This window comes from Pseudomonas lurida, from assembly GCF_002563895.1.
GTDB lineage: Bacteria > Pseudomonadota > Gammaproteobacteria > Pseudomonadales > Pseudomonadaceae > Aquipseudomonas > Aquipseudomonas lurida.
In genome coordinates, this window is the sequence record NZ_PDJB01000001.1 from 4,790,416 (window position 1) to 5,248,410 (window position 457,995).

Sequence of the window (457,995 nt, forward strand, 5' to 3'; positions counted from 1 at the left end):
CCAGCGAAACGGCGGTGCCGTCGCTGGTACGACGACGGCGGTCGAGGGCGATGAATTGGTCGCTGCCGAAACGGCTGAACAGGTCCGGGCGGGTGACGGCTTCCAGGCGCAGGATGTCGGTGCTCACACGGGCGCCCGTGTCAGCCAGGGCCTGGGCCCAACCGCTGTGCTGGTCGAGCACCATGCCGTCAAAGGTGACGATGGAGCCGACGCCGCTCTGGGTCGCGATGTAATTGCGTCGCTTGAGTTCGGCGAGGGCTTCGCGCAGGGTGCCTCGGCTGACCGCGAACTCTTCGGCCAGTTGGTGCTCGCCCGGCAGCAGGAAACCGTCGGCCATCACCCCACCCTCGATACGGCGGATGAGCTCGTCGACGACGCGTTTTTTCTTATCAAATCGAACATGTCTAATCATGTACAAATTGATAACCGAAAGTGCCCGTTGACAGCAAGCGAATTATTTCAGGGAGATGAAAAAACCGGCCTCAGGGTTCCAGGCCAATGGGGAAAAACGCTCCACCACTCCAGACGCCCAGCCAGTTCTGACCATTGATCGGACGGCTTACCGCCAGCTCCACCAATTGGTAGAACGCGTTGCGATGCACCAGGGCTTCGAGATTGGTGCGCACACGCAGATAAGGCGCAGGTTCCTGGGTGACGGGGTCGATCACCACCCGCAACGGGTGTTCGAGGCCCGCCTCGACCTGCTCATCGACATTGGTGGTAAAGCGCAGCACCTGAGCTTCACCCTGCCCTTCGACTTCCAGGGTAACCGCCACGAACGGCGCATCATCGACGGTGATACCCACCTTTTCCACGGGAGTGACCAGGAAGTAATCATCGCCATCGCGGCGAATGATGTTGGAGAACAACTTGACCATCGGCTTACGCCCGATCGGCGTGCCCTGGTAGAACCACGTACCATCGCGGGCAATACGCATGTCGATGTTGCCGCAGAAGTCCGGGTTCCACAGGTGCACCGGGGCCGGTCCCTTGCCTTTGGGCAGTTGGGCCAGCAGATCGTTGGCCTTGGCGGAATCGGTCATGAGGTTCTCCTGGTGCTTACTGATCACTCATCCCCAGCAGGCCGCGAGCATACTGCGCCAGCGGGCGGGCAATCAGGTCTTCTGGCTTGTTGTCGTGGAACGTCAGTAAACCGCCACGACTGCGAATACGTGCAGTATCAATCAAATACTGGGTGCTGGTCTCGATCAACATGATCTGGATGACACCGCTGTCCAGCCCGACGCGGTCCAGGGCTTCCTGATCGGCCCACTCATCCGCGTTGCCGATGCGGTCATCGGCCTTGGCGAAGCGGCAGTACAGCAGGTAGTGAGCACCCGCCGCACGGGCTTCAGCCATTGCCTGCTCCAGACCTTCCGGCTGACGGGCGCGGCGCACCATGGGGAAATATTCGACAAAGCCATTGAAGGCTTCTTCGGCCACCACGTTCGGTCGCGGGTAAGCGCTGCCCGGTGGAACGAAGGCGCCCTGGGCGATAAAGATAAAGGAGTCCGGCTGAACGCGAATCGAGGCGGTACGGCGGGTATCGCTGTGGTCCAGCAAACCGGCATCACTCATCTGATAACGGGTGCCTTCGGCCATATCGCTGACGGTCATGCAACCACTCAGCGTCAACGACGCCAGCAACAAAACCAGACTACGCATCCTAATCCTCCAGAAGCCGGTGACGGAAAACCGGCGAATGGGCGTGAGATGCAGAATCCAGGCCATTCAGCGACGACGCAAAACAAATGTGGGAGCGGGCTTGCTCGCTCCCACAGGGAATTATGTTGAGTTCGGAAATCGCGTCAGCCGCCAATGATCTTCATGATGGTGGCGCCGCCAGAGAAGGCGACTTCCTGTTTGTCGCCCAGCGCTTTCATCAACAGGCCCTGCAGCGCTGGCAATGCTTGATGGCGCGGCTTGTCCAGCAGGTCACCGACGTAGTGACGGTTACTCGACGACAGGCAGCCATGCAACCACCCCGTGGACGACAGCCGCAACCGCGAACAGGTACGGCAGAACGGCACGCTTTCGTTGGCGATCACACCAAAGAAGCCCTTGCCCGGCACTTCGTAGCGCACGGCCGTGGCGTCCACGGGGGCATTGGCTTGCAGGTATTCATACTGCTCGCCGATCAGCCCGAGCAGTTGCTGCAGGCTGACAAATTGCTGCAGGAACGCATTGGAGTCCTTGGCCAGGTGGCCCATGCGCATCAGCTCGATGAAGCGCAGCTCATAGCCACGCTCCAGGCAATAGTCGAGCAGCGGCATGACCTGGTCGAGGTTCTGCCCGCGCAACGGCACCATGTTGACCTTGATCTTCATCCCGGCAGCGCGAGCCTGGTCCATGCCGTCGAGCACAGTGGCCAGGTCACCGCCACGGGCGATGCCGCGGAAAGCGTCCGCATCCAGGGTATCGAGGGAGACGTTGATGCGCTTGATCCCAGCATCCACCAACAGTGGCAGCTTACGTGCCAGCAACTGGCCGTTAGTGGTCAAGCTGATATCACTGAGGCCCATGCCACCCACCGCGCCCATGAAGGCTTCCAGCTTGGGACTGACCAGTGGCTCACCGCCGGTAATGCGCAGACGCTCTATGCCTGCCGCTTCAATCAGGTAAGCCACGCCACGGGCCATGGCCTCGGCCGAGAGTTCGTCCTGGGCAGCCACCAGCCGCTTGCCGTTAGGCACGCAGTAGGTACACGCGTAATTGCAGGCTGAGGTCAGGCTGATCCGCAAATTGCGAAAACGCCTGCCTTGACGATCAACGATCATGGATCACTCCGGCAGAGGATGGTTCGGGCGCGCTAAAAGCTGACTGAAAAATCAGCTTTTAGCAAGAGTCCATGCCTGAGTATATTCCTGGGGTACTACGCGTGGCAGCAAATCATTACGTGGCCGGGGTTTGCGCCGGCGCTGCGTCAGGTGCTGCTGGCTCGCTGCTGTGCTTGCGCTTGTTGCCCATGCGCACGCCGATGTCCATCAGGAACTGGAAGAAACCTTCCTGATCTTCCAGCACATTGCTCCAGAACGGCGAGTGGTACAACGCCACGGCGCCGTGCACCAAGGCCCAGGCAGCGCAGTAGTGGAAATAAGGCGGCACATCTTCAAGCTTGCCTTCACTGATGCGGCCCTTGATCAGCAGGGTCAGGCGTTCGAAGTTCGAGGCGCGGATCTTGTGCAGCTCCTCGACCATCTCCGGCACTTGGTGGCCCTTGACCACCTTCTCTTCCAGGCGATCGAACAAGCGGTAACGCTGCGGGTCACGCATGCGGAACTCGAAGTAGGCGCGGGACAAGGCTTCCTTGTCCTTGTCGACGTCAGCCGAATGCAACAGCTCGTTCAAGTCGCGCTCGTAGTCGAGCATCAGGCGCAGGTAGATCTCGGCCTTGGACTTGAAGTGCTTGTAGATCGTGCCTTTGCCGATACCCACGGCATCCGCAATCATCTCGACGGTGACGCTGTCTTCACCTTGTTCAAGGAACAGCTTGAGTGCGGTGTCGAGAATTTCCTGCTCACGGCGGCGAAACTCACGGACCTTACGGGGTTCTTTGTGCATGAGGAAGAGGTCTGCAGAGGTCGATATTAGGGAGGGTTGCGCACGGCCACGGATACGTGGCGATACGATTTACCCGATGCGAGGGATTATCCCGACTGAACGGTCGTTGGGCAATGTCTATGTGACCCCATCACGCACTTTACTTTCAATACGCCAACGTTTTGGTGGGTATCAGTCAGAAATAATACGCAACAACTGCACCCGTGCACCTGCCTGATGAGAACTCAAGCGAAGCGCGCGTATTCCAAATCTGTTTAAAAAACGACCAGTCGCGACTGGACTGAATCGGATACTGATCAATACTTGAACTGTCGGCGTGACATCTCCCCCAAGTGAAGCGCCGACCTGGGTACCAACGGACCGTGTGCCCTTGTTTTACTCCTAATGGTCTTAGCCCGGATTCACCCCCCAGAACCCGGGTTTTTTTTGCCTGCGATTTCTTCACTGCGCTCGCGAAGAGCTCACGGACGACGCGCTAAACCGCATGACCCGCGGCATCGTCAACGCCCTTCGCGAGCAGGCCCGCTCCCACATGAGCCAATGGGAACAGGCGCTTGAAGTTCTCGGTGGTCTGCTCGGCAAAGCGCTCGCAGGACTCACCGCGCAGCATCGCCAGGTAATCCGCCACATCACGCACATACTCGGGCAGGTTTGGCTTGCCGCGATGAGGAATGGGCGCCAGGTACGGCGAGTCGGTTTCCACCAGCAGGCGGTCGGCCGGCACTTGGCGCGCGACGTCACGCAGGGCGTCGGCATTGCGGAAGGTGACAATGCCCGATAGGGAAATGTAGAAGCCCAGGTCCAGGGCTGCCTTGGCCATGTCCCAGTCCTCGGTGAAGCAGTGCAACACACCGGCCTGCGGCAGTGCAGCTTCACGCAGCAGCGTCAAGGTGTCGGCGCGCGCGCCACGGGTGTGGACGATCACCGGCTTGCCGGTCTGCTGGGCGGCCTGCAGGTGCAGGCGGAAGGAGGCCTGCTGCAACTCGGCAGCCTCGGGCTCGTAGTGGTAATCCAGGCCGGTCTCACCAATGGCCACCACACGTGGGTGATTGAGTTCGCCCAGCAGCCAGTCAAGGGCCGGGGCTTCACCGGGCTTGAGGTCCAGCGGATGGATACCCACCGAGCAATCCACATCGGCATAACGCTCGGCCAGAGCCTTGACGTCGGCAGCGTTTTCGGCGCTGACGCCGATGCACAGGAAGTGCCCTACCCCACGCTGGCGTGCGGCTTCGAGTGCAGCGTCAAGGGAACCGCCGTGCTGGGCCAGGTCGAGGCGATCAAGGTGGCAATGGGAATCTACAAGCATAGGTATCTACAACTTCAGTCACGAAAAGTGTCTGGCCGACGATACACCCGTCGACCACGGAAATTAACGGCGGCCGAGCAAACCGACCCACTGCACCAGCAGCGCTTCAAGCAGCAGGACGCGGTTGAGGTTGGCCTTGCCGAGCACCTTCTGGCGCTGGGCGAGGATCCAGTCCTGGATCGTGAGCACCTTGTCCTGGGCACTTTTTTGCGCCAGGTATTGCACGACCTTGCGCATATCCGGCAGGCCCAGGCCGTTTTCGTCCTGGGTCAGCTGATAGCGCAGGATCAGGCTCGACCAGTCGCAGAACCAGTCGAACAGCAACAGCAAGGGAATGTCCTTCCAGGCAGTTTCTGCCAGTTGGGTGGCGGACACTTCCTGCTTGATCAATTTCTTCACGCCGTCCACCACCAGCGCGCGTTGCTCACGCACACCCTGGGCTTGCAGCTTCACCGCAGCCAACGGCGAGCCGGCTGCCAGGGTCAGCAGTTCAACGCGCTCGTCCTGGGTGCACTCCGGCAACGCCCGCGCCAGCCACTCAAGGCTCATGGCCTCGCTCGGCAGCGGACACGCCTGCTGCACGCAGCGGCTGCGGATGGTCGGCAGCAGCCGGCTGGACTGGTGGCTCACCAGCAGCAACACGGTATCGCCGGACGGCTCTTCCAGGCTCTTGAGCAAGGCGTTGGCGGCATTGATGTTCATCGCTTCCACCGGCTCGATCAGTACAACCTTGCGCCCGCCCATCTGCGCGGTTTGCACCACGAAGCTGACGAGGTCACGCACCTGGTCGACCTTGATCGCCTTGTCGGCTTCTTCGGGCTCCAGCAGGTAGTTATCCGGATGGCTGCCGGCCTTGAGCAACAGGCAAGACTTGCACTCGCCGCAGGCTTCCAGGTTAACCGGACGCTGGCACAGCAAGCTGGCCATGAGTCGCTCGGCCAGGTCACGCTTACCGATCCCCACCGGCCCATGCAACAGGTAGGCGTGGGCGTGCTGGGCGCGGCCGGCCAGTTGTTGCCACAGGCTGTCCTGCCAGGGGTAGGCTTCAGCCACGGGCGCGCTCCAGCAGTGTTGGCAACAGGGCATCGATGGCTTGCTGCACACGGGCCAGCGGCTGGGCCGCGTCCAGCAGGTGATAACGAGCAGGCTCGGCAGCGGCGCGCTTGAGGAATGCGGTACGCACTGCGTCGAAGAAGGCCTGGCCTTCGAGCTCAAAACGGTCCAGGCGACCACGGGCACTGGCGCGGGCCAGGCCCACTTCCACCGGCAGGTCGAACACCAGGGTCAGGTCAGGGCGCAGGTCGCCTTGCACGAAGGTTTCCAGGGTAGCGATGCGCTCCAGGGACAGGCCCCGACCACCGCCCTGGTAGGCATAGGTGGAGTCGGTGAACCGGTCGCAGATCACCACGGCACCGCGCGCCAGGGCCGGGCGAATCACCTCGGCCAAATGCTGGGCACGCGCGGCGAACACCAGCAGCAGTTCGGTGTCCGGGTCCATCTGTTCTTCACCCGGCGCCAGCAGCACCTCGCGGATACGCTCGGCCAGCGGCGTGCCGCCGGGCTCGCGGGTCAACACCACTTCGATGCCTTCGGTGCGCAGGCGCTCGGCCAGGTAATCGCGGTTGGTGCTTTTGCCGGCGCCTTCGGGGCCTTCCAGGGTAATAAACAAGCCAGTCACAGGCAGTCCTTAGTCAGAATTATTGCGGGCTTTGCGGCGCGGCGGCGTCCGGCGCAGGTTCGGCCGGTTTTTCAACCGGCGCTTGCGAAGGCCCATCGGCAGGTGGCGCGGCATCTCCCGCAGGCTTCACCACCGGTGCCGGGCTGGAGCGGTAATCGGCGCGACGCTTGAGCTGGAACTCACGCACGGCGGCATTATGCGCATCCAGGTCATCGGAGAAAATATGGCTGCCGTCGCCCCGCGCGACAAAATAGAGGCTGCTGCCCGGTACCGGGTTCAGCGCGGCATGGATGGCCTCGCGGCCGACCATGGCGATGGGCGTCGGCGGCAAGCCGGCGACCATGTAGGTGTTGTAGGGGTTGGCTTCCTTGAGGTGGGCGCGGGTCAACTTGCCGTTGTAGCGCTCGCCCAGGCCGTAGATCACCGTCGGGTCAGTCTGCAACAGCATGCCGACCTTCAGGCGCCGCACGAATACGCCGGCGATCTGCCCACGCTCCTCAGGCACGCCGGTCTCCTTCTCCACCAGGGAGGCCATGATCAGCGCTTGATAAGGGTCGGTGTACGGCGCATCGGCAGCGCGCTTGCTCCACTCCTGGGCGAGTACATCGTCCAGGCGGTTGTAGGCTTTTTTCAGGAACTCGACGTCGGTCATGCCACGCACGAAGCGGTAGGTATCGGGAAAGAATCGCCCTTCGGGAAATACGCCGGGATGACCGAGCTTGTCCATGACGTCGCTGTCACTGAGGCCCGACAGGGTCTGCACGATCTTTTCATGCTTGGCGAGGGCTGCGCGCACCTGGCGGAAGTTCCAGCCTTCGACCAGGGTCAGGCTGTACTGAACCACTTCGCCACGCTGCCACAGGCCGATCAGGCCCTGCGCCGTCATGCCAGGCGTCATGCGGTATTCACCGCTGTGCAATGGCTGACCGTCGAGGTTGAAGCGCCAGTACAGCCGCAGCCAGAAGGCGCCTTCAAGCACACCATCGGCTTCCAGGCGATTGAAAGTGCCGGTAGGGGTCGCCCCTGCCGGTACGTCGAGCAATTGTTCCTGGGCCAGGTTCAAGGGCTGCTTCAAGGCAGCGTCGAACTTCCAGGCCGAATAGCCCAACAGCAAAGCCGCCGAGAACAGACCAATCAGCAGCAGTACAACCAGTTTTCGTATCAACTCAAATTTCCAATAGCGCGCGAACAATGCCCTGCAGTTTACGGGTGAGCGGCCCAACCGACCAGCTCATCGCAGCGTACCCGCGCACCGGCCAAATGCCATAAACGCTGTTGCACACAAAGACTTCGTCGGCTTGCCGCAACTGCTCAAGACCGATGTCGGCCACGGCCACCGGGATGCCCAGGGCGTGTGCCTGGGCCAGAATCTCAGCGCGCATCACCCCGGCGACCCCGCAACGCGTCAGATCAGCGGTTAGTAACAAGCCGTTGCACACCAGGAAAACGTTGCTGAACACCCCTTCGATGACACGACCGGACATGTCCAGCATCAAGCCTTCGGCATGCTCAGCGTCTTGCCATTCGGCACGGGCGATCACCTGTTCCAGGCGATTGAGGTGCTTGAGACCGGCCAGCACTGGCTGCTCGGCCAAGCGAGTGGCACAGGGAAACAGGCGGATGCCGTCGGTTCCATGGGCGTGGGGATAGGTGGCGGGCGGACTGCCCTGCAGAATGCGGCGCACCGGCGCGCCAGGGTTGATGCCATAACCACGCAGGCTGTCGCCACGGGTCAGGATCAATTTGAGGACACCGTCGCCGAGGGCGGCGGCATAAGCCAGCACTTCGCTGCGGATCAATACGTGATCCGCAGCCAAGGCGAGCCGCCTGCACCCCTCATCGAGGCGTTGCAGGTGGCGATCGAGCAGCACGGGCTGCCCGGCCCTGGCGGCAATGGTCTCGAACAGCCCATCGCCATACGCCAGGCCGCGATCTTTCAGGGGCACGTTGTCCTCTGGCTGACCGTCGACCCAGCTGTGCATCACTCCGCGAACCGGCGGAACACCAGGGAACCGTTGGTGCCACCAAAACCGAACGAGTTGGAGATCACCACGTCGATCGGCATGGGCTGCGCTTCGTGCGGCACGAAGTTCAGGTCGCAGCCTTCATCCGGCTCATCCAGGTTGATGGTCGGCGGAGCGACCTGATCCTTGATGGCCATGACGCTGAAGATCGCTTCGACCGCACCCGCCGCGCCCAGCAAGTGGCCGGTCATGGACTTGGTGGAGCTGACCGCCAGCTTGTAGGCGTGCTCGCCGAATACCGACTTGATGGCTTCGGCCTCTGCCAGGTCGCCCGTCGGGGTCGACGTGCCATGGGCGTTGATGTACTGCACCTGGTCCGGATTGACCTTGGCATCGCGCAGGGCGTTGGTGATGCAACGCGCAGCGCCGGCACCGTCGGACGGTGGCGAGGTCATGTGGTAGGCGTCGCCGCTCATGCCAAAACCGATCAGCTCGGCGTAGATAGTCGCACCACGCGCCTTGGCGTGCTCCAACTCTTCCAGCACCAAGGCACCGGCACCGTCGGACAGGACGAAACCGTCACGGCCTTTGTCCCACGGACGGCTGGCACGGGTCGGTTCGTCGTTGCGGGTCGACAGCGCGCGGGACGCGCCGAAGCCGCCCATGCCCAGGCCGCAGGCCGCCATTTCGGCACCGCCGGCGATCATCACGTCGGCTTCGTCATAGGCGATGTTGCGCGCCGCCATGCCGATGCAGTGCGTGCCAGTGGTGCACGCCGTGGCGATGGCGTAGTTAGGTCCCTGTGCGCCCAGGTGGATGGACAGGAAACCGGAAATCATATTGATGATCGAGCCGGGCACGAAGAACGGTGAAATTCGACGGGGGCCGGAATCGTGCAACGTGCGGCTGGTTTCTTCGATATTGGTCAAACCGCCAATACCCGAACCCATGGCCACGCCGATGCGGTCACGGTTGGCGTCGGTGACTTCCAGGCCAGCGTTACGCACTGCCTGAAAACCGGCTGCCAGGCCGTATTGAATGAACAGGTCGAGTTTGCGGGATTCTTTGACCGAGAGATATTCCTCGACATTGAAACCCTTTACCGAGCCGCCAAAACGGGTGGAATAGGCAGAAAGGTCCGTGTGTTCAATCAGACCAATACCACTGTGGCCAGCCAGAATGCCCTGCCAACTGCTTGGCACATCCGTGCCCAGTGGCGACAACATACCCATACCGGTGACTACGACGCGTCTACGCGACACAGCACTCTCCTTTTTCTAATGACGACACTTTTGCTTCAGCGCGTACTTTTCATCAGGGCTAAAGAAAAAACCGCACGCCGTTACAGCAGTGCGGTTTTTCCCTGACAGCAAGCGACGACTACAAACTATTACGCCTGGTGGCTAGTAACGTAGTCGATAGCAGCTTGAACAGTAGTGATTTTTTCAGCTTCTTCGTCCGGGATTTCGGTCTCGAATTCCTCTTCCAGAGCCATCACCAGCTCAACGGTGTCAAGGGAATCGGCACCCAGGTCTTCTACGAAGGAAGCAGTGTTGACCACTTCTTCTTCCTTAACGCCCAGTTGCTCGGCGACGATTTTCTTGACGCGCTCTTCGATGGTGCTCATACCTTGTTTAACTCCTAATGGACAAATTCAGGCAGCTGGCCAGTGGGTAAGTGTATAGAAAGCCATTTCAGCTTTTCAACTGAAAGCTTCACCCTGTACCCGGTCGGCCACCTGCCTATAAATTAAGTTGCAGCTTTATAACGGATTTTAGACAGCTCGTATGACATTTTTTTGAAGCGATCCGTCACAATTTAACTCATGTACATCCCGCCGTTCACCGGGATTGTAGCCCCAGTCACGTATGCCGCACCGTCGGATGCCAGGAAAGTGACCACATTCGCGATCTCTTGAGCCTGGCCCAGACGGCCCAGCGGAATCTGCGTCAGCAACGCTTCACGCTGTGCTTCCGGCAGTTCGCGGGTCATATCGGTGTCGATGAACCCTGGGGCCACCGAGTTGACCGTAATGGATCGCGAACCGACCTCACGTGCCAATGCACGGCTGAAACCTTCCAGACCGGCCTTGGCGGAGGCGTAGTTTACTTGGCCTGCGTTGCCCATGGCACCCACTACGGAGCCAATATTGATAATTCGGCCCCAACGCGCCTTGGTCATGCCACGCAAAACGCCCTTGGACAGGCGAAACAGACTGTTCAAGTTGGTGTCGACCACGTCGTACCACTCGTCGTCTTTCATGCGCATCATCAGGTTGTCGCGGGTGATACCGGCGTTATTGACCAGAATCGCCGGCGCGCCGAACTGTGCGGTAATCTCGGCCAGTACGGCAGCCACGGACTCATCGCTGGTCACGTTCAGCTCAAGGCCGGTGCCTTGCACGCCGTTTTCCTTCAGGGTCGCGGCGATCCGCTCGGCGCCCGAGGCGGACGTGGCGGTGCCGATCACAATGGCGCCCTGACGGCCCAGTTCCAGGGCGATGGCCTGGCCAATGCCACGGCTTGCGCCGGTGACCAGTGCAACTTTACCTTGCAGACTCATGCAGGCTTCTCCTTAGTTCGGGGGTCAGGATCAAGAGCTCAGGCCAGCGCTGCGCGCAGCAGCGAAGGCATCCGGCGTATTGAGGTTAGCGGTGGACACACCGTCGGCGCAGCGTTTGTTCAGGCCGGCCAGGACTTTGCCCGGACCGCACTCGACCAGCTCGGTGGCGCCATTGGCCGCCAGGGTCTGGACCGACTCAACCCAGCGTACCGGCTTGTACAGCTGTTCCAGCAGGTCGCGCTTGAGGGTGTCGAGGTCGGCAGCCACGGCGGCACTGACGTTTTGCACCAGCGGGATCTGCGGCGCCTGCCAGTTGACGGCGGCGATGGACTCGGCAAAACGCTCGGCAGCCGGGCGCATCAGCTCGCAGTGCGACGGCACGCTCACCGGCAACGGCAAGGCGCGCTTGGCGCCACGGGCCTTGCAACCCTCGATGGCACGCTCAACGGCAGCCTTGGCACCGGCGATCACCACCTGGCCAGGGGAGTTGAAGTTCACTGCGCTGACGACTTCGCCCTGGGCCGCTTCGGCACAGGCTTCGATCACGACGGCATCGTCCAGGCCCAGGATCGCGGCCATGCCGCCCTGACCGGCCGGAACGGCCTCTTGCATCAGTTGGCCACGACGCTCGACCAGCTTGACCGCTTCACCGAGGGTCAGGCTACCCGCCGCCACCAGGGCGCTGTATTCGCCAAGGCTGTGACCGGCGACGAACGCCGGGCGCGCGCCGCCTTCTGCCAGCCACAAGCGCCACAGGGCGATCGAAGCGGTCAGGATGGCCGGCTGGGTTTTATCGGTTTGGTTGAGTTGCTCTTCCGGCCCCTGCTGGGTCAGTGCCCACAGGTCATAACCCAGGGCGTCGGAAGCTTCCTTGAAGGTGTCCAGGATCAACGGGTATTGCGCGCCCAGCTCGGCCAACATGCCGAGGGACTGCGAACCCTGCCCTGGAAAGACGAATGCGAGGGATGTAGACATGTAACAAGCCCCTAATGATCTGGTCGTCAAAAACGCGCACTCCTACGGTGGGAGCGCACGAAACTGACAGATTGGATGGTCAATTGAACTGGCCGGTCACATTTAAGCACTCCCGAGCCGATTCGCCTAAGGCAACAGGTCCTCAAGACGGCCGCGCAAGCGTTGCGGCAGGTTCTCCTGGATCTCGATCACGGCCCGCGCAATTGCGCTTTGGAAGCCCTCCACGCCTGCCGACCCATGGCTTTTCACCACAATGCCCTGCAACCCCAGAAAGCTCGCGCCATTATGGCGCGCCGGGGCCAGGTCAGCCTGCAAGCGACGCATCAGCGGCAGCGCCAGGGCACCGACCAGGCGCGATGCCAGGTTCCGCTTGAACAACGCGTCGATACGCGTGGCGATCATGGTTGCCAGGCCTTCGCTGGATTTGAGCAGGATGTTGCCGACAAACCCGTCGCACACCACCACGTCCGCCTCGCCGCGATACACGCCGTCGCCCTCGACAAAGCCGATGTAGTTAAGGCCCCGCGCGCCTTGCAGCAATGTGGCGGCGAGCTTGACCTGCTGGTTGCCCTTGATGTCTTCGGTGCCGATGTTCAACAAGGCCACACGTGGGCGAGCCACGCCAAGCGCTTCGGCGGCCACCGAGCCCATTACGGCGAACTGGAACAGATGCTCGGCGCTGCAATCGACGTTCGCGCCCAGGTCCAGCAACTGGCAATAGCCTTTTTGCGTCGGAATCGCCGCCACCATCGCAGGCCGGTCAATGCCGGGCAGCGTCTTGAGCACAAACCGCGACAACGCCATCAGTGCCCCGGTATTGCCGGCACTGACACACGCCTGCACCTTTCCATCACGCAGCAGCTCCAGGGCCACACGCATCGAAGAGTCGGGTTTGCCACGCAGGGCCGTCGCCGGCTTGTCATCCATGCTGATGGTTTCGCTGGCCGGCGTAATCGTCAGGCGCGCGCGATCCACCGCCGGATGGCTGGCAATCAGGTCTTCAAGTAAGGAGGGTTGACCGACGAGGGTCAGGTGCAGCGAGGGCGTTGCTGACAGGCTGGCAATGCAAGCCTGAACAATGCTGCGGGGACCGAAGTCCCCGCCCATTGCGTCTATCGCGATGACTAGAGCAGACAAGTGATTACTCGTCAGCGCCCTTGTCGATCACTTTACGGCCACGGTATACGCCTTCTGGCGATACGTGGTGACGCAGGTGAACTTCACCGGTGGTCTTTTCTACGGACAGGGTGCTAGCCTCGAGAGCGTCGTGCGAACGGCGCATGTCACGGGCGGAGCGGGATTTTTTGTTCTGCTGAACAGCCATAATTGATTAACTCCTAAACGTTTGGGTCACGCTTTAACTGCGCCAATACACTGAACGGGTTGGACCGCGTTACCTCGTCCTCGCTCGGTTCGGGCTCGTCATCGAGGCCCGCCGGCTGCTGGCATTCTTCCGGATGATGAGCAGGCACAATGGGCAAGGCGAGCAGAAGCTCCTCCTCGATCAGTGCATGCAGATCCAAAGGATCTTCGCCCAGTTCCAGCACGTCATAACCTTTCGGCAACGACTGGGTATTCGCACCCTCCTTCACCACAGCATAACTGCACTCGCTGTGAATCGGCAGGGTGACCAGCTCAAGACAACGCTGGCAAACCATTTTGACTTCGGTGTCGATAAAGCTGTGAATAACCACAGATTTACGTTCATCTCGTTCAAAAACGAATTTGGCCTGCACCGTACCGACAGTGTCGGAAAGCGGGTCGCAGAGTCTCTCCAAATTGGCCAGCAGCAACTCACCTTGAAGGGAGGTGCCACGATCAGCCAATTTGCGCGGGTCAACGTGAGGTGGAATCGGGTCATTCAACATAGGCGCAGCATTATAGGGATGCACCCAGCCATGTCAAAGGAAATTCGGCCCTGTGCGTCAGCCGGTCGCCCCGCTAGAATCCCTGGCTGCCTTGAGGAGACGCCCATGCTGCCTTTATTACTTGCATCCAGCTCGGTTTATCGCCGGGAATTGCTGAGCCGCCTGCACCTGCCGTTCATCTGCAGCTCGCCGGACATCGACGAAAGCCACCACGCAAATGAATCTGCCGTCGAGCTGGTCAAGCGCCTGGCCGAACAGAAAGCCCGCGCCCTGGCCGCCAGTCACCCTGGGCATTTAATCATCGGTTCCGACCAGGTGGCCGCGCTCGACGGCCAAATCATCGGCAAGCCTCACACCTTCGAGAACGCCCGCGAGCAACTGCTGGCGGCCAGCGGCAAGCGCGTCAGCTTCCTCACCGGCCTGGCTCTGCTCAACAGCAAGACGGGGCACTGCCAGGTGGACTGCGTACCTTTCACCGTACATATGCGGATATTGGACGCCGGGCGCATCGAGCGCTACCTGCGGACCGAGCAGCCGTACGACTGCGCGGGCAGCTTCAAGGCCGAGGGTTTGGGCGTTAGCCTGTTCCAGAGCACCGAAGGGCCGGATGCGACCAGCCTGATTGGGCTACCGCTGATCCGCCTGGTGGACATGCTGCTGACTGAGGGCATGCAGATCCCTTAAGCCCATCACACAACCAAATGTGGGAGCGCGCTTGCTCGCGAAAACGATGTATCAGTCACTGATGTGCTGATTGAACCACCGCATTCGCGAGCAAGCCCGCCCCCACATTTTGAGCTATGCCAGCCTCAGGACTTCAGCGCAGGGACGGCCCCTGGAAGCCCATGTACAAAGCAAGCTTCTCAGCCACACTTGAACCAAGCCGCTTGGAGAACCGATCGAACGGCGACTCCTCGACGGTGAAATCCACCAATTCCTTCTCGCCAATCACATCCCGGGCCACCGAACTGGCACTGCCCAGTCCGTCGATCAAGCCCAGCGGCAATGCCTGCTCGCCCGACCACACCAGCCCGGAGAACAACTCTGGATGATCCTTGTCTTTCAGACGCTCGCCACGCCCCTGCTTCACGCTGGCGATGAACTGACGATGAGTGGTGTCGAGCACCCCCTGCCAGAACTGGGTTTCATCCGCCTTTTGCGGCTGGAAGGGATCAAGGAACGCCTTGTGCTCGCCCGAGGTGTAGGTACGACGCTCCACCCCCAGCTTCTCCATGGTGCCGACAAAACCATAACCGGCTGCCGTCACGCCGATGGAACCTACAAGGCTGGCCTTGTCGGCGTAGATCTGGTCTGCAGCACTGGCGATGTAATAGGCACCGGAAGCGCCCAGGTCAGAAATCACCGCGTACAGCTTGATATCCGGGTGCAGGCCGCGCAGACGACGAATCTCGTCATACACATAACCCGACTGCACTGGACTGCCGCCCGGGCTGTTGATGCGCAGGATCACACCCTTGACCTTGGGGTCCTCGAACGCGGCACGCAGGCTGCTGACGATATTGTCGGCGCTGGCGGACTCCTTGTCGGCAATCACCCCACGCACCTCGATCAGGGCGGTGTAGCTGGCGCCACGGGTCGCGCTTTTCTCCATGTCCACCAGCGGACTGAACAGTGCGAGCATGGCAATAAGCCAAACGAACGTCAGCAGCTTGAAGAAAATCCCCCAACGCCGCGCCCGGCGCTGCTCCTGGATACTGGCCAGGAGGGTTTTCTCCAGCAGCTTCCAGCTCTTGTCATCACGGCTACTGCCTTCAGCCTTTTCGGGCGCTTTCCACTCGTCACTCATGCCATCAACCCCAGCAAAGACTTATTGGGCCCGACTGAGCCAGGCCTGCAATTCAGAAAAATGATCAATCGTCAGCCTGGGCTCATATTGCTGCAAGGCCTCGGCCGCCTGGGCGCCATAACTGACCGCCACACTGTCCATGCCAGCATTGCGCGCCATCATCAGGTCGAAAGAGGCATCCCCCACCATCAAGGCCTGGCGTGGCGATACACCGCAATGGGCCAGGATCTGCTCCAGCATCAGAGGATGAGGTTTGCTGGCAGTTTCATCGGCGGCGCGGGTGATATCGAAATAATCTTCCCAACCGTGTGCCTTGAGCACCCGATCCAGCCCGCGACGAGCCTTGCCGGTGGCGACCGCCAAGTGGTAGCCCTGGGCACGGAACGCGTCCAGGGACTGCACGACACCGTCGAACAGCGGCGAAGGCGTGGCCTCCAGGGCGATGTAGTGATCGGCGTAGTGGTCCCGGAATGCAACCAGTTCAGCATCGCTGATCTCGGGGTACAAGGTGCGAATGGCCTCGGGCAAGCCGAGGCCAATGATGCCCTTGACCGCGTGATCGGTGCACAGCGCAAATCCCGAACGGGTCGACGCGGCGTGCATGGACTCGACAATGCGGCCAATGGAATTGGCCAGGGTGCCGTCCCAATCGAATATCAGCAGTTTGTAATCAAGGTGCGACACTCAAACGCTCCACGGTCTTGGCCCACATCTCATCGACCGGCGCCTGCAGCTTCAATTCGCCACCATCGGGCAGCGGCACGGTGAGCATGTAGGCGTGCAGAAACAGCCGCTTGCCGCCCAGGTCGCGGATTTCCTTAGAGAAATCCTCGTCGCCGTATTTGGTATCGCCGGCGATGCAGTGGCCCGCGTGCAGGGTGTGCACACGAATCTGGTGGGTACGGCCAGTCACAGGTTTGGCCTCGACCATGGTGGCAAAGTCACCGAAGCGGCGCAGCACCTTGAACAGGGTCAGGGCTTCCTTGCCCTCCTCGTCCACCTCCACCATGCGCTCCCCAGAACGCAGGTTGCTCTTCTGCAACGGCGCCCGGACACTCTTGATCGAGCTGGCCCAGTTGCCGCGCACCAGCGCCATGTAGCGCTTGTCCACGCCATCGCCACGCAGGGCAGTGTGCAGATGGCGCAACATGCTGCGTTTCTTGGCGATCATCAGCAGGCCGGACGTGTCGCGGTCCAGGCGATGGACCAGCTCCAGCTCCTTGGCGTCCGGACGCAACTGACGAAAGGCTTCGATCACGCCGAAATTCAGGCCGCTGCCGCCGTGAACCGCAATGCCACAAGGCTTGTTGATCACGATCAGCTTGTTGTCTTCGAAGACAATCGAGGCTTCCAGGCGCTGCAGCAACCCCTGCGCCAAAGGCACGGGCTCATCACGCTCCGGCACGCGAACCGGCGGCACACGAACGATATCGCCCGCCTGCAACTTGTACTCGGGCTTGATCCGACCCTTGTTCACCCGCACTTCACCTTTACGCAAGATGCGGTAAATCAAGGTCTTGGGCACGCCTTTGAGCCTGGCCAGGAGAAAATTGTCGATGCGTTGGCCGGCATATTCCGGCGAGACCTCGAGCAGCTGGACGCTGGGGGTCTGGGGGGCGGTAGTCGTCATGGCGGCGATGATAACAATTTTTTATGGAATTGAAGCACTTAATCATTGCTGCTATAGTCGCGAACGCCGCCAAAAGCGGCCTGGACAGAGGACATGCGGCAAACTGCCGGCCCTGACCATCGCAATTCATCAGGACGCGAGGCCGTCCTACGGGGCTTTTGCCACCCTGGAAGGCTCGAGATTGTAACAAGCGCAGGTGACATGAGGCCTGAAGCGAGTGCAGAAAGCAGAGTGAATACTCGCGTTTTGCGCCGATATTTACGGCCAGTTCACAAAGTGCAGTCAGTCTGGAGCCAGACCACGGCGAATGCTTCGGAAACAACGCCTGTTAAGAGCTGAGTGAGAGCGCAATCGCCCACACCTAGTCTTGTTTAGCCATGAGCGTGTACTCCCCATTGGAGCACACGGTAAATGCCAACCCGCTGCGGATTCTGCGCGCGGCAGCACCCGAATTATCAGGGATACGTGTAGGGTGGAGATGCACAACCGTCGGACCGTGTAGCACTAGGCTTATATTTAGACGCTTCATCTCGTCCACAGTCGCCGGTTGATTCCTCCTCCTGACCTTAGCTTTTGTTGAAGTGGTGCCTTTGTCACCACCGCTAACAAGCAGGACGCGTCCGTCGCGATACCGGCCCACATTGGCGGGTTTTGCTGGACACTGGAGTGGCCAACCACTCTTGACGCACCTGACACCGACCGTGAGAAGTCGTGTGTGCCGAACGCCGTTTCCGGCAGCCCGGAAACCGACGGTACAACATGAAAAGAATGCTGATTAACGCAACTCAACCCGAAGAGTTGCGTGTTGCACTGGTAGATGGCCAACGCCTCTACGACCTGGACATTGAATCCGGTGCACGCGAGCAAAAGAAGGCCAACATCTATAAAGGCCGTATTACTCGCATCGAACCAAGCCTTGAGGCTGCCTTTGTCGATTTCGGCTCCGAGCGCCACGGCTTCCTGCCCCTCAAAGAAATCTCCCGCGAATACTTCAAGAAAGCCCCCGAAGGCCGCGTGAACATCAAGGACGTCCTGAGCGAAGGCCAGGAAGTCATCGTCCAGGTCGAAAAAGAAGAACGTGGCAACAAGGGCGCCGCCCTGACCACCTTCATCAGCCTGGCAGGCCGTTACCTGGTCCTGATGCCGAACAACCCACGTGCCGGCGGCATTTCCCGTCGCATCGAAGGCGAAGAGCGCAATGAACTGCGTGAAGCGCTGAACGGCCTGATCGCACCGGCCGACATGGGCCTGATCGTTCGCACTGCAGGCCTGGGCCGCAGCAGCGAAGAAATGCAGTGGGACCTCGACTACCTGCTGCAACTGTGGACCGCCATCAAAGAAGCGTCCCTGGATCGTTCCGCGCCGTTCCTGATCTACCAGGAAAGCAACGTGATCATCCGCGCCATCCGCGATTACCTGCGCCAGGACATCGGCGAAGTACTGATCGACAGCGTTGAAGCCCAGGACGAAGCCCTGACCTTCATCCGCCAGGTGATGCCGCAGTACGCCAGCAAGATCAAGCTGTACGAAGACAGCGTTCCGCTGTTCAACCGTTTCCAGATCGAAAGCCAGATCGAGACCGCTTTCCAGCGCGTGGTCGAACTGCCTTCCGGTGGCTCCATCGTGATCGACCCGACCGAAGCCCTGGTGTCCATCGACATCAACTCGGCGCGTGCGACCAAAGGCAGCGACATCGAAGAAACCGCCCTGCAGACCAACCTGGAAGCGGCTGAAGAAATCGCCCGCCAACTGCGCCTGCGTGACATCGGCGGCCTGATCGTGATCGACTTCATCGACATGACCCCTGCCAAGAACCAGCGCGCCGTGGAAGAGAAAGTCCGCGAATGCCTGGAAGCGGATCGTGCCCGCGTGCAAGTCGGCCGCATCTCGCGCTTCGGCCTGCTGGAAATGTCCCGTCAGCGCCTGCGTCCATCCCTGGGCGAGAGCAGCGGCATCGTCTGCCCGCGTTGCAACGGCACCGGCATCATCCGTGACGTTGAATCGCTGTCCCTGGCGATCCTGCGCCTGATCGAAGAAGAAGCCCTGAAAGACCGTACCGCCGAAGTCCGCGCGCAAGTGCCGATCCCGGTTGCCGCGTTCCTGCTCAACGAAAAGCGCAATTCGATTACCAAGATCGAACTGCGCACCCGTGCCCGCATCGTCATCCTGCCGAACGATCACCTCGAGACGCCGCACTTCGAAGTGCAGCGCCTGCGTGATGACAGCCCGGAAGCCCACAGCGGCCAGTCCAGCTACGAAATCGCCGCTGCCGCTGCCGAAGTGGAAGAAGTCCAGCCAGCCGCCGCGACCCGCACCCTGGTTCGCCAGGAAGCTGCCGTCAAGACCGCGCCAGCCCGCGCCAACGCGCCGGTTCCGACCGAAGCCGCGGCTCCGGTTGCCGCGCCAGCTGCCCTGCCTGAGCCAAGCCTGTTCAAAGGCCTGGTGAAGTCGCTGGTGAGCCTGTTCGCCACCAAGGAAGAGCCAGCCGCGCCGGTAGTGGTTGAAAAACCTGCCTCCGAGCGCCCAGCGCGCAACGAGGAGCGTCGCAACGGTCGCCAGCAGAGCCGCAACCGCAACGGCCGTCGTGACGAAGAGCGCAAGCCGCGCGAGGAACGTGCACCGCGTGAAGAACGCGCCCCACGTGAAGAACGCGCACCTCGCGAAGCCCGTGAAGAAACCCCGACCGTAGAACGTGCACCGCGTGAAGAACGCGCACCGCGTACTCCACGTGCTCCGCGCGAAGACCGCAAGCCACGTGGCGAGCGTGAAGAACGCGTGCGTGAACTGCGCGAGCCACTGGACGCCGCGCCAGCCGTTGCCGGCGCTGCCGTTGCTGCTGAAGAGCGCCCGGCTCGCCAGCCGCGTGAAGAGCGTGCACCACGTGAAGAACGTCAACCTCGCGCACCGCGTGAAGAGCGTCAACCACGTGCCGAACAGGCTGCTGCCGCCAGCGAAGAAGAAGTACTGACCGGCGAAGAGCAACTGCAGGAAGACGGCCAGGAAGGCGCCGAAGGCGATCGTCCACGCCGCCGCTCCCGTGGCCAGCGTCGTCGCAGCAACCGTCGTGAGCGTCAGCGTGATGCCAACGGCAACGTGATCGAAGGCTCGGAAGAGACCGGCGAAAACGCAGAAGCCGCCACCAGCGAACCAACTGGCGCCGAACTGGCTGCTGGCCTGGCCGTTACCGCTGCCGTTGCCAGCTCGGTCATCAGCGCCCCGGCTGAAGCCCAGGCTCACGAGCAGGCTGAACGCGCGACTGCCGCTGTCGAAGAAACCGCCGCAGTGCAAACACCTGTTGCCGAGACGCCAGTCGTTGAAGCACCGGTGGTTGAAGCGCCGGTTGCTGAAACTTCCGTCGTCGAAGCACCGGTTGTAGAAGCCACCACCCCAATCGAAGCGCCGGTCGTTCCGGAAGTGGAAGTTGTGCAGGCTCCTGAAGCCCAGCCAGAAGTTGAAGTGGCCGCGGCTGAACCCGCACCGGTAGTTGAGCCCCAGCCAGTGGTTGAAGCCGTTGTTGAAGCACCGGCTGTCGAAGCAGCGCCAGAAGTACGTGAAGCTCGCGAAGTTCGTGAAGAACAGACCGCCTTCCAATGGACTGCCGAACCTGCCGCTCCGGTTGAAACACCAGAACCTGCCCCAGTGGTAGAAGAAGCGCCAGCACCGGTTGCCGAAGTCGTGGTGGCTGAGCCAGCCCCAGTGGTCGAGCCAACTCCGGTCGTTGAGGCTGCGCCAGTGGTTGAAGCGCCGGTGGTAGCCGAAGTTGCTGCGCCAGTGATTGAAGCTGCGCCGGTCAGCGCCCTGACCGAAAACGGCCGTGCGCCGAACGACCCACGTGAAGTGCGTCGTCGTCGCAAGGAAGCTGAAGCTGCCGCAGCAGCTGCAGCGGCACAGGAAGCAGAACACGAGAGCAAACCTCTGGCCTGATTCCCACAGTGACTAAAAAGCCCCGCCTGAGTGATCAGGCGGGGCTTTTTTATGGGTGACTGGTTTGCGGCTTGGGATACCCGTCAACGGTAGGCGCTGGCTTGGCGGCGCCTACCGTTGGAGTGGGGTGAACATCAAAGAACCTGGCAGGTCGACATCCCAGAGCACGCCGGGATCATCAACAGAGACTTCACACACCGTCGCCTGGGCAAACAGCGGCTTGGCCCCGCGATCACCGGTCAACGCCATCAGGCCCGGCGCGAACGCCTGGTCAAACGCCACAGGATGCCCATACTGCCCATCCTGCATTGGCACGCTGATGCCACCCTCCTCCAGCGCATCGATGACCTGCTCAATGCTCGACGACCGGATAAACGGCATATCCCCCAGCACTACCAGCCAGCCCTTCGCCGAGCCACTGGCCGCAACCGCAGCGGCAATACTGTCGCCCATGCCAGCCGAGCGCAGCAGCAATACCTTGCAACCGTAGGTTTCTGCCAGGCGAATCACTTCAAGGCGGTCCGGCGACGTCACCACCCAACGCTCCACCACATCATCCGGCAGATTCACCAGCACCTGCTCGATCACCGGCCGCGTCACACGATCCAGCCCGACGCAATCGGCCAGCAATTTATCCTGATCAGCCCCCGCCACGGCGCGAAAGCGACTGCCCTGCCCCGCCGCGAGCACAATCGCCGTGACGGTCACTCAGCAACCACCGGCAATGGCTTCTTCTGCAGTGGCGCCACACCGTTCTTGATCGCGACAATTTCCGCCATCAGCGACAACGCGATCTCCGACGGAGTGTGGCTGCCAATATGCAAACCAATCGGCCCATGCAGACGCGCAATCGCCTCGGCAGACAGTCCCAGCGCAGCCAGGTTTTCGCGCCGCTTCTGGCTGTTGACCCGTGAACCCAGCGCGCCAATGTAGAACGCGCTGGAGTTCAATGCTGTCAGCAACGCCATGTCATCCAGCCGCGGGTCGTGGGTCAGGCAGACGATGGCCGTGCGTTCATCCGTGTGGATATTGAGCACCGCTTCATCGGGCATGCCCGGCACGAAGCGACCGTGCTGCGCTTCCCAGCCATAGACGAATTCATCACGCGGGTCGCAGATTAGCACCTCGAAATCCAGCAAGCGCGCCATCTCTGCCACATAGCGCGACAGCTGCCCGGCGCCGATCAGCAGCAGGCGCCAGCGCGGGCCGTAGATGGCCCGCAAGCGCTCGCCGTCGAAGGTGACCCCGTCGGTCTTGCTTGCGCTGCTCAAGGTGACGTTGCCGCTGGCCAGGTCCAGCTCACGCGCGACGATCTGATGATCTTCACAACGCGCCAGCAGCTCAGACACCCACGCCCACTCACCCACACGCTCCTCGGTCAGGCGCAAGGTGCCACCACACGGCAGGCCAAAACGCGCCGCCTCATCGCGGGTAACGCCGTAGGTCACCAACTGGACCGGCGGCCCGTCCGCTGGCAACCGACCATCCTGCAGGCGCGCAATCAAGTCATCCTCGATGCAGCCGCCCGACACCGAGCCGATCACCACCCCATCGCCTCTCAGCGCCAGCATGGCACCTGGCGGGCGCGGCGCACTGCCCCAGGTTTGAACAACGCTATATAACACTACCTGCTGCCCGGCACGGCGCCATTCGAGCACGCTGCGCAGGACATTCAAATCAACACTGTCCACATATCCTCCCGCACGCGCTCCAGCGCAAATGCTCACTTGATGATCGCATGTAGATCGTGCCGCGCGACGCAAATTTCATCCGCAAAGCCCCATCCGACCAAATAGGCTTTTAAATAAAAACAGGCCTCATCGGCGCGTGATGAAGTGCTCACTTAATGTAAATCAAAACACGCTGAAAATGACCTAGCAGAAACGCAAACGCCCCGAACCAGTCGGGGCGTTTGTGGGTAGCGGTTGGCGTCAGGTCACGCCATCAGCCGCTTACTTGACGACAGGAGCCGGGCCTTCGGCCACGCCCAGGTCGTCGATTTCGCGGGTTTCCGAAATACCGGTACCGCCGGAAGCCAGTTCGCTTTGCAGCTTGTCGGTGTCCAGTTCCTTGACCCACTTGGCCACAACGATGGTGGCAACGGCGTTACCAACGAGGTTGGTCAGCGCACGGGCTTCGGACATGAAGCGGTCGATACCCAGGATCAGCGCCAGGCCGGCAACCGGCAGGTGGCCTACGGCCGACAGGGTCGCAGCCAGTACGATGAAGCCCGAACCGGTCACGCCTGCAGCGCCTTTGGAGGACAGCAACAACACCAGTAGCAGGGTGATCTGGTGCGTGATGTCCATGTGGGTGTCCGTCGCCTGGGCGATGAACACGGCAGCCATGGTCAGGTAGATCGACGTACCGTCAAGGTTGAACGAGTAGCCAGTCGGGATAACCAGGCCTACCACAGACTTCTTGGCACCCAGGCGCTCCATCTTGATCAGCATGCGTGGCAGTGCGGATTCGGAGGAGGAAGTACCCAGGACGATCAGCAGCTCTTCACGGATGTAGCGAATCAGTTTGATCACGCTGAAACCGTGGGCGCGGCAGATACCACCCAGCACCACCAGCACGAACAGGATGCAGGTGATGTAGAAGCAGATCATCAACTGGCCCAGTTGCACCAGGGAACCTACACCGTAGGCACCGATGGTGAACGCCATGGCGCCCAGGGCACCGATTGGCGCGAGCTTCATGATCATGTTGATGATGTTGAACATCACGTGAGCGAAGCGATCGATGAAGTCCAGGACAGGCTTGCCGTAGGCACCCAGGCGGTGCAAGGCGAAACCGAAGATCACCGAGAACATCAGCACTTGCAGGATGTCGCCGTTGGCGAAGGCGCCGACGATGGTGTTAGGGATCACATTGAGGATAAAGCCGACGATGCTCTGGTCTTTACCGGCAGTGACGTAGGCGGCCACTTTCGAGGCGTCCAGGGTCGCTACGTCGATGTGCATGCCGGCGCCCGGTTGCACGACGTTCACCACGATCAGGCCGATCAGCAGCGCGACGGTAGAAACGATTTCGAAGTACAGCAGCGCATAGCCGCCGGTTTTGCCGACCGATTTCATGCTTTGCATGCCAGCGATGCCGCTGACAACGGTGCAGAAGATGATCGGGGCGATGACCATTTTGATCAGTTTGATGAACCCGTCACCCAGTGGCTTGAGGGCCACACCGGTCTGCGGGTAGAAGTGACCGAGCAAAATACCGATAACGATTGCAACGATCACCTGGAAGTACAGGGATTTGTAGATTGGCTGACGAGTCGTCATTGCAAAGTTCCTCAATCGTCCCGTGTGGCAAATATCCGCCATTGCCCACGACACTTGAATTGCGAACCCTCCTGCACTGGAGGGATTTGTTGTTTGCGAGGCCTATGGAATCCTGGCCTGCGCTGTACTCCTTATCGCAAACGCCGTGCCACTTTGCTGAAAAACCTTGAAGGCCTTTAGACATTAGGGCTCGGGGGTTCCAGGCTTCCCTCGAAGCAGCGAATCAAGTGGCGGATTTCCGCCCACTCATCCAATCCCGCCCTACAATTTGGCGGATATCCGCCTTGTGACCCCTTCCGGGGATGGCTACCATCCGCCCTTCAATGGACGAGGTCTTCGCATGCGTGAACGTACCATCGCGAGTCATTACGCCCGGGCGGCCCTCGGCGGTGCGCGTCGGGTCGGTTACGACTACTCGGGCCTACTGGCGCAGGTGGGCATCACCCCGCAATTACTGACCGAACCCCGTGCCCGCATTGCGCCGGAACAATTCACCCGGCTGCTGCAGATGCTCTGGCGGGCGCTCGACGACGAATACCTGGGGTTCGCCGACGGCCCAAGCAAACGCGGCACGTTCGCCATGATGTGCCACGCACTGATCCACTGCCGCACCCTGGAAAAGGCGCTGGAACGCGGCTTACTATTTTATAGCCTATTCCCCCAGGGCCCGCGCTGGCAGCTGACACGCGAAGGCGATATGGCTCGATTGAGCCTGGACGACTCGCCGTTATGGGACCCGGACCATTTCCTCAGTGAATGCCTGCTGGTGATCTGGCATCGATTGGGCAGTTGGTTGATCGGCCAACGCATCCGGCTGCACCAGGCCACGTTCAGCTACCCAATGCCGGCTCACGCCAGCGAATATGACCTGCTGTTTCCCTGCACCCTGGTGTTCGGTGCTCCGAACAGCAGCCTGGTGTTCCCCGCGCGCTATTTGAATATGCCGCTGTTGCAGGATGAGCGCACACTCAAGCACTTCCTGGAGCGCTCGCCCGCCGACTTGCTCTCTCGGCCAGACGAAGGCGACAGTTTAAGCAGCCAATTGCGGCGCTTGCTGAGCCGCGACCGCACCCCCTGGCCTGACCTGGAGACCGTCGCCCAGCATCTGCATATCAGCCCACAGACGCTGCGCAGGCATTTGCGCGAAGAAGGTACCAGTTTTCAGGCACTCAAGGATGAGCTGCGGCGAGACATCGCCATCTATCATTTGGGCCGGGCGGATTTGTCATTGCAGGAGATTGCCGAGCAGTTGGGGTTTTCCGAACCGTCGGCGTTTCATCGGGCGTTCAAGAAGTGGACGGGATTAACGCCGGGGGCGTATCGCGCGCAGGAGAGTTAGAGGGATGTTGTCTGGACTGGCCTCTACGCGGGCAAGCCCGCTCCCACATTTTGACCGGGTTCACACATAGTTGATGTGTGCACCCAAACCCACTGTGGGAGTTGGCTTGCCTGCGATGAGGCCGGCACAGCCAATGAAGGTCAAACGGCCGGAAAGTGAATCTTGAAGGCAGCCCCGCCCAACGGCGAATCCCCCAGGGTCAGCCGCGCGCCGTAGCTTTCAATAATATCCTTGACCACCGCCAAGCCAATCCCTTGCCCCGGATGCTGGCGGTCCAGTCGTTCTCCCCTTTGCAGGATTCGCGCACGCTGATCCGGCGGCACACCGGGGCCGTCGTCTTCGATGCACAACTCGGTGCCTTCCAGGCTTTCCACCAGGCTGATGCGCACCTCGCTCAGGCACAGGCGGTAGGCGTTTTCGAGCAGGTTGCCGAGCAATTCCAGCAAGGCGCCCTTCTCGATCGGCACATCGCACTCCTCTGGCAGTTCGAAGGTTACCGTGACGCGTTTGTCGCGGTACACCTTGTCCAGCGTATCGCACAGGCTTTGCAACACCGGCGCCAGGCGCACCTGGTGGCGCACCAGGCCGCTTTTGCGCAGGCTGGCGCGCTGCAACTGGTAGCTGATCTGCTGGCTCATGCGCTCGATCTGCGACTGCAGCACCCAGGCCTGGTCGCGGTCTTCCGGGCGCTGGGCCATGTCTTCGCTCACGCCTTGCAGTACCGCGAGCGGGGTTTTCAGGCTGTGGGCCAAGTCGTCAAGGGAATCGCGGTAGCGGGCACGCTGCTCACGCTCACTGTGCAGCAAGCGGTTGAGGGAGCCGGTAAGGCGCAACAATTCTCTCGGGTGTTGTTCGGAGAGGCTCTCGCGGGTGCCACCTTCGATCTGGTCGAGTTCCTGGCTCAGCCGCCGCAGCGCTTGCAAGCCCCAGGTCAGGCCCAGCCACAGCAGGGTCAGCAGCACCAGCAAGGCTGCGCCGAAGCCCAGGTAGAGGTTTTCGCGCAAGCCTTCGAGGGTCAACTGGTATTCGCGCACCGGTTGCAAGGCGACGATACTGAACGCCGCGCTCTTGCCGCCCAGCAGCTTGACCTCGACGTCATACACGAAGAATTCCTGGCCATTGGCCTCGCGAATCCGCGCAAACTCGTTGCCACGCCCGTCATAGCGCGGTTTGTAATTGATGTTTTCTTCCTTGGTCGCCCGCGAACGCCACACCAGATGGCCTTCACGGTCATAGATATACCCGAGCAGGCGGCTATCGGTGAGGTTGAAGCGCTCGTCCGGCAACTGCGCCGGCATTTGCAGGCGGTTGTTTTCGACCCGCGCGGCGGAGATCAGGGTAGTGACATCCGACGCCAGGCGCTGCTCGATGGAGTCCTGCAACGCCAGGCTGAATGCCCCCTGCATGGCCGGCAACAAGCCCAGCATGAACAGCACGGCCAGGGTGGCGGCCGCCAGCATCAAGCGCACGCGTAGCGAGCGAATCAACGGCAGCGCTCATTGAACAGGTAGCCCAGGCCACGCACGGTGTCGATCGGCTTGAACCCGCCCGGGCCTTCGAGCTTGCGGCGCAGGCGACCGACCAGCACTTCGATCACGTTCGGATCACGCTCGTCGTCGTCAGGGTAGAGCTGCTCCATCAAGCGATCCTTGGCGACCACTTGTTGATGATGGCGCATCAAGTATTCGAGGATGCGGTATTCATACGCCGTCAACGCCAGCGGTTGCTCCTCGAGGGACGCCTGCTTGCGGTTGAGGTCCAGCAGCAAGGGGCCAGCCACGATGGTCGACTGGGTAAACCCGCTGGAGCGGCGCAGCAAGGCGTTCATCCGCGCCTCCAGCTCTTCGAACTGGAACGGCTTGACCACATAGTCGTCAGCGCCGGCAGCCAGGCCCTCGACCTTGTCCTGCCAGTTGCCGCGGGCGGTGAGGATCAGGATCGGGAAGGTCTTGGCCTGGCTGCGCAGTTGGCGGATCAGGTCCAGGCCGCCCATGCCCGGCAAACCCAGGTCGATGATCGCCAGGTCATGATTGAACTGGCCCGTCTGGTACAGGGCTTCCTCGGCATTGGCCACGGCCTCGACCACGTGCCCGCTGTCGGTCAGGCGGGTAAACAGGTGATGACGCAGCAGCGCCTCATCTTCCACCACCAGCAATTTCATAAGGCTCTCCAAAGCAAATCAACTGTCCGACAGAGGGATATCATAGCGGCCCTGCAGGTCTTGCGGGCGCAGTTTAATGCCATTGAACTGCCCGGTCAGGTGTTCATAGCCAACGCGGTAGCCCGGTTGCGGGGTTACCAGGCCCAGGGACTGGCCCCAGGGCGAGGGTTGGCTGCCAGCCTCTTCGAAGCTGACACGCTGGATCAAGGTGCTGGACTTCTTGGTTTTCTCGCTGCCGAATGCGGCAAAGGCACCGTCAGCGGCCTGGGCCCCGGCAGTGGCACTGAGCATGGTTAACGCCAACATCAGCTTTTTGATCGCAGTCATGGGGTTACCTCTACGCGTTTGGCTGTAGGCACTGGTGTAGGTCCAAGGCTACGCAGGCGCCCCTGAACTTCTCCTGAACAGGCTCTGAACCTCACCTGAACCGCAGCGGGCTATCCTCGCGCCCATCAACTCGGCAAAATACCGCCCATGAATTCCCTACCCGCTTGCTGCACCCCACTCGACGCCCATTGGCCCCTGCCTGAACCCTTGCGGGGCGCAGTGTTTCTCAGCACGCGTTTTGACCCGGCCCTGTTAACGGCAGGCGACTTCCAGCGCAGTGCCGTGCCGCCCCCGGCCAGCATCCAGCGCTCGGTGGCCAAGCGCCAGGCCGAGTTCCTGGCTGGACGGCTGTGCGCCCGCGCCGCCCTGCAGCAACTCGATCACCTCGACTGCATCCCCGCGATCGGTGAAGACCGCGCGCCGGTGTGGCCCGCGCATATCAGCGGCTCCATTACCCACAGCACCGGGCATGCCGCGGCGATTGTCGCGTACAAGGCGCAATGGCGTGGGCTGGGAATGGACCTGGAGAACGTACTGAGCCTGGAGCGGGCGGAGCGCTTGGCCGGGGAAATTCTGACGGCCGATGAGCTACAGCGCATGCGCGCCTTCCCGCGTGAGCAGCATGCCCTGCTGGTGACGCTGACGTTCTCGGCCAAGGAGAGCCTGTTCAAGGCGCTCTATCCGATTGTGCAGAAACGCTTTTATTTCGAACATGCCGAAATGCTGGAGTGGTCCGATTCAGGCCAACTGCGGCTGCGGCTGCTCACGGACCTTTCCAGCGAGTGGTGCCATGGCAAGGAACTGACCGCACAGTTTGCGGTACAGGACGAGCAGCTGTTGAGCCTGGTGGCTATCGGCGCCTGATCCATCGCGAACGCGGCATCAGGATTTCTCCTGGTCCCGGGGCCAACTCAAGCTGAAACAGGCCCCACCCAAGTTATTGCTCTTGCTGATCAACGCCCGCCCGCCGTGCCAATAGATAATCCGCCGCACGATCGACAACCCCAGGCCATGGCCACCGGAGGCGCGAGTGCGGCTGTCGTCCAGGCGCAGGAACGGCGTGAAGATGCGCTCCCAGGCACTTTCCGGCACGCCGGGGCCGTCATCTTCGACATCGATGCGGCAGCGCACCTGGCCCACCTGATAACTGATCAACACCTGGCCCTGGGCGTGGCGCATCGCATTGCTCACCAGATTCTGCAGCGCACGGTGCAGGTAACGCGGCTCGGCATCGACCCAGGCGTCGTCCCAATGCGCGGATGACAGGCAAATACCCCGGGCCACGTTGACCTGCGGACGCAGTGGCGATAATTCGCCGATCACCTGATCGAGCAGGGCATTGAGGTCGACCCGCTGGAAATTCAGCTCCGGCGATCCCTGTTCCAGGCGTGCGTAAGTCAGCATCTCGTCCACCAGGCCGTCGAGGTCCTGGATATCGCTGTCCATGCCTTCCAGGTATTTGCGCCGCGCCTCGGCGGTGGTGGCATCGCCGACCATCTCCAGGCCGAAACGCAGGCGTGCCACCGGCGTGCGCAGCTCGTGGGACACCGCGCGCACCAGTTCGCGCTGGATCGCCAGCAACTGCTGCAAGTGCTCGGCCATGCCATTGAACGCCGCGGCCAGGCGCCCCACCGAGTCGGCGCCGCGAGCCGGCACGCGGACTTCCAGGTTGCCCTTGGCGATGCGGGTGGCAGCAGCTTCCAGGCCGCGCAGCCGCCGCTCAAGCTGGCGCACCAATAGGTAGACGATCAAACCGATCAGGGTCAGGCTGATCAAGGCGATCAGGATCAGCCATTGCGCCGGATAAGGGTTCATTTGGTACAGCGGACCGATTTCCAGCACCCACGGCGTACCGACCATACCGGCGAACACGCGGATCGAATCACCGCCCTTGCCCAAGGCCATCACCGTATCGCCTTCCGACACGCGGCGGCGCTGATCTTCGTCCATGTCGGCCTGGTCGAGGGTCATCAGGTGCATATCAAAGCCGAACCCCTTGGCTTCTTTTATAGCCGCCAGGCGTTGCGGCTGCTCGGCCACCGGGAAGCGCACCAATTCGTCGGCCAGCAGGTAAATAGTCGCGCGCGCCAACTGTTCGCTGATCTGCTGCACTTCGCCGGTGAGCACCCACTGCTCCTGATTACTGACCAGGCGCAGCACCCGCGCGGCATGCGGCCCGGTCTGCTCCACCAGCACCTGGCCACGTTGCAGTTGATTGCGCTGGCTCAAGTCCAGTTGCGCATCGGCCAGCGGGCGCAATTCCAGCGGGATTCCCAGCAAACGCTCCCACACCGCCAGGGCACGCTGGCGCTCGATGGGGCTCATGGGTTGCAGGTTATCGCCCATCAACGCGAAGGTGCCGTGGGCCAGACGCTCGCGGTACTGGCCGCTGCGCACCTCGTTGAGCAGGTGCAGGGCCAGTACCCCAAGCAGCGCGACCAGGATCAGCGCCGCGCACATGCCGCCGTAGATGCGCAGGAAGATCGAGTTCACAGCGGCATGTCGGCGGCGGCTTCGGGGACGAACAGGTAGCCTTTGCTGCGAATGGTCTTGATCAGCCGCGGGTGGATCGGGTCGTCGCCGATTTTCGGGCGAATGCGTGAAATGCGCACATCGATCGAACGGTCCTGGCCGTCGTAGCCGATGCCGCGCAGGGCGATGAAGATTTCTTCGCGCGACAGAATGCGCCCGGCGTTCGCCACCAGCAGCCACAGCAGGTCGAATTCGGCGCTGGTCAGTTCGATACCATCATTATTCAGCCAGGCCTCGCGCAGGGCATTGTCCACCACCAAGGGACCGAATTGCAGGCGGCGCTGGCTCTCCACGGCAGCTGGCTCCGCCGGTTCGCTGCGCCGCAATAACGCCTGGATACGCGCCAGCAGCAAGCGTGGGCGCACGGGTTTGCACACGTAGTCGTCGGCGCCCATGTCAAGGCCCAGCACCTGGTCCATATCGTCGGTGCGTGCGGTGAGCATCAGGATCACGCCGTCATAGCGCTCGCGCACCTTGCGGCAGATGCTCAGGCCGTCTTCGCCGGGCAGCATCAGGTCGAGGATCACCAGGTCTGGCTGTTCGGCGATGATGCGCGCCGCCGCCTGGGCACCATCGCCCTCCACCGACACCCGCAGGCCGTTGCTCTCCAGGTACTCGCGGGTCAACTCGGCCAGCCGTTCGTCATCCTCGACGATCAATACCTGCCAGGCTTCATGCTCCATGCGTGATCCTCGTTTTTATATAGGGAGGGAATCGTCAGCCAATGACGTCAAATGTGGGAGCGGGCCTGCCCGCGATGGCGGCGTTTCAGTCAATGCATCGGTGACTGACGCACTGCAATCGCGGGCAAGCCCGCTCCCACAGGTTTGATCGTTGCCCGGCCACCTTATTTGTAATGTTTTGAGGGCATAACATACCGATTGTAGCCATGAGCCAGTCCCCAAACACAAGCCGGGAAATCCATTCGGTGATCGCCTTTTTTTGTGATAGGGTTCGCGCCCTCAAAAATCCAACCTGCTGTTTTTACCTTGGAATATTCGGTGACAAACGGCCTAATCCAGCAGCAATGCGGCCTACACGGCTGTTCCACGTTTCATACACATTTTACCCACAGCGTTATCCACAGGTAGTGCGTTGCTAAGCCCCCCAAAACGCATTATCTTGTAGCTCGGCGCTAAAAAAACCCTACATGTAGGGTTTTGGGCGAAAAAAACCAAACACAGATCAGACAAGAAACTCAAGCCCTTTCTTGCTCTTGCTTGGTTGAACCAAAGCATTTTTTCAAAGACCAAACCGCGCACGCGGATGGCAGCCGTTTTCACGCTCCAACAGCGCAAAACGGTACGGGTGTTGCAGTGCTTGAACCTGGCAACTGTCACCCATCAGGAATACGGCCAAGGGCGTTTCAGCCCCGAACCGAAGACTTCGGCATGGAAGCGGCGCGAACAGCTCCCTTCCTCCTGTCCCGAAGTTGTTATGCCAGGCCCAGGCCTGCTGTAAGTGCTTCAGGACGGAACGGTGGGCACCGTGATGGTGCCCAAATAAATATAGAATGTGGAGACAACCCCCCATGCAAACCGACACAACTCGCGAGAACCCGCAGGGCTCCGTGCCGCAGGCCGCTGATTCGAACCTGGATCTGTCCGCCACTGCACCCGGCCAATTGCGCGTGATCAAGCGTAACGGCACTGTCGTTCCTTACACCGATGACAAAATCACCGTCGCCATCACCAAAGCGTTTCTTGCAGTTGAAGGCGGTACCGCTGCCGCTTCGTCGCGCATCCATGACACCGTTGCCCGCCTGACCGAACAAGTCACCGCGACCTTCAAGCGTCGCATGCCCTCGGGCGGCACCATCCACATCGAAGAAATCCAGGACCAGGTCGAACTGGCCCTGATGCGTGCCGGCGAGCAGAAAGTCGCCCGCGACTACGTGATCTACCGTGATTCGCGCGCCAAGGAACGTGCCGTGCGCTCCCCGGCTGACGAAGCCTCCGTGCAAGCTCACCCGTCGATCCGTATTACCCTCGCCGACGGCAGCTTTGCTCCGCTGGACCTGGGCCGCCTGAACACCATCATCACCGAGGCCTGCGAAGGCCTGGAAGAAGTCGATGGTGACCTGATCCAGCGCGAAACCCTGAAGAACCTGTACGACGGCGTAGCCCTGACCGACGTCAACACCGCCCTGGTGATGACCGCCCGTACCCTGGTTGAACGCGAGCCGAACTACTCGTTCGTGACCGCGCGCCTGCTGATGGACACCCTGCGTGCCGAAGGCCTGGGCTTCCTGAAAGTCGCCGACAGCGCCACTCACCATGAGATGGCCGACCTGTACGCCAAGGCCCTGCCGGCCTACATCGCCAAGGGTATCGAATACGAATTGCTGAACCCGGTGCTGGCCACCTTCGACCTGGAAAAGCTCGGCAAGGCGATCAACCACGAGCGCGACCAGCAGTTCACTTACCTGGGCCTGCAAACCCTGTACGACCGCTACTTCATCCACAAGGACGGTATCCGCTTCGAACTGCCGCAAGTGTTCTTCATGCGCGTGGCCATGGGCCTGGCGATCGAAGAGAAGCACAAAGAAGACCGTGCCATCGAGTTCTACAACCTGCTGTCGTCCTTCGACTACATGTCGTCGACCCCGACCCTGTTCAACGCCGGCACCCTGCGTCCACAGCTGTCGAGCTGCTACCTGACCACCGTGCCGGACGACCTGTCGGGCATCTACCACGCGATCCACGACAACGCCATGTTGTCCAAATTCGCCGGCGGCCTGGGTAACGACTGGACCCCGGTGCGTGCGCTGGGTTCGTACATCAAGGGCACCAACGGCAAGTCCCAAGGCGTTGTACCGTTCCTCAAAGTCGTGAACGACACCGCCGTTGCGGTCAACCAGGGCGGCAAGCGCAAAGGCGCTGTGTGTGCCTACCTGGAAACCTGGCACATGGACATTGAAGAGTTCATCGAGCTGCGCAAGAACACCGGTGATGATCGTCGTCGTACCCACGACATGAACACCGCCAACTGGATCCCAGACCTGTTCATGAAGCGCGTCTTCGATGACGGCAAGTGGACCCTGTTCTCGCCATCCGAAGTTCCAGACCTGCACGACCTGACCGGCAAGGCCTTCGAAGAGCGCTACGAGTACTACGAAGCCCTCACCGAGTACCCAGGCAAGGTCAAGCTGTTCAAGACCATCCAGGCCAAAGACCTGTGGCGCAAAATGCTGTCCATGCTGTTCGAAACCGGCCACCCATGGCTGACTTTCAAGGACCCGTGCAACCTGCGCAGCCCGCAGCAGCACGTAGGCGTGGTCCACAGCTCGAACCTGTGCACCGAGATCACCTTGAACACCAACAAGGACGAGATCGCCGTTTGCAACCTGGGCTCGATCAACCTGCCGAACCACATCGTCAACGGCAAGCTGGACACCGCCAAGCTGGAGCGCACCGTCAACACCGCCGTTCGCATGCTCGATAACGTGATCGACATCAACTACTACTCGGTACCACAGGCGCAGAACTCCAACTTCAAGCACCGTCCGGTCGGCCTGGGCATCATGGGCTTCCAGGACGCGCTGTACCTGCAGCACATTCCTTACGGTTCGGACGCTGCGGTCGAGTTCGCCGACAAGTCCATGGAAGCGGTGAGCTACTACGCGATCCAGGCTTCCTGCGACCTGGCCGACGAGCGCGGTGCCTACGAGACGTTCCAGGGTTCGCTGTGGTCCAAAGGCATCCTGCCGCTGGATTCGCAACAGATCCTGATCGAAGCCCGTGGCCAGAAGTACATCGACGTTGACCTGAACGAATCCCTGGATTGGGCGCCGGTACGTGCCCGTGTGCAAAAAGGCATTCGTAACTCCAACATCATGGCCATCGCACCGACCGCCACCATCGCCAACATCACTGGCGTGTCGCAGTCGATCGAACCGACCTACCAGAACCTGTATGTGAAATCGAACCTGTCGGGCGAATTCACCGTGATCAACCCGTACCTGGTTCGCGACCTGAAAGCCCGCGGCCTGTGGGACTCGGTCATGATCAACGACCTGAAGTACTACGACGGTTCCGTGCAGCAGATCGAGCGCATCCCGCAAGAACTCAAAGAGCTCTACGCGACCGCCTTCGAAGTGGACACCAAGTGGATCGTTGACGCGGCCAGCCGTCGTCAGAAGTGGATCGACCAGGCCCAGTCCCTGAACCTGTACATCGCCGGCGCTTCGGGCAAGAAGCTGGACGTGACCTACCGCATGGCTTGGTACCGTGGCTTGAAAACCACTTACTACCTCCGTGCCCTGGCCGCGACCAGCACCGAGAAGTCGACCATCAACACCGGCAAGCTCAACGCTGTTTCCAGCGGCGGCAACCACGGTGATGATTCGGTCCTCGCCGCTCCAGCCGGCCCGGCACCAGTGCCAAAAGCCTGCGCGATCGACGAGCCGGACTGCGAAGCTTGCCAATAAGCTGAGCCGGTAGGCGCTGAAAGGCGCTTACTCGAAACCCCCGACATGCCCCCTGGGTGTGCCGGGGGTTTTCTTTTGGGGCCGAGCCTGCAGCGCACGCCCCTGCACACATCACGCGGTGGGCGCTGGCTTGCCAGTGATAGCGGCGTATCAGTTGCCCGTGTGTTGGCCGGCAAGCCGGCTGCTGCAGTCGGCTGTATTTCAAGCCGGAAAACCTTGCGCGACCACCCACAAAAAAGCCCCTCTTTCGAGGGGCTTCTTGTACAGCGCTACCGCATCAGGTCATCTGGATGATGGTCTGCATGATGGTGCTCTGGGTGGAGATGGTCTTGGCGTTCGCCTGATAGTTGCTCTGGGCCTTGATCAGGTCCACCAGCTCGTTGGTCAGGTTGACGTTGGAGTTCTCCAGGGAGTTGGCCACGATCGAACCCAGGGTGCCGGCCTGCGGAGTGTCATAGCCTGGCTGGCCCGAAGCGAAGGTCTCTTTCCAGGTAGTACCGCCGGCAGGCTGCAGGCCTTGTTCGTTGTTGAAGCTGGCCAGGGAGATCTGGCCGATGGCCTTGCTCTGCTGGTTGCTGAACGTTGCGAACAGTACGCCGCTGCCATCGATTTTCAGCCCGGTGATCTGGCCGGTGGCGTAGCCATCGGTGACCGGAGGGTTGCGGTAAGTGGCCGAGTTGTACTGGGTGATGTTGGCCATGTTGACGGCGATCCCTGTCGGGTTGGCATTCGCGCCGTTTGCCTTCCACACGCCATCTGTCACCGTACCTGGGACCCAGCCGGTGATGGTCAGTGTCTTGTTGGAGACACCACCGGTCACGACGCTGGTCAGCTTGCCGTTGCCATCGAAGGTCAAGGCCGACGGCACAGGCGGAGTAGACGGCGTACCGGTTGGCGCCGAACCATCTGGGTTGCGGCCGTCAATCAGGGTATAGGCGCTCCACTTGTTGCCGTCGGTTTTCACCAAGTACTGCACCATCGGGTGCGCGTTGCCCTGGGAGTCGTACAAGGTGGTGCTGTACTGGGTGGTGAAGGTGCTGGTGTCGTTCGGGTTGAACGGCTTGGCCGTCTGGTCGATCACCGGCTCCGAGGAGTTCAGGTTACTGGTGGAATCCACTTTGGTGGAGGCCTTGGGCGGCAGGTTCGACAGGTTCAGCTGCAGGTCGACCAGGCCGCCCTTGATGATCTTGCCGTCAGCGTCTGCTGCGTAGCCTTGCAGGCGCGAGGTGCCGGTGTTGTTGGTGATGTAGCCGTCTTTGTCGGCACGGAAGGCACCGCTGCGGGTGTATTCCAGCGAACCATCGCTGCCCTTCTGGACGAAGAAGCCGCCGCCCTGGATCGCCATGTCCAGGATGCCGCCGCTGCCGTTGACGTCACCTTGGGTGAACTGCTGGGACACGGCCGCCAGGTTCACACCGTTACCGATGCTGTTCTGGCCGGTGCCCAGTTTGGAGGCTGCGTAGATGTCCGCGAATTCCGCACGGGACGACTTGAAGCCTGTGGTCGCGACGTTGGCGATGTTGTTGCCGGTCACGTCCAGTTGTTTGTTGGCCGCATAGAGGCCGCTAAGGCCGATGTTAAAAGACATGTTTCTCTCCCTCTGCCGTGTTTAGCCGGCTCTATGTACCGATAGTCTGAATTTGCGACAGCTTGACGCTGCCCATGCCGCCAGCCAGGTTCAGCAGCATTTCGCCGCCGGTCTTGCTCAGGGTCACGCTCGTTACCGTCGCTGGCAGCGAAGTGGCCAGGGCAACGGAGTCGCCCTTGTCGTTCTTGGTGGTGGCATTGAAGGTGTAGGTGCCCGCAGGAGCCACTTCGCCCTTGTCGTTCTTGCCATCCCAGATAAAGCTCTGGGTGCCGGCGCTCTGGGCGCCCATTTCGATGGTGCGCACCACGTTGCCGTCTTTGTCGGTGATCTTGACGGAGACGTTGCCGGTCGCCGCTGTGACATCCACCGAACCGGTCATGCTCTTGCTGGTATCAACCATGGCCTTGTCGGTCTGGATGATGATCGAGCGGCCTACCAGCGACGACGCCTGCAGTGCCTGCGACGAGCTGAAGTTGCTGGAGATCGCATTCACCGAGTCGTTCAGGGTGTTGATGCCTTCCAGGCTGCTGAACTGCGCCAGCTGGGCCACGAACGCGCCGTTGTCTTGCGGCGACAGCGGGTTCTGGTTCTTCAGCTGGGTCACCAGCAGTTGCAGGAACGCGTCCTTGCCCAGCGACTGGTTACCCGTCGCAGACTTGGCTGCGTCGCCGACGCTGCTGTTATCTGTCGCGGTCTTGACCTTGGAGTTGAAAAGGTCCTGGACTGCCGTGTTGTTTGACGTATCAACGATGGCCATTATTTGGCGCCCCTTATCACTGACCCAGGGTCAGGACCTTTTGCATCATGGTTTTGGCGGTATTCATCATTTCCGCGTTGGTCTGGAACGAGCGGCTGGCAGAGATCATGTCAGCCATTTCCTCGACCACGTTGACGTTCGGGTAGTAGACGTAGCCTTTTTCGTTCGCCGCAGGGTGGTTAGGCTCGTAGCGGGCTTCCAGATTGCTCTGGTCTTCAACCACACCGAGCACCTGCACGCCGGAGCCGGCTGCGCCTTGGTCCTGGAACAGCGAATCGCTGCCGCCGCTCTGGCCACCCTGGAACATGGTGGCGAACACCGGGTGACGGGCGCGGTAGGTCTGGTCAATGCTCGAAGACACGGTCTCGGCGTTGGCGATGTTACTGGCGACGGTGTTCAAGCGCGTGGTCTGCGCGCTCATGCCACTGCCGGCAATATTGAAAACACTGGACAGGGACATGGCTTACTCTCCACGCAGGGCTGACATCAGCCCTTTGAATTTGCTGTTAAGCAGGGTGAAGCTGGCTTGAAAGTTCACCGAGTTCTCGGCGTAGGCCGATTGCTCCAGCTGGGCGTCGACAGTGTTCTGGTCGATCGACGGCTGCATCGGCGTGCGATACAGCAACGACTCGTCACCACTGCTCAGGCCTTGCGCTTCGATATGACGGCTGTTGGTCATGTTCAAGGCGAAGGTGCCGTTCTTGGTCTTGTCCTGCTGCGCGGCGAGCACGGCGGAGAAGTCCAGGTCCCGAGCCTTGTAGTTCGGGGTATCGGCGTTGGCAATGTTGTTGGCCAGGACTTCGGCACGCTGGGCGCGGAAGCCCAGGGCTTGTTCGTGGATACCGAGCGCTTTATCGAAGCTGATGCTCATGGGGGTGACCTTTAAGGGCTGACCTGCTTTTCGTTAACTGGGTTATAGCAAGGTACATGCCAATCTGGCGGAGGCCCGTATATCAAGGGTTTCGCAGGGAGTTACCGGCGGCAATGCCAGAAAAGCGGCAAGGGGTTTCCGCGTGGCGCCAGTAAAGCGGCAATGGGGAGTTGCCGCTTTCAGGAGGATTGCCGCAAAACAAATGTGGGAGCGGACTTGCTCGCGAATACGCTGGATCAGTCAACGTGTCTCAGACTGACAGGAGGCATTCGCGAGCAAGCCCGCTCCCACATTGTTGACCGTGTAGGTTTTACTTGGCCTGGTAGATGATCCCCGGGCTGCACTGCACCATCTGGTAATGGTCCGGCAGGCCGTTCAGCGCTTCGGAAGCACCCAGGAACAGATAGCCACCGCGCTTGAGCGTGCCGTGGATGCGCAACAGGATGTCTTTCTTCACTTCGGCCGAGAAGTAGATCAGCACGTTGCGGCAGAACACCATGTCGAACTTGCCCAGGCTGGCGTAGCTGTCGAGCAGGTTGAACGAGCGGAATTCCACGCGGTTCTTGATCGGCGCCTTGACCGCCCAACGCCCCGCCCCTTTCGGGTCGAAGTAGCGTTGCAGGCGTTCCTGGGACAAACCACGGCCCAGGGCCAGGCTGTCGTACTCGCCGGTCTTGCAGTTGGTCAGCATGGTGCCAGACAGGTCGGTGGCCACGATTTGCGCCCCAGCCTTCAACTGGCCCATGTTGGTCCGCTCGAACTCATCGATGGACATCGAGATCGAGTACGGCTCCTGCCCCGAAGAGCAGGCGGCCGACCAGATGCGCAGGCGCTGGCCCGGGCTGGCCTTGATGGCTTCCGGCAGCACTTTGTTCTTGAGCACTTCAAAGGGGTAGGTGTCGCGAAACCACAGGGTTTCGTTGGTGGTCATGGCATCGACCACCATCTCCTTGAGCCCGCTGCGCGGCTGTCCCTGCATACGCTGGACCAGCTCGCCCAACGACTTGATGCCCTGCTGCTCCATCAGTTTGTTGAGACGGCTGGATACCAGGTACTGCTTGTTTTCACCGAGCAATATGCCACAGGCTTTTTCCAGGAAGACCCGGAACTGTTCGAAATCCAAATTACCCGTAGACAATGATACCGCCTCTTAAATCGTGTGACCGCCAGGGGAAATGCCCCTAGCCGTGATCTGCTGCCTTGATCCGGTCGACTACCCGGGATGCGAGGTCATCAGGACGGAATTTGGCCAGGAAGTCATCGGCACCGACCTTCTTGACCATCGCCTGATTGAATACACCCGACAACGAAGTATGCAGGATGATATGCAACTTTTGCATGCGTGGGTCGTTGCGAATCTCGGCCGTGAGGGTGTAGCCATCCATTTCCGGCATCTCGATGTCGGAGATCATCATCAAGAATTCTTCTTCCGGCTTCTTGCCCTCGTCCACCAGTTTGCGCAGGTAGTCCAACGCCTGGCGACCATCGTTGAGGGCCACGACTTCCACGCCAACGGTTTGCAGGCAACGGGTCACCTGCTTACGCGCCACCGAGGAGTCATCGACCGTCAATACCCGCAGGGAAATCGCCTTGTGCGCGGTCTCGGCGTCCACCACACCCACGGAAATCGATTCCGAGGTCGGCGCCACTTCGGCGAGGATCTTCTCCACGTCGATGATTTCCACCAACTGGTTATCGACCCGCGTCACTGCCGTGAGGTAGTGATCGCGACCGGTGCCCTTGGGCGGCGGATGGATCTCTTCCCAGTTCATATTGACGATGCGCTCCACCGAGCGCACCAGGAAACCCTGGGTCTTGGTGTTGTACTCGGTAATGATGACGAACGGGTTCTCGCGGTCCTGCAAACCCGCCGAACCGGTGGCCAGGGCCAGGTCAAGAATCGGGATCGTCGCGCCACGGATGTTGGCTACGCCACACACCACCGGACTGGACTTGGGCATGATCGTCAGCTTGGGGCATTGCAGCACTTCCCGCACCTTGAACACGTTGATGCCATATAGCTGCTTGCCATCCAGGCGAAAAAGCAACAACTCCAGGCGATTCTGCCCTACCAGCTGTGTGCGCTGGTTTACTGAATCCATTACTCCTGCCATGCCCAGACTCCTACGCTAAAACCTTTGAGGGTGCGACGCGCACCCAACACTAAACGGCACGAGCTTTGCTATTTATTGATTTATGGATATTAAAACGACAGTTTCCCGACGCCTTCACCTGACCCGGTTGTGCAGATTGCTCTGCGCACCGCTGGCGCTGCTTGCCTTCGGCCTGGGCGCCACGGCCCGTGCAGACAACGTCACCTTGCCTGATCTACTTATCGGCGTCACCCAAGGCTTTCTTGAGTTCACTGTAGAAGATTATCTGGCAACCACCCAGACGCCGGGGCGTTATGAAATCCAGGTCAACCAGTTGGACCCGCGCCTGCGCATGCCGATGTGCGACAAGGAATTGACAGCCACCCTGGAAAGCCCCGCCCAGCCCATCGGCCGCGTGACGGTCAAGGTACGCTGTGATGGCGCCTCGCCCTGGACGGTGTTCGTGCCGGCCCAGGTCAAGCTGTTCCGCGATGTGGTGGTGGTTGCCCGCCCGCTCAAACGCACCGGCATCATCGGTTTCGAAGACGTTGTGCTGCGCGAGCGAGACATCAGCATGATCAGTCAAGGCTACCTGACCTCCCTCGATCAGGCCGTCGGGCAAAAATTGACCCGACCAGTGGTCACTGACCAGGTCATCACGCTGATACATCTGGAGCAGGCGGAGGTGATCCGCAAGGGCGATCAGGTGGTCATTTCCGCCAGCAGCGGTGCGCTGCAGGTCAAAATGCCCGGGGAAGCCTTGTCCAATGGCGGCATGAGCGAACAGATACGGGTAAAGAATCTCAACTCCAACCGGGTGATCAAGGCGCGGGTCACCGCACCGGGTCAAGTGGAGGTGGCTTTATAGACCACTGGTATCAGGCGCCAGCTTTTCCTACACTGTCGGTTGGATGCCGGCCTGTGCAGTTTATTGTCAATCGAGCCTAAAGTTTGTCCGGGTATGGCCGAAAACATGGCAAGCGTCCAAATACCCAGAGGTTTTTTTATCATGGTCATCGATTTCAGTCGTTTGAATAACACCCCGACAACGTCGGCGCCTACGCGTGCTACCGGCACCAAGGACAGCGTAGAAGCCAAGGCCCAGCCACTGCCCGCCAAGGCGGAACAGGCCAGTGCCAGCCAGAGCGGGGAATCCGTACACCTGAGCAATGAGGCTCAACAGTTGCAGAAGGTCACTGACTCGCTGCGCGATCAACCGGTGGTCAATAAAGCCCGTGTGGCCGAGTTGAAACAGGCAATCGCCGATGGCAGCTATAAAGTCGACAGCAACCGTGTAGCCAGCAAGCTGCTTAATTTCGAAGCCGAGCGCTAGGCAAAGGCCTGCGCCGGGCTTTTGGACGCTTAAACCCCAAGGCCAGCCATGCATCACGACGAAAATCTGCTTCAACTGATCATCGATGATCTCGCGCCGACCCAGCAGCTCCTTGAGCTGCTCAGGGAAGAATCCCTGGCCCTCTATGGTCGGGACATGCCTCTGCTGGAAGAAATCCTTGCACGCAAGCAGTCGCTTATTGTCCTGCTGGAACAGCACGGCAAAAAACGCAGCCAGATCCTCGTGAGCCTGGGCCTGCCCGCCGACCATGATGGGTTGGCACAGCTGGCCAGCCATTCCTCGGTCGGCGATCAACTACTGGCCCAGAGCAAAGTACTCAATCAATTGCTCACCCAGTGCCAGGAAGCCAACCTGCTCAACGGTCAGTCGATCCAGCTTCAGCAAGCTACGACCGCCAACCAGTTGCGTATACTTCACGGCGGAGAGCCTCCAGCGCTTTACAACGCTCAGGGTTCCACCTCGCGCCTGGTCAAGCCAAGCACCCGCAGCCAGGCCTGACGCCGGTTTGCAGCGCGACCTATCCAAGGCGCGCCACATACTGGCAGAATGCCTGCTCTTGCGTGTAGTCGTATTTTGTCTGGAGATGGAAGAACCGTGTTCAACGCCCTTAATGCGGAAGATGCCCCGCAGCCACCCAAGGTCCTCACCACCCCTCTGGAAATCGCCAGCACCTTGCGGATGCTGCAAGAAAGCCATGACCCGCTGATCATCACCTTCCACGAACGCAGCCAGCGCTTCCAGAGCTACCTGGTGGATGTCAACCGGGACGGCGGCACACTGGCCCTGGATGAAATGATCCCTCGCGATGGCGAACGCCACCTCGAAAATGGCGAACCTTTCCGCATCGAAGGTTTCCACGACGGTGTGCGCGTTGCGTGGGAAAGCAACGGCAGCCTGAGCATCAGCGAAAAGGACGGCCACCGCATCTACACCGGCAGCCTGCCCGACGAAGTGGTCTACCACCAGCGTCGCAACGCATTCCGCGCTGCGTTGAAGCTGGCGCAGTTGGTCAATATCGAATTGGGTGGCGAGAAGCTCAAGGCCCCGATCAGCGGCAAGCTGCTGGATATTTCCGCTACCGGCTGCAAATTGCGCTTTGAAGGGGATATTTCCGAGCGCCTGCAACTGGGCCAGGTCTACGACCGCTTTATCGCCGCGCTGCCATTCGGCAGCATGACCACCTCGGTCGAACTGCGCTACCTGCACTTCGAAGAGAAGATCAACACCACCTTTGCCGGCGTGCGCTTCCATAACATGAGTGGCCTGGTGCAGCGCCAGGTCGAACGCTTTGTGTACCAATTGCAGCGCGAAGCGCGACGCTTCGACAAAGACGACGATTTTTAAACCTCGAGATCGCGGCAAAAAAAACGGGCAGATCCTGATGGGATCTGCCCGCTTTTGCATTCAGGGGCGCGCCCTGCTCAAGTCGTGAGGATGCTCGTCCGGCCCCACAGGTTCAGGCGGCCCCTCGAAGGGCGGCTCCTCCTCGGGCGGGCTCGGATCCGTTTCCGGCTCCGGTTCAGGGACGGCGGTTTGCATTTGTTCCTGCACGACCTGTTCATCCACACGCGGGTCCAGCGCGGCCACCAGCGGCGAACTGGACATGCTGTCGGGCATCGCAACGTGGTGCAGCGGTGCATCGTCCACCTGATGCAGGTTAGTCACCGCTTTCGGCCGGATACGCCATACCAGGATCAATGCACACAGGCTGAAGAACGCATACAGCATGTGACTGCCGAACATCTTCATGACCACACCAGCCAGCAAAGGCCCGATACTCGCGCCGACACCGTAGGTCACCAGCAGCATGGCCGTGAGTGACACGCGGCGATCACCTTCGACATGGTCGTTGGAGAATGCGACCGCCAGCGGATAAAGGCAGAACTGCACCAGGGAGCATACGAAGCCCGCCACGAACAGCACCTCCAGCGGCACCTTGCTCAGGATCGCCAACGGCAACGCCGCCACCGCCAGGCAAAGGGCAAAGCAACGGATCAGCAGCGCGCGATCATAGCGGTCCGACAGCCAGCCCAGCGGCCACTGCACCAACAGGCCAGCGAAGATACAGCTACCCATGAACAGACCGACCTGTTCGGTCGTCAGGCCCTGCTGAGAAGCATAGAGCGGCGCCAGGCCGTAGAACGAGCCCACGATCAACCCTGCGCCAAGCACCGTACTCAACGACTGCGGCACGCGCTTTATGAAGAAGCGCGGCTCCATCGGCGCCGGGTGCAGGGGCGCCGGGTGAATACGGCGGGTCATGGCCACTGGCACCAGGCACAGCGCAAAACACAGTGCGACCAACATCAGCAATTCAAGGCCGAGCTGAGGGTGCATGACCAGGATCAGTTGGCCGAGGACCAGGCCCAGGTAAGAGGCAATCATGTAGCCGCTGAATACCACGCCGCGCTGCTTGGCGTCGGCCTGCTCATTGAGCCAGCTTTCAATGACCATGTACTGGCACATCATCCCCAGGCCCACGATCACCCGCAGCACGATCCAGGCCGGCAGCCAATCGATCAGACCATGGCCCAGTACGGCCGCACCGACAATGCCGGCGCAAGTGGCATAGGCACGGATATGCCCGACCCGAGCGATCAGGCGGTGCCCGATCTTGCCACCCAGCACCAGGCCAAAATAGTTGGCCGCCATCAGCGCACCCACCCACAGGCTGTCGACATGGTCGGCCGCCAGGCGCAAGGCCAGGTAAGTACTGAGCAGGCCGGAGCCGATCAGCATCATCAAGGAGGCGAAATAAAGGGCTCGAAAAGATTTCCAGATTTGGCGCATCGGCGTTCCGAGCGGCTCCTTGCAGTGAGAGACAGGGCTATCAGCATGATAGTCCGGGGTAACCGGGTCCGGACAGGCGGCAGGCTCTGATTCCGGGGATTATTTTGCTTAACAGCTCAGACGCTGCCTGGCCGCTCAGAAGGTACACAACTGGCGATAAATACATCGCGCACCTGCTGTGAACCCTGAACACCGGCAAGGTTCGACCGGTGTTTGAAGAGCGCGCACAAAAAAGCCCTGCCAGAAGGGTCTGTGCAGGGCTTTGGATCTGGTGTCCCAGGGCCGGTTCGAACGGCCAACCTTCCCCTTAGGAGGGTCAATCTAGACCCAACAGGGACAGCCACAAGCCCAGGATTACTGGGCCTTTTAGTCCCATTGAGTCCGTAAACATCGAGCGGTATAGTGCATTTTGCTGCCACCCTGCTGTCACGGTCGAACCCTTGAAAACCAAAATCACTCAGAAGCTAATTGGCAGCCTAGCCGCCGAGGCGAAAGCATACCGCGTGCATGACACCGTGCAACCCGGTTTCTTCATTCGCGTACTGCCCAGCGGTCAGGGCCGAAACAAGAACGCCACCCTCGGGCGTGTCGGCGTGCTTACTCTTGACCAAGCCCGAACCGAGGCCGCCCAGTACTTAGCCGATGCACACGCCCACGGCGAGCCCCTGGCCATCGCACAGGGTCGCAAAGGGTCAGGCCTGCCCTCGCTGCGCGACTTCATCGACGACACCTATATGCCCTGGTTCAAGGCTCACCACAAAGGCCACGAGAAGACGCAGCACACCCTCAGTAATAACTTCGACCCAATCATGGCCCAGCGCCTGGACGCGATCACCGGACGAGACCTGGAGCAGATCCGCACCGGATGGATGCAGGCCGGCAACAAGGCTTCGACGGTGAATCGAAAAATGGGCTCGATCAGCGGAGTATTCAGCCGGGCGCTCGAGTGGGATTACATCGATGAGCATCCCCTGGCCAAGCTGAAACAGCTTAAAGTCGATTCAAAGGGGGTGATTCGCTATCTGGCTGCTGACGAGACCAAGCGTCTACGCGATGCCCTGGACGCTCGACAGGATGAAATGAGGGCCGAGCGCGAGAGTGCAAACACCTGGCGGACGGACCGTCAGAGAGAGCCGATGCCAAGCCTGCTGGAACTGCCTTTCACCGATCACCTGAAGCCGATGGTGTTGGTATCGTTAAATACCGGCATGAGGCGCGGAGAGTTGTTCGACCTGAAATGGTCAGCGGTGAACTTCGACACGAAGACAATCACAGTCGCAGGGGCCACCACCAAGACAAGCGATACGCGCCACATCCCGATGAACAAGGAGACTATTGGCGTGCTGGAAGCCTGGAAGAAGCAGGTGAGCAAGTCGCCGTATGTCTTCCCAGGTCAGGGCGGCGGTCGCTTTGAGGACGTCAAAAGCGCCTGGCTCAAGTTGCTTGAACGGGCGCAAATTGACGGATTCCGCTGGCACGATATGCGTCACGACTTCGCTTCACGCCTTGTAATGGCCGGCGTACCGCTCAACACGGTACGGGATCTGCTGGGGCACGCCGATATCAAAATGACGCTGCGCTACGCGCACCTTGCGCCGGGGACAAAAGCCGCTGCAGTGGAGTTGATCTAGAAAGGGATTGGTTCAAAAAACTGTTTCACGTAGCTGCTAGTTTTGTTCTCTTCCACGTGTTGCATAAGTTCTTCCCAGTTCTCGCGAAGAAGTGGCACGTTCAGTTTATGCGGATAAAGGGCCGATCCTTCCTTTACACCCCAGAAATATCGAGAAACCTTGATCGTCTCCCAAATTCTGAGCTCGTCGTACGTCAAAGCTTGAGGCATCCGCTCAGCGAGGTTGACTAGCCGATTAATCTCGTCCGTGGACCAAATCTGATCTATCTCGCTTGATAGGTTTGTGTGCTGGTCAAGATATTCTCTTTCTAAGGTATTGAGGATCGCCCACTCAATCACCGCAGTCAGAGAGCGCTTTTGCAGGCGCCCCATAATATCGAGCGCGAACTTGATTTTCGGGTCAATCCGAATCCCAACGCTCACAGTAGTGCTCGTTTCGCCCGCGCGTTTGCTCGTCTTAGTAGCCATACCCTTCCATCTGCTCTGATGAGGTCAGCCTTACTGACCTGACGTCCACAGCTTGCGTGACACGCAAACCGCTGTCAATCCGTGCGAGTACGAGTCTGTTTAGCATTTGCTTGCACTTATAGATTTATGCGTTGTAACCTAGCAACAGCTGACACCAGCTTGGGGTCGGAATTTAGGGAGACAACCATGGAACAAGCTCAGCAACAAATGGCACCGCTGTCGGTGGGCGTCGAAGAATCTGCCCGTATTCTGGGTATCTCGCGCTCGGCCACCTACGAGCTGATCGCTCAAGGCGAAATCAAGACTTTCAAAATCGGCCGCCGACGCCTGGCACTGGCATCCGAACTGAAGGCTTTTATCGAGCGCGCAGCGAAGGTTGGCGCACGGTGAAGAGCGAAACGAATAAGGAGACGGGATTGCGCATGGTTGCGCGAGAGATTGCCAAGGCGGTGTTCGAGCACCGCCTTAGCGAAAACACACTGGATAGCACCAACGTGAAGGGCAAACTATGACACGTCATTCTTCAACTGAGCAAGACCGCAAGATGATGGAGGCCCTGCGAAACGGGCCGGTATCAACCATCGAAGCCGCCAAAGACCTGGATATCGTCCAGCCACCCAACACCATCCGCCGTCTCAGGAAGAAGGGTCATGAGATCCGCACCTATTGGACGCACCAGTCCACCGAGCCAGGCCGGCCACCTCACCGCGTAGCCAAGTACATCCTGATGCGCGAAGCGTCGTAATCCAGAGCTCGTAGAGGTCTCCGCAGTTTTGCGGCGACCTCTTGCGCCTGTCTGTGAGATGCCGATGGGTTTCGGCCCGCTGGTAATCCAGCCGAATTACGCTGAGGTCGATTCAGTGGAATGCCTAGCCACAAAACTACTTAGCCGCGGTGACGCGGTGAGCATTGAGTGTGGGCAGCTCGTCATTCAACCGGCGAGCGGCAAGCCCGTACCGCCTGATTGGATCAACACCAACCGTGCCAGGCTTTGCCGTAAAGCGCTTATCTCATTAGGCCTGGATGCTTTCGAGTACACGGATTATTCAACTGGGCACTATGGCAAAACCCGGAGCGCCGGTATCACGCTGAGGTTCGTCTCGCTAGTAAATGGGCAGTCTGTATACGCCGTTTTCAATGCAGACCTGACCCGTCAGCGGAACACGGCCGCAGCTAAGGCTGGCGCGCTGCTTCCCAAGGGACAATTCCGCATCGGCAAGCGCAGCCACTTCTACAAGTTCTGGATGGGGACCGGCCTGCCTTTTCCTCGGCGGCTGGCGGCTATGCACGATTACATGGGGAAACTGCGTAGCGTCATGCTGACCGGATTGCTGACTGACGACCGAATTAACGCCGGCAGTCTTGCGCCTATCAGTCTGAGTACCGAGCAATTCAGAAAGGCAATTTTGCCGGACAACTTCCGGACAATATCCGGACAACTGCCGGACAACTTCCGGACAAGAGCCCCGGACAAGGAAAACGCTCCAGCCCATGCAGTGCGCGGGTTACAGCCGATTCCAACTACGTGCGTTTCAAACCACGAAAACAAGTTAATAAGAAAGGACGAATATAAGACAGCTTCCATAACTGATTTACCTATCCCTAAGCCTCCTCAGGATCAGAGTGTTGATGAGTGGTTGGAGGCATATAGCTCGACCTGATGCAGATTGCTAAGAATTCACCCATCACCCACCAATGAAAAAGGGCACCACCCTGTGACGGGGTAGTGCCCTTGATGCTGCAAAGGTGTAGTTGTTTACCAGCCCTACTCCAACATCACCGCGCGGTATTGCTGATCGCCGCCCAGGTCATCCGAGCCGAATAGAGCCTGATTGACGGCCTCCCTGCTCTCTAGCAGCAGGTCATGCTCATCATGAGTGCCAATGTCCGCCGCAACCCACTCAGGGAGCTCCCTACGCCGCCGCATCTCGCTCAGGTGCGTCCACCACCGGGTAGCGTAACGCCGCTCTGCGAGAATGAGCTCAACCACTAAGGTTCGTTGCTTCTCGGTGAAGAGGGGCAGGTGTAAGGCGCTAGAGTCGCCCGCCTCAGTGGCGACCGAGCCCTCGCCTACAAATTCGGACTTATCTTGGCCTTTCAGGGCGTTACTGATATTTTGGTAAAGTCGCATGACGTGTCTCTCAAGGTTGCGTCGTGTGATCGCCAGGCCGCTGTTCGCGCAGCGGCTTGGCACCTCTTCTCAGATGGCCCAGTTCGGGACCATCGACCTGATCGGCTAATTTCTCAGCCGATCAATCGGCGAAATATTCCGCCGGTTACTGTTTACCCTTCTCGCTGATCCAGCCTGCCGCCCAGCTCAAGGGGTCTTTCGACTCCATCGGTTCTAGTGGCTGCCCTGCCCGTGCTGCCCTGATCCCCTCCTTTGCCGTCTCTTCGTGAATCCAGACCGTTGTACGTTTGTAGCCTGCTGCCTTTTGCCGTTCTGCGAAGTCCCGTTGCCGATCCGCACCGGTCCGCTTGCAGGCGGCGATATTCGTATCTTCCATGCCCCCCTCCTGTTAGTGCTGACAGGGAAAGATAATGCCATGCCGTCAGCACTAACGCAACAAAAGCAGTGAAAAATAACTAGAGGCTGGCAGATACACCGTTTTTTGCTCAAATCTGCCTCACAGATCCGGAACTGAGCCCCCAACTTTGCTGATGGGAGAGCTGGGTGAAATACTTTATGATTTCGTGATCAGGTCGAAAAAAGTGACCAGGCCCGGCTAGTGCTTTCACACTGAAGTTCTAAGCAGGCCGATACAAAAAAACGCAGATTCGAGTAAAAAATAATTTTTTACACTAGTAACAGGCAAACGTAATCGATAACATCCAAATGTTTTCTTTGTCATTGGGGGGGCGCAATGGGCGCTATGGCGTTTTACGTTATCGGCTGGTTCGAACCCAGCCTCCCCGGCCTATGGCGATAATCCAAACGCGTTGGAAGGTTCTGATCGATCTTCCAGACGAGAGCCTGTCGTCACTGCCAACTATATTTAATGCTGATACTGGTAAGTCGTTCATTCGTACTTTAGGCGGTAGAACCGAATTTGCATTCAACCCTCAAACCTTGCATTGCACGAATCGATTTTACGATCTACTCCGTATTTCTTGCAAAAAATACGGATTCGAGGGGAACAAATTTCCAGTTAAAAATATTGAATCTGGAATTAGTTTCAACTTTAGATTCCGTCTTTACGGCAAAAAATTACTGGCAATGGAAATTGAGCGACAAGCACTGCCAATTGATGCAAACACAGACACATTAAAACTTAGCATACTCAGTAATGACAAATCGCTAAAGCGTATAGTTCTGTCCATCATAGGGCTCATCAAGAGCCCCCAAAAGAAAAGTTTCAAGCCTGCCGCGGAATGGCCAAAAACCTATATCTGCAATTGCATTATCGGGGCATATAATGAACTGCCTAGTACGCGCCATTTAGTCCAGCTTCTCACGAGGCATAGAAACCCCTCTGCAATGACTGTGGAGTATGTGACGAATAAGAATAGCCCACTACAAAGTGACGACTCAAAACTATTAATTGATCGTCAAGGTATCCTCGCGTTTATTCCTGACGAATTGAAATTTGATCAAACTGTCACACGCAGATTCTTGGCAGCAAGCAACACCCTCGAACTGATCGCCTGCACTGAGAGAATGATTGAGAAAAAGACATTATCAACCTTAGCCAGCTCATCAATCGCAGATCTGTCACTCTACTTCAAAAAACCTGAAAAAAGATTTTTACATAGTATGTCATCTAAACTAATTTGGCAGCAAACAGCTGTTGAATTCGACCTATCGCCTACACAATGGATTGAAGTGGAAGAAGAAATGCAAACAAGGGAAACAGCTGATCGTGCTGATCGCACAATCCTTATAGTCACTGCTCTTGAATCAGAGGCAGCTCCGTTTTACGCGCGCATGCTAAACCCAACGCCTGTATCATATGGCGACTTCATCGTAACCCGCGGACTATACGAAACCTCAAGTGGCACCCTTAATATTTACTTGTTCTCAGTCGGTGTTGGCAACACAAAATCCGCAATTAACACCTCAAGACTTTTAGACCTACTGCGACCAAATCTAACGATATTTAGTGGTATCGCAGGGGGCCGCAAAGAGGCGAAAATAGGAAGTGTAGTTGTGGCAAGCCTTGTATACAACTACGAATCAGGAAAAGAAACTGAATTCAATCTATTACCGCGCCCTCGCATATTTGGACTTTCTCAAAAAGCAGAGTCCTTGGCGACTGCTTTTCTAACTCGAGATAGGGGTATAGCAAAACCTTATGAAACGTTCTTTAAACCAATTGCGTGCGGAGAAAAACTAGTAGGAAGTACCGCTGGTAGATCAGCAATGACCATTTCTACAACCTATGCTGATGCATTGGCAATTGAAATGGAAGGCTTTGGGTTTTTAGCTGCTATGAGTGATACCGGTATTCCTGGAATACTAATTCGCGGGATATCAGACCTACTGGACAACAAAGAACAACAAGAAGACCACCCGCTCGCTATAAATAACGCAGCTGATCTCGCATTTAGGCTGATTGATTTTTTTGACCAAATTAACCCCGCAAGTCAAAATTAAAATCAAAGCAATCCCAAAGTCATGCTAAGGGTCAGAATATTAGTTCTGACCTTTATTGAATTAGAACGTTAAACGTGGATATCTCGAAGCATGATCATGGTAGTCGCACTCTAATCTGAGTACGGTAGATGCTTAAACGAGAAATGGGCGGAACTAGGCTAACCTAGCTATACAAGCAGTTTTGAGTGTTCCTCCTCGTTCAAACACTTCGATAGCGCCCTAGTGTAAAAGGCACAACGTGTGACGATTTGGCCTCACTGATCGGCTTGAATCATGCGTTTGTGGATAAAATCCAAGGGGGAGTATCCATTCCAATAAATCGAAGGCTGCCGTCACTATTTTCTAACCAAGTGGCATTGCGCCCCTCCACTGGCATCACCTCCTCCAACGAGTAGCCTAAAAAAAATATTAGCATTTCAGCCATATCTTCAGCGTCCCAAATTCCAAAAACTGGTGTCGATGACATCCCCGCCATTGGAAGAACACTGAAGGTAACAAATTGAGAATATTCCCCGACCAATACTTTAGGCGTTCGATTAAAAACTCTCGCCTTCATAAATAGGTTTGCTCCGAGCTCTCCAAATTGAACTGGATGTAAAGGGTGCCCCTGGTATCGCGAAAAAAAATCTGTTCCTGCAAAAGTCTGAGCCCCCATATCAAAGGCGGCAAGAATCCCCACCTTTCCCAATCTCAAATATAAAGTGCAATTAGCAACATCATCCTTATAATCAAACCGCATATCGGGATTTTCTGGCTCCTGAACATCAAAAACAAATAATGAAGCCGGAATATCACTTTCCATCATTGAGAATATCATCGGCACGCGGCATGACTGCAGAATCAAATGAAGCAACTGAAATTGCTCCATATCTTCTGCATTCACAATATTTCCGGCACCTGGCTGCCTACGATCGAAGGAAAGAAACAACTCCCGGTAAAGTAGCCCGTAGAAAATCTTCAATACCCACACGAGAAGACGCTCACGATCCATAGAGACTAGCTCAGCCGCCCCGTTGACAAATCGCTCTTGAACCTCTCGCTCTATACTCGACAAGCATCCATTGTTACAAGACTGACAGCAAGGAATCACTAACTGTCGATACGCCAACTTAGTACCGTTTAGCAACGTAATGGGCTTATCCCAGAGCCCAAAATGATGCAATAACCATTTCGGGAAAACGTGTTCTCTGGTGCTCTGATTATTTACTACCTCACAACCACACAAGAAGCAGGTAGTTTCTGAGAAGTCGTGATCTCGAATTGCTTTATAGAGGGATGGGGTAGGCACTTTCTACTCCTTGATATTTGACTTCGTGGATCGGCGGCGACTCGCATAGTAAAGCGCCACCGTACTCTATCCGACCTTATTTATCTGACACTGGGCCACGATAGGTGAATACAAAAGTCCTCCTCCTCCATCCAAAATCCTGCGCTTCACCTCCCAATTGAGATATGGGGAAGTGTGACGCTTTAGTCTCACTGAGACGATTTGGTCTCACTGAGCGTAGTGGAAACATCACAGAATGTGGAAAACAACAGGCGGTGGAGTGGTCGACATCACCATACCTTTGCCGCAAGAACCGAGATGGCGCCCTCTCCCTTTCCCTTCGAGACAGACCAAATGAGCCGACTCGGATCGTTTCGTCTGTTGACGACCGGCGCACGCAAGAGATGCCATTGAGCTCAAGACGAGGAGAGCGACTCCCCCATCGCTGCCTCCTTAAACCAAAGTAGCAATCATCACTTTCTAGCTTGATTTGCCACAAAGGGTGTGGCTATTTGCAATCATACCCACATGGATGAATGACCAATGGCGAACAAACGGAAGATTGCTTATGCACACCACCTGCCAGGGTGGAAATTTGAGGGCGGCAACCGAGAAGTCTTGAAAGCAAGCAGACGTGTGGCACCGGATGAATATGAAGAGGAAATGAGAGGCGCCTTGTATTGCCCCGGATGCTTCACCAACGTCGAGCGCACCCCCAAAGAAAAAGACTTGTTTACGAACCAGCGTGACCCTTTTTATCGCCACCTGAGGCGGTGGAGCCACGTAGCCTGCGTACTTAGAGCGAAGAAGCCCGTAGGCAAGCGTTACGACACATGGGAGGAAGCGAGGCGGGCCGTCGAACACGAGCACCTGGCGGTCGTTAAGGAGTTCTTGCAAGAGAAACCGGAGATCGATTTGGTTCCGGGCGAAGAGTACGACGAAACCCCTGTCGAAGATGTAGACGGACCGCTATCTGAAGTCCCAATAGGCCGGCATCAGGGCGAATCGTTTGAGCTCCCCAGCAAAATCAGCACAGTAGCGGGCATATGCCGAAGCTTTGAGAAGAACAAAGACAAGTACTTTGTTTTGCCCGGTGCAATACATGCGGTCAAGCTCGCAGAGCTGCTCACAGAAATATCCGACGTCGATTACAGTATTTTGGATCGCCCTCAATCCCCTCGTCTTTATTACGGGAAGATCCTCTCCAGTCACAATGCAGGTAGCTCCGATCACTCAATACGAATGACCAGGCTGATTTGCAATCCTGCAGTGAAAGACTTTTATTTGAAGCTTCCCAACGGCTTTTGCCGAGATAAGGGGATTACCAACGATTCTAAAGGCCGCATAGTGATGTTTTTCGGAACAATCACGAGTAGCGGCATTGGTCTAGCAACGACAGGCCTCGTATGGGGTGAAATTGCGTTGGTGCCCAAAAAGTACAACGAACTACTCATGCCTGAGTAAACCCAGCTAGCGCAGCCTGACAGCAGGCCGGAACAGGCACACGACACGGTGATCCACCACTGGTGGAAGATGCGTCCAAAGCTGGACGCATCAAATCCGCGCCACGTTTTCAAATCTCGCAAAACGTAGCGCGGGAACCTGACATACCAAAACGGTAGGTCAGCCCTCCCCGCCCCACCCTCAATCTGAGGCCGGACTGAGCTGAAATCCCAGCCCTGTATCACTTTGCCTATCCTCGACTTACTGCAACAAAAACACCCTCTCCAATCCCGCCAAAACCAACTATTTCAGTCCCGTTTAATCCGGTTATGTGTATCACCTAGAGTGCACCTAAAAAGCACTGGATAAATGATCAGATCATGCCTAATGTGAGTTTTTGAGCCACTCAAAACCCATTCGAGGCAGCACCCATGAACACAGCTAAGCCCGCCCGAGGACGCCAGCACAAACCAACTCGATCCGAAGTTGCCGCCGCCTGGGGCCGCCTTCGCGAAGCCGCAGCAGACGGAAGCGTTCAAGCATCCGCCCTGCTGATAGCGCTCGCCGAAAACAAACCGGTCATCGCTATGGAATCGCCCGCCGCATGACTGACCGCGATAAAGCCGGCAAATGGAAGCCCGGACAGTCGGGTAACCCCGGCGGCCGCTCCGGCCAGACGCAAGAGCTGCGCGCCCGACTCGCAGAAGGTGCAGACGCCGTGACAAAGAAGGTTCTGACAGCGGCCAAGAAAGGCGATATGCAGGCTTGCCGTCTGATCCTTGAACGCCTGGTACCGCCAATCAAGCCAACTGCCGAGACAGTGTGCTTCGACCTGGACGACACCGACCTGCCCAGCGCAGCCAAATCAATCCTTCGCGCAGTTGCCGCCGGCGAGCTACCGCCCGACCAGGGCAAGGCATTGATCGAGGGGCTAGGCGCTGTTGCCCGAGTCATCGAGGTTGCCGAGCTACAGAAGGCCGTCGAAGAACTCCGCGAACAGATGGAGGGAATGCGGCAATGAGCATTAAGTGGATGCGGGCCGAGCTCAAGCGAATTGCAGAGAAGATCGGCACCGAAGACGAAGAGACAGTGCTCGTTATGTTGACGGTGGTGGACTGCAGGGTTGACGCGGTTGAGGGGGAGATGGATTACCCCGAGACAGTGGGCCATTCGTTCAACTATCCCGTCCAGGGCGTACAGACGGTCATGCACTTCCCACTGCGCACCATGAACAGCTATGACGCGGCCAATCTGGCAGAGGCGTTCATTCTCCACGTCCGAGCAATCGAAAGCCTCCGCCGACCTGCTCCAGTAGGCGTGATGGATATGCGGCCATTCCCAAGTCCTGGAGCCTGGATCTTCCCGCCAAAGGCAGACGGGCAGGACATCAAAAAACACGTCGCAGAACAGTACCGACTGATCATCGAGGCCAGCCATGAACATTCGTAGCCAGGTTGCCAAGTTGCGTCAGCAATCCGGGCTCACTCAGTTCAATCGTGACGTGCGAGAGATCAGCGCCCTTATGGACGAGTTGCACGCAGCAGCAGCCGGCGGTGGCGCCCAGGAAAACGTTTCCCTACTCCAAATCCTGAGCGAATCCTCAGTCCAAAAACCGGCCACCCCACGGCCAGACAATCAAAAGGTAACTCCATGAAAATCGGCAAACGATCCGTCCTCAAAGTTGGCTTGGCCAACCTCCATTACTCCGAATACGAGCACTCCCAGGTAGAGGCGAGAACATTCAATATTCAGCGACCAGATGGCACCAAAGGCACCTGGCAGGCAGGTGGCTTGCTGAAGTCTGTCCGCCATTTGCAGGGATTGTCCCTGGAGGCGTTCAAGGACCTCGGAGAAGAAATCCTCTCGATTCGCGAGAACAAGGACCTCAACGCCGCAGCCATTGAGCGCAAGGGTAAGGAGCAGATTGATGGAATCATCCCCGCCCTGATGCCGGCGATGGAGAAGGCGGCAAAAGATATGCTCACGTTGGCACAAACGGTGGCCAGCGGCTTTGCAGCGGTCACGCCGCGCGCAAGCTCGGACGTTGTTGGTTTCCTGGCTGATCAGGAGCTGCGAGCCATCGTGCGAGGCCTCAAGCCGGAGGAGCGTCAACGGCTAGTAGCTGAAGCGCGCACAGGCAGTCACCCCGACGTCGTAGAGGCGGTGCTCAGGGCAAACCCAATGCTCTCCGGGCTATCGCCAGAGGCGGCTGACAGCCTTTCGCGCGCAGGTATTGCCGCGTCGCGTGCCGAAGACATCGAAGGGCTCAAGCAGATGCTAGCGATCTACGATGACGTGCTGGCCACAGCCTCCAATGCTGGTGTCGCACTGAGCGGTATGGTCGCCAATTCGAATGGGTACACCGGCCGGTTTGAGAAGTGGCGATCGGGCTGTGAGGGCTCCGAAGCACTTCGCGAATGGCTGGCGAAAATGCCCACTCGCACCACCGCAAAAGCGTCTCCTGATCAATCCGAAGCGGCCTAACTGCCCCTCCGTGCGCTACGCAAGTATTGGTAGCGCCGATCAGCCGGCTGATTCTTTGAGTAAGAAGACATGACGTTTCTAGAGCGCTTTACCGAGGCGTGCAAAACGCAGGAATTCAAACCCTACGAACTGATCCAGGGGCCGAATGCCGGCTACATAGTGTGGGAGGTGCAGCACGTCAGTGGTGGGCAGCAAGTGACCATCGACGGCCCCTTCTTCACCGAGGAAGAGGCCAGGGTTTCGGCCGACCTTCTGAGGGGTACATTCCGAGGCGCCCGGGCCAGCGATGCGATCTACAACCGGGTGTGGAACTACGACCCGTGCCAGGAGCAATTGACCATCGATCAGGCGCATATGTCGCGCGCAGTGCTCGCCATTCGCCTTGGGCTGCCCGCCCCATCCACCAAGCCATAGGAGGCCCCATGGCCGCTACAGTAATCGAATACGCCCCGCTCACCACCATCAAACTGTACGGGCAGCTACGGCAGTTCGGTAAGTCCTACCAGTTCTCCGTCCGCACGCCGGCTGAGGCCATCAAAGCACTGTCAGTGCAGATCCCAGGGTTTGAACGGTTTCTGTCTAACGCGAAGTCTCGCGGGCTCGTTTTCGCTGTCTTTCGAGGCAAGAAAAATATCAGTGAGGGTGAGCTTGGGTTTCAAGGCAAAGGCGACATCATCATCGCTCCGGTGATCGTTGGTAGTAAGCGCGCCGGCGTTTTGCAAACGGTAGTCGGTGCGCTTCTTATAGCGGCGTCATTCTTCACGTTTTGGGCGCCTCCAGTATCAGCCGGCCTATTTGCATCTGGAGTGGGTATGGTTGCCGGCGGTGTTATTCAAATGCTCAGCCCCCAGGCCGGCGGTCTCAAGACCAGCGCAGCGCCAGAGAACACGCCATCGTATGCATTTGGCGCAGCACGAAACACCACTGCTTCGGGCAACCCGGTTCCTCTGTGCTGCGGGTACCGGCGCTGGGGCGGGGCGATTATCAGCGCCGGAATTTATGCCGAGGATCAACTATAAAAACGGCCTCCCGGCGATACGTTTTATGCGATATCGTGAGTTTTTAAACCCGAGTGCAGAGCCATGAAAGGAATGATCAGCCTGGTAGACTTCATCAAGGAAGTTAAAAAAGAACTCCGCGCAGCAGTGGATAATGAAGACCCATTTTTTGAAATGGGAGAAGTCGAGCTAGAGGTCTCTTTCACCTTAGATGCATCCGCTAAAGCCGGAGTAAAGTTACTAGTTGCAGACATTGGCGGCCAAACGAAAGCAACTCAGATGCACAAGGTAAAGATAAAGCTCCATCCGTTCGTGGAGGTGGAGGCAGAACAGCTCCCATCCTCGATGCCTGAAATGCGAAAAGGTGCAGTGACCACAGTTACGACTACCAGGCGCGTGGCTATAAAAGGCCCGCACTCCACCCAAGCTGGCAGTGCTAAGGACAAGCAAAAACCCAAAGCAAGCAAGCCAGCTGCTAGCGTCTCGTCAACGAAGGCTGCCCCTAGGGCAGGTTGATAGAGTGTGTTGATCTATGCGAGAGGCCCACAGTTCTGAGCAGATACAATGCGAGCAGACCTGCTCACATCTACACCTTCGGCTTATCTCGTTTTTCAATCGCCAAGCGTGCCTTCTCCGGAAGGTTCGCGAATCGATCCTGCGTCCTGAGAGGCCGACTGATGCGCTCCTCGACGATGAAATTAATCATTTCAAACAGAACCGTCACGCTGTCATGGTCGTCCTCAAGATTGATTTCCAAGGGGTGGACAGCGTTATTTCCGGTTACTCGAATAACATCCAAAGCCTGCTGAATATGAGAATCCAGCCCCTGCGAGACCAAGAGTTTAATGTCGGTGTCGATATGATCACCGCTTCCCCCAAGGTGTCTCAAGAGCTTTTGTAGGCACAGCCGGAGTATTGCCGCCGCGCCGCGAGGAGACAGATCACAAATTGCACGGGCCTCTTCGAAGTCAAGCCTGCAGTCTTCCGGTAGCGCTTCATGCGCCTCTACCGCAGGGAGAGTTGGCGGGAAAATTAAAAAGCCGGGCCCAACCCTCCTTTCCGCCCATAAGCTGTCTTTTTTGCAGTGGCTGCACCTGCACACTAGAAAGGGGAAAGTGAGATGCCCGCCGTCCTGATACCCGCTCATAGACGACCACTCCATTGTTGCGATAGTCGAGCAATCGGGATGAAGGCAAGTAAACGCTTCAAGCTTGTAGCCAGGCGCAATAAATTTAGGAGCCAAAAGTTTTCTCTCTGAGTGATGGCAAGATGCTTGAGACTACACGTTTATTGGGTATGCCTATCCAGATACAGCCTTATTTTGCCATTTTCGGGCTTTCTGCTTGATAAGTAACACCCAAAGTGCAACAGTATTAGTAGAACGCCCTAACTGATACAGGCACACATCATGTTCATCCGCGCATATCTACGAGCATCCACCGAAGAGCAAGACGCCGGCCGCGCCCGCGCCTTGCTGGAGCAGTTCGCCAGCGACCATAACAAGGTCATCGCCAGCGTGTACTTGGAGAACGCCAGCGGCGCCACCGCCGACCGGCCGGAGCTGCTGCGCCTGCTGAAAGATGCGCGCAAGGGTGACGTGTTGCTGGTGGAGTCGATAGACCGTCTTTCCCGCCTCCCCGTGGAGGACTGGCAAAAGCTCAAGGCCGCTATCGACTCTAAGGGCCTGCGCATCGTCGCGCTCGACCTGCCGACTAGCCACCAGGGAATGCAGGACGCCAAGGGCGACGAGTTCACCGGGCGGATGCTGGGAGCCATCAACTCAATGCTGGTGGAAATGATGGCCGCGATCGCGCGCAAGGATTACGAGCAGCGCCGCGACCGCCAAGCCCAGGGCATCGAGAAGGCCAAGGCCGCCGGCAAGTACCAGGGGCGCCCAGTGGACGCCGATTTACATAAGCGTGTTACGGAACTGCTCGGCGCGGGCCTGGGAATTCGTGCGACGGCGAGGCACGCGAACTGTTCTACAACCACCGTGTTACGCATTAGGGATAAAACGGGTATATCACTACCTTCCGCACTGTGATGATTCGAATGAGGAGTTCCGGCAATGGATAATGACCGCTACAAAAGATGGGTTAACGCTTCGCACAAATTCGGGAGAATTGAACCGTTTTTCATGATTCTTATTCAAAACCTAGGACGCGTTGATAGCAGGCTTGTGTTTGAGGATTCAGTTTTTTTGAAGCTGACTGAAGAACAAATGGGGACGATTGAATGCGCTACTGCACTCACTGACAGAATGACACTGTCCTACTTGTGGGTGCTAGGGGGCTACGAATTCGTCAGAACGCTGGCTCAGCGATTGGCAGGGCAACCATTCAAAGACGAAGTGGTCGGTGTTAAACATGCATTCAACCGCCTGAGAATTCCTCTTGCAAAATTTGAGGCAGCATCACGCTCCCCGGATGATAGTCCAATCGCATATCCCGCGATCAATTCCCAGGACGGCATAGCCTGGCAGCTAGGCCGCGAAACGTTTATTACTCGACTAGAGCTCTCAAACCAGCTCTTGGATATGGTCGAGCGGTACGAAGAACAGCCTCAGACGCCTGAGTAATGCCCCAATAAAAAGCCCCGCTGGCCGATTGGCCCGCGGGGCTTATTGTTAGCCTTCTGCTGCCACCCTGCTGTCACAACATAAGTGAGCTGACAGCAAAGTGGCGCGAGAGGCCCTATTTATATGGTGTCCCAGGGCCGGTTCGAACGGCCAACCTTCCCCTTAGGAGGGGGATGCTCTATCCAATTGAGCTACTGGGACAAATGACAGCCGTCGAGCCAAAGGGGTGGCGACGGACGGCGTGCATGTTAACGGTCAGGGTGGATTTTGTCATGTCGTCCGTAGGCTTTTTGAATGTAGGCCAATCCGTATTCGATGGATTGCGGTTTGGCCCCGTAAACACAGGCACTTGCAGGCATCGTGCAAAATGCACTCCGCTAAAATGCCATCATTGCAAATTGCAACCTTTCGCCTCTTTCAAGTAGACTCAAGCCTTTGATTTTATTGAATTAATAGATTGGCACGGGACCTGCAATACTTCTCCCACACACCCAATAGCCACGGCGTTAAGCGGAGAACATAATCATGAACAGTGCCCTTCTGTTAGCCCTCAACACCGTCGCCTTGGCTGTATTGATCATGTTTCATTTTCAATCAACTGGCAGTAACGACCCTGCGCAGATCAGCCAGGCCGTACCGCATCACTTGCAACAACGCCCGCAACTGGCAGTGATGACCCCGAACGCCCAATCGCCGGTACGCCTGACCCAAGGCACCCAGGCCGCGCCCGCATCTGAACACTGGGTTTTCTGAGGACGTCGTTAATGAGTAAATTTGCCTGGCTGTTTTTGTGCCTGACCGCTGTTACAGGCCTTCTTGGCCTGAGTGCCGAGTCGCCAGACGGCCAAACCACTGCTTTCATCGCCAGCGGCGTGTTCGCCAGCCTCTTGCTGATCACCCTTATCGTGGGTCGTCGCATCAAATTCGACCCCGTCCTGCGTTAACGCCCTCGCTCCACCCTCCCCTACCTTATGTCGCCTCGTTCTCGCTAATCGGCAAATTGCCACTAGTCTTAAAGATACGGGCAAAAGGCCACTTTGCTATACGATATGCGGCCTCAAACCCTGTGGTGGCTTGGACTTACGGGAAGTTCCCTCGCGGACTCACGCGTTGAAAAGTTTTCCAACCAGTCCGCAAAAATGCAAATGAGTGCTGGCATAAAGCCTCTAGGCAGTTCAATATTTGTCACAGAATTGACGCCAAGGAACTGGCAAATCTGAGGCATGATGCGGCCTCTTTGCAATTCAGGTTGAACTTTGGTCGTGAGCCTTGTCTTAACACTCATCTTGCGGCCAATTCCAAAAACCGCTCCCCTGAACTAACCGGTTAAATATATGCGCCCATTGAAACAGGCAATTTATTCCAGCCGTACGGCTGACAAGTTCGTCGTACGTCTGCCAGACGGAATGCGGGAACGCATTGCCGAGGTGGCTCGCAATCATCACCGCAGCATGAACTCCGAAATCATCGCTCGCCTGGAACAAAGCCTCATTCAGGAAGGTGCGCTGGGCGACGAGTTGAGCATGCGCCTGGACAGCCCCGAGCTGTCGCTGCACGAACGCGAACTGCTGCAGCGTTTTCGTCAGCTCTCCCACCGCCAGCAAAATGCTCTCGTCTCGCTTATCGCGCACGACGTTGAGGCGGCCGCAGAAGCCAATTGATTTGCAACTGAAAGCCGAAGCCAGCCATGTGCTGGCTTTTTTTTGCCTGGAAATTGCGCTGAGGCCGGCTTGCTGGCGAGCCGAGCGGCGTACTCAGTCAGTATAAAGGCGAGGTGATGCGATCGCTGGCAGGCCAGCCCCTACAAGGGGAGCCGGCCTACCATGAGAGATCAAAGCAGGAAGATGGTTGCCAGGCCCAGGAAGATGAAGAAGCCACCGCTGTCGGTCATGGCCGTGATCATCACGCTGGCACCCATCGCAGGGTCACGGCCAAGGCGGGCCAAGGTCATGGGGATCAATACCCCCATCAGGGCAGCGAGCAGCAGGTTCAGCGTCATGGCGGCAGTCATCACCACACCAAGAGACCAACTGCCATACAGGAAGTAGGCCACCACGCCGATCACCCCGCCCCACACGAGACCATTTATCAGGCCTACCGCAAGCTCTTTGCGCAACAGACGCGACGAGTTGGCTGTACTGACCTGATCCAGCGCCATCGCACGTACGATCATTGTAATGGTCTGGTTGCCCGAGTTACCGCCGATACCGGCAACGATCGGCATCAATGCCGCCAGCGCCACCAGCTTCTCGATGGAGCCTTCGAACAGCCCAATGACGCGCGAGGCGATAAAAGCAGTAATCAGGTTAACGGCCAGCCAGGCCCAGCGGTTGTGCAGCGAACGCCAGACCGAGGCGAAAATATCTTCCTCTTCACGCAAACCCGCCATGTTGAGGACTTCGGTTTCACTCTCCTCACGGATCAGGTCGACGATTTCATCGATGGTCAGACGACCGATCAGCTTGCCGTTCTTGTCGACCACCGGCGCCGAGATCAAGTCATAACGCTCGAATGCCTGAGCCGCGTCGTAAGCATCTTCGTCGGGATGAAAGCTCACGGTGTCGCTGGCCATCAGGTCTGCAACTTTCTTTTCCGGATCATTCACCAACAGGCGCTTGATCGGCAGCACGCCCTTGAGAATACCTTCGTAATCGACCACGAACAGCTTGTCGGTATGCCCCGGCAGTTCTTTCAGCCGACGCAGATAGCGCAGCACCACTTCCAGGCTGACGTCTTCGCGGATGGTGACCATCTCGAAGTCCATCAGCGCGCCGACCTGATCCTCGTCGTAGGACAGCGCAGAGCGCACACGCTCGCGCTGCTGGGTATCCAGCGCTTCCATGAGCTCATGGACAACATCACGGGGCAGTTCGGGGGCCAGGTCAGCGAGCTCGTCGGCGTCCATCTCCTTGGCTGCGGCCAGGAGCTCGTGATCGTCCATGTCGGCGATCAGGGTTTCACGGACCGAGTCGGATACTTCGAGCAGGATATCGCCGTCGCGGTCGGCCTTGACCAACTGCCAGAGGGTCAGTCGATCATCCAGCGGCAGGGCTTCGAGAATATAGGCGACGTCGGCGGAGTGCAGGTCGTCGAGCTTGCGCTGCAGTTCGACGAGGTTTTGCCGGTGAACCAGGTTTTCGACCAGGTTGTTATTCGGACCATCCTGGCGGTGCGTAAGGTCTTCGACCACGCGTTGGCGCTGCAGCAGCTCGATGACTTGAGCCAGGCGATCCTGCAGGCTTTCTTGTGTTTTCTTTACTTCTACTTCGGTCATAGGCGAACTCCACTCCCAGCAGCGGGGCACGCCGGAAGGATCAATCAGTCAATTCATGATTGGTAAAACGGGGTACTGAGTAACTACTGGGTAAGTCCATGGAGGTATTCCACAAGCCCCGGCGGGGCTGACGGGCGCAATGATACACCGCCCGGCCACTTTTAACGTTAAAAAACTGGAAAGAACAAGCGCTTGCGAGCCAAAGCTGAGCATTGGCTGCATCTATGATCTGCGACGACGCAGCGGGAAAGGAAAACACATCGGAGCAGGAGAAAAAGATGAAATCCTGCACAAATCCCAGACGGCAAAAAGCCCGCACTAGGCGGGCTTTTTGTTTGTATGGTGCACTCGACAGGATTCGAACCTGTGACCGCTCGGTTCGTAGCCGAGTACTCTATCCAGCTGAGCTACGAGTGCAGATTGTGTTTTTAGACCAGATCACAACTGGTTGTAACCGAATCACCTGCATTGCTGCAACTGACTCTTAAATGGTGCACTCGACAGGATTCGAACCTGTGACCGCTCGGTTCGTAGCCGAGTACTCTATCCAGCTGAGCTACGAGTGCATTTGTTGCCGCGCATTATAGGCCGTTCAATCTCTATGTAAAGCTATTTTTTCGAGTAATTTCAACAACTTACCGAAAAAACCAGATTGCAACGTACTAAGCAAATAATGGCGGAGAACGGGGGATTCGAACCCCCGACACCCTTTTGAGGTGTACTCCCTTAGCAGGGGAGCGCCTTCGGCCACTCGGCCAGCTCTCCGCAACACGGGGCGTATATTAACCACGTTCATCCCCGTTTGCAAACATAAAAAACGATAAAAATTAAAGGCTTGGTTCTTCGTCCTTCTCTTTCTTGATCCGCAGGTAGATTTCCTCGCGGTGCACCGCTACCTCTTTCGGAGCGTTAACCCCAATACGTACTTGATTGCCTTTGACGCCGAGCACGGTCACGGTGATTTCGCCATCACCGATAATCAGGCTTTCTGCGCAACGACGAGTCAGAATCAGCATACCTTTCTCCTCACGCATTTCAGTTCAGGAACAACAGTCTGCAAAAAAAAGGCCTTCGACCCACAGCCAAAAAGGCCATAGCCCTACCGCCTAAGTATTGTCGAGCGCGCGCAAAAGAACATGCGCCCTACAAAAAAAGGAAAGGCGCGGTAAACCGCGCCTTCCAGGCACTGCATCACTCGCCCTGTCGGGCCGGAGCGTCCAACTCAAAAGCGGTATGCAAAGCGCGTACAGCCAGTTCCAGGTACTTCTCTTCGATCACCACCGAGACTTTGATTTCCGACGTGGAGATCATCTGGATGTTGATGCTTTCCTTGGCCAGGGCCTCGAACATGCGGCTGGCAACGCCGGCATGGGAACGCATGCCCACACCCACGATCGACACCTTGGCGATCTTGGTATCGCCGACCACTTCACGGGCGCCGATTTCCTTCGCCGTGTTCTGCAGGATCCGCTCCGCCGCATCGTACTCGTTGCGGTGCACAGTGAAGGTGAAATCGGTGGTGTTATCGTGCGAAACGTTCTGCACGATCATATCGACTTCGATGTTCGCGCCACTGATAGGGCCCAGGATCTTGAACGCCACGCCCGGGGTGTCTGGCACGCCACGGATAGTCAGCTTGGCTTCATCACGGTTGAAAGCGATACCGGAAATGATTGGCTGTTCCATGGATTCCTCTTCATCAATAGTAATGAGGGTGCCCGGCCCCTCTTTGAAGCTGTGCAATACGCGCAGCGGAACGTTGTACTTGCCGGCGAACTCCACCGCACGGATCTGCAACACCTTGGAACCGAGGCTGGCCATTTCCAGCATCTCTTCAAAGGTGATCTTGTCCAGGCGCTGGGCCACGGACACCACACGTGGGTCAGTGGTGTAGACGCCGTCCACATCGGTATAGATCTGGCATTCATCGGCCTTGAGCGCCGCTGCCAGTGCCACGCCGGTGGTGTCCGAACCGCCACGCCCGAGGGTGGTGATGTTGCCCTGCTCGTCCACACCCTGGAAGCCTGCTACAACTACCACGCGACCGGCTTTCAGATCCGTACGGATTTTCTGATCGTCAATCTGCAGGATGCGCGCCTTGGTATGCGCGCTGTCGGTAAGGATGCGCACCTGGCTGCCAGTGTAGGACACCGCCGGCACGCCACGCTTGTTCAGCGCCATGGCCAGCAAGGCGATGGTCACCTGCTCGCCGGTGGAGACGATCACATCCAGTTCACGCGGGAGCGGCTGTTGATCACCACTGATTGCCTTGGCCAGATCGATCAGGCGATTGGTTTCGCCGCTCATGGCCGACAGCACCACCACCAGGTCGTCGCCGGCATCGCGGAATTTCTTAACCTTGTCGGCCACCTGCTCGATTCTTTCGACAGAGCCGACCGAGGTGCCTCCAAATTTCTGTACGATCAAAGCCATTTCTAAGCCGCCTCAGCCCGTAAAGGGGCGCCTAATATCCAATCCACCAGCATTGAGCAGCCCGTGACTAGACCACGGGCCGATTAACAATGCCTTAAATACCTGCCTCGACAAACGGCACGGTCAGGGCCAGGGCCGCGTCCAGGGCTGCGGCGTCTACACCACCGCCTTGCGCCATGTCCGGACGACCGCCGCCCTTCCCGCCCACTGCCGCGGCGGCTTGCTTCATCAAATCACCGGCTTTGAGTTGGCCAGTCAGGTCCTTGGTTACACCGGCAACCAGAACGACCTTATCCTCATGGACACTGCCGAGCAGGATCACTGCGCGGCCGAGCTTGTTCTTCAACTGATCGACCAGGGCCAACAACGCCTTGCCGTCCTGACCATCCAGGCGTGCAGCCAGGACTTTCACGTCCTTGACGTCCACGGCCGAAGCCGACAGATCGTCGCCTGCAGCGCTGGCCGCCTTGGCCTGCAACTGCTCCAGCTGCTTCTCCAGGGCGCGGTTGCGCTCCAGCACAGCGGACAGCTTGTCGATCAGGTTGTCGCGGCTGCCCTTGACCAGGGTGGCCGCTTCCTTGAGTTGTTCTTCAGCCGCATTCAGGTAGGCCAGGGCCGCAGCGCCGGTGACCGCCTCGATACGGCGCACACCGGACGCCACGCCGCCTTCGCTGACGATTTTCAGCAGGGCAATGTCGCCGGTACGGTTGGCGTGGATACCACCACACAGCTCCACCGAGAAGTCGCCGCCCATGCTCAGTACGCGCACGCTGTCGCCGTACTTCTCGCCGAACAGTGCCATGGCGCCTTTGGCCTTGGCGGTCTCGATATCGGTCTCTTCGGTTTCCACCGGGGTGTTCTTGCGAATCTCAGCGTTGACGATGTCTTCCAGGGCCTTGATCTGCTCAGGCTTGATCGCTTCGAAGTGGCTGAAGTCGAAGCGCAGGCGCTGGCTGTCCACCAACGAACCCTTCTGCTGGACGTGCTCACCGAGCACCTGGCGCAGTGCAGCATGCAGCAAGTGCGTGGCAGAGTGGTTCAGCGAGGTGGCGTGGCGCACATCGGCGTCTACCTGGGTGTCCACCGGCGAACCGACGGTGAGGCTACCCGATGCCAGCACACCGTGATGCAGGAATGCGCCGCCGGTCTTGGTGGTATCACGCACGTCAAAACGACCTGAGGCCGCCTTGAGGAAACCGCAGTCGCCAATCTGGCCACCGGATTCGGCGTAGAACGGCGTCTGGTCCAGGACCACCACGCCGTCATCGCCTTCATTCAATACGTCAACCGACTGGCCTTCCTTATAGAGGGCAACCACTTTGGCCGCACCGCTGGTGGCTTTGTAGCCGGTGAACTCGGTGGCCACGTCAACCTTGACCAGGCTGTTGTAGTCCATGCCGAAGGCGCTGGCAGAACGTGCACGCACGCGCTGGGCTTCCATCTCGCGCTCGAAACCTTCCTCGTCGAGGGTCAGGTTGCGCTCACGGGCGATGTCGCCGGTCAGGTCCATCGGGAAACCGTAGGTATCGTAGAGCTTGAACACCACATCGCCCGGCACCACGGTGCCTTGCAGGTTGGCAAGGTCTTGCTCGAGGATCTTCAGGCCCTGCTCCAGGGTCTTGGCGAACTGCTCTTCTTCAGCCTTCAGCACGCGCTCGATGTGCGCCTGGTTCTGCTTCAGTTCCGGGAAGGCTTCGCCCATCTCGGCCACCAGGGCCGAGACGATCTGATAGAAGAAGCTACCGTTGGCGCCCAGCTTGTTACCGTGACGGCACGCACGACGGATGATACGACGCAGCACGTAGCCACGGCCTTCGTTGGACGGCAGCACGCCGTCGGCAATCAGGAAACCACAGGAACGGATGTGGTCAGCCACCACTTTGAGCGACGCCTGGTCCTCATTGGCGCAACCAATAGCCTTGGCGGCCGCCGCCAGCAGGCTCTGGAACAGGTCGATCTCGTAGTTGGAATGCACGTGCTGCATCACCGCACTGATCCGCTCCAGGCCCATGCCGGTGTCCACCGACGGCGCTGGCAACGGATGCAACACGCCATCGGCGGTGCGGTTGAACTGCATGAATACGTTGTTCCAGATCTCGATGTAACGGTCGCCGTCTTCCTCTGGCGAGCCCGGTGGGCCACCCCAGATATCGGCGCCGTGGTCGTAGAAGATCTCGGTGCAAGGGCCGCACGGGCCGGTATCGCCCATGGTCCAGAAGTTGTCGGAGGCGTACGGCGCGCCTTTGTTGTCGCCGATGCGCACCATGCGCTCAGCCGGGACGCCGACCTGCTTGGTCCAGATGTCGTAGGCTTCGTCATCGCTGGCGTAGACAGTGACCCAGAGTTTTTCCTTCGGCAGTTTCAGTACGCCGGTCAGGAAGGTCCAGGCGAAGTTGATCGCGTCTTGCTTGAAATAATCGCCAAAGCTGAAGTTGCCGAGCATTTCGAAAAAGGTGTGGTGACGGGCGGTGTAGCCGACGTTTTCCAGGTCGTTGTGCTTGCCACCGGCGCGCACGCACTTCTGGCTGCTGACAGCACGGGTGTAGGCGCGCTTTTCCTGGCCCAGGAAGCAGTCCTTGAACTGGTTCATCCCCGCGTTAGTGAACAGCAGGGTTGGGTCATTGCCTGGGATCAAGGAGCTGGAGGCGACACGGGTGTGACCTTGCTCTTCGAAGAAGCGAAGGAAGGCTTCACGGATTTCTGCGCTTTTCATTAGGTTCTTCCACGGAGTCTGCGGCCAAAGGCCAGTGCGCAACATCATCAGACGAAGCGACGGCAAAGGGCCGCATTATATCGGCCCTTTGCCGGTGGTACAGCGTGTTTATGCGATAGAAACAGTCAATTAGACGGTCTGCACTGTCATTTCCGGGAAAAGTCGACGAATGTCTGCACGACTTGCTCGATCTGCGCGCGGTTGACGTCCAGATGCGTGACCATGCGCAGGCGCGCCGCAGCGCTCAACTTGATCCCGCGCTCAGCCGCGAAGGCTTTCAAGGCCTGGGCCTGGTCGCCGATGTGCACATAGACCATGTTGGTTTGCACCGGCTCCACTGTGTAGCCGGCCTTGCGCAGCTCATCCCCCAGCCATTGCGCGTTGGCATGGTCGTCCGCCAGGCGCTGTACCTGGTGATCCAGGGCATACAGCCCCGCCGCCGCCAGCGAACCGGCCTGGCGCATGCCACCGCCCACCATCTTGCGCAGGCGCCGCGCCTTGGCGATCAGTGCCGTGGAGCCGCACAGCACCGAGCCGATTGGCGCGCCAAGGCCTTTGGACAGGCACACCGAGACAGAATCGAAATGCTGGGCAATCTCCCGTGCATCCACCCCCAGCTTGACCGCCGCGTTGTACAACCGCGCGCCATCCAGGTGCAGGGCCAGGCCATGCTCACGCGTGAACGCGCGGGCGTTCGCCAGGTACTCCAGCGGCAACACCTTGCCTTGCATGGTGTTCTCCAGCGCCAGCAGGCGAGTGCGGGCGAAGTGGAAGTCGTCGGGCTTGATGGCTTCGCGCACGTGGTTCAGGTCCAGGGAGCCGTCCGCCTGCACTTCCAGTGGCTGGGGCTGGATCGAACCGAGCACGGCCGCCCCGCCGCCTTCGTATTTGTAGGTGTGGGCCTGTTGGCCGACGATGTATTCCTCACCGCGTTCACAGTGGGCCATCAACGCCAGCAGGTTGCTCATGGTGCCGGTGGGCACGAACAACGCGGCGGCGAAACCCAGGCGCTTGGCCAGTTCGGCCTCCAGGCGATTGACGCTGGGGTCCTCGCCATAGACGTCATCGCCGCTGACGGCATTGGCCATCGCGTCGAGCATGCCGGGGGTGGGTTGGGTCACGGTGTCGCTGCGCAGGTCGATCACAGTCATGAAACAGGCCTCTGACAGATTGGATAAGTCTTTTTGTGAATGATTACTGCGGGCAACGCCGCGGAATATCAAGCCCCATCGGTATTCAATCGAATACCAACCAAACAAACCGATATAGGGTATCGATACGGCAACCGTGCAGTTTTTGAAAAACCATGTTAAAAACTCTCCGCCGCCAGGGTTCTGGCGGCAACGTTCTCAGGGCGGGGTGCAATTCCCCACCGGCGGTAATTGCACGCAATGTGCATAGCCCGCGAGCGCTTGGCGCCTCGAACTGCTCACGCAGGACGGCGACAAGGTCAGCAGACCCGGTGTGATCCCGGGGCCGACGGTCATAGTCCGGATGAAGAGAGAACGGGATTGGCACCTAAGGGCCGCACACTGACCTCATGCTTGCATGACGCAGCGGTTCGTACCCTTAAATCCCATTCGATTCATAACGCCCTGTTTTTTTCTTAAACAGGAGTCAGAACATGCAACCCACCGCAATCGACAGCAAAAGCAAACACCACCACGGCGAGCGCGTCGCGTTTATCCAGGCCTGCTGGCACAAGGATATTGTCGACCAATCGCGCAAAGGCTTCCTCGCGGAAATGATCGCCCAGGGCTATCAGGAATCGGACATCGATTTCTTCGAAGTCGGCGGTGCCTTTGAAATGCCCCTGCACGCCAAGCTGCTGGCCAAGACCGGCCGTTACGCCGGTATCGTCGCCGCCGCGCTGGTGGTGGACGGTGGCATCTACCGCCACGAATTCGTCGCCCAATCGGTGGTCAGCGGCCTGATGCAGGTCCAGCTGGAAACCGAAGTGCCGGTGTTCTCGGTGTCCCTGACCCCGCACCACTTCCACGCTGGCAGCGAGCACCACACCTTCTTCTACGAACACTTCGTGCACAAGGGCCAGGAAGCTGCTCGTACCTGCGCCGACACCCTGCACAAAGTGCGTGCGATCCGTCGTAGCGAGCCGCGTGCGGTAGCGGTCTAAACCCAACCCCCAGGCCCAGCCTCAACGCTGGGCTTGTGTGGAGGCGGGCCTTGCCTGCGATAGGATCAACTCGGCCTGCCAGGTGGACCGAGGCGATGCCATCGCAGGCAAGCCAGCGCCCGCATTTGGGTCCCGGTCAACCTCGGGACTCAGGCCAGGCCAGCGTCCGTGGTCGGCACGATCAATATCCCTGCTCGCAGACCATTCTTCACCTTCGGGTTGGGGAAGATGATGCGCGCCCCCTCCTCCTCGATCACCCAACGCGTCTTGGCCACGTCTTCGGCCAGCAGATAGCCCTGGGCCAAGGGTGAAAAGTTTTCCACGTCCGCCGGCAGGTGCAGCAGGAAGGCATCGCTGTGCTTGATCACCTCACGGGAGACGGCGAAGAGTTGCAGGCCTTCGAGGCTCTCGGTGTGTGGCTCGTTGCCTTCGATGATCTGCTTCAGGCGCGTTTCCAGGCGGGACACGTCCACGCCCTGGTTATGCCCGAACGGCCGCGCCTTGCCCAACTCCAGGGTAAAGGCTTCGGCTTCCAGCTGTTCATAGGTAAACGCGGTGAAGGTGATCGAGGTCTTGTTCTGCAGCAGCACCGCTTGCAGGCCAGCAGCGTTCAGGCGCGCCAGTTCATGACGTGAATGCTGGCGACCTTCCTTCCACGGGTACAAGGCGAACTGCTCGATCTTCGAGCCACGAATGGCAGTGTGCAGGTCGTAATGCAGGCGCGAACGGCCCGGCAGGCTGAAGAAGCTGCGAGCCAGTTGCTCCAACTCGGCGGCGCGCATGGCCTCCGGGCCGATGTTTTTTTCATGCCGGCCGTTGAACAGCCGGTTGACGTCCAGTTCAAGGTAACGCTCACCGCGGCGCATGGCCTCGGGGTTGCCGAACAGGAACAGAATACGGGAACGGGGCTTGATCTCCCCACGGGCGATACCCTGCAACAGGCGGTCGAGCAGTTCGATCGGCGCCGTTTCGTTGCCATGGATGCCGGACGACAGCAGCAAGTCGCTGCCGTTGTCCTTCGCTTCAGGTGGGCGCACTTCGAGCGCGCCCTCGCTGAGCCAGCGCATCTGCACGCCGTCGACAGTCAGTTGAATTTTTTGCGCCGGTTCGCGACCGGCGAGGGTCAGTTCAAGCAGTTTGCCGAGGGCGAGCATAAGCAGCTTCCTTAGTGGTTGCAGCCAGGACCGTGGACGTGATCGTCGTCATCACCTTCGACGTCGGCCGGTTCCATCTCCAGTTGCAGACTCATCAGGTTGGTGGCCAATGGGCGCATCAGGAGGTTGGCGTACTCGGCGTCGCCCTCTTCCACATCCACACCGATCAGCAGTTGACCACGGCCGTCGTGCTGGATCCAGATCTCCTTGCCCTGCCAGACCACGGCGACGCGGGTGCAGGAAGTTTCCAGCTGGGTGCCGTCGGTGTCTTCAAGAATCAGTTTCAGGGTATCGGTGGTCATAAAGTAGCTCTCAGCATAGGGCGTAAAAGAAGGTGGCGTTAATTGATCTGGAAAGGATAAACCGAGCCCAGTTTAAGGATTTGCGTCAGTTCATCCAGTGCCGTCCGGCATTCAAGCAGCAATTGCGGGTCAGCCAGGTCGCTTTCGCGCAGGCTGTCGCGGTAGTGCTTGCCGACCCATTGGGTCAGCGTGTCGTACAGCGGCGCGGTCATGATAACGCCTGGATTCACCGCCGCCAGTTCCGTTTCGTTCAAGGCTACGCGCAAGCGCAGGCAGGCCGGGCCACCGCCGTTCTGCATGCTTTGCTTGAGGTCGAAGACTTTAACTTCGCGGATCAACCCGCCGGAAGCGGTGAGACCTTGCAGGTATTGCCAGACGCGTTCGTTGGCGCGGCACTCTTCCGGTACGATCAGCAGCATCGAACCATCGGCGCGGCTCAGCAGCTGGCTATTGAACAGGTAGGAACGCACGGCGTCCTCGACGCTGACCTGGGCACGGGGTACGCACACCGACTGGAAGTTGCCGCCCAGCTTGCCCAGCTTGCCTTGCAGCTCGCCCAGCATCTGCTCGGTATTGAGGAACGCATCCTCGTGATAGAACAGCACTTCGCCGTTGCCCACCGCGATCACGTCGTTGTGGAACACGCCGGCATCGATCACCGCCGGGTTCTGCTGGGCATAGACCACGCCCGCGTCCGCGAGGCCGTGCAAGCGTGCAACCGCCTGGGACGCTTCGAGGGTCTGGCGTGCGGGGTACTTCTGCGGCGCCGGGTAACGGGCGTCGAACGCACTGCGTCCGTACACGAAAAACTCTACACCCGCCTCGCCATAGTCACGGCAGAAGCGTGTGTGGTTGGCCGCGCCTTCATCACCGAACTGCGCCACCGCCGGCAACGCGGCGTGATGGGCGAAGTGTTTGTCATTGGCGAACATCGCCCCCAGCACGCGACTGGTGGTGGGGTGTTCGATGCTGCGGTGGTACTTGCAGTTGAGGTTGGCGGCAGTGAAATGCACGCGACCATCAGCTGTGTCGGCACTCGGGCTGACGGTGGCGGCGTTGGCCACCCACATGCTCGACGCCGAGCAGCTCGCGACCAGCAGCGGCATGGCGTGCTTGGCCGCTTGCTGGATGACCTGGGCGTCGGTGCCACTGAAACCGAGGTTGCGCAAGGCGGCCACATCAGGACGTTCCTGGGGCGCCAACACACCTTGCACAAAGCCCATGTCCATCAGGGCTTTCATTTTCTGCAGGCCCTGCAACGCCGCTTCCTTCGGGTTGGAAGACTGCTGGCTGTTGCTCTGGGACGCGACGTTGCCGAAGGACAAACCGCCGTAGTTATGGGTCGGCCCCACTAGACCGTCAAAATTGACTTCATAGGATTTCATCGGCGAGGCTCCACGAACATCTGTTTTTATAGGCATCTGGTGCAGGTCTGTATCTGTTAACCCGATCAACTGTGGGAGCTGGCTTGCCTGCGATCCAGGCGACTCGGTCGCTCAATCAAACCGAGGTGGCGCCATCGCAGGCAAGCCCGCTCCTACACTCGCCCGCTCCCACATTTAGACCAGCGTAATACCGGGGGTCAGCGTGGCGGGAACCACCAGGCTTGGCGTTTCCAGCGAGGCCACCGGGTACGCGCAATAATCCGCCGCGTAATAGGCACTGGCGCGATGATTGCCCGACGCCCCTACCCCACCGAACGGCGCAGTACTGGCGGCGCCGGTCAGTTGTTTGTTCCAGTTGACGATACCGGCGCGGCTTTCCAGCCAGAACTGCTGGTAGCGCGCTTCGGAATCCGACAGCAAGCCCGCGGCCAGGCCGTATTGGGTGTTGTTGGCCTCGGCAATCGCCGCTGCAAAATCAGCGTAGCGGATCACCTGCAGCAGCGGGCCGAACAGTTCTTCGTCCTCACGCTCGGTCACGCCCGTCACGTCGATGATGCCAGGGGTCAGCAAGGCAGCCTGGTCCCGAGGCTGGGTCATTTCCAAAAGCGCCACGGCGCCGTTGGCCAGCATCAGTTCCTGAGCGTCCATCAGGGCTTTGGCGGCGGCGAGGGAAATCACCGAGCCCATGAACGGTGCTGGCTGCTGGTCAAACGCGCCGACTTCAATCGTTGCGCTGACCGCCACTAGGCGCGCCAGCAACGCATCACCCCAGGCGCCTTCCGGCACCAACAGGCGACGGGCGCAGGTGCAACGCTGGCCGGCAGAGATAAATGCCGACTGGATAATGGTGTACACCGCCGCATCGACGTCCGCCACTTCATCGACCACCAGTGGGTTGTTACCGCCCATTTCCAGGGCCAGGATCTTGTCCGGGCGCCCGGAGAACTGCTGGTGCAGGTGGTTGCCAGTACGGCTAGAGCCAGTGAAGAACAGCCCGTCGATGCCGGGGTTGGCCGCCAGGGCGATGCCGGTTTCCCGCGCCCCTTGCAGCAGGTTCAGGACACCCGCCGGCAGGCCGGCTTCGATCCAGCACTGCACGGTCAGCTCGGCGACTCGTGGGGTCAGTTCGCTCGGCTTGAACAGCACGGTGTTACCCGCCAGCAAGGCCGGGACGATGTGCCCATTGGGCAGGTGACCCGGGAAGTTGTAAGGCCCGAACACCGCCACCACACCGTGTGGCTTGTGACGCAGCACGGCGGTGGCGTCGCCCAGCGGGCCGCTCTTTTCGCCGGTACGCTCGCGGTAGCTCTGCACCGAGATCGCGATCTTGTTGGCCATGCTGGTGACTTCGGTGGCTGACTCCCACAGCGGCTTGCCGGTTTCCTCGCCGATGCAGCGGGCGATGTCATCGGCACGGCGTTTGAGCGTGGCCGCGAAGGCCTCGAGCACGCTGATGCGCTCTTCCAGTGGGCGCCGGGCCCAGGCCGGGAATGCCTGGCGTGCGGCCTGTACGGCGGATTCGACCTGCTCGGCAGTGGCGCCATTGCCGGCCCACAGCACCTGCTGGGTCACGGGGTTGCGCGACTCAAACAGTTCACCCTGGCCAGCCAGCCAGCTACCTGCGATATACAGCGAATTCATTATTTCGACTCCCGAGCAGCGGACAACGGTACAGCGCGCACTTGATCACCCACCACCAACTGCAGGCGCTTGGCGGTCTGTGGATCGACCACCAGCGTGCCTGCCGCCAGTCGGGCCGGTGCGGCGGTCATGCGGCAATCCTCGCGCTTGCGGTTATGGATCAGGAACGGCGTAGCGTCGTCCCCCGGTGTGCCGATCGCCAGTACCAGTGACTGGCTGTCGCGCACGGCGCGTATCTTGGTGGTTTCACACTCAACTGCAGGGCCGGCGTCGAAGATGTCGACGTAGCCCTGGTAGCTGAAACCTTCGCTCTTGAGCATGCTCAGCGCCGGCTCGGTGTCCGGGTGGACCTTGCCGATCACATTGCGCGCATCCTCGGACAGGAAGCAGCTGTACAGCGGAAACTTCGGCATCAATTCAGCAATGAACGCCTTGTTGCCCACGCCGGTGAGGTAGTCGGCCTGGCTGAACTCCATCTTGAAGAAGTGCCGGCCCAGGCTCTCCCAGAACGGCGAACGCCCTGCGTCATTGGACACACCGCGCATCTCGGCGATGATTTTGTTGCCGAACAACTGCGGGAACTCGGCGATAAACAGCAGGCGCGCCTTGGCCAGCATGCGGCCGTTGAGGCCGGTGCGGTAATCGGCATGCAGGAACAACGAGCACAGCTCGGAATTGCCAGTCAGGTCGTTGGCCAGGAACAGCGTCGGAATCTCGCGGTAGATATTCAGCTCCTGGGAGGCGCTGACGGTGAGGCCGACCCGGAAGTTGTACCAGGGCTCACGCAGCCCCACCGCACCGGCGATGGCGGAAATGCCCACCACGCGGCCTTCGTCGTTTTCCAGCACGAACAGGTAGTCGGCATCGCCGCGCCCGGCGTCGCCGCGAAAGGTTTTTTCCGCCCAGCCCACGCGGTGGGTCAGGCGCTCTTCGTTGGCCGGCAAGGTGGTAAGGCCGGTGCCGGTGCTGCGCGCCAGATCAATCAGGGCCGGTAAATCGCTGCTGCGTACGGGACGAACGATCATGCTATCTCCTCGGACGGGCCGCTGTTGTCAGCCACCCGCGAAACTCTCTTTTTAAACCGCTACCAGGCGCACGCTGGCGCCTTCGCCAACACCCAGGGCTTCGGCCGCTGCGAGGTCCAACGTCACCGGTTTGCCCGGCGCGTAGTCCAGTTCCAGCATCACCGCGCGGTAGTCCTGCAACTGTGCATTGCTCACCAGGTACTGGCGACCAACACCCTTGACCATCTCACCGATCTTCACCGGCACTACGCGGCTCTGGGCGATCGAGCGAATGCCCGATACCCGCGCGTGCAGCGTCGGGCCACCGTCGAAGATGTCGATGTAATGGTCGGTCTCGAAGCCTTCGCGCATGAGGATGTCGAAGGTGATCTGCGCACGCGGGTGCACCTGGCCCATGGCTTCCTGGGCTTCGTCCGGCAGCAGCGGCACATAGATCGGGTAGTGCGGCATCAGTTCGGCGAGGAATGTACGGCTTTTCAGCCCGCACAGGCGCTCGGCGGCGGCGTAGTTGAGGTCGAAGAAGTTGCGGCCGATGGCGTCCCAGAACGGCGAATCACCGTTCTCGTCGCTGTAGCCGACGATCTCGGTTACCACAGAGTCGGCAAAGCGCTCGGGGTGGCTGGCGACGAACAGCAGGCGGCCACGGGAATTGAGTTCCGACCACGGCGAACCGACCAGTTCCGGCACCACGTAGAAACTGGTGAGCAGGCTGTTGCCGGTGAGGTCGTGGCACTGGGAGAGCACGTGGATCTTGTTGTGGATCTTCAGCTCGCGGGAAGCGTGCACGAAGGTTTCGTTACGGAAGCTGTAGAACGGCTCCGAGTAACCCGCCGACGCGACGATGGCCGAACAGCCGGCGAGCTTGCCGGTCTCGGTGTCTTCGAGCACGAAGAAATAGCTCTCTTCACCATTGAAACTGACCTCGGCCGCGAAAGACGCTTCACTGGCGGCGATCTTGTCGCTGAGGCGTTCCACATCGTCCGGCAAGGAGGTGACACCAATCGGGCTGTCCGCAGCCAGACGCTGTACCTCGCCCAGATCAGCCATTTGCGCGGGGCGCATCACCAGCATGGTGTCACTCCTTAACTCGAAAACTCACAGGAAAAAATGCCGGACACGAGACCTGCTCACACGGCTCTCACTGTGTAAGCACATCCATGTGGGAGCCGGGCTTGCCCGCGATGACGGTGTATCAGTCAACACAGATGTTGCCTACGGCACCGCCTTCGCAGGCAAGCCAACTCTCACATTTGACCCGGTCCGGCCTTAAGAATTTGTGTTCGGTGCCGGAATCGCTCAGGCACCGAACGGTCCATCACGCTTGCGTCAACGTCTTCACAGCACGTTCAAAACGGTCCAGGCCTTCGTTGATGTCCGCCTCTTCCACCACCAGGCTCGGGGCAAAACGCACCACGTCCGGGCCGGCTTGCAGGATCATCAGGTTTTCTTTCTCGGCCGCGTTGAACACGTCCTTGGCCTTGCCCTTGAACGCGTCGCTCAGCACGCAACCGAGCAGCAGGCCCATGCCACGCACCTGGGTGAAGATGCCGTATTGCTTGCCGATCTGCTCCAGGCGCGCCTTGAACAGGTCGTGCTTGGCGTTGACGCCGGCCAGCACCTCTGGCGTGTTGATCACGTCGATCACGGCTTCGGCTACCGCGCAGGCCAGTGGATTGCCGCCGTAGGTGGTGCCGTGGGTGCCGACCACCAAGTGCTTGGCCAGGTCTTCACGGGTAAGCATCGCGGCAATCGGGAAGCCGCCGCCCAGGCTCTTGGCGCTGGTGAGGATGTCCGGCACCACGCCATAGTGCTGGTAGGCAAACAGGTGGCCGCTGCGACCCATGCCGGTCTGCACTTCGTCGAACACCAGCAGTGCGTTGTTGGCGTCGCACAGTTCCCGGGCGCCTTGCAGGTAGGCCAGTTCGGCCGGCAGTACGCCGCCTTCGCCCTGAACCGGCTCCAGCACCACGGCGCAGGTCTTTTCCGACACGGCGGCTTTCAGTGCCTCCAGGTCGTTGTAAGGGACGTGGGTAATGCCAGTGATTTTCGGGCCGAAACCATCGGAGTACTTGGACTGGCCACCGACGTTGACGGTGAACAGGGTACGGCCGTGGAAGCTGTTCAGCGCGGCGATGATCTCGTATTTCTCAGTACCGAAACGGTCGAACGCGACGCGACGGGCCAGCTTGAACGCGGCCTCGTTGGCCTCGGCGCCGGAGTTGCAGAAGAACACGCGCTCGGCAAACGTGGCGTCGATCAGCTTGTGGGCCAGGCGCAGGGCCGGCTCATTGGTGAAGACGTTCGACACGTGCCACAGCTTGTTGGCCTGTTCGGTCAGCGCACCGACCAGCGCCGGGTGGGCGTGACCCAATACGTTGACCGCGATGCCGCCGGCAAAGTCGATCAGCTCTCGACCCGCCTGGTCCCATACACGCGAACCTGCGCCACGCACGGGAATGAAGGCAGCAGGTGCATAGTTGGGAACCATGACCTGGTCGAAATCGGCACGTTGCACCGGGGCTTGCTCAACGGACATCGGAGTCTCCTGAAGAGGAACGCCTGCCTGGAACTGGCGGGCGATGCAGGGATTGTAAGGACAGTTTTCAGCGCGGCCTTGCCGCCAAGCGACAACTTCTTATAGCGCCAACCCGCGATTTTCGCGGGTTTACGCCAATGCGACAAATAGCATCGCAATGGCGCAGTTTAAACGCTGCGGCGCCCCAGTGGCAGGTGGTCGCGCAGATAGCTGCAACGTATCGGGCGACGGGTTATCTATCTAGCCCCGTTCGGCTGCCCGGAATTGTTCTGCTCTGACGCCTGATCCTCATGCCAAGGCGCTTTCCTGTGACCCATCCCACTACGTCGATCCACCTTCCGGACCTGTCCACCTACCGCGACGTGCACGCAGACATCCTCCAGCAGGCGGTGCCCGGCTGGCTGGCGGATGCCTCCCCGGCCAGGCGCGCAGCACTGCGCAACACACAGCCGGCTATCGCCGATTGGTACACAACCGCGACGCCCCAGGAGCATGACACCCTGAAAAACCAGGTGAACCTGGCGTGGACCGCGCAAAACCGGCTCGACCAGGCCCTGGCCAACCTGCACGCTGCCGATGACTTCGGCGCGCCCCTGCTGCAAGCCCTGCTCAAGCAGCGTTTCGGCGTCGAGGCCGATGTCAGGACCACGTACCTGCGTCTCTACATCCCCCAGACCCTCGCCTGGCTGCCCATCGGCAGCGGCGGCGCGCGCACCTGGACCGTCTCGCTGCTCGAAGCTGCGTTGCACAACTTTGAAGCGGACGAGGCCTACGCGGCGCCCTCCGGCTTCATCTCCCAGCCCAGCGCCAGCGGTCAATTCGACCGCTTGCCCACCCTCGACGCACAGCTGACGGTCGCGCAATTCATCGCCCTGTGTCGGGAGCTGGACCTCGGCGCGCACTACCGGCGCTACCTCGAACAGTTCTTTGACTCCAACAACCCGGTCGCCATGGCAACCCTGCAGTCAAGGTTGCGGCACAGCCAGGCGGCGGACCTGCGCGTCGCGCTGCAAATGGCGCACATGAAGCACGACCTGCTCGATCACGCGTCCTATGGGCTGTTGCAACGCATGCTGGACAAACCGGACAGCCGCAACACTTGCTATCCGCTGCTGTGTTATGACCTGACGATCATGTCGAGCACGCTGACCGGCATCGTCCTGTTTGCCGAAAACCTTGGCAGCCCTCACCCGGTGGAGGTCACCGCCTACCTCCCGGGCGATCCCCATGCGCCGCTTAAACAGTACGCCAACCCCGTCGCCTTCATGAATGCGCTGGCGAACAACCTGCGCAGTGTCGAGTACCAGCAATTTTTCAGCCGCTTCGTCAATCATGAAGAGCGCGGCCCGTTCTTTGCCGACCTCAATCGCCGGCTGTCCAAAGTCACCTGGCACCTGCATACCCGCGGCGATCCACTGCCGTCCTGGCGTGAGACGCCGATCGACCCGCCGCACCTGGCCTTCAGCGCGAGCAGGATCAGCGGCGACCTGTTCACTCATCTGTTCCAAAGGACGTACAACAAGGTGTTCAACGACGCCCGAGCCCGCGCCGTGTCCACCGCCAGCGCCGACCAGAAAGCGCGCTGGGAACGCTGGAACGTCGTGCAGAAAATCGCCTCCACGGTGCTGCAGATCGCCGCGTTCATTGCCGCGCCGTTTGTTCCTCCCGTTGGCTTGCTGATGCTCGGCTACAGCGCCTACCAGATGCTCGACGAGGCCTTTGAAGGGATCATCGATTGGGCAGAGGGCGAGGTGACCGAGGCCTTCGGCCACCTATTGTCGTTCGTGGAGCAAGGCTTGCAATTGGGTATGTTCGTCGCTGGCGCGCCCCTGGCCAGCGCTGCGCTGCGCCAGTTGGTACCCGTCGAGAGCGTGCAGTTTTTCGATCGACTCAAACCCGTCACCCTGCCCGATGGCAAGGCACGGCTATGGAAACCGGACCTGGCGCCTTATGCCCACGAGATCCAGTTGCCCACACACGGCCAGTACCCCGTCCAAGGCCTGTATCCGCACGATGGAATACCCTCGCTGCTGCTCCGGGAAAAACCGTTCGTGGTTCAAGCCGACCCACTGACTGAACAGCTCTACCTGCAACACCCCACCCGGCCCCACGCCTATCGGCCGCGCCTGACGACCAACGGCCAGGGTGCCTGGCTGAGTGAACTCGACACGCCTTCAAGCTGGGACAGCACTACCCTCATGCGGCGCCTGGGCCCTCGCACCCTTGGGCTCAGCGACGAACAACTGGCGCATATCCGCCGCATCAGCGCCACCGATGACGGCGCGTTGCGCAAGATGCACCTCAACCAGCACACACCGCCGCCCTTGCTGGCCGACACCTTGGAGCGCTTCCGGGTCGACCAGGCCTTGCAGGACTTCATCGATCAAATGAACAGCGATGACCCGGCGCTCTACGGGCGTGCCGACGTTCAGACTCAACTGCACCTGCTGGCCAACCTGGGCCTTTGGCCAAAGGCAAAGACCCTGCGGTTCCTGGATGCCCGAGGCAACGTCCGATGGGAACTGACCGGCGAACCCAACGCCAGCGTGGTGCAACTGCACGAAACCCAGTTGAACAATGGCGACCTGCTGAAAACCCTTCTGGAGGCGCTGGACGAACCGCAACGCAAAGCCTTGCTGGGGGAAGCGTTCGGCGACCCGGTGACCTCCCTGCACACCCGCGCACGCCAGTTCAGGAGAAAACTCGCCCGCCTCGCGCTCGCGCATCGACGCAGTCTCTTTGACTCACGCTACCGCCAGGTGGACCGCCCCACAGTCCCGCGCCAACAGGCTTTGGTCGACCACACGCCTGGCCTGCCACTCAGCGCCGCCGATGCCTTACTGGACACGGCCAGCAGCCTCGAACTCAATGAGATCGACCAGGGTTCTGTCCCGACGCGCCTGAGCCAGCTGGCTCACTCGCTGCGAGACGAAGCTCGCCTCAACCACGCCTACGAAGGCCTGTACCTGGAGGCCACTGATACGCTGGAGACTCATCGACTGGCGCTGCACTCCCTGCAAGGCTTACCCGGCTGGTCCAACAGGCTGCGCCTGGAAATCAGGACTCCTGCGCCCGACGACACGCTCATCGATGCCATTGGCAAACCCAGGGCGCGCATCAAGAGAACCCTGATCCGCTCACCCGAGGGGCAATACACACCGCAGGACCGCAACGGATCGCTGTCTGGCGAAACCGACTTGTACACCGCGATCCTGCAGGCGCTTCCCGATGCCGAACGCGATGCCCTGGGCCTGCATATTGGCCAAGGCCCGGCACTCAGGCAGGCCCTGCGCAGCCATGCCCTGGCGCGCAACAGCCTGCGCAAACTGATCACCGCCCAACCTGCCCGCCCACCCTCCGACACCCGTACCCACCTGCGCCTGCTGGGCATGGACAATTACCCGCCAGCGCCGGTGCAAGCACAGCCCCCCAGCCCACGCGCACTGGCGCGCTCGCTGTTTCCCGCACACACCGATGCGCAGATCGACGAACTGATCCAAGACCTGGCAACCCGTCCCGACGGGGCTTTACCGATATTGACCGCCCTGCACCAGGAGTACCTGCAACTGGAGCGCGACCTGGCGACCTGGGAAGCCAATACCCCACGGACCTACCCAGGCACCGAGGTGACCCTGAGCCGCCAGGATTTTCGGGACGCCCGGCAAAACCGCCGTCTGTTCAGGCTTGAGCTATTGCGTGGCTGGCGCCGCGAAAGCGAGGCGGACCGGTTCTTCGAGCCGCCCACCCGCAACGGCCAGAAGCTCACCCTGCCCTACCCCATCCTTGGAGAGCTCCCGACGCTGCGGGCGAATTTCGAACACATCTCTTACCTGGAGCTCAGGGGTCAACAAACAGCACTGAACGTCGATACGTTTTTGCGCAGCTTCCCACGCCTGCGCTGCCTCAGTATCAGCAATGCCCGGCTGGGCCAGTTCCCGCCCTTCATCAGCGGCATGCCGACCCTCAACACACTGGCGCTCAGCGACTGCGGCATCAGCCTGACGCCTGACAGCCTGCGCGCCCTGTCGAGCATGAACAGGCTGCGCACCCTGGACCTGGACAATAATCCGCTGGGCCTCACGCCCAACCTGGAACGCATGCCCGACATGCAGTTCCTGGACTTATCCAGCACCGGTATTTGCGAAGTCCCCGCCGGCCTGCTCAGCCGACCGGCACTGGAACTGGCAATGCTGTCCAACAACCAAATCACGCAATTGCCGTCGGCGTTCTTCGAGCTGCCCGCCGACACCGCGAAAAACATCGACCTTTCCGGCAACCCGATGTCACGACCGACCCTGGAGCAGGTAAAAGCCTATTACCAGCGAACGGGCCAGTATTGGGAAATCAATGCCGCTGCCGTAGACATCCGCCACGTCAACGCGCTGTTCCCGGACTTCAGCGAAAATGAAGTCAACCGATTCATTTTTGGCCTGCCCGGTACGCTGGAAATGGGCCAGGTCGAACTGGCACGACTGGAAGCTGAATACGAGGCGCTGTCCGACGGGCTGGACACCTGGGCCGGCCAAGCCCCGACGCCCGAGGAGCAAACCCGAAGGCACACATTCAAGCACGCACTCCAGGCGTGCTGGCGCCGGGAAAGCCCACTGGATGACGACGCTGCGCGGACCACCGCCACTTACACCCTTGAGAATGCACAGCCCTTCAGCGGTGAGTTCCCACCGCTCAACGCCGAGTTCAGCCATGTGTCTTCACTGCAGCTGCTGGGCGCGGGAGACCCGTTTCCGCTGCAATCGGCGCCTTTTTTCAAAGGGTTTCCGGCGCTCAACCGCCTGTCTATCGAGGGTTATAAGCTGGGCGATATTCCCGCCTCGGTATTCGATCTGCCACAACTCTCGGCATTGCGCGTGACCCATTGCAGCCTCACGCTGTCCGCCGAGCGTGCGGCGTCGCTGGCCACCCTGGGCAACCTGGTGCGACTGGACCTCAGCCATAACCCGCTGGGCCGGATGCCGGACTTTGGCAAACTGCTCAGGCTTGCCCACATAAACCTAGAAGCAACCGGCCTGGCGGACATCCCCGACAGCCTATTGACCGCCGTCCAGCGCGACCGCGTAAACCTGAGCGGTAACGCGATCACCGAGATTCCCGACGCGGCGTTCACGCTCTCGACGAGCGTCGCCGGTGCCTATGATCTCTCCCGCAACCCGCTGTCCCGATCAGCGTTGCTGCAGATCAAACACTATTGCCTGCGCACCGGCGAATTCTTCCAGGCCGACGCCCCCACCGACCTGCAGAACCGGATCAAGGCGCTATACCCGACGTTCGTCACCGCTGAGGCCAACCAGTTTTTCTTCACGTTGCCGGGAGACCTGGACGCAACAGGCCCGGCCCTCGATCGCCTTGACGCCGAATACGCAACACTGCGCAGCGACCTTCAGGAATGGGCGCTGAATGTTCCGCAACGGCACCCACTCCGCGATGTGCCATTGGATGAACAAACCCGGGCGCAGGAACAACTCAATCGCCACAGCTTCAAGACGCTGCTGGAAGACGCCTGGCGCCGCGAAACCGATCTGGATGAGGAACACGACAGCCCCGAACCCACGCACAAGCTGACCTTTGGCACCGGCATCCTGGGCGACCTGCCGCACTTGAGCGCACGCCTTGACCACGTGTCGTCACTCGAACTGGACGGTGACGGTGGCACCGGCGGGCTCGATGGACTGCTCAAAAGCCTGCCCGGACTCAGGAGCCTGGTCATCTCAAAATTCAATCTGGGCGAGATTCCCCCCACGGTGTTCACCCTCCCACGGCTGAGCACCCTGAGCCTGACCGAGTCCGCCGTCCGGTTGACGCCCGCTAGCGTCAACGCCTTGACCGGGATGAATAACCTGGCCTACCTGGATTTGAGCGAAAACCCGTTGGGCCTCACGCCAGACGTCAGCCACTTGAACGCACTGGAATCACTGTACCTGCAAGACACCGCCATCACCGAAACGCCGCAGGGACTGTTCACCCTGCGTGAGCTGCGCACCCTCGACCTGAGCGACAACCGGATCGAGGCGCTGCCCGCCGCCCTGACGGAGCTGGCCACGGAGCTCGACCACGAATCGGACTTCAGCGGCAACCCATGGTCGGCGCAAAGCCTCGACCACCTCAGGCAGTATTACCTGCAAACGGGTAACGACTTGGCGGTCGAGGCTGCTCGTCGAGATGTGACGGGGACCCCGCTGATAAGGCCGGTCACGCCGGAGCCCATGGAGGAGTAACCCACTGGCGCAAAAGTCAGCCGCGCTCGGACGGCACCGACGACAACTCGAAGGGGCTGCTGCTGCGCCGCTGGTTGCGGTCTTCACGCGGGGTCGCGCCGAAGAAGTTGCGGTAGGCGCTGGAGAAGTGCGGCCCCGAGGAGAAGCCACACGACAGGCCGATCTGGATGATCGACTTGCTGGTTTGCATGAGCATCTGGCGCGCCTTGTTCAGGCGCAGTTCCAGGTAGTACTGGCTGGGGACGCGGTTGAGGTATTGCTTGAAGATACGTTCCAGTTGTCGTCGCGACACGCACACGTGCTGGGCGATCTCGTCGGTGGTCAGCGGCTCTTCGATGTTGGCTTCCATCAACAGCACGGCCTGGGTCAGCTTGGGATGACTGGAACCCAGGCGATTCTGCAGCGGGATGCGCTGGCGCTCACCGCCTTCGCGGATGCGTTCCACCACCAGCTCCTCGGAGACCGCACCGGCCAGTTCGGCACCGTGGTCACGGGCCAGTACGGCCAGCAGCAGGTCGAGTACCGACATGCCACCGCAGGCGGTCAGGCGGTCGCGGTCCCAGTCGAACAGATGGCTGGTGGCGATGACCTTGGGGAAGCGCTCGGCGAAATCATCCTGCCAGCGCCAGTGCACGGCGGCGCGGTAGCCGTCGAGCAAACCAAGCTGCGCCAGCGGGTACACGCCCGCCGACAGGCCGCCGATCACGCACCCGGCACGCACGAGCTGCTTGAGCGCTGAGCTCAGTTGCGAGGCGATGACGGTCGGGGGCTCGTCCGCCAGCAGGAACAGTTTCTGGAAACCTTCGAGCTTGCCGGCCCACGGCTCGCCCGGCAGTTGCCAGGCACCTTCGGTGTGCGGCTCGGCCTGCAGGAACGACAGTTCGTAGACCACGTCCGGATGCACCCGCTGAGCAACGCGCAAGGCCTCCTCAGCCAGCGCAAGCGTCAGTGCTTTTGTGCTGGGCCAAATCAGGAAACCAATTTTATGGGCGGTCATGGAGTGCTATCCGAAGCCTGTAACAGTAATGAAGACAAGGGCCAATGCTAGCCCGGAAACCAACACAAATCTCAAAACATGTGGAGATCCAATGTCGGAGCTGGCTTGCCTGCGATAGGTGGGCCAGCTTGCATCTGTGGTGCAGACATGCCGCCATCGCAGGCAAGCCAGCGCCCACAGGGGAACGAGACCCACCTCAAGACTGCCAAGCATGCACTAACTCGGTGCGCAAAAGCAGTCTTGGTTATTTCAGGCTGCCCGACAGGAACTGCTGCAAGCGCTCCGATTGTGGGTTCACCAGCACTTCACGCGGGTTGCCGCGCTCTTCGACGATACCTTTGTGCAGAAACACCAACTGGTTCGACACTTCACGGGCGAAGCCCATTTCGTGGGTCACCACCACCATGGTGCGGCCTTCCTGGGCCAGGTCCTGCATCACCTTGAGCACTTCACCGACCAGTTCCGGGTCGAGGGCCGAGGTGGGTTCGTCGAACAGCATCACCTCCGGTTCCATCGCCAGGGCGCGGGCAATGGCCACGCGTTGCTGCTCGCCGCCAGACATGTGACCAGGGAACGCATCCTTGCGATGCCCCACGCCGACCTTGGCCAGGTAGTGCTCAGCCTTTTCGCGGGCTTCTTTCTTCGATACCCCCAGCACATGCACCGGCGCTTCCATCACGTTTTCAAGCGCGGTCATGTGCGACCACAGGTTGAAATGCTGGAACACCATGGACAGGCGCGAACGCATGCGCTGCAGCTGCTTGGGGTCGGCGGCCTTCATGGCGCCGTCCTTGTTGGCCACCAGCTTCAGCTCTTCGTTGTTGAGCAGGATCTTGCCAGCGTGGGGTTGCTCCAGCAGGTTGATGCAGCGCAAAAAGGTACTTTTGCCCGAGCCACTGGAACCGATGATGCTGATCACATCACCGGCCGCGGCGGCCAGGGACACACCTTTGAGCACTTCATGACTGCCATAGCGTTTATGCAGGTCTTGGACTTCAAGTTTGTACATGCGGTCGGTTCTCACAAAAACAGGTGGTCAGTCGTTGAGCAAGCGCCCGTGACGCAGCGCTTCGCGCCCCGCCACCTTGGCCAGCCAGAAACCCGCTTGGGCATAACGTAGCCGTTCAACGGCAAACAACACCCCCGAGGTGCCCGCGCAAATCGTGCTCACGCGGTCTTCCAGGGGGTCAATCACTTCAAAAATCGGCTCGCCTTTCTCGACCCATTCACCGGCTTTACGCAGGTAACTGATCACCCCGGCATGGGGCGCGAACAACAGTTCGGTGCCTTCAAACGGCACGCCTTCACAAGGCTCGTATTGCGGCGCGGGCCATTCACCCTTGATCAAGCCCTGCTCGGCGAGGAACGCGAGGATGCCTTCGGCGTGGAAGACCGCCTCGTCGCGGCCGGTATCGGCCTGGCCACCCAGCTCCAGCGTCGTCGCCAGGCAGGCCAGCGGGATCTGCGCCTCAGGGAACGCCTGGGACAAGCGCAACCACGGCAACGAACAGGCTTCATCGAACGAACTGCCGCCGGAGTCTTCCGCCAGCAGGCCGACCTTCACATTCAGGTGCGCCGACAGCGAGCGCCACTGCGGCCAGTGCTGCGGCAGGGCGTACATGTGCAGCGCGGCTTCGGCATCGCAATGCAGGTCCAGCACCACATCGGCGGTGCAGGCGTGGCTCAGCAAGATGCGCTGCATGCCTTGCAACTGGCTGCTCGGCTCGGGTAACGCGTTGAGCGCATCGCTCATCGCCTGGCGGATCATGCGCACGTTGGCATGAGGATCATCGCCCAGTTTGCCTTTAAGCAACTCGGCCACCGGCTCGCTCAACTCAACGAAGTCGCGGTTGAAGTTCTTGCCGCTGCCCACCTCGAAACGTCCCTGGTGGCTGCCTTGCAACAGCTGGCCCAGGCCCATCGGGTTGGCCACCGGCACCAGCTCGATCACGCCGTTGAGGGCGCCTTGTTGTTCCAGTTCGGTGAGGCGCTTTTTCAGCTCCCAGGCGGCGCGCATGCCCGGCAATTCGTCGGCGTGCAGGCTGGCCTGGATATAGGCCTTGCGCTCGCCCTTGCCGAAACGGAACACGCTCAGCTGGCGCTCGCAGCCCAGGTGACCCCAGGGCAACCGGTGATCGATACGTTCCATATCAGTGCTTCCGTGGAGCCAGGTAGCTCAGCCAGCGGCGCTCGGCCAACTTGAACAGGCGCACCAGGATGAAGGTCAGGCACAAGTAGAACGCGCCGGCGGTGATATAGGCTTCGAACGGTAGGTAGAACTGCGCGTTCACCGTGCGGGCGGCACCGGTGATGTCGATCAGGGTAACGATGGACGCCAGGCTGGTGGTCTGCAGCATCATGATCACTTCGTTGCTGTACTGCGGCAGCGCACGGCGCAGGGCCGAGGGCAGCAGGATGCGGCGATACAGCTTGTAGCGCGACATGCCCATGGCCTTGGCGGCTTCGATCTCGCCATTGGGCGTGGCCTTGAGGCTGCCGGCAATGATCTCTGCGGTGTAGGCACTGGTGTTGATCGCAAACGCCAGGCACGCACAGAAGGTGGCACTGGACAGCATTGGCCAGAGGAAACTCTCGCGCACCGCCTCGAACTGGGCCAGGCCGTAGTAGATCAAGAACAGCTGCACCAGCATCGGCGTGCCACGGATCACGTAGGTGTAGAGCCAGGCCACACCGTTGACGATCGGCTGCTTGGACACACGCATCAGGCCCAGGGGCAAGGCGGCGAGCAAGCCGAAGAACAGCGAGATGGCGAGCAGTTTCAGGGTGGTCAGCAGGCCGCCAAGGTACAGCGGCATGGCCTCCCAGATGACGTTGTAGTCGAAGATCATAGATCAGCCGCCCTTACGCCTACCGAGTAGCGCTTCTCAAGATGACGCAGGGCCAGCAACGACACGCTGGTAATCACCAGGTACATCGCCGCCACTGCGAGGAAGAAGGTAAAAGGCTCGCGAGTGGCGTCTGCCGCCTGCTTGGCCTTGAACATCATGTCTTGCAGGCCCACCACCGAGATCAGTGCCGTGGCCTTGGTGAGGACCAGCCAGTTGTTGGTAAACCCGGGAATCGCCAGCCGAATCATCTGCGGCACCATCACCCGGAAAAACACCTGGAAACTGCTCATGCCATACGCAAGGCCGGCCTCGGCCTGGCCCTTGGGAATGGCCATGAAGGCGCCACGGAAGGTTTCCGACAGGTAGGCGCCAAAGATGAAACCCAGGGTGCCGATACCGGCGGCCAAGGGGTTCAAGTCGATATAGTCGTCATAGCCGAGCATCGGCGCGACGCGGTTGAGCAGGTCCTGGCCACCGTAGAAAATCAGCAGAATCAACACCAGGTCGGGGATCCCGCGGATCACCGTGGAGTACAAGTCACCCAGCCAGGCCAGCCAGCGCACCGGCGACAGGCGTAACGCGACCCCGATCAGACCCAGAACAATGGCCAAGGCCATGGACGACAAGGCGAGCTGAAGCGTCAACCATGCGCCATCGAGGATGACGGCCCCGTAGCCTTTCAACATGATTCAGGTCCTCGAAAAGGGGGATGAAAAAATGGCGCAAACCTCAGGAATTCTGTTGCTTGCGCCATTTAGGACAGACAGCTGCGACGATTTACTTGGCGTCAGCGCCGTAAATATCGAAGTCGAAGTACTTGTCCTGGATCTTCTTGTACTCACCGTTGGCGCGGATCGCGGCAATGGCGGCGTTGATGCGGTCCAGGTTTTCCTTGTCGCCTTTGCGTACCGCGATGCCTATGCCGTCGCCGAAGTATTTGGCCTCGGTGAAGGACGGGCCGACGAACGCGTAGCCTTTGCCAGCGTCGGTCTTCAGGAAACCGTCCTGCAGCAGGGTGGCGTCTGCCACGGTACCGTCCAGGCGACCGGCTTCAACATCCAGGTAGATTTCGTTCTGGGTGCCGTAAGGAACGATGGTGGCGCCTTTTGGAGCCAATACTTCCTTGGCAAAACGGTCGTGGATCGAACCGCGCTGTACACCGATCTTCTTGCCTTTCAATTCATCCAGGCTGTCGCTGACGGTGGTGCCTTCCTTCAACACCAGGCGCGCTGGGCTCAGGTAGTAGCGGTTGGTGAAGTCCACGGACTTCTTGCGGTCTTCCGTGATCGACATGGACGACAGGATCGCATCGATCTTGCGCACTTTCAGCGCCGGGATCAGGCCATCGAACTCCTGCTCGACCCAGGTGCACTTCACGTCCATCTGCTTGCACAGGGCGTTGCCGATGTCATAGTCAAAACCGACGATGCTGCCATCGGGTGCTTTAGAGGCAAACGGAGGGTAAGCCGCTTCGATACCAATTTTCAGAGGCTTGCCTTCAGCGAAAGCCTGCATGGACAGCACGGACAGCGCCAGGGCGCCCAACAGCACGAGTTTCTTCATCTTGGGACTCCATCGGTATAGGGCAAAACAGCAGTATGAGCCATGGCCCACGATGCGGCGTAAGGGAAACCGAATTGCGGTGCTGCGTCCCACACCAGTTACACACTGGAGACGACGAGCGAGTGATCGGCATTCTAACGACAGGCCGGAAGCCGATATTTCCTCAATGCGACAACAATTTACAGAAGCACCGAGAAAGCGGTTCCAGCTCATTGACAGCCTCTGGATTTTATGCAGAGACAAAAGACATTAAACCTGTAGACGCTGCAAATTGCGGGCCTATTATTCGCAAACCCTTCTAGCACGGCAAGTCTGGCGTTTAATCTTATTTCCTGGGGTGTCTAAAACGCGGCTTTTCGGGGCGCGGGCGTAGCGCTTTGCCTCATGTTCGAGCACCGGGTTACACATTTGTGCCAGCCGGTAACATTCAGAAACCTCCTACAAGAGAAGCCGATATTTATTGGCCTGGCGTTTATGCAGATCTGTAGGAGCACCAAGCTTAGCTTGAAGTGCGTTCAACCTGTGGGAGCTGGCTTGCCTGCGACAGCGGCCTGTCAGCCAACCCACCTTCGCCTGACACACCCTCATTGCAGGTAAGCCAGCTCCCACCTTGATCCGGTGTTGTCAGAGACACCCGACTGGCGCCCACAAAAAAGCCCCACCCGGTATTCACCGGGCGGGGCTTCCTGCTGCCACAACGGCGCTTAAGCGACGTTCATGGTCTTGTGCGTCTCAATCAAATGCGCGACCACGCCTGGGTCCGCCAGGGTGGAAATATCGCCCAACCCGTCGTACTCGGCCGTGGCAATCTTGCGCAGGATACGCCGCATGATTTTCCCCGAGCGCGTCTTCGGCAATCCCGGCGCCCACTGGATCACGTCCGGCGAAGCAATCGGCCCGATCTCCTTGCGCACCCAGTTTTTCAACTCCAGGCGCAATGCTTCGTTCGGCTCTTCGCCATTTTTGAGGGTGACATACACATAGATGCCCTGCCCCTTGATGTCGTGCGGCACACCCACCACCGCCGCCTCGGCGACTTTCGGGTGGGCGACCATGGCGCTCTCGATCTCGGCAGTGCCCATGCGGTGGCCGGACACGTTCAACACGTCGTCCACGCGACCCGTGATCCAGTAGTAACCGTCCTCGTCGCGACGCGCACCGTCACCGGTGAAGTACATGCCACGGAAGGTCTTGAAGTAGGTGTCGACGAAACGGTCATGATCGCCGTACAACGTACGTGCCTGGCCTGGCCACGAATCGAGGATCACCAGGTTACCTTCGGCGGCGCCTTCGATCAGGTTGCCGAGGTTATCGACCAGCGCCGGCACCACACCAAAGAACGGCCGTGCCGCCGAGCCCGGCTTGAGCGCATGGGCGCCCGGCAGCGGGCTCATCATGTTGCCGCCGGTTTCGGTCTGCCACCAGGTGTCGACAATCGGGCAACGGGATTGGCCGACATTCTTGTAGTACCAGTCCCAGGCTTCCGGGTTGATCGGCTCGCCCACCGAACCCAGCAAGCGCAGGCTGCTGCCATCGGCGCCTTCCACGGCAGCGGTGCCGGAAGCCATCATCGCGCGGATCGCGGTCGGCGCGGTGTAGAGGATATTGACCTTGTGCTTGTCGACGATCTTCGCCACCCGGGTGATGTCCGGGTAGTTAGGCACGCCTTCGAACAGCAGCGTGGTCGCGCCATTGGCCAGCGGGCCGTAGACGATATAGGTGTGGCCAGTGACCCAGCCGACGTCGGCGGTGCACCAGTAGATTTCGCCAGGGCGGTAGTCGAACACGCGCTCGTGGGTCAGGGCTGCGTACAGCAGGTAGCCGCCGGTGGTGTGCTGCACGCCCTTGGGCTTGCCGGTGGAACCGGAGGTGTAGAGGATGAACAGCGCTTCTTCGGCGCCCATCTCCTTGGGCGCACACACGGTGCCCGCCACTTTCATCAGGTCTTCGTACCAGATGTCGCGATGCTGGTTCCACTTGATCTGGCCATTGGTGCGCTTGCACACGATGACCTTCTGGATGCTGCTGGTTTCCGGGTTGGTCAGGGCGTCGTCGACGTTGGCCTTGAGGGAAATTTTCTTACCGGCACGGATACCTTCGTCGGCAGTGATCACCACCTTCGACTTACAGTCGATGATACGACCGGCCAGGGCCTCCGGCGAGAACCCGCCAAACACCACGGAGTGGATCGCACCGATGCGGGTACAGGCCAGCATGGCAACCACGGCTTCGGGAATCATCGGCATATAGATAGTCACCACGTCGCCGCGGTGCACATCCTGGCCACGCAGGGCGTTGGCGAACTTGCAGACTTCTTCATGCAGCTCGCGGTAGGTGATGGTGCGGCTCTCGGAAGGGTCGTCGCCCTCCCAGATGATTGCCGCCTGGTCGCCGCGCTCGGCGAGATGACGGTCCAGGCAGTTGTAGGAAACGTTCAGGGTGCCATCGGCGAACCACTTGATGTCGACATGGTGATCGTCGAACGAGGTCTGCTTCACCGTGGTGAAAGGCTTGATCCAGTCGAGGCGCTTGGCTTGCTCGCGCCAGAAGCCATCGGGGTTGACCACCGACTGCTGGTACATGGCCTTGTAGGTCGCCTCGTCGGTCAGCGTGTTGGCTGCTACTTCGGGGCGAACGGGGTACAGGGAAGCCGCACTCATCTTTCTTACCTCGGTGACATAGTTGTTTTTGTATGCCCTGTTGTAGCCGGGGCGGGCCTATAGAACCATTCGACGATGGTAGTAACAAGCCCCTACAAATTACCCTGATATGCCCCTGTGCAGCTCTAGCCCGCGGACCGTGGCGGATTGCGCCTGAGTGAAAAAAGCTTTACCACGGGATTGTTACAAAAACCGCCAATAGTGTTTATCAAAAGTACGGGTATATGAATATAACCTGGGGGCCTAAAATCAACTCCGCCAACACGGCACTGTGATTAACAACGCAACCGCCCCCACGAAGGCAACGTTAATCTGAACTTCCCAACTCTTAGTTACACACGCGGCCTCACAAGGGCCCCGTGACCCCATTCGACCTAAATAAGGTAAATAGAGAAATGAAAGCTTTAGTAGTTATGGCCCTCAGCAGCTTGTGCGCAACCGCCGCCCTGGCCGACGAAGCCCCGACTGACGTAGCTAGCCGGAACACACCGATCGTTGAGGACTACACTTACAGCACCCACCTGGACGTCGCCAAAGTCGTGTCCATGAGTAACATCCCAGAAGTATGCGAAGTTGTACCGGTCAAGATGGAATATGAAGATTCGCACGGCCAGCGCCATATTCTTAATTACCATGTCATGGGCAACGGTTGCTCTAACGGATAACAACTTCGTTAGTAGGATCTTGTTCGCCGCAAGAAATTGTTCTTGCGGCAAAGCGCCGGCTGCGAATACACCCCGATCCCACTGTAGGCGCTGGCTGGCCAGCGATGGCGATTTCAGCCATACCCACCCCACAAAGCCTCCCACCCCCCTCTCTCCCCGAGCCTGTAAAAAACATCCCACCGCCCGTCAAAAAAATCCAACCCCAGCAAAGCCTTATAAACCCGCACTCTGGCCGAAAAACACGCCATTCTGGCCGCTCTCCGTGACCATCCGTCCCAACACAAGCCGGTTTTTTTCCCCTACAATGCGCGGGTAAACCGGGCCTGCAATATCCCTTTACACCGGGATGAAGAGCCAGACCTGAGGCCTCCGCTGGAGCACGCATCTGTCGCTCCGCCCCTCAAGCCTCACGCAGAGCACCCGTTACCCAATTCCGTTTAATGCCTGCGCTAGCTGTTGCAACAAACGATTCCTTAAGATCCACCGCGGCCCTGGGGCCGTGTGAACACCCAACCATCCGGTTTCACACGGGCACCTTTGAGCCCTCACGCAGGAGACGACACGTCATGCTGAGCTGGGACGAGTTCGACAAAGAAGAAGAAGGCGAAGTAGCCACTAAAGGCGCCAACGCCGGCCACGCCACCGAAGCCAACATGGACCGCCTCGACGGTGCCGGCGCCGCCGCCGCCATCGAAGCCCGCGCCGTCACCGCCAGTGACTCCGCCGCCATCGTGCGCGCCAAGGCTGCGCTGGACAAACTCGACGTCGCCGAAGGCCTCGCTGAACTCGAAGGCTCCGCCGCCCGCGTCGCCGTTGACGAAAAGCGCATGATCAACTGCCGCGCCGACCTCAACCAACTCGTGCCCTTCAAATACGACTGGGCCTGGCAGAAGTACCTCGACGGCTGCGCCAACCACTGGATGCCGCAAGAGGTCAACATGACCGCCGACATCGCCCTGTGGAAAAACCCCGAAGGCCTGACCGACGACGAACGTCGCATCGTCATGCGCAACCTCGGCTTCTTCTCCACCGCCGACTCCCTGGTCGCGAACAACCTGGTGCTGGCCGTGTACCGCCTGATCACCAACCCGGAGTGCCGCCAGTACATCCTGCGCCAGGCCTTCGAAGAAGCGATCCACACCCACGCCTACCAGTACTGCATCGAATCGTTGGCCATGGATGAAGGCGAGATCTTCAACATGTACCACGAGATTCCATCGGTCGCCAAAAAGGCAGCCTGGGGCCTGAAGTACACCCGCTCGATCTCCGATCCGAAGTTCGAAACCGGCACCGTCGAGACCGACAAGGAACTGCTGCGCAACCTGGTCGCCTACTACTGCGTCCTGGAAGGCATCTTCTTCTACTGCGGCTTCACCCAGATCCTGTCCATGGGCCGCCGCAACAAGATGACCGGCGTCGCCGAGCAGTTCCAGTACATCCTGCGCGATGAGTCGATGCACTTGAACTTCGGTATCGACGTGATCAACCAGATCAAAATCGAAAACCCACACCTGTGGGATGCCGAGATGAAGGAAGAAGCCACCCAGATGATCCTGCAGGGGACGCAGCTGGAGATCGAATACGCACGTGACACCATGCCGCGCGGCGTGTTGGGCATGAACGCGGCGATGATGGAGGATTACCTCAAGTTCATCGCCAACCGTCGCCTGTCGCAGATTGGCTTGAAGGAAGAGTATCCAGGTACCACCAACCCGTTCCCATGGATGAGCGAGATCATGGACTTGAAGAAAGAGAAAAACTTCTTCGAGACCCGTGTGATCGAGTACCAGACTGGCGGCGCGCTGAGCTGGGATTGATTCCTGAGCCAAGCTGCACGATGAAGCCCTGACTTGTTCAGGGCTTTTTTATGCGTGGTGAATGGCCACTTTTTGAAGCACATCATCTCAAGCGGCTCGCCCAGAAGGGTTCGGATCGCATCACCAATGCTGTAGCCTTGTGCCCCAATTGCCATCAGCGTTGTCACCGATCGAGTGATCGGAACGCTTTCACTGCAGCGCTTTACAGCGACGTCGGAAGATTGGCACGGGAGTAAACTCCTGCTGTCACACCTGATGCACACTCAAAAAAAACAGTAGATAGGACCGAGGCCAACCCGTGAACCCAGACATGCTCGAAGCCGGCCCCGCAGACGCCAAAGTACTTTCCGTCTTTGACTTCGACGGCACCCTGACCCACCACGACAGTTTCGTGCCATTCCTCAAGTTTGCCTTTGGCACCGGCGAGTTTTATGGCCGGATGGTCAAGCTGGCGGTGCCGGGGCTGCGCTTTTTGCTGAGGCAGCTCAGCCGGGATGAATTGAAGGCGCAGCTGATCCGCACCTTCATGACAGGGGTGGAAAAGGCGTGGGTACAGCAGAAGGCCGAGGAGTATTGCCAGCGCAATTGGGCGCGGTTGATGCGACCGGCCGGGGTACTGTCGGTGGAGCAGGAGTTGGGCTCGGGGGCAGTGGTGACGCTGTGCTCGGCGTCGCCGGCGTTGGTGTTGCAGCCGTTTGCCGATCGGCTTGGGATCAAGTTGATTGGCACTGAGCTTGAGGTAGTTGACGGGGTGTTGACCGGCAAGCTCACCGGCAATAACTGCCGCTGTGAGAACAAGGTGTTGCGGCTTGAGGCGGTGTATGGGGACCTGGGGGAGTATCGGCTGCGGGCCTGGGGCGATACGCGTGGGGACCGGGAATTGCTGGCGGCGGCGCAGGATGCGCATTTTCGGCACTTTCATGCGAAGAAGAAAAAGCGCGCTCGGTTGCAGCGGTGATGCGGGCGGGTGGGATCGGCAGGTAGACCGAGGCGATCCCTTCGCAGCCTCGCTGGGGCTCGACGCCGCCCACAGTTGATCTCTGTCGCTCGGAGGGACGGTGTCTGGCTTGAGTGTTATATCGCGGCTTTGAGGTCCACACCCAAGGCCGTGGCGAAGGCTTTGACCATCGGGCTGCGCGGGGCGTTGTGGCGCAGGATCAGGTTGAATGCCGTGCTGAGGTGGACCTGCTCCGGGCACAGTGCGCGTAGGCGCCCTTCCCTTACCAATGGCGCGGCGTAGTGTTCTGGCAGGAAGCCCAGGAAGCGACCGGTGAGGATCAGGATGGCGACGGCTTCGACCTGGGAGGCCGAGGCGGACTGGCTGTCGTAGGTGACGAAGTTGGCCTTGTCGCGATGGATCGCATACCGATGGTTGACCACTTCATATTGGCGCAGCACCTCGGGCGAGATGCCATTCTCGTTGAAGAGCGGGTGTCCTACGGCGCAGTAGGCGTGGGACTTTTCTTCGTACAGCGGGAAGTAGTCGAATTCTTCGCGGCGCTGGTAGACGGGAACGATGCCGACAATCAAGCGCCCTTCCACCACACCGCGTTCAACTTCGTCCAATTGCGAGGCATGCAGGCGTAATCTTATTTTTGGTGATTGGCGGTGTAAGTTGCCCAGCGCGGTAATCAACGGGGAATTAACGTCGGACACGGTGTTATCAATAACGCCGACACTAAGGTCGCCAATAAGCTCGTTTTGCGCCGAACTAAGCTTGTCGCGAAAACTGTCCACCGAGGTAAATAACTCGATGGACGCCTGATACACCAACTTGCCTTCTTCGGTCAGCCCGAACCCTTCCCGGCCTCGTGTGCACAGGCGCATGCCGATGCGGATTTCCAGGTCGGAGATCTGCTTGCTGATGGCTGCCAGCCCCACGTTCAGCTCGTTTTGCGCGGCACTGAAGCCACCCGCTTCGACCACGGCCATGAACACGCGCAGCAATTTGAAGTCCAGCCCGCTCAACTGCAGGGGCGGTCTCGTGCCGGGTTTTGGCGGCAGGTTTCCAGAAGTGGAAAGTGGAGTTTCCATAATACGCGTTGACCTCAAGTGCCATATTCAACAGGCTTCAACCCAGTCCTTGAACATAGCCAGGCGGCGATAATGAACATAAACATCCGCCCTTGGCAACCTTGAATACGGCGCGTCAGACGCTGATTCAGTCTAGTTGAAAACTTATTGTTACTGCCTCCGACTCTTCTAAAAACAAGCGTGAGGAATACCCATGTCCCAACCCACCGACCGCCTTTGGGGTGCTCGTTTCAAGACCGGCCCGTCGGCTGCGTTGGCCGCGTTGTCGCGTTGCCCAGAGCGATATTTCCGCCTGACGCCCTACGACCTGGCCGGCTCTCGCGCCCATGCCCGTGAGCTGCAGCGCGCCGGGTTGCTGGATGAGTCGCAGACCCTGCGCACCCTCGAAGCCCTGGACCAGATCGGCCATGACTTCGCCGCCGGCCGCTTGCATCCGACCCTGGATGACGAGGACGTACACACCTTTATCGAACGCGTATTGATCGAGCGCTTGGGCGCTTTGGGCGCCAAATTGCGCGCCGGGCGTTCGCGTAATGACCAGACCGCCAACGATCTACGCCTTTTCCTACGTGACCATGCGCGCACCATCACCACCGAAGTGCTGAGTTTGCAGCAGGCGTTGGTGGAACAGGCCGAGCAGCATATCGAGAGCATCTGCCCCGGTTTTACCCATTTGCAGCAGGCGCAGCCGATTGTGTTCGCCCATCACTTGCTGGCACACGCGCAATCGATGCTGCGAGACGTGCAGCGCTTGGTGGATTGGGATGCACGTACGGCGCTGTCGCCACTTGGCGCAGCGGCAATGGCTGGTTCGGCGATTGCGCGCCAGCCGGAGCATTCGGCCAAGGAAATGGGCTACGCCGGGCCGTGCGAAAACTCCATCGATGCCGTCGCCAGCCGTGACCATGTGGCGGAATTCCTGTTTGTGGCGGGCATGCTCGGGGTGAATATTTCGCGTTTGTCCGAGGAGTTTTGCCTTTGGTCTTCGCGGCAATTTCGCTGGGTGGTGTTGGACGACGCCTACGCCACAGGCAGCTCGATCATGCCGCAGAAAAAGAACCCGGACATCGCCGAATTGGCGCGGGGCAAGGCTGGTCGCTTGATTGGCAACCTGACCGGGTTGATGTCGACGCTCAAGTCCTTGCCGCTGTCGTACAACCGCGACTTGAGTGAAGACAAGCACAGCGTGTTGGACAGTGTGGATACGTTGCTGCTGGTACTTCCAGCCATGGCCGGGATGGTGGCAACCATGACAGTCCAGGTGGAGGAGCTGCGGCGCCAGGCACCGATGGGTTTTACCTTGGCGACTGAGGTAGCGGATTGGTTAGCCACCCGTGGTGTGCCGTTCAAGGAGGCCCATGAGATTACTGGCGCGTTAGTACAGGCCTGTGAGAAGCATGAAATTGAGTTGTGGGAAGCCTCGCCAGCGATGTTGGCGCAGGTGGATGCGCGTCTCACACCCGAAGTGCGGGACTGCCTGACCCTGGAAGCGGCGATTGCAGCGCGCAGTGGCTGGGGTGGGACGGCGCCGGAGCGAGTGCGCGAGCAGATCGGCCGGTTGAAGATTGCACTGGCTGCACAGCAGCAGTGGGCTGAGAGTTATCAGGGGTTTCGGATTTAAGCCTGCATAGAGGGGGTGAACTCACCGGCGCTTTCGCAGGCAAGCCAGCTCCCACATTTGACCGGTTTTCAACCGTTGGACCGCGTACAGCAGTTAGCGCGTTATCAGTTTTGGAGAATCACCATGAACCAGACCCCGGCCGAGCGCTTGGAAACAGAGCGCAAGCTGTCCGAGAACCAGTTCGACATAACCCAGTACGAACACGTGCCGCGCCGCTATTACGGGCGGATGTTCTTTGCCACGTTGATCGTGATCGTGCTGGCAGCGCTGTTGCGCGCTTTCGCCAATGGCCAGATCGAATGGTCCTACATCGGCCAGTTCCTCACGTCCGAGGCCATTATTTGGGGCCTGGTGAACACCATCGTCATGTCGATCCTGGCGATGGCGTTGGGCGTAGTAATCGGGGTGATCACAGCGATCATGCGCATGTCGGCCAATCCGATCCTGCGTTATGTGGCCATCACTTACACCTGGCTGTTCCGTGGCACGCCGCTGATCCTGCAACTGCTGCTGTGGTTCAACCTGGCGCTGATTTTCCCGGTGATCGCGATTCCCGGCCTGTTCAGCATCGACACCGTCGACCTGATGACACCGTTCGTGGCTGCCCTGCTCGGCCTGAGCATCAACCAGGGTGCCTACACCGCCGAGGTGGTGCGCGCCGGTTTGCTCTCCGTCGACACCGGCCAGTACGAAGCGGCCAAGTCCATCGGCATGCCAAGCCTTCAGGCGCTGCGCCGGATCATTCTTCCGCAGGCCATGCGAGTGATCATCCCGCCGGTAGGCAACGAGTTCATCAGCATGGTGAAAATGACCAGCCTGGCCAGCGTGATCCAGTACTCGGAGCTGCTGCACAACGCGCAAAACATCTACTACGCCAACGCGCGGGTCATGGAGCTGCTGATTGTGGCCGGCATCTGGTACCTGGCGGTGGTGACTGTTCTTTCATTTGGTCAAAGCCGCCTCGAGCGTCGTTTTGCCCGCGGCGCCGGCAAGCGTTCGTAAGTCTGGGTTGAGGAGATTTGCCCCATGAGAAGCATCGTCAAGGCCGTCAACCTGAACAAGTACTACGACCAGTATCACGCGCTGCGCGACATCAATATCGAGGTCGAGCAAGGCGAAGTCATGTGCATCATCGGCCCGTCGGGTTCCGGTAAAAGCACGTTGCTGCGCTGCGTCAACCAGTTGGAAAAAATCGACAAGGGCGGCCTGTGGGTTGACGGCGAACTGGTGGGTTACCGCGTCGTCGGCAACAAGCTGCATGAGATGAATGAAGTGCAGATCGCCCGCCAGCGCCTGGCCACCGGCATGGTGTTCCAGCGCTTCAATCTATTCCCGCACATGACCGTGTTGCAGAACATCATCGAAGGCCCCTGCCAGGTACTCAAGCGCTCGCCCAAGGAAGCCATCGAAGACGCGTTGGAACTGCTGGCCCGCGTCGGCCTGGCGGACAAGCGCAATGCCTACCCGGTGGAATTGTCCGGCGGGCAACAACAGCGCGTGGCGATTGCCCGTGCGTTGGCGATGCGTCCCAAGTTGATGCTGTTCGACGAACCTACTTCAGCCCTCGACCCGGAACTGGTCGGCGAAGTGCTGTCGGTGATGCGCGACCTGGCCACCACCGGCATGACCATGATCGTGGTCACCCATGAATTGGGCTTCGCCCGCGAAGTCTCCAACCGCATGGTGTTCATGGACGCCGGCCAGATTGTGGAAGCCGGCAGCCCGGAAGAAATTCTAATAAGCCCACAAAACCCGCGTACCCAAAGCTTTATTTCTGCCGTTCGCACTTAACTAAAAAACTAACGAGAACGCCCCCATGAAAAAATTGTTTATCCCAACGTTGCTCGCAGGCCTGATGGCCTCCTCCGCTGTTTTCGCGGCATTGCCGGCGGCAATCAAGGAAAAGGGTGAGATCAGCGCGGCCATCGTGCCGAACTATCCGCCAATGGATTTCAAGGACCCGGCCACCAACAAGATCACCGGCCTGGACTTCGACCTGGGCAACGCCCTGGCCGAGCGCCTGGGCGTGAAGATCAAATGGCAGGAAACCGGCTTCGAACAAATGCTCAGCGGCTTGACCACCAAGCGCGTGGACATCGTGCTGTCGGGCATGACCGACACCGCCGAACGCCAGAAGGCGGTGACCTTCATCGACTACTTCACCAGTGGCCCGCAGTTGTACACCCTGGCCAAGCGTGAAGACCTCAAGGAATTGACTGACCTGTGCGGTAAAAAAGTCGGCACCAGCCGCCGTACCACCTGGCCGTCGGAAATTGCCGCCTGGAGCAAGGAAAACTGCGAAGCCGCGGGTAAGCCAGCGATCGTAGTCATCGGCACAGAAGGCTCGGCGGATGCACGGGCGCAGTTGCAGCAGAATCGCCTGGATGCGGCGATGCAGGGCAGCGAGACCATCCCTTACCTGATGTCGCTGGACAAGGGCAAGTACAAGCCGGTGGGCTTGGCGATTTCCAAGCAATTCACGGGGCTGGGGATCGAGAAGAGCAACACGGAACTGGTCACGGCGATCAGTGAAGCGTTGCAGGGCATGATTGATGATGGGACGTACGGCAAGATCCTGAAGAAATGGGACCTAGAGCAAGGTGCCGTCGAGAAGATCACCATCAACGCCGGCCAGTAACGCAATCTGCAGGTGGGAGCTGGCTTGCCTGCGATAACGGTGGGCCAGGCAACGCATGTGCAAGCTGGCTCATCGCTGTCGCAGGCAAGCCAGCTCCCTCACGTTTGATGAGTGTTACCTAGAGAACATAACAAGGACATCCGCCCCACCGTGGCCACCTACTCCCTGGTAATCCGCCGCCTGATGATCTGCTCGGTGACCATCGTGGTCAGCCGCGCCATGACCAGCCCGTTGCTGGCCTTGCTGCTGAGCACCCGCCTGGGCCTGAACCAGCAGGACATCGGCCTGTTGATGGGCATCGCGGTGTTTATCGCGACATTGCTGGGCCTGTACGGCGGCTACATCATCGACCGCCTGGAAAAGCGCAAGCTGCTGATCCTGGCCATGCTCTCCAGCTCCATCGGTTTTCTGTTGCTGACCTTTGCCAGCAACCTCTACCTCACGACCCTGACCCTGGTCATCACCGAAGCTGCGTCGGCGCTGTTCCTGATTGGCTCCAAAGCCATCATCAGCGAGAACCTGCCGGTAGGCGACCGCGCCAAGGTCTTTTCCCTGCGCTATACCCTGACCAACGTCGGCTACGCCACTGGCCCCATGGTCGGTGTGGTGATTGCCGGCCACATGCCGTTGGCACCGTTCCTGATCGCCAGTGCGATCGCCTTCGGCAGCCTGTTCCTGATGATCGGCATCCCGCCCACCCAGCGGGATGACAGCAACAAGCCATTGAGTTTCCTCACCACCCTGCGCACCTTGCGCAGCGACCGCACGCTGATCCTGTTCACCAGCGGCAGCCTGCTGAGCACCATTGTCCATGGGCGCTACACCCTGTATCTGTCGCAGTTTTTGCTAGTGGCCTACAAGCCTGCCGAGGCATTGAAGATTCTGTCTGCGGTGCTGGCCTGCAACGCCATCACCGTGATTTTGATGCAGTACCAGATCGGCCGCTTCCTCAAGCGTGAGCAACTGCGCTACTGGATCGTGCTCGGCACCTTGCTGTTCATTGCCGGGCTGATCGGCTTCAGCCTCGCGGACAGCCTCGTCACCTGGTGCCTGGCGATGTTCGTATTCACCCTGGGCGAAATGATCATCTACCCCTCCGAGTTCCTGTTCATCGACACCATTGCCCCTGATGCACTGCGCGGCAGCTACTACGGCGCGCAGAACCTCGCGGCGTTCGGCGGAGCGATGAGCCCGGTCATTTGCGGCTATCTGCTGATCAATGCGGCGCCGGCCAGCATGTTCTATGCGCTGGGTGCATTGACGGCGATAGGGGGAACGTTGTGCTTCTTGAGCGGGCGAAGGGTCGCAGGTTCTTGCTGATATTTACGCGGGATCCCGCTATTAATAGCAAAACTTCTCACGGACCCGAGCCCCATGAAATTCGACACGGCCTACAGCCTGAGTCTCGACGACAAGCTGTCGATCTACGACGTCCGAGACCTGAATTTCGACGAAACCGCCGATTTCGACTCCGACAAGGAGCGTTTCCTCTGCCCCAACGATGACTGCCGGGCAGCGTTTGATGCGGACAATGCGCTGGGCACGTTCAACGCAAAAAACGTCAATTACCTGCGCACGCCGCACTTCAAGAACAAGACCAGCACCCGGCACATCGACGGTTGTCGCTACGCCAGCACCCACAAGACTGCGACCGGGGAAGGTGACAACGAGCGCGAGGAAAACTTCCCATCGGAATTTGTACTCACCCGTCGGCAATATGCACGCACGGCCCCCTTGGTGAGCACCGAAGCAAGCGTCCCACAGGAGCCAGCGAAAGCACCGTCAAGCCGTGCCACCGCATCACCTGGTTCCAATGACAGCCCCCCGGATAAAACCAGCGTGTTCGCTCACCCGGTGGAATGCTTTGTGTCGAATATCGACGACAAGGACACACTCAAGTCCATGCCGTTGAAGATCGGCGACCACACGGCGACCTACTGGACGTTTTTCAAAAAGATCGAATACCTGCAAGACAACAAAGGCTTGATCTATTGGGGCAGGATCAAGGCGATCAAGGACTACACAAGCAGCTTTCGCATCGACTTCGAAAAAAAGGTATGGCTCGACAAGAAGCCCTACTCGGTCAACGTCTACCTGAGCAAAAAACTCATCGATAACTACTGCAAGCGCAAGGCATTCCTGGAGCAGATCAAGGCGGCGGTAGACAGCGAACGGACGCTGTATTGCTTCTTCTATGGCGTGACGCCGACGTTTAAACAGGTGCCCAGCAAGAAAAACCCCGAGCAGACGTTTGGCGTGTTCAGCGCGAATATCGAGAACCTGGATCACCTGATCATTCGCGAGGCACCGGGGCTGGAATAGTGGGTCGTTGAAAATCCAGTTGATGAGCGGTCAAAACAACTGTACAAAAACACAGTATAGTTTGCCCTCCCCCGTCGAACCCTGGAGAAACCCCATGTCCTCTCTGGCAATGAGCTCTTTCGTAGAACAGCAGATCGTCCTGCATCAATTCACCGCCAAGCACAGCGTACAGGCCCGTGCGATGTTGGGCTGGAGCCGGGAACACCTGGCGCTTCAGGCTGGCGTGGCGGTCGAAGCGGTCCAACAGTTTGAAAGTCAGTGCGACGTGGGTGATGAAACCCGCCTGGCGTTGGCGTTTCGCCTGGAGGCTGAAGGGCTGGTGTTTTTCCCGGGTTTTGCGCCGGGGTGGGGGATGAGTGCACGCCGGTTTGACACCGCTGCAACCGAGCCCGCAGCGCGAGGAATCATCTCTCGTTTGATCGGTACCACTTCGGCGTCACTTGACTCCCCAACCCCTCAACCGAACGGTGCGTAGCGTCCAGTCGCCTCACCGGGCAAGTGAGGGTCTCGGCCTCTCCCATCTACTTGGGTGTAAACCGTACGGGGTCAAGGCTCCGGCCTGATAGCCACCTGGGCTGCCTGTTCATAACCGTAGGCCACTGCCAACAAGGTAGGTTCGGCCCAACGGGTGCCGAAGAAATAGGCACTGGTGGGTAGACCGTCCTCATCGACACCCGAAGGCACGGCGATGCCTGGATAGCCAGCAGCCGCGACGCCGAAGTAACTGTTGGTCTCGAAATCCGAGACCACAGCGTCGAGGTTATGCAACTGGATCGGGTCATCCACGGTACTGCGAAAATCCTGGATAAGCGCGTTCCACAGGGGCTTGCGCTGTTCCGCCGTCAGGGTAGCGGCATTAACGTCCTTGAGCACTGGCTGATGGTCTGCTTGCGCACCATCGCGTTCGTCGTTGAACTTGATCAGTTCGGTCAGTGACTTCACCGGCAGCCCCGGGCGCTTGGCCAGATAAGCATTAAGCTCGTCCTTCACGTCCGAGAGCAGCAACTCGTCGTAGCGTGATGCGTCGGCCAGGCGCTGATTGATCGGCACCAATACCGCGCCTTGCTCGCGTAGCACCTTGAGTGTCCGGCTGAACTGGGTACTGTTGTCGACCGACAGGGTTTCGCCGTTTGCGGAAAACGTCGCGGGGTAGCCGATACGCTTGTCTTTCAACGCGCCTGGAACCAGTAACCGGGTGTAATCGACGCCTTGGGGCGCTCCCACGCTCGCCGGGTCCTGAGGATCACTGCCTGACATGGCATTGAGCATCAATGCAACATCGAACACTGAGCGAGCCATCGGGCCCGGCGCATCCTGATGCTGACTCGCGGGAATAATCCCGTTGCGGTTCAGTAGGCCAACCGTGGGCTTGAGCCCCACAACACCATTGCGTGCTGCTGGCACAATGATCGAACCATTGGTTTCAGACCCTACCGCCAAGGGCGCCAACCCTGCCGCGACCGCGGCGGCAGACCCGGAACTGGAACCTCCGACGTCGGCACCCGGCTTATGCGGGTTACGGGTTTGCCCGCCACGGCTGCTCCAGCCATCGGGACCACCACGAAACCCGGCCAGCTCGGTCATATTGGTTTTACCCAGGATCACAGCGCCCTGCCGGATCAGGTGGTCAACCAACGGCGCATTCCTGCCTGCCGTTTCGCCAACAAGGCCATACGCCCCCGCACTGGTTTGCATGCCTGCCGTTTCGATGGTGTCCTTGAGCAACACGGGAATACCATGCAGTGGCCCGCGCACCTTGCCGCTGGCGCGCTCGCGATCCAACTCGCGCGCGGTCTCAAGTGCCTCAGGGTTGAGTTCAATCACCGAACGCAGTTGCGGGTCCAACCTGCGAATCCGTTCCTGCAGGTAACTGACCAGATCGGCGGAGCGGAGCCCACCCGGCAGGGCCATTTGCCGGCCAAGCTCACTGACGCTGAGGGACTCGGTACCGGGCGGAACGGGCTTTGAGGTCGCATGAGAATCGTCGCCGGCGAAGGTTTGCAGGGTTTGCCGGGCAATCAAGCCCAAGCCATAGGCAATAGAGAACATAAGACCTCTTGGGGAGTAAGAAACGACGAAGGACCGCCATTGATCCATGCCCCAGTCTAAAAAACCCTCGCCTTCCCAACAGCGCGACGCATACCGTTTAAAACGTGGGATTATTCAGCGCGCCAGGTAGCCTGCCCTGTACCGCCGTCAGCCGGCAGGCACTGCGATACGCCTGCACCAGGTTCGGCAGCGCCCCCTTCGACCCCCGCTCGCCATAGAACCACAGCGTTGTACCGTCCCCAAGTGGCTCGCCAAGCCTGGGACAACCCACCCAACAGGCAGGGTCAAATGCCGCACTCTGGCTGTCGGACACCAGCGCATCCAATCGATATTGACTGAAAAGTGCATCGATTGCATGGCGGGTGTGCAGGTTGAATTGCAGCGTGTCATCCACACACAGTGCAGGAACCGGCACCCGTTCCACCCCGGCCAGGCGCAGGTTTTCCAGCGCCCGCACGAACAGCGCGCGGTGTTCGATAGGGGAATGCCCATCGCCTCGCTCGTAGGGTCCTGCAACCCCCACGCGCAGGCCAGTTACGCTTCGGTCTGGCGTGAAGGTGGTGTTGTTCTGCACCAGGGGCACCTCCACCATGACCGGCCCCGAAGGGTCGATGCCACTCAAGGCGACCAGCGATAACGATGGATCACGCACAGGTTTCACAGGGAAGGCCGGTGCGCTGTAACCAGGAATGTAAATGCCGCCCGATAAATGCCTGTCGCTGCCGGAAGGCGCGCCGAAAGCGATACTGCCCGGGCTCGCTGCATCGGTGGAGGGGGTCGGTGGCGCTCTTGTCAGCCCCACCCTCTCCGGTAACACAGGTGACGGTGGGCCAGATCGACAAGGCATGCCCGACTGCCAATTTTTCTTACACTCGATGTCCATGTTGACAGCCCTGCGGAAGTGACTTTCCGCAGGATCATCGCACCCTCGTCCAAGGGCTGGAACCGCCTAGAAACACCCGGAAACCTCCTTTTTTCCGACACGCCTGCCGTCAACCGGCGATGTGCTCTTGCGCGCCTTTCGGTTCCACCTCCAGCCACCACGCCCCGCCACGCTCAGGCTGATTCAAGCTGAACGCCTGCCCCATCGCCGGTGTGGTTATCGACACGTTGCGCTCCCAAGCCAGGGCCATGATGCGGTCAAACGGTTCGTGCCAGGCATGGAAGGCCAGGTCGAAGGTGCCGTTGTGGATCGGCAGCAGCCACCGCCCCTTGAGGTCGATATGGGCTTGCAGGGTTTGCTCGGGCTGCATGTGCACATGGGGCCAATCGACGTTGTAAGCACCTGTTTCCATGAGTGTCAGGTCAAAGGGGCCGTACTGTTCGCCGATGCGTTTAAAGCCGTCGAAGTAGCCAGTATCGCCACTGAAGAAAATCCGCCGGGCACCGTCGATCATCACCCAGGAACACCACAGTGTCTGGTTGGCATCAAACAGCCCGCGCCCGGAAAAATGCTGCGCAGGTGTGGCGACAAACCGAATGCCATCCACTTCAGTGCCCTGCCACCAATCCAATTGGCGCACTTTGCTGGCCTCCACGCCCCACTTGACCAACAGGTCGCCCACGCCCAACGGAGCAAGAAAATAGCGGGTTTTCTCGGCCAATTGGACGACAGCCTTGCGGTCAAGATGGTCGTAGTGATTGTGGGAAAGAATCACCGCTTCCAAGGGCGGTAACGCCTCAAGACTGATGGGTGGCAAGTGGAAACGCTTGGGGCCGGCCCAACTGAACGGTGAGGCGCGCTCGGCGAACACCGGGTCGGTGACCCAGAATTTTCCGCGCATCTTGAGCAAAACGGTGGAATGCCCAAGACGGAACACGCTGTGATCCGGAGCGGCTAGCAGCTGCTCGCGAGTCAGCGGTTGCACCGGAATCTGCCCCACCGGGCGCGTGCTGCGCGGTTTGTTGAACAGCATGTTCCAGAAAATGCGCAAGGTCTTGCCAAAGCCACCGTGCTGCACGGGAGCATCATTGCTGAAAGGCTTCTGGTCCTGCTCGGCAGGTTTGCGCGTGGCTGGCGATGAATCGACACGGGATGAGAGGGTGGCCATTACCGGGTGACTCCTACGGCTCGCTCATAAATTACACTGCACAGTGTAGTTTCAAGATTGCAACAAAATCCGGAGCAAGTAAACTACCGAGTGTAACTTTCCTTTCCCTGAAGAGCCGAGCGCCACCCATGACTGCCCCACAACGCCTCACCGACCGTAAACGCGAAGCCATCGTGGCCGCGGCTATCGCCGAGTTTCGCGCGAACGGTTTCGAGGTCACCAGCATGGACAAGATCGCGGCCACCGCTGGCGTATCCAAGCGCACGGTGTACAACCACTTCCCCAGCAAGGAAGAATTATTCGCCGAAATCCTGCATCAACTCTGGGCCAGCAGCGTCGCTCAGCTTGACGTCAGCTACACCAGCGAGCGTCCGCTGCGCGATCAATTGCGCGGGTTGCTGGAGGCAAAGATGAAAATGATGTCGGACGCCAATTTCCTCGATCTGGCCCGGGTCGCGATTGCCGCCACTATCCATTCGCCAGAGCGTGCGCAAGACATGGTCACCCGCCTGAGCAAGCGTGAAGAAGGCTTCACCCAGTGGGTACGGGCCGCCCAGGAAGACGGCCGACTCAACTGCCCCGACCCGGCATTTGCCGCCCACCAGATCCAGAGCTTGCTCAAGGCCTTTGCCTTTTGGCCACAGATTACCCTCGGCCAACCCACCTTGGACGCTGCCAGCCAAGCCAGCGTCATCGAGTCAGCCATCGACCTGTTCCTGGCCGGCTACGAAGTCACCCCGTCTCGCGAGCCGTAATCCTGTTGTGTGAACGACATTTCAGGTCGTTTTTGACGCATTCACCCTCTGTTTTGCGCAAATGGCCTGGAAGGACACTGATTATTCCCGCACGAATAACTGACAATATTCATAGGCTTTATCCGATCAACGGCTAAGCCTGCGAACGCGTGTCGTCGTTTCTGCAAAAAGCTGACCCAGGAATTTATGGAAAACAGACAAGGCAAAGGGCTGTCCTTTGCCCGGCGAATCTACAAGCCAAGGATTATCGGCACGGCGATGTGCTGTATCAGCGTCATCGCTGCGCTGTATCCGCTCGCGATGCCGGGTTGGGTCTGGGCATTGTTGCTGGTCAACGCTTTCGCCTGGCCACATCTGGCTTATCAACTGGCAACCCGCTCTAAATTTCCCTACGACGCCGAACAGCGCAACCTGATGTATGACGCGCTGTTCAGCGGGTTCTGGGCCGCGACGCTGCAGTTCACCCCGCTGACCACCGTGACCCTGCTGTCGATGGTCGCCATGAACAACGTCGCCGCCGGTGGCAAGCGCCTGTTAATACGCGGCGCAGGAGCCCAGTTGCTCGGCGCGGGGGCAGGCGCGTTGTTGTTCGGCGTGCAGTTCAACCCTTCGGTCAGCCTGGTCCAGGTCTACGCCTGCCTGCCCATGCTCACGCTCTACCCCATGGCCATCGGCATGGTCTGCTACCAACTGGCGATCAAACTCTCGGAACACAAACGTGCCCTCAGCGCACTGAGCCGCATCGATAGCCTCACCGGCCTGCTCAATCACGGTTCCTGGAAAGACCTGCTGCACCTCAAGTTCCACAAGTGCCAGCAACAGCAGAGCCACGCCACCATCGCCTTGATCGATATCGATCACTTCAAGCAGATCAATGACACCCACGGCCATATCGTCGGCGACGCCGTACTGCGCCAACTGAGCCTGGAGCTGCGGCGCAGCCTTCGGGAAAACGACTTGGCCGGGCGTTACGGCGGCGATGAGTTCTGCGTGATTCTTCCGAAAATGCCGCTGGAAAAGGCCGCTGAGGTCATGGAACGCATACGCGAAACCTTTAGTAACTACCGTAACCCGCAGATCCCTGAACTGCGCGTAAGCCTGAGCATTGGCCTGGCGGGGTTCCAGCCGTCGTTTACCGATGCCGCCATGTGGCTCAATGCAGCGGACCGGGCGCTGTATACGGCGAAAGACACGGGGCGTAACCGGGTCAACGTGAGCGACGAAAGGGTTGCCTACTCCGCCTGAAACAGTGCGACGACAGCTCGTCCGAATCTTCCTGCCTGCGCGCCGCAAGAAAGCATAATGCCACCATTGGTCGCCTACCCAAAAAAGGTCCTGCCTTCGGGGCGAACTTCTTGTCAGGCTTATCACTCTGAATCCGTTGTCCACCCCTCTGTCGGCACAAGGAAGCTGACAATGAGCAAGTCAACCGTATGGCGCATGCCTTACGGGGGCAGGCGCATACCCAAGGAAACTCCAGCAGTCTGCTTGCCCGAGCACCCGAACATGTTATTTAACGCACATAAAAAAACCATACATTCGCTGCAACACACCCTTGCCCAACATGCCAGTTTGCTGGACGCCATCGAGCGCTCCATGGCGGTGATCGAATTCGACCTGCAGGGCAACGTGCTGCGGGCCAATGCCAATTTCCTACAGACCATGGGTTACCGCGCCGAACAGGTCGAGGGCCAACCCCATCGGATGTTCTGTACCCCGGCATTCGCTCGCAGCGCCGAGTACAACCAGCTGTGGTCGAACCTGCGCAATGGCCTTTTCCAGTCCGGCACCTTTGAACGGGTGGCCGGCGATGGTCAGTCGGTGTGGCTGGAAGCCAGCTACAACCCAGTGCGAGATGAAGAGGGGCACGTGACCAAAGTGGTGAAGTACGCCATGGACGTCACCCCGCGCCTGCAGGCCGAAAGCGAAGCGAACGCCAAGCTGGAAGCCATCGGCAGGGCGATGGCGGTGATCGAATTCAACCTCGACGGTACCATCATCACCGCCAACACGAACTTCCTGCAGCGCATGGGTTACACCCTCGCGCAGGTCCAGGGCCAGCACCATCGCCTGTTCTGCACGAAAGCGTTGGCCAACAGTTCGGCCTACGAGGATTTCTGGCGGCGCCTGAACCAGGGTGAATTGTTCAGCGGCCAGTTCGAGCGCGTGGATAAAAACGGCCAGACCGTGTGGCTCGAAGCCAACTACAACCCGGTGTACGACGCCAGCGGGCGCCTGTGCAAAGTGGTCAAGTTCGCCTCGGACATCACCGCCAGGGTGCAACAACATGCCGCCGACGCCGCCAGTGCCGCCCAGGCGTACCACATCTCCCTGAACACCCGGGACATCGCCGAAAAGGGCGCCGACGTGATCCAGCAAACGGCCAGCGGCATGCGCGACATTGCCGCGGACATCGACAGTTCTTCACAGAAGATCGCCAAGCTGGGCGAGCGCTCGCAGCAGATCTCCACCATCGTCAATACCATTCGCGGCATCGCCGACCAGACCAACCTGCTGGCACTCAATGCCGCCATCGAGGCGGCGCGTGCGGGCGAGCAGGGTCGCGGGTTTGCCGTGGTGGCCGATGAGGTACGGCAACTGGCAGCGCGCACCAGTGGTTCGACGGCAGAAATCTCCAGCATGATCGCGATGATCCAGGATGAAACCCGCGAGGCCATCCACAGCATGGACGGTACCCGCGACCGCGCCGCGCAAGGCGTGGACTTGGCCAATCGCGCCGGTACGGTCATCCTGCAGATTCGCGAAGGCACCGGTGAGGCCGTACAGGCGGTGAGTGCGTTTGCCAATGAGCGTGGCGCTCACTGAGACGATCTTCATGCGGGCGGCCGGGGGCTCGGTCTATAGTGCTTCATTGTCTATTTGTCGATGATCCGAGCCCACCATGACCCCAGAAAAGCCTGAAGCCGCCCCTGTCGACCACCTGCGCTTCCACCGCGCCCACGCCCACTTGGCGCCGACCTTCGGCAACGACACCTTTGCCCTCAAGGCCGAAGCCTTCGCGCGCTTCTTTGGCACGCCCACGTTCCTTGGCGCACAAACTGCGCTCGTGGTGTTGTGGGTGGTGTTGAACATGACCGGTATCACGCATTTCGACGTGTACCCGTTCATCCTGCTCAACCTGGCTTTCAGCCTGCAATCGGCCTATGCCGCGCCGCTGATCCTGCTGGCCCAGACCCGCCAGGCGGCGCGCGACAAAGCCCAGTCCGATGCCGACGCACAACACCGCGAAGCGCTGGCAATCGCCAACAGCGAGCGCCAGGCCCAGGCTGCGCAGACCACCAAGCAGTTACTGGAACTGCTGGAGCAAAACACCCGGCTCACGGAAATGACCAAACAACTGACCGAACATATCGAAAGCCTCACGTGCGAAATGCATGAGCACTTTGTGCGAAAAGCCTAAGGCAACCGCACATGCCGGCCCAGCTCATCGAACAATGCGACCACCAAGCGCAATGCTCGACAATCCGGGCGCGTGAGCAACCACAGCGCCGTATTGTGCCCCGCCAATGCGGGCCCCAGTGGCTGCAGGCCTTCCCCCAATAGAAAGTCCGGCAATGCCGCCACACCCAGCCCCGCCCGTACCAATTCGGTCACCGACAGCATGCTGTTGCAGCGATAACTGGGGCGCACACCGGGCAGGTGCTCGCGACGCCAGACGACCGTCGGGTGATCGGGCAAGAAATCATCCGGGGCGATCCAAGGCAGGTCGGCCAACTCACGGCCCGCGTGTTGCTCGACGAAACCTCGGCTGGCGCAGACCTGGTATGACACGCTGCCAAGGCAACGTCCGACAAGGTGCTCGGGCGGCGCCTTGGTCAGGCGCAGGGCGATATCCGCGTCGCGGCGGCTGAGGTTGGCGAAATCATTCGACGTGCTCAGCTCCAGGGTCAGCGCCGGGTAATGCGACATGAACTGCGCGAGGGCCGGCAACAGCAACCCCTGCAGCACCGAATCGGTACAGGTCAGGCGCACCGTGCCGCTGATCACTTCACCGCCCTGCTCCACCCCAATGCGCGCAGCTTCCAGTGCTTGCTCGGCACGTTCCGCCTGCTGCGCCAGGTTACTCGCCAGGCTCGTGGGCAGGTAACCGGCGCGGCTTTTTTCGAACAACGTCTGGCCCAGCGCCGTCTCCAGGCGCCGCACTGCGCGAAACACCGTGGACACATCCACCCGCAACAATGCCGCCGCCCGGGCGAGGGTGCCGCCGCGCACGAGGGCCAGGATCAGCGACAGGTCTGGGTAATCCAGTGAGTAGTGCGTGGTTGCATTGAGCATGTGCGCAAACGCCAATATTGATTGCGTGAACGCCAATCTATAGTGCGCCCCAGGACACCACAAGCCATGGGATGTACACGATGAACGCCACCCACCTGCACGTCGCCCTGATCGGCGACTACAACCCCGATGTGACCGCCCACCAGGCGATTCCCGTGGCGCTGCAACAAGCAGCCGATACCTTGGGCCTGACCGTGCACGTACGGTGGCTCGACACCGACGCCCTGCCCGTGACACTCCAGGGCTTCGACGGTTTCTGGTGCGTCCCCGCCACGCCCTATCGCGACACAGAGGCGGCCCTGCGGGCGATTCGTTTTGCCCGCGAACAGCGGCGACCGTTCCTGGGCACCTGCGGCGGCTTTCAACATGCCGTGCTGGAATATGCCCGCAACGTGGTGGGTTGGGCCGATGCCGAGCATGGCGAACTCGCCCCGGATGCCAAGCGCGCAGTGATCGCGCCATTGAGCTGTGCCCTGGTGGAAGCCACCGACACCGTGCGCCTGGCGCCCTACACGCGCATCGCCGACGCCTACGGCACCCTTGACCTGTTGGAGGACTATCGCTGCCGCTACGGCATCAACCCTGAGTTCATCGATGCCCTGCTCGAAGGCGACCTGATCCCCAGCGGCCATGATGCAGCTGGCGACTTGCGCGCGGTGGAACTGCTCGATCATCCGTTCTTCGTGGCCACCCTGTTCCAGCCCGAGCGCAGCGCGCTGAAAGGCGTCACCCCGCCCCTGGCGGTTGCCCTGCTCAAGGCATGCCAGGCGGTGTCGGCATGATCGCCCACACACCCGCACCGCCCTATTACGCGGTGATCTTCAGTTCACTGCGCACCGAAGGCGATCTCGGTTACAGCCAGGCCGCCACTCGCATGCTCGAACTGGCGCGCGAACAACCGGGGTTTCTCGGCGTGGAATCGGCACGGGAAGACGGCTTGGGCATCACCGTGTCGTACTGGGAAAATGAGGCGGCTATCCTGGCCTGGAAACAGCAGGCCGAGCACCGCGCGGTGCGCGAACAGGGGCGCGCCACCTGGTACTCGGCCTTCCAGACCCGGGTATGCAAAGTCGAACGGGCCTACGCCTTCCGGAATTGAAAGGCGCCCGCTTTTATACCTTCACTGGGGTTGAGAAACGTGCAGGCCTAACTGACCAGACTGCGCAACGCGCTGATCTGCGGGATCTCCACCCGCCGCATATACACCCGCAACGGCTCGGTGATGTTGATGCGGTCGTCGATGTTCTGGTCCAGCAGCAACTGGATACGGTCACGGGACAGGGTCATGGCCTGCTCCGGGGCCGGCAGCCAGACGAATTCGGCAGTGGGGATGATGCCGTCATCGGCCACATCCATGCCAAAGGAGTCTTCGCTGAACCGCACGATGTACTGGCCGGTCTTGCGGTTGAGGCCAACAAAACCGTGGAGTTGGTCGGCGGCCTGGCAGATAAGCTCGGAGGTGATGCGCATGGTAAACCTCACTGAAAAGTCCCATGGGGACTGGAAAGATGGTTTACACGCGTGGCGGGAAATACCGCCCTCTAACGGGGCGGCTTCGGCCAAGAGTACTGCAATGCACCCGTCAAAAACCCGAAAATTTTGCCCGTGCGCACGTTAATGTCGGTTTGGTGATAGCGCCTTTCGCAATCAATTGTTAAAAAGGAGGCCTTCTCAAAGCTACCTCCACGAAAGGACTTCGCATATGCCTGTCACGTTTACCAAGAGCGCCCTGCTGCTCGCCCTGATGCTCGGCCTTGGCCAGGCACATGCGCAAGACCCCATCAGCCCGGCCGAATTGGCGACCAACGAAGGCATCCCCTACCCTGCCGTGATCGCCCACCGTGGCGCCTCCTTTGATGCGCCCGAGTCCACCGCCGCGGCCTACAAGATCGCCCGCGACCTGGGTGCCGACTACCTGGAAATGGACCTGCAGCGCAGCAAGGACGGCGTACTGTTCGCCCTGCACGACAACAACCTGCAGCGCACCACCGACGTGGCCACCAAGTTCCCTGATCGCAAGGATGCCCCGGCCAACGAGTTCACCTGGAAAGAACTGCAAACCCTCGACGCCGGCAGCTGGTTCAACACCGCCTACCCAGACCGCGCACGCCCAGGTTTCGTCGGCCTGAAAATCCAGAGCCTGGACGACATCATCAAGATCGCCGAAGGCAACCCGCAGCACAAACCCGGCCTGTACATCGAGACCAAGGAACCCAAGCAATTCCCGGGCATCGAGGCGGACCTGAAGAACAAGCTGCTGGATAAAGGCTGGCTGAGTTCCGCCGGCTCCAAGCTGGGCAAGAGCAACACAGGCGTCGGCCAGGGCAAGGGCCGCGTGGTGCTGCAAACCTTTGAAGTCGCCAGCCTGAAAGAGCTGCAGAAAGAGATGCCCAACACCCCGAAAATCCTGCTGCTGTGGGTGGGTGAAGGCAGCATCGAGCCTAAAAACAAGCAGACCTTCGCCGAGTCCGGCGAAACCACCAAGGCCGCCTACTACGCCAAGCAAGAGCCAAAGGACGCCGCCGAGTTCGAAAAATGGGTCGACGAAGCCAAGAGCCTCGGCGCCATTGGTACTGGCCCATCGGCTGAGCTGACCAACCATGGCGACCAGAGCTACTCGGACTTGGTCAAGCCGGAGATGAACAAGCTGACCCACGACAAAGGCCTGCTGGTGCACGTCTACACCGTGGATGAGCCGGTGGACTTCGACAAAGTGATGAAGGCCGGCGTCGATGGCATCTTCACCAACCGCGCCGCCGAACTGCTGAAGTTCTACAAGCGCTGGCCGTCGTCCAGCGTGCAGGACCTGTTGAACGACTATAAGTACTGAGTGAAGGCCCCATGGTCAGGCCGCCTGTGGTTGGGGCGTGACGACAGCCTGATCCTCGACGAGCTGGGGCGCACCGCGCCCCATGCGCATGACGCCCCCCATGGATGGTCTGCCCCGGCGCGCCGATCACGGTCAGCCTGCAAGGGCACCTCACCAACGCCCATCGCCTGTTCATCCCTTCGCGACAGACCCACGCCATTCGCGAGGCGATCCTGCGCAACCAGCGGATTGAACAAACTGCGCAACTGCTTGAAATAATTAAGGGTGAATTAAGTTGCGCTGGTTAATCTGATCCCACTTAAACAGCTCACCCGAGAAGGACACACACCATGAAAACTTTGACTGCCCTGTTCGCTGCTACCGCCCTGACACTGACCGCCGGCCTGGCCCAGGCTGATGTTCGCCCCGACCAGATCGAAGGCCTGCTCAAATCCGGCGCCGTGAAGCCTTTCGAACAACTCAACAGCGCTGCACTGGCCACACACAAAGGTGCGACCATCACCGACACCGAACTGGACCACAACAACAGCGGCGTGCTGGTCTACGAAGTTGACCTGACTGACACCGCCGGCAAGAAGTTTGAAGTGAAGCTCGACGCCAAGACCGGCGCCGTGCTGGAAGACAAGATCGACAGCTGATTCACCGTCTCGCTCACAGCCGCGCTGCCTTCGGGTAGCGCGGCTTTTTTATGCCCGAACGTAGGAAAACCCTCCATTTAGTGAATGAAATTACACCTAGAGTGCGCAAGGTCGCTAAAATCCCCGCTATCGGCCAGGGCATAACGCTCACCACCTTACGGATCGAGAATGCTGCATGGGGCAAAAAGCCGACGACATCGCCACCATTGGCCGAATCAGTGCCGTCCCCGCGATGCTCAAAGTCATCAGCGACATGACCGGCCTGCGCTTTGCCGCTGTGGCACGGGTGACCGACGACACCTGGACCGCCTGCGCCGTTCTCGACCAACTGGACTTCGGCCTCGGCGTCGGCGGTGAACTGGACCTGACCACCACGATCTGCCACGAAATTCGCGGCTCCCATGTGTCCGTGGTAATCGACAAGGCCAGCGAGGATCCGCTCTACCACGACCACCACACGCCGCGGCTCTATCAGTTTGAAAGCTACATTTCGGTGCCGGTGTTCCGCACCGACGGGAATTTTTTCGGCACGATCTGCGCCCTCGACCCCAACCCTGCCCACCTGCGCAGCAGCAGCATCCAGTCGACCATGGAGTCGTTCGCCCGGGTGCTGTCCTTGCAGATCGAAGCAGAAGAAGCCGCTCAGCACACCCATGCGCAATTGCTGGAAGAGCGCGACACCGCCGAACTGCGCGAGCAATTCATCGCCGTGCTTGGCCATGACCTGCGCAACCCGCTGTTTGCCATCAACTTCGGCGCCGAGCGGCTGCTGCGCAAGTTTCCAGACCCTGCCACCGATACCCTCGTACGCCATATCCTGGCCAGCGGTCGCCGCGCCGCGCAGTTGGTCGAAGACTTGCTGGACTTCGCCAGGGGCCGCATGGGCAGCGGTATTCCGCTGAACATCAGCGATTGCCAGGGTTTGCAGGCGGCATTGCAGCATGTGGTCTCGGAGGTGCAGAGCGTGCACCCGCAGCGAGTGATCAAGGCGGACATCGGCGTTCTGCAGGGCGTGAGCGGCGACCGCGATCGCCTGGCACAGTTGCTGTCCAACTTGGTGGCCAATGCCATCCACCATGGCCGTCACGACGGGCCGGTGGAAGTCACGGCGAAGATCGAGCAGGGCCAGTTCAACCTGACGGTCAAGAACCCCGGGCAGATCGACGCGCAAGCCTTGCCCCGGCTGTTCGAGCCCTACTCACGCCCCGCCAAGGACACGCCCCAGGCCGGCCTGGGGCTGGGGTTGTATATCGTCAAGCAGATTGCCGACGCCCACGGCGGTGAGTTGAGCGTCTCCACCACCGCCGAGCACGGCACCGTGTTCACATTCAGCCTGGCAACGGCCTGATCAAGCGCCGAGGCGGGCCGTCACCTCGTTCAACTCACTCGACAACCCGCGCAGGTTATGGCTCGCCGCTTCGGTGCGCTTGACGTTATCGAGGTTGGCCGTCGCCACCGTGGTGATCTGTGTGATGTTGCGCGAGATGTCTTCGGCCACCGAGGTCTGCTCCTCGGCCGCCGTGGCGATCTGGCGGTTCATGTCGCGGATCGCCTCGACGGCCTGGGTGATATGAGCCAGCATGGCACCGGCCTGGGTGACCTTCTCCACACTCTCATCGCTGCATGACTGGCCGCTCACGATCGCCTCGGCCGCATCCACCGCGCCGGTCTGCACCGCCTCGATAATCCCGTTGATCTCGATGATCGACGCCGCCGTGCGTTGCGCCAGGCTGCGCACCTCATCGGCCACCACCGCAAAACCACGGCCGGCTTCGCCCGCGCGCGCGGCTTCAATGGCGGCGTTCAGCGCCAGCAGGTTGGTCTGCTCGGCGATCCCACGAATCACTTCCAGCACCTTGCCGATGCGCACGCTGTCGGTTTCCAGACGGCGGATGATGGTGCCCGTGTTGAGGATCTCGTTGCGCATCTGGCCAGCAATGGCATTCAACTCGCCGCTGGCGCTGACCAGGTCGGTGGCGCTGCGCTGCAGGCGGCTGAAGGTTTCAGCGAGGAAGTCGCGCAAGGTATTCGCGGCAGCCGCCAGATGGCCGAGTTCATCCTGGCGACGGCTGGCCACGCGCTCGGCGAAGCGGCCGTGGCTCAGTTGCGTCACGTAGTCGATCAGGCTGCGGATCGGCAGGATCAGGTTGCGGTTGATCAGCCACAGACTGAACAAGCCGATCAACACACTGGAGAGCACCATGATTGCCAGTCCTACCAGCACGGTACGCTCGGCGTAGGCACTGATGGCCCTGGATTGCTGGCTGCCTTGTTCGCGCAGATCACTGACCAGCGCACTCATCTGCTCACTGGCGGCGCGGTCGACGCCCTTGACCGCCGTGTCGCCGGCGCTCGCATCGCCACCGGCGGCCACGTAGGCATCGCGGCCTTTCTGGTAGGCAACCCCCAATTGCTGGGGTTCCTGTCGCTCGTCACAAAACTGTCAAATTCACTTGCAATGATTCGCTACGCGACCTGTGAAACGTCCTACAGGCCTTTTCTCTGCGAGCCCTCATGAACCACAGCATCGACCACAGCCACCAGGACTCCGACCTGTTTGGCTTGCTTTACGGTTTCCGTTTTCGCCCCGGTGAAAAGGGCGAGCAGATCGATTCGGCCACGGCGCTCCAGGCCCTGCGGCAACCGGACGACCCGCAAGAGTTTTTGTGGCTGCACCTGAACCTCGCGCACGCGGCGTGCGAGCGCTGGATGCAGGCAAACCTGGACCTACCGGAAGAATTCTTCGAAGCCCTGCACGAGGGGTCGCGCTCGACGCGCATCGAACACGTCGACTCGGCCTTGCTGGCGGTGGTCAACGACGTGGTGTTCAACTTCAGCAGCATGGTGTCGTCGGATATTTCCACGCTGTGGGTGTGTGCCCGCAGTCGCCTGCTGATCAGCGCGCGCCTGCAACCACTGCACTCGGTGGACAAACTGCGCTCGTCGGTGAAGGCCGGTGAAAGCTTTCGCTCGCCGCTGGCGTTGCTGGTGCACTTGCTGCGCGACCAGGGTGAGGTGCTGACGCAGATCGTGCGCAAGACCAGCATCAGCGTCGACCATATCGAAGACCAGTTACTGTCTTCACGCCTGTCCACTAACCGCGCCGAACTCGGTGCGGCGCGCCGGGTGCTGGTACGCCTGCAACGCCTGTTGGCGCTGGAGCCTGGCTCGCTGCTGCGCCTGCTCAACCGCCCGCCCCAGTGGCTGCAGAAGGAAGACGTGAAGGAATTGCGTAAATCCACCGAAGAGTTTGCGCTGATCATCAACGACCTGATGGCCCTGGGCGAACGCATCAAGCTGTTGCAGGAAGAGATCGCCGCCAACCTCAACGAACAAAGCAACCGCACGCTGTTCACCCTCACCGTGGTGACGGTGCTGGCGTTGCCGATCAACATCATCGCCGGCTTTTTCGGCATGAACGTTGGGGGGGTGCCGCTTTCCCAGGACCCGGAGGGGTTTTGGATATTGGTGGCGTTGGTGGCTACCTTCACATTGATCGCCGGGCGTTGGGCCTTTAGGAAACGCAAAGACTATTGAATTAAAATGCCGTCAAACGGTGGGAGTGGGCCTGCCCGTGAATGCGGTGTATCAGTTAAAGCTAAGTTGACTGACACATTGCATTCGCGAGCAAGCCCGCTCCCACACGGGTTTTGCGCTGCTCACAGGACAAGCGGCGACCTCAATACCGCTAAACACTGACCTGCGGCAGCATCTCTGTAACATTCTGCAATGACTATGAACGACATCCTCCCCACACTGGATGCCCCGGCATGGCCACCCCTTCACTGACTGCCTCCCCCCACGCTTCACCTGCAGACCCTAAACCCAGGCTGGACAAGAAACCCGGCCTGGTGACGGTGATCATCTTCTTCGCCGTGCTCGCCATGGGCCTGTTGTTCACCGCCTACAGCCTCATGCATGACATGCACGAGATGGGGGCTCAACTCACTACCTGGACGCCGTTTTTACTGCTCGGTGTGGCGCTGTTGATCGCCCTGGGTTTCGAGTTCGTCAACGGCTTCCACGACACCGCCAACGCGGTGGCGACGGTGATCTACACCAACTCGTTGCCGCCGCATTTTGCGGTGGTGTGGTCCGGTTTTTTCAACTTTCTCGGCGTACTGCTTTCCAGCGGCGCCGTGGCGTTCGGCATCATTGCACTGCTGCCGGTCGAGTTGATCTTGCAGGTGGGTTCATCGGCCGGTTTCGCGATGATCTTCGCCCTGTTGATCGCCGCAATCCTGTGGAACCTCGGCACCTGGTGGCTGGGTTTGCCCGCCTCGTCGTCCCACACCCTGATCGGCTCGATCATCGGCGTGGGCGTGGCGAATGCCCTGATGCACGGGCGCGACGGCACCAGTGGTGTGGACTGGAGCCAGGCGATCAAGATCGGTTACGCCTTGCTGCTGTCGCCGCTGATCGGCTTCGCGTTTGCGGCCATGCTGTTGCTGGCGCTGCGTGCCTTCGTCAAGAACCGTGCGCTGTACAAGGCGCCGAAAGGTGACACCCCGCCGCCGTGGTGGATCCGCGGCATGCTGATTGCCACCTGCACCGGCGTGTCCTTCGCCCACGGCTCCAACGACGGGCAAAAAGGCATGGGCCTGATCATGCTCATCCTGGTGGGCACCCTGCCGATGGCCTATGCGCTGAACCGCACCATGCCGGCCGAGCAGTCCTTGCAGTTCGCGGCCGTGGCCGAAGTCACCCAGGCCGCCCTGGTGAAAAGTGCCCCCCACGCTTTGACCGGCGATCCGCGCCCTATTCTCTCGACCTATGTGCGCACCAAGGAACCTACGGCCGAACTGGTGCCTGCCCTCGCCGCCCTGGCCGGGCAGATCGGTGATGAAGTCAAAGGTTACGGCTCCCTGGCCAAAGTGCCTGCCGAGGCCGTCGGCAATGTGCGCAACGACATGTACCTGAGCAGTGAAACCATTCGCCTGATGGACAAGGGCAAGGTCGGCAATTTCGACGCGGATACCCAGGGCAAGCTGCAACTGTTCAAGCAACAGATCGACAGTTCCACGCGCTTCATTCCGTTATGGGTGAAGATCGCCGTGGCGATCGCCCTGGGCCTGGGCACCATGGTGGGCTGGAAACGCATCGTGGTGACCGTCGGCGAGAAGATCGGCAAGACGCACCTGACCTACGCCCAGGGTGCCTCGGCGGAAATGGTGGCGATGCTGACCATTGGCGCGGCGGATATGTATGGGCTGCCGGTGTCGACCACCCATGTGTTGTCGTCGGGTGTGGCGGGGACCATGGTGGCCAACGGGGGCGGGTTACAGATGCGCACTATCCGCAATCTGGCGATGGCGTGGGTGCTGACGTTACCGGCCGCCATCCTGCTTTCAGGCAGCCTCTACTGGCTGTTCACCCAACTCTTCTAACGCCACACAGCACACAATGTGGGAGCGGGCTTGCCCGCTCCCACATTTGGCGTTGTATTGCTTCAGTGATTGAAGAGTCCAGTCATAGCCTTCAGCCGTTTTTTGTACACCCGCCGCGCCTCCAACGCCTCCTCCAGCGTCACCGCCACAAACCCTGCCCGCTGGTTTGGCTGCATTTGACCGATCAGGTCCAGGTCGGCGCTGATCACCGTGCCGATCATCGCGTAGCCACCGCCCGATACCGCGTCCCGATGCAACACAATCGGCTCCAGGCCGGCCGGCACCTGGATCGACCCAATCGGGTAGCAACTGTCGACGATGTTCGACGGATCCGATCCCGCGCCAAAGGGTTGCTCCCGCGGCTGGAAGGTCAATGCACTGCCGCCCTTGAAGCGATAGCCGATGCGGTCGGCCTCGGACCCCACGGTCCAGGGCTCGGCAAAAAAGCTGGCTTTGGCCGCAGCGGTCAATCGCTCGTAATACAGGCCGGGCACCACACGCAGGGTCACATCACCGCCCACCGATCGGCGCAACGCCATCGGCAGGCTATTGCCCGCACGGCCCGTGCCGCTGGGTTCGCCAATGGGCAACTCATCGCCTTCCTGCAAACGCCGCCCGTGAAACCCGCCAAGTGCGCCGAGGGTATACGTCGAGCGACTGCCAAGGACCAATGGCACGTCAATGCCGCCGGCCACCGCGAGGTAGGTGCGGGCGCCGGCCCTGGGAAATTCAAAGCGCAAGACCTGCCCGGCACGCACCTGGAACGCGGTGTCCTGATGCACCACCTCACCGTCCAGGCGCGGCGACATCAACGCGCCGCTGAGTGCCACCAGCGCGTCCTGTTGAAACGCCAGTTCGGGACCGATCAGCGTGCATTCCAGGCCCGCCGCGCCGGCCGGGTTGCCCACCAAATGGTTGGCCGCACTCAATGCGTATTGGTCCAGCGCACCTGACGGCGGGATGCCCAAGTGGTAGTAACCTTCGCGGCCAAGGTCCTGCACGGAGGTGGCGAGGCCGGGTTTGAGGACCTTGATCATGCCAGCGCCTCCTGCAGGGTTTTCGGATAACCGATAGGGTCGGCGAGAAAGGCATCGAGGGAAAATTCCACCGGGCGGATGCGCAGGTCGAAACGGCCGGCGTCCACATCGGCCACCGCCTGGTCGTAGGCGTCACGGTCCATCGGTTTGAACTGCACGATATCGCCGGGGCGGAAGAACACCATGTGTTCCTTGAGGTACGCCAGTTGCTGCGCCGGGTCGTAGATCGGCGCCGGGGTCACGCCGAACATCTGGTAACCGCCGGCACCGCGCACCGAGTAGATGCACCCAAAACAGCCACCATGGCCGAGGGTGAGTTTCGGCGTGTCGGTGCGCGGTCGCAGGTACTTGGGCACCTGCAATTGGCGCGCGCGCTCGACCATCTGGAACATGAACGGCAAGCCCGCGACAAAGCCGACCATCGACACAAACCACGGCGCGCCACTGTGGGCGGCGATAAACGCGTCGACGTCGGCCAGGCCGTTTATGCGCGCGGCGTACTCCAGGTCGGTGCCGCTGGGGTCTTGATGACGGTCACGAAAACGCATCAGGGTTTCATGGGTCCAGGGGTCGTTGTAGAGCACCGGGATTTCGATGATGCGCGTGTGCAACGTGCGTTCGGCCACGGCCTGGGTTTCGGCGGTCTGCACCGCATCGAGCAATACGTGGGGCGCGATGCGGTCGGGGTCGAAGCGAATCTGGAACGACGCATTGGCCAGGCACACATCCAGCACGCCTTCGAGCGCCAGGCGCTCCACCGCGCGGGTCACCGCCATGCCTTTGAAAAAGGCCTCCAGGGACATGCTGTCGCTGACCTCGGCAAACAGGTGTTCATCACCACCGAAGCTGTAGCGGATGGGGGACGTTTCAGCCATGTCTGTTCCTCTTGGAATCATTGTAGAAAGGCAGGCGAAAAAAAATAAGCGATGTTTTTTTATTGGGGTGTTTTGACCGTAATGCCCGCTTGATCCAGGGCTTCGCGGGTGGCCTCCACCAACTCCAGCGCACCGGGGGTGTCACTGTGCAGGCAGATGGAGTCGAATTCGATGAACAGGTCTTCGCCTTCCACAGTTCGTACAAGCCCGGTCTGACACGCCCTAAGGACGCGCGCCGCCACTGTCGCAGGATCCAGCGCCCGCACGGTGCGGGTAAACACGATGGAACCTGTCAGGTCGTATTCACGGTCAGCGTAAAACTCGCGCACCACCGGTTGCCCCAGCTCTGTGGCGATCCGCCAGATCACCGAGTTGGGCATGCAGTACAGCAGCAGTGTGGGCTCGATGATGCGCAGGTTTTGAACGAGCAGGCGCGCGGCTTCTTCATCGCGAGCCAGGTGCATGTACAGCGCGCCGTGGGGCTTGATATGTTGCAGGGTCAGGCCCTGGGCGCGGGCGATTTCACGCAGGGCGCCGAGCTGGTAGAGCATGTCGTCCACCAGTTCCTGGGCCGGTGCGTTGATGTGGCGACGGCCAAAGCCGACCAGATCCCGAAAGCCCGGGTGCGCGCCGATGGCCACGCCCAATTGCTTGGCGCGTTCGACGGTAAGGCGCATGGTACCGGGGTCGCCGGCGTGGAAGCCGGTGGCGATATTGGCCGAGCTGATATACGCCATCAGCTGCGCATCGACGCCATCGCCGATCGTCCAGGGGCCGAAGCCCTCGCCCATGTCCGAGTTGAAATCCACTGCCTGCATCGAAGTCGCTCCGCCTAAGTGATGGTGGAAAAGTAGGCTGCGGCTTGACCCCTTGGGAAGATCTATTATCAGATAGCCCATCTTCTGAAAATCAGATAACCACACCCTCACCCGACGGTAGGAGCCCGGCATGTCCCTGACCCTGCGCCAAGTCCGCTACTTCGTCGCCACCGCCGAAATCGGCCAGATTTCCCAAGCGGCGATTCACCTGAACATTTCCCAGTCAGCGGTGACCACGGCGATCAAGGAGCTGGAAGCCATGCTCGGCGTGCAGCTGTTCATGCGTTCGGCCCAAGGCATGAACCTGACCGACGCCGGCCGGCACTTTCTCAACCGTGCCTACGTGATTCTGCGCAGCGTGGACGATGCACTCAACAGCCCGCTGCCCGACTACCGCGCCAGCGGGGTGCTGCGCCTGGCGGCCAGCTACACGGTGCTTGGCTACTTCCTGCCGCACCACTTGCAGCGCATGGAACACTGGCACCCGGACGTGACCATCGAAGTCTTCGAGCAGGAACGCCAGGCCATCGAACAAGGCCTGCTCGACGGCCAGTTCGACATGGCGGTGGTGCTCACCGCCAACCTCACCCACCCGGCGATCGTCTCGGAAATCCTGTTCAATTCGGAACGCCGCCTGTGGCTGCCCAGCCATCATCCCTTGTGCGAACGCGGCGCCGTGAGCCTGGCCGACGTGGCCCGGGAACCCTACATCCTGCTCACCGTCGACGAGGCCGAACACAGCGCCATGCGTTACTGGGAACAGGCCGGGCAAATGCCCAATGTGCGGCTGCGCACCAGCTCGGTGGAGGCCGTGCGCAGCATGGTCGCCAACGGCAGCGGCGTGGCGATCCTGTCAGACCTGGTGCATCGGCCCTGGTCCCTGGAAGGCAAGCGCATCGAAACCCTGACCGTCACTGACCAGGTGGCACCCATGAGCGTGGGCCTGGCCTGGCACCGCGAGCGCGCGTTCACCCCGGCGATGCAGGCAGTGCGCGATTACTTCCACGACGCCTTCCTGGCGCCGCAGCAGTTGTCTGCACGGCGTTAGAGCTGGGCTTGCAAGGTGGCGGCCAGCCAATCCATGAACACCCGCACGCGTTGCGGCAAATGGCGTTGACCGGCGTAGAGCAGGGACACCTCCAGCGGTGGCGCCACGAAGTCCGGCAAGACGCTGATCAATTCGCCCCGGGCCAGTAAATCGCGGACGCCGAGCAACGGCACCTGCGTGATACCAAAGCCGCCCAGGCACGCCGCCTGATAGGCATCGGTGCTGTTGACGGTGACACGCCCTTCCATCGGCACCCGCAGCACCTTGCCGCCCGACTGATATTCAAAGCCGGATGACCGTGCGCCCAGCGGCCGTACGTAATGCACCAAGTGATGATTGGCCAAGTCAGCCAGGGTGTGGGGCACCCCCTGGCGTTGAAGGTAGGCCGGACTCGCACAGTTGACCATCGGCATACTGCACACCCGGCGCGCCACGACGGTTTGATCAGGCTGGGCGCCCACTCGCAGGACGCAGTCGAAGCCTTCGGCGATCAGGTCCACCTGGCGGTCCGAGCTGCTGATTTCCATCTGGATCAGCGGGTGTCGCTCCATGAACAGCGGCAGGTGCGGCAGGACCATGTTCCGCGCCGTCACATTGGGCATATCCACCCGAATGCGCCCGCTGAGCTGGGCTTCATCCTGGCGAAACAGCCCCTCCAGTTCCTCCATGTGCGACAGCAGGTCCTTGCTGCGCTCGTACAACACGCGGCCGTCCTGGGTGGCCTGCACCTTGCGCGTGGTGCGCTGCAACAAGCGTGCGCCGAGCAACGCCTCCAACGCCTGCACATGCTCGGACACGGTGGAGCGCGGCAGCCCCAGGCTCTCGCCGGCCTGGGTGAAGCTCGACAGCTCGGTGACGCGCACGAAGGTGCGCAGCAGTTCAAGTTTGTTCATGGATTGTTCGCCTTATCCGGCCAGTGATTCCGGTATAGCGCTGTTTATCACGTCAGGCACGAATAAATACACTTCCTCCCACTGATCACCTGAGAGGACATCACCATGACCCGTAAAATCGCACTTATCACCGGCGCAAGCCGTGGCCTGGGCAAAAGCGCCGCGCTGCACCTGGCGGCTCAGGGCGTCGATATCATCGGCACCTACCACAGTGCTGCGGCTGAAGCTCAAGCGGTGGTCGAGCAGGTTCAGGCCCTGGGTGGCCGCGCCGCGATGGTGCAGCTGGATGTGAGCCAGAGCGGCAGCTTCAATGACTTTGTCGGCAAAGTCGCCACTTTGCTCAAGGACGTTTTCGCCCAGGATCACTTCAACTTTCTGATCAACAACGCCGGCATCGGCGCCCACGCCAGTTTTGCCGAGACCACCGAAGCACAGTTTGACCAGTTGGTGGCGATCCACTTCAAGGCGCCGTTCTTTCTTACGCAAAAACTGCTGCCGCTGATCAGCGATGGCGGGCGTATCATCAATATTTCCAGCGGCCTGGCACGGTTCAGCCTGCCGGGGTATTCGGCCTACGCGTCGATGAAGGGGGCGATAGAAGTACTGTCGCGCTACCAGGCCAAGGAACTGGGCCCGCGCGGGATTACCGTGAATACCCTGGCCCCTGGCGCGATTGCCACCGACTTCAGCGGCGGTGCGGTGCGTGACAACCCGGATGTGAATACGATGGTGGCCAACAACACGGCCCTGGGGCGCGCCGGTTTGCCGGACGACATTGGCGGGGCGATTTCAACCTTGCTGGCCGATGGCAGCCACTGGATCACCGGGCAGCGCATCGAGGCCTCGGGCGGCATGTTTCTTTAAACATTCTGCGCTAGCATCAATGCCTTCAGATCACTGACAGGCAATCATCGATGAGTTTTGATCCAGGCTTGGCGGGCGGCATGGGCGTATTGGCGGCCGTGGTCGACAGCGGCAGTTTCGCCCGCGCTGCCGACAGCCTGGAGATGACACCGTCGGGGGTCAGCCGCGCGATTTCACGCCTGGAAAAACGCCTGGGAATTCGCCTGTTCGACCGCACCACCCGCTCGGTGCAATTGACCGACGAGGGGCGACGTTTCTATCAGGAGATCGCCCCGCTGCTGGCCGGCCTTGAAGAGGCCGCCAACGCCGCAGCAGACAGTGCATTGACCGTGCGCGGGCGCCTGCGGGTGAACATCGACCCCTATTTCTCGCGGCTGGTGTTGGGCCCGGTGCTCGGCGACTTCATGCGCCAATACCCGTACCTGCAACTGGACCTGCACACCCGCGACCAACTCGGCGACCTGGTGGCCGACGGTTTCGATCTGGCGATTCGCTTCGGCATCCCGCAATCCTCTTCATTGATCGCCCGCAAGTTGATGGAAGTACGCGTACTTACCCTGGCCTCCCCCGCTTACCTTGAGCAATACGGCCGCCCCGTCATTCCTCAAGACCTGGAGACCGGGCACATGTGCCTGGACTTTCGCGACTCGCAGACTGGGCGCCCGTTTGCCTGGGAATTCCACCGGCCAGGCGAGCAAGTGATCGTGCGCACCGATGGCCGCCTGGTGGTCAACGATGCCAGCACCTTGTACAGCGCGTGCGAGCATGGGCATGCCGTGGCGCAGATGCTCGACCTTGGCCTGGCGCCGGCACTGAAGAGCGGCGCCCTGGTGGAACTGTTCCCCGACTGGCCGGACGAACGTTTTCCGTTGTACGCCTACTACCCGTCGCGGCACTTGCCCGCCGCCAAGGTGCGGGCGTTCCTGGACTTCGTGGCCTCACTCCTCCCCCTGTAGACGCTCGGCTTGCCGGCGATGGTGATGTGGGGGCGCGCTATCGCCGACGCGTCGAATCCTATAAAGCCAGCCCACGGCGCTGCATGAATTTTTCCCGCACTACGTCATACCCCCAGTGGTACACATAGGTGTACGGCAGGAAGAACAGCAGCACACCGATATCCAGCATGAACGCCTGCATCAGGCTGATGTTCAGCCAGGCAGCGATCAACGGCACGGCGACGATGATCAGCCCGCCTTCGAACATCAGCGCGTGCAGTACCCGCGTCCAGCCCCCACCGGACAGTTGCAGACGCACCTTGAGACGGTCGAACAGGCTGTTGAAGATGATGTTCCAGGCCAGCGCCAGCAGGCTCAGCCCTAAAGTCACCGCGCCCATTTCCAGGGCGGGCCTACCGGTGATCCACACCAGCAGCGGTGTACAGATCAACAACGCCAGGCCTTCAAAACCCAGGGCCTGGCAAACGCGTTCAGTCATCGACTTGGTGGGGTTCATGACCCGTCTCCGTGAGTGGCGAGGGTTGCCATGATTACCCTTTGAATCGATACTTCATAACTAATAACCATCGACCAAGGCGATAGTCATGGCTTCCCATGAAGTGCTGCAAGCGTTTGTCCAGGCGGCCACCCAGGGCTCTTTTTCTGCCGCGGCGCGCAAGCTGGGCAAGAGCCAGTCCACCGTCAGTGCGGCGGTGGCGAGCCTGGAGATTGACCTGGATGTGGCGCTGTTCGATCGCAGCAGCCGCAAGCCGACACTGACGCCGGCCGGCCATGTGTTGCTGCAACGCGCCGAACAGGTGCTGGAAGCCAGCAGCCGCCTTGAATTGGCGGCCAGCCAGTTATCCCAGGGGCTGGAGCCGAAGGTGACGATTGCGATGTCCGATACCTACCAGTCGGAACGCTTTGAGCTCGCCCTCAAGGCCTTCGAACAACGCTACCCAGACCTTGAGCTGGAATGGCTGATCGCCGAGTGCGAAGACTTGATTGCCCTGGTCCAAAGCGGCCGTGCACAGATCGCCTTGATCGAAGCCCAGGAGGTCTACCCGCCCGACCTGACGCGCTCGCCCGTCGCCGAACGCACGGAAATCGCGCTGTTCGTCGCCCCCACCCACGCGTTGACCCGCGTGCAAAACATCGACCCGCAAGCCTTGCAGCAACACCGTGAACTGCGCCTGGCAAGCATCGTCAGCCCATACGAAACGCGCCCCTTGGGCCGTGTGTGGTCAGCGCCGAGTTTTCTGATGCTGATGGAAATGGCTCAACTCGGCTTTGGCTGGGCGCAATTACCGCGCTGGTTGGTAGAGCGTTTTGGTAATGCCGGGCTGGTTGAACTCAACGTCCGGGGTTGGCCACGCTCAGTGGCAGTGGATGCGTTGTGGTCGCGGCAATACCCACCGGGCCCGGCGGGCAGCTGGATGTTGAGCCAGATGCTCGAATAACGAACACTCACTGCTACCCCATGAAGCCGCGCCCACCCGTGAACGGCGTTGCACACGCGATAGGCTCACGCCGCTGCGATCTGCGGCGGGCGGTGGGCCTGGAAGTATTCGTGCAAGGCACGTAAGGCGGGCAGCGCCAATGCTTGCGCAGCAAAACACAATCCCACGCGGCGTGTGGGTGCCGGCAAATGCCATTCACGAATCACCACGCCCGAGCGCTCCGCCGCCAACGACTGCGGCAACATCGCCACGCCCACACCTGCGGCCACCATGTGCAATGCCTGGGTCAACGAACCCGCATGACCGGCCACCGATTGCGGCGAGCGGCCATACAAGGCCATCAAGCGTTGATGGGAGTCGTGTTGCGGGCAGGTGATCCAGTCTTCAATCGGTGTCCATGCCTGTTCTTTGCCTGGCTGCGCCATCGGGTGCGCCGAAGGCAACGCCATCACGTAGGACTCCTCCCACAGCGGCAGGAACAATTCGTCCTCGCAGCACATTTCTTCCACGGCCAGGCGCCCTTCGCCTTGGCAGCCTTCCTGCAGGGTCAACAGCAACCCGGGCAGCCCCTGGTGCGCCATGCGCAGGAAGGTTTCGATCTGACTGTCGGCAATATCGCCCTCCACACCCAACTCCAGGGCGATGCGATTTTCGCGTCCGCGAAACAGGCGGCTCAACGCCTCGGCTTCCGCCACCATGCGCCGAGCCTGGGGATACAGCACCCGCGCTTCCCCGCTGACCTCCACGCCGCGCGGTTGGCGTACGAACAGCGCCACACCCAGCTCGTCTTCCAGTTGCTTGATGGTCACCGACAAGGTCGGCTGGCTGATAAACAAACGCTGGGCCGCCGCAGTGATATTGCGTTCTTCAAAGACCGCGAGAAACGCCTTGAGGTGACGAACATCCATAGCTTAATCCGATGACTGACAGAGAAATAAGGCATTTTTCAGCCTCTTCGAGGGTAAATATACTGCGACCACGATCCAGCTATCGATTTTTCTTATTCCAGGAGTCCCTCCATGAGCAAGCCATTGGTCATCATCACCGGCGCCAGTTCCGGCATCGGCGAAGCCACCGCCCGCCTGCTGTCAGCCGCCGGCCACCCGCTGTTGCTGTTGGCGCGTCGTATTGATCGCCTTAACGATCTGGGCCTGCCGAACACCTTGAGCCGTGGCGTCGACATCACCGACCGCGCGGCCCTGGTGGCCGCGGTGCAAGAAGCCGAAGCCCAATACGGCCCGGCCGATGCGCTGATCAACAATGCTGGCGTGATGCTGCTGGGCGCGGTCAGCGAGCAGGACCCAACGCAGTGGGAGCAGATGCTCGACGTCAATGTGAAGGGCCTGCTCAACGGTATCCACGCGGTAGCTGGCAGTATGGTTGCGCGCAAGGGCGGCACCATCATCAACGTCAGCTCGGTGGCCGGGCGCAAGACCTTCCCGAATCACGTGGCTTACGTCGGCACCAAGTTCGCCGTGCATGGGATTTCGGAAAACCTGCGCGAAGAGTTGTCGCCAAGCAATGTGCGCGTCATCACTATCGCCCCCGGTGCGGTGGAAACCGAACTGCTCAGCCATACCACCGACGAAGCGATCAAGACCGGCTACCAGGCCTGGAAACAGGACATGGGCGGTACCGTCCTCAGCGCTGACGACGTGGCGTCGGCGATCGCCTATGCCTACCAGCAGCCGCAGCACGTGTGCATTCGCGAGATCGTGCTGGCGGCGACGCGTCAGCAGCCATAACCCGGATACCGCACACAACCCGCTCCCCCATGTTGATCTTCAGTGCCCTGGGGGGCGGAGCTCGGCCAGGCGTTGTTCGAGGAAGCGTTGCTCCGGGATTTGCCGGGTCAATGACAGGGCTTTTTCGTAGGCCGCTCGTGCCTCTTCGACACGCCCCAGTTGCCGGCAAAACTCCCCCCGGGCCGAATGCGCCAAGTGGTAATCCAGCAACTCGCCGCGCGCCAGAATCCTCTCCACGTGCTGCAACCCCGACAGCGGCCCATCCCGCATGGCCACCGCCACCGCACGGTTAAGCTCGATCACCGGTGACGGTACTGCTCTGAGCAATACATCGTAGAGCCCGACGATTTGCGGCCAGTCCGTCTCATCCGCGCGCGTGGCTTCGGCATGCACCGCCGCGATGGCCGCCTGCAGCCCATACGGGCCAAACCCCCGAGTACTCAGCGCTTGTTCCGCCAACGCGCAGCCTTCGGCAATCAGGGACACATCCCACAGTGATCGGTCCTGTTTATCCAACAACACCAACGCGCCGTCCGCCGAGGTGCGCGCCGCGCGGCGGGATTCATGCAACAGCATCAGCGCCAGCAACCCCATGACTTCAGGCTCAGGCAGCAGCTGCATCAACAGACGCCCCAGGCGAATGGCTTCGCGGGTCAACGCCTCGCGCGTCAGGTCAGCGCCCATGGACGCCGAATACCCTTCATTGAACACCAGGTAGATCACCCGCAGCACACTGTCGAGACGCTCGGGCAATTCGGCCACGGACGGCACCTGATACGGGATCCTGGCCTCGCGGATCTTGCCCTTGGCCCGCACGATACGTTGGGCAATGGTGACTGGCGTGGCGAGGAAAGCGCGGGCGATTTCCTCGGTAGTGAGGTCGCAGATCTCACGCAAGGTCAGCGCTGCCTGGGCGTCGGCCGCCAGCGCCGGGTGGCAGCAGGTGAAGATCAGGCGCAGGCGGTCGTCTTCCACGTCTTCATCACTCCAGTCAGCCGCCTCCAGCGCGTCGGCCTGCTCCTGCAGCAGCGGGGTAAAACGCGCCTGGCGGCGCAGACGGTCGATGGCCTTGAAGCGCCCGGTCGATACCAGCCATGCGCGAGGATTGTCCGGTACGCCGTCCAGCGGCCAACGTTGCACCGCGACAAAAAATGCTTCGTGCAGGGCTTCCTCGGCCAGGTCGAAATCGCCGAGCACGCGAATCAGCGTCGCGAGCACCCGGCGTGATTCGCTGCGGTAAATGGCCTCGACCGAGAGGGTCAATCGCGCATGCCCTGCGTCACCAGCGTAACCAGGCGGTCGAGGCTCTGGCCCCAGCCATCGTGAAAGCCCATGGCTTCATGGGCCTGCTTGTCTTCGGCACGCCAGTGCATGGCGCGGGCGGTGTAGAGCGTCTTATTGCCTTCGACTTCCTGCAGCGTCACTTCGGCGGTCATGAACGGCTTGCCCGACGGAATCCAGCCCGGCGTAAACGCATCGGTAAACACCAGCCGCCGTGGCGCGACGATTTCCAGGAATACACCCTGGGTCGGGTACTCGGCACCGTCGGGCGCGCGCATCAGCGTACGAAACAGGCCACCGACCCACAGGTTCATTTCGCACTCGGGGGTAGTCATACCGTGGGGGCCCCACCATTGCTGGAGCAAGGCGGGTTCGGTCCAGGCGCGAAACACGCGGCTGCGCGGTGCATCGATCAGGCGGCTGATGGACAGCTCAAACTCGGCAGGTTGCGTAGACATGGGGTTAACCTCTTGGGTCTTATGGTTATTGTTCAGAGATTCAATTCGCGCACGGGGCGCACTTCCACACTGCCGACCCGGGCGGCCGGAATGCCACCAGCCACCTGGATCGCTTCGTTCAAGTCCCGCGCCTCGATCAGGTAGAAGCCGGCGAGCTGCTCCTTGGTTTCGGCGAACGGCCCGTCGGTGATCGACAGCTTGCCATTGCGCCTGCGCACAGTGGTGGCGGTGCTCACCGACTCCAGCGCTTCGGCGGCGAGCATACGGCCACTGCCGTGAATGGCTTCGGCGTAAGCGTGGCATTCCGGGTCCTTGGGGCTGTCGGGCAGACTGTGCAGCAACGCTTCGTCGCTGTAGACCAGGCACAGGTATTTCATGGCGTTCTCCGTTTTCGGACTACTGACTATAGATCGCGGCGGTCAAGGTTTCAGGTCGAACAGACCGGCGCCGGTTTCCATGTCGAAAGGTGCAGACCAGTGCTCATGCACCACTTTCCATTCACCGTCGATGCGTTGATAACCGGCGGTGACGCGCATCCAGCAGGTCTTGAGCACGCCGTCCGGCCCGGTGCCACCGCAGTGGGCGAGCCAATGGGCGAAGGCGCTGTCGTCTGCGGCGACGATATGCAGCTCATGAAAATCAAACACACCGGGGCCTGGGCAGAACTCCATGCAGGCCTTCCAGTGTGCCTGGTAAGCGGCCTTGCCCTTGAATTGCAGGGCGTTAACGGCGTCGAACGCGACGATATCGTCGGCGTAGAAACTGACAATCTTGTCGACATCCTTGACGGTGACGGCGTGCTTCCAATGCTCGATCAGGGTGTTGATGGCAGTGCTCATGGTGATACTCCTTGGGTGCTTCTGGGCATGAAAAATCACGAAAGACACCCTTAGTCGAATGGCCCAACGGCCAATCGACAGCCCTTGGAAAAATAATTTCGCCCTCGGCAAACCCGTTTAGAATCCACGCTTGTTTGTAGGATTTCGGATACGCCACCGATGCAAACCCGCCTCGTCCCCTATGAAACGCTGAGCCTTGTGCAGAAACAGCAACTCGACACCCTGCAAGTGCATCCCGAGCAACTGGCGTATTCCGGTGATATCTACTGCGCGCTGAACAGCCTGCTGGTCAACCCCAACCCCGGCGCCATCAAAGGCTTCGCCCTGCTCGCCGATGACCTGCCCGTGGCCTTTCTGCTGCTCAAACGCCCACCCTGCCTGCCCCATTGGGCCGATGAGCACAGCGCGACCTTGCATGCCTTGCAGGTCGATCGGCATCAACAAGGGCGCGGATTCGGCAAAGCCTGCCTGCAAGCCCTCCCGGCCGTGGCACTGCAAGCGTGGCCGCAGATCAAGGGCCTGGAACTGTCGGTGGACGCGGACAATGTGGCGGCGATGGGGTTGTATCTAGGGGCTGGTTGGGTGGATAGCGGGGAGGCGTATAAGGGACGGATTGGGTATGAGCGCCGGCTGGCGTTGTATTTTGGACGATAAGGAGGCGGTAAGCATGCTGACAACCCTTGAACAACTCGAAACCCTCTACGGCCGCCCTCACGAGCGTGCCGTGCGCAAGGAAATCCCGTTTCTCAACGAGGACTACCAGGCCATGGTGCGCGCCTCGCCGTTGGTGGTGGTGAGTTCGTCCGGACCGGACGGCATCGACGGTTCGCCGCGCGGTGATGTGCCGGGGTTTGTGCGGATTGTGGATGAGCGCACCCTGGCGATTCCGGACCGGCCGGGGAACAACCGCGTGGATACCTTGCGCAACCTGGTGCAGGACCCGCGTATTGCATTGCTGTTCATCATCCCGGGAATCGGCGAGACCTTGCGCGTGAACGGTCGCGCGCAGATTTCCATCGACCCGCAACTGCTGGAGAGTTTTGCTGTGAATGGCAAGCCGGCGAGGTCGGTGATTCTGGTGCAGGTGGAGGCCGCGTATTTCCACTGCTCCAAGGCCTTTGTGCGCTCGGATTGCTGGAACCCGGAGAAGCATCTGGATCGCTCGGCATTGCCGTCGGCGGGGGCCTTTCACAAGCGGCTCAATGATGGGCAGTTTGACGCCGAGGCATATGACCGGGAGATGCCGGAGCGCGTCAGAAATACGCTGTATTGATGCACCTGCAGGAACCGGCTAGCCGGCTCCTGCAGCGCTTGGTCAGCCTCTTTCGCCTATCGGCAACCAGATCTCCACCGTCCCGGTGCCCTTGCGTGCGTCAAAATCGGCGCTGTATCGCTCGAAATCCGCGCCCATCACCTTGTAGCCCGAGTGCGGCAACCACTCGAACATGATGCGCTCGTAGGTCTGCTCCAGCGCCTGCACCGGGCCGTAATGCGGGAACACGGCATAGTTGAGCGGCGGAATTTCGATGAACTCGAAGTTGCTGGGCACGTCGCCCTTGGTGGGGACTTCGACACCCGCCAAATAGTCGAATTCGCCCTGTTTGGGGTTGTGGCAAACACCATAGGTCACGCCACCAACGCGCTGTTTGATGTCCTTGATGCAGGTGTCGAACAACTCCCACAGTTTGGGGATATCCCCCACGGTGGCCTTCGAATAACGCCCTTGCACCCCGGCGATCACCAGGGCTTTTCCAGCTTCCATGCGTGGCTCTAACGGTTGTTTTGTCTGCTGATCCATACGAACAGTCTCCTTCTTATGAGGGAACAAACCCGCATCGAGTATAGGGGCATATCCACGCTGTACTCCATGCAGAAAATTTTCCTGCGCATCTGGACAACTGGCCATCATCGACCGTATTGTCTGCCCCGCAGGCCACCGCAGTGGCCGACGTCGCTCGGACGGTTCCGGGCGCTTACGTACTCTCGAGGCAACAATGGCCGACCAAGGTTCGCCGCGCCGCTTTGCGCGCATAGATCGACTCCCCCCTTACGTGTTCAATATCACTGCCGAGCTGAAGATGGCTGCGCGTCGGCGCGGCGAAGACATCATCGACTTGAGCATGGGTAACCCTGACGGCGCCACGCCTCCCCACATCGTGGAGAAAATGGTCACCGTCGCCCAGCGTGAAGACACCCACGGCTACTCCACGTCCAAAGGCATCCCACGCCTGCGCCGGGCAATCTCGCGCTGGTACAAGGACCGCTATGAAGTGGACATCGACCCCGAGTCGGAAGCCATCGTCACCATCGGTTCCAAGGAAGGCCTGGCCCACTTGATGCTGGCCACCCTGGACCAGGGCGACACGGTACTGGTGCCCAACCCGAGCTACCCGATCCACATCTACGGCGCGGTGATTGCCGGCGCCCAGGTGCGGTCGGTGCCACTGATTCCGGGCGTGGATTTCTTCGCTGAGCTGGAACGGGCGATTCGCGGTTCGATCCCCAAGCCCAAGATGATGATCCTGGGTTTTCCGTCCAACCCCACCGCGCAGTGCGTGGAGCTGGACTTCTTCGAACGCGTGATCGCGCTGGCCAAGCAGTACGACGTGCTGGTGGTGCATGACCTGGCCTATGCCGACATCGTCTACGACGGCTGGAAAGCCCCGTCGATCATGCAGGTGCCTGGCGCCAAGGACATTGCGGTGGAATTTTTCACCCTGTCCAAGAGCTACAACATGGCCGGCTGGCGCATCGGTTTCATGGTCGGTAACCCGGAACTGGTCAACGCCCTCGCGCGGATCAAGAGCTACCACGACTACGGCACCTTCACCCCGCTGCAGGTGGCGGCGATTGCGGCGCTGGAAGGCGACCAGCAGTGCGTGAAAGACATCGCCGAGCAGTACCGCCAGCGTCGCAACGTGCTGGTCAAGGGCCTGCATGAACTGGGCTGGATGGTCGAGAATCCGAAGGCGTCGATGTACGTCTGGGCGAAAATCCCCGAGCAGTATGCCGCCATGGGTTCGCTGGAGTTCGCCAAGAAGTTGCTGCTGGAGGCCAAGGTGTGTGTGTCGCCGGGCATCGGCTTTGGCGAGTATGGCGATGATCACGTGCGCTTTGCGCTGATCGAGAACCAGGACCGCATTCGCCAGGCGGTGCGGGGCATTCGCGGGATGTTCCGGGCAGATGGGCTGGTCACCAAAGCCTGACCCCAACCACCTGCTGGAATATGGTTGAAACTGTGGGAGCGGGCTTGCTCGCTCCCACAGTTGGACTGGGTTTTCACCCCCAGCTTGATGGTGTGACGGTTAGACCACCAACGACAGCAGCATGATGAAAATCAACGCCACGATCGACAGAATTGTCTCCATCGCCGTCCACGTCTTGAACGTCTCGGCCACGGTCATGTTGAAGTACTGCTTCACCAGCCAGAACCCCGCATCGTTGACGTGAGACAGGATCAACGAGCCTGCCCCCGTCGCCAACACCAGCAACTCGCGGTTAACCCCGGGAATCATACCCACCACCGGCACCACGATGCCCGCGCCCGTAATGGTCGCCACCGTTGCAGAACCGGTTGCCACGCGAATCACTGCCGCCACCAGCCACGCCAGCAGGATCGGGTTGATCTGTGCGTTCACTGCCATATGGCCGATCACATCACCCACGCCACTGGTCACCAGCATCTGCTTGAACCCGCCACCGGCGCCGATGATCAGGATGATCGCGGCGGTCGGCGCAAGGCTGGCGTCGAGCAGCTTGAGGATCTGCTTGGAATGGATGCCCTGGCGATGGCCGAAGGTGTACAGCGACAGCAGCAATGCCAGCAACAATGCGGTGATCGGGTGACCGATCATGTCCATCCAGTTGCGCACCACGTTGCCTTCGGCGAACGCGATGTCGGCGAAGGTTTTCAGCAGCATCAGGAACACCGGCAGCAGCACAGTGACCAGGGTGATGCCGAAGCTCGGCAGGTCTTTGTTCTCGGGCTCGCGGGCCAGTTGATCGACCAGTTCCTGGGACGGGTTGCCCGGAATGTACTTGGCGATAAACGTACCGAAGATCGGACCGGCAATGATGGCAGTCGGCAGTGCGACGATCAGGCCGTACAGGATGGTCTTGCCGATGTCCGCGCCAAATACGCCGATGGCCAGCAGCGGGCCCGGGTGCGGTGGCACCAGGCCGTGTACCGCCGACAGGCCGGCCAGCAGCGGGATACCGATCTTGATCAGCGACACACCGGTGCGGCGTGCGACGATAAACACCAGCGGGATCAGCAGCACAAAGCCGATCTCGAAGAACAGCGGGATGCCCACCAGGAACGCGGCAAACATCATGGCCCACTGGACTTTCTCTTTGCCGAAGGCGCGGATCAGGGTCTGGGCGATCTGATCGGCGCCGCCGGATTCGGCCATCATCTTGCCGAGCATCGTGCCCAGCGCAAGGATGATGCCGACGAAACCGAGCACCCCGCCGAAGCCGTCCTGGAACGCCTTGATGATCTTGTCCACGGGCATGCCCGAGGTCAGGCCGAGGAAACCGGCCGCGATGATCAGTGCAATGAACGGGTGCACCTTGAACTTGGTGATCAGAACGATCAACCCGATGATAGTAACTACTGCGTCTAGCAGCAGGTAAGACTCGTGGGACATGCCAAACATGGGGGGTCTCTCCTGTTTGTTGTTGTTATTAAAGCGGGTGTTGAATTTCCTGCCGGGGATAGCGCTATCTTTTCCGGCAAAAAATTATTTGGATGGTTCAAAACCGTGTTGCAGCCACCAGGCGTTGGTCTGCTCGGCCAGTTCCTCGACACTGTCTTCACTGGCGTTGAGGGCCAGGGTCAGCGGCTCGCCCTTGGGCGATTCCAGGGTGGCGAACTGGCTGTCGATCAGGCTCGCCGGCATGAAATGGCCGGGGCGATGGGACACGCGGTCGGCGGCCACGGCACGGGTCAGCTCCAGGAAGACGAAACCCAGGCCCGGCGCAGCTTCGCGCAAATGGTCACGGTATTTCTTTTTAAGGGCGGAACAGGTGAGCACGGGATGCTCGCCCGCTTTGAGCGAACGGCGCAGTTCATCGCAAAGGATGTCGAGCCAGCCGGCGCGGTCGTCGTCGTTGAGGGGGTGGCCAGCGCTCATCTTTTCAATGTTGGCAGCGGGGTGAAAGCTGTCGCCTTCAATCGCGGTGGCGCCGTTCAGGCGGCACAGGGCCTCGCTGACGCTGGACTTGCCACAGCCGGAAACACCCATGATGACCAGGGCAGTAACAGGTTGACTCATGAAACACCTCAGGACGCAGATAGCGCTACCTTTGCACGCTGTAAGGCTAGTGCAAAAACAGGCTTTTCCCGCGCCGTCTTGTCTTTTTTTATGGAGTGACGCGTGCATCCTCTCCAATCGTTTGAACCGGATCAGGCAACCCAGCGTTCAAGAATTTGCAGCCATTTGGAGACAGCGCTACCTTAGTGCCTCGATTTTTGTTTGGCAAGCCGCCTGATGACCTCCAAGAACGATAAAAAATTGCGCACCACCGGTCGCCCGACCCTTAACGAAGTCGCCCGCTTGGCCGGTGTCAGCCCGATTACCGCCTCCCGAGCGCTGCGTGGCATCAGTACCGTTGCCACCGAGCTGGTGGAAAAGGTGCAGCACGCCGCCGCTGAACTGAACTACGTGGTCAACCCCGCCGCCCGCGCCCTGGCCTCGGCCCAGAGCCATTCGGTGGTGGTGTTGGTGCCTTCGCTGTCCAACCTGCTGTTTATCGAAACCCTCGAAGCCATCCATCAAGTGCTACGGCCCAAGGGCTTTGAAGTGCTGATCGGCAATTCCCACTACTCGCGCGACGAAGAAGAAAACCTGCTGCGCAACTACATGGCCTACCAGCCACGGGGTTTGTTGCTGACCGGGTTTGATCGCACCGAAAGCGCCCGACGGATGGTCGAGGCCAGCAATGTGCCCTGCGTCTATATGATGGACCTGGACCCCAACGCCGGCGTGAACTGCGTGGGGTTTTCGCAATTGGCGGCGGGTGAGACGGCGGCGGCGCATCTGCTGTCCCGAGGGCGCAAGCGCCTGGCGTACATCGGCGCGCAGTTGGACCAGCGCACGTTGCTGCGCGGCGAAGGGTTCCGCCGGGCGCTGCAACAGGCGGGCATGTACGACCCGGCGCTGGAATTGCTGACGCCGCGCCCTTCCTCCGTGGGGCTCGGTGGCGAATTGTTCCTGCAACTGCTGGCCGCTCATCCGGATGTGGATGCGATCTTCTTTGGCAACGACGACTTGGCCCAAGGCGCCCTGCTGGAAGCCATGCGCCATGACATCAAAGTGCCGGAGCGCGTGGCGGTGCTGGGCTTCAACGACTTGCCGGCGTCATCGTTCATGGTGCCGCGCTTGAGCAGCATCAGCACCCCGCGTGAGGCGATCGGCCGGCGTGCCGCGGAGCATTTGTTGACGATCATGGCCGGCAACAAGGTCGCCAAGCCGGTGGTGGATATGGGCTTTGAGTTGCAGGTTCGGGAGAGTACGTAGGGCGCATCTGACATAAAGCGATGGACCAACACGCCCCGCGCTGTTAAGCCCTGCTCCCACAGTTTTTACTGTGCCCACGCCTCCTGCCCCTGCTAGATTGGTCTTTCTCCACATGCCAGGGAAGCACCATGGGACACTCACTGAAAATCTTGGGCCGCACGTCCTCCATCAACGTGCGCAAAGTGCTCTGGACCTGCCAGGAACTGGGCATCGACTGCCAGCGCGAAGACTGGGGCATCGGCTTCAAGCCCACCCAGTCCGCCGAATTCCTCGCCCTCAACCCCAACGCCCAAGTGCCGGTGCTGATCGACGACCATGGCGTGCTGTGGGAATCCAACACCATCTGCCGCTACTTGGTGAACCTCTACCAGCGCCATGACCTGCTGCCCGCCGAGCCAGCACCGCGCGCCCGGGTCGAGCAGTGGATCGACTGGCAAGCCGTCGAACTCAACCGTGCCTGGGGTGACGCCTTCACGGCCTTGGTGCGCAACAACCCGGATGGCCTGGACGCGTCGCAGATAAACGCCGCCGTAGAGCGGTGGAACGACAAGATGGGCATCCTCGAGCAGCAACTGACGAAGACCGGCGCCTACGTGGCCGGCGATGAATTCACCCTCGCCGATATCCTGATCGGTCTGTCGGTGCACCGCTGGCAGATGACGCCCATGGAGCGGCCGCCCTACCCCGCCATTGCGGCGTACTATCAACGCCTCGGTCAGCACGCTGGCTTCAAGACGTTCGCCCTCGACGGCCACAACTAACCCCAAGGACCCCAACGTGAAAGGACTCAACGTACTGCTCACCGGCGCCTGCGGCAGAATCGGCAAGACGTTTTTCGAAGCCTCGAAGGACCGCTACCGCTTCACCCTTACTGATCGCATCGCGCCGGACTTCAACCTGGGCGAGCACCGTTTCGTGCACGCCGACCTCAGCGATAAATCCAGCCTCGCCACGCTGCTCGAAGGCATCGACGTCATCGTGCACCTCTCGGGTATTCCCCATGCCAGCGCCGCGTTCGATGACCTGCTGCCCAACAACATCCTCGCCACCACTTACCTGTTCGAGGCCGCCGTGGCCGCCGGGGTGCAGCGCGTAGTGTTCGCCAGCAGCGCGCAAACCATCGAGGGCTACCCGGTGGACCGCCAGATCACACCTGGCATGCAGGTGATGCCCGCTAACCTGTATGGCGTGAGCAAATGCTACGGCGAAGCGCTGTGTGGCTACTACGCCGCGAAAACGCCGCTGTCGACGATTGCCCTGCGCATCGGCGCCTTCGAAGTCCCGGAGACCCACGACCTCAACAACGCCCGTGACCTCAGCGCCTGGCTCAGCCCGCGGGATGCGGTGCAGTTGCTGCAGCGCTCGGTGGAGGCCGAAGGGGTGAAGCACCTGATCGCCCATGGCATTTCCAACAACCGCTTCAAGCGCCTGGACCTGAGCGAAACCACCCGGGTGCTGGGCTACCAACCGGTGGACGACGCGTTCCAGACCTTCGAGATTCCCATCGCCTTCTGAGCACACGCCATAAAACCCTGAAACATAACGCCGGCGCGCAATAAATCAGCGAATCGGCGTACCAACGGGCGCAACTTCACACGCGCCTATTTCCGTTAGCACGCTAAGATTCCAGGTCACTGCCCCTGGAATACGCCCATGTCGACACTCACCGCCTCCGCCACCGACGGCATCGACCCCATCCGCGCCGCCCAGATCAGCGCGCGCATCGACCGCCTGCCTGCCGTCGCCACCATCTGGCGCCTGGTGGCGTTGCTGTCCATCGGTGGTTTTTTCGAGCTGTACGACCTGTTCCAGACCGCCTACATCAGCCCCGGCCTGATCAGCGACGGCATTTTCCACACCGGCAGCGAGGGCGTATTCGGTTTCTCGGACCAAGCCGCCTTTGCTGCCGCGACCTTCCTGGGACTGTTCCTGGGTGCCAGCCTGCTCAGCCCCATCGCCGACCGTTTCGGTCGGCGGGCGATCTTCACTTTCGCGTTGATCTGGTACACCGTCGCCACCGTGTTGATGGGTATCCAGACATCAGCGTTGGGCATCATCTGCATGCGTTTCCTGGTGGGCATCGGCCTGGGCATCGAGTTGGTGACCATCGACGCCTACCTCTCGGAACTGGTGCCCAAGCGCATGCGCAGTTCGGCGTTTGCCTTTGCGTTTTTTATCCAGTTCCTGTCGGTGCCGGCAGTGGCATTGATGTCGTGGTGGCTGGTGCCCCAGGCACCGTTCGGCGTAGCGGGCTGGCGCTGGGTGGTGCTAAGCAGTGCGGTGTTTGCGCTGTTTATCTGGCAACTGCGCAAGCGCCTGCCGGAATCACCGCGCTGGCTGGCGCAGAAAGGCCGCTTTGCTGAAGCCGGCAACATCATGGACAGCCTGGAAGCGCGCTGTCAGAAGGATCACGGCAAACCGCTGGATGAACCCGAACCAGAAGCCGTCGGCATTCAGGGCAGCGGTCGCTTTGCCGATATCTGGCAACCACCGTACCGCCGACGCGCATTGATGCTGATCGTGTTCCATGTGTTCCAGGCCATTGGCTTCTTTGGCTTCGGCAATTGGTTGCCGGCGTTGCTCTCGGGCCAGGGCGTCAGCGTGACCCACAGCTTGCTCTACGCCTTCATCATCACCCTCGCCTACCCGCTGGGGCCACTGCTGTTCGTGAAGGTGGCCAATCGCTTTGAAAACAAATGGCAGATCGTCGGCTCGGCCCTGGGCGCGATGATCTTTGGCAGCCTGTTTGCCCTGCAGACTACCGCCGTGGGCCTGGTGATTTGCGGCGTGATGATCACTTTCTGCAACGCCTGGCTGAGCTTCAGTTATCACTCGTACCAGAGCGAGTTGTTCCCCACCAACATCCGCGCACGCGCGGTGGGCTTCTGCTACTCGTTCAGCCGCTTGTCCACGGTGTTCAGCAGCCTGTTGATCGGCTTTATCCTCGAACACCTGGGCACGCCGGGCGTACTGGCCTTCATTGCCAGCAGCATGCTGATCGTGATGATCACCATCGGTTGGTTCGGCCCGCGTACGCGTAACCTGGCGTTGGAGAATATCGCCCATTGACAAGGCGCCCTGCGCATCACCTACACGTCTGTACCTGTGAACATTGACAGTAGGCGCTCTGTGCCGGGGCTCGCTAAATGGCTGTCACGGTTGCACATCAAGCGCGTCTCACAGGGAGTTGGATCATGGGCAGGAAGAGGCCGCTTGCGATCCATAACAGATGCCAAGAGTGACAGCCCCGAAGCCATCATTACTGGCTACTTTTATGTGAAGGATATTGAAGGTGTGACCCGCTAGCGCCGGCGCAGCCCCCCCTTTTCGTTGTGCCTCCGGCAATAATTGTCCACCCACGGGAAAATTATTGCCGGTGCGGCGCGCGCTTGACCCGATAAACCGGGCATTTGCTCTGCGGCACGCAATTTGCTCAACCTGAGGCACCTACCATTTCCCCAGGTGACCGATCATGCTGGTTAATAACAACACCCAAGCGGTGTCGACCGTTCAACAGATCAAACGGCCCGACATGGACCCCGCCAACGCCGCCGCCAGCGCGCTGTACAGCGGTGCCCTGCAAACCGCGCAGCAAAGCGTGACCGTGCCGGCCGCGCAGAAGGAACTGGACAAGGCCGCCGACCGTATCGACGAAGCCTTCGCCAAGACCCGCGTGCAGTTGCAGACCACCGCGTCGACCAGCGATGTGCCGGCGACCAACGCCACCTCCAGCGCGCGCTCGGAGTTTACCGACTACATGAGCAAATCCCCGGCCGAGCGCATCCGTGAGCAATTGCTCAAAGAGCAGGGCTTGACCGAAGCGGACGTGCAGAACATGTCCCAGGAAAAACAGGATGCCATCTCCAAGCAAGTGGCCGAGCGCTTGAAGCAGCAGCAAGAGCAGCAAGTAGCGGCGAAAACCGCTGACCCGCAGGCGCGGACGGTAAAAGAAACCCTGGCCGCGATCTAAGCCACACCGCAGATCAAATGTGCAAGCCGTCCCGTGTGGGAGCTGGCTTGCCTGCGAGAGCATCACCTCGGTCCATCAGGCAGACAGGGCTGTGTGCATCGCAGGCAAGCCAACGCCCACAGCGATTGTGGTGATCAAACTGACAATGTGTTCATTGCAACTGCAACGTCGAATTGAACTGCCCAATCGCATCCACCACATGCCGTGACCCTTCCTGGATCTCCAGGATCACCTGCCCTGCTTCATTCGCCAACTCCACCCCAAGCCCCGTACGGCTCAAGCTCGACTGCATGCTCGACACCGCGCTCAACGACAGGTCGTGGTTCTTGCGCACTACATCGACGATCTCCACGGTCGCCTGGCTGGTGCGTGCCGCCAGGCTGCGCACTTCGTCGGCCACCACCGCAAACCCACGCCCGTGCTCACCAGCCCGCGCCGCTTCAATCGCAGCGTTGAGCGCCAGCATGTTGGTCTGCTCGGCAATGCTGCGGATGGTCTGCACGATGGCGCCGATGATGTCCGACTGTTTGCTGACCGCGTCGATACTCTCGGCCGCCTGGTTCAGGTCGTGGGAGATAGCTTCGATGATCTGCACGGTTTGCTGCACCACTTCCGAACCCTTGCGTGCGCAGGCATCGTTTTGCACCGAGGTGGCGTGAGCCGAGTCGGCGGCGGTGCGCAGGGTGGAGACCTGCTCGGTGATGTCGCTGGCGAACTTCACCACTTTGTACAGGCGACCATTGGTGTCGAAAATCGGGTTGTAGGAAGCTTCCAGGAACAGGGTCTTGCCGTATTTGTTTTTGCGCTCGAAGCGGTGCGAGTGGTATTCGCCGCGGTTGAGGGACGCCCAGAACGCCTTGTAGGCCGGCGACTCCACCTCGTTGCGGTGGCAGAACAGGCTGTGGTGCTGGCCGACGATCTCTTCCAGGGAGTACTGCACGGTTTTCAGGAAGTTGTCGTTGGCCTTCAGGATCTGGCCTTGGGGCGTGAACTCGATCACCGCCATGGAGCGGCTAATGGCGTCGATCAGGCTCTGGTTTTCATGTTCGTGGTGGACCCGTGCGGTAATGTCCGACGCGACTTTGATCACGCTCTGGACGTGATTGTCTTTGTCCAGCACCGGCATGTAGCTGGCTTCGAGCCAGACCTCCTGGCCATGCTTGTTCAAGCGCATGAACGTGTCACTGAGGGCCTCGCCCCGCGCCAGGTCGCGCCACAGCTTGGCGTAGGCGTCGGTATGGGTGTAGGCCTCGTCGCAAAACAGGCGGTGGTGCTTGCCACGGATCTCCTCGGCGCTGTAGCCCATGGTTTTGCAGAAGTTGTCGTTGGCATCGAGGATCACGCCACAGGGGTCGAACTCGATCATGGCCATGGAGCGGCTGATGGCGGCGAGCTTGGCGTTGGATTCGGTGAGTGCGCAGGAGAAACGTTCGATTTGTTGCAGGTCGGATTTGTGATGGCGGTTGAACATGGTCAGATCACCCTAGATTCCCGGCGCCCGGAAGGCGCATTCCATTCATTTGTTGGCTATTGCTGGCACACCTTCTTGGGGAAATAACCATCCGAATCGCTTTATATGCCAAGCGTCATCAACGGTTCTGGCTGAGCATAGACAGGGCTTGGCGCTATGCAAGGCCACTAGTCAGCCAGCATTTTTAACAATGCCGTGGTGGCCGCTGACGGCGCACGGGATGGCGAACCGACCAAGGCAAATTCGCGGTGCAGTGGCACCGTCAACGGCATCACGCGCAGTCCCTTGCGCTGGGCTGGCAAGGCCATCTCCGGCACCAGCGTGACGCCGACGCCTTCACGCACGAGGCTGAAGGCGCTGTTCCATTCACGCACTTCCACACGTATATCGCGCAGGGAAAGCCCCGCTGCAGCGCCCAGGCTGCGGGCATTGGCGGTACACCCTCCCGTGGCGAGCACGAAGGGTTGTTCGAGCAGTTCCTCAAGGGACACGCCGGCCTCGGCCGGGCGCTGCGCCAGTGGATGATCCGTCGGCAGCACGGCCATCCAGAAATCACGCCCCAAGACGGTGGCATTGCGCTCGGGCTCGGGGTTGAGCACCACGCCCAGGTCGATCAGATCGGCGTCGAGCAGGGTCAGCACCTCGTTGTCGGTGACATCCAGGGTGGTGACCTCGATACCGGGATACAACTGAGCAAAACGCTGCAACAACGGCGTGAGAAAGGTCGCCAGCACCCTGGGGAAACTCGCGATGCGAATCGTCCCGCGCAACATGGGCCGGGCCTCATCCACGGTACTGCGGATCACCTGCAACGCCCTCAGCATCACCCGCGCCTGCTCGATCACACTCAGGCCCAGCGCGGTGGGCAAGGTCCTGCGCGGCTCACGGGTAAACAGTTGCGCGCCCAGCGTTGCCTCCATGCCAGCCATGGCCTGGCTGGCCGCGGATTGGGTCATGCCCACGCGCTCGGCGGCGGCAGTAATACTGCCGTGATCGGCCACGGCGACCAGCAGGCGCCAGTGCATCAGGTTCATCATGACAGTCGCTGTCCTTATGGCAGGGGTCTGAACGTTTAATTTTACGCAAGGTGCCATGCCCGTGAGACTGGCGCAAATTCAACGGAGCTGCCCCAGATGAAACTCTATTACGCCCCCCACGCCTGTTCCCTCGCCCCGCACATCGTGCTGCGCGAATTGGCGATGCCGTTCGATCTTGTACGGGTCGATAACCAGGCCAAGACCACCGCCGATGGCGAGGACTTCCTGAAGATCAACCCCAAGGGCTATGTCGCGGTGCTGAAGCTGGACAACGGCCAGGTGTTGACCGAAGCCAGCGCGATCCTGCAATACCTGGCCGACCTGAAACCCGTAGCGGGCCTCGCCCCGGCCAATGGCAGCTGGGAACGTGTGCGTTTGCAGGAATGGCTGAACTTTATCGCCACCGAAGTTCACGGCGGGTTGGCGGTGTTCTTCAACGGCGCCGTCCAGGGCGAGGTGAAAGCCTCCTTCCAGGCCACGCTGTTCAAACGATTCGCGGTGCTGGTACAAACCCTCGCGCGCCAGGACTACCTGTTGGGATCGCAGTACTCGGTGGCGGATGCGTACCTGTTCGTGGTGCTGCGCTGGGCGGCGTTCCACGCTATCGACCTGGGTGAGTGGCCGGCGCTGGCAGCGTTTCAACTGCGAGTGGGTGAGCGGCCTGCGGTGATTGCCGCCCTGGCAGCAGAAAGCCAATGAGCTGAAATGCAATCAACCCTGTGGGAACTGGGGTGCCTGCGGTAGCGGTGGGTCCGTAGACGCGTCACTGACAGGTAGACCGTTACGCAGGCAAGCCAGCTCCCACATGGACCGCGTAACCGTGCTAGCTATACGGCGAAGGGGCGACATGGGCAGATCAACCCCAGGCCCAGCCAGTGGCTATTCGTAACTCAGTGACCGAACAGGCCTGTCTCGGATTTCTTGGCTTTCTTGTCGGCGCGTTTTTCATCCGCGGTCTTCGCCGGTTTTTTCTTCGCGGCTTTCTTTGAATCCATACCTTTGGCCATGATGCATGCTCCACTTACAGGGGATGTAGTATTGGGTATACCACCTATTGCCCGGCAGAAGGCGCTTATAATCCCCGGCCCTTGATAAGGCTTGCCTGAACACCATGCCCCCATTGCACATCGAACCCCTGGCAGAGCCGCTGTGGCCGCTGCTGAACAAGTTTTACCGCCGCCACAATTCGTCCATGAAGGCGCTCAAGGGCGGGCATCTATGGGTGGCGCGGGAGCGCGAAATCGTCGCCGGGCTGTGCCTGACACCGGTCGTCGGCGGGCAGTGGCTGACCGGGGTGTTCGTGGACCCCGCCTACCGCGGCCAGCGGCTGGCGGCGCGGGTGATCGAGGCGGCGGTGGCCAATGTCGAGGGGACGGTGTGGCTGCTGTGTCATCCGGACCTGGAACGACTGTATCAATCCATGGGTTTCACCCAGGACACGCGGCTGCCGCAGTCCCTCAGCGAACGGCTGGTGCGCTACAAGCGCAACAAACCGATGATCGCGATGGGCTTAGATCGTTTGGTGAGGTCGACCTCGAATAATGTGTGATCAGCGCGTACAGGGCCCATGCTAGCCTCGGCGGCACAGTGGCCCTCTACAGGATGATCATGAAAACAACGCTTGCAGTTCTCTCCCTCACCGCCCTGCTCGCCCCGGTCTTGAGCCAGGCAGCCGACGCACCGATCAGCGCCCAGCAGTACCAGAGCGTGCTCGCTGGTAGCTGGCGCGACCCGGCCAATAGCGCGCGCGATGGCTACCGCCATCCGCAACAGACGTTGGAATTCTTTGGTTTGGCTGCCAAGCAGACCGTTATCGAGATCACCCCTGGTGGCGGTTGGTACAGCGAAGTGCTGGCGCCGCTGCTCAAGGACCACGGGCATTACATTGCGGCGGTGCAGGCGGCGAGCAGCAGCGCCTACGCGCGCACGTCCGAAGAGAACCTGAAGAAGAAATTCGCCGCCGACCCCACGCGCTACGGCAAGGCCTCGGTGGTCGAGTTCGACCCCAAGGCGCCGGTGTTCGGCAAACCCGCATCGGCGGATGCCGTACTGACCTTTCGCAATGTGCATAACTGGGTAGAGGCTGGCACCGCACCGGCCACCTTCAGCGCGTTCTACCGCGTGCTCAAGCCCGGCGGCGTGCTGGGCGTGGAAGACCACCGGGCCAAGGACGGCGCGGATCTGGAGGCGATCAAAAACAGCGGTTACCTGACCACCGCGCAGGTGGTGAAGCTGGCAACGGATGCCGGGTTCAAGCTGGCGGGGCAAAGCGAAGTGAATGCCAACCCGAAGGACACCCAGGACTATCCGGCTGGGGTGTGGACGTTGCCGCCGACGTTGAGACTGGGAGAGCAGGATAAAGCGAAGTATGTGGCGATTGGCGAGTCGGATCGGATGACATTGAGGTTCGTGAAACCGGCGAAATAACCGGACATGAAACGCATTGCAATTGTGGGAGCGAACCCGCTCCCACAATTCGCACTCATGGGGCCTGAACGCTAGTCGTCGGCGCTGGGGTCCATGTCCGGGAACATCACTTCGATAAAGCCGAACTTGCTGAAGTCGGTAATCCGCGACGGGTAGAGCCGACCGATCAGGTGATCGCATTCATGCTGCACCACCCGCGCATGGAAACCATCGGCAAACCGCACGATAGGCTCACCCTTCGGATCAAAGCCTTCATAGCGAATCTGCTGGTAACGGTCCACCGCGCCACGCAGGCCGGGCACCGAGAGGCAGCCTTCATAGCCCTCCTCGAGCACCGGGCTGAGTGGGGTGATCAGCGGGTTGATCAAAATCGTCTGCGGCACCGGCGGCGCGTCCGGGTAGCGTTCGCTGGCCTCGAAACCGAAGATCACCAATTGCAGGTCGACACCGATCTGCGGTGCGGCCAGGCCGACACCGCCCACGTGCTCCATGGTCTGGAACATGTCATCGATCAATTGCCACAGCTCGGGGCTGTCGAACATTTCCGGCGGAACCGGAGGCGCGATACGCAGCAGGCGCTCGTCGCCCATTTTCAGGATTTCACGGATCATCGATCAGACTTCGTCGGTAGTGGGCTTGGAGTGGTCCCGGCCGAGGCCTGAGACATGCTGTTTCTCATCGGTATGGCCAGGCTCTTCGAACTCTTTCTCACCTGGGTCCTTGCCCTCGGCAGACATGTGTTCGATCACCGCGTTCATCTCCGCGCCCAGCAACAGCACGGCGGCGGAAATGTAGAAATACAGCAGCAGCACGATGATCGCGCCGATACTGCCATACATGGCGTTGTAGTCGGCAAAGGTTTTGACGTAGTAGCCAAAGCCCAGGGACGCGACGATCCACACCACCACCGCCAGCACCGAGCCTGGGGTGATGAAGCGGAATTTCTGCTCGACGTCCGGCATCACGTAGTACATGAGAGCCACGGCAAACATCAGCAGGATCACGATCAACGGCCAGCGCAGGATGGTCCACAGGGTCACCACGAACTCCTGCATGCCGATCTGCCCGGCCAGCCATTCCATCACTTGCGGGCCGAGCACCATCAGCGCGGCAGCGGCCAGCAGCATGCCCGCGATGCCGACGGTGTAGAAAATCGACAGCGGAAAGCGCTTCCAGATCGGCCGGCCTTCGACCACGTCGTAGGCGGCGTTCATCGCGCTCATCATCAGGCGCACGCCAGCGGAAGCAGTCCACAGCGCAATCACGATACCCACCGAGAGCAGGCCACCCTTGGACTGCTGCAACTGGTCGATCACCGGGTTGACCTGCTCCAGGGCCTGGGGCGGCAACACCAGTTCCGACTGCATGCGCAACCAGGTGAAGAAGTCGGGCAGGTGCAGGAAACCGATCAGGGCAATCAGGAAGAGCAGGAAGGGAAACAGCGAGAACAGCATCTGGTAAGCCAGTGCCGAGGCGTAGGTGGGCATTTCGTCATCGACGAATTCCTTGACGGTGCGCACCAGTACTTTGTGCAGCTTGAGACCATCGAGAACCGGGAAAATCATAGCGTCTCCTTTCGCCGCAAAAAGGTTGGGTTCGTGGGCGACTCAGGGGCCGTTTTCTACATCAAGGTAGCCTATTTGGCGACCTCGAAACAATTTCGAAACTTTATTCACTGTGTTTGACACAAAAACGGCCATCCGTGGATGGCCGCGTGGCTGCGCATTCGCAGTCAGCCGGGTCAGGCTTTGTCGATGGTTTTCTTCACAGCATCTTTAGCCTTGCCGACGGCTTGCTGAGCTTCGCCTTTCTTTTCCTGAACCTTGCCTTCGGTCTGCAGCTTGGTGTTGTCGGTAGCTTTACCCACACCTTGCTTGATGTTGCCGACGGCTTCGTTCGCCAAACCTTTTGCCTTATCCGCAGTGCTGCCCATGGTATTTCTCCTAAGAACAATCAAGGGTTTTTGGTCATTACGTAAAGATTGACCCGAGGCCGTTCGGCAGAGTTTCAATTATTTTTCGATAGGCATTTCATCGCAGGCCGCAGGTTTGGCTTTATGTTTTGCAGCCAACCCACGAGAATGCCCGGCACATTCAGGCTATAACGCTGAATAACAGATCCCGTAGGAAGGTTATGAAACTCAATAAAGCACAGGCCATCGCCCGCAGAAACACCGAACTGGGCGGTGCCGTACTCGGCGTCAACAACTGCCATTTCACTGACCTGGACCGCAAACGCAACATCTGGTGGTTCGACCTGCCGGTGGGCCGTATTGCCGTGGGCCAGTACGAGTGGATCCACCTGTTGATGCACAACGCCGAGACCGACCAGTTGCTGCACCTGAAGGTGCCGACCGCGTACCTGCGTGAGAAGCTCGAGGGCCTGGTGGTGCGCAATGCGGGCAAGCGCAAGCCGGAGATCACCCTGGAGTTGAGCGCGGACAAGGATTCGTTCTTGAAGGATGTACGCCCGGCGGGTGCTGGCGTGAGCTTCGCGCAGTTCGCCGTGTAGGAACGCGGTTGAGCACTGTGGGCGCTGGCTGGCCTGCTCCCACAATGGATTGCATTTCAAGGTGCGAATCCAGCGCCCAATAAAAAGCCCCGCATCTGCGGGGCTTTTTGTTTCGGGACGGGTTACTTTTTCAGGCCCAACTTCTTCAACTCTTCATCACGCAACTCACGCCGCAGGATCTTGCCCACGTTGGTGGTTGGCAATGCGTCGCGGAATTCCACGGCCTTGGGCACCTTGTAGGCGGTGACGTTGGCGCGCATGTGCTCCATCACCTGGTCCTTGGTGAGGGTCGCGCCCGGCTTGACCACGATAAACAGCTTGATGTGCTCCCCGGACTTCTCGTCCGGCACACCGATGGCCGCGCACTGCAGCACGCCCGGCAGGCCTGCCAGCACGTCCTCCAGTTCGTTCGGGTACACGTTGAAGCCCGAGACCAGGATCATGTCCTTCTTGCGGTCGACGATGCGCATGTAGCCGTCAGGCTGGATGATGGCGATGTCACCGGTCTTGAGCCAGCCTTCGCTGTCGAGCATTTCGTCGGTGGCGTCCTGGCGCTGCCAGTAGCCTTTCATCACTTGGGGGCCCTTGACGCACAGCTCGCCGGTCTCACCCAATGCGAGTTCGGTACCGTCGTCGGCGATAACTTTGCACACGGTCGACGGCACCGGGATGCCGATGGTGCCGATCTGGATATGCTGGATCGGGTTCACGGTGGCCACCGGGCTGGTTTCGGTCATGCCGTAGCCTTCGCAGATGCCACAACCGGTCACGGCCTTCCAACGCTCGGCCGCCGCCAACTGCAGGGCCATGCCGCCCGACAGGGTGACTTTCAGCGCGGAGAAGTCCAGCTTGCGGAACGCCTCGTTGTTGCACAGCGCCACGAACAGGGTGTTCAAGCCGACAAAGCCGCTGAACTTCCACTTCGACAGTTCCTTGACCATCGCCGGCAGGTCGCGCGGGTTACTGATCAGGATGTTGTGGTTGCCGATCAGCATCATCGCCATGCAATGAAAGGTGAACGCGTAGATGTGGTACAGCGGCAGCGGCGTGATCAGGATCTCGCAACCTTCGTTGAGGTTGGAACCCATCAGCGCCTTGCATTGCAGCATGTTGGCGACCAGGTTGCGGTGGGTGAGCATCGCGCCCTTGGCCACGCCGGTAGTGCCGCCGGTGTATTGCAGCACGGCCACGTCACCGCTGGCCGGGCTGGCGTCGCTGACCGGTTGACCGTGCCCCTTGGCCAGCACGTCGTTGAACTTGATCGCCTTGGGCAGGTGGTAAGCCGGGACCATTTTCTTCACGTACTTGATGACGCTGTTGATCAGCAGACGCTTGAGTGGCGGCAACAGGTCGGCGACTTCAGTGACGATCACGTGCTTGACGGCGGTCTTGGGCACGACCTTTTCCGCCAGGTGCGCCATGTTGGCCAGGCACACCAGGGCCTTGGCGCCGGAGTCGTTGAATTGGTGTTCCATTTCCCGCGCGGTGTACAGCGGGTTGGTGTTGACCACGATCAGGCCGGCGCGGATGGCACCGAACACAGCGACCGGGTACTGGAGGACATTGGGCAGTTGCACGGCGATTCGATCGCCGGGCTTCAAGTCAGTGTGCTGTTGCAGGTACGCGGCGAAGGCGCCGGACAATTCGTACAATTCACCGTAGGTGATCGTCTTGCCCAGGTTGCTGAAAGCCGGTTTGTTGGCGAAGCGCTGGCAGGACTGCTTCAGTACCGCCTGAATATTCGGATACTCGTCTGGATTGATTTCTGCAGCAATCCCGGCGGGGTACTTATCCTTCCAAAAGTCTTCGTTCATGGAAGCCCACTCCTCAGCGACGTCAGCGACGCGAATTCATCATCGCATTTGATGCGATTATTATTGGTGTATGTTTTTTTAGGTGAATCTGGCGCTTTCAAGCAGGCCGAGACGTCACAAAGCGCGCCGAGAGTAGCAGCTTTGCCAAGGGCCGCCTAGAGCCAAAGGGGGGGCCTACAGTCATAATCACGACTGTCCTACAATAATTGGTCACGGTTTAAACGTCGCTGAAATTCCCCCGCCAAAGGCTCTGGAATGGGCCTTACAGACCAATAAAAAACAATGTGGGAGCTGGCTTCCCTGCGATTGCGATCTGTCAGCCGATACATCTAGCGACTGAAACACCGTTATCGCAGGCAAGCCAGCTCCCACATTGTTTACCGCCTTTCACATCAGGCGATGTCGCGCAGCTCCCTGCGCAGAATCTTGCCCACTGGCGTCATCGGCAACGACTCGCGCAACACAATATGCTTGGGCACCTTGTACCCCGTGAAGTTGGTCTTGCAGTACGCCTTCAACTCCTCGAGGCTCACGCCTTGCGCACGCGCCACCACGAACAGCTTCACCGCCTCCCCCGTGCGGTCATCCGGCACGCCGATCACAGCACAATTGGCCACGGCCGGGTGGGCCATCACCACGTCTTCGATCTCGTTGGGGTAGACGTTGAAGCCCGAGACGATGATGAGGTCTTTCTTGCGGTCGACGATGCGCACGAAGCCATCGTCGTCGATCACGGCGATGTCACCAGTCTTCAGCCAGCCCTCGACGTCCAGCGCTTCGGCCGTGGCGGCCGGTTGCTGCCAGTAGCCTTTCATCACCTGCGGGCCCTTGATGCACAACTCGCCGCGCTCACCCAACGGCAGCTCGACACCCTGGTCATCGATCACCTTCATCGCCGTGGCCGGTACGGGAATGCCCACAGTGCCCAGGCGAGATTTGTTGCCGTAGGGGTTGGTGCTGGCCACCGGCGAGGTTTCCGTCAGGCCGTAGCCCTCGCCAATCGCGCAGCCGGTGATCTGCTCCCAGCGCTCGGCCGTGGCCTTGATCAGCGCGGTGCCGCCAGAGTTGGTGAGCTTGAGGTGGGAGAAGTCCAGGCTCTTGAAGTCTGGATGGTCCATTAAAGCCACGAACAGCGTGTTAAGCCCCAGCAGCCCGGTAAAGCGCCACTTTTTCAGCTCCTTGATAAAGCCACCGATGTCCCGCGGGTTGGTGATCAGTACGTTGTGGTTGCCGGACACCATCATGCACATGCAATTCGCGGTGAAGGCATAGATGTGGTACAGCGGCAGCGGCGCGATCATCACCTCCTGCCCTTCCTTGATCAGCGGGTGGCCGTCATCACCGGTCTGGGACATGCAGGCGCGTACCTGTTGCATGTTCGCCACCAGGTTGCCATGGGTGAGCATCGCGCCCTTGGCCAGGCCGGTGGTGCCACCGGTGTATTGCAGCACGGCAATGTCGTCCAGGGTTACCGGGTGGCGAGTCACCCCCAGGCCCGCGCCCATGCGCAAGGCACGCTTGAACGACACTGCACGCGGCAGGCTGTAGGCCGGGACCATCTTCTTGACCTTGTCGACCAGGGTGTTGACCAGCCAGCCCTTGGCGGCGGGCATGAAGTCACCCATCTTGGCTTCGATCAGGTAGTCGATCTCGGTGTCGCTGCACACCTCCTGCACCCGCGAGCCGAACAGGTTGAGGTACACCAGCGCACGCACGCCGGCGTCCTTGAACTGGTGGCGCATCTCGCGCGGGGTGTACAGCGGGTTGGTATTGACCACGATCAGGCCGGCGCGCAAGGCGCCGAACACCGCAATCGGGTAGTGCAGCACGTTGGGCATCTGCACCGCGATACGGTCGCCGGGCTTGAGATCGGTATGCTGTTGCAGGTAACCGGCGAACGCCGCGCTCTGGCGTTCAAGCTCGGCGTAGGTGAGGGTGATGCCCATGTTGCTGAATGCCGGACGGTCGGCAAAGGCCTTGCAGGAACGCTCGAACACCTCGATCACCGACTTGTAGGCAGAGAGGTCGATGTCATTGGGAACGCCCGCCGCGCGTTTGTCATTCCAGAAATCAGGTTGCATTATTCTTGTCCTCTTACCTGAGTGTGTCCGGCCGCTGCAGTTGTAAAAAGTCTACATCTATAAAAAGCGGAGCTCAGGGGACGTTAGCAGCTATGGCCAAACAGGCAAATACAGGAAACAGCGTCATTAATTGCGTGAATCTTCCTACAAGGCCTTGCGCTGATCAGACGCTTGCCGTGGGATGAGCTATACACTGCAACGACCCCGAGCAAAGGAAGCGCCATGAACCACAGTACCTTCTGGCTGACCGCGAATGACCGCAGCCGCCTGTACGTCAATCAATGGATGCCCGACGGCACGCCCAAAGCCCTGGTGATGCTGTCGCATGGCATGGCCGAGCACAGCGGGCGCTACGCGCGCCTGGCCGAGGCCTTGTGCGCCGCCGGTTACGGCCTGTACGCGCTGGACCAGCGTGGCCACGGCCGCACCGCCGACGAAGGCACCCTGGGCCTGTACGCCGAAAAGGATGGCTGGAACAAAGTGGTGGGCGACCTGGCGAGCCTCAACCAGCATATCGGCCAGCAGCAGCCGGGGTTGCCGATCATGCTGCTGGGCCACAGCATGGGCAGCTACATCGCCCAGGCTTACCTGCTGCATCACAGCGCCAGCCTCAATGGCGCGATTCTCAGCGGTTCGAATTTCCAGCCGGTGGCGCTGTACCGCGCCGCACGAGTGATCGCCCGGATCGAACGCCTACGCCAGGGCTTGCGCGGGCGTAGCGCGCTGATCGAATTCCTGTCGTTTGGATCATTCAACAAGGCCTTCACACCCAATCGCACCGCTTTCGACTGGCTCAGCCGCGACCCGGCCGAGGTCGACAAGTACATCAACGACCCACTGTGCGGGTTCCGCTGCACCAACCAGCTGTGGATCGACCTGCTCGGCGGCTTGCAGCAAATCAGTAAAGCGTCCAATCTCGCGCAGATCGATCCAGGCCTGCCGGTCCTGGTAATGGGCGGCGAATGTGATCCGGTGAGTGAAGGCAAGCGTCTCAAAAGCCTGGCCGACGCCCTGCGTGAAGCCGGCTGCCAGCACCTGCAACTGAATATCTACCCGCAGGCGCGTCACGAAGTGTTCAATGAAACCAACCGTGACCAGGTCACCGGGGACGTGCTGACATGGCTCGACCAGGCCCTGACCTTGCGCAGGCCCGCCCGCTGCGAATAACTTTTCTTTTAAAATCAGCCGTTTAAAATCGGTCGATAATGACCGTTTAGCCACAGGATGCACCTTTAGATGACCCAGGTAACCAACACCCCGTACGAAGCCCTTGAAGTCGGCCAGACCGCCAGCTACAGCAAATTGGTGGAAGAGCGCGATATCCAGCTGTTCGCCGCGATGTCCGGTGACCACAACCCGGTGCACCTGGATGCCGAGTACGCCAAGGCGACCATGTTCAAGGAGCGTATCGCCCATGGCATGTTCAGCGGCGCCCTGATCAGCGCGGCAGTAGCCTGCGAGCTGCCTGGCCCGGGCACGATCTACATCGGCCAGCAGATGAGCTTCCAGAAGCCGGTAAAGATCGGTGACACACTGACCGTACGCCTGGAAATTCTCGAGAAGCTGCCGAAATTTCGCGTGCGCATCGCCACCCGCGTGTTCAACCAGCGTGATGAGTTGGTGGTGGACGGCGAGGCGGAGATTTTGGCGCCGCGTAAGCAGCAGGTTGTTACTTTGACCGAGCTGCCCGCAATCACCATCGGCTGATTTCGATCTCAAAAATTTACACAATACAAATGTGGGAACGGGCCTGCCCGCGAAAGCGATAGTTCAGTCAATAAAGATCAGACTGAAAAACCGCATTCGCGAGCAAGCCCGCTCCCACATTAGTTACAGCATTTACAGCGCGAAGCTTACGACTGGGCGCGAGCCTGGTTGCGCAGGGCTTTCACTTGGTCGTGGTTGCGTTGTGCGCCATGGAACTGACGCTCAACCAGGTCACGAATGCCCAGCAGGTTGTGCTTGTTGATCTTCTCGATCGCTTCCTTGTAAGCCTTGAGGGCGTGGTCTTCACCGCGCTCGGCTTCGTTCAGGACAGCCTCTTCATCTTTACCGGTGACCATCGACTTCACGTCGACCCAGCCACGGTGCAAAGCGCCGGCCACACTGCCGGACTCTTCCGGATCGCCACCCAAGGCACGAACAGCGGTTTGCAGCTCGGCGGCTGCAGCTGCGCAATCAGCAGAGCGCTTCACAAACAGAGCCTTGAGCTCTGGATGCTTGATGTCTTCAGCACAAGTCGCGAAGCCTTTCTGGCCGTCTTTGCTGGTCTCGATCAGGTCGTTGAGTACGGAGATCGATTCTTTGTTGATGTCAGTCATTTTTCAATTCCTTGTGCGGGTTAAGAAACGTGTCTTAGTAATTGCAGCACCCGTGCCAGGTTTTAAAAAATAAAATTTTCATTGATTTTCAATAGCTTACGAATTATTGAACCATCTGTATCTACGTTATTTGCATGATCTGTCATTTGGCCTTCATGCAGAATGCCTGTATTTTCCAAGACTTCGCCCTCCACCGCGCGACGCTCATGAATCCGGAAAAACTCGAACTACTGATCACCCGCGAGATGCCTTTCGGCAAATACAAGGGACGAATTATTGCTGACCTGCCCGGACCCTACCTGAACTGGTTCGCCCGTGAAGGTTTCCCTCACGGCGAACTGGGCGGTTTGCTGGCCTTGATGCAGGAAATCGACCACAACGGTTTATCGGAATTGCTGGAACCGCTGCGCGCGAAACACGGCAAACCCGCCCCTCGCCATTAAGAGCCCCTCTATGCCACGCAATGCAGACAACGAAGGTCACTGGCGGGCCATCGCCGAGCGCTACGCCCTGGAGCCCGGCCCGATCAACCTGGAAAACGGTTACTTCGGCCGCATGAGCCGCGCGGTGCAGGCGCACTACCTGGAGCAGGTTGCGTTTATCAACCGGAGTAACTCGCTGTATGTGCGTCAGGCATTTGAACAAGGCGAGAACGTCGAGATTCGCCGGCAACTGGCCGAGATGATCAACGTCGACCCGGCGTCCGTGGCGTTTACCCGTAACGCGACCGAAGCATTGCAATCACTGATCCGCAACTACAACCGCCTGCAACCGGGTGACCAGGTGCTGATCAGTGACCTGGAGTACGACACGGTCAAAGGGGCCATGCGTTGGCTGGCCGGTTACCGAGGTGTGGAGGTGATCGAACTTTCCCACACTCATCCGGCCAGTTTCGACAGCCTGGTGCAGACGTATCGCGATGCATTCGCTCAGTACCCGCGCCTCAAGCTGATGGCGCTGACCCATGTCACCCACCGCACTGGCCTGGTGATGCCCGTCGAAGCCATTGCCCAGGTTGCGCGTGAACACGGTGTGGACGTGATCCTCGATGGTGCCCATGCCCTGGGCCAGATTGAATTCAACCTGGCCGCGCTGGGCATCCAGTTCGCCGGTTTCAACCTGCACAAATGGATCGGCGCACCGCTGACCCTGGGCTTCCTTTACATCGCGCCGGAACGCCTGGCCGATATCGACCCCGACATGGGCGAGTTCCATTACCCCGCCACCGATGTGCGTGCCCGTACGCCGTACAGCACGCCAAACTTTCCGGCCTTGATGACCTTGCCGTTGGTGTTTGAAGAACATCGGCAACTGGGTGGCGCCGCAGCTAAAGGGGCACGGGTGAACTACCTACGCGACCTGTGGGTGAGCCAAGTGCGGGCGTTAGCGGGGGTTGAGGTGCTGACGCCAGATGATCCGCGACTGTATTGCGGGATCACGGCGTTCAAGTTCACCGGGCGCGACCAGCAGGTGATGGTGGACAGGCTGCTCCGGGACTACAACCTGTTCACCACCACGCGCACGGGCGCGGCGTTTGGGACCTGTATCCGCGTGACGCCGGGGTTACTGACGTCGGCGGCGGACATCAACGTGCTGGTCAACGCCATTGATAAACTAAACGCAGATTAAACCTCCCACATTTGGCTCCTTGGTGGGCTCGAGGTTTTCTACAGGCAAAAAAAAGCGGTACACCGACCAAGTGCACCGCAAAAATGCCGTTAAGCACAGCAACAACGATTCAGTAAAAGCAGATCAATCCAGCAGCGCCAGCGCCTCGGCGGTGACTTCCTGGATGCGAGCCCAGTCGCCGTTCTTGACCCACTCAGGGTCCAGCATCCAGCTACCGCCCACGCACATCACGTTTTTCAACGCCATGTAGTTTTTGATGTTGGCCGGGCCAACGCCGCCAGTCGGGCAGAATTTCACTTCGCCGAACGGGCCGCCGAGGGCCTTGATCGCAGCCACGCCACCGCTGACTTCGGCCGGGAACAGCTTGAAGCGACGGTAGCCCAGGCCATAACCTTCCATGATGCCCGAGGCATTGCTGATGCCCGGCAGCAGAGGGATCGGGCTGTGCACCGAGGCTTCCAGCAGATCGCGGGTAATGCCCGGGGTAACGATGAACTGCGAGCCAGCCACTTCGGCCGCTTCGAGCATGTGGCGGTCGAGCACGGTGCCAGCACCGGTGCACAGCTCAGGGCGCTGCTCGCGCAATACCTGGATGGCCTTGAGGCCGAACTCGGAACGCAGGGTCACTTCCAATGCGGTCAAACCACCGGCTGCCAGGGCATCGGCCAGCGGCAGGATGTCCTGTTCGCGGGCGATGGTGATCACCGGCAGGATCCGCGCCTTGGCGCAGAGGCTGTCGATCAGGGCAACTTTATCCGCCATGGACACGGTCGGTTGGGGGCTATTCATAGCGGCTGATCCTTGGCTCATGGGCACCAGTAAATCTCTAATGTAGGTTGCAGAAACGCGCGAATCGGCATGGCAGCAACGTCGTCACTGGCCAGCGCGGCGCTCAAGGTGGTCAATTTCGAACTGCCGGAAATCGACAGGACGGTGTAGTGGGCCGTGGCCAGCAATGCGCGACTCATGGTCAGGCGCTGGTGTGGCACGGTAGGCGCCAGCATCGGCCAGCAACGGCGGGTACCGTCGGCCTGCAGTGCTTCGGCGAGGTTCGGGCTGTTGGGAAACAGCGATGCAGTGTGGCCGTCATCGCCCATGCCCAGCACCAGCACATCAATGGCTGGCAGTTCGGCCAGCAGGCGATCGGCTTGCTCGGCAGCGTCTTCAAGCGTGGCGGCAGCGCTGTAGAGGCTGAGGAACCTGGCCTTGGCCGCCGGGCCTTGCAACAGGTGTTGTTTCAACAGGCCGGCATTGCTGTCGGCGTGTTCCACCGGCACCCAGCGTTCATCGGCCAGGGTAATGGTGACCTTGGACCAGTCCAGCCCCTGTTTGGCCAGGTGCTGGAAAAACGCCACGGGGCTGCGACCACCGGACACCACCAGGGTCGCTTCGCCACGGGCGCTGATGGCCGAGCGCAGTTGCTCGGCCACGTCGTTGGCCAGGCCTTCCGCCAAGAGCACCGGGGTGCGGTACTCGTGCGGGGTAACGCCCTCGGGCAGTTTCAATTCAGATATCGCCATACCATGACCTCCCATCCCGCGTGATCAGTGCAATCGAGCTCATCGGCCCCCAGGAACCCGCCGCGTACGGCTTGGGCGCATCACCGGATTTTTTCCACCCGGCGATCAGCTGGTCACACCACTTCCACGCGGCTTCGATTTCATCTTTGCGAACAAACAGGTTCTGATTGCCGCGCATCACTTCCAGCAACAACCGCTCGTAGGCATCCGGAATACGGGCACTGCGATAGGTGTCGGAAAAATTCAGTTGCAGTGGGCCACTGCGCAGTTGCATGCCCTTGTCCAGGCCTTGCTCCTTGGTCATCACGCGCAAGGAAATACCTTCGTCCGGCTGCAGGCGGATGATCAGCTTGTTGCTGATCTGCAGGCGCTGCTCGGGGGCGAAGATGTAGTGGGACGGTTCCTTGAAGTGGATGACGATCTGCGACAGTTTCTGCGGCATGCGCTTGCCGGTGCGCAGGTAGAACGGCACCCCGGCCCAACGCCAGTTGCGGATATCGGCACGCAGGGCGACGAAGGTCTCGGTGTCGCTCTGGGTGTTGGAATTCTCTTCCTCCAGGTAACCCGGCACTGGCTTGCCGGCGCTGTAGCCCGCGATGTACTGGCCGCGCACCACTTGGGTGGTCAGGCCGTCCGGGCTGATCGGCGCCAGGGCCTTGAGCACCTTGACCTTCTCGTCGCGGATGCTGTCGGCGGACAGGTCGGCCGGCGGGTCCATGGCGATCAGGCAAAGCAGTTGCAGCAGGTGGTTCTGGATCATGTCCCGCAACTGGCCGGCTTTGTCGAAGTAACCCCAACGGCCTTCGATGCCAACCTGCTCGGCCACGGTGATTTCCACGTGGGAGATGTAGTTCTGGTTCCACTGGGTTTCGAACAGGCTGTTGGCGAAACGCAGGGCGATCAGGTTCTGGACGGTCTCTTTGCCCAGGTAGTGGTCGATACGGTAGGTGCGGTTTTCCGGGAAAAACTGCGCCACGGCGTCGTTGACCTTGCGCGAGGACTCCAGGTCCGAACCGATGGGTTTTTCCAGCACCACGCGGGTGTTGTCCGCCAGGCCGACCTTGGACAGGTTCTCGCAGATCGCGCCGTACACCGCCGCCGGGGTGGCGAAGTAGGCGATAAGACGCTGCTCGGTGCCGGCGATTTCAGCCAGGGCCACGTAGTCATCGGCCTTCATGAAGTCGACGTGAACATAGGTCAGGCGTGCCAGGAAACGCTGGGCGATGGTTTCGTCCAGTTCCTTGCCGACGTATTGACGCAATGCTTGTTCGATGTGCGCCAGGTGCTGTTGCTCGGAACCGGCTTCACGGGCCAGGGCCAGGATGCGCGTATCGTCGTGCAGGAGCGCGGCGCCATCGAGTTGATAGAGGGCAGGAAATAACTTGCGCAGCGCCAGATCACCCAAGGCGCCAAACAGGGCAAAGGTGCAGGGTTCTACGGTTATCGAAGGCATGATGTTTGTTCTTTTATCAAGTTAAGCTACAAATACCTTTTTTCAAGGCATCACTCAAGGAAAAATGTAGTAATAACCACAACATTTTCCCGAAATATGCATTCCGAGTGGTGGTGTTCAGCTACCCTCAGTAGGATAGGCCACCGCAAAAGACCACTCATCGATTGGTTGCCACCTTTTATTTGCATCGTCGCCCGAAGGAAAGACTGAATGGACCGCGTGCGAAATCTTCTGGAACAGATCCGGAACCGCCTCGAAGAATTGAACAAGGCCGAGAAAAAAGTCGCCGAGGTCATCCTGCTCAACCCGCAGCAGGCGACCCGCTTCTCGATCGCCGCCCTCGCCCAGGCGGCCTCGGTCAGTGAGCCGACGGTCAACCGTTTCTGCCGTTCGTTCGGCGTCAGCGGTTACCCTGAACTGAAATTGCAGCTGGCGCAAAGTTTGGCCAGTGGAGCGGCGTATGTCAGCCGCGCCGTGGAGGCCGATGATAACCCGGAGGCCTACACCCAGAAGATCTTTGGCAGTGCCATCGCCTCTCTGGACAGTGCCTGCCAGGCCCTGGACCCGGCCCTGATCAGCAAAGCCGTGGACCTGTTGATCCAGGCGCGGCAGATCCACTTCTTCGGCCTGGGCGCTTCGGCCCCGGTGGCCATGGACGCGCTGCACAAGTTCTTCCGTTTCAACCTCGCAGTGACCGCGCATGCGGACGTGCTGATGCAGCGCATGATCGCCTCGGTGGCGCATACCGGCGAGCTGTTCGTGATCATTTCCTACACCGGGCGTACCCGTGAACTGGTGGAAGTGGCGCGTATCGCACGTGAAAACGGCGCTTCAGTGCTGGGCGTGACCGCCGAGAACTCGCCACTGGCGAAGGCCAGTACGGTGAGCCTGAACATCCCCCTGCCGGAAGACACCGACATCTACATGCCGATGACCTCGCGCATTATCCAACTGACGGTGCTGGATGTGCTCGCCACCGGCATGACGTTGCGTCGTGGCGTGGATTTCCAGCCGCATCTGCGCAAGATCAAGGAAAGCTTGAATGACAGCCGGTATCCGGTGGGTGATGAGTTCAACTAAACAGAAATGTGCGGTAGCCCTACCGACCTAATCGCGGCAAGCCCGCTCCCACACTGGAATGCATTTCCGTGTGGGAGCCGGGCTTGCCCGCGATAGCCTCATCAGCTACACCGCTAGACCCCTGCCCGCGCCTGCAAACTCAAATGCGCCCTCTCCCCCGGCGCCAAACTGGCCCCGGCCATCGCCGACTCCACACACACAAACCCCGATGCCTCGTTGAAGCTCACGCCCAACAGCGGTCGGCTGCCCGGGTGCCACACCACCGTGTCGGCGCTGTCGCCTGTGTCGATGCACAGTTCGCGTTGCCAGGCGTGGTCCTTGAGCTGCAACTCGCCCTCGTGCTGGAACACCCGCTGGCATCCGCCCTCCACGCGCAACTCGCCTTCCTGCTGGCAAACCTGGCGATTGAGCTGGTCGTAACCTTGTGCACCATCGAGCCCAGACAGCGCTATCTCATCAACGTGGCCAATACGCCAGTAAGCATGCAAAGCGTGGCTCAATTGGCACGGCAGCTCGTCCTGATGCTCGGTGCTCAGGCGCAGCTCCAGGGTTTCACCCAAGTGCGCGTGCAGGTCGACCTGCCAGTCGCACAGCTGCAATTGCCAATGCAGGCGTACGCCATCGTCGTCGGTGCTGCTGTCGAGCAGCTTCCAGTCGATCAACCGCGCCCAGCCATGGGACGGCCAGGCATTTTCGCTCGGATGACGGCCGTACCACGGCCAGCACACCGGCACGCCACCACGGATAGCGCCGACTTGCGGCCACTTCGCCGCACACCACAGCCAGGGTTTCTGGCCACGGGGCTGGAAGTGCAACAGCTGCGCGCCCTGGCGACTGAACACCGCCTGGCACAGGGGATGGTCGATCACCAAAACGTCACGCATCTGGAAGCGCTCCCAGGCGAACACCGGGCGCTCGCGCAGGGATTTGAAAAAGCGTTGCAGCGGATGCTCATGCATGTGCCACGGTCCTGAATATCATTGTCGCAGGCCTTTATAGGGGCCGGCATGCCGGCCCCTATAAAGGCCATCTCCCAAAAAAAAGCGGATAGCCATGGCTACCCGCAAAATGCGCACAGAGAGAAGGAGCTTATCGCAACAGCGTTAGAACGTAGACTGAATTTTCAGGCCCGCCACCAACGCGTTGTCGACTTTATCCACGCCGCCAGGCTGGACGACGTATTGCAGGTTGGGACGCACGGTGAGCCAGTTGGTGACGTGGAAACCGTAGTTGAGTTCGACGTTGTACTCAGTCTCACGAATAGGCGTGTACAGAGGATTGTCGTAGTCGTTCACGCCATTGGCGACGTTGAGCAGTTCAGAGTTCTTCTTCACGTCATCGTTGACATGCAGGCGAGCGACACCAATGCCGACGTCATCTTTTGGACGCGCGTCGAATGGGCCCTTGTACACCAGCATGATCGACTGATAGTTGTCGACCAGGTTGGTTTCCTTGTCGTGGAAGGTGGCGTTGGCTGCGATGTTCAGGCCGCGCGAAGCGTCGCCGTTGTGCGTGGTGAGCTGCTGTTGGGCAACGAACCAGTAGCCTTTCTTGCTGCTGCGGGTACGGTAGCCAGCGCCCGTGGTAGCCGCATCGTTGCCGTTGATGTCTTCACGGACGTCAGAGGCATCGGCAGCACTTTTGTAGTAACCCACACGGTATTCGCCCGGCAGGTTGTTGACCTTAGGCGACCAGACCAATTCCACCGGGATCACGGTGCCCTTGGTACCACTGCCGCTGAGTTTGAAGCCGTTGCCGTGCTCCAGCTGCGATGGGTTCTGGTTGTAGGCACCGATCTGCGCGTACAGCTCAGGCGTGATGTTGTACTTCACGCGGATCGCCGCCTGGCTGACTGGCCAGTTGTACCAGGTGTTGACGTAGTTACCCACTTGCGAGCCGCAGAACGACAGGTTCTGGAAGTCGCACGGGAAGGTGTTGAAGTCTTCGCCTTCACCGAAGTAACCGAGTTTCACATCCAACTTGTTGTCGAACATCTGGTGCTGGATCCAGAACTGGGTCAGACGCACCATGTGGCCACGGCCGTACACTTCCATGGACGAACTCAGCGTGCCGGCACGCGGGTCGCCAATGCGGTCATTGGAGATGTTCTGGCCATTACGGTTGGTCAACTGGATCTTGGCCTGGGTGTTATCCCAGCCCCACAGCTTTTGCAGATCCAGTGCCACGCCGAGACCGAACTGGTCAGAGTAGCGACCGGTCTTGTCGTCGTTGTAACCACCTTTGGCGTTGTAGCCCATCTCCCCAACGTAGTCCGCCTTGATGTCGATACCCTGCTCGATCAGCTTGGTACGCTCACCACCCCAGTCGCCGGTCATCCACTTCGAATCAGCACTGAATGCATCGGCCGCCATCGCATTGGCGGACAAAACCAGAGCTGCTGCAGCTGACATTTGGCAGATCAGCCGAGTGTTGTTGTGTTGCTTTTTCATCCCTACATCCTCGTCTTTATTGTTATTAAACTGTTTTTATCTAACGCGGTTTACTTTTTTATCTAAAACAACAGCTTATCTGCTTCAACGGCCTTTGAATTGGGCCACATTGTCGGCATGCCCCTGTGCGGGCAATGAAGAAGCAGTGCCCAGTCGCTCGCCCGTGTTGGCGTCGAACAGCAGTACCTTGGAAGGATCGAATTGCAGGGTCAGGGTCTCGCCCACCTGCGGTGCCACGTCGGGTGCCAGGCGGCAGCAGACCTTGGTGTCATTGAGCTGCACGAACACCAGGGTGTCCGGGCCGGTCGGCTCGGTTACCTGGACTTCGGCACGAATGCTCGAGGCACTGTTGGCCTCGCCCGCCGCCAGCATGATCTGCTCCGGGCGCAACCCCAGGATCACGTCACGGTCTTCAAGGCCGGCATCGGTCACGTTCAGCGCCAGCTCGCAACGGGCCTGGCCGCTGTCGAGCAGAGCCACCAGGCGACCGTCCTTGCGTTGCAGGCGCAGGGGCACGAAGTTCATTGGCGGCGAACCAATGAAGCTCGCCACGAACTGGTTGGCCGGGTTGTTGTAGATCTCTTTCGGCGTGCCGAACTGCTGGATGATGCCATCCTTCATGACTGCCACTTTGTCGCCCAGGGTCATCGCTTCGATCTGGTCGTGGGTCACGTAGACCGTGGTGGTCTTGAGGCGCTGGTGCATCAGTTTCATTTCGGTGCGCATCTCGACGCGCAGCTTGGCGTCGAGGTTGGACAGCGGTTCGTCGAACAGGTAGATCTTCGGCCGACGCGCCAGGGCACGGCCCATGGCCACGCGCTGTTGCTGGCCGCCGGACAACTGGCCCGGCTTGCGGTTGAGCAGGTGTTCGATCTGCAGCAGCTTGGCCACGCGCGCCACTTCGGCGTCGATATCAGCCTGGGGCATCTTGCGGATCTTGAGGCCGAACTCGATGTTCTCGCGCACGCTCATGGTCGGGTACAGCGCGTAGGACTGGAACACCATGGCGATGTCGCGGTCCTTGGGGCTCATGCCGCTCACGTCCTGGTCACCGATCATGATCGCGCCGCCGGTGATGGTCTCAAGGCCGGCGATGCAGTTCATCAGCGTGGATTTACCGCAACCCGAAGGGCCGACCAGGATCAGGAATTCGCCTTCCTTGATCGACAGCTCGATGTTCTTCAAGGTGTCGGGCAGGCCGGCGCCATAGGTCTTGTTTACATTGCGAAGTTCAAGCGTAGCCATGATTACCCCTTGACCGCGCCGGCCGTGAGGCCGCGCACGAAATACTTGCCTGCGATCACATAGACCAGCAGGGTCGGCAGCCCGGCGATCATCGCCGCTGCCATATCCACGTTATATTCCTTGGCCCCGGTGCTGGTGTTGACCAGGTTGTTCAGCGCCACCGTGATGGGCTGGGAGTCGCCGCTGGAGAACACCACACCGAACAGGAAGTCGTTCCAGATCTGGGTGAACTGCCAAATCAGGCAGACCATGATGATCGGCGTCGACATCGGCAGAATGATCTGACGGAAGATCGTGAAGAAACCGGCACCGTCCAGGCGCGCCGCCTTGATCAGCGCATCCGGGATGCTCACGTAGTAGTTACGGAAGAACAGCGTGGTGAACGCCAGGCCGTAGACCACGTGCACAAACACCAGGCCGGTGGTCGTGCTGGCCAGGCCCATCTTGCCCAGGGTGAACGACGCTGGCAGCAGCACGGTCTGGAACGGCAGGAAGCAGCCGAACAGCAGCAGGCCGAAGAACAGCTGCGAACCGCGGAAGCGCCAGAACGACAGCACGTAGCCGTTCAACGCACCGATGGCGGTGGAGATCAGTACCGCGGGAACCGTGATCTTGATCGAGTTCCAGAAATAGCCGTCCACGGTGGCCCAGGCCTTGACCCAGCCGATGCCGGAGACCACGGTCGGCCAGCTCAGCAGGTTGCCGGTGCTGATGTCTTCCGGGGTCTTGAAGCTGGTCAGCAGCATCACCACCAGCGGTACCAGGTACAGCAGCACGGCAAGGATCAACACCGCATAGATCGCGATGCGACTCAGGCTGATGACAGGTTTGGAGGCGAGACTAGTCATTACGTTTGGTCCTCAGCTCGGAGTAGAGGTAAGGCACGATGATCGCGAGGATCGCACCGAGCATCAGGATTGCACTGGCCGAGCCCATGCCCATCTGGCCACGGCTGAAGGTGAACGAGTACATGAACATCGCCGGCAGGTCGGACGAGTAGCCCGGGCCGCCCGCGGTCATCGCCGCCACCAGGTCGAAGCTCTTGATCGCAATGTGCGCCAGGATCATCACCGCACTGAAGAACACCGGACGCAGGCTTGGCAGCACCACGCTCCAGTAGATGCGCGGCATGCTCGCGCCGTCGATCTGCGCGGCGCGCACGATCGATTGATCAACACCGCGCAGGCCCGCCAGGAACATCGCCATGATGAAGCCCGAGGCTTGCCAGACGGCAGCGATCACCAGGCAGTAGACCACGCGGTCCGGGTCGATCAGCCAGTCGAGACGGAAGCCTTCCCAGCCCCAGTCACGCAGGAGTTTGTCCAGGCCCATGCCCGGGTTGAGCAGCCATTTCCAGGCGGTACCGGTGACGATCATCGAGAGCGCCATCGGGTACAGGTAAATGGTGCGGATAAAGCCTTCACGACGGATTTTCTGGTCGAGGAAAATCGCCAGGGTCACGCCGATAACCAGGGTAATGCCGATGAACATCCCGCCAAAAACAGCCAGGTTCTTGCTCGCTACCCACCAGCGATCGTTATCGAACAACCGCGCGTATTGCGCAAGGCCCGCCCATTTGTAGCTTGGCAGGAACGTGGAATTGGTGAACGAGAGTACAAACGTCCACAGGATGTAGCCGTAGAAGCCCACCAACACGATGAACATGCTGGGCGCCAGCACCAGTTTGGGTAGCCAGCGCTGCAGTGCATCGAACGGCGAGGCTTTGCTGAACACAGCAACAGAACTCATGGGGAAATCCAATACAGGGAAAAAGGACCAATTAATGAACGGTGTGAAGCAGGCCTGATGTGGGAGCGGGCTTGCTCGCGAGGCGGGCTGCGCGGCGCATCAGTTACACCGCGGTGATGCCTTCGCGAGCAAGCCCGCTGCCACACAAGCCCGTCTCCCACAATAAGCCGCTACCAGGGGTTACTTGGCAGACTTGATCGCAGCGCCCAATTTCTTCGCGGTGTCGGCCGGGTCGGCTTTCGGGTCGTTGATGTAGTTGGTCACGACATCAAAGAACGCACCTTGCACCGCCAGGGTGGTGGCCATGTTGTGCGCCATGCTTGGCTGCAGGCCGCCGGTCTTGGCGTCTGCCAGGAAGTCCTTGGCAGCGGTCTGGGCGCAGGAGTCGAAGCCGTAGGTGTCCATTTTGGTCAGCATGTCGTTACGCACAGGGATCGAGCCCTTGTTGATGCTGAACACTTTCTGGAAGTTTTCACCCAGTACGACTTTGGCGATGTCCTGCTGACCCGCAGCGGTGCCTTTGTCTTTCTGCTTGAACACCGCCAGGGAGTCGATGTTGTAGGTGAAGGCTTTGTCGGTGCCCGGGAAGGCTACGCACTCGTAGTCTTTACCGGCGACTTTCTTGGCGGCAGTCCATTCGGACTTGGCCCAGTCACCCATGATCTGCATGCCGGCCTTGCCGTTGATGACCTTGCCCGCTTCGAGGTTCCAGTCCTGGCCTTTGCCGTCGACGTCCATGTAGGTCGCGACTTTCTTCAGCTCAGTGAGCGCCTTGACCATTTGCGGACCGGTCAGTGCGCCGTTGTCCAGGTCAACCAGGGCTTTCTTGTAGCCATCGGCACCCATCACCGACAGTACAACGGCTTCGAACACGGTGCTGTCCTGCCAAGGCTGGCCACCATGGGCGAGCGGAATGAAGCCCGCGGCCTTGAGCTTGTCACCGGCTGCGTAGAATTCTTCGAGGGTGGTCGGGTTCTTGGTGATACCGGCTTTCTTGAAGACTTCCGGGTTGATCCACAGCCAGTTCACGCGGTGGATGTTGACCGGTACGGCGACGTAGTCACCGTCGTACTTCACGGTATCGGAGACTTTCTTGTCGAGCAGGGAGTCCCACTTTTCTTCTTTGGCGACGTCTTTGAGCACGTCGGTGTCGAGCAGGCCAGTGGACGCCCATTCCTGGATGTCGGGGCCTTTGATCTGGGCAACGCCTGGCGGGTTGCCAGCCACGGCGCGGCTTTTCAGCACGGTCATGGCCGTGGCGCCACCACCCCCAGCGACGGCACCGTCTTTCCAGGTGAAGCCGTCTTTCTCAACTTGGGCCTTCAGGACATCTACAGCCGCCTTCTCACCACCCGAGGTCCACCAATGCACAACTTCAACCGTCCCTTTCGAGTCGGCGGCAAATGCACTGAGGGGAAACAACGAGGCAATGGAAATAGCGACGGCGAGGCGATTAATCGCGTTCATCTGAGTACCTTTTCTTGTTGTTATGCATGCAAGTCTTAGGCTTGCGCTGCACGGAGTTTAAACATGGATTTTTCAGGCGCAGGTAACAAAGGGATGCACAAATGTCACCATCTGGTGACACAACGCCCAGCCCCGATGGCACTGGCCATGCTGGGTGCCAAGGGCAGTGCAGGCAGCACGACCGCTTGCCAGGCATGGTACAGGTCCGGCTTGCCGCCCCAGATCTTGCTGCTCGGTTGATTGTGCGGGCTGAGTTCGTGGTGCCAACTGCCGTGGATACGGTCGATAAAGTGGCTTTCGCAAAACTCCCAGAGCCGCCGGTACCAGGTTTCGTAATGCAATTCGCCCGTGCGCTTGAGCAGGGCCTGGGCAGCGGCGCTGGCTTCGGCATGGGTCCAGTGCAGGCGTTCGCGCACTACCGGGCGGTGGTGCCAGTCCAGGGTGTAGACGATGCCGGGGGCACCGTCCACGGACCAGGCATACTCGCAGGCGCTGGCGAACAAGCCCTTGGCGTCAGTCACCAGCCACTCGGGTGTGGCCAGACCGGCTTGCAGGCGCGCGGCTTCCAGGTGCAGCACCAGCCGCGCCCATTCAAAGCCGTGGCCGGGCGTGATGCCGTAGGGGCGAAAACCATCGGCGGGGTTGTCTTCGTTGTAGCCGAGCAAGGGCTGCCAATGCACATCGAAATGCTCGATTACCATGAACTGATTGCCAGCGGCGTGGGTGTGGATAACACGTTCGACGATCCGCAGCGCGCGGTCCAGCCAGCGGGTATCGCCGGTCACATCGGCCAGGGCGAGGAAGGCTTCGGTGGCGTGCATGTTGCTGTTGGCACCGCGGTAGGCCTCGACGCCGCTCCAGTCCTGGGCAAAGGACTCAAGCATCACGCCTTCCTCTTCACTCCAGAAAAACTGGTCGATGATATGAATGGCGTCGTTCAGCAGGGTTTGCGCACCGGGAGCGCCGGCCACGACCGCAGAGCTGGCCGCCAAAGCGACAAACGCGTGCAAGTAGGCGGCCTTGCCACGGTTACCGTCGAGGGCGTGGGGCGCAGCGAACCAGCCACCGTGCTCACTGTCACGCAGCGGGCCACTGAGTGCGGCAACACCGTGCGCTACCAGCTCGGCATACCCCGGCAAGCCCAGGGCGTGGGCCATGGCGAAGCTGTGGGTCATGCGGGCGGTGTTCATGGTTTCGGCGTGGGCGTCGGCCGGCAACTGGCCCTTATCGTCCAGGTTGCCAAAGCCCTCGGGCAGTCGAGAAGCCTTGGCGAATGCCAGCAGGCGCTGGCCTTCGGTGGCGAGCCAGGCGTGATGGGCAGGCGCGTTCAGCCAACTGCTCGCAGGCAGTGGTTGCGTGGTCATGGGTGGCCCTTATTATTTTTTGTGGGATGACCGGAGTCTAAACAAGGGCGAGGTAGGGGCAAGTAACGAAGGGGATGGGAAATGTCACCGAGTGGTGACATTGCAAACAGTCGAGCGCGACTCAACGCCTTACCTCAATGCCAGGGTGGGAACGGACTTGATCGCGAACACTGCGTATCAGTCGGTAAACTCACCACCGATACACCGCATTGGCAAGCAAGCCCGCTCTCACATTTTTGAACCGATCCCGATCACTGACCGAGCGGCGTCGCTGCCGCCGGCGCATTAAGGCGCTGGTTCAGGTTCTGCACCTGGCTCTGCAATGTGGTGATGTTGCGCGTGGTCTGGATGCGGAACACATCAAACTCTTTGTTGGTGGGCGCGTCACTGTTGGTCGCCGGGTTGTCCTGGGCGCTCTTGAGCACCACGAGGTCCTGTTCGATACGTGCGATGGCAGCGCTCGGGTTGCCTTGCTTCTTAAGCGCGGCCACGTCAGCGGAAAGCTCCTTGATCTCGGCATCGCGCTTGCCTGCATCACCTTGCGCGGCCTTGAGGGTTGCCACAGCGTCGGTCAATGCCTGGACCTGGCCTTGCAGCTTGCTGTTGGCGTTGGACAGGTCAGTGGTGCTGGCGGTCATCTGGGCCAGGCGTTTATCCAGCTCGGTGGCTTGGCCGGCCACGCCGACTTGCTGCTTGCCCTGCTCCAGCAACTGGCTTTCGAGTTGCTTGATCTGCAGTTTCAGCGCTTCGCTGCCATTGTTGACGCTGGCTTCACTGGCGACCACCTTGCCGGAAATATCCTGCAGGCGCCCCGCCGCTTCCTCGCTGATGCGCGCAAAGCTCTCCTGGGTGGCAACCAACTGCTGGCCCATCAGGGAAATCTGCTGGAAGCTCCACCAGGCCAGGCCCGCAAAGGCGATCAGCAGCGCGCCGATCAGGGCCCACAAGGGGCCGGTGCTGGCGCTCTTGACCTTTACCACCTTGGTCGTGCGCGAACGCACCGAGGTGGCGGGGGAAGGTTCGAAATCATCGTCATCCCCGAGATCGGCCCGCAGGCTGGGAACGTTGTCGAAGTCGTCTTTGGCATCGTTGCGCATGAATCAACCCTGAATCGGTGAAGTGGCTAGCTGGAAGGCCGAGCGACGGGAGTATAAACCGCCGTCGCGCCGCACTGATCGACCCGGAACCACGAATTCGGTTCCCGATGTGTTGCCTGTTGTGACCTTACTTCAACCCCGGGTCCTGGGCCTTCCACCAACTGCAGAACTCGTCGAGGGCGGTCCACAGGCTGACCTTGGGCTCGTAGTCCAGATAATGCCTGGCGCGGCTGATGTCGAGGGTGAAATCTTTGTTCATCACTTGGACGCCAAGGCGCGACAATGCTGGCTCGGGGCGCCCCGGCCACATTGCACAGAACGCCTCGTTGAGCGCCGCCACGCTGTAGGACAACCCGTAGGACCGATACCGCGTCACCTGCGGCAACTCCATTTGGCGCATCACGTAGTTCACCACGTCCCACACCGGCACCGGTGTACCGTTGCTGATGTTGTAGGCCTTGCCCAGCGCTGAACCGGGGGCGAGCAGACTGCTGAGCAGCGCTTCGTTGAGGTTGTGCACGCTGGTGAAATCGACCTTGTTCAGGCCGTCGCCAACGATGGCCAGGCGGTTCTTGCGCTGCATTTTCAGCAGGCGCGGGAAGATGCTCATGTCACCGGCGCCGGTCACGAAGCGCGGGCGCAGGGCCAGCACTTCGAGGCCGAACTCCTGGGCACCGAACACCTTCTGCTCGGCCAGGTACTTGGTGGCGGCATAAGGGTGCTTGAAGCGCTTGGGCACTTGCTCTTCGGTCAGCCCCAGGTGATCGCGGCCGTCAAAGTAGATCGATGGCGACGACAGGTGCACCAGCCGGCCGACACGCTGCTTGAGGCAGGCTTCGACGACGTTCTCGGTCACCAGCACGTTGCCTTGATGGAAGTCCTGATACTTGCCCCACAGCCCGACCGCGCCCGCGCAGTGCACCACGGCTTCGACGTCGCGGCACAGGTCACGCACCAGGTCTGCATCATTCAAATCACCCTGGATAAACTCGGCACCGCGCCGCACCAGGTGTTCCACCCCTTCGGCACGCCGCCCGTTGACCCGCACGTCCAAGCCCTGCTCCAAGGCGAAACGCGCAAAGCGCCCGCCAATGAAGCCGCTTGCGCCGGTGACCAGAACTTTCATGGAGCCTCCTACGGACGCAGCTGCAAGCCTCAAGCTATAAGCTGCAAGTTAAAATACGATCTGCAAGCGCTTCTCTTGCAGCTTGCAGCTTGACGCTTGTCACTGCTGATAGGGCACCAACCATTGGCCACATGCCTGGGCCAGGTGATCGGTCAACAAGCCCAGCAGTTGCCCGCCACTGCGCCAATGATGCCAGTACAACGGCACATCGATCGGCTTATCTGGCAATAATTCGACCAATATGCCCTTTTCCAGCTGGTCGCGTACCTGCAATTCCGGCACCAGCCCCCAGCCCAGGCCGGCTTCCGTCAGGCGGATGAAGCCTTCGGACGACGGGCATAAATGGTGCTCGAAACCGCCGTCCACACCGAGGGATGCCAGGTAGCGGTGCTGCAGGAAATCATCCGGGCCAAATACCAGGGCCGGGGTGCGCGCCAGTTGATCAGCGCGCACGCCATCCGGAAAGTGCCGGGCGATAAAGGCCGAGCTGGCCAGTGCGCGATAGCGCATGGCGCCGAGCAACAGGCTGCGCGCGCCCGCCACCGGACGCTCGCTGGCGCAGATACAGGCCGCCACCTCACCGGCGCGCATGCGTTTGAGGCCCACGGTCTGGTCCTCCACCACCAGGTCCAGCAGCAGATGCTGCTCGGCGCAAAAACCGCTGACGGCCTCGGCCCACCAGGTGGCGAGGCTGTCGGCGTTCAACGCGATGCGCAAGCGCTCGGGCATGCCTTCCTCGTCCAGCGCCGGCACCTGGCTTTGCAGGTCACGCTCCAGCAGTCGCACCTGTTGCACATGGTTGAGCAGACGACGACCGATATCGGTGGGCTGCGGTGGCGTGGCCCTCACCAACACCGGCTGGCCGATGCGGGCCTCCAGCAGCTTGATGCGCTGGGACACCGCCGATTGCGACAACCCCAGCACTTGGGCGGCGCGCTCGAAGCCCGCCTGTTCCACCACCGCCGCCAGGGCAGAAAGCAATTTATAGTCGAACATCAGTTTCTCTAATGAGCGATCAGTAATATTGGTTTTTCTTATACAGCCTGCACCCTGAGAATAGCCAGCATCGCGTCTCTTTATATAAGGAACTTCCCATGGCTGGCGAAACCGCTCTGGCATCCCTGCTGCGCAGCATGAGCCCCCACCTCAATGAGGGTGACTACGTGTTCTGCACCCTGCCCGATCATCGTATCCCTGCCGGGTGCGAAGTGATCGGCAGCTTCCGCGAGCAGGAAGGCCTGACCGTGATTCTCGAACGCCAGCAGGCGCAACAGGCCGGGCTGGCCTTTGACTACGTCGCCGCGTGGATCACCTTGAATGTGCACTCGGCGCTCGAAGCCGTGGGCCTGACCGCCGCCTTCGCCAGCGCGCTGGGCCAGGCCGGCATCAGTTGCAACGTGATTGCCGGCTATTACCACGATCACCTGTTCGTCGGCCGTGCCGATGCCGGACGCGCCATGCAGGTGTTGCAACAACTGGCGGCGAACGCGGAGTAACCCTATGTGGCAGAGTTATGTGAACGGGCTGTTGGTAGCCCTCGGCCTGATCATGGCCATCGGGAGCCAGAATGCCTTTGTACTGGCGCAAAGCCTGCGCCGTGAACATCATCTGCCCGTGGCGGCGCTGTGCGTGGTGTGCGATGCACTGTTGGTGGCTGCGGGAGTGTTCGGCCTGGCGACGGTGCTCGCGCAAAGCCCGGTGCTGCTGGCGGTTGCACGCTGGGGCGGGGCGGCTTTCCTGATCTGGTACGGGACGTGTGCGCTACGCCGGGCCTGTTCGAAACAGAGCCTGGACCAGGCTGACAACCTCAAGGTGCGTTCACTGCGCGCGGTGCTGTTGAGTGCCTTGGCCGTCACCTTGCTCAACCCTCACGTGTACCTGGACACCGTGTTGCTGATTGGCTCACTCGGTGCCCAGCAAACCGAGCCAGGCGCCTATGTGGCCGGTGCCGCCAGCGCATCGCTGCTGTGGTTCGCCACCCTGGCGCTCGGCGCGGCGTGGCTGGCACCCTGGCTGGCGCGCCCGGCTACCTGGCGCCTTCTGGACCTGTTGGTGGCCGTGATGATGTTCAGCGTGGCCTATCAATTGATCAGCGCCTGACGAATATTCCAAAACGCTCTGGAACCTCTATCCCACACAGTTGTTGCGTGGTTTTGCCGCAACCCCGGTGCTATGATCCGGACCCTGCGCCGCAAAGAGTACAAACTCCCCGGCGCTTGTTTGGCCGCCCGTGATCGGCCTTGCGCTCACCGCAACTGACCTGATTAGGAGAATCATCATGGCTTTCGAATTGCCGCCGCTGCCCTACGCACACGATGCCCTGCAGCCGCACATCTCCAAGGAAACCTTGGAATATCACCACGACAAGCACCACAACACCTATGTCGTGAACCTGAACAACCTGGTGCCAGGCACCGAGTTCGAAGGCAAGACCCTGGAAGAGATCGTCAAATCCTCTTCGGGCGGCATCTTCAACAACGCCGCTCAGGTCTGGAACCACACCTTCTACTGGAACTGCCTGGCGCCAAACGCCGGCGGCCAACCCACCGGCGCGCTGGCTGAAGCCATCAACGCTGCGTTCGGTTCGTTCGACAAGTTCAAGGAAGAGTTCACCAAGACGTCCGTCGGCACCTTCGGTTCCGGTTGGGGCTGGCTGGTGAAAAAAGCCGACGGTTCCCTGGCCCTGGCCAGCACCATCGGCGCCGGCAACCCGCTGACCAGCGGCGACACTCCGCTGCTGACCTGCGACGTATGGGAACACGCCTACTACATCGACTACCGCAACGTGCGTCCAAAGTATGTGGAAGCGTTCTGGAACCTGGTCAACTGGAAGTTCGTGGCTGAGCAGTTCGAAGGCAAGACCTTCACTGCCTAAGCACGGCTTGCAGTAAAAAAGAGCCCGGCGAATGCCGGGCTTTTTTGTCGGTGGTGGAACCGAGCAGCGTGAAGCTACCACCCAGATAAGGAGAGGAATTCGCCCCTCACCCTGTCGGAGAAATAACCATGTCTATTGGAGCACTCGCAGCACTGCCCATCATTGGCGACCTCGCCAAAGTCGCCGGAGAGATCACCAAAGCGATCACCCCGCTCATCCAGCCCTTCGCCGATGCCGCTGCGAAGAAGCTATTTGCCGCAGACACCACCGCTCAGAACGATCAGAAGAAAATAGAGTTCGCCAAGACCGTCGATACAAAGATTTCCTACGCGTTTTCCAAGTCAGCGTAACCGTCCGCCCCTGATGCAACCTGAGGACCTGTTGCGTTTATCAGGCAGGCGGACACAAATCCGCCTTGCCGCGCGCGCCCTGCCCCTCGCAAACCGCCCCTGTCCGTGCCAAACCCGCCGTTGCCCCAATGTTCCTTTGACTGCCATGCCCAGATTGCCAATACTCATGGCATATTGAAGGCCACCCGCATGAGACAAGGAATGCCCCTTTGAAGCTGGAACTCAAGAACAGCTTGTCGGTGAAGTTGCTACGGGTTGTGCTGCTGTCGGCGTTGATCGTGGGCGTGGCGCTGAGCGTGGCGCAGATCGTCTTCGATGCCTACAAGACGCGCCAGGCCGTGGCCGGCGATGCCCAGCGCATCCTCGACATGTTTCGCGACCCTTCGACGCAGGCCGTCTACAGCCTGGACCGCGAAATGGGCATGCAAGTCATTGAGGGTCTGTTCCAGGATGACGCCGTACGCATGGCGTCCATCGGCCATCCCAATGAAACCATGCTGGCCGAGAAGAGCCGCGCCTTGCAGCAGGCGCCCAGCCGCTGGTTGACCGACCTGATTCTTGGCCAGGAACGTACCTTCACTACGCCCCTGGTCGGCAAAGGCCCCTACAGCGAGTACTACGGTGACCTGAGTATCACCCTCGACACCGCCACGTATGGCCAGGGTTTTATCGTCAATTCGGTGATCATCTTTATTTCCGGGGTGCTGCGGGCCTTGGCCATGGGCCTGGTGCTGTACCTGGTCTATCACTGGCTGCTGACCAAGCCGCTGTCGCGGATTATCGAGCACCTGACCTCGATCAACCCCGACCGGCCCAGCGAACACAAGATCCCCCAGCTCAAGGGGCACGAGCGCAATGAATTGGGGCTGTGGATCAATACCGCCAACCAATTGCTCGAATCCATCGAGCGTAATACCCACCTGCGCCATGAAGCCGAAAGCAGCCTGTTGCGCATGGCCCAGTATGACTTCCTGACCGGCCTGCCGAACCGCCAGAAACTGCAGGAGCAACTGGACAAGATCCTCATCGACGCAGGTCGCCGGCAACGGCGCGTGGCGGTGTTGTGCGTGGGGCTGGATGACTTCAAGAGCGTCAACGAGCAGTTCACCTACCAGGCCGGCGACAAATTGCTGCTGGCCCTGGCTGATCGCCTGCGGGCCCACAGTGGCCGCCTCGGCGCCCTGGCCCGATTGGGTGGCGACCAGTTCGCCCTGGTACAAGCCGATATCGACCAGCCCTACGAGGCTGCCGAGCTGGCACAAAGCATCCTTGACGACCTGGAAGCAGAGTTTGCCCTCGACCATGAAGGCATCCGCCTGCGCGCCACCATCGGCATCACCTTGTTCCCGGAAGACGGCGACAGCACCGAAAAGCTCCTGCAGAAAGCCGAACAGACCATGACCCTGGCCAAGACCCGTTCGCGCAACCGCTATCAGTTCTATATCGCCAGCGTCGACAGCGAAATGCGCCGGCGCCGAGAACTGGAAAAAGACCTGCGCGAGGCCCTCAGCCGCGACCAGTTCCACTTGGTGTACCAGCCGCAGATCAGCTACCGCGACAATCGCGTGGTCGGCGTGGAAGCCCTGATCCGCTGGCAGCATCCTGAACACGGCCTGGTGCCACCCGACTTGTTCATCCCCCTGGCGGAACAGAACGGGACGATTATCTCGATTGGCGAATGGGTACTGGACCAGGCTTGCAGGCAGTTACGCGAATGGCATGACCTGGGTTTCACCAGCCTGCGCATGGCGGTCAACCTGTCCACCGTGCAATTGCACCACACCGAGTTGCCGCGGGTGGTCAACAACCTGATGCAGATCTACCGCCTGCCGCCGCGCAGCCTGGAACTGGAAGTCACCGAAACCGGCCTGATGGAAGACATCAGCACCGCTGCCCAGCACCTGTTGAGCCTGCGCCGTTCCGGAGCGTTGATTGCCATTGATGACTTCGGCACCGGTTATTCATCCCTCAGTTACCTGAAAAGCCTGCCCCTGGACAAGATCAAGATCGACAAGAGCTTCGTTCAGGACCTGTTGGATGATGATGACGATGCCACCATCGTGCGAGCGATCATCCAACTGGGCAAAAGCCTGGGCATGCAGGTGATCGCCGAAGGCGTGGAGACCGCCGAGCAAGAGGCGTACATCATCTCCGAAGGCTGCCATGAAGGTCAGGGTTACCACTACAGCAAACCCTTGCCCGCGCGGGAGCTGGCGGCTTTCTTGAAGCAGGCGGAGCGCAATAACGCGGCGATTCTCTGACCCGTCAAAACGATACTGAATATTTCCCGCTTTAAACTCTTTACACAAAATGCAAATCTTTCGCATTATGTCGCAGTTTTTGCGCTCCCCCGCGCGCCCTATCAACAACCGAAGCAGGATGTTCGCCATGATTCGTATGCCCCTGGCCACCGCCAGTCTGCTGGCCATTGCCATTTCTCTCGCCGGTTGCGGTGAAGGTAAAGACAAGGCCGCAGCGCCCCAGGCGCCGACCCCGGCTGCCAGCACTACCGCTCCAGCGGCTGCCACGCCTGCCGGCAAGGTCGACGAAGCGGCCGCCAAGGCCGTGGTCGCGCATTACGCTGATATGGTGTTCGCGGTGTACAGCGATGCCGAGTCCACTGCAAAAAAACTGCAAACCGCGGTCGATGCGTTCCTGGCCAAGCCGAACGCCGACACCCTGAAAGCCGCGCGTGATGCCTGGATCGCCTCGCGCGTTCCGTACCTGCAGAGCGAAGTGTTCCGCTTCGGCAACACCATCATCGACGACTGGGAAGGCCAGGTGAACGCATGGCCGCTGGACGAAGGCCTGATCGACTATGTCGACAAGTCCTACGAACACGCCCTGGGTAACCCGGGCGCCACTGCCAACATCATCGCCAACACCGAGATCCAGGTCGGCGAAGACAAGATCGACGTGAAGGACATCACCCCGGAAAAACTCGCCAGCCTCAATGAGCTGGGCGGTTCCGAGGCCAACGTTGCCACCGGCTACCACGCCATCGAATTCCTGCTGTGGGGCCAAGACCTCAACGGCACAGGCCCAGGTGCCGGCAACCGTCCTGCGTCAGACTACCTGACCGGCGACGGCGCCACGGGCGGCCACAACGAGCGTCGTCGTGCCTACCTGAGCGCCGTGACCCAACTGCTGGTCAGTGACCTTGAAGAAATGGTCGGCAACTGGAAACCCAACGTCGAAGACAACTACCGCGCCACCCTGGAGGCAGAGCCTGCCACCGACGGCCTGCGCAAAATGTTGTTCGGCATGGGCAGCCTGTCCCTCGGCGAGCTGGCCGGTGAGCGTATGAAGGTTTCCCTGGAAGCCAACTCGCCGGAAGACGAACACGACTGCTTCAGCGATAACACCCACAACTCGCAGTTCTACGACGCCAAGGGCATCCGCAACGTCTACTTGGGCGAGTACACCCGCGTTGATGGCACCAAGCTGACCGGCGCCAGCCTGTCGTCCCTGGTGGCCAAGGCCGACCCCGCTGCCGACAGCGTCTTGAAGGCAGACTTGGCAGCGACCGAAGCGAAGATCCAGGTCATGGTTGACCACGCCAACAAGGGTGAGCACTACGACCAACTGATCGCCGCCGGTAACGACGCAGGCAACCAGATCGTGCGCGATGCTATCGCTTCACTGGTCAAGCAGACCGGTTCGATCGAAGCGGCTGCGGGCAAGCTGGGTATCAGCGACCTGAACCCGGATAACGCTGAGCACGAATTCTGATCAGTACGCTGTTGAAAAAGGCGACCTTCGGGTCGCCTTTTTTTGTGCCGCCTATCTGGCCATCTCTATCCCCTGTGGGTGCTGGCTTGCCTGCGATAGCGGAGGGTCAGTGATACCGGCTCCAACGGATACACCGCTATCGCAGGCAAGCCAGTTCCACCTTTGTACCCTGTCGCCTCGGACGGCCCGGTTTACAACACCTGCACCGCAGGTAGAATGGCGCCACCCCTCAACACCCGAGCTCACTTCATGGCGTTGCCGACCCTACGCATCATCGGTTTCATCATCGGCATCTTCCTGATCACCCTCGCAATCGCCATGGTCGTGCCCATGGCGACCCTGGTGATCTTCGACCGCACCAGTGACCTGCCCTCCTTCCTATGGGCCAGCATGATCACCTTCCTCGCGGGCCTGGCGCTGGTGATCCCTGGCCGCCCCGAGCACGTGCACCTGCGCCCGCGGGACATGTACCTGCTGACCGTCAGCAGCTGGGTAGTGGTGTGCATCTTCGCCGCGCTACCGTTCCTGTTGACCCAGCACATCAGCTACACCGACTCGTTCTTCGAAAGCATGTCAGGCATCACCGCCACCGGCTCCACCGTGTTGAGCGGCCTGGACACCATGTCGCCAGGCATCCTGATGTGGCGCTCGCTGCTGCACTGGCTCGGCGGCATCGGCTTTATCGGCATGGCCGTGGCGATCCTGCCGTTGCTGCGCATCGGTGGCATGCGCCTGTTCCAGACGGAATCCTCGGACCGCTCGGAAAAGGTCATGCCCCGCTCACACATGGTGGCGCGGCTGATCGTGGCGGCATATGTGGGCATCACTATCATCGGCAGCCTGGCGTTCTGGTGGGCGGGCATGGGCCTGTTCGATGCAATCAACCATGCGATGTCGGCGATTTCCACGGGAGGGTTCTCCACCTCCGATGAATCCCTGGCGCACTGGAAACAACCCGCCGTGCACTGGGTGGCCGTGGTGGTGATGATCCTCGGCAGCTTGCCGTTCACCCTGTATGTGGCCACTTTGCGCGGCAACCGCAAGGCACTGATCAAGGATCAGCAAGTACAGGGTTTGCTCGGGTTGCTGCTGGTGACCTGGCTGGTACTCGGCACGTGGTACTGGTGGACCACCAACCTGCATTGGCTGGACGCCCTGCGGCATGTGGCGCTGAACGTGACGTCGGTGGTCACTACCACGGGTTTCGCGCTGGGGGACTACAGTCTGTGGGGCAACTTCTCACTGATGCTGTTCTTCTACCTGGGCTTTATCGGTGGCTGCTCGGGTTCTACGGCAGGCGGCATCAAGATCTTCCGCTTCCAGGTCGCCTATATCCTGCTCAAGGCCAACTTGAACCAGCTGATTCACCCACGCGCGGTGATCAAGCAGAAGTACAACGGCCACCGTCTCGACGAAGAGATCGTGCGTTCGATCCTGACCTTTTCGTTTTTCTTCGCCATCACCATTTGCGCCATCGCCCTGGCCTTGTCGCTGCTGGGCCTGGACTGGATGACCGCCCTGACCGGCGCCGCGAGTACCGTGTCCGGCGTAGGTCCCGGGCTGGGGGAAACCATTGGCCCGGCGGGCAACTTCGCCAGCCTGCCGGACGCAGCAAAATGGATCTTGTCGCTCGGCATGCTGCTGGGCAGGCTGGAGATCATTACAGTCTTTGTTCTGTGCATCCCTGCATTTTGGCGTCACTGACCGTCGACGCTTCCAGCAACCGCGCCCGGTATTCACCGGGCGTGGCATCGAACCAGCGACGAAATGCGCGGAAGAAGTTGCTCGGGTCGGCAAAGCCCAACAGGTAGGCAATTTCCAGCAAGGTCATGCTCGGCTGCGCCAGGTACTGCTCGGCCAGTTCACGACGGGTGTCGTCGAGCAAGGTCTGGAAGCTGGTGCCCTCTTCCTGCAGCCGCCGTTGCAAGGTGCGCTGGGACAGGTGCAACGTCTGGGCCACCACTTCACGCTTGGGCTCACCCTGGGGCAATAGGCGGCACAACACCTGTCGCGCCTTGTGGGTCACGCGGCTTTCCGAAAAACGCGCCAGGTATTCGCCGGCAAATCGATCATGCAGCAGTGCCATGGCCTCGTTCGCCGTGGGCAACGGCGCGTCCATGTCGGCCCGTTCAAAAATCAGCGCGTCATAGGGCGCGTTGAATTCCAGCGGCGCGTGGAAGGCTTGTTTGTAAGGGGCCAGGTCTGCCGGTTGGTCACCTTGCAACACCACCTTGCGCGGCTGCAGGGTTCGACCGGTCAGCCAGCCGCAGAGGGCCAGGGCACTGGCCAACGACGCTTCGGCACTTTGGCGCGTGGGGGGTAGATGATCACCGTGCACCGTCAGAATCAGCGCGTAACCTTCGGGGACCAGTCGGAAACTCAGGTCGGCACTTTCGGCAATGATCCGCTGGTAGCGCACCAGGCGCATGAAACCTTCAGCCAGCGTGTTGCTGGACATCAGCGCATAACCGGCCACATGAAACGACGCGGGGCGCACCACCTTGCCCATGTTCAAGCCAATTGCCGGGTTGCCGGACACCTCGACCGCCCGTTGCCACAATCGCGTCATGGCGTCTTGCGGGAACCGCGCATCGGGGTCATCCAGGGCGGCATAGTCCAGGCCGAGCTGCTTGAACAAGGCGCGGCAATCCAGGCCGTCCATTTCCAATGCCTTGACTATCCCCATCGCCCAGCTTGCAGAAGTTGTTCGTTCGCTCATGGCGTCTTCTTATAAAAGCAGGCTCAAATGGCAGCCAGGAAGCCAAGGATACTAAAGTGGCATCTATTGTCACTGGCTGTTACCACTGATCACTCTAGACTCAAATAAGCTCCCCGCCGAACATCTGTTAGGCGGCATAACAATCAAAGGGCCGTTCACCGTGGAAAACGTCAAGCGATTCAATAGCTTTGCTGAGTTCTACCCCTATTATTTGGCCGAGCACGCCAACAGCACGTGCCGTCGCCTGCATTTTATCGGCACCACACTGGTCATCGGCATCCTGGCCTATGCCATCGGCAAAGGTTCGCTGGGCTTGCTGATTGCCTTGCCGATTGCCGGCTACAGCTTTGCCTGGATCGGCCACTTCTTCTTCGAAAAGAATCGCCCGGCCACCTTTCAGCACCCGTTCTACAGCCTGCTGGGGGATTTTGTGATGTATCGCGACATGATTCTGGGCAAGGTGCCTTTTTAGGACGACGACCGTTTAAACGATGAAAGTTCATACATCCGTCGACATAAAAATCTTTTTGTCATTTGCAGTGCTGTATCCTGCCAAGGCTTTTTGAGAGCGCGGAATCACCTGCGATTGAAAAAACAGACTTTGCGAGGAGCGACGACGATGCACGAGATACCTAATCTCCCCTTCCCAAGCCTGCACCCTACAGAGCAGCCAACACCGCAGCAGGCCAGCGACAAACAGCCTGAGGCCAAAGAAGCAAAACCAGTCGACAGCGAAAGCCGGGACTGACGCCGTACCAGACCGTGTGGAAAGCGCGACATTGAGCGCTTTCCACACTGCCTGAATCAATCGAGACGCCCCCCATGACCGATACACTTCCCGACAACCCGGATACCGCCGTACTCGACGCCGCCCTGCAAATGGTCGAGATCTGGAACCGCCTCAGCGCGGACAAACAAGCCGCACTGCTCAAGCGCTTCGGTACTCAGGAAAACGCCCTGGCCGCCCTGGTCACTACGCGATTACTAGCCCCGTCACAGCCCTGATGGGTGTTTGATCGACAGTTTTTTTAGTTTTAGCCGCACGCCCGGCTAAAGCGCCGGTATCATTAGCAGCCTATCTTTATCTGCTGCGACAGTGGACCTCTCCCATGCCCGATACCCAGCGCCCCATGGCGGTCACGCTGCAAGTTGTTTCCATCGTCTTGTTCACCTTCATCGGCTACCTGAATATCGGTATTCCCCTGGCCGTGTTGCCGGGCTATGTCCACAGTGAACTGGGCTACGGCGCGGTCATTGCCGGCTTGGTGATCAGCGTGCAATACCTCGCCACCCTGCTGAGTCGCCCCTATGCGGGCAAAATCATCGATAACCTGGGCAGCAAGCGCGCTGTACTCATTGGCTTGGTCGGGTGTGGCATGAGCGGTGTGTTCATGCTGCTCGCGGCGTGGTTCTCGAGCCTGCCGGCGCTGAGCCTGGGCAGCCTGCTGATCGGCCGCCTGGTGCTGGGCAGCGCTGAAAGCCTGGTGGGCTCGGGCGCCATCGGCTGGGGCATTGGCCGAGTCGGTGCGGCGAACACCGCCAAAGTCATCTCCTGGAACGGCATCGCCAGCTACGGTGCGTTGGCCATCGGCGCACCGTTGGGCGTGTTGCTGGTGAGAAACTTCGGGCTGTGGAGCATGGGCGTCAGCATCATCTTGCTGGCGATCGTCGGCGTGTTGCTGGCCTGGAACAAAGTCGCCGCCCCCATCGTCGCCGGCGTGCGCCTGCCCTTCATGAATGTACTGGGCCGGGTATTGCCCCACGGGTGCGCACTGGCCCTGGGGTCCATTGGCTTTGGCACCATCGCGACATTCATCACCCTGTATTACACCACCCAGCATTGGGACAACGCGGTGTGGGCCCTGAGCCTGTTCGGCGCCAGTTTTATCGGGGCACGCCTGCTGTTTGGCAATTTGATCAACCGCATCGGCGGTTTTCGCGTGGCGATTGCCTGCCTGTCGGTGGAGATTCTCGGCCTGCTATTGCTGTGGCTGGCACCGGACGCGAACCTGGCCCTGGCAGGCGCAGCATTGAGCGGCTTCGGTTTTTCCCTGGTGTTTCCGGCCTTGGGCGTGGAGGCCGTCAACCTGGTGCCGGCCTCCAGCCGTGGCTCGGCGGTGGGGGCTTATTCGCTGTTCATTGACCTGTCGCTGGGCATCACCGGCCCCCTCGCCGGGGCTGTGGCAGCAGGCTTCGGCTTTGCGTCGATCTTCCTGTTCGCCGCCCTCGCCGCCCTCGGTGGCCTGCTGCTGAGCGTGTACCTGTACCGCCAGGCACCCAAGGCCCGTGAAGCACGCGGCGACTAGAAGTCGACCTTGCCGCGCCCAGCCTTGATGCTGCCGCGCTTGGTCTTGGATTCGAGGCGACGTTTTTTCGAGCCCAAGGTCGGCTTGGTCGGGCGGCGCTTCTTCTCCACCTTGGTGGCGCTGAGGATCAACTCCACCAGACGCTCCAGCGCATCCGCGCGGTTTTGCTCCTGGGTCCGGTACTGCTGGGCCTTGAGCACCAGCACGCCTTCGCTGGTGATACGGCTGTCGCGCAACGCCAGCAACCGCTCCTTGTAGAAGTCGGGCAGCGACGACGCCGGGATATCAAAGCGCAGGTGCACCGCGCTCGACACCTTGTTGACGTTCTGCCCACCGGCGCCTTGGGCACGAATGGCGGTCAGCTCGATCTCGGCATCGGGCAGGTGGACGTTGTTGGAAATCACCAGCATGGGCAGCGGGATCCTCTGTGGGGGCAGCCAAGGATACGCGAATGCGCTCGCGCCCATTCCTGAAACAACAAACCCGGCGCATGGCCGGGTTTGGTTTACCTCACGCACGCCTCACTTCACGGCTGGAGCAGCCACCTCCAAGGCTCGCTGCGCACTGCGCTTGTTCTTGATGCCGTAACACACCCACATGAACGCCACCCACACCGGGATCGCGTACACCGACACTTGAATCCCCGGGATCATCAGCATGATCACCAGGATGAACACCACGAACGCCAGGCACACATAGTTGCCGTACGGGTACCACAGGGCCTTGAACAACGGCACCTGGCCGGTGCGGTTCATGTGCTGGCGGAACTTGAAGTGGGAGAAGCTGATCATCGCCCAGTTGATCACCAGCGTGGCCACGACCAGTGACATCAGCAGTTCCAGTGCGTGTTGCGGGATCAGGTAGTTCATCAGCACCGCGACCAGGGTGATTGCCGCCGAGGCAAGGATGGAGCGCACCGGTACGCCGCGTTTGTCGATCTTCGCCAGGGCTTTAGGCGCATCGCCCTGCTCGGCCATGCCCAGCAGCATGCGGCTGTTGCAGTAGGTGCCGCTGTTGTACACCGACAGCGCCGCGGTCAGGACCACGAAGTTGAGGATATGCGCGGCGGTGTTGCTGCCCAGCATCGAGAACACCTGCACGAACGGGCTGCCGCTGTAGGCGTCGCCGGAGGCGTTGAGGGTCGCCAGCAAGCTGTCCCAGGGTGTCAGCGACAGCAGTACCACGAGGGCGCCGATGTAGAAGATCAGGATGCGGTAGATCACCTGGTTGATCGCTTTCGGGATCACGGTGCGTGGCTGGTCGGCTTCGGCTGCGGTGAAACCAAGCATTTCCAGGCCGCCGAAGGAGAACATGATGATCGCCATGGCCATCACCAATCCGCCGACACCGTGGGGGAAGAAGCCACCGTGGTCCCACAGGTTGCTCACCGAGGCTTGTGGCCCGCCGCTGCCGCTGACCAGCAGGTAGCTGCCCAGGGCGATCATGCCGACAATGGCCACTACCTTGATGATCGCAAACCAGAATTCGGCCTCACCGAAGACTTTGACGTTGGCCAGGTTGATCAGGTTGATCAGCACGAAGAACGCCGCCGCCGAGACCCAGGTCGGGATCTCCGGCCACCAGTAGTGCACGTACTTGCCGACAGCCGTCAGTTCCGACATGCCCACCAGGATGTACAGGATCCAGCAATTCCAGCCCGACAGGAAGCCGGCGAACCCGCCCCAGTATTTGTGGGCAAAATGGCTGAAGGAACCGGCAACGGGCTCTTCGACGATCATTTCGCCGAGCTGGCGCATGATCATGAAGGCAATGAAGCCGCAGATGGCATAGCCCAGGATCATCGACGGGCCGGCGGACTTGAGCACCCCGGCCGAACCGAGGAACAGGCCGGTGCCAATGGCGCCACCAAGGGCGATCAACTGGATATGGCGGTTTTTCAGGCCGCGTTTCAGCTCGCCTGAAGAGGAATGGGGTCCACTCATGAAAAGGGTCTCACGCAAGGTTTGAGGATGTTGACTGCAGGTTGCTGCCTTGAATTACCGACTCAAGCAGCGCCGCTCAAACCCCAGCGCAGGCACCAGGAGTACAGCGTCTTTCTAACGGTCATGCGTCACCTGTTTGTTTTTATCTGTGACGAAATCGAACCCGTCCGGCTCGTGGCCAGGCGGAGTGATCAGGGTAGGTAAACCCTGAGGTCTTGGCCTGTTGCGTGGTTACGCAAGGGGGTCACAGTAAAACGCGGCGCATTGTACACCGCTCGCAAGCTTCGGGCCGCCCTCGAAAAGCGCGTGCGACGATCTGTCAGCTAATCCTTACAGGACAGAATCAGCCAATATTGTCGGTATCTACGCGTAAATTAATCGTTACAGCACGGAAAATTAACGTTACAGCTGTAATCTGAATAAAAATTGGCGGTAGGAAATTTCCGAAAGATTAGTCGCGCCAGTTGCCTGTATTTATTCAAGAAACATCCAGCGGCGAAAAACAGAAGAAAAAATCCAAATGAGACCGTGTCAATAAAAATTTTGCATTTTGAAACACTCTCTCCTAGGTTCTTCCCACTTGCCAGCGAAGCCCGTTGGCAAGCCGTTCTCAAACAACGTCCTCTAGGAGATACACCATGCAAGCACTGGAAAACGACCTGGAAACCGAACTGCAACTCGACGATTGGTTTGAAGCGCCGACCCATGAGGCCGCCGTTGAAATGATGCAAGCCGATGCCGTTGTGCCATTTGGCACCGCGATGTGGCCATTCTAAAAACCGGCAGGCATTCGGCAGGTGCTGTGCACGGCACCTGCCTCCTTACCCAAGGCACAGAAGGAAGTACGTCATGGACAAGGCCCGCGCCGTCGAACACTTTCTCTACTACCTCGCGCACCACCCGGCGCTCAGCGGCTTGAGCTGCCCCACCGTTTTGCTCGGCCATACCGAGCGCTACGACGCCATCGCCCAGGCGATCACCCACAGCAGCGCTGCCCGCTTCAACGTTCAGTTGCAGCGCCTGGACCTGGCCGCCAGCGAGACCCTGGCCGAGGCCATTGAGGCCTGCGACCTGTACCTGTTCTTCTACGATTCCTCGACTTTGCCCAACCCACGCGCCGAAGGCCCGGACTTTATCCGTGCCCTGCAAGGCGTGATGGCCGAACACTGGAAGAAATCCCTGCTGTTCAAGGACTATGGCGACTATTTCTACGACACCTTCAGTGTCGAGCCCCAGCGCATTGCCGACCTCAACGCCACGCTGATCCGGCGCATGTCCCAGGCCACGGTCCTGAGCTTCACCGACAAGCACGGCTCGCGGCTGGAAGCGCCGATGAGCAGCATCAAGAAGTGGACCAATATCAACGGCGTCGGTAACCACGACCTCGCCCCTGGCGAGATCGCCACCCACAGTGAGGCCATCAACGGCCAGGTGCGGTTCGTCGGCACCTTTCTGAGCACCATCCCGTTCGCGCGCAAATATGGCGTGCTGGAGTCACCGCTGGAGCTGTGGATCGAGAACTCGACGATCTGCAGCGTGGCCAGCGAGGTGCCGGGGTTGGCGGATGATTTCAATAAGTACCTGAATGCCAACCCGTCGAACCGGCGCGTCGAGGAGTTGGGGATTGGGACCAACGAAGGCGTGAAGGACCTGTATGCGCGCAATGCCGGGTTTGAAGAACGCCATTGCGGGCTGCACCTTGGCCTGGGTGGCGGGCAGAAAGGCAGCCATCACCTGGATCTGATCTTTGCCAGTGGGGTGTTGGCGCTGGACGACAAGCCAATAATGGTTGATGGGGCCTGCACACTCTAAGGGGCTGTTCCCACTCTATCCCCCAGCCAAAGTTGAACGAGCTTTATTAAATGGCAGCCTGTATTGCCTTTATAAAATCCTTAACGGCCTAACCATTCGCTTAACTCAGCGATGCAGCACTTGACGCGCAGCATCGCTGGCTTGACGATCAAGTAAAGATGCCTGAACGAGACATCTTTCCTTAAAAAGCAAAGCCTTTTATGCAAAATCAGTCTTATTACCTGTCAACTCTCACAGATGCCAAACATGACTATCCACTCTATTTTCTCATTAGCGGTCGTACTGCATCGGCCTCCAGACTGGGGGGCCCGAGCGGCACGCTCCCCCTACCCTAGAGGCCTGCAAAATGAGACTATTTATCCGTGCGTTATCTGCAACTTTGCTGTCCACCCTCTTACTTTCACACCCGGTAATGGCACAGGCGATAGATCAGAAAGAGATAGTAGTAGCCGACGCAGAAAATGACGCATTGATAGAAAGATTAAAAGCCGAGCAGGCCGAGAGGGAAAGAGCACGAAAAGAATATAACGACAGTTTTTACACTCAACCAAAAGTTGTCGAAGACACGCCCTGTGTAAAAGCCTGGAAAGAAAGCGGGGCTTATCACAGCTGCCAGGTCAACCCCATCGATATCAAAAGTGCCGGCGACAATTTATGCACACTGTCCACCGTCTCCTGCCCTGAAGCAAATCCATCACAATCGACACTTTGGAGCACTGGCAAAGCCAACAACAACTTAGTGTCAACTCATTCTAAAATCAATGAAATAACCACCACCCTCAGCAATGTGCAGAGACTTCAAAACTGTGATGGTGTGCTAAAGACATCTTCGTGCTAACTCAAACACGCTCGTCTTTTCGCGTCGAACACGCCCGATAACGGTAGCGTCCCGCCCCCTAAAAAGAACCAACAACATCTCACTGTCATTACGATGTTGTTGGTTCTGTATCAGTGGCACAACTTTACGAAACCTTAACGGTATCTCACTACCTTTAAGGCTTTTTAAGCATCACTGCGGCTTCTTGCGACCAAAACCCGGACGCTGACCCGAACCGGCCGGCGCACCACGGCGCTTGCCCGACGGCTCGTCCGCGACCAGTTTCGGGCCGGGGCGCTTGTTCGCTGCCGGCTTGGCTGGACGCTTGGTGCTGGCGTTGTCGGCTGGGCGATCGGCTTCACCACGGTTGCTGCGACCACCCGCAGGGGCAGGACGCGGCGTGCGTGGAGCGCGCTCGCCTTCCTGACGCGACGGTGCGGTTGGGCGGCGTTCACCTTCGATCTGCGGTTCACGGGAGATACGACCGCCCGTAGCGGGCGCATTCAGCGCCGGGCGCAGGGTGCGGGCCACACGTTCGGTGCGGGCCACAGGGCGCGACGATTTACGCTGCATACGCTCAAGCTTGTCTTTGCTCTTGGCATTCATCTGCGGCATCGCGACCGGCGTCAGGCCGACTTCGGCGCTGAGGATGTCGACTTCGTACTGGCTCATCTCGCGCCAGCGGCCCATCGGCAGGTCGGAGTTGAGGAACACCGGGCCGAAACGCACGCGCTTCAGGCGGCTGACCACCAGGCCCTGGGATTCCCACAAACGACGTACTTCACGGTTACGGCCTTCCATCACCACGCAGTGGTACCAGTGGTTGAAACCTTCACCACCGGGCGCTTGCTTGATGTCAGTGAACTTGGCCGGGCCGTCTTCGAGGACGACGCCTGCTTTCAAGCGCTCGATCATCTCGTCATCGACTTCGCCACGCACACGCACCGCGTATTCGCGGTCCATCTCGTAGGATGGGTGCATCAGGCGGTTGGCCAGTTCACCGTCGGTGGTGAACATCAGCAAGCCGGTGGTATTGATGTCGAGACGACCGATGTTGATCCAGCGGCCTTCTTTGGGCTTTGGCATCTTGTCGAACACGGTCGGACGGCCTTCCGGGTCGTCACGGGTGCAGATCTCGCCGTCGGGCTTGTTGTACATGATCACGCGGCGCACCGATTCGGCGGCCTCTTCACGCTTGATGACCTTGCCATCAATGGTGATTGCATCGTGCAGGTCGACGCGCTGGCCGAGGGTAGCCTCGACGCCGTTGACCTTGATGCGCTTCTGGGTGATCCAGGCTTCGACGTCGCGGCGCGAGCCCACGCCGATACGCGCCAGCACCTTTTGCAGTTTTTCGCCTGCTGGGCCGATTTCCTGGCTGTCGTTCTGGTCTTTGTCGTTCATCGTAAGCACCTCCCGGTGGGTCGATTCAGGCGTGGCCTGAAGAGTATTGAAAGCGGGGCTTTGGCCGAATAGATCGGCAAAGGGTCGCGAATCATACGCGCATGGCGCGCATTGCGCATCAGAGACTAGTCGATAAGCACCCAGTCATTTGCTTTTCCGCCGACCGGTGGCCCCCAGGGCCAGCAGGCGCAGCTCGGCTTCGGCCAGAACCGTGCGCTTGTCGGCTTTGTCGAGCTTCTTCCAGGCGCGGATCTCACGCTTGCTACGGCCACAGCCGACGCAGATGTCGTCGCTGAATTTGCAGATGCTGATGCAGGGGTCCTTGGTGGAGCTCATGTTTTGTCCCTGACACTGGAGATTCAAATGTGGGAGCGGGCTTGCTCGCGAATGCGCCGGTACAGTCAATGCATGTGCACACTGATACACCGTATTCGCGGGCAAGCCCGCTCCCACAAGAGTTCGGTGGTGTTTGCCCGAACGGGTCAGTCCTCGAACTGGCGCCGCTCGGCCTCGATCGCTTCGGCCAGCGCCCGGGCCTCGTCTTCCTCATCGCTCAGCGGTGGCTGTTCGAGGGCCGCGACGGCGGCCAGGAGTTTTTCCCGGGCTTGGGCCACGCCCAGGATATCGTCCTCAAGCTCGGGTTCAGGTTCGACCTCGGGCTCAACGTCCACGTTCACTTGGGTTTGCGGCTCCGCCCCGCCATCACGCAACAAGTCGTCGAAGTCAGTCTTGATGCCCTGCTCCATGTCGTCCAGTTCCAGCAACAACGTATGGAAGCTGGTCTCGTCCTTGGGTTCTTCCGGCTCGGCGCTGGCGTCGGCCAGTTCCTGCAGGCTGGCCGGGACGGGGGCGTCATCGAAGTCGAGCACCGGCTCGGCCTCCATTTCGCGCAGTTCGGCCAGCGGCGGCAAGTCGTCGAGGTTCTTCAGGTTGAAGTGGTCGAGGAACACCTTCGTGGTCGCAAACATCGCCGGTTTGCCGGGCACGTCGCGGTAGCCGACGATACGAATCCACTCGCGCTCCAGCAGCGTCTTGACGATATGGCTGTTGACCGCCACGCCACGCACGTCTTCGATCTCGCCCCGGGTGATCGGCTGGCGATAGGCAATGAGCGCCATGGTTTCCAGCATCGCCCGTGAATAACGCTGCGGGCGTTCTTCCCACAAGCGGCCGACCCAAGGGGAAAACTTCTCACGGATCTGCAGGCGATAACCCGACGCTACTTCACGCAGTTCAAAGGCACGGCCTTCGCAGGATTTGCGCAGGATTTCCAACGCTTTCTTGAACACCGGCGGCTCCGGCCGCTCGGCTTCCTCAAACAGTTCGAACAGGCGCTCCAAGGATTGCGGCTTACCCGAGGCCAGTAGGAAGGCCTCCAGCAGCGGCGCCAGTTCGCGGGGTTCAGTCAGATTCATCGATTCAGCCCTTTATTCGGCTCGCGCCCGCACGTGGATAGCCGCAAAAGGCTCATTCTGGACCAACTCGACCAAGGACTCCTTCACCAGCTCCAGGATCGCCATAAAGGTCACCACCACCCCCAGGCGCCCTTCTTCGGCGGTGAACAGCTCGACAAACGGCACGAAGCCGCCGCCCTTGAGACGCTCCAGCACATCGCTCATGCGCTCGCGGGTCGACAGCGCCTCACGGCTGACCTGATGGCTTTCAAACATGTCGCCACGGCGCAGCACCTCGGCCATGGACATCAGCAACTCTTCCAGGCTCACGTCCGGCAGCAGCTTGCGCGCGCGGGCTTCCGGCGCGTCGAGCTTGGGCACCACCACGTCGCGGCCCACGCGACTCAAGCCGTCGATGCCCTCGGCGGCGGCCTTGAAGCGTTCATACTCTTGCAGGCGGCGGATCAGTTCGGCGCGCGGGTCGTCTTCCTCGGCTTCTACCGTCTCCGAGCGCGGCAGCAGCATGCGTGACTTGATCTCGGCAAGCATGGCGGCCATCACCAGGTACTCGGCGGCCAACTCCAGGCGCACCGATTGCATCAGCTCGACATAGCCCATGTATTGACGGGTAATTTCCGCCACCGGAATGTCGAGGATGTTGATGTTCTGCTTGCGGATCAGGTACAGCAGCAGGTCCAGCGGGCCTTCGAAGGCTTCAAGGAAGACTTCCAGCGCGTCCGGCGGGATGTACAAATCCAGGGGCATTTCCATGACCGCCTGGCCATACACCATGGCAAACGGCAGTTCCTGCTGCGCGCCCGCCTGGCTGTCGACGGTCTCCACGGCCGACATTCAGGCCTCGACCATGAACGGAGCCGGGTCGCCGCAACCCACACGGATCACTTCGGGTTCGCCGTCCGCCAGGTTGATCACGGTGGAGGCCTTGCCACCACCAAAACCGCCGTCGATGATGAGATCGACCTGCTTCTCCAGCAGTTGGCGCATTTCGTAGGGGTCTTCGAGCGGCTCGGTGTCGCCGGGCATGATCAGCGACACGCTCATCAGTGGCTCACCCAGTTCGGCCAGCAACGCCAACGCGATGGGATGTTCCGGCACCCGCAGGCCGATGGTGCGCTTCTTGGGGTGCAGCAGCAGGCGCGGCACCTCGCGGGTGGCGTTGAGAATAAAGGTGTAGGGCCCCGGCGTATGGGCCTTGAGCAGGCGGAAGGTCCCCGTGTCGACCTTGGCGAACAGCCCCAACTGGGACAGGTCGCTGCAGATCAGCGCGAAGTTGTGCTTGTCGTCCAGCTGACGCAAGCGTCGTACGCGCTCGACCGCGCCCTTGTCGCCGATCTGGCAACCAATGGCGTAGGACGAATCCGTTGGGTAGATCACCACGCCGCCGGCGCGAATAATCTCGACGGCCTGTTTGATCAGGCGCGCCTGGGGGTTTTCCGGATGAATCTGGAAGAATTGACTCACGTGTTCTACCTGTTCAGACGGTGGCAATAATGGGGTCATGCTTGAATCGCCCCCACAAGAGCGGCAAATCTTCCGGGACCGCGCGGTACTCGCCGATCTCGGACCAGCCGCCTGGGCCATGAAAATCACTGCCGGCACTGACCAGCAGACCAAATTCGCGAGCAAGTATCGACAGGCTACCCACCTGTTCGGCAGGTTGATGCCCGTTGACCACTTCAATTGCGTGGCCGCCCGCTCCAATATAGTCGGCAATCAGCTTGCGGCGCTTGCTGCGGGTGAAATCGTAATGCCAGGGGTGGGCCAGGCTGACCCAGGCACCGGAGGCTCGCAACGTCTCGACGGTGTCTTCCAGGGTCGGCCAGTGTTGCTTCACATCCCCCAACTTGCCAGCGCCCAACCATTTGCGAAAGGCTTCGGCGCGGTCCTTGACGAAACCTTCACGCACCATCCAGTCGGCAAAATGCGGTCGGGCCGGTGCATTGCCGCTGTCGCCCAGTTCCTGCTGGATGGCGCGGGCGCCTTCCAGCGCCCCGGGCATGCCTTTAAGGCTGAGCTTGCGGCTTATTTCTTCGGACCGCAGCCAGCGGCCATCGTGCAATTGGGCGATGGCCGCGACCAACGGCGGGGCTAGCTGGTCGAAACCATAGCCGAGCACATGAATGGTGGCGCCGCCCCAGGTGCAGGACAATTCCACGCCATTGACCAGTTGCATGCCAAGTGCCTGCGCAGCTTCGCGGGCCTCGTCGAGGCCTTCGAGGGTGTCATGGTCGGTCAACGCCAGGACTCGCACGCCTTTTTCAAACGCACGCGCAACCAGCACCGCAGGCGCCAGGGCGCCGTCGGAGGCCGTGCTATGGCAGTGCAAATCAACATTCACGGGGATGTGTAACCTCAAGTCAGCTGGCGCTTTCGCTACCTAGGATGTTTGTTATTATGCCGCCACATCCAGCTTCTGGCTCTTACTGTGAAACAATTCATCGACTTCATCCCGCTGTTGCTGTTTTTCATCGTTACCAAACTCGACCCCAGGGTCATCGAAATCGCCGGCCACGAGCTGTCGTTCGGAGGCATCTACAGCGCCACCGCCGTGCTGATCATCAGCTCTATCGTCGTCTACGGCGCCATCTTCATCTCCCAGCGCAAGCTGGAAAAAAGCCAATGGCTCACCCTGGTCGCGTGCCTGGTATTCGGCGGCCTTACCCTGGCCTTCCACAGCGAAACGTTCCTCAAATGGAAAGCGCCGGTGGTCAACTGGCTGTTCGCCCTGGTCTTTATCGGCAGCCACTTCATCGGTGACCGCCTGCTCATCAAGCGGATCATGGGCCATGCGCTGACCCTGCCGGAGCCCGTGTGGACACGTTTGAACGTGGCCTGGATCGTGTTCTTCCTGTTCTGCGGCGCCGCCAACCTGTTCGTGGCCTTTACCTTCCAGGACTACTGGGTCGACTTCAAAGTATTCGGCAGCCTGGGCATGACCGTGTTGTTCCTGGTCGGCCAGGGTATCTACCTGTCGCGCCACCTGCATGACGCCGCCCCTACCACGCCAAAAACCGAGGACTGACATGCTCTACGCCATCATTGCCACCGACGTTGCGAACTCGCTGGAAAAACGCCTGAGCGTGCGCCCGGCCCATGTCGAACGCCTCAAACAGCTGCAGGCCGAAGGTCGTATCGTACTGGCCGGCCCGCATCCTGCGGTGGACAGCAATGACCCGGGCGATGCCGGTTTCACCGGTAGCCTCATCGTCGCCGAGTTTGCCTCGCTGGCCGACGCCCAGGCCTGGGCCAAGGCGGATCCTTATGTTGCGGCCGGCGTTTACGCCGACGTCGTGATCAAGCCGTTCAAGCAAGTCCTGCCTTGATTCCGGCCGCGCCGAACCTAATCGGTTCGGCGTACTCCTAATTGCTCATTATTCTGGGTAACCTGCCGACAACGTTCTGAATATTCGTGTGGAATCAGGAGTTCCGATGCGCTTACGTCAGTTGTGTCTGTTGGCAGTGGTAATGATCGGGGCTACGGCCCACGCCGAAGAAACCTCGAGCACCGGCAGTTCCACGCCCCTGTCCTTGAGTGCCGGCGCCCAGATCACCGAGTTGCAGCAACGTTTGAAGGAAAGCGAGCGCCAGCGTGAAGAACTGGGCAAGCAACTGCAAAGTGCCGACGCTGCCCGCGAAAGCGCCCAATTGAGTCGCCTTCGCCAAGAGAACCAACGCTTGGCCCAGCAACTCAAAGAGACACAGGGCGGCGCCTTGACCCGATGGCTGACCGAACAGCAACAGTGGTTCGTCACCGGCGGGGCCGTCGCACTGATCGCCCTGCTGTGCGGGATCTTCGCCAGCGGTGGGCACCGTCGCCGTCGACAATGGCTAAATTGAGTGAGTCATGAGCGAGCTGTTACTGATAGATGATGACCAGGAGCTCTGCGAGCTGCTGACCAGTTGGTTGAGCCAGGAAGGCTTCCAGGTGCGCGCCTGCCATGATGGCTTGAGCGCCCGCAAAGCCTTGGCCGACAGTGCCCCGGCCGCCGTGGTGCTCGACGTGATGTTGCCTGACGGTAGCGGGCTTGAGCTGCTCAAGCAATTGCGCAACGATCACCCGGAGCTGCCGGTGCTGATGCTATCGGCCCGCGGCGAACCGCTGGACCGCATCCTCGGCCTGGAATTGGGCGCCGATGATTACCTGGCCAAGCCCTGCGACCCACGCGAGCTGACTGCCCGCCTGCGTGCCGTGCTACGCCGCAGCCACCCTGCCGCCGTGTCCACCCAGCTTGAGCTGGGCGACCTGTGCTTCAGCCCGGTGCGCGGCGTGGTCAGCATCGATGAACAGGAGTTCGCCCTCACCGTCTCCGAGAGCCGCCTGCTGGAAGCCCTGCTGCGCCAGCCCGGCGAGCCATTGGACAAACAGGAGCTGGCGCAGATCGCCCTGGGCCGCAAGCTGACCCTGTACGACCGCAGCCTGGACATGCACGTGAGCAACCTGCGCAAAAAGATCGGCCCACACCCGGATGGCCGGCCACGGATCGTGGCGTTGCGTAGCCGTGGTTACTACTACAGCCTCTGAGGAGGCTTCAAGTTGCAAGCTACACGCGGCAAGTGAAACGCGCTGACTCGCCGCTTGCCGTTGGAAACGTGCAACTGCCGCCCTTACCAAACCTTTACCCTCCCCTGACGGCGGCTGACCTTGATCTCCGTAATCTACTCACATCCGGACTCACCGGAATAGAGACAGGAGAATCACCATGCGCAAGACCCTTATCGCTTTGATGTTCGCCGCTGCCCTGCCGACCGTTGCCATGGCTGCAATGCCCGAAGGCCCAGGCCCGATGGGCGGCCCTGAAGGCCACATGATGGGCGGCCCGGGCCACGGCGGTGAACACGGTCCGCGTGGCAAAGGCGGCCCCTTCAGCCAGTTGGACCTGAGCAAAGAACAACGCGAGCAGATCGGCAAACTGATGGGCGACCAATGGCACGCTCGCAAAGACCTGGTCAAAAAGTACCTGGACAAACTCCCGGCCGCTGACCAGAAAGCCATGCAAGACGAAATCGCCGCCGGCAAGCAGAAAACCCAGGCTGACATCCGTGCCGTGTTGAAACCCGATCAGCAGAAGAAATTCGACGAGATCGTCAAGAAGCAAGAACAACGCCGCGCCGAGTGGAAGGAATTCCAGGCCTGGAAGGCGCAACAGCCGCAAAAAGCGCAATAATGCGTTAGCGTCACTCCCACAGCCCAGTGGCTCGCGCCGCTGGGCTTTTCCTGTTTGAGGGTTTCCTGTGCGTTCATTGTTCTGGCGCATCCTGGCCAGTTTCTGGCTGGCCATCGCCTTGGTTGCCGGGTTGTCGATCCTGCTTGGGCACATGCTTAACCAGGATGCCTGGATTCTCAGCCGCCATCCCGGTCTCAGCAACTTGCCCGAAGAGTGGACCCAACTCTACGAAGCACAGGGCGAGGACGCCGCCCAGGAATTGCTGCAACAGCGCAAGCGCCAGTATCACATCGACGTGCAAGTACTTAATGAAAGCGGCGAGCCCGTGGTGCGTGGCACCTTCCCACGCCGGGCCGCCGCCTTGGAGGCCCGGCAGAGCGACAGCCAGGACAGCCACCTGCCCTGGCGTCGCCTGACCGCCGAATACACCAGCGAGAAGACCGGCGACACCTACCTGCTGATCTACCGCATTCCCCACCCGGAACTCGACGCCTGGCACCGCAACAGCTTGCTCTGGCCGCTGAGTGCACTGGCGATTGCGCTGGTGGTGCTGACCCTGTTCAGCCTGTTGGTCACCCTTTCCATCACCCGCCCGCTCAGCCGACTGCGCGGTGCGGTGCATGACCTCGGCCAGACCACCTACCAACAGAACAGCCTGGCGCAACTGGCCAACCGTCGCGATGAATTCGGCGTGCTCGCCACCGACTTCAACCGCATGGGCGCCCGCCTGCAAAGCCTGATCGGCAGCCAGCGCCAATTGCTGCGCGACGTCTCCCACGAACTGCGCTCACCCCTGGCCCGCCTGCGCATTGCCCTGGCCCTGGCCGAACGCGCCAGCCCCGAAGAGCGGGAAAAACTCTGGCCACGCCTGACCCGCGAATGTGATCGCCTGGAAGCGTTGATCAGCGAAATCCTGGTATTGGCGCGCGTGGATGCCGATAACGCCAGCGCCGAAGATGTCGACCTCATCCCACTGCTCAAGACGTTGCAAAAGGACGCTCAATTGGGCGCGCCGGACCAAGTGGTGCAACTGAACGCCGACACCGACCTGCACCTCAAAGGCTGGCCGACCATGATCGAACGCGCCGTGGACAACCTGCTACGCAATGCCCAGCGCTTCAATCCACAAGGCCAGGCGATTGAGCTGCACGCCCAGCGCCAGGGCGAGCGCATCCTGATCAGCGTGCGCGACCACGGCCCAGGCGTTGACGCCGAACACTTGAGCCAATTGGGCGAACCGTTCTACCGCGCCCCCGGACAGACAGCACAAGGCCACGGCCTGGGCCTGGCGATCGCCCGACGCGCGGCCGAACGCCATGGCGGCAGCCTGATCCTGGCCAACCATCCTGACGGCGGTTTTGTTGCCAGCATCGAGTTGCCGTTGGAGCCGGGGGTTGCCACAGCGGCCTGATGATCTTCTATAGTGGCCCTTCTCTTACGGAGGGCCTTTGATGACTGACCTGCTGACCCCCATCCAAGCCGCACTCGATCTACCGCACACGCCACTGACCTTTACCGAAGCCGGCGCCCTGCCCTCGACCTTCGCTGTCACCGACCTGGCCAGCGCCAGTATCGGCGCCGCCGGCCAGGCCGTGGCTCAGCTTATCCAGCAGCAGACCGGGCGCCTGCCCAGCATCAGTGTGGACCGGCGTCTGGCGTCTTTCTGGTTCTCCTCCTCGATTCGCCCGATCGGCTGGGACGTCCCACCGCTGTGGGACCCGGTGGCCGGCGACTACGCCAGCGCCGATGGCTGGATTCGCCTGCACACCAACGCGCCTCACCACCGTGCCGCCGCCGAACGGGTGCTGGGCACAGTAGTCGACCGCAGCGAAATGGCAGTCAACGTAGCTAAATGGAAGGCCGCTGAGCTGGAGCAGGCCATTGTCGACGAAGGTGGCTGTGCAGCGCAGATGCGCTCCTGGCAAGCTTGGCAATCGCATCCGCAAGGCTTGGCGGTGAACGCCGAGGCCTTGGTGCAGCGCCAGACCTATGAAAACACCCTCGACACCCCCTGGCTTGGCTCGGCCGCGCGGCCGCTGGCGGGCCTCAAAGTGCTGGACCTGACCCGCGTACTGGCTGGTCCCGTGGCCAGTCGCTTTCTCGCGGGCCTCGGCGCCGATGTGCTGCGCATCGACTCCCCGACCTGGAACGAACCCGGCGTAGTGCCGGAAATGACCCTGGGCAAACGCTGCGCCCGCCTGGACCTGAAGAGCCCCGAAGGCCGGCAGCTATTCGAAAGCCTGCTCAAGGACGCCGACATCCTGTTCCATGGCTACCGCGCCGACGCCCTGGAACAGCTGGGCTACACCACCAGCGCCCTGCAAACCCTGGCCCCCGGACTGATCGACGTGAGCCTTAACGCTTACGGCTGGAGCGGCCCGTGGCGTAATCGGCGAGGATTCGACAGCCTGGTGCAGATGAGCAGCGGGATTGCCGACGCGGGCATGGCCTGGAAACAAGCTGACAAACCCGTGCCGCTGCCGTTGCAGGCATTGGATCACGCGACCGGGTACTTGATGGCCGCCAGTGCGATTCAAGCCTTGAGCGAACGCTTGAAATCCGGACGCGGTGGTTCGGCTCGGTTGTCACTGGCGCGCACGGCGAAGTTGCTGGTGGAGGCGGGACAGGTGCCGGAGCAGCCGGCGTTGCGCGCTGAAGAGCCGGGGGACCAAGGTTTGGTAGTAGAGCAAACAGCCTGGGGCCAAGCCCATCGGTTGCTGGCCCCGCTGACGATCAGCGGCACGCCGTTGCAGTGGGATCTAGCGGCTGGGGAATTGGGTTCACACCGCCCACAGTGGTGACCTGAAATCCGCTCCCCCCGGGCAAGCCGGCTCCGATGAACATAGGTATCTGCACAACTTCGTAGCAACCAACGTAACCACGATGCGAAGCGAGCCGCCGTTGATCTGGCTTTTGATCTTGCCTTTGATCTGAGGCGCCCCATCAAACACGCTGGCCGGAATTCGACAGGGATTTGGGGGGTAAACCGGCAGGGATGCCGGTTTAGCCGCCCCGCGCCATGGAGGGCGCGTGGCGGCGGCCCTCCAAATCCCTGTCGGATTACGGGCACACCGAGCGTGAGCGAGGTGCCGAGTGTTGGGGCAAGAGCCCTTTGGTTACTTTGGGGCTCTTTTCCAAAGTGACCCGCTGTAAGAGCGGAACCCTTCGTAGCCGTTACCTAAATAACGGATATGTACCCGGCCTGATCCAACATTCAGGTCGGCTGTCAGGCCGCCTTCGCAGGCAAGCCCGCTCCCACAGTTGGATCGTGGCCTTACAGTCAGATAGCGGTCGCATGTCAGGCCCCGCGCCGCCTATGCTGTGAGGAGGCCCATACAGGCGCCCTCAATCCACCCGGCTCAACGACGTCCATAAATGCTGCGCAGCATAGGCCCTGAGCGGCCGCCACGCCTCGGCCCGCGCCAGCAACTGCCGCGCTGAAACCGGCCCACCCTCCAGCGCCACCCATGCATTGATCAAACCGATATCCCCCGACGCAAATGCATCCGCCTCGCGCATCTGACGCATGGCGATGTACTGCGCCGTCCAGTCGCCAATCCCCGGCAACGCCACCAACCTTGCCACGCCCTCCTTGAGACTGGCCTTGGGCTCGAACACCTCGGGATCATCCAGCAAAGCCTGGGCGACAGCCGACAACGTACGCCCACGTGCCTTGGGCATTCCCAGTGTGGTCAAATCCGTCGCGGCCAAGACTTCGGGCCCGGGGAACACATGGGTGATACCGGCGTGCGGCGTTTGCAGCGGTTGACCGTAGCGGACCACCAACTTGCTCGCCAGGCGGATGGCCGCCACCACTGTGATCTGCTGGCCCAACACGGCACGAATCGCCAGTTCGAGCCCGTCCCAAGTGCCCGGCACGCGCAGGCCGGGCCGCGCAGCAACCAACTGCGCCATCAGCGGGTCGGTCGCCAGTTGCGCGTTGATCCACCGGGGCTGGGCGTCCAGATCGAACATCCTGCGCAGGCGCCGCTCGATCTCAGGCAAGGCGGCCTCATCAGGGAAGCCCACCGTGACGTCCAGCCAGTCACCCGCCCCCAACGCAACGCTGATCCAGCCGTGCTGCCCATCGATGCTGATGCTGCGCCGATAGACACACGCCTCCACGGTTTCCAGCCCCATGATCGCCCGTGCCGATAAAAAGCCCACCATCGCTGCCCAGTCATAGGGAGGCTCAAACGTCAGTCTCACAACGACAACACCCCGCTGTACAGCCCATACGCCGCCAGCCCGGCGCCGGCGATCACACAGCTGAAAATGCCTTTTTCCATGTGGGTAAACACGGGCCGGCCCTGCTCACGCTTGGCGAGGGCAAACAGGATCACGCCGGGGGCATAGAGCAGCGCAGACAGCAGCAGGTACTTCAAGCCGCCGGCGTAGAGCAGCCACACCGCATAGCCGAGGGCGACCAGGCCTACCAGCAGGTCCTTCATACGCTGGCCGTGGGCGCCTTCGTAGGTTTCGCCGCGCCCGCTCAACAGCACCGCATAGGCCGCCGACCACAGGTACGGCACCAGGATCATCGATGAGGCAAGGTAGATCAGGGTGGTGTAGGTGCTGTGGGAAAACAGGGTGATCACCAAAAAGACCTGGATCATCACATTGGTCAGCCATAACGCGTTGACCGGCACCTGGTTGGCGTTTTCCTTTTTCAGGAAAGCCGGCATGGTCTTGTCATGGGCCGTGGCATAGAGGATTTCCGCGCAGAGCAACGCCCAGGACAGCAAGGCACCGAGCAGCGACACCGCCAGGCCGATGCTGATCGCCATCGCCCCCCACGGGCCGACAATATGTTCCAGCACACCCGCCAGTGACGGGTTCTGCAATTGCGCGAGTTCGGGCTGGCTCATGATGCCCAAGGACAGCACATTCACCAGCACCAGCAACGCCAGCACGCCCAGGAAGCCGATCACCGTGGCGCGGCCCACGTCCGAGCGTTTCTCGGCCCGCGCCGAATACACACTGGCGCCCTCGATACCGATAAACACAAACACAGTGACCAGCATCATGTTGCGCACCTGGTCCACCACGTTGCCCAGGTTCGGGTTACCTGCACCCCAGATATCACGGGTGAAGATCTCGGCCCTGAAGGCCACGCAAGCAATCACGATAAACATCAGCAGCGGCACGATCTTCGCGACAGTGGTGATCTGGTTGATGAACGCGGCCTCCTTGATCCCACGCAGCACCAGAAAGTGCACGGCCCACAGCAGCAAGGATGCACAACCGATGGCCACCGGCGTATTGCCCTGGCCGAACACCGGAAAAAAGTAACCCAGGGTGCTGAACAGCAACACGAAGTAACCAACGTTACCCAGCCACGCGCTTATCCAGTAACCCCAGGCGGATGAGAAGCCCATGTAGTCGCCGAAGCCAGCCTTGGCGTAGGCATACACCCCCGAATCCAGCTCGGGCTTGCGATTGGCCAGGCTCTGGAACACGAAGGCGAGGGTCAGCATACCGACCGCGGTGATTGCCCAGCCGATCAATACGGCCCCGACCTCGGCACGCGCCGCCATGTTCTGCGGCAGCGAGAAAATCCCGCCACCGATCATCGACCCTACCACCAAGGCGATCAGGGCACTGAGTCGTAGCTTCTGGGCCGGTTGGGACATGGACACTCCTGATTATATGAACTTTTTAGCTAAAACTGTGCACTCAACGCCTTAATCCAGCGAGTGTATCGTTTATGAGTGACTGCGATAAAAACACCCTGCTCATAACCCAACGGCATGACCGTTTATATAGTTTAGGCTTATTTATACTTTAAATACCGTCGGTCATCTGTCGCTTTAACGTTACTTGCTGTCGCCTTACCGAAAAGTTTGCACATTTGGGAAAACGGTCTAGCTTAAACCGTCCATACGTAGCACTAAATGATTAACCAATACGCAGGGAGTGCTCTGGAAAGCACCTTTGCGCGAAAAACTATTGCCCAGAACTTTCCATCCCAAGTCATTAATTCACAATGGAATGTGCCAATGAAGTGATCTGAGTCAGCTGTTTGATTAGCGCACGGATTTATTCTGTGGTCTCTCTTCTCCTGCATTGGAGTTATGCGATGTCTGAATCTCCCGGAAAACTTCGATTGGGCGCACTGGTTGCACTTGTCGTCGGCTCGATGATTGGCGGCGGGATCTTCTCACTGCCGCAAAATATGGCCGCCAGTGCCGACGTCGGCGCCGTGTTGATTGGTTGGGTCATTACCGCCATCGGCATGTTGACCCTCGCCTTCGTCTTCCAGACCCTGGCAAACCGCAAGCCCGACCTCGACGGCGGCGTGTATGCCTACGCCAAGGCCGGCTTTGGCGACTACATGGGCTTCTCATCCGCCTGGGGTTACTGGATCAGCGCGTGGCTGGGCAACGTCGGTTACTTCGTATTGCTGTTCAGCACCCTCGGTTACTTCTTCCCGATCTTTGGCGAAGGCAATACGCCGGCCGCCGTGATCGGTGCGTCGGTGCTGCTGTGGGCTGTGCATTTCCTGGTGCTGCGCGGCATCAAGGAAGCGGCGTTCATCAACCTGGTGACCACCGTCGCCAAGGTGGTGCCGCTGGTGCTGTTTGTGTTGATCGCGCTGTTCGCGTTCAAGCTGGATATTTTCACAGCGGATATCTGGGGCGTGAAAAACCCCGACCTGGGCAGTGTGATGAACCAGGTGCGCAACATGATGCTGGTCACCGTGTGGGTATTCATCGGCATCGAAGGCGCGAGCATCTTCTCCTCCCGTGCGGAAAAACGCTCCGACGTCGGCAAGGCCACCGTGATCGGCTTTATCACCGTGCTGCTGTTCCTGATGCTGGTGAACGTGCTGTCCCTGGGGATCATGACCCAACCGGAACTGGCCAAACTGCAGAACCCGTCGATGGCGGCCGTGCTGGAGCATGTCGTGGGCCACTGGGGCGCGGTGCTGATCAGTGTCGGCTTGATCATCTCGCTGCTGGGGGCATTGCTGTCGTGGGTGCTGTTGTGTGCAGAGATCATGTTCGCCGCCGCCAAGGACCACACCATGCCGGAGTTCCTGCGCCGCGAAAACGCCAACCACGTGCCGGCCAACGCCCTGTGGCTGACCAACGCGATGGTGCAGATCTTCCTGGTGATCACGCTGTTTTCCGCCAGCACCTACCTGTCGCTCATCTACCTCGCCACCTCGATGATCCTGGTGCCCTACCTGTGGTCGGCGGCCTACGCCCTGCTCCTGGCGGTGCGCGGCGAGACTTACGAAAACGCCCTGGCCGAGCGCAAGAAAGACCTGTTCATTGGCGCCGTCGCGCTGATCTACGCGGTCTGGCTGCTCTACGCCGGCGGTGTCAAATACTTGCTGCTTTCCGCCCTGCTGTATGCCCCCGGCGTGATCCTGTTCGCCAAGGCCAAGCATGAACTGGGCAAACCGATTTTCACCCACGTCGAGAAGCTGATTTTCGCCGCAGTGGTCATTGGCGCCCTGGTGGCGGCCTATGGGCTCTACGACGGCTTCCTGACCCTGTAACTCTTGTTCACTGGAGGATCTGTAATGACCACGGAAAAAGTGAAATACGGCGTACATTCCGAAGCCGGCAAACTGCGCAAAGTCATGGTGTGCTCCCCAGGCTTGGCCCACCAGCGGCTGACCCCGAACAATTGCGATGAACTGCTGTTCGATGACGTGCTGTGGGTAGCCCAGGCCAAGCGCGACCACTTCGACTTCGTCACCAAGATGCGCGAGCGGGACATTGATGTGCTGGAAATGCACAACCTGCTGACCGACATCGTCGCTATCCCCGAAGCGCTGGACTGGATCCTGGAGCGCAAGATCACTGCTAATACGGTGGGCCTGGGCCTGGTCGATGAAGTCAGCTCGTGGCTGCGCAGCCTGGAGCCGCGCAAGATCAGCGAGTTCCTGATCGGCGGTGTGTCGGCTGATGACCTGCCGAGCAGCTTCGGTGGCAAGACCATCGAGATGTTCCGCGATTTCCTAGGCCACGCCAGTTTCATCCTGCCGCCATTGCCCAACACCCAATTCACCCGTGACACCACCTGCTGGATCTACGGCGGCGTGACGCTCAACCCGATGTACTGGCCGGCGCGACGCCAGGAAACCCTGCTGGCCTCGGCCATCTACAAATTCCACCCTGAGTTCACCAACGCAGACTTCCAGATCTGGTACGGCGACCCCGACCAGGAACACGGCGCCGCCACGCTGGAAGGCGGCGACGTCATGCCGATTGGCAATGGTGTCGTACTGATCGGCATGGGCGAACGCTCGTCCCACCAGGCCATCGGACAACTGGCGCGTAACCTGTTCAAAAACAAAGCCGTGGAACGCGTGATCGTTGCCGGCCTGCCGAAATCCCGCGCGGCGATGCACCTGGACACCGTGTTCAGCTTCTGCGACCGCGACCTGGTGACCATCTTCCCTGAAGTGGTCAACCAGATCGTCCCCTTCACCTTGCGCCCTGATGACAGCAAGCCGCATGGCATCGACATCCAACGAGAGAAAACCAACTTCCTCGAAACCGTCGCCGCTGCCCTCAACCTCAAGGCGCTGCGTGTGGTCGAGACCGGCGGCAACAGCTTCGCCGCCGAACGTGAACAGTGGGACGACGGCAACAACGTGGTCGCAGTGGAGCCTGGCGTGGTGATCGGTTACGACCGCAACACCTACACCAACACCCTGCTGCGCAAGGCCGGCGTGGAAGTCATCACCATCAGTGCCGGCGAACTCGGCCGCGGCCGGGGCGGTGGCCACTGCATGACCTGCCCGATCATCCGCGACCCAATCGACTATTAATTTCCAGGCCTTGGCCGTCGCCCATAAGGCGCCGGCCAAGGGGATAACCTAAACAGAAGGAGATCCATCATGGCTTTCAACATGCGCAACCGCAGCCTGCTGTCGCTGATGCACCACACTACCCGCGAGCTGCACTACCTGCTGGACCTGTCCCGCGACCTCAAGCGCGCCAAATACACCGGCACCGAGCGTCCGCACCTGAAGGGCAAGAACATCGCGCTGATCTTCGAAAAAACCTCGACTCGCACCCGCTGCGCTTTCGAAGTCGCGGCCCATGACCAGGGCGCGCACGTCACCTATATCGACCCGGTGTCATCGCAGATCGGCCACAAGGAAAGCATGAAAGACACCGCTCGCGTACTCGGACGCATGTTCGACGCGATCGAGTACCGTGGCTTCGAGCAGGAGATCGTCGAAGAGCTGGCCAAGTTCGCCGGCGTACCGGTGTTCAACGGCCTGACTGCCGAGTTCCACCCGACCCAAATGATCGCCGACACCCTGACCATGCGCGAACACAGCGACAAGCCGCTGCATGACATCAGCTACGCCTACCTCGGCGACGCGCGCTACAACATGGGCAATTCGTTGCTGATGATCGGCGCCAAGCTGGGCATGGACGTGCGTATCGGCGCGCCGAAAGCGCTGTGGCCGCACGAGGACTTCATCAAGCAATGCCAGGCGTTTGCCGAGGAAAGCGGTGCGCGTATCACCATTACCGAAGACCCCAAGGAAGCGGTCAAGGGCGTGGACTTCATCCACACCGATATCTGGGTGTCCATGGGTGAGCCAGTGGAAGCGTGGGACGAGCGCATCGAGCAACTGCTGCCCTACCAGGTCAACGCCAAGATGATGAAAGCCTCGGGCAACCCGCGCGTGAAATTCATGCACTGCCTGCCGGCGTTCCACAACAGCGAAACCAAGGTGGGCAAGGACATCGCCGCGCGGTACCCGAACCTGGCCAATGGTGTGGAAGTGACCGAGGACGTGTTCGAGTCGCCGGCCAACATTGCCTTTGAGCAGGCGGAGAACCGCATGCATACCATCAAGGCGATTCTGGTGTCGGCACTCGCGGATATCTAACCCTTCGCCTTGGTAATGCTATCAATGTGGGCGCTGCTTTTTGTGCGAGCCGGGCTTGCCCGCGATGCAGGCGCCTCGGTCTATCAAGCAGACTGCGGTGATGCTATCGCAGGCAAGCCAGCGCCCACATTGACCGCGTTCCTTCATCAGAACTTTCAGAAGGACATTCTGTATGCGCATCGTCGTAGCCCTGGGCGGCAACGCCCTGCTCCGCCGTGGTGAACCCATGACCGCGGACAACCAACGCGCCAATATCCGAATCGCCACCGAACAGATCGCCAAGATCCATGCCGGCAACGAGCTGGTCATCGCCCATGGCAATGGCCCGCAGGTCGGCCTGCTGTCGCTACAGGCGGCGGCCTACACCCAGGTGTCGCCGTACCCGCTGGACGTGCTCGGTGCCGAGACCGAAGGCATGATCGGCTACATCATCGAACAGGAACTGGGCAACCTGCTGGACTTTGAAGTACCGTTCGCCACCCTGCTCACCCAGGTCGAAGTGGACGCCAAGGACCCGGCCTTCCAGAACCCGACCAAGCCCATTGGCCCCGTGTATTCCAAAGCCGAAGCAGAAAAACTCGCCGCTGAAAAAGGCTGGGCCATCGCCCCGGACGGCGACAAGTACCGCCGCGTGGTGGCCAGTCCACGGCCCAAGCGCATCTTTGAAATCCGTCCGATCAAGTGGCTGCTGGAAAAAAGCGCCATCGTGATCTGCGCCGGCGGTGGCGGCATCCCGACGATGTATGGCGAGGACGGCAAGCTCAAGGGCATTGAAGCGGTGATCGACAAGGACCTGTGCTCCTCCTTGCTGGCGTCGCAACTGGACGCCGACCTGCTGGTGATCGCCACCGATGTCAACGCGGCCTTTATCGACTTCGGCAAGCCAACCCAAAAAGCCATCGGCCAGGCCCACCCTGACGAAATCGAAACACTCGGCTTCGCCGCCGGCTCCATGGGGCCCAAGGTGCAAGCGGCCTGCGAGTTCGCCCGCCAGACTGGAAAAACCGCGGTCATCGGTTCACTCTCGGACATCGAAGCCATCGTCCAGGGCAGCGCCGGTACGCGCATCAGCACGGCAACACCTGGCATCACCTATCTGTAAAGTAGAGGAGATACGCCTATGGCAACCTTTGAACCGGGTCACCTGCACGTTGAACGTCACGCGCTGAATGCCCAGGACTACAGCTACAACCTGTGCATCGACTACGAAGTCAGCCAGGACCCCAAGGAAGGCAAGGGGATGCTGTTCAAGCTGCATGGCTCGGTGCAGGGCAAGGACCTCAAGGAGGAGTTTTTCTTGCCCAAGGACCAGGCGTTCGACTTTGCGCGGCATGCGATGAACATTGCGCAGAAATACGGCATGCCCAAGGTTGCCGTGTTGAATGGCTCGATGCACAAGCAGTACGACTTGATGTTCGAGGATGTTCGGCACCAGTTGGATGTGAAGGCAGGCGATCCGGTCAAGCCCGAACACCTCGAATAACCCGATTTCCCAGGCACCAACAATCAAATGTGGGCGCGGGCTTGCTCGCGAATGCAGTGTGTCAGTCAGCAACTTTTTCACTGACCCACCGTATTCGCGAGCAAGCCCGCGCCCACATTTTTGATCTCCATCACCTGTCAGGCATACTGGCCACCCTCAGTACGCCAGAACCAAAAACCGCCCCATGCGTATCCACGTCAGCTTCATCGACCGCGTCGGCATCACCCAGGAAGTCCTGGCCTTGCTCGGTGGGCGCAATCTCAACCTGGATGCGGTGGAAATGGTGCCGCCCAACGTCTATATCGACGCGCCGACGCTGAGCGCCGAGGTCCTCGAAGAACTGCGCGATGCCCTGTTCAGCGTGCACGGCGTGCAGGCGGTCACGGTGGTGGACATCCTCCCCGGCCAACGCCGTCACCTGCAGCTCGACGCCCTGCTGGCGGCCATGACCGACCCGGTGCTGGCACTGGACAGCGCGGGCAAGATCCTGCTGGCCAACCCGGCATTGATTGCGCTGTACGGTCGCGAGCCGGCCGGGGAAAGCATCAGCGAGCTGTTCAATGACCCGGCGCTGCTGGACACCTTGCTGGAACACGGCTTTCGCCTGCCCTTGCGCGAGATCAGCGTCAACGGCCAGACCCTGCTGCTGGACGCCACGCCGATCACCGACGCGGGCGCCCTGCTGACCCTCTACCAACCCAACCGTATCGGCGAACAACTGTCGGCGCTGCACCACGACCATGCCGAAGGGTTTGACGCATTGCTGGGCGAGTCCCCGGTGATCCGCACCCTCAAGGCGCGCGCGCAGCGCGTGGCGGCGCTGGATGCACCGCTGTTGATCCAGGGCGAAACCGGCACCGGCAAGGAGTTGGTGGCACGCGCCTGCCACGCCATCAGCGCGCGCCACAGCGCGCCATTCCTGGCCTTGAACTGCGCGGCGCTGCCGGAAAACCTCGCCGAAAGCGAGCTGTTCGGTTATGCACCGGGCGCCTTTACCGGTGCGCAGCGCGGGGGTAAGCCGGGGCTGATGGAATTGGCCAACCAGGGCACGGTGTTTCTCGATGAGATCGGTGAAATGTCGCCGTACTTGCAGGCCAAACTGCTGCGCTTTCTCAATGACGGCAGCTTCCGACGGGTCGGCGGCGACCGTGAAGTGAAGGTCAATGTGCGCATCCTCAGCGCTACCCACCGCGACCTGGAAAAGATGGTCAGCGAGGGCACCTTCCGCGAAGACCTGTTCTACCGCCTCAACGTGCTCAATGTCGAAGTGCCGCCGCTGCGCGAACGCGGCCAGGACATCCTGTTGCTGGCCCGCTATTTCATGCAGCAGGCCTGTGCGCAGATCCAGCGCCCGGTGTGCCGCCTGGCGCCCGGCACGTACCCGGCGCTGCTGGGTAACCGCTGGCCGGGTAACGTGCGCCAACTGCAGAACGTGATCTTCCGCGCCGCCGCCATCTGTGAAAGCAGCCTGGTGGACATCGGCGACCTGGACATCGCCGGCACTTCGGTGGCTCGCCAGAGCGACGGTGAAATCGACAGCCTGGAACAGGCCGTCGAAGACTTCGAACGCGGCCTGCTGGAAAAGCTCTACACCCACTACCCGTCGACCCGACAACTGGCCAGCCGCCTGCAAACCTCCCACACGGCCATCGCCCATCGCCTGCGCAAGTACGGTATCCCCAACAAATCCTGAAGCGGAGCACCGATCAACAGGTGGGAGCTGGCTTGCCTGCGATAGCGCTGGGTCAGGCAAACCGCTATCGCATGCAAACCAGCTCCCACAAGAATTGCACGCCGACCTTTAGGTTTTGGTCCAGGAACGACACCCAGTGTACTGAAAGCGCTACAGTGGAACGATATCGCTACAACCCTGTTTTTTACGCGCCATGCAAGGCTTTGATCCACATAGGCTTTTTTTCACGCGCCCGAGTGTAGCGAATTCGCTACAGCTGAAATTCATATCGTCATAATCATTTTATTCAAGTTATTGATTTATAAAGACTTAATAACGTTGGCCGCGATATTGCTAAGCAACTCCTCATTATTCCAATCCCGTCCACCAGACGAATCTGGCCCTGAGGAGTTTCCATGAGCGAGTTGCGTTTCACTGAAGATCACGAATGGCTGCGCGCCGAAGCCGATGGCAGCGTCACCGTGGGTATCACCGCTTTCGCGCAGAACGCGCTGGGTGATGTGGTTTTCGTGCAACTGCCGGAGTTGCAGGCCTATGACAAGGGCGCTGAAGCGTCCACCGTGGAGTCGGTGAAGGCCGCCAGCGGTGTGTACATGCCTCTGGCCGGCGAAGTACTCGAAGTGAACGACAAACTCGACGGCAGCCCCGAGCTGGTCAACGAAGACCCGATGGGCGAAGGTTGGTTCTTCCGCTTTAAACCCGCTGATGCCAGTGCAGTAGCTAAGCTGTTGGATCAGGATGCGTACGACCGCCTGATCAAAGCCAACGCTGAAGCTTGAGGAGCGCGCCATGACCGTTAATCTCACCACCGCCAACGAATTCATCGCCCGCCACATCGGCCCGCGCCAGGAAGATGAGCAGCACATGCTTGCCAGCCTTGGCTTCGAGTCCCTGGAAGCCCTGAGCGCCAGTGTGATCCCGGAAAGCATCAAGGGCACCAGCGTGCTCGGCCTGGAAGACGGCCTGAGCGAAGCCGAGGCCCTGGCCAAGATCAAGGCCATCGCCGGCAAGAACCAACTGTTCAAGACCTACATCGGCCAGGGCTACTATAACTGCCACACGCCGTCGCCGATCCTGCGCAACCTGCTGGAAAACCCGGCCTGGTACACCGCGTATACCCCGTACCAGCCAGAGATCTCCCAAGGTCGCCTGGAAGCGCTGCTGAATTTCCAGACCCTGATCAGCGACCTCACCGGCCTGCCGATCGCCAACGCATCCTTGCTCGACGAAGCCACCGCCGCTGCCGAAGCCATGACGTTCTGCAAGCGCCTGAGCAAGAACAAGAGCAGCAATGCGTTCTTCGCCTCGGTCCACAGCCACCCGCAGACCCTCGACGTATTGCGCACCCGTGCCGAGCCGTTGGGTATCGACGTGGTGGTGGGCGATGAGCGCGAACTGACCGACGTCAGCGCCTTCTTCGGCGCCCTGCTGCAATACCCGGCCAGCAACGGTGATGTGTTCGACTACCGCGAGCTGACCGAGCGTTTCCACGCCGCCAACGCCTTGGTAGCCGTGGCCGCCGATCTGCTGGCCCTGACCCTGCTGACCCCTCCGGGTGAGTTCGGCGCCGACGTGGCCATCGGCAGCGCGCAGCGCTTCGGTGTGCCACTGGGTTTCGGTGGCCCACACGCGGCGTACTTCTCCACCAAGGATGCGTTCAAGCGCGACATGCCAGGCCGTTTGGTCGGTGTCTCCGTCGACCGTTTCGGCAAGCCGGCCCTGCGCCTGGCCATGCAGACCCGCGAGCAACATATCCGCCGCGAAAAAGCCACCAGCAACATCTGCACCGCCCAAGTGCTACTGGCCAACATCGCCAGCATGTACGCCGTGTACCACGGTCCAAAGGGCCTGACCCAGATCGCCCAACGTGTGCACCAGTTGACCGCGATCCTGGCCAAGGGCTTGACCACGCTTGGTGTGAACGTCGAGCAGGAACACTTCTTCGACACCCTGACCCTCAACACCGGCGTCAACACCGCCGCCCTGCACGACAAGGCCCGCGCCCAACGTATCAACCTGCGCGTGGTGGACGCCGAGCGTCTGGGTGTGTCGGTGGATGAAACCACCACCCAGGCCGATATCGACACCCTCTGGGCGATCTTCGCCGAGGGCACGGCCCTGCCGGAATTCGCCGTCCTCGCCAACAGCGTGGACAGCACCCTGCCGGCCGCCCTGCTGCGCCAGTCGCCGATCCTCAGCCACCCGGTGTTCAACCGTTATCATTCGGAAACCGAGCTGATGCGCTACCTGCGCAAGCTGGCCGACAAGGACCTGGCGCTGGACCGCACCATGATTCCGCTGGGCTCGTGCACCATGAAGCTCAACGCCGCCAGTGAAATGATCCCGGTGACCTGGGCCGAGTTCGGTGCGCTGCACCCATTCGCCCCGGCCGAACAAAGCGCCGGCTACCTGGAACTGACCTCAGACCTGGAGGCCATGCTCTGCGCGGCCACCGGTTACGATGCGATTTCGCTGCAACCGAACGCCGGTTCCCAGGGCGAGTACGCGGGCCTGCTGGCCATTCGTGCCTACCACCAGAGCCGTGGCGATGAGCGTCGCGACATCTGCCTGATCCCATCGTCGGCACACGGCACCAACCCAGCCACTGCCAACATGGCAGGCATGCGCGTGGTGGTCACTGCCTGCGATGCACGTGGCAACGTGGACATTGAAGACCTGCGCGCCAAGGCCCTCGAGCACCGCGATCACCTCGCAGCATTGATGATCACCTACCCGTCCACCCACGGTGTGTTCGAGGAAGGCATCCGCGAAATCTGCGGGATCATCCACGACAACGGCGGCCAGGTGTACATCGACGGCGCCAACATGAACGCGATGGTCGGCCTGTGCGCACCGGGCAAGTTCGGTGGCGACGTGTCCCACCTGAACCTGCACAAGACTTTCTGCATTCCTCACGGCGGTGGCGGCCCGGGTGTTGGCCCGATTGGCGTCAAGTCGCACCTCACCCCGTTCCTGCCAGGTCACGCAGCCATGGAACGCAAGGAAGGCGCGGTGTGCGCGGCGCCGTTCGGCAGCGCGAGCATCCTGCCGATCACTTGGATGTACATCAGCATGATGGGCGGCGCGGGCCTCAAGCGCGCTTCGCAACTGGCGATCCTGAATGCCAACTACATCTCCCGTCGCCTCGAGGAGCACTACCCAGTGCTCTACACCGGCAGCAACGGCCTGGTGGCGCACGAATGCATCCTCGACCTGCGCCCTATCAAGGACAGCAGCGGCATCAGCGTGGACGACGTGGCCAAGCGCCTGATCGACTTCGGCTTCCACGCACCGACCATGTCGTTCCCGGTGGCCGGCACCTTGATGATCGAGCCGACCGAAAGCGAATCCAAGCAAGAGCTGGACCGCTTCTGCGACGCCATGATCGCCATCCGCGAAGAAATCCGCGCGGTGGAAAACGGCACCCTGGACAAGGACGACAACCCACTCAAGAACGCCCCGCATACCGCGGCCGAACTGGTGGGCGAATGGAGCCATCCTTACAGCCGCGAGCAAGCGGTGTACCCGGTTGCTTCGTTGATCGAAGGCAAGTACTGGCCGCCGGTGGGCCGTGTCGACAACGTGTTTGGCGATCGCAACCTGGTGTGTGCGTGCCCGTCGATCGAGAGCTACGCATAACCGGGCTGAAAACGCGGCCAGTGTAGGCGCTGGCTTGCCTGCGATAGCGGTGTATCAGTGACATTGACGTTGTCTGAACCACCGCCATCGCAGGCAAGCCCGGCTCCCACATTGACCGAGTCGGTCCTCATAAAATAATAAGAAACCGGAGAACAACTCATGTCTTTAAGCGTGTTCGACCTGTTCAAGATTGGCATCGGCCCCTCCAGTTCCCACACCGTCGGCCCGATGCGCGCCGCTGCCCGATTCGTCGAAGGCCTCAAGCGCGACAACCTGCTGAGTTCAACCGCCAGCATCAAGGTGGAACTCTATGGTTCGCTTGGCGCCACTGGCAAAGGCCACGGCAGCGACAAGGCCGTACTGCTTGGGCTGGAAGGCGAACACCCGGACACCGTGAATACCGAAACCGTGGCGGCACGCCTCGCGCAAATGCGCGGCGACGGTCGCCTCAACCTGCTCGGTGAACACAGCATTGCGTTCAACGAGAAAGAACACCTGGCGATGATTCGCAAACCCCTCGCCTATCACCCCAACGGCATGATTTTCCGCGCCTTCGACGCCGCCAATATCCAGATCCGCAGCCGCGAGTACTACTCGGTCGGCGGCGGTTTTGTGGTGGATGAAGACGCGGCTGGTGCCGACCGGATTGTCGAGGACGCCACGCCCTTGACCTTCCCGTTCAAGCACGCCAAGGACCTGCTGAGCCACTGCACCACCTATGGGCTGTCCATCAGCCAAGTGATGCTGACCAATGAAAGTGCCTGGCGCCCGGAAGCGGAAACCCGCGCCGGCCTGCTGAAGATCTGGCAAGTGATGCAGGACTGCGTGGACGCGGGTTGCCGTAACGAAGGGATCCTGCCCGGCGGCTTGAAGGTCAAGCGTCGCGCCGCGGCCTTGCATCGCCAGTTGTGCAAGAACCCGGAATCGGCGCTGCGCGATCCGCTGTCGGTGCTCGATTGGGTCAACCTCTACGCCCTGGCGGTCAACGAAGAAAACGCCAACGGCGGGCGCGTGGTAACGGCGCCCACCAACGGTGCGGCCGGGATCGTGCCGGCAGTGCTGCATTACTACATGCGATTTATCCCCGGCGCGAATGAAGACGGCGTGGTGCGCTTCCTGCTCACCGCCGCCGCCATCGGCATTTTGTACAAGGAAAACGCGTCGATCTCGGGTGCCGAAGTCGGCTGTCAGGGCGAGGTCGGCGTGGCCTGCTCAATGGCGGCCGGCGCGCTGTGCGAAGTGCTGGGCGGTAGCGTTTCCCAGGTGGAAAACGCCGCCGAGATCGGCATGGAACATAACCTCGGCCTGACCTGTGACCCGATTGGCGGGCTGGTGCAGGTGCCTTGCATCGAGCGCAACGCCATGGGCTCGGTCAAGGCCATCAATGCAGTGCGCATGGCGTTGCGTGGCGACGGCCAGCACTTCGTCTCGCTGGACAAGGTCATTCGCACCATGCGCCAGACCGGCGCCGACATGAAAAGCAAATACAAGGAAACCGCCCGTGGCGGTTTGGCGGTCAACATTATCGAGTGCTGACGCCTAAAGGCGCGCCAGCACGTTTTTCAGGAGCTGAATATGTCCACCGAAACCCTGTTGAAAACCCCTCTGCACGCCCTGCACATCGAATTGGGCGCGCGCATGGTGCCCTTCGCCGGTTACGAAATGCCGGTGCAATACCCACTGGGCGTGATGAAAGAACACCTGCACACCCGTGATCAGGCCGGGCTGTTCGACGTGTCCCACATGGGCCAGATCCGCCTGACCGGCGCGAATGCCGCCAAGGCCCTGGAAACCGTGGTGCCGGTCGACATCATCGACCTGCCGGTAGGCATGCAGCGCTATGCGATGTTCACCAACGACCAGGGCGGGATTCTCGACGACCTGATGGTGGCGAACCTGGGTAACGACGAACTGTTCCTGGTGGTCAACGCCGCCTGCAAGGACCAGGACCTGGCGCACCTGCGTCAGCATATCGGCGACCAGTGCACCATCGAGCCGTTGTTCGAAGAGCGTGCCTTGCTGGCCCTGCAGGGGCCGGCGGCGGTCAAGGTACTGGCGCGCCTGGCACCGGAAGTCACCAAGATGACCTTCATGCAGTTCGCCTCCCTGCGCTTGCTGGGCGTGGACTGCTATGTCAGCCGTTCGGGCTACACCGGCGAGGACGGATTCGAAATCTCCGTTCCCGCCGCCAATGCCGAAAGCCTGGCGCGCAGCCTGCTGGCCGAGACCGAAGTACAGGCGATCGGCCTGGGTGCCCGCGATTCCTTGCGTCTGGAAGCCGGCCTGTGCCTGTACGGCCACGACATGAACACCGACACCACACCGATCGAAGCCAGCCTGCTGTGGGCGATCTCCAAGGCCCGTCGTGCCGAGGGTGCTCGCGCTGGGGGGTTCCCGGGTGCCGACAAGATCTTCACCCAGCAACAAGCCGGCGTGAGCCGCAAACGGGTAGGCTTATTGCCGCAGGAACGCACGCCTGTGCGTGAAGGCGCGGAAATTGTCGACGCAGACGGCACCGTGATCGGCAGTGTGTGCAGCGGTGGTTTCGGCCCGACCCTGGGCGGCCCGTTGGCTATGGGTTACCTGGACAGCGCCTTCATCGCACTGGATACCGAAGTTTCGGCGCTGGTACGTGGGAAAAAGGTGCCCCTTCGTGTAAGTAAAATGCCATTTGTACCGCAACGTTACTTCCGCGGCTGATTGGTTGTTTCTATAAGTAACGCGGTTGCGTCAACGTGCACTAATCTGTAACGCAACCGCCATAAAACAGTGCACTATCGATAGCCTTTTTTATAGGTAACAACCTATAACAAGTGATCAACTCTATCGAATAACCCGCCCCCCCTAACAGTCACCCAAGTGTCACAAGGCCCAGCAAACGCTGGGCTTTTGGCAGGGCTTGTTTTTTCTCTATTAGTTGGCGTAGAGTTTGTTCACTGTGTTTGCATGGGTCGCTTGGAACCTGGACCTGGGCAGTAGCTGAAGTAGTTGTGCTACAACCCGTTCGACGTCTCTTACTTTCCTGCAACCCAGCCCAGTACTCTTTCATGTGAAAGGGGCTGTCATTAATTTTTAGCGTCAAAGGAAAGAAGAAAATGTCTGATCGTCAGAGCGGTACCGTCAAGTGGTTTAACGACGAAAAAGGGTTTGGTTTTATCACTCCAGAAAGCGGTCCGGATCTGTTCGTGCATTTCCGCGCTATCCAGGGCAACGGCTTCAAGAGCCTGAAAGAAGGCCAGAAGGTCACTTTCAAAGCCGTGCAAGGCCAGAAAGGCATGCAGGCTGACGAAGTACAAGCAGAAGGCTGATCCTTCCTGCGACAAAAAGCCCCTGATGGTGACATCAGGGGCTTTTTTATGTGCGTTTACTCGTAAAATGGCTTTTTTGACAAGAGAGCCCTGCCATGTCCAAACCCTTGCTGAGCCCCCAAGGCGAATTCCCCGCCGTTGGCCTGGGCCGCCGCCTGGCAGCGATGTTCTACGACTTCCTGTTGTGCACTGCCCTGCTGATCGTCACTGCGTTTATCTACAAGTTGATCTGGATCGCATTTGTCGGCGAAGCGAAGATGCGCACCCTCACCGAATCCGGCGCGCTGGACGGCGATCCGTTGCTGTCGACGATCCTGTTGTTTGTGCTGTTTGGCTTCTTTGCCAAGTTCTGGACCCATTCCGGGCAGACCCTGGGCATGCAGGTCTGGGGCGTGCGCGTACAGAACGCCGACGGCTCGCGGATCAGCCTGTGGCAGGCGCTGTTGCGCTTCGTGGTGTCGATTGCGTCGTGGTTGTGCGTGGGGCTGGGGTTTATCTGGTCGCTGTTTGATAAGCGCAAGCGCAGCTGGCACGACATCTATTCGGATACGCAGCTGGTGCGGATTCCCAAGCAGAAAAAATAAGCCCCGGCACACTCAAGATCAGTGTGGGAGCCGGCTTGCCTGCGATACAGGCGACTCGGTGCTTGTGATGTACCGAGGTGATGCTATCGCAGGCGAGCCAGCCCCCACCGTTTAATCAGGCGTTGCCAGCGAGCTTGAGGCGTGCAGCCTGGGTGAAGTCGAGCATGCGCTTGAGCGGTCGCACCGCGTGCGGGATCACCGCAGGCTCGACGAAAATCTCGTTACTGCCCTCACGCAGGCACTGCAGCGTGCGCTCCAGCGTGTTCATGGCCATCCACGGACAGTGTGCGCAACTGCGGCACGCTGCGCCGTTACCGGCGGTAGGTGCTTCGACAAAGACCTTGTCCGGGCACAGCTGCTGCATCTTGTAGAAGATGCCGCGGTCGGTGGCGACGATAAAGGTCTTGTTCGGCAGGCGCTGGGCCGCCGCAATCAGCTGGCTGGTCGACCCCACGGCATCCGCCAGTTCGATGACCGACGTCGGCGACTCAGGGTGCACCAGGATAGCGGCATCCGGGTACAACGCCTTCATGTCCTCCAGCTGCTTGGACTTGAACTCTTCGTGAACGATGCACGCACCGTCCCACAACAGCATGTCGGCCCCGGTCTGGCGCTGGATGTAGGTGCCCAAGTGTTTGTCGGGCCCCCAGATGATCGTCTCGCCGTTGTCCATCAGGCTTTCGACGATTTCCAATGCACAGCTGGAGGTCACTACCCAGTCCGCCCGTGCCTTGACCGCCGCCGAAGTGTTGGCGTACACCACCACGGTGCGTTCAGGATGCTGGTCGCAGAACGCCGAAAACTCATCGACCGGGCAACCCAGGTCCAGGGAACAGGTCGCTTCCAGGGTCGGCATGAGGATGCGTTTTTCGGGTGTGAGGATCTTGGCGGTCTCGCCCATGAAACGCACACCGGCGACCAGCACGGTCTTGGCCGGGTGGGCAGCGCCGAAGCGAGCCATTTCCAGGGAGTCGGACACACAGCCCCCGGTTTCTTCGGCCAGGGCCTGGATGACGGGGTCACAGTAGAAGTGGGCAACCAGTACCGCGTCCTGAGCTTTGAGCTCGGCGGCGATGGCGGTGCGCAGGCTCGCCTCTTCGTCGGCGCTGAGGGCCTTGGGCTGCTTGGCGTCGAGGTGGGCTTGAACCAGAAGGCGTTCGGAAATTTGCGTCATGTTCGCAAGACCTGCAGGCGCAGTTGCGCGAAAGTCGAGTGTACCACCGGCTCTGGAGCCCATCGGGCGCCGCCGGACGAAGTGATTGTGTTCATCAAGCACGGTTTGGGATGAAGCTGCGCAAGGCTACAGAATATCCAAGGTTTTCAAAAGCCTAATCTGGGGCGGGGATGGGGATAACGGGCGGGAGCCGACTTGCCGGCGACGGCGCTCCTGGAGACGCCATCGCCGGCAAGCCCGGCTCCTGAATAAGAAAGGTCAGCGCACGAGCTTCGAGGGATCCTCCTGCAGGATCACCGCGTCATGCATGTTGGACAAGGCATCCTTCAAGGTGGACTCCTCCAGCGCGTCCTTGGACTTTTTGCTTTCCTTGGCGGCATATTCGAGGAGTACCAGGTAATCGCGCTTGACCGCCGCCTGCCTGGGCACAAAGGTCTCGTCTACCAGCTTGCCCATCACGTACTTCTGCGTGCGCGTCTCCTGGCTGGCCTCTTGCGACACAGAGGCGTTGGACAGCAGGCCATCCTTATACGAGAGATGCGCCGAACTGCTGGCCTTGTCGCGCACTTGCACATAGAGATAATTCTGCGACTCGGCGCGGGTGTCCAGGGCCGGTGCCTTGCCGCCCTTGAGGCCTTTATGAAAACTTGCGGACAGGCTCGACTGCTGGTCCTGGCTGACACTGCGGTCTAACGCGCTGTTGCCGCCGACACGGGTCCTTTGCGAGACCTCATAGGCAAAGCTGTCCACTTCGGACGGGCGCATGGGGTTGGAGGACTCGGTAGCCTGCTTGATCGAGGCCTTGAAATCCGCCAGGCCCGTCAGCAAGCCCTGGTCGGTCGGGTTGCGCGTCAGCGCTTCTGGCAGGGACAGCCCCTGTGGATAGTTGCTGTTCATGGCGCTGAAAGCATCTTTGAACATCGCCATCAATTCCGGTTTGGCGCTGCCGCGCTCCTGGGCCCGGTCAAACTGGGCCAGGTAGCTGTCCAGCGCCTTGGCCTGTTGCCTGGCATCGCCGAGGATCGCGGTGTTTTTCAAGTCCACTGCCAGGTTCAGCTCGCCGAGCGGGCCACTCATGCGAGTGGTGCGGCTCTGGCTGTCGGCGTGGAAGGCCAGGCTCAGGTCCTGACCGTCCGGGGATTTGACCTTGGCATTGAGGTCCACCGAGGCCAGCAGCCTGGAATCAAACCGGGTCAGCCCGCTAAGGTCGAGCTTCGGCGGCGTTGCGGTCAACCCATCCACGGCAGACTGGAAAGCGCTGCCCAGTTTACCGACCGCTTCTAGTTCCTCATCACTCAAGGTGCCACCGTCTACCGTGGCCTGTACGCCCAGGCCATCGGTCTGGCTGGAGAGGCTGAAGGTGACAGTCTTGCCGCTGGCAGTCTTGATGCTGAGGCTGACCAGGTTGTCGGCCTTAGTGTGCAAGAGGCTCTGATCGAGCTTGATCTCGCCGGCGTTTTGCGCCCGATCGGCACTCGCATACAGCACGGACTGGGAAAGCCCCACCCCGCCGCCCTTGGCAAACTGCGCAATAAGGCCTGCGCCAAGGCCACTGAAGCGGTTGGCCGTCGACAGCGAATTGAAATTGGCGTTGAGGGTTTTGCTGAGTGCATCCTGGTTGTCGCTTTCCCACGCACGCACCGTCTCTTGACCGGGCAGTTGCCCACGGCGTGAATAGGTATCGGAGAGCGTGTCGGCTACCCCATTGCCCAGGCTGACCACCGAGGAGGGACGCGTCACGCTGACGTCCGTGTTTTGCGTGTGGGGCACGGGCGACGTTTCGGCCGGGCGGACGATAAGGGTATTGGCGGATTTGATCGGCAAAAGCGTGGTCATGACGGTCCCTGTCTTGATCTGAACACGGTCTAATCTAACCAACACCTCCATCGAATGACAGCACCTAGGCAACAAAGAGCCCTGCCAAAAAGCTGACTCTTTGCTGTCGTGTCTGGCCTAGAAACGGTAAGTCACCGACCCACCAAAGCCATTGGCGCTGTTTTCATACTTGGCATCGTAGGTCAGGCCAACCTGGGAAAGATTCTGTCGCACCTTGATCGGCTCTTCCTTGAGGTAGGAATACGCCACATCCAAGGTCAGGTTGTCGACAGGCGTCCAGCCGGCGCCCAGGCTGAAAACCGTGCGGTCCCCTGTAGGAATTCGCACAGACCGATCAGTGTTGTTGGTCGGCGTCTGATCCACCGAGAAACCGGTCCGCAGCACCAGCTCCTTGTTGACCCGATACGCCGCGCCGATGGCGTGGGACCACGTGTCATGCCAGTGCTGTTGCTCGGTGATGGAGCCCAGGCCACCGAATTGAGCGGTCAGGTCGGATACACCGTCGTTGTTGATGGTGATCTTCTTCAACTGGCTCCAGCGGGTGTAGGTGCTGCCGAGGTAGAGGGTCCAATCGTCGTTCAGTTGATGGGTTACCGAAAAGTCCACCGACGAAGGCGTAGTCACATCCAGGCTGGCGTCATACTTCTGCGGCCCACCGTCGAATGCATCGGAAATCAAGCCGGAAGCATGGGTCTTGCCGCTGAGGTGGTACACCACCTGCGAGTGGTAGGTCACACCGATCCGCGTGCTGTCGAGAGGCTGCACGAGGATACCGGCGTTGAACCCGGTGGCGTTGTCGTTGCCCTTGACCTTCACGCTTTCGCCCGCGCCGCCCCCCAGCGGCACAGTGGAGTCCAACTCGCCGGTGATGCGGTTGAAGGTCGGGCCAAAGCCCACCGACACTGTGTCGTTGAAGGCGTAGCTGACCGTCGGCTGCACGGTGATGACTGACACCTTGCTCTTGCTGCCAAAGCCATTGCCCTGGAAGCTGTGCTCATAGTCGGTGACCAGGCCGAAAGGCGCGTAGATACCCAGGCCAAACGCCCAGTGCTCATCGATGGGCGTGACCAGGTAGCCCATCGGCACGGCAATGCCAGGCACCATGTCGCCTTTGTTGGTGCCGGGGTTGTCGGCACCGAACTGTGAGGAACTGGCGTCCTTGATGTTGGTTTTGGCATCGAGGTAGGTCGCGCCGAGGCTGACTTCATTTTGTTTCAGGCGAGACATACCTGCGGGGTTGCCGAACACCGTACTCGCGTCCTCGGCCGAGGAGGAGCGGCCGGCGTAGCCCGTGCCCATTGAACTGATGCTTTGTTCATTGAGCGCGAAACCACCGGCAAACAGTTGGGTCGAGGCAAGGGAAACGGCGAGCGCCAAGGCGCCTTTAAGAGTTTTGTTATTCATTATTAGGACTCGAATGATGGGGCAGCGACGAGGAAGCTACCAACGTTCGAGCGGGCGGTTTATGAAGAGTTTTTCATGCGCTAGATTGTCGGACAACCCTATGGATTTCAAAGACTTCAGCCGCTTTTTCGTTTCCAGCAATGACTGCAAAACCCGAGTGTGACCGCTTGGTTTCGGTGATTGTTTCACCCAGCCGCAGATACAAAAAACCCCAGGCTTTTCAATCGCCTGGGGCTTACTGTTTTTCAAACGGGCAAAAAAAAACCCGGAAATCCTCACTTGCGTGGGCCTTCCGGATTTTCTAAACCGCCAAAAATGGTGGGTCGTGTGGGATTCGAACCTACGACCAATTGGTTAAAAGCCAACTGCTCTACCAACTGAGCTAACGACCCGCTGTGTGGTGGCGCGTATAATACTGATTTCTAAGGATTATTCAACACCTTATTTGAAATAAATCAGAAATAACGCGTTGGGTCAGTAATTCCGGCGGCTTGGAAGCCTTCTGCGCGCAGTCGGCAGCTGTCGCATTTCCCACAAGCACGGCCGTCATCGTCTGCCTGATAGCAGGAAACGGTCAGCGAATAATCGACGCCAAGTCCTACGCCAGCCTTCACGATATCGGCCTTACTCAGGTTTTGCAGCGGGGCCAGGATGCGGAAGCCCTGCCCTTCTACACCGGCCTTGGTGGCCAGGTTAGCCATGCGCTCGAACGACTCGACGAACTCTGGTCGGCAGTCTGGGTAACCGGAGTAATCCACGGCGTTGACGCCGATAAAGATATCGCGGGCGTTGAGCACTTCTGCCCAGCCCAGGGCCAGGGACAGGAACACCGTGTTACGTGCCGGCACGTAGGTCACCGGGATGCCTTCGCCAGGCGTTTCCGGCACATCGATGCTGCTATCGGTCAGTGCGGAGCCGCCGATGCCGTTGAGGTTCAAGCCGATCACCTTGTGCTCGACCACCCCCATGTCACGGGCGACACGGGCCGCGGCGTTCAGCTCGGCGCGGTGGCGCTGGCCGTAGTCGAAGCTCATGGTGTAGCAGCTGTAGCCTTGCTCTTGTGCCATGGCAACCACCGTGGCGGAGTCGAGTCCGCCAGACAGCAGGATTACCGCGCGTTTTTGATCCATGGTGTGTTCAGTCATATCAGCGTCCTGGCTCGTCATTCCAAAGGTATTTATGCAGCTGCAATTGCAGGCGCACCGGTAGATTGTCTGCAACCACCCAATCGGCGAGGTCACGTGCATTCAGGTCATGGTGGCTTGGCGAGAACAGCACTTCGCCTGCGCGACGGTCCAGCCCATATTGAATCAGCTTGGAATTCGCCCAGTCGTAGTCATCTCGGGAACAGATGACGAACTTGACCTGGTCGTTGGCCGTCAGCAGTTCGATGTTCTCGTAGCGGTTGCGATGCGCTTCCTTGGAGCCTGGGGTCTTGAGGTCAACCACGCGGCTTACACGGGGGTCGACCGCTGAGATGTCCAGGGCGCCACTGGTCTCCAGGGAGACCTCGTAGCCGGCATCACACAACTGCTTGAGCAAAGGGATGGCATTGGGCTGGGCCAGCGGCTCACCACCGGTCACGCAGACGTAGCGCGGCTTGTAGCCGGCGACCTGCTCCAGGATGTCATCGAGGGTGCGCACCGTGCCACCACTGAAGGCGTAGGCGCTGTCACAGTATTGGCAACGCAAGGGGCAACCGGTCAGGCGCACAAATACTGTGGGCAGGCCAGCCGTCCGCGTTTCACCCTGCAACGAGTAAAAAACTTCGGTAATACGTAATGTGTCTTGCATAGTCGCCACGGGCGTAACAGCTAAACAGGCTGTCCGCCTCCGTCAGGCACTTTAAAGGACCCCGCCAACGCGTAGGCCCCAAAAAGCGTGTTTCATAAAAGGGCGTGGATTCTAACGAAAAAACCCGCGCCAGGCGCGGGTTTCTTCCAAACGGGTTGCTTCGCTTACAAGCGCTGCAGGTCTCGTTGGGCCAACTGGGCAGCAGAAGTACCCGGATACTGGGCCACAACCTGCTGCAGAATGCCTTTGACCTTGTCGGTATGACCGAGGCGGCGCTCTACATCAGCGAGTTTGTACAGCGAATCCGGCACCTTGGCATGCTTGGGGTACAGCTGGCTGACCTTGGCAAATGCCTGGCCTGCACCCTGTAGATCACCCTTTGCCAGGTTAACTTCACCCAACCAATATTGGGCGTTGCCCGCGTACTGGCTGTTCGGGTATTTGCGCAGGAATGCGGTAAATGCCTGGCTGGCCTTATCGAAGTCCTTGGCTTTGATCAGGTCGAAGGCTGCATCGTAATACAGCTTTTCCTTCGCCGGATCACCCGGTTCGCTGCTCGCGGCAGGGGCCTGGCTTGCCGCCACGGCCCCAGCTGCTGCACCACCGGCAGCAGCACTAGGCGCGCCACCGGCAGAAGAATTATCAGGAGTTGCGGCAGGTGTAACACCGGCTCCAATGCGTCGATCAAGGTCCTGGTAACGTTCCAGGCCTTCTTGCTTCAGCTGGTTCACTTGGTTTTGCAGTACTTCAATGGCGCCTTGTTGCTGCGCGATCTGATCCTGCATGCGTTGCAGCTGGTTGAACAGTTCGCCCTGTGCCGAGGGAGCGGACGTAGCCGCTCCCCCCGCATAGGCGCCGTTCGTGCCATAACCCGCTGGCGGATAACTGCTCCCGCTATTGTTATAGCCAGAGTTGCTATCTTCCACAGGAACCGCAGCCCACACCGCAAGCGGTGCGAGGCTGAGAGCCAATACAGTTAGAGCACGACGGCACGTTCGCATGACGAATTACTTACGCAGTTCGACGCGACGGTTTTGAGCCCAGGACTGCTCGTCGTGGCCAGTAGCAACTGGACGCTCTTTACCGTAGGAAACCAGTTCCAGTTGGCCTGGAGCAACACCTTGCAGTACCAGGTAGCGCTGAACGGCTTTCGCACGACGCTCGCCCAGTGCCATGTTGTACTCACGAGTACCACGTTCGTCGGTGTTACCTTCCAGAACAACGCGAGCGCCGTTAGCTTTCAGGTCCTTCGCGTGAACGTCCAGAGCGCGCATGGCTTCTGGCTTCAGGTCCGAACTGTCGTATTCGAAGTAGAAAGTGGTGATAGCGCGCAGAGCAGCTTCTTCGCTCAGGGAGCCGTCAACCGCACCAGTGTTAGCGCCGTAACCAGCGTTTGGATCAACAGCTGCGCCTTCACCGGCATTGTCGCCGCCTTTAGACGAGCAACCAACGGCTACGGACAGAGCCAGAGCCAGAGCAGCAAACTTACCAAACTTCAGCATTTCCATCGTGAAACTCCTAATGAACCCCAGTGTGTTAAGCAAATCTTTTTGTAGCGCCGCGTCAGTTCAGGTAAGGGGACCAGGATGGTTCTCTGACTTCGCCTTGTGCGGTAGGAAGTGGGAGCCTTACGCGTCCATTAATGGACACGAGCATCAAGACTCCCCGGCCCTGCTGGCGGGTGGCGTAGATTACCATGGTGCCGTTGGGCGCAACAGTGGCTGACTCATCAAGGTTGGTATCTGTGAGGATTTTTACGGTTCCGCGCTGCAAATCCTGGGCCGCAACCCGGAAATTAGTGAAACCATCCTGACGGTGAATCATCACCAACGTCTTTTCATCGGCCGAAAGCTTAGGGTTGGCGTTGTAGTTACCGATAAAAGTAACACGCTCTGCCCCACCACCATTCACGTTCGCCTTATAGACCTGTGGCTTGCCGCCTCGGTCAGAGGTGAAGTAGATGGTCGAACCATCCTTGCCCCAGAACGGCTCGGTGTTGATGCCCGGGCCGCTGGTGACGCGGGAAATCTGGCGCGAAGCCATGTTCATCACGTAGATATCCGGGTTGCCATCCTTGGACAGCACGAACGCCAGGCGCGAACCATCCGGCGACCAGGCAGGTGCACCGTTGAGGCCTTCGAAGTTGGTGATCTGCTCACGACGGCCAGTATCAATGTGCTGGACGAAGATACGCGGACGCTTCTGCTCGAAAGACACGTAGGCAATACGCTTGCCGTCCGGTGCGAAGCGCGGCGACAGGATTGGCTCACGGGATTGGAGCAAGGTCACAGCCCGTGCACCGTCGTAGTCCGAGCGCTGCAAAGTGTAACGAGTGTTGTCTACAGAGAAACGTTCAGCCGTTACGTACAGCAGACGCGTCGAGAAAGCACCCTTGATACCGGTGAGCTTTTCAAACGACTGGTCCGAGATGTAGTGGGCCATGTCGCGGATCTGCTCGGCAGTGCCCGACACGCTGCCGGTCAAGACCTGCTGTTCGGTCGCCACGTTGAACAACGTGTACTGGATCTGCAGGCGACCGCCGGCCGGCGTGATATTGCCGACCATCAGGTACTGCGCACCCACCGCCTTCCAGTCACGGAACACGACTTCGCTGGCCTGGTTCGGCTGGCTGATCATGTTGCCTTTTGGAATGGGTGCGTAGTAACCGGAATTGCGCAGGTCGTCGCTGACGATCTGGGCCATGTCGTCCGGCAGCACGCTGCCGCCCTGCCAGCCGAACGGTACTACCGCGATCGGGGTGGCCCGATCGCTACCGCTGGTAACCAGGATGTTCTTTTCATCCGCCGCCGCTATCCCTGCCATACAGCAAATAACGACAAGCATTCCTCGAAGAAGGTTTCTCACAAGGCTAGATCCTCAGGTGTGAATGTCATCTTGAATGAACGATAGGGAGCGAAGTCGCTTGGTTTCATTCCCTGCATCTCGGTCAACCGGCCAATGTTCTTGACCGCGGCAACCGCCGAACTGTCGAACGAACCGTCACCACTGGACTTGGCCACGCTGACCGAAGTCACCGTACCGTCCGGCAACATGCCGATCTGCAGCACTACTGTCATGCCTTTGCGTGCCGAAGGTGGACGTGTCCAGCCTTCCGCTGCCCGCGCTCGAATCAGGTCGTCGAAACTGCCCGCGACTTCATCACCACGTTCATCGGCCAAGGCTTGCTGACGCTGCGGCGTGTCGGAGAGCAAATCTGCCAAGGCCTGGGCCTTTTTCTCTTCGGCGGATTTACGTGCTGCTTCCTGGGCCTTTTTCTTCTGGGCGTCGGCGGCAGCTTTCTTCTTCGCGTCGTCGGCGACTTTCTTCTTCGCCTCGTCTGCTTCAGCTTTTTTCTTGGCGTCTTCGGCGGCTTTCTTCTTCGCGTCTTCGACTATTTTCTTCTTGGCGTCTTCAGCGGCCTTTTTCTTGGCCTCTTCTTCAGCCGCTTTTTTGGCTTCTTCTTCAGACTTCTTCTTGGCTATATCAGCCAATTGTTTCTCTTCGGCCTTTTTAGCTTCGGCAGCTTTCTCGGCTTTCTTGGCTTCATCAGCCTTTTTCGCCTCGTCGGCCTTCTTCGCTTCGTCAGCCTTTTTCGATTCCTCGGCCTTTTGAGCCGCCTCTTCTTTCTTTTGTTCCGCAGCAGCCCTCACCGCTTCCTGCTCGACCTTCTTCTGTTCCATCTGCTCGACTTCAGTCTGGCGCGCAGCCGACTTCTGGGCCTCACCCGCAATCTTCTGATTGGTCTGGGTGGTGGCCTGACTTTTCGATTTCAGCTGATACAGGGTCGCCTGCACGATCGGCTTGGCTGGCGGCAGGTCCGGGGTCATGGCAAAGCTGACGAACAGCATGCCAAACACCAGGACGTGCAGGGCAATTGCCCAGACGCTAGGCCAGAAGTAGCTCTCCGAGGCGGACGGCTCTCGCTGTTGCTGCATCAGGGCGCCTCGGTAATCAAGCCAACGTTACCCACGCCGGCCTTCTGCAGCCCGCCCATGGCGCCCATGACGGAGCCGTAGTCGACCGCCTTGTCTCCGCGGATGAAGACCTGGGTGTGCTTGCCGCCTTCGTTGCCGGAGCGAATGATCTTGGTCACCGCATCGGTCATGGCCGGCAAGGTCAGGGCCTTGTCCTGCTGCTTCTGAGTGTCGACTTCGCTGCCAAGGTTCCAGTAATAGGTCTTGTCGGACTTGATCGAAATAGTCAGCACCTGGGTGTTGTTGTCCTGGGGCAAGGCTTCGCTGGAAACCTTGGGCAGATCAACCTTCACACCCTGGTTGAGCATCGGCGCGGTCACCATGAAGATAACCAGCAGCACCAGCATCACGTCGATGTAAGGCACTACGTTCATCTCGGCGACCGGCTTGCGCTTGGTTCGAGCTCGAGTGATTAAAGCCATCGGGAGGTACCTGCTTATTCTTCGCTGGTGTGCACTTTACGGTGCAGGATCGCCTGGAATTCATCGGCGAAGGTGTAGTAACGGCCAATCAGGTTTTCGCCGCGGGCGGCGAAACGGTTGTAGGCGATTACTGCGGGGATAGCAGCGAACAGACCGATCGCGGTGGCGATCAGGGCTTCGGCAATACCCGGGGCCACGGTGGCCAGGGTGGCTTGCTGGGCCTGGGCCAGGCCACGGAAGGAGTTCATGATCCCCCAAACGGTACCGAACAGGCCGATGTATGGGCTCACGGAACCCACGGTAGCGAGGAACGGCAAGCTTTGCTCAAGCTTTTCTTCTTCACGGGAGATGGCAACGCGCATGGCACGGGCCACACCTTCCATGACCGCTTCAGGGTCAACGCCTGGCTGCTGGCGCAGACGGGAGAATTCCTTGAAGCCCGCGCGGAAGATCTGCTCGACGCCCGAATCCGGGTCGGGGTTGCTGCCGGCCTGGCGGTACAGCTTGGACAGGTCGATACCCGACCAGAAGCGCTCTTCAAAGCTCTCCAGGGCACGTCGACCGGCACGCAGCAGGTTGCTGCGCTGAAAAATCATGACCCAAGAGGTAACCGATGCGGCTACCAGGGTCAGCATGACCAGTTGAACCACAACACTGGCATTGCTGACCAGGCTCCACATGGAGGAATGGTCGACGACGGTAGGTTCCACGCTAAATCTCCTGCTTTGATTGTTTACCCGCGCCGCTTACGTCGGCAAAGGCCGCACGTAGAGCTTCGGGAATGGCCCGGGGTTTCAAACTATTGGTGCGCACACAGGCCACCAGGAACTGCCCCTCACAGAGCAGCGTTGCATCCGTTGCCCGCCTGACCTGCTGCTTGAAACGCAGGCTGACACGGTTCAATTCGATTACTTCAGCGCTTACCAACAACTCGTCGTCCAGCCGCGCCGGCGCGTGATACCGCGCCTCGCTGGAATGCACGACGAACAACAGGTCCTCCCCTGCCAGCTCGGATTGGGCAAAGCCCAGCTCCCGTAGCCGCTCGGTTCGAGCCCGCTCCATGAACTTGAGGTAGTTGACGTAATACACGATGCCGCCGGCATCGGTGTCCTCGTAATAAACGCGACAGCGATGTGCGAACGACTGATCCCCGTTTTGCGCGCGCATACTCTAGTGCTTACTCCTCAGGTTGCCAATCCGGCTGGGCAACTGTTTTTTCATCCGCTGAAACATTTCCAGTGACTGAATGACGACGCCAGCCACTAGGACAGCACAAACATCGAATAAATCGACTTGCGTGAAGCTTTTAATCGTCCACTGCATCGAGAAATTCGTCTACCACGGGCATCTCCCCCAATCGTGACGGAATGTTTAACCCGAAGTGCAAATAGGCATGCCGCGTCACGACCCGCCCTCTGGGTGTGCGCATGATATAGCCCTGCTGGATCAGGTACGGTTCCAGCACGTCCTCAATGGTGTGGCGTTCTTCACTGATGGCCGCCGCCAGGCTGTCGACCCCCACAGGGCCACCGTCGAACTTCTCGATCATGGTCAAGAGTAGACGTCGATCCTGGTGATCGAAGCCGTGCTCATCCACGTCCAGCAGGTTCAAGGCCAGGTCGGCCACGGCCTTGGTGATATGCCCTTTGGCCCGCACTTCGGCAAAGTCTCGCACGCGACGCAACAAGCGGTTGGCAATCCGTGGTGTGCCGCGGGCCCGACGGGCAATTTCAAACGCGCCTTCCGGGTCCAGGGGCAAGCCGAGAATGCTCGCCGAACGACTGACGATAGTCGCCAAGTCTGCCGTGCTATAGAACTCTAGACGTTGAACAATGCCGAAACGGTCTCGCAGCGGGTTGGTCAGCATCCCGGCGCGGGTCGTGGCGCCCACCAGCGTGAACGGCGGCAGGTCGAGCTTGATCGAGCGGGCTGCGGGGCCTTCGCCAATCATGATGTCGAGTTGGAAGTCTTCCATCGCCGGGTACAGCACTTCTTCGACGATCGGCGACAGCCGGTGGATCTCGTCGATAAACAGTACGTCGTGCGGCTCCAGGTTGGTCAGCAATGCCGCCAGGTCACCCGGGCGTTCCAGCACCGGCCCGGACGTGGACTTGATCGACACGCCCATTTCCTGGGCAATGATATTGGCCAGGGTGGTCTTACCCAGGCCAGGTGGGCCGAAGATCAACGTATGGTCCAAGGACTCACTGCGCCCACGCGCGGCCTGGATAAACAACTCCATCTGCTCGCGCACCGTGGGCTGGCCGATGTATTCGGCCAGGCTCAGGGGACGGATGGCGCGGTCCTGGATTTCTTCACGGTCGCGCGGGCCGGTGGCCGCGATCAGACGATCAGCTTCAATCACTTAAATCATTCCCTTCAGGGCTCGGCGGATCATGTCTTCACTGCTCAGGTTCTTGTCCTTGATGGCCGATACGGCCTTGCTGGCCTCCTGCGGCTTGTAGCCCAGGGAAATCAGCGCGCTGACCGCGTCACTTTCGGCGCTGGCGACCTGGCCCGTCGGCATGTCCGGCTGGTTCGGTACCAGTGCAAACATGCTCGGCACCACTTCCCAGGCCTTGAAGCGGTCCTTGAGCTCCACCAGCAGGCGCTCGGCGGTCTTCTTGCCAACGCCTGGCACCTTGGTCAGCGCCGAGGTGTCCTGGGCCGAAACGGCACGCACCAGCTCATCCACTTCCAGGCTGGACATCAAGGCCAGGGCCAGTTTTGGTCCCACGCCGTTGAGGCGGATCAGTTCGCGGAAGAAATCGCGGTCGCGCTTGCCAATGAAACCATAGAGCAGTTGCGCGTCTTCGCGCACCACCAGATGGGTGTGCAGCGTCAGCGGTTCGCCGACCGACGGTAGGCGATACAGGGTGGTCATGGGCACTTCCAGCTCATACCCCAACCCATTTACATCCAGAATCAGATGCGGCGGCTGTTTCTCAGCCAGAGTGCCGCGCAAGCGTCCAATCACGGTTCAGATCCTTAAAGCTTGGGGGTCAGATCAAGGCCTGACCGGAAACAACGAGTGCGCTGATGCTATCAGAGACGCAGGCGCCCGCCACGACTGCGTGCCGTGCCCAGGCCATGCGGCAGTAAACTTGAGCGAGTGTGTGCATGGCAAATGGCGATAGCCAGGGCGTCGGAGGCGTCAATCTGCGGCTTGGCAGTCAATTTGAGCATATGCATGACCATCATCTGCACTTGCTCCTTGTTGGCGGCGCCGGTGCCGACCACTGCCTGCTTGACCTGGGTCGCGGTGTATTCGGCGATCTCCATGCCCTCTTCGGCGCCGGCCACGATGGCGGCGCCACGGGCCTGGCCAAGTTTGAGCGCGGAGTCGGCGTTCTTCGCCATGAACACCTTTTCGATGCCCATGGTGACCGGCCCGTAGGTCTGGATCACTTCACGCACGCCGCGATAGACGATCTGCAGGCGCTCGGCCAGCTCGCCAGCGCCGGTGCGGATGCAGCCCGAGGCGACGTAGACACAGCCGCGGGGGGTTTGTTGCACCACGCCAAAACCGGTGATGCGCGAACCGGGGTCGATACCTAGGATTAAAGTCATAACGCCTGCGGGTTGGGTAAACACAATTTTTGATACAGAGAAAATCCAATGTAAGAGCGGGCTTGTCCGCGAAGGCGGTGGGTCAGCCAACGCCTGGAGCGACTGGCACACCGCATTCGCGGGCAAGCCCGCTCCCACATTTTGACCTACGTCATACCTCAGCCTAGCTGTGCAGCTACGTCTTCCGGGATGTCGGCGTTGGAGTACACATTCTGCACATCATCCAGGTCTTCGAGCATATCGAGCATCTTCAACACTTTCTGTGCACCGTCCAGGTCAAGTTCGGCACTGGTGGTGGGCAGCATGACGATTTCTGCGTCGGTGCCCTTGAAGCCGGCGGCTTCCAGCGCGTTGCGTACGGCATAGAAACTGGCAAACGAGGTGAATACGTCGATGGAACCATCTTCGTTGGTCACCACATCGTCGGCGTCCGCCTCCATCGCCGCTTCCATCAGCGCGTCTTCATCCGTGCCCGGCGCGAAGGAAATCTGCCCCTTGCGCTCGAACAGGTAGGCCACCGATCCATCGGTACCGAGGTTGCCACCGCATTTGCTGAACGCATGGCGTACAGCTGCCGCAGTGCGGTTGCGGTTGTCGGTCATGCACTCGACCATCACCGCCACACCGCCCGGGCCGTAGCCTTCGTAGCTCAGCTCGACCATGTCGTCGGTATCGGCAGCACCGGCCCCGCGGGCCACGGCGCGGTCGATGATGTCACGGCTCATGTTGGCGCCAAGGGCCTTGTCCAGTGCCAGGCGCAGACGCGGGTTGGAACCCGGGTCACCACCGCCCTGGCGGGCAGCCACGGTCAGCTCGCGGATCCACTTGGTGAAGATCTTGCCTTTCTTGGCATCCTGACGCTCTTTGCGGTGCTTGATGTTCGCCCACTTGGAATGGCCAGCCATAACACAACTCCGAAATTCTGTAGAAACCTTGTCAATCCCGCCCCAGGCAGGACCTCTCGCTTTAAATCGCAACCCTTGTAACGCAAAGGCGCATCCGAAGATGCGCCTTTTTAGACTGCGTAAACCTCAGTGCGCTTTCACGCAGCAGCCTTACTCAGCCTTCGGCGTCTCGCGCAGACGGATGTGCAGCTCGCGCAGCGCCTTGGCGTCCACCACACCTGGAGCCTGGGTCATGACGTCCGCAGCGCTCTGGGTTTTCGGGAAGGCAATCACTTCACGGATCGACTGGGCGCCGGTCATCAGCATCACCAGGCGGTCCAGGCCGAATGCCAAGCCACCGTGCGGCGGCGCACCGTACTTGAGGGCGTCGAGCAGGAAGCCGAATTTCTCTTCCTGTTCGGCTTCGTTGATGCCCAACAGGCGGAAGACCGCTTGCTGCATCTCTTTGCGGTGGATACGGATCGAACCGCCACCCAGCTCGGTGCCGTTGAGGACCATGTCGTAGGCGCGGGACAGGGCGCCAGCCGGGTTGGCCTCCAGCTCGGCCGGCGAGCACTTCGGCGCGGTGAACGGGTGGTGCAAGGCGCTGAAGCTGCCGTCGTCGTTCTCTTCGAACATCGGGAAGTCAACGACCCACATCGGGGCCCACTCGCAGGTCAGCAGGTTCAGGTCGTGACCCAGCTTGATCCGCAGCGCGCCCAGGGCTTCGCTGACGATCTTGGCCTTGTCGGCACCGAAGAACACGATGTCGCCGTCGACCGCACCGACGCGATCGAGGATCACGTTCAAGTTGGCTTCCGGAATGTTTTTCACGATCGGCGATTGCAGGCCGTCAACACCGTTGGCGCGCTCGTTGACCTTGATGTACGCCAGGCCCTTGGCACCGTAGATGCCGACGAACTTGGTGTAGTCGTCGATCTGCTTGCGCGGCATGCTCGCGCCGCCAGGCACGCGCAGGGCGGCGATGCGGCATTTCGGGTCGTTGGCCGGGCCGCTGAACACCTTGAAGTCGACGTCCTTGAGCTGGTCGGCCACGTCCACCAGTTCCAGCGGGTTACGCAGGTCTGGCTTGTCGGAACCGTAGCGGCGCATGGCTTCTTCGAAGGTCATGTGCGGGAAGTCGCCGAACTCCAGGTCCAGCACTTCCTTGAACAGGTTGCGGATCATTTGTTCGGTCAGGCCCATGATCTCTTTTTCATCGAGAAAGCTGGTCTCGATGTCGATCTGGGTGAATTCCGGTTGGCGGTCAGCGCGCAGGTCCTCGTCACGGAAGCACTTGGCGATCTGATAGTAACGGTCGAAGCCGGCCACCATCAGCAGTTGCTTGAACAGCTGTGGCGATTGCGGCAGCGCGAAGAACGAGCCTGCGTGGGTACGGCTAGGCACCAGGTAGTCACGCGCGCCTTCCGGGGTGGCCCGGGTCAGGATCGGTGTCTCGACGTCCAGGAAGCCGTTTTCATCGAGGAATCGGCGGATGCTGGTGGTCATGCGCGAGCGCAGGCGCAGCTTCTCGGCCATTTCCGGACGACGCAGGTCCAGGAAGCGGTAACGCAGGCGGGTTTCTTCGCCGACGTCGGAGTATTCGTTGAGCGGGAACGGCGGGGTTTCCGACTCGTTCAGCACTTCCAGTTCATAGCCCAGCACTTCGATGCCGCCGGACGCCATGTTCTTGTTGACGGCACCGGCCGGACGCAGGCGAACCTTGCCGGTGATCTTCACGACGTACTCGCTGCGCACGCGGTCGGCCGCGGCGAAGCTCTCGGCGCGATCCGGGTCGAACACCACCTGGGCCAGACCATCACGATCACGGATATCGAGGAAGATCACCCCGCCGTGGTCGCGGCGACGGTGAACCCATCCGCAAAGGGTGATTTCCTGACCTTCCAGGGTCTCGTTCAGTTGGCCGCAATAGTGGCTGCGCATCATGGTAGTGGTTTCACTTCTCGTAATTCGAAATTCGGTGGAGGCCCGCCTCGTCACCGTACATTAAAGCAGGGGACGGATAATGCAGGAGCCTGCGCGTAGAGTTCAACTCAGTCTGCTTTGTCGCCGCCCGCCAGGTTCTTCTTCGAGCCGGTCTTGAAGTCGGTCTCGTACCAGCCGCTGCCGCTCAAGCGGAAGCCCGGCATGGACAACATCTTCTTGAGCTCCGGTGCCTGGCAGGCTGGGCAATCGACCAGCGGCGCTGCGCTGATCTTCTGAATGGCTTCCAACTGATGACCACAGGAAGCACATTGATAGTCGTACATGGGCATGGAGATGTCTCGGCGATCAGATCATTACTGCGCCACGCCTGCCCTACGGGTCCGCAGCATGCGTAGCAAAGCGCGGGATTATATCTGGTAAATCGAGGCAGTGCAGCCGGCTTTCTGCCTGGAGCCTCGCCCACCTTGATGGAGGGCCGGCCCCGAAGCCCGGTGACTATACCGGGGACTGTCCCAGGGAACATGAAGGCTCAATACGTCCTTTCAAGACGTGAACCACGCACACTACCCTGACCAACCCGCTGAAGTTTTTCACACCGCCATGACGCAAGTGCACTTCCCGATCAACATAAGACAGCAACGCACTGACTGAACAGGCATTGATCCTGGCTATTTCCGTGAGGATATTCCAATAGATCTGCTCCAGCCGCAGGCAAGTGGAAAACCCGTTGAGCCTTACCGACCGGGACAATGGCTTGGCCAGTCCCATGTCGAACCCTTTCGCAAAGGGATCGACCTTTATCTTATGAAAACCAGCGGTTTCCATCACTCCATTACCCACTCCGCGTGACATACACCTGACACTCCATTGCCAAACAGCAGCCCATGGGTTGTCCCATTGGGCGATGCCCCTATAAAACAGCAGGGAGACGCAGGCAGCCAGAAGACGCGGAGTTGATAGGCGTAGGAGAACGCCAGGAAATGCGCGGAAACAAGCGAGCAGCGCCACGACGGCGCCACTCAGGGCAGGCGTTTACTGATTTTCCAGCAGTGAGCGCAGCATCCACGCAGTTTTCTCGTGAACCTGCATGCGCTGGGTCAACAAGTCGGCAGTCGGCTCATCGCTGACCTTGTCGAGCAGAGGGAAGATGCCACGTGCGGTGCGAGTGACCGCCTCCTGGCCATCCACCAATTGCTTGATCATCTCTTCTGCGCTGGGCACGCTTTCTTCTTCCTTGATGGACGAAAGGCGGGCGTAGATCGAGTAGGCACCCGGCGCCGGGAACCCCAGGGCACGGATGCGCTCGGCGATGGAGTCCACCGCCAGGGCCAGTTCGTTGTACTGCTCCTCGAACATCAGGTGCAGCGTACGGAACATGGGACCCGTGACGTTCCAATGGAAGTTGTGGGTCTTCAGGTACAGTACATAGGTATCGGAAAGCAGTCGCGAAAGCCCGTCGACGATGGATTTACGATCTTCTTCACTGATACCGATATCGATTGCCATGTTTATCCCCTTCAATTGACAAGCATTCATTGATCAGGTGCAGGACCACTCTAGCAAGAGTCCCGGCGATGCGCAGCCCGGCGCGGCAATTCGCCCCGGTGTCTGGTGCGTGAAACGGTGCGGCCCGAGCCAAGGACTCAAGTAGGAAATATCCCTGCAAGCCGCTTGAAAAGCCCGCATGTGTCTAGGACAAGCGTTTGGCGCAGAAATGCCATCACCCTTGCAACGCCCCGAAATGCTTGATTTGAGTAGGCACACCCTTTGCTGTTAAATAGGCGACGTGTCGTCGCCGTTACTTTCTGCGGCAGCGGCATAGGCTGATACCCCGCGCACGTGCCCAACGCCTCCCATTGTTCAGAAGCGAACCGTGCCAGTCAGCTCTTCCTTGTGATCCGTCTTAACGTGAGTTAATCAAAATGTTGAAAATCGTCCACCTGCTAACGGGCGTTGCAGCTTTGCTGCTGTCCTTTATACCGAGCTTGCAACAGGGAAGTCCTCCCTACCTGGAACAACACGACGCTCTGTACCTGGCCTTGTTCGGCCTTCTTAACCTGACGCTGGCACCGGTGATCCCTTACTGGAACAAAGGCACACGTCATCAACTGCAAAACCTGGTCAGCGCGCTGCTGGTACTGACCGTTGTCGTACAAACCCTCACCCTCCTGGCACCGATGCCTGAAGTGGGTGGCCACCCGGCCATCCTGCTCAGCCTGGTGATTGCTGTGGTCGCCATCGTTCTTCACCTGGCCATCAGCTTCTACCGTTCGTCCCCTGCGGCCTCGTCGCAAACCTACGACATGACCAATCGGGATACCGGTACCGTCAAGTGGTTCAACACGTCCAAAGGCTTCGGCTTTATTTCCCGTGATTCGGGCGACGATATCTTCGTCCATTTCCGGGCTATTCGCGGCGAAGGCCACCGCGTCCTGGTAGAAGGCCAGCGCGTTGAATTCTCCGTCATGAATCGCGATAAAGGCCTGCAAGCCGAAGACGTGATAGCTGCACTGCCGCGTCGCTGATACCAGCCTTCGCAGCAAAAAAAACCGCGATCCAGCCTGGCTGGGTCGCGGCTTTTTTATGCACAGCTATTAATAGTGGGGCGGGGGCGCTTCTTCTTCGGAGGTTTCGAATTGGCCGCCCATCTCTTCCTGGCGCTTGAGCAGCGCAGTCATCTGCAATTGCAGGCGCTCGACCGCCCGCTGCTGGGTGACGAGGATGTCATTGAGGGTCTCGATGGTGTCATCCTGGAAAGCCAGGCGGCTTTCCAGGTCGGTAACGCGGTCTTGCAGATCCATGATTCAGCCCTGGGTAAAGATGAAGTCGGCGGGCAACAGCTCGCGCAGACGGGCGCGCATGGCCGCCACTTGTTCATCGGTGTACGGCTGCGCCGGATGTTTGCCCCATACCGGCGCCGGCCAGGCAGCATCGTCGCGCTTGCGCACGATCACATGCACGTGCAACTGGCTCACCACATTGCCCAGGGCGCCGATGTTCATCTTGTCGGCCGCCAGCCCTTCATTCAACCGTTGCGCCAGGGCCGTCGTCTCTTGCCACAACTGTTGCTGATCGGCGACATCCAGTTGAAACACTTCGCTGATACCGTTGATACGCGGCACCAGGATGAACCAAGGGTAGTTCGAATCATTGGACAGCAGCAGGCGGCACAGGGGGAAATCCCCAATGGCCAGCGTGTCTTGTTGAAGACGTTGATCTAAAGCGAACACCGCAGGCACTCCGTTCGGCAGGTCAGGTTCAAGGCACCAGCATACCTGCGAATCGCAGTCGCTTCACGCCAACCCTCACGCGCCCCGGCAAGGCGCACTGAAAAAAAACGCACCATTTCGAGACAAGTGAATATTTGGGCTACGCTCAATGACCAATCAAGCGGCGATTGGCCAGGCACTGATAAACCCATGTCAACGAGACCCGCGACTCAGAGGCCTCACGAATTGAGGCATTGAGCCATCACTGCGATCGACCGATACCTGGGGCACCGCACCAAAATGACCCATTTGTGCCTCAAAGAGATCCGGCGAGTACCCACTGAACGGGGTGAACCGGTAACGTTTTTGCAAAATCCAGGATGTGAGCGCCGCCCGACCGACACAAGGAGCGTGCATCGAGCCAAAACCAAACGGCGTAAAAACCCCGTGCTTATGCGGTTTTCACGAATCCACGACGCTTTTCACAAAAAAATGACATTCAATTATGGGTTTGGGCACGCTTGCTGCATTCATCCCCCTATCGTCGGCAACGGCACCACAAGGGAAGCAGGTGTTTCGCGATGAAAAACAGCAGCGGTTCAATGCGCGCCAAGGACGATTTCAAACTTTTAACGTAACGTTTCTTACGTTCTTTCACAGGGTTTGAAACAGTATTGAAGTTGTCAGCCTCGTTACAGGGAGGCTGTGAATTTGCGACATGGATATAGCAATCTACGACAAGCTCGTAAAGAAGCTGAAAGGAAAGTTGGGCACGTATCGCCAATATTGTCAGCGTGATATAACTTTGCGCCGACACAAAAAAGAAAGAGCCGCCCAGACAAAAATACAGGTGGGACGGCAGTACTCTTCCTAAAACCAAAGGAGCAAATCACGATGCGCGTGATGAAGTGGAGCATGATCGCCCTGGCTGTTTCAGCAGGCACCTCGCAGTTCGCAATGGCGTCCGCCCAAAGCGATTCCAAAGGCTTTGTTGAAGACAGCACTTTCAGCATTAATACTCGCGCTCTGTACTTCAGCCGCGACTTCCGCAACAACCCGTCGGGCCCAGACTCCCAGAGCCGCGCCGAAGAAACCGGCCTGGGCTTCAATGCCCTGTACGAATCGGGCTTCACCCAGGGCACCATCGGCGTCGGCGTCGACGTGATCGGCCTGCTGGGCGTCAAGCTCGACAGCGGCAAGGGTCGTGCCGGTACCGGTCTGTTCCCAACCGGTTCCGACGGTCGCTCGCAAGACGACTACTCCAAAGGCGGCGGTGCCGTTAAGTTCCGTATCTCCAATACGGTCCTGAAAGTCGGTGACCAGTACACCACGGCTCCTGTGTTCGCCTCTGACGACAGCCGCTTGCTGCCAGAGCTGCCACAAGGTATCTCGATCACCAGCAGCGAGATCAAGGGCCTGAAACTGGAAGGCGGTCACTTCACTTCCAGCGTTGCGCAGAACCAGACCTACCACGACAGCCTTGGCCTGACCAAAACCGACTTCGTCGGTGGTGTCTACTCGTTCACGCCTGAGTTCACCGGCAGCCTGTACTACGCGAAGACCGAAGATTACTTCCGCAAGTACTACAGCAACCTGAACTGGACCCACGCGCTGAGCGACGACCAGTCCTTCGCCCTGGACTTCAACATCTACGACACCAAGAGCGAAGGCGAAGGCCTGCAACGTGCTTCCAAAGACAGCGATCTGCCGTTCGCAGACCGCACCAAGCTCGACAACCGTGCGTTCAGCTTGCAGGGCGCATACACCATCGGTGCTCACACTTTCACCCTGGCAGCCCAGAAAGTCACCGGCGACGGCGACTATGGCTACGGCGTAGACGGTGGCGGTAGCGTGTTCCTGGCCAACTCCGTTGCCCGTTCCGACTTCAACGCCGAAGGCGAGAAGTCCTACCAGGCTCGCTACGACATCAACATGGCGACCTTTGGCATTCCTGGTCTTAGCTTCATGACTCGTTATGTCACCGGTAGCGGCGCCAACACTGCCACCACCTCGAACGGTAAAGAGTGGGAACGCGACATCGAAGCCAAGTACGTGGTACAGAGCGGCCCAGCGAAAAACCTGAGCCTGCGTCTGCGTCAAGCCACTTATCGCTCCGGCGATGGCGTGTACTACGGTTCGCCTTCGATCGACGAACTGCGTCTGATCGCGAACTACCCGCTGAACATCTTGTAATTGACGGTTTAATTACAACGATGGGTTAAGGCTTCGGCCTTAAACAAAAAGCCGCTCTCTTGTTAATCAAGGGAGCGGCTTTTTTATGGCTGTAATGTTTCAGCACGAGAATAACTAGCAAGCTAACTAACTAGATTGGCGCTTGCAACTGGAACCTGACCTAACGGCCAAGTTCTAGACTGTTGGCTCGCGTTACTTGGCGACTGTTTCCTGCATCACGCGAATAACCCGTTGCGGAAAGGGAATATCAATCCCTGCGGCTTTCAAACGGTCGCGTGCCAGTTCGTTCAACATGAATACCACGTCCCAATAATCCGCCGTCTTGGTCCAGCAACGCAGGGAGACGGTGATCGAGCTGTCGCCCAAGGTCGAAACCACTGCCACAGCGGCCGGATCTGCCAGTACGCGCGGGTCTTTCGCCAGTTCCAGCAGCACTTCACGGGCTTTCTGCAGGTCGGCTTCATAGTCGACACCCACGTCAAACACCACCTTGCGGGTCGGCTGACGGTTGGTGTTGGTGATGAGGCCGTTGGACAGACTGCCGTTGGGGATGATCACAGTCTTGTTGTCGCCGGTGCGCAACACGGTGTGGAAGATCTGGATGCTGTCGACGGTGCCGGAAGTGCCCTGGGCTTCGATCCAGTCACCAATGCGGAACGGGCGGAACAACAGAATCAGCACGCCGCCCGCGAAGTTCGCCAGGCTGCCTTGCAGTGCCAGGCCGATGGCCAGGGTGGCGGCACCGATCGCGGCAACGAACGACGTGGTTGCCACGCCGATCATCGAGGCCACGTTGACCACCAGCATGACCTTGAGCGCAATGTTCGCCAGGCTGGTAATGAAGTGTTGCAGCGCCAGGTCTGCATTACGCAGTGCCAGCAAACGCCCTACTCGGTGGGTCAACACGTTGATCAGCCACCAACCGATGGCCAGGGTGATCACCGCCAGCAAAAACCGGCTGCCGTATTCCATGATCATCGGCAACCACGACTCCGAGGTCTTGATCAGGTGATCCATTTCAGCGTTCAAATCCATCTACATTCTCCTGTTTACCGGATGTTCGGCATATTGAGTGACCCTAAATGCAATTGAGCCCCGTAGGGCTCAATGGTGGGCGCAGGTTGTGGGGCGTCGGACGTCAAAAACGCCCGCGGGTTCCCCAAAGTGCCATCAGTCGCGGAAGTTATTGAACTGCAGCGGCATGTCGAACGTCTTGGCGCGCAGGGCCGCGATGGCCTCTTGCAGGTCGTCACGTTTCTTGCCGGTAACGCGAACCTGCTCGCCCTGGATCGCTGCCTGGACTTTCAGCTTGGCGTCCTTGATGTGGGCGACGATCTTCTTCGCCAGCTCCTTGTCGATGCCTTCCTTGAGGATGGCTTCCTGCTTCATCAGCTTGCCGGAGGCGTAGGCGTCCTTGATCTCAAGGCACTGCGCGTCGATCTTGCGCTTGACCAGCGACAGTTTGAGGATCTCGATCATCGCTTCCAGCTGGAAATCGGCTTCAGCGGTCAGGTTGACGGTCAGTTCCTTTTCCTTGAATTCGAAGCTGCCCTTGCCTTTCAAGTCATAGCGACGGTCCAGTTCCTTGACGGCGTTCTCGACGGCGTTGGTGACTTCGTGTTTGTCCAGTTCGGATACCACGTCGAACGAAGGCATGTCATTTCTCCAATATAAGGGGCGGGCTCAGTAGAGATGGAGCGCGCCCGAGCTAAAATGCCGGGGCATTATAGCGGTTCTTTCGCCGCGTTCACTGTGAGCGACCCCAAGGAGCACAAACAGATGTCGACCACCTGGCATATTCTCGGCGCCGGCAGCCTGGGCACACTCTGGGCCACTCGTCTGGCGCGTGCGGGCGTGCCCGTGCGGTTGATCCTGCGTGATGCGGCACGCCTGGCCAGCTATCAGGCGGCCAACGGGCTGACGCTGGTGGAGCACGGTGTCGCACACACCTACCCGGTGATCGCAGAAACGCCTGACAGCCCAGAGCCGATTCATCGCCTGCTGGTGGCGTGCAAGGCCTACGACGCCCAAGGCGCCGTCGCACAGTTACAACACCGACTGGCGCCCGATGCCGAGCTGGTCCTGCTACAGAACGGCCTCGGCAGCCAGGATGCGGTCGCCGCGCAACTGCCCCAGGCCCGCTGCATTTTTGCCTCCAGCACCGAAGGCGCGTTTCGCGATGGCGAGTGGCGCGTCGTGTTTGCCGGCCATGGCTACACCTGGCTGGGGGACGCCAGCCACCCTACCCCGCCGCTGTGGCTGGAGGACTTGCACGCCTCAGGCATCCCCCACGATTGGAGTGCCGATATCCTCACGCGGCTGTGGCGCAAGCTGGCACTCAATTGCGCCATCAACCCACTGACGGTGCTGTACCAGTGCCGCAACGGAGCACTGCAAGCCCATCACTGCGAAGTCGCCACCCTGTGCGCAGAACTGGCTGAACTGCTGCAATGCTGCGGCCAGCCCGCTGCCGCGCTGGACCTGCAGCACGAAGTGGAACGGGTGATCCAGGCCACAGCCGCCAATTACTCCTCCATGTACCAGGACGTGGCCGCCGGCCGGCGCACCGAAATCAGCTATCTATTGGGCTATGCTTGCCAGGCGGCCGCCCGCCACCAACTGAACCTGCCGCATTTGCAACAGCTGCAAGTGCGCTTGGTCGAGCAGTTGCTCGCACGCGGATTGCCCCGCGACTGAGCCACGCGCTACCCTGCCCGCCTGTCTATCACCTGGGAAAAACCTGATGCCGCTGCGCCAGCGTCTTGAAAACCTACCGGTCGGGCAGAAACTGCTGGCCGCCCTGCTGGTGCTGTTGACCACCGTACTGCTGGTGGCCAACCTGACCTTTATCAGCGCCGCCTACTGGATCTCCCAGGAAAGCATGGCCCCCCAGGCCTTGCAGGCCATTGGTCGCCTGGTGTCCAACCCCGCGCTCGCCGCCGAAGCCCTCGAGTCGCCCGCCAAGGCGCAAGCCTTGCTCAATGAGCTGACCAGTTATTCCCCCTTGCGCGCCGCCGCCCTGTACGACGGTGAAGGCAACCGCCTGGCGCAGATGCAACACGGCGACCGCCTGCACCTGCCCGACAACTACCGGCATATCGAAGCCTGGCGTGTCACTGAGTTTCGCAGCAACCAGATCATCACCTTGCCCCGCGCAGGGCAGCCGTCCGGGCATCTGCTGCTGGTGGCCAGTAGCGAGCTGCCGGTGGCGTTCTATACCGGCACGCTGACGGCCAGCCTGGGCATCCTGATTTTCAGCGTGTTGTTGTGGCTGGTCATCGCCCGCCAGATCAAACGCCTGATCACCCGGCCGATCCACGAACTGGAAGAGTTGTCGCGCCAGGTCACCCGCGAAGAGAACTACGCCCTGCGCGCCGGCCGTGGCAACCACGATGAAATCGGCAGCCTGGCCGAAGCCTTCAACACCATGCTGTCGCGCATCGAAGCCCGCGAGCAGCAGCTCAAGCGCGCACGGGATGACTCCCAGGCGGCCTATGACCAGGCACAAGGCTTGGCCGAAGAGACGCGCCACACCAACCGCAAGCTGGAGCTTGAAGTCCAGGTTCGCAGCAAGATCGAGAAAAAACTCACCGGTTTCCAGAATTACCTGAACAGCATCATCGACTCGATGCCCTCGGCACTGATCGCCCTGGATGAACAACTCTACGTCACCCAATGGAACCAGGAAGCCAGTGCGCTATCCGGCACACGCCTGGACGAAGCCCTGAACCAGCCTATCTACCTGGCGTTCCAGCCGCTCAAGCCTTACTTGCCGCAGATCAGGGCAGCGGTCGAGCAACACACCGTGGAGCGGATCGAGCGGGTCACATGGTTCAAGGACGACGAAGCCAAGCACTACGCGCTCACCTTCTACCCACTGATGGGCGGCGCCGGGCGTGGCGTGGTGATCCGTATCGATGACATCACCCAGCGGTTGTCCCTGGAAGAAATGATGGTGCAGTCGGAAAAAATGCTCTCCGTGGGGGGCCTGGCCGCCGGCATGGCCCACGAGATCAACAACCCGCTGGGGGCGATCCTGCATAACGTGCAGAACATTCGCCGCCGTCTGTCTCCCGACCTGCCCAAGAACCTGGAACACGCTGAGCAGGCAGGCATCGCGCTGGAGACGGTCAACCACTACCTGCAAAGCCGCGAAGTGCCGCAACTGCTCGATGGCATCCAGCAAGCCGGGGCACGGGCGGCGAAAATCGTCACCCACATGCTCAGCTTCAGTCGCCGCAGCAATCGGCAGATGGCACCGTGCGACTTACCGGCGCTGATCGACCAGGCGGTGGAAATCGCCGGTAACGACTTCGACCTGACCATTGGCTTTGACTTCAAGGGCCAGGCGATCATCCGCCAGTTCGATCCCCAACTGGGCCCGGTACCTGGCACCGCCAACGAACTGGAACAGGTCCTGCTCAACCTGCTGAAAAACGCCGCCCAGGCCATCCACCTGCGTGAAGATGACAGCGAGCCGGGGCGCATTATCCTGCGTACTCGCCTCAACCCGCCGTGGGCGGAGATACAAGTGGAAGACAATGGCATCGGTATGAGCGAAAACGTGCGCAAACGCACCTTCGAGCCGTTCTTTACCACCAAGGAAATCGGCCAGGGCACCGGGCTTGGGTTGTCGGTGTCGTATTTCATCATCACCAACAACCACAAGGGCCAGATGGAAGTGCACTCGACCCTCGGCCAAGGCACTTGCTTCACCCTGCGCCTGCCCCTGGCCGGCAGCCAACTGCCACCTTACGAACTCACGCAACTGGAGCAATGACCATGGGCTTTCGCCTGTCGAAGATCTACACCCGCACCGGTGACAAAGGCGAGACTGGCCTGGGCGACGGCCGTCGCGTGCCCAAGGACCACCCACGGGTGGAAGCGATTGGTGAAGTGGACACGCTGAACAGTCAGCTGGGATTGTTGCTGGCCACTCTGGAAGAACAGAGCGGCAAGCATCCAGCACTCACGGATGTGATCGAAGTGCTGACGCCTTGCCAGCATCGCTTGTTCGACCTCGGCGGTGAGCTGGCAATGCCGGTGTACAAGGCGTTGAATGCCGCAGAGGTGGATCGATTGGAGGCCGCGATTGACCGCTGGAATGAGGAAGTGGGGCCGCTGGAGAACTTCATCTTGCCCGGTGGCTCGGCGTTGATCGCCCAAGCCCATGTGTGCCGCAGCCTGGCGCGCAGTGCAGAGCGTAGGTGCCAGCATTTGAACGCGATTGAGCCGTTGGAGGGCGTGGGGTTGGCGTATATCAATCGGTTATCGGACTTATTGTTCGTGGCCGCCAGGGTGATCGCCAGGCGCCAGGGTGTGGCCGAAGTGTTGTGGCAAGCTGCCGCCAAGCCACACTGATGCGTCTAAGTTGAATGACAGGGCCTAATCGGGGGCAAGCCCCCTCCCACACTTGAATGTGTTCACACGTCAAATGGGAGAGCTGGCTTGCCTGCGAAGAGGCCCTTCAGAACAACATCAAACCTCAGGCCAGAACGCCCGGATCCCTGCGACACCCTGAGCCCCGGTTTCCCAAGCCTTCTCCCGATCAGCCGGCCCTACCCCGCCCAGCAGAAACACCGGCTTGCTGAACCCGCGGATCAATTCTGCCGCCTGCTCCCAACCCAACGGTTGCGCATCGGGATGCGTCTGGGTCGGCTGCACCGGCGACAACGTGACAAAATCCACGTCCATCATTTCCGCCAATGCCAGTTCCTCAGCGTTGTGGCACGAGGCCGCCAGCCAGCGATCTTTTGGCAGTGGCCGTCCCTTGCTGGCGTATTTACGCAGTTGCGCGGCCGTCATGTGCCAACCCGCTGCTGGAAAATCCCCCAGCCATTCAAACGGCCCCTTGAGCATCAGTTGCGCCTTGCCCGCGCACAGCCCCACCGCATCGACCGCAAGGTCACGGTACTTGGGGTCATAGCCGTTGGGCGCGCGCAGTTGCACCAGCTTGATGCCGCCAGCAATGGCTTTCTGGATACCGCGCAGTAACGTCGGGGGTTCCAGCTCGCCCGGCGTGACCAGGTACTCGGCAGGCAGGCGCGCGGCCGCAACGATCGGCGCGTTGGCCGCCGGGAACTCATAGTTGAGCAGATCCCGAGGGGCAACCCATTCCAACGGCTGCCCTTCGACACCATGGGGCTCGCCGGTAAAGGCCGAGACTTCCCAGACATCCAGCAACACCTGCTTGTCCGGGTAGTCATGTTGCACCTTGATCAGCGGCCGCGCGGTAGTGACCTGGATCCCCAGTTCTTCCTGCAGTTCGCGGGACAGGGCACTGGCGACCGATTCATCGGCCTCCACCTTGCCCCCGGGAAACTCCCAGAGGCCGCCCTGGTGCTGGGTATCGGCACGGCGCGCCAGCAGGATCCTGCCGTCGACACCGCGGATCACCGCTGCTGCTACATGCACTCGTTTCACCGCGCTTTTCCTCTTGGCTGTCAGGTACGGTATTCCGCGTTGATCTTCACGTATTCGTGGGACAGGTCGGTCGTCCAGATGGTTTCGCTGCACGCGCCGCGACCCAGCTCGATGCGGATGGTGATTTCTTCTTGCTGCATCACCGCCGAGCCCTGGGCTTCGGTGTAGGTCTCGGCACGGGCACCACGGCTGGCGATGCACACGTCACCGAGGAACACGTCGATCTTGCTCACGTCCAGGTCCGGCACGCCGGCACGGCCGACGGCTGCCAGGATGCGGCCCCAGTTCGGGTCCGAGGCGAACAGTGCGGTCTTGATCAGCGGCGAGTGAGCCACGGTGTAACCAACATCCAGGCATTCCTGGTGATTGCCGCCGCCATTGACTTCAACCGTTACGAATTTGGTCGCGCCTTCGCCGTCGCGCACGATGGCCTGGGCCACCTCCATGCACACTTCGAACACGGCCTGCTTCAACGCCGCGAACAGCGGGCCGCTGGCCTCGGTGATCTCCGGCAGGTTGGCCTGGCCAGTGGCGATCAGCATGCAGCAGTCGTTGGTCGAGGTGTCGCCATCGATGGTGATGCGGTTGAACGATTTATTGGCACCGTCCAGGATCAGGCTGTGCAGCACATCGCGGGAGACTTTGGCGTCGGTGGCGATATAACCAAGCATGGTGGCCATGTTCGGACGGATCATGCCGGCGCCCTTGCTGATGCCGGTCACGGTGACGGTCACGCCATCGTGCACGAACTGGCGGCTCGCGCCTTTTGGCAAGGTGTCAGTGGTCATGATGCCAGTAGCAGCGGCCGCCCAGTTATCCACAGACAGGTCGTCCAGCGCGGCTTGCAGTGCGCCTTCGATTTTTTCCACAGGCAGCGGCTCACCGATGACGCCGGTGGAGTATGGCAGCACTTGGCTGGCGTCCACGCCGGCCAATTGGGCCAGCTTCGCGCAGGTGCGCGCGGCTGCCACCAGGCCCGGTTCGCCGGTGCCGGCGTTGGCATTGCCGGTGTTGGTCAGCAGGTAACGGATCGTGCCGGCCACGCGTTGCTTGGCCAGGATCACCGGCGCAGCGCAGAACGCGTTGAGGGTGAACACACCGGCGACGGTCGAGCCTTCGGCACAGCGCATCACCACCACATCCTTGCGCCCTGCGCGCTTGATGCCGGCCGAAGCGATACCGAGTTCGAAACCGGCAACCGGGTGCAATGTGGGCAACGGACCAAGACCAACAGCCATGAATGCGCTCCTTAAAAATAGGTGATGTCTGTGCCGGCGTGATTGACGGCGTAATTAATGGCAAAACGCCGCGACGGCAAAGGCCGGTCGCGGCGCAGGGTGTTGCAGCGTCAGGCAAAAATCTTAGTTGATTTCGCCGTGGCAGTGTTTGAACTTCTTGCCCGAACCGCACCAGCACAGTTCGTTGCGGCCCAGCTTCTGGTCATTGCGTACCGGGGTTTGAGCCAAGGCCACATCGACCTCTTCGCCCAATACCTCAGGGGCTTCCAGGCCTGGCGCTTCGTCGTGCTGGAACTGCATGCGCGCGGCCAGTGCCTCGGCTTCCTGACGCAGGCGGGCTTCTTCCTCGATCGGGTCTTCGCGACGCACCTGAACGTGGGACAGCACGCGGATAGAATCGCGCTTGATCGAATCCAGCAGCTCGGAGAACAGCGTGAACGACTCGCGCTTGTACTCCTGCTTCGGGTTTTTCTGGGCGTAGCCACGCAGGTGGATACCGTGACGCAGGTGATCCATGGTCGACAGGTGGTCTTTCCACAGGTCGTCCAACACGCGCAGAACGATTTGTTTCTCGAAGGTGCGCAGGGCTTCGGCACTTGCCTGCTCTTCTTTCTCGTTGTACGCGGCCAGCAATTCGGCCATCAGTTTTTCGCGCAGGGTTTCTTCGTACAGGTGATCGTCTTCGTCCAACCATTGCTGAACCGGCAAGTCGACACCAAAATCGCTCTTCAACGCGGCTTCCAGACCGGCAACATCCCACTGCTCTGGCAGGGATTGTGGCGGGATGTGTGCGCTGACGGTGGCATTGAGCACGTCCTGACGGAAGTCAGCGATGGTCTCGCCAATGTTGTCGGCGGCCAGCAACGTGTTACGCATGTGATAGATCACTTTACGCTGTTCGTTGTTGACGTCATCGAACTCGAGCAGTTGCTTACGAATGTCGAAGTTGCGGCCTTCCACCTTGCGCTGGGCTTTCTCGATGGCGTTGGTCACCATGCGGTGCTCGATCGCTTCACCGGACTGCATGCCCAAGGCCTTCATGAAGTTCTTCACCCGATCAGAGGCGAAGATACGCATCAGGCTGTCTTCCAGCGACAGGTAGAAGCGGCTGGAACCGGCGTCACCCTGACGGCCGGCACGACCACGCAGCTGGTTGTCGATACGGCGCGACTCGTGACGCTCGGAGGCGATCACCTGCAGGCCACCGGATTCCAGCACGGCCTGGTGGCGTTTCTGCCAATCAGCCTTGATCTGGGCGATCTGCTCTGGCGTCGGGTTGTCCAGGGAAGCCACTTCCACTTCCCAGTTGCCGCCCAACAGGATGTCGGTACCACGACCGGCCATGTTGGTGGCAATGGTTAGTGCGCCTGGGCGACCGGCCTGGGCAATGATCTCGGCTTCCTTTTCGTGGAACTTGGCGTTGAGTACCTTGTGCTCGATGCCTTCCTTGTTGAGCAGGTTGGACACGTGCTCGGACGTTTCGATGGTGGCAGTACCCACCAGGATCGGACGACCCTGGGCCATGCCGTCCTTGATGTCGTTGATGATTGCCGCGTATTTCTCTTCGGCCGTCAGGAACACCAGGTCGTTGTAGTCTTTACGCGCCAACGGCTTGTTCGGCGGAATGACCATCACGGCCAGGTTGTAGATCTGGTGGAACTCGAACGCTTCGGTGTCGGCCGTACCGGTCATGCCGGACAGCTTGTTGTACAGACGGAAGTAGTTCTGGAAGGTGGTGGACGCCAACGTCTGGCTTTCAGCCTGGATGTTGAGCCCTTCCTTGGCTTCGATGGCCTGGTGCAGGCCTTCGGACAGGCGACGACCCGGCATGGTACGGCCGGTGTGCTCGTCGACCAGCACAACCTGGCCATCCTGCACGATGTATTCAACGTTGCGATGGAACAGCTTGTGGGCACGCAGGCCAGCATACACGTGGGTCAACAGGCCCAGGTTGTGTGCCGAGTACAGGCTTTCACCCTCGGCCAGCTCCCCGATCTGGGTCAGCATCTCTTCGACGAACTGGTGACCGGCTTCGTTGAGCTCGACCTGGCGGGTCTTCTCGTCGATGCTGAAGTGACCTTCTTTGGTCACCACGCCTTCCACTTCCTCGATGTGCTGCTCCAGGCGCGGGATCAACTTGTTGATCTCGGTGTACAGGCGCGAGCTGTCTTCGGCCTGGCCGGAGATGATCAGCGGGGTACGGGCTTCGTCGATGAGGATGGAGTCGACTTCGTCGATCACGGCAAAATTGAGTTCGCGCTGGAATTTTTCTTCCATGCTGAACGCCATGTTGTCGCGCAGGTAGTCGAAACCGAATTCGTTGTTGGTGCCGTAGGTGATGTCGGCGGCGTATGCGGCGCGCTTCTCTTCCGGCGGCTGGAACGGCGTTACCACGCCGACGGTCAGGCCGAGGAATTCATACAGCGGGCGCATCCAGTTGGCGTCACGGCGAGCCAGGTAGTCGTTCACCGTCACAACGTGCACGCCCTTGCCGGACAGCGCATTGAGGTAAACGCCCAGGGTTGCCACCAGGGTCTTGCCTTCACCTGTGCGCATTTCGGCAATCATGCCTTCATGCAAGGTCATGCCGCCGATCAACTGGACGTCGAAGTGGCGCATGCCCATGACACGCTTACCGGCTTCACGGGCGACCGCAAAGGCTTCGGGAAGCAGCTTGTCGAGGGTTTCACCTTTGGCTATGCGGGCCTTGAACTCTTGGGTCTTGGCGCGCAATTGCTCGTCCGACAGGGCAACCATCTGCTCTTCGAAGGCATTGACCAGCTGCACCGTCTTGAGCATGCGTTTGACTTCGCGCTCATTCTTGCTTCCAAAAAGTTTCTTTAACAAAGGCGCAAACATATCGGCAGGTTCTTCCACACATAGGGATGGAGGGCGCACCGTCAGTGGCCCGAGCAGCCCTCACGGCCGCATGCGAACGCGCATTCTACCCGGATTCGTGGGTGAGGAAAGTGGCGTTGTTCCCCGATGCAGGCATGGGGCTGTGAGAGGGCTTGTTTAAAATAAGGGCTTTTGCCGGAACTTCAACCCATGGAACGCAGAAGTTACCTATTGATTTTACGCACGACACGCGGTGGATGCATGGCCAGGGGGCCTACAGGCGCTTTCTGCTAAGATGGCCGCTCTGTTACTTAAGGTGTCCAATAATGGCATTTCGCCCCCTGACAGCCCGTGCACCCGCCGTGTTGCTTCGCGATGCCAAGCCGCTGAAAGCCATCTTTGGCCATGCGAAACGCTTGGGCCAGTTGCAACGCCTGCTCGAAAGCCAGCTGCAACCGGCCGCGCGCGAACATTGCCGCGTGGCGTCGTGGCGTGAAGGTCACCTGCTGCTCATTGTCACGGATGGCCACTGGGCTACGCGTTTGCGCTATCAGCAAAAACGCTTGCAGCGCCAATTGATGGCCTTTGATGAATTCGCCGGGCTGACACGCATTCAGTTCAAGGTACAGCCGCCCACCACCCTGCCTGGCGTGGTGGAACATACTCATGATCTTTCGACGACTGCGGCCGAAACCATTCAGGCAACCGCCGACGGGATCAGCAACCCAGCCTTGCGCGCGGCGCTCGAAAGACTGGCGGCCCACGCCAAGCCCAAGCCCTGACCCGCTATTTGCGCTTGCTACCGCCCAACAGCGACCCCAACAAGCCACGCACCAGTTGCCGCCCCATCTGATTGGCGGCTTGCTGCATCGCGGACTTCAGCGCCTTGCCCGCCGTCGTGCCCAGGAACGCCCCGGCTTTGTCGGTGAAACTCGGTTCGTCGCTGGCCGGCTTGGCCTCGTCTGTTGGCCCCAGCGCCTTGCGTGACATCAGCACTTCATAAGCCGATTCGCGGTCGATGGGCTTGTCATAACGCCCCTGCAACGTTGAACTGGCCACCAGCGCAGCGCGTTCGACGTCGCTGAGCGGGCCAATCCGCGATTGCGGCGGTGCAACCAATACGCGCTGGACGACTTCCGGCGTGCCCTTTTCCTGCAACGTGCCCACCAAGGCCTCCCCCGTGCCCAGCTCGGTCAATACCGACAAGGCATCAAATGCCGGGTTTGGCCGAAACCCGTCCGCTACGGCGCGCAGGGATTTCTGTTCCTTGGTCGTGAACGCCCGCAGGCCATGCTGGATGCGCAGGCCGAGCTGGGCCAGCACGCTGTCCGGCAGGTCGCCTGGGGATTGGGTGACAAAATACACCCCCACGCCCTTGGAGCGAATCAGCCGTACCACTTGTTCAAGACGGTCCTGCAGCGCCTTGGGCGTGTCGGCGAAGAGTAAATGCGCTTCATCAAAAAACAGCGCCAACAGCGGTTTGTCTGCGTCACCGCGCTCGGGCAACTGTTCGAACAACTCCGCCAACAGCCACAGCAGGAACGTCGCGTACACCTTCGGCGCCTCGTGCACCAGCCGGCTGGCGTCCAGCAGGTGGATGCGCCCGCGCCCGTCGCCGGCAGGTTGCAGGATATCTTCCAACTGCAGGGCCGGCTCGCCGAACAAGGCTTCAGCACCCTGCTGTTCCAATACCGCCAGACGACGCAACAGCGCCTGGCTGGAACCGGTGGTCATCAGCGCCGCATCTTCTCCGAGCAACTCCGGGTGATAGCGCAGGTGGTTGAGGAGCGCCTTGAGGTCCTTGAGGTCCAGCAACAGCAGGCCTTCGCGATCCGCGACCTTGAAGGCTGCGTACAGGGCCGACTGCTGGCTGTCGGTGAGTTCCAGCAGGCTGCCCAGCAACAACGGGCCCATTTCGCTGATGGTGGTGCGCAACGGATGACCGGACTGCCCGTGAATATCCCACAGCGTGACCGGGTAGGCCTTGGCCGTGTAATTGAGGAAGGGCATGCCGGCGATACGCTCGGCAACCTTGCCTTGAGGATTTGCCGCAGCCCCCAGGCCGCACAGGTCACCCTTGATGTCCGCGGCAAATACGGCCACACCGGCATCACTGAAGGCTTCTGCCAGGCGTTGCAACGTGACGGTCTTGCCCGTGCCGGTGGCGCCGGCGATCAACCCGTGACGGTTGGCCAGGCGCAGGGCCTGGGCAATAGGCTGGCCGGAGAGGTCGGCACCGATAAGCAGTTGTGTGGAGTCAGGCATTTCGTCACCCATGGTTAATCTTTAGTGTCGCCAGGTCGATACAGGCAGATGTGAGACCCACAAAGTCTAAAAATAGGTCAGATAGTTCCTACAGGGACCCACAGAGCTATCACAAGAAGTATCACACCTTTTTTGACGCTGCCATTTTGCGCCTCCCATAAGGACGCGCTTCGGATATTAAGACCTTAGCGGACCCTACAAGCCATGAATAAAAATCTGCGCTTCAGCCACAAAATCCTGCTTGCAGCCTCCCTTATCGTCATCGCCGCTTTCGCGCTATTTACCCTCTATAACGACTACCTGCAACGCAACGCGATTCGCGACGATCTCAACAACTACCTGCATGAAATGGGGGATGTCACCGCCAGCAACATTCAAACCTGGCTCACCGGGCGCATTGCCCTGGTGGAAAACGCCGCACAAAACATCGCCATCAACCCCGAGCCCTCCGCGGTTGCCAGCCTGCTGGAACAGAAAGCCCTGACCTCTTCATTCATGGCAACCTACGTCGGTGACAGCAAGGGCGCATTCACCATCCGCCCTGACACCAAGATGCCAGAGGGCTTCGATCCGCGCGTACGGCCCTGGTACAAAGGCGCCCAGAGCAGCAACGGCTCAACCCTGACCGAACCCTATATCGATGCTGCCACCGGCAAATTGATCATTTCCGTTGCCACGCCCAGCACCCAGGGCACCCAGAGCATCGGCGTGGTCGGTGGCGACCTGAGCCTGCAAACCCTCGTGGACAACATTGGCGCGCTGAACTTCGGCGGCATGGGCTATGCGTTCCTGGTCAGTGCCGATGGCAAGGTACTGGTACACCCGGACAAAAACCTGGTGATGAAGACCCTGGCTGACGTGTACCCGAACAACACCCCGAAAATCAGTGCAGACTTCAGCCAAGTCGAAGCCAACGGCAAGGACACTATCGTGACCTTTACGCCGATCAAGGGCTTGCCCTCGGTGAACTGGTACCTCGGTATTGCAGTAGATAAAGACAAATCCTTCGCCATGCTCAGCGAATTCCGCACCTCGGCGGTCATCGCCACGATCATTGCCGTGGTCATCATCATCGCGCTGCTCGGCATGCTGATCCGCGTACTCCTGCAACCGTTGCATGTGATGACCCGTGCCATGCAGGACATCGCCGACGGCGAGGGCGACCTTACACGCCGCCTGACGATCCAGAATCACGATGAATTCGGCACACTGGGTAACGCCTTCAACCGGTTCGTGGAGCGTATTCATACGTCGATCCGCGAAGTTTCCTCGGCCACCGAACAGGTCAATGAGGTGGCACTGCGCGTGGTCAGTGCGTCCAACTCGTCGATGGTCAACTCCGACGAGCAGGCCAACCGAACCAACAGCGTTGCCGCCGCGATCAATCAATTGGGGGCCGCGGCCCAGGAAATCGCACGCAATGCCGCGCAGGCCTCCCATCAGGCCAGCGACGCACGGCACCTGGCTGAAGACGGCCAGCAAGTGGTAGAGCGCAATATCAAGGCGATGAACCAGCTGTCCGCGATGATCAGCGCCTCCAGCAGCAATATCGAAGCGCTCAATAGCAAGACGGTGAATATCGGCCAGATTCTCGAGGTGATCACCAGCATTTCCCAACAGACCAACCTGCTGGCACTCAACGCCGCGATTGAAGCGGCCCGCGCCGGGGAAGCCGGGCGCGGTTTTGCAGTGGTCGCGGATGAAGTGCGCAACCTGGCGCATCGCACTCAGGAATCGGCGCAACAAGTGCAGAAGATGATCGAGGAGCTGCAAGTCGGCGCCCGGGAGTCGGTGAGCACCATGAGTGAAAGCCAGCGCCACAGCCTCGACAGCGTGGACATTGCCAACCTGGCCGGTGAACGCCTCAACAGCGTGACCCAACGCATCGGCGAGATCGATGGCATGAACCAGTCGGTCGCCACCGCCACGGAAGAACAAACCTCAGTGGTGGAGTCGATCAACATGGACATTACCGAGATCAATACCCTTAATCAGGAAGGCGTGGAAAACCTGCACTCCACCCTGCGCGCCTGTTCCGACCTGGAGCAGCAAGCCGCGCGATTGAAGCAACTGGTGGGCAGTTTCCGGATCTGATCCTGGGGGGACGATTACTTGCCCTCGGGCTCGAAGTTGCCCCGTTCGCGCTCCCACAATTGGGCGGCACCGGGAAAATCGGTGCCGTCATCGTTGTCCAGGTCATCCGGATCAAACCGACTCAGACATCCCTCCCCCACTGTCGCCGGGGCTTTTGATGTGGCTTTGTCCAGCGGATCACTCATTGCTCAATCCTCATCGACACGCATAGAAAAAGGGCCTGGAACGATTTAACGACCAGGCCCTTCATTCTTCAATCACAACACGTCGGTCAGAATACGACCGTCTTGTTGCCGTGCACCAGCACGCGGTCTTCAAGGTGATAACGCAGGCCACGGGCCAACACCATCTTCTCGACGTCGCGGCCGAAACGCACCATGTCTTCAATGCTGTCGCTGTGGCTGACACGCACCACGTCCTGCTCGATGATCGGGCCGGCGTCGAGCTCTTCGGTGACGTAGTGGCACGTGGCGCCGATCAACTTCACGCCACGCAGGGAAGCCTGGTGGTAAGGCTTGGCGCCCACGAACGAGGGCAGGAAGCTGTGGTGAATGTTGATCACCTTGCCGGCATATTCGCGGCACAGCTCCGGCGGCAGGATCTGCATGTAGCGCGCCAGCACCACGACGTCGGCTTCATGCTGCTTGACCAGTCGGGAGACTTCGGCGAAGGCCGGCTCCTTGTCCTGCGGGTTGACCGGCACGTGGTAATACGGGATGCCATGCCACTCGACCATGCTGCGCAGGTCGTCGTGGTTTGAAATCACGCAAGCGATCTCGCAGTCCAGCTCATCACTGTGCCAGCGGTGCAGCAAATCGGCCAGGCAGTGGGATTCGCGGCTGGCCATCAACACCACGCGCTTTTTCTGCTCGGTGTCGGTGATATGCCAGGTCATCGAAAACTCTTCGGCGATCGGCGCAAAGGCCTCGCGGAAGGCCTCAAGGCCGAAGGGCAGCGTATCGGCACGGATCTCATGACGCATGAAGAACCAGCCGCTGAGATTGTCCGAGTGATGACTCGCCTCGGTGATCCAGCCGTTGTGGGAGGCCAGAAAGTTACTGACTTTGGCAACGATGCCAACCCGGTCCGGGCAAGCAATCACCAGCCGAAAAGTGCGCATTAGGGGGAAACTCCAGAACTTCGCAAAGGCCGCCATTCTAGCGATTGCGCAGGAAAACTGCAGTATTCGTTAACGCTTATTCTGATCGCCGGCCCGCGCATTGCCCCTTAATAGCCTATGGTTTTACCACCTTTATATGAATCTACTGCGTCACCCGACGGCTGTTCCGTGCAATTCAAGGAGATTATCTTTAGGTCGACGCCCTAATAATTAACTCGAATGCGCAGTCCTGCTACAAACATTCAAAGTAATTCACATAAATGCGACCTTAAATGTTTACTTGGGCAAACCGCCTGACTATTATTGGGCCACGCTCCCTGTCAATCAGCGCTCTACATAAGGTAGTCCACATGTCTCTGATCAACGAATACCGCGCCACCGAAGAAGCTATCAAAGAGCTGCAAGCCCGTTTGAAGAACCTGTCCCAAGACGACAAACTGCAAACCGAGCTGGAATTCGAAGGCAAATTGCGCACCCTGATGGGTGAATACTCCAAATCCCTGCGTGACATCATCGCGCTGCTGGATCCAGAGTCGAAAGTTAAAGCACCGCGCGGCGCTGTGAAAACTACCGGCACCAAGCGTGCTCGCAAGGTCAAGCAATACAAAAACCCGCACAACGGTGAAGTGATTGAAACCAAAGGTGGCAACCACAAAACGCTGAAAGAGTGGAAAGCCAAGTGGGGCGGTGACGTGGTTGAAGGTTGGGCTACCCTGCTGGGCTAAGCCTCGCCAGGCTCACGCCTGATACGCGACACATTAAAAACGCCAGCCTGCTGGCGTTTTTTATTGCCTGCCTATTTTGTGACAGCCGACTACAAATTCATCCGCGCGGCCAGAGTGTCCGCATATTCCTGCCATTGCTCCAGCACCCCATGCTGAAACGGCGTGGCACTAACGGCGAACTCCTGCCGGGCCTGATTAAATGCCTCAAGGGTATTCGGCGCGCCCCACTCCGGGTTCGACAAACGTTGCTGACAAAAAAGTTTCCAGCGTAGTTGTTCGTCGCTGTTCAAGGTGTCGGGGAAGTTACGCGCGCGGTAGCGAAACAATAATTCAGGCAAACGGTGATCATCAAAAGGCCACTGCTGGCGTGCTAATTGCGCAGGCTCGGCCGTCCGGACTTGTTCGCATAAACGTCGATCACGGTCTCCGATAAAACCGTCGTAAAGCTGCTGTTCCGGGTCGGCGCTCGCCGCGAAATCTTCTTCGGCATAAATGACCGCTAACTTATCGCGCCAAAGTTCCTGTGCGTCAGTTAGCCGCAGTGCCCGCTCCTGATAAATAGCCATGTCCAAGTGCAGGCGTTCACGGTCTTGTGCCCTCAGCACATTCAAGGGAGCGACCACGGGGCAACGATTGATATGCACCAATTTGAGCGGCACCGGCAGTTCGCCCTCGGCCAGATCGTCGCGGCGGGTGTAAAGGCGTTGGCGCAAGGCATCCGCATCCAGGTCCAGCAGCCCCTGCGGATCGAGCCCGAGGTCGCAGACGATCAAGGCATTGCGATTGCGCGGGTGCCACGCCAGCGGCAGCACAACCCCCAGGTAATGACGCTCGGCGGAAAAGCGCCCGGAGATGTGCACCATCGGCTGCAACAAGCGCACCTGGTCCATCACGCGTTGTTTGCTGCGTAGCTGAAACAGCCACTCATATAGCTTGGGTTGTTTCTCGCGAACCCGTCGGGCCAAGGCGATCGTGGCGCGCACATCGGACAACGCATCGTGGGCCTGGCCATGGGCGATACCGTTGGCTTCGGTCAGGCGCTCCAGCTTGAGCGTGACGCGCCCATCCTGCTGCGGCCATTCAATGCCCTCCGGGCGCAACGCGTAGGCAGTACGCACCACATCGATCAAATCCCAGCGACTGTTACCGCCCTGCCATTCCCGCGCATAAGGGTCGAAGAAATTGCGATACAAGCTGTAGCGCGTCATTTCATCGTCAAAGCGCAAGGTGTTGTACCCGGCGCCACACGTTCCCGGAGCGGCCAGTTCAGCATGCACACGGGTCATGAAGTCGGCCTCGGCAAGGCCCTTTTCCGCGAGTATCGCAGGGGTGATACCAGTAATCGCGCAGGCCACCGGGTGAGGCAGGATATCGTCGCTGGGCTGGCAAAAAAGATTGACCGGCGTGCCGATCTCATTGAGTTCGACGTCCGTGCGAATACCGGCTACCTGGAGTGGGCGATCGTTGCGCGGGTTGATGCCGGTGGTTTCATAGTCGTACCAGAAAATGGAGGTCACGGGCTGATCCTGTACTGAAGATCGACAAAGTCTAGGCGCTGGACAGCGTCCGCGACCAGCACCAAATGAACTGTACAAATATCCAGTAAAACCTTGAGTGGTTGCTTCCATCGCCGACACTGCTAGCATCCGTGTCTCCCAGCCACTCTGCACTGCCAAGGATCGCGATGCCGTCAGCCCCATTGGACACCCGCTACCAGATCGAGACCCCGGAGGGCATCGACCTGCCCCTGCGCCCGGCCGGCCTGGTGCCACGGGTGCTGGCCTTTGCCTTCGACCTGGGCCTGCGCGGGGTGGTGATGGGTGTGCTGCTGGTGCCGCTGGCGTTGCTGGGTAACGTCGGTATCGGTCTGGGTTCGCTGCTGCTGTTCCTGATCAGTTGGTGGTACATGGTGCTGTTCGAGGTACTCAACCAGGGTTGCTCGCCCGGCAAACAGGTCATGGGGTTGCGTGTCGTACAGGATGACGGGACCCCGATCGGCTGGTCCGCGTCACTGATCCGTAACCTGCTGCGGTTCGTCGACATGCTGCCATTCGGCTATTTTCTCGGCGCTATCAGTTGCCTGCAGCACCCTCACTTCAAACGCCTGGGCGACTTGGCGGCCGGCACACTGGTGATCTATCGGGAACAGCCCCTGGTGCGCCCCCAGATCCCTCAAGCCGTGGCCTTGCGCCTGCCCTTCACCCTGGACCTGAGCGAACAGCGGGCCATCCTTGCCTTCGCGGAGCGCCAGGGCGAACTGTCCACCGAACGCGTTCACGAGTTGGCCTCGATACTCGCCACCCCCTTGCAAGTATCCCCGGCCCGCGCCGTGGAGCAACTCAACGGCGTGGCCCGTGGCCTGTTGGGGCCGACATGAAGCAGAGCCTCTTCGAAAGCCGTCACCAACCCCAATGGCAAGCGTTTGCCGAACAGCTGAAACAGCTGGAACAAGGCAAGGCCAAGGCCAGTGACATCGCCGACTTCCCGCATCAGTACCGACGCCTGTGCCATCACCTGGCGCTGGCACAGGAACGCGGCTACAGCAGCTATCTGGTAGACCCATTGCAACAACTGGCCCTGCGCGGCCATCAACAGCTTTACCGGCATCGCAGCCAATGGGCGGCAAATGTGCTGGGGTTCTTGCTTGCCGATTTTCCTCGGTTGGTGCGCGAACAGTGGCGCTTCGTAATGACGGCCAGCCTGCTGTTCTTTGGAAGCCTGGCAGGCATTGCGCTGCTGGTGTACCTGTTCCCCGACCTGATCTACAGCATCGTCAGCCCCCAGCAGGTGGCTGAGATGCAGGGCATGTATGACCCCGACGCCAGTCGCCTGGGCCGCGCCGCCGAGCGGGCATCAAGCGAAGACTGGATGATGTTCGGCTACTACGTGATGCACAACATTGGCATCGCGTTCCAGACCTTCGCCGCCGGGTTGTTGTTCGGCCTGGGCAGCGTGTTCTTTCTGATTTTCAACGGGTTGGTCATCGGCGCGGTCTCTGGGCACCTGACCGAAATCGGCTACGGGCAGACTTTCTGGTCGTTCGTCATCGGCCATGGTGCGTTCGAACTGACCGCCATCGCCCTCGCCGGAGCCGCAGGCTTGCAACTGGGTTGGGCTCTGATCGCTCCCGGGCAATTGACCCGTGGCGAATCACTGCGGCTGGCGGCGCGCAAAAGCGTGCAGATGTTGTGCGGTGTCATGATCTTCCTGCTGATAGCGGCCTTTATCGAGGCCTATTGGTCATCCACCACCGACGTCCCCCCTTGGGTCAAATATCTGGTGGGCGCCGTCCTGTGGCTGCTGGTTGCCGCTTACCTGAGTCTTGCCGGGAGGATTCGCCATGCGCCTGAGTGATGCCAGCGTGGTAATCCGCCCGCGTACCGCCTGGGAAGCCATGGATCTCGGCGTACTGATGACCCGGGAACACCGCATGCTATTGATGGGCAGTTGGGCATTGGTCACCCTGCCAGTGTTCGCCTTGCTCACCGCGCTGCTGTGGCAGTCCCCGTCTACCGCGATATTCCTGTTCTGGTGGCTCAAGCCAGCCTTTGACCGCTTGCCGCTGTACATTTTGTCCAAGGCGTTGTTTGGCGAAACACCCAGCCTCAAGGAAGCAGTACGCCAATGGCCGCGGCTGCTCAAGGGCCAGTTGCTGGCCAGCCTGACCTGGCGACGGCTCAGCCTGAGTCGCAGCTTTGTGATGCCGGTCAGCCAGCTAGAAGGCCTGGAGGGTCCTGCACGCCAAAAACGCCTGGGCGTTCTGCAGCAACGTAATGCCGGAGCTGCACGCTGGCTGACCATCGTTGGCACGCACCTGGAAATCGGCATGTGGTTTGGCTGCATGGCGCTGTTCTATCTATTTATTCCGCAAAACGTCGAGATGGATTGGGACTGGCAACGCCTGGTACTGGCGACAAGCTCGGAAGGGCTTTGGCTGGAACACCTGGGCAACGCCTTCTATGCCTTGCTCCTGGTGTTCTGGGAACCCATCTATGTGGCTTGCGGTTTCAGCCTCTACCTTAACCGTCGCACCGTACTGGAGGCCTGGGACCTGGAGTTGATCTTCCGACGCCTTCGTGAGCGCCTGAGCAACGTGGCGCCGTTGTTATTACTGGTGACCGGACTGATGCTGCTGCCGCTCAGTCCTCCCGCCATGGCCGATGCCACGCCGCTTAGTACCCAAAGTGCCAGCCAGTCCGTCAAGTTGATACTGGACAAGCCCCCATTCAAAAACCCGGAAACCGTCACCCGCTATCGCTTTGGCGAAGCCCCCTCCCCTGCAGAAAACCAGGCCCGCACCAACGGCAAACTTCCTGCCTGGCTGAAAGCGTTGCTGGACAATCTCAACAGCACTACCTTCAAGCACGTTGCCCAAGCCGTTGAAGTGCTGCTGTGGGGGCTTCTGATCGGTGGCCTGATCATGCTGGCGTGGCGGTATCGTGAATGGCTGCACACCTTCGTCAGTCGGCGCGGGCCTCGTAAACCCAAAACAGTCAAACCAGTGCCCACGCAGCTGTTCGGCCTTGAACTGGGTAGCGAGACCTTGCCCGACGATGTTGCCACTGCCGCCGAGCACCTATGGGCCACACAACCAAGGGAAGCCCTCGGCCTGCTGTACCGGGGCCTGCTCAGTCGCCTGCTGCATGACTTCAACCTGCCGCTGAAAAACGCCGACACCGAAGGCCAGGTCCTGGCGCGCGTACACCAATTGCAACACCCACACCTGCTGGCCTTCAGTGATGAATTGACCCGGCATTGGCAAACCCTCGCCTATGGCCATCAGTTGCCCCCACTCTCGGCCCAGCAAAAACTGTGCAGTGATTGGCGCACCCTGTTCAGCGCGGGGAGCCCCCCATGAAGCGACCGTTACTGTGGGTTGGTCTATTGCTGGCGTGCTTGCTTGGAGCAACTGGTTACTACGCGTGGAGCAAGGCGGTTCCCTATGACGAAGTGGTGGATCGCGGCCCTTCTCCGCAAGCTCAGGCCAACCCCTACCTGGCGGCCGAACACTTTCTGCGCCAACAAGGCCTGGCCGTGCAACACGCCAATAGCCTGGAGCGACTGACGACCCTGCCGGCCAAGGAAAACAGCCTGCTGCTGCTCGGCGAGCGCAGCAGCATGACGCCACGCCAGGTGGAGCAACTGCTGGGATGGGCCAGGTCCGGCGGCCATCTGTTACTGGTGGCCGAGGCGTTATGGGATGAAGAAACGGGCAAAAGCGGCGACCTGCTACTCGATCGTCTGCATATCCACCAAACGTTGAGTGACGAGCCTGAAGAGCTCGCCCCGTCCAGTAAAAAGCCTCGTACCAAGAAGGCTGCGGACCTGACCAAGCTCTATGTCGACAATGAAACCGCACCGGCGTATTTCAGTTTCGACACGGACTTCAACCTCATCGATGTCAAGCACCTGGCGCAATTTTCCGCCAACAGCGCAAGGTCGAGTCACCTGATGCAACTGGACCTCGGGGATGGCAGCGTCACGGTGATCACTGACAGCGACCTGTGGAAAACCCCGAACATAGGCAAGCACGATAATGCCTGGCTGCTCTGGTACCTGAACCAGGGCACGACCGTGACCCTGCTGTTCAACAGTGACTTCGACGACCTGTTCACGTTGCTGATGCGGTACTTCCCTCAAGCGTTGGTGGCGCTCATTGCACTGGTCGCCCTCACACTTTGGCGAGCCGCGATGCGCCAAGGCCCGATCCGTCCACCGGCATCCACCGCGCGTCGACAATTGCAGGAACATCTGAAAGCCAGCGCGGACTTCCTGCTGCGCCGCAGCGGCCAGGGCACGCTGTTGCATGCCCTGCAGCGCGATATCTTGCGTGCAGCACGGCGCCGTCACCCCGGCTTTGAGCGTCTCGACAACACAGAACAATGGCGGGTGCTTGAACACCTGACACGCCAACCCTCTCACGTCATCAGCCAGGCCCTTGGCCCACTCCCGGCAAAACGGCTTTCCAGCGCCGATTTCAGCCGGCAGGTGGCGTGCCTGCAAACCCTCAGGAATGCCCTATGAGTGAATTTCCAAGCGCCACTGCCGTGACCGGCGAGACCTTGCAACGCGCCAGCGGGCAAGCCCAGGCCCTGCGCACTGAATTGCGCAAAGCGGTCATGGGCCAGGACCAGGTGATCGACGATGTCCTGACGGCACTGATCGCCGGTGGCCACGTGCTACTGGAAGGTGTGCCGGGGTTGGGCAAGACCTTGTTGGTACGTGCCCTGGCGCGGTGCTTCGATGGCGATTTCGCACGTATCCAGTTCACCCCGGACCTGATGCCCAGCGATGTCACCGGCCACGCCGTGTACGACCTGCACACCGAGCAGTTCAAGCTGCGCAAGGGGCCGGTGTTCACCCACCTGTTACTGGCTGACGAAATCAACCGTGCCCCGGCCAAGACCCAGGCAGCCTTGCTTGAGGCCATGCAGGAACGGCAAGTCACCCTCGAAGGCGAGGCGCTGCCCATCGGCCAACCGTTCATGGTGCTGGCAACCCAGAACCCCATTGAACAGGAAGGCACCTACCCCCTGCCGGAGGCGGAACTCGACCGTTTCATGCTCAAGGTACGCATGGACTACCCAGACGCGCAGCAGGAGCTGGACATGGTGCGCGAAGTCACGCGCTCGTCCCGGGCTGACATGCTGGATGTACACCCATTGCGCACAGTATTACAGGCCGAGGACGTGCTGCAGTTGCAGCAGATTGCCAGTGACCTGGCCCTGGACGAACACGTGCTCGACTACGCCGTACGCCTGGCACGCGCCACCCGCAGCTGGCCGGGGCTGGCCATCGGTGCCGGCCCGCGGGCCTCCATTGCCCTGGTACGTGGCGCTCGCGCTCGCGCTCTGTTGCGCGGTGGCGAATTCGTCACCCCGGATGACATCAAGGGGTGTGCCCTGGCCGTACTGCGCCACCGTGTGCGTATCGCGCCAGAGTTGGACATCGACGGGCTGGAGGTCGACCAGGTGCTCAAGCAACTGCTCGATCAAATTCCAGCACCCCGGCAATGATTCGCTCATGAAACCGACTCGTCTGCTGTTGCACTGGCTCGGCGCATTGCTGGGCCTGGGCATTCTGTTGGGCACTGCGGCAGCGCTGCAGGTCAAGGTGCCCGACACCTTGCACTCAGTGGTGTGGGGGTTGCTCCTGGCGCTGTTGCTGCTGGCCATGCTGGATGCGGTGCGCCTGCGTCGCCGTCCCTCCCCCAGAGCGCAGCGGCAGATGCCCGGAAGCCTGGCGCTTGGACGCTGGGGCGAGGTACGCCTGGTCCTGGAGCATGACTTCCCACAGCCACTGACAGTGCAGGTCTTCGATCATGTCCCCGACGGGTTGACCGTAGAGAACTTGCCCCAATCCATCGACCTGCGCCCCGGTGAGCGCAGCGAGCTGGGTTATCGTCTTCGCCCACTACGGCGCGGGCACTTCACGTTCAGCCGTTGTGAAATTCACCTGCCCAGCCCAATGGGACTCTGGTCAGCCCGGCGCTTTATCGAGGTGCGCGATGCCATCCGCGTCTACCCGGATTTTGCCCGGCTGTACGGTGCACAGCTGCTGGGGGTGGACAATTGGTTGAGCCAACTGGGGGTGCGTCAACGTCAACGGCGCGGACTGGGGCTGGAGTTTCATCAGTTGCGCGAGTTTCGCGACGGCGACAGCCTGCGCCAGATCGACTGGAAGGCCACGGCCCGGCAACGCACGCCCATCGCCCGTGAATATCAGGATGAGCGCGACCAACAGATCGTCTTCATGCTGGATTGCGGCCGACGCATGCGCAGCCAGGATGACGAGCTGTCCCATTTTGACCACGCCCTCAATGCATGCCTGTTGCTCAGCTATGTAGCCTTGCGTGAAGGCGATGCCGTGGGGCTGTGCACCTTTGCCGGTGACCAGCCGCGCTATCTGGCGCCGGTCAAGGGCAGTAGTCAATTGAACCTGTTGCTCAACGCGGTCTACGACCTGGACACCACCCGTCGGACTGCCGATTACCAGGCTGCGGCAAGCCAACTGCTGGCTCGGCAAAAGCGGCGTGCATTGGTGGTTGTGGTGACTAACCTGCGGGATGAGGACGATGAGGCATTGCTGACGGCCGTCAAGCGTATCAGCCGCCAACACAGGGTGCTGGTGGCCAGCTTGCGCGAAGAAGTTCTCGATCAATTGCGCCAGGCTCCCGTGCAAACCTTGCCCGAAGCCTTGGCCTACAGCGGTACCGTCGGCTACCTCAATACCCGCGATGAACTTCACGAACGGCTCAGCGCCCAAGGCCTGTCTGTATTGGACACCTTGCCATCTGAACTGGGTCCGGCCCTGGTGACACGCTACCTGGGCTGGAAGAAAGCCGGCGCGTTCTGACGAAAGCGCCATCAAAAACAGCGCACGACCACGGTGAGGCCAACCGGCCCACAAACCGGGTCGACAGCGCGCCGTGCCTAGGCTGAAGCCTGCAAGGGATCAAAACTGAAGTAGTGAAACAACACGTTGATCAACTGCCCATATTCCTCAGGCGCATGGAGCACCCTGAACCCGGAATCGTAGTGCTGAGGGTTGATGTCCTCATGACTCCACAGGCAAGTCGCCGTTATATCAATCGGATGGAAGGCGCCTTCAGGACCGGGAATCTTCAAGCGCAGCTCGAAGTCCACGTCGACCATCATCGGCAGTTGGCTGATTAGCATCAGCCCGTCTTCCGAGACATTGCCCAAAAAACCAATGGGCTTGTCTGTGAGGCGGTTAAATACTTGCAGAAAACAAGGTAGTTGATGCCGCTCGATCCGTCGGTCGGTAAACATGGTGAGATCGCCATCCAGTGGCCATGACTGCGGCCGTGCCAGTGATTCGGAACGGGCCAAAACCGCCCGCTCTCCCTGGATCTCGGTGCGACAACAAGCAATAGATGCCGCCAGACAGCCGCCGAGTCCGGGCCCCACATCCGTTTGCATAGAAACTTGTACAAACGGACGTTTAAAGGATAGCCCAAGACTGGCGACGGGCCAGTAATGACATGACGAATATCATCACAAGGACGCAGGACGGGGTTGAGCGGCTCTCGCACCGGGGAAATACCCCAGTTGCTGCAGGGTGTCGAGCCTCGCGCGAGCACGGTAGGCGTACTCACTGGACGGGTATTGATTGATGATGAATTGATAGGTCTGCGCCGCGTCGACGAACAGCTTCTGCCGCTCCAGGCATTGCCCGCGCAACATCGACACTTCTGGCTGCACATAGCGTCGGGTACGACTTTCACGGTCGACCTGGGACAATTCCAGGGTGACGCGCTCACAGTCACCGACCTTGTAGGCCCGGTAGGCATTGTTCAAATGGTGGTCCATCGACCAACGGGTGCAGCCGACAACACTGACGGCCAGGGCAGCAATGAGCAAAATTCGCATGACGGTTCTCCTGTCTTGTGCAGTGTATCGACCCCTCGTCGAAAATCTTCAAGGATGTTCGTATTCAGCCGCAGCGAAAACAAGTCAATCATCGATAAGTAGTGCAAACGAACAATGACTACAACGAAAGAGCATAGTAGCCTTCCTCAGCGCTTGAACTCAGGAGTCTGTGCATGTCCGTCCGTCGTACCAAAATCGTCGCCACCCTTGGCCCGGCCAGCAACTCGCCGGAAGTCCTCGAACAGCTGATTCTGGCTGGTTTGGACGTTGCCCGTCTGAACTTCTCCCACGGCACCCCGGACGAGCACAAGGCTCGCGCCAAGCTGGTGCGTGACCTGGCCGCCAAGCACGGCCGCTTCGTCGCACTGCTGGGTGACCTGCAAGGCCCGAAGATCCGTATCGCCAAATTCGCCAACAAGCGGATCGAGCTGAAGATCGGTGACACCTTCACCTTCTCCACCAGCCACCCGCTGACCGAGGGCAACCAGCAAGTCGTGGGTATCGATTACCCGGACCTGGTCAAGGACTGCGGCGTCGGTGATGAGCTGCTGTTGGACGATGGCCGCGTGGTCATGCGCGTCGACACCGCCACCGGCACCGAGCTGATCTGCACCGTGACCATCGGCGGCCCGCTGTCCGATCACAAAGGCATCAACCGCCGTGGTGGTGGCCTGACGGCACCGGCCCTGACGGAAAAAGACAAGGCCGACATCAAGCTCGCCGCCGAAATGGAAGTGGACTACCTCGCCGTCTCCTTCCCGCGCGACGCCGCCGACATGGAATACGCCCGTAAACTGCGCGACGAAGCTGGCGGTACCGCCTGGCTGGTCGCGAAGATCGAACGCGCCGAAGCCGTGGCCGACGACGAGACCCTCGACGGCCTGATCAAGGCGTCCGACGCGGTGATGGTTGCCCGTGGCGACCTCGGCGTAGAAATCGGTGACGCCGAGCTGATCGGTATCCAGAAGAAGATCATCCTGCACGCACGCCGCCATAACAAAGCTGTGATCGTGGCGACCCAGATGATGGAGTCGATGATCCAGAACCCGATGCCGACCCGTGCCGAAGTGTCCGACGTGGCCAACGCCGTGCTCGACTACACCGACGCCGTGATGCTCTCGGCTGAAAGCGCCGCCGGCCCTTACCCGCTGGAAGCCGTGCAGGCCATGGCGCGTATCTGCGTCGGCGCTGAAAAGCACCCGACCAGCAAGACCTCCAGCCACCGTATCGGCAAAGTGTTCGAAAGCTGCGACCAGAGCATCGCCCTGGCGGCCATGTACACCGCCAACCACTTCCCGGGCGTGAAGGCGATCATCGCCTTGACCGAAAGTGGCTACACGCCGTTGATCATGTCGCGCATCCGTTCCTCGGTGCCGATCTACGCCTTCACCCCGCACCGCGAAGCCCAGGCCCGCGCGGCACTGTTTCGTGGTGTGTACACCATTCCGTTCGATCCGGCTTCGCTGGCACCGAATGAAGTCAGCCAGAAGGCTATCGACGAGCTGGTCAAACGCGGCGTCGTAGAGCAAGGCGACTGGGTCATCCTGACCAAGGGCGACAGCTACCACACCACCGGTGGGACCAATGGCATGAAGATCCTGCATGTGGGTGACCCGCAGTACTGAGTAATACGCCAAAAAACAAAAGCCCCGCCATGTGAATGGCGGGGCTTTTTGCATTTCGGATCAGACTGACCTGCTGGCAATCAGGCCCTCATCAACCTGCCTTCAACGCCTGCTGATAAACCCCGATAATGCAGCAATCGCCTCAGGCGACTTCAGCCGCTGGGTGAACAATGCACCCTCCTCCTCGATCACCTGCCGCAGTTGCTCACGATCAACACTTTTCATCAATTGCTTGGTCACCTGCACCGCGCCCGGCGCGAGGGTTTCAAAACGTTCGGCCACTTCCCGCGCCTTGGCCAGCGCCGCTTCACCACTGCCCAACGCCTCGGTGGCGATGCCCCAGGCAGCCGCCTGCTCACCGGTAAATCCTTCACCCAACAGCAACAATTCGGCCGCTTTCGCGTGCCCCAACAACCTGGGCAGGATCAGGCTCGAACCAAACTCCGGACACAGCCCCAGGTTGACGAACGGCATGCGCAACCGCGCATCGCGGCTGATGTACACCAGGTCACAATGCAGCAACAGGGTTGTACCGATCCCCACGGCTGCGCCCGCCACCGCGGCAATCACCGGTTTGCGGCAGTTGAGCAGGCTCTTCATGAAATAAAACGGGGGGCTGTCGAGATCGCTGGGCGGCTGCTCCAGGAAGTCGACAATGTCATTGCCGGCGGTGAAACAGTCACTGCTGCCCTGGATCAGCACGCAGCGGACTTCCCCATCCGCATCGGCCTGCTCCAGCGCCTCGGCCAGTTGCGTGTACATGGCACGGGTGAGCGCGTTCTTCTTGTCAGGGCGATTGAGCTGCAGGATCAGCAACCCGCGTTCGCGCAGCTGTTGGATGGCGTCGGTCATGGCGAATCTCGCGGCTGTGGAGTTCAGCGCTCAACCACGCGGCAGAAACACATCCGCCAGCAGTTGATTACGCGGCAGCCCCGCCAGGAACAAGCGCTTGGAAAATGCCTCGACGCTGGCAGGGTGCCCGCAGAGTAAAGCCAGAGTTTGCCGCGAAACAAGCCGCAGTTGCGCCAATGCCTGGGCCGACCCGGCCGCGGTCCACAGCTCCACCGCCAGGTTGGAATGCTGGGCAGCCAGAGCAGCCAAGGGTTCGGCCAGGTAGTGGTCCTCGGCATCATGGGCCAGGTGAATCACGCGGATGGCGCCCTGGTGATCCTGTCGCAGGGCCTCACGCAATACACCCCACAGCGGTCCCAATCCGGTGCCGGACGCCAGCAGCCACAGCGGCCGGGCTTGCCAGTCCGGGTCGTATTGCAGCGCGCCACCGCGCAATTCGCCCAGGCGCAGGCGGTCGCCAACCTGCAATTGCCGGGCGAGGTCGCTGAACTCGCCGGGCTGACGGCAATCCAGGTGGAACTCCAGGAAGGGATCGTCCTGGGGCAAGCTCGCCAGGGAATATGGACGTGCCACGTGCCCCGCCCATAACACCAGGTGCTGCCCGGCGCGATAACGCAGGCCTCGCTCCGGTTGCAGGCGCAGGCGCAGCACGGTCGGGTTCAGCCAGTCGACACCCACCACCTGGGCCGGCAAACCGTCCCGCGTGGGGTCAAACGCCTCGACGCGCAGATCGCCACTGACGTGGCACTGGCACGCTAACCGCCAACCGTCCTGGCGTTGCGCGGGGTTCAAGGCTTCGGGTTGCTTGTCATCGACCTCACCCTGGCAACGCACCAGGCACGCATGGCAACTGCCGGCGCGGCAACTGTAGGGCACGGCGACACCCGCCTGGTTCAAGGCATCCAGCAAGTTGCTGCCGGCCGTGACCGACCAATGGCGTTCGCCGACGTACAGTTCAGGCATATAAGGACTCAATCACAAGGGGAGCGCACAGGGAATCATGCCTGCGACAGTTTGACCATAGTCGGGTGTATCGGCCACCGCGCCGGGTTATACTGCCGCGCCTTTTTAGCGTCGCGCCGACAATACTTGCTCTTCTTGGCGACGCGCCTTGGAAAGGTGGGCTCAGCCGACCGATGCACTTCACTGAGCCCACCTTTATTGAATGTTCCCTTATAGAGGAGCGCGACTCATGACCGTGATCAAGCAAGACGACCTGATTCAGAGCGTTGCCGACGCCCTGCAATTCATTTCCTACTACCACCCCGTTGATTTCATCCAGGCCATGCACGAAGCCTACCTGCGCGAAGAGTCGCCAGCGGCCCGTGACTCCATCGCCCAGATCCTGATCAACTCGCGCATGTGCGCCACCGGCCATCGCCCGATCTGCCAGGACACCGGTATCGTCACCGTGTTCGTGCGCGTGGGCATGGACGTCCGTTGGGATGGCGCCACCATGGGCCTGGACGACATGATCAACGAAGGCGTACGTCGCGCCTACAACCTGCCGGAAAACGTCCTGCGTGCCTCCATCCTGGCCGACCCGGCCGGCGCGCGCAAAAACACCAAGGACAACACCCCGGCCGTGATCCACTACTCCATCGTCCCGGGTAACACCGTGGAAGTGGACGTGGCGGCCAAGGGCGGCGGCTCCGAAAACAAGTCGAAAATGGCCATGCTCAACCCGTCCGACTCGATCGTAGACTGGGTGCTCAAGACCGTTCCGACCATGGGCGCCGGCTGGTGCCCACCGGGCATGCTCGGCATCGGCATCGGCGGCACCGCCGAGAAAGCCGCGGTGATGGCCAAGGAAGTGTTGATGGAGTCCATCGACATCCACGAGCTGAAGAAGCGCGGCCCGCAAAACCGTATCGAAGAGATGCGCCTGGAGCTGTTCGAGAAGGTCAACCAACTGGGCATCGGCGCCCAGGGCCTGGGTGGCCTGACCACCGTGCTCGACGTGAAGATCATGGACTACCCGACCCACGCCGCCTCCCTGCCGGTGTGCATGATCCCCAACTGCGCCGCCACCCGTCACGCGCACTTCGTGCTCGACGGCTCGGGCCCGGCGTCACTGGAAGCGCCACCGCTGGACGCCTACCCGGAAATCGTCTGGGAAGCCGGCCCATCGGCCCGCCGCGTCAACCTCGACACCCTGACCCCGGAAGAAGTGCAGAGCTGGAAGCCGGGCGAAACCGTGTTGCTCAACGGCAAGATGCTCACCGGCCGCGACGCCGCGCACAAGCGCATGGTCGAGATGCTGAACAAGGGCGAAACCCTGCCGGTGGACCTCAAGGGTCGCTTCATCTACTACGTCGGCCCGGTTGATCCGGTACGCGAAGAAGTGGTTGGCCCGGCGGGCCCGACCACCGCGACGCGGATGGACAAGTTTACCCGTCAGATCCTCGAGCAAACCGGCCTGCTGGGCATGATCGGCAAATCCGAGCGCGGCCCAACCGCGATCGAAGCGATCAAGGATCACAAAGCCGTGTACCTGATGGCCGTCGGCGGCGCCGCTTACCTGGTGGCGCAAGCCATCAAGAAGTCGCGGGTTGTCGCCTTCGCCGAACTGGGCATGGAAGCCATCTACGAGTTCGACGTGAAAGACATGCCTGTCACTGTTGCGGTGGACAGCAAGGGCGAATCCGTCCACATCACCGGTCCTGCGATCTGGCAGAAAAAGATCAGTGAAAGCCTGGCGGTAGAAGTGCAGTAAGCACTTCCCTGCAAATACAAAGGCGACTGCGGCCCCAAGGCCCAGTCGCCTTTTTTCTGCGTGCCGATTGCCCGCCCACCACAGGCAGCCCGCTCGCCACCCGATACAGGCCGCTCATGCTATGGTGCTCGCCCACTTACTGTGCCTGCTCATCACCGTATGATCGTGATCCCACGCCCCCTGCGACTGACCTTTTACTCCCTGCTGATCATCGCCGGCGCGGTGCTGGCCGCTGCCCTGGCCACCCGCCACGCCGAACGCCAAGCCCTGGTGGATGATGCCGCCCGTGCCAATCAGCAGCTCGCGTTGTATGCCAACTCCCTGCACACGCTGATTGAGCGCTACCGCGCCCTGCCCGCCGTGCTGGCGCTGGACTCAGAAATGATCAGCGCCTTGAAGGGCCCCTTGGACGCCAGCACCCAGGACCTGCTCAACCGCAAGCTCGAACGCATCAACGGTGCAGCCCAGTCTTCCACCCTGGAACTGATGGACCGCACCGGCCTGGCCGTCGCCGCCAGCAACTGGAACCTGCCGAGCAGTTATGTGGGGCATAACTACGCGTTCCGACCGTACTTCAGCCAGACCCTCAGCCAGGGCACCGGGCGTTTTTATGCGGTGGGGGTGACCACCGGAATTCCGGGGTATTTCCTCTCCAGTGCGGTGGTCGATGAACACGAGCAGTTCCTCGGTGCCATGGTGGTCAAGCTGGAATTCCCGGAGCTTGAGCGCGAGTGGGCCCAGGGCAATGACCTGCTGCTGGTCAGTGATGCGCGTGGCATCGTGTTTATCGCCAACCAGCCGGGCTGGCGCTATCGCAACCTGCGGCCGTTGTCGGCCAGTGACCTCGCCGAATTGAAGGCCACCCGCCAATACGACAAAAAACAACTGCAGCCGCTGGAGACCCAGACGCTGCAGCGCTTTGATGAAAACAGCCATCTGATGCGCGTCAACGGCCCGGAGGGCAGTGCCAACTACATCTGGGAGTCGCTGCCGCTGAAAGCCGAAGGCTGGACCCTGCACCTGCTGCGCAAGCCTCAGTTCGCCTTTGAGGATCAACGTAACGCCGGGCTGGCCGCCGCCGGCTCCTGGCTGGCGCTGGTGTTCCTGGTGCTGTTCCTGACCCAACGCTGGCGCCTGGCCCGCCTGCGCCAGCGCAGTCGCGAAGAGCTTGAGCAACTGGTGGAAGAACGCACCCAGGCATTGCGTACCGCCCAGGATGGCCTGGTGCAATCGGCCAAGTTGGCAGCGCTGGGGCAAATGTCCGCTGCCCTCGCCCACGAAATCAATCAGCCGCTGACCGCCCAGCGCATGCAGTTGGCCACCTTGCGCCTGTTGCTGGATCACGGTCGCATAGACGACGCTTACCAAGCGCTCACTCCATTGGACGATATGCTCACGCGCATGGCCGCACTCACCGGCCACCTCAAGACCTTCGCGCGTAAAAGCCCGAGTGGCCTGCGTGAACGCCTGGACCTGGCCACCGTGGTCGATCAGTCCCTGCACTTGATGGACGCGCGCCTGCGCGATGAAGCCATCGGCGTGGTGCTGGACCTGACCCGCCCCGCCTGGGTCCGCGGTGATGCGATCCGCTTGGAGCAGGTGCTGATCAATCTGCTGCGCAATGCCCTCGACGCCATGGCCGACAAGCCGCGCAAACGCTTGGAAATCCGTCTGCATGCCGATCAACAGCTGTGGCAGCTCACCGTCAGCGACAGCGGCGGCGGGATTGCCGATGAGCATGTGAACAGCGTGTTCGACCCGTTCTTCACCACCAAGCCCGTGGGTGACGGGCTCGGCTTGGGGTTGGCGGTGTCCTACGCTATCGTGCACGAACTGGGCGGACGCCTGATCGCCGGCAACCGTGGCGACGGCGCGGTGTTTACCTTGACCCTGCCTATCGCGCTGGAGACGCCCGACCTATGTTGAACGCAGTGATTGTGGTCGATGACGAAGCCAGCATCCGCACGGCCGTCGAACAATGGTTGAGCCTGTCAGGTTTTGAGGTGCAGTTGTTCAGCCGCGCCGAAGCCTGCCTGGCGCAATTGCCCAGGGATTTTCCCGGGGTGATCCTGAGCGACGTGCGCATGCCGGGGCTCAGCGGCCTGGAACTGTTGGCCGAAGTGCAGCGCCGCGATGCGGACCTACCGGTGATCCTGCTTACCGGCCATGGCGATGTGCCGATGGCCGTCGAAGCCATGCGCGACGGTGCCTACGATTTCCTGGAAAAACCCTTCAGCCCCGACGCCTTGCTCAACAGCCTGCGCCGCGCCCTGGACAAGCGAGGCTTGATCCTCGAAAACCGCCGCCTGCATCAACAAGCCGACCATCGGGCGCAGCTTGAATCAACCTTGCTGGGCGTGTCGCGCGGTTTGCAGACCCTGCGCCGCCAGGTGCTGGACCTGGCGAGCCTGCCGGTCAACGTGCTGATCCGTGGCGAAACCGGCAGCGGCAAGGAACTGGTCGCCCGTTGCCTGCATGACTTTGGCCCACGGGCGAAGAAACCCTTTGTGGCGCTCAATTGCGCCGCCATTCCCGAGCAGTTGTTCGAGGCCGAGCTGTTCGGCCACGAGAGCGGCGCGTTCACCGGCGCCCAGGGCAAGCGCATCGGCAAACTGGAATACGCCCACGGTGGCACGCTGTTCCTCGATGAAATCGAAAGCATGCCATTGGCACAGCAAGTGAAACTGCTGCGCGTACTGCAGGAACAGAAACTGGAGCGACTGGGCTCCAATCAAAGCATTCACGTGGACCTGCGTATCATCGCCGCCACCAAACCGGACCTGCTGGAAGAGGCCCGCGCCGGGCGTTTTCGCGAAGACCTGGCCTATCGCTTGAATGTCGCACAACTGCGCCTGCCGCCGTTGCGTGAGCGTCGCGAGGATATCCCGCTGCTGTTCGATCACTTCGCACAGGATGCCGCCGACCGCCTGGGCCGCAGTGTCGAGCCCCTGAGCGGCACGCAACTGGGGCGCCTGCTCAGCCATGACTGGCCAGGCAATGTGCGTGAGTTGGCCAACGTCGCTGAACGCCAGGTACTCGGCCTTGGCGAGCCGGAACCCGAGGGTATCGAGGCCGGGCAATCCCTGGCCGCGCAGCAGGAGGCCTTCGAAGCCCACTGCCTCAAAGCTGCATTGACCCGGCACAAAGGCGATATCAAGGCGGTACTGGCCGAGTTGCAACTGCCACGGCGCACCTTCAATGAAAAGATGCAGCGCCATGGGTTAGTGCGCGATACCTTCCTCTAACCCCAGCAGGCCGCCATCGCGGGCAAGTCCGCTCCCACATTTGACTGTGTTTGCACGTTAGTAGGCAGGCGCGGGCATGCCCGCGATGGGAACGCCAGCCATAAGCGGAATTCCGCTCATCACATGAAATTTATCAGCGAGTTTCCGCTCAAAAAAATCCTGTACCCCTTCTAGACCGGGCCTTCATCCACCTGGCACAGCTCCTGCTATAGCCCCAGCCAGGCAGTGCGCAAGCACGCTCCATAAAAACAACTAGATGAAGGATCCTTCAATGGATAACTCCAACACCTTGCCTCTGGGGTCGGCGGCCGCGCCGACGAAAGAACGCACCACTTCCAGCCGGATCAAATCGATTTTCAGTGGTTCCGTCGGCAACATGGTCGAGTGGTACGACTGGTACGTCTACGCCGCCTTCTCGCTGTACTTCGCGAAAACCTTCTTCCCGAAAGGCGACACCACCGCCCAACTGCTCAACACCGCCGCAATCTTCGCCGTGGGCTTCCTGATGCGCCCGATCGGTGGCTGGCTGATGGGGCTGTATGCCGACAAAGTCGGGCGCAAAAAGGCCCTGATGGCCTCGGTTTACCTGATGTGCTTCGGCTCGTTGCTGATCGCCCTGAGCCCGGGCTATGAAATCATCGGTATCGGCGCGCCGATCCTGCTGGTATTCGCCCGCTTGCTGCAGGGCCTGTCGGTCGGGGGCGAATACGGTACCTCCGCCACTTACCTCAGCGAGATGGCGACCAAGGAACGCCGTGGTTTCTATTCCAGCTTCCAGTACGTGACCCTGATCTCTGGCCAGCTCATCGCCCTGGGCGTACTGATCGTGCTGCAACAATTGCTGACCACCGAGCAGCTGTATGCCTGGGGCTGGCGTATCCCGTTTGCCATCGGCGCCCTGTGCGCGGTAGTCGCGCTGTACCTGCGTCGCGGCATGGAAGAAACCGAGTCGTTCACCAAGAAGGAAAAAGCCAAGGAAAGCGCCATGCGCACCTTGATGCGTCACCCCAAGGAACTGTTGACCGTCGTCGGCCTGACCATGGGCGGCACCCTGGCGTTCTACACCTACACCACCTACATGCAGAAATACCTGGTGAACACCGTCGGCATGAGCATTTCCGACTCCACCACCATCTCGGCAGCGACGCTGTTCCTGTTCATGTGCCTGCAACCGATCGTCGGTGGGCTGTCGGATAAAGTCGGTCGTCGGCCGATCCTGATTGCCTTCGGGATCCTGGGCACCCTGTTCACCGTGCCGATCCTCACCACCTTGCACACCATCCAGAGCTGGTGGGGCGCGTTCTTCCTGATCATGGCTGCGCTGATCATCGTCAGCGGCTACACCTCGATCAACGCCGTGGTGAAAGCCGAACTGTTCCCGACCGAAATCCGCGCCCTGGGCGTAGGCCTGCCGTATGCCCTGACCGTATCGATCTTTGGCGGCACCGCCGAATACATCGCACTGTGGTTCAAGAGCATCGGCATGGAAACCGGCTACTACTGGTACGTGACCGCGTGCATTGCAGTGTCGTTGGTGGTCTACGTGACCATGAAAGACACCCGCAAACACTCACGCATCACCACCGACTAACCGTTGAGCGCAGTTCAAAATGTGGGAGCGGGCTTGCCCGCGAAAGCGGTGTGTCAGTCAACGATTGTAGAGACTGAACCACCGTATTCGCGGGCAAGCCCGCTTCCACATTGGTTATGATGTCTGCTCCGAAACCGAGAGCAGAACAGGCCATGTCCGACGATATCCATTTCTACGAACCCGCCAACGGCCACGGCCTGCCCCACGACCCGTTCAATGCCATCGTTGGTCCACGGCCGATCGGCTGGATTTCGTCACACGACCGTGAAGGTCGCCTGAACCTGGCGCCCTACAGTTTTTTCAATGCGTTCAATTACATTCCGCCGATCATTGGGTTTTCCAGTGTCGGGCGCAAAGACAGCCTGAACAACATCGAACAGACCGGCGAGTTTGTGTGGAACCTGGCGACCCGCCCGCTGGCCGAACAGATGAACCAGAGTTGCGCCGCCGTAGCGCCAGAGGTGAACGAATTCGAGTTGTCCGGCCTGACGCCGATGGCGTCCAAGATCGTTGGCGTACCACGGGTGGGCGAGAGCCCGGTGTCGTTCGAGTGCAAGGTGACGCAAATCATCCAGTTGCAACGTGCCGACCAGGCGTTGGTGCCGAGCTGGCTGGTGCTGGGCGAGGTGGTCGCGGTGCACATTGCCAAGTGGCTGCTCAAGGACGGGGTCTACGACACCGCCGCCGCCGAGCCGATCTTGCGGGGTGGTGGCCCGGCGGATTACTTCCAGTTGGGGCCGCAAGCGCTGTTCAAGATGTACCGGCCAGGCGCAACACCGCGCTGACTGAAATGCAATAAAACTGTGGGAGCGGGCTTGCTCGCGAAAGCGGTGGATCCGTCACAGCACTCTCGACTGACACTCCGCATTCGCGAGCCAGCCCGCCCCCACATTTGAATCGGCTGCGTTCTTCAGCTGTCGGCAGTTGCCCAGGTCAGTTGGCCGTCTTCATCCACATCGACCAAGCACTCAAGCTGCATAGTCGCTGCATCATCGGCATCGGAGGCGGTCTTGAACTTCTGTCCATCAAGGATCTTGTGAAACTGCGGTGCGCCCATGCCATCCAGTGCCTTGACGGCGACGGCGGCGCTGTAGCCCCCTTCACCCGGTACAACGGCGGATACGGCTTCGTGGTAGGCGAATTGTTTACGTGCCATGTTGCAGGTCCTGGCCAATGGAAAAGTCGGCCATTCTAAACCTGATCAGCCGGCGAGTTGCAGGTACTCGCCGTAGGCATGTGCGGCGGATGCGTCGGTGAAGGTCTGGAAGTCCATGCTGCGCACGACCATGTCGTTCAACAACTCGGTGAAGATCATCAGCGCCGGAGAATTGAAGTAGGCGCTCATCGCCTGCTCGCTGCTCCAGAAGCCGGAGATCAACCAGACATCGGGGTCGACCTGGGAATGCTGCAACGAGAATTGCAGGCAACCCTGAGCCTGACGGCCAGGTTCGATCAAACTGCTCAAGCGTGCACCGAGTTCGGTGCTGCACCCGGTGCGGGCGCGGATAAAGGCCATATGGCTCGCGGGAATGGGGGTGGACATGTTCGACTCTCCCGTTGAGAAGTGATGCTCGGCAAGCACTGTGGGGGTGTGCTGCCACAGGATCAAAGATAACGGCGCGGGTGTGGACGCGGTTAGTCGATTCCTGCCGGCTTATTGCACAATCCTGCGAGAAGCGTAAGCAGGACGTTCGACCTGCCGGTGTATTCCATGCACGAAGCCCTTGTTTCAGGGAGATGACAGCTATCGCGCTTGCCTGATTCACGATGTGTCGCAGGATCAGGCAAGGATTGTGCAGAATCGACGTAACACTGTTTGGAAAGCCGCCGTTAAGCTGGACCCCATCGAAGTAGCCAGTAGAGGACACGCCATGTCGTCGCCCGAACATACCTCCATCCCCCTCGATGCCGAGATGGAAAAACAGCGCGCCGAACTGGCCAGCATCGTGCACCGGCATACCTGGGAGGATGGTTCCTACGGTACGGCCATCACCACGTTGTTTCTGAACCGTCACAACACACCGCGTGATTTCATGCCGGTCCTGGTGGAACCGGCGCTGTGCATTCTTGCCAGCGGCAGCAAGGAAGTGCGCCTGGCCGACGAGATCTTTGCCTACGACCCACTCAACTACCTGGTGTTCTCGGTCGCAATGCCGGTGGCCGGCCGGATCATCGAGGCCACGCCAGAGGACCCGAACCTGTCGGTGCGCATCAATATCGACCCGGCGCAGTTGACGGCCCTGATCGCAGAGGCAGGACCGATGGGCGTGCCATCGCGCCCGACCTCCCGTGGCATGTACGTCGACCGTATCGACAACCAATTGCTCGACGCTGTGTTGCGCCTGGCGCGCCTGCTCGACACGCCCAAAGACATCGCCATGCTCGCGCCACTGATCAACCGCGAGATCCTCTATCGCCTGTTGCGGGGGCCTCAGGGTTATCGCCTGTATGAAATCGCCGTGGCCAACAGCCAGAGCCATCGGGTCAGCCAGGCGATCAAGTGGCTGAACGGCAACTATGAACAACCGCTGCGCATCGATGACCTGGCCCGGGAAGTCAATCTGAGCGTCTCGACCTTGCACCACCGCTTCAAGGCGATCACCGCCATGAGCCCGCTGCAATACCAGAAGCAACTGCGCTTGCAGGAGGCCAGGCGATTGATGATTGCCGAAGGGCTGGAAGCCTCGGCCGCAGGGTATCGCGTGGGGTATGAAAGCCCGTCGCAGTTCAGTCGGGAGTACAGCCGGTTGTTTGGCGCGCCGCCCCTGAGAGACCTGGCCCGGTTACGCCAAACCATCTGACCTGTTGGAGAGCAACCTGTGTGAGCTGGCTTGCCTGCTCACACAGTGGGTGAGCGTGAATTCAGTCTAATCCGCGGGGTAGCTGCAAGGTCACCCGCAAGCCACCCTCGCGCAAATTCTGCAAACTCACTTCACCGCCATGGCTGTGCGCAATGTTGCGCGCAATCCCCAGGCCCAAGCCGTAGCCCTGTTGCTGGCCAGCCAGGCGGAAGTGCGGTTCAAACACCTGTTCAAGACGCTGTTCCGGCACGCCGGGGCCTTCGTCATCCACGTGCAGGACGAACTCCGCGCCATCGTCCTCAATGTACAGGTGGGCGTTCTGACCATACTTCAACGCGTTGTCGATCAGGTTGCCGATGCAACGCTTGAGCGCCAGTGGCTTGCCTGGATAAGTCGTCAGGGCCCGTCCATGCTGGGTGACGCGGCCATTGCCGTTGGGCGCCAGGTAAGGCTCCACCAGGCAGTCGAGCACGTGGTTCAGGTCCACCGGCTCGATGTTTTCGTGGATATCCGTGTCCTTCACGCATTGCAGCGCGCCCTTCACCAACAACTCCAGTTCATCCAGGTCACGCCCGAACTTGGTCTGCAGGTTTTCATCTTCAAGCAACTCCACGCGCAGGCGCAGCCGGGTGATCGGCGTGCGCAAGTCGTGGGAGATCGCGCTGAACAATTGGCTGCGTTCCGTGAGGTAGCGGCTGATGCGCTCACGCATGGCATTGAACGCGCGGCCCACTTCCACCACTTCACTGCCACCGCCTTCGGCCACTGGCTCTACGTCGGCGCCCAGCGACATGTCCCGTGCCGCCCGCGCCAGGCGCTTGAGCGGCCGGCTCTGCCAGTGCACCAGCAAACCGATGAACAGCAGCAGGAAACCGCTGGTCAGCACGATGAACCACACCTGTTGGGACGGCAGGCCTTGCTCTTCGAGGCTGGTGTAGGGCTCGGGCAACAGCGAGGCAATGTACAGCCATTCGCCAGGCGCGAGCTGGATCTGGGTGACCAGCACCGGTGGGTTCACCGGTTCCAGGGTCAACGCGTAGTGCGCCCAGGAGCGCGGCAGTTCATCGAGTTTCAAGCCGGCATTGAAGATGCGCAGGTCTTCCGCGCTGACGAACTCCACCGAGATATGCACATCGGCGCCCAGGGTCTGCTTCAACACCTCATCCACCGCTTCAAGCACCGCCTGCTTACGCGGCGTCTGCGGCAGGATGGCCATGTCCAATGGACGATCATTGAGGGTCACGACAAAGCGAGTGCCGCCCATGCTGCGCAATTGGTCGAGCACCAATGGCCGATACGCTACCGGCAACGAACGGAAATAACTCACGCTGGCGGTCATCGAATGCGCCAGGCTGCGGGCGCTGGTGACCAGGCCTTCGAGCTGGGTGGCGCGCAGCTGCGATACCCAGATCACGCTGGACAGCGCCTGGGCAAACAACACGGCCAGCAGGGTCAGCATCAGCATGCGCCCCAGCAACGAGCGCGGCACCGGGAGGCGGCGACGGTGCTCGGTCACATGTTCAGTGGGCATTGCCGGCAACCACGCTGGCTGCCAGTTGATAACCACTGCCGCGCACCGTGCGGATCAGCCTCGGCGGCTTTTCGGTGTCACGCAGGCGTTGGCGCAGGCGGCTGACAGCCATATCGACGATACGGTCCAGCGGCATCAGGTCACGGCCACGGGTGGCGTTGCCGATGGTGTCGCGGTCAAGGATCTGCTGTGGGTGGTCGAGAAACAATTTGAGCAGGGCAAAGTCGGCACCGGAGAGGATCACTTCTTCGCCGTCCACATGGAACAGGCGATGGCTGATCATGTCCAGGCGCCATTCATCGAATACCAGCACGTCTCCCCCCGCACTACGCTCCTGGCCAAACTGGCAGCGGCGTAACAGGGCCTTGATGCGCGCCTGCAACTCGCGGGGGCTGAAGGGCTTGCCGATGTAGTCATCGGCGCCCAATTCCAGGCCGATCACGCGGTCGGCCTCGTCGGAACTGGCGGTGAGCATGATGATCGGCACCTGCGCCTGGCGCGGGTGCTGGCGGATCCAGCGGCAAAGGCTGAAGCCGTCCTCGTCCGGCAACATCACATCGAGGATGACCAGGTCGCACGGCGCCTCGTTCATCGCCTGGCGGAACCCCGCGCCATCCGGCACGCCACGCACCTGGAAACCGGCGCGACTGAGGTAGGTTTGCAGCAATTCGCGGATTTCCTGGTCGTCGTCGACGAGGAGAATGGATTTACTGATTACGCTCACGGGGTCCTCCTTGTTGTTAGGGCCAAGCTTACGTCATTTGTTGTCCTTGAGGCCCTCTTCGCGAGCAAGCCCGCTCCCACATCCACCCCATTCCAACTGGATGCATGCGGTCGAACGAGGGCGCTGGCGAGCCTGCGAGGGAAGCCTCACTGCCTACGCAAAAGCCTGCTCCAGGGCGACTCCAGCCCCGGTCAAGCCGGAATACGGTGCGGTCACCAACCACACCGGGATGCCCCGCAAGTAGTCGCTCATGCAACCTTTGTCGCTAAAGCTCCTGGCAAAGCCACTGTTGATAAAGAAGTCGGCAAACCTCGGTATCACGCCGCCCACGATGTACACGCCACCGCGTCCACCGGTGGTCAGCACATTGTTGCCGGCGACCCGGCCCAGCCAGATGCTGAACTGGTCCAGTACTTCCATGGCCACCGGGTCACCGGCCAGGCCTGCGGCCGTGATGGCCTCGGGCGTTTCCAGTACCGGCGCGTGGCCGTCAACGGCGCAGATCGCCCGGTACAGGCGCGGTAACCCGCCACCGCTCAAGGCGGTTTCGGCGCTGACATGGCCAATCTCGGTATAGATGTGCTGCCACAGCTGGGTTTCCCGCGGGCTGCTCAGGGGCAGGTCGACATGCCCGCCCTCCCCCGGCAACGCCGCAAAGCGGCCAGCGCCAAGGTCCAACAAGGTACCGACACCCAGGCCGGTGCCCGGACCTATCACCACGGCAGGACGCAATGGCTCCGGCGTACCTTCGCAGACCACGCGGAATTCGTCGGGCTTGAGGCGGGTCATGCCCAGGGCCATGGCCGAGAAGTCATTGACCAGCAGCAGTTCGTCCACTTGCAGGGTTTTACAGAAGGCCGTCTTGCTCAGGCGCCAGTGGTTGTTGGTGAATTTGAACTCATCACCGCTCACCGGCCCGGCCACTGACAGGCACACCGCACCGATGTCGCCGATTTGCAGGCCTTCCTCGTCGAGGTAAACCTTGATCGCGTCCTCAGGGCTTGGGTAATCCGCCGTGGCATGCACCCGGATCGAATGCAGCTCTTGATCTCGCCACAACGCAAAACGGGCGTTGGTACCCCCGATATCACCGACCAGCGCTAGCTTCACTTAAGCGTCTCCAAGGCAGAGGTAAAGGCGCTGGCGCCCTGCTCTGCGGAGCTTGCGGCCAAGCGCATAAATGCAAACAGCTCGCGACCGGCCCCCACGTTATTGCCCAACAGGCCCGTGGCAGGCGCGCGCGCTGCAAATTCTCCGGCGTCCACCTTAAGCTCCAGGGTGCCCTTCACGCCATCCACGCGAATGATATCGCCATCGCGCACCCGCGCCAGTGGCCCGCCGCTCTGGGCTTCGGGGTTGACGTGGATCGCGGCGGGGATCTTACCCGACGCGCCGGACATGCGCCCGTCTGTTACCAGGGCGACCTTGAAGCCGCGGTCCTGCAACACGCCGAGGAACGGCGTCATTTTGTGCAGCTCCGGCATGCCGTTGGAGCGCGGGCCCTGGAAGCGCATCACCGCGACGAAGTCTTTTTCCAACTGGCCGGCCTTGAACGCATCGGCCAGGTCCTGCTGGTCCTGGAACACCACGGCGGGGGCTTCGACAATCTGGTGTTCCAGGGCTACTGCAGACACTTTCATCACGCCACGCCCGAGGTTGCCCTCCATCACGCGCAAGCCGCCCTCCGGCGAGAACGCGCGGGCCACGGGGCGCAGGATGGTTTCGTCGAGGCTTTCGATGGGACCTTCGCGCCAGATCAGCTCGCCGTCGACCAGGAACGGTTCCTGGGTGTAGCGGCTCAGGCCCTTGCCCGCCACGGTGTTGACGTCTTCGTGGAGCAGGCCGGCCTCGAGCAGCTCGCGGATCAGGAACGACATGCCGCCCGCCGCCTGGAAGTGGTTGATGTCGGCCTTGCCGTTTGGATACACGTGGGACAGGGTCGGCACGACCTCGGAAAGGTCGGCCATGTCCTGCCAGGTCAGGATGATCCCTGCCGACATGGCGATAGCCGGCATGTGCAGGGTGTGGTTGGTGGAACCGCCGGTGGCGTTGAGCGCGACGATGGAATTGACGATGGATTTTTCGTCGACGATCTCGCCGATCGGCGTGAAGTTGCCGTTAGCCTTGGTCAGGCGCGTGACCTGGTGCGCGGCCTCGCGGGTCAGCGCATCGCGCAGCGGCGTGTACGGGTTGACGAACGAGGCGCCTGGCAGGTGCAGGCCCATCACTTCCATCAGCAGCTGGTTGGTATTGGCGGTGCCGTAGAAGGTGCAGGTGCCGGGGCTGTGGTAGGACTTCATCTCCGATTCCAGCAGCTCCTCGCGGGTGGCCTTGCCTTCGGCGTAGCGCTGGCGTACGTCGGCCTTCTGCTTGTTGGAGATACCCGACGGCATAGGGCCACCCGGTACAAAGATCATCGGCAGGTGGCCGTAGCGCAGCGCGCCCATCATCAGGCCCGGCACGATCTTGTCGCAGATGCCCAGCATCAGCGCGGCGTCGAACATGTTGTGGGACAGCGCTACCGCCGTGGACATGGCAATCACTTCACGGCTGAGCAGGCTCAACTCCATGCCGGGTTCGCCCTGGGTCACACCGTCGCACATCGCCGGGGTGCCGCCGGCGAACTGGCCGACCGAGCCGACTTCGCGCAGGGCTTTCTTGATCTGTTCCGGGAAGTGTTCGTACGGCTGATGCGCCGAGAGCATGTCGTTATATGAAGAAACAATTGCCACGTTGGCGGCATTCATCATGCGCAGGCTGTTTTTGTCTTCGGTGCCGCAACCGGCCACGCCATGGGCAAAGTTGGCGCATTGCAGCTTGCCGCGCATCGGACCGTCGCTGGCTGCGCCGCGAATGAGCGCAAGGTAAGCCTCGCGGGTGGCGCGGCTGCGGGCGATAAGCCGTTCGGTGACCTCAAGAACGCGGGGATGCATGTTTAGAACTCCAGGCTAACGGATGTGGCGACCTGAGTGTCTATGCTGATCAAACGCCCGCAGCGCATGGGATGGCAGGGAGTCGTTTGGATCATCGGACCAGTTGATTCAGGTCACTCGTTGTAGATTGAACAAAATATTGCCACTAAAAAGGCTTGTTTTCTATTTTTATGCGAATAATCTTGTAATTCTTACAACAAATCGACGACAGGCACTTTCCAATGACTCTTCGTATCGCAATCAATGGTTTTGGCCGTATCGGCCGTAATGTCCTGCGCGCACTGTATACCCAAGGCTACCGCCAGGATTTGCAGATCGTCGCCATCAATGATCTGGGCGACAGTTCGATCAATGCCCACCTGCTCAAATACGACACCGTACATGGCACTTTCGAAGCAGAGGTCGCCCACGATCAGGAAAGCCTGACCGTCAATGGTGACCGGATTGCCGTCAGTGCCATTCGTAACCCGGCCGACCTGCCCTGGGCCGCGCACAAGATCGACGTGGTGTTCGAATGCACCGGCCTGTTCACCGATCGTGACAAGGCTGCCGCCCATATTACCGCTGGCGCGCGCAAGGTGATTATCTCGGCACCGGCCAAGGGCGCGGACGCCACCGTGGTCTACGGCGTCAACCATGACATTTTGCGTCAATCCCACCAGATCATCTCCAACGCCTCGTGCACCACCAACTGCCTGGCGCCCGTGGCCCAAGTGCTGCACCGCGAGCTGGGTATCGAAAGCGGCTTGATGACCACGATCCACGCCTACACCAACGACCAGAACCTGACCGACGTCTACCACACCGACCCGTACCGCGCGCGCTCGGCGACCCAGAACATGATCCCGAGCAAGACCGGCGCCGCCGAAGCGGTAGGCCTGGTACTGCCGGAACTGGCAGGCAAGCTGACCGGAATGGCCGTGCGGGTGCCGGTGATCAACGTGTCGCTGGTGGACCTCACCGTGCAACTGAAGAAAGACGCCACGGCGGACGAAGTCAACGCACTGCTCAAGGAAGCCAGCCAGCACTCGAAGATCCTCGGCTACAACACCCTGCCGCTGGTTTCCAGTGACTTCAACCACAACCCGCTGTCGTCGATCTTCGATGCCAATCACACCAAGGCCAGTGGCAAACTGCTGAAAGTGCTGGCCTGGTATGACAACGAGTGGGGTTTCTCCAACCGTATGCTGGATAACTGCCTGGCGCTGTGCAACGCCGAGTAATCCAGTGGGAGTGGGCTTGTGTGGGAGCGGGCTTGCTCGCGAATACAGACGCCTCGGTTCATCTGAATACCGAGGTGATGCATTCGCGAGCAAGCCCGCTCCCACATTTGTCCTGTGCAAAACAGCTCAAAGTGCCACTTGCCATTTGAGTTGATGATAAGCATTATCATTAACTGCAAATCGGTCTGGTATCACTGTGAGCCAATCTCGCTTCAACCACGTCTTTCTCACCCAACGGGTGATTTTGCTTCGCACCTTGCAGCGGATGGTGAACAACCACAGCACCGCCGAGGACCTGTTGCAGGAAACCTACCTGCGCGTCACCCGGGCCCTCAGTGAGCGGCCGATCGATCACCTTGAACCGTTCGTCTATCAAACCGCGCGCAACCTCGCGCTGGATCATCTGCGCGCGCGTCGCATCCAGGCCCGCACGTTGCAGGAAGATGTTCCACTGGACGTCCTGCAAAGCGTTGCCGCCCCCATCAGCACACCCGAAGACGCCACCCAGGCCGAGCAAATGCTTGAGGCCCTGAGTGTCAGCCTCGGCCAGTTGAGCGCCCGCCAACAGCAGATTTTCATTCTCAGCCGCCTGCACGGTTGCAGTTACCAGGAGATCGCCGATCAGCTGTCTGTGTCCTTGAGTACCGTGCAAAAGGAACTGAAATTGATCATGGCCATCTGTGTAGGTGTGGCCGAACGGCTGGATCGGCCTTAAGCTTCACCCGGCAGAAACGTCGACCCAAGCTGTAGGAAAGTTGAATAGAACGTGGCGAAGACCCGAGGAACACCGTGACGGACCCGAATAAACTGCGCCCCCATGAGCTCGCTCATGAGGTGTTGCAAGACACGGCTATGGACCAAGCCCTCGACTGGCTGATCGTCTTGCAGTGCCCGCAGCCCGGACAGCAGGCCGAATTCGAAGCCTGGTTGGCCAGCGACCCCGCCCACGTCCACGCCTTCGGCAAGGCCCAGGCCGCCTGGGGCGGCGCGCCCGTACACAGCGCCGCCGTCGCACTGGCCGCGCCGCGCAAACCCAGCGCCTGGCACCGGATCAAACCGCATTGGAAACCACTGGCCACCGCCGCCGTGTTGTTGATCGGCCTGTTCAGCTTCAGCAACCTGCCAGTACGCCTGCAAGCCGATCACCTCACCGTGGTCGGTGAACGCCAGCGCCTGCAATTGGACGACGGCTCCAAGGTGTTGCTCAACACCAACTCGGCGTTTTCCAGCAGCATCAAGGACCACCAGCGCATCGCACGCCTGTACCAGGGCGAGGCGTTCTTCGACATCGTGCCCAGCCATGGCGCGCCCCTGGAGATCGATGCCGGCCCCGTCCGCGCCAGCGTGCGCGATACTGCCTTCGCCGTGCGCTACCTCAATGGCGAAGCACAGGTACAAGTACAGCGCGGCGATGTGGACCTGAGCAATACCTTCGACGATGCCCGCGTGCGCCTGACGGCCGGTGAAAGTATCCGCATCGGGCCCAAGGGTTTCGGCCAACCCGCCAAGCTGGACGCCAACAAAGATTTGGCCTGGGTGCAGGGTCGGCTGATCTTCGAAAACTGCCCGATGAGCGAGGTGCTCGCCGAATTGCGCCGCTATTACCCGGGCTGGATCGTCAACACCAACGACCAACTCGCCAGCGTCGCGGTCACCGGCAATTACCGCCTCGACCAGCCCTTGGACGTCGTGCGTTCACTGGCTCACATCACCTCGGCCAAGCTGTCGGAATACCCGGCGCTGGTGATCTTGAACTAAATGAGAATTATTTTTACTCGATAGCCGACGGTGGTACGTCTCGTCTTAGCCAATGCAACTGATTCCTATTTGTCTCGGTTCGCAACTATAAGATTCGTACCCCGGAGCGCTCTCGATGTCCTCTTGTTTCAACCGCCGGTCCTCTTCGCCCGTCCTGTCCTTGCTGACTGCAGCCATCCTGCTGGCGGGTGCGCCCGTGATGACGGCCACCGCCGCCGAACCTGCCGCACGCAGCCACGGCAACTACAACTTCAGCATCGAACAGCAACCGCTGGTCTCTGCGCTGAACGCCTTTACCGCCGTGACCGGCTGGCAGGTCGGCCTGCCGGCGGAACTCGGCCAGGGTGTGTCGTCCCCTGGCGCACGCGGGCCGCTGTCGCCGGAAAAGGCCCTGGACCGGCTGTTGGTGGGGACCAACCTGAGCTACCGCAAACTGGGCAATAACAACATCGTGCTGGAAAGACGCGCGTCGGGCGGCACCCTCAACCTGCAGCAGGTGACCATCAGCGCCACCCGCAACGAGCAGAACATCAGCAGCGTACCGAGCACCGTGACCGTGCAGGAGCGCGAGGAACTGGACCGCCAGAACGTGAATACCATCCGTGAACTGGTGCGTTATGAACCCAACGTCTCGGTCGGCGGTGCCGGTGGCCGCTCGAGCAATTCGGGCTACAACATTCGCGGCATCGACGGCGACCGCATCCTCACCCAGGTCGATGGCGTGGAAGTGCCGGACAACTTCTTCAACGGCCCCTACGCCAAGACCCGTCGCAACTACGTCGACCCGGAAATCGTCAAGCGCGTGGAGATCCTGCGCGGCCCGGCTTCGGCCCTGTACGGCAGCAGCGCCATCGGCGGCGCCGTCAGCTACTTCACCCTCGACCCCGAGGACATCATCAAGCCCGGCCAGGACTTCGGTGCCCGCCTGAAAACCGGATACAGCTCCGCCGACGACAGCTGGCTGACCTCCGGCACCGTCGCTGGGCGCGTGCAGGACCTCGACGGCTTGCTGCACCTGAGCCAGCGCAACGGCCATGAAATGGAATCCTACGATGGCAACAACGCCACGGGCTTGGCGCGCACCGGTGCCAACCCCGAGGATGCGCGCACGACCAACGTGCTGGCCAAGCTGGGTTGGAATTATGGCGATGACAATCGCTTGGGCCTGACCTACGAGAAGTACAAGGACGATCGCGACGTCAATCTCAAGAATGCCGTGGGTGGTCCGTTCACCGGCGGGCGCGGCTTCAACTTCTACCGTGCGCGGTCGGGCAACGACACCATCACCCGCGAGCGTTTTGGTATCGAAAACCGCTTCGCCCTGGACTCGCCAATTGCCGATCAGATCAAGACCAGCCTCAATTACCAGATCGCCAAGACCGACCAGTCCACCGCCGAAATCTACCAGCCGTCGCGGCGTGTCTTGCGCACGCGCGAAACCCTTTACGAAGAAAAACAATGGGTCTTCGATGCCCAGTTGGATAAGGCCTTCAGCATCGGTGACACCGACCACCAAGTCACTTATGGCACCACCCTCAAGCAGCAGAAAGTCACCGGCTCGCGCGAAGGCTCCGCCACTTGCCTGGCTGTCGGCGGCGGTTGCACGGCCATCGGCGCACCCAGCCCGACGGCCAGCGACAGCGTGAAGAAGGCCAGCGATTTCCCGGACCCGACCATCAACACTTACTCGCTGTTCGCGCAGGACCAGATCACCTGGGACAAATGGACCTTCCTGCCCGCCGTTCGCTACGACTACACCCAACTCAAGCCCAAGTTGACTGAAGAGTTCCTCAACACCGTTGATCCGACACGGATCTACGCCCACAGCGACAAGGAAAAGACCTGGCACCGCGTCACGCCAAAATTCGGCCTGACCTATGCGCTGTCCGACCAATACACCTGGTTTGGCCAATACGCTGAAGGCTTCCGCACGCCTTCCGCCAAAGCCTTGTACGGCCGCTTTGAAAACCTGCAGCAGGGCTACACCGTCGAGCCCAACCCGGATCTCAAGCCGGAAAGCAGCAAAGGCGTGGAGACCGGGATTCGCGGCCACTTCGAGTCTGGCTCGTTTGATATCGCCGTGTTCTACAACAAATACCGCGACTTCATCGACGAGGACGCCGCCGTCGCCGGCGGTACCGCACAGCAATTCGAAGCCAACAACATCAAGCACGCCACCATCAAGGGGATCGAAGCCAAGGGGCGCCTGAACCTCGACGCGTTCGGCGCCCCGCAAGGCCTGTACACCCAGGGTTCGGTTGGCTACACCTACGGCCGCAACGACGACAATGGCGAACCGCTCAACAGCGTCAACCCGCTCAAGGGCGTATTCGGCCTGGGCTACGACCAGGACCACTACGGTGGCCTGCTGAGCTGGACCCTGGTGAAGAAGCAGAATCGCGTCGACAGCACCACGTTCCACGCGCCTGATGGCAGCACCACTGCCCCCTTCAAGACCCCAGGCTTCGGCGTCCTCGACCTGACCGCCTTCTACAAGGTCACCAACGACGTGACCGTCAATGGCGGCCTCTACAACCTCACCGACAAGAAGTACTGGAACTGGGATGACGTGCGCAGCTACGACGGCGTCGGGGAAGCCGGTGTGACCTCCCCGGCCAACCTTGACCGCCTGACCCAACCCGGTCGCAACTTTGCGATCAACGTGATCTGGGACATTTGACGACGCCCACTCACCTCGTCGAATTTCATCGACGAGGTGAGGATTTTTTACTGTGCCGCGTCTTCTTGTTCGTCTAGTTGATAACAGCTCTCTTTCGGGCACCAAGGCGCTTCCCTTCTCAAGGACTTTTTCATGACCGCTTCCCCTACCGCAGAACGTGCAAGCCTGCGCTCCCAGCGCCTGAACCAGATTACCAACGAGCCACACACCAAGCTCGACGCCCTGGTCAAGGCCCACGCCCCGTTTGAAACCCAGGCCAATTTCGCCCGTTTCGTGGTGGCGCAGTACCTGTTCCAGTCAGAACTGGTAGCGCTTTACAACGATGCTGAACTGATCAAGATCGTGCCGGACCTGGCCGAGCGCTGCCGCGCTGAAGCCGCCAGGCTGGACCTGGGCGATCTGGACACTGAAGTGCCTGCGCCGGTCGCCGGTGCCGTGAAGAACCCAAGCAAGGCCGAAGCCCTGGGCTGGCTGTTCGTGTCCGAAGGCTCCAAGCTGGGCGCCGCATTCCTGATCAAGCGTGCCGTGGGCCTGGGCCTGAGCGAAACCTTCGGTGCCCGTCACCTGGGTGAGCCGGCCGGTGGTCGTGCCGAGGGCTGGAAAAGCTTCACCCGCACCCTGGATGCGCTGGAATTCAGCCCCGAAGAAGAAGCCGCAGTGGAAAAAGGCGCCATCGACGCGTTCGTGCGCTTCACCGTATTGCTGGAACAGGCGTACGCTACGGCCCCTGAACTGGCCTGACCCTTGGTTGGAATGCGATGACCATGTGGGAGCGGGCTTGCTCGCGAATGCAGTGTGTCAGCCAACACATCTCTGACTGATCCACCGCATTCGCGAGCAAGCCCGCTCCCACACTCAGATCTCATTTCATATTGATTTTCTGTGATATCCCTGCACATGACCGGCAAAACCCAATCCACCTCGAAAATCGCCCGGATCCTCTTCGGCCTGCTGGCCTACGTCAGCCTGGGCATCGGGTTGGTGGCGATTGTCGTGCCGGGTTTGCCCACCACCGAATTCATCCTCCTCGCCGCCTGGGCCGCCACCAAAAGCTCGCCGCGCCTCAGCGCCTGGCTGGAAAACCATCGGCTGTTCGGGCCGATCCTGTTCAATTGGCGCAACGGCAAAATCATCGCGCGCCGGGCCAAGGTCAGCGCCACCGTGAGCATGCTGCTGTGCGCCTTTCTCATGCTGGTGATGCTCGATCACGGCTGGCCGATCTACCTGGCAATTGCCGGTATGAGCCTGGGCAACCTGTGGATCTGGTCACGCCCGGAGCGGCTCGCACAGCCCATATAGCGCTGCGTGTAGGCTTTTTCCTACCGCTCATCGACTGTTTCTCATGAATTGATTTGTGACGCCGATGTTTCAGACAGAGCGCTGAATGGACTTGGCCTGCACTGCGTGCCATCCAACACGTCCATTCGCGAGTGAACCTATGTTCGACACCCTCTCCATCCGCTTGAAAATCGTGCTGTTGTCCGGCCTTTGCCTGCTGGGGGTGATTGCGCTGGTCGTCAGCATCAATATCTACAACACCAACCAGAATGATCGCCTGGTGAGCGACGCCAGCTCGCGCATGCTCACCGCCAGCGTGGAGCAACTGCTCCAGGCCAAGGCTGCCGAGCAAGCAGTGCAGTTGCAGAAAACCTTTGGCGACAGCCTGGTGGCCGTGACTGCCCTGGCCGACCAGATCAAGGACCTGCGCAAGCTCGCGGCACAACGCGGGCTGGAACCCGGCGCACTGCGCGAAGCACTCAACCAGAGCCTGAAAACGGCCTTCGAACGCAACAACAAGGTGCTGGGTATCTGGCTCTCATTCGAGCCCAATGGCCTGGATGGCAAGGACAGCGAATTCATCGATGACAAGGCCCGCGTCTCCAACGAGAAGGGCCGTTTCTCCAGCTACTGGAGCCGTGCCGGTGGCGAAGGCCTGAACACCATCATGGTCGAGGACGACCTGACCAAGACCACCCTCAACCTCAGCGGCACGCCCTACAACATCTGGTACACCTGCCCACGCGACACCCGCAACACTTGCCTGCTGGACCCGTACGAAGACACCGTAGCCGGTAAACCCGTACTGATGACCACCATCTCGCTGCCGCTGATCGTGGACGGTAACGTCATTGGCGTGGTGGGTGTCGACATCGCTCTCAACGCCTTGCAAGCCAGCACCGACGCCGCACAGAGAGATCTGTTCAATGGCGCCGCGCACCTGGAGATTCTTTCCAGCACCGGGCTGATTGCCGCCTACAGCGGTGAACCGGCCAAGGTCGGCAAGAACCTGATCGACACCCTCGGTGCCGAAGGCAAGGAAATCGTGCAGCGGCTGGCGAGCGACAACCGCATGATCCGCGAACAGGACGGCACCATTCGCGCGGTGTACCCGGTCAAGCCGATTGCCGACGCCAAATCCTGGGGCGTGGTGATCATGCTGCCCAAAGCGGTGATGCTCGCCGACAACGTCAAACTGCACGCGGTACTCGACGATGCGCAGGCAGCCGGCACCCTCAAGACGCTGCTGGTGGCCGCTGCCGCCGGCCTGCTCGGCTTGCTGCTGATCTGGCTCACCGCCACCGGCGTCACCCGGCCGATCAACAGCGTGGCCGCCATGCTCAAGGACATCGCCAGCGGTGACGGCGACCTCACCCAGCGCTTGGCGTACGCGAAGAAGGACGAGCTGGGCGAACTGGTGAACTGGTTCAACCGCTTCCTCGACAAGTTGCAACCGACCATCGCGCAGATCAAGCAAAGCATCACCGAAGCCCGTGGCACCGCTGACCAGTCCTCCGCCATCGCGCGCCAGACCAGCGAAGGCATGCAGGTGCAGTTCCGCGAGATCGACCAAGTGGCCACCGCGTCCAATGAAATGAGCGCCACCGCCCACGACGTGGCCAACAGCGCCTCGAATGCCGCCAGCGCGGCACGCGGCGCCGATCAGTCGGCGCGTGAAGGTATGTCGATCATTGAGCAGAGCACCCGCGATATCACCTCCCTGGCCGAAGAAGTCAGCAAGGCCGTGGGCGAAGTCGAAGCCCTGGCGGTCAACAGCGAGCAGATTGGCTCAGTGCTGGAGGTGATTCGCAGCATCGCCGAGCAGACCAACCTGTTGGCACTCAACGCCGCCATCGAAGCGGCGCGCGCCGGGGAAAGCGGCCGTGGGTTTGCGGTAGTGGCCGACGAAGTGCGCAACTTGGCCAAACGCACCCAGGACTCCGTGGAAGAGATCCGCGTGGTGATCGAACGCATCCAGAGTGGCACCCGTGGCGTGGTTGCCACCATGCATTCGAGCCAGAACCAGGCCCAGAGCAATGCCGGGCAGATCCATCAGGCAGTGCAAGCCCTGGGCAAGATCAGCGATGCCGTCACCGTGATCAGCGACATGAACCTGCAGATCGCCAGCGCCGCCGAACAACAGAGCGCCGTGGCCGAAGAGGTCAACCGCAATGTCTCGGCGATCCGCACCGTGACCGAAACCCTCACCGGCCAAGCCACCGAGTCGGCGGCCATCAGCAGCCAACTCAATGCCCTGGCCAGCCAGCAGATGAAGCTGATGGATCAGTTCAGGGTCTGACTCGGTTGCAAAACCACTGAGATCCATGTGCGAGCCGGGCTTGCCTGCGATGCAGGCAAGCCGGTGTACCTAAAAGTACCGAGTCGATGCTATCGCAGGCAAGCCAGCTCCCACGGAGAGCAGGCTGGCGCTGGTCTAGAGACCGGTCCAGGCGCTGACAAACTGCGTCAGGTCTTCTTTAGCGGCGGTACGCGGCGGGTTCTGCGGCGTTCCCAGGTAAAGGAAGCCAATCACTTCCTCATCCGCCGCCAGCCCCAGGCCTTTGGCAACGTGGGCCGAGTAGGACAATTCGCCAGTGCGCCACACCGCACCAATCCCTTGGGCATACGCCGCCAGCAGGATGCCGTGGGCCGCGCACGCCGCAGCCAGCAGTTGCTCGGACTTGGGCACCTTGAAGTGTTCTTGCAGGCGGGCAATCACCACCACCACCAGCGGCGCGCGCAACGGGCCATTCTGGGCCTTGTCGATGGCGGCTTGCGGTGCGTCGGCGTCCTGCAGGCGTGCGGCCTCGGCCAGCAGCGTGCCCATCTGCTCGCGAGCAGCCCCTTCAACCGTCAGGAAACGCCAAGGGCGCAACTGGCCGTGGTCGGGCGCGCGCATCGCGGCGGCGAACAGCACGTCGCGCTGCTCCTGGGTCGGTGCCGGTTCCAGCAGGCGCGGCACGGAAACACGGTTGAGCAAAGCGTCGAGAGCCTGCATTGGCCACCTCCAGAAAAAAATGTGCGGTCATTCTAGCGGGAATGAATCGGGATGCCATCAAACGATAATTGCTCTTATTCATTGAGCCCCGCCCTGTTAGACTTTGCGACCCTATTTTCTGCCGTGGTTCAGGAAACTCGATGTTCCGTTCACTACTTCGCCTGTCCGCAGCGCTACTGGCCTTGAGCCTGGCAGCCTGCGATGACGCGCCAAGGTTTACCAAGGCTGAGCCGGGTGAATCACGGGCGGGCGGCGCTGCGACGGTAAACAAGCGCGACCAGAACGCGTTTTCCCTGCCCTCGGCGAACCTGTCGCCCACCCGGCGCCTGGACTTCAGCGTCGGCAACAGTTTCTTTCGCAGCCCTTGGGTGATTGCGCCGTCCACCACCACTGCGCGCGATGGCCTGGGCCCGCTGTTCAACACCAACGCTTGTCAGAACTGCCATATCAAGGACGGCCGCGGGCACCCGCCGCTGCCCGACGCCACCAATGCGGTGTCAATGCTGGTGCGCCTGTCGATTCCGGATGCACCGGCGTATGCCAAGGCCATCGAGCAGATTGGGGTAGTACCCGAGCCCGTCTACGGCGGGCAACTGCAAGACATGGCGGTGCCCGGCGTCGTACCCGAAGGCAAGGTGCGGGTCGACTACACGCCGGTCAACGTCACGTTCAAGGACGGCACCGTGGTCGAGTTGCGAAAGCCAGACCTGCAGATCACTCAATTGGGCTACGGCCCGATGCACCCGCAGACCCGTTTCTCGGCTCGCATCGCCCCGCCGATGATCGGCCTGGGCCTGCTCGAAGCCATCAGCGACGCCGATATCCTGCGCAACACCGACCCGAAGACCGCCGACAAAGAAGCCATCGTCGGCCGCGCCAACTGGGTCTGGGACGACGCCCAGCAGAAAACCGTGCTGGGGCGTTTTGGCTGGAAAGCCGGGCAGCCCAACCTCAATCAACAAAATGTTCACGCGTTCTCTGGCGATATGGGCCTCACCACCACCCTGAGACCGTTCGATGACTGCACCGACGCCCAGGTCGCCTGCAAACAGGCCCCCAACGGCAACGGCGCCGATGGCGAGCAGGAAGTCAGCGACAATATCCTGCGCCTGGTGCTGTTCTACACGCGTAACCTGGCCGTGCCGGTACGCCGTGACGTCAATACGCCGCAGGTGCTGGCCGGGAAAAACCTGTTCTATCAAGCGGGCTGCCAGGGTTGCCACACGCCGGCGTTCACCACGTCCGCCAACGCCGCCGAACCGGAACTGGCCAACCAGGTCATCCGCCCCTACAGCGACCTGCTATTGCACGACATGGGCGACGGCCTGGCCGACAACCGCACCGAATTCAAGGCCGGTGGCCGCGACTGGCGCACGCCGCCGTTGTGGGGCATCGGCCTGACGCAAACCGTGAGTGGCCACAGCCAGTTCCTGCATGACGGCCGCGCCCGCAACCTGCTCGAAGCCGTGCTATGGCACGGCGGTGAAGCACACGCGGCGCGCCAGCATGTGTTGTCCTTCAATGCCGAGCAGCGCGCTGAGTTGCTGGCGTTCCTGAATTCTTTATAAGCTTTGCCCCAATTACAGAAGGGAGCTCGACATGTTCCGTCCCAAGTTGTTGTTCACCAGCCTTGCCGCCCTCGCCCTCGGTGCCTGCTCGCCCCAGGACCCGCAAGCGGTGACCTCGGCGGCCATCGCCAAGCAAGTGATCCTGCCGACCTACAGCCGTTGGGTCGAAGCTGACCGCCAGTTGGCCGTCAGCGCCCTGGCCTACTGCCAGGGCAAGGAAAGCCTGGACACCGCGCGTGCCGACTTCCTCCACGCACAAAAGGCCTGGGCCGAGTTGCAACCGCTGCTGATCGGGCCGCTGGCCGAGGGCAACCGCGCCTGGCAGGTACAGTTCTGGCCGGACAAGAAGAACCTGGTAGGACGTCAGGTCGAGCAACTGGTTAGCGCCCAGCCGCAGATCGACGGCGCCGCCCTGGCCAAGTCCAGCGTGGTGGTGCAAGGCCTGTCGGCCTACGAATACATCCTCTATGACGCCAAGACCGACCTCGCCGACGACGCCCAGAAGGCCCGTTACTGCCCACTGTTGGTGGCCATCGGTGACCGGCAGAAGGCCCTGGCCGAAGAGATCCTGGCCAGTTGGAACAGCACCGACGGCATGCTCGCGCAGATGACCAAGTTTCCAAACCAGCGCTACGCCGATTCCCACGAAGCCATCGCCGACCTGCTGCGCGTCCAGGTGACCGCACTGGACACCCTGAAGAAAAAACTCGGCACGCCGATGGGCCGCCAGACCAAGGGCATTCCACAACCGTTCCAGGCCGATGCGTGGCGCAGCCAGTCGTCCCTGCAAAGCCTCGAGGCCAGCCTCGCAGCGGCCCAGACCGTGTGGGTCGGCGTCGACAACAAAGGCCTGCGTGGCCTGCTGCCGTCCGAGCAGAAGCCGTTGGCCGACAAGATCGACGCGGCCTACGCCGCGTCGCTGAAACTGTTCGCCAGCAACCAGCGCACCCTCAATGAACTGCTGGCCGATGACGCCGGTCGCCAGCAGCTCAACGATATCTACGACAGCCTCAACGTCGTCCACCGCCTGCACGAAGGCGAACTGGCCAAGGCGCTGGGCATCCAATTGGGCTTCAATGCCAACGACGGTGACTGATGATGCTCAGGCGACAGGCTTTGGCGGTTGGTAGCGTGCTGCTCAGCGCCCTCACATTGGGTGGCTGGACGCTGTTCAAAGGCAAAGACAAGGGGCCGCTGTTGCTGTCGGCGCGGGATGACGCGGACGGCAAGCACTACGCCGTGGGCTTTCGCCTGGATGGCAAGCAGGTGTTTGCCACCCAGGTCGGCCAGCGCTGCCACGACATCATCAACCACCCGACACTGCCGATCGCACTGTTTGTCGCCCGTCGCCCGGGCACCGAGAGTTACCTGATCGACCTGCGTGATGGCGCGCTGCTACAAACCATCACCTCCAATGCCAATCGTCACTTCTATGGCCACGCGGTCATTCACAAGAGCGGCGACTGGCTGTACGCCACCGAAAACGACACGTCCGACCCCGGCCGTGGCCTGCTCGGCGTGTACAGGTTCCAAGGCGAGCGGCTGGTGCACAGCGGCGAAATCTCCACCCACGGTATCGGCCCGCACCAGGTGTCGTGGATGCCCGATGGCGAAACCCTGGTGGTGGCCAACGGCGGCATTCGCACCGAAGCCGAAAGCCGCGTGGAGATGAACCTCAACGCCATGGAACCGAGCCTGGTGCTGATGCACCGCGACGGCAGCCTGATCAGCAAGGAAACCCTCGGCCAGCAAATGAACAGCGTGCGCCACATGGGGATTGCCAGTGATGGCACCATCCTCACCGGGCAGCAGTTCATGGGGCCGTCCCAAGAGCGTTCCGAATTGCTGGCGATCAAGCGGCCGGGACAACCGTTCGTGGCCTTCCCGGTGGCCGATGAGCAGTTGCAGGCCATGGGGCACTACACCGCCAGCGTTGCAGTGCACAGTGAACTGCGCCTGGTGGCGCTCACCGCACCGCGGGGCAACCGCTTCTTTATCTGGGACATGGACAGCGGTGCGCTGCGCCTGGATGGGCCGCTGCCGGACTGTGCGGGTGTGGGTGCCGTAGAGGATGGCTTTGTCGTGACGTCGGGCCAGGGTCGTTGCCGTTTCTACGATTGCCGCCAGAAACAACTGGTAGCAAAACCGTTGGAATTGCCCGCGGGGCTCTGGGACAACCATCTCCATCTGATCTGACGTGATGCCTTGTAGGCGTCCGGCTTGCAGGGCGCCTACAGGTCCGTTGCCTGCCAGGAATACCGTCTGGAATCCCCACTACACTCGGAGTAATGTTCCGGGCTTGTCTGTCTTCGTCTGCCCCAGTTTTTCCAAGGAATCGGAATATGCTGCGCCGTCGCATGCTGATCATGTTGGGTGTCGTCCTGCTCATTGTCCTGCTGCTGGGGGGCTATAAAGCCTTTTCCATCTATCAGCAGATTCAGGTGTTCTCTACACCCAAACCGCCGGTCAGCGTGGCCGTCGCGACGGCGGCTGAGCAGCCCTGGCAACTGCGCTTGCCTTCTGTGGGTACGCTCAAGGCGTTGCAAGGGGTCAACCTGAGCCTGGAGGTGGCCGGCACAGTCAAGGACGTGCAGTTCGAATCCGGCCAGAAGGTCAGGGCCGGGCAGCCCCTGGTGCAACTCGACAGCGCGGTGGAGAGCGCCCTGCTGGAAACCGCACAGGCCGATCTGGGCCTGGCCCAACTGGATTACGGTCGCGGCAGCCAACTGGTGGGTAGCCAGGCCATCTCCAAAGGCGAGTTCGACCGCCTCTCCGCGCAACTGCAAAAGAACAAGGCCACGGTCAATCAGCTCAAGGCCTCGCTGGCGAAAAAACACATCGTCGCGCCGTTCAGCGGCACCATCGGCATCCGCCAGGTGGACGTGGGTGACTACCTGGCCAGCGGCACAGTCATCGCCACCTTGCAGGACATCAGCAGCCTCTATGTCGACTTCTACATTCCCGAGCACGCGGTGCCGAAGGTCGCCCTCGGGCAGGCGGTACAGGTAGAAGTCTCGGCTTACCCTGGCGAGCAATTTTCCGGCAGCGTCAGTGCGATCAACCCCAAGGTCGAGAACAGCACACGCAATGTGCTGGTGCGCGCCACCCTGGCCAACCCGAATGGCAAGCTGTTGCCCGGCATGTTCACGAGCCTGGATGTGCTACTGCCCAATCCCGCTCCGCAGATCGTGGTGCCCGAAGGTGCGATTACCTACACCCTCTACGGCAACTCGGTGTACGCCGTGGCCGAGAAAAAAACCGACGGCGGTGAAGTGGAAAAGGATGCCAGTGGCAAACCCGTGCTGATCGCCGAACGACGATTCGTCGAGACGGGTGAGCGACGCGGTGGCCTGGTGCTGGTGACCAAAGGCTTGAACGCCGGCGAGCAGGTGGTCAGCGCCGGCCAGTTGAAACTGGACAACGGCACGCCCATTGCCATCAGCCCGGACAAAAACCTGCCGGCAGGGCACTGAGCCATGAAGTTCACAGACGTGTTCATCCGCCGTCCGGTGCTGGCCATGGTGGTCAGCCTGCTGATCGTGCTGCTGGGCTTCCAGGCCTACAGCAAGCTACCGCTGCGCCAATACCCGAGCATGGAAAACGCCCTGATCACGGTGACCACCGCCTACCCCGGTGCGAATGCCGAGACCATCCAGGGCTATATCACCCAGCCCCTGCAGCAAAGCCTGGCCAGCGCCGAAGGCATCGACTACATGACCTCGGTGAGCCGCCAGAACTTCTCGGTGATCTCGATCTACGCGCGCATTGGCGCCAACAGCGACCGGCTGTTTACCGAGCTGCTGGCCAAGGCCAACGAGGTGAAGAACAAACTGCCGCAAGACGCCGAGGACCCGGTGCTGAGCAAAGAGGCTGCCGACGCCTCGGCGCTGATGTACATCAGCTTTTCCAGCGAGCAACTGAGCAACCCGCAGATCACCGACTATCTGTCTCGGGTGATCCAACCCAAGCTCGCCACCCTGCCCGGCATGGCCGAAGCGGAAATCCTCGGCAACCAGGTATTCGCCATGCGTATCTGGCTCGACCCGGTGAAACTCGCGGGGTTCGGCCTCAGCGCCAGCGACATCACCGACGCCGTGCGCCGCTACAACTTCCTTTCCGCCGCTGGCGAGGTCAAGGGCGAGTTCGTGGTCACCAGCATCAACGCCAACACCGACCTCAAGTCCGCAGAGGCCTTTGGCGCGATCACCGTCAAAACCGATGGCGACAGCCGCGTGCTGCTGCAAGACGTGGCGCGGGTCGAAATGGGCGCGGAGAACTACAACGCCATCAGCTCGTTTGGTGGGACGCCGTCGGTGTACATCGGCATCAAGGCCACCCCCAGTGCCAACCCACTGGATGTGATCAAGGAAGTGCGCAAGATCATGCCGGAACTGGAGTCCCAGCTGCCGCCCAACCTCAAGGCAGAAATCGCCTACGACGCCACGCTGTTTATCCAGGCGTCGATCAACGAGGTGGTCAAGACCCTGTTTGAAGCGGTGCTGATCGTGATCGTGGTGGTCTTCCTGTTCCTCGGCGCCCTGCGTTCGGTGGTGATTCCGGTGATCACCATCCCGCTGTCGATGATCGGCGTGCTGTTTTTCATGCAGTTGATGGGCTATTCGATCAATCTGCTGACCCTGCTGGCGATGGTCCTGGCCATCGGCCTGGTGGTGGACGATGCCATCGTGGTGGTGGAAAACATCCACCGGCATATCGAGGAAGGCAAGACCCCCCTGGATGCGGCGCTGGAAGGCGCGCGGGAGATTGCCTTGCCGGTGGTGTCGATGACCGTCACCCTGGCGGCGGTGTATGCCCCGATTGGTTTTCTCGAAGGGCTCACCGGTGCCTTGTTCAAGGAGTTCGCCCTGACCCTGGCCGGGGCGGTGATCATTTCCGGCATCGTCGCCCTGACGCTGTCGCCGATGATGTGCGCGGTGTTGTTGCGCCACGATGAAAACCCTTCAGGCCTGTCACACCGCCTCGACCGGATGTTCGACAGCCTCAAGCGCCGCTACCAGCGCATGCTCCACGGCACCCTGAACACGCGGCCCGTGGTGATCGTGTTTGCACTGATCGTGCTGTGCCTGATCCCGCTGTTCCTCAAGTTCACCCAGACGCAGCTGGCGCCTGACGAAGACCAGGGCATCATCTTCATGATTGCCAGCGCACCGCAGCCGACCAACCTGGAGTACCTCAACACCTACACCGACGAGTTCATCCAGATCTTCAAAGCGTTTCCGGAGTACTACTCGTCGTTCCAGATCAACGGTTTCAACGGCGTGCAATCGGGCATCGGCGGTTTCCTGCTCAAGCCGTGGAACGAGCGCGACCGCACCCAGATGCAAATCCTGCCTGAGGTGCAAAAGCGCCTGGAGCAGATTCCCGGCCTGCAGGTGTTCGGCTTCAACCTGCCCTCCTTGCCAGGCACGGGTGAAGGGTTGCCGTTCGGCTTTGTGATCAATACGGCCAACGATTATGAGTCGTTGCTCGAGGTGGCCAATCGCGTGAAAAAACGCGCGATGGAGTCGGGCAAGTTTGCCTTCGTCGATATCGACCTGGCGTTCGACAAGCCCGAAGTGGTGGTGGACATCGACCGCGCCAAGGCGGCGCAGATGGGCGTGTCGATGCAGGACCTCGGCGGCACCCTGGCAACCTTGCTGGCGGAGGCAGAAATCAACCGGTTCACCCTGGACGGGCGCAGCTACAAGGTGATTGCCCAGGTCGAGCGTGCTTACCGCGATAACCCAGAGTGGCTGAACAACTACTACGTGAAAAACGCCAAGGCGGAGTTGTTGCCACTCTCGACCCTGATAACCGTGACAGACCGCGCCCGCCCTCGGCAGTTGAACCAGTTCCAGCAACTCAACTCGGCGCTGATCTCGGGGTTTCCCATTGTCAGCATGGGCGAGGCCATCGACACCGTGCGCCAGATCGCCCTTGAAGAAACCCCGCCTGGCTATGCGTTCGACTACAGCGGCGCGTCCCGGCAATTCATCCAGGAAGGCACGGCGCTGTGGGTAACGTTTGGCCTGGCCCTGGCGATTATCTTCCTGGTGCTGGCGGCGCAGTTCGAGAGCTTCCGTGACCCACTGGTGATCCTGGTGACGGTGCCGTTGTCGATCTGTGGGGCGCTGATTCCGCTGTTCCTGGGTTGGTCGAGCATGAACATCTACACGCAGGTTGGTTTGGTGACGCTGATCGGCTTGATCAGCAAGCACGGGATCCTGATCGTGGAGTTCGCCAACCAGCTGCGCAAGGACAAGGGCCTGACGCCCCGCCAGGCGGTGGAAGAAGCTGCGGCGATTCGCCTGCGTCCGGTGCTGATGACGACCGCAGCGATGGTGTTCGGCATGGTACCGCTAATTTTCGCGACGGGCGCGGGCGCGGTCAGCCGGTTCGATATCGGTATGGTGATTGCAACAGGCATGTCGATTGGAACCTTGTTCACCCTGTTTGTATTGCCCTGTGTTTATACGTTGCTGGCCAAGCCTGACAAACACATTCCGCTGTAGGCGCGAGCTTGGTCGCGAGGTCGTTAACGAAAACGCCGCGTATGCCGGTGGATCCATGTTCGCGAGCAACAACCCGGCGCCCCCTCGCATGCACGCGTAAAACGCCATGTCCGGGCGCAAAAAAAGGGCCTCGCACTGCGAGGCCCTTTCATTTGGGTTTGAATCGTTTCAACTCTGCGGCCTCATGCCTTGAGACATGCCAAACATGAACAGCAACAGCTCATGATCAGGCTTGGCCGCCACACTCGCCTTGGCAACACGCGGCAACAGGCATTGCCCGCCACCCTGCGTTGCACTGAGGACCTGTGTGCGAGGCTGTTCCCAGGCCGCCAGCGCCAAGGCTGCAACGCCTAACGCCCCGACCAGGAACAAACCTCGTGCTATTTCTAGCTTCATCTGGTTAAACCCTTGATAGCGCTGCCAAACGCCGTCTCGTAAAAGTAGCTGAGTTTCTTCCAGTCGGTATCGTTCCACGACGAATGGCGGCGCAATTGCAGCATGTCATGGGACGCGGCCCGATAAGCGGTCAAGCGCTGACGGCATTTCTCGAAATCCAGCAACGCCACTTCCACGTTGGCCGCATCACCCTCACCCGTCACCCGCACGAAAATATGCTTGATGTACAGGCAGCCGTGCTGCCAGCGGCCCTTGTGCATCCGCGCCAAGGTCGAGGCCAGCTCCTTGAGCAGACGCTCGTGCACCCCCTCGCCGTACTGCTCGCGGCCACCGGCGGCGTACCAGTTTTCGATTTCATCGAAACCATCAAGGGCGGCAGTGACCAACAGTGCCTTCCACTGATGCTCGGGGTCGCGGCGCGCCTCGCAAAACACCATTTCCGGAACACGCACATCCAACAGGCGCAGGCCTTTGATGGCATCGCGTTCGCGCAGCACAGTGGGACGACCGAAGGGGTGCAACCAACTGCGGTAGATATGCCCGGTCTGGCGCTTGCTGTAGAGCAAGCGGCCATTGGGCCCCATTATCCGTTGCACGCCACTTTCACCACCACGCCGACGGTTGGGCTCCTCGACCCACTCGCCCTGCTGGCGCCAGAAATAATCAAATCGCTCTTCGGGAGCTACGTGACTACCTGCTACGCACTCAACTGCCATCCTGTTACCTCTTGCGCAATACATACACTCGCCACATGGCGTAGAGCGGTATGAAGTCCAGGGACTCCTGAACACGAAAACCGGCTTCCTCGAATTCTGCTTCAACAGTAGCAGCCGGTAACACAAACCGGTTTTGGTAACCTTCCTGCTCACCTCTTTTGCGACGTTTGACTTCGGCGCGCTTGCGTTTCCAGGCCTTGAAATTGCCATCTACCCACAGCGAAATGATCACGCTGTCGCGGGTAACACGCTGAAACTCCCGCAATATCGCCAGCCTGTGCGCCGGATCACCAATGTGGTGCATGAGGCGCATGCAAAAGATGCTGTCGACCGAGTTATCTGGCAAATCGATATCGAAGGCAGACGTTTGCAAGGGCCGTACCCGTTTCACCACGTCCGCCGGTTGCGCGATCGTCGCGACCTTCAACATCGACGCCGAATTGTCGGCACCGATAATCACGCGGTTGGGCTTTTCCGCCAGCAGCGGCCAGAAACGACCGGCACCGCATGGCAAGTCCAACACCAGCCCCGGCTCACCCGCCATGGCCAGCGCGCCGCGCGCCAATTGCTCGTCGCGTTTGTGGGACAGCCGGCGAGCCAGATTGTCCTGATGCTTGAGCAAATAATTTTGCGCGTGCTCGTCGTCGTACTTTTCGGAAAACTCAAGTTTGATCGGGGTAGACATCACTGATCTCCAGTTACTGATGCCTACAACCTTAAGCAGTGAACTGTGAGCAACTGGTCAACCAGGTGTGAAAAAGTTGTCCTGTCCAATCCCATACATTTCAAGACTTTACAGACACAGTTGATATCACGGGGCCATCTCCGCCGAATAACGGCGATCTCTGGCAGGATAGCGGCAGGGGTTGGCGTCAGGCGTTGACCTGACTCAATTGCACATGAAAGCGGCAGCCATTGGGCTCCATGGTACTGAGGCTCACGCTCCAGCCCTGGTTCTCGCAGATACGCTGCACCAGCGACAATCCCAGGCCCAGGCCTTCACCGCGCTTCTCGTTGCCGCGCACGAAAGGCTCGAACATCGCTTCGCGCTTGTCTTCAGGAATGCCTACGCCGGAGTCTTCCACCACGAAACCGCTGGGTTCCAAGGTGAGGCGGATAAACCCGTGTTCGGTGTAGTGCAAGGCATTGCGCAACAGGTTGCCCATTACCGCGTGCAGGAAGGTGGTGTTGTAGCGCGTGTCCAACGGGTTACCCGGTTGGTAGATCAGCTCCAGGCCTTTACGCTCGATTTGCTCACGCCAGATGCCGATTAAATCGTCGGCCACCTGCGGCAGCGTCACCTGGGGCGACATAGAAGCGTTGTCGTGTTCGGCACGGGCAAGCATCAGGAAGGTCTGCACCAGTTCGCGCATCTCTTCGCACGCCCGGGCGATACGCTGCACCTGGTTACGCCCGCGCTGGTCGATGGCAGGGTTTTCCAGCAACAGCTCGCAGGAGCTGGCCAGCACCATCAACGGCGTGCGCAATTCGTGGCTGACATCGCTGGTAAACATCTGCTCACGGGACAATGCCTGACGCAGGCGTCCCAGCGTGGCATCGAAGGCCACGGCCAACTCGCCCACTTCGTCCGCCGCGTAGTCCGGCGCCAAGGGCGGTGCCAGGCCCAGCAACTGGTCACGGTGACGTACCTGGCGGGCCAGGCGCACCACCGGCGCCATCACCTTGCGCGCCAGCACCCAGCCGAGGAACACCGCCAGCGCCAGGCTGAGTACGAAGCCCACCAGCACGACCGCAAACAGTACGCGCTCGCGCTCTTCGAAATCGCTCTGATCCTGCAGCAACACGTAGCGCCGGCCATCGATCACTTCGACCATGGCGTGGTACGACAACGCCTCGCGGAACACTTCATGAAAGCCGGGCTCAAGGTGGCGCAGGTCCTTGGGCAATTCGAAGTCGCCTGGCCCGCCGCTGAAATAAAACAGCTGGTCCGGCTCAGGCCGATGCCGCCAGTCCTCCATCGTGTCCATCAACAGCAGGCGCTGCAAATCACCCCCCAGCCCGGCCGAGATCAACTTCTCTTCCACCAGGTGCACGGTGGCAACGATACCCATGGCGAAGGCGCCCGCCACCAACGCACTCATCAAGGCAAAGGCGATGATGATCCGTTGAGCAAGGCTTTGCTTAAACTCCATCTCGACCCTCGGCCAAGCGATAACCGACGCCGTGCACCGTTTGCAGCAGGGGTTTGGCGAACGGTTTATCGATCACTTGGCGCAATTGGTGAACATGGCTGCGCAAGCTGTCGCTGTCCGGGCAGTCGTCGCCCCACAGGGCTTCTTCAAGAATTTCGCGGCGCAGCACGTGCGGACTCTTCTGCATCAGCACCGCCAGCAGCTTAAGGCCGACCGGGTTGAGCTTGAGCAGGCGCCCTTCGCGGGTCACTTCCAGGGTGTCGAGGTCGTAGCTCAGGTCACCCACCTGCAGGGCACGGCGACCGCCACCCTGGGCACGGCGCAGCACGGCTTCGATGCGCGCGGCCAGCTCCGACAGGGCAAACGGTTTGAGCAGGTAATCATCCGCGCCGGACTTGAAGCCCTGCAGCCGATCATCCAACTGGTCACGGGCGGTGAGCATGATCACCGGCGTGTCACGGCGTGCGTCTTCGCGCAGGCGCTTGCACAGGGTGTAGCCATCGATGCCAGGCAGCATGATGTCGAGCACGATCAGGTCGTAGTGCTCGGTGGCCGCCAAGTGCAGGCCTGACAAACCGTCCTGCGCACAATCTACGGTATAGCCCTTCAAACCCAGGTAATCCGCCAGGTTGGCCAGAATATCGCGGTTGTCTTCAACCAATAAAATTCGCATGGGCAGTGTCTCCGTACGCGGTAACAGCCGTGTTGGCTCGCGCAGCTTAAGGCCAAGTGTGGCTTACGACTAGGGCAGTGGCGCGACTCTATAGGTTTTTTCAACCCATTCATTGGCTTCACGCGCTTTTCACTATCGCTTCACTCAGCGCCCACACAAAGGTTGTCAGGATAATGCCCCGTTATGCCTGGCAAAACCTGGGCATAAAAAAGCCCCGCCTGCATCACTGCAGGCGGGGCTTTTTCAGTACAGGGGTAAGGCTGGCTTACATCATGCCGCCCATGCCACCCATGCCGCCCATGTCTGGCATACCGCCGCCAGCCGAGCCTTCAGCCTTCGGCTTGTCAGCAATCGCCACTTCGGTGGTCAGCAACAGACCAGCGATAGAAGCGGCTGCTTGCAACGCCGAACGGGTCACTTTGGTTGGGTCCAGGATACCCATCTCAACCATGTCACCGTATTCGGAAGTGGCAGCGTTGTAACCGTAGTTACCTTTGCCGTTCTTCACTTCGTTGACCACAACACTTGGCTCGTCGCCGCTGTTGGAAGCGATCTGGCGCAGTGGGGATTCAACGGCGCGACGCAGAACAGCGATACCGACGTTCTGGTCAGCATTGTCGCCTTTGAGGTCAACCAGAGCTTCCAGGGCACGGATCAGTGCAACGCCACCGCCAGGTACCACGCCTTCTTCGACGGCTGCGCGGGTTGCGTGCAGGGCGTCTTCAACGCGGGCTTTCTTCTCTTTCATTTCAACTTCGGAACCAGCGCCAACCTTGATAACGGCTACGCCGCCGGACAGCTTGGCCAGGCGCTCTTGCAGTTTTTCACGGTCGTAGTCCGAGGAAGTCTCGGCAACCTGGGCGCGGATCTGGTTGATGCGCGACTGAATGTCGCCGTCAACGCCAGCACCGTCAACGATGATGGTGTTTTCCTTGGAGATGGTCACGCGCTTGGCGCTGCCCAGGTTTTCCAGGGTGGCGCTTTCCAGGCTCAGGCCGATCTCTTCGGAGATGACGGTACCGCCGGTCAATACGGCGATGTCCTGCAGCATGGCCTTGCGACGGTCGCCGAAGCCTGGAGCCTTGACGGCTGCGACTTTAACGATGCCACGCATGTTGTTCACAACCAGGGTCGCCAGGGCTTCGCCTTCAACGTCTTCGGAAACGATCAGCAGTGGGCGGCCGGCTTTGGCAACGGCTTCCAGGACTGGCAGCATTTCGCGGATGTTCGAGATCTTTTTGTCGACCAGCAGGATCAGCGGGCTTTCCAGCTCGGCAACCATGGTTTCTGGCTTGTTGACGAAGTACGGGGACAGGTAGCCGCGGTCGAACTGCATGCCTTCTACAACCGACAGTTCGTTTTCCAGGCCAGTGCCTTCTTCAACGGTGATCACGCCTTCTTTACCGACTTTTTCCATGGCTTCGGCAATGATGTCGCCGATGGAGCTGTCGGAGTTGGCGGAGATGGTGCCTACCTGAGCGATAGCCTTGGTGTCAGCGCATGGCTTGGACAGGTTTTTCAGCTCGGCAACAACGGCAATGGTCGCCTTGTCGATGCCGCGCTTGAGGTCCATCGGGTTCATGCCGGCAGCGACGGCTTTCAGGCCTTCGTTGACGATCGACTGAGCCAGGACGGTAGCCGTGGTGGTGCCGTCGCCTGCGTCATCGTTGGCACGGGAGGCAACGTCTTTGACCAGCTGCGCGCCCATGTTCTCGAAACGGTCTTCCAGTTCGATTTCTTTGGCGACGGAAACGCCGTCCTTGGTGATGGTCGGAGCGCCGAAGCTCTTCTCGATGATCACGTTACGGCCTTTCGGGCCCAGGGTCGCTTTTACTGCGTCAGCCAGGATGTTGACACCGGTGAGCATTTTCTTGCGGGCGGAATCGCCGAATTTAACTTCTTTAGCAGCCATGATCGATATTCCTTAAATACTTTGTAGTAACGGGAAAATGAGCGGGGAAATCAGTCTTCCAGAACAGCGAGAATCTCGTTCTCAGCCATAACCAGCAGGTCTTCGCCGTCGACTTTCACAGTGTTGCTGCCGGAGTAAGGGCCGAATACAACCTTGTCACCGACTTTAACGGCCAGCGCACGCACATCACCGTTTTCCAGGGTCTTGCCTGGGCCTGCAGCGACGATCACACCGTGGTTGGCTTTTTCAGCAGCCGAACCTGGCAGAACGATACCGCCAGCGGTTTTCTTTTCTTCTTCGCTGCGACGGATTACGACGCGGTCGTGCAGAGGACGAAGCTTGCTCATTGTCGATCTCTCCTAATTGTGTTTTTCATCGGCCGGTGTCTGTACCGGCGGGTTGTATTCCGGCTGTGCCGGTCGCGCCTCGCCAAGCAAGACGCGGAAGTCTGTCTGGTGTCGCCACCAGAAACCTTGCGGTGACCGTTACATAAGGGCGCATAAGCTTATTACAAGGGGTCGGGGATGAATTTTTTTGCGTCCGTCGACCCATAAATGCAACACGGCACCCGAAGGTGCCGTGCCAGTGAAGCGGTTACTTGCTGTCGCGGTGTTCGAACTCACCCTCGATCACATCACCTTCGCGCCCCAACGGTTGGCGCGGAGCCGGGCCGCCACGGGGTTGCAGGTCGTCGGCGAACGCTCGCTGGCGGATCGCAGCCTCTTCGGCACGCTGGCGCATCTTGCCGGCGAGCAGCTTGCGGGTGACGGGCAGCAACATGACCAGGCCGACCACGTCGCTGATGAAGCCTGGCAGGATCAACAGGCCACCGGCCAAGGCCATCATCAGGCCTTCAAGCATGGTCTGGGCGGGCAGCTCGCCACGGTTCAGGCTTTCACGGGCACGCAGCGCCGTGGCCAGGCCGGCGACACGCAGCACCAGGACGCCGAGCATCGAGCCGAGAATAATCAGCAGCAGGGCTGGGAAAAACCCGATCGCACCGCTGACTTGAACGAATACGAACAGCTCCAACACCGGGAATAGCAGAAAGAGCAACAAAAAAGGGCGCATCAAATGGTTCCTCAACGCAAGAATGCCTTGCCAGTCCACCTTAGATGACGTCGCCATTTCGTGAATTCAAGCGTCAACGGCCTCTTTTTTCGGCCAGACCTCGGCGTGAGCCAATAAAACCAGGGCTTCGCGGACTTGTGTCGGCGTGTTGCAAGACTCTGCAAACGGCAACCAGTGCAGCGACTGTCCAATTCGCAGGTGCATGCCTTCACTGTCGATACCGGCCAGCTGCGCGGGCTCGGTGGCAGGTAGGCCGGCCAGTTCGACGTAGTGGGCAATGGCCTTGGTGTGATCGCTGTTCATGTGCTCGACCATGCTGCGTTCAGCCTTGCCGGCGAACGGGTTGGCCAGGGTCAATTGGTCCACCCAGTGAATCGCGCCGAAGCCACCGATGTAGCGATGACGCACCGGCTTGAGTACCCAGAAATCGAAGTCGTGGGCCTTGTGGTAGTTGGCCGAATCGGGGAAGTAGCGATAATAACGCTCGGCCGCTGCCTCGATGGCATCGCCCTCTTGCAGTTTCTCGGCTTCGGCCAGGTACGTCAGGCGCCCAACGGCCTGCACGTCATCGGCCTCACGCTCACCCACGAGCAACGAGCACTTGGGGTCCTTTTGCAGGTTATGGGTATGTTGGGCAATACGGCTGATCAGGATCAGCGGGCGGCCCTGCTCGTCGAGGCAATACGGCACGACCGAACCGAAAGGGAAGCCAGGCATGGCTTTGGACAGTGTGGACAGCGCCCCACGGTATTCCTTGAGCAACAGCTCTCGGGCGTTCTTGGCAACCTGTGCGCTCAACGTTTGACTCCTCGGGTATTCAGCCCCCCATGGCCTATGGGAATGGCTCTCAACGCAAGGTAATCATTATCGGCAAAGGTTGCCAAGCAGGTTTTGCCTGGCGGTGTTACCAGGCCACGCCGAAGCCTGCGGTGTAGCGGGTCTTGCTCAGGCTGCTGTCGGAGTCGCCGCTGATAATGTCGCGCTCGGCCTTGAGGTTGAGCGAGGCCCATTCGGTGACTTTGTAGCGCAGGCCCATTTCCGCATCCAGGGAGTACGCCGACGGCCCACCGAGGGGCCTGCCCACTTCGCCATTGGTGAAGAACTCAACGGTCTTGCCCACCAGGTAGCGGTTGTAATTCCACTTCATGGCCAGGGAATAGAAGTTGTCCTTGCCACCATCGGAATATTGGTAGTCGGTGCGGTTAAGCAGCGACCCCAGGGAGAACGCACCCAACTCATCGTCCCAGAACTGATAACCCGGGCCGGTACCGACGGTGCGCTGGCGGGACAGGTCTTCAACCTTGTCGCGCTTGTAGGTCAAGCGCCCCTGCCAGAACCAATGCTCGGTCAGGAAGCGGTCAAGGTCGTATTCCAGGGCCCAGTTGTCGGTGGTAGTGACATCGTCCTGGAATTCACGGTTGTACTCACCCTGGCCGGTATGGCGCCATTGGCCATGACGGGCCGTGGTCTTGAAGTCGATATCGTAGTCGTTGGTGTCTTTGTCCGCGCGCTTGTAGTCCAGCGCCATGTCCACATTGCCCTTCCAAACCAGGTCTTCGATCACAGGCTTGGGCTTGAGCATTTGCTGGATGCTGGCCAACTCGACGGTCTTGGGGGCTTCGCCATTGGCCAGCACCACCTTGCCGTCCTCCGCTGGTTTCAGCGACTTGGCCTTCTCGCCGGTGTAGGCGTCCTGCTTGACCAGCAGTTCCTGGTCGCTTTCCAGGGTCTTCACCTGTTTCCAGTCGACCGGAATGGCCCCCGCATAATCGGTCTGGATCAGCAGTTTGCCACCGTCGAAGACCTTGATCTTGCCGGTGAGGCGGTCACCGTTCTTCAACCAGACGGTATCGGCCAGCAAGGGCGTGGAGGCGCTGAAAACAGCGAGGCACAGCAGGGTTCTGGACAACATAAGCGGATAAGGAGCTCAAGGTTGGCGAAAAAGGGCGATTATCGTGTTAGATAGCTAGGACTGACTCAAGTATTTATATTGAGTTCAATTCTCATCGCCATGTTTACAGACGTTTCTTACAGATTGACCGACATTCCAAACGGATCGCCCCACCGTGACCCCACCTGCCGATACCCCACAAAGTCCCGCCGAGATGCGCCGTACCGCGCTCTACCTGACCTTGGCGCAAGTGCCCGAAGGCTGCGTCGTCAGCTACGGCGAACTGGCCCACCTGGCGGGCCTCGGCCGCGCGGCACGGTGGGTGGGCCGCACGCTGAGCCAGCTTCCTGACGACACCCGGCTGCCGTGGCACCGCGTGTTGGGTGCCGGTGGTCGGATAAGTCTGCCAGTGGGCAGTGCCTCGGGTGACGAACAACGCGCGCGTTTGCGCGATGAAGGCGTCACGGTCCGCAACAATCGCGTGGATATTCAGCGTCATGGCTGGCGCCCGGTAGAGCACAGCGGTTAGAGTGCGCGCTTTGTTTCCGCAAACCTGAGGCAGACTCCAGCCCATGCCCCGTAAAACCTGGCGCGCCGCGCTCGCCGCCTATGCCAGCCCCTCGACGTTAGTGCTGTTGTTGCTCGGCTTTGCCGCCGGCTTGCCTTACATGTTGGTGTTCTCGACGCTTTCAGTGTGGTTGCGTGAGGCCGGTGTGGCCCGCGAGACCATCGGCTATGCGAGTCTGATCGGTCTGGCGTATGCCTTTAAATGGGTCTGGTCGCCGCTACTCGACCAGTGGCGCCTGCCACTGCTCGGCAAACTCGGACGCCGCCGTTCCTGGCTGGTGCTGGCCCAGTCGCTGGTGATCCTCGGATTGATCGGCATGGGCTTTTGCGACCCGCAGAAACACTTGTCCTGGCTGATCGCTATCGCCGTCATCGTCGCCTTCGCGTCCGCCACCCAGGACATCGCCGTCGACGCCTACCGCCTGGAAATCGCCGACGACAGCCGCCAGGCCGCGCTGGCCGCCAGCTATATGTCCGGTTATCGCATCGCCGCCCTGCTGGCCACTGCGGGCGCACTGTTTTTTGCCGAAGGGTTCGGCTCCACCGGCTTCAACTATAAGCACTCGGCCTGGACCGGCACCTATGTGCTGTTCGGCGTGTTGATGATTCCTGCACTGCTGACCACGCTGTTCATGCGCGAACCCAATGTGCCATTGCGCACCCAGTTGCAAGCTGGGCGCTACAGCTTCGTGCATCAGTTGGTCTCTGTATTTGTGCTGATCGTGTTGCTGGTGTCGGTACCGGCGATGTTCACCCAACTGTTCAACACCGATTTTGCCAGCGTGCTCTTCCACGGGGTCAGCCTGTGGCAGCTGCTGATGGAAGACCGCGCCTTCCTGCGCGCCATCCTCTATATCATCCTGACCGCCCTGTGCCTCTCGGCCATGGGGCGCCGCGGCCTGGCCCCGGTACTGACGCCGGTCAACGACTTCATCCTGCGCTACCGCTGGCAGGCGTTGCTGTTGTTGGGGCTGATCGCCACGTATCGCATGTCCGACACCGTCATGGGCGTGATGGCGAACGTGTTCTACATCGACCAGGGCTTCACCAAGGACCAGATCGCCGGGGTCAGCAAGATCTTCGGCCTAATCATGACCCTGTTGGGCGCCGGCATGGGCGGCTTGCTGATCGTGCGCTTCGGTATCCTGCCGATCCTGTTCATCGGCGGCGTGGCATCGGCGGGCACCAACCTGCTGTTCGTGATGCTCGCGGACATGGGCCCCGACCTGCAGATGCTGATCTTTACCATCTCCCTGGACAACTTCAGCTCCGGCCTCGCGACCTCGGCGTTCGTCGCCTACCTGTCGAGCCTGACCAACCTGAAGTTTTCCGCCACCCAATATGCCCTGCTCAGTTCGATCATGCTGCTGTTGCCGCGCCTGATCGGTGGGTACTCGGGGGTAATGGTAGAGAAGTTCGGGTACCACAACTTCTTCCTGATCACCTGCATGCTGGGCGTACCCACGTTGCTGCTGATTGCCTTGCACTGGTATCAGGAAAATCGGCGTATCCGGTTGAACCCGCCCGCTGAAGACTGACACGCCCCGGTCAATATCGGCGCTGGCTGGCCTGCGGTAGCATCACCGCGGTGTAACCGATACACCGCGGCGCTGGCCTCGCAGGCAAGCCAGCCCCTACAAAAACACACTACGACCTCGCGCCTGTACTCCGGCAGCAACCGCCCGTACAATCCAAGGTCATTTCAAGTCCAAGCAACCGACAACGGCCTACCATGCGTACCAGTCAATATTTGCTCGCCACACAGAAAGAAACGCCTTCCGACGCGGTCGTGATCAGCCACCAGCTGATGCTGCGTGCCGGCATGATCCGCAAACTGGCCTCCGGCCTGTACACCTGGCTGCCCATGGGCTTGAAGGTGATGCGCAAGGTCGAAGCCATCGTTCGTGAAGAAATGAACGCCGCCGGCTCTCTGGAAGTGTTGATGCCGAGCACTCAACCGGCTGAACTGTGGCAGGAATCCGGGCGCTGGGAAGAGTACGGCCCGGAGTTGCTGCGCTTCAAGGACCGTCATGGCCGCGATTTCTGCGCCGGCCCGACCCATGAAGAAGTCATCACCGACCTGATGCGCAACGAGCTGAGCAGCTACAAGCAGCTGCCGCTGAACCTGTATCAGATCCAGACCAAGTTCCGTGACGAAATCCGCCCACGCTTCGGTTTGATGCGCGGCCGCGAATTCATCATGAAGGACGCCTATTCGTTCCACGCTGACCAGGCGTCGCTGCAGGTCACCTATGACCGCATGCACACCGCCTACTGCAACGTGTTCACGCGCCTGGGCCTGAAATTCCGCCCGGTTGAAGCGGATAACGGCTCCATCGGCGGCGCCGGTTCCCACGAATTCCACGTGCTGGCCGAGTCCGGCGAAGACGATATCGTGTTCAGCAACGGCTCCGACTACGCCGCGAACATCGAGAAAGCCGAAGCGGTGCCGCGGGAAACCTCCCGTCCTGCGCCGACTGAAGAACTGCGCCTAGTGGATACGCCAGAGACCAAGACCATCGCGGCCCTGGTGGAAAAATTCAATCTGCCGATTGAAAAGACCATCAAGACCCTGATCGTGCGCGCCGAAGAAGAAGGCAAGCTGATCGCCCTGGTGATCCGTGGCGACCACGAACTCAACGAAATCAAGGCTGCCCAGCAACCTGGCGTGGCCAGCCCGCTGGTCATGGCCACCGACGCCGAACTGCGCGACGCCATCGGCGCCGGTGCCGGTTCGCTCGGCCCGCTGAACCTGCCGCTGCCGATCATCATCGACCGCTCGGTCGAGCTGATGAGCGACTTCGGTATCGGTGCCAACATCGACGACAAGCACTACTTCGGCGTGAACTGGGAGCGCGACCTGCCCGTTCCGACCGTGGCCGACCTGCGTAACGTGGTCGCCGGTGACCCAAGCCCGGATGGCAAGGGCACCCTGGAAATCAAGCGCGGCATCGAAGTCGGGCACATCTTCCAGCTGGGCAACAAGTACAGCAAGGCGATGAAGTGCGAAGTGCTGGGCGAGAACGGCAAGCCGATCACCCTGGAAATGGGCTGCTACGGCATTGGCGTGTCCCGCGTGGTCGCGGCTGCCATCGAGCAGAACAACGACGAGAAAGGCATCATCTGGAGTGACGCCCTGGCGCCGTTCCAGATCGCCCTGGTACCGCTGCGTTATGAAACCGAGCAAGTGCGCGAAGCCACCGACAAGCTGTATGCCGAATTGACGGCGGCTGGTTTTGAAGTGCTGCTCGATGACCGGGACAAGAAAACCAGCCCGGGCATCAAGTTCGCCGACATGGAACTGATTGGCATCCCACACCGGATCGTGGTCAGTGACCGCGGCCTGGCCGATGGCAATCTGGAATACAAGAGCCGGACCGAAGCCGAAGCCCAACCGTTGCCGGTGGCTGACGTGCTGTCTTTCCTTCAGGCGCGTATTCGTCGCTGAAAACCAGATCAAGAGAAGTCATGTTCAAGCGAAACACCAGAGCCCTGGGGGGCGCCGCCTTGTGCGGCGCCCTGCTGGTCAGCGGCTGCGCCAACCAGATGTCGCAACGCAGTGAGCACGAGGAGCGGGTCGAGCGTAAGTTGCTCGACCACAGCCTGCAGATCGATGTCGGCGACCCTAAAGTGCTGGAGCTGCCGCAACGCCGGGTTCGTATTCACGAGCAGAAGACCTTCGAGGTCACCGAGTTCGAAGTCACCCGCCGCTACGATCGCTACACCCCCTATCAACCCTGGCGCAAACTCTACGAGATGCCATTGGGGGCGGTCGCCTTGGTGGCGGGCGCGGGCGCCAACGTGGCGAATATCTTCGCCCTCGGCAACCTGCCGACCAGCATGACCCACGACTGGCTGACCTACGGCGTGGACGGTCTCAACCCGTTCATGAACGTGCAATCCCACGGCCGTGCGCAACAGAACCTGGCGGGTATCGATGAAGTCCAGCGCGACAAGCGTGTGGAGTATTCGAGCCTGCCCTGGAGCGAACGCCCGGTGCAGGTCACTGCGGGCAAGCAAGTCCATGAGCTGACCACCGACCGCAACGGCGTTCTGCGCCTGAACCTGTTGGACAGCCCATTTGCCGAGCAGGACCTGAACCGCGTCACGACCTTGAAAATCAGCGTGGCAGATGGCCAGGACGACGTCCATTCGGACTCGACCCTGGCGATCAGCAACACCCTGCGCGGCAAATTGCTGGAAGCCCACGGCCTGATCTACGACGACTTGGAAGACGACGAAGTGAGCCAGTGGGTGCACCGCGTCAAGCGCTTGTCGGAGCTGGGGCTGGAGGAAGAAGCCAGCGAACTGGAACAAAGCCTGATCGAACTGACCCGCAATGATCCCGAGTTGCAGCAGGAATTCCTGCAGGCGCTGACCAAGGATGCAGGGCGATTGGTGGCGGACCCCGGGGCTCGTTGACTCCTCAAGACCATCGAAAATCTAAAGGTGGGAGCGGGCTTGCCCGCCCCCACCTTTAACACCCGGTTTCTACCAGGAAAACTCAAGCTGTTCGTTGCCGTTGCTCAAATCCAGCAACCGCACCCCAATCCCCAGCAACCGTACCGGCTTCCCGCCGCGATTGAAGGCCTGCGTCAGCAGCTGTTGATAACTCTCCAGATCTCGCCCTGCCCCCGCCTGCTCAAGCGTCGTCTGGGTAAAATCATGAAACTTCACTTTTACGAACGGCTTGCCCGCACGGTAACTGCTGTCGATGCGCGCCATGCGCCCCGCCAGGGTGTCCATTAGCTCGGGGAGTTTGGCCAGGCAGCTTGTGAGATCCGGCAGGTCCACGTCGTAGGTATTTTCCACACTGATCGATTGCCGGCGACTGTCGTTCTGCACCGCACGATCATCGATCCCACGCGCCAGGCTCCACAGCCGCTCACCAAAACTGCCAAATTCGCGCACCAGCGCCAGCTTGTTCCATTCGCGCAACTGCAAGCAGTCTTCGATTCCCAGGCGCGCTAGCTTGTCCGCCGTGACCTTGCCCACGCCGTGCAACTTGCTCACACGTAGCTGCGAGACAAAGTCTTCAACCTGGTCCGGCGTGATCACGAACAACCCATTGGGTTTCTTCCAGTCGCTGGCAATCTTCGCCAGGAACTTGTTTGGCGCCACACCGGCAGACACGGTGATATGCAATTGGTTGGACACGCGACGGCGAATGTCTTGGGCAATACGCGTGGCGCTGCCGCCAAAATGCGGGCTGTCGGATACGTCCAGATAAGCTTCATCCAGCGACAACGGTTCGATCAGGTCGGTGTAGTCGCGAAAGATCGTCTGGATTTCCTTCGACGCTTCCTTATAGGCATCCATACGCGGCTTGACGATCGTCAGGTCCGGGCACAGCTTCAAGGCGTGGCGCGAGGACATGGCCGATCGCACACCATAGGCCCGCGCCTCGTAGTTGCAGGTGGCAATCACCCCGCGCCGGTCCGCCGAGCCGCCCACTGCCAGCGGCTTTTGCGCCAGGCTCGGGTCATCGCGCATCTCGATGGCGGCGTAGAAGCAATCACAGTCGACGTGGATGATTTTGCGCTGCGTCATATAAACGGGGTGTGTACCTACGGGTGGCCAGTATCGCATTCACACCTGTATATAGCACCAGTAGTTTGAATCTTCCGCTTGAGCGGTAGGAAAAATCCAGGATGAATTTATTTTCTCAATCGAATCCAGCATGCCAATAGAGCTGAAAGCCTCGGCCAGACTGGGCTCGCGGGGTATCAAGGGGCCTTCATGGAACGCTAAGCGATTGAACCACAAGCGCTTTTCTTCAATTCACAGGTTGACACACCGGCGTTCCTCTGTAGAATGCCGACACACAGACGCGGGATGGAGCAGTCTGGTAGCTCGTCGGGCTCATAACCCGAAGGTCGTCGGTTCAAATCCGGCTCCCGCAACCAAACATCAAGAAAGGCCACTCGAAAGAGTGGCCTTTTTTGTTTGTGGCGAACGCACTCTCCCGCGCCGAACGGCGACGCACGTCGTGATCAAGTTCGCACGCCCCTTCTGGATGGCTTCGCAGTCCAGCGCAGGGCAAGCCCGCTCACCATAAAAGCGTTTTCAATCGCGAACTTAGGTTGCCTGGGCGGCTAATTCACACTTATTTGACCCATCGGCCCATTAACGGTTGACACCTCGCCGCTGGGCTGTAGAATGCCGCCCACAGACGCGGGATGGAGCAGTCTGGTAGCTCGTCGGGCTCATAACCCGAAGGTCGTCGGTTCAAATCCGGCTCCCGCAACCAAACATCAAAAAAGGCTACTCGAAAGAGTGGCCTTTTTTGTATCCGGTCAAAAAGTTCTTCTGAAACAATGGCATGGCATCTTTCATGAAACCGTAGACGGTTTGTAGAGTCCATCTCATTGCGAGCTATGCTCAATGCTCAAGCGCTACCCTCTACGACCAATGGCCGCTGTCGCCGTGCCCGGTGATACGCGTTAATATTTGTAATTATTTTGTCCATAGGGATTGGTAACTTGGCTGGATACCTCCATCCTGTCGCGCACAATCCACGAGGTGATTGATGCGCGCCAACTCGTCTGAACCACAAGACACTGTCACAGCAGAACAACCGATCACTCCCACTCGCTTGCGTTGGCTGGATCTGGTGAGCAAGTATCGGCAACCCATCGGGCTGGCCGTCACGCTCCTGCTGTTTGCCATCGCCCTGATCGCCTGTCGCCACCTGCTGCTGGAACTCGACCTCTACGCCCTCCACGACTCGATCCTGGAAGTGCCCAGGCCTGCCCTGCTCGGCGCGTTTGCGGCGGCTGTCGCCGGTTTCGTCATTCTGTTGGGCTACGAATTTTCCGGCGCGCGCTACGCGGGGGTAAAACTACCCGCCAAGACATTGGCCCTGGGCGGCTTTACCGCATTTGCCATCGGCAATGCGATTGGCTTGTCGATGTTGTCGGGCGGTTCGGTGCGTTACCGTCTATATGCACGCCATGGCATCGGGGCTTCGGAAGTCGCCCACATGACCGTGTTCGCCAGCCTGGCCCTGGGCTGTGCGCTGCCACCTCTGGCCGCATTGGCGACATTAAGTAACTTGCCGGCGGCATCCACCTACCTGCATCTGTCACAAGGTTTGCTCGGCGGTATTGCTGGCGCCGTGCTGCTGTTGTCGGCGGTGTTGTGCATCGGTATTTATCGCCGCCGCCTGCCCGAACAACCCTACCCGGACAATCTGCTGGTAAAAGCCGGCCGCCGCACCCTGCGCCTGCCTGGCCGACGCTTGACCTTCCTGCAACTGATCATCACCGCGCTGGACGTCGCCGCTGCCGCCACCGTCCTTTATATGTTGCTGCCGGAAGCGCCGCCCTTCGGCCCCTTCCTGCTCGTGTACCTGCTGGCCCTGGCCGCCGGCGTGCTCAGCCATGTACCGGGCGGTGTCGGCGTATTCGAAGCGATCCTGCTGGCGGCCTTCGCGGACAAACTGGGCGCTGCGCCCTTGGCCGCGGCCCTGCTGCTGTATCGCATGATCTACGTGGTGCTACCGCTGCTGATCGCCTGCGTGTTCCTGCTGGTCAACGAAGCGCAGCGCCTGTTCCAGACCCAGCAAAGCCTGCGGGTCGCCTCGGGGCTGGCAGCGCCAGTACTGGCCGTCCTGGTTTTTCTGTCCGGCGTGGTCCTGCTGTTCTCTGGCGCCACGCCCGAAATCGATTCACGCCTGGAAAACATCGGCTTCCTGATTCCCCACCGCCTGATTGACGCCTCGCACTTTGGCGCCAGCCTGATCGGCGTCCTCTGCCTGTTGCTGGCCCAGGGCCTGCGTCGACGCTTGTCGGCCGCCTGGATGCTGACCATGGTGCTGTTGCTGGTGGGTGCCCTGCTCTCGCTGCTCAAAGGTTTCGACTGGGAAGAAGCCAGCCTGATGACCATGACCGCCATCTTGCTGGCGATCTTCCGACGCTCGTTCTACCGTGCCAGTCGCCTCACCGAACTGCCCTTCTCGCCGCTGTACCTGGTGGCCAGTGTCTGCGTGCTGGGGGCCTCGATCTGGCTGCTGCTGTTCGCCTATCAAGATGTGCCGTACAGCCACCAGCTGTGGTGGCAGTTCACCCTGGACGCCAACGCCCCACGGGGCCTGCGCTCGTTGCTGGGCGCCGCCGTGTTGCTGGTGATCGTGTCCCTGACCTGGCTGCTGCGCACCGCGCGCCCGGTGATCCACCTGCCCACCCCTGACGAACTGGAACGCGCCAGCAAGATCCTCATGGCCTCCTCCCAGCCCGACGGTGGCTTGGCGCTCACGGGCGACAAGGCGCTGCTGTTCCACCCCAACGACGAGGCCTTCCTGATGTACGCCCGTCGTGGTCGCAGCCTGGTCGCCCTGTACGACCCCATCGGCCCCACCCAGCCACGGGCCGAAATGATCTGGCAGTTCCGCGACCTGTGCGACATCCACCATGCGCGCCCGGTGTTCTACCAGGTCCGCGCGGAGAACCTGCCGTACTACATGGACATCGGCCTCACCGCGATCAAGCTGGGCGAAGAAGCCCGCGTCGACCTGAAACGCTTTGACCTGGAAGCCAAGGGCAAAGAGATGAAGGACCTGCGCTACACCTGGAACCGTGGCTCGCGAGACGGCCTGTCCCTGGAGATCTTTGAACCGGGCACGGCGCCGATGGACGAACTCAAGGTCATCTCCGATGCGTGGCTGACCGGCAAGAACGTGCGGGAAAAAGGCTTTTCACTGGGACGCTTCAGTGATGACTACCTCAAGCACTTTCGCATTGCGATCATTCGCTTCGAAGGGCGGCCGGTGGCCTTCGCCAACCTGCTCGAGACTTACAACCACGACCTGGCCAGTCTCGACCTGATGCGCGCCCACCCGGACGCGCCCAAGCTGACCATGGAATTCATGATGGTCGGCCTGATTCAACATTATAAGAGTCACGGCTACGCCCGCTTCAGCCTCGGCATGGTGCCATTGTCGGGCCTGCAACCACGACGTGGCGCCCCGCTGACCCAACGCCTGGGCTCAATGGTGTTCCGCCGCGGCGAGCAACTGTATAACTTCCAAGGTTTGCGCCGCTTCAAAGACAAGTTCCAGCCTGACTGGGAACCCCGTTACATGGCCGTGCCCGCAGGACTTGATCCGCTGGTGGCACTGGCCGATACCGCCGCCCTGATCGCGGGCGGCTTGACTGGATTGGTGAAACGCTGATGATTCGACGCTCCTGGCGGTATGTATTGGCCTTCGTAGTGCTGCTCGCCTTGATCCTGGGTGGCGGCTATTGGTACTGGAACCGCCCTGCCCCGCAGCCGACCCTGGAGCAATTGCCCCAGGCTGACGGTTCGGTCATGACCCGCGTGACCCCGAACGGCACGCCGAAAGCCCGCGTGGCCGTGGCTGTAATGGCCGATGAAACCCTGACTGACAGCCAACTGATTGCCTTGAGCCAGGGCGGCAAGGCGCAAATTGTCCAGGTGATCCTGCCCAAGGACGACTGCACGTTGCAGGAACAGGCGCTGCAAAGCGCCCTGGGCCAGCTCAAGGGCCCGGCCACCCTGGTCAGCGGCATCGGCCCTGGCGCAAGCCTGGCATGGCGCTGGCTGGCCACACAGAACGACGACAAGGCCAACGCCATCTCCGTTGGTTTTGCCATGACCCAGGAAGGCTGCAAGGACCCGCTGCCCAAGACTTCCGCGCACGGCAACTGGCTGGTGGCCTGGAACGACAACCCTGACGATGATGCCGCCAGTTTCGTACGCGACACACCGCGCGCCACCACCAGTATCAGCGACTACGACATTCACTACCCGCAAGTGCTGAACAACGAGTTGCGCAAGCAACTGGTGGGCTCGGACAACGGCGGCCTGGCGATTCCGGTGGTTGAAGTACCGGCAGGCCAAGCCAAGGACACCGTGACCCTGTTCCTCTCCGGCGACGGCGGCTGGCGTGACCTCGACCGTGACGTGGCCGGTGAAATGGCCAAGATCGGCTACCCAGTGGTTGGTATCGACACCCTGCGCTACTACTGGCAGCACAAGACCCCGGAGCAAAGCGCCAAGGACCTTACCGAGCTGATGCAGCACTACCGGCAGAAGTGGGGCACCAAGCGCTTCGTGCTGACCGGTTATTCGTTCGGTGCCGATGTATTGCCGGCCATCTACAACCGCCTGCCGGAAAACGAACAGCAGCGTGTGGATGCGATCATTCTGCTAGCCTTCGCACGCACCGGCAGCTTCGAGATCGAAGTGGAAGGTTGGCTGGGCAACGCGGGCAAAGAAGCCGCCACAGGCCCGGAAATGGCCAAGCTGCCGCCTGAGAAAGTGGTGTGCATCTATGGTGCAGAAGAAGTCGACGAGAGCGGCTGCACGGACAAGACAGCCGTAGGCGAGGCGTTGAAGCTGCCAGGTGGGCATCACTTCGACGAGAACTACCCAGCGCTGGCCAAGCGGTTGGTGGACATCATCGTCAAGCACCAGGCCAAGGACAAGGCCGAGTAACTTCAGGCTGTACGCAGGACCCAATGCAAGCTGGCTTTTGTGAAAGCTGGCTTGCCTGCAATAGCATCACCGTGATGTGTCAGTCACACCGCGGCGATGTTATTGCAGGCAAGCCGGCTCCCACATTGGCGTTGCGGTAAGCGTGAGCGCTAGCGCGGTTCGATATGCGCGATCATCAACTGCACGGTTTCATTGCCCCTAAACTCGTTCACATCCAGCTTGTAGGCCAATTCCACCCAACGCACAGTCGGGTTAGGCCAGACCTCACGGTCCACCCCAAAGGCAATGCCATCGAGCTTCACAGACCCGCACTCACTCTTGAGCACGACCTTCAAGTGCCGCTCGCCCACTACGCGCTGTTCCACCAACTGAAAGACGCCGTGGAACAACGGCTCGGGAAAGTGCTGCCCCCAAGGCCCGGCATGCCGCAATGCACGGGCCAGCTCCAGATGGAACTCTTCCACCGCCAGTGTGCCGTCGGACAGCAGCCGCCCGGTGAGGTCTTCTTCGCGCAGTTGCCGACGTACTTCAGCGTCAAACGCTTCGGCAAACAGTGGGAAGTTTTCCTCAGGCAGTGTCAGGCCGGCCGCCATGGCGTGGCCGCCGTATTTGGCGATCAGGTTGGGGTGCTGACTCGCCACCACCGCCAGGGCATCACGGATATGAAACCCCTGCACAGAGCGGCCTGAGCCCTTGAGCAGGCCGTCACCGGCATCGGCGAAGGCGATGGTCGGGCGGAAATAGCGCTCTTTCATGCGCGACGCCAGAATCCCGATCACACCTTGGTGCCATTCCGGGTCGAACAGGCACAGGCCGTAAGGCATCGACTCCACCGGCAGGTCCTTGAGCTGGGCCAAGGCCTCACGCTGCATGCCTTGCTCAATGGATTTACGGTCCTGGTTCATGCCATCCAGTTGCGCGGCCATTTCACGGGCGGCGGCAACGTCGGTGGTGAGCAGGCATTCGATCCCCAGGCTCATGTCATCCAGGCGCCCGGCAGCATTCAGCCGCGGCCCGAGGATAAAGCCCAGGTCGGTGGAGGTGATACGTGCGGCATCGCGCTTGGCCACTTCAAGGATCGCCTTGATGCCCGGCCGCGCACGACCGGCGCGGATGCGCTCCAGGCCTTGATGCACCAGGATGCGGTTGTTGGCGTCCAGGGGCACCACGTCGGCGACGCTGCCCAGGGCGACCAGGTCGAGCAACTCGCCGATGTTGGGCTGGGGCGTGTTCTCGTACCAGCCCAAGCTGCGCAGGCGCGCCCGCAGGGCCATCAGCACGTAGAAGATCACGCCGACGCCGGCCAGGGCCTTGCTCGGAAACTCACAACCGGGTTGGTTCGGGTTGACGATGGCATCCGCCGCCGGCAATTCATCGCCGGGCAAGTGGTGGTCGGTCACCAGCACTTGCAACCCCGCCGCTTTCGCCGCCGCCACGCCTTCGACGCTGGAGATGCCGTTGTCCACAGTGATCAGCAACTGCGGCTCGCGCTGCAGCGCCACTGCGACGATTTCAGGGGTCAGGCCGTAGCCGTATTCAAAGCGGTTGGGCACCAGGTAGTCGACGTGCGCCGCACCGAGCAAGCGCAGGCCCAGGGTGCCTACCGTACTGGCGGTGGCGCCATCGGCGTCGAAGTCACCCACGATAAGGATGCGCTGACGCTGCTCCAGCGCCGTCACCAGCAGGTCCACCGCCGCATCGATCCCCTTGAGCTGCTGATAGGGAATCAACCGCGCCAGGCTTTTGTCCAGCTCGGCCTCGGACTGCACCCCGCGTGCGGCGTAGAGACGGGTCAACAGCGGTGGCAGTTCACCGAGAAACGGCAGGACGGCAGGCAACGGGCGAGGATCAATACGCATGGGGCGACGGGGGCTTCTCTTCTATTACAACGGTTAGACAACAAGGCTGAAAACGACACAGGCCAACTGAAGGCGCCGGCAAGCCGGTGCCTGCAGGTTCAGCCGCGCTCGCCAACCAGCCATTGCAGTTGTACTTCGTGCTGGCCGCGATCATCAGTCACGAAGATCGTGCCTTCGCTGATCATTACGTCCCACTTGATGACACGCGGCATGTCCTTGGCCAGGGTCTCGAGGACTTCCTGGGGAACAGCGGCGATGTGTACGTTTTTCAGGTTATTGGCCACCGGTACCACTTTGCCTTCCCACACACGCAGGCTGCCATAAGCCAGCAAGCTGGTGCGTTCGGTGCGGCGCGAGCACCAGGTGAGGCGGTCGGCATCGGGCTGGCCGACTTCGATCCAGTGCAGGACCCGGTCATCCAGGCTTTTTTCCCACAGGGCTGGCTCGTCTACATCTGACAGGCCACGGCCGAACGCCAACTGCTCGTTGTACCAGAGGGCGTAGGCCAACAGACGCACGGTCATGCGCTCTTCGGTTTCCGAAGGGTGGCGAGCGATGGTCTGCTTGACGCTCTCATACACCGAGCGGTCGAGGTCAGTGAGGTTGAGTTCGAATTTGTAGGTCGTGGACGGCTGGGCCATGAACGGACTTCTAGAGACAGGGAAAGGCGGCCAGTCTAACCGATGGCGAGGCCATTCAACGAATCCTGCGCTGCATCATCCTTATCCCAGGGTTGCTCGCGTATGTTAAAAGGCATCACACCACCGCCCTGCGCAGACAAGGATACCCATGTCGTTTAATGCCAAACCACTTGCCGGCCTGAAGGTCATCGAACTCGGCACCCTCATCGCGGGCCCGTTCGCCGCTCGTATCTGTGCGGAATTCGGCGCCGAGGTGATCAAGGTCGAATCGCCGGACGGCGGCGACCCCCTGCGCAAATGGCGCAAGCTGTACGAGGGCACTTCACTGTGGTGGTTCGTGCAGGCGCGCAACAAGCAATCGCTGACGCTGAACCTCAAGCACCCGGACGGCCTGGCCATCCTCAAGCAATTGCTGGCGGACGCCGACATCCTGATCGAGAACTTCCGCCCCGGCGTGCTGGAAAAGCTCGGCCTAAGCTGGGAAACCCTGCACGCGCTCAACCCCAAGCTGGTGATGGTGCGCCTCTCCGGTTTCGGCCAGACCGGTCCGATGAAAGACCAGCCAGGGTTCGGGGCGGTGGGTGAGTCCATGGGCGGCCTGCGTTACATCACCGGTTTCGAAGACCGCCCGCCGGTGCGCACCGGCATTTCCATTGGCGATTCGATTGCTGCGTTGTGGGCGGTGATCGGTGCGCTGATGGCGCTGCGTCATCGCGAGGTCAACGGCGGCCTGGGCCAGGTGGTGGATGTGGCACTGTATGAAGCCATCTTCGCCATGATGGAAAGCATGATCCCGGAGTTCGACGTGTTCGGCTTCATTCGCGAACGCACCGGCAACATCATGCCCGGCATCACACCGTCCTCGATCCACACCAGCGCCGATGGCAAGCATGTGCAGATCGGCGCCAACGGCGATGCGATCTTCAAGCGTTTCATGTCCGCCATTGGCCGCGAAGACTTGGCCAATGACCCGGGACTAAGCAGTAATGACGGGCGCGACAGCCGCCGTGACGAGCTGTATGGGGTGATTGATCGCTGGGTGAATTCGTTGCCGCTGGAGCAGGTGGTCGACCTGCTGAATAAAGCCCAAGTGCCTGCCAGCCGGATCTACAGTGCCGAGGACATGCTCGGTGACCCGCAATTTCTCGCCAGGGAAATGTTCCTCAAGGCCCAGCTTCCCGACGGCAAAGACTTCAAGATGCCGGGCATCGTGCCCAAGCTCTCGGACACGCCGGGCAGCTGCGAATGGGTGGGGCCACAGTTGGGCGAACACAACAGCGCGGTGCTGGGCGGGCTCGGTTATGACGCTGCCGCCATTGCGCGTTTGCGCGAGGAAGGCGCGATCTGATGGCTCGTCGGCTCGTTCAGCTATGCCTCAGCCTCCTGCTCGCCTGCGGCTGGCCCCTGACGGCCAGCGCTGAAGACACGCTGATCTGGCTAGTGCGTGACCTGCCACCCCTGACCATTTTCGAAGGCCCACGCAAAGGCCAGGGTGCCCTGGACCAACTGCTACCGAGACTGATCGAACGCCTGCCGGAATATCGGCACCAGGTGCTGCACGTCAACCGCGCGCGGGGCACGCAAATGTTGCGCGATCCCGCCTCGTTCACCTGTGATCCCTCGCTGCTGTGGACGCCGGAACGGGCCACGTACGTGGTGTTTTCTCGCCAGGCACTCGTCGTCCCCAGTAATGGCGTCACGATTCGGCGCAGCCAGCAGGACGCAATGGCGCCGTTTATCGTGGACGGCCAGTTCGATCTACAGGCTTTTCTCGACACCCCAGGAGCGCGCGTGGGTGCCACTGCAGAACGCAGCTATGGTCCGGCTATTGATGAGCGGCTTAAACACGCCGACGCGCACAAGCTGGCGCTCCATTACGGCAATGACGCCCTAGGCAGCTTGCTGCAAATGCAGCGCCTGGGGCGGCTCGAGGCGGTGTTGGGTTACTGGCCGGAAATCCGCTACCACTCGCTGCAACAAGGGATCGCTGCCGATGACCTGAGTTTTTACCCGATCAAAGGCACGGCCCTCTACCAACGCACGCATATTGCCTGCTCGGATACCGCCCAGGGGCGCCGAGCGATTGCACGAATCGACCAGGTGCTGCGCGACCTCCCTCTGGAAGACGCGCAGCAGACCTACGCCACATGGTTGGATCCGGTCATGCGCGAACAGTACCTGCGCGACACCCCGCACTTTTTTCAGGACTCGCCAGAACCGTGACAAATCGCGGGCAAAAAGAAACCCCGAAGCGTGGGGAGACACTTCAGGGTTAAACGTGGCCTACAAAGACCAGTACAACAAGGCACAAACACCGGAGCACAATGTTTGCTCTTGCTGTTACGAAATCTGACCGGCCACGTTGTAGGAAGTTTCCACACTTAAACAATTCTTCATGCGACGGCGGTGCTGCGGGTCTGGGCAGCGTTGCGCAAGGCGGCGATGACCGAGGGTTCCAGGCGCCCTTCGGCAATCTTGATGTCGCGCAACAGGCAATCCACCACATCCACCAGTACGCGTTTATCCATCAATTGTGCGCGATCGACTTCACGTTCGACCACGATCGCGCCGGCAGGATTCTTCACGGTTACCAGGCATTCGTCCTGCACACCAGAGGTGGTCAGCGTAACCTGATAAGGGCTCAGTGCTTCTTCGAGCAATAGGCTGATACTTTCCATCTCGATCACCACTCAATAGTTCGGGAACAATCGTTTCAACGGGAGCTGCATCTATCCTAAGTGACTGTTTGGGACGTAGGAAAGTTCGCTTTATCGTCTTTATGGGGCCGTCAGGGAGTGACTTGGACCAGCATGCGCTTGCAACATGACAACGAAAAAACGGCCGCGCATAAGTGCTTACCCAATGGGCGACGGTCTTCGGGTTTTCCGGGCGCTGAGACCGAAGGTCAATCCTGCACGCGGTGGGCGCTGATCACTTTGCCGTGCAGGCAGGAGCGCAGGTATCGCGACAGGCCTGTAGGCCGCAGTGGGCAGCGTAATCGTCGTCGCTCAGAAACTATGCAGCACCCCTCGATCGAGCCTGCCTGATACGAAAAACGCCGCTGACCCAAGGAAGGGAGAGCGGCGTTTTTATTTACGCAATTTGCCTTACAACGGCTTACCACGGTTGCCATGCTGGCTCACAAACGCCTGCACGGCCTTCAGGTCATTGGCCAATACGGTGCAACGTTCTTCACGCTCGAACAGGTCTGCCAGGTGCACCGGCAATTCCAGCGCCTTGCCAACGCCGGCCTTCTCCACCGCCTCCGGGAATTTCACCGGGTGGGCCGTACCGAGGATCACCATCGGGATGTCCAGGCTGCGACGGCATTCGCGCGCGGCCTTCACACCGATGGCGGTGTGCGGATCGAGCAGCTCACCGGTCTGGGCGTAGACGTCTGCGATGGTTTCGCAGGTCTGTGCGTCGTCCACGGCCAGTGAGTCAAACAGCTTGCGGGTTTCGGTCCAGCGCTCTTCGTCAACACTGAAGCCGCCACCGCTCTTGAAGGTGTCCATCAGGCCGGCAATGGCCGCGCCGTTACGACCGTGCATGTCGAACAGCAGGCGCTCGAAGTTCGAGGAAACCATGATGTCCATGGACGGCGAAAGGGTCGCGTGCAGGGTTTCCTTGACGTACTGGTTGCCGCTCATGAAGCGGTGCAGGATGTCGTTGCGGTTGGTGGCGACGATCAGCTGGTTGATCGGCAGGCCCATGTTGCGCGCCAGGTAACCGGCGAAAATGTCGCCGAAGTTGCCGGTCGGCACCGAGAACGATACCGAACGCGCCGGCCCGCCCAACTGCAGCGAGGCATGGAAGTAGTAGACGATCTGGGCCATGATCCGCGCCCAGTTGATCGAGTTCACCGCCACCAGGCGCGTGCCTTTCAGGAAGCTCTGGTCAGCGAAGCTGTTCTTGACCATTTCCTGGCAGTCATCGAAATTGCCTTCGATGGCGATGTTGTGGATGTTCTCGCCAAAAATGGTGGTCATCTGGCGACGCTGCACTTCCGACACGCGCTTGTGGGGGTGCAGGATGAAGATGTCGACGTTTTCGCAGTGCTTGCAGCCTTCGATGGCAGCCGAGCCGGTATCACCGGAGGTGGCGCCAATGATCACCACGCGCTCGCCGCGCTTCTCCAGCACGTAGTCCAGCAAACGACCCAGCAGTTGCAGGGCGAAGTCCTTGAACGCCAGGGTCGGGCCGTGAAACAGCTCCAGTACCCATTCGTTGCCGTTCAGCTGACGCAGCGGCGCGATGGCGTTGTGGGAAAATACGCCGTAGGTCTCTTCCAGAATCTTTTTGAAGTCCGCATCCGGGATGCTGCCGGTGACGAACGGGCGCATCACCCGGAAAGCCAACTCGTGGTACGGCAGGCCGGCCCACGAAGCGATTTCTTCCTGGGTGAAGCGTGGCAGGTTTTCCGGCACGTACAGGCCGCCGTCGGTGGCAAGGCCTGCCAGCAGGACGTCTTCGAAATTCAGGGCCGGTGCCTGGCCGCGGGTGCTGATATAGCGCATGAAAGCAAACCTTTGGTTTGGGCTGCAAGCTGTAAGCTAAAAGCTGCAAGTTAGAGCAGATCTGCTTTTACTTGCAGCTTGCAGCTAGGCGCTTGCAGCTAAATTAATTTAGATGCTCGACACGAATCCGGACGACCGGCCCAACCACGCCTTGGAGCGCTTCGAGAGCCCGAATCGCATCGTTGATGTGCTGCTCGAGCACGCGGTGGGTCAGCAGGATCATCGGCACCTGGCCGTTCTGCTCCTCGACTTCCTTCTGCATGATCGACTCGATGTTGATCCCACGCTCAGACAGGATACTGGCGACCTGGGCCAACACGCCCGGATGATCCTGGGCCTGGATGCGCAGGTAGTAGGCGCTTTCACAGGCTTCGATCGGCAGGATCGGGTGCGCCGACAGCGAATCCGGCTGGAAGGCCAGGTGCGGTACGCGGTTTTCCGGGTCGCTGGTCATGGCGCGAACCACGTCCACCAGGTCGGCGATCACCGACGAAGCGGTCGGCTCCATGCCGGCACCGGCGCCGTAGAACAGCGTCGAACCAGCAGCGTCACCGTTGACCATCACGGCATTCATCACGCCATTGACGTTGGCGATCAGGCGGTCGGCCGGGATCAGCGTCGGGTGCACACGCAACTCGATACCGGCCGGGGTGCTGCGCGCCACGCCCAGGTGCTTGATGCGGTAGCCCAGGGCTTCGGCGTAGTTCACGTCGGCGGTGGTCAGCTTGGTGATGCCTTCGGTGTAGGCCTTGTCGAACTGCAGCGGAATACCAAAGGCGATGGACGCCAGAATGGTCAGTTTGTGCGCTGCATCGATGCCTTCCACGTCGAAGGTCGGATCGGCTTCGGCATAACCCAGGGCCTGGGCTTCGGCCAGCACGTCTTCGAAGGTGCGGCCCTTCTCGCGCATTTCGGTGAGGATGAAGTTACCGGTGCCGTTGATGATGCCGGCCACCCAGTTGATACGGTTGGCAGACAGGCCTTCACGGATGGCCTTGATCACCGGGATACCACCGGCCACAGCAGCTTCGAACGCGACGATCACGCCCTTCTCACGCGCCTTGGCGAAGATCTCGTTGCCGTGCACAGCGATCAGCGCCTTGTTGGCAGTGACCACGTGCTTGCCGTTCTCGATGGCCTTGAGTACCAGCTCGCGGGCCACGGTGTAGCCGCCCACCAGCTCGATGACGATATCGATTTCAGGGTTCGTGGCAACGGCGAACACATCGTTGGTAATCGCAATACCGGTCGTTTGGAACTGAGGCTTTGGCGAACGCGTGGCAATTTGCGCCACTTCAATCCCACGCCCTGCACGGCGGGAAATTTCCTCAGCGTTACGCTGAAGCACGTTAAAGGTGCCGCCACCGACGGTCCCTAACCCACAGATGCCTACTTTGACCGGTTTCACTGAAGAACTCCCCATGAAACGGCCGACGCTAGGTCGGCCGTGGAAAACAGCCGCACAACTGCGGCTTTCAATTAATGGCCCGTCGACTTATCCACGGGCCATGATCGTCAAAGGTTCGACGATGCTGGTTTATTTGGCACTCAGCGCCAGTTTGGCAACTTGTGGCGCCGGCTGGTAGCCCGGAATCACTTGGCCGTCAGCCAAAACGATGGCCGGTGTACCGTTCACGCCGATCGACTGGCCCAGGGCGAACTGCTTGGAAACCGGGTTGGCGCACTTGGCGGCCTTGATTTCCTTGCCATCGACCATCTTGTCCATGGCCGCTTTCTTGTCGGCCGAGCACCATACGGCTTGCAGCTGCTCGTCACCCGGCGAGCCCAAGCCCTGGCGTGGGAACGCGACGTAGCGTACTTCCACGCCCAGTTTGTTCAGCGCCGGCACTTCGGCATGCAGCTTGTGGCAGTACGGGCAGGTGGTGTCGGTGAACACGGTGATGTGGGTCTTGGTCTCGCCAATGGCCGGGTACACCACGGTTTCAGCCACCGGGATGCCGTTGATCAGCTTGGACACGCCCAGGCGCTCGGCCTTCTCGGTCAGGTTGACCGGCTTGCCGTCCTTCAACTGGAACAGATAACCCTGGACGATGTACTGGCCGTCGGCACTGGCGTACAGCACGCGGCTGCCCTTGAGCTTGACTTCATACAGGCCGGCCATCGGGCTGGCGCTGATGCTTTCGATCGGGGTGTCGAGCTGCAGGTTCGCCAGGCTCTTGCGGATGGTCTGCTCGGCCGCATCATCGGCGATCGCAAAGGTGGAAACCAACGCAATGGCTGCGGCGGCAATAATCTGGGTCAAGCGCATGGGAACTCCTGAAGGCAGACGCAGGGACGGGAAGGAACGCTGCTTGGAAAAACGCAGCACTGGGCCGTCCCCTTTGCTAACCGGCAAAGCCTACCACAGTTGGGCCGCACGGCAGCCCGTGGGCGGGACAAATTGGCGGTTTTCAGCCTCGCGGGTGATGCTTGGCGTGCATATCCTGCAAGCGTGCGCGTGCCACATGGGTGTAGATCTGGGTTGTGGATAAGTCGCTGTGGCCGAGCAGCATTTGCACCACGCGCAAATCCGCCCCGTGGTTGAGCAAATGCGTGGCGAACGCATGGCGCAACGTGTGGGGCGACAGGGCCTTGCCGATCCCGGCGACCTTGGCTTGGTGCTTGATGCGGTGCCAGAAAGTCTGACGGGTCATCTGCTCGCCGCGCAGGCTGGGGAACAGCACATCACTAGGGCGCCCGCCCAGCAGCTCGCTGCGGGCATCGCGCATGTAGCGCTCGACCCACACAATGGCCTCTTCGCCCATGGGAACCAGCCGCTCCTTGCTGCCCTTGCCCATTACGCGCAACACACCCTGGCGCAGGTTCACTTGCTCCAGGGTCAGGCTGATCAGCTCGGTCACCCGCAGGCCACAGGCGTACAGCACTTCGAGCATGGCACGGTCGCGCTGGCCGATGGCTTCGCTGAGGTCGGGCGCAGCGAGCAAGGCCTCTACGTCGGCTTCCGACAGGGATTTTGGCAGTGGCCTGCCGAGTTGCGGCATGTCGACTTGCAGGGTGGGGTCGAGGGCGATCAGTTTTTCCCGCAACAGGTAGCGATAAAACCCACGCACGCCCGAGAGGAATCGCGCGGTGGAGCGCGGTTTGTAATGCTGCTCCAGGCGCCAGGCCAGGTGATCGAGGATCAGCTCGCGACCGGCGTTGATCAGTTCGAGGTTTTTCTCCTGCAGCCAGCCATTGAACAGCGCCAGGTCACTGCGGTAAGCCTGGCGGGTGTTGTCCGACAGGCCTTTTTCCAGCCAGAGAGCGTCGAGGAAGCGGTCGATCAAGGGGTGGTCAATGGCGGGCATGGGGGCTCAGGCTGATTACGTAATGTCTGGTAGATCCTATCGCAGGCAAGTCAGCTCCACAGGGGTTTTGTGTCGGGCCATCCATGTGTAACCGACACCGATCAGATGTGGGAGCTGGCTTGCCTGCGATGGCCGCGACTCGGTCTCAGGTCAGTCTACAAACCCAGGCAAAACTGGCACTGGACGCTTATCCGCATCAATCGCGACAAAACTGAACACGCCCTGGATCGCCCTCTCGCGACCATCGGCACTCATGCTCTCGACGAACACTTCCACCTCGACCTTGAGGCTGGTGTTGCCGACCTTGATCACACGGCCGATCAGCTCAACGATGGAGCCAGCAGGGATCGCATGATTGAAATCGATACGGTCAGTAGACACCGTCACCAGCGGCAAGCGGCAGAAACGCGTGGCGGTGATGAACGACACTTCATCCATCCACGCCAGGGCAGTGCCGCCGAACAGCGTGTTGTGGTGGTTGGTGGTCGGCGGGAACACGGCCTTGGTCACGTGGGTAACGGACAGTTCGGTGCGGCGCTGGATTTCTTCGAGGCGGGTGGTCATGGACAAATACCGGGATGGACAAATTTCAGGCACAAAAAAGCAGCCCGTAGGCTGCTTTTTTCTGCATCGGGAAGCTGGACTTAAGCCAGTTTTTCCTTGATGCGAGCTGCTTTACCGGACAGGTCACGCAGGTAGTACAGCTTGGCTTTACGTACGTCACCGCGACGCTTGACGGCCATGCTGTCGATTTGCGGGCTGTAGGTCTGGAAAGTACGCTCTACGCCAACACCGTTGGAGATTTTACGAACAGTGAAAGCACTGTTCACACCACGGTTACGCTTGGCGATTACCACGCCTTCGAACGCTTGCAGACGCGAACGGTCGCCTTCCTTCACTTTCACCTGGACGACAATGGTGTCGCCTGGGGCAAAGGTAGGGATCTCTTTGGTCATCTGCTCTGCTTCGAGTGCAAGGATGATTTTGTTAGTCATGCTGTGCTCCTAAGGTAAGTCAATGGACCTACCATCGATACGTTGTTAACTATCGTCCCGCGCGAGGATGTATTCCTCGAGCAGCTTCTTCTCTTCTCCAGAAAGCGAGCGGCTTTCCAGAAGATCGGCGCGTCGTTCATAGGTCCGACCAAGGGACTGCTGTAAACGCCAACGCCGGATGTGTGCGTGATTGCCACTTAGCAATACGTCGGGAACACGCTGATCCGCATACACCTCCGGTCGGGTGTAGTGCGGGCAATCCAGCAAACCATCCGTGAAGGAATCTTCCTCCGCGGAGTCCGCATGCCCTAAAGCTCCAGGCAGCAGTCGTGTAACCGCATCTATCAGGACCATCGCCGGCAGCTCGCCGCCAGACAGGACATAGTCCCCAATCGACCACTCTTCATCGACATGAGCCTCAATAAAACGCTCGTCAATGCCTTCATAGCGACCGGCAATCAGGATCAGTGCCTCCTCATTCGCCAGTTCGCGTACCGCCGCCTGTTTCAGCTGACGGCCTTGAGGGGACAGGTAAATTACCTTCGCCTTCTCCCCGGCAGCAGCCTTGGCCTGAACCAACGCGTCTTCCAGGGGCTTGATCTTCATCACCATGCCCGGGCCACCGCCAAATGGGCGATCGTCCACAGTGTGATGCCGATCCGTCGTGTAGTCTCGCGGGTTCCAACAGGTAAGCTGCAACAGCCCCTGTTTCACCGCCCGACTGGTGATGCCGTACTCGCTGATGGCGGAAAACATCTCGGGAAACAAACTGATCACTTCAATGCGCAAATTAGCCACGCTTAGAAGTCCGCGTCCCATTCCACCTTCATCTCGCCCGCTGCCAGGTCGACGGCCAACACGCATTGCTCGGTATACGGCAACAGGCGTTCACGATCATCCAGGCTGCCAGCGCAAGGCTTGACCACCATTACATCATTGGCGCCGGTTTCCAGAAGATGATCGATTTTCCCGAGCAGTTGCCCGAGTTGATCAATAACCTTCAGACCTTCCAGCTGGTACCAGTAGTACTCGCCGTCGGTCAATTCAGGGAACAGGTTGCGCGGCACGCAGATCTCATAACCGGCCAGAAGACGAGCTTCTTCACGATCATCAAGACCCTTGAGCTTTGCGACCAGGAACTTATCGCTCCCGCGTCCACTGACCAGCTCGACCTGTTTCAGACTGCCTTCGCGCTTGAGCGTCCAGGTCTTGTACTGCAACAGGTTTTCAGTCGGATCAGTAAAGGAATACACCTTCACTTCGCCGCGAACGCCATGAACAGAGTAAATCTTGCCGATAACGATCAAATCATCAGCAACAGCTGGCGTCGCGTTCATATTGCTCAGGCTGCGGCCTTAGCCGAGTCCTTCAACAGCTGAGCAACACGCTCAGATGGTTGTGCACCAACGCTCAGCCAGTAGGCTACGCGCTCTTGGTTCACGGACAGACGAACTTCTTGACCACGAGCGATCGGGTTGAAGAAGCCAACTTGTTCCTTGTGAGAGCCGTCACGTGGGTTGCGGCTGTCAGTTACGGTCAAGTGGTAAAACGGGCGCTTTTTGGAGCCGCCAAGGGCAAGACGGATTGTTAGCATGTGAACATCGTTCCTGTAGTCGGTGCTGCAAATCTAAATGCACAGCGGGCATAGGTGCCCGAAAGGCCGCATATTCTAAGGAATATCCGGACTTTTGCAAATGTCTTTTTCTGGCGCCTATCGGCGTGCCATTCAGATCTGCTATAGAGCCGTCGGTTAAAACGGCGAGTCAGCGCCCGCCAATCGCGGGTTTGCTGGAGATCCCACATCCCTGTGGGTCGGAGCAAAAGCGAGCTTTTGCTCGAATTCTTGTGGCCTGTTTCGTGGATAGCACCCGCCATACGTGAGCAGCTATCCTCGAAACAGGTCACTACATTTTTGGCATGCCGCCGCCGGGCAACATACCGCCCATGCCGCGCATCATCTTGGCCATGCCGCCTTTGGCAGAGAATTTCTTCATCATCTTCTGCATCTGCTTGTGCTGCTTGATCAAGCGACCGATGTCTTGCACCTGGGTGCCAGAACCCATGGCGATCCGACGTTTGCGCGAACCGCTGATCAGCTCAGGGTCGCGGCGCTCGGCCGGGGTCATGGAGTTGATGATGGCTTCCATCTGCTTGAACTGCTTCTCTGCCGCGCCCTGGGCATTGCCCATTTGCGCCAGGTTCACACCGCCGATATTCGGCAGCTTGTCCATCAGGCCGCCAAGGCCACCCATGTTCTTCATCTGTTGCAGCTGGTCACGGAAGTCTTCGAGGTCGAAGCCCTTGCCCTTCTTCAGCTTCTTGGCCAGTTTGTCGGCCTTGTCCTTGTCGAGGGTCGCTTCGGCCTGTTCGATCAGGCTGAGTACGTCACCCATGCCGAGGATACGCGAGGCGATACGCTCAGGGTGGAACGGTTCGAGCGCTTCGCTCTTCTCGCCCATACCGATGAACTTGATCGGTTTGCCGGTGATTGCACGCACCGACAACGCAGCACCGCCACGGGCGTCGCCGTCGACCTTGGTGAGGATCACGCCGGTCAGCGGCAGTGCATCACCGAAGGCCTTGGCGGTGTTGGCCGCATCCTGGCCGGTCATCGCGTCGACCACGAACAGCGTCTCGACCGGGTTGATCGCGGCATGCAGCGCCTTGATCTCGCCCATCATCTCTTCGTCGATGTGCAGGCGACCGGCGGTATCGACGATGACCACGTCGATGAATTTCAGCCTGGCTTCTTTAATAGCAGCGTTGGCGATGTCGACCGGCTTCTGGCTCAGGTCGGACGGGAAGAAGGTCACGCCCACTTCGCCCGCAAGCATTTCCAACTGCTTGATGGCTGCCGGACGGTAGACGTCGGCCGACACCACCATCACGGACTTTTTCTTGCGTTCTTTAAGGAAGCGCGCCAGCTTGCCGGCAGTGGTGGTTTTACCCGCACCCTGCAGACCGGCCATCAAGACGACGGCCGGTGGCACGGCGCTGAGGTTCAAGTCTTCGTTGGCCGCGCCCATCAGGCTTTCGAGTTCGGCCTGGACGATCTTCACAAAGGCCTGGCCCGGAGTCAGGCTGCGGGACACTTCGGTGCCGACCGCGCGCTCCTTGACCGAGTTGACGAAATCCTTCACCACCGGCAAGGCCACGTCGGCTTCCAGCAACGCCATGCGCACTTCGCGCAGGGTGTCTTTAATATTGTCCTCGGTCAGCTTGGCCTTGCCGGTAACGTGGCGCAGCGTCTGCGAGAGACGGTCAGTCAAGTTTTCAAACATGCGCGATCCTTTCAGGCCCTATTCATCGAAATGCATTGGTAGACCGAGGTAATGGCAGCCCAGGCTGTGGTAAATCGCTATTAAAAACAGCGCTCGGCGAGCCTGCGGCGTGGGCAGGTCGCGGATTATAGCGAAGACTGCCGCCATGCACACCCGCTGTCTGGCCTGAGAGTCTTTCGTGTTACGCAGGGGTATGCCAAACTCAGCGCCTTTCGGGCCTGCTTAACAGGATTTATGCTCCCTTTGTCACCCAGTTTGCTACCCAGCCTCGCCGCCGCCATCTTGTATGCCGCTGCGACCCTCTATCAGGGCACTCGTCTGGCCCAAGGCGCCAAGGCCGACAAACGCCTGCTGGTAGGCCTTGGCGTCCTCGCCCTGCTGGCCCACGCTGCCAGCCTGTTCACGCATTTGATGACGCCGGTCGGCCTGGGCCTGGATTTTTTCAGCGCCGCCAGCCTGATTGCCGCCGCCGTCATCGCACTGACCCTGATGGCCTGCTACCGGATTCCCGTCGAGAACCTGCTGGTGCTGCTCTTCCCGCTGGGAATGCTGACGGTGCTGCTGGCGCAATTCGCGCCGACCGGCACCGTACAGGTGATTGACGAAGAGCCGGGCATCCTCGCGCACATCCTGCTGTCGATCCTCGCCTACGGCATGTTCACCATCGCGGTGTTCCAAGCCTTGCTCCTGCTGCTGCAGGACCACCAGCTCAAGCACAAGCACCCGTCCGGGCTGATCAAGAACTTCCCACCGCTGCAAACCATGGAAAGCCTGCTGTTCGGCTTCCTGTGGGCCGGCTGGACACTGCTGTCGCTGTCGCTGATCTCCGGCTGGCTGTTCGTCGAAAACCTCTTCGCCCAACACCTGGTGCACAAAACCCTGCTGGCGTGCCTGGCCTGGGTAGTGTTCAGTGTCTTGTTGTGGGGCCGTAACCGCCTCGGCTGGCGCGGGCACAAGGCGATTCGCTGGACCCTGGCCGGTTTCTGCCTGCTGATGCTGGCCTATTTCGGCAGCAAGCTGGTTCGCGAATACATCCTGCATATCTGACGGGCAGCGATCATGGATAACTTGCCCCTGGGGCCAATGCTAGCGGTAGTCGCCTTGCTGGTTTTGTGGGCGGCGCTGTTTACCGCCATCGAAGCCGCGCAACAACATTTACTGGCCCTGCGCCCCGGTACACGCCAGGGCGACAAGGCTGCCGCCCGCCTGAACTTTCCACGCCACAGCCTGATCCTGTGCAACAGCTTGTGCCGCGCTGCGGTAGTGATCCTCTGCACGCTGCTGGCGATCTACGCCTGGGCACAGAATGGCCCATGGCTCGGCTGGCTGATCTCGTGTGCCCTGTTGCTGATATTCGCCGACTACCTGCCACGCACCCTGGCCACTCGCTACCCACAAGCAGTGCTAGGCTTTGGCAATACGCTGTTGGGCGTACCGTTGAAAATCCTCTACCCCCTGGCCTGGCTGCTCAATGGCATCAGCCTGTTGCTGCTCCGTCCGTTTGCGCGCAAGGCCGGCGTGGTGAAGAAAAGCGATGAACCGCTGCCCGACCACGACGACGAGCCTGAACCCAATACCGACGAAGGCCGCACGCCACGCATGCCCGGTATCCACGCGCTGGACAACATCACCGTGAATGACATCCTGGTGCCGCGCAGTGAAGTGGACGGCATCAACCTGGATGACTCGATCGAGGACATCATCGAGCAACTGCGCACCTCCCCACGTACGCGCCTGCCGGTGTTCCACAGTGATATCAACCAGGTGCAGGCCGTGCTCAACACCCGGCAGATCCAGCACCTGCTGCCCGACGCCAGCCTGACCAAAGAGGCATTGCTCGCCGCCTGCCACGAACCCTACTTCGTCCCGGAAAGCACGCCCCTGCAACTGCAACTGCTGAACTTCCACAAACAGCAGCGGCGCCTGGGCATGGTGGTGGACGAATACGGCGAAGTGCTTGGCATTGTCACGCTGGAAGATATTCTCGAAGAAATCGTCGGCGAATTCGAAAGCGAACAGAGCGCGGACAACCCGCACATCGAGGCCCAGCCCGATGGCCGCTACATCATCGACGGTGCCGCCTCGATCCGCGAACTGAACAAGAGCCTGAGCTGGCACCTGCCCAGCGACGGCCCCAAGACCCTCAACGGCCTGGTCACCGAAGCCCTGGAGACCATCCCGGACTGCGCGGTGTGCCTGAAGATCGGCCGCTACCGCCTGGAGATCCTCGAGACCGAGGACAACCGGGTGAGCAAGGTGCTGATCTGGCATACCAGCCGAATGCCCGTCGCCGCCTGATCGACCTTGATCAAGCCAGCTCCCACGCTGACCGGGCCACCTTCCAAAGATCCTCGCCAGCCCCTTGTTGGATTCGCAAACCCCTTCCTATAATCGGGGCGGCTTACCAGAGCCGCGCCCGACCGCGTGCTACCCGCACTGAACGCGTCCAGGCACCGCTTCACCGTGTCTGACCGGTGTTCGCTCCCATCCCGAGCCGCCCCGCGCACTACCCTGATCCATGGGTGTTCGACCAATAATAATCCGCGTCCAAACGCGCAATGACCATCAGGGATACCGCCATGAGCACCACCTACCACGAGGCCGCGACCGCCGCCCCGACCAACTCGACTGCACGGGTCGCCACGGCGAGCATCGTCGGCACCGCCATCGAGTTCTACGACTTCTATATCTACGCCACGGCTGCTGCGCTGGTGATCGGACCGGTGTTCTTCCCGCAGAGCTCCGGCACGGCGCAGATGCTGGCCTCGTTCCTGACCTTCGGTATCGCCTTCATCGCCCGCCCACTGGGCTCGGCATTGTTCGGCCACTTCGGCGACCGCATCGGGCGTAAATCAACCCTGGTGGCCTCGCTGCTGCTGATGGGCGTGTGCACCACGCTGATTGGCCTGCTCCCCGGCTATGACAGCATCGGTGCCTGGGCGCCGATCCTGTTGTGCGTACTGCGCTTCGGCCAAGGGCTTGGCCTGGGGGGCGAATGGGGCGGCGCGGCGCTGTTGGCGACCGAAAATGCGCCCAAGGGCAAACGCGCCTGGTTCGGCATGTTCCCGCAACTCGGCCCTTCGATCGGTTTCCTGGCGGCCAACGGTTTGTTCCTGATCCTGGCCATGAGCCTGAACGACGAGCAGTTCCGCAGTTGGGGCTGGCGCATTCCGTTCATCCTCAGCGCTGCGCTGGTGATGGTCGGCCTGTATGCGCGGCTGAAGCTGCATGAAACGCCGGTGTTCGCCAACGCCGTGGCCAAGGAAGCCCCGGTCAAAGTGCCGCTGGTGGAATTGTTCAGCCAGCACTGGCTGCCGGTATTGCTGGGCGCCGCGTCGATGGTGGTGTGCTATGCGCTGTTCTACATCACCACGGCGTTCTCCCTGAGTTACGGCGTTTCCACCTTGGGCTACAGCCGCGAAACCTTCCTCGGCCTGCTGTGCTTCGCCGTGCTGTTCATGGGGCTGGCGACACCGCTGGCAGCCTTGGCCAGCGATCGCTACGGGCGCAAACCGGTGCTGATCGTCGGTGCAATCCTGGCGATTCTTTCAGGCTTTACCATGGAACCGCTGCTCACCCACGGGTCCACTTGGGCCGTGGCGCTATTCCTGGCGTTGGAGCTGTTCCTGATGGGCGTGACCTTCGCGCCGATGGGCGCGCTGCTGCCAGAACTGTTCCCGACCCGCGTGCGTTATACCGGCGCTTCGGCGGCCTATAACCTGGGTGGTATTGTCGGGGCGTCGGCGGCACCGTTCTTCGCGACCAAGCTGGTGGCGATGGGTGGCCTGAGTTATGTCGGTGGGTATGTGTCGGCGGCAGCATTGCTCAGCTTGATTGCTGTGCTGTGCCTGAAAGAGACGCGGGATAACGATTTGAACAAGGTTGCCTGATCGACCGCTTTCGCGAGCAAGCCCGCTCCCACATTTTGATCGGTGCCCGACTTGGCAATGCGATCGAATGTGGGAGCGGGCTTGCTCGCGAAGGGCGCGACGCGGTTACAGCTCTACTACAACCGCCTTCGAAGCACGGGTGGCCTTGGCCCGAGCCGCTTCAATCGACTCATCCCGCGCCAATGCCACACCCATGCGACGCTGGCCGTTCACTTGCGGCTTGCCAAACAGACGCAACGCCGTGTCCGGCTCGCTCAACGCGGCGCCCAGGTTGGCGAACGCCGTCTGGGTCGACTGCCCTTCCACCAGAATCACCGCCGAAGCCGAAGGCCCGAACTGACGGATCAATGGGATAGGCAAGCCCAGGATGGCGCGCGCGTGCAGCGCGAACTGCGACAGGTCCTGGGAAATCAGGGTCACCAGGCCGGTGTCATGCGGACGCGGCGAGACTTCGCTGAACCACACCTGATCACCCTTGATGAACAACTCCACGCCAAACAGGCCACGCCCCCCCAGGGCCTCGGTCACCGCTTTGGCAACGCGCTCGGATTCGGCCAAGGCAATCGGGCTCATGGCCTGCGGCTGCCAGGATTCCTGGTAATCGCCTTTCTCCTGACGGTGACCGACTGGCGCGCAGAAGGTGGTGCCGCCGATGTGACGTACGGTCAGCAGGGTAATTTCGTAGTCGAAGTCGATAAAGCCTTCGATGATCACGCGACCTTTACCCGCACGACCGCCTTCCTGGGCGTAGTCCCAGGCTTTCTGCACGTCCTCGGCGCTGCGCAGCAGGCTCTGGCCCTTGCCCGACGAACTCATCACCGGCTTGACTACGCACGGGAAGCCCAGGTCCTGGACGGCCTTGCTGTAGTCTTCGAAGGTATCGGCGAAGTGGTACGGCGAGGTCGGCAGGTCCAGCTCTTCGGCGGCCAGGCGGCGGATGCCTTCGCGGTTCATGGTCAGCGAGGTGGCACGCGCGGTCGGGATCACGGTGAAGCCTTCGGCCTCCAGTTCCACCAGGGTGGCAGTGGCGATGGCTTCGATTTCCGGCACGATGAAGTGCGGTTTTTCCGCTTCGATCACCGCACGCAGGGCGGCGCCATCGAGCATGTTGATCACGTGGCTACGGTGCGCCACCTGCATGGCGGGCGCGTTGGCGTAGCGATCCACGGCAATCACTTCAACGCCCAGGCGTTGCAGTTCGATTACCACTTCCTTGCCCAGCTCACCGCAGCCACACAGCAAAACGCGGGTCGCGGTTGGCGACAATGGAGTTCCGATTCGGGTCATCTCAGGTCCTCAGGGGAGCGGATCATGGGGAGAAAGGCCGGCATTTTACATGAACTGTAAAAATTGGCTTCAGTTGACGACGGCTCGCTTGCGCACACGCCAGGCCATGATCAGCCACACCACCGTGACCCCGGCGAATTTCGACACCAGCGCGGTGCCCGCCACCGCCGGGGTGAGCGCGCCAATCAGGCCGAAGAAGATAAACGTGTCGAGGGGGATGCTCAGCGCCGAACTTATCCACAGGCGATCGTGCAGCGGGCGCTTGGTGATACTGAACACCAGCCAGTCGATGCACTCGGACACCGCGAACGCCGTGGCGCTGGCCAGGGCAATGGACGGGTCGGAGGTGATGTACGACAGCACCAGCGCCGCCAGCATCGCAATGATTGCGCCGTGGCCGAAGCGGGTTTGCACCATATCGCGCAGGATGAATACCAGGCCACCCCAGGCGGACCAGATGACGTCCAGGTGCGGGGCGGTGGAGAAGGCGAAATTGATCAGCACGACGCTGCTGATGTAAGCGATCAGGAAGAGCATGGGGGATGGACCTGTGAACAGGGGGCACAGGGTACTTCACATTTGGAAATATGTCGTCTGGGAGGGCCCCCTCGCGGGCAAGCCCATTCCCACAGTTGATTGCGTTTTTCCTGTAGGAATGCGGTCGACATGTGGGAGCAGGCTTGCTCGCGAAAGCGGTCTATCAGGCGCCGGATATCCCCGGAGTCACCCACACCAACCCACCCGCCACCGCCCGCTCATGGCACAACCCCAACACCACCCGGCGTTCGGCATTATCCATGCGGCCCCAACGCGTAATCTCATCCACCGTACGCTGGCAGCCGGTACAGATATCGTCCTCGTCCAGCGCGCAAATATTCACACAGGGCGAGGCTACAGGTCGTTCAACTGCACTCATTCTTCCTGCTCGACCAGATCACGCGCATAGCGCTGCGAGTTATGCACATAGTGCGCAGCGCTGGCTTCGAGCATGCGTTTTTGCGCATCGGTCAGTTCACGTACGACCTTGCCCGGCGAGCCCATCACCAGCGAACCATCGGGGATTTCCTTGCCTTCACCGATCAGCGAATTGGCGCCGATGATGCAGTGCTTGCCGATCTTGGCGCCGTTGAGGATTACTGCGTTGATACCGATCAGGCTGTAATCATCCACCGTGCAGCCGTGCAACATGGCGTTGTGGCCAATGGTCACGCCGGTGCCGAGGGTCAGCGGGTAGCCCATGTCGGTGTGCATCACACTGCCGTCCTGCACATTGCTGTTCTTGCCGATCAGGATCAGTTCGTTGTCACCACGCAACACCGCGTTGAACCAGACGTTGGCGCCCTCCTCCAGCTTGACCTTGCCCACCAGCGTGGCATTGGGTGCCACCCAGCTCTGTGGATGAGTCTCGACGCGGGCATCGCCCAGGCGGTATTTCATGGTTTTCCCTCACGGCTTTGCCATTCAAGCGATGGCTTAGATATTGATGAAGCTCTTGGGTGGCTGGTGCAGGCTGATCTTGGCGTCGTCATAGAGCAGATTGATCAGCTCGACGATCATGATTGCCGTCAGCCCCCAGATCTTGTATTCGCCGAACCGATAACTGGGCACGTACCAACTGCGCCCCTGGTAATCGATCCGGTGGGTATGTTCGCGTGGGTCTTGTCGGAAAAACTCCAACGGCACGCTGAAAACGGCGGCAATCTCGGCATCGTTGGCCAGGTATTCGACGTAATCGGGGATGACGCCGACATACGGTGTCACTCGAATGCCATGCAGGGAGATCAAGGGGCTCAGCGGGCCAATCACTTCGACCAGCCCGGGCGGCAGGCCGATTTCCTCCTCGGCCTCGCGCAGCGCGGTGAAGATCAGGTCCGGGTCTTCGGGGTCGCGGCGCCCACCGGGGAAGGCCACTTCGCCGCCATGGGTGGACAGGCCACTGGCGCGCAGGGTAAGGATCAGCTCAGGTTCGTCACTGCGGGTAATTGGCACCAGCACCGCGGCCTCGGGGAAACGCCCGTCGGTTTCCAGCGTATGGGGAGTGTGATTGCTTACCCGGCGAAGTAGCTCGTCCAGCATGAGTCATCTCGGTCTGTTGGCTACCTTGCATCATGCACCAAAGCGTGCGGGTGCCCAACCCCAAAACCCGTGCGGTGTCGCTAAACGACAACTTGCAGCGCCTTGCCTGTCACGCCAAGATAGACGCACTTTCCAGGAACCCCAGCATGAATTTCTGCAGCCAGTGCGGTAAACCGGTTACCCAACGCATCCCCGAAGGCGACGGCCGCCTGCGCTTTGTGTGTGATCACTGCTCGACCATCCACTACCAGAACCCCAATATCGTCGCCGGCACCGTGCCGGTGTGGGGCGACAAAGTGCTGCTGTGCCGCCGCGCCATCGAGCCGCGCCTGGGTTACTGGACCCTGCCCGCGGGCTTCATGGAAAACGGCGAGACGGTGGAACAGGCCGCCATGCGCGAAACCCTGGAAGAAGCCTGCGCCCGGGTGCATAACCTGAGCCTCTACACCCTGATCGACGTGCCGCATATCAACCAGGTGCATATCTTTTACCGCGCCGACCTGCTCGACCCGGACTTCGCCGCCGGCCCCGAAAGCCTGGAAGTGCAACTGTTCGACGAAGCCGACATCCCTTGGTCCGAGCTGGCTTTCCGCACGGTCGGGCGTACCCTGGAATACTTTTTCGCTGACCGCAGGCTGCAGTCGTTCCCGGTGCGCAGCGAGGCCGTGCCGCCAATGGGCAAGCCTGCGCCATGACACAAGGGATACCCGTTTTGATGCGTTGGTTACTGGTGCTGCTCTGCCTTTCATTCGCCACACTGGCGCCAGCCTCCACGGTGCAAACCCTGGGCGGTAAAACCGTCGAAAAAGTCCTGGTGCTCAAGTCCGCGCACCAGTTGCAGTTGATCAACGACGGCAAGCCGTTCAAGACCTACCGTATTTCCCTGGGTAAAAACCCCAAGGGCCACAAGTTGATCGAGGGTGACCGCCGCACGCCAGAGGGGCTCTACTGGATCGACTGGCGCAAGACCAGCGACCGCTTCAACCTGGCCATGCACATCTCCTACCCGAACATCAGCGACGCCGCCCGCGCGCGCCGCGAAGGGGTCAAGCCCGGCAGCATGATCATGATCCACGGCACGCCCGACACCGAGGATTACCCGGAGCAGTGGTTCCACACCCTGGACTGGACCGACGGCTGCATCGGCATGCGCAATGTGGATATGCGCGAAGTCTGGAACCTGGTCAAGGACGGCACCCTCATCGAGATTCGGCCGTAGTCGCGTACCGTTCGTAAAATAATCTGAAAATAATTCCTGCCCCTGGCAGCGCTTGCCGGTGAATACCAGTTCACCCCCGCGCGCTGCACACTTCTGCGCGCAATAAAGACCTCTCTAATACCACTTGATACCAGGCACCAATAGAGCGCCCTGAAAACGGCACTTGCACCGTTTGGGCAGCATTGACATGGTATTTAAGTGGTATTAATTTCCGGCCCACACCGGGCGACAACACTCCAATAACCGCATCGGAAACCTCACAGATGAATCCCATCCTGACGCTGCGTCCCGACGACAAGCAATCCACGCCGCTGTACCTGCAATTGGCGCGCAACCTCGAAGCGGCCATCCACGCCGGCCAGTGGAAATCCGAGCAGGCACTGCCCTCGGAACGCGCCCTCAGCGAGCAATTGAGTATTTCGCGAGTGACCGCGCGTAAAGCGCTGGAAGTGTTGTTTGCCCAAGGCCTGATCCGCCGCAGCCAGGGTTCCGGCACCTTTATCACGCCGCGCCTGGAACAACCGCTGTCACGCCTGTCGGGCTTCAGCGAGATGCTGCGGCTGAAGGGGTTTGTCCCCACTTCCCAGTGGCTGGAACGCGACATCACCCCACCGACCCACGAAGAGCTGATCCGCCTGGGCCTGTCGCCCACCGACAAAGTGGCGCGCCTCAAACGCTTGCGCAAAGCCGATGACACCGTCATGGCGATTGAAATGACTGCCATGCCCGCCTCCGTGCTGCCGCACCCGCAAGCCATCGGCAATTCGCTGTACGAGTACCTGGAAGGCATCGGCAAACCCGTGGTGCGCGCCCTGCAGCATATCCAGGCAATCAACGCCTCGGACGAGTTCGCCAAGCTGGTGGGCATCGCCCCCGGCACCGCCATGCTGCTGATGACCCGGGTTGGCTACACCGCCGACAACACGCCCATCGAAATCACCGACACCTACTGCCGCAACGACTACTACGACTTCGTCGCAGAACTGCGCCGCCATGACTATTCCGCTGAACTGCGAACCTAGAGAACTGCCCATGTCCGAAGACAACATCCTCACGCCCAGCGGCTGGATTCGCGGCCGCCTGGTGCACGAGCACGGCAAAGTGATCGCCATCGAAGGCGCGCCGTGCGACCCGGCTGACAACGACCTGCCCTACCTGCTGCCAGGCTTTATCGACCTGCATGTGCACGGCGGTGGCGGCAAGGACATCATGGAAGGCTCCGAGGCTTTCGAGACCATCACCCGCACCCACCTGCGTTTCGGTACCACCTCGCTGCTGGCTACCACCATGACTGCACCGGTGGAGGAGATCTCCAGCGTGCTCGGCCAGCTCGGCACCTTCTGCGAGCAACGTGCTACCGGCAGCGCCCGTGTACTCGGCGTGCACCTGGAAGGCCCCTACATCAACCCAGGCAAGCTCGGCGCGCAGCCTAACTTTGCCCACACCGCGCTGATGGCCGAAGTGGAAGCCTACCTGCGCCTGGCGCCGATCCGGGTGATCACGATCGCCCCCGAAATCGCCGGGCATGACGGTCTTATCCGCACCCTCAGCGAACGTGGCGTGCGCATGCAGATCGGCCACACCCTGGGCAGCTACGAAGAAGGCGTCGCCGCCCTCGCTGCCGGTGCCACCAGCTTCACCCATTTGTACAACGCCATGAGCCCGCTGCATCACCGCGAGCCGGGCATCGTCGGCGCCGCGCTGGCTCACGCCAAGTACGCGGAGTTGATCCCGGACCTGCTGCACGTCCACCCCGGCGCCATGCGCGTGGCCCTGCGTTCGATCCCTTGCCTGTATTGCGTCACCGACTCCACCGCCGCCGCCGGCATGCCCGATGGCGAATACAAGCTAGGCAGCCACACCGTGACCAAATGCCTGGGCGGTGTGCGCCTGGCCGACGGCACCCTGGCCGGCAGCACGCTGACCATGGACCAGGCGTTGCGCAATCTGGTGAAGATCGGCTTGCCCATCAGCGAAGCCTCACAACGCCTGTCGCAATTTCCTGCGGACTACCTGGGCCTGGAAGAACGCGGCCGCCTGCAACCCGGCAGCTTTGCCGACTGCGTGCGCCTGGACCGCTCCCTGACACTCACCGACGTAATGGTCGAAGGAGAAACCATTGACTTCAAAAATGCTTGAAGAGGCCCTGGCCTCCTGCGACGCCGTCGCGGCGCAACTGCAACGCCTGGACCCGCTGCTGGAAGAAGTCGCCGGCCGCCTGCGCCGCCAGCCGCCGCAAGTGGCGATGACCATCGCCCGTGGCAGCTCGGACCACGCCGCCAGCTACTTCGCCTACCTGGCGATGCAACATGTGGGGATCCCGGTGGCGTCGTTGCCAATGTCGGTGGTGACCTTGCTGCAAGCACCGTTGAAGGTCAGCGGCCAAGTGGCCTTTGGTTTCTCCCAATCGGGCCAGAGCCCGGACCTGGTCAACAGCCTGCGCCTGCTGCGCAAACGCGGGGCCCTGAGCATCTCGCTGGTCAACGCCGAAGACTCGCCGCTGGAAGCCGCCTGCGAATTCCACGTGCCCCTGTGCGCCGGGCCTGAACACAGCGTGGCCGCCACCAAGAGCTTTATCGCCACCCTCAGCGCCAGCGCGCAGTTGATCGGCCACTGGAATCAAGAACCCGCGCTGCTGCAGGCCTGCCGTGCCCTGCCCGACGACCTGCGTGCCGCCGCCCAACAGGACTGGACAGTCGCCATCGACGCGCTGCGCGACTGCCAGCAATTGATGGTGATCGGCCGAGGCGCCGGGTTTGCCATCGCCCAGGAAGCCGCGCTCAAGCTCAAGGAAACCTCGGCGATCCAGGCCGAAGCCTTCAGCAGCGCCGAGGTGCGCCACGGGCCGATGGCCTTGATCGACAAGAACTACCCGCTGCTGGTGTTCGCTACACGCGGCGCCGAGCAGGCCGGCCTGCTGAGCCTGGCCGCCGATATGCGCCAACGCGGCGCCCGGGTATTGCTGGCGGCACCGGACGATATCGCCGAGCGCGACCTGACCCTGTCCCGCGCCGAACACCCGACCCTGGACCCGATCCTGGCCATCCAGAGTTTCTACGTGATGGCCGCAGGCCTGGCCGTCGCCCGAGGCATGGACCCGGACCAACCGCGTCACCTGAGCAAAGTCACTCGCACTCACTGAGTTCGAGTCGATTGCCGTTTTTCCTGATGAGTACCGTGCCCATGTCCAACAACAATAATGATCTGACCCTCAGCGCCCCTCTCACCGGGCCGGTGCTGACCCTGGGCAATGTTCCCGACGACGTGTTCGCCAGCGGCGCCATGGGCGACGGCATTGCCATCGATCCGCTCAATGACTGCCTGCATGCACCATGTGACGGGGTAATCATCCACGTCGCGCGCACCGGGCATGCGCTGACGATCCGCGCCGACAACGGTGCCGAGGTGTTGATGCATGTGGGCATTGATACGGTGGAACTCAACGGTGAAGGGTTCGCCTTGCTGGTCAAGAACGGGGCACGGGTGAGCCAGGGCCAGGCGCTGGTGCAGTTTGATCTGGACCGCATTGCGCGCCAGTGCAAGAGCCTGGTGAGCCTGATCATCCTGACCAATGGCGAGCGCTTCCAATTGCGTGCGCTTGCAGGGCAAGCGGTGAAGGTAGGGCAGCCGTTGTTGCAGATCGTGGCACGTTCGACGGCGTCGGTTGAAGCGCCGGTGGATAACTCGGCGGGTGAAGCCAGCGCCCATGTGCGCATCACCCATCGCGGCGGCTTGCATGCGCGTCCGGCCGCGTTGATTCGCAAGACCGCCCAGGGTTTCAGCAGCCAGGCGCAGCTGCACTTCGGTGATAAATCAGCCTCGTGCGACAGCCTGATTGGCTTGATGGGCCTGGGCATTGGTGAAGGTGACGAAGTGCGCGTGAGCTGCCGTGGCAAAGATGCCGAGGCAGCGTTGCAGGCATTGGTCGCCGCCTTATCAGCCGCCATCAAGGAAGCACACCACGCACCGGCCGTTGTCGCGCAGCGCCCGGTGAATACCGAAGTCGGTGTGTTGCAAGGCGTGTGCGCCGCGCCGGGCCTGGTCTGCGGGCCGCTGTTGCGCCTGACCGGTATCGAACTGCCGGACGACACCGGCAACCATGTCGCCGACGAGCAACTGCAACGCCTGGACGTAGCCCTGGAGCAAGTGCGCAGCGAAATCCGCAGCACCCTCGAGCACGCCCGCCAACGCAAGAACGTCGAGGAAGAGGACATCTTCGCCGCCCACCTCGCGCTACTGGACGACCCAGCCCTGCTGGACGCCGCCACGGGCGCCATCGAACACGGCAGCGCCGCGACCCACGCCTGGCGCGATGCAATCCAGGCGCAATGCGCGGTGCTGCAAGCGTTGGGCAAACCGTTGTTTGCCGAACGCGCCAATGACCTGCGCGACCTGCAACAACGGGTGTTGCGTGCACTGCTGGGCGAGGCCTGGCATTTCGAATTACCGGCCGGGGCGATTGTCAGCGCCCATGAACTGACACCGTCTGACTTGCTGCAACTGAGCGCACAAAAGACCGCTGGCATTTGCATGGCCGAAGGCGGCGCGACGTCCCATGTGGCGATCCTGGCGCGCGGCAAAGGTTTACCCTGTGTGGTGGCGTTGGGTCCCGAGGTACTCGACGTGCCCCACGGCCAACGCGTGGTGCTCGACGCCGCCAATGGCCGCCTGGAACTGGCCCCCAGCGACGCGCGCCATGCCGAAGTGCACCAGATTCGCGACGCGCAGAAACTGCGGCGCCAGCAGCAACAGGCCCAGGCCCAGCAACCGGCGCACACAACCGACGGTGTGAGTATCGAGGTGGCAGCGAATGTCGCCTCCAGCGCCGAAGCCCAGGTGGCGTTTGAAAACGGCGCCGATGGCGTCGGCCTGCTGCGCACCGAGTTTCTCTTCGTCGACCGCCGCACCGCCCCGGATGAGCAGGAACAGCGCCACGCCTATCAAGCCGTGCTGGATGCCATGGGCGACAAGTCGGTGATCATCCGCACCATCGACGTGGGCGGCGACAAGCAACTGGACTACCTGCCCCTGCCGGTCGAAGCCAACCCAGTGCTGGGCCTGCGCGGTATTCGCATGGCGCAGGTACGCCCGGACCTGCTTGACCAGCAGTTGCGCGCCCTGCTGCAAGTCTGCCCACTGGAACGCTGCCGCATCCTGCTGCCAATGGTCAGCGAGGTCGATGAATTGCTGCAGATCCGCCAGCGCCTGGATGAGTTGTGCGTGGCGCTGGAACTGACCCAGCGCCCCGAGCTGGGCGTGATGATCGAAGTGCCTGCCGCCGCACTGATGGCCGAGCAACTGGCCAAGCATGCGGACTTCTTGTCCATCGGCACCAATGACCTGTCCCAGTACACCCTGGCCATGGACCGCGACCACGCAGGCCTTGCCGCACGGGTCGATGCCTTGCACCCGGCGCTGTTGCGGCTGATCGCCCAGACCTGCGCGGGGGCTGCGAAACACGGGCGCTGGGTTGGCGTGTGCGGCGCGCTGGCGTCCGACCCGCTGGCCACACCGGTGCTGGTCGGCCTGGGGGTCAGCGAGCTGTCCGTCAGCCCGCTGCAGATCGGAGAAATCAAGGACCGCGTCCGTCACCTGGACGCGGCGCAATGCCGGCAACTGAGCCATGGGCTGCTCGACCTGAGCAGTGCCAAGGCCGTGCGCCAAGCCTGTCAACACCACTGGCCGCTGAGCTGATAACAACAACAAAGGGAGACACGCCATGTACCAACACTTTATCGAAGGCCTGCAACGCCTGGGCCGCGCACTGATGCTGCCGATCGCGATCCTGCCGATCGCCGGCCTGCTCCTGCGCCTGGGCGACACCGACCTGCTGAACATCGCCGTGATGCACGACGCGGGGCAGGCGATCTTCGCCAACCTGGCGCTGATCTTCGCCATCGGGATTGCCGTGGGTTTCGCCCGCGACAACAACGGTACCGCGGGCCTCGCCGGCGCGATTGGTTACCTGGTGATGGTCTCCACGCTCAAGGTGATGGACACCAGCATCAACATGGGCATGCTCGCCGGTATCGCCAGCGGCTTGATGGCGGGCGGGCTGTATAACCGCTTCAAGGACATCAAGCTGCCCGAGTACCTGGCGTTCTTTGGTGGGCGACGGTTTGTGCCGATTGTCACCGGGTTTTCAGCGGTCGCGCTGGGCGTGATCTTCGGCCTGATCTGGCCGCCGATCCAGCATGGCATCAACAGCTTCGGTGTGTTGCTGATGGAAAGCGGCAGCATTGGTGCCTTCGTGTTCGGCGTGTTCAACCGCTTGCTGATCGTCACCGGCCTGCACCACATCCTCAACAACATGGCCTGGTTCGTGTTCGGCACCTTCACCGACCCCGCTACCGGCGCGGTCGTGACGGGCGACCTCACCCGCTACTTTGCAGGCGACCCGAAAGGCGGCCAGTTCATGACCGGCATGTTCCCGGTCATGCTGTTTGGCTTGCCCGCAGCGTGCCTGGCCATGTACCGCAACGCGCTGCCAGAGCGCCGCAAAGTGATGGGCGGGATTTTCCTGTCGATGGCGCTGACCTCGTTCCTGACCGGGGTGACCGAGCCGATCGAATTCGCCTTCATGTTCCTCGCACCGTTCCTGTACCTGATCCACGCCGTGCTGACTGGCCTGTCGATGGCTGTCACTGACATGCTGAATATCCACCTGGGCTTTACGTTCTCCGGTGGGTTCATCGACATGGTGCTGGGCTGGGGCAAGTCCACCAATGGCTGGCTGGTGTTCCCGGTGGGCTTTGCGTATGCGCTGATCTACTACAGCGTGTTCAACTACTGCATTCGCCGCTTCAACCTGAAAACGCCGGGGCGTGAAGATATTCAGGTCGTACAAGCTGAAGCGATGAGCGATAACCAGCGGGCCAGCGCCTACATCCGTGCGCTGGGAGGGGCGGCGAATCTATTGAGTGTCGGCGCGTGCACGACGCGCTTACGCCTGGACATGGTTGACCGCAACAAGGCAGTGGATGCCGAGCTCAAAGCACTGGGCGCCATGGCTGTGGTTCGACCGGGCAATGGCGGGAGCTTGCAGGTGGTGGTAGGGCCGATGGCCGACAGCATTGCCGATGAGATTCGGCTGGCCATGCCGACGTTTGTTGCCAGCATGCCAGTGAAGGCTGCGCCTGCGGATAAGCCGGTTGCAGTGAATGTGCAGGAGGCCGAGAAATGGCTGGATGCCTTGGGTGGCCGAGGGAATGTGCGTCAGTTGGATGCGGTGGCGATGACCCGGTTGCGGGTGGAATTGGGGGACGATTCGGCGCTGTCCGAAGCAGGGCTGACCGCGCTGGGTTGCCAAGGTGTGAGCCAGTTGGACAGTGGTGTCTGGCACCTGTTGATCGGTGACAAGGCGTCGGGGTTGAGTGAGGCGCTGGAGCGATTGGTCAGCGGGCGTGAGGTGGGTGCCAGGGTGTAGATTATCACTGACTGGACCAACCTGATCGCAGGCAAGCCAGCGCCCACATTTGCATGTATTCGCAAAGCAAAATGTGGGAGCGGGCTTGCCCGCGATTGGCCTTACACGCAACAAAAAACCCGCTGGCCAAACGGGCCCAGCGGGTTTCTTGTTGATGCAGCGTGCGAATCAAAAATCCGCCAACTGCCACACTTCATAAGCCGGTGTTTCATACGGGTGGCTTAGTTTGAGCGCCGCCACGACAGCCACGATCAACTCATCCGCCACCACCAGCTCAACCTTCCATTCTTCAACCACTTCAACCTGGCCGACCTGCCCGATAAACGGCTGGCTGCCGTCTAATGCGCGGAATTGGCCCTGGCCCAGCACTTGCCAGGCGCAGCTGTCGTAGCTGCCGATGCGCCCGCCGCCAGCGGCGAAGACGGCGGTTTTCACTGTCTCCACATGGCTGTCGGGCACGAAGAAGCTGAGCTTGTACACGGCCTTAGTTCACCCACACGCGGGCGTTGCGGAACATGCGCATCCAGGCGCCGTCTTCGTTCCACTCTTCCGGACGCCACGAGTTCTGCACGGCGCGGAATACACGCTCCGGGTGCGGCATCATGATGGTCACGCGACCGTCGCGGCTGGTAAGGCCGGTGATCCCGCGTGGCGAGCCGTTCGGGTTAGCCGGGTAGGCCTCGGTGACCTTGCCGTGGTTGTCGACGAAACGCATGGCCACGCAACCGGACAGGTCGGCTTCGAGCAAGGCTTCTTCGCTTTCGAACTCGGCATGGCCTTCACCGTGGGCAATGGCGATTGGCATGCGCGAACCGGCCATGCCTTGCAGGAAGATCGAGTTGGACTCCTGCACCTGCACCATGGCGACACGGGCTTCGAACTGCTCGGAACGGTTACGCACAAAGTGCGGCCAGAACTCGCTGCCCGGGATCAGTTCGTGCAGGTTGGACATCATCTGGCAACCGTTGCACACACCCAGGGTGAAGCTGTCGTTACGCTCGAAGAAGCCCTGGAACGCGTCGCGGGCACGGCTGTTGAACAAGGCCGACTTGGCCCAGCCTTCACCGGCACCCAGTACGTCGCCGTAGGAGAAACCGCCGCAGGCGACCAAGCCTTTGAACTCGTTGAGGTCAACGCGACCGGCGAGGATGTCGCTCATGTGCACGTCGATCGCATTGAAGCCAGCACGGTCGAACGCGGCCGCCATTTCCACCTGGCCGTTGACGCCCTGCTCACGCAGTACCGCAACCTGTGGGCGGATGCCTTTCTTGATGTAAGGCGCGGCGATGTCCTGGTTGACGTCGAAGCTGAGCTTGGTGCTCAGGCCCGGGTTGTCTTCTTCCAGGATCGCGTCGAATTCCTGCTCGGCGCAGTCGGCGTTATCACGCAGGCGTTGGATCTGGTAGCTGGTCTCGGCCCACTGGCGTTGCAGCAAGCGGCGCTGGCCAGCGAACACCGTGTCGCCGTTGAACGAGATGTTGATCTCGCCATTGTTGATCGGCTGGCCGATCACGGCCACGCAGTCATCCAGGCCAGCGGCGCTGAATTGTGCGAGCACGTCCGGGGTAGCGTCCTGGCGAACCTGGATCACCGCACCCAACTCTTCGTTGAACAGGATGCCGTTGATTTCGGACGCATCCTCGGCAACGCTGTCGAGCACGATGTTCAGGCCACAGTGACCGGCGAAAGCCATCTCGACAACGCTGGTCAGCAAACCACCGTCGGAACGGTCGTGGTAAGCCAACAGGTGGCCGTCGGCGTTCAGGCCCTGGATCACGGCGAAGAAGGCTTTCAGGTCTTCGGCGTCATCGACGTCCGGTGCCTGCTTGCCGAGCTTGCCATGGGTCTGCGCGAGGATCGAGGCGCCCATGCGGTTCTGGCCACGGCCCAGGTCGATCAGGACCAGGTCAGTGGTGCCCTTGTCCATGCGCAGTTGTGGGGTCAGGGTCTGGCGGATATCGGTGACCGGGGCGAAACCGGTCACGATCAGCGACAGCGGCGAAGTGACGCTCTTGTCGGTGCCGTCTTCGTTCCAGCGGGTAGCCATGGACATCGAGTCCTTGCCCACCGGAATGGTGATACCCAGTTCAGGGCACAGTTCCATGCCGACCGCTTTGACGGTGTCGTACAGGCGTGCGTCTTCACCCGGGTGACCGGCTGCCGACATCCAGTTGGCCGACAGCTTGATGTCGGACAGTTTGCCAATGCGCGACGCGGCGATGTTGGTGAGGGTTTCACCAATGGCCATGCGGCCCGACGCCGGAGCGTCCAGCAGGGCCAGCGGCGTGCGCTCGCCCATGGCCATCGCTTCACCGGTGTAGACATCGAAGCTGGTGGCGGTGACGGCAACGTCAGCCACCGGGACCTGCCACGGGCCGACCATTTGGTCACGGGCAACCAGGCCGGTGATGGTGCGGTCGCCGATGGTGATCAGGAAGCTTTTGCTTGCCACGGCCGGGTGGTGCAGCACGCGTTCGATGCTATCGGCCAGCTCCAGCGTGCTTGGGTCGAAGTCATCGCCCAGCTCGGCTTCACGGACCGCCGAGCGGTGCATGCGTGGGGCTTTGCCCAGCAGCACTTCGAGTGGCATGTCCACCGGGCTGTTGCCGAAGTGGCTGTCGGTGACGGTCAGTTGTGGTTCGGCAGTGGCTTCGCCGACCACGGCAAACGGGCAGCGCTCGCGTTCGCAGATGGCCTGGAAGCGCGCGAAGTCTTGCGCGCCAACCGCCAGTACGTAACGCTCCTGGGATTCGTTGCTCCAGATTTCGTGCGGGGCCATGCCCGGCTCGTCATTTGGAATGTTGCGCAGTTCGAAACGGCCACCACGGTCGCCATCGTTGACCAGTTCCGGGAAGGCGTTGGACAAGCCGCCCGCGCCGACGTCGTGGATGAAGCTGATCGGGTTCTTGTCACCCAACTGCCAGCAACGGTCGATGACTTCCTGGCAGCGGCGTTCCATCTCTGGGTTTTCGCGCTGTACGGAAGCGAAGTCCAGGTCGGCCGAGCTGGTGCCGGTGGCCATGGAGGAAGCCGCGCCGCCGCCCAGGCCGATCAACATCGCCGGGCCGCCGAGGACGATCAGCTTGGAGCCGACCAGGATCTCGCCTTTCTTGACGTGTTCTTCACGGATGTTGCCCATGCCGCCAGCCAGCATGATCGGCTTGTGATAGCCGCGCACTTCATCGCCACGCGGGGTGGTGATGGACTGTTCGAACGTGCGGAAGTAACCGGTCAGCGCCGGACGCCCGAATTCGTTGTTGAACGCGGCGCCGCCCAATGGGCCTTCGATCATGATGTCCAGCGCGGTAACGATGCGCTCAGGCTTGCCGTACGGCACTTCCCACGGCTGTTCGAAGCCCGGGATCTGCAGGTTGGACACGGTAAAACCGGTGAGGCCCGCCTTGGGCTTGGCGCCACGGCCGGTTGCGCCTTCGTCACGGATTTCACCGCCGGAACCCGTGGCTGCACCCGGGAACGGGGCAATCGCGGTCGGGTGGTTGTGGGTCTCAACCTTCATCAGGATGTGCACCGGTTCCTGCACCGCGCCGTACTGGCGGGTCTCGGGGTCCGGGAAGAAACGGCCGGCGACGGAGCCGACGATGACCGAGGCGTTGTCCTTATAAGCAGAAAGAACGCCTTCGCTGTGCATCACGTAGGTGTTCTTGATCATGCCGAACAGGCTTTTTTCCTGGCTTTCGCCGTCGATGTCCCAACTGGCGTTGAAGATCTTGTGACGGCAATGCTCGGAGTTGGCCTGGGCGAACATCATCAGCTCGATGTCGTGCGGGTTGCGCTTCAAGCCGTTGAAGGCGTTGACCAGGTAGTCGATCTCGTCTTCGGCCAGGGCCAGGCCCAGTTCGGTATTGGCCTTCTCGAGGGCGGCGCGGCCACCGCCAAGCACGTCAATCGCGGTCAGCGGCTTGGGCTCGGCGTGGCTGAACAGGCCGGCAGCCTGTTCCAGCTGACTGACGATGATCTGGGTCATGCGGTCGTGCAGGCTGCTGGCGATCAGCTCGGCTTCGGCATCGCTGAACTGGCCGGCGACGTAGAAAGCGATACCCCGCTCCAGGCGCTGGATTTTGTCCAGGCCACAGTTGCGGGCGATATCGCTGGCCTTGCTCGACCAGGGCGAGATGGTGCCGAACCGCGGCAGAACCAGGAACAAGCGGCCGCTAGGCTCTTGAACCGGAACGCTTGGGCCGTACTTCAGAAGGCGTGCCAGCACTTGCTGTTCGTCGGCGGTCAACACGCCGGTAACGTCGGCGAAGTGAGCAAATTCAGCGTACAGGCCTGTAACAGCTGGAACCTTCTGGCTCAGTTGCTCAAGGAGTTTGCTGTGGCGAAAGGCAGAAAGGGCAGGAGCGCCGCGCAGGATCAACATCTTCGGGACAGCCTCGGGAAGGGGGTGTGCTTTGAGGCCGTGCATTCTAGCGTAAACCGCCGCCAACGGCACTCGAAACGCTACCGGTGGCTGCTGCCAGACGTCAGTTGGCCGGATTAGCCCCCTTTCGAGGGGCCCTACAGGGCATTCGGCGCAGTTATTTTAACCGTCACAATCCCTCGGCAAGCCGCGTTTCTGCGGGCTACAGCACAGTTTTGCCGGTACTAGCAGACAACTCCCACGCTGTCGAGATATGGCGCCGTGGGCCGTTTGCGTATACTGCGCAGATGTTCTCCCCAACTGCTTTGCGCCCGCGATGCGCCAAATGGCTCATCGCCACCGGACTCTTCCTGATGCTCAGCGCCTGTGTTGATAAACCCAGCACGCTCGAGCGAATCAAGGAGGATGGCGTATTGCGGGTGGTTACTCGGAACAGCCCGGCCACTTATTTCCAGGACCGCAACGGTGAAACCGGTTTCGAATACGAGCTGGTCAAGCGCTTCGCCGACGACCTGGGCGTGAAGCTGGAAATCGAGACCGCCGACAACCTCGACGACCTGTTCGGCCAGCTGGGCAAGCCGAACGGCCCGGTCATCGCAGCGGCCGGCCTGGTCAGCAGCGAACAGCGCCAGCAGCAAGTCCGTTTCTCCCACCCTTATCTTGAAGTTACCCCGCAGGTCATCTACCGCAATGGCCAGTCGCGCCCGACCAATGCGGCGGACCTGGTGGGCAAGAAGATCATGGTGCTCAAGGGCAGCACCCATGCCGAACAACTGGCGGCGCTTAAAAAGCAGAATCCTGCGATTGAATACGAAGAGTCCGACGCTGTTGAGGTAGTCGACCTGTTACGTATGGTGGACGAGGGACAAATCGACCTGACCCTCGTGGACTCCAACGAAGTCGCGATGAATCAGGTGTACTTCCCCAACGTGCGCGTCGCGTTCGACCTGGGCAACGCCAGCAACCAGAGCTGGGCCGTGGCAGCGGGTGAAGACAACAGCCTGCTCAACGAGATCAACAGCTACCTGGATAAAGTCGAAAAGAACGGCACCTTGCAGCGCCTCAAAGACCGCTACTACGGGCACGTCGACGTGCTCGGCTATGTGGGCGCCTACACCTTCGCCCAGCATTTGCAGCAGCGCTTGCCCAAGTACGAGAAACATTTCCGGGCCTATGCCAAGGAAGAAAAGGTCGATTGGCGCCTATTGGCGGCCATCGGCTATCAGGAATCGCTGTGGCAGCCGGCCGTCACCTCCAAGACGGGTGTGCGTGGCCTGATGATGCTCACCCAGAACACCGCCCAGGCCATGGGCGTGTCCAATCGACTGGACCCCAAGCAAAGCATCATGGGCGGCGCCAAGTACCTGGCCAAGATCAAGGATGAACTGGACGACAGCATCGCCGAGCCGGACCGCACCTGGTTCGCCCTCGCCGCCTATAACGTCGGCACCGGCCACCTGGAGGACGCACGCACACTGGCCAAGCGCGAAGGGCTGAACCCGAACAAGTGGCTGGACGTGAAGAAGATGCTGCCGCGCCTGTCGCAGAAGCAGTGGTACAGCAAGACCCGCTATGGGTATGCGCGCGGTGGTGAACCGGTGCACTTCGTGGCGAACATCCGGCGGTATTACGACATCCTCACCTGGGTGACCCAGCCGCAGCTGGAGGGCAACCAGGTGGTCGAAGGCAACTTGCATGTGCCAGGCGTGGACAAGACCAAGCCGCCGGAAGATAACCCACAGTTGTAAGAACACTGCAGGGCGCATGTGGGAACGGGCTTGCTCGCGAAAGCAGTGGGTCAGTCGACACATCTGGTGACTGACCCTCCCCCTTCGCGGGCAAGCCCGCTCCCACATGTTTATCTGCGCTTGGCTTAAAGACCGCTCAGCAGGTGCACCACCCCGCCCGCCAACACCATCACGCCCGCCACGCCTGCTGCCTTTAGCGCAGGCTCATCCAACCGCCCCGTATCCTGCAACTGCACCCGCACCCGCGTCAGCGCCACACGCTGCTGCGACTTGAGGTTATCCGCGCCGCCCAGCGCGCTGAGTACTTCGGCCGACAGCAGACCTTGCGGCGGTGTTGCTACGGTCTCGGCAATCAAATCCGGCGTGAGGGCTTTCCAGAACGCCCGCTGCAATTTCTCGAACATGCTCAAAGCTCCACGACAGGTGAGGTTTCAACGGTGGCCGCCTGATATTGGCGCAGGGCGTCACGCACGAGGGCGGCTTCATCCAGTCCCAAGACCTGGCGAGCGATGATCTGGCAGTCGGCCAGGTCCAGCTCGCGTACGGTGGCCTTGATGGTGGGGATCAACGGCACGCTGACCGACAACTCATCCACCCCCATACCAATCAGCACCGGCACGGCCAGCGCTTCGGAGGCCAACGCGCCGCACACGCCTACCCACTTGCCGTGGGCATGCGCGGCCTTGACCGTGGTGGCGATCAGGCGCAGCACGGCAGGGTGGAAACTGTCGGCCTGGCTGGCCAGGCGCGGGTGGTCGCGGTCCATGGCCAGGGTGTATTGGGTCAGGTCATTAGTGCCGATGGAGAAAAAGTCCACGTGGGGCGCGAACACATCCGCCATCAGCGCCGCCGACGGTACTTCAATCATGATGCCCAGCTTTGGCAACTCGGTGAGCCCCAGCGCCAGCGCTTCTTCTTCAAGGAGCTTGCGCGCCAGGTGCAACTCCGAGAGCAGGCTGACCATCGGCAACATGATGTGCAGCCGCGCAAGACCGGCGCTGGCGAGGATCGCGCGAAACTGTTCGCGCAGCAGCTGCGGACGCTCCAGGCACAGGCGGATGCCGCGCAAGCCGAGGAACGGGTTGGTCTCGGCGTCCATGGGTACATAGGCCAGCGGCTTGTCACCACCGACATCCAGTGTGCGCACCACCAGGTTGCGCTCGGTGCCCAGGGCACGGGCGATCGAGGCGTAGGTGCCGGCTTGCTCCTCGGGGCTCGGCGCGCGGTTGCGGTCCAGGTAGAGGAACTCCGAACGCAACAGGCCGACGCCTTCGCCGCCGAGGGTCAGGGCATGCTCCACTTCCTGCAACGAGGCGACGTTGGCGGTGACCTCGACGTGATGTCCGTCGCGGGTAATGGCTGGCAAAGACGCCTGCGCCACGTCGCGCTGATGGCGCAGCACCTGCTGCTTGCGCGCTGCCTCCAAGTGTTCGATCTCGGCCAGGTTCGGTTCCAGGTGCAGCTCGCCTTTGTCGGCGTCGAGCAGCACTTGTTTGCCGTTGGCCAGCGCCAGCACCTGGGGTGAAACACCGCAAATTGCCGGCAGGCCAAGGGCGCGGGCGAGGATCGCGACGTGGCTGGTTGCGCCGCCGCCGACGGTGACAAACCCCAGCACTTTGCGGGAATCCAGGCTGGCGGTTTGCGAAGGGGTCAGTTGCTCGGCGATCAGGATAGCGCGCTCGGGCAACTCCCAGGCGCTGTCGCGAATCCCCAGAATCAGCTTCAGTACGCGCTGGCCGACATCCGCCAGGTCGGCCGCACGCTCGGCCAGCAGGGCATTGCCTGAACCCTGGAACTGCTTGGCCGTTGCGACCGTGGCGCTGTTCCAGGCAAAGGCGGCGCTCTTGCCGCTCGCCAGGAGGCTGTGGGCCTGTTCAAGCAAGGTCGGGTCTTCAAGCAGTTCCTGATGAGCACGGAAAATCTCCGCCTGGGCACTGCCGGCAGCGTCGTCCTGCAGCGCTTGCAACGCTTCGGTTGCAGCCAGGAGGCCGCGCGCCAGGGCGGCACGTTCGGTGGCTGCCCCGGCGCCGTGTTCAGGAATAGCCAGCGCAGGCTCGATCACTTGAACGACGTGACCAAACGCCGAACCCGGTGAGGCGCACACGCCTTTTAGCAATGTCGCCGACACCACCGTCGCGACCGGCTCGGCAACACTCGCCACCGCTTCACCACAGCCTTGCGCCAACAAGGCAACCAGTGCCTGGATCGCCACCTCGGCATCCTGCCCCGCCGCGCTCACCTGCAAGGTGTCGCCCCGCACGGTCTGCAACGCCATGATCGCCACCAGCGACTTCGCGTTGGCGCTCTGGGTTTGCTTGTGCAGGTAGATGCTGGCCTTGAAGCCTTTCGCGGCCTGGGCAAACACCGCCGCTGGGCGGGCGTGCAGGCCGTTGGGGTTGGGCAAGGTCAGTGGCTTGGAGAACAGGGCATCGCCCTCCTCCTCGTCCACCGCGTCCACGGTTTCACTTGGGGATAACTGCAACAGTGGCTGGCCGGCCTCCACAAGACCGCTCGTCAACACGCTAAACGGTTCGCCACTGACCACCAGCATCAAGGTCAGCAGACTGCGCGCATGAAGCGCCACGTAGTCGGCATCGAACTCGATCAGCGCTTGCCCGGCCTCCACCCGTTGGCCTTCCTGTACCAACCGGGTGAAGCCTTGGCCCGCCAGGTTCACGGTGTCCAGGCCGATGTGCAGCAGCACCTGGACGCCGTTGTCGTCAGTCACGCTGACGGCATGCCCGCTGTCCTGGATATTGCTGATCACCCCGGCCAGCGGTGCACACAAGGTCTGCGAGGTCGGGTCGATGCACAGGCCGTCGCCGATCACGCGGCTGGAAAATACCGGGTCGGGCACCTTGTCCAGTGGCAGCAGCACACCCGACAAGGGGGCCAGCAATTCCAGGGGTTTAGATGGGGTCATGACTTCACCTGCTGTTTTGTTCTGTAAAAATCATTGGGTGATGCAACCCCAAGATGACGACGATCCAAGGTGGGAGCGGGCTTGCCTGCGATAGCATCGCCTCAGCTTTACTGAAAGACCGAGTCGCCCGCATCGCGAGCAAGCCAGCGCCCACACAAAGCGCATTCACATGAGTTCGCGCTATTTCCACCAGTATTCGACTTGCACGCCAACGTTCGACCCATGTCGCGCCGTGCCATAGGAGCCGGTATCGGACAATGCCGACCCCGCCGCCAATTCATTCGCCGCACGTTTGGCCGCTTCGTTCCAGGTTGCATAGGTGTAGTACAAGCGTACTTCCGGTCGCGCCCAGAAATCCGGTCCCTTGGGTGACCAGGTCGGGGCGAAGGTAAATTTGCTCAGCTTGCGTGTACCGCCGGTGGCGTCGACCTGGTCATGGCCAAGCTCGGTGACCAGCTTGAACTGCTCGCTGATCGCGTACGCCGGACGCACACCGATGGACATCCAGGTCTGGTCCTGGCTGCCGGGGCGAATGTCTTTCTGGTACACCGCCTCGACCTGCCCACCAAAACGCGGGGTCACTTGCCAGTCGAAAAATTCCACGGCGCGGTAACTTTTGCTGCTGTTATCCAGGAACGTATTGCCGGTGTACCCGAGGCCAGTGCCGGGGCCTTCGCCGTATTGCAGGGCGAACTTGTTCTTGCCGCCCAGGAAAGGTTTTTGCACGTGCTGCGCGGTGATCGCCCAGCCACTGTTGGTGTCGCGCCCGCCGGCTTTTTCGATGTAGCTCAGGCCCAGTTCCAGCTCGCCGCCTGGGTTGGTCTTGAAGCCTGCGACGTTGAAGTCGTGACGGGTGGCGTACTCCTTCTGGTACAGGTTGTCCTTGCGGGAAATCGCGTAGCTGTACTTGAGGTCGCCGATCAGCACGTCCTCGATACCACCGCCCGTGGCGCTCTGGTTCCAGTAGTAGAAATCGGAGATATGGATGTCGTTACGCTTGTAGTAACGCCGACCGGCCCACACCGAACCACCATTGAGGGCGGGCAGATTGGACCATTGCGCGTACAGTTGCGGCATGCGCGCGGTGCCGTTGTTTTCGCCCTGGAACTTCAACTCTCGGTCGTACTTGTTATAGAGCGACGCCATCGCATCGACGCTGAGCACCGAGCCATCGTCCAGCGTCAGCAGGTCCTGGCGCAACTCCAGTTCGGCGTACTGTTCGCATTCGTTACCCAGGCGGTATTTGGTTTGCGCCCCCGGCAGTTGGAAACATTGCTGGGGGCCACTGCCCGTTGAAGTACCTGCGCCGCTGCGCAAGTAACCGGCAAATTCCAAGGCTTGGGCGCCAAACGGCAAACCCAGGCAAGACGCAACGAGGCCCAGCCTTATTGTTGTTTTCATAAAGCACTCCGATATTTTTATTATGTTTTTTCAAAGCGCCCCGTGCTCCCACACGGGGTTAGAGCGGGTCTCAGTCCTTGAGGTGCAGCACGAACGATTCATAAGGACGCAACACCAGCGTGCCCGTACGCATCGGGCAATCGGGGTAGTTGCTGATCAGCAGGCGTTGTTCGCTGGCCGGGTTGATCACGCCGTCCGGCAGCTGGATGTCGCAGGGCGTGCCGTAGAAGTTATTCAGCACCAGCAGGCGTTCCCCGTGGCCCTCGCGCAGGTACGCCCAGACCTGCAGATGGTCTTGCAGCAGTGGGCGATAAACGCCCTCCAGGATCAGCGGTTCGTGACGACGCAAGGCAATCAGCGCCCGGTAGTGATGCAGCACCGAATCCGGATCCTCCAGCTGGCTCTCGACATTGATCTGCGCCGCATTGGCCGGGATGCCGATCCACGGCTCGCCCGTGCTGAAACCCGCGTTGGCCTGGGTATTCCACTGCATCGGCGTACGCCCGTTGTCGCGGGACTTCTGCATGATCGCCGCCATGCTCGACGCCTCGGACTCACCCGCATCGCGCTTGAGACGGAAGATGTTCAGGGTCTCCACATCGCGGTACTGCGAGATAGCGTCGAAGCCCGGATTGGTCATGCCCAGCTCTTCGCCCTGGTACACATACGGCGTGCCCTGGAGGAAGTGCAGCGCGGTCGCCAGCATCTTGGCCGAGACCACGCGGTGCTCACCGTCATTGCCGAAACGCGAGACCACCCGTGGCTGGTCGTGGTTACACCAGAACAGCGCGTTCCAGCCGCCACCGGCCTGCATGCCCATTTGCCAGTCGGAGAAGATCTGCTTGAGTTGCAGGAAGTCGAAGTCGGCCTTCACCCATTTCTGCAGGTTCGGGTAATCGACTTTCAGATGATGGAAGTTGAAGGTCATCGACAGCTCTTTCGACGCCGGATTGGAGTAGCGGATGCAATGTTCGAGGCGGGTGGACGACATCTCGCCGACGTTGATCAGGTCATGCCCTTCGAAGACTTCGCGGTGCATTTCCTGCAGGTACTCGTGCACATTCGGGCCATCGGTGTAGAAGCGACGGCCGTCGCTGTTGTCCTCGGGGAAATCGGCAGGCTTTGAGATCAGGTTGATCACATCCAGGCGGAAGCCGCCCACGCCCTTGTCCCGCCAGAAGCGCATCAACTTGAACACCTCGGCGCGCACCTTGGGGTTGTCCCAATTCAGGTCGGCCTGGGTGTGGTCGAACAGGTGCAGGAAGTACTGGCCGGTCTGCGCCTCGTATTCCCAGGCCGAGCCGCCGAACTTGGATTCCCAGTTGTTCGGCTGGTCGCGCCAGATGTAGAAGTCGCGGTACGGGTTGTCGAGGCTGCTGCGCGCCTGTTGGAACCACTCGTGCTCGATGGATGTGTGGTTGACCACGATGTCGAGCATCAGCTTGATGCCACGCTTGGCCGCTTCGCTGATCAGCAGGTCGCAGTCAGCCATGGTCCCGTAGCTGGGGTCGATGGCGTAGTAGTCGCTGATGTCGTAGCCATTGTCGCGTTGCGGCGAACGCAGGAACGGGGTGATCCACAGGCAGTCGACGCCCAGCCATTTGAGGTAGTCGAGTTTGTCCACGATGCCCAGCAGGTCACCGGTGGCGTTACCCGCGTGGCTGTGGAAGCTTTTGGGGTAGATCTGGTAGATCACCGAGTGTTGCCAGTCTTGCATGGTGGGTTCCTTCAGTAGAGTGGTGTACTGGCCTTGAGGGCCTCATCGCGGGCAAACCCGGCTGCCACAGGGAAACGCATTCAAATGTGGGAGCCGGCGTGCCGGCGATAGCGCTAGATCAGGCAACGCGATACCCAGGCCGAACAATCTTCATGCTCAACGCACAGGTCAGGACAAACGGCACGACAATCGCGATGACCATCCCGATCACAAACATGGCGATCGAGTGCGGCACGATCGAAATAAACCCCGGCAAGCCCCCCACGCCGATGGCCGACGCCTGCACCTTGTTCAGCGACAGGAAAACGCTGCCCAGCGCCGAACCCACCAGGGCGGCATAGAACGGAAACTTGAAGCGCAGGTTCACCCCGAACATCGCCGGTTCCGTGATGCCGAAATACGCGGAAATCGCCGAGGTCGACGCCATGCTTTTGTCCCGTGCATTGCGGGTGGTGTAGAACACCGCGAGCGCGGCACTGCCTTGGGCCAGGTTGGACATGACGATCATCGGCCAGATAAAAGTGCCGCCCTGGGTGGAGATCAGCTGCAGGTCCACGGCGAGGAACATGTGGTGCATGCCGGTGATCACCAGCGGCGCATACAGCAGGCCGAAGATCGCCCCGCCGACCATCGGTGCAAGGTCAAACAGGGTGACCACACCTTCGGTGATCAGGATGCCGAGATGACGGGTGACCGGGCCGATGATGGCCAGGGCCAGCACACCGGTAACGACGATGGTGGTGATCGGCACCACGAGCAGTTGAATCGCATTGGGCACGCGCGCGCGCAGCCACTTCTCGATGACGCTCATCACATAGGCCGCCATCAGGATCGGCAGGATCTGGCCCTGGTAGCCGACCTTTTCAATCTGGAACCAGCCGAAAATATCGAAGTACGGCAGGCTCTGGCCGTCGAGACCGGCGACCGCCTTGCCGTAGTTCCAGGCATTGAGCAGGTCCGGGTGCACCAGCATCAGGCCGAGCACGATGCCGAGGATTTCGCTGCCGCCAAAGCGCTTGGCCGCCGACCAGCCCACCAGCGCCGGCAGGAACACGAACGAGGTGTTGGCCATCAGGTTGATCAGGCTCCACAGGCCATCCAGGTTCGGATAGGCCTCAAGCAGTGTCTTGCCCTCGATGAACATGCCCTTGGCGCCCATCAGGTTGTTCACACCCATCAACAGGCCGGCAATGATCAACGCGGGCAGGATCGGCATGAACACATCGGAAAACACCCGCACCAGCCGCTGCATGGCATTGGTCTTGTCGGCGCCCTTCTTCTTCACGTCGGCGATGGTGGCGGCCGCAAGACCGGTCTGCTCGCGCAGGGCGGCGTAGACCTTTTCCACTTCACCGGGACCGATCACTACCTGGAACAGGCCACCGGTGAAGAACGAACCCTTGACCAGGTCGACCTGGTTCAGCGCGCTGCTGTTGACCCGGCTCGGGTCCTTGAGCGCCAGGCGCAGGCGGGTCACACAGTGGGCAGCTTGCTCAAGGTTGTCGCTGCCCCCGAGGTGCTCGAGAATCTCGCGGGCGATGTTCGAATAGTCGTGGCTCATGCTTGGTTTCCACTTTGATTTTTTTATTTGGGGGCAGTCATTGGCAGCACGCCGAGGGCAAAAGTACTCGTCTGTACGAGTTAAAGCAACAACTCGTCTGTACGAGTTACATTTTGTTTATTTCCTGTAGGCCGCGGCATCGCTGTAAGCCGCATAAATCCAAGGGTCTAATGGACAAACCCCCGCTCTGCCACTAAGGTTCCTGCCTTGACCGCAACCCCGGCAAAGAGCCATCCCCATGAGCAAATACAACCAGATCTATACGGATCTGCTTGCCAGCATCACCACTGAACGCCTGCAGCGCGGCACGCGCCTTCCCTCCGAAACCGAATTGATGGACAGCTACCAGGCCAGCCGAGGCACCGTGCGTCGGGCCATCGAGCAGTTGCAGGAGCGAGGGTTTGCGCAAAAGATCCACGGCAAGGGTACCTTCGTGCTGTCGCCGAACCCGATCGAGTTCCAACTGGGCGGCATTGTCAGCTTCCACGAAACCCACGCCGACCTGGGCGATGACGTACGCACCGAAGTGGTCGAATTCACCCAGTTCCCGCTGGAAGGCTCATTGCTGCAGCACATCGAAGCCGAAGCTGGCACCCTGATTACCCGCATCAAGCGGGTACGGCGCATCGGCGGTAAACGGGTGATCCTCGACATCAACCACTTCGTGGCCGACGTGATCCCCGGCCTGGACCGCTCGATTGCCGAACAGTCGATCTACGCGTTTATTGAACAGACCTTGCAGCTGCAAATTGCCTACGCCCAACGCACCATCGAAGCCTTGCCGCGCGGCAAGGACGACCAGACCCACCTGGACCTCGAAGGCCAGAGCCATGTCATCGTGGTGAGCAACCAGACGTTTTTGCAGGATGGGCGGCAGTTCGAGTACACCGAGTCGCGGCATACGCTAGACAAGTTCTACTTCTCCGACATCGCGCGGCGCTGATGCCCGAGGACGGCCCTAGCTATGCAGCGCATCACCCGATGAACAATCGCTGAACCTTCTCGCTCCCACTCCAGGAGCGAGAACATGCCACTCACCACCATCCCCCTACCCAATGCCAGCGACCGGGACCAACTGAAGGCCACCGCTGCCACGCTTATCCGCGCCTGCCCGGAGTTGCACGCAGAGGCACGCCTGGTGGCCCGGGAAATCCTCGGTCGATACGGCCTGCCCACCACCGACCCCGAGACGGTCTACTACCACCGTTTCAACAGCGCCCAAAGCAACAGCAATACCTTTACAGGCTGGGAACACCGCAATGAACAGCCCCACGCCTCACTGACCTTGGTGCAGTTGGTGATCCACCGTTTCCTGGTGACCGATCAAGACAACGCGGACTTGCTCGACGTGAACGGCGGCTTTTACTCGGCAGGCCCCGAGCACCAGAACTTCGATCAGACCAATGAAGTACGCCTGCACGGCAACGAGGTGCTGAATGATTTGTGGCGGATCAATTTCAGTGAGCGTTACCACCGCACACTCGACGCCTTCTGGGCCGACTTCTCCGAAGATTTCAGGAGCCTGGCCAAATGTAACTTTCTCAACAAAGCCGTGCTGGCTCGGGACAAGCGGCAACTGAGCGACGCCGACTTTCACACGGTCATCAAAGCCACCTGCAGCCCACTGACCTGGCCCGTCAGCTTGGCAGCGCTGCGCAGCAAGACACCCACGGACGCGGGCCTGAAAGTGTGCAAACTGAGTATCGCTGACTACGTCGCCATCGACATTCTGTGCATTGGTGACCCGGCCGGACGGCAGATCATTTATGTCCCAGGCGATGACGAGGCCTTCCACACCTGTGAAACCCCCAGGGACCTGCATTGGTGGGCCTTGATTCGCATGAATGACAAGGCCAGCCGCACGGCCCTGCTGATGCACTTCCAGCTGTCCGACCGGCAGGCCATCAATGATGAAATCACCCCGTTGATGAACCGTATGGTCGGCGCCTGGGGCAAGGCCGACTACAACCAGGTCAACCGGCGCTGTCGAGTGATCCAGGGTGACGCTTTCAGCGCCTTGCGCGACTCGACACGCGAAGCCTTGCTGGCCGAAGCCGAGATATCGCTCACCTCCAACGGCCAGATGCGCCAGCAACTCTGGCTGGGTTACCTGACTGCCGGCCTGCGTGCGTTCGGCCCCTTGAGCCTGCTTGGCTGGCCGATTGCCTTGCCGGTCATCGGTGCAAGCTTGTCCGCCATGGGCTTGAATATCGACAAGGCCGCCAACGCCAAGACGTCCGCCGAACGCAAGGACGCCGTCATTGGTGCAGTGCTTGCCGGCATCAATACGTTATTCAACCTGCCACTGCTCAAGGAAATAGGGCCATTGGCCGAGCTCGACGCAGACGCCGAAGCGGCTGAAATGGCTCACTACCGCGAAACCGCTCAACCCGCTGAGTCGCCTCCCCCCGAACAAACACCCGGACAGACGCCCCAGCAACTCCGCAGCCTGCTGTGGCACAACGGTATGTTCGTTTTCGAGCAGGCAGAAGACGGCCTCGTGATCCTGCACCACACCCGCACAGGGGCGATCGTTCGTCACTCGATTGAGCGCACCGCTTCGGGCGCATTCTTCATCGACGCCCAAGCCTGGCCGCTGCTCAAGGGCGCGCGCTATAACAGCTTGGCGGCCCTCGCCCGGGCACTCGAGGAGCAAGGCTTGCAACGGGTCAACGTCGGCCCGGCGCTCAGTCAGGTCAGCGAGGCCACGGGCACAAGCACGTCGGGACTTGATCAGCCGCTTACGCCCGGGCAAAACAATGGGGCGGTGCAAATACCAGAGGCCTGGCAACTCAACGAGATTCTCGAAGGTGCCACGCCCATGGCCGAAACCGGTAAATTCCGCTGCATTTATCAACTCAACAGCGACCCGCCCAACGCCATCCTGAAAAAGGATGCAGCCTATGCCGTGCGCTATGAGGATGACATCAACGGGGCAGGTAACTGGGCCATTATCGACCCCGCCAACCCGAATGCCTCTGAGGGCTCCCTGCCGGTGCGCCTGAATGCCCAAGGTGAATGGGAGCTGGCACCCAAGCTCGCACTCAAGGGCGGCATGCTACGGTCTGTGTTCAACAGAACTGCGCCGGTGACTGCGCTGCCAGCCTCGGCCTACGACATCCCGCCGAACCTACGCCCCTTGCTCAGGGAGGCCGCACTGACCCCGGGCAACCCCGCACTGCATGAAGACTATGGCGACCTTGACCTGCTCGGATCCGGCGCGGCCAACCCCTATGACGACTTCAAGACCGTGCGCCAGCAGCTCTATCAGGATGCTGTCAACGATTACGCCAACATCGTGCTGCCCCCACGGCCTCACCTGCCCGCGCTGGCGGCCGATGCCAACGCCGAAACCATCGTCAGCACACTGCTCCAGGAAGCCAGGGGCATTGTCATTGGGGAAAACCATGCCGGCATAGGCAGCAAACAGTGGCTGATCGAGAACATGCCCCTCCTGGCTCGGCAAGGCGTGAAAACCCTGTACATGGAGCACCTGTTGACTGACTTCCATCAAACCGCCCTGCACGCCTTCGCCCGCAGCGGGGAGATGCCCGAGGCACTGGAGCAGTACCTCGCGGGTCTGGACACCGGCCACTCCACCGACCCACTCAAGCGCTATACGTTTTTGGAAGTGGTAAAAGCCGCCCGACAGAACCGCATCCAGGTGCAAGCCATTGATTGCATGGCCAGCTATCGACTGGAGGGCTTCGAGCCTGTTGCTCCGCAAGGCGTCAACGTCGTGGAAACGCTCGATGATCCTCGCGTAAAGATGATGAATTTTTACGCACGCTCAATCATCAACACTGATCAGGCAGTCAGGGGCGTGCATAAATGGGTGGCCCTCGTGGGGGAAACCCACGCGAACACGTTTGAGGGTGTACCAGGCCTCAGCGAACGGGAAGAAGCCGTTGGCGTGCGAGTCGAAGATGTTGCACAGGGCGAATCAGAGGGCATTATCGTCGATCCCGGCAGGACCGGTATCGAACTAATCCCACACCGTGCCTATAGCCTCAAAAGCGACCTGCTTCTGCAGGTAGAGACCCCGTGGGCCGGCCAGGAAAGCCGTACCCTGGAGGACATACTGCCCTGCAAGGGGATGTTCACGTTGCAACGGTCCCGCGGGCCGACCCAACTGGTTCATCGCGCCAACGACAACGCCATCGTGTCTACTGCCATCAACACCGATGGCGGCCGCTACTTCATTGAACGCCCGTCCTGGCCAGCGATCAGCGGCAAGCGTTTCAAAAGCATGATCAAGCTGGTCAAGGCCGTGCAAGCCATGGGGCTGACCCTCGCCGACTGGAGCCAACCACTCTAATCTGCCGCTACAAAAAATGCCGCAAGCCTTCACAGGCTTGCGGCATCGTTCAGACCAACCCGTGAGTACTCAGTAGCGAGCGCTCAACAGGGGATCATTCCCACTCAATCGTCGCCGGCGGCTTGCTCGACACGTCATACGTAACGCGCGAAATGCCTTCGATCTCATTGATGATACGGCCGCTGACGGTTTCCAGCAGTTCGTACGGCAGGTGTGCCCAACGAGCGGTCATGAAGTCGATGGTCTCTACGGCACGCAGGGCCACGACCCATGCGTAACGACGGCCATCGCCTACGACGCCTACGGATTTCACCGGCTGGAACACCACGAATGCCTGGCTGACTTTGTGGTACCAGTCGGCCTTGCGCAGTTCTTCGATGAAGATGTGGTCGGCGCGACGCAGCAGGTCGGCGTATTCCTTCTTCACTTCACCGAGGATCCGCACGCCCAGGCCAGGGCCCGGGAACGGGTGACGGTAGACCATGTCGTACGGCAGGCCGAGTTCCAGGCCCAGACGGCGGACTTCGTCCTTGAACAGTTCGCGCAGCGGCTCTACCAGCTTGAGGTTCATTTCCTCAGGCAGGCCACCCACGTTGTGGTGGGACTTGATCACGTGGGCCTTGCCGCTCTTGGCGCCGGCCGACTCGATCACGTCAGGGTAGATGGTGCCCTGGGCGAGGAACTTGATGTTGTCCAGTTTGTTGGACTGCGCATCGAAGACGTCGATGAAGGTGCGACCGATGATCTTGCGCTTCTTCTCCGGGTCGGACTCGCCGGCCAGGTTGTTGAGGAACTGGTCCTCGGCGTTGGCGCGGATCACCTTGACTCCCATGTTCTCGGCAAACATGGCCATCACTTGCTCGCCTTCGTGCAGGCGCAGCAGGCCGTTGTCGACGAAGACGCAGGTCAGTTGGTCGCCGATGGCTTTGTGCAGCAGCGCAGCAACCACGGAGGAGTCAACACCGCCGGACAGGCCGAGCAATACGTTGTCGGTGCCGACCTGGGCGCGCACCTGGGCGATGGCGTCTTCGGCGATCTTCGACGGGGTCCACAGGGCTTCACACTCGCAGATGTCGAGGATGAAGCGCGACAGGATGCGGCCGCCTTGCTTGGTGTGGGTCACTTCCGGGTGGAACTGCACGCCGTAGTAACGACGCTCGTCGCTGAACATGCCGGCAATCGGGCAGCTCGGGGTGCTGGCCAGGATGTGGAAGTCTTCCGGCATCTTGGTGACCTTGTCACCGTGGCTCATCCACACGTCGAGGCCGAACAGGCCGTCGGCGTCGATGTGGTCTTCGATGCCGTCCAGCAGGCGGCTCTTGCCGACCACGTCTACACGGGCATAACCGAATTCACGCAGCTCGGAACCTTCAACCTTGCCGCCCAGTTGCTCGGCCATGGTCTGCATGCCGTAGCAGATACCGAAGACCGGTACGCCCAGGTCGAATACGGCTTGCGGGCAGCGCGGGCTGTTGGCTTCGTGCACGGACTCTGGACCACCGGCGAGGATGACGCCTTTCGGTGCGAATTCGCGGATCGCTTCGTCGTCCATGTCGAACGGATGCAGTTCGCAGTACACGCCGATTTCACGCACGCGGCGGGCGATCAGCTGGGTGTACTGGGAACCGAAATCGAGGATCAGGATGCGGTGGGCGTGAATGTCGAGGGCCATGAAGTCAGTCTCGTCTAATGAATCAGAAACAACTCGGGGCTGAAAGAACAGCCCCGGTTACTTAACGTTTTGCTGGAAGCCTCAACCTACGCGGTAGTTTGGCGCTTCCTTGGTGATCTGCACGTCGTGGACATGGGATTCAGCCATGCCGGCGCCGGTGATCCGCACGAACTCTGGCTTGGTGCGCATTTCTTCGATGTCGGCGCTGCCGGTGTAGCCCATCGAGGAACGCAGGCCGCCCATCAGTTGATGGATGATCGCGCTCAGAGTGCCTTTGTACGGCACACGGCCTTCGATGCCTTCCGGGACGAGCTTCTCGGCGCCTGCCGAGGAGTCCTGGAAGTAACGGTCGGAAGAGCCTTGCGCCTGGGACATGGCGCCCAGCGAGCCCATGCCACGGTAAGCCTTGTAGGAGCGACCCTGGAACAGTTCGATCTCGCCTGGCGCTTCTTCGGTACCGGCGAACATCGAGCCCATCATCACGCAGGAAGCACCGGCAACGATGGCCTTGGACAGGTCACCGGAGAAACGGATGCCGCCGTCGGCGATCAACGGTACGCCCGTGCCTTCAAGGGCAGCGGCGACGTTGGCGATGGCGCTGATTTGCGGTACGCCGACACCCGCGACGATACGCGTGGTGCAGATCGAGCCTGGGCCGATACCGACCTTGACTGCGTCGGCGCCGGCTTCGGCCAGGGCCTTGGCGGCAGCGCCAGTGGCGATGTTGCCGCCGATCACTTGCACGTCAGGGAAGTTCTGCTTGACCCAACGCACGCGGTCGATCACGCCTTTGGAGTGACCGTGGGCGGTGTCGACCACCACCACATCAACACCGGCAGCGACCAGGGCCGAAACGCGGTCACCGGTGTCTTTACCGGTACCGACCGCAGCGCCAACGCGCAGACGACCTTGGTCATCCTTGCTGGCCAATGGGTAAGCCTTGGCTTTTTCGATGTCGTTGACGGTCATCATGCCCTTGAGGACAAATTTGTCGTCGACGATCAGCACGCGCTCGATGCGGTGCTTGTGCAGCAGTTCGCGCACATCGTTCTTGTCGGCGCCTTCCTTGACGGTGACCAGGCGCTCTTTAGGCGTCATCACCTCACGGACGGTGACTTCAAGACGGTTCTCGAAACGCACGTCACGGGAAGTGACGATGCCGACCAGGTCGCCATCGTGCAGTACCGGAACGCCGGAGATGTTGTGCAGGCGGGTCAGGTCGAACAGGTCACGCACGGTGGCGTCGGCTTCGATGGTGATTGGATCTTTCACCACACCGGCTTCGTAACGCTTGACCTTGCGCACTTCGGCAGCTTGCTGCTCGATGGTCATGTTCTTGTGGATGATGCCGATGCCGCCTTCCTGAGCCATGGCGATGGCCAGACGGGCTTCGGTGACGGTGTCCATGGCAGCGGAAACCAGGGGAATATTCAGCTCGATGCCACGGGTTAGGCGGGTCTTGAGACTGACTTCGTTAGGAAGCACCTCGGAATAACCGGGCACTAGGAGAATGTCGTCGAATGTCAGAGCTTCTTGGCTGATACGCAGCATCGCGGGGGCTCCCGAGCGGGAAAATGGAAGCGCGCCATTATATACATGCACCCTGTCGGGCTCAATGTAAAACTCTGACAAACTTGGTAATACTGATAGATGGATTAAAGTTCGACTTTGACCCAACTCATCTTCTGGTCCAGCCAATCGGCAAATTCGTCGATAAAGCTCTGCTTGAACCCCGCCTCCGCCCAGTTGTTGAAAATGAAGCCCAGGTTGGAAAACCCGCATTCCTGCAGGAACAGGAACCCATTGATGTCGTCTTCATGCCCACACAGCGGGCAGGTGAAGTTGTCGGTGTGGCCGGGCATCCAATCTTCCAGGCTTTCGAACAGCGCTTCGCCGACTTCCTTCAGGCATTCCGGGCAGCCGGCCTCTTCGAGAAAGCCCTTGGCCGGGGTATAGATGCAGCGCTTGTAGATGATCTCCAGGCCGTTGATAGGCTCGTTGAACGGCAGCGCCTCGGGGTGCAGCACGACCGCACGCGCACCGTCAGCCAGGGCGTAGCCCATGCGGTTGCCGGTGCGACCACAGGTGGTCAGCGCTTCCTTGATGATGTTCTTGCGCACCAGCCAGCGCACGATCGCCCGGGCGCGGGGTTCGTGGACGGGCAAGGTGGAGATTTTCGGGACAAGGATGCTTTGGGAATTCATGGGAGTCCTGCGGTGTGGCGTCTGACGCCATCGCGGGCAAGCCCGGCTCCCACACTGGATGCGATCAACTGTGGGAGCCGGGCTTGCCCGCGATGGGGCCCTGAAGGCTGGCAGCTTAATCCCTGCCCCACACAGGTCAAGTACTCAAGTACCGTCCAATCAACGCAATGCCACTGGCAAGGACCAGCCAGGTCACCAACCGCACAAACGCCTCGCGCGACATGCGCATCGTCAGCCTGCGCCCACACCACAGCCCCAGGGCCATCGCCGGCAACAGGCACAGCGCCAACATCAGCAGCGGCAGATCCGCATACACCCCGGCCACCAGGAACAGGCTCAGGCGCACCACCGTGCTGCAACTGATCAGCGCGCTTTGCGTGGCACGCGCAGCGTCCTTGGGCAGGCGGCTGTTCAGGTAGATCGCATACAGAAAGCCACCACTGCCAAACAGCGCTCCAAACAACCCGCCAACGGTGCCCATGGGAATAGACCAAGCGGCCGCCAGCTGCGTCGGCCGCGCTTTCACCGCCAAGCTGTAAAGCGCGTAGGCACTGATAAACAGCCCCATCAACAGCAGCAGCAGATCCGAGTGCAGATTGAGCAAAAACACCACGCCGAGTGTGCAGCCAATCGCCATGCATGGCAGCAATCGCAGCAGTTCCGGTTTGTTGACGTCGTGCCGAGACTGGAGCAGGTTGCCAAATGCCGCGACAAAATCCAGCAATACCAGCAGCGGGATAAGCTTCGACAGCGGCATGAACAGAATCAGGATCGGCCCCGCGACCAGCGCAGTGCCGAAACCGGCGATGCCAAACACGATGTAGGCCACCACCACGCCCACGCCGATCACCAGCCAATCCGCACCACCAAACGACCACTGACTCATCAGCTCAACCGGGCCCATGGGTAATTCCTTGTTAGAGGTAGCCATCACTTTAGCCATCGGCGAGGGATGCGACTAATATCTTCAAAGCCCCCTACCCAGCTCGAAAAGGCATGACGTGTGATCTCTACCCGCCAACTGCGCTACTTCGTCGAAATCGTCGACAGCGGCAGTTTCAGTGCCGCCGCAGAGCGCCTGTTCGTGGCGCAATCAGCCCTCAGCCGGCAGATAAAGGCGCTGGAAACCCAGCTGCAGACCCCGTTGTTCGAACGCACCGCACGCCAACCGCGCCTCACCGCTGCTGGCGAGGCCTTCTGCCCGCGCGCCCGCAACCTGCTGGCTGAGTTACTCAAGGCCAGCGAGATGGCGACCCAGGTGGGCAATGGCGAACTCGGCACACTGCGCCTGAGCCATTCGAGCACTGTGCCGATGAGCGGATTGTTGCTGCAAGGCATCAGTACCTGGCTGGAGCGTTGCCCGGGGGTGTCGATGGACATCGCCAAACTGTCCTCCGAAGCGCAGCTGGAAGACATCGCCGACGGTCGCCTGGACGTCGGGTTGCTGCGCTTGCCGGTGTTGCGCCAGCGCGAGGGCGTGCGGGTGGTGCCTTTGTACAGCGAGCCACTGCTGCTGGCCGTTCCCCCGAACCATGCGTTGGTACGCAGTCAGGCGCCCATCCAGCTGGAGCAGTTGCAGGACGAAGCGTTTATCTCGATTCCCCACCCCCAGCGTGGCGGCCTGAGTTATCTGTCAGCCGAGTTGTGCATGCGTGCGGGATTCTTTCCCAAGGCCGCGCGCGTGAGGTCACGCAAGACCACCCAACTGCAGTTGATCCAGGCCGGCTTCGGTATTGCCTTGTTACCAAAATCCATGCGGGACATTGCCCCGGCCAACGTGCACTTTTTACCCCTGGCTGACCCGGACTGCCTCAGCACCGTGGCCCTGGCCTGCGCGCAGGCGCCGAGCGCACTGGTGGAGCAATTCTGCCAAACCTTGCGCGAATGCCTATAAACTGCCGCCCATGATTAAAGATCCTTTTGCCCGCCTGGGCCTGGACCGCGAAGTCCTGACTGTCAGCCAGCTCAACGGCCGCGCGCGGGTGTTGCTGGAAGACGTGTTCACCAATATCTGGGTCGAAGGCGAGATCTCCAACCTCGCTCGCCCGGCTTCCGGCCATGTGTACTTCACCCTCAAGGACAGCGGCGCGCAGGTGCGTTGCGCACTGTTTCGCAATAACGCCGCACGCGTGCGCCAAGCGCTGAAAGATGGCCTGGCAGTGAAAGTACGCGGCAAGGTCTCGCTGTTCGAAGGCCGTGGCGACTACCAGTTGATCCTCGATACCGTGGAGCCGGCCGGCGATGGGGCGTTGCGCCTGGCCTTCGATGCATTGAAGGAAAAGCTCAGCGCCGAAGGCCTGTTCAGCGCCGAGCGCAAAGTACCGCTGCCGGCGCACCCACGGCGCATTGGTATCATCAGCTCACCGACGGGCGCGGTGATCCGCGACATCATCAGCGTGTTCCGCCGTCGGGCGCCGAACATTGAACTGACACTGATCCCCACGGCCGTGCAAGGCCGCGAAGCAATCCCCCAGATCGTGCGCGCGTTGAAGCTGGCGGATGCGCGCGGCTTCGATGCGCTGATCCTGGCCCGCGGCGGCGGCTCCCTGGAAGACCTCTGGTGCTTCAACGAAGAAGCCGTGGCGCGTGCGGTGGATGCCTGCATCACACCGATCGTCAGTGCCGTCGGCCATGAAACCGATGTATCGATCAGTGACTTCGTGGCGGACGTACGCGCCCCTACCCCCTCTGCCGCGGCCGAATTGCTTGCGCCAGATGCCAGCCACCTGGTGCGCCAGGTCGAAAACCTGCACCGCCGCCTGGTGATGCTGATGCGCAACCGCCTGAGCCACGACCGCCTGCGCCTGGAAGGCATGGCCCGGCGCTTGCGTCATCCCGGTGAACGCCTGCGCCAACAGGCCCAGCGCCTGGATGACCTGGACATGCGCTTGCGCCGCGCATTCGAGCGCAGCCTCAACACTCGGCGCGAACGCCTGATCCGTCTCGAAACCCGCCTGGCCGGCCAACACCCGGGGCGCCAGCTCGCCCTGCTACGTCAACGCCTGGACAGCCTCGCCGAACGCCTGCCCCGGGCCATGCGCGAAGGCCTCAAGGCGCGGCGCCTGCAGTTGCAAAGCCAGGTGCAGACGCTCCACGTGGTCAGCCCGCTGGCAACCCTGGGCCGTGGCTACAGCATCTTGCTGGACGAGCGCGGCCAGGCGATTCGAAACGCCGCACAGACCCACACCGGCCAGCGCCTGACCGCGCGCCTCGGTGAAGGCCAATTGCAAGTGCGGGTGGAAGACAACCACCTGACACCCGTCACCCTTTCGTTATTGGATTGATTGATGCCACGTCTCTTTAGCCTGCTGATGTTGTTTTGCCTCGCCTTCAACGCCCACGCCGACAGCTACATCACCCGCACCTTGAACAAACCGGTGCCGGGTGGCGTTGCCGTCGTCGAGCTGGGTCCCGCAGCGGCGGCCCCGAAAGCCACCTATCAGGGCAAGCCGGTGCTGGTGGTGAAAGAGGCCGACAACTGGCTGGCGATTGTCGGTATTCCGTTGACGGTCAAGCCAGGCAACGAACGCATCAGCAGCGGCGGTCGTAACCTGCCGTTTATCGTCGGTTACAAAAAGTACCCGGAACAACGCATTACCCTGAAAAACAAAAGCCAAGTGAACCCCGACCCGGCGCAACTCAAGCGCATCGAGGCCGAGCTGGCGGTGCAAATCAAGGCCTACCGCAGTTTCAGCCCGAACCTGCCGAGCAATCTGGTGCTGGACAAGCCGGTGAACGGGCCGCTGTCGAGCAAGTTTGGCGTGCGTCGCTTCTTCAACGGTGAAGAGCGCAACCCCCACTCGGGCCTGGACTTCGCCGTACCGGCCGGTACCCCGATCAAGACCCCGGCGAACGGTAAGGTGATTCTGGTCGGCAACTACTTCTTCAACGGCAACACCGTGTTCGTCGACCATGGCCAAGGCTTCATCAGCATGTTCTGCCACATGTCGAAGATCGACGTGAAAGTCGGCCAGCAACTGGCGCGCGGTGCCGTGGTGGGCAAGGTCGGTTCGACGGGCCGTGCGACCGGGCCGCACATGCACTGGAACGTCAGCCTGAACGACGCGAGGGTGGACCCGGCGATCTTTATCGGCGCGTTCCAACCCTGAATCGTTCAATTGCGCGCCCGATAACGGGCGCGCAATTAAAACCAGACCCAGCCTCATATAAGGGCATAAAATCTCGTTTCCCACGCCGAGAGAAGAACTTCTCTCAATTTTTCTCGACTGCTTGCCATCTTTCACCCCTGCGGTTAGGGTTGAGCTTATGAAAACCTCTCACACCCTCATTCAGCTCCGCCAGCACCGCAGCCTGTGCCTAGTCAGCGCACGACTGCCAGGCTGAATCGATCTGCCTCGTCTTGACGTTTTATCCCTAAAAACAGTTCTACGGCAGGCCGCCTTTTCTCGGCCCCTACAACAAAGGATTTCCCGATGAGCATGCTCAAAGACCCGTCTTCGAAGTACCGCGCGTTCCCGACCATCGATATCCCGGACCGCACCTGGCCATCGAAGACCATCACCGAAGCGCCGATCTGGTGCAGTTCCGACCTGCGTGATGGTAACCAGTCGCTGATCGAGCCGATGGACGCCGTGAAAAAGCTGCGCTTCTGGAAGACCCTGGTCGCCGTTGGCGTGAAGGAAATCGAAGCCTCGTTCCCGGCAGCCTCGCAAACCGACTTTGACTTCGTGCGTACCCTGATCGAAGACAACCACATCCCCGAGGACACCACCATCCAGGTGCTGACCCAGGGCCGTGAAGACCTGATCGCACGCACATTCGAATCCCTGCGCGGCGCCAAAAAGGCCATCGTGCACCTGTACAACGCCACGTCGCCGTCCTTCCGCCGTATCGTGTTCAACCAGGACAAGGAAGGCATCAAGGCCATCGCAGTCAACGCGGCCAAGCTGTTCGTCAAATATGCCGCCCAACAGCCGGAAACCCAGTGGACCTTCGAATACTCCCCTGAGACCTTCAGCGCCACCGAGCTGGAGTTCGCCAAGGAAGTGTGCGATGCGGTGATCGAGGTGTGGAACCCGACGCCCGAGCACAAGATGATCCTCAACCTGCCGGCCACCGTGGAATGCGCCACGCCAAACATCTATGCCGACCAGATCGAGTGGTTCGGTCGTCATATCAACCGCCGTGACAGCGTGATCATCAGCCTGCACACCCACAACGACCGTGGCACCGGCGTGGCCGCCACCGAGCTGGGCCTGATGGCCGGCGCCGACCGTGTCGAAGGCTGCCTGTTCGGTAATGGCGAGCGCACCGGTAACGTCGACCTGGTGACCGTCGCGCTGAATATGTACACCCAGGGCCTTGACCCGCAGCTGGATTTCTCCGACATCGATGGCGTGCGCAAAGTCGTCGAGGAGTGCAACCAGATTCAGGTCCACCCGCGTCATCCATACGTCGGTGACCTGGTTCACACGGCGTTCTCCGGCTCGCACCAGGACGCCATCCGCAAGGGCTTCTCCCAGCAGAAAGACGATGCGCTGTGGGAAGTGCCGTACTTGCCGATCGACCCGGCCGACATTGGCCGCAGCTACGAAGCGGTAATTCGCGTGAACAGCCAGTCGGGCAAAGGCGGCATCGCCTACCTGCTGGAGCAGGAATACGACATCAGCTTGCCGCGCCGCATGCAGATCGAGTTCAGCCAAGTGGTACAGGCTGAAACCGACCGCGTCGGCCTGGAGATGACCGCACCGCAGATCTACGCCTTGCTGCAGCGTGAATACCTGCAAGCCAATACCCCGTACGCGTTGGTCAGCCATCGCCTGCAGGAAGAGAACGGCAACAGCTTTGTCGAGGTGGAAGTCTCGGGCAAGGGCCAGGGCGAAACCAACCTGCACTGGAAAGGTAAAGGCAACGGCGCGTTGGAAGCGCTGGTGGCGGGCCTGCCGATTGGCGTGGAGATCATGGACTACAACGAACATGCGATCGGTGCAGGCACCCACGCCAAGGCAGCGGCCTACATCGAACTGCGTGTAAACGGCGAGCGCCCGGTGCATGGCGTGGGTATTGATGAAAACATCACCACGGCCAGCTTCAAGGCGCTGTTCAGTGCGCTGAACCGCTCGTTGAGCCAGCAGGAAGCGAAGGCAGCGTAAAACGCCTGCTTAAATGCGAAGGCCCCTGGGTGTGAATCCAGGGGCCTTTTTTGCTGTGGGTCTTGGATGAGGCTGATGGCCTCTTCGCGGGCTGGCCCGCGATAGCGGTCGATCAGACGAACTGGAAGCTGTCGGCATCCAGGTTCGCCGGAAACTTGGTGCGATACGCGGCCAATTCCGCCGCATCCAGGTTCACCTGGAACACCCCATCCGCTTCCCCCGCACTGAGCAGGGTCTCGCCCTGGAAGTCCAGCACCTGACTGTCCCCCGTGTAGGCAAATCCCTTCCCATCCGTGCCCACGCGGTTAACGGCCGCCACATAGCACAGGTTCTCGATGGCCCGCGCCGGCAGCAATCGGTTCCAATGCAGGCGACGCGCACCTGGCCAATTGGCGGTGTACAGCAGCAAGTCAGTGTCCTGGGCATCGCGACTCCACACCGGGAAGCGCAGGTCGTAGCAAATCAATGGGCGAATGCGCCACCCCTTCAATTCGAACTGCACTTGGCGTTCGCCAGGGGTGTAGTGGTCGTGCTCGCCGGCCATGCGGAACAGGTGGCGCTTGTCGTAATGCAACACTTCACCCTCCGGCCGTGCCCACAGCAGGCGATTGCGATGGCTGCCGTCGGCGGCCTGGATAATCACACTGCCGGTGATCACGGCGCCGTACTTCGCTGCCTGGGCCTGGAGCCAGCGGTGGGTCGGACCGTTCTCCGGCTCGGCCAGGGTGGCTGACGCCATGGAGAAACCGGTGGTGAACATCTCCGGCAGTACAATCAGGTCGGCGCCTCTGGCTTGCTCAAGCAGCAGCTCGAAGTGTTCAAGGTTGGCTTGGCGGTCATGCCAGGCCAGGCTGGTCTGGACCAGGGCGATATTCAGGTTCGGCAGTGCACTCAGATCACGCATAGTTTTTCCGCCGCTTGTTGCAGCGTTTCCTCGCGTTTGGCAAAGCACAGGCGCACCAGGCGCTGGCCTTGGGGTGGGGTCTGGTAGAACACCGAGACTGGAATGGTGGCCACGCCGTGTTCGCGGGTCATCCAGAGGGACATGGCGACGTCGTCCAGGTCCGGACGGATCCGGGAGTAATCCACCAACTGGAAGTAGGTGCCGGTCACGCGGGTAAAGCTGAAACGGGACGGCGCCAGCAAATCGCAGAACAGATCGCGCTTGGCCTGGTAGAACGCTGGCAGCGCCTCGACGTGCTCCGGGTGTTCGGCCATGAAGTCGGCCAGCGCGTGCTGCAGCGGGGTTACGCCGCAGAAATTGACGTATTGATGCACCTTGCGCAGTTCTGCGGTGAGGGCCGGCGGCGCGACCACGTAGCCGGTTTTCCAGCCGGTGACGTGATAGGTCTTGCCGAAGGAGCTGACCACGAAGGCGCGCCGGTACAGCTCTTCATGGGCCAGCACGCTGACGTGCGGCACGCCGTCGAATACCAGGTGTTCGTAGACTTCGTCGCTGACCAGGTAGATATCACGGTCGCGGATCAGTTCGGCCAATTGGTCCAGCTCGGCGCGGCTGATCAGCGCGCCGGTGGGGTTATGGGGGGAGTTGAGGATGATCATGCGCGTGCGCGGTGACAGCGCCGCCTTGACCTTCTCGAAGTCGAGGGCAAAGCCGTCCAGGCTCAGTTGCACATGCACGCAACGCCCACCGGCCAGTTCCACTGAGGGCTCGTAGCTGTCGTAGCAGGGGTCGAACACGATGACTTCATCGCCATGGCGAATCACCGCCTGGATCGCGCAGAAAATTGCTTCGGTGGCGCCAGGGGTGATGGTCACTTCACTGTCGGCATTGACCGTCGCGCCATAACTGCGGGCGATCTTGGCGGCCACCTGCTGACGCAGCACTGGCAGGCCGGTCATAGGCGCATATTGGTTGTGACCGAGGGCAATATGCTTGCCCACTGCATCGAGCAAACCCTGGGGGCCATTGAAGTCCGGGAAGCCCTGGGACAGGTTGAGTGCGCCGGTTTCAGCGGCAAGTTGCGACATGGTGGTGAAAATCGTTGTGCCGACATTCGGCAGCTTGCTGGTGATCATGGGAGCCCCCTTCGGGTGAGCTGCAAGTTTTAAGCTGCAAGCTGCAAGCAGGTCAAGGGGCAAACCGCCAGGCACAAAAAAGGGCTCATTTAGAGCCCTTTTTTGTACCTGGCGGTTTGAGCGTCAAGCTATTAGCTACACGCTGAAAACACTCTCGCTTTTACCTGGCGTTTGCCACTCGTCGCTTACCTACCTTTTATCCCGGCGCTTCTTGTCGGCCTTCTTGTGGTGAGTCATCAAGCGACGCTTCTTGTTCACCTGACGGTCAGTCAGTGTGTTCTTGTTGCCTTCGTACGGGTTCTCGCCACCCTTGAACTCGATACGGATCGGCGTACCGACCAGTTTCAAGACACGGCGGTAAGTGTTTTCCAGATAACGCACATAGGACTTAGGCACCTTCTCGATCTGGTTACCGTGGATCACGATAATCGGCGGGTTGGCACCACCCAAGTGGGCGTAACGCAGTTTGATCCGGCGGTTGTTGACCATCGGCGGCGCGTGCTCGCCAACGGCGTCTTCCAGGATCTGGGTGAGGCGGTTGGTCGGCCAGCGGGTGACCGCGGACTTGAACGAGTTCTGGACGGAAGCGTAGAGGTTGCCCACGCCGGTGCCGTGCAGTGCCGAGATGAAGTGGATATCGGCGAACTCGACGAAGAACAAGCGACGCTGCAGCTCGATCTTGACGAAGTCGCGCTCGCTTGGCGTCATGCCGTCCCACTTGTTGATCGCGATCACCAAGGCACGACCGGCTTCAAGGGCAAAGCCCAGCAGGTTGAGGTCGTGGTCTACCACGCCTTCGCGGGCGTCCATCACAAAGATCACCACGTTGGCGTCTTTGATCGCCTGCAGGGTTTTCACCACGGAGAACTTTTCAACTTCCTCGTGGATCTTGCCGCGCTTGCGCACACCGGCGGTGTCGATCAGCGTGTACTTCTCGTCGTTACGTTCGAACGGGATGTAGATGCTGTCGCGAGTGGTGCCGGGCTGGTCGTACACGATAACCCGGTCTTCACCGAGCATGCGGTTGACCAGGGTCGACTTGCCAACGTTAGGGCGGCCGATGATGGCGATCTTGATGCCGTCTTTTTCACTCGGGCCAGGAATGCGCTTGGCTTCCTCACCTTCGGCGACGATCTCTTCCTCGCCCTCTTCTTCCTCGACGTCATCCTTGGGGAAGTCGCGCAGGGCGATTTCCAGCATCTGGGTGATACCGCGACCGTGGGCACCGGCGATTGGAATCGCGTCGCCCAGGCCCATCGGGCTGAATTCGGCACGGGCCTGCTCAGGATCGATGTTGTCGATCTTGTTGGCGACCAGATAGGAACGCTTGTTGCGCTTGCGCAGGTGCTCGCCAATCATCTGGTCGGCAGCGGTGTAGCCCGCACGGGCGTCCACCAGGAACAACACGACATCGGCTTCTTCAATGGCCAGCAGCGACTGCTCGGCCATTTTTTCGTCCATGCCATGCTCGTCACCGGAGATACCACCGGTGTCGACAATAATGTAGGAGCGCCCTTGCCACTTTGCCTCACCGTATTGGCGATCACGGGTCAGACCGGACAAGTCGCCGACGATGGCGTCACGAGTCCTGGTCAGGCGGTTGAACAAGGTGGACTTGCCGACGTTAGGTCGGCCCACCAGGGCGATTACGGGAACCATGCGGCTCTCCACTTCGTTATTTCAGAAAATACAAAAGCCGCTGCAAGGCAGCGGCTGGTGCTCGGGGCAGCATAATCAAATGCCGCATGCCCCGCCGAAGCGGGGCCGCCTGGGTGTTACCCCAAGCATAGTTCTTACTTGATGGTCAGGGCTTCCAGCTTGCCGCTGTTGCCATACACATAAAGCATGTTACCCACCACCAGCGGACGCGCACGCAGGCCGTCGCTGTCGATACGCTCACGACCTACGAAGCGACCATCCACCTGGCTCAGCAGGTGCAGGTAGCCTTCGAAATCACCGACCGCCACGTAGCTGGAGAATACTTCTGGTGCCGACAGTTGGCGGCGAGCCAGGGAGTCGTTGCTCCACAGTGCAGTGGTGGAACGCTCGTCGACACTTTCAACGGTGCCGGACGCCAGGCTTACGTAGACGCTGCCAAACCCTTGGGCGACACCGGCGTAGCTGGAAGCATCACGCTGCCAGTTCACACGACCGCTCTGCAGGTCCAGCGCCGCGACACGGCCCTGGTAAGTGGCGACGTAGAGGGTTTCACCGGACAGCAGCAAGCCACCGTCGATGTCCACTACGCGGTCCAGCTCGGAACGACCTTGAGGAATGGCCACACGGGTTTCCCAGGCCGGCACGCCGTTCTGGGTATCCAGGGCGACCACTTTACCGGTCGACAGGCCTGCAACGGCCAGATTGTTGGTCACAATCGGACCACTGGTACCGCGCAGCGTCAGCACCGCAGGGGTGCTGTCGTACAACCAGCGCTGTTCGCCAGTGCTGGCGTCGAGGCCGATCACACGGTCGTCCTGGGTTTGCACCACGACGATATCGCCATTGGTGGCAGGCGGTGCGAGGACTTCACTGGTCACGCGAGCGCGCCATTTTTCTTCACCGGTGCTCGAATCCAGGGCCACGACTTCGCCTTTCAGCGTGCCGAGCATGACCATGCCGTAACCCACGCCTACGGCGCCGGAGACAGGCAATTCGAGGTCTTTCTTCCACTTGACGTCGCCGTTCATGCGATCCATGGAGATCACCACGCCGGTCACGTCAGCCGCCACAATGTTGTCACCGTCGATTGCCGGCACCAACATGTTGTAGGTTTCACCCTGGCCATCACCGATGGAGCGGCTCCACTGCTTTTGCAGGACCACTTCTTCCTTGAAGCTGGTGAGCTCCGCAGGCGGCAGTTCTTTTTTACTGTTGCTGCTGCAACCCGCGGCCAGAACGGCCAGAGCCAGCAATGCTGCATGTTTCCAACGGATCACGTCACGCATCCCCTTTGGCCAAGTCGTCCAGCTTGATTTGTAAGCCACCGACCGCCGCTTCATCAGACAGCGCCGCCTTGGCTTTTTGGTACGCAGCATTGGCTTCGTCGGTACGACCCAATTGGACCAACAGGTCGCCCTTGAGCTCTTCGCGAGTGGCTACAAATGCCTTGTCAGCATCGCCGTCGAGCAGTTTGAGTGCTTCGTCAGCCTTGTTCTGTGCCGCCAGTACCTGAGCCAGGCGCTGACGTGCGATTTCACCCAGGGTCGGGTTGGTCGGCTTGTCGGCGATGGCCTTCAGCTCAGCGGCGGCGTCATCCAGCTTGCCGGTGTCGACCGCGACTTTCGCGACGAACAGGCTGCCGTATTGGGCGTAGGTGCTACCACCGAATTCGTTCTTCAGCTTGCCGGCCAGGTCGGCAACCTGCGCCGGGTCAGGCTTGCCGTCCGGCGTCAGGGTGGTTTCCAGCAGTTGCTGATAGAGGATCGAGGCGCCTTGGGACTGGTTGGCCTGATACTTGGTCCAGGCTTGCCAGCCGAACACCACCACTAAAGCCAGCAGCCCACCAGTAACCAGGGGCTTGCCGTTACGCTGCCACCAGTCCTTGAATTCGGCCAGTTGCTCATCATCAGTACTCGACACCCCAATACTCCTTAATCGCTAAATTCGGCTGTTCGACAGCTTCAACCCTGCACGACGCAGGTGGCCAAGTGCGCAGCGAGCGCATCAAAGGCAATGTTCTGTTGCTCACCCTGGCCACGCAGGGGTTTGAAACCTATCACTTGCTGGGCCAGTTCGTCTTCGCCGAGGATCAGTGCATAAAGCGCACCGCTCTTGTCGGCCTTCTTGAACTGGCTCTTGAAGCTGCCGGCGCCGGCATTGATCTGCAGGCGCAGGTTCGGCAGTTGGTCGCGGACTTTTTCGCTCAGGGCCAGGGCAGCCAGTTCGGCGGCCTCGCCAAAGGCGCACAGGTACACGTCCACCTGACGGTAAATTTCTTCCGGGACCTGCCCAAGGGTTTCGAGCAGCAGGATCAGCCGCTCGATGCCCATGGCAAAACCCACGCCCGTGGTCGGCTTGCCGCCCATCTGCTCGACCAGGCCGTCGTAGCGGCCACCGGCACACACGGTGCCTTGGGCGCCAAGTTTGTCGGTGACCCACTCGAACACGGTCTTGCTGTAGTAGTCGAGGCCACGCACGAGTTTCGGGTTGATCACGTACGGAATACCGGCCGCATCCAGACGCGCCTTGAGGCCCTCGAAGTGCGTACGGGATTCGTCGTCCAGGTAATCGGCCATTTTTGGCGCGTTGACCAGCACGGCCTGGGTGTCGGCGTTCTTGGTATCGAGGACGCGCAATGGGTTGGTCTTCAGACGGCGCTGGCTGTCTTCGTCCAGCTTGTCCAGGTGGGCGGACAGGTACTCGACCAGGGCAACGCGGTAGCGGCCCCGGGATTCGCTGGTGCCCAGGCTGTTGAGTTCAAGCTTGACCGCGTCGCGGATGCCCAGTTGGCCCCACAGGCGCCAGGTCAGCACGATCAGCTCGGCGTCGATGTCCGGGCCGTCGAGGTTGAACACCTCCAGGCCGATCTGGTGGAACTGGCGATAGCGACCCTTCTGCGGGCGCTCGTGGCGGAACATCGGGCCGATGTACCACAGCTTCTGCGGCTGGCCGCCACCGGTGAGGCCATGCTCGAGCACGGCACGCACGCACGCGGCAGTGCCTTCCGGACGCAGGGTCAGGGAGTCGCCGTTGCGGTCTTCAAAGGTGTACATCTCTTTTTCGACGATGTCGGTCACTTCACCGATGGAGCGCTTGAACAGCTCGGTGAACTCGACGATCGGCATGCGGATCTGCTTGTAACCGTAGTTATCCAGCAGGCGCGCGACAGTGCCTTCGAAATAGCGCCACAGCGGCGTCTGCTCCGGCAGGATGTCGTTCATGCCACGAATGGCTTGCAGAGACTTGCTCACATCAAATCCTTAAATTCGTTCTTAGCCGCGCGCGATCAGCGCTGCGTCAGCCGCGACCTTCTCGGCCGCTTTCTCGCGGATCAGTCTTTCGAGCTCATCCACCAGATTGTCATTCGTCAACTTCTGCGACGGCTTGCCGTCGATGTAGATCAGGTTCGGTGTACCACCGGTCAGGCCGATGTGCGCCTCTTTGGCTTCACCCGGACCGTTGACCACACAACCGATCACCGCAACATCCAGCGGCACCAGCAGGTCTTCAAGGCGTCCTTCCAGTTCGTTCATGGTTTTCACCACGTCGAAGTTCTGCCGCGAGCAGCTCGGGCAGGCAATGAAGTTGATGCCACGGGAACGCAAATGCAGGGATTTGAGAATGTCGTAACCGACCTTCACTTCCTCTACCGGGTCTGCCGCCAGGGAGATGCGGATAGTATCGCCAATCCCTTCGGCGAGCAGCATACCGAGACCCACCGCAGATTTCACTGTGCCTGAGCGTAAACCGCCGGCTTCAGTGATACCCAGGTGCAACGGCTGCACGATTTCCTTGGCCAGCAAGCGGTAGGCCTCTACCGCCATGAACACGTCGGAGGCCTTTACGCTGACCTTGAAGTCCTGGAAATTCAGGCGTTCCAGGTGTTCAACATGGCGCAACGCCGATTCAACCAGCGCCGCCGGGGTAGGCTCGCCGTATTTCTTTTGCAGGTCTTTTTCCAGCGAGCCGGCGTTGACACCGATACGGATCGGAATGCCACGGTCACGAGCAGCGTCAACCACAGCGCGCACACGGTCTTCACGACCGATGTTGCCCGGGTTGATACGCAGGCAGTCCACACCCAGCTCGGCTACGCGCAATGCGATCTTGTAGTCGAAGTGAATGTCGGCAACCAACGGCACCTTGACCAGTTGCTTGATGCGACCGAAGGCTTCGGCAGCGTCCATGTCCGGCACGGACACCCGCACGATGTCCACGCCAGCGGCTTCCAGACGGTTGATCTGGGCAACGGTGGCGGCCACGTCATTGGTGTCGCTGTTGGTCATGCTCTGTACCGCGATGGGGGCGTCGCCACCCACCGGCACCGAGCCGACCCAGATCTTGCGCGATACGCGACGTTTGATTGGAGATTCGCCGTGCATGACTATTGTCCCAACTTCAGGCGAGCGGTCTCGCCACTGGTGAACGGCGCCACGTCCACAGGCTGGCCGTTGTAGGCCACTTGCGCGCCACGGGCAAAGCCCAGACGCAGCGTCAAAGGAGGCTTGCCACCCTGGTCGAGCGTATCTCCCTTACGCTTGAGACCGCTGAACAGCACTTTGCCATTGCCGTCGGTGACTTGCGTCCAGCAGTCAGCGACAAAGGTAATCTGTACGCGGCCATCACCGGCGATCAATGCTGGAGCGGTGGGCGGCGAAATCGCAGGAGCCGCCGGGGCAGCTGGCGTTGCAGTCGCTGGCGCCTGCACAGGGGCAGCCGGAGTATGGGCCTGGGCAACCGGGGCAGCCGGGGTGTGAGCCGGTGCAGCTGGCGTCGCGGGAGTCGGTACGGCAGCCGTCGCGGCGGGTGCGGTTTCCGGTGCTGGCTGCTCAGTGGCAACCGGCGCTTCAGGTGCGGCTTGGCCTTCGACCACAGCCTGGTCTTCCGGCTCATCCAGCGGATGAATCTGGGTCGTGCCGTCGGCGCTTTCGACCTCGACGTGCTCCATGGCGTTGCTGGTCAGGTCCTTGGTGCGCTGGGAGGCCTGGTCTTGCCACCAGACGAAACCGCCACCAATGACAGCGATCAGCAGCAACAGGCTGACAATGCGCAAAATCGTGTGGGAAACCCGCACCGGTTCTTCGATGCGACCCAGGCCATGCACATTGCTGCCCTGGGAGTCGGTGCCGGTGAACTGGTCAAATTCCTGTACCAGTACGGCCTGGTCGATCCCCAGCAGCTTGGCGTAGGCACGGATATAGCCGCGGGCGAAGGTATGCCCCGGCAGCTTATCGAACGCACCGGCTTCCAGATTGCCCAGGGAGGTGGTGGTCAAATTGAGCTTGAGGGCCACTTCCGCCAGCGACCAACCATTGCTTTCGCGGGCCTGACGCAAGGTGTCGCCTGGGTTTACGCGATTAGCTGCTACAACTTCCGGGTGCGCCGCTTTCATCATTGCTCCGACAGGTATTGCTGATATTCCGGCGTACCGGGATAGAGTCGTTCGAGTTGCTGGCCAAAACGTGCGGCCGTGTCGCGTTCTTCATGAACCGTCGCCAGGCGCACACCGAGCAATAGACTACGTGCATTTTGCCCGCTGAGCAGGCTAAAACGCTCGTAATAGTCACGTGCCGGCACATAATGCCTGTCTTCGTAGGACAACTCAGCCATTTCGAGCAATGCCCGAGGCTGGTGACTGTTCAAGTGCAAGGCTTTTTCCAGTTGCTGGCGCGCGCTGTCACGCTGGCCAAGGCGTATCGAAGTAACCCCGAGGTTCTCGAACACGCGCGAACGCTCAGGATAGAGGGTATCGGCGCTGGCTTGCTGGAAATAAAGGGCGGCCTGGTCATACCGTTTCTGCTCGAACAGGAAGCTGCCGTAGTTGTTCAGCAGCCGTGGGTCGGCAGGACGGGAGGCCAGGGCCTTGTGAAAGTACTGTTCGGCCAGTTCAGGCTCGGCCTGGGCCTGGAATACCAGGGCCAGTGCGGCATTGGCATCGGCGTCGTCGCTGTCCAGCGCAAGGGCCTTCTTCAACGGCACCTTGGCCTGTTCGCTCATGCCTTGTCGAAGGTAACCCAAGCCCAGTTGCACATAGGCAACTCGCGCCTCTTCACGGCCTTTACCGGTTTGCAAAGGGCTGTCATGGCCCGATGAAACACAACCGGCGACTAGACCGGTAACAAGCAAAAGCAGCGCAAGGCGCAAGGGCATAGAGATCCTCTCTCAGATTCGATTCACAGCAATTTGCGGCAGATCGTCGGCGGCGTTCAATTCACGCACGGCGATATAGCGCTCGCTGCGGCGGGTGCGGTCCATCACCTGCCCTACCAATTGGCCACAGGCGGCGTCGATGTCTTCGCCACGCGTGGTGCGTACGGTGACGTTGTAGCCGGCCTGGTGCAGTTGATCCTGGAAACGGCGGATGGCGTTGTTGCTCGGCCGCTCGTAGCCAGAATGTGGAAACGGGTTAAACGGAATCAGGTTGATCTTGCACGGGATGTTCTTGAGCAACTCGATCATCTCGACCGCGTGTTCAACCTTGTCATTGATGTCCTTGAGCAAGGTGTACTCGATGGTCAGCACGCGCTTCTCGCCCAGGGACGACATGTAGCGCTGGCAAGATTCGAGCAGCATCTTAAGCGGATACTTCTTGTTGATCGGCACCAATTGGTTACGCAATGCGTCATTGGGTGCGTGCAGCGACAACGCCAGGGAGACGTCGATGTGCTTGGACAGCTCATCGATCATCGGCACCACGCCGGAGGTCGACAGGGTCACGCGGCGCTTGGAGATGCCGTAGCCCAGGTCGTCCATCATCAGGTGCATGGCCGAAACGACGTTGTCGAAATTCAGCAGCGGCTCACCCATGCCCATCATCACCACGTTGGTGATGGCACGGTCGACGGTCGCCGGCACGCTGCCAAAGGATTTGTTGGCAATCCACACCTGGCCGATCACTTCGGCGGCGGTGAGGTTGCTATTGAAGCCTTGCTTGCCGGTGGAGCAGAAACTGCAGTCCAGGGCACAGCCTGCCTGGGACGAAACGCACAAGGTGCCGCGTTTGCCCTGGGGAATGTATACCGTCTCGACGCAGCTGCCGGACGCCACGCGCACCACCCACTTACGGGTGCCGTCGCTGGAGATGTCCTCGCTGACCACTTCGGGACCACGGACCTCAGCAATAGCCTTGAGCTTATCGCGCAAGGCCTTGCTGACGTTCGTCATGGCGTCGAAATCGTCGACGCCAAAGTGGTGAATCCATTTCATTACCTGACCGGCACGGAAACGCTTCTCCCCGATTGAGTCGAAGAATTTCTCCATTTCCGGCTGGGTCAGCCCCAGCAGGTTGGTTTTTACAGTCGATGTCGTCATGGATTCACCCTCACTCTTTAAGCCGATGCTTAGCGAGCGGTTACTTCAGTAGCGGCGAAGAAGTACGAGATTTCGCGAGCAGCAGCGGCTTCGGAGTCCGAGCCGTGTACAGCGTTGGCGTCGATGGATTCAGCGAAGTCAGCACGGATGGTGCCGGCAGCAGCTTCTTTAGGGTTGGTAGCGCCCATCAGCTCACGGTTCAGAGCGATAGCGTTTTCGCCTTCCAGAACCTGAACAACAACAGGACCGGAGATCATGAAGGCAACCAGGTCGCCGAAGAAGCCACGAGCGCTGTGCTCAGCGTAGAAGCCTTCAGCTTCAGCCTTGGACAGTTGCTTGAGTTTCGAAGCTACAACCTTCAGGCCGGCTTTTTCGAAACGAGTGGTGATCTCGCCGATGACGTTTTTTGCAACAGCGTCAGGCTTGATGATGGAGAAAGTACGTTGAACAGCCATGGTGTAACTCCAGAAACGGTAATTTACGAAAAATTAAACCCGCGAATTATACGCGGGTTATTGGGTATTGCCTAACTGCGTAAAAAGGCGGCTCAGTCTGCTTCTTCGATCCACAGGCCTTGAATCGCCTCCAGGACCTTCTCGCCACCCCGGTCGGGGATGTCATCGAAGTCCGGCAGCTCCATCACCAGGTTGCGCAGCTTGACGAAGTTGACAGTCAGAGGATTGACCTCCGGATGAGCTTCAGCAAGCTGTATAGCGATTTCTTGTACATCAACCCATTTCAGGCTCATGACATTTCCTTGAATCAATGCGGCGCTTCGGCTGCATGGTTGAGGGAATATTTCGGGATTTCGACGGTGATGTCTTCGGTCCCGACCTTGGCCTGACAGCTTAGGCGAGAAGTCGCTTCCAGGCCCCAGGCACGATCAAGAAAGTCTTCTTCCAGCTCATCAGCCTCTTCAAGGCTATTGAATCCTTCGCGAATCACGCAATGGCACGTGGTGCAGGCGCACACACCGCCGCAGGCGCTTTCGATTTCGATGTGGTTGTCATGGGCAACTTCGAGGATGGACTTGCCGGTCTCAGCCTCCACGACCATACCATCCGGGCAGTGCTCGGCGTGTGGCAGAAAAATGACCTGCGGCATTGATTATTCCTCGATTTCATTCAGGTTGCGCCCGGCCAGTGCGGCTTTCACCGTCTGATCCATGCGGCGGGCGGCAAAGGCATCAGTCACCTGCGACAAGCGCTTGGTCTGCTGCTCGATGGCGTAGCCATCGTTGCCTTTCATCAGTTCGGCCAGTTCCTGCATCTGCAGGTCGATAACCATGCGCTCTTCAGCATCCAGCAGGCGCTCGCCGTCGGCATCAAGGGCACCCTGCACCGCTTCGAGCAGGCGCTGGGCATCCACTTGTTGCTCACGCAACACACGGGCGACCTTGTCATCGCCGGCGTACTGGAACGAGTCCTTGAGCATCTTGGCGATTTCGCCGTCGGTGAGGCCGTAGGACGGCTTGACCTGGATGCTGGCTTCAACACCGGAGGCCAATTCACGCGCAGCGACGCTGAGCAAGCCGTCGGCATCGACCTGGAAGGTCACGCGAATCTTCGCCGCACCCGCCACCATCGCCGGGATACCCCGCAATTCAAAGCGTGCCAGGGAGCGGCAGTCGCTGATCAGCTCACGCTCGCCTTGCAGCACGTGAATCATCATGGCCGTCTGGCCATCTTTGTAAGTGGTGAAGTCCTGGGCACGGGCGACGGGGATGGTGGTGTTGCGCGGAATCACCTTCTCCATCAGCCCCCCCATGGTTTCCAGTCCCAGGGACAGCGGAATCACGTCGAGCAGCAGCAGTTCGCCACCATCACGTTTGTTACCGGCCAGGGTATCGGCCTGGATCGCGGCGCCGATGGCGACCACTTGATCCGGGTCGATTTCCGTCAGCGGCTGGCGACCAAAGGCTTCGGCAACGGCTTCACGCACGCGCGGCACGCGGGTGGAGCCACCGACCATGACCACGGCACCTACGTCTTCCAGCTCGATACCGGAATCACGCACGGCGCGGCGGCAGGCTTTGAGGCTGCGGGCGACCATCGGCTCGATCAACGCATCGAAGGCTTCACGGGTCAGCTGGGCCGACCACGTGCCGTAGGACACTTCGACGCTCGCAGCGTCCGTCAGTGCCTCCTTGGCGGCGCAGGCGGTTTGCAGCAGGTTGCGCTGTGCGCCCGGGTCCAGGTCGGCAGACAAGCCGGCGCTGGTGATGATCCAGCTCGCAATGGCGTGGTCGAAGTCATCACCCCCCAGGGCGCTGTCGCCGCCGGTAGCGAGCACTTCGAACACGCCGCCGGTCAGGCGCAGGATCGAAATATCAAAGGTGCCGCCGCCCAGGTCGTAAATAGCGACCAGGCCTTCTGCATGCTGGTCCAGGCCATAGGCCACGGCGGCTGCAGTCGGCTCGTTGAGCAAACGCAGCACGTTCAGGCCGGCGAGCTTCGCCGCGTCCTTGGTGGCTTGGCGCTGAGCGTCATCGAAATACGCCGGGACGGTGATCACTGCACCCACCAGTTCGCCGCCCAGGGTTTTTTCCGCACGCTGGCGCAGCACCTTGAGGATATCGGCCGACACTTCTACCGGGCTTTTCGGGCCCTGGACAGTGTCGATGAACGGCATGTGGGATTCGCCGCCGACAAAGCGGTACGGCAGCTGGTCGCCCAATTGCTTGACGTCGGACAGACCACGACCCATCAAGCGCTTGACCGACAGCACGGTATTCAAGGGATCGGTAGACGCTGCCAGCTTGGCCGACTCACCGACTTCGGTGCGATCAGCGTGATAACGCACGGCGGATGGCAGGATTACCTGGCCGTTGACGTCGGGCAACGGCTCGGACAGGCCGCTGCGCAAGGCAGCAACCAGGGAATTGGTGGTGCCCAGGTCAATCCCGACTGCCAGGCGACGCTGGTGCGGTTGAGGACTTTGGCCGGGTTCGGCGATTTGCAGTAGGGCCATGGTAATCAGGTCTTATCTGTCTATCAGGCGTGCATCACGGGCAGCACACTGGGTTAATCGTCGAGGCGCTCTTCTAACTGGCGCACTTCGTAGGTGAGCTTGTCGAGGAACTGCATGCGCCGCATCAGGCGTTCGGCCTGTTCGCGTTGCGCTGCATCATCCCAACAGGCTGCGAAGCTTTCGTTGAGCTCATCCTGGGCCGTTTTCAGACGACGCTTGAAGACCGCGACGCCCGCCAGATCGGCTTCGTCCTGCAAGTCTTCGAGCTCTTCACGCCACTGCATCTGTTGCATCAGGAAGTCCGGGTCGTGAACCGTGACTTCCAGCGGCAACTCGCCACCATTCATCGCGAGCAGGTAACGCGCGCGTTTAGGAGGGCTTTTGAGCGTCTGATAGGCTTCGTTGAGGCTGGCCGATTGCTCCAGCGCCAGGCGTTGCTCACGCTCGGAAGCGTCAGCGAAGCGGTCCGGATGCACGCCACGCGCCAGTTCTCGGTAGCGCGTGGCAAGCTGCTCAAGGTCCAGCCGAAAGCTCGGCTGCAGCTCGAATAAAGCGAAATGACAAGGAGTACCCACGAATAGCCTCAGATGTTGAAGCTTTCGCCGCAGCCACATTCACCGCGTACGTTGGGGTTGTTGAACTTGAAGCCTTCGTTCAACCCTTCCTTGACGAAATCGAGTTCGGTGCCGTCCAGGTAGGTCAGGCTCTTGGGGTCGATGATCACTTTCTCGCCGTGACTCTCGAACACCTGGTCCTCTTCAACCACCTCGTCGACAAACTCCAGCACGTAGGCAAGGCCGGAACAGCCTGTGGTGCGAACACCCAGACGAATCCCCTCACCTTTACCGCGCCCATTCAGGGAGCGGCGAATGTGCTGCGCAGCCGCTTCTGTCATGCTGATAGCCATCGTTGACTCCTTACTCGTCGCCAAATGCTTAGATCAAGCCTTTCTTCTGCTTGTAGTCGCGAACGGCCGCCTTGATGGCGTCTTCTGCGAGTACCGAGCAGTGGATTTTCACTGGCGGCAGGGCCAGTTCTTCGGCCAGCTGGGTGTTGCTGATAGTGACAGCCTCATCCAGGGTCTTGCCTTTCATCCATTCGGTCGCCAGGGAGCTGGAGGCGATGGCCGAACCGCAGCCGTAGGTCTTGAACTTGGCGTCTTCGATGACGCCAGCGTCGTTGACCTTGATCTGCAGGCGCATAACATCGCCGCACGCCGGAGCGCCGACCATGCCGGTGCCGACATCAGGATCTTCCGCATTCATCTTGCCGACGTTGCGCGGGTTTTCGTAGTGGTCGATGACCTTTTCGCTGTAAGCCATGGTACTGAATCCTCACTCATCAGGGCCGCTCTGGAACCCTGTAGAAACGCCTGCGTTTACCGCCACGTTCCTACAGAGCTTGGGTGGCGGCTTCTATATTTAGTGTGCCGCCCACTCGATCTTGGAAATATCGACACCGTCTTTGTACATGTCCCACAGCGGCGACAGAACGCGCAGCTTGTTGACGGCTTCGCAGACTTTCTGCGCGGCGTAGTCGACTTGCTCTTCGGTGGTGAAACGGCCGAACGTAAAGCGGATCGAGCTGTGTGCCAGTTCGTCGTTGCGGCCAAGGGCGCGCAGTACATACGAAGGCTCAAGGGACGCCGAGGTGCAGGCCGAGCCGGACGAAACCGCCAGGTCCTTGAGCGCCATGATCAGCGACTCACCTTCGACGTAGTTGAAGCTCAAATTAAGGTTGTGCGGTACACGGGCGGTCATGCTGCCGTTGATGTACAGCTCTTCAAGGTTCTCGACCTGCTTGTAGAAGCGGTCGCTCAGGGCCTTGATGCGCACGTTTTCGGCAGCCATGTCTTCCTTTGCCACACGGAAAGCTTCGCCCATGCCGACGATCTGGTGGGTCGCCAGGGTGCCCGAACGCATGCCGCGCTCGTGACCGCCGCCGTGCATGGTGGCTTCGATGCGCACGCGTGGCTTGCGGCTCACGTACAGCGCGCCGATGCCTTTAGGACCGTAGGTCTTGTGGGCAGAGAACGACATCAGGTCGACTTTCAGTTTCGACAGGTCGATATCGACCTTGCCGGTGGACTGAGCAGCGTCGACGTGCAGCAGGATGCCCTTCGAGCGGGTCAGCTCGCCGATGGCCGCGATGTCGTTGATGGTGCCGATTTCGTTGTTCACGTGAATCACGGAAACCAGGATGGTGTCTTCACGCAGCGCGGCTTCGATCATGGCCGGGGTGACGATACCGTCGGTGGTTGGCTCGAGGTAGGTGACCTCGAAACCTTCACGCTCCAGTTGGCGCATGGTGTCGAGGACAGCCTTGTGCTCAATCTTGGTGGTGATCAGGTGCTTGCCTTTGGTCGCGTAGAAATGCGCCGCGCCCTTGATAGCCAGGTTGTCGGACTCGGTGGCACCGGAGGTCCAGACGATTTCACGCGGGTCTGCGCCAACCAGGTCAGCGACCTGGCGACGAGCGTTCTCGACCGCTTCCTCGGCTTTCCAGCCGAACACGTGGGAACGGGAGGCCGGGTTGCCGAAGTTTCCGTCAACCAGCAGGCATTCGCTCATCTTTTGCGCGACACGCGGATCAACCGGGGTGGTCGCTGAGTAATCAAGGTAAATCGGCAATTTCATGGACTTTCTCCTAAATCAGGCTGGCTGGCGTGCCGTTAGCTCTTCGGCTGTCACTCGACGGCGGACGCTTCGATCTTGTCCAGACGCGGCGCCTTGGTGTTGCAACGGCGCTGGTCCTGACGCTGGGCTACTTCTTGCACCTCACGGCGAGTCACAAGATCAGCCAAGCTGATACCACTCAAAAACTCATGGATCTGCAGGCTCAGATCGCACCACAAGTGGTGCGTCAGGCAGGTGTCGCCGGCGTGGCAGTCACCCAGGCCCTGGCATTTGGTGGCATCGACGGATTCGTTGACCGCATCGATCACCTGAGCGACCTGGATGCCCTGCATGTCGCGGGACAGCTGATAGCCGCCACCTGGACCACGAACGCTGGAAACCAGATTGCTGCGACGCAACTTGGCGAACAACTGCTCGAGGTAGGACAGGGAAATGCCTTGGCGCTCGGAGATATCGGCCAGGGACACCGGCCCAGTTTGCGCGTGCAAAGCCAGGTCAAGCATGGCGGTCACCGCGTATCGGCCTTTTGTAGTCAGTCTCATGGACAATTACCAAGGTGTTTCAGAATGTGGGCAAGTATGCGATTCCCGAGTATTTAAGTCAACTATAAGACCTAGTACTTTAGTCAGGATTACCCGTAAAAAGGGCGCGCGAATCATAGCAGGATGGGGTGGGGACGAACAGCAGGAACAGGGCTAACGCCCGACCTCAAGACCAATGGAGATCAAATGGGGGGGGAGCTGGCTCGCCCGCGATGGCGGTGGATCAGCCACTCAAGGGAGGCTGGCAGGCCGCAATCGCAGGCAAGCCAGCTCCCACAGGGATTTTACCGGTCTTGAAATCTAGCCAGCCTTGGTCGCACCGGCCTCATCCTTGATTTCGGCGAAGTCCTCTTCGCGCAACTCGGGCAGATCTTTCGCACAGTACGGACTGCCCAGATCCTTCAGCGCACCGCACATACCCTCCAGCTTGCCGTCCACCGCCTGGAGGTGGTCAAGCAATTGGCCAATGGCACGCGCTACCGGGTCAGGCATGTCTTCGCTGACACCGTAGGCATCGAAGCCGATCTTCTCAGCCATGGCCTTGCGCTTGGCTTCCTGCTCGTCGCCAACCTCCGGCTTGACGATGATTCGGCCAGGGATACCCACTACCGTTGCGCCAGGCGGCACCGCCTTGGTCACCACGGCATTTGAACCCACCTTGGCACCCGCGCCGACAGTGAACGGCCCGAGCACCTTGGCGCCCGCCCCTACCACCACGCCATTTTCCAAGGTCGGATGACGCTTGCCTTTGTTCCAGCTCGTACCCCCCAGGGTCACGCCCTGATAGAGCGTCACGTCATCGCCAATCTCGGCGGTCTCGCCAATCACGATGCCCATGCCATGGTCGATAAAGAAGCGACGACCGACCTTGGCACCCGGGTGAATCTCGATCCCGGTCAACCAGCGTCCAAAGTTCGACACCAGCCGCGCCAGCCATTTCCAGCCCATGCCCCACAAGGCGCCAGACAGGCGGTGGATCCAGATCGCGTGCATGCCGGGGTAGCACGTCAGCACTTCAAAGGCGTTGCGCGCCGCCGGGTCACGGTGGAACACACTCTGGATATCTTCTCGCAAACGCTCGAACATTTTTAATCCTTCCGCTTAAGAAGCTCGCCACGGGCCGCTTTCTGGGTTTCCGTGAGGATGCCACGCAATATATTCATTTCTGCCCGGCTGACCGAGCTGCGTCCGTAAAGGCGACGCAGGCGTGCCATCAAGTGCCGTGGTTTTTCCGGATCGAGGAACTCGATGGCCACCAGGGTTTGCTCCAAGTGCTCATAGAACCGCTCCAGTTCGTCCATGGTGGCCAACTCGCCACTCTTGGTCGACGCCACTTCGTCCTTCTCCACCTTGCTCGGCTGGCCTTCAGCGGCCAGCCAGGCCATGCGCACTTCATAACTCAACACCTGCACCGCCGCCCCGAGGTTCAGCGAGCTGAACCCAGGGTCTGATGGGATGTGCACGTGGTAATGACATCGCTGCAGCTCTTCATTGGTAAGGCCGGAGTCTTCACGACCAAAGACCAAGGCAATTTCAGCGCCACCGGCGGCCTCTTCCACCACTTTAGTGCCGCATTCGCGCGGATCCAGCAGCGGCCAGGGGATGCGACGGTCGCGGGCACTGGTGCCGAGCACCAGGTTGCAGCCGACCAAGGCGTCTTCCAGGGTGGCGACGACCTGGGCTTTTTCCAGGATGTCATTGGCACCGGACGCACGGGCATCAGCCTCGTGGTGCGGGAACACACGCGGTTCGACCAGCACCAGGCGCGTCAGCCCCATGTTTTTCATGGCTCGCGCCACCCCGCCGATGTTGCCGGGATGACTGGTATTGACCAAGACGACACGAATGTTTTGCAGCAAGGGAGGCGCTCTCGGACACGGGAAAGGGGAGCAAATCTTACAGAACAGCCTAAGGTTATGCCATGAAAGCTAACGTCGTCCTTCACCTGAAGAAAGTTTCTGCTAGAATGCTCGGCTTTCTTTAACAACCTTAGGTGACACATCCATGCAGCCCATGCTGAATATCGCGCTGCGCGCCGCCCGCAGCGCCAGTGAATTGATCTTCCGCTCCATCGAGCGCCTGGATACCATCAAGGTCGACGAAAAAGACGCCAAGGATTACGTATCCGAGGTGGATCGCGCCGCCGAACAGAAAATCATCGACGCTCTGCGCAAGGCCTACCCTACCCACGGCATCCTCGGTGAAGAAACCGGCCTGCACAAAGGCAGCGGCGAAGGCGAAGACTACCTGTGGATCATCGACCCACTGGATGGCACCACCAACTTCCTGCGCGGCATCCCGCACTTTGCCGTGAGCATCGCGTGCAAATACCGTGGCCGCCTGGAACACGCCGTTGTCCTGGACCCCGTCCGCCAGGAAGAATTCACCGCCAGCCGTGGCCGTGGCGCCCAGCTGAACGGTCGTCGCCTGCGCGTCAGCGGTCGTACCAGCCTGGACGGCGCCCTGCTGGGTACCGGCTTCCCGTTCCGTGACGACCAGATGGACAACCTGGAAAACTACCTGGGCATGTTCCGCGCCCTGGTTGGCCAGACTGCCGGCATCCGTCGCGCCGGCGCAGCGAGCCTGGACCTGGCTTATGTGGCCGCGGGTCGTTTCGATGCGTTCTGGGAGTCGGGCCTGTCCGAGTGGGACATGGCTGCAGGCGCCCTGCTGATCCAGGAAGCGGGCGGCTTGGTGAGCGACTTCACCGGCGGTCACGACTTCCTTGAGAAAGGCCACGTGGTTGCCGGCAACACAAAATGCTTCAAGGCAGTGCTGACGGCTATCCAGCCGCACCTGCCGGCTTCGCTGAAGCGCTAAGCGAGCGAGCACAAAAAAAGCACCCCGAGGGGTGCTTTTTTTATGCCTGGGCGTTGGGAACACCCAATACCCACGGATGCACACTCAATCCAATGGGGAGCCGACGTACCCACTCCCCCATCTGGACCGACGCCAGCCCTTGATTACTGCTGGTTCTGGCCGAGGACCAGGCGACCTTCTTTGTCGACTGGAATCTGACCACCTGGGTCGCGATCCATACGCACGGTGCCTTCCTTGCCATCGAGGTTGTAACGCACGTCATAGCCGACCACTTTGTCGCTGATGTCGTTGACGGTGTTACAACGGGTTTGGGTGGTGGTGTAGGTATCGCGGTTCTGCATGCCTTCCTGAACCTTGTTACCGGCGTAGCCGCCACCGACCGCACCGGCCACCGTAGCCAGCTTCTTGCCATTACCGCCACCGACCTGGTTGCCCAGCAGGCCACCAGCCAGGGCACCCACGACGGTACCGACGATCTGATGTTGATCCTGAACCGGCTTCTGCCGGGTCACAGCGACGTCCTTGCAGACCTCGCGCGGGGTTTTAATCTGGGTTTTCACCGGCTGCACCGCCAGCACTTGCGCATACTCAGGGCCGCTTTTTACCAGGCTGTAGGTGGCAACAGCACCCCCGGCAGTCACACCGACAGCACCCAATACCGCACCAACCAGCAACGACTTGTTCACGTTGAACCTCCTGACCATCACAAGCGGACCGAAACGTCCGCGCTATACCCAGCCTTGGAGCAAAAAAAAAGGCGCGAGTTCAATACTCGCGCCTTTCTTGTAACAGCGATCGACAAACACCCATCAAGGGCGGTCGTCGACCTCCTTGCCGGTGGCGGCAGGAGGGATCAAGTCTTCGCTGTTGAGGTTCAGCCAGATCAGCACCACGTTGGCGATGTAGATCGACGAGTAGGTGCCCGCCAGGACGCCGATGAACAGCGCCAGGGAGAAGCCCCACAGGTTGTCGCCACCGAAGATCATCAGCGCGGCAATCGCCAGCAAGGTGGAGATCGACGTCGCCATGGTCCGCAGCAGGGTCTGGGTGGTCGAGATGTTGATGTTCTCGATCAGCGTCGCCTTGCGCAGCACACGGAAGTTCTCACGAACCCGGTCGAATACCACGATGGTGTCGTTGAGTGAGTAACCAATGATCGCCAGCACGGCCGCCAATACGGTCAGGTCGAAGGTGATCTGGAAGTACGCCAGGATACCCACGGTCACGATCACGTCGTGGATCAGCGACACAATGGCGCCGACACCGAACTTCCACTGAAAGCGGAAAGCCAGGTAGATCATGATGCCGACCAGCGCCATCAGCATGCCGAGGCCGCCCTGGTCGCGCAGCTCTTCACCGACCTGCGGGCCCACGAACTCGACGCGCTTGACCGACGCCGGGTTATCGCCGCCGACCTTCTGCAAGGCCTCGGCAACCTGGTGACCCAGTTGCGGGTCTTCGCCCGGCATACGCACCAGCAGGTCGGTGGTGGCACCGAAGCTCTGCACGATGGCTTCGTGATAGCCGGCTTTGACCAGCTCGTTGCGCACCAGGGTAACGTCGGCCGGCTTCTCGTAGGTCAGCTCGATGAGCGTACCGCCGGTGAAGTCCAGACCGTAGTTCAGGCCCTTATGGAACCAGCTGAACAACGCCAGAACGGTAAGGAGCACGGTGACGCCGAACGCAACGTTGCGAACGCCCATGAAGTTGATTGTACGTAACATGGCAGCCCCTTAAATCCACAACTTCTTGAAGTCACGCCCGCCAAAGATCAGGTTGACCATTGCGCGGGTCACCATGATGGCCGTGAACATCGAGGTAAAGATACCGAGGGACATGGTCACCGCAAAACCTTTGACCGGGCCGGTGCCCATGGCAAAGAGAATCCCGCCGACCAGCAAGGTGGTCAAGTTGGAGTCGAGAATCGCGGTAAATGCCCGGCCGAAGCCTTCGTTGATTGCACGCTGTACGGTCATGCCCGCCGCGATCTCTTCACGGATCCGCGAGAAGATCAGTACGTTGGCGTCTACCGCCATACCCATGGTGAGTACGATACCGGCGATACCTGGCAGGGTCAGTGTAGCGCCCAGCAGCGACATCAAGGCCAGCAGCATCACCATGTTGCCCGCCAGGGCCACGGTGGCGATGATGCCGAAGAAGCGGTAGATGGCGATGATGAACAGCGACACGAACAGCATGCCCCACAAGGCCGCGTCGATACCCTTGGTGATGTTGTCGGCACCCAGGCTCGGGCCGATGGTACGTTCTTCAGCGAAGTACATCGGCGCAGCCAGGCCACCGGCACGCAGCAGCAGGGCCAGTTCCGAGGACTCGCCCTGGCCGTTCAGGCCAGTGATACGGAACTGAGCACCCAGCGGCGACTGGATGGTCGCCAGGCTGATGATCTTCTTCTCTTCCTTGAAGGTCTGAACCGGCACGTCTTTCTCGACGCCATTGACCATCTGCTTGGTATAGGTGGTCACCGGGCGTTGCTCGATGAAGATCACCGCCATACTGCGACCGACGTTGCTGCGCGTGGCGCGGCTCATCAGTTCGCCACCATGACCATCCAGGCGGATGTTCACTTCAGGGGTGCCGTGCTCGCCGAAACCGGCCTTGGCGTCAGTTACCTGGTCACCGGTGATGATCAAGCCACGCTCGATCAGCGCTGGAGGACGGTTGCCTTCGCGGAACTCGAACTCTTCGGCAGTGGCGCGGGTAGCACCCGGCTCAGCCGCCAGACGGAATTCCAGGTTGGCAGTCTTGCCCAGGATACGCTTGGCTTCAGCGGTGTCCTGCACGCCCGGCAGCTCAACCACGATGCGGTTGGCGCCCTGGCGCTGGACGATCGGCTCGGCCACACCCAGCTCGTTGACGCGGTTACGCACCGTGGTCAAGTTCTGCTTGATGGAGTATTCGCGGATTTCCGCCAGCTTGGCTGGGGTCATCGCCAGACGCAGCACAGGTTGACCGTTCAGGTCGGCCGGTACGATGTCGAAATCGTTGAAGTTCTTGCGGATGAGGGCACGGGCCTGTTCGCGGGACGCTTCGTCAGAGAAGCCCAGCTGGATGGCACCATTGAGCTGCGGCAGGCTGCGATAACGCAGGCGCTCTTTACGCAGCAAGCTCTTCACGTCGCCTTCGTAGACCTTCAAGCGCGCGTCGAGGGCTTTGTCCATGTCGACTTCCAGCAGGAAGTGCACACCACCGGACAAGTCCAGGCCCAGCTTCATCGGGTGCGCGCCGATCTTGCGCAACCAGGTTGGCGTGGTCTGTGCCAGGTTGAGCGCGACAACATAGTCGTCACCCATGGCCTTGCGTACGACATCCTTGGCTGGCAATTGGTCTTCTGCCTTGGTCAGGCGCAACAAACCGCCCTTCGCATCAGCCGCCAATGTTGCCGCCTTGACCTGGATACCCGCGTCAGTGAGCGCTTTGCTCGCGCGTTCCAGGTCAGCCTGATTGACCTGCAGCGAAGTGCTGGCGCCAGTGATCTGGATCGCCGGGTCATCAGGATAGAGATTGGGAGCGGAATAAATAAAACCGATCGCCAGCACCGCCAGGATCAGTACGTATTTCCACAGAGGGTATTTGTTCAGCATCACGCCGCCCGCTTATAACGCGGGGCGCCTTGCGCGCCCCGTCGATTGGTAAAGGTTGTTACTTAGATCGCTTTGAGCGTGCCTTTTGGCAGCGTGGCGGCGATGGCGCCCTTCTGGAACTTCATTTCTACGGTGTCGGAGACTTCCAGTACCACGAAAGCATCGGAAACCTTGGTGATCTTGCCAGCGATACCGCCGGTGGTCACAACTTCGTCACCTTTCTGCAGGCTGCCAAGCAGGTTCTTCTGCTCTTTGGCGCGCTTGGCCTGTGGACGCCAGATCATCAGGTAGAAGATGACCAGGAAGCCGACCAGGAAAATCCACTCGAAACCACCGCCCATAGGACCGGCAGCGGCAGGCGCAGCGGCGTCAGCCATGGCGTTAGAGATAAAAAAGCTCATTTAGCACTCCAGTTGCAAATAGTGAATCTTAGGGTCGGAAAACTCAGTCCAAGGGCGGCACAGGGAGCCCGCGCTTGGCATAGAAGGCATCGACGAAGGCGGCCAATGTACCCTGTTGAATAGCCTCGCGCAAACCAGCCATCAGGACTTGGTAGTGACGCAAATTGTGGATGGTATTCAACATGCTACCCAGCATTTCCCCACACTTGTCCAGATGGTGCAGATAAGCACGGGAGAAGTTCTGGCAGGTGTAGCAATCACAGGTGGGATCCAGCGGCGAATCATCATGGCGATGGAACGCGTTACGGATCTTCAGCACGCCTGTATCGATGAACAGATGCCCATTGCGGGCATTACGGGTTGGCATCACGCAATCGAACATGTCCACACCGCGGCGCACACCCTCTACGAGATCTTCCGGTTTGCCAACGCCCATAAGGTAACGAGGTTTGTCAGCCGGCATAAGGCCTGGCAGGTAATCCAGCACCTTGATCATCTCGTGCTTGGGCTCGCCCACCGACAGACCGCCGATGGCCAGGCCGTCAAAACCGATCTTGTCCAGGCCTTCCAGCGAGCGTTTGCGCAGGCTTTCGTGCATGCCGCCCTGGACGATACCGAACAGCGCCGCCGTGTTGTCGCCATGGGCATTCTTGGAGCGCTGGGCCCAACGCAGGGACAACTCCATGGAAATACGCGCGACGTCTTCGTCGGCCGGGTACGGCGTGCACTCGTCGAAAATCATCACGATGTCGGAGCCCAGGTCGCGCTGCACCTGCATCGACTCTTCGGGGCCCATGAACACCTTGGAACCGTCCACCGGCGAGGCGAAGGTCACGCCCTCCTCTTTGATCTTGCGCATGGCGCCCAGGCTGAACACCTGGAAACCACCCGAGTCGGTCAGGATAGGGCCTTGCCACTTCATGAAGTCATGCAGGTCGCCATGCTTCTTGATCACTTCCGTGCCCGGGCGCAGCCACAGGTGGAACGTGTTGCCGAGGATGATCTCGGCGCCGGTGGCAACGATGTCACGCGGCAGCATGCCCTTGACGGTGCCGTAGGTGCCCACCGGCATGAACGCCGGGGTCTCGACGGTGCCGCGCGGGAAGGTCAGGCGACCACGACGGGCCTTGCCGTCGGTGGCGAGCAGTTCAAACGACATACGACTCATAGTTGTTCCTCTGGGCCGCGTGGCGCCGGGTTACGGGTGATAAACATCGCATCACCGTAGCTGAAAAAACGGTACCCATTGTCGATGGCGGCTTGATAAGCGGCCATGGTCTCGGGGTAACCGGCAAATGCCGACACCAGCATCAACAGCGTGGATTCCGGCAAATGGAAGTTGGTGACCAGGCAATCGACCACATGGAACGGCCGGCCTGGGTAAATGAAGATATCGGTGTCGCCACTGAACGGCTTGAGCACACCATCACGCGCCGCACTTTCCAGCGAGCGCACGCTGGTGGTGCCCACGGCCACCACCCGCCCGCCGCGCGCCTTGCACGCTTGAACCGCGTCCACGACGTCCTGGCTGACTTCCAGCCATTCGCTGTGCATATGGTGGTCTTCGATGTTATCCACACGCACCGGCTGAAACGTACCGGCCCCCACGTGCAGGGTCACATAGGCGGTCTCGACGCCCTTGGCCGCAATCGCATCCAGCAGCGGCTGGTCGAAATGCAGCCCGGCCGTTGGCGCGGCAACAGCGCCAGGGCGCTGCGAATAGACCGTCTGATAGCGCTCGCGGTCCGAGTCTTCGTCGGGGCGGTCTATATAAGGAGGCAACGGCATATGGCCGACACGCTCCAGCAGCGGCAAGACCTCTTCGGCGAACTTGAGTTCGAACAGCGCATCATGACGCGCCACCATCTCGGCTTCGCCACCGCCATCGATGAGGATGCTCGACCCCGGTTTCGGCGACTTGCTGGAGCGCACATGGGCCAGCACGCGATGGCTGTCCAGCACCCGCTCCACCAGAATTTCCAGCTTGCCGCCGGAAGCTTTCTGGCCAAACAGCCGCGCCGGAATCACCCGGGTATTGTTGAACACCATCAGATCGCCTGGGCGCAAATGCTCAAGCAAATCAGTAAATTGACGGTGTGCGAGGGCACCGCTCACCCCGTCCAGGGTCAGCAGTCGACTGGCGCGACGCTCGGCCAAAGGGTGGCGAGCGATCAGCGAATCAGGGAGCTCAAAAGTAAAGTCAGCAACGCGCATGATGGGGTTCGTCTAGCAGGGCCGGGAAGTCTAGCGGAAATAGTCAAAATTGACCATGAAACGTGATTGACCAACGGTAATCACCTCTCTATACTTCGCCGCCATTGAGCCCTGATGGCGGAATTGGTAGACGCGGCGGATTCAAAATCCGTTTTCGAAAGGAGTGGGAGTTCGAGTCTCCCTCGGGGCACCATCTTAAAAAAAGACCTTGAAATTCAAGGTCTTTTTTTTCGCCTGTAGAAAAGTGGGCGGTCAGCAGAATTACCGATCACCGCCTGCTCTCAACTTCAAACACCCCCCCCCTGTGGGAGCGGGCCTGCCTGCGAAGGCGCCAGCCCCAGCGGTAGCAATATACGCACAGCGCCAAATAGCCTTCAGGCAGAAATTTTTGACAACGATAAGGCACTTGCATTTGCCGATAGCTACTGCAAAAGCCACCCTGATCGCAACATGAGCCAGTTAGCACTGGCCTTGGTAGAGAGCCAATACCGTAATACTCAAGGAACACTGGCCTAATTTTCATAATCAGATATGGCTTGGCGATTCAGAAGGATTGTCAAAATGAGAATGTTCTAATCGTCGCTGACAAAAGGAGGAATGGCGATGAAGCGCTCCCTCAGCCATTGATGCAGCGCAGTCACTGCCCGTGACACCTGCCCGCGATGAGGGCAGGCGAAACTCAGCGGGTACACATCGCCGGGATAGTCGGTCAGCAGTACCACTAGACGGCCTGCGTGTACGTCGGCGCAGACGTCCAGCCAGGATTTGTAGGCGATCCCTTCACCCTGCAGGGCCCAGCGGCGCACTATATCGGCGTCATCGCTGAACAACGGGCCGGCGACGTGAACCGTTTGCGTACCCAATTGCCAGCGGTCATGCAGCCGGCCGTTTTGCAGGTAGGGCAGGCACGCGTGACGCGACAGGTCCTGCGGCGTTCGTGGCGCGTCATGGCGGGCCAGGTAGTCCGGAGACGCCACCAGCACCCGACGGTTAGTGGGCACCAGGGGCAAGGCAATGTAGTTGGCGTCTTCGTTCAGCCCGTAGCGAATGGCCACATCCACGGGGTCACGAAACAGGTTGCTCACGTGGTCAGAGAGCAGAAAACGCAGGTTCAACTCGGGGTGCAAGCGGCGGAATTCGGTGAGCCACGGCAGCAGGATATTGCGCCCCAGGTCCGACGGGGCGGCGATCTGCAGGGTGCCACGCAACGGCGCATTGTCACCGTGCAGGTTGGCCCGACCTTGCTCCAGGTGTTCGAGCACTGACCGCGCCGTGGGCAGGTACTGCTCACCTTCAGCGCTGAGGCGCAAGCTGCGCGTCGTGCGGGTGAACAGGCGCACCTCCAGTTCCCGCTCCAGCCGCTTGATCGCGGCGGCCACCTGCCCCGGCAGCAAATCAGCCTCAACCGCGGCGGCGGTAAAGCTGCCCAGGGCGGCGCTGCGCAAGAACAAAGCAAGGTCATCGATACGGATCATTTTCGCTACCAGAGTGAAAGTGTTGCTGCATTGTGTTGATTTTTCTTTGTAGTGGAAACGGTAAAGATGCTCGCAACCCCCTCATCAATGAGTTGCCATGAAAGCCATCGCCTTTACCGAACACGGTCTACCCATCCACGACCCGCGCTCACTGCAAGACGTCAATATTGCCGCGCCAACGCCTGGCCCTAGGGACCTGCTGGTGGAAGTGGAGGCGGTCGCGGTCAACCCGGTGGACACCAAAGTCCGCTCCGGCAGCTTCGCCAAGGAACCGAAGGTGCTCGGCTGGGACGCGGCCGGTACCGTGCGCGACGTCGGCGCCGAAGTCCGTTTGTTCAAGCCGGGGGACAAGGTCTACTACGCCGGCTCGCTGACCCGGGCAGGCAGTTACAGTGAACTGCAGGTGGTGGACGAGCGTATTGTCGGGCACCGGCCTCAGTCGTTGAGCGCTGCCCACGCTGCGGCCTTACCGCTGACCTCGATCACCGCCTGGGAATTGTTGTTTGATCGCCTGGGTGTACGCGAAGACGGCGGCGATGGCGATGTGTTGCTGGTGGTAGGTGCCGCCGGCGGCGTGGGCTCGATGCTGGTGCAACTGGCTCGCGAGTTGACCGGCATGACCGTGATCGGTACCGCCTCGCGCCCGGAGACTGTCGACTGGGTCAAGCGCATGGGCGCCGATCACGTGATAGACCATCGCCAGCCGATGCTGGCCCAACTGCAGGCGCTGGGCGTTGGCGAGGTGAGTCATGTGGCCAGCCTGACACACACCGAAGAGCATTTGCCGCAATTGATCGAAGTGTTGCGACCACAAGGGCGCCTGGGAGTGATCGATGATCCCCGCAGCCTGGACGTGATGCCGCTCAAGCTCAAGTCATTGTCACTGCACTGGGAGTTGATGTTCACCCGCTCGCTGTTCGAAACCCCGGACATGATCCACCAGCATCATCTGCTCAATCGCATCGCCAAACTGATCGACCAAGGCATTTTGCAGACCACCCTGGGTGAGCATTTCGGCGCTATCAATGCGGCCAACATGCGCCGTGCCCATGCGCTGGTCGAGAGCAACAAGGCGCGTGGCAAGATTGTGCTGGAGGGGTTTGCATGAATACCTTGATCAAGTCCATGGGGTTGACGCTGATGGTGTCGATGACCTCAGGCTGCGCCAGCCAACACCCGAACCTTTCCCCCAACGGAGCGACCGCTATGCAAAAGCCCTTGGTATCCATCGCCGTGCTCAAGGCCAAACCCGGTCAGCAGCAGGCACTCAAGCAAGGCTTGTTGGCGCTGGTTGAACCAACGCGCACCGAGCCCGGTAACCTTGACTATGTGCTGTTTGAGCTGCGTGACGAGCCGGGTACGTTCTACATGCGTGAAGCCTTTAAGAATCAGGCCGCCCTCGATGCGCACTTTGCAACGCCGTACTTCAAGGAATTTGCAGCAAATGCCGATAGCTTGCTCAAGGAGCCTTTGCAACTGATCTTCCTTGAACAGGTTTCAAACTAAGATAGAGCAAACTCTCAAGCGGCAATGACCCTCGCTGCGCAAGCGCTGAGGGTCAAACCGCATCCAAAAAAACACAGCGATTCACTTGAAATCCCACCGATAACAGTCTGATGACCTCATAGCAACCTCCGTGAATAGATAGCTCGCGAGGGCTTGGCAGGTGCAGTCTTTCATCATCAACAAGAATGTTCAGCCTAAAGGCGACTAGGCGGTACACAACACCACAACCGGCTGTATTCATATGCCACAGCGCTGCAGTTGCAGCTCGATCAACATGGGCGAACGAGAAGATCAGCGGATGCTTCCACTGCTGCAACCCGTGCCATACGACTTAAGGTTCTATCAACGGGGAGCATTTACCAACGCAGGCGCGCACTCAAGCAGGCCATAGGAATTTGTATCCCTGCTTACATAATTGAGCTGCAACCCACGATTTATATGAAACACGCGAGTCTCCCTCGGCCCATCCTAAAAAAAGATCATGAAACTCACGACCGTTTTTCCTCTGTAGAAAAGTGCGCGCCCTACACAATCAACCACCGCTACCTCACAAGATCGTACAAGCCCCACCACCCCCTCCCTCGCTAACCTGACGTCTCCCCCCATCCGAGCACCCGTCATGGTCCAGCCACTGCCCTCAACCCACCCCATAAACCTCACTCATAAAGCCTCCCTGATCGACCAACAATGGAGCCCACGCGTCGTCGCCGAGATGAACGACTACCAGTTCAAGGTGGTACGCATCGAAGGCGAGTTCATCTGGCATTCCCACCCCGAAACCGACGAGGCCTTCCTGGTACTCGAAGGCACCCTGCGTATCGACCTTCCAGGCGGTCCGGTCTATGTGGCGCAAGGTGAGCTGTACGTGGTCCCTCGTGGCGTAGAGCACCGCACAGCCTCCGAAGGCGAGGCCAAGCTGATGATGATCGAGCCACGGGGCATCTTGAATACCGGGCATGAAGGTGGGGAGCGTACCGCTGTGAATGATCAGTGGATCTGAAGCTGGCATTTGCTTGAGGTCGCCCGCCCGCTCGAACCGGAGATGATCTTGCGACGAACCCAAGCAACCTGCACGTGGAAGACGGCGATACTGACACCACTTACCCTGTCAGCCTTGAACAGGCCGAGACGCGGCCGCCCTTGCCGAGCGGCCGGTAGGGTTATTTCAGTAAGGCGATCAGCGTGCAGACCACCGTGATCGCCAACGCCGGCCACTGCATCGGCATAAAAAAGAAGTGGTGGCGCACGCCATCGGTGTGCGGTTTTCGGTTCAGTACAACGCCCAGCACGGTGTTGATCGCTGAACCCACCCCGAAGCCGATCAACACCTGCATCAGCGATGTGTTGCCGGGTTTGACGCTGGGGTCGGGCCACAGCCACATCAACAGCAGCACCATGGCCACCGGTGTAAACAACGTCAGCCAGCCTGCGCCGCGATAAATCATCGTTTTATCCTCAGCTATGATGCGGCCGGCTCAAGCCAGCTCGCGTGTGTGTCGTTCAGCCGCAAACACGGCGTCGAGGGTATTGAGGAACAGGTCGTGGCTCAGAATGCCGGTGGCGATGGTCGACAACACGGGGTTGCCGCTCTCGTCCTTGATCACCACTTTTTCGGTCCAGGCGTTGAGGTCGACGGTGCGCAGCGACGACATCGGCACGTTGCGGCCCTGGTACTCCAGGAATGCGCGGCTGACCAAGATCGGTGTGGTGGTAATTTTCAGGAAGTTGCCGCTCACGCGCTTGCCCCAGACCTGCCCCGAGCTGATGCAGTTGAACGTCACCGCCGCACCCATCTCCAGCGTCGCGATCACTGCCGGCATGCGTGCACGTACGTGCAGTTCGCGCACCAATTGCTGGAACTCGTAGAAGCCCTTGAGGCTTTCAGTCACCCGATGGAACGGCTCGGATGCGTTACGGCGATAGGCCAGGTTGGTGATCATGCCGGTCATCACGGTTTGCCCGGAGCCGAACAGGTACAGGTCTTCGATATCGGCGAACGCCGTATACTCGCGTTGCTCGTTGATGATGCGCTCGATGCCGAACTCAAACACGTTGTAGCGTGGGGCGCGCAGTTTTTTGTGCCAGGCGTAGGCCGCAAACACGCCCAGGGCGAGTACGGCCAGCAAGGCACTGGTGGCGTAGATAAGGGTATGCGGGTTGGCGAAGTTCAAGGCCATGCCACGTGACGTCTGGAGGTTGACCGGGCCATCGTTGCCCGATGGCAGGATCGTGCCCAGGTACAGCACGAAACCGGCCAGGGCAAGCAACACAACCCCGAAGACCACACTGAAAATCAGGAAGCCCTTGCCGTGGCGAAAACTGGCGACCCGTTCGCCGGTGGCGGAAGGTGCTTGGGTGGGCGATGACTGCATGAGTGTTTGCGTCCTTGTAATGGGTTAAGCCGTGCACCCTCTCCGTCTGGTGGCCGGGTGCGCTTGGCACGGCCAGTTGGAACATGGCTAACTAATATCGTTCCTCGGGCCCAGGACTTTGCGGTGGCGGGAGCCGCCACGTTCACGGTAGTGGGTCTTTTTTTTCACGCGCAGAACAGTGATCATCGCCGTCCCCCACACCCCGAGGAACCGACACCATGGAATTGACGCTGGAAGCGGTTGCGCTTTTTGCACTGAAGCTGGTGCACGAGACGGACGGCGGCAGCCCGGTTTTGCGGGATGATCCGGTGATGGACGGGTATGAGCGGGAAGTGTTTGGGTTGTTGGTGCGGCAAGGCAATTTGGCCGTTATTCAATCCAAACTAGCGGAATGTGTCGATCAAGCACTTGAGGCATTGGGCGGCCCCGATACGGTGATGGGCCGCGAGCTGCAACGGTTGGCGAGTGATGTGCAACACGCTGCTCAGTTGGATGAACTGCGCGGACCACTGACCAACCTGAAGGATTACCTCAAAGACATCCAGTAAGGCGCTCTACCGCCGCCCTTCAACCGCCATCCGCACCGCCAACCCCATCAGCACCGAGCCCATCAGCCAGCGCTGCACCACTTGCCAGCCCGGGCGGGTGACAAAAAACACCGCGATCGAACCCGCCATGGTGGCAATCAGCGCGTTGACGCTCACGCTGATGAAAATCTGCGTAAAGCCCAGCACCAGGGATTGCGCCAGCACACTGCCGTGGCCGTTCGGGTCGATGAACTGGGGCAGCAACGACATATACATCACCGCCACCTTGGGGTTCAGCAGGTTGGTCACCAGGCCCATGGTGAACAGCTTGCGCGGGCTGTCCTGGGGCAGGGACTGAACCTGGAACGGCGAACGGCCACCCGGCTTGATCGCCTGCCAGGCCAGGTAAGCCAGGTACAGTGCACCGCCCAATCGCAGGGCGTCGTAGGCAAATGGCACCGCCATCACCAACGCGGTGATCCCCAATGCCGCGCACAGCATGTACACCAAAAAGCCCAACGCAACGCCGCCCAAGGAAATAAAGCCCGCGGTACGCCCTTGGCAAATCGACCGCGAGATGAGGTAAATCATGTTCGGGCCGGGCGTCAGCACCATGCCGAGTGAAATCAGCGCATAGGCCAACCAGCTGGACACTTCAGGCATCGTTTGGCTCCTTGATTGTTGTTCTGTCGACGTGAAACATTTGGCCAACGTTGTAGGCTTGGACGCCATGGTAGGGCGTTCAAAATGCGCGTGTTAGATACAGATCCGCGAGCAAAACGTCATACACCCACCGCACCACTCACCCAAGGGCAGGCCCATGATCGACTTCAACAACAAAGGCTTCTTCAAGCTCAAGCAAAACAATGAATACGCCGAACGCGTCTCGGCCCTGCTGCTCGACGGTGAGGAAGTGGTCGACGCCTACAAGGCCATGCGTGACGGTGTGGTGTTCACCACCAAGCGCATCATCGCGGTGAACGTGCAAGGCATTACCGGCAGCAAGAAGGACTTCACCTCGCTGCCGTATAAGAACATCGTGGCGTATTCGGTGGAGACGTCCGGGACGTTTGATCTGGACTCGGAGCTGGAGATTTACTTTTCGTCGTTGGGGAAGGTGAAGTTCGAGTTCACGGGGAAGACGTCGATTGTGGAAATCTCGCGGTTGATTTCCAAGCATCTGCTGGGCTGATCGGCGGGCAAAAAAGACCTTGGCGTCCCGAGGTCTTCTTTACTGCAGGCGCGCTATTGCCTTAGGTTTTTCAGGCGCAGTTACCCTCAGTCAAAGTCACACCTTCACATATAAAATTTATAGCATGACCTCATAAGGTCCAAGCAGCTTACTTGTCTGTGCCAGCCCTTGTCGCATCAACATCTCAAGATAACTTCCCGCCTCCATCGGAGGCCGCTTCTCCCTAAGTGCCGCCGGGTAGAGAACACAAGCATCATATACAGCGGTAAAAGGCGAACACCTCATCCGTCATACCCCATTCCCAGCTCCTGGGCCTGATTCGCCAGCGCTTCCATTGCTTCCTGGCTTTCCTCATCTCGCCGCTGCTTGAACGCCATCAAATCCGAAAACCGGATTCGCCGATGCCGACCGGTTTTCGTAAAGGGAATAGCGCCTTCCTCCAGCATCTTGACCAGGTGTGGCCGTGAAACGTTAAGCAGGTCAGCGGCCTCCTGCGAGGTGAGTTCGGCATGCACCGGGACTACCTTGACGGCATTGCCGATAGCCAACTCGCCCAGGATATCCACCAACAGGCGCAGTGCTGAGGTTGGGAGTACGAGGGTGTGGGGTTTGTCTTCTTTGTCAAAGATGTCGATGCGCTGGGTTTCAAATTTGGTCGATAGCAAGGACGCCAATTCGCGCTGGCCTTGTACGGCGGCTTCGACTTCCTTTTCCAGCGGAAGGATCGTTTTGGGAAGGTGGTTGGTGATCATGATGCAGCTCCGGCGACACTTAATTCAGTTGCGACCGAAGCTAAACGAAACAAACGAAAATCGCAATATTCGAAACAAGTTGCCGAAAGAAGCACTGTCCACTTTTCCCACGCCAACCACCGAATTAAGCCGACATAACCTTCTGGGCCCCCCTCGTAGGCTCACTTCCTCGCACAAGGAAGTCAGCCCGTCATGTCAGAACGCTTTTATCCGCCCACCGAAGAAGCGATACGCAAACGACGGATCCTGACTCCGCAGCCATCGCGCGTGTCCTATTTGCCGTCTGTTGATTATTTCGAACCACCCCCTGCCCCGGCCCCCACGCTCGCCAAACCGCCCGGCTGCGTTTTCCTCAAGCCCTGCCAACTGCCTGACGGCATCACCCAATACTTCAACCCGGCCGGGTATGTCCCGCTGGAACTCATCAAGGAGTACGCCCATTTAAGCCTGCTGGGCGGGCGTGAGGTGGGCAGCCGGGGCACAGTCGCCTTGCGCAAGATTGGCGGCAGTGAACTGTCCGCAGGCCTGGGGCAATTGGCGTTGCGCTCGGCGGTTCTGGAGTCGGCGGTGACTGCCGTCGGGTCCGCTGCCGGGGGCCTGCTCACGGGGTTGGTGGCGCTGGCCTGGCCGTCGGAGCTGGGTGATAGCGCGCTCTACAGCGAGGAGCAGTTACGCACGATGCAACGGGCGCGTTCGCACATGCGTCTGCATATCGAGCAACGCGAGGACGGCACGCTCAAGGGGTATGGGTTTTACACGGGCAACCATGCCGATTGGCAAATGATTGATGTGGTGCAGTTCCAACACCGTGGCGATCAGTTTGTGGCAGATCTGGATGAGGGTGTGGAGTTGATCTGGACGCCCGCCGTTGATCCAAGTGACACCTTAGGTATTCCAGCCTTGGAGGCTGCGCCGCAAGCGCCAGTGATCTGGATTTATCCGCCGACGGAGAAGGCCGCGCAGATTCTGGTGAACCCGATTTATCCACCGGAGTACCGGGATTTTATCCTGGTGTTCCCGGTGGAGTCGGGGGTTGGGCCGCTGTATGTGGTGGTGAATGAGCCTCGGAAGGGCTTGAAAAACCCAGACCACAGTTACTTTCCAGCACCCAAAACCGAGGACATTACGGGTTTCCCTGGTTTGATAGAACAGAAGAGAAAGACGCGAAAACGTAATGGTGGCGGTCTTCGGGAGCGTTGGAAGGACGCGAAAGGAAAGCGACTTTTTGAATGGGATTCAGAAAAAGGTGAACTGGAAGTCTACCGATACAGTGATGTGAAACACCTAGGTTCATTTGACCCTTATACCGGTGAGCGGCGTGGCCCGGCCAAAGATGAAAGACGTATAGAGAAATAAGTGGAGCGTTTGCGATGGCAATGAAAATACGGTTGCAATGGTTCAACAAACAAACAGAAATCCTGGAGGCAGCTGAATACTCAGCAGACTTTGAGGAAGACAACAGTATTCTTGAAGAACTCGATTTACACGAGGAACCGCAAATCTATGCAGGAGGATTTGACGTACTCCCAAGTTGGATAGTGATTCTTCAGCCACATTTCCGGCGGGTGATAGAGCCCAATCTTTTCGACTTCCAGATTTCTTTTCACTACCAAGGCGCCTGGCCACCGCCCCCAAAGCAACCCAAAAAGGCGTCTTGATGTGATGAAACCCACACTGCAAAAGCCCGTCCTCTACCGCTCAGTCAACACCCGAACCCACGGCGTGCGCCACGGCAGTTGTCGCGCCTACCGGTACGAGCGGCACACCAAAAGCGAAAAAGGCAAACTTTCAAACCGCGGTTCGATGCACAGCCATCTACGACACGGCTTTGATTACACCCCGCTGTTCCGGTTTCTCCTATCCAAAGTCGGCCACCCGTGGGATGAGGTTTTCAGCGAAGCCAAAGCCCGCTTGGATCGCCCGGAGCCCCTATTCTGGATCGTTGCGATGCATGAAGGCGACAAGGAGGAGTCCGTGAGAACGGATGAGAACAGCTACTACAGCGGTTTGTGTATCGACGAAGCAGGCCTGCTGCAAAAGGTCAACCCACAGCTGACACCCGAGCAGATGAAACCCGATTGTGATTGCTGCACCCATACGTTCAACGGTGTGGTACTCGCCCGCCCTTTTCCACGCAAACGGCGGGCAACACCCACCGCTTAATCAACCTTACTCACCCCGCCTTCGCTTCACTCCCCGCCCCACCAATCAACACACGATTCCCCGGATCCGTAATATCAAACACCTGCAGCGCACACGCCGAAGGATCCAGCTTGAACTGAAACTCCACCAGGTACACCTTTGCCTTCTCCGGGCTGAAGGTGCTCATCACCGGCCCACAGCTGTAGTAAACCCCGTTGCCCCGATTGCTCGCCGTGCTGGCCACGGTGAGTTGCTTGCCAGGATCGGCCTGGATTTCCAGCTGTGGAAAACGCTTGAACCCTGCACTGGCAACGGTTTGGTTGAGCTTGGCGATCCAGTTGAGGACGCGGCCTTCGCCAGTGTCCATCACGGTGCCGAGGGTTTCCATGCGCTGGTCGGGGTCGCCTTCGCGGCGGATCGAGAACTCGACGGGGGCGGTGCCGCCGTAGGCTTTCATGATGACTTTGGCGTGATCCGCATCGACGGCCACGGTTTTCTGCCGAAACTGGATGCCGTCCTTGAGCAGGCTGGGCGATGAGTCGCGTTGGTTGGATTGGCAGGCGCCCAGTGAGAGGGCGATGCAAAGCAGCGCGATGCGCTTCATGGGGATGTCCTTATCGGGGATGTAGAGTGAGAACTGGACCCGAATTTAAACAAATTGTTCCGCACGGGGGATGTGTGCCTGTCGTGCTGAAGGACAGCAGCGATACAGGCATTGTGGTTTGGCAGGCATACCGAGGTGATGCCTTCGCAGCCTCGCCAGGGCTCGACAGCTCCCACATTTAATCGGCGTCGCAGCAAGAATTGCGCTCACACTTCAGACCTAAATAAAGCCGACACCGCACATCCCCTGTGGGAGCTGTCGAGCTTCAGCGAGGCTGCGAAAGCGATGTATCAGCCGAAGAAGATACCCGCAATGCCGCCGCCATCGTAGCCTCGCCGGGGCTCGACAGCTCCCACATTTGATCGGCGTCGCAGCAAAAATTGCGCTCACACTTCAGACCCAAATAAAGCCGACACCGCACATCCCCTGTGGGAGCTGTCGAGCTTCAGCGAGGCTGCGAAAGCGATGTATCAGCCGAAGAAGATACCCGCAATGCCGCCGCCATCGCAGCCTCGCCGGGGCTCGACAGCTCCCACACTTAATCGGCGTCGCTCTGCGCTCCCCTTAGGGCTCGTTAAACACCAACCGCGCACATAACCCACCCTGCTTGCGGTTATGCAGTGCCAACCGGCAGCCGATCTTGCCGACGATCATCTGCACGATCGCCAACCCCAGCCCTGCGCCATTGGCATTGCCACGGCTGTAAAACCGCTCGAACAGGCGCTCGATGTGCGCCTCTTGAATCCCCGGTCCCTGGTCTTTCACGCTCAGGCAATGAGCACCAATCACCACTTTCACTTCGCTGCCCACAGGGGAAAAATTGAGGGCATTGGTGACCAGGTTCTGGAACGCAATGGCCAATGCCACAGGCTCGGTTTCTACCCAGCAATCCTCATTGCCTTCGAGCACCAGTTCCACCCCTTTTTCCATGGCCAGTGGCGTCAACTCGGCGAGTTCTTCGCGCACCAGTTCGGTCAGGTGCACACGCCCGCACACGGGGTTGTTCAACTGCGGTTCGATGCGCGCCATGGTCAGCAATTGGCTGCCGATGCGCGTGGCGCGGTCGACACCGTTGACCAGGAACTCCAACGCTTCGCCGCGCTGCTCCTCGGTGACAGCAGTCTGCGCGTTCTGGGCGTGAATGCGCAGGATCGCCAGCGGTGTGCGCAGTTCATGGGCAGCGTCGGCGATGAAACGGCGTTCGCGCTCCAGCAGCTCATCCACTTGAACCAACAGGCGGTTAAGCGCGGTTTGCATGGGCTCCAAGTCGCTGGGCAAAGGCTTGAGGTGCAAGGGTTGCAAGGTTTCGGCAGTCCGCCCACGGATGGACAGGGCCATCGCGCGCAGGGGTGTGAAGCCCCAGCCGATCACCAGCCAGATCAACAGCGCCAGCAACGGCACGCCGATCAGCGTCGGCCAGAGGGTGTGGCGCACGATACGCTGGATCAGGTCCTGGCGTATGTCATCGCGCTCGCCCACCCAGATCAGCAGCCCTTGCTGCGGGTCGGCGAGGAGGAAGGCGCACCAGTCGTTGCCGTTGTCCATCAGGTCGTGGGAACCGAGGGTCGCCGGCGGCGCTGCCAACACGGGGGCTTCGGCAGAGCGCACGAGCAATTCACCCTCACGGTTCCATACCTGGAAGGTCAGGCGGGTTTCATAGGGGTGGGCCACGCCATCCTCCCCCACGCGACTCATGGCCTGGTCGAACGCCTGGTACAAACGCTCCCAATCCGCTTCCCCTGGATCACGCTGGCGCAGCACACCTTGGAGCAGACGCGCACTCTGGGCGAGCTGGGCATCGTAGACTTCTTCGATCTCGTGGTGGCTATCGCGCAGCACCAACCAACTGATCAGGGCGTCACCCGCCAGGATCAGCAGTAATACCGGGATGAGGATACGCGCGCGGACCGAGGTCATGGCTTGAGCGCCAGCACATAGCCGACACCGCGCACGGTGCGGATCAGCTCGGTGGATAATTTTTTACGCAGGTTGTGGATCAGCACTTCCAAGGTGTTGCTCTCGACCCGATCCTGCCAGCCATACAACGCACGCGACAACCGCTCGCGGGTCACGACTTTGCCGGGGCGCACCATCAGTTGGTGCAGCAGTTGGTATTCCATCGGGGTGACGATGATGTCGGCGTCCTGGTAGCGCACCTGCTGGGTGACCGGGTCGAGGCTGATGCCGGCGTGTTCCAGCATCGGTTGCGCGCGGCCCTGGCTGCGGCGCAGCAGGGCGCGCACGCGGGCCTTGAGCTCTTCCACATCGAATGGCTTGACCAGGTAGTCGTCGGCACCCGCGTCCAGGCCGGCGATGCGTTCGCTGGTGCCGTCTCGCGCGGTGAGGATCAGAACCGGCACGTCGTGTTGCTCGGCGCGCAATTGCTGCAACAGATCAAGGCCATCGAGGCGCGGCAAGCCGAGGTCGAGCAGCAACAGGTCGAAGCTTTCCGTGCGCAGGGCATGCAGGGCCGCGAGGCCATCCTGCAACCAATCGAGGGTATAGCCTTCGGCGCCCAACGCCACGCGAATCCCCTGGCCGAGGGCACGGTCATCTTCGACAAGGAGTAGGCGCATAGCAAAATCTCTGTAGGAATCGGCGGCATCATGCCGGGTTCTGGCCCAGGCTATTTCGGCAAAGATGTTACGGCGCATTGCCAACTAAGGTTGCGCTAAGGTTGGTTTTGCACTGTGAAACCTCCCACTTCTGCTGAGAGCTTTTCCATGCGCAAAATTCTCCTGCTGTCCCTGATTCTCGCCAGCCCCCTGGCCGTCGCCGGCCCGCAGTGCACTACCGCCGAGCGCTCGCAATGGCAAGACGAAAAGGCCTTCCAGGACAAGCTCAAGGCCGAAGGCTACACAATCAGCAAGTTCAAGGTCACTGACGGCAACTGCTACGAGATCTACGGCTTCGACAAAGACAAGCGCAAGGTCGAGATCTACCACGACCCGGTCACCGGCAAAGCCGTGAAGACTGAGATCAAGGGCTGATGCCAGGCGAATCCCTGCGCCTGTGGGACCCGCTGGTGAGGCTGTTTCATCTGTCGATCGCCGGGGTCTTTGTCGCCAATTACTTCTTTAACGAAGCAGGCGATGACTGGCATGTCTGGCTGGGCTACTACGCCATGGCCTGGCTGCTGGTACGCGTGGTGTGGGGATTTGTCGGACCGCGCAGCGCGCGCTGGGCGGACTTTTGGCCGACGCCGAAACGCCTGAATGCGCACTTGCGCTCGTTGCTAAACCGAAGGCCCCAGCATCGCCTGGGGCATTCGCCGATTGGCGCGCTGGTGATGCTGTTGATGTTGCTGGCGTTGCTGACCATCGGCACCAGCGGCTTCCTGATGCAGGAAGTCGACGCGTTATGGGGCGCCGACTGGCCCCGGCAAATCCACGAGACCGCCGCCAATGTGCTGCTGGGGCTGGTCTGTGTGCATGTGCTGGCCGCCATCGTTGAAAGCCTCCAGGTGCGGGACAACCTGCCGTTATCCATGCTCACCGGTCGCAGGAAGCGCCTGCCGGATGAGCGTGCGCAGTAACCCTTTTATCCACAGGTCCCCTATGCGCTCCGTCTTATTGATATTCAGCCTGCTGGGGGTATTTTTTGCCGCCTGGCAGAGCCATCCGCCCCATGTATTGGCACCGTTTGCCCAGGCCAGCCCGAACACGGCAAAAGTGGCGGCCCCGGCGCAGTACAGCAGCCGGTTCGTGTCCACCCAGCTCACCGACTTCGTGCACTCGTCGTCCGTTACCGCCCTGCCCGGCGGCGACTTGATGGCGGTGTGGTTCGCCGGCTCGCGCGAGGGCGCCGCCGACGTGCAGGTGCGCACCGCACGCTTTGATGCGCGCAGCGGCGAATGGGGTGCCGAGCAGGTCCTGGCCACGCGCGAAAGCACCCGCGATGGCACCCAACGCTACATTCGCAAACTGGGCAACCCGGTCATCGCCCTGGGGCCGGACAAACGCCTGTGGATGTTTTACGTGTCGGTATCAGTCGGCGGCTGGGCCACCAGTGCAATCAACCTGATGGTGTCGGACGACCTGGGCGCCAACTGGTCGCCGCCGAGGCAACTGGTGACCTCGCCGTTCTTCAATATCAGCACCCTGGTGCGCGCCGCGCCGGTGTTCCATGCCGACGGTTCCATCGGGCTGCCGGTGTACCACGAGTTCATGGGCAAGTTTGCCGAATACCTGTACCTGAGCGCCGACGGTGCGGTGATCGATAAATTCCGCATCAGCCGCGGCAAGAACTCATTGCAACCGACCATCGTGCCACTGGATGGCAAGCGCGCCGTGGCGATGTTGCGTTATGCCGGCGACACCCATCACCGCGTCCTTGCCAGCCGCACCGAAGACGCCGGGCAAACCTGGAGCGAGCCGTACCCACTGGAGCCGGCCAACCCCAATTCCTCACTGGCAGCAGTGGGCACCCAGGATGACGGCTTGCTGGTGGCGCTCAACGACCTGCAGGATGGCCGCTTCAAGCTCAGCCTCTACGGCACCGACGCCCAGCTCAGCCAATGGCGCACGGTGGTGGAGCTGGACCAGTCACCCGACCCGCTCGGCCAACCGTTTTCGCCCCAGGCCTATAAAGAAATCATCGGCGAAGGTTTCCGCGCTTCCAGTGGCGCCAGGCGCCTGCCGCTGGAGCAGCGCTTTCTCAGCAACCTCGATTACCGCGTGTGCAAACCCCAGGGCTGTGACTTCGAATACGAGTACCCGTACTTCAGCCGCAGCCCGGACGGCATGTATCACCTGGTGTACTCGTGGAATAACACCTTTATCAAACATGTCAGCTTCAACGAAGCCTGGCTGGCGGAGCGCCTGTAATGGTTTCTTTATGGCAGGCTCATTTGAGTTTCGTGCTGCTGGGGTTTGTGCTGTTGAGTGCGTTTCGATTCAGCGCTCCGTGGCGCCCGTGGTTGCTGCCGCTAGTGGCGGCGGTGAGTTTTATCCCGGTCAATGAGCTGCCGCTGGCGGCGTATGTGCGCAGTTTTACCGATGACCTGGCGATCACCACGCTGGTGTTGCTGGCGTGGGTTGTACTCCACCGATTGGGGGTGGTGCAGCCGATCAGCCGTGCGCATCAGGTGCAGATGTTGCTGCTGTTCGCAGTGTTGAGCCTGCTGCTGTACCCCGCCACCTTGGGCCTGACCTATGTCGATCCGTACCGCTGGGGCTTCAACCCACGGCCCATGATTGTGCTGGTGGGTGCCTTGGCGCTGCTGATGCTGTGGCGCCGTAATGCACTGGCCGTGTGGATGCTGGCGGTGGGCACCCTGGCCTTCGCGCTGCGGCTCAAGGCGTCGGAAAACTATTGGGATTACCTGGTCGACCCGCTGTTGGCGGGTTACTGCGTGGTCGCGGGATTGATGCAACTCAAACTGTGGGAGCGGGCTTGCTCGCGAATGCGCAGAGTCAGGCAGCATGGCTGCCACTGAACCACTGCATTCGCGAGCAAACCCGCTCCCACAGTTGATTGTGGTGTTTATGAAATTGAGCAGAGGTCAATGATGGGTGCGTTGCAATCACGCCGCCTGCGCTACGGCGTGGGCGCGATCGGGTTGGTGTTTGCCTTGCTGGTCGCGCTGCGGCTGGTGTTCGTGCTGGGTTTTTCCGGCCTTGATCTGGGCACCCCGGCACTCTTGGAAACCTTGGGCATCGGCCTGCGTTTCGACCTGCGCCTGGCGGTGCTGCTCCTGTTGCCGCTGGCGCTGCTCGCCTGGATCCCACGCTGGAACCTGACCACACGCCCCGCCCTGCGCTGGCTGGCCCGCGCCTACCTGATGGTGGCACTGGCCGTGGTCGGCCTGGTGTACATCATCGACTTCGGCCACTACGCCTACCTTGGCGTGCGCATCAATGCAACGGTTCTGCGTTACCTGCAAGACGCACAGATTTCACAACAGATGGTGTGGGAAACCTATCCAGTGCTGTGGATAACCGCGTGCTGGCTGGCGGCGGTGGCGTTGTGGGTGTGGGCGTTGGTGTGCCTTGAGCGGTTGACCCTGGACCGTACGCCCAGTGCCAGCGGCAAACTGTCTTTGGTGGCTGTTTCCATCATCGGCGTGGTCGGCGTGCTGCTGGCCCTGCTCGGTCGCGTCGCCAACCTCAACCTGGAGAATCCAGTGCCGCTGCGCTGGAGCGACGCGTTCTTCTCCGGCAACGCGCAGGTGGCGGCGGTGGGCCTGAACCCGGTGCTGTTTTTGTACGACACGCTCAAGGTTGGCCAATCGCAATTCGATGAAGCCCAGGTGCGCGAGCATTACCCACAGGTCGCTCAGTACCTGGGCGTGGACCAGCCGGATGCCGAGCAACTGGACTTCACCCGCACACAAGGCGTGCAGCCTTATCGCCTGGCCGGCGAACGCCCGCCGAACGTGATCTTCGTGATGCTCGAATCCCTCGGCACCAGCGCCGTAGGTGCCTATGGCAATCCACTCAACCCCACACCGAACCTGGACAAACTGGCCACGCAAAGCTGGTTCTTCAAACACTTCTACGTCCCCGTCACGGGCACCGCCAAGACCGTGTGGGCGAGCATCACCGGCGTGCCGGATGTCACCCGCCAGGAGACCGCCACGCGTAACCCGCTGATCACGCGGCAACACACGCTGATCAACGCCTTCGAGGGCTACCAGAAGTTCTACATGATCGGTGGCAACGCCGGCTGGGCGAATATCAATGCCCTGATCCGCCAGAGCATCGAGGGCGTGCAGCTGTTTGAAGAGCGCCACTGGCGTTCGCCACGGGTAGACGTGTGGGGCATTTCCGACCTGGACTTGTTCAAGGAAGGCGACGCATTACTGCGCGCGGTACCCAAGGCGCAGCCCTTCTTCGCCTACCTGCAAACCTCCGGCAATCACCGCCCGTTCACCATCCCCGAGCACAACGATGGCTTCCAGGTCAGCGACGTGACACTGGAGCAGGCCCAGGCCGCCGGCTCACGCAGCGTCGAGCAATACAACGCAGTGCGCCTGCTGGACTACAACATCGGCCGGCTGATGGAAATCGCCAAGGCAGGCGGTTACTACGACAACAGCATCTTTGTGTTCTTTGGCGACCACAACACGCGCATCAGCCAGATCCCCCACATGGCGCCCGCTTTCGAACAGTTGGGCCTGGAAAGCAACAACGTGCCACTGCTGATCCATGCGCCCGGCCTGCAACCCCGGGTGATCGAAGAAGCCGTCGGCCTGGCAGACCTGCTACCCACGGTGGCCGGCATGGCGGGCGTGCCGTTTCGCAATGGCACGATGGGCCGGGATATCCAGCAACCGGCGCCGGAAGGCGAACGCATGGTGCCGCTGGTACTGCAGGAAGGCACCTTCCCGATCATCGGTGGCGTGACCCAGGACTTCCTGCTGCAGATGCAGCACGACGGCAGCTCACCGACCCTGCATGACCTGGCGTCCCTCACCCCGCGGGACGACGTGGCCGCGCAGCATCCCGAGGAGTTCCAGCGTTTGCAAAGCCTGACCCGAGGCCTGCACGAGAGTGCGCGGTTGATGCTGTTCAAGAACGTGCGGGAATGATTATTTCGGCTGGAACGTTTCGAGGTAGGCCAGGATGTTGTCAATCTTCTCCCGGTCACTGATGCCCCAGAAGATCATGCGCGTGCCGCTCACCACCTTCTTCGGCGCCTCGATATAGGCCGCGAGTTTGTCGCGGGTCCAGACCACGCCGGAGTTTTTCATCGCGTCGGAATACTGATAGTCGGTGGTGGTCCCCGCAGGACGGCCGATGATGCCGTTGAGTTCCGGGCCAAAGCCCCCGCGTGCGCCCTCACCGATACTGTGGCAGCCGCCGCAGGTCTTCGCAAAGAGCTTGCCGCCCGCCTCGGCATCGCCGGCGGCGAAGGCCGACCCGGTGTTAAGGATCAGGGCGAGGGTGAACAAGGCGTACTTCATCAAAGGCTCCACGGCGGGCAACGGTAGACCGATTATGCCTGTATCGACATCACTCTGCCGCTTCTGGCAATCGCCCGGGAAATGCTCTGGAACGACCACCCATCGCCCTCACACACATCCAATCGAACCTATTTCAGTCCCTCCCACTCCACCTTACTGAATCCCTGATGGAGGAGTAAGGATCATGGCTCAGCCATCGATTTTGGTACTGGAAGACGACGAAATCATTCGCGCGTTAATGGTCGATGTACTGGAGGATTTCGGTGCAGTCGTTACATCTTTTCCTTCGGCGGATGAGGGGATGATTTACCTGGAGCGGGGCGATGATCCGGTCGACCTGATTGTCAGCGACATCCAGATGCCGGGGCTGCTCAATGGCTATGACTTGAGCAAGGTGGTGGCCCACCGCTGGCCAACGGTGCCGGTGGTGCTCACCTCGGGCAACACTAAGCTGGCGGCGCAACTGGGAGGCTCGGTGCGATTTTTGCCCAAGCCGTGGAGCACTGAGCATCTGCTTCAGTGCGTACAGACGGCGTTGACCCAGCAAGGCTTGTCCATGCACTGATAGCGTCGCGACATCACCTGAACCGAACTTCAGGGTGCCTTTTAGGGTCATTATTGGAGCAAGGAGCGACTTTTCTGATCCGCTGGTCAGCCTTTTCGCCCTGTGCGTTCAGTTGATGGCCATGAGGTGTGTAGAATCGCCGCCCATTTCCACGCGTCATTCATGGCCGAGAGGCCCACACTTCGAGCTTATTGAATGCATTCACAGGCCCATGACGTTGGTGCGCCCTCATTGCTGGAGTCGTTGCGCACCGGCACGGCCCTGCTGCACGTAGCGTTGGAAAAGCGCTTGCCGTTTTTTTCCGAGCGACTGGATGCCGACTGGTACCAACGTTTGCTCCAGGCGTACTACGGCTTTTATGCGCCGATGGAAGCGGCACTGTACGACTGTGAGTTGATCCCCGAAGGCTTCGACCAGGCGATGCGTGTGAAAACGCCAACGCTGGTGAGGGACCTCTACGCCCTTGGCCTGGATGACCACGCCATCAACGCTTTGCCCCGCTGCGCCAACCTGCCCCCGCTGGACACACCCGCTGCCTGCCTCGGTGCCTTGTATGTACTGGAGGGCGCTACCTTGGGCGGCCAAGTGTTGCGTCGGGAAATGGCCCAGCGCCTGGGCCTGGAGGCCGACACCGGAGGCGCGTTCCTGAACGTCTACGGCATAGAAACCGGCCGCCGCTGGAAGGATTTTCTCGATTACTTGGGCAGCATGCCACTGGACGCCCCTGCCCGGCAGCGCGCGGTGGATGCAGCCCGTTCGACGTTCAGCTGCTTTGAGCAATGGCTCGACAGCCAGGAGGTACTGCTATGAAACCCGACGATTTTGAAGAGCTGCTTGCCAACTGCGCCAACGAGCCTATCCGTTTTCCGGGGGCGATCCAGCCCCACGGCGTGCTGCTGACGTTGTCGGAACCGGACCTGAAGATCATTCAGATCAGCGCCAACGTCGCCACCTTGTTCGGGCACGCCGCCGAGTCACTGCTCGACCAGCCGCTGCACACCCTGGTCGGCGCCGAACACGCCAAGGCCGTTGCCGCCATGGCCGAGAACAACACGTTTTTCGATGCCCCTGCGCTGCACGTCACCTTCAACGGTGCGGAATTCGAAGGCCTGCTGCACCGCCATCAGAACGTGCTGGTGCTGGAGTTCGAACCGCGGCTCAAGGATTTCCGCCCACGGTCGCAGAATGCTCGCAGCAGCGACTTGGGCAAAATGCTGCAACGTTTGCAGGCGGCGAAAACCCTGCAAGCGCTGTACGAAATCAGTGTGAACGAAATCCAGGCCATCACCGGCTACGACCGCGTCCTGATTTACCGCTTCGAAGAAGAAGGCCATGGCCAAGTGATCGCCGAAGCCTCGGCGCCGTCCATGGAACTCTTCAACGGGCTGTTCTTCCCCGCGTCCGACATCCCGGAGCAGGCCCGCGAGTTGTATCGCACCAACTGGCTGCGCATCATCCCGAATGCGGCCTATGAGCCGGTGCCGCTGCTGCCCAAGCTGCGCCCGGACACTGGCCAGCCGCTGGACTTGAGCTTTTCCACCCTGCGCAGTGTGTCGCCGATTCACTGCCAGTACATGCAGAACATGGGCGTGCTGTCGTCCATGAGCATCTCGCTGATGAAGGGCGATAAACTCTGGGGCCTGATCAGTTGCGGTAACCGCCAGCCGCTGCTGGTGCCGAACGATCTTCGCACCGCTTGCCAGACCATCGGCCAGGTGCTTTCGCTGCAGATCAGCGCCATGGAAGCCCTGGACCTGAGCCGTCAGCGTGAGGAAAAAGTCGAGGCCCTGGCCCGGCTGGATCAAGCGATGAAGAGTTCGAACGACAATGTGTTCGACGGCCTGGCCCAACACGGTCAGTTGCTGATGGAGCTGACCCTGTCCGGCGGCGTGGCCATTATCGAAGACAAGCAACTGCACTGCTACGGCAACTGCCCGCAACCGGCGCAAATCCGCGCGTTGCACAAGTGGCTGCAGGAGAGCGGCGAGCCGGTGTTTTCCAGCCATAACCTGGTGTCAGTGTACCCGCCGGCAGTGGAGTTCCAGCAGGTGGCCAGCGGTGTATTGGCCATGAGCCTGCCCAAGCCCGTGGACAACGGCGTGCTGTGGTTTCGCCCGGAAGTGAAAGAGAACATCAATTGGAGCGGCAACCCAGATAAGCCGCTGGCCCTGGAAAACTCTAACGGTGGCCTGCGCCTTCGCCCACGTACATCGTTTGAAATCTGGAAAGTGGAAATGGCCGGCATTTCCACCAAGTGGAGCCATGGCGACCGTTTCGCCGCCAACGACCTGCGCCGCTCGGCCCTGGAAAACGACTTGGCGCGACAGGTGCTGCGCGAACAACAAGCCGTACGCGCGCGTGATGAGCTGGTGGCGGTGGTGTCCCACGACCTGCGCAACCCGATGACCGTGATTTCCATGCTGTGCGGCATGATGCAAAAAGCCTTCAGTTCTGATGGCCCGCACACCTCGCGCCGGATTTCCTCGGCCATCGACACGATGCAACAGGCTGCCGGGCGCATGAACGTGCTGCTGGAAGACCTGCTCGACACCTCGAAAATCGAGGCCGGGCGGTACGTGGTCAAGCCAGTGACGCTCGACGTGAGCCAGATGTTCGAAGAGGCTTACTCCTTGCTCGCACCGCTGGCGATGGAAAAGGGCATCGACCTGTCGTTCAACGCCGAGCCGGGCCTGCAGATCAATGGCGACCCTGAGCGTATGTTCCAGGTGTTGTCGAACCTGATCGGCAACGCCATCAAGTTCACCCCGCGCCAGGGCAATATCGGCATCAGCGCCATGAGCAATGGCGAGGAAATCGTCTTCTCGGTACGCGACTCCGGTGAGGGGATTGCGCCGGAACAACTGCCGCATGTGTTCGACCGGTATTGGACCCAGGCGGAAAACAACCCCACCGGCAGCGGCCTGGGGCTGTACATCACGCAAGGCATCGTCCAGGCCCATGGCGGCAAGATCGTTGCCGAAAGTGAAGTGGGCCGCGGCAGTGAGTTCCGTTTTACGGTGCCGAAGGTCATCAAGGACTCGCATGTCTGATGCGGTATGAATGTGGCGCCTGTGTGGGAGCCGGGCTTGCCCGCGTTGCAGACGCCTCGGTGTATCAGTGATACCGAGGTGAAGCTATCGCAGGCAAGCCAGCTCCCACGCTTGTTTCGCGTTGCCAGGTAAGCCTCATACGGGCAGGCGCCATGGGCGGCACGGTCGATACGCGGGCGTGAGGGTTGCCGCTGACGACAGCCTGCACTACCTGCCGGATTGCGACAGCGCGTTACGCAACGTGGTGGCACACAATCGGCCGCGCTTGGTCTGCAAGCCAGGGACGGTGCGACGTCACCCCACGCGCGCGATTGCACAAAACAGCCCGGGCAACGACTTCCAGCGTGCGCCACAAGGGCCCGTCATATCTTGCAGCAGGGCGTTTATAGCTGGGCCGGTTTGCCCCCTATAAGTTTGGCTTCGCTTCGCTCCATGAGTCGAAGCATTCCCTACTGATCTAGAAGGAAACGCCCATGCTTGGCGCAATCAACCACACACTCGGCAACTTTCAATACCCCACGCTGCAGCAGGACGATGCAGGGCTGCTGCGCAAGAAGCGCAGCCTTGATGACACACGCATCCAACTGAACGCCGCGGATGTTCAAGGCTCGGCAGCCAATGACCGACAACGCAAAACCGGCGGTGGGCTCGACAGCCTGGGCCAAGGCAATCTGCTTTAACCCCCATGATGCGAAGGGCTGTGCACGGCCCTTCGTATTGCCCCGTTAACAAAACACTGACATTCACTGCGATAATCTTGCCGGTTCAATCCAGCCTGGAATCTTTGCCTGCATGCCGCACCTCGACACACTGCCCGCCGTATTGGCCGGCCCACTGCTGCGACGCCTCGAACCTCGGCGCCTGGTGTTGTGGCTTGTCGGCAGCCGAGCACTGACGTTGACGCTAACGCTGCATCTGCCCACGCAGACACGGGAGATCACACTCGACCACTGCCAAGTCGTACCGGTGGGTCGCCAGGCGTTTATCCACTTGATCGATGTGTCGCTGGATGACGCCCTGCCCCTGGACGTAGAGATCAGCTACGACCTGTTGTGTGACGACGGCGGTATCGCCGACTGGGCCCCGCACCTGCTGTACGCCAATGCCCAATTACCGAGTTTCGTTTTGCACGGCCGTATCCATCAGTTGGTACACGGCTCGTGCCGCAAACCCCATCACAGCGCCGACGAAGGCCTGCTGTGCGTCGACCGCCTGCTGGCCGACGCCCAGACCCCAGCCGACCGCCCAGCCCTGCTGATGATGAGCGGCGACCAGGTGTACGCCGACGACGTGGCCGGGCCAATGCTGCGGGCAATTCATGCAGTGATCGACCGTCTAGGCCTGTTTGACGAATACCTGGAGGGCGCCGTGGTAGACGACAGCGCCACCCTCTATGGGCATCGTGCCAGTTACTACCACCGTGCCGACCTGCTGCCGGCACTGGACAGTAACGAAACCCTGCGTGAGCGCTTCTTTGGGGGCGTGAAAAAGCCCATCTTCACCAGCAGCACCGCGGACAATCATCTGGTGACGTTCGCGGAAGTCATCGCAATGTATCTGCTGGTGTGGTCACCCACGCCATGGACGCTGATCACGCCCCAAACGCCGCAACTGAGCCCAGAAGAACAGCAGCGATATGCCCGCGAACAGGTACAGGTCGACCGATTCCGCGACGGCCTGCCGGGCGTCGCGCGGGTCTTCGCCCACCTGTCGACCTTGATGATCTTCGACGATCACGACATCACCGACGACTGGAACCTCAGTGCCCAATGGGAAGAAACTGCCTACGGCCACCCATTCTCCAAACGCATCATCGGCAACGCCCTGCTGGCCTACATGCTGTGCCAGGGCTGGGGCAATCAGCCGGATGCATTTGGCGAACAGGTGAGCCAGACCCAGGCGCTCACCCAACGGGCCCAGGCCAACCACCTGGAGGCCGTCGCGCAGGATGAATTGATCGAAACGCTGCTCACGTTCCAGCAGTGGCATTACGTCTTGCCCACTACCCCCGCCCTGGTGGTGCTCGACACCCGCACCCGTCGTTGGCGCAGCGAGTTCACCCTCAAGCAACCCTCCGGCCTGCTGGACTGGGAGGCCTTGAGTGAACTGCAACAGGAACTGCTGGACCACCCTTCGGCCATCATCGTCTCGCCCGCGCCGATCTTTGGCGTCAAGTTGATCGAGACGGTGCAGAAAATCTTCAGTTGGTGCGGCCACCCGTTGCTGGTGGACGCCGAAAACTGGATGGCCCATCGCGGCGCGGCCCATGTAATCCTCAATATCTTCCGTCACTCGCGTACACCGGGTAACTACGTAATTCTCTCCGGGGACGTGCACTACTCGTTCGTCTACGAGGTGCTCATCCGCCATCGCAATGCCGGCCCCAGGATCTGGCAGATCACCAGCAGCGGCATCAAGAACGAGTTCCCCCCGCGCCTGCTGGAATGGTTCGACCGCCTCAATCGCTGGCTTTACTCGCCACGCTCGCCCCTCAACTGGTTCACCCGTCGCCGTACCATGCAGGTAGTGCCGCATATCCCGGAGCATGCCGAAGCCGGCGAGCGGCTATGGAACTCGGCGGGGATTGGCCAGGTGTTTTTCAATGAGCAGGGCCAGCCTGAAGCGATCTACCAGCACAACGCAGATGGCAAGGCGCGGACGCGGATGGAAGCCCCGCAGCAATAGCTAATGGCCACCAACCTTTAGCCGTGCACCCGCCCTATTCAAAGCAACCAGGCCACGTTGTACAGTAGCGCCAGCCACGGAGTATCGGCGTCAACATCGGCTGGTCTTGAATGCCAGCCCAGGCAAGGAACGCGAAGATGGGCGATACCTCCGACAACAATCCGCTGAAGCAAGACTTCTCTCACTTCAACGCCGACATGCTGCACACCGTACTGGAGTTGGTCAGCGACGGAATCTGGGACTGGAACGCCAATACCGGGTTCGTCTACCGCAGTCCAGGGTGGTACGAAATGCTTGGCTACCACCGCCATGCGCTGGAGAACAGCGTGTTCACCTGGGAGAACGTGATTCACCCGGACGATTACGCCCAGGTGATGAAGCTGTTTGACGACTACATCCACCGTCGCGCGCCCCACTACCAAGCCGAGTACCGTTGCCGCAAAAAGGATGGCAGCTATTTGTGGATCGAAGACCGGGGCTACGTGATTGCGCGCAATGCCGACGGCTCGGTGGCGCGCATGGTGGGGGCACACCGCGATATACACCTCAGGAAATGCTCCGTTGAACAGTTGGAACGACGCAATCAATCCCTTGAGGCATTGGTGGCTGAACGCACGCGCGAACTGTCGCGGGTCAATCAGCAATTGCAACTTCAGCTGGATGAAAACCGCGCCCTGGCCGAGCGGGATGCCCTGACCCTGGTTGCCAACCGCTACCTTCTGGAAAAAGTATTGCTGCAAGCGTGCGACCGCGCCCAGCGCTTTCGGCTGCCGCTGGCGTTGATCGCGGTGGATATCGATAACTTCAAGCCGATCAATGACCGGTACGGTCACAGCGTGGGCGACCAGACGCTGGTGCGGGTGGTGGCGTGCCTGCAAAGCTGCCTGCGCCCGGCTGACCTGCTCGCCCGTTGGGGAGGTGACGAGTTTGTACTGGTGCTGCCCAAAACCTCGCTGGAGACCGCCACCGCACTGGCGCAGCGCATTCACCAGACAATGAGGAGCACGCCACACGCGGGTGATTTCAACGTCACCCTGAGCCTGGGCGTTGCCGAGCGTGAGCGGGATGAATCCCCCGCGGCCCTGATGGCGCGTGCCGACCAGGCGTTGTATCGCGCCAAGGCTGCGGGGAAGGATGGAGTGTCGCAATGACACCCCGGCGTGTTATCGAACCGGCGGCGCGTACTGGATACCGCCGTTGTTCCATAGCGCATTGAGGCCGCGCTTGATCTTCAGCACGCTGCCCTGGCCGATATTGCGCTCGAACACTTCGCCGTAGTTACCCACTTGCTTGACGATCTGCACCACCCAATCCTTGCGCAGTTTCAGGTCCTTGCCGTATTCACCGTCGGCCCCCAGCAGCCGTGCAACATCCGGGTTCTTGCTGGTCTTGGCCTGCTCTTCGACGTTCTGCGAGGTGATGCCCATTTCCTCGGCATTGAGCATGGCGAACAGGGTCCACTTGACGATGCTGAACCACTCGTCATCGCCTTTGCGCACCAGCGGCCCCAACGGTTCCTTGGAAATCACTTCCGGCAACACCACGAACTCGTCCGGGTGGGCCATCTTGATGCGCTGGGCGTAGAGGCCCGACTGGTCGGTGGTCAGCACGTCGCAACGCCCGGCTTCCAGGCCCTTGGCGCTTTCGTCGGCGGTGTCGAAGGTGATCGGCGTGTACTTCATGCCGTTGGTGCGAAAGTAATCCGAGACGTTGAGTTCGGTGGTGGTGCCCGCCTGGATACACACGGTCGCACCGTCCAATTGCTTGGCACCGGTGACGCCCAACTTGTTATTCACCAGGAAGCCGATACCGTCGTAGTAAGTCACGCCGGTGAAGACCAGGCCCATGCCCGAATCACGCGAGCTGGTCCACGTGGTGTTGCGCGAGATCAGGTCGATCTCACCGGACTGCAACGCGGTGAAGCGTTCCTTGGCAGTCAGTTGGGTGAACTTCACTTTCGACGCATCGCCGAATACGGCAGCCGCCACTGCGTGGCACACGTCCACATCGATACCGGTCATCTTGCCTTGGCTGTCCGGTACGCCGAAGCCCGGCAGCCCATCGCTGACGCCGCATTGGATGAAGCCTTTTTTCTGGATCGCGTCCAAGGTCACGCCCGCCTGCGCGGTGCTCGCCAGGCCAAGCGCGGCGGCGGTGCCAATGGCGGCCAACGTCATTTTGAATGGGTTCATGCAAGGCTCTCCCTGTCATTCCTTATTATTCGGCGCCGCACAGCCCGCGCCGGTTTATAGTGCTGCCGGGCAGTATCAACGGCTTTACGCCGCTGCCACAAACGACCTTTAGGCAAAGGCTCCTTCCGATTTGGAATGAACTGCATGATTTCAAAACGCTTGACCCCTTCGATGACCGCCCTGCAATGCTTCGAAGCGGCCGCCCGCCATTTGAGTTTCACCCGCGCCGCCGAAGAGCTGCACCTGACCCAGAGCGCAGTGAGCAAGCAGGTGGCGCAGTTGGAAGAGATGCTCTGCCATAACCTGTTCGAACGCGTGCGCCAGCGCTTGTACCTGTCGCCGGCGGGGTCGCTGTACTTGGCAGAAGTGCACAAGATCCTGACCCAAGTGGACATTTCCAGTCGCTACATCCTCACCTACGGCGGCGAAACCGAAGTGCTGCGCATCGCCACCCAACCAACCTTCGGCGACCGTTGGCTGGTGCCCAAACTCAAGGCATTTGCAGCGAAACATCCGAATATCCACTTGGATGTGCGCAACGAGTTGGAGCCCTTCGATGTGCTGCAGGCCAAGGCCGATATCGCGTTTTTCTTCGGCCAGGGCTCATGGCCGGGAGCGACCTGCATCGAGCTGTTCCGTGAAGCCGTGGTACCTGTGTGTGCACCGGGTTTCGTCGCCGAGGGCAGCGATGCGTCGTCGCACCACACGCTGCTGCAATGCACCTCGCGCCCGGAAGCCTGGCACGAATGGTTCCTGGAACAGGGCCTGCACTCGCAGAACAGCTACCACGGACCGCGCTTCGACACGTTCTACATGTGCATTCGCGCGGCGCAGTCAGGCTATGGCGTGGCCTTGGTGCCGCAGTACCTGGTGGCCGAAGAACTGGCCCAGGGCAGCCTGGTGATTCCGTGGAACTATGCGATGCCCAGCAGCGGCGCGCACTTTATCGCCCACGCCGAACATGCCGGCGAGATTCCCAAGGTGAAGGCCTTCCTGAACTGGATGGTGGAATACATCGGCGCACATCCCGACTTTTAATAATGACCCGGCGACTTTATTTCGTTTGCGACAAAGGCAGGCGCCCGGCTTAGATAAAAACAAGCCCGTCACTGCCGAGTCCCCGATTCATGAGCCGCGAAACCATCAGCCAATCGATCTCCATCGTTCACCCCATCAGCCTCAGCCACGGTAAAAACGCCGAGGTCTGGGACACCTCGGGCAAACGCTATATCGACTTTGTCGGCGGTATCGGTGTGCTCAACCTCGGCCATTGCCACCCTGGCGTGGTCGAAGCCATTCGCGAGCAAGCCACCCGGCTGACTCACTACGCGTTCAACGCTGCCCCACACGCGCCGTATATCGAGTTGATGGACCGCCTGACCGCGTTCATGCCGGTGGACTATCCGGTCAGCGGCATGCTCACCAACAGCGGCGCGGAAGCGGCGGAAAACGCGCTGAAGATCGTGCGTGGCGCCACCGGCCGTACCGCAGTGGTCGCCTTCGACGGCGCTTTCCACGGCCGTACCCTGGCCACGCTCAACCTCAACGGCAAGGTGGCGCCCTACAAACAAAAGGTCGGTGTACTGCCGGGCCCGGTGTATCACTTGCCCTACCCCAGTGCCGACAACGGCGTGACCTGTGGCGAAGCGCTGAAGGCCATGGACCGCCTGTTCAGCGTGGAAATCGACGTCGCCGATGTGGCCTGTTTCATCATCGAGCCGGTGCAGGGCGAAGGTGGCTTTCTCGCGCTGGACAGCGAATTCGCCCAGGCCCTGCGGCGCTTTTGCGATGAGAACACTATCCTGCTGATTGCCGATGAAATCCAATCGGGCTTTGGCCGTACCGGCAACCGTTTCGCCTTCTCGCGCCTGGGTATCGAACCCGACTTGATCCTGTTGGGCAAAAGTATTGCCGGGGGCGTGCCGTTGGGCGCGGTGGTGGGGCGCAAGGCGCTGATGGACAACTTGCCCAAAGGTGGACTGGGCGGCACCTATTCCGGCAATCCCATCGCATGTGCGGCGGCACTGGCCACCCTCGATGCAATGACCGATGAACACCTGCACGCCTGGGGCTCACAACAGGAAGAAGCCATCGTCAGCCGTTATGAAACCTGGCGCGCACAAGGCCTGACGCCCTACCTCGGTCGACTGACCGGCGTGGGTGCGATGCGCGGCATCGAGCTGGCCAACGCCGACGGCTCACCCGCGCCCAAACAGCTTGCTCAATTATTGAGCCTGGCGCGGGACGCGGGGTTGTTGCTGATGCCCAGCGGCAAGGCGCGGCACATCATCCGCTTGTTGGCGCCGCTGACCATTGAACCTGCGGTGCTGGAGGAAGGCCTGGATATCCTCGAGGCCTGCCTCAAGCAGTTGGACTAGTCACGCGCATCGGCAGGCTTGCCCCGCGGGAATTTCTCGCGCACACCGATCGGGACGTTGCGCATGACGAACGCCGCCGCGCAGGTGCAGGCCATGCCGGGGTCAATACTGACACCGCGTGTTGATAGGGGTCTGGGGCAAATCGATGGACACGGCCTAGAGCGCTCGACGACTATCGCCCCCCTCCCATCACCGCACGCAGGCACATCATGCTCGATATCCTCCAAGGCACGCCCATCTGGGTCTACGCCATTTACCTGTGGATCTGCTACTACGGCATCAAGGCCTGCCTGGGCGGCCGCGAGAATCGCCGCTCGCTGGTGCTCCTGCCGGTGGTGCTGGTGGTGTGGTCGTTGATGTCGCTGGCGCCTTCAGTCTTGTCGAGCAGTGCCTGGGTTGGCGGCGCGGTGCTGGGCAGCCTGGTGGGGATGCTGCTGTTCAATCCGCGAGGCGCCCGGCTGGATGCCAATGGCGAAACCCTGGTGTTGCCAGGCACCTGGAAGACCCTGCTGATCTCGCAGTTGTTCTTTTCGGTGAAGTACTACTTCGGCTACCAGCAGGCGGTGCATCCGTTGCTGCTCGGCACGCCGACGATGCTGATGGCGATGGGTGGCGTGTCAGGCTTTACCGTAGGCCTGTTTTGCGGGCGGGCAGTCCGGCTGCAACGGGCGCTGACGGCGTTGCGTCGGGATAAGGGCATTGTGCTGCCTTGACCTGCTCCCCCTCCCCCCTGAAAATGCCCGACGCTTTTTTGTCCTCGTTTACTGAAGTAGTGAAATTTCAATGTCCGATTCTTACACCGAAAAATCCGCCACCGAAGAATCCGTAGTCGCCTTGCACGCCAAAGCCGAATACGAAAACGCCATCAATCTTTCACAGCATCTGCCAGCGGCCAAGATCATCAGCGAGATGGTGCTGGACGCTTTCCACACCTCCAAGGAAAGCGACCAGATCCGCGAACTGCGAGTGGCCATCCGCCAGGCCCACGATGCCTTCGACGACGACAAGGCCTACGACCTGATGGGCCAGCTCAAGCAATTGAAGGATGCCGAGGCTGCCGATAACGCTGCCCTGGAACACCTGAGCACCCAGTTCTCGATCAGCCGAATCCTGTCCAGCTTCAAGGACGACGCCGAGTTCCAGGAGCTGGTCTATGGCCTGGCGTTGAAAGTGCTGAACCAGAGTCACCAGGCCATCAGCAACCCAAGCGCCGGCAAGAGCAAGGCGTCACGGCCCAAGAAGGAAGCCGAAGTGTTTGTGATCAGCAAGGATGGCAGCAGCGTCACCCTGCCGCTGCGTACACCGCGCTCGAAACTGAACGTCGATCGTGAGGCGTTCGAGTTCCTGGGCTTCAGCTTTGTGGGCGATGGGGATGAAGCCGAGCTGGAGGTCGAGAGCTTTGTGGATAACTCCGGTGCTGAACAGCCGCTGAGCCGCAAGAGCGTGATTACTGCGTTGCAGCAGCAGACGGCGTTCGCTGGGTACAGCATCGCGCAGCAGTGACCTGAAACACTGCAAGCCTGAATGTGGGAGCTGGCTTGCCTGCGATAGCATCACCTCGGCATCACTGATACACCGAGGCGTTTGAATCGCCGGCAAGCCAGCTCCCACATTGGGCTTGTACTGAATCAAACGCCCCGTTCAACCTGCGCAAACACCTCGCGAAACCGCGCCATCTCCCGCTTGTTCCCCACGGTCACCCGCACCCACTGGGGCCAGTCCTTCCACACCCGCCCGATCATCACGCCTTGCGCCGCCAGTGCCTCGATCACCTGCTCCGCCGGTTGTTTCACGTCGATCATGAAACAGTTGGCCTGTGACGCCGTGCACGTGAACCCACGCTCTTGCAGCCAGGCCACGGTCTCATCGCGCTGTTGTTGGTTGAGCGCCTTGCGTTGTGGCAGCAGTTTCACGTCTTCCAGGCTGGCGAGGCCGCCGAGCAAGGTGGTGCCCGCCGGGACGTTATCACCGCCGAACACCGCCAGCCGCTCCAGCAGCGCCGGGTGACCGATCGCCAGGCCCAGGCGGGCGCCGGCCATGCCGTAGATTTTCGAGAAGGTGCGCAGCACCAGCAGGTCATCGTGGTCCTTGACCCAACTGACGACGCTGGGCACGTCGGCGAAGTCGATATAAGCCTCGTCCACCACCAGCACGCTGCCTTTGGGTTTCTCCGCCAATGCCTGGCGGATGGCCTCGGTGGGGGTGATGGTACCGGTGGGGTTGTTGGGGTTGCACAGGTACAACATGCCGGCCTCGGGGTCGGCGGCGAGCATGGCCGGAATATCGTGGGCGTGGTCGGCGCTCAGGCTGACTTCCTTCACCGGTGCCTTGTTCGACTCGGCCGCCTGGCGCGGTACTTCGTAGGACGGTGTGGCCATCACCAGCCCTCGGGTCTGGCGGGTAAATGCCAGGACGGCATAGCGCAGGGCTGCCATGGAGCCCGAAAACACCGCCACCTGCTCTTCCGACAGGCCTTGCTGCTGGGCAAACAGCGCGGCCAGGGCGTACATGTGTTTGTAGGGATAACGCCCGGATGCGGCAACTCCCTGCTGCATGGCCTCACGGGCGGCCCGTGAGGGTCCGTAGGGGCTTTCGTTGTAGTTGAGCAGCACCTTGTCAGTCGTGTTCGACGGCGGGCTGGCAACAGCCCAATCAAGGCGCCCCAGCAAAGGCAGGGCGGCGCCCAGGGCGAGAAGGGACCGACGACTTACGCTCACCATGTGGCTACTCCTTGTTGGCGGGTGATGGATTCGCACAGCGCGTACAGAGAGGTATGACGAGAAGTACGCCCGCGAATTTAAACCCACGCCCAAGAAAAAGCCCCGCGCTTCTCTCGAAGGCGGGGCTTTTTCACTGCGGTACCGCTCAGTGAGCGTAGGTCAGCAACAGCTCTTTCGGCACTTGGAAATCCAGGGACATCATCACGCTGAGCGCGGTGATGGTGAAGATCGAGAACACGAACAGCTTGCGCGCCCAGACGGTGTCGTCCACCGCCTTGTAGCCGGTCCAGGCCATGTACAACCAGTACATGCCCATGGCCGCGGCGACGGCAAGGTAGCTCATGCCGGCGTAGCCACTGAAGGTCAACATCAAGGTCGCCACGAGGAAGGCCAGGATGTACAGCAGGATGTGTTTCTTGGCGACCTGGATGCCGCGTTTGACCGGCAAGACCGGAATCGAAGCAGCCAGGTAGTCATTGAAGCGGAAAATCGCGATGGCGTAGGAATGCGGCATCTGCCACAGGCTGAACATCACCAGTAGCGTCAGCGCGGCCATGTCGAAGCTATTGGTTACAGCCACATAACCAATCACCGGCGGCATCGCCCCCGACAGACTGCCCACCAGCGTGCCGTGAACCGACTTGCGCTTGAGGTACAGGCTGTAGAGGCCGACGTAGATGACAAAGCCGATCACGGCAAACAGCGCCGCCAGCGGATTGGCCACCTTGTACAACAATGCCACACCGGCAACACCCAGGACGGTCGCGTAGATCAGTGCCAGTTTCAGGGAGATGAGGCCCTGGACCAGCACGCGATTCTTGGTGCGCTCCATCTTGATATCGATGTCACGGTCGATGCAGTTGTTGAACACACATCCGGAAGCTACCACCAGGGATGTGCCGATCATTGCAGCCAGGAAGATGGCCAGATCGACATGTCCCTTGGAGGCCAGGAAGAAACCGCCCGCCACAGAAAGCACGTTACCGAAAATGATCCCCGGTTTGGTGATTTGGATAAAGTGCTTAAGCGACATCGGGTCTTACCTCACTTCGCCATCATGAACGTATGGATGCTGAACATGATCCATATCGACAGGCCAACCAGCAGCAGGATTACTAAGCCTGCGAACACGAACGCAATCACGTTATCGCGCTGCTCTTTAGAACGATCCAGGTGCAGGAAGTACACCAGGTGAACCAGAACCTGAATCACCGCGAATGCCAGCACGATCATCAGAGTGATCGACTTCGGCAGGGTCGGGTACATCACCAGACCGAACGGGATGAGCGTCAGGATTACCGACAGGATGAAGCCGATAGCGTACGACTTAACGCTGCCGTGGCTCGCATCATGGCTGTCATGGTCATGGGAGTGTGCATTAGCCATTACAGAGTCCCCATCAGGTAAACAACGGTGAAGACGCAGATCCAGACCACGTCCAGGAAGTGCCAGAACAGGCTCAGGCAGCTCAGGCGAGTCTTGTTGGTGTTGGTCAGGCCGTGTTTATTGACCTGATACATCATCACCGCCATCCACAGCAGGCCGGCAGTTACGTGCAGACCGTGGGTGCCTACCAGCGTGAAGAACGCGGACAGGAAGCCGGAACGGTGCGGGCCGTAGCCTTCGGAGATCAGCAGGTGGAACTCGTTGATCTCCATGCCGATAAAGCCCAGGCCGAACAGGAAGGTCAGTGCCAACCAGCTCAGTACGCCTTTCTTGTTGCCCTTGTAGAAGGCCAACATGGCGAAGCCGTAGGTGATCGAACTGAACAACAGCAAGGCGGTTTCGCCGAGCACGTAGGGCAGTTCGAAGATGTCGTGGCCCGACGGGCCACCCGCTACGTTGTTTACCAGTACCGCGTACACCGCGAAGATCGACGCAAACAAGATGCAGTCGGTCATCAGGTAGAGCCAGAAACCGAAAACGGTCATCGGCCCCGAGTCGTGGTGATGGTCATCGTGCCCATGGTCATCGACATGGGCGTGTCCAGCATTGGTCACTAAGTTCGACATGGTTTAAGCCTGTTCCAACGAGGTTTCTACACGGTTGGCCGGGATTTTCTTCTCGGCGACCAGGCGAGCGTGTTGCTCGGCTTCGATGCGTTCGATCGTCTCGACCGGCACCATGTAGCCTTGATCATCACGTGCAGCGTGGACGATGAAGTAGCCGATGGTGCCCACCAGGCTCGCGATTGCCAGCCACCAGATGTGCCAGATCATCGCGAAACCGAACACGGTCAACAGCGCACCCATCACCACGCCAGTGGCGGTGTTGTTTGGCATGTGGATCGGTTCGTAGTGCTTAGGACGCTGGTACGCAGTACCGTCTTCCTTGGCTTCGGTGAACGCATCAATGGTGTTCGCAGTAGGGATCACGGCGAAGTTGTAGAACGGTGGTGGCGACGAAGTCGACCATTCCAGGGTGTGGCCATTCCATGGGTCACCGGATTCGCAAGCGTTCTGCTTACGGTCACGGATACTCACGTACAGCTGGATCAGCTGGCAGGCAATACCCACAGCGATCATCACCGCACCGAACATGGCGACGTACAGGTACGGCACCCACTCAGGGTTGGTGGTGGCGTTCAGACGACGGGTCATGCCCATGAAGCCCAGAGCGTAGAGCGGCATGAACGCGACGAAGAAGCCCGAGATCCAGAACCAGAATGCAGCCTTGCCCCAACCTTCGTGCAGCTTGAAGCCGAACGCTTTCGGGAAGTAGAAGCTGAAACCAGCGATGTAACCGAATACAGCACCACCGATGATCACGTTGTGGAAGTGAGCGATCACGAACAGGCTGTTGTGCAGTACGAAGTCAGCACCCGGGATGGCCAGCAGTACGCCGGTCATGCCGCCGATGGCGAAGGTCACCATGAAGCCCAGGGTCCACAGGACTTGGCTGGTCATGCGCAGACGACCGTGGTAGATGGTGAACAGCCAGTTGAATAGCTTCACCCCCGTCGGGATGGAAATCAGCATCGTCGCCAGGCCGAAGAAGGCGTTGACGCTGGCCCCCGAACCCATGGTGAAGAAGTGGTGCAGCCAAACCATGAAGCCCAGTACAGAGATCGCGCCCGATGCGTAAACCATCGAGTGGTGACCGAACAGGCGCTTGCCGGTAAAGGTCGAGATCACTTCGGAGAAGATACCGAACGCTGGCAGGATCAGGATGTACACCTCAGGGTGACCCCATGCCCAGAACAGGTTCACGTACATCATTGGATTGCCACCAAGTTCGTTGGTGAAAATGTGGAAATCCAGGTAACGGTCAAGCGACAGCAGCGCCATGGTAGCGGCCAGGATCGGGAACGAAGCCACGATCAGGACGTTTGCCCAGGTGCAGGTCCAGGTGAAGATCGGCATGTCCATCAGTTTCATGCCAGGGGCGCGCATCTTCAGGACGGTGGCCAGGAAGTTGACCCCCGTCAATGTCGTCCCGAGCCCTGATAACTGTAGCGCCCAGATGTAGTAGTCCACACCCACGCCAGGGCTGTATTGCAGGCCCGACAATGGCGGATACGCAACCCAACCGGTCTTGGCGAATTCGCCGACGCCCAGGGAAACGTTGATCAGCACTACGCCGGAAACCAGCAGCCAGAAGCTCAGGGAGTTCAGGAACGGGTAGGCAACGTCACGGGCACCAATCTGCAGCGGCAAGGCAAGGTTCATCAAGCCGGTGAAGAATGGCATCGCCATGAAGATGATCATGATCACACCGTGGGCGGTGAAGATCTGGTCATAGTGTTCAGGTGGCAGGTAGCCAGGCGAACCCTCGGTGGCCATGGCCAACTGGGTACGCATCATGATGGCGTCGGCAAAACCACGCAGCAGCATGACCATGGCAACGATGACGTACATGACGCCGATTTTCTTGTGGTCGACCGAAGTCAGCCACTCGGTCCACAGGTAGGTCCACTTCTTGAAATAAGTGATTGCTGCAAACAGTGCCAGACCACCCAGCGCGATCATGGCGATGGTCACCATTACGATCGGCTCGTGGAACGGGACCGCATCCCAACTTAATTTACCAAACATCGTTTACTCCTCTGCCCCAGCAGTTGAATGCGAGCCCGTGTCAGAACCTTCAACCGCGGCCACTTCTTTCTTCTCGTGCTTGACCGGCTTGCCTGGCTTCATACCTTCGTACTTGTCGACGATTTTCTGAAACAGGTTCGGCTCATACGCGGAGTACAGGGCGACTGGGTTGTTCTGGCTCGGTTTGGTCAGGGCGTCGTATTCAGCTTGATCAAGCTGTTTAGGTGCGGCCTTGACTTCGGCTACCCAGGCGTTGAAATCTTCCTGGCTCGTCGAGATCGCTTTGAATTTCATGCCGGTGAAGCCAGCGCCGCTGTAGTTCGCGGAGATGCCTTCCATTTCAGCTTTTTCGTTGGCGATCAGGTGCAGTCGGGTCTGCATGCCTGCCATCGCGTAGATCTGGCCGCCCAGGGCTGGGATGAAGAACGAGTTCATCACGGCGTCGGAGGTGATCCGGAAGTTGAGCGGGGTGTTCTCCGGGAAACGGATCTGGTTCACCGTGGCGATACCCAGGTCCGGGTAGATGAACAGCCACTTCCAGTCCAGCGCGACCACTTCGATATTGATCGGCTTGACGTCGGATTCCAGCGGACGGTAAGGGTCCAGCTCGTGGGTCGACTTATAGGTGATGTAACCCAAGGCGATGATGATGAGGATCGGGACCAGCCACACCGCGATTTCAATCTTGGTGGAGTGCGACCACTTCGGCGCGTAGGTCGCGCTGGTGTTCGACGCACGGTATTTCCAGGCGAAGGCGAAGGTCATGATGATCACAGGGACCACGACCAGCAGCATCAGCAGGGTGGCAGTGATGATCAGGTTTCGTTGATCCAGACCGATCTGTCCTTTCGGGTCCATCAAGGTCCACTTGCAGCCTCCCAGCATTAACATCATGCCAAGCAGCGGCAAAAAGCCTAGTAATCGGGGGTACCTGTTTTTACTCATCTCACGACCTCTAAAGCAGCTTGCGCAATGCAGTTGGGTTTTGATCGCCAACACTTCACCCTGCCAAGGGTTGGCATTTCTCTTCGATTGAATAAGAGCCTGCCCGTCACGCCATAACGGGGCGTTTCACGGACCTGCGGTGAGTTCTTATTCGATTTCGTGGTTAAAGGCCTTGTTACAGACCAATTCCATTTGGTGCGGATAGTTGAAAGGCTGCCGGAACCTTGGGGTCGCACAGAGCCATCCATCTGCCCCTCGACCGCTCCAGTGCTCAAATATTGAACAGCACCAGACATTCAGTGCGGGCGATTGTAGTTAGCTAGCGATGTATAAACCATGTCTGATAAAGAAATAATTTTTATCGATTACAGCAATAATCCTTCACCATTATTGCAACGGTTCGCGATCTTATCGCGTTCGATTCCTCGCAAAAACCACAAAAATTGCCGTGTTATTGAGCAATCCATGGCCACCCTTACAGCGCGTAGGGGCATGCCAAACCGATGCAACCCCCCATAAAACAAGGCATTCGGACATCACCGAATCGCTGGCGCGGCGCGAGGTTCGGGTGCTCGCCAGAACCACGAACTGACAGCACATCTTGACCGTTTTATGCAAATTTAAGCGGCGGTCTAGCGGGTCAGAAACGTCCTGCGACAGCTTCCGTGTGACAACATGTCGCACGCTGCGCGCAGCCGAAATTGTCCGGCGTCACGTTCTATTCACAAATCCCTACACGTAAAAACGCCCCGGCCTTCGTTCAAGAACGACCGGGGCGTTTTGCAGTAGCAGGTCACGCGGGTGTCAGGCTTTGCGCTGGCGATTGCGGTAGATACCCAGCGGCACCAGGATCACCGTCAACACGAACGCAACCAGTGCCCACTGTGCCAGGGACAGGCCAAGTACCGGGGGGTAGGGGGTGCTGCAGAAGCCATCGACCTGGAAGCCCAGCGGGAACACTTTCGCCAGGGGCAGATCGTCGACGATCGGTTGCAGCACATCGATGCCGCAACTGACCTGAGGAAAGAACTGGGTGTACACGTGGTGGCCGGCGGCGGCTACCCCGCCGAGGGCGCTGAGTATCACCAGGCCTTCAAACAGCGTGAGAGCGCCTTTGGTGCGCATGGCCGCGCCGATGAACGCGAAGATCGCAATCAACAGCAAGGCGTAGCGTTGCAGGATACACAGCGGGCATGGCGCCTCGCCCAGCACCACCTGCATGTAAAGCGCACCGCCGATCAGCGCCAGGCAGATAATGCCCAGTAACACCAGAAAGCGCCGCTCCCTGCCTAAACGCAATTCGTCACTCATCTCCGTTTCCCTTTGTTTGGTTGTGCCAATGGCCGCAAGTTTACACACAGGCAGTGGTTTAAACAGAAAGGGGTTAACGGGGGATTAATCCAGGGAAATGTTGTGACGGGGCGGACGCCATCGCGGGCAAGCCCGGCTCCCACAGGGGATCGTGTTTCCCTGTGGGAGCCAGGCTTGCCCGCGACGGCGCCGACTCGGTGTATCGGTGAAACTCTATTCCAGGGCAGCGGCCGGGCCGAAGAATTCGTAGCGGCTTTGTGTCTCGGGCACGCCCAAGGCCTTGAGGTGGCGCTTGATCGCGGCCATGAAGCCTTTAGGGCCGAGGAAGTAGGCATCCAGGTCGCGCTGCTCGGGCAACCAGGCGGCCAGTTGGTCCTGGCTCAGCAGGCCGACCTTGTCCGCTGCGGGGCTTACGCCGTCGTCCTCGGCGTAGCAGTAGTAGCGCTTGAGCTGTGGATGCTTGGCGGCCAGGGTGTCTACCCAGTCGCGGAATGCATGCACGCCGCCGTTACGCGCACAGTGGATGAAGTGCACCGGACGCTGAGTGGCCAGGGCGGCCTCGAGCATCGGCAAGGTCGGTGTGATGCCGACGCCGCCGCTGATCAGCACCAGTGGTTTGTCGCTGGCCGCCAGGGTGAACTCACCCGACGGCGGGAACAGGTCGATGGTCGCCCCGACATGCACTTGGTCGTGCAGGTAGTTGGACACCCGCCCACCCGCTTCGCGCTTGACGCTGATGCGGTACAGGCCGGCATCGGTCAGGGCCGACAGGGAATAGTTGCGGCGCACTTCCTCGCCATCCAGCACCAGCTTCATGCCGATGTATTGACCCGGTGCCGCGGCGAGTATCGGCCCGTTGTCCACCGGGGCGAAATAGAACGAGATGATTTCGTCGCTTTCCTCCACCCGCTTGACCAGCAGGAACGGCCGCGCCCCCCGCCAGCCGCCAGGCGCCTGGGCTTTCTCTGCATAAATGGCCGCCTCGGCGCCGATCAGGATGTCCGCCAACTGGCCGTAGGCCGCGCCCCAGGCACTCATCACCTCAGGGGTCGCAATCTCACTGCCCAGCACTTCGGAAATGGCGCGCAGCAGGCAGGCGCCGACGATCGGGTAGTGCTCCGGCAGAATCTGCAGGGCCACGTGCTTGTTGATGATCTTGGCCACCAGGTCGCCCAACTGGTCCAACTGGTCGATATGCCGCGCGTACATCAACACGCCATTGGCCAGGGCGCGGGGCTGGTCGCCGCTGGCCTGGTGGGCTTGGTTGAACAGCGGGCGCACCTGCGGGTATTCCGAGAGCATCATGCGGTAGAAGTGGGTGATCAGCGCTTCGCCGCCACTTTCCAGCAGGGGCACGGTGGATTTGACGATGGCACGGTCTTGGGCACTAAGCATGGGGAGCCTCCTGGGCTTCTTCAAGGATTACCCTGGCTTACTCAGTATTCGTGCCAACTTATTATTCTTTGTTTTTCAATGAGTTAAATTAAATGTAGTCAGTATGACCTCCTACAACTTATAGTCATAAGGACTACAAGGAGTCATTATGACTGCGCAACCGCTGCTCACCACCCTCTTGCCTCTGGTCGCCGACCTGTCCCGCGAGCTGCCCGAAGGCGAGCGTTACCGCCGCCTGCTGCAAGCCATGCGCGCCCTGTTGCCCTGCGATGCCGCCGCACTGTTGCGCCTGGACAGTGACTGGCTGGTGCCGCTCGCCGTGGATGGCTTGAGCGCCGACACCTTGGGCCGGCGCTTCAAGGTCAGCGAGCATCCGCGTTTTGCCGTGCTGCTCAGTAGCCCTGGCCCCACGCGTTTTGACAGCGACAGCGAATTGCCCGACCCCTACGACGGCCTGGTGGATGGCTTGCATGGGCACCTGGAAGTGCACGATTGCATGGGTTGCCCGCTGTTCGTCGACGACCAGCCCTGGGGCCTGCTGACCTTGGACGCCTTGGACACCGAGCGCTTCGAGCGCGTGGAACTGGACGCCCTGCAAGCCTTCGCCAGCCTCGCCGCCGCCACCGTCAACGTCGCCGAGCGCATCGAGCGCCTGGCCCTGCGCGCCGAAGACGAACACCAGCGTGCCGAGATCTACCGTCAGGCCAGCGGCCAGCAGCACAAGGAAATGATCGGCCAGAGCAAAAGCCACAAGCGCCTGGTAGAAGAGATCAAGCTGGTGGGCGGCAGCGACCTCACCGTGCTGATCACCGGCGAGACCGGGGTGGGCAAGGAACTGGTGGCCCAGGCCCTTCACGCGGCGTCGCCCCGCGCCGATAAACCGCTGATCAGCCTCAACTGCGCCGCCCTGCCGGAAACCCTGGTGGAGAGCGAGCTGTTTGGCCATGTGCGCGGCGCCTTCACCGGCGCCTTGAACGAACGGCGTGGCAAATTCGAGCTGGCCAATGGCGGCACGTTGTTTCTGGACGAAGTCGGCGAACTGTCGCTGACGGTGCAAGCCAAGCTGCTGCGCGTGCTGCAAAGTGGCCAGTTGCAGCGCTTGGGCTCGGACAAGGAACACCAGGTGGACGTGCGCCTGATCGCTGCCACCAACCGCGACCTCGCCGACGAAGTGCGCAATGGTCGCTACCGCGCGGACTTCTATCACCGCCTCAGCGTGTACCCGCTGCAAGTGCCCGCATTGCGCGAACGCGGGCGTGATGTGTTGTTGCTGGCCGGCTTCTTTCTTGAACAGAACCGCTCACGCATGGGCCTGGGCAGCCTGCGCCTGACCAGCGATGCCCAGGCGGCGCTGCTGGCCTATAACTGGCCGGGCAATGTACGGGAGCTGGAACATTTGATCGGACGCAGCGCACTCAAAGCCCTGGGGAATTGTCGCGAACGGCCGAAGATTCTGAGCCTGAATGCCCAGGACCTGGACCTGCCCGATGTGAGCGCGCCACTGATCGAAGCGTCGGCCGACACGGCCCCCATCGTCACCGGCGACCTGCGCCAAGCCACGGAGCACTATCAACGCCAGGTCATCAGCGCCTGCCTGGAACGCCACCAGCACAACTGGGCCAGCGCCGCCCGCGAACTGGGCCTGGACCGCGCCAACCTAGGCCGCATGGCCAAGCGCCTGGGCATGAAATAACCAGATAACTCCAATCCAAATGGGGGAGCTGGCTTGCCTGCCCCCACATCAGACCGCCTTCGCCTTGAAAACCGGGCTCGCAGCCTTAGGCTTACGAAACACCAACACATTCCCCAACATCACCAACACCAACCCCGCCAACGCCGGCGCCGTCCACTGATACCCCTCGGCGAACGCCGACACATTCAGCGCAACGACTGGGAACAGCACGGTGCAATACGCCGCCCGCTCCGGCCCCATCCGCCCGACCAGGGTCAGGTACGCGGTAAAGCCAATGACCGAGCCCGGAATCACCAGGTACCACAGCGCACCGACATACCGCGCGCTCCAGTCCATCTCGAACGGAATCCCGCGTACCAGGCAATACGTCGCGAGCATCGCCGAACCATAGGCCATGCCCCAGGCATTGGTGGTCAGCGGCTTCAGCCCGGCTTTCTGTTGCAGGCTCGAGAGCATGTTGCCGGCCGAGAAACACAAGGTCCCCAGCAACGCCAGCCCCAAGCCAAGCAGGGTCTGCGGGCTGGCGGTGTGCCCGACCAGTTCCGGCCAGAACAGCAAGCCCAGCCCCGCGAGCCCCAGGGCGCCGCCCATCAACACATTGCGCGCCACCCGCTGGCCGAAAAACACCCGGGCATTCAGCGCGTTCCACAACGTGGCCGTGGAAAACACCACCGCCACCAAGCCGCTGGGGATCCACTGGCTGGCCGTGAGAAAGCACATGAAGTTGACGCAAAACAGGCACACCCCCTGGGCCACGCAAATCAGGTGGCCGCGCCGGTTCATCACCTGCAACTTGCGGCTGAGCAGCAACAACGCAAACAGCACCAGCGCCGCCAGGCCGAAGCGATAGACGATGGACACCGGAATCGCCACCACGCCCAGTTGCCATTTCAGGGCGATCCAGGTGGTGCCCCAGATCAGCACAGTGAGTAAATACAGGGAAAGGTTCATAGCAGGCTCCATCGATAGAGCCACAGTGTGGCGCCCAATCCAGGGCGCGCTCTTGCACAATCTTGCGCTTTTGTCGGGCGGTGGGATCACAGCCTCGGCGGCGGGGAGTAGGATGCAAGACGTCAAAGAGTACGAACCATGCCTGATCTGGAATCCCTGCAAGTCTTTCAAGCCCTTAACCGCTCGCCCAACGCACGCCTGGAAGCCTGCGCCGAGCTCGGTGACGGCTTGTCTGCAGCCTTGTGGAGCAACCACCACGACTCACAGGACTACCAGGCGCCGACACATCACACCCTGTCGTGCTACATCGGTGGTGGCACCGGCACCTTTCGGCGTGACCAACCGGGCACCAAGGGCGGGCCGGACAAACTGTGCATCCTGCCGGCCGAGCATCAGTCGGCCTGGGTGATCAACGGCGAGATACGCCTGGCCCACGTGTATTTCAGCCCGGAGCAATTTGCCCTGGGCTGCGTCACCCTGCTCGACCGCGAGCCGCGCACCCTGCAACTGCGCGAAAGCACCTTCCTGGAAGATGCCAGCCAGGCGCGGCGCTTTCACCAGTTGATCGCGCTGAACTGGCACGAACCCGCCGAGCGCCTGCTGACCAGCAGCCTGGCCCATGAAATGCTCAGCCACACCCTGCTTAGCCAAGTGGGCGCCCGCGACGGGCTGCGCCTTAAAGGCGGGCTGGCGGCGCACCAACGGCGGCTGTTGGTGGAGTACATCGACCAGCACCTCGAAGACCCGATCAGCCTGGGCCAACTCGCCGGGATGTGTGCATTGTCGGAATACCATTTCGCGCGGATGTTCCGTCAAAGCTTCGGCCTGCCGCCCCATCAATATCTGCTGGCGCGCCGCGTCACTCGCGCCCAGGCCCTGCTGCGCAGTGGCGCCCTGCCCTTGAACGAGATCGCGTTGATGTGCGGTTTCTCCAGCGCCAGCCACTTCACCCATCGCTTCCGCCAAGCCATGGGCGCGACACCCGGCGAATATCGCCAGGCGTTCTGCGCCTAGGTCATCAACCCCAGGGTCTTGGCCTTGGCCACCGCTTGCGTACGTCGCTCCACACCTAGCTTGCTGTGGATGCGCCGCGCATGGGTCTTGACGGTGTGCAGGGAGATAAACAGGCGGTCGGCGATTTCCAGGTTGGAGTTGCCAAGGGCGATCAGTTGCAGCACTTCCAACTCGCGTTGGCTCAGGGGGCTTTCCACCACGCCCGGTGCTGAAGCCTGTGGCTCCATGCCCAGTTCACTCAACAACCCTGGCGAACGCAACCGCAGCTCGCGAATCGCCTGCTGCACCTGGCAGCGTGCCGCCAACGCCAGCCCGGCCTGCAGCGAACGGCGCGCCAGCGCAGGGTCACCGACTTGCCAGGCGACCTCCCCCAGCACCAGGTGCAGTTCGGTTTCCAGGCAGAGCATGCCGCGCTGGTGCGTGGCGTGCAGCAAGGCCTTGAGCCGCGCCACCGGTTGATCGGCGCAGCCCAGTTTCACTTCCGCCAGCACCAGCAGGTATTCCAGGCGCGGGATCAGTTCCAGGGTGGCCGGCGGAGCCTGCTTGGCCTGGGGCCCACGGAAGTGGCGAAGCACGCGACGCACTGCTTGCGCCGTGAGTTCGGCGCGCCCCTGCTGCAACCAGAAGTGGCCGCTGACCAGCAGCAACACTGCGCGATACACCGTGTCGGGGACCTGGCGTTGCTGCATCAAGCGCTCGGCCTCGCGCAGTTGCACAAAGGCCTGGGCGTAATCGCCACGGTTGGCAGCCAGCAGGGCCAGTCCGAGAAACCCGTAGAGCACGCGTTTGTCCTGGCTGTGCAGGCACATCGCCAAGCCTGTTTCGAAACAGTCGGCGGCCAGGCTGTCGTGCCCCTGGCGCAACGCCAGATGCCCACGGCGCAACGCGATGCGTCCGACCAGCGGCCCGGCCGTGAGCCGCTGCTCGACCAACATCACCTGCACGTTTTCCAGCAGGCTTTGCGCTCGGTACGGTGCGCCACGCTGTTCCAGCAACTGCGCGTGATCCAGTTCGAGCAGCGCCTCAAGCAACAGCGAACCCTGGGCACGGGCCAGGCACAGCGCTTCACGGCTGAGCCCCTGGGCGACGTCCAACTCGCCGCGCAGCAAGGCTTGCTGGGTCAGGCCCGACAAGCACATCAGGCGTGACGTCCAGGCGCTGTCGGGTAACGCTTGCAGCGCCTCGAGGAAATGTTCGCGGGAACGCTCGGCATCGCCGCCCAGGTGCAGCAGCCAGCCCCACTGTGCCTGCCAGCGGGCCAGCAGGTAGCGCTGTTGCGCCGCCGTCGGTTGCGGAGCGAAGCGCGCCAACTGGTCGATGCATCGCGCGGCCTGGTCGAAACGCCCGGCGAACAGCAACGCCGCCGTCACCAGCCCGACCAGTTGCGCCGAGCCCAGCATCAATTCATCGCCATGCTGTTCATGCAGGCGCAACAGCAACACCGCATTCTGCTGGCGGAACAGGTCCTCGAAACTGAAGTGCTGCAACAGGCTCACCGCCACTTCATATTCTTCGGCCAGCAACGCGTGTTCAAACGCGGCCTGCCAGTCCTGTTCGGCGGTGAACCACTGGCAGGCCCGTCGGTGCCAGGAGCGCTTGGCCGGCCAGGGCTCATCACGCAGCAATCGGCCCAGCGGCGGAAAGACCTGCAACCAGTCTGTGTCTTCCCAAGGCTGGATAAACGCGCCGAGCGCCTGCAGATCGCGCAGGTATTGATCGCCGTCGCCATGGCCGAACAGGTGCTCGCACAACCCTGGGTTGAAGCGCGGCAGATGCGCCAGCACACGCCAGGCTTCGGCCAGTTCGGGCGGCAACGTACTGAACAGCTCATGCTGCAAGTAATCGAGCAAGGTCCTCTCCGGGTGGGCGTCGCCGAGCAAGGCGATGCGCACACCGGCACACCAGCCGGCACTGAACTGCAACACGCTGTCGACGGTTTGCCCCGGCATGTGGATAAGCAGTTGCTGGATCTCGGCCGAGGTGAATGCCAGGTCAGCGCCGCACTCCAGCAACTCATCGTCGAGCAGCAACCGCGGCCAGTTACACAGGGGGCGACGACGCGCACCCAGCCACCAGGTCAACGCCGGGCTGCTGACCGTGAGCAAACGGTCGAGCAACGCGTCGGTTTCGGGTGTGGCGGCGCGACAGAAGTCATCGATGAACAACCATGCTGGCGTCTGCCAGCGAGTGAGGTCGAGCAGCAGCGTCGTTTCATCGCTGAACGGCAGGCCGAGGATCTGCGCCAGCCGTTGACAAAGATCGATCGGGCCGAGGGCAGCACCATTGAGCGGCAACCAGTACACCAGGCAGCCGGCTGGCGCCTGCAACGCGCACTCGGCGAGCAACGCGCTCTTGCCACTGCCGCCAGGGGCACACAGCAACTTGACCCTGACCGGTGCGGCCAGCAACGGCTCGGCCAAGCGTGGGCGCAGCAGATGGTGGGCGGACAGCCGAGGCATGAATCCAGGACGGTCCAGGCAGCGTGTCATGGCGGTCATTGCTGCATCCTGCGTTCTTATTGTTATGCAACCTGGCGCCTACCCTAGTCCTGTGGTTGGCGGTTGTTGAAGAAAGATTCAGCAGGGTGATTGGCGAGCATAAAATTCAAGGCATCCACAACTCGATGTGGGAGCGGGCTTGCCCGCTCCCACATTGGGATTGCGTTTCACATCAAGGCTCAGCGCACGCCCTCAGCCCTCAATGCCGCCGGCGTGTAGTCCGCCGCCTTGGCATTGAAACCAAACACAAAACTGCTCTTCTCTTCATTCTTCATACCCAGCGCGAGGTAGCGCCCGGCGATGATGTCGTACAGGGTTTCCACGGTGTAGGCCGGGGTCTGGTGGTTGTAGTAGAACTGCGCATGCCCCTCGGCCACCCGCCACAGTTGGCCACGCCCATCGTAGTGATCCACCAGCGCCACCTGCCAGCTGTCCTCGTCGATGTACATGTGGCGCTTGGCGTAGATATGCCGCTCACTCGGCTTGACCGTGCCCACCACTTCCCATACGCGGTGCAGCTCATAGCGGGTCAGGTCCTGGTTGATGTGGCCAGCCTTGATGATGTCGTCGTACTTGAGCGTCGGCTGGTCGAGCTTGTAGCTGTTGTAGGGGATGTACATTTCTTTCTTGCCGACCAGCTTCCAGTCGTAGCGGTCCGGGGCGCCGGAGAACATGTCGAAGTTGTCCGAGGTGCGCAGCCCGTCGGAAGCCGTCCCCGGTCCGTCATATGCCACCTGCGGCGCACGGCGCACGCGGCGCTGGCCAGCGTTGTAGATCCACGCCAGGCGCGGTTCCTTCACCTGGTCGAGGGTTTCATGCACCAGCAGCACGTTGCCCGCCAAGCGCGCCGGCGCGGTCACCGACTGCTTGAAGAAGGTCAGCACGTTGGCTGCCTTGGCCGGGTCCATGTCGGGGATCAGTTGCGGCACGGCCACCTCTTCCTCGAAGCGGATCGGCGTGTAGCTACCGTTGGTCTGCGGTGTGGCCTGGGTGATGATGCGGCGCAGGTTGCCGCCGTGATAACGGGTGATGTGGTTCCACAGCACTTCCACGCCATTCTTGGGAATCGGAAACGCGTAGTAGCGGTTGCCGGTGAAGTTCTCCAGGCCGTTGCCGTCGTTGATCGGCTTGACGTTCAGCGCGCTGCGCTTGATCGACTCGTAGATCTCCGGCGGCAGGTTCACCGTACGGTGGGTCGGGTACACCGGAATCTTGTAGGTCTCGGGGTAGCGCTTGAACATCGCCACCTGGCCGTCGGAAAGTTTGTCCTTGTACTTGTCGACGGTGGCCGCGGTGATCACGAACAGCGGCTTTTCACTGGCAAACGGGTCGGCCAGGAAGCCCTTGCTGTCGACCGCGCCGGCGTTCTTGGGGATGCCACCGGTCCAGGCCGGGATCGAGCCGTCGGCGTTGCCGGCTTTTTCGGCGCCCACCGGGGTCAGGGTGGTACCGAGCTTGGCAGCCTCGTCCGGCGACACAGCTGCCATCACATTGGCTGCCAAGAGGCTGAGGGCCATTACCGCAAATAGCTTACGCATAGAGTCTTGTCCTTCTTTAAGCCAGATCAGAAGTTCACGCCGAAGCTGAGGGCGAGGAAATCGCGGTCGGTCAGGGTGTTGTAGTCGCCACCAAAGAAGTCGGTGTAGCTGAGGCTGGCGGTGTAGGTATTGCGGTAGTCCGCATCGACACCGACGCTGATCGCCTTGGCGCCTTTGTTGAACAGGCCATTGGGGCCGTAGCCGGCGACGTCATGGGACCAGGACAGGTTGGGCTTGAGGTTGATCCCGGCAATCACGTTGTTGTAGTCCAGGATCGCCCGCGCGCGGTAGCCCCAGGAGGTGGATGTGACGAAACCATCGGTGTCACCCTGGAAACCGTAGGCGCCGTACACCGAGTCGCGGCCATAGCGAAGTTTGGATTTATCTTCCAGGCCTGCGACATGGACGATGGCCGCTTCACCCACCACCGTGAGCCGTTCGGCGCCCAGCACCTGGTCGAAGAACTGGGTCATGGTGCTTTGGATCTGAGTGATCTCTTTACGGCGATAGCCTTTGTTGTCGTCACCGAAGTTGCTGCGGATGGGTGACGCCAGCTGACCGGCGACCGGGTTGATCAGGGCCAGGGTCAAGTCGGTGGTATTGAGTTGCACCGGGGCATTGGGCCGGTAGCTGATCTCACCGGTCCACGCCGTGCCGGTGGGCAAGGTCGTCGAGAAGCTGGCACCGAACAGGCGGATATCTTCGGGGTAGTCGAGGTAGTACTGGCCGCGGCCGAGCATCAGGCTTTGCACCAGGCCCGCGCCGGAACCCGGCGCCAGGCCGTTGGCGGTACCGGCAATCGCGCCGAGCGTGGCCAGGCTGGTGGTGTTGGTGATGGTGCCCACCGTCGGCGTGCGGCTGTGGTAGTTCATGAAGTACAGGCCGTACTCGGTGTCATCCCCTAGCCAGCGCAACGCGGCGCCGAACTGACCGGAATCACGCGCGTCACGGTCACCTGCGCGGCGTACGATCACCCCTTCATTGGTCACGCCAAACCCTTGGCCAAACGCCGCAGCCACAGGTTGCAATGGCGCAATCGCCGGGTTCCCCACCGTGTAGTTGTTGGTGCACCCATCCGCCGCCACGTCGCCACCGAAGAAGGTGCCGCAGTTATCCAGTACCGTCTGGTCCCACTCCAACTGGTAGAAACCTTCTACCGTCAGTTGGTTGGTGAGGGTCTGGGACGCGAATAGCATGTTGACCGGAATCAGCCCTTCCTTGATCTCGGCACCGGGACGGCGAAAGGCCGACACGTCAACCGGGTTGATGCTGTTGATGGAGTTGCCGATGAAGGTACTTTCGCCCCAGCTCACGACCTGCTTGCCCGCGCGCACGGTGCCCGGCAGGTCACCCAGCGAATAGTTGTGGTAGACGAATGCATCGAGAATTTGCGCGCCGCTGGATTTGGCGCCTTCCTTGCGGTTGTGGTCGCTGATGGGCTTGAACTCGCGGTCTTCGTCCTTGAGTTCGAAGTCGTACCAGTA

General features: G+C 60.5%; 430 protein-coding genes, 8 tRNA genes, 4 pseudogenes and 1 riboswitch (2 of these 443 cut by a window edge). Of the genes and pseudogenes, 194 read left to right on the forward strand and 248 right to left on the reverse strand.

The window, feature by feature from the left end:
- From ATH90_RS21670 to ATH90_RS21750, 17 genes are all read right to left on the reverse strand, one after another.
- A protein-coding gene (locus ATH90_RS21670; RefSeq protein ID WP_034108335.1) for a GntR family transcriptional regulator crosses the window boundary here: on the reverse strand, positions 1-412 show its 5' portion. Its footprint begins 302 nt before the window's first position; 412 of the gene's 714 nt are visible here — the first part of the coding sequence; its start codon is at positions 410-412; its stop codon lies off the left edge, out of view.
- A gap of 70 nt (positions 413-482) precedes the next feature.
- The gene (locus ATH90_RS21675; RefSeq protein WP_034108337.1) at positions 483-1,043 is read right to left on the reverse strand and encodes a DUF1285 domain-containing protein; all 561 of its coding nucleotides are present in this window, start codon (positions 1,041-1,043) and stop codon (positions 483-485) included.
- A 16-nt stretch (positions 1,044-1,059) separates the two neighbouring features.
- Complete coding sequence (locus ATH90_RS21680; RefSeq protein ID WP_034108340.1) at positions 1,060-1,665, reverse strand: DUF4823 domain-containing protein; 606 nt, start codon at positions 1,663-1,665, stop codon at positions 1,060-1,062.
- Between the two features lie 143 nt (positions 1,666-1,808).
- Entirely contained in the window at positions 1,809-2,777 is a 969-nt protein-coding gene (locus ATH90_RS21685; protein WP_098467233.1) for a GTP 3',8-cyclase MoaA, read from the reverse strand.
- 115 nt (positions 2,778-2,892) lie between these two features.
- Positions 2,893-3,561, reverse strand: a complete 669-nt coding sequence (locus ATH90_RS21690) for a TetR/AcrR family transcriptional regulator (protein WP_069078071.1) — start codon at positions 3,559-3,561, stop codon at positions 2,893-2,895.
- A 475-nt stretch (positions 3,562-4,036) separates the two neighbouring features.
- On the reverse strand, positions 4,037-4,867 hold the full coding sequence (locus ATH90_RS21695; protein WP_052211137.1) for a TatD family hydrolase: 831 nt from the start codon (positions 4,865-4,867) through the stop codon (positions 4,037-4,039).
- A gap of 63 nt (positions 4,868-4,930) precedes the next feature.
- Positions 4,931-5,920, reverse strand: a complete 990-nt coding sequence (locus ATH90_RS21700; protein ID WP_098467234.1) for a DNA polymerase III subunit delta' — start codon at positions 5,918-5,920, stop codon at positions 4,931-4,933.
- Complete coding sequence (tmk, locus tag ATH90_RS21705; protein ID WP_098467235.1) at positions 5,913-6,545, reverse strand: dTMP kinase; 633 nt, start codon at positions 6,543-6,545, stop codon at positions 5,913-5,915. The genes ATH90_RS21700 and tmk overlap by 8 nt, the downstream gene beginning before the upstream one ends.
- 19 nt (positions 6,546-6,564) lie before the next feature.
- Entirely contained in the window at positions 6,565-7,710 is a 1,146-nt protein-coding gene (gene mltG / locus ATH90_RS21710) for an endolytic transglycosylase MltG (protein WP_034108350.1), read from the reverse strand.
- A 1-nt stretch (position 7,711) separates the two neighbouring features.
- Complete coding sequence (pabC, locus tag ATH90_RS21715; protein ID WP_098467236.1) at positions 7,712-8,527, reverse strand: aminodeoxychorismate lyase; 816 nt, start codon at positions 8,525-8,527, stop codon at positions 7,712-7,714.
- Positions 8,527-9,771 carry a beta-ketoacyl-ACP synthase II gene (fabF, locus tag ATH90_RS21720; protein ID WP_034108354.1) on the reverse strand — a complete coding sequence of 415 codons (1,245 nt, stop codon included), beginning with the start codon at positions 9,769-9,771 and terminating at the stop codon, positions 8,527-8,529. The genes pabC and fabF overlap by 1 nt, the downstream gene beginning before the upstream one ends.
- 128 nt (positions 9,772-9,899) lie before the next feature.
- Positions 9,900-10,136: an acyl carrier protein gene (acpP, locus tag ATH90_RS21725; RefSeq protein WP_003175607.1), complete on the reverse strand. Its 237-nt coding sequence runs from the start codon at positions 10,134-10,136 to the stop codon at positions 9,900-9,902.
- 191 nt (positions 10,137-10,327) lie between these two features.
- Entirely contained in the window at positions 10,328-11,071 is a 744-nt protein-coding gene (gene fabG / locus ATH90_RS21730; protein WP_034108356.1) for a 3-oxoacyl-ACP reductase FabG, read from the reverse strand.
- Positions 11,072-11,101: 30 nt separating this feature from the next.
- Positions 11,102-12,046, reverse strand: coding sequence for an ACP S-malonyltransferase (gene fabD / locus ATH90_RS21735; protein WP_034108358.1), 945 nt, complete (start codon positions 12,044-12,046; stop codon positions 11,102-11,104).
- Between the two features lie 126 nt (positions 12,047-12,172).
- Positions 12,173-13,183, reverse strand: a complete 1,011-nt coding sequence (gene plsX, locus ATH90_RS21740; RefSeq protein WP_098467237.1) for a phosphate acyltransferase PlsX — start codon at positions 13,181-13,183, stop codon at positions 12,173-12,175.
- Between the two features lie 4 nt (positions 13,184-13,187).
- On the reverse strand, positions 13,188-13,370 hold the full coding sequence (gene rpmF, locus ATH90_RS21745) for a 50S ribosomal protein L32 (RefSeq protein WP_003179396.1): 183 nt from the start codon (positions 13,368-13,370) through the stop codon (positions 13,188-13,190).
- Between the two features lie 13 nt (positions 13,371-13,383).
- Complete coding sequence (locus ATH90_RS21750) at positions 13,384-13,914, reverse strand: YceD family protein (RefSeq protein WP_034108362.1); 531 nt, start codon at positions 13,912-13,914, stop codon at positions 13,384-13,386.
- Between the two features lie 105 nt (positions 13,915-14,019).
- Here ATH90_RS21750 and ATH90_RS21755 point away from each other — a divergent pair, with 105 nt between their 5' ends.
- The gene (locus ATH90_RS21755) at positions 14,020-14,598 is read left to right on the forward strand and encodes a Maf family protein (protein ID WP_098467238.1); all 579 of its coding nucleotides are present in this window, start codon (positions 14,020-14,022) and stop codon (positions 14,596-14,598) included.
- 133 nt (positions 14,599-14,731) lie between these two features.
- On the opposite strand, the gene ATH90_RS21760 is transcribed toward ATH90_RS21755, so the two are convergent.
- Genes ATH90_RS21760 through rluC form a run of 3 tightly spaced genes read right to left on the reverse strand, consistent with a single transcriptional unit; the run spans position 14,732 to position 17,351 of the window.
- Positions 14,732-15,721 (reverse strand): S49 family peptidase, encoded by a 990-nt coding sequence (locus tag ATH90_RS21760; RefSeq protein WP_098467239.1) that lies wholly within the window; start codon positions 15,719-15,721, stop codon positions 14,732-14,734.
- A gap of 21 nt (positions 15,722-15,742) precedes the next feature.
- Positions 15,743-16,405, reverse strand: coding sequence for an HAD-IA family hydrolase (locus tag ATH90_RS21765; RefSeq protein WP_034108368.1), 663 nt, complete (start codon positions 16,403-16,405; stop codon positions 15,743-15,745).
- Positions 16,392-17,351 carry a 23S rRNA pseudouridine(955/2504/2580) synthase RluC gene (rluC, locus tag ATH90_RS21770; RefSeq protein ID WP_033901273.1) on the reverse strand — a complete coding sequence of 320 codons (960 nt, stop codon included), beginning with the start codon at positions 17,349-17,351 and terminating at the stop codon, positions 16,392-16,394. Before rluC ends, ATH90_RS21765 begins: the two co-directional genes overlap by 14 nt.
- Positions 17,352-18,110: 759 nt before the next feature.
- Here rluC and rne point away from each other — a divergent pair.
- Positions 18,111-21,275: a ribonuclease E gene (gene rne, locus ATH90_RS21775; RefSeq protein ID WP_478212367.1), complete on the forward strand. Its 3,165-nt coding sequence runs from the start codon at positions 18,111-18,113 to the stop codon at positions 21,273-21,275.
- A 111-nt stretch (positions 21,276-21,386) separates the two neighbouring features.
- Here the strand turns inward: rne and ATH90_RS21780 are convergent, their stop codons facing one another.
- The 3 genes from ATH90_RS21780 to ATH90_RS21790 form a co-directional block, all read right to left on the reverse strand.
- Positions 21,387-21,983: a nucleotidyltransferase family protein gene (locus ATH90_RS21780; protein ID WP_034108371.1), complete on the reverse strand. Its 597-nt coding sequence runs from the start codon at positions 21,981-21,983 to the stop codon at positions 21,387-21,389.
- Complete coding sequence (locus ATH90_RS21785; RefSeq protein WP_034108372.1) at positions 21,980-22,966, reverse strand: XdhC family protein; 987 nt, start codon at positions 22,964-22,966, stop codon at positions 21,980-21,982. The genes ATH90_RS21780 and ATH90_RS21785 overlap by 4 nt, the downstream gene beginning before the upstream one ends.
- Before the next feature lie 261 nt (positions 22,967-23,227).
- The gene (locus tag ATH90_RS21790) at positions 23,228-24,559 is read right to left on the reverse strand and encodes a dicarboxylate/amino acid:cation symporter (RefSeq protein ID WP_034108373.1); all 1,332 of its coding nucleotides are present in this window, start codon (positions 24,557-24,559) and stop codon (positions 23,228-23,230) included.
- 340 nt (positions 24,560-24,899) lie between these two features.
- On the opposite strand from ATH90_RS21790, the gene ATH90_RS21795 reads away from it, so the two are divergent.
- Positions 24,900-25,898, forward strand: a complete 999-nt coding sequence (locus ATH90_RS21795) for an AraC family transcriptional regulator (RefSeq protein ID WP_034108374.1) — start codon at positions 24,900-24,902, stop codon at positions 25,896-25,898.
- A gap of 140 nt (positions 25,899-26,038) precedes the next feature.
- Here ATH90_RS21795 and ATH90_RS21800 read toward each other — a convergent pair whose 3' ends face one another.
- Genes ATH90_RS21800 through ATH90_RS21810 form a run of 3 tightly spaced genes read right to left on the reverse strand, consistent with a single transcriptional unit; the run spans position 26,039 to position 28,386 of the window.
- Positions 26,039-27,385 (reverse strand): ATP-binding protein, encoded by a 1,347-nt coding sequence (locus tag ATH90_RS21800; protein WP_034108376.1) that lies wholly within the window; start codon positions 27,383-27,385, stop codon positions 26,039-26,041.
- The gene (locus tag ATH90_RS21805; protein ID WP_034108378.1) at positions 27,382-28,059 is read right to left on the reverse strand and encodes a response regulator; all 678 of its coding nucleotides are present in this window, start codon (positions 28,057-28,059) and stop codon (positions 27,382-27,384) included. The genes ATH90_RS21800 and ATH90_RS21805 overlap by 4 nt, the downstream gene beginning before the upstream one ends.
- Before the next feature lie 18 nt (positions 28,060-28,077).
- A complete protein-coding gene (locus ATH90_RS21810; protein WP_098467241.1) occupies positions 28,078-28,386 on the reverse strand; it encodes a hypothetical protein in 309 nt (102 codons plus the stop codon).
- A gap of 147 nt (positions 28,387-28,533) precedes the next feature.
- Here ATH90_RS21810 and ATH90_RS21815 point away from each other — a divergent pair, with 147 nt between their 5' ends.
- Positions 28,534-29,250: a 4'-phosphopantetheinyl transferase family protein gene (locus ATH90_RS21815; protein WP_098467242.1), complete on the forward strand. Its 717-nt coding sequence runs from the start codon at positions 28,534-28,536 to the stop codon at positions 29,248-29,250.
- Positions 29,251-29,268: 18 nt separating this feature from the next.
- On the opposite strand, the gene ATH90_RS21820 is transcribed toward ATH90_RS21815, so the two are convergent.
- Positions 29,269-30,879, reverse strand: coding sequence for an ATP-binding protein (locus ATH90_RS21820; RefSeq protein WP_034108384.1), 1,611 nt, complete (start codon positions 30,877-30,879; stop codon positions 29,269-29,271).
- Positions 30,876-31,601 (reverse strand): response regulator, encoded by a 726-nt coding sequence (locus ATH90_RS21825; protein ID WP_034108385.1) that lies wholly within the window; start codon positions 31,599-31,601, stop codon positions 30,876-30,878. Before ATH90_RS21825 ends, ATH90_RS21820 begins: the two co-directional genes overlap by 4 nt.
- Before the next feature lie 848 nt (positions 31,602-32,449).
- On the opposite strand from ATH90_RS21825, the gene ATH90_RS21830 reads away from it, so the two are divergent.
- Complete coding sequence (locus ATH90_RS21830) at positions 32,450-35,347, forward strand: ribonucleoside-diphosphate reductase subunit alpha (RefSeq protein WP_098467243.1); 2,898 nt, start codon at positions 32,450-32,452, stop codon at positions 35,345-35,347.
- 277 nt (positions 35,348-35,624) lie between these two features.
- Here ATH90_RS21830 and flgE read toward each other — a convergent pair whose 3' ends face one another.
- The 6 genes from flgE to ATH90_RS21860 form a co-directional block, all read right to left on the reverse strand.
- Positions 35,625-36,935 (reverse strand): flagellar hook protein FlgE, encoded by a 1,311-nt coding sequence (flgE, locus tag ATH90_RS21835; RefSeq protein WP_034108387.1) that lies wholly within the window; start codon positions 36,933-36,935, stop codon positions 35,625-35,627.
- A gap of 31 nt (positions 36,936-36,966) precedes the next feature.
- A complete protein-coding gene (gene flgD, locus ATH90_RS21840; RefSeq protein WP_034108388.1) occupies positions 36,967-37,692 on the reverse strand; it encodes a flagellar hook assembly protein FlgD in 726 nt (241 codons plus the stop codon).
- A gap of 16 nt (positions 37,693-37,708) precedes the next feature.
- Positions 37,709-38,152 (reverse strand): flagellar basal body rod protein FlgC, encoded by a 444-nt coding sequence (gene flgC, locus ATH90_RS21845; protein WP_015885456.1) that lies wholly within the window; start codon positions 38,150-38,152, stop codon positions 37,709-37,711.
- Positions 38,153-38,155: 3 nt separating this feature from the next.
- Positions 38,156-38,563 (reverse strand): flagellar basal body rod protein FlgB, encoded by a 408-nt coding sequence (gene flgB, locus ATH90_RS21850; protein ID WP_003175633.1) that lies wholly within the window; start codon positions 38,561-38,563, stop codon positions 38,156-38,158.
- A gap of 310 nt (positions 38,564-38,873) precedes the next feature.
- Positions 38,874-39,701 carry a protein-glutamate O-methyltransferase CheR gene (gene cheR / locus ATH90_RS21855; RefSeq protein WP_034108391.1) on the reverse strand — a complete coding sequence of 276 codons (828 nt, stop codon included), beginning with the start codon at positions 39,699-39,701 and terminating at the stop codon, positions 38,874-38,876.
- 43 nt (positions 39,702-39,744) lie between these two features.
- Positions 39,745-40,677, reverse strand: a complete 933-nt coding sequence (locus ATH90_RS21860; RefSeq protein WP_034108393.1) for a chemotaxis protein CheV — start codon at positions 40,675-40,677, stop codon at positions 39,745-39,747.
- Between the two features lie 82 nt (positions 40,678-40,759).
- Here ATH90_RS21860 and flgA point away from each other — a divergent pair, with 82 nt between their 5' ends.
- From flgA to ATH90_RS21880, 4 genes are all read left to right on the forward strand, one after another.
- Complete coding sequence (gene flgA / locus ATH90_RS21865; protein WP_034108395.1) at positions 40,760-41,524, forward strand: flagellar basal body P-ring formation chaperone FlgA; 765 nt, start codon at positions 40,760-40,762, stop codon at positions 41,522-41,524.
- 141 nt (positions 41,525-41,665) lie between these two features.
- Positions 41,666-41,989, forward strand: a complete 324-nt coding sequence (gene flgM / locus ATH90_RS21870) for a flagellar biosynthesis anti-sigma factor FlgM (protein ID WP_038846372.1) — start codon at positions 41,666-41,668, stop codon at positions 41,987-41,989.
- A 48-nt stretch (positions 41,990-42,037) separates the two neighbouring features.
- A complete protein-coding gene (locus ATH90_RS21875; RefSeq protein WP_034108399.1) occupies positions 42,038-42,508 on the forward strand; it encodes a flagella synthesis protein FlgN in 471 nt (156 codons plus the stop codon).
- A 96-nt stretch (positions 42,509-42,604) separates the two neighbouring features.
- Positions 42,605-43,354, forward strand: a complete 750-nt coding sequence (locus ATH90_RS21880; protein WP_034108400.1) for a flagellar brake protein — start codon at positions 42,605-42,607, stop codon at positions 43,352-43,354.
- 60 nt (positions 43,355-43,414) lie between these two features.
- On the opposite strand, the gene ATH90_RS21885 is transcribed toward ATH90_RS21880, so the two are convergent.
- On the reverse strand, positions 43,415-44,800 hold the full coding sequence (locus tag ATH90_RS21885; RefSeq protein WP_034108401.1) for an MFS transporter: 1,386 nt from the start codon (positions 44,798-44,800) through the stop codon (positions 43,415-43,417).
- A 440-nt stretch (positions 44,801-45,240) separates the two neighbouring features.
- On the opposite strand from ATH90_RS21885, the gene ATH90_RS21890 reads away from it, so the two are divergent.
- Positions 45,241-46,431: a site-specific integrase gene (locus ATH90_RS21890; RefSeq protein ID WP_098467244.1), complete on the forward strand. Its 1,191-nt coding sequence runs from the start codon at positions 45,241-45,243 to the stop codon at positions 46,429-46,431.
- On the opposite strand, the gene ATH90_RS21895 is transcribed toward ATH90_RS21890, so the two are convergent.
- A complete protein-coding gene (locus tag ATH90_RS21895; RefSeq protein ID WP_017138395.1) occupies positions 46,428-46,898 on the reverse strand; it encodes a hypothetical protein in 471 nt (156 codons plus the stop codon). The two genes, ATH90_RS21890 and ATH90_RS21895, sit on opposite strands and share 4 nt — an antisense overlap.
- A gap of 186 nt (positions 46,899-47,084) precedes the next feature.
- Here ATH90_RS21895 and ATH90_RS21900 point away from each other — a divergent pair, with 186 nt between their 5' ends.
- The 3 genes from ATH90_RS21900 (at position 47,085) to ATH90_RS21910 (ending at position 48,559) form a co-directional block, all read left to right on the forward strand.
- Positions 47,085-47,288: a helix-turn-helix domain-containing protein gene (locus ATH90_RS21900; RefSeq protein WP_017138396.1), complete on the forward strand. Its 204-nt coding sequence runs from the start codon at positions 47,085-47,087 to the stop codon at positions 47,286-47,288.
- A 118-nt stretch (positions 47,289-47,406) separates the two neighbouring features.
- Positions 47,407-47,643: a helix-turn-helix domain-containing protein gene (locus ATH90_RS21905; RefSeq protein WP_026067396.1), complete on the forward strand. Its 237-nt coding sequence runs from the start codon at positions 47,407-47,409 to the stop codon at positions 47,641-47,643.
- Between the two features lie 64 nt (positions 47,644-47,707).
- Complete coding sequence (locus ATH90_RS21910; protein ID WP_244906001.1) at positions 47,708-48,559, forward strand: hypothetical protein; 852 nt, start codon at positions 47,708-47,710, stop codon at positions 48,557-48,559.
- A gap of 104 nt (positions 48,560-48,663) precedes the next feature.
- On the opposite strand, the gene ATH90_RS29665 is transcribed toward ATH90_RS21910, so the two are convergent.
- A complete protein-coding gene (locus ATH90_RS29665) occupies positions 48,664-49,029 on the reverse strand; it encodes a hypothetical protein (protein ID WP_244906002.1) in 366 nt (121 codons plus the stop codon).
- Positions 49,030-49,174: 145 nt separating this feature from the next.
- Positions 49,175-49,405: a hypothetical protein gene (locus tag ATH90_RS21920; RefSeq protein ID WP_098467245.1), complete on the reverse strand. Its 231-nt coding sequence runs from the start codon at positions 49,403-49,405 to the stop codon at positions 49,175-49,177.
- A gap of 329 nt (positions 49,406-49,734) precedes the next feature.
- On the opposite strand from ATH90_RS21920, the gene ATH90_RS21925 reads away from it, so the two are divergent.
- A complete protein-coding gene (locus ATH90_RS21925) occupies positions 49,735-51,492 on the forward strand; it encodes a 5'-methylthioadenosine/S-adenosylhomocysteine nucleosidase family protein (RefSeq protein ID WP_098467246.1) in 1,758 nt (585 codons plus the stop codon).
- Positions 51,493-51,763: 271 nt separating this feature from the next.
- Here ATH90_RS21925 and ATH90_RS21930 read toward each other — a convergent pair whose 3' ends face one another.
- The gene (locus tag ATH90_RS21930) at positions 51,764-52,483 is read right to left on the reverse strand and encodes a hypothetical protein (protein ID WP_098467247.1); all 720 of its coding nucleotides are present in this window, start codon (positions 52,481-52,483) and stop codon (positions 51,764-51,766) included.
- Positions 52,484-53,302: 819 nt separating this feature from the next.
- Here ATH90_RS21930 and ATH90_RS21935 point away from each other — a divergent pair.
- The 8 genes from ATH90_RS21935 (at position 53,303) to ATH90_RS21970 (ending at position 58,200) form a co-directional block, all read left to right on the forward strand.
- Entirely contained in the window at positions 53,303-54,223 is a 921-nt protein-coding gene (locus ATH90_RS21935; RefSeq protein ID WP_092359521.1) for a hypothetical protein, read from the forward strand.
- A gap of 583 nt (positions 54,224-54,806) precedes the next feature.
- Positions 54,807-55,223: a DUF5681 domain-containing protein gene (locus ATH90_RS21940; RefSeq protein ID WP_017529439.1), complete on the forward strand. Its 417-nt coding sequence runs from the start codon at positions 54,807-54,809 to the stop codon at positions 55,221-55,223.
- Positions 55,220-55,651: a hypothetical protein gene (locus tag ATH90_RS21945; RefSeq protein WP_098467248.1), complete on the forward strand. Its 432-nt coding sequence runs from the start codon at positions 55,220-55,222 to the stop codon at positions 55,649-55,651. The genes ATH90_RS21940 and ATH90_RS21945 overlap by 4 nt, the downstream gene beginning before the upstream one ends.
- Positions 55,638-55,856, forward strand: coding sequence for a hypothetical protein (locus ATH90_RS21950; RefSeq protein ID WP_098467249.1), 219 nt, complete (start codon positions 55,638-55,640; stop codon positions 55,854-55,856). Before ATH90_RS21945 ends, ATH90_RS21950 begins: the two co-directional genes overlap by 14 nt.
- Entirely contained in the window at positions 55,853-56,686 is an 834-nt protein-coding gene (locus ATH90_RS21955; RefSeq protein ID WP_098467250.1) for a hypothetical protein, read from the forward strand. Before ATH90_RS21950 ends, ATH90_RS21955 begins: the two co-directional genes overlap by 4 nt.
- Positions 56,687-56,755: 69 nt before the next feature.
- On the forward strand, positions 56,756-57,100 hold the full coding sequence (locus tag ATH90_RS21960; protein WP_098467251.1) for a hypothetical protein: 345 nt from the start codon (positions 56,756-56,758) through the stop codon (positions 57,098-57,100).
- 8 nt (positions 57,101-57,108) lie between these two features.
- Positions 57,109-57,705, forward strand: a complete 597-nt coding sequence (locus tag ATH90_RS21965) for a tail assembly protein (RefSeq protein ID WP_098467252.1) — start codon at positions 57,109-57,111, stop codon at positions 57,703-57,705.
- A 63-nt stretch (positions 57,706-57,768) separates the two neighbouring features.
- Complete coding sequence (locus tag ATH90_RS21970; protein ID WP_141537513.1) at positions 57,769-58,200, forward strand: trypco2 family protein; 432 nt, start codon at positions 57,769-57,771, stop codon at positions 58,198-58,200.
- A 70-nt stretch (positions 58,201-58,270) separates the two neighbouring features.
- Here the strand turns inward: ATH90_RS21970 and ATH90_RS21975 are convergent, their stop codons facing one another.
- Positions 58,271-58,831: a DUF4145 domain-containing protein gene (locus ATH90_RS21975; RefSeq protein WP_244906003.1), complete on the reverse strand. Its 561-nt coding sequence runs from the start codon at positions 58,829-58,831 to the stop codon at positions 58,271-58,273.
- Positions 58,832-59,092: 261 nt separating this feature from the next.
- On the opposite strand from ATH90_RS21975, the gene ATH90_RS21980 reads away from it, so the two are divergent.
- A complete protein-coding gene (locus ATH90_RS21980) occupies positions 59,093-59,728 on the forward strand; it encodes a recombinase family protein (protein ID WP_098467255.1) in 636 nt (211 codons plus the stop codon).
- 24 nt (positions 59,729-59,752) lie between these two features.
- Entirely contained in the window at positions 59,753-60,262 is a 510-nt protein-coding gene (locus tag ATH90_RS21985; protein WP_098467256.1) for a hypothetical protein, read from the forward strand.
- Positions 60,263-60,386: 124 nt separating this feature from the next.
- On the opposite strand, the gene ATH90_RS21990 is transcribed toward ATH90_RS21985, so the two are convergent.
- Positions 60,387-60,463 (reverse strand) — tRNA-Arg (locus tag ATH90_RS21990).
- 324 nt (positions 60,464-60,787) lie between these two features.
- On the opposite strand from ATH90_RS21990, the gene ATH90_RS21995 reads away from it, so the two are divergent.
- The 3 genes from ATH90_RS21995 to ATH90_RS22005 all read left to right on the forward strand — a co-directional run bounded on the left by ATH90_RS21995 (position 60,788) and on the right by ATH90_RS22005 (position 61,923).
- On the forward strand, positions 60,788-61,015 hold the full coding sequence (locus tag ATH90_RS21995; protein ID WP_034108403.1) for a hypothetical protein: 228 nt from the start codon (positions 60,788-60,790) through the stop codon (positions 61,013-61,015).
- Between the two features lie 11 nt (positions 61,016-61,026).
- Positions 61,027-61,206 (forward strand): PA3371 family protein, encoded by a 180-nt coding sequence (locus ATH90_RS22000; RefSeq protein WP_098467257.1) that lies wholly within the window; start codon positions 61,027-61,029, stop codon positions 61,204-61,206.
- Between the two features lie 390 nt (positions 61,207-61,596).
- Positions 61,597-61,923: an Arc family DNA-binding protein gene (locus ATH90_RS22005; protein ID WP_003175643.1), complete on the forward strand. Its 327-nt coding sequence runs from the start codon at positions 61,597-61,599 to the stop codon at positions 61,921-61,923.
- Between the two features lie 170 nt (positions 61,924-62,093).
- Here the strand turns inward: ATH90_RS22005 and mgtE are convergent, their stop codons facing one another.
- From mgtE to ltaE, 8 genes are all read right to left on the reverse strand, one after another.
- Entirely contained in the window at positions 62,094-63,536 is a 1,443-nt protein-coding gene (gene mgtE, locus ATH90_RS22010) for a magnesium transporter (protein ID WP_069078086.1), read from the reverse strand.
- A gap of 340 nt (positions 63,537-63,876) precedes the next feature.
- A tRNA-Arg gene (locus ATH90_RS22015) sits at positions 63,877-63,953 on the reverse strand.
- 72 nt (positions 63,954-64,025) lie between these two features.
- A tRNA-Arg gene (locus ATH90_RS22020) sits at positions 64,026-64,102 on the reverse strand.
- A gap of 108 nt (positions 64,103-64,210) precedes the next feature.
- Positions 64,211-64,301, reverse strand: a tRNA-Ser gene (locus ATH90_RS22025).
- A gap of 62 nt (positions 64,302-64,363) precedes the next feature.
- Complete coding sequence (csrA, locus tag ATH90_RS22030; protein WP_003175645.1) at positions 64,364-64,552, reverse strand: carbon storage regulator CsrA; 189 nt, start codon at positions 64,550-64,552, stop codon at positions 64,364-64,366.
- Between the two features lie 175 nt (positions 64,553-64,727).
- Complete coding sequence (locus tag ATH90_RS22035) at positions 64,728-65,969, reverse strand: aspartate kinase (RefSeq protein WP_010208327.1); 1,242 nt, start codon at positions 65,967-65,969, stop codon at positions 64,728-64,730.
- A gap of 94 nt (positions 65,970-66,063) precedes the next feature.
- The gene (alaS, locus tag ATH90_RS22040; protein ID WP_098467258.1) at positions 66,064-68,682 is read right to left on the reverse strand and encodes an alanine--tRNA ligase; all 2,619 of its coding nucleotides are present in this window, start codon (positions 68,680-68,682) and stop codon (positions 66,064-66,066) included.
- Between the two features lie 146 nt (positions 68,683-68,828).
- Positions 68,829-69,833, reverse strand: coding sequence for a low-specificity L-threonine aldolase (gene ltaE / locus ATH90_RS22045; protein WP_034108412.1), 1,005 nt, complete (start codon positions 69,831-69,833; stop codon positions 68,829-68,831).
- Positions 69,834-70,023: 190 nt separating this feature from the next.
- Positions 70,024-70,193, forward strand: a riboswitch (FMN riboswitch).
- Positions 70,194-70,306: 113 nt separating this feature from the next.
- Here ltaE and ATH90_RS22050 point away from each other — a divergent pair.
- Positions 70,307-70,816 carry a 6,7-dimethyl-8-ribityllumazine synthase gene (locus ATH90_RS22050; RefSeq protein WP_034108415.1) on the forward strand — a complete coding sequence of 170 codons (510 nt, stop codon included), beginning with the start codon at positions 70,307-70,309 and terminating at the stop codon, positions 70,814-70,816.
- Positions 70,817-70,965: 149 nt separating this feature from the next.
- On the opposite strand, the gene astE is transcribed toward ATH90_RS22050, so the two are convergent.
- From astE to ATH90_RS22085, 7 genes are all read right to left on the reverse strand, one after another.
- The gene (gene astE, locus ATH90_RS22055) at positions 70,966-71,970 is read right to left on the reverse strand and encodes a succinylglutamate desuccinylase (RefSeq protein ID WP_034108417.1); all 1,005 of its coding nucleotides are present in this window, start codon (positions 71,968-71,970) and stop codon (positions 70,966-70,968) included.
- Positions 71,971-71,981: 11 nt separating this feature from the next.
- Entirely contained in the window at positions 71,982-72,272 is a 291-nt protein-coding gene (locus ATH90_RS22060) for a hypothetical protein (RefSeq protein ID WP_003214319.1), read from the reverse strand.
- A 38-nt stretch (positions 72,273-72,310) separates the two neighbouring features.
- Positions 72,311-73,657, reverse strand: coding sequence for an N-succinylarginine dihydrolase (astB, locus tag ATH90_RS22065; RefSeq protein WP_069078089.1), 1,347 nt, complete (start codon positions 73,655-73,657; stop codon positions 72,311-72,313).
- A gap of 174 nt (positions 73,658-73,831) precedes the next feature.
- On the reverse strand, positions 73,832-75,301 hold the full coding sequence (astD, locus tag ATH90_RS22070; protein ID WP_164403604.1) for a succinylglutamate-semialdehyde dehydrogenase: 1,470 nt from the start codon (positions 75,299-75,301) through the stop codon (positions 73,832-73,834).
- Positions 75,298-76,323: an arginine N-succinyltransferase gene (gene astA, locus ATH90_RS22075; RefSeq protein WP_034108422.1), complete on the reverse strand. Its 1,026-nt coding sequence runs from the start codon at positions 76,321-76,323 to the stop codon at positions 75,298-75,300. The genes astD and astA overlap by 4 nt, the downstream gene beginning before the upstream one ends.
- 51 nt (positions 76,324-76,374) lie before the next feature.
- Entirely contained in the window at positions 76,375-77,394 is a 1,020-nt protein-coding gene (gene aruF, locus ATH90_RS22080) for an arginine/ornithine succinyltransferase subunit alpha (RefSeq protein ID WP_003175655.1), read from the reverse strand.
- A 244-nt stretch (positions 77,395-77,638) separates the two neighbouring features.
- Positions 77,639-78,859, reverse strand: coding sequence for an aspartate aminotransferase family protein (locus ATH90_RS22085; protein WP_034108424.1), 1,221 nt, complete (start codon positions 78,857-78,859; stop codon positions 77,639-77,641).
- 308 nt (positions 78,860-79,167) lie between these two features.
- Here ATH90_RS22085 and ATH90_RS22090 point away from each other — a divergent pair, with 308 nt between their 5' ends.
- Entirely contained in the window at positions 79,168-85,089 is a 5,922-nt protein-coding gene (locus ATH90_RS22090) for a dermonecrotic toxin domain-containing protein (protein WP_244906004.1), read from the forward strand.
- Between the two features lie 16 nt (positions 85,090-85,105).
- Here ATH90_RS22090 and ATH90_RS22095 read toward each other — a convergent pair whose 3' ends face one another.
- The 7 genes from ATH90_RS22095 to acs all read right to left on the reverse strand — a co-directional run bounded on the left by ATH90_RS22095 (position 85,106) and on the right by acs (position 93,158).
- Positions 85,106-86,086 (reverse strand): GlxA family transcriptional regulator, encoded by a 981-nt coding sequence (locus ATH90_RS22095; protein WP_034108428.1) that lies wholly within the window; start codon positions 86,084-86,086, stop codon positions 85,106-85,108.
- A 244-nt stretch (positions 86,087-86,330) separates the two neighbouring features.
- Positions 86,331-87,095, reverse strand: a complete 765-nt coding sequence (locus ATH90_RS22100; RefSeq protein ID WP_016973723.1) for an ABC transporter ATP-binding protein — start codon at positions 87,093-87,095, stop codon at positions 86,331-86,333.
- 27 nt (positions 87,096-87,122) lie between these two features.
- Positions 87,123-88,235, reverse strand: coding sequence for a succinylglutamate desuccinylase/aspartoacylase family protein (locus tag ATH90_RS22105; RefSeq protein ID WP_034108430.1), 1,113 nt, complete (start codon positions 88,233-88,235; stop codon positions 87,123-87,125).
- A gap of 1 nt (position 88,236) precedes the next feature.
- Complete coding sequence (locus tag ATH90_RS22110) at positions 88,237-88,935, reverse strand: ABC transporter permease (protein WP_034108432.1); 699 nt, start codon at positions 88,933-88,935, stop codon at positions 88,237-88,239.
- Positions 88,932-89,621, reverse strand: a complete 690-nt coding sequence (locus ATH90_RS22115) for an ABC transporter permease (RefSeq protein WP_010208305.1) — start codon at positions 89,619-89,621, stop codon at positions 88,932-88,934. Before ATH90_RS22115 ends, ATH90_RS22110 begins: the two co-directional genes overlap by 4 nt.
- Positions 89,622-89,712: 91 nt before the next feature.
- Positions 89,713-90,498, reverse strand: coding sequence for an ABC transporter substrate-binding protein (locus ATH90_RS22120; protein WP_034108435.1), 786 nt, complete (start codon positions 90,496-90,498; stop codon positions 89,713-89,715).
- A gap of 704 nt (positions 90,499-91,202) precedes the next feature.
- Entirely contained in the window at positions 91,203-93,158 is a 1,956-nt protein-coding gene (acs, locus tag ATH90_RS22125) for an acetate--CoA ligase (protein ID WP_034108438.1), read from the reverse strand.
- A gap of 395 nt (positions 93,159-93,553) precedes the next feature.
- Here acs and ATH90_RS22130 point away from each other — a divergent pair, with 395 nt between their 5' ends.
- The 4 genes and pseudogenes from ATH90_RS22130 (at position 93,554) to ATH90_RS22145 (ending at position 96,598) form a co-directional block, all read left to right on the forward strand.
- Positions 93,554-93,823, forward strand: a complete 270-nt coding sequence (locus tag ATH90_RS22130) for a DUF2790 domain-containing protein (RefSeq protein ID WP_080758312.1) — start codon at positions 93,554-93,556, stop codon at positions 93,821-93,823.
- Positions 93,824-94,389: 566 nt separating this feature from the next.
- Positions 94,390-95,640 carry a ribonucleotide-diphosphate reductase subunit beta gene (locus tag ATH90_RS22135; protein WP_005790649.1) on the forward strand — a complete coding sequence of 417 codons (1,251 nt, stop codon included), beginning with the start codon at positions 94,390-94,392 and terminating at the stop codon, positions 95,638-95,640.
- Between the two features lie 65 nt (positions 95,641-95,705).
- Positions 95,706-95,876, forward strand: a pseudogene (locus tag ATH90_RS22140) (HNH endonuclease); the annotation flags it as partial.
- 74 nt (positions 95,877-95,950) lie between these two features.
- The gene (locus tag ATH90_RS22145) at positions 95,951-96,598 is read left to right on the forward strand and encodes an HAD-IB family hydrolase (RefSeq protein ID WP_034108886.1); all 648 of its coding nucleotides are present in this window, start codon (positions 95,951-95,953) and stop codon (positions 96,596-96,598) included.
- A gap of 116 nt (positions 96,599-96,714) precedes the next feature.
- Here ATH90_RS22145 and ATH90_RS22150 read toward each other — a convergent pair whose 3' ends face one another.
- Positions 96,715-97,674 (reverse strand): LysR family transcriptional regulator, encoded by a 960-nt coding sequence (locus ATH90_RS22150; RefSeq protein ID WP_098467261.1) that lies wholly within the window; start codon positions 97,672-97,674, stop codon positions 96,715-96,717.
- Between the two features lie 193 nt (positions 97,675-97,867).
- On the opposite strand from ATH90_RS22150, the gene argH reads away from it, so the two are divergent.
- From argH to ATH90_RS22185, 7 genes are all read left to right on the forward strand, one after another.
- On the forward strand, positions 97,868-99,295 hold the full coding sequence (gene argH, locus ATH90_RS22155; protein ID WP_098467262.1) for an argininosuccinate lyase: 1,428 nt from the start codon (positions 97,868-97,870) through the stop codon (positions 99,293-99,295).
- Positions 99,296-99,418: 123 nt separating this feature from the next.
- Positions 99,419-100,297, forward strand: a complete 879-nt coding sequence (locus tag ATH90_RS22160; RefSeq protein ID WP_034108895.1) for an amino acid ABC transporter permease — start codon at positions 99,419-99,421, stop codon at positions 100,295-100,297.
- 24 nt (positions 100,298-100,321) lie between these two features.
- Complete coding sequence (locus ATH90_RS22165; RefSeq protein WP_034108897.1) at positions 100,322-101,086, forward strand: amino acid ABC transporter ATP-binding protein; 765 nt, start codon at positions 100,322-100,324, stop codon at positions 101,084-101,086.
- Between the two features lie 25 nt (positions 101,087-101,111).
- Positions 101,112-101,933 (forward strand): ABC transporter substrate-binding protein, encoded by an 822-nt coding sequence (locus ATH90_RS22170; RefSeq protein ID WP_069078097.1) that lies wholly within the window; start codon positions 101,112-101,114, stop codon positions 101,931-101,933.
- Between the two features lie 150 nt (positions 101,934-102,083).
- Positions 102,084-103,253, forward strand: a complete 1,170-nt coding sequence (locus ATH90_RS22175; protein ID WP_034108901.1) for an MFS transporter — start codon at positions 102,084-102,086, stop codon at positions 103,251-103,253.
- Between the two features lie 54 nt (positions 103,254-103,307).
- Entirely contained in the window at positions 103,308-104,255 is a 948-nt protein-coding gene (locus ATH90_RS22180) for a hypothetical protein (RefSeq protein WP_098467263.1), read from the forward strand.
- A 94-nt stretch (positions 104,256-104,349) separates the two neighbouring features.
- The gene (locus tag ATH90_RS22185; protein WP_034108905.1) at positions 104,350-104,730 is read left to right on the forward strand and encodes a helix-turn-helix domain-containing protein; all 381 of its coding nucleotides are present in this window, start codon (positions 104,350-104,352) and stop codon (positions 104,728-104,730) included.
- Positions 104,731-104,801: 71 nt separating this feature from the next.
- Here the strand turns inward: ATH90_RS22185 and ATH90_RS22190 are convergent, their stop codons facing one another.
- From ATH90_RS22190 to ATH90_RS22200, 3 genes are all read right to left on the reverse strand, one after another.
- On the reverse strand, positions 104,802-106,304 hold the full coding sequence (locus tag ATH90_RS22190; RefSeq protein WP_098467264.1) for an amidase family protein: 1,503 nt from the start codon (positions 106,302-106,304) through the stop codon (positions 104,802-104,804).
- Between the two features lie 97 nt (positions 106,305-106,401).
- A complete protein-coding gene (locus ATH90_RS22195) occupies positions 106,402-106,956 on the reverse strand; it encodes a hypothetical protein (protein WP_211290126.1) in 555 nt (184 codons plus the stop codon).
- Between the two features lie 340 nt (positions 106,957-107,296).
- On the reverse strand, positions 107,297-108,355 hold the full coding sequence (locus ATH90_RS22200; RefSeq protein WP_034108909.1) for an MBL fold metallo-hydrolase: 1,059 nt from the start codon (positions 108,353-108,355) through the stop codon (positions 107,297-107,299).
- A 128-nt stretch (positions 108,356-108,483) separates the two neighbouring features.
- Between ATH90_RS22200 and ATH90_RS22205 the strand changes: the two genes are divergently transcribed.
- The 4 genes from ATH90_RS22205 to ATH90_RS22220 all read left to right on the forward strand — a co-directional run bounded on the left by ATH90_RS22205 (position 108,484) and on the right by ATH90_RS22220 (position 112,531).
- Positions 108,484-109,110, forward strand: a complete 627-nt coding sequence (locus ATH90_RS22205; RefSeq protein ID WP_098467265.1) for a TetR/AcrR family transcriptional regulator — start codon at positions 108,484-108,486, stop codon at positions 109,108-109,110.
- 186 nt (positions 109,111-109,296) lie between these two features.
- Positions 109,297-110,355: a diguanylate cyclase gene (locus ATH90_RS22210; protein ID WP_034108913.1), complete on the forward strand. Its 1,059-nt coding sequence runs from the start codon at positions 109,297-109,299 to the stop codon at positions 110,353-110,355.
- Positions 110,356-110,616: 261 nt separating this feature from the next.
- On the forward strand, positions 110,617-111,936 hold the full coding sequence (locus ATH90_RS22215) for a methyl-accepting chemotaxis protein (RefSeq protein WP_034108915.1): 1,320 nt from the start codon (positions 110,617-110,619) through the stop codon (positions 111,934-111,936).
- 76 nt (positions 111,937-112,012) lie between these two features.
- On the forward strand, positions 112,013-112,531 hold the full coding sequence (locus ATH90_RS22220) for a DUF1003 domain-containing protein (RefSeq protein ID WP_034108917.1): 519 nt from the start codon (positions 112,013-112,015) through the stop codon (positions 112,529-112,531).
- Here ATH90_RS22220 and ATH90_RS22225 read toward each other — a convergent pair.
- On the reverse strand, positions 112,528-113,406 hold the full coding sequence (locus ATH90_RS22225; protein ID WP_098467266.1) for a LysR family transcriptional regulator: 879 nt from the start codon (positions 113,404-113,406) through the stop codon (positions 112,528-112,530). The genes ATH90_RS22220 and ATH90_RS22225 overlap by 4 nt on opposite strands.
- 80 nt (positions 113,407-113,486) lie before the next feature.
- Between ATH90_RS22225 and ATH90_RS22230 the strand changes: the two genes are divergently transcribed.
- A complete protein-coding gene (locus ATH90_RS22230; protein ID WP_034109374.1) occupies positions 113,487-114,188 on the forward strand; it encodes a CTP synthase C-terminal region-related (seleno)protein in 702 nt (233 codons plus the stop codon).
- Positions 114,185-114,505 carry an antibiotic biosynthesis monooxygenase family protein gene (locus tag ATH90_RS22235; protein ID WP_034108921.1) on the forward strand — a complete coding sequence of 107 codons (321 nt, stop codon included), beginning with the start codon at positions 114,185-114,187 and terminating at the stop codon, positions 114,503-114,505. Before ATH90_RS22230 ends, ATH90_RS22235 begins: the two co-directional genes overlap by 4 nt.
- 47 nt (positions 114,506-114,552) lie before the next feature.
- On the opposite strand, the gene ATH90_RS22240 is transcribed toward ATH90_RS22235, so the two are convergent.
- A complete protein-coding gene (locus tag ATH90_RS22240; protein ID WP_069078103.1) occupies positions 114,553-114,876 on the reverse strand; it encodes a DUF2025 family protein in 324 nt (107 codons plus the stop codon).
- 232 nt (positions 114,877-115,108) lie between these two features.
- On the opposite strand from ATH90_RS22240, the gene ATH90_RS22245 reads away from it, so the two are divergent.
- The 3 genes from ATH90_RS22245 to ATH90_RS22260 all read left to right on the forward strand — a co-directional run bounded on the left by ATH90_RS22245 (position 115,109) and on the right by ATH90_RS22260 (position 118,222).
- Complete coding sequence (locus tag ATH90_RS22245) at positions 115,109-116,236, forward strand: glycerophosphodiester phosphodiesterase family protein (RefSeq protein WP_034108925.1); 1,128 nt, start codon at positions 115,109-115,111, stop codon at positions 116,234-116,236.
- Between the two features lie 329 nt (positions 116,237-116,565).
- Entirely contained in the window at positions 116,566-116,874 is a 309-nt protein-coding gene (locus tag ATH90_RS22255; RefSeq protein WP_034108927.1) for a PepSY domain-containing protein, read from the forward strand.
- A 175-nt stretch (positions 116,875-117,049) separates the two neighbouring features.
- Positions 117,050-118,222: a GAF domain-containing sensor histidine kinase gene (locus ATH90_RS22260; protein ID WP_098467267.1), complete on the forward strand. Its 1,173-nt coding sequence runs from the start codon at positions 117,050-117,052 to the stop codon at positions 118,220-118,222.
- Here the strand turns inward: ATH90_RS22260 and ATH90_RS22265 are convergent, their stop codons facing one another.
- Entirely contained in the window at positions 118,223-119,284 is a 1,062-nt protein-coding gene (locus ATH90_RS22265; RefSeq protein ID WP_397454797.1) for a methyl-accepting chemotaxis protein, read from the reverse strand.
- 104 nt (positions 119,285-119,388) lie between these two features.
- Between ATH90_RS22265 and ATH90_RS22270 the strand changes: the two genes are divergently transcribed.
- Together ATH90_RS22270 and ATH90_RS22275 are read left to right on the forward strand one after the other, a co-directional pair.
- Positions 119,389-120,411 carry a transporter gene (locus tag ATH90_RS22270; protein ID WP_034108930.1) on the forward strand — a complete coding sequence of 341 codons (1,023 nt, stop codon included), beginning with the start codon at positions 119,389-119,391 and terminating at the stop codon, positions 120,409-120,411.
- Between the two features lie 233 nt (positions 120,412-120,644).
- Complete coding sequence (locus ATH90_RS22275; protein ID WP_034108932.1) at positions 120,645-122,261, forward strand: inorganic phosphate transporter; 1,617 nt, start codon at positions 120,645-120,647, stop codon at positions 122,259-122,261.
- Positions 122,262-122,323: 62 nt separating this feature from the next.
- Here ATH90_RS22275 and ATH90_RS22280 read toward each other — a convergent pair whose 3' ends face one another.
- Genes ATH90_RS22280 through ATH90_RS22290 form a run of 3 tightly spaced genes read right to left on the reverse strand, consistent with a single transcriptional unit; the run spans position 122,324 to position 124,991 of the window.
- Positions 122,324-123,298 (reverse strand): 5-oxoprolinase subunit C family protein, encoded by a 975-nt coding sequence (locus ATH90_RS22280; RefSeq protein WP_034108934.1) that lies wholly within the window; start codon positions 123,296-123,298, stop codon positions 122,324-122,326.
- Positions 123,295-124,173 (reverse strand): 5-oxoprolinase subunit B family protein, encoded by an 879-nt coding sequence (locus ATH90_RS22285; protein ID WP_069078107.1) that lies wholly within the window; start codon positions 124,171-124,173, stop codon positions 123,295-123,297. The genes ATH90_RS22280 and ATH90_RS22285 overlap by 4 nt, the downstream gene beginning before the upstream one ends.
- Before the next feature lie 59 nt (positions 124,174-124,232).
- Positions 124,233-124,991 (reverse strand): 5-oxoprolinase subunit PxpA, encoded by a 759-nt coding sequence (locus ATH90_RS22290; protein WP_098467268.1) that lies wholly within the window; start codon positions 124,989-124,991, stop codon positions 124,233-124,235.
- Positions 124,992-125,121: 130 nt separating this feature from the next.
- Here ATH90_RS22290 and ATH90_RS22295 point away from each other — a divergent pair, with 130 nt between their 5' ends.
- Positions 125,122-126,039 (forward strand): LysR family transcriptional regulator, encoded by a 918-nt coding sequence (locus ATH90_RS22295; protein ID WP_098467269.1) that lies wholly within the window; start codon positions 125,122-125,124, stop codon positions 126,037-126,039.
- On the opposite strand, the gene ATH90_RS22300 is transcribed toward ATH90_RS22295, so the two are convergent.
- Positions 126,036-126,932 carry a LysR family transcriptional regulator gene (locus tag ATH90_RS22300; protein WP_034108943.1) on the reverse strand — a complete coding sequence of 299 codons (897 nt, stop codon included), beginning with the start codon at positions 126,930-126,932 and terminating at the stop codon, positions 126,036-126,038. The two genes, ATH90_RS22295 and ATH90_RS22300, sit on opposite strands and share 4 nt — an antisense overlap.
- Positions 126,933-127,037: 105 nt before the next feature.
- Here ATH90_RS22300 and ATH90_RS22305 point away from each other — a divergent pair, with 105 nt between their 5' ends.
- Both ATH90_RS22305 and ATH90_RS22310 read left to right on the forward strand, forming a co-directional pair.
- Positions 127,038-127,796, forward strand: coding sequence for an SDR family NAD(P)-dependent oxidoreductase (locus ATH90_RS22305; protein WP_098467270.1), 759 nt, complete (start codon positions 127,038-127,040; stop codon positions 127,794-127,796).
- A 50-nt stretch (positions 127,797-127,846) separates the two neighbouring features.
- A complete protein-coding gene (locus ATH90_RS22310) occupies positions 127,847-128,752 on the forward strand; it encodes a LysR family transcriptional regulator (RefSeq protein ID WP_098467271.1) in 906 nt (301 codons plus the stop codon).
- A gap of 58 nt (positions 128,753-128,810) precedes the next feature.
- Here the strand turns inward: ATH90_RS22310 and ATH90_RS22315 are convergent, their stop codons facing one another.
- Positions 128,811-129,248: a multidrug/biocide efflux PACE transporter gene (locus ATH90_RS22315; RefSeq protein ID WP_098467272.1), complete on the reverse strand. Its 438-nt coding sequence runs from the start codon at positions 129,246-129,248 to the stop codon at positions 128,811-128,813.
- 88 nt (positions 129,249-129,336) lie between these two features.
- On the opposite strand from ATH90_RS22315, the gene ATH90_RS22320 reads away from it, so the two are divergent.
- Positions 129,337-130,191: a LysR family transcriptional regulator gene (locus tag ATH90_RS22320; RefSeq protein WP_098467273.1), complete on the forward strand. Its 855-nt coding sequence runs from the start codon at positions 129,337-129,339 to the stop codon at positions 130,189-130,191.
- Between the two features lie 65 nt (positions 130,192-130,256).
- Here ATH90_RS22320 and ATH90_RS22325 read toward each other — a convergent pair whose 3' ends face one another.
- A complete protein-coding gene (locus ATH90_RS22325; protein WP_069078110.1) occupies positions 130,257-131,099 on the reverse strand; it encodes a LysR family transcriptional regulator in 843 nt (280 codons plus the stop codon).
- Between the two features lie 111 nt (positions 131,100-131,210).
- Here ATH90_RS22325 and ATH90_RS22330 point away from each other — a divergent pair, with 111 nt between their 5' ends.
- A complete protein-coding gene (locus tag ATH90_RS22330; protein ID WP_098467274.1) occupies positions 131,211-131,936 on the forward strand; it encodes an SDR family oxidoreductase in 726 nt (241 codons plus the stop codon).
- 39 nt (positions 131,937-131,975) lie between these two features.
- Here the strand turns inward: ATH90_RS22330 and ATH90_RS22335 are convergent, their stop codons facing one another.
- Genes ATH90_RS22335 through ATH90_RS22350 form a run of 4 tightly spaced genes read right to left on the reverse strand, consistent with a single transcriptional unit; the run spans position 131,976 to position 134,514 of the window.
- A complete protein-coding gene (locus tag ATH90_RS22335) occupies positions 131,976-133,199 on the reverse strand; it encodes an RNA polymerase sigma factor (protein WP_098467275.1) in 1,224 nt (407 codons plus the stop codon).
- Positions 133,196-133,675, reverse strand: a complete 480-nt coding sequence (locus tag ATH90_RS22340; RefSeq protein WP_034108959.1) for an SRPBCC family protein — start codon at positions 133,673-133,675, stop codon at positions 133,196-133,198. Before ATH90_RS22340 ends, ATH90_RS22335 begins: the two co-directional genes overlap by 4 nt.
- 32 nt (positions 133,676-133,707) lie before the next feature.
- A complete protein-coding gene (locus ATH90_RS22345) occupies positions 133,708-134,052 on the reverse strand; it encodes a YciI family protein (protein WP_034108961.1) in 345 nt (114 codons plus the stop codon).
- Between the two features lie 42 nt (positions 134,053-134,094).
- Positions 134,095-134,514, reverse strand: a complete 420-nt coding sequence (locus tag ATH90_RS22350; protein WP_098467276.1) for a YybH family protein — start codon at positions 134,512-134,514, stop codon at positions 134,095-134,097.
- Positions 134,515-134,673: 159 nt separating this feature from the next.
- Here ATH90_RS22350 and ATH90_RS22355 point away from each other — a divergent pair, with 159 nt between their 5' ends.
- Both ATH90_RS22355 and ATH90_RS22360 read left to right on the forward strand, forming a co-directional pair.
- A complete protein-coding gene (locus ATH90_RS22355; RefSeq protein ID WP_098467277.1) occupies positions 134,674-135,168 on the forward strand; it encodes a GNAT family N-acetyltransferase in 495 nt (164 codons plus the stop codon).
- A 13-nt stretch (positions 135,169-135,181) separates the two neighbouring features.
- Complete coding sequence (locus tag ATH90_RS22360) at positions 135,182-135,787, forward strand: pyridoxamine 5'-phosphate oxidase family protein (RefSeq protein WP_034108967.1); 606 nt, start codon at positions 135,182-135,184, stop codon at positions 135,785-135,787.
- 42 nt (positions 135,788-135,829) lie between these two features.
- Here ATH90_RS22360 and ATH90_RS22365 read toward each other — a convergent pair whose 3' ends face one another.
- Positions 135,830-136,312 carry a GyrI-like domain-containing protein gene (locus ATH90_RS22365; RefSeq protein WP_069078115.1) on the reverse strand — a complete coding sequence of 161 codons (483 nt, stop codon included), beginning with the start codon at positions 136,310-136,312 and terminating at the stop codon, positions 135,830-135,832.
- 196 nt (positions 136,313-136,508) lie between these two features.
- Between ATH90_RS22365 and alaC the strand changes: the two genes are divergently transcribed.
- Positions 136,509-137,720, forward strand: coding sequence for an alanine transaminase (gene alaC, locus ATH90_RS22370; protein WP_034108971.1), 1,212 nt, complete (start codon positions 136,509-136,511; stop codon positions 137,718-137,720).
- A gap of 99 nt (positions 137,721-137,819) precedes the next feature.
- On the opposite strand, the gene ATH90_RS22375 is transcribed toward alaC, so the two are convergent.
- Together ATH90_RS22375 and ATH90_RS22380 are read right to left on the reverse strand one after the other, a co-directional pair.
- Positions 137,820-139,172, reverse strand: coding sequence for a GntP family permease (locus ATH90_RS22375; RefSeq protein WP_069078116.1), 1,353 nt, complete (start codon positions 139,170-139,172; stop codon positions 137,820-137,822).
- A gap of 84 nt (positions 139,173-139,256) precedes the next feature.
- Complete coding sequence (locus ATH90_RS22380; RefSeq protein ID WP_034108975.1) at positions 139,257-139,790, reverse strand: gluconokinase; 534 nt, start codon at positions 139,788-139,790, stop codon at positions 139,257-139,259.
- Positions 139,791-140,003: 213 nt separating this feature from the next.
- Between ATH90_RS22380 and gntR the strand changes: the two genes are divergently transcribed.
- The 5 genes from gntR to ATH90_RS22405 all read left to right on the forward strand — a co-directional run bounded on the left by gntR (position 140,004) and on the right by ATH90_RS22405 (position 145,005).
- Positions 140,004-141,035: an HTH-type transcriptional regulator GntR gene (gene gntR, locus ATH90_RS22385; protein WP_164403696.1), complete on the forward strand. Its 1,032-nt coding sequence runs from the start codon at positions 140,004-140,006 to the stop codon at positions 141,033-141,035.
- A 128-nt stretch (positions 141,036-141,163) separates the two neighbouring features.
- On the forward strand, positions 141,164-141,796 hold the full coding sequence (locus ATH90_RS22390; RefSeq protein ID WP_069078117.1) for a glutathione S-transferase family protein: 633 nt from the start codon (positions 141,164-141,166) through the stop codon (positions 141,794-141,796).
- 16 nt (positions 141,797-141,812) lie between these two features.
- On the forward strand, positions 141,813-142,550 hold the full coding sequence (locus tag ATH90_RS22395) for an NAD-dependent epimerase/dehydratase family protein (RefSeq protein WP_034108981.1): 738 nt from the start codon (positions 141,813-141,815) through the stop codon (positions 142,548-142,550).
- A gap of 138 nt (positions 142,551-142,688) precedes the next feature.
- Positions 142,689-144,104 (forward strand): MFS transporter, encoded by a 1,416-nt coding sequence (locus tag ATH90_RS22400; protein ID WP_069078118.1) that lies wholly within the window; start codon positions 142,689-142,691, stop codon positions 144,102-144,104.
- A 403-nt stretch (positions 144,105-144,507) separates the two neighbouring features.
- Complete coding sequence (locus ATH90_RS22405) at positions 144,508-145,005, forward strand: hypothetical protein (protein ID WP_098467279.1); 498 nt, start codon at positions 144,508-144,510, stop codon at positions 145,003-145,005.
- A 151-nt stretch (positions 145,006-145,156) separates the two neighbouring features.
- On the opposite strand, the gene ATH90_RS30000 is transcribed toward ATH90_RS22405, so the two are convergent.
- From ATH90_RS30000 to ATH90_RS22415, 3 genes and pseudogenes are all read right to left on the reverse strand, one after another.
- Entirely contained in the window at positions 145,157-145,729 is a 573-nt protein-coding gene (locus tag ATH90_RS30000) for a methyl-accepting chemotaxis protein (protein WP_371919470.1), read from the reverse strand.
- Positions 145,703-146,476: pseudogene (locus ATH90_RS30005) on the reverse strand (PAS domain-containing protein); the annotation flags it as partial. The gene ATH90_RS30000 and the pseudogene ATH90_RS30005, both read right to left, overlap by 27 nt.
- A gap of 167 nt (positions 146,477-146,643) precedes the next feature.
- Positions 146,644-147,513, reverse strand: a complete 870-nt coding sequence (locus tag ATH90_RS22415; RefSeq protein ID WP_098467281.1) for a LysR family transcriptional regulator — start codon at positions 147,511-147,513, stop codon at positions 146,644-146,646.
- Positions 147,514-147,609: 96 nt separating this feature from the next.
- Between ATH90_RS22415 and gstA the strand changes: the two genes are divergently transcribed.
- From gstA to ATH90_RS22430, 3 genes are all read left to right on the forward strand, one after another.
- Entirely contained in the window at positions 147,610-148,212 is a 603-nt protein-coding gene (gstA, locus tag ATH90_RS22420; RefSeq protein ID WP_098467282.1) for a glutathione transferase GstA, read from the forward strand.
- A gap of 412 nt (positions 148,213-148,624) precedes the next feature.
- On the forward strand, positions 148,625-149,062 hold the full coding sequence (locus tag ATH90_RS22425; RefSeq protein ID WP_098467283.1) for a GNAT family N-acetyltransferase: 438 nt from the start codon (positions 148,625-148,627) through the stop codon (positions 149,060-149,062).
- Positions 149,063-149,121: 59 nt separating this feature from the next.
- On the forward strand, positions 149,122-149,940 hold the full coding sequence (locus ATH90_RS22430) for a class I SAM-dependent methyltransferase (RefSeq protein WP_098467284.1): 819 nt from the start codon (positions 149,122-149,124) through the stop codon (positions 149,938-149,940).
- Positions 149,941-150,011: 71 nt separating this feature from the next.
- On the opposite strand, the gene def is transcribed toward ATH90_RS22430, so the two are convergent.
- The 3 genes from def to ATH90_RS22445 form a co-directional block, all read right to left on the reverse strand.
- Complete coding sequence (gene def / locus ATH90_RS22435) at positions 150,012-150,551, reverse strand: peptide deformylase (protein WP_034108995.1); 540 nt, start codon at positions 150,549-150,551, stop codon at positions 150,012-150,014.
- Positions 150,552-150,554: 3 nt separating this feature from the next.
- Positions 150,555-151,505, reverse strand: coding sequence for a YihY/virulence factor BrkB family protein (locus tag ATH90_RS22440; RefSeq protein ID WP_034108996.1), 951 nt, complete (start codon positions 151,503-151,505; stop codon positions 150,555-150,557).
- Positions 151,506-151,681: 176 nt separating this feature from the next.
- Positions 151,682-151,873 carry a CsbD family protein gene (locus ATH90_RS22445; RefSeq protein WP_010208215.1) on the reverse strand — a complete coding sequence of 64 codons (192 nt, stop codon included), beginning with the start codon at positions 151,871-151,873 and terminating at the stop codon, positions 151,682-151,684.
- Positions 151,874-152,073: 200 nt separating this feature from the next.
- Here ATH90_RS22445 and ATH90_RS22450 point away from each other — a divergent pair, with 200 nt between their 5' ends.
- On the forward strand, positions 152,074-152,451 hold the full coding sequence (locus ATH90_RS22450; protein ID WP_034108998.1) for a hypothetical protein: 378 nt from the start codon (positions 152,074-152,076) through the stop codon (positions 152,449-152,451).
- 122 nt (positions 152,452-152,573) lie between these two features.
- On the opposite strand, the gene fadD1 is transcribed toward ATH90_RS22450, so the two are convergent.
- The gene (gene fadD1, locus ATH90_RS22455) at positions 152,574-154,265 is read right to left on the reverse strand and encodes a long-chain-fatty-acid--CoA ligase FadD1 (protein WP_034109000.1); all 1,692 of its coding nucleotides are present in this window, start codon (positions 154,263-154,265) and stop codon (positions 152,574-152,576) included.
- Positions 154,266-154,657: 392 nt separating this feature from the next.
- Positions 154,658-156,346, reverse strand: coding sequence for a long-chain-fatty-acid--CoA ligase FadD2 (fadD2, locus tag ATH90_RS22460; protein WP_069078134.1), 1,689 nt, complete (start codon positions 156,344-156,346; stop codon positions 154,658-154,660).
- 222 nt (positions 156,347-156,568) lie between these two features.
- Between fadD2 and ATH90_RS22465 the strand changes: the two genes are divergently transcribed.
- Positions 156,569-157,513: an alpha/beta hydrolase gene (locus ATH90_RS22465; protein ID WP_034109004.1), complete on the forward strand. Its 945-nt coding sequence runs from the start codon at positions 156,569-156,571 to the stop codon at positions 157,511-157,513.
- 69 nt (positions 157,514-157,582) lie between these two features.
- Positions 157,583-158,053, forward strand: a complete 471-nt coding sequence (locus ATH90_RS22470) for a MaoC family dehydratase (protein ID WP_034109006.1) — start codon at positions 157,583-157,585, stop codon at positions 158,051-158,053.
- 146 nt (positions 158,054-158,199) lie between these two features.
- Here the strand turns inward: ATH90_RS22470 and ATH90_RS22475 are convergent, their stop codons facing one another.
- On the reverse strand, positions 158,200-158,667 hold the full coding sequence (locus ATH90_RS22475) for a ferritin-like domain-containing protein (protein WP_034109008.1): 468 nt from the start codon (positions 158,665-158,667) through the stop codon (positions 158,200-158,202).
- A 206-nt stretch (positions 158,668-158,873) separates the two neighbouring features.
- Between ATH90_RS22475 and ATH90_RS22480 the strand changes: the two genes are divergently transcribed.
- Entirely contained in the window at positions 158,874-159,110 is a 237-nt protein-coding gene (locus tag ATH90_RS22480; protein ID WP_003213031.1) for a DUF3820 family protein, read from the forward strand.
- Positions 159,111-159,120: 10 nt separating this feature from the next.
- Positions 159,121-160,296, forward strand: a complete 1,176-nt coding sequence (locus ATH90_RS22485; protein WP_098467285.1) for an aminotransferase class V-fold PLP-dependent enzyme — start codon at positions 159,121-159,123, stop codon at positions 160,294-160,296.
- 123 nt (positions 160,297-160,419) lie between these two features.
- On the opposite strand, the gene ATH90_RS22490 is transcribed toward ATH90_RS22485, so the two are convergent.
- Genes ATH90_RS22490 through zwf form a run of 3 tightly spaced genes read right to left on the reverse strand, consistent with a single transcriptional unit; the run spans position 160,420 to position 163,269 of the window.
- Positions 160,420-161,085 (reverse strand): bifunctional 4-hydroxy-2-oxoglutarate aldolase/2-dehydro-3-deoxy-phosphogluconate aldolase, encoded by a 666-nt coding sequence (locus tag ATH90_RS22490; RefSeq protein ID WP_034109012.1) that lies wholly within the window; start codon positions 161,083-161,085, stop codon positions 160,420-160,422.
- A 17-nt stretch (positions 161,086-161,102) separates the two neighbouring features.
- Positions 161,103-161,816 carry a 6-phosphogluconolactonase gene (gene pgl / locus ATH90_RS22495; RefSeq protein ID WP_098467286.1) on the reverse strand — a complete coding sequence of 238 codons (714 nt, stop codon included), beginning with the start codon at positions 161,814-161,816 and terminating at the stop codon, positions 161,103-161,105.
- Complete coding sequence (zwf, locus tag ATH90_RS22500) at positions 161,803-163,269, reverse strand: glucose-6-phosphate dehydrogenase (RefSeq protein WP_034109014.1); 1,467 nt, start codon at positions 163,267-163,269, stop codon at positions 161,803-161,805. The genes pgl and zwf overlap by 14 nt, the downstream gene beginning before the upstream one ends.
- A 219-nt stretch (positions 163,270-163,488) precedes the next feature.
- Between zwf and ATH90_RS22505 the strand changes: the two genes are divergently transcribed.
- Positions 163,489-164,349, forward strand: coding sequence for a MurR/RpiR family transcriptional regulator (locus ATH90_RS22505; RefSeq protein ID WP_170039859.1), 861 nt, complete (start codon positions 163,489-163,491; stop codon positions 164,347-164,349).
- Positions 164,350-164,462: 113 nt separating this feature from the next.
- Here the strand turns inward: ATH90_RS22505 and ATH90_RS22510 are convergent, their stop codons facing one another.
- From ATH90_RS22510 to ATH90_RS22555, 10 genes are all read right to left on the reverse strand, one after another.
- Complete coding sequence (locus ATH90_RS22510; RefSeq protein WP_025858438.1) at positions 164,463-165,308, reverse strand: D-hexose-6-phosphate mutarotase; 846 nt, start codon at positions 165,306-165,308, stop codon at positions 164,463-164,465.
- Between the two features lie 144 nt (positions 165,309-165,452).
- The gene (locus tag ATH90_RS22515; RefSeq protein ID WP_034109015.1) at positions 165,453-166,799 is read right to left on the reverse strand and encodes a carbohydrate porin; all 1,347 of its coding nucleotides are present in this window, start codon (positions 166,797-166,799) and stop codon (positions 165,453-165,455) included.
- 84 nt (positions 166,800-166,883) lie between these two features.
- Positions 166,884-168,044: an ABC transporter ATP-binding protein gene (locus ATH90_RS22520; RefSeq protein WP_034109017.1), complete on the reverse strand. Its 1,161-nt coding sequence runs from the start codon at positions 168,042-168,044 to the stop codon at positions 166,884-166,886.
- Positions 168,045-168,046: 2 nt separating this feature from the next.
- Positions 168,047-168,892: a carbohydrate ABC transporter permease gene (locus tag ATH90_RS22525; protein ID WP_025858435.1), complete on the reverse strand. Its 846-nt coding sequence runs from the start codon at positions 168,890-168,892 to the stop codon at positions 168,047-168,049.
- A complete protein-coding gene (locus ATH90_RS22530; RefSeq protein WP_025858434.1) occupies positions 168,885-169,793 on the reverse strand; it encodes a carbohydrate ABC transporter permease in 909 nt (302 codons plus the stop codon). Before ATH90_RS22530 ends, ATH90_RS22525 begins: the two co-directional genes overlap by 8 nt.
- A gap of 180 nt (positions 169,794-169,973) precedes the next feature.
- A complete protein-coding gene (locus tag ATH90_RS22535) occupies positions 169,974-171,260 on the reverse strand; it encodes an ABC transporter substrate-binding protein (RefSeq protein ID WP_098467287.1) in 1,287 nt (428 codons plus the stop codon).
- A gap of 104 nt (positions 171,261-171,364) precedes the next feature.
- Positions 171,365-172,624, reverse strand: coding sequence for a D-mannose isomerase (locus ATH90_RS22540; protein WP_098467288.1), 1,260 nt, complete (start codon positions 172,622-172,624; stop codon positions 171,365-171,367).
- Positions 172,625-172,875: 251 nt separating this feature from the next.
- Positions 172,876-173,721: an ATPase gene (locus ATH90_RS22545; RefSeq protein ID WP_069078139.1), complete on the reverse strand. Its 846-nt coding sequence runs from the start codon at positions 173,719-173,721 to the stop codon at positions 172,876-172,878.
- A gap of 127 nt (positions 173,722-173,848) precedes the next feature.
- Positions 173,849-174,847: an NAD-dependent epimerase/dehydratase family protein gene (locus tag ATH90_RS22550; protein WP_069078140.1), complete on the reverse strand. Its 999-nt coding sequence runs from the start codon at positions 174,845-174,847 to the stop codon at positions 173,849-173,851.
- Between the two features lie 99 nt (positions 174,848-174,946).
- Positions 174,947-175,843, reverse strand: coding sequence for a LysR family transcriptional regulator ArgP (locus ATH90_RS22555; protein ID WP_098467289.1), 897 nt, complete (start codon positions 175,841-175,843; stop codon positions 174,947-174,949).
- Positions 175,844-175,941: 98 nt separating this feature from the next.
- On the opposite strand from ATH90_RS22555, the gene ATH90_RS22560 reads away from it, so the two are divergent.
- From ATH90_RS22560 to ATH90_RS22590, 7 genes are all read left to right on the forward strand, one after another.
- Positions 175,942-176,343 (forward strand): ACT domain-containing protein, encoded by a 402-nt coding sequence (locus tag ATH90_RS22560; protein WP_098467290.1) that lies wholly within the window; start codon positions 175,942-175,944, stop codon positions 176,341-176,343.
- A 4-nt stretch (positions 176,344-176,347) separates the two neighbouring features.
- Complete coding sequence (locus ATH90_RS22565) at positions 176,348-176,947, forward strand: LysE/ArgO family amino acid transporter (RefSeq protein WP_034109031.1); 600 nt, start codon at positions 176,348-176,350, stop codon at positions 176,945-176,947.
- A gap of 178 nt (positions 176,948-177,125) precedes the next feature.
- A complete protein-coding gene (locus ATH90_RS22570; protein ID WP_003212997.1) occupies positions 177,126-177,722 on the forward strand; it encodes a superoxide dismutase in 597 nt (198 codons plus the stop codon).
- A 128-nt stretch (positions 177,723-177,850) separates the two neighbouring features.
- Positions 177,851-178,072 (forward strand): hypothetical protein, encoded by a 222-nt coding sequence (locus tag ATH90_RS22575; RefSeq protein WP_069078143.1) that lies wholly within the window; start codon positions 177,851-177,853, stop codon positions 178,070-178,072.
- Between the two features lie 209 nt (positions 178,073-178,281).
- Positions 178,282-180,333 (forward strand): putative bifunctional diguanylate cyclase/phosphodiesterase, encoded by a 2,052-nt coding sequence (locus tag ATH90_RS22580; protein WP_034109033.1) that lies wholly within the window; start codon positions 178,282-178,284, stop codon positions 180,331-180,333.
- 127 nt (positions 180,334-180,460) lie between these two features.
- Entirely contained in the window at positions 180,461-181,804 is a 1,344-nt protein-coding gene (locus ATH90_RS22585) for an imelysin family protein (RefSeq protein ID WP_098467291.1), read from the forward strand.
- 249 nt (positions 181,805-182,053) lie between these two features.
- On the forward strand, positions 182,054-183,508 hold the full coding sequence (locus ATH90_RS22590; RefSeq protein ID WP_098467292.1) for a TrkH family potassium uptake protein: 1,455 nt from the start codon (positions 182,054-182,056) through the stop codon (positions 183,506-183,508).
- Here ATH90_RS22590 and ATH90_RS22595 read toward each other — a convergent pair.
- Positions 183,465-184,523: an AraC family transcriptional regulator gene (locus ATH90_RS22595; protein ID WP_069078145.1), complete on the reverse strand. Its 1,059-nt coding sequence runs from the start codon at positions 184,521-184,523 to the stop codon at positions 183,465-183,467. The genes ATH90_RS22590 and ATH90_RS22595 overlap by 44 nt on opposite strands.
- A 160-nt stretch (positions 184,524-184,683) precedes the next feature.
- On the opposite strand from ATH90_RS22595, the gene ATH90_RS22600 reads away from it, so the two are divergent.
- The 3 genes from ATH90_RS22600 to ATH90_RS22610 all read left to right on the forward strand — a co-directional run bounded on the left by ATH90_RS22600 (position 184,684) and on the right by ATH90_RS22610 (position 186,829).
- Positions 184,684-184,995, forward strand: a complete 312-nt coding sequence (locus ATH90_RS22600) for an Mpo1-like protein (RefSeq protein ID WP_069078146.1) — start codon at positions 184,684-184,686, stop codon at positions 184,993-184,995.
- Positions 184,996-185,345: 350 nt separating this feature from the next.
- Positions 185,346-185,528 (forward strand): hypothetical protein, encoded by a 183-nt coding sequence (locus tag ATH90_RS22605; protein ID WP_034109039.1) that lies wholly within the window; start codon positions 185,346-185,348, stop codon positions 185,526-185,528.
- A gap of 104 nt (positions 185,529-185,632) precedes the next feature.
- Positions 185,633-186,829: an MFS transporter gene (locus ATH90_RS22610; protein WP_098467293.1), complete on the forward strand. Its 1,197-nt coding sequence runs from the start codon at positions 185,633-185,635 to the stop codon at positions 186,827-186,829.
- On the opposite strand, the gene arfB is transcribed toward ATH90_RS22610, so the two are convergent.
- Both arfB and ATH90_RS22620 read right to left on the reverse strand, forming a co-directional pair.
- Complete coding sequence (gene arfB, locus ATH90_RS22615; RefSeq protein ID WP_034109044.1) at positions 186,826-187,239, reverse strand: alternative ribosome rescue aminoacyl-tRNA hydrolase ArfB; 414 nt, start codon at positions 187,237-187,239, stop codon at positions 186,826-186,828. The two genes, ATH90_RS22610 and arfB, sit on opposite strands and share 4 nt — an antisense overlap.
- A gap of 111 nt (positions 187,240-187,350) precedes the next feature.
- Positions 187,351-188,772 carry an amino acid permease gene (locus ATH90_RS22620; RefSeq protein WP_034109047.1) on the reverse strand — a complete coding sequence of 474 codons (1,422 nt, stop codon included), beginning with the start codon at positions 188,770-188,772 and terminating at the stop codon, positions 187,351-187,353.
- A gap of 638 nt (positions 188,773-189,410) precedes the next feature.
- On the opposite strand from ATH90_RS22620, the gene ATH90_RS29430 reads away from it, so the two are divergent.
- The 3 genes from ATH90_RS29430 (at position 189,411) to ATH90_RS29240 (ending at position 191,422) form a co-directional block, all read left to right on the forward strand.
- Positions 189,411-189,548, forward strand: coding sequence for a hypothetical protein (locus ATH90_RS29430; protein WP_003175756.1), 138 nt, complete (start codon positions 189,411-189,413; stop codon positions 189,546-189,548).
- Between the two features lie 73 nt (positions 189,549-189,621).
- Positions 189,622-190,584 (forward strand): CgnE/CgnB domain-containing protein, encoded by a 963-nt coding sequence (locus ATH90_RS22625; RefSeq protein ID WP_098467294.1) that lies wholly within the window; start codon positions 189,622-189,624, stop codon positions 190,582-190,584.
- 346 nt (positions 190,585-190,930) lie between these two features.
- Positions 190,931-191,422, forward strand: coding sequence for a hypothetical protein (locus ATH90_RS29240; RefSeq protein ID WP_141537515.1), 492 nt, complete (start codon positions 190,931-190,933; stop codon positions 191,420-191,422).
- Between the two features lie 171 nt (positions 191,423-191,593).
- On the opposite strand, the gene rluB is transcribed toward ATH90_RS29240, so the two are convergent.
- The 6 genes from rluB to ATH90_RS22655 all read right to left on the reverse strand — a co-directional run bounded on the left by rluB (position 191,594) and on the right by ATH90_RS22655 (position 196,558).
- Complete coding sequence (gene rluB / locus ATH90_RS22630) at positions 191,594-192,805, reverse strand: 23S rRNA pseudouridine(2605) synthase RluB (protein WP_015885577.1); 1,212 nt, start codon at positions 192,803-192,805, stop codon at positions 191,594-191,596.
- Positions 192,806-192,949: 144 nt separating this feature from the next.
- Positions 192,950-193,141, reverse strand: a complete 192-nt coding sequence (locus ATH90_RS22635) for a DUF1289 domain-containing protein (RefSeq protein ID WP_025858413.1) — start codon at positions 193,139-193,141, stop codon at positions 192,950-192,952.
- A gap of 146 nt (positions 193,142-193,287) precedes the next feature.
- Complete coding sequence (gene scpB / locus ATH90_RS22640) at positions 193,288-194,220, reverse strand: SMC-Scp complex subunit ScpB (protein WP_098467295.1); 933 nt, start codon at positions 194,218-194,220, stop codon at positions 193,288-193,290.
- Between the two features lie 12 nt (positions 194,221-194,232).
- Positions 194,233-194,931, reverse strand: coding sequence for a segregation and condensation protein A (locus tag ATH90_RS22645; RefSeq protein WP_164365898.1), 699 nt, complete (start codon positions 194,929-194,931; stop codon positions 194,233-194,235).
- Between the two features lie 120 nt (positions 194,932-195,051).
- A complete protein-coding gene (locus ATH90_RS22650) occupies positions 195,052-195,681 on the reverse strand; it encodes an L-threonylcarbamoyladenylate synthase (protein ID WP_015885581.1) in 630 nt (209 codons plus the stop codon).
- Positions 195,682-195,694: 13 nt separating this feature from the next.
- A complete protein-coding gene (locus ATH90_RS22655; protein ID WP_098467296.1) occupies positions 195,695-196,558 on the reverse strand; it encodes a PHP domain-containing protein in 864 nt (287 codons plus the stop codon).
- A gap of 87 nt (positions 196,559-196,645) precedes the next feature.
- On the opposite strand from ATH90_RS22655, the gene ATH90_RS22660 reads away from it, so the two are divergent.
- The 7 genes from ATH90_RS22660 (at position 196,646) to ATH90_RS22690 (ending at position 202,186) form a co-directional block, all read left to right on the forward strand.
- Positions 196,646-197,242: a septation protein A gene (locus ATH90_RS22660; RefSeq protein WP_034109054.1), complete on the forward strand. Its 597-nt coding sequence runs from the start codon at positions 196,646-196,648 to the stop codon at positions 197,240-197,242.
- A gap of 1 nt (position 197,243) precedes the next feature.
- Positions 197,244-197,543, forward strand: coding sequence for a YciI family protein (locus ATH90_RS22665; RefSeq protein WP_015885584.1), 300 nt, complete (start codon positions 197,244-197,246; stop codon positions 197,541-197,543).
- 106 nt (positions 197,544-197,649) lie between these two features.
- Positions 197,650-198,057: an SH3 domain-containing protein gene (locus ATH90_RS22670; protein WP_069078149.1), complete on the forward strand. Its 408-nt coding sequence runs from the start codon at positions 197,650-197,652 to the stop codon at positions 198,055-198,057.
- 7 nt (positions 198,058-198,064) lie between these two features.
- Positions 198,065-198,742 (forward strand): response regulator transcription factor, encoded by a 678-nt coding sequence (locus ATH90_RS22675; RefSeq protein WP_003193803.1) that lies wholly within the window; start codon positions 198,065-198,067, stop codon positions 198,740-198,742.
- Between the two features lie 178 nt (positions 198,743-198,920).
- Positions 198,921-199,385 (forward strand): LTXXQ domain protein, encoded by a 465-nt coding sequence (locus ATH90_RS22680; RefSeq protein ID WP_034109057.1) that lies wholly within the window; start codon positions 198,921-198,923, stop codon positions 199,383-199,385.
- 67 nt (positions 199,386-199,452) lie between these two features.
- A complete protein-coding gene (locus ATH90_RS22685; RefSeq protein ID WP_034109060.1) occupies positions 199,453-200,796 on the forward strand; it encodes a sensor histidine kinase in 1,344 nt (447 codons plus the stop codon).
- A gap of 40 nt (positions 200,797-200,836) precedes the next feature.
- Positions 200,837-202,186, forward strand: a complete 1,350-nt coding sequence (locus tag ATH90_RS22690; protein WP_098467297.1) for a CoA transferase — start codon at positions 200,837-200,839, stop codon at positions 202,184-202,186.
- Between the two features lie 544 nt (positions 202,187-202,730).
- Here the strand turns inward: ATH90_RS22690 and ATH90_RS22695 are convergent.
- Positions 202,731-203,594, reverse strand: coding sequence for a DNA-3-methyladenine glycosylase family protein (locus ATH90_RS22695; RefSeq protein WP_098467298.1), 864 nt, complete (start codon positions 203,592-203,594; stop codon positions 202,731-202,733).
- Positions 203,591-205,018: an arginine-ornithine antiporter gene (arcD, locus tag ATH90_RS22700; RefSeq protein WP_098467299.1), complete on the reverse strand. Its 1,428-nt coding sequence runs from the start codon at positions 205,016-205,018 to the stop codon at positions 203,591-203,593. The genes ATH90_RS22695 and arcD (ATH90_RS22700) overlap by 4 nt, the downstream gene beginning before the upstream one ends.
- A 446-nt stretch (positions 205,019-205,464) precedes the next feature.
- Here arcD (ATH90_RS22700) and arcD (ATH90_RS22705) point away from each other — a divergent pair, with 446 nt between their 5' ends.
- The 12 genes from arcD (ATH90_RS22705) (at position 205,465) to ATH90_RS22760 (ending at position 219,960) form a co-directional block, all read left to right on the forward strand.
- Positions 205,465-206,892, forward strand: coding sequence for an arginine-ornithine antiporter (gene arcD / locus ATH90_RS22705; RefSeq protein ID WP_034109134.1), 1,428 nt, complete (start codon positions 205,465-205,467; stop codon positions 206,890-206,892).
- 24 nt (positions 206,893-206,916) lie between these two features.
- Positions 206,917-208,173, forward strand: a complete 1,257-nt coding sequence (gene arcA, locus ATH90_RS22710; RefSeq protein ID WP_034109135.1) for an arginine deiminase — start codon at positions 206,917-206,919, stop codon at positions 208,171-208,173.
- Positions 208,174-208,242: 69 nt separating this feature from the next.
- Positions 208,243-209,253 (forward strand): ornithine carbamoyltransferase, encoded by a 1,011-nt coding sequence (locus tag ATH90_RS22715; protein WP_016973242.1) that lies wholly within the window; start codon positions 208,243-208,245, stop codon positions 209,251-209,253.
- Between the two features lie 172 nt (positions 209,254-209,425).
- Positions 209,426-210,355 carry a carbamate kinase gene (arcC, locus tag ATH90_RS22720; RefSeq protein ID WP_069078273.1) on the forward strand — a complete coding sequence of 310 codons (930 nt, stop codon included), beginning with the start codon at positions 209,426-209,428 and terminating at the stop codon, positions 210,353-210,355.
- A gap of 18 nt (positions 210,356-210,373) precedes the next feature.
- Entirely contained in the window at positions 210,374-210,736 is a 363-nt protein-coding gene (locus ATH90_RS22725) for a DUF5064 family protein (protein ID WP_069078272.1), read from the forward strand.
- A gap of 184 nt (positions 210,737-210,920) precedes the next feature.
- Positions 210,921-212,429: a sigma-54-dependent transcriptional regulator gene (locus ATH90_RS22730; protein WP_034109138.1), complete on the forward strand. Its 1,509-nt coding sequence runs from the start codon at positions 210,921-210,923 to the stop codon at positions 212,427-212,429.
- 395 nt (positions 212,430-212,824) lie between these two features.
- Positions 212,825-213,208, forward strand: a complete 384-nt coding sequence (gcvH, locus tag ATH90_RS22735; RefSeq protein WP_034109139.1) for a glycine cleavage system protein GcvH — start codon at positions 212,825-212,827, stop codon at positions 213,206-213,208.
- A 10-nt stretch (positions 213,209-213,218) separates the two neighbouring features.
- Positions 213,219-216,068, forward strand: coding sequence for an aminomethyl-transferring glycine dehydrogenase (gene gcvP / locus ATH90_RS22740; protein WP_098467300.1), 2,850 nt, complete (start codon positions 213,219-213,221; stop codon positions 216,066-216,068).
- A gap of 159 nt (positions 216,069-216,227) precedes the next feature.
- Positions 216,228-217,604, forward strand: a complete 1,377-nt coding sequence (locus ATH90_RS22745) for an L-serine ammonia-lyase (RefSeq protein ID WP_034109141.1) — start codon at positions 216,228-216,230, stop codon at positions 217,602-217,604.
- Positions 217,605-217,643: 39 nt separating this feature from the next.
- Positions 217,644-218,768 (forward strand): glycine cleavage system aminomethyltransferase GcvT, encoded by a 1,125-nt coding sequence (gene gcvT, locus ATH90_RS22750; protein ID WP_098467301.1) that lies wholly within the window; start codon positions 217,644-217,646, stop codon positions 218,766-218,768.
- 395 nt (positions 218,769-219,163) lie between these two features.
- Positions 219,164-219,376 (forward strand): cold-shock protein, encoded by a 213-nt coding sequence (locus ATH90_RS22755; RefSeq protein ID WP_034109143.1) that lies wholly within the window; start codon positions 219,164-219,166, stop codon positions 219,374-219,376.
- Positions 219,377-219,471: 95 nt separating this feature from the next.
- Positions 219,472-219,960 (forward strand): RDD family protein, encoded by a 489-nt coding sequence (locus ATH90_RS22760; protein WP_025854753.1) that lies wholly within the window; start codon positions 219,472-219,474, stop codon positions 219,958-219,960.
- Between the two features lie 115 nt (positions 219,961-220,075).
- Here the strand turns inward: ATH90_RS22760 and nadA are convergent, their stop codons facing one another.
- From nadA to ATH90_RS22865, 21 genes are all read right to left on the reverse strand, one after another.
- Positions 220,076-221,134: a quinolinate synthase NadA gene (nadA, locus tag ATH90_RS22765; RefSeq protein ID WP_034109145.1), complete on the reverse strand. Its 1,059-nt coding sequence runs from the start codon at positions 221,132-221,134 to the stop codon at positions 220,076-220,078.
- A 258-nt stretch (positions 221,135-221,392) separates the two neighbouring features.
- The gene (locus ATH90_RS22770) at positions 221,393-222,970 is read right to left on the reverse strand and encodes a lactate dehydrogenase (RefSeq protein WP_244906005.1); all 1,578 of its coding nucleotides are present in this window, start codon (positions 222,968-222,970) and stop codon (positions 221,393-221,395) included.
- A gap of 117 nt (positions 222,971-223,087) precedes the next feature.
- Positions 223,088-224,374, reverse strand: a complete 1,287-nt coding sequence (locus ATH90_RS22775; protein WP_098467302.1) for an OmpP1/FadL family transporter — start codon at positions 224,372-224,374, stop codon at positions 223,088-223,090.
- 316 nt (positions 224,375-224,690) lie between these two features.
- Positions 224,691-224,766, reverse strand: a tRNA-Lys gene (locus tag ATH90_RS22780).
- A 63-nt stretch (positions 224,767-224,829) separates the two neighbouring features.
- Entirely contained in the window at positions 224,830-225,504 is a 675-nt protein-coding gene (gene queC, locus ATH90_RS22785) for a 7-cyano-7-deazaguanine synthase QueC (RefSeq protein ID WP_034109378.1), read from the reverse strand.
- A gap of 16 nt (positions 225,505-225,520) precedes the next feature.
- Positions 225,521-226,168, reverse strand: coding sequence for a 7-carboxy-7-deazaguanine synthase QueE (gene queE / locus ATH90_RS22790; protein ID WP_025854757.1), 648 nt, complete (start codon positions 226,166-226,168; stop codon positions 225,521-225,523).
- A 164-nt stretch (positions 226,169-226,332) separates the two neighbouring features.
- On the reverse strand, positions 226,333-227,169 hold the full coding sequence (gene ybgF, locus ATH90_RS22795; protein ID WP_034109147.1) for a tol-pal system protein YbgF: 837 nt from the start codon (positions 227,167-227,169) through the stop codon (positions 226,333-226,335).
- A 6-nt stretch (positions 227,170-227,175) separates the two neighbouring features.
- The gene (gene pal / locus ATH90_RS22800; RefSeq protein WP_003209827.1) at positions 227,176-227,676 is read right to left on the reverse strand and encodes a peptidoglycan-associated lipoprotein Pal; all 501 of its coding nucleotides are present in this window, start codon (positions 227,674-227,676) and stop codon (positions 227,176-227,178) included.
- 55 nt (positions 227,677-227,731) lie between these two features.
- On the reverse strand, positions 227,732-229,012 hold the full coding sequence (gene tolB, locus ATH90_RS22805) for a Tol-Pal system beta propeller repeat protein TolB (RefSeq protein WP_211290128.1): 1,281 nt from the start codon (positions 229,010-229,012) through the stop codon (positions 227,732-227,734).
- 17 nt (positions 229,013-229,029) lie between these two features.
- On the reverse strand, positions 229,030-230,103 hold the full coding sequence (tolA, locus tag ATH90_RS22810) for a cell envelope integrity protein TolA (RefSeq protein WP_098467304.1): 1,074 nt from the start codon (positions 230,101-230,103) through the stop codon (positions 229,030-229,032).
- The gene (gene tolR, locus ATH90_RS22815) at positions 230,103-230,555 is read right to left on the reverse strand and encodes a protein TolR (protein WP_161634127.1); all 453 of its coding nucleotides are present in this window, start codon (positions 230,553-230,555) and stop codon (positions 230,103-230,105) included. The genes tolA and tolR overlap by 1 nt, the downstream gene beginning before the upstream one ends.
- A 23-nt stretch (positions 230,556-230,578) precedes the next feature.
- The gene (tolQ, locus tag ATH90_RS22820; RefSeq protein ID WP_010208111.1) at positions 230,579-231,274 is read right to left on the reverse strand and encodes a protein TolQ; all 696 of its coding nucleotides are present in this window, start codon (positions 231,272-231,274) and stop codon (positions 230,579-230,581) included.
- A gap of 1 nt (position 231,275) precedes the next feature.
- A complete protein-coding gene (ybgC, locus tag ATH90_RS22825; protein WP_025854760.1) occupies positions 231,276-231,731 on the reverse strand; it encodes a tol-pal system-associated acyl-CoA thioesterase in 456 nt (151 codons plus the stop codon).
- A gap of 139 nt (positions 231,732-231,870) precedes the next feature.
- Complete coding sequence (gene ruvB, locus ATH90_RS22830) at positions 231,871-232,929, reverse strand: Holliday junction branch migration DNA helicase RuvB (protein ID WP_034109150.1); 1,059 nt, start codon at positions 232,927-232,929, stop codon at positions 231,871-231,873.
- Positions 232,930-233,541 (reverse strand): Holliday junction branch migration protein RuvA, encoded by a 612-nt coding sequence (gene ruvA, locus ATH90_RS22835; RefSeq protein ID WP_098467305.1) that lies wholly within the window; start codon positions 233,539-233,541, stop codon positions 232,930-232,932. It lies immediately after the preceding gene.
- 68 nt (positions 233,542-233,609) lie between these two features.
- Positions 233,610-234,134 (reverse strand): crossover junction endodeoxyribonuclease RuvC, encoded by a 525-nt coding sequence (gene ruvC, locus ATH90_RS22840; protein WP_025854762.1) that lies wholly within the window; start codon positions 234,132-234,134, stop codon positions 233,610-233,612.
- Between the two features lie 158 nt (positions 234,135-234,292).
- Positions 234,293-235,039: a YebC/PmpR family DNA-binding transcriptional regulator gene (locus tag ATH90_RS22845; protein WP_034109151.1), complete on the reverse strand. Its 747-nt coding sequence runs from the start codon at positions 235,037-235,039 to the stop codon at positions 234,293-234,295.
- 150 nt (positions 235,040-235,189) lie between these two features.
- Positions 235,190-236,965, reverse strand: coding sequence for an aspartate--tRNA ligase (gene aspS / locus ATH90_RS22850; protein ID WP_025854764.1), 1,776 nt, complete (start codon positions 236,963-236,965; stop codon positions 235,190-235,192).
- A gap of 107 nt (positions 236,966-237,072) precedes the next feature.
- Complete coding sequence (locus tag ATH90_RS22855; protein ID WP_010208103.1) at positions 237,073-237,294, reverse strand: FmdB family zinc ribbon protein; 222 nt, start codon at positions 237,292-237,294, stop codon at positions 237,073-237,075.
- A gap of 166 nt (positions 237,295-237,460) precedes the next feature.
- Positions 237,461-237,817: a ribbon-helix-helix domain-containing protein gene (locus tag ATH90_RS22860; protein WP_080758321.1), complete on the reverse strand. Its 357-nt coding sequence runs from the start codon at positions 237,815-237,817 to the stop codon at positions 237,461-237,463.
- Positions 237,818-237,997: 180 nt separating this feature from the next.
- Positions 237,998-238,471, reverse strand: coding sequence for a Dps family protein (locus ATH90_RS22865; protein ID WP_034109153.1), 474 nt, complete (start codon positions 238,469-238,471; stop codon positions 237,998-238,000).
- A gap of 416 nt (positions 238,472-238,887) precedes the next feature.
- On the opposite strand from ATH90_RS22865, the gene ATH90_RS29760 reads away from it, so the two are divergent.
- Positions 238,888-239,490: a cold-shock protein gene (locus ATH90_RS29760; RefSeq protein ID WP_025854767.1), complete on the forward strand. Its 603-nt coding sequence runs from the start codon at positions 238,888-238,890 to the stop codon at positions 239,488-239,490.
- Between the two features lie 69 nt (positions 239,491-239,559).
- Here ATH90_RS29760 and ATH90_RS22875 read toward each other — a convergent pair whose 3' ends face one another.
- Complete coding sequence (locus ATH90_RS22875) at positions 239,560-239,766, reverse strand: SlyX family protein (protein WP_015885618.1); 207 nt, start codon at positions 239,764-239,766, stop codon at positions 239,560-239,562.
- Positions 239,767-239,769: 3 nt separating this feature from the next.
- Positions 239,770-240,195, reverse strand: coding sequence for an HIT domain-containing protein (locus tag ATH90_RS22880; protein WP_034109154.1), 426 nt, complete (start codon positions 240,193-240,195; stop codon positions 239,770-239,772).
- Between the two features lie 873 nt (positions 240,196-241,068).
- Here ATH90_RS22880 and ATH90_RS22885 point away from each other — a divergent pair.
- Positions 241,069-242,367, forward strand: coding sequence for an OprD family porin (locus ATH90_RS22885; RefSeq protein WP_034109155.1), 1,299 nt, complete (start codon positions 241,069-241,071; stop codon positions 242,365-242,367).
- Between the two features lie 192 nt (positions 242,368-242,559).
- Here ATH90_RS22885 and ATH90_RS22890 read toward each other — a convergent pair whose 3' ends face one another.
- Entirely contained in the window at positions 242,560-243,402 is an 843-nt protein-coding gene (locus tag ATH90_RS22890; protein WP_034109156.1) for a mechanosensitive ion channel family protein, read from the reverse strand.
- A gap of 135 nt (positions 243,403-243,537) precedes the next feature.
- Entirely contained in the window at positions 243,538-244,023 is a 486-nt protein-coding gene (locus tag ATH90_RS22895) for a YajQ family cyclic di-GMP-binding protein (protein ID WP_010208088.1), read from the reverse strand.
- 123 nt (positions 244,024-244,146) lie between these two features.
- Here ATH90_RS22895 and ATH90_RS22900 point away from each other — a divergent pair, with 123 nt between their 5' ends.
- The 3 genes from ATH90_RS22900 to ATH90_RS22910 are packed head-to-tail and all read left to right on the forward strand — an operon-like array spanning position 244,147 to position 247,728.
- A complete protein-coding gene (locus ATH90_RS22900; RefSeq protein ID WP_098467306.1) occupies positions 244,147-245,064 on the forward strand; it encodes a putative 2-dehydropantoate 2-reductase in 918 nt (305 codons plus the stop codon).
- A 46-nt stretch (positions 245,065-245,110) separates the two neighbouring features.
- Positions 245,111-247,147 carry a sensor histidine kinase gene (locus tag ATH90_RS22905; RefSeq protein ID WP_034109158.1) on the forward strand — a complete coding sequence of 679 codons (2,037 nt, stop codon included), beginning with the start codon at positions 245,111-245,113 and terminating at the stop codon, positions 247,145-247,147.
- Positions 247,148-247,149: 2 nt separating this feature from the next.
- Positions 247,150-247,728 carry a cob(I)yrinic acid a,c-diamide adenosyltransferase gene (locus ATH90_RS22910; protein ID WP_034109159.1) on the forward strand — a complete coding sequence of 193 codons (579 nt, stop codon included), beginning with the start codon at positions 247,150-247,152 and terminating at the stop codon, positions 247,726-247,728.
- Between the two features lie 117 nt (positions 247,729-247,845).
- Here the strand turns inward: ATH90_RS22910 and ATH90_RS22915 are convergent, their stop codons facing one another.
- The 3 genes from ATH90_RS22915 to secA all read right to left on the reverse strand — a co-directional run bounded on the left by ATH90_RS22915 (position 247,846) and on the right by secA (position 252,887).
- Entirely contained in the window at positions 247,846-248,790 is a 945-nt protein-coding gene (locus ATH90_RS22915) for a Nudix family hydrolase (protein WP_034109160.1), read from the reverse strand.
- 20 nt (positions 248,791-248,810) lie between these two features.
- Entirely contained in the window at positions 248,811-250,028 is a 1,218-nt protein-coding gene (argJ, locus tag ATH90_RS22920) for a bifunctional glutamate N-acetyltransferase/amino-acid acetyltransferase ArgJ (RefSeq protein WP_098467307.1), read from the reverse strand.
- Positions 250,029-250,151: 123 nt separating this feature from the next.
- The gene (secA, locus tag ATH90_RS22925; protein ID WP_034109162.1) at positions 250,152-252,887 is read right to left on the reverse strand and encodes a preprotein translocase subunit SecA; all 2,736 of its coding nucleotides are present in this window, start codon (positions 252,885-252,887) and stop codon (positions 250,152-250,154) included.
- Positions 252,888-253,192: 305 nt separating this feature from the next.
- On the opposite strand from secA, the gene ATH90_RS22930 reads away from it, so the two are divergent.
- Positions 253,193-253,648, forward strand: a complete 456-nt coding sequence (locus ATH90_RS22930) for a DUF721 domain-containing protein (protein WP_098467308.1) — start codon at positions 253,193-253,195, stop codon at positions 253,646-253,648.
- Positions 253,649-253,652: 4 nt separating this feature from the next.
- Here ATH90_RS22930 and ATH90_RS22935 read toward each other — a convergent pair whose 3' ends face one another.
- The gene (locus tag ATH90_RS22935; RefSeq protein ID WP_034109379.1) at positions 253,653-255,131 is read right to left on the reverse strand and encodes a helicase HerA-like domain-containing protein; all 1,479 of its coding nucleotides are present in this window, start codon (positions 255,129-255,131) and stop codon (positions 253,653-253,655) included.
- A 204-nt stretch (positions 255,132-255,335) separates the two neighbouring features.
- On the opposite strand from ATH90_RS22935, the pseudogene ATH90_RS30010 reads away from it, so the two are divergent.
- Positions 255,336-256,367: pseudogene (locus ATH90_RS30010) on the forward strand (HAMP domain-containing protein); the annotation flags it as partial.
- A 93-nt stretch (positions 256,368-256,460) separates the two neighbouring features.
- Entirely contained in the window at positions 256,461-257,225 is a 765-nt protein-coding gene (locus ATH90_RS30015) for a methyl-accepting chemotaxis protein (protein WP_371919453.1), read from the forward strand.
- 14 nt (positions 257,226-257,239) lie between these two features.
- Here the strand turns inward: ATH90_RS30015 and ATH90_RS29435 are convergent, their stop codons facing one another.
- Positions 257,240-257,410, reverse strand: coding sequence for a hypothetical protein (locus tag ATH90_RS29435; protein WP_164403693.1), 171 nt, complete (start codon positions 257,408-257,410; stop codon positions 257,240-257,242).
- A gap of 86 nt (positions 257,411-257,496) precedes the next feature.
- Entirely contained in the window at positions 257,497-258,345 is an 849-nt protein-coding gene (purU, locus tag ATH90_RS22945; RefSeq protein ID WP_015885632.1) for a formyltetrahydrofolate deformylase, read from the reverse strand.
- A 350-nt stretch (positions 258,346-258,695) separates the two neighbouring features.
- Between purU and mvaT the strand changes: the two genes are divergently transcribed.
- Positions 258,696-259,070: a histone-like nucleoid-structuring protein MvaT gene (gene mvaT, locus ATH90_RS22950; RefSeq protein WP_005790963.1), complete on the forward strand. Its 375-nt coding sequence runs from the start codon at positions 258,696-258,698 to the stop codon at positions 259,068-259,070.
- 89 nt (positions 259,071-259,159) lie between these two features.
- On the opposite strand, the gene sbcB is transcribed toward mvaT, so the two are convergent.
- Positions 259,160-260,587 carry an exodeoxyribonuclease I gene (sbcB, locus tag ATH90_RS22955; protein ID WP_034109165.1) on the reverse strand — a complete coding sequence of 476 codons (1,428 nt, stop codon included), beginning with the start codon at positions 260,585-260,587 and terminating at the stop codon, positions 259,160-259,162.
- 167 nt (positions 260,588-260,754) lie between these two features.
- Between sbcB and ATH90_RS22960 the strand changes: the two genes are divergently transcribed.
- The 6 genes from ATH90_RS22960 to ATH90_RS22985 are packed head-to-tail and all read left to right on the forward strand — an operon-like array spanning position 260,755 to position 267,425.
- Complete coding sequence (locus tag ATH90_RS22960; RefSeq protein WP_034109166.1) at positions 260,755-261,447, forward strand: RDD family protein; 693 nt, start codon at positions 260,755-260,757, stop codon at positions 261,445-261,447.
- Positions 261,444-262,424: a stage II sporulation protein M gene (locus tag ATH90_RS22965; RefSeq protein ID WP_098467717.1), complete on the forward strand. Its 981-nt coding sequence runs from the start codon at positions 261,444-261,446 to the stop codon at positions 262,422-262,424. Before ATH90_RS22960 ends, ATH90_RS22965 begins: the two co-directional genes overlap by 4 nt.
- Complete coding sequence (locus ATH90_RS22970) at positions 262,411-263,928, forward strand: DUF4129 domain-containing protein (RefSeq protein WP_098467309.1); 1,518 nt, start codon at positions 262,411-262,413, stop codon at positions 263,926-263,928. The genes ATH90_RS22965 and ATH90_RS22970 overlap by 14 nt, the downstream gene beginning before the upstream one ends.
- Positions 263,925-265,094 carry a DUF4350 domain-containing protein gene (locus tag ATH90_RS22975; protein WP_098467310.1) on the forward strand — a complete coding sequence of 390 codons (1,170 nt, stop codon included), beginning with the start codon at positions 263,925-263,927 and terminating at the stop codon, positions 265,092-265,094. Before ATH90_RS22970 ends, ATH90_RS22975 begins: the two co-directional genes overlap by 4 nt.
- On the forward strand, positions 265,091-266,086 hold the full coding sequence (locus ATH90_RS22980; RefSeq protein WP_034109169.1) for an AAA family ATPase: 996 nt from the start codon (positions 265,091-265,093) through the stop codon (positions 266,084-266,086). The genes ATH90_RS22975 and ATH90_RS22980 overlap by 4 nt, the downstream gene beginning before the upstream one ends.
- 7 nt (positions 266,087-266,093) lie before the next feature.
- Positions 266,094-267,425 (forward strand): DUF58 domain-containing protein, encoded by a 1,332-nt coding sequence (locus ATH90_RS22985; RefSeq protein ID WP_098467311.1) that lies wholly within the window; start codon positions 266,094-266,096, stop codon positions 267,423-267,425.
- A 77-nt stretch (positions 267,426-267,502) separates the two neighbouring features.
- Here the strand turns inward: ATH90_RS22985 and ATH90_RS22990 are convergent, their stop codons facing one another.
- Entirely contained in the window at positions 267,503-267,862 is a 360-nt protein-coding gene (locus tag ATH90_RS22990) for a PilZ domain-containing protein (protein WP_098467312.1), read from the reverse strand.
- 225 nt (positions 267,863-268,087) lie between these two features.
- Positions 268,088-268,462 (reverse strand): tol-pal system YbgF family protein, encoded by a 375-nt coding sequence (locus tag ATH90_RS22995; protein ID WP_034109172.1) that lies wholly within the window; start codon positions 268,460-268,462, stop codon positions 268,088-268,090.
- Positions 268,463-268,635: 173 nt separating this feature from the next.
- On the opposite strand from ATH90_RS22995, the gene pyk reads away from it, so the two are divergent.
- Positions 268,636-270,087 carry a pyruvate kinase gene (gene pyk / locus ATH90_RS23000; protein ID WP_025854788.1) on the forward strand — a complete coding sequence of 484 codons (1,452 nt, stop codon included), beginning with the start codon at positions 268,636-268,638 and terminating at the stop codon, positions 270,085-270,087.
- Positions 270,088-270,189: 102 nt separating this feature from the next.
- Here pyk and ATH90_RS23005 read toward each other — a convergent pair whose 3' ends face one another.
- Positions 270,190-270,939: an enoyl-CoA hydratase-related protein gene (locus ATH90_RS23005; RefSeq protein WP_034109173.1), complete on the reverse strand. Its 750-nt coding sequence runs from the start codon at positions 270,937-270,939 to the stop codon at positions 270,190-270,192.
- Positions 270,940-270,969: 30 nt separating this feature from the next.
- Positions 270,970-271,902: an iron-sulfur-binding ferredoxin reductase gene (locus tag ATH90_RS23010; RefSeq protein WP_034109174.1), complete on the reverse strand. Its 933-nt coding sequence runs from the start codon at positions 271,900-271,902 to the stop codon at positions 270,970-270,972.
- Positions 271,903-272,131: 229 nt separating this feature from the next.
- On the opposite strand from ATH90_RS23010, the gene ATH90_RS23015 reads away from it, so the two are divergent.
- The 5 genes from ATH90_RS23015 (at position 272,132) to ATH90_RS23035 (ending at position 279,276) form a co-directional block, all read left to right on the forward strand.
- Positions 272,132-273,655 (forward strand): fumarate hydratase, encoded by a 1,524-nt coding sequence (locus ATH90_RS23015; RefSeq protein WP_010208051.1) that lies wholly within the window; start codon positions 272,132-272,134, stop codon positions 273,653-273,655.
- A gap of 159 nt (positions 273,656-273,814) precedes the next feature.
- Entirely contained in the window at positions 273,815-275,581 is a 1,767-nt protein-coding gene (locus ATH90_RS23020; RefSeq protein ID WP_034109175.1) for an ATP-binding protein, read from the forward strand.
- Positions 275,575-276,900 carry a sigma-54-dependent transcriptional regulator gene (locus ATH90_RS23025; RefSeq protein WP_098467313.1) on the forward strand — a complete coding sequence of 442 codons (1,326 nt, stop codon included), beginning with the start codon at positions 275,575-275,577 and terminating at the stop codon, positions 276,898-276,900. Before ATH90_RS23020 ends, ATH90_RS23025 begins: the two co-directional genes overlap by 7 nt.
- Positions 276,901-277,171: 271 nt before the next feature.
- Positions 277,172-278,491, forward strand: coding sequence for an MFS transporter (locus ATH90_RS23030; protein WP_034109177.1), 1,320 nt, complete (start codon positions 277,172-277,174; stop codon positions 278,489-278,491).
- A gap of 152 nt (positions 278,492-278,643) precedes the next feature.
- Positions 278,644-279,276: a flavin reductase family protein gene (locus ATH90_RS23035; protein WP_098467314.1), complete on the forward strand. Its 633-nt coding sequence runs from the start codon at positions 278,644-278,646 to the stop codon at positions 279,274-279,276.
- 125 nt (positions 279,277-279,401) lie between these two features.
- Here ATH90_RS23035 and ATH90_RS23040 read toward each other — a convergent pair whose 3' ends face one another.
- Positions 279,402-279,647, reverse strand: a complete 246-nt coding sequence (locus ATH90_RS23040; RefSeq protein ID WP_098467315.1) for a hypothetical protein — start codon at positions 279,645-279,647, stop codon at positions 279,402-279,404.
- Between the two features lie 45 nt (positions 279,648-279,692).
- Positions 279,693-280,034 (reverse strand): antibiotic biosynthesis monooxygenase family protein, encoded by a 342-nt coding sequence (locus tag ATH90_RS23045; protein ID WP_010208042.1) that lies wholly within the window; start codon positions 280,032-280,034, stop codon positions 279,693-279,695.
- Positions 280,035-280,362: 328 nt separating this feature from the next.
- On the opposite strand from ATH90_RS23045, the gene ATH90_RS23050 reads away from it, so the two are divergent.
- Entirely contained in the window at positions 280,363-281,292 is a 930-nt protein-coding gene (locus ATH90_RS23050; protein ID WP_034109180.1) for an AraC family transcriptional regulator, read from the forward strand.
- 61 nt (positions 281,293-281,353) lie between these two features.
- Here ATH90_RS23050 and ATH90_RS23055 read toward each other — a convergent pair whose 3' ends face one another.
- The 4 genes from ATH90_RS23055 to edd form a co-directional block, all read right to left on the reverse strand.
- Positions 281,354-282,781 (reverse strand): ATP-binding protein, encoded by a 1,428-nt coding sequence (locus tag ATH90_RS23055; RefSeq protein ID WP_199523022.1) that lies wholly within the window; start codon positions 282,779-282,781, stop codon positions 281,354-281,356.
- A gap of 31 nt (positions 282,782-282,812) precedes the next feature.
- Positions 282,813-283,547: a response regulator gene (locus tag ATH90_RS23060; protein WP_034109182.1), complete on the reverse strand. Its 735-nt coding sequence runs from the start codon at positions 283,545-283,547 to the stop codon at positions 282,813-282,815.
- 153 nt (positions 283,548-283,700) lie between these two features.
- The gene (locus tag ATH90_RS23065) at positions 283,701-284,657 is read right to left on the reverse strand and encodes a glucokinase (protein WP_098467316.1); all 957 of its coding nucleotides are present in this window, start codon (positions 284,655-284,657) and stop codon (positions 283,701-283,703) included.
- Positions 284,654-286,480, reverse strand: coding sequence for a phosphogluconate dehydratase (gene edd / locus ATH90_RS23070; protein WP_034109184.1), 1,827 nt, complete (start codon positions 286,478-286,480; stop codon positions 284,654-284,656). Before edd ends, ATH90_RS23065 begins: the two co-directional genes overlap by 4 nt.
- Before the next feature lie 221 nt (positions 286,481-286,701).
- On the opposite strand from edd, the gene gap reads away from it, so the two are divergent.
- The 8 genes and pseudogenes from gap (at position 286,702) to ATH90_RS30025 (ending at position 295,718) form a co-directional block, all read left to right on the forward strand.
- Positions 286,702-287,703: a type I glyceraldehyde-3-phosphate dehydrogenase gene (gene gap, locus ATH90_RS23075; RefSeq protein ID WP_034109185.1), complete on the forward strand. Its 1,002-nt coding sequence runs from the start codon at positions 286,702-286,704 to the stop codon at positions 287,701-287,703.
- Between the two features lie 196 nt (positions 287,704-287,899).
- Positions 287,900-288,418 (forward strand): RNA polymerase sigma factor, encoded by a 519-nt coding sequence (locus tag ATH90_RS23080; protein WP_069078249.1) that lies wholly within the window; start codon positions 287,900-287,902, stop codon positions 288,416-288,418.
- A gap of 74 nt (positions 288,419-288,492) precedes the next feature.
- Positions 288,493-289,461: a FecR family protein gene (locus ATH90_RS23085; RefSeq protein ID WP_069078248.1), complete on the forward strand. Its 969-nt coding sequence runs from the start codon at positions 288,493-288,495 to the stop codon at positions 289,459-289,461.
- A 115-nt stretch (positions 289,462-289,576) separates the two neighbouring features.
- Positions 289,577-292,141, forward strand: coding sequence for a TonB-dependent receptor (locus ATH90_RS23090; protein WP_098467317.1), 2,565 nt, complete (start codon positions 289,577-289,579; stop codon positions 292,139-292,141).
- A 132-nt stretch (positions 292,142-292,273) separates the two neighbouring features.
- Positions 292,274-292,882, forward strand: coding sequence for a biliverdin-producing heme oxygenase (locus tag ATH90_RS23095; RefSeq protein WP_069078246.1), 609 nt, complete (start codon positions 292,274-292,276; stop codon positions 292,880-292,882).
- Between the two features lie 156 nt (positions 292,883-293,038).
- Positions 293,039-293,440 (forward strand): YbaN family protein, encoded by a 402-nt coding sequence (locus tag ATH90_RS23100; RefSeq protein ID WP_034109190.1) that lies wholly within the window; start codon positions 293,039-293,041, stop codon positions 293,438-293,440.
- 280 nt (positions 293,441-293,720) lie between these two features.
- Positions 293,721-294,860: pseudogene (locus tag ATH90_RS30020) on the forward strand (methyl-accepting chemotaxis protein); the annotation flags it as partial.
- A gap of 102 nt (positions 294,861-294,962) precedes the next feature.
- A complete protein-coding gene (locus ATH90_RS30025; RefSeq protein WP_371919454.1) occupies positions 294,963-295,718 on the forward strand; it encodes a methyl-accepting chemotaxis protein in 756 nt (251 codons plus the stop codon).
- Positions 295,719-295,853: 135 nt separating this feature from the next.
- Here the strand turns inward: ATH90_RS30025 and ATH90_RS23110 are convergent, their stop codons facing one another.
- Complete coding sequence (locus tag ATH90_RS23110) at positions 295,854-296,417, reverse strand: NAD(P)H nitroreductase (protein WP_034109192.1); 564 nt, start codon at positions 296,415-296,417, stop codon at positions 295,854-295,856.
- A gap of 140 nt (positions 296,418-296,557) precedes the next feature.
- Here ATH90_RS23110 and ATH90_RS23115 point away from each other — a divergent pair, with 140 nt between their 5' ends.
- The 5 genes from ATH90_RS23115 to ATH90_RS23135 all read left to right on the forward strand — a co-directional run bounded on the left by ATH90_RS23115 (position 296,558) and on the right by ATH90_RS23135 (position 304,497).
- Entirely contained in the window at positions 296,558-297,985 is a 1,428-nt protein-coding gene (locus ATH90_RS23115; RefSeq protein WP_098467319.1) for a di-heme oxidoreductase family protein, read from the forward strand.
- Between the two features lie 31 nt (positions 297,986-298,016).
- Positions 298,017-299,081 (forward strand): imelysin family protein, encoded by a 1,065-nt coding sequence (locus ATH90_RS23120; RefSeq protein WP_034109194.1) that lies wholly within the window; start codon positions 298,017-298,019, stop codon positions 299,079-299,081.
- Between the two features lie 2 nt (positions 299,082-299,083).
- The gene (locus ATH90_RS23125; RefSeq protein WP_098467320.1) at positions 299,084-300,181 is read left to right on the forward strand and encodes a DUF1513 domain-containing protein; all 1,098 of its coding nucleotides are present in this window, start codon (positions 299,084-299,086) and stop codon (positions 300,179-300,181) included.
- Positions 300,182-300,327: 146 nt separating this feature from the next.
- The gene (locus ATH90_RS23130; protein WP_098467321.1) at positions 300,328-301,458 is read left to right on the forward strand and encodes an efflux RND transporter periplasmic adaptor subunit; all 1,131 of its coding nucleotides are present in this window, start codon (positions 300,328-300,330) and stop codon (positions 301,456-301,458) included.
- A gap of 3 nt (positions 301,459-301,461) precedes the next feature.
- Entirely contained in the window at positions 301,462-304,497 is a 3,036-nt protein-coding gene (locus ATH90_RS23135; RefSeq protein WP_034109197.1) for a multidrug efflux RND transporter permease subunit, read from the forward strand.
- 168 nt (positions 304,498-304,665) lie between these two features.
- Here the strand turns inward: ATH90_RS23135 and ATH90_RS23140 are convergent, their stop codons facing one another.
- The 10 genes from ATH90_RS23140 to ATH90_RS23185 form a co-directional block, all read right to left on the reverse strand.
- The gene (locus tag ATH90_RS23140; protein WP_034109198.1) at positions 304,666-304,893 is read right to left on the reverse strand and encodes a hypothetical protein; all 228 of its coding nucleotides are present in this window, start codon (positions 304,891-304,893) and stop codon (positions 304,666-304,668) included.
- Positions 304,890-305,609, reverse strand: a complete 720-nt coding sequence (locus tag ATH90_RS23145) for a lipopolysaccharide kinase InaA family protein (RefSeq protein WP_034109199.1) — start codon at positions 305,607-305,609, stop codon at positions 304,890-304,892. The genes ATH90_RS23140 and ATH90_RS23145 overlap by 4 nt, the downstream gene beginning before the upstream one ends.
- A gap of 4 nt (positions 305,610-305,613) precedes the next feature.
- Positions 305,614-306,294 carry a class I SAM-dependent methyltransferase gene (locus tag ATH90_RS23150; RefSeq protein ID WP_034109200.1) on the reverse strand — a complete coding sequence of 227 codons (681 nt, stop codon included), beginning with the start codon at positions 306,292-306,294 and terminating at the stop codon, positions 305,614-305,616.
- Positions 306,295-306,481: 187 nt separating this feature from the next.
- The gene (locus tag ATH90_RS23155) at positions 306,482-307,762 is read right to left on the reverse strand and encodes a sensor histidine kinase (protein WP_069078240.1); all 1,281 of its coding nucleotides are present in this window, start codon (positions 307,760-307,762) and stop codon (positions 306,482-306,484) included.
- A complete protein-coding gene (gene colR, locus ATH90_RS23160; protein ID WP_003175870.1) occupies positions 307,752-308,435 on the reverse strand; it encodes a two-component system response regulator ColR in 684 nt (227 codons plus the stop codon). The genes ATH90_RS23155 and colR overlap by 11 nt, the downstream gene beginning before the upstream one ends.
- 265 nt (positions 308,436-308,700) lie before the next feature.
- Complete coding sequence (gene groL / locus ATH90_RS23165) at positions 308,701-310,347, reverse strand: chaperonin GroEL (RefSeq protein WP_034109202.1); 1,647 nt, start codon at positions 310,345-310,347, stop codon at positions 308,701-308,703.
- Between the two features lie 50 nt (positions 310,348-310,397).
- On the reverse strand, positions 310,398-310,694 hold the full coding sequence (locus ATH90_RS23170; RefSeq protein WP_003175874.1) for a co-chaperone GroES: 297 nt from the start codon (positions 310,692-310,694) through the stop codon (positions 310,398-310,400).
- Between the two features lie 247 nt (positions 310,695-310,941).
- Complete coding sequence (locus ATH90_RS23175) at positions 310,942-311,418, reverse strand: FxsA family protein (protein ID WP_025854816.1); 477 nt, start codon at positions 311,416-311,418, stop codon at positions 310,942-310,944.
- A gap of 66 nt (positions 311,419-311,484) precedes the next feature.
- A complete protein-coding gene (locus ATH90_RS23180) occupies positions 311,485-312,216 on the reverse strand; it encodes a HugZ family pyridoxamine 5'-phosphate oxidase (protein WP_098467322.1) in 732 nt (243 codons plus the stop codon).
- Between the two features lie 106 nt (positions 312,217-312,322).
- Positions 312,323-313,330, reverse strand: coding sequence for a DUF481 domain-containing protein (locus tag ATH90_RS23185; RefSeq protein ID WP_034109204.1), 1,008 nt, complete (start codon positions 313,328-313,330; stop codon positions 312,323-312,325).
- A 193-nt stretch (positions 313,331-313,523) separates the two neighbouring features.
- On the opposite strand from ATH90_RS23185, the gene ATH90_RS23190 reads away from it, so the two are divergent.
- From ATH90_RS23190 to ATH90_RS23205, 4 genes are all read left to right on the forward strand, one after another.
- Positions 313,524-313,838, forward strand: a complete 315-nt coding sequence (locus tag ATH90_RS23190; RefSeq protein WP_052211153.1) for an MGMT family protein — start codon at positions 313,524-313,526, stop codon at positions 313,836-313,838.
- A gap of 43 nt (positions 313,839-313,881) precedes the next feature.
- The gene (locus tag ATH90_RS23195) at positions 313,882-315,414 is read left to right on the forward strand and encodes an AmpG family muropeptide MFS transporter (protein WP_034109206.1); all 1,533 of its coding nucleotides are present in this window, start codon (positions 313,882-313,884) and stop codon (positions 315,412-315,414) included.
- Positions 315,415-315,608: 194 nt separating this feature from the next.
- Positions 315,609-317,324, forward strand: coding sequence for a proline--tRNA ligase (locus ATH90_RS23200; protein ID WP_034109207.1), 1,716 nt, complete (start codon positions 315,609-315,611; stop codon positions 317,322-317,324).
- A 20-nt stretch (positions 317,325-317,344) separates the two neighbouring features.
- Positions 317,345-318,298, forward strand: coding sequence for a hypothetical protein (locus ATH90_RS23205; protein ID WP_034109208.1), 954 nt, complete (start codon positions 317,345-317,347; stop codon positions 318,296-318,298).
- A gap of 69 nt (positions 318,299-318,367) precedes the next feature.
- On the opposite strand, the gene dinB is transcribed toward ATH90_RS23205, so the two are convergent.
- Positions 318,368-319,426 carry a DNA polymerase IV gene (gene dinB / locus ATH90_RS23210; protein WP_034109209.1) on the reverse strand — a complete coding sequence of 353 codons (1,059 nt, stop codon included), beginning with the start codon at positions 319,424-319,426 and terminating at the stop codon, positions 318,368-318,370.
- Between the two features lie 279 nt (positions 319,427-319,705).
- Between dinB and ATH90_RS23215 the strand changes: the two genes are divergently transcribed.
- From ATH90_RS23215 to ATH90_RS23230, 4 genes are all read left to right on the forward strand, one after another.
- Positions 319,706-319,782, forward strand: a tRNA-Met gene (locus tag ATH90_RS23215).
- Between the two features lie 267 nt (positions 319,783-320,049).
- Positions 320,050-320,126: transfer RNA gene (locus ATH90_RS23220), tRNA-Met, on the forward strand.
- Positions 320,127-320,405: 279 nt separating this feature from the next.
- Positions 320,406-323,048: a bifunctional lysylphosphatidylglycerol flippase/synthetase MprF gene (gene mprF / locus ATH90_RS23225; RefSeq protein ID WP_069078237.1), complete on the forward strand. Its 2,643-nt coding sequence runs from the start codon at positions 320,406-320,408 to the stop codon at positions 323,046-323,048.
- On the forward strand, positions 323,048-324,334 hold the full coding sequence (locus tag ATH90_RS23230) for a virulence factor family protein (RefSeq protein WP_034109211.1): 1,287 nt from the start codon (positions 323,048-323,050) through the stop codon (positions 324,332-324,334). Before mprF ends, ATH90_RS23230 begins: the two co-directional genes overlap by 1 nt.
- A gap of 149 nt (positions 324,335-324,483) precedes the next feature.
- On the opposite strand, the gene recJ is transcribed toward ATH90_RS23230, so the two are convergent.
- Positions 324,484-326,193 (reverse strand): single-stranded-DNA-specific exonuclease RecJ, encoded by a 1,710-nt coding sequence (gene recJ, locus ATH90_RS23235; RefSeq protein WP_034109212.1) that lies wholly within the window; start codon positions 326,191-326,193, stop codon positions 324,484-324,486.
- Between the two features lie 98 nt (positions 326,194-326,291).
- Positions 326,292-326,834, reverse strand: coding sequence for a YaeQ family protein (locus ATH90_RS23240; RefSeq protein ID WP_003193952.1), 543 nt, complete (start codon positions 326,832-326,834; stop codon positions 326,292-326,294).
- 148 nt (positions 326,835-326,982) lie between these two features.
- Here ATH90_RS23240 and ATH90_RS23245 point away from each other — a divergent pair, with 148 nt between their 5' ends.
- A complete protein-coding gene (locus ATH90_RS23245; RefSeq protein ID WP_034109213.1) occupies positions 326,983-328,182 on the forward strand; it encodes a CaiB/BaiF CoA transferase family protein in 1,200 nt (399 codons plus the stop codon).
- Positions 328,182-329,057, forward strand: coding sequence for a TIGR02285 family protein (locus ATH90_RS23250; protein WP_069078236.1), 876 nt, complete (start codon positions 328,182-328,184; stop codon positions 329,055-329,057). Before ATH90_RS23245 ends, ATH90_RS23250 begins: the two co-directional genes overlap by 1 nt.
- A gap of 170 nt (positions 329,058-329,227) precedes the next feature.
- On the opposite strand, the gene ATH90_RS23255 is transcribed toward ATH90_RS23250, so the two are convergent.
- The 11 genes from ATH90_RS23255 to ffh form a co-directional block, all read right to left on the reverse strand.
- Positions 329,228-329,512, reverse strand: coding sequence for a DUF3509 domain-containing protein (locus tag ATH90_RS23255; RefSeq protein ID WP_034109215.1), 285 nt, complete (start codon positions 329,510-329,512; stop codon positions 329,228-329,230).
- Between the two features lie 429 nt (positions 329,513-329,941).
- Positions 329,942-331,351, reverse strand: a complete 1,410-nt coding sequence (thrC, locus tag ATH90_RS23260) for a threonine synthase (protein ID WP_034109216.1) — start codon at positions 331,349-331,351, stop codon at positions 329,942-329,944.
- A gap of 103 nt (positions 331,352-331,454) precedes the next feature.
- The gene (locus ATH90_RS23265; RefSeq protein ID WP_034109217.1) at positions 331,455-332,759 is read right to left on the reverse strand and encodes a homoserine dehydrogenase; all 1,305 of its coding nucleotides are present in this window, start codon (positions 332,757-332,759) and stop codon (positions 331,455-331,457) included.
- Between the two features lie 129 nt (positions 332,760-332,888).
- Entirely contained in the window at positions 332,889-333,620 is a 732-nt protein-coding gene (locus ATH90_RS23270; protein WP_034109218.1) for a thioredoxin fold domain-containing protein, read from the reverse strand.
- A 142-nt stretch (positions 333,621-333,762) separates the two neighbouring features.
- Complete coding sequence (xerD, locus tag ATH90_RS23275; protein ID WP_034109219.1) at positions 333,763-334,659, reverse strand: site-specific tyrosine recombinase XerD; 897 nt, start codon at positions 334,657-334,659, stop codon at positions 333,763-333,765.
- A gap of 150 nt (positions 334,660-334,809) precedes the next feature.
- On the reverse strand, positions 334,810-335,223 hold the full coding sequence (locus tag ATH90_RS23280; RefSeq protein ID WP_069078234.1) for an acyl-CoA thioesterase: 414 nt from the start codon (positions 335,221-335,223) through the stop codon (positions 334,810-334,812).
- Between the two features lie 80 nt (positions 335,224-335,303).
- Entirely contained in the window at positions 335,304-335,654 is a 351-nt protein-coding gene (rplS, locus tag ATH90_RS23285) for a 50S ribosomal protein L19 (RefSeq protein WP_003175895.1), read from the reverse strand.
- Between the two features lie 45 nt (positions 335,655-335,699).
- Positions 335,700-336,473: a tRNA (guanosine(37)-N1)-methyltransferase TrmD gene (gene trmD, locus ATH90_RS23290; RefSeq protein ID WP_024077235.1), complete on the reverse strand. Its 774-nt coding sequence runs from the start codon at positions 336,471-336,473 to the stop codon at positions 335,700-335,702.
- Entirely contained in the window at positions 336,455-336,991 is a 537-nt protein-coding gene (rimM, locus tag ATH90_RS23295; protein ID WP_098467323.1) for a ribosome maturation factor RimM, read from the reverse strand. The genes trmD and rimM overlap by 19 nt, the downstream gene beginning before the upstream one ends.
- A gap of 5 nt (positions 336,992-336,996) precedes the next feature.
- On the reverse strand, positions 336,997-337,248 hold the full coding sequence (gene rpsP, locus ATH90_RS23300; RefSeq protein ID WP_025854836.1) for a 30S ribosomal protein S16: 252 nt from the start codon (positions 337,246-337,248) through the stop codon (positions 336,997-336,999).
- Between the two features lie 310 nt (positions 337,249-337,558).
- Positions 337,559-338,935, reverse strand: coding sequence for a signal recognition particle protein (gene ffh, locus ATH90_RS23305; protein ID WP_003175900.1), 1,377 nt, complete (start codon positions 338,933-338,935; stop codon positions 337,559-337,561).
- Positions 338,936-339,169: 234 nt separating this feature from the next.
- On the opposite strand from ffh, the gene ATH90_RS23310 reads away from it, so the two are divergent.
- The 3 genes from ATH90_RS23310 (at position 339,170) to ATH90_RS23320 (ending at position 342,825) form a co-directional block, all read left to right on the forward strand.
- Positions 339,170-339,982 (forward strand): cytochrome C assembly family protein, encoded by an 813-nt coding sequence (locus tag ATH90_RS23310; RefSeq protein WP_034109220.1) that lies wholly within the window; start codon positions 339,170-339,172, stop codon positions 339,980-339,982.
- A 12-nt stretch (positions 339,983-339,994) separates the two neighbouring features.
- Positions 339,995-341,233: a transporter associated domain-containing protein gene (locus tag ATH90_RS23315; protein ID WP_034109221.1), complete on the forward strand. Its 1,239-nt coding sequence runs from the start codon at positions 339,995-339,997 to the stop codon at positions 341,231-341,233.
- Positions 341,234-341,514: 281 nt separating this feature from the next.
- Positions 341,515-342,825: an MFS transporter gene (locus ATH90_RS23320; protein ID WP_034109222.1), complete on the forward strand. Its 1,311-nt coding sequence runs from the start codon at positions 341,515-341,517 to the stop codon at positions 342,823-342,825.
- Positions 342,826-342,930: 105 nt separating this feature from the next.
- On the opposite strand, the gene purT is transcribed toward ATH90_RS23320, so the two are convergent.
- From purT to ATH90_RS23345, 5 genes are all read right to left on the reverse strand, one after another.
- Positions 342,931-344,112, reverse strand: coding sequence for a formate-dependent phosphoribosylglycinamide formyltransferase (gene purT, locus ATH90_RS23325; protein ID WP_034109223.1), 1,182 nt, complete (start codon positions 344,110-344,112; stop codon positions 342,931-342,933).
- A gap of 69 nt (positions 344,113-344,181) precedes the next feature.
- A complete protein-coding gene (locus tag ATH90_RS23330) occupies positions 344,182-344,649 on the reverse strand; it encodes a VUT family protein (RefSeq protein ID WP_034109224.1) in 468 nt (155 codons plus the stop codon).
- A 163-nt stretch (positions 344,650-344,812) separates the two neighbouring features.
- Positions 344,813-345,028, reverse strand: coding sequence for a DUF1289 domain-containing protein (locus tag ATH90_RS23335; RefSeq protein WP_034109225.1), 216 nt, complete (start codon positions 345,026-345,028; stop codon positions 344,813-344,815).
- Positions 345,025-345,549 (reverse strand): gamma carbonic anhydrase family protein, encoded by a 525-nt coding sequence (locus tag ATH90_RS23340; protein WP_010207972.1) that lies wholly within the window; start codon positions 345,547-345,549, stop codon positions 345,025-345,027. Before ATH90_RS23340 ends, ATH90_RS23335 begins: the two co-directional genes overlap by 4 nt.
- A gap of 36 nt (positions 345,550-345,585) precedes the next feature.
- A complete protein-coding gene (locus ATH90_RS23345) occupies positions 345,586-346,188 on the reverse strand; it encodes a CoA pyrophosphatase (protein ID WP_017736785.1) in 603 nt (200 codons plus the stop codon).
- Positions 346,189-346,334: 146 nt separating this feature from the next.
- Between ATH90_RS23345 and ATH90_RS23350 the strand changes: the two genes are divergently transcribed.
- From ATH90_RS23350 to nagE, 7 genes are all read left to right on the forward strand, one after another.
- On the forward strand, positions 346,335-346,883 hold the full coding sequence (locus tag ATH90_RS23350) for an NUDIX hydrolase (protein ID WP_069078232.1): 549 nt from the start codon (positions 346,335-346,337) through the stop codon (positions 346,881-346,883).
- A gap of 20 nt (positions 346,884-346,903) precedes the next feature.
- Entirely contained in the window at positions 346,904-347,407 is a 504-nt protein-coding gene (locus tag ATH90_RS23355) for a L,D-transpeptidase family protein (protein ID WP_034109228.1), read from the forward strand.
- 263 nt (positions 347,408-347,670) lie between these two features.
- Positions 347,671-348,429: a GntR family transcriptional regulator gene (locus ATH90_RS23360; protein WP_034109229.1), complete on the forward strand. Its 759-nt coding sequence runs from the start codon at positions 347,671-347,673 to the stop codon at positions 348,427-348,429.
- Between the two features lie 10 nt (positions 348,430-348,439).
- Positions 348,440-349,546 carry an N-acetylglucosamine-6-phosphate deacetylase gene (gene nagA / locus ATH90_RS23365; protein ID WP_098467324.1) on the forward strand — a complete coding sequence of 369 codons (1,107 nt, stop codon included), beginning with the start codon at positions 348,440-348,442 and terminating at the stop codon, positions 349,544-349,546.
- Complete coding sequence (locus ATH90_RS23370) at positions 349,527-350,549, forward strand: SIS domain-containing protein (protein WP_098467325.1); 1,023 nt, start codon at positions 349,527-349,529, stop codon at positions 350,547-350,549. Before nagA ends, ATH90_RS23370 begins: the two co-directional genes overlap by 20 nt.
- A gap of 41 nt (positions 350,550-350,590) precedes the next feature.
- On the forward strand, positions 350,591-353,101 hold the full coding sequence (gene ptsP, locus ATH90_RS23375) for a phosphoenolpyruvate--protein phosphotransferase (protein ID WP_098467326.1): 2,511 nt from the start codon (positions 350,591-350,593) through the stop codon (positions 353,099-353,101).
- A 25-nt stretch (positions 353,102-353,126) separates the two neighbouring features.
- Positions 353,127-354,833 (forward strand): N-acetylglucosamine-specific PTS transporter subunit IIBC, encoded by a 1,707-nt coding sequence (gene nagE, locus ATH90_RS23380; protein WP_098467327.1) that lies wholly within the window; start codon positions 353,127-353,129, stop codon positions 354,831-354,833.
- Positions 354,834-355,001: 168 nt separating this feature from the next.
- On the opposite strand, the gene ATH90_RS23385 is transcribed toward nagE, so the two are convergent.
- Positions 355,002-355,313 carry a YqfO family protein gene (locus ATH90_RS23385; RefSeq protein ID WP_098467328.1) on the reverse strand — a complete coding sequence of 104 codons (312 nt, stop codon included), beginning with the start codon at positions 355,311-355,313 and terminating at the stop codon, positions 355,002-355,004.
- Positions 355,314-355,317: 4 nt separating this feature from the next.
- Entirely contained in the window at positions 355,318-359,214 is a 3,897-nt protein-coding gene (gene purL / locus ATH90_RS23390; RefSeq protein ID WP_098467329.1) for a phosphoribosylformylglycinamidine synthase, read from the reverse strand.
- Between the two features lie 287 nt (positions 359,215-359,501).
- On the opposite strand from purL, the gene mltF reads away from it, so the two are divergent.
- Positions 359,502-360,962 carry a membrane-bound lytic murein transglycosylase MltF gene (gene mltF, locus ATH90_RS23395; RefSeq protein WP_034109236.1) on the forward strand — a complete coding sequence of 487 codons (1,461 nt, stop codon included), beginning with the start codon at positions 359,502-359,504 and terminating at the stop codon, positions 360,960-360,962.
- A gap of 125 nt (positions 360,963-361,087) precedes the next feature.
- Here mltF and ATH90_RS23400 read toward each other — a convergent pair whose 3' ends face one another.
- From ATH90_RS23400 to treP, 5 genes are all read right to left on the reverse strand, one after another.
- Positions 361,088-361,366 carry a PTS sugar transporter subunit IIB gene (locus tag ATH90_RS23400; protein WP_069078226.1) on the reverse strand — a complete coding sequence of 93 codons (279 nt, stop codon included), beginning with the start codon at positions 361,364-361,366 and terminating at the stop codon, positions 361,088-361,090.
- Positions 361,367-361,368: 2 nt separating this feature from the next.
- Positions 361,369-363,885 (reverse strand): phosphoenolpyruvate--protein phosphotransferase, encoded by a 2,517-nt coding sequence (gene ptsP / locus ATH90_RS23405; RefSeq protein WP_098467330.1) that lies wholly within the window; start codon positions 363,883-363,885, stop codon positions 361,369-361,371.
- Positions 363,886-364,065: 180 nt separating this feature from the next.
- Complete coding sequence (locus tag ATH90_RS23410) at positions 364,066-365,286, reverse strand: maltoporin (RefSeq protein ID WP_098467331.1); 1,221 nt, start codon at positions 365,284-365,286, stop codon at positions 364,066-364,068.
- Between the two features lie 70 nt (positions 365,287-365,356).
- Positions 365,357-367,003: an alpha,alpha-phosphotrehalase gene (treC, locus tag ATH90_RS23415; protein WP_069078223.1), complete on the reverse strand. Its 1,647-nt coding sequence runs from the start codon at positions 367,001-367,003 to the stop codon at positions 365,357-365,359.
- Positions 367,004-367,121: 118 nt separating this feature from the next.
- Entirely contained in the window at positions 367,122-368,564 is a 1,443-nt protein-coding gene (treP, locus tag ATH90_RS23420) for a PTS system trehalose-specific EIIBC component (RefSeq protein ID WP_034109241.1), read from the reverse strand.
- Between the two features lie 238 nt (positions 368,565-368,802).
- Here treP and treR point away from each other — a divergent pair, with 238 nt between their 5' ends.
- Together treR and ATH90_RS23430 are read left to right on the forward strand one after the other, a co-directional pair.
- Positions 368,803-369,507, forward strand: coding sequence for a trehalose operon repressor (gene treR, locus ATH90_RS23425; RefSeq protein WP_034109242.1), 705 nt, complete (start codon positions 368,803-368,805; stop codon positions 369,505-369,507).
- A gap of 84 nt (positions 369,508-369,591) precedes the next feature.
- Entirely contained in the window at positions 369,592-372,882 is a 3,291-nt protein-coding gene (locus tag ATH90_RS23430) for a membrane-targeted effector domain-containing toxin (RefSeq protein ID WP_098467332.1), read from the forward strand.
- A 94-nt stretch (positions 372,883-372,976) separates the two neighbouring features.
- Here ATH90_RS23430 and guaA read toward each other — a convergent pair whose 3' ends face one another.
- The 4 genes from guaA to ATH90_RS23450 form a co-directional block, all read right to left on the reverse strand.
- Positions 372,977-374,554, reverse strand: coding sequence for a glutamine-hydrolyzing GMP synthase (gene guaA / locus ATH90_RS23435; RefSeq protein WP_034109243.1), 1,578 nt, complete (start codon positions 374,552-374,554; stop codon positions 372,977-372,979).
- An 81-nt stretch (positions 374,555-374,635) separates the two neighbouring features.
- Positions 374,636-376,105 carry an IMP dehydrogenase gene (gene guaB / locus ATH90_RS23440; RefSeq protein ID WP_034109244.1) on the reverse strand — a complete coding sequence of 490 codons (1,470 nt, stop codon included), beginning with the start codon at positions 376,103-376,105 and terminating at the stop codon, positions 374,636-374,638.
- A gap of 104 nt (positions 376,106-376,209) precedes the next feature.
- Positions 376,210-376,758 carry a hypothetical protein gene (locus ATH90_RS23445; protein ID WP_034109245.1) on the reverse strand — a complete coding sequence of 183 codons (549 nt, stop codon included), beginning with the start codon at positions 376,756-376,758 and terminating at the stop codon, positions 376,210-376,212.
- Between the two features lie 136 nt (positions 376,759-376,894).
- Positions 376,895-377,662: a sulfite exporter TauE/SafE family protein gene (locus ATH90_RS23450; protein WP_098467333.1), complete on the reverse strand. Its 768-nt coding sequence runs from the start codon at positions 377,660-377,662 to the stop codon at positions 376,895-376,897.
- Between the two features lie 99 nt (positions 377,663-377,761).
- Here ATH90_RS23450 and ATH90_RS23455 point away from each other — a divergent pair, with 99 nt between their 5' ends.
- From ATH90_RS23455 to leuA, 4 genes are all read left to right on the forward strand, one after another.
- Positions 377,762-378,652 carry a LysR family transcriptional regulator gene (locus ATH90_RS23455; RefSeq protein ID WP_034109247.1) on the forward strand — a complete coding sequence of 297 codons (891 nt, stop codon included), beginning with the start codon at positions 377,762-377,764 and terminating at the stop codon, positions 378,650-378,652.
- Between the two features lie 10 nt (positions 378,653-378,662).
- Positions 378,663-380,042 carry an exodeoxyribonuclease VII large subunit gene (gene xseA / locus ATH90_RS23460; protein WP_034109248.1) on the forward strand — a complete coding sequence of 460 codons (1,380 nt, stop codon included), beginning with the start codon at positions 378,663-378,665 and terminating at the stop codon, positions 380,040-380,042.
- 3 nt (positions 380,043-380,045) lie between these two features.
- Positions 380,046-380,867 carry a M23 family metallopeptidase gene (locus tag ATH90_RS23465; protein WP_069078220.1) on the forward strand — a complete coding sequence of 274 codons (822 nt, stop codon included), beginning with the start codon at positions 380,046-380,048 and terminating at the stop codon, positions 380,865-380,867.
- Between the two features lie 324 nt (positions 380,868-381,191).
- Positions 381,192-382,871, forward strand: coding sequence for a 2-isopropylmalate synthase (gene leuA, locus ATH90_RS23475; protein ID WP_034109250.1), 1,680 nt, complete (start codon positions 381,192-381,194; stop codon positions 382,869-382,871).
- Between the two features lie 112 nt (positions 382,872-382,983).
- On the opposite strand, the gene ATH90_RS23480 is transcribed toward leuA, so the two are convergent.
- The 21 genes from ATH90_RS23480 to trmJ all read right to left on the reverse strand — a co-directional run bounded on the left by ATH90_RS23480 (position 382,984) and on the right by trmJ (position 401,888).
- Positions 382,984-383,775, reverse strand: a complete 792-nt coding sequence (locus ATH90_RS23480) for an amidohydrolase (protein WP_034109251.1) — start codon at positions 383,773-383,775, stop codon at positions 382,984-382,986.
- The gene (locus tag ATH90_RS23485) at positions 383,763-384,911 is read right to left on the reverse strand and encodes a pyridoxal phosphate-dependent aminotransferase (protein ID WP_098467334.1); all 1,149 of its coding nucleotides are present in this window, start codon (positions 384,909-384,911) and stop codon (positions 383,763-383,765) included. The genes ATH90_RS23480 and ATH90_RS23485 overlap by 13 nt, the downstream gene beginning before the upstream one ends.
- Before the next feature lie 189 nt (positions 384,912-385,100).
- A complete protein-coding gene (gene der, locus ATH90_RS23490) occupies positions 385,101-386,570 on the reverse strand; it encodes a ribosome biogenesis GTPase Der (RefSeq protein ID WP_034109253.1) in 1,470 nt (489 codons plus the stop codon).
- A gap of 134 nt (positions 386,571-386,704) precedes the next feature.
- Positions 386,705-387,856: an outer membrane protein assembly factor BamB gene (gene bamB / locus ATH90_RS23495; RefSeq protein WP_021492276.1), complete on the reverse strand. Its 1,152-nt coding sequence runs from the start codon at positions 387,854-387,856 to the stop codon at positions 386,705-386,707.
- Positions 387,849-388,490, reverse strand: coding sequence for a YfgM family protein (locus ATH90_RS23500; protein ID WP_015885737.1), 642 nt, complete (start codon positions 388,488-388,490; stop codon positions 387,849-387,851). Before ATH90_RS23500 ends, bamB begins: the two co-directional genes overlap by 8 nt.
- A 41-nt stretch (positions 388,491-388,531) precedes the next feature.
- Positions 388,532-389,821: a histidine--tRNA ligase gene (gene hisS / locus ATH90_RS23505; RefSeq protein ID WP_098467335.1), complete on the reverse strand. Its 1,290-nt coding sequence runs from the start codon at positions 389,819-389,821 to the stop codon at positions 388,532-388,534.
- Positions 389,822-389,842: 21 nt separating this feature from the next.
- A complete protein-coding gene (gene ispG / locus ATH90_RS23510; protein WP_025859271.1) occupies positions 389,843-390,952 on the reverse strand; it encodes a flavodoxin-dependent (E)-4-hydroxy-3-methylbut-2-enyl-diphosphate synthase in 1,110 nt (369 codons plus the stop codon).
- A gap of 2 nt (positions 390,953-390,954) precedes the next feature.
- Positions 390,955-391,962, reverse strand: a complete 1,008-nt coding sequence (locus tag ATH90_RS23515; protein ID WP_069078217.1) for a RodZ domain-containing protein — start codon at positions 391,960-391,962, stop codon at positions 390,955-390,957.
- Positions 391,962-392,720 (reverse strand): type IV pilus biogenesis/stability protein PilW, encoded by a 759-nt coding sequence (gene pilW / locus ATH90_RS23520; RefSeq protein ID WP_098467336.1) that lies wholly within the window; start codon positions 392,718-392,720, stop codon positions 391,962-391,964. The genes ATH90_RS23515 and pilW overlap by 1 nt, the downstream gene beginning before the upstream one ends.
- 12 nt (positions 392,721-392,732) lie before the next feature.
- Positions 392,733-393,881, reverse strand: coding sequence for a dual-specificity RNA methyltransferase RlmN (gene rlmN, locus ATH90_RS23525; protein ID WP_025859274.1), 1,149 nt, complete (start codon positions 393,879-393,881; stop codon positions 392,733-392,735).
- A 29-nt stretch (positions 393,882-393,910) separates the two neighbouring features.
- Complete coding sequence (gene ndk / locus ATH90_RS23530) at positions 393,911-394,336, reverse strand: nucleoside-diphosphate kinase (protein ID WP_003175956.1); 426 nt, start codon at positions 394,334-394,336, stop codon at positions 393,911-393,913.
- Between the two features lie 92 nt (positions 394,337-394,428).
- The gene (gene iscX, locus ATH90_RS23535; RefSeq protein ID WP_003238461.1) at positions 394,429-394,629 is read right to left on the reverse strand and encodes a Fe-S cluster assembly protein IscX; all 201 of its coding nucleotides are present in this window, start codon (positions 394,627-394,629) and stop codon (positions 394,429-394,431) included.
- A 14-nt stretch (positions 394,630-394,643) separates the two neighbouring features.
- On the reverse strand, positions 394,644-394,985 hold the full coding sequence (gene fdx, locus ATH90_RS23540) for an ISC system 2Fe-2S type ferredoxin (RefSeq protein ID WP_015885743.1): 342 nt from the start codon (positions 394,983-394,985) through the stop codon (positions 394,644-394,646).
- Positions 394,986-394,988: 3 nt separating this feature from the next.
- The gene (gene hscA, locus ATH90_RS23545) at positions 394,989-396,851 is read right to left on the reverse strand and encodes a Fe-S protein assembly chaperone HscA (protein WP_034109257.1); all 1,863 of its coding nucleotides are present in this window, start codon (positions 396,849-396,851) and stop codon (positions 394,989-394,991) included.
- Positions 396,852-396,904: 53 nt separating this feature from the next.
- On the reverse strand, positions 396,905-397,426 hold the full coding sequence (gene hscB, locus ATH90_RS23550) for a co-chaperone HscB (protein WP_028617850.1): 522 nt from the start codon (positions 397,424-397,426) through the stop codon (positions 396,905-396,907).
- A gap of 8 nt (positions 397,427-397,434) precedes the next feature.
- Positions 397,435-397,758, reverse strand: coding sequence for an iron-sulfur cluster assembly protein IscA (iscA, locus tag ATH90_RS23555; protein WP_003209680.1), 324 nt, complete (start codon positions 397,756-397,758; stop codon positions 397,435-397,437).
- 28 nt (positions 397,759-397,786) lie between these two features.
- Positions 397,787-398,173 carry a Fe-S cluster assembly scaffold IscU gene (gene iscU, locus ATH90_RS23560; RefSeq protein WP_003175965.1) on the reverse strand — a complete coding sequence of 129 codons (387 nt, stop codon included), beginning with the start codon at positions 398,171-398,173 and terminating at the stop codon, positions 397,787-397,789.
- Positions 398,174-398,272: 99 nt separating this feature from the next.
- Positions 398,273-399,487, reverse strand: a complete 1,215-nt coding sequence (locus ATH90_RS23565) for an IscS subfamily cysteine desulfurase (RefSeq protein WP_017530022.1) — start codon at positions 399,485-399,487, stop codon at positions 398,273-398,275.
- Between the two features lie 50 nt (positions 399,488-399,537).
- Positions 399,538-400,029 carry a Fe-S cluster assembly transcriptional regulator IscR gene (gene iscR, locus ATH90_RS23570; protein ID WP_003194020.1) on the reverse strand — a complete coding sequence of 164 codons (492 nt, stop codon included), beginning with the start codon at positions 400,027-400,029 and terminating at the stop codon, positions 399,538-399,540.
- A gap of 300 nt (positions 400,030-400,329) precedes the next feature.
- On the reverse strand, positions 400,330-401,115 hold the full coding sequence (gene cysE, locus ATH90_RS23575; protein WP_034109258.1) for a serine O-acetyltransferase: 786 nt from the start codon (positions 401,113-401,115) through the stop codon (positions 400,330-400,332).
- Between the two features lie 2 nt (positions 401,116-401,117).
- Positions 401,118-401,888: a tRNA (cytosine(32)/uridine(32)-2'-O)-methyltransferase TrmJ gene (trmJ, locus tag ATH90_RS23580; RefSeq protein ID WP_027605410.1), complete on the reverse strand. Its 771-nt coding sequence runs from the start codon at positions 401,886-401,888 to the stop codon at positions 401,118-401,120.
- Positions 401,889-402,033: 145 nt separating this feature from the next.
- Between trmJ and suhB the strand changes: the two genes are divergently transcribed.
- A complete protein-coding gene (gene suhB / locus ATH90_RS23585; protein WP_003175971.1) occupies positions 402,034-402,849 on the forward strand; it encodes a type III secretion system regulator SuhB in 816 nt (271 codons plus the stop codon).
- A gap of 143 nt (positions 402,850-402,992) precedes the next feature.
- Here the strand turns inward: suhB and ATH90_RS23590 are convergent, their stop codons facing one another.
- The 6 genes from ATH90_RS23590 to queA all read right to left on the reverse strand — a co-directional run bounded on the left by ATH90_RS23590 (position 402,993) and on the right by queA (position 409,066).
- The gene (locus ATH90_RS23590) at positions 402,993-403,535 is read right to left on the reverse strand and encodes a glycine zipper 2TM domain-containing protein (RefSeq protein ID WP_069078215.1); all 543 of its coding nucleotides are present in this window, start codon (positions 403,533-403,535) and stop codon (positions 402,993-402,995) included.
- Positions 403,536-403,658: 123 nt separating this feature from the next.
- Positions 403,659-404,573 (reverse strand): protein translocase subunit SecF, encoded by a 915-nt coding sequence (gene secF, locus ATH90_RS23595; RefSeq protein WP_034109261.1) that lies wholly within the window; start codon positions 404,571-404,573, stop codon positions 403,659-403,661.
- A gap of 9 nt (positions 404,574-404,582) precedes the next feature.
- Entirely contained in the window at positions 404,583-406,451 is a 1,869-nt protein-coding gene (secD, locus tag ATH90_RS23600; RefSeq protein WP_034109262.1) for a protein translocase subunit SecD, read from the reverse strand.
- Positions 406,452-406,513: 62 nt separating this feature from the next.
- The gene (yajC, locus tag ATH90_RS23605; protein WP_003175975.1) at positions 406,514-406,852 is read right to left on the reverse strand and encodes a preprotein translocase subunit YajC; all 339 of its coding nucleotides are present in this window, start codon (positions 406,850-406,852) and stop codon (positions 406,514-406,516) included.
- Between the two features lie 43 nt (positions 406,853-406,895).
- On the reverse strand, positions 406,896-408,011 hold the full coding sequence (tgt, locus tag ATH90_RS23610) for a tRNA guanosine(34) transglycosylase Tgt (RefSeq protein ID WP_003175976.1): 1,116 nt from the start codon (positions 408,009-408,011) through the stop codon (positions 406,896-406,898).
- A 5-nt stretch (positions 408,012-408,016) separates the two neighbouring features.
- Positions 408,017-409,066: a tRNA preQ1(34) S-adenosylmethionine ribosyltransferase-isomerase QueA gene (gene queA, locus ATH90_RS23615; protein WP_034109263.1), complete on the reverse strand. Its 1,050-nt coding sequence runs from the start codon at positions 409,064-409,066 to the stop codon at positions 408,017-408,019.
- A gap of 108 nt (positions 409,067-409,174) precedes the next feature.
- On the opposite strand from queA, the gene ATH90_RS23620 reads away from it, so the two are divergent.
- A tRNA-Leu gene (locus ATH90_RS23620) sits at positions 409,175-409,259 on the forward strand.
- A 379-nt stretch (positions 409,260-409,638) separates the two neighbouring features.
- Here the strand turns inward: ATH90_RS23620 and ATH90_RS23625 are convergent.
- Positions 409,639-410,541: a LysR family transcriptional regulator gene (locus tag ATH90_RS23625; protein WP_034109264.1), complete on the reverse strand. Its 903-nt coding sequence runs from the start codon at positions 410,539-410,541 to the stop codon at positions 409,639-409,641.
- Positions 410,542-410,638: 97 nt separating this feature from the next.
- On the opposite strand from ATH90_RS23625, the gene ATH90_RS23630 reads away from it, so the two are divergent.
- The 3 genes from ATH90_RS23630 to ATH90_RS23640 all read left to right on the forward strand — a co-directional run bounded on the left by ATH90_RS23630 (position 410,639) and on the right by ATH90_RS23640 (position 413,047).
- Positions 410,639-411,649 carry a zinc-binding alcohol dehydrogenase family protein gene (locus ATH90_RS23630; RefSeq protein WP_034109265.1) on the forward strand — a complete coding sequence of 337 codons (1,011 nt, stop codon included), beginning with the start codon at positions 410,639-410,641 and terminating at the stop codon, positions 411,647-411,649.
- A 98-nt stretch (positions 411,650-411,747) separates the two neighbouring features.
- On the forward strand, positions 411,748-412,047 hold the full coding sequence (locus ATH90_RS23635) for a putative quinol monooxygenase (RefSeq protein WP_034109382.1): 300 nt from the start codon (positions 411,748-411,750) through the stop codon (positions 412,045-412,047).
- A gap of 619 nt (positions 412,048-412,666) precedes the next feature.
- Positions 412,667-413,047: a cupin domain-containing protein gene (locus tag ATH90_RS23640; RefSeq protein ID WP_034109267.1), complete on the forward strand. Its 381-nt coding sequence runs from the start codon at positions 412,667-412,669 to the stop codon at positions 413,045-413,047.
- 160 nt (positions 413,048-413,207) lie between these two features.
- Here ATH90_RS23640 and ATH90_RS23645 read toward each other — a convergent pair whose 3' ends face one another.
- Complete coding sequence (locus tag ATH90_RS23645; RefSeq protein ID WP_098467337.1) at positions 413,208-413,492, reverse strand: hypothetical protein; 285 nt, start codon at positions 413,490-413,492, stop codon at positions 413,208-413,210.
- Between the two features lie 30 nt (positions 413,493-413,522).
- Positions 413,523-414,419 carry a hypothetical protein gene (locus ATH90_RS23650; RefSeq protein ID WP_098467338.1) on the reverse strand — a complete coding sequence of 299 codons (897 nt, stop codon included), beginning with the start codon at positions 414,417-414,419 and terminating at the stop codon, positions 413,523-413,525.
- 218 nt (positions 414,420-414,637) lie between these two features.
- Here ATH90_RS23650 and ATH90_RS23655 point away from each other — a divergent pair, with 218 nt between their 5' ends.
- Complete coding sequence (locus ATH90_RS23655; RefSeq protein WP_069078201.1) at positions 414,638-414,967, forward strand: hypothetical protein; 330 nt, start codon at positions 414,638-414,640, stop codon at positions 414,965-414,967.
- Positions 414,968-414,973: 6 nt separating this feature from the next.
- On the opposite strand, the gene ATH90_RS23660 is transcribed toward ATH90_RS23655, so the two are convergent.
- Positions 414,974-415,609 (reverse strand): LysE family translocator, encoded by a 636-nt coding sequence (locus tag ATH90_RS23660; protein WP_034109271.1) that lies wholly within the window; start codon positions 415,607-415,609, stop codon positions 414,974-414,976.
- A 157-nt stretch (positions 415,610-415,766) separates the two neighbouring features.
- Here ATH90_RS23660 and ATH90_RS23665 point away from each other — a divergent pair, with 157 nt between their 5' ends.
- Entirely contained in the window at positions 415,767-416,138 is a 372-nt protein-coding gene (locus ATH90_RS23665) for a PH domain-containing protein (RefSeq protein WP_098467339.1), read from the forward strand.
- 281 nt (positions 416,139-416,419) lie between these two features.
- Here the strand turns inward: ATH90_RS23665 and ATH90_RS23675 are convergent, their stop codons facing one another.
- Positions 416,420-416,890 carry a helix-turn-helix domain-containing protein gene (locus ATH90_RS23675; RefSeq protein WP_034109274.1) on the reverse strand — a complete coding sequence of 157 codons (471 nt, stop codon included), beginning with the start codon at positions 416,888-416,890 and terminating at the stop codon, positions 416,420-416,422.
- A gap of 192 nt (positions 416,891-417,082) precedes the next feature.
- On the opposite strand from ATH90_RS23675, the gene ATH90_RS23680 reads away from it, so the two are divergent.
- From ATH90_RS23680 to ATH90_RS23690, 3 genes are read left to right on the forward strand one after another with little or no spacing between them, the layout of a single operon-like run.
- A complete protein-coding gene (locus tag ATH90_RS23680; RefSeq protein WP_098467340.1) occupies positions 417,083-418,246 on the forward strand; it encodes an S-type pyocin domain-containing protein in 1,164 nt (387 codons plus the stop codon).
- 14 nt (positions 418,247-418,260) lie between these two features.
- Positions 418,261-418,548, forward strand: coding sequence for a colicin E3-like toxin immunity protein (locus ATH90_RS23685; protein ID WP_034109276.1), 288 nt, complete (start codon positions 418,261-418,263; stop codon positions 418,546-418,548).
- Between the two features lie 4 nt (positions 418,549-418,552).
- On the forward strand, positions 418,553-419,053 hold the full coding sequence (locus tag ATH90_RS23690) for a hypothetical protein (RefSeq protein ID WP_080758322.1): 501 nt from the start codon (positions 418,553-418,555) through the stop codon (positions 419,051-419,053).
- Between the two features lie 10 nt (positions 419,054-419,063).
- Here ATH90_RS23690 and ATH90_RS23695 read toward each other — a convergent pair whose 3' ends face one another.
- From ATH90_RS23695 to ATH90_RS23705, 3 genes are all read right to left on the reverse strand, one after another.
- Positions 419,064-419,636, reverse strand: coding sequence for a hypothetical protein (locus tag ATH90_RS23695; RefSeq protein ID WP_034109277.1), 573 nt, complete (start codon positions 419,634-419,636; stop codon positions 419,064-419,066).
- Positions 419,637-420,200: 564 nt separating this feature from the next.
- Positions 420,201-421,553, reverse strand: a complete 1,353-nt coding sequence (locus ATH90_RS23700) for a sensor histidine kinase (RefSeq protein ID WP_034109278.1) — start codon at positions 421,551-421,553, stop codon at positions 420,201-420,203.
- Entirely contained in the window at positions 421,550-422,212 is a 663-nt protein-coding gene (locus tag ATH90_RS23705) for a response regulator (protein WP_034109279.1), read from the reverse strand. The genes ATH90_RS23700 and ATH90_RS23705 overlap by 4 nt, the downstream gene beginning before the upstream one ends.
- A gap of 147 nt (positions 422,213-422,359) precedes the next feature.
- On the opposite strand from ATH90_RS23705, the gene ATH90_RS23710 reads away from it, so the two are divergent.
- The 5 genes from ATH90_RS23710 (at position 422,360) to ATH90_RS23730 (ending at position 427,167) form a co-directional block, all read left to right on the forward strand.
- A complete protein-coding gene (locus tag ATH90_RS23710; RefSeq protein ID WP_015885790.1) occupies positions 422,360-422,626 on the forward strand; it encodes a PepSY domain-containing protein in 267 nt (88 codons plus the stop codon).
- Positions 422,626-423,171, forward strand: coding sequence for a cytochrome b/b6 domain-containing protein (locus ATH90_RS23715; RefSeq protein WP_034109280.1), 546 nt, complete (start codon positions 422,626-422,628; stop codon positions 423,169-423,171). The genes ATH90_RS23710 and ATH90_RS23715 overlap by 1 nt, the downstream gene beginning before the upstream one ends.
- A 22-nt stretch (positions 423,172-423,193) precedes the next feature.
- Positions 423,194-424,462 carry a sialidase family protein gene (locus ATH90_RS23720; RefSeq protein ID WP_098467341.1) on the forward strand — a complete coding sequence of 423 codons (1,269 nt, stop codon included), beginning with the start codon at positions 423,194-423,196 and terminating at the stop codon, positions 424,460-424,462.
- Positions 424,462-425,073 carry a hypothetical protein gene (locus tag ATH90_RS23725; protein ID WP_098467342.1) on the forward strand — a complete coding sequence of 204 codons (612 nt, stop codon included), beginning with the start codon at positions 424,462-424,464 and terminating at the stop codon, positions 425,071-425,073. Before ATH90_RS23720 ends, ATH90_RS23725 begins: the two co-directional genes overlap by 1 nt.
- Positions 425,074-425,145: 72 nt before the next feature.
- The gene (locus tag ATH90_RS23730; RefSeq protein ID WP_098467718.1) at positions 425,146-427,167 is read left to right on the forward strand and encodes an LTA synthase family protein; all 2,022 of its coding nucleotides are present in this window, start codon (positions 425,146-425,148) and stop codon (positions 427,165-427,167) included.
- Here the strand turns inward: ATH90_RS23730 and ATH90_RS23735 are convergent, their stop codons facing one another.
- Positions 427,168-427,542 carry a c-type cytochrome gene (locus ATH90_RS23735; RefSeq protein ID WP_098467343.1) on the reverse strand — a complete coding sequence of 125 codons (375 nt, stop codon included), beginning with the start codon at positions 427,540-427,542 and terminating at the stop codon, positions 427,168-427,170.
- Between the two features lie 184 nt (positions 427,543-427,726).
- On the opposite strand from ATH90_RS23735, the gene ATH90_RS23740 reads away from it, so the two are divergent.
- From ATH90_RS23740 to ATH90_RS23765, 6 genes are all read left to right on the forward strand, one after another.
- A complete protein-coding gene (locus tag ATH90_RS23740; RefSeq protein WP_034109284.1) occupies positions 427,727-428,107 on the forward strand; it encodes a response regulator in 381 nt (126 codons plus the stop codon).
- Positions 428,108-428,302: 195 nt separating this feature from the next.
- Positions 428,303-428,917, forward strand: coding sequence for a biliverdin-producing heme oxygenase (locus tag ATH90_RS23745; protein WP_034109285.1), 615 nt, complete (start codon positions 428,303-428,305; stop codon positions 428,915-428,917).
- On the forward strand, positions 428,914-431,157 hold the full coding sequence (locus ATH90_RS23750; RefSeq protein ID WP_098467344.1) for an ATP-binding protein: 2,244 nt from the start codon (positions 428,914-428,916) through the stop codon (positions 431,155-431,157). Before ATH90_RS23745 ends, ATH90_RS23750 begins: the two co-directional genes overlap by 4 nt.
- 473 nt (positions 431,158-431,630) lie before the next feature.
- On the forward strand, positions 431,631-431,837 hold the full coding sequence (locus ATH90_RS23755) for a hypothetical protein (protein WP_034109287.1): 207 nt from the start codon (positions 431,631-431,633) through the stop codon (positions 431,835-431,837).
- 112 nt (positions 431,838-431,949) lie between these two features.
- Positions 431,950-433,842 carry an alkaline phosphatase D family protein gene (locus ATH90_RS23760; RefSeq protein WP_098467345.1) on the forward strand — a complete coding sequence of 631 codons (1,893 nt, stop codon included), beginning with the start codon at positions 431,950-431,952 and terminating at the stop codon, positions 433,840-433,842.
- 137 nt (positions 433,843-433,979) lie between these two features.
- Positions 433,980-434,993 (forward strand): sensor domain-containing diguanylate cyclase, encoded by a 1,014-nt coding sequence (locus tag ATH90_RS23765; RefSeq protein ID WP_098467346.1) that lies wholly within the window; start codon positions 433,980-433,982, stop codon positions 434,991-434,993.
- A 12-nt stretch (positions 434,994-435,005) separates the two neighbouring features.
- Here ATH90_RS23765 and ATH90_RS23770 read toward each other — a convergent pair whose 3' ends face one another.
- Positions 435,006-436,034: an amino acid ABC transporter substrate-binding protein gene (locus ATH90_RS23770; protein WP_034109290.1), complete on the reverse strand. Its 1,029-nt coding sequence runs from the start codon at positions 436,032-436,034 to the stop codon at positions 435,006-435,008.
- Positions 436,035-436,178: 144 nt separating this feature from the next.
- Here ATH90_RS23770 and ATH90_RS23775 point away from each other — a divergent pair, with 144 nt between their 5' ends.
- The 4 genes from ATH90_RS23775 to ATH90_RS23790 all read left to right on the forward strand — a co-directional run bounded on the left by ATH90_RS23775 (position 436,179) and on the right by ATH90_RS23790 (position 439,915).
- Positions 436,179-437,072 carry a LysR substrate-binding domain-containing protein gene (locus ATH90_RS23775; protein ID WP_034109291.1) on the forward strand — a complete coding sequence of 298 codons (894 nt, stop codon included), beginning with the start codon at positions 436,179-436,181 and terminating at the stop codon, positions 437,070-437,072.
- 89 nt (positions 437,073-437,161) lie between these two features.
- Positions 437,162-438,412, forward strand: a complete 1,251-nt coding sequence (locus tag ATH90_RS23780) for a 2-aminoadipate transaminase (RefSeq protein WP_034109292.1) — start codon at positions 437,162-437,164, stop codon at positions 438,410-438,412.
- A 209-nt stretch (positions 438,413-438,621) separates the two neighbouring features.
- Positions 438,622-439,125 carry a DUF6622 family protein gene (locus ATH90_RS23785; RefSeq protein ID WP_098467347.1) on the forward strand — a complete coding sequence of 168 codons (504 nt, stop codon included), beginning with the start codon at positions 438,622-438,624 and terminating at the stop codon, positions 439,123-439,125.
- Between the two features lie 70 nt (positions 439,126-439,195).
- Entirely contained in the window at positions 439,196-439,915 is a 720-nt protein-coding gene (locus tag ATH90_RS23790) for a hypothetical protein (RefSeq protein WP_098467348.1), read from the forward strand.
- 125 nt (positions 439,916-440,040) lie between these two features.
- Here the strand turns inward: ATH90_RS23790 and ptaA are convergent, their stop codons facing one another.
- The 8 genes from ptaA to hmpA all read right to left on the reverse strand — a co-directional run bounded on the left by ptaA (position 440,041) and on the right by hmpA (position 448,817).
- Positions 440,041-441,132, reverse strand: coding sequence for a pyoverdine biosynthesis transaminase PtaA (gene ptaA, locus ATH90_RS23795; protein WP_034109295.1), 1,092 nt, complete (start codon positions 441,130-441,132; stop codon positions 440,041-440,043).
- A gap of 145 nt (positions 441,133-441,277) precedes the next feature.
- Positions 441,278-442,165: a heme o synthase gene (gene cyoE, locus ATH90_RS23800; protein WP_003194050.1), complete on the reverse strand. Its 888-nt coding sequence runs from the start codon at positions 442,163-442,165 to the stop codon at positions 441,278-441,280.
- An 11-nt stretch (positions 442,166-442,176) separates the two neighbouring features.
- On the reverse strand, positions 442,177-442,518 hold the full coding sequence (cyoD, locus tag ATH90_RS23805) for a cytochrome o ubiquinol oxidase subunit IV (RefSeq protein ID WP_010206434.1): 342 nt from the start codon (positions 442,516-442,518) through the stop codon (positions 442,177-442,179).
- The gene (locus tag ATH90_RS23810) at positions 442,518-443,144 is read right to left on the reverse strand and encodes a cytochrome o ubiquinol oxidase subunit III (protein ID WP_010206435.1); all 627 of its coding nucleotides are present in this window, start codon (positions 443,142-443,144) and stop codon (positions 442,518-442,520) included. Before ATH90_RS23810 ends, cyoD begins: the two co-directional genes overlap by 1 nt.
- A gap of 3 nt (positions 443,145-443,147) precedes the next feature.
- Positions 443,148-445,166 (reverse strand): cytochrome o ubiquinol oxidase subunit I, encoded by a 2,019-nt coding sequence (gene cyoB / locus ATH90_RS23815; protein ID WP_034109296.1) that lies wholly within the window; start codon positions 445,164-445,166, stop codon positions 443,148-443,150.
- Positions 445,167-445,169: 3 nt separating this feature from the next.
- Positions 445,170-446,111, reverse strand: a complete 942-nt coding sequence (gene cyoA, locus ATH90_RS23820; protein ID WP_027607622.1) for a ubiquinol oxidase subunit II — start codon at positions 446,109-446,111, stop codon at positions 445,170-445,172.
- An 804-nt stretch (positions 446,112-446,915) separates the two neighbouring features.
- On the reverse strand, positions 446,916-447,422 hold the full coding sequence (locus tag ATH90_RS23830) for a disulfide bond formation protein B (protein ID WP_034109297.1): 507 nt from the start codon (positions 447,420-447,422) through the stop codon (positions 446,916-446,918).
- Positions 447,423-447,635: 213 nt separating this feature from the next.
- Complete coding sequence (gene hmpA, locus ATH90_RS23835) at positions 447,636-448,817, reverse strand: NO-inducible flavohemoprotein (RefSeq protein ID WP_069078183.1); 1,182 nt, start codon at positions 448,815-448,817, stop codon at positions 447,636-447,638.
- A 148-nt stretch (positions 448,818-448,965) separates the two neighbouring features.
- On the opposite strand from hmpA, the gene norR reads away from it, so the two are divergent.
- On the forward strand, positions 448,966-450,510 hold the full coding sequence (gene norR / locus ATH90_RS23840) for a nitric oxide reductase transcriptional regulator NorR (protein WP_098467349.1): 1,545 nt from the start codon (positions 448,966-448,968) through the stop codon (positions 450,508-450,510).
- Between the two features lie 48 nt (positions 450,511-450,558).
- Here the strand turns inward: norR and ATH90_RS23845 are convergent, their stop codons facing one another.
- Positions 450,559-451,461, reverse strand: a complete 903-nt coding sequence (locus ATH90_RS23845) for a DMT family transporter (RefSeq protein ID WP_069078181.1) — start codon at positions 451,459-451,461, stop codon at positions 450,559-450,561.
- Between the two features lie 138 nt (positions 451,462-451,599).
- Here ATH90_RS23845 and ATH90_RS23850 point away from each other — a divergent pair, with 138 nt between their 5' ends.
- Positions 451,600-452,475, forward strand: a complete 876-nt coding sequence (locus ATH90_RS23850) for a helix-turn-helix domain-containing protein (protein WP_098467350.1) — start codon at positions 451,600-451,602, stop codon at positions 452,473-452,475.
- On the opposite strand, the gene ATH90_RS23855 is transcribed toward ATH90_RS23850, so the two are convergent.
- The 3 genes from ATH90_RS23855 to ATH90_RS23865 form a co-directional block, all read right to left on the reverse strand.
- Positions 452,472-454,973 (reverse strand): LuxR C-terminal-related transcriptional regulator, encoded by a 2,502-nt coding sequence (locus ATH90_RS23855; protein ID WP_098467351.1) that lies wholly within the window; start codon positions 454,971-454,973, stop codon positions 452,472-452,474. The two genes, ATH90_RS23850 and ATH90_RS23855, sit on opposite strands and share 4 nt — an antisense overlap.
- Before the next feature lie 179 nt (positions 454,974-455,152).
- Positions 455,153-456,511: a DUF1329 domain-containing protein gene (locus tag ATH90_RS23860; RefSeq protein WP_034109303.1), complete on the reverse strand. Its 1,359-nt coding sequence runs from the start codon at positions 456,509-456,511 to the stop codon at positions 455,153-455,155.
- A 26-nt stretch (positions 456,512-456,537) separates the two neighbouring features.
- Positions 456,538-457,995, reverse strand: the 3' portion of a protein-coding gene (locus ATH90_RS23865; RefSeq protein WP_098467352.1) for a DUF1302 domain-containing protein. The gene runs 333 nt beyond the window's last position; only the last 1,458 of its 1,791 coding nucleotides appear in the window; its start codon lies beyond the right edge, outside the window; the stop codon is at positions 456,538-456,540.

Excerpts from the sequence above, each read along its gene's own strand:
- ATH90_RS21675 (WP_034108337.1), bottom strand. The coding sequence starts at position 1,043 with ATGACCGATTCCGCCAAGGCCAACGATCTGCTGGCCCAACTGCCCAAA.
- ATH90_RS21680 (WP_034108340.1), bottom strand. The coding sequence starts at position 1,665 with ATGCGTAGTCTGGTTTTGTTGCTGGCGTCGTTGACGCTGAGTGGTTGC.
- ATH90_RS21685 (WP_098467233.1), bottom strand. The coding sequence starts at position 2,777 with ATGATCGTTGATCGTCAAGGCAGGCGTTTTCGCAATTTGCGGATCAGC.
- ATH90_RS21690 (WP_069078071.1), bottom strand. The coding sequence starts at position 3,561 with ATGCACAAAGAACCCCGTAAGGTCCGTGAGTTTCGCCGCCGTGAGCAG.
- ATH90_RS21695 (WP_052211137.1), bottom strand. The coding sequence starts at position 4,867 with ATGCTTGTAGATTCCCATTGCCACCTTGATCGCCTCGACCTGGCCCAG.
- pabC (WP_098467236.1), bottom strand. The coding sequence starts at position 8,527 with ATGCACAGCTGGGTCGACGGTCAGCCAGAGGACAACGTGCCCCTGAAA.
- acpP (WP_003175607.1), bottom strand. The coding sequence starts at position 10,136 with ATGAGCACCATCGAAGAGCGCGTCAAGAAAATCGTCGCCGAGCAACTG.
- fabG (WP_034108356.1), bottom strand. The coding sequence starts at position 11,071 with ATGAGTCTGCAAGGTAAAGTTGCACTGGTCACCGGCGCAAGCCGTGGC.
- fabD (WP_034108358.1), bottom strand. The coding sequence starts at position 12,046 with ATGTCTACATCCCTCGCATTCGTCTTTCCAGGGCAGGGTTCGCAGTCC.
- rpmF (WP_003179396.1), bottom strand. The coding sequence starts at position 13,370 with ATGGCTGTTCAGCAGAACAAAAAATCCCGCTCCGCCCGTGACATGCGC.
- ATH90_RS21750 (WP_034108362.1), bottom strand. The coding sequence starts at position 13,914 with ATGTTGAATGACCCGATTCCACCTCACGTTGACCCGCGCAAATTGGCT.
- ATH90_RS21755 (WP_098467238.1), top strand. The coding sequence starts at position 14,020 with ATGCTGCCTTTATTACTTGCATCCAGCTCGGTTTATCGCCGGGAATTG.
- ATH90_RS21760 (WP_098467239.1), bottom strand. The coding sequence starts at position 15,721 with ATGAGTGACGAGTGGAAAGCGCCCGAAAAGGCTGAAGGCAGTAGCCGT.
- rluC (WP_033901273.1), bottom strand. The coding sequence starts at position 17,351 with ATGACGACTACCGCCCCCCAGACCCCCAGCGTCCAGCTGCTCGAGGTC.
- rne (WP_478212367.1), top strand. The coding sequence starts at position 18,111 with ATGAAAAGAATGCTGATTAACGCAACTCAACCCGAAGAGTTGCGTGTT.
- ATH90_RS21790 (WP_034108373.1), bottom strand. The coding sequence starts at position 24,559 with ATGACGACTCGTCAGCCAATCTACAAATCCCTGTACTTCCAGGTGATC.
- ATH90_RS21795 (WP_034108374.1), top strand. The coding sequence starts at position 24,900 with ATGCGTGAACGTACCATCGCGAGTCATTACGCCCGGGCGGCCCTCGGC.
- ATH90_RS21805 (WP_034108378.1), bottom strand. The coding sequence starts at position 28,059 with ATGAAATTGCTGGTGGTGGAAGATGAGGCGCTGCTGCGTCATCACCTG.
- ATH90_RS21810 (WP_098467241.1), bottom strand. The coding sequence starts at position 28,386 with ATGACTGCGATCAAAAAGCTGATGTTGGCGTTAACCATGCTCAGTGCC.
- ATH90_RS21815 (WP_098467242.1), top strand. The coding sequence starts at position 28,534 with ATGAATTCCCTACCCGCTTGCTGCACCCCACTCGACGCCCATTGGCCC.
- ATH90_RS21825 (WP_034108385.1), bottom strand. The coding sequence starts at position 31,601 with ATGGAGCATGAAGCCTGGCAGGTATTGATCGTCGAGGATGACGAACGG.
- ATH90_RS21830 (WP_098467243.1), top strand. The coding sequence starts at position 32,450 with ATGCAAACCGACACAACTCGCGAGAACCCGCAGGGCTCCGTGCCGCAG.
- flgE (WP_034108387.1), bottom strand. The coding sequence starts at position 36,935 with ATGTCTTTTAACATCGGCCTTAGCGGCCTCTATGCGGCCAACAAACAA.
- flgD (WP_034108388.1), bottom strand. The coding sequence starts at position 37,692 with ATGGCCATCGTTGATACGTCAAACAACACGGCAGTCCAGGACCTTTTC.
- flgC (WP_015885456.1), bottom strand. The coding sequence starts at position 38,152 with ATGTCCCTGTCCAGTGTTTTCAATATTGCCGGCAGTGGCATGAGCGCG.
- flgB (WP_003175633.1), bottom strand. The coding sequence starts at position 38,563 with ATGAGCATCAGCTTCGATAAAGCGCTCGGTATCCACGAACAAGCCCTG.
- ATH90_RS21860 (WP_034108393.1), bottom strand. The coding sequence starts at position 40,677 with ATGGCAGGAGTAATGGATTCAGTAAACCAGCGCACACAGCTGGTAGGG.
- flgA (WP_034108395.1), top strand. The coding sequence starts at position 40,760 with ATGGATATTAAAACGACAGTTTCCCGACGCCTTCACCTGACCCGGTTG.
- flgM (WP_038846372.1), top strand. The coding sequence starts at position 41,666 with ATGGTCATCGATTTCAGTCGTTTGAATAACACCCCGACAACGTCGGCG.
- ATH90_RS21875 (WP_034108399.1), top strand. The coding sequence starts at position 42,038 with ATGCATCACGACGAAAATCTGCTTCAACTGATCATCGATGATCTCGCG.
- ATH90_RS21885 (WP_034108401.1), bottom strand. The coding sequence starts at position 44,800 with ATGCGCCAAATCTGGAAATCTTTTCGAGCCCTTTATTTCGCCTCCTTG.
- ATH90_RS21895 (WP_017138395.1), bottom strand. The coding sequence starts at position 46,898 with ATGGCTACTAAGACGAGCAAACGCGCGGGCGAAACGAGCACTACTGTG.
- ATH90_RS21900 (WP_017138396.1), top strand. The coding sequence starts at position 47,085 with ATGGAACAAGCTCAGCAACAAATGGCACCGCTGTCGGTGGGCGTCGAA.
- ATH90_RS21905 (WP_026067396.1), top strand. The coding sequence starts at position 47,407 with ATGACACGTCATTCTTCAACTGAGCAAGACCGCAAGATGATGGAGGCC.
- ATH90_RS21910 (WP_244906001.1), top strand. The coding sequence starts at position 47,708 with ATGGGTTTCGGCCCGCTGGTAATCCAGCCGAATTACGCTGAGGTCGAT.
- ATH90_RS29665 (WP_244906002.1), bottom strand. The coding sequence starts at position 49,029 with ATGCGACTTTACCAAAATATCAGTAACGCCCTGAAAGGCCAAGATAAG.
- ATH90_RS21920 (WP_098467245.1), bottom strand. The coding sequence starts at position 49,405 with ATGGAAGATACGAATATCGCCGCCTGCAAGCGGACCGGTGCGGATCGG.
- ATH90_RS21925 (WP_098467246.1), top strand. The coding sequence starts at position 49,735 with ATGTTTTCTTTGTCATTGGGGGGGCGCAATGGGCGCTATGGCGTTTTA.
- ATH90_RS21930 (WP_098467247.1), bottom strand. The coding sequence starts at position 52,483 with ATGGATCGTGAGCGTCTTCTCGTGTGGGTATTGAAGATTTTCTACGGG.
- ATH90_RS21935 (WP_092359521.1), top strand. The coding sequence starts at position 53,303 with ATGGCGAACAAACGGAAGATTGCTTATGCACACCACCTGCCAGGGTGG.
- ATH90_RS21940 (WP_017529439.1), top strand. The coding sequence starts at position 54,807 with ATGACTGACCGCGATAAAGCCGGCAAATGGAAGCCCGGACAGTCGGGT.
- ATH90_RS21945 (WP_098467248.1), top strand. The coding sequence starts at position 55,220 with ATGAGCATTAAGTGGATGCGGGCCGAGCTCAAGCGAATTGCAGAGAAG.
- ATH90_RS21950 (WP_098467249.1), top strand. The coding sequence starts at position 55,638 with ATGAACATTCGTAGCCAGGTTGCCAAGTTGCGTCAGCAATCCGGGCTC.
- ATH90_RS21955 (WP_098467250.1), top strand. The coding sequence starts at position 55,853 with ATGAAAATCGGCAAACGATCCGTCCTCAAAGTTGGCTTGGCCAACCTC.
- ATH90_RS21960 (WP_098467251.1), top strand. The coding sequence starts at position 56,756 with ATGACGTTTCTAGAGCGCTTTACCGAGGCGTGCAAAACGCAGGAATTC.
- ATH90_RS21965 (WP_098467252.1), top strand. The coding sequence starts at position 57,109 with ATGGCCGCTACAGTAATCGAATACGCCCCGCTCACCACCATCAAACTG.
- ATH90_RS21970 (WP_141537513.1), top strand. The coding sequence starts at position 57,769 with ATGAAAGGAATGATCAGCCTGGTAGACTTCATCAAGGAAGTTAAAAAA.
- ATH90_RS21975 (WP_244906003.1), bottom strand. The coding sequence starts at position 58,831 with ATGAGCGGGTATCAGGACGGCGGGCATCTCACTTTCCCCTTTCTAGTG.
- ATH90_RS21980 (WP_098467255.1), top strand. The coding sequence starts at position 59,093 with ATGTTCATCCGCGCATATCTACGAGCATCCACCGAAGAGCAAGACGCC.
- ATH90_RS21985 (WP_098467256.1), top strand. The coding sequence starts at position 59,753 with ATGGATAATGACCGCTACAAAAGATGGGTTAACGCTTCGCACAAATTC.
- ATH90_RS21995 (WP_034108403.1), top strand. The coding sequence starts at position 60,788 with ATGAACAGTGCCCTTCTGTTAGCCCTCAACACCGTCGCCTTGGCTGTA.
- ATH90_RS22000 (WP_098467257.1), top strand. The coding sequence starts at position 61,027 with ATGAGTAAATTTGCCTGGCTGTTTTTGTGCCTGACCGCTGTTACAGGC.
- ATH90_RS22005 (WP_003175643.1), top strand. The coding sequence starts at position 61,597 with ATGCGCCCATTGAAACAGGCAATTTATTCCAGCCGTACGGCTGACAAG.
- mgtE (WP_069078086.1), bottom strand. The coding sequence starts at position 63,536 with ATGACCGAAGTAGAAGTAAAGAAAACACAAGAAAGCCTGCAGGATCGC.
- csrA (WP_003175645.1), bottom strand. The coding sequence starts at position 64,552 with ATGCTGATTCTGACTCGTCGTTGCGCAGAAAGCCTGATTATCGGTGAT.
- ATH90_RS22035 (WP_010208327.1), bottom strand. The coding sequence starts at position 65,969 with ATGGCTTTGATCGTACAGAAATTTGGAGGCACCTCGGTCGGCTCTGTC.
- alaS (WP_098467258.1), bottom strand. The coding sequence starts at position 68,682 with ATGAAAAGCGCAGAAATCCGTGAAGCCTTCCTTCGCTTCTTCGAAGAG.
- ltaE (WP_034108412.1), bottom strand. The coding sequence starts at position 69,833 with ATGACTGTGATCGACCTGCGCAGCGACACCGTGACCCAACCCACCCCC.
- ATH90_RS22050 (WP_034108415.1), top strand. The coding sequence starts at position 70,307 with ATGCAACCCACCGCAATCGACAGCAAAAGCAAACACCACCACGGCGAG.
- astE (WP_034108417.1), bottom strand. The coding sequence starts at position 71,970 with ATGCTCGCCCTCGGCAAACTGCTTGAACTGACCCTCGCCGGTCGCGAA.
- ATH90_RS22060 (WP_003214319.1), bottom strand. The coding sequence starts at position 72,272 with ATGACCACCGATACCCTGAAACTGATTCTTGAAGACACCGACGGCACC.
- astB (WP_069078089.1), bottom strand. The coding sequence starts at position 73,657 with ATGAAATCCTATGAAGTCAATTTTGACGGTCTAGTGGGGCCGACCCAT.
- astA (WP_034108422.1), bottom strand. The coding sequence starts at position 76,323 with ATGATCGTTCGTCCCGTACGCAGCAGCGATTTACCGGCCCTGATTGAT.
- aruF (WP_003175655.1), bottom strand. The coding sequence starts at position 77,394 with ATGCTGGTGATGCGCCCCGCGCAAATGGCTGATCTGGGCGAGGTACAG.
- ATH90_RS22085 (WP_034108424.1), bottom strand. The coding sequence starts at position 78,859 with ATGTCCGTTGAGCAAGCCCCGGTGCAACGTGCCGATTTCGACCAGGTC.
- ATH90_RS22095 (WP_034108428.1), bottom strand. The coding sequence starts at position 86,086 with ATGACCGCCCATAAAATTGGTTTCCTGATTTGGCCCAGCACAAAAGCA.
- ATH90_RS22100 (WP_016973723.1), bottom strand. The coding sequence starts at position 87,095 with ATGTACAAACTTGAAGTCCAAGACCTGCATAAACGCTATGGCAGTCAT.
- ATH90_RS22105 (WP_034108430.1), bottom strand. The coding sequence starts at position 88,235 with ATGGAACGTATCGATCACCGGTTGCCCTGGGGTCACCTGGGCTGCGAG.
- ATH90_RS22110 (WP_034108432.1), bottom strand. The coding sequence starts at position 88,935 with ATGATCTTCGACTACAACGTCATCTGGGAGGCCATGCCGCTGTACCTT.
- ATH90_RS22115 (WP_010208305.1), bottom strand. The coding sequence starts at position 89,621 with ATGTTGAAAGGCTACGGGGCCGTCATCCTCGATGGCGCATGGTTGACG.
- ATH90_RS22120 (WP_034108435.1), bottom strand. The coding sequence starts at position 90,498 with ATGAAGAAACTCGTGCTGTTGGGCGCCCTGGCGCTGTCCGTGCTGTCC.
- acs (WP_034108438.1), bottom strand. The coding sequence starts at position 93,158 with ATGAGTGCGGCTTCCCTGTACCCCGTTCGCCCCGAAGTAGCAGCCAAC.
- ATH90_RS22130 (WP_080758312.1), top strand. The coding sequence starts at position 93,554 with ATGAAAGCTTTAGTAGTTATGGCCCTCAGCAGCTTGTGCGCAACCGCC.
- ATH90_RS22135 (WP_005790649.1), top strand. The coding sequence starts at position 94,390 with ATGCTGAGCTGGGACGAGTTCGACAAAGAAGAAGAAGGCGAAGTAGCC.
- ATH90_RS22145 (WP_034108886.1), top strand. The coding sequence starts at position 95,951 with ATGCTCGAAGCCGGCCCCGCAGACGCCAAAGTACTTTCCGTCTTTGAC.
- ATH90_RS22150 (WP_098467261.1), bottom strand. The coding sequence starts at position 97,674 with ATGGAAACTCCACTTTCCACTTCTGGAAACCTGCCGCCAAAACCCGGC.
- argH (WP_098467262.1), top strand. The coding sequence starts at position 97,868 with ATGTCCCAACCCACCGACCGCCTTTGGGGTGCTCGTTTCAAGACCGGC.
- ATH90_RS22160 (WP_034108895.1), top strand. The coding sequence starts at position 99,419 with ATGAACCAGACCCCGGCCGAGCGCTTGGAAACAGAGCGCAAGCTGTCC.
- ATH90_RS22165 (WP_034108897.1), top strand. The coding sequence starts at position 100,322 with ATGAGAAGCATCGTCAAGGCCGTCAACCTGAACAAGTACTACGACCAG.
- ATH90_RS22170 (WP_069078097.1), top strand. The coding sequence starts at position 101,112 with ATGAAAAAATTGTTTATCCCAACGTTGCTCGCAGGCCTGATGGCCTCC.
- ATH90_RS22180 (WP_098467263.1), top strand. The coding sequence starts at position 103,308 with ATGAAATTCGACACGGCCTACAGCCTGAGTCTCGACGACAAGCTGTCG.
- ATH90_RS22185 (WP_034108905.1), top strand. The coding sequence starts at position 104,350 with ATGTCCTCTCTGGCAATGAGCTCTTTCGTAGAACAGCAGATCGTCCTG.
- ATH90_RS22190 (WP_098467264.1), bottom strand. The coding sequence starts at position 106,304 with ATGTTCTCTATTGCCTATGGCTTGGGCTTGATTGCCCGGCAAACCCTG.
- ATH90_RS22200 (WP_034108909.1), bottom strand. The coding sequence starts at position 108,355 with ATGGCCACCCTCTCATCCCGTGTCGATTCATCGCCAGCCACGCGCAAA.
- ATH90_RS22205 (WP_098467265.1), top strand. The coding sequence starts at position 108,484 with ATGACTGCCCCACAACGCCTCACCGACCGTAAACGCGAAGCCATCGTG.
- ATH90_RS22210 (WP_034108913.1), top strand. The coding sequence starts at position 109,297 with ATGGAAAACAGACAAGGCAAAGGGCTGTCCTTTGCCCGGCGAATCTAC.
- ATH90_RS22215 (WP_034108915.1), top strand. The coding sequence starts at position 110,617 with ATGTTATTTAACGCACATAAAAAAACCATACATTCGCTGCAACACACC.
- ATH90_RS22220 (WP_034108917.1), top strand. The coding sequence starts at position 112,013 with ATGACCCCAGAAAAGCCTGAAGCCGCCCCTGTCGACCACCTGCGCTTC.
- ATH90_RS22225 (WP_098467266.1), bottom strand. The coding sequence starts at position 113,406 with ATGCTCAATGCAACCACGCACTACTCACTGGATTACCCAGACCTGTCG.
- ATH90_RS22230 (WP_034109374.1), top strand. The coding sequence starts at position 113,487 with ATGAACGCCACCCACCTGCACGTCGCCCTGATCGGCGACTACAACCCC.
- ATH90_RS22235 (WP_034108921.1), top strand. The coding sequence starts at position 114,185 with ATGATCGCCCACACACCCGCACCGCCCTATTACGCGGTGATCTTCAGT.
- ATH90_RS22240 (WP_069078103.1), bottom strand. The coding sequence starts at position 114,876 with ATGCGCATCACCTCCGAGCTTATCTGCCAGGCCGCCGACCAACTCCAC.
- ATH90_RS22245 (WP_034108925.1), top strand. The coding sequence starts at position 115,109 with ATGCCTGTCACGTTTACCAAGAGCGCCCTGCTGCTCGCCCTGATGCTC.
- ATH90_RS22255 (WP_034108927.1), top strand. The coding sequence starts at position 116,566 with ATGAAAACTTTGACTGCCCTGTTCGCTGCTACCGCCCTGACACTGACC.
- ATH90_RS22260 (WP_098467267.1), top strand. The coding sequence starts at position 117,050 with ATGGGGCAAAAAGCCGACGACATCGCCACCATTGGCCGAATCAGTGCC.
- ATH90_RS22270 (WP_034108930.1), top strand. The coding sequence starts at position 119,389 with ATGAACCACAGCATCGACCACAGCCACCAGGACTCCGACCTGTTTGGC.
- ATH90_RS22275 (WP_034108932.1), top strand. The coding sequence starts at position 120,645 with ATGGCCACCCCTTCACTGACTGCCTCCCCCCACGCTTCACCTGCAGAC.
- ATH90_RS22280 (WP_034108934.1), bottom strand. The coding sequence starts at position 123,298 with ATGATCAAGGTCCTCAAACCCGGCCTCGCCACCTCCGTGCAGGACCTT.
- ATH90_RS22285 (WP_069078107.1), bottom strand. The coding sequence starts at position 124,173 with ATGGCTGAAACGTCCCCCATCCGCTACAGCTTCGGTGGTGATGAACAC.
- ATH90_RS22290 (WP_098467268.1), bottom strand. The coding sequence starts at position 124,991 with ATGCAGGCAGTGGATTTCAACTCGGACATGGGCGAGGGCTTCGGCCCC.
- ATH90_RS22295 (WP_098467269.1), top strand. The coding sequence starts at position 125,122 with ATGTCCCTGACCCTGCGCCAAGTCCGCTACTTCGTCGCCACCGCCGAA.
- ATH90_RS22300 (WP_034108943.1), bottom strand. The coding sequence starts at position 126,932 with ATGAACAAACTTGAACTGCTGCGCACCTTCGTGCGCGTCACCGAGCTG.
- ATH90_RS22305 (WP_098467270.1), top strand. The coding sequence starts at position 127,038 with ATGACCCGTAAAATCGCACTTATCACCGGCGCAAGCCGTGGCCTGGGC.
- ATH90_RS22310 (WP_098467271.1), top strand. The coding sequence starts at position 127,847 with ATGAGTTTTGATCCAGGCTTGGCGGGCGGCATGGGCGTATTGGCGGCC.
- ATH90_RS22315 (WP_098467272.1), bottom strand. The coding sequence starts at position 129,248 with ATGAACCCCACCAAGTCGATGACTGAACGCGTTTGCCAGGCCCTGGGT.
- ATH90_RS22320 (WP_098467273.1), top strand. The coding sequence starts at position 129,337 with ATGGCTTCCCATGAAGTGCTGCAAGCGTTTGTCCAGGCGGCCACCCAG.
- ATH90_RS22325 (WP_069078110.1), bottom strand. The coding sequence starts at position 131,099 with ATGGATGTTCGTCACCTCAAGGCGTTTCTCGCGGTCTTTGAAGAACGC.
- ATH90_RS22330 (WP_098467274.1), top strand. The coding sequence starts at position 131,211 with ATGAGCAAGCCATTGGTCATCATCACCGGCGCCAGTTCCGGCATCGGC.
- ATH90_RS22340 (WP_034108959.1), bottom strand. The coding sequence starts at position 133,675 with ATGTCTACGCAACCTGCCGAGTTTGAGCTGTCCATCAGCCGCCTGATC.
- ATH90_RS22345 (WP_034108961.1), bottom strand. The coding sequence starts at position 134,052 with ATGAAATACCTGTGCCTGGTCTACAGCGACGAAGCGTTGCTGCACAGT.
- ATH90_RS22350 (WP_098467276.1), bottom strand. The coding sequence starts at position 134,514 with ATGAGCACTGCCATCAACACCCTGATCGAGCATTGGAAGCACGCCGTC.
- ATH90_RS22355 (WP_098467277.1), top strand. The coding sequence starts at position 134,674 with ATGCAAACCCGCCTCGTCCCCTATGAAACGCTGAGCCTTGTGCAGAAA.
- ATH90_RS22360 (WP_034108967.1), top strand. The coding sequence starts at position 135,182 with ATGCTGACAACCCTTGAACAACTCGAAACCCTCTACGGCCGCCCTCAC.
- ATH90_RS22365 (WP_069078115.1), bottom strand. The coding sequence starts at position 136,312 with ATGGATCAGCAGACAAAACAACCGTTAGAGCCACGCATGGAAGCTGGA.
- alaC (WP_034108971.1), top strand. The coding sequence starts at position 136,509 with ATGGCCGACCAAGGTTCGCCGCGCCGCTTTGCGCGCATAGATCGACTC.
- ATH90_RS22375 (WP_069078116.1), bottom strand. The coding sequence starts at position 139,172 with ATGTTTGGCATGTCCCACGAGTCTTACCTGCTGCTAGACGCAGTAGTT.
- ATH90_RS22380 (WP_034108975.1), bottom strand. The coding sequence starts at position 139,790 with ATGAGTCAACCTGTTACTGCCCTGGTCATCATGGGTGTTTCCGGCTGT.
- ATH90_RS22390 (WP_069078117.1), top strand. The coding sequence starts at position 141,164 with ATGGGACACTCACTGAAAATCTTGGGCCGCACGTCCTCCATCAACGTG.
- ATH90_RS22400 (WP_069078118.1), top strand. The coding sequence starts at position 142,689 with ATGTCGACACTCACCGCCTCCGCCACCGACGGCATCGACCCCATCCGC.
- ATH90_RS22405 (WP_098467279.1), top strand. The coding sequence starts at position 144,508 with ATGCTGGTTAATAACAACACCCAAGCGGTGTCGACCGTTCAACAGATC.
- ATH90_RS22415 (WP_098467281.1), bottom strand. The coding sequence starts at position 147,513 with ATGATGAACCTGATGCACTGGCGCCTGCTGGTCGCCGTGGCCGATCAC.
- gstA (WP_098467282.1), top strand. The coding sequence starts at position 147,610 with ATGAAACTCTATTACGCCCCCCACGCCTGTTCCCTCGCCCCGCACATC.
- ATH90_RS22425 (WP_098467283.1), top strand. The coding sequence starts at position 148,625 with ATGCCCCCATTGCACATCGAACCCCTGGCAGAGCCGCTGTGGCCGCTG.
- ATH90_RS22430 (WP_098467284.1), top strand. The coding sequence starts at position 149,122 with ATGAAAACAACGCTTGCAGTTCTCTCCCTCACCGCCCTGCTCGCCCCG.
- def (WP_034108995.1), bottom strand. The coding sequence starts at position 150,551 with ATGATCCGTGAAATCCTGAAAATGGGCGACGAGCGCCTGCTGCGTATC.
- ATH90_RS22440 (WP_034108996.1), bottom strand. The coding sequence starts at position 151,505 with ATGATTTTCCCGGTTCTCGATGGTCTCAAGCTGCACAAAGTACTGGTG.
- ATH90_RS22445 (WP_010208215.1), bottom strand. The coding sequence starts at position 151,873 with ATGGGCAGCACTGCGGATAAGGCAAAAGGTTTGGCGAACGAAGCCGTC.
- ATH90_RS22450 (WP_034108998.1), top strand. The coding sequence starts at position 152,074 with ATGAAACTCAATAAAGCACAGGCCATCGCCCGCAGAAACACCGAACTG.
- fadD1 (WP_034109000.1), bottom strand. The coding sequence starts at position 154,265 with ATGAACGAAGACTTTTGGAAGGATAAGTACCCCGCCGGGATTGCTGCA.
- fadD2 (WP_069078134.1), bottom strand. The coding sequence starts at position 156,346 with ATGCAACCTGATTTCTGGAATGACAAACGCGCGGCGGGCGTTCCCAAT.
- ATH90_RS22465 (WP_034109004.1), top strand. The coding sequence starts at position 156,569 with ATGAACCACAGTACCTTCTGGCTGACCGCGAATGACCGCAGCCGCCTG.
- ATH90_RS22470 (WP_034109006.1), top strand. The coding sequence starts at position 157,583 with ATGACCCAGGTAACCAACACCCCGTACGAAGCCCTTGAAGTCGGCCAG.
- ATH90_RS22475 (WP_034109008.1), bottom strand. The coding sequence starts at position 158,667 with ATGACTGACATCAACAAAGAATCGATCTCCGTACTCAACGACCTGATC.
- ATH90_RS22480 (WP_003213031.1), top strand. The coding sequence starts at position 158,874 with ATGAATCCGGAAAAACTCGAACTACTGATCACCCGCGAGATGCCTTTC.
- ATH90_RS22485 (WP_098467285.1), top strand. The coding sequence starts at position 159,121 with ATGCCACGCAATGCAGACAACGAAGGTCACTGGCGGGCCATCGCCGAG.
- ATH90_RS22490 (WP_034109012.1), bottom strand. The coding sequence starts at position 161,085 with ATGAATAGCCCCCAACCGACCGTGTCCATGGCGGATAAAGTTGCCCTG.
- pgl (WP_098467286.1), bottom strand. The coding sequence starts at position 161,816 with ATGGCGATATCTGAATTGAAACTGCCCGAGGGCGTTACCCCGCACGAG.
- zwf (WP_034109014.1), bottom strand. The coding sequence starts at position 163,269 with ATGCCTTCGATAACCGTAGAACCCTGCACCTTTGCCCTGTTTGGCGCC.
- ATH90_RS22510 (WP_025858438.1), bottom strand. The coding sequence starts at position 165,308 with ATGCATGAGCATCCGCTGCAACGCTTTTTCAAATCCCTGCGCGAGCGC.
- ATH90_RS22515 (WP_034109015.1), bottom strand. The coding sequence starts at position 166,799 with ATGAAAAAGCAACACAACAACACTCGGCTGATCTGCCAAATGTCAGCT.
- ATH90_RS22520 (WP_034109017.1), bottom strand. The coding sequence starts at position 168,044 with ATGGCTACGCTTGAACTTCGCAATGTAAACAAGACCTATGGCGCCGGC.
- ATH90_RS22525 (WP_025858435.1), bottom strand. The coding sequence starts at position 168,892 with ATGACTAGTCTCGCCTCCAAACCTGTCATCAGCCTGAGTCGCATCGCG.
- ATH90_RS22530 (WP_025858434.1), bottom strand. The coding sequence starts at position 169,793 with ATGAGTTCTGTTGCTGTGTTCAGCAAAGCCTCGCCGTTCGATGCACTG.
- ATH90_RS22535 (WP_098467287.1), bottom strand. The coding sequence starts at position 171,260 with ATGAACGCGATTAATCGCCTCGCCGTCGCTATTTCCATTGCCTCGTTG.
- ATH90_RS22540 (WP_098467288.1), bottom strand. The coding sequence starts at position 172,624 with ATGACCACGCAACCACTGCCTGCGAGCAGTTGGCTGAACGCGCCTGCC.
- ATH90_RS22545 (WP_069078139.1), bottom strand. The coding sequence starts at position 173,721 with ATGCGCAACGATGCCAAAGACGACTTCGACAACGTTCCCAGCCTGCGG.
- ATH90_RS22550 (WP_069078140.1), bottom strand. The coding sequence starts at position 174,847 with ATGAAAGTTCTGGTCACCGGCGCAAGCGGCTTCATTGGCGGGCGCTTT.
- ATH90_RS22555 (WP_098467289.1), bottom strand. The coding sequence starts at position 175,843 with ATGTTCGACTATAAATTGCTTTCTGCCCTGGCGGCGGTGGTGGAACAG.
- ATH90_RS22560 (WP_098467290.1), top strand. The coding sequence starts at position 175,942 with ATGGCTGGCGAAACCGCTCTGGCATCCCTGCTGCGCAGCATGAGCCCC.
- ATH90_RS22565 (WP_034109031.1), top strand. The coding sequence starts at position 176,348 with ATGTGGCAGAGTTATGTGAACGGGCTGTTGGTAGCCCTCGGCCTGATC.
- ATH90_RS22570 (WP_003212997.1), top strand. The coding sequence starts at position 177,126 with ATGGCTTTCGAATTGCCGCCGCTGCCCTACGCACACGATGCCCTGCAG.
- ATH90_RS22575 (WP_069078143.1), top strand. The coding sequence starts at position 177,851 with ATGTCTATTGGAGCACTCGCAGCACTGCCCATCATTGGCGACCTCGCC.
- ATH90_RS22585 (WP_098467291.1), top strand. The coding sequence starts at position 180,461 with ATGATTCGTATGCCCCTGGCCACCGCCAGTCTGCTGGCCATTGCCATT.
- ATH90_RS22590 (WP_098467292.1), top strand. The coding sequence starts at position 182,054 with ATGGCGTTGCCGACCCTACGCATCATCGGTTTCATCATCGGCATCTTC.
- ATH90_RS22595 (WP_069078145.1), bottom strand. The coding sequence starts at position 184,523 with ATGAGCGAACGAACAACTTCTGCAAGCTGGGCGATGGGGATAGTCAAG.
- ATH90_RS22605 (WP_034109039.1), top strand. The coding sequence starts at position 185,346 with ATGACCGATACACTTCCCGACAACCCGGATACCGCCGTACTCGACGCC.
- ATH90_RS22610 (WP_098467293.1), top strand. The coding sequence starts at position 185,633 with ATGCCCGATACCCAGCGCCCCATGGCGGTCACGCTGCAAGTTGTTTCC.
- arfB (WP_034109044.1), bottom strand. The coding sequence starts at position 187,239 with ATGCTGGTGATTTCCAACAACGTCCACCTGCCCGATGCCGAGATCGAG.
- ATH90_RS22620 (WP_034109047.1), bottom strand. The coding sequence starts at position 188,772 with ATGAGTGGACCCCATTCCTCTTCAGGCGAGCTGAAACGCGGCCTGAAA.
- ATH90_RS29430 (WP_003175756.1), top strand. The coding sequence starts at position 189,411 with ATGCAAGCACTGGAAAACGACCTGGAAACCGAACTGCAACTCGACGAT.
- ATH90_RS22625 (WP_098467294.1), top strand. The coding sequence starts at position 189,622 with ATGGACAAGGCCCGCGCCGTCGAACACTTTCTCTACTACCTCGCGCAC.
- ATH90_RS29240 (WP_141537515.1), top strand. The coding sequence starts at position 190,931 with ATGAGACTATTTATCCGTGCGTTATCTGCAACTTTGCTGTCCACCCTC.
- rluB (WP_015885577.1), bottom strand. The coding sequence starts at position 192,805 with ATGAACGACAAAGACCAGAACGACAGCCAGGAAATCGGCCCAGCAGGC.
- ATH90_RS22635 (WP_025858413.1), bottom strand. The coding sequence starts at position 193,141 with ATGAGCTCCACCAAGGACCCCTGCATCAGCATCTGCAAATTCAGCGAC.
- scpB (WP_098467295.1), bottom strand. The coding sequence starts at position 194,220 with ATGAATCTGACTGAACCCCGCGAACTGGCGCCGCTGCTGGAGGCCTTC.
- ATH90_RS22665 (WP_015885584.1), top strand. The coding sequence starts at position 197,244 with ATGCTCTACGCCATCATTGCCACCGACGTTGCGAACTCGCTGGAAAAA.
- ATH90_RS22670 (WP_069078149.1), top strand. The coding sequence starts at position 197,650 with ATGCGCTTACGTCAGTTGTGTCTGTTGGCAGTGGTAATGATCGGGGCT.
- ATH90_RS22675 (WP_003193803.1), top strand. The coding sequence starts at position 198,065 with ATGAGCGAGCTGTTACTGATAGATGATGACCAGGAGCTCTGCGAGCTG.
- ATH90_RS22680 (WP_034109057.1), top strand. The coding sequence starts at position 198,921 with ATGCGCAAGACCCTTATCGCTTTGATGTTCGCCGCTGCCCTGCCGACC.
- ATH90_RS22690 (WP_098467297.1), top strand. The coding sequence starts at position 200,837 with ATGACTGACCTGCTGACCCCCATCCAAGCCGCACTCGATCTACCGCAC.
- arcD (WP_098467299.1), bottom strand. The coding sequence starts at position 205,018 with ATGTCCCAACCGGCCCAGAAGCTACGACTCAGTGCCCTGATCGCCTTG.
- arcD (WP_034109134.1), top strand. The coding sequence starts at position 205,465 with ATGTCTGAATCTCCCGGAAAACTTCGATTGGGCGCACTGGTTGCACTT.
- arcA (WP_034109135.1), top strand. The coding sequence starts at position 206,917 with ATGACCACGGAAAAAGTGAAATACGGCGTACATTCCGAAGCCGGCAAA.
- ATH90_RS22715 (WP_016973242.1), top strand. The coding sequence starts at position 208,243 with ATGGCTTTCAACATGCGCAACCGCAGCCTGCTGTCGCTGATGCACCAC.
- arcC (WP_069078273.1), top strand. The coding sequence starts at position 209,426 with ATGCGCATCGTCGTAGCCCTGGGCGGCAACGCCCTGCTCCGCCGTGGT.
- ATH90_RS22725 (WP_069078272.1), top strand. The coding sequence starts at position 210,374 with ATGGCAACCTTTGAACCGGGTCACCTGCACGTTGAACGTCACGCGCTG.
- ATH90_RS22730 (WP_034109138.1), top strand. The coding sequence starts at position 210,921 with ATGCGTATCCACGTCAGCTTCATCGACCGCGTCGGCATCACCCAGGAA.
- gcvH (WP_034109139.1), top strand. The coding sequence starts at position 212,825 with ATGAGCGAGTTGCGTTTCACTGAAGATCACGAATGGCTGCGCGCCGAA.
- gcvP (WP_098467300.1), top strand. The coding sequence starts at position 213,219 with ATGACCGTTAATCTCACCACCGCCAACGAATTCATCGCCCGCCACATC.
- ATH90_RS22745 (WP_034109141.1), top strand. The coding sequence starts at position 216,228 with ATGTCTTTAAGCGTGTTCGACCTGTTCAAGATTGGCATCGGCCCCTCC.
- gcvT (WP_098467301.1), top strand. The coding sequence starts at position 217,644 with ATGTCCACCGAAACCCTGTTGAAAACCCCTCTGCACGCCCTGCACATC.
- ATH90_RS22755 (WP_034109143.1), top strand. The coding sequence starts at position 219,164 with ATGTCTGATCGTCAGAGCGGTACCGTCAAGTGGTTTAACGACGAAAAA.
- ATH90_RS22760 (WP_025854753.1), top strand. The coding sequence starts at position 219,472 with ATGTCCAAACCCTTGCTGAGCCCCCAAGGCGAATTCCCCGCCGTTGGC.
- nadA (WP_034109145.1), bottom strand. The coding sequence starts at position 221,134 with ATGACGCAAATTTCCGAACGCCTTCTGGTTCAAGCCCACCTCGACGCC.
- ATH90_RS22770 (WP_244906005.1), bottom strand. The coding sequence starts at position 222,970 with ATGACCACGCTTTTGCCGATCAAATCCGCCAATACCCTTATCGTCCGC.
- ATH90_RS22775 (WP_098467302.1), bottom strand. The coding sequence starts at position 224,374 with ATGAATAACAAAACTCTTAAAGGCGCCTTGGCGCTCGCCGTTTCCCTT.
- queC (WP_034109378.1), bottom strand. The coding sequence starts at position 225,504 with ATGGATCAAAAACGCGCGGTAATCCTGCTGTCTGGCGGACTCGACTCC.
- queE (WP_025854757.1), bottom strand. The coding sequence starts at position 226,168 with ATGCAAGACACATTACGTATTACCGAAGTTTTTTACTCGTTGCAGGGT.
- ybgF (WP_034109147.1), bottom strand. The coding sequence starts at position 227,169 with ATGCGAACGTGCCGTCGTGCTCTAACTGTATTGGCTCTCAGCCTCGCA.
- pal (WP_003209827.1), bottom strand. The coding sequence starts at position 227,676 with ATGGAAATGCTGAAGTTTGGTAAGTTTGCTGCTCTGGCTCTGGCTCTG.
- tolB (WP_211290128.1), bottom strand. The coding sequence starts at position 229,012 with ATGCTTGTCGTTATTTGCTGTATGGCAGGGATAGCGGCGGCGGATGAA.
- tolA (WP_098467304.1), bottom strand. The coding sequence starts at position 230,103 with ATGCAGCAACAGCGAGAGCCGTCCGCCTCGGAGAGCTACTTCTGGCCT.
- ybgC (WP_025854760.1), bottom strand. The coding sequence starts at position 231,731 with ATGCGCGCGCAAAACGGGGATCAGTCGTTCGCACATCGCTGTCGCGTT.
- ruvC (WP_025854762.1), bottom strand. The coding sequence starts at position 234,134 with ATGACTTTAATCCTAGGTATCGACCCCGGTTCGCGCATCACCGGTTTT.
- ATH90_RS22845 (WP_034109151.1), bottom strand. The coding sequence starts at position 235,039 with ATGGCTGGCCATTCCAAGTGGGCGAACATCAAGCACCGCAAAGAGCGT.
- aspS (WP_025854764.1), bottom strand. The coding sequence starts at position 236,965 with ATGATGCGCAGCCACTATTGCGGCCAACTGAACGAGACCCTGGAAGGT.
- ATH90_RS22855 (WP_010208103.1), bottom strand. The coding sequence starts at position 237,294 with ATGCCCATGTACGACTATCAATGTGCTTCCTGTGGTCATCAGTTGGAA.
- ATH90_RS22860 (WP_080758321.1), bottom strand. The coding sequence starts at position 237,817 with ATGTCACGCGGAGTGGGTAATGGAGTGATGGAAACCGCTGGTTTTCAT.
- ATH90_RS22865 (WP_034109153.1), bottom strand. The coding sequence starts at position 238,471 with ATGGCAATCGATATCGGTATCAGTGAAGAAGATCGTAAATCCATCGTC.
- ATH90_RS29760 (WP_025854767.1), top strand. The coding sequence starts at position 238,888 with ATGTTGAAAATCGTCCACCTGCTAACGGGCGTTGCAGCTTTGCTGCTG.
- ATH90_RS22875 (WP_015885618.1), bottom strand. The coding sequence starts at position 239,766 with ATGGATCTGCAAGACCGCGTTACCGACCTGGAAAGCCGCCTGGCTTTC.
- ATH90_RS22885 (WP_034109155.1), top strand. The coding sequence starts at position 241,069 with ATGCGCGTGATGAAGTGGAGCATGATCGCCCTGGCTGTTTCAGCAGGC.
- ATH90_RS22890 (WP_034109156.1), bottom strand. The coding sequence starts at position 243,402 with ATGGATTTGAACGCTGAAATGGATCACCTGATCAAGACCTCGGAGTCG.
- ATH90_RS22895 (WP_010208088.1), bottom strand. The coding sequence starts at position 244,023 with ATGCCTTCGTTCGACGTGGTATCCGAACTGGACAAACACGAAGTCACC.
- ATH90_RS22900 (WP_098467306.1), top strand. The coding sequence starts at position 244,147 with ATGTCGACCACCTGGCATATTCTCGGCGCCGGCAGCCTGGGCACACTC.
- ATH90_RS22905 (WP_034109158.1), top strand. The coding sequence starts at position 245,111 with ATGCCGCTGCGCCAGCGTCTTGAAAACCTACCGGTCGGGCAGAAACTG.
- ATH90_RS22910 (WP_034109159.1), top strand. The coding sequence starts at position 247,150 with ATGGGCTTTCGCCTGTCGAAGATCTACACCCGCACCGGTGACAAAGGC.
- argJ (WP_098467307.1), bottom strand. The coding sequence starts at position 250,028 with ATGGCTGTTGGTCTTGGTCCGTTGCCCACATTGCACCCGGTTGCCGGT.
- secA (WP_034109162.1), bottom strand. The coding sequence starts at position 252,887 with ATGTTTGCGCCTTTGTTAAAGAAACTTTTTGGAAGCAAGAATGAGCGC.
- ATH90_RS22930 (WP_098467308.1), top strand. The coding sequence starts at position 253,193 with ATGGCATTTCGCCCCCTGACAGCCCGTGCACCCGCCGTGTTGCTTCGC.
- ATH90_RS22935 (WP_034109379.1), bottom strand. The coding sequence starts at position 255,131 with ATGCCTGACTCCACACAACTGCTTATCGGTGCCGACCTCTCCGGCCAG.
- ATH90_RS30015 (WP_371919453.1), top strand. The coding sequence starts at position 256,461 with ATGGTCAACTCCGACGAGCAGGCCAACCGAACCAACAGCGTTGCCGCC.
- ATH90_RS29435 (WP_164403693.1), bottom strand. The coding sequence starts at position 257,410 with ATGAGTGATCCGCTGGACAAAGCCACATCAAAAGCCCCGGCGACAGTG.
- purU (WP_015885632.1), bottom strand. The coding sequence starts at position 258,345 with ATGCGCACTTTTCGGCTGGTGATTGCTTGCCCGGACCGGGTTGGCATC.
- mvaT (WP_005790963.1), top strand. The coding sequence starts at position 258,696 with ATGTCTCTGATCAACGAATACCGCGCCACCGAAGAAGCTATCAAAGAG.
- ATH90_RS22960 (WP_034109166.1), top strand. The coding sequence starts at position 260,755 with ATGCCGTCAGCCCCATTGGACACCCGCTACCAGATCGAGACCCCGGAG.
- ATH90_RS22965 (WP_098467717.1), top strand. The coding sequence starts at position 261,444 with ATGAAGCAGAGCCTCTTCGAAAGCCGTCACCAACCCCAATGGCAAGCG.
- ATH90_RS22970 (WP_098467309.1), top strand. The coding sequence starts at position 262,411 with ATGCGCCTGAGTGATGCCAGCGTGGTAATCCGCCCGCGTACCGCCTGG.
- ATH90_RS22975 (WP_098467310.1), top strand. The coding sequence starts at position 263,925 with ATGAAGCGACCGTTACTGTGGGTTGGTCTATTGCTGGCGTGCTTGCTT.
- ATH90_RS22980 (WP_034109169.1), top strand. The coding sequence starts at position 265,091 with ATGAGTGAATTTCCAAGCGCCACTGCCGTGACCGGCGAGACCTTGCAA.
- ATH90_RS22985 (WP_098467311.1), top strand. The coding sequence starts at position 266,094 with ATGAAACCGACTCGTCTGCTGTTGCACTGGCTCGGCGCATTGCTGGGC.
- ATH90_RS22990 (WP_098467312.1), bottom strand. The coding sequence starts at position 267,862 with ATGTTTACCGACCGACGGATCGAGCGGCATCAACTACCTTGTTTTCTG.
- ATH90_RS22995 (WP_034109172.1), bottom strand. The coding sequence starts at position 268,462 with ATGCGAATTTTGCTCATTGCTGCCCTGGCCGTCAGTGTTGTCGGCTGC.
- pyk (WP_025854788.1), top strand. The coding sequence starts at position 268,636 with ATGTCCGTCCGTCGTACCAAAATCGTCGCCACCCTTGGCCCGGCCAGC.
- ATH90_RS23005 (WP_034109173.1), bottom strand. The coding sequence starts at position 270,939 with ATGACCGACGCCATCCAACAGCTGCGCGAACGCGGGTTGCTGATCCTG.
- ATH90_RS23010 (WP_034109174.1), bottom strand. The coding sequence starts at position 271,902 with ATGCCTGAACTGTACGTCGGCGAACGCCATTGGTCGGTCACGGCCGGC.
- ATH90_RS23015 (WP_010208051.1), top strand. The coding sequence starts at position 272,132 with ATGACCGTGATCAAGCAAGACGACCTGATTCAGAGCGTTGCCGACGCC.
- ATH90_RS23020 (WP_034109175.1), top strand. The coding sequence starts at position 273,815 with ATGATCGTGATCCCACGCCCCCTGCGACTGACCTTTTACTCCCTGCTG.
- ATH90_RS23025 (WP_098467313.1), top strand. The coding sequence starts at position 275,575 with ATGTTGAACGCAGTGATTGTGGTCGATGACGAAGCCAGCATCCGCACG.
- ATH90_RS23030 (WP_034109177.1), top strand. The coding sequence starts at position 277,172 with ATGGATAACTCCAACACCTTGCCTCTGGGGTCGGCGGCCGCGCCGACG.
- ATH90_RS23035 (WP_098467314.1), top strand. The coding sequence starts at position 278,644 with ATGTCCGACGATATCCATTTCTACGAACCCGCCAACGGCCACGGCCTG.
- ATH90_RS23040 (WP_098467315.1), bottom strand. The coding sequence starts at position 279,647 with ATGGCACGTAAACAATTCGCCTACCACGAAGCCGTATCCGCCGTTGTA.
- ATH90_RS23045 (WP_010208042.1), bottom strand. The coding sequence starts at position 280,034 with ATGTCCACCCCCATTCCCGCGAGCCATATGGCCTTTATCCGCGCCCGC.
- ATH90_RS23050 (WP_034109180.1), top strand. The coding sequence starts at position 280,363 with ATGTCGTCGCCCGAACATACCTCCATCCCCCTCGATGCCGAGATGGAA.
- edd (WP_034109184.1), bottom strand. The coding sequence starts at position 286,480 with ATGCATCCCCGCGTTCTTGAGGTCACCGAACGGCTTATCGCCCGCAGC.
- gap (WP_034109185.1), top strand. The coding sequence starts at position 286,702 with ATGACTCTTCGTATCGCAATCAATGGTTTTGGCCGTATCGGCCGTAAT.
- ATH90_RS23090 (WP_098467317.1), top strand. The coding sequence starts at position 289,577 with ATGTCCTCTTGTTTCAACCGCCGGTCCTCTTCGCCCGTCCTGTCCTTG.
- ATH90_RS23095 (WP_069078246.1), top strand. The coding sequence starts at position 292,274 with ATGACCGCTTCCCCTACCGCAGAACGTGCAAGCCTGCGCTCCCAGCGC.
- ATH90_RS23100 (WP_034109190.1), top strand. The coding sequence starts at position 293,039 with ATGACCGGCAAAACCCAATCCACCTCGAAAATCGCCCGGATCCTCTTC.
- ATH90_RS30025 (WP_371919454.1), top strand. The coding sequence starts at position 294,963 with ATGCAGGTGCAGTTCCGCGAGATCGACCAAGTGGCCACCGCGTCCAAT.
- ATH90_RS23110 (WP_034109192.1), bottom strand. The coding sequence starts at position 296,417 with ATGCAGGCTCTCGACGCTTTGCTCAACCGTGTTTCCGTGCCGCGCCTG.
- ATH90_RS23115 (WP_098467319.1), top strand. The coding sequence starts at position 296,558 with ATGTTCCGTTCACTACTTCGCCTGTCCGCAGCGCTACTGGCCTTGAGC.
- ATH90_RS23120 (WP_034109194.1), top strand. The coding sequence starts at position 298,017 with ATGTTCCGTCCCAAGTTGTTGTTCACCAGCCTTGCCGCCCTCGCCCTC.
- ATH90_RS23125 (WP_098467320.1), top strand. The coding sequence starts at position 299,084 with ATGCTCAGGCGACAGGCTTTGGCGGTTGGTAGCGTGCTGCTCAGCGCC.
- ATH90_RS23130 (WP_098467321.1), top strand. The coding sequence starts at position 300,328 with ATGCTGCGCCGTCGCATGCTGATCATGTTGGGTGTCGTCCTGCTCATT.
- ATH90_RS23135 (WP_034109197.1), top strand. The coding sequence starts at position 301,462 with ATGAAGTTCACAGACGTGTTCATCCGCCGTCCGGTGCTGGCCATGGTG.
- ATH90_RS23140 (WP_034109198.1), bottom strand. The coding sequence starts at position 304,893 with ATGAAGCTAGAAATAGCACGAGGTTTGTTCCTGGTCGGGGCGTTAGGC.
- ATH90_RS23145 (WP_034109199.1), bottom strand. The coding sequence starts at position 305,609 with ATGGCAGTTGAGTGCGTAGCAGGTAGTCACGTAGCTCCCGAAGAGCGA.
- ATH90_RS23150 (WP_034109200.1), bottom strand. The coding sequence starts at position 306,294 with ATGTCTACCCCGATCAAACTTGAGTTTTCCGAAAAGTACGACGACGAG.
- ATH90_RS23155 (WP_069078240.1), bottom strand. The coding sequence starts at position 307,762 with ATGGAGTTTAAGCAAAGCCTTGCTCAACGGATCATCATCGCCTTTGCC.
- colR (WP_003175870.1), bottom strand. The coding sequence starts at position 308,435 with ATGCGAATTTTATTGGTTGAAGACAACCGCGATATTCTGGCCAACCTG.
- groL (WP_034109202.1), bottom strand. The coding sequence starts at position 310,347 with ATGGCTGCTAAAGAAGTTAAATTCGGCGATTCCGCCCGCAAGAAAATG.
- ATH90_RS23170 (WP_003175874.1), bottom strand. The coding sequence starts at position 310,694 with ATGAGCAAGCTTCGTCCTCTGCACGACCGCGTCGTAATCCGTCGCAGC.
- ATH90_RS23175 (WP_025854816.1), bottom strand. The coding sequence starts at position 311,418 with ATGCGCCCTTTTTTGTTGCTCTTTCTGCTATTCCCGGTGTTGGAGCTG.
- ATH90_RS23185 (WP_034109204.1), bottom strand. The coding sequence starts at position 313,330 with ATGTTGTCCAGAACCCTGCTGTGCCTCGCTGTTTTCAGCGCCTCCACG.
- ATH90_RS23190 (WP_052211153.1), top strand. The coding sequence starts at position 313,524 with ATGCGCCGTACCGCGCTCTACCTGACCTTGGCGCAAGTGCCCGAAGGC.
- ATH90_RS23195 (WP_034109206.1), top strand. The coding sequence starts at position 313,882 with ATGCCCCGTAAAACCTGGCGCGCCGCGCTCGCCGCCTATGCCAGCCCC.
- ATH90_RS23200 (WP_034109207.1), top strand. The coding sequence starts at position 315,609 with ATGCGTACCAGTCAATATTTGCTCGCCACACAGAAAGAAACGCCTTCC.
- ATH90_RS23205 (WP_034109208.1), top strand. The coding sequence starts at position 317,345 with ATGTTCAAGCGAAACACCAGAGCCCTGGGGGGCGCCGCCTTGTGCGGC.
- dinB (WP_034109209.1), bottom strand. The coding sequence starts at position 319,426 with ATGACGCAGCGCAAAATCATCCACGTCGACTGTGATTGCTTCTACGCC.
- mprF (WP_069078237.1), top strand. The coding sequence starts at position 320,406 with ATGCGCGCCAACTCGTCTGAACCACAAGACACTGTCACAGCAGAACAA.
- ATH90_RS23230 (WP_034109211.1), top strand. The coding sequence starts at position 323,048 with ATGATTCGACGCTCCTGGCGGTATGTATTGGCCTTCGTAGTGCTGCTC.
- recJ (WP_034109212.1), bottom strand. The coding sequence starts at position 326,193 with ATGCGTATTGATCCTCGCCCGTTGCCTGCCGTCCTGCCGTTTCTCGGT.
- ATH90_RS23240 (WP_003193952.1), bottom strand. The coding sequence starts at position 326,834 with ATGGCCCAGCCGTCCACGACCTACAAATTCGAACTCAACCTCACTGAC.
- ATH90_RS23245 (WP_034109213.1), top strand. The coding sequence starts at position 326,983 with ATGTCGTTTAATGCCAAACCACTTGCCGGCCTGAAGGTCATCGAACTC.
- ATH90_RS23250 (WP_069078236.1), top strand. The coding sequence starts at position 328,182 with ATGGCTCGTCGGCTCGTTCAGCTATGCCTCAGCCTCCTGCTCGCCTGC.
- ATH90_RS23255 (WP_034109215.1), bottom strand. The coding sequence starts at position 329,512 with ATGGAAAGTATCAGCCTATTGCTCGAAGAAGCACTGAGCCCTTATCAG.
- thrC (WP_034109216.1), bottom strand. The coding sequence starts at position 331,351 with ATGCGCTATATCAGCACCCGCGGCCAGGCACCGGCCCTGAATTTCGAA.
- ATH90_RS23270 (WP_034109218.1), bottom strand. The coding sequence starts at position 333,620 with ATGCGCTTGACCCAGATTATTGCCGCCGCAGCCATTGCGTTGGTTTCC.
- xerD (WP_034109219.1), bottom strand. The coding sequence starts at position 334,659 with ATGCCCGCCATTGACCACCCCTTGATCGACCGCTTCCTCGACGCTCTC.
- ATH90_RS23280 (WP_069078234.1), bottom strand. The coding sequence starts at position 335,223 with ATGACCACCCGCCTCGAAGAAATCCAGCGCCGCACCGAACTGTCCGTT.
- rplS (WP_003175895.1), bottom strand. The coding sequence starts at position 335,654 with ATGACTAACAAAATCATCCTTGCACTCGAAGCAGAGCAGATGACCAAA.
- trmD (WP_024077235.1), bottom strand. The coding sequence starts at position 336,473 with ATGGGACGCGGACTTCTAAGCGTGGCTAATTTGCGCATTGAAGTGATC.
- rimM (WP_098467323.1), bottom strand. The coding sequence starts at position 336,991 with ATGAACGCGACGCCAGCTGTTGCTGATGATTTGATCGTTATCGGCAAG.
- rpsP (WP_025854836.1), bottom strand. The coding sequence starts at position 337,248 with ATGCTAACAATCCGTCTTGCCCTTGGCGGCTCCAAAAAGCGCCCGTTT.
- ffh (WP_003175900.1), bottom strand. The coding sequence starts at position 338,935 with ATGTTTGAAAACTTGACTGACCGTCTCTCGCAGACGCTGCGCCACGTT.
- ATH90_RS23310 (WP_034109220.1), top strand. The coding sequence starts at position 339,170 with ATGCTCCCTTTGTCACCCAGTTTGCTACCCAGCCTCGCCGCCGCCATC.
- ATH90_RS23315 (WP_034109221.1), top strand. The coding sequence starts at position 339,995 with ATGGATAACTTGCCCCTGGGGCCAATGCTAGCGGTAGTCGCCTTGCTG.
- ATH90_RS23320 (WP_034109222.1), top strand. The coding sequence starts at position 341,515 with ATGAGCACCACCTACCACGAGGCCGCGACCGCCGCCCCGACCAACTCG.
- purT (WP_034109223.1), bottom strand. The coding sequence starts at position 344,112 with ATGACCCGAATCGGAACTCCATTGTCGCCAACCGCGACCCGCGTTTTG.
- ATH90_RS23330 (WP_034109224.1), bottom strand. The coding sequence starts at position 344,649 with ATGCTCTTCCTGATCGCTTACATCAGCAGCGTCGTGCTGATCAATTTC.
- ATH90_RS23335 (WP_034109225.1), bottom strand. The coding sequence starts at position 345,028 with ATGAGTGCAGTTGAACGACCTGTAGCCTCGCCCTGTGTGAATATTTGC.
- ATH90_RS23340 (WP_010207972.1), bottom strand. The coding sequence starts at position 345,549 with ATGAAATACCGCCTGGGCGATGCCCGCGTCGAGACTCATCCACAGAGC.
- ATH90_RS23345 (WP_017736785.1), bottom strand. The coding sequence starts at position 346,188 with ATGCTGGACGAGCTACTTCGCCGGGTAAGCAATCACACTCCCCATACG.
- ATH90_RS23350 (WP_069078232.1), top strand. The coding sequence starts at position 346,335 with ATGAATTTCTGCAGCCAGTGCGGTAAACCGGTTACCCAACGCATCCCC.
- ATH90_RS23355 (WP_034109228.1), top strand. The coding sequence starts at position 346,904 with ATGCGTTGGTTACTGGTGCTGCTCTGCCTTTCATTCGCCACACTGGCG.
- ATH90_RS23360 (WP_034109229.1), top strand. The coding sequence starts at position 347,671 with ATGAATCCCATCCTGACGCTGCGTCCCGACGACAAGCAATCCACGCCG.
- nagA (WP_098467324.1), top strand. The coding sequence starts at position 348,440 with ATGTCCGAAGACAACATCCTCACGCCCAGCGGCTGGATTCGCGGCCGC.
- ptsP (WP_098467326.1), top strand. The coding sequence starts at position 350,591 with ATGTCCAACAACAATAATGATCTGACCCTCAGCGCCCCTCTCACCGGG.
- nagE (WP_098467327.1), top strand. The coding sequence starts at position 353,127 with ATGTACCAACACTTTATCGAAGGCCTGCAACGCCTGGGCCGCGCACTG.
- purL (WP_098467329.1), bottom strand. The coding sequence starts at position 359,214 with ATGTTGATCCTGCGCGGCGCTCCTGCCCTTTCTGCCTTTCGCCACAGC.
- mltF (WP_034109236.1), top strand. The coding sequence starts at position 359,502 with ATGTTCTCCCCAACTGCTTTGCGCCCGCGATGCGCCAAATGGCTCATC.
- ATH90_RS23400 (WP_069078226.1), bottom strand. The coding sequence starts at position 361,366 with ATGTTCGAGAAATTGCAGCGGGCGTTCTGGAAAGCCCTCACGCCGGAT.
- ptsP (WP_098467330.1), bottom strand. The coding sequence starts at position 363,885 with ATGACCCCATCTAAACCCCTGGAATTGCTGGCCCCCTTGTCGGGTGTG.
- ATH90_RS23410 (WP_098467331.1), bottom strand. The coding sequence starts at position 365,286 with ATGAAAACAACAATAAGGCTGGGCCTCGTTGCGTCTTGCCTGGGTTTG.
- treC (WP_069078223.1), bottom strand. The coding sequence starts at position 367,003 with ATGCAAGACTGGCAACACTCGGTGATCTACCAGATCTACCCCAAAAGC.
- treP (WP_034109241.1), bottom strand. The coding sequence starts at position 368,564 with ATGAGCCACGACTATTCGAACATCGCCCGCGAGATTCTCGAGCACCTC.
- treR (WP_034109242.1), top strand. The coding sequence starts at position 368,803 with ATGAGCAAATACAACCAGATCTATACGGATCTGCTTGCCAGCATCACC.
- ATH90_RS23430 (WP_098467332.1), top strand. The coding sequence starts at position 369,592 with ATGCCACTCACCACCATCCCCCTACCCAATGCCAGCGACCGGGACCAA.
- guaA (WP_034109243.1), bottom strand. The coding sequence starts at position 374,554 with ATGGCCCTCGACATTCACGCCCACCGCATCCTGATCCTCGATTTCGGT.
- guaB (WP_034109244.1), bottom strand. The coding sequence starts at position 376,105 with ATGCTGCGTATCAGCCAAGAAGCTCTGACATTCGACGACATTCTCCTA.
- ATH90_RS23445 (WP_034109245.1), bottom strand. The coding sequence starts at position 376,758 with ATGAATTCCCAAAGCATCCTTGTCCCGAAAATCTCCACCTTGCCCGTC.
- ATH90_RS23450 (WP_098467333.1), bottom strand. The coding sequence starts at position 377,662 with ATGGGCCCGGTTGAGCTGATGAGTCAGTGGTCGTTTGGTGGTGCGGAT.
- xseA (WP_034109248.1), top strand. The coding sequence starts at position 378,663 with ATGATTAAAGATCCTTTTGCCCGCCTGGGCCTGGACCGCGAAGTCCTG.
- ATH90_RS23465 (WP_069078220.1), top strand. The coding sequence starts at position 380,046 with ATGCCACGTCTCTTTAGCCTGCTGATGTTGTTTTGCCTCGCCTTCAAC.
- leuA (WP_034109250.1), top strand. The coding sequence starts at position 381,192 with ATGAGCATGCTCAAAGACCCGTCTTCGAAGTACCGCGCGTTCCCGACC.
- ATH90_RS23480 (WP_034109251.1), bottom strand. The coding sequence starts at position 383,775 with ATGCGTGATCTGAGTGCACTGCCGAACCTGAATATCGCCCTGGTCCAG.
- ATH90_RS23485 (WP_098467334.1), bottom strand. The coding sequence starts at position 384,911 with ATGATCACCAGCAAGCTGCCGAATGTCGGCACAACGATTTTCACCACC.
- der (WP_034109253.1), bottom strand. The coding sequence starts at position 386,570 with ATGGTTCCCGTAATCGCCCTGGTGGGCCGACCTAACGTCGGCAAGTCC.
- bamB (WP_021492276.1), bottom strand. The coding sequence starts at position 387,856 with ATGCGTGACGTGATCCGTTGGAAACATGCAGCATTGCTGGCTCTGGCC.
- ispG (WP_025859271.1), bottom strand. The coding sequence starts at position 390,952 with ATGCACGGCGAATCTCCAATCAAACGTCGCGTATCGCGCAAGATCTGG.
- ATH90_RS23515 (WP_069078217.1), bottom strand. The coding sequence starts at position 391,962 with ATGAAAGCGGCGCACCCGGAAGTTGTAGCAGCTAATCGCGTAAACCCA.
- pilW (WP_098467336.1), bottom strand. The coding sequence starts at position 392,720 with ATGCCCTTGCGCCTTGCGCTGCTTTTGCTTGTTACCGGTCTAGTCGCC.
- rlmN (WP_025859274.1), bottom strand. The coding sequence starts at position 393,881 with ATGACGACATCGACTGTAAAAACCAACCTGCTGGGGCTGACCCAGCCG.
- ndk (WP_003175956.1), bottom strand. The coding sequence starts at position 394,336 with ATGGCTGTTCAACGTACTTTCTCCATCATCAAGCCTGACGCTGTTGCA.
- iscX (WP_003238461.1), bottom strand. The coding sequence starts at position 394,629 with ATGAGCCTGAAATGGGTTGATGTACAAGAAATCGCTATACAGCTTGCT.
- fdx (WP_015885743.1), bottom strand. The coding sequence starts at position 394,985 with ATGCCGCAGGTCATTTTTCTGCCACACGCCGAGCACTGCCCGGATGGT.
- hscA (WP_034109257.1), bottom strand. The coding sequence starts at position 396,851 with ATGGCCCTACTGCAAATCGCCGAACCCGGCCAAAGTCCTCAACCGCAC.
- iscA (WP_003209680.1), bottom strand. The coding sequence starts at position 397,758 with ATGGCTATCAGCATGACAGAAGCGGCTGCGCAGCACATTCGCCGCTCC.
- iscU (WP_003175965.1), bottom strand. The coding sequence starts at position 398,173 with ATGGCTTACAGCGAAAAGGTCATCGACCACTACGAAAACCCGCGCAAC.
- ATH90_RS23565 (WP_017530022.1), bottom strand. The coding sequence starts at position 399,487 with ATGAAATTGCCGATTTACCTTGATTACTCAGCGACCACCCCGGTTGAT.
- iscR (WP_003194020.1), bottom strand. The coding sequence starts at position 400,029 with ATGAGACTGACTACAAAAGGCCGATACGCGGTGACCGCCATGCTTGAC.
- cysE (WP_034109258.1), bottom strand. The coding sequence starts at position 401,115 with ATGTTCGAGCGTTTGCGAGAAGATATCCAGAGTGTGTTCCACCGTGAC.
- suhB (WP_003175971.1), top strand. The coding sequence starts at position 402,034 with ATGCAGCCCATGCTGAATATCGCGCTGCGCGCCGCCCGCAGCGCCAGT.
- secF (WP_034109261.1), bottom strand. The coding sequence starts at position 404,573 with ATGTTACGTACAATCAACTTCATGGGCGTTCGCAACGTTGCGTTCGGC.
- secD (WP_034109262.1), bottom strand. The coding sequence starts at position 406,451 with ATGCTGAACAAATACCCTCTGTGGAAATACGTACTGATCCTGGCGGTG.
- yajC (WP_003175975.1), bottom strand. The coding sequence starts at position 406,852 with ATGAGCTTTTTTATCTCTAACGCCATGGCTGACGCCGCTGCGCCTGCC.
- tgt (WP_003175976.1), bottom strand. The coding sequence starts at position 408,011 with ATGTCGTTTGAACTGCTCGCCACCGACGGCAAGGCCCGTCGTGGTCGC.
- queA (WP_034109263.1), bottom strand. The coding sequence starts at position 409,066 with ATGCGCGTTGCTGACTTTACTTTTGAGCTCCCTGATTCGCTGATCGCT.
- ATH90_RS23625 (WP_034109264.1), bottom strand. The coding sequence starts at position 410,541 with ATGATCCGTATCGATGACCTTGCTTTGTTCTTGCGCAGCGCCGCCCTG.
- ATH90_RS23630 (WP_034109265.1), top strand. The coding sequence starts at position 410,639 with ATGAAAGCCATCGCCTTTACCGAACACGGTCTACCCATCCACGACCCG.
- ATH90_RS23635 (WP_034109382.1), top strand. The coding sequence starts at position 411,748 with ATGCAAAAGCCCTTGGTATCCATCGCCGTGCTCAAGGCCAAACCCGGT.
- ATH90_RS23640 (WP_034109267.1), top strand. The coding sequence starts at position 412,667 with ATGGTCCAGCCACTGCCCTCAACCCACCCCATAAACCTCACTCATAAA.
- ATH90_RS23645 (WP_098467337.1), bottom strand. The coding sequence starts at position 413,492 with ATGATTTATCGCGGCGCAGGCTGGCTGACGTTGTTTACACCGGTGGCC.
- ATH90_RS23650 (WP_098467338.1), bottom strand. The coding sequence starts at position 414,419 with ATGCAGTCATCGCCCACCCAAGCACCTTCCGCCACCGGCGAACGGGTC.
- ATH90_RS23655 (WP_069078201.1), top strand. The coding sequence starts at position 414,638 with ATGGAATTGACGCTGGAAGCGGTTGCGCTTTTTGCACTGAAGCTGGTG.
- ATH90_RS23660 (WP_034109271.1), bottom strand. The coding sequence starts at position 415,609 with ATGCCTGAAGTGTCCAGCTGGTTGGCCTATGCGCTGATTTCACTCGGC.
- ATH90_RS23665 (WP_098467339.1), top strand. The coding sequence starts at position 415,767 with ATGATCGACTTCAACAACAAAGGCTTCTTCAAGCTCAAGCAAAACAAT.
- ATH90_RS23675 (WP_034109274.1), bottom strand. The coding sequence starts at position 416,890 with ATGATCACCAACCACCTTCCCAAAACGATCCTTCCGCTGGAAAAGGAA.
- ATH90_RS23680 (WP_098467340.1), top strand. The coding sequence starts at position 417,083 with ATGTCAGAACGCTTTTATCCGCCCACCGAAGAAGCGATACGCAAACGA.
- ATH90_RS23685 (WP_034109276.1), top strand. The coding sequence starts at position 418,261 with ATGGCAATGAAAATACGGTTGCAATGGTTCAACAAACAAACAGAAATC.
- ATH90_RS23690 (WP_080758322.1), top strand. The coding sequence starts at position 418,553 with ATGAAACCCACACTGCAAAAGCCCGTCCTCTACCGCTCAGTCAACACC.
- ATH90_RS23695 (WP_034109277.1), bottom strand. The coding sequence starts at position 419,636 with ATGAAGCGCATCGCGCTGCTTTGCATCGCCCTCTCACTGGGCGCCTGC.
- ATH90_RS23700 (WP_034109278.1), bottom strand. The coding sequence starts at position 421,553 with ATGACCTCGGTCCGCGCGCGTATCCTCATCCCGGTATTACTGCTGATC.
- ATH90_RS23705 (WP_034109279.1), bottom strand. The coding sequence starts at position 422,212 with ATGCGCCTACTCCTTGTCGAAGATGACCGTGCCCTCGGCCAGGGGATT.
- ATH90_RS23710 (WP_015885790.1), top strand. The coding sequence starts at position 422,360 with ATGCGCAAAATTCTCCTGCTGTCCCTGATTCTCGCCAGCCCCCTGGCC.
- ATH90_RS23715 (WP_034109280.1), top strand. The coding sequence starts at position 422,626 with ATGCCAGGCGAATCCCTGCGCCTGTGGGACCCGCTGGTGAGGCTGTTT.
- ATH90_RS23720 (WP_098467341.1), top strand. The coding sequence starts at position 423,194 with ATGCGCTCCGTCTTATTGATATTCAGCCTGCTGGGGGTATTTTTTGCC.
- ATH90_RS23725 (WP_098467342.1), top strand. The coding sequence starts at position 424,462 with ATGGTTTCTTTATGGCAGGCTCATTTGAGTTTCGTGCTGCTGGGGTTT.
- ATH90_RS23730 (WP_098467718.1), top strand. The coding sequence starts at position 425,146 with ATGGGTGCGTTGCAATCACGCCGCCTGCGCTACGGCGTGGGCGCGATC.
- ATH90_RS23735 (WP_098467343.1), bottom strand. The coding sequence starts at position 427,542 with ATGAAGTACGCCTTGTTCACCCTCGCCCTGATCCTTAACACCGGGTCG.
- ATH90_RS23740 (WP_034109284.1), top strand. The coding sequence starts at position 427,727 with ATGGCTCAGCCATCGATTTTGGTACTGGAAGACGACGAAATCATTCGC.
- ATH90_RS23745 (WP_034109285.1), top strand. The coding sequence starts at position 428,303 with ATGCATTCACAGGCCCATGACGTTGGTGCGCCCTCATTGCTGGAGTCG.
- ATH90_RS23750 (WP_098467344.1), top strand. The coding sequence starts at position 428,914 with ATGAAACCCGACGATTTTGAAGAGCTGCTTGCCAACTGCGCCAACGAG.
- ATH90_RS23755 (WP_034109287.1), top strand. The coding sequence starts at position 431,631 with ATGCTTGGCGCAATCAACCACACACTCGGCAACTTTCAATACCCCACG.
- ATH90_RS23760 (WP_098467345.1), top strand. The coding sequence starts at position 431,950 with ATGCCGCACCTCGACACACTGCCCGCCGTATTGGCCGGCCCACTGCTG.
- ATH90_RS23765 (WP_098467346.1), top strand. The coding sequence starts at position 433,980 with ATGGGCGATACCTCCGACAACAATCCGCTGAAGCAAGACTTCTCTCAC.
- ATH90_RS23770 (WP_034109290.1), bottom strand. The coding sequence starts at position 436,034 with ATGAACCCATTCAAAATGACGTTGGCCGCCATTGGCACCGCCGCCGCG.
- ATH90_RS23775 (WP_034109291.1), top strand. The coding sequence starts at position 436,179 with ATGATTTCAAAACGCTTGACCCCTTCGATGACCGCCCTGCAATGCTTC.
- ATH90_RS23780 (WP_034109292.1), top strand. The coding sequence starts at position 437,162 with ATGAGCCGCGAAACCATCAGCCAATCGATCTCCATCGTTCACCCCATC.
- ATH90_RS23785 (WP_098467347.1), top strand. The coding sequence starts at position 438,622 with ATGCTCGATATCCTCCAAGGCACGCCCATCTGGGTCTACGCCATTTAC.
- ATH90_RS23790 (WP_098467348.1), top strand. The coding sequence starts at position 439,196 with ATGTCCGATTCTTACACCGAAAAATCCGCCACCGAAGAATCCGTAGTC.
- ptaA (WP_034109295.1), bottom strand. The coding sequence starts at position 441,132 with ATGGTGAGCGTAAGTCGTCGGTCCCTTCTCGCCCTGGGCGCCGCCCTG.
- cyoE (WP_003194050.1), bottom strand. The coding sequence starts at position 442,165 with ATGTCGCTTAAGCACTTTATCCAAATCACCAAACCGGGGATCATTTTC.
- cyoD (WP_010206434.1), bottom strand. The coding sequence starts at position 442,518 with ATGGCTAATGCACACTCCCATGACCATGACAGCCATGATGCGAGCCAC.
- ATH90_RS23810 (WP_010206435.1), bottom strand. The coding sequence starts at position 443,144 with ATGTCGAACTTAGTGACCAATGCTGGACACGCCCATGTCGATGACCAT.
- cyoB (WP_034109296.1), bottom strand. The coding sequence starts at position 445,166 with ATGTTTGGTAAATTAAGTTGGGATGCGGTCCCGTTCCACGAGCCGATC.
- cyoA (WP_027607622.1), bottom strand. The coding sequence starts at position 446,111 with ATGAGTAAAAACAGGTACCCCCGATTACTAGGCTTTTTGCCGCTGCTT.
- ATH90_RS23830 (WP_034109297.1), bottom strand. The coding sequence starts at position 447,422 with ATGAGTGACGAATTGCGTTTAGGCAGGGAGCGGCGCTTTCTGGTGTTA.
- hmpA (WP_069078183.1), bottom strand. The coding sequence starts at position 448,817 with ATGCTTAGTGCCCAAGACCGTGCCATCGTCAAATCCACCGTGCCCCTG.
- norR (WP_098467349.1), top strand. The coding sequence starts at position 448,966 with ATGACTGCGCAACCGCTGCTCACCACCCTCTTGCCTCTGGTCGCCGAC.
- ATH90_RS23845 (WP_069078181.1), bottom strand. The coding sequence starts at position 451,461 with ATGAACCTTTCCCTGTATTTACTCACTGTGCTGATCTGGGGCACCACC.
- ATH90_RS23850 (WP_098467350.1), top strand. The coding sequence starts at position 451,600 with ATGCCTGATCTGGAATCCCTGCAAGTCTTTCAAGCCCTTAACCGCTCG.
- ATH90_RS23855 (WP_098467351.1), bottom strand. The coding sequence starts at position 454,973 with ATGACCGCCATGACACGCTGCCTGGACCGTCCTGGATTCATGCCTCGG.
- ATH90_RS23860 (WP_034109303.1), bottom strand. The coding sequence starts at position 456,511 with ATGCGTAAGCTATTTGCGGTAATGGCCCTCAGCCTCTTGGCAGCCAAT.